Origin of the sequence: Citrobacter sp. RHBSTW-00887, assembly GCF_013728095.1 — a bacterium.
GTDB lineage: Bacteria > Pseudomonadota > Gammaproteobacteria > Enterobacterales > Enterobacteriaceae > Citrobacter > Citrobacter braakii.
In genome coordinates, this window is sequence record NZ_CP056267.1 from 3332186 (window position 1) to 3793558 (window position 461373).

General features: G+C 52.4%; 420 protein-coding genes, 14 tRNA genes, 7 pseudogenes and 1 riboswitch (2 of these 442 only partly in view). Of the genes and pseudogenes, 223 read left to right on the forward strand and 218 right to left on the reverse strand.

What is annotated here, in order from left to right; genetic code table 11:
• The 4 genes from efeB to putP form a co-directional block, all read right to left on the reverse strand.
• Window positions 1–975: the 5' portion of an iron uptake transporter deferrochelatase/peroxidase subunit gene (efeB, locus tag HV314_RS16040; RefSeq protein WP_181546119.1), read on the reverse strand. Its footprint begins 309 nt before the window's first position; 975 of the gene's 1284 nt are visible here — the first part of the coding sequence; its start codon is at window positions 973–975; its stop codon lies off the left edge, out of view.
• A gap of 5 nt (window positions 976–980) precedes the next feature.
• Window positions 981–2108 carry an iron uptake system protein EfeO gene (gene efeO, locus HV314_RS16045; protein ID WP_016156169.1) on the reverse strand — a complete coding sequence of 376 codons (1128 nt, stop codon included), beginning with the start codon at window positions 2106–2108 and terminating at the stop codon, window positions 981–983.
• A 58-nt stretch (window positions 2109–2166) separates the two neighbouring features.
• Window positions 2167–3000 carry an iron uptake transporter permease EfeU gene (gene efeU / locus HV314_RS16050; protein WP_053390116.1) on the reverse strand — a complete coding sequence of 278 codons (834 nt, stop codon included), beginning with the start codon at window positions 2998–3000 and terminating at the stop codon, window positions 2167–2169.
• A gap of 214 nt (window positions 3001–3214) precedes the next feature.
• The gene (putP, locus tag HV314_RS16055; RefSeq protein WP_016152586.1) at window positions 3215–4723 is read right to left on the reverse strand and encodes a sodium/proline symporter PutP; all 1509 of its coding nucleotides are present in this window, start codon (window positions 4721–4723) and stop codon (window positions 3215–3217) included.
• A 422-nt stretch (window positions 4724–5145) separates the two neighbouring features.
• Here putP and putA point away from each other — a divergent pair, with 422 nt between their 5' ends.
• Window positions 5146–9108, forward strand: coding sequence for a trifunctional transcriptional regulator/proline dehydrogenase/L-glutamate gamma-semialdehyde dehydrogenase (gene putA / locus HV314_RS16060; RefSeq protein ID WP_181546121.1), 3963 nt, complete (start codon window positions 5146–5148; stop codon window positions 9106–9108).
• 59 nt (window positions 9109–9167) lie between these two features.
• Window positions 9168–9563 carry a lysozyme inhibitor LprI family protein gene (locus tag HV314_RS16065; protein WP_016156166.1) on the forward strand — a complete coding sequence of 132 codons (396 nt, stop codon included), beginning with the start codon at window positions 9168–9170 and terminating at the stop codon, window positions 9561–9563.
• Here the strand turns inward: HV314_RS16065 and rutR are convergent.
• From rutR to HV314_RS16080, 3 genes are all read right to left on the reverse strand, one after another.
• Window positions 9560–10198 carry an HTH-type transcriptional regulator RutR gene (gene rutR / locus HV314_RS16070; RefSeq protein WP_016156165.1) on the reverse strand — a complete coding sequence of 213 codons (639 nt, stop codon included), beginning with the start codon at window positions 10196–10198 and terminating at the stop codon, window positions 9560–9562. The two genes, HV314_RS16065 and rutR, sit on opposite strands and share 4 nt — an antisense overlap.
• Before the next feature lie 58 nt (window positions 10199–10256).
• Window positions 10257–11171 (reverse strand): DMT family transporter, encoded by a 915-nt coding sequence (locus HV314_RS16075; protein WP_075847077.1) that lies wholly within the window; start codon window positions 11169–11171, stop codon window positions 10257–10259.
• A 165-nt stretch (window positions 11172–11336) separates the two neighbouring features.
• Window positions 11337–11510 carry a general stress protein gene (locus HV314_RS16080; protein WP_003036022.1) on the reverse strand — a complete coding sequence of 58 codons (174 nt, stop codon included), beginning with the start codon at window positions 11508–11510 and terminating at the stop codon, window positions 11337–11339.
• A gap of 386 nt (window positions 11511–11896) precedes the next feature.
• Here HV314_RS16080 and wrbA point away from each other — a divergent pair, with 386 nt between their 5' ends.
• Complete coding sequence (gene wrbA, locus HV314_RS16085) at window positions 11897–12493, forward strand: NAD(P)H:quinone oxidoreductase (protein WP_003832057.1); 597 nt, start codon at window positions 11897–11899, stop codon at window positions 12491–12493.
• A gap of 20 nt (window positions 12494–12513) precedes the next feature.
• Complete coding sequence (locus tag HV314_RS16090) at window positions 12514–12741, forward strand: YccJ family protein (protein WP_016152581.1); 228 nt, start codon at window positions 12514–12516, stop codon at window positions 12739–12741.
• A 38-nt stretch (window positions 12742–12779) separates the two neighbouring features.
• Here the strand turns inward: HV314_RS16090 and agp are convergent, their stop codons facing one another.
• The 8 genes from agp to HV314_RS16130 form a co-directional block, all read right to left on the reverse strand.
• Window positions 12780–14021, reverse strand: a complete 1242-nt coding sequence (agp, locus tag HV314_RS16095) for a bifunctional glucose-1-phosphatase/inositol phosphatase (protein ID WP_049271383.1) — start codon at window positions 14019–14021, stop codon at window positions 12780–12782.
• An 87-nt stretch (window positions 14022–14108) separates the two neighbouring features.
• Entirely contained in the window at window positions 14109–14816 is a 708-nt protein-coding gene (locus tag HV314_RS16100) for an ArsR/SmtB family transcription factor (RefSeq protein WP_131348290.1), read from the reverse strand.
• Window positions 14817–14885: 69 nt separating this feature from the next.
• Window positions 14886–15641, reverse strand: a complete 756-nt coding sequence (locus HV314_RS16105; RefSeq protein WP_016156161.1) for a sulfite exporter TauE/SafE family protein — start codon at window positions 15639–15641, stop codon at window positions 14886–14888.
• A 134-nt stretch (window positions 15642–15775) separates the two neighbouring features.
• Entirely contained in the window at window positions 15776–16282 is a 507-nt protein-coding gene (locus HV314_RS16110) for a protein disulfide oxidoreductase (protein WP_016152577.1), read from the reverse strand.
• On the reverse strand, window positions 16272–16895 hold the full coding sequence (locus HV314_RS16115) for a DsbA family protein (RefSeq protein ID WP_046274457.1): 624 nt from the start codon (window positions 16893–16895) through the stop codon (window positions 16272–16274). The genes HV314_RS16110 and HV314_RS16115 overlap by 11 nt, the downstream gene beginning before the upstream one ends.
• The gene (locus HV314_RS16120; protein ID WP_181546123.1) at window positions 16892–18772 is read right to left on the reverse strand and encodes a protein-disulfide reductase DsbD family protein; all 1881 of its coding nucleotides are present in this window, start codon (window positions 18770–18772) and stop codon (window positions 16892–16894) included. Before HV314_RS16120 ends, HV314_RS16115 begins: the two co-directional genes overlap by 4 nt.
• A gap of 48 nt (window positions 18773–18820) precedes the next feature.
• Window positions 18821–19183 (reverse strand): hypothetical protein, encoded by a 363-nt coding sequence (locus tag HV314_RS16125; protein ID WP_016152574.1) that lies wholly within the window; start codon window positions 19181–19183, stop codon window positions 18821–18823.
• A gap of 70 nt (window positions 19184–19253) precedes the next feature.
• Window positions 19254–19658: a VOC family protein gene (locus tag HV314_RS16130; RefSeq protein WP_181546125.1), complete on the reverse strand. Its 405-nt coding sequence runs from the start codon at window positions 19656–19658 to the stop codon at window positions 19254–19256.
• Between the two features lie 397 nt (window positions 19659–20055).
• Between HV314_RS16130 and dsbA the strand changes: the two genes are divergently transcribed.
• The 4 genes from dsbA (at window position 20056) to HV314_RS16150 (ending at window position 22907) form a co-directional block, all read left to right on the forward strand.
• The gene (dsbA, locus tag HV314_RS16135; protein WP_181546127.1) at window positions 20056–20679 is read left to right on the forward strand and encodes a thiol:disulfide interchange protein DsbA; all 624 of its coding nucleotides are present in this window, start codon (window positions 20056–20058) and stop codon (window positions 20677–20679) included.
• A 206-nt stretch (window positions 20680–20885) separates the two neighbouring features.
• Window positions 20886–21806: a curved DNA-binding protein gene (gene cbpA, locus HV314_RS16140; RefSeq protein WP_181546129.1), complete on the forward strand. Its 921-nt coding sequence runs from the start codon at window positions 20886–20888 to the stop codon at window positions 21804–21806.
• Window positions 21806–22099, forward strand: coding sequence for a chaperone modulator CbpM (gene cbpM, locus HV314_RS16145; protein ID WP_016152570.1), 294 nt, complete (start codon window positions 21806–21808; stop codon window positions 22097–22099). Before cbpA ends, cbpM begins: the two co-directional genes overlap by 1 nt.
• Before the next feature lie 121 nt (window positions 22100–22220).
• The gene (locus tag HV314_RS16150; RefSeq protein ID WP_131348276.1) at window positions 22221–22907 is read left to right on the forward strand and encodes a Crp/Fnr family transcriptional regulator; all 687 of its coding nucleotides are present in this window, start codon (window positions 22221–22223) and stop codon (window positions 22905–22907) included.
• Window positions 22908–22954: 47 nt separating this feature from the next.
• Here HV314_RS16150 and HV314_RS16155 read toward each other — a convergent pair whose 3' ends face one another.
• From HV314_RS16155 to deoD, 3 genes are all read right to left on the reverse strand, one after another.
• Window positions 22955–23791 carry an outer membrane protein OmpK gene (locus HV314_RS16155; protein WP_016152568.1) on the reverse strand — a complete coding sequence of 279 codons (837 nt, stop codon included), beginning with the start codon at window positions 23789–23791 and terminating at the stop codon, window positions 22955–22957.
• A 95-nt stretch (window positions 23792–23886) separates the two neighbouring features.
• On the reverse strand, window positions 23887–25041 hold the full coding sequence (gene tsgA, locus HV314_RS16160; RefSeq protein ID WP_016156155.1) for an MFS transporter TsgA: 1155 nt from the start codon (window positions 25039–25041) through the stop codon (window positions 23887–23889).
• A gap of 38 nt (window positions 25042–25079) precedes the next feature.
• Window positions 25080–25787, reverse strand: a complete 708-nt coding sequence (deoD, locus tag HV314_RS16165) for a purine-nucleoside phosphorylase (RefSeq protein ID WP_046274454.1) — start codon at window positions 25785–25787, stop codon at window positions 25080–25082.
• Between the two features lie 271 nt (window positions 25788–26058).
• Here deoD and HV314_RS16170 point away from each other — a divergent pair, with 271 nt between their 5' ends.
• The 4 genes and pseudogenes from HV314_RS16170 to HV314_RS27410 form a co-directional block, all read left to right on the forward strand.
• The gene (locus HV314_RS16170; RefSeq protein WP_046274453.1) at window positions 26059–26421 is read left to right on the forward strand and encodes a GtrA family protein; all 363 of its coding nucleotides are present in this window, start codon (window positions 26059–26061) and stop codon (window positions 26419–26421) included.
• Window positions 26418–27341 carry a glycosyltransferase family 2 protein gene (locus HV314_RS16175; protein ID WP_046274452.1) on the forward strand — a complete coding sequence of 308 codons (924 nt, stop codon included), beginning with the start codon at window positions 26418–26420 and terminating at the stop codon, window positions 27339–27341. The genes HV314_RS16170 and HV314_RS16175 overlap by 4 nt, the downstream gene beginning before the upstream one ends.
• 1 nt (window position 27342) lies before the next feature.
• Window positions 27343–28785: a glucosyltransferase domain-containing protein gene (locus HV314_RS16180; RefSeq protein ID WP_181546130.1), complete on the forward strand. Its 1443-nt coding sequence runs from the start codon at window positions 27343–27345 to the stop codon at window positions 28783–28785.
• 220 nt (window positions 28786–29005) lie between these two features.
• Window positions 29006–29426: pseudogene (locus HV314_RS27410) on the forward strand (tyrosine-type recombinase/integrase); the annotation flags it as partial.
• Between the two features lie 80 nt (window positions 29427–29506).
• On the opposite strand, the gene HV314_RS16185 reads toward HV314_RS27410, so the two are convergent.
• The 28 genes and pseudogenes from HV314_RS16185 to HV314_RS16325 all read right to left on the reverse strand — a co-directional run bounded on the left by HV314_RS16185 (window position 29507) and on the right by HV314_RS16325 (window position 62841).
• Window positions 29507–30751 carry a GIY-YIG nuclease family protein gene (locus HV314_RS16185; protein ID WP_181546132.1) on the reverse strand — a complete coding sequence of 415 codons (1245 nt, stop codon included), beginning with the start codon at window positions 30749–30751 and terminating at the stop codon, window positions 29507–29509.
• Between the two features lie 78 nt (window positions 30752–30829).
• Window positions 30830–31228, reverse strand: coding sequence for a hypothetical protein (locus HV314_RS27650; protein WP_181546134.1), 399 nt, complete (start codon window positions 31226–31228; stop codon window positions 30830–30832).
• Window positions 31229–31350: 122 nt separating this feature from the next.
• The gene (locus HV314_RS16195) at window positions 31351–31821 is read right to left on the reverse strand and encodes a hypothetical protein (RefSeq protein ID WP_046275948.1); all 471 of its coding nucleotides are present in this window, start codon (window positions 31819–31821) and stop codon (window positions 31351–31353) included.
• A gap of 14 nt (window positions 31822–31835) precedes the next feature.
• On the reverse strand, window positions 31836–32288 hold the full coding sequence (tssE, locus tag HV314_RS16200) for a type VI secretion system baseplate subunit TssE (RefSeq protein ID WP_065554521.1): 453 nt from the start codon (window positions 32286–32288) through the stop codon (window positions 31836–31838).
• A complete protein-coding gene (gene tssJ / locus HV314_RS16205) occupies window positions 32281–32817 on the reverse strand; it encodes a type VI secretion system lipoprotein TssJ (protein WP_139081540.1) in 537 nt (178 codons plus the stop codon). The genes tssE and tssJ overlap by 8 nt, the downstream gene beginning before the upstream one ends.
• On the reverse strand, window positions 32798–33901 hold the full coding sequence (gene tssG / locus HV314_RS16210) for a type VI secretion system baseplate subunit TssG (RefSeq protein ID WP_181546136.1): 1104 nt from the start codon (window positions 33899–33901) through the stop codon (window positions 32798–32800). Before tssG ends, tssJ begins: the two co-directional genes overlap by 20 nt.
• Entirely contained in the window at window positions 33856–35619 is a 1764-nt protein-coding gene (gene tssF / locus HV314_RS16215; protein ID WP_181546138.1) for a type VI secretion system baseplate subunit TssF, read from the reverse strand. The genes tssG and tssF overlap by 46 nt, the downstream gene beginning before the upstream one ends.
• Window positions 35620–35634: 15 nt before the next feature.
• Complete coding sequence (locus HV314_RS16220) at window positions 35635–36378, reverse strand: hypothetical protein (RefSeq protein WP_181546140.1); 744 nt, start codon at window positions 36376–36378, stop codon at window positions 35635–35637.
• A gap of 50 nt (window positions 36379–36428) precedes the next feature.
• Window positions 36429–38024, reverse strand: coding sequence for a type VI secretion system protein TssA (tssA, locus tag HV314_RS16225; RefSeq protein ID WP_181546143.1), 1596 nt, complete (start codon window positions 38022–38024; stop codon window positions 36429–36431).
• Complete coding sequence (locus HV314_RS16230) at window positions 38024–41434, reverse strand: ImcF-related family protein (protein WP_181546145.1); 3411 nt, start codon at window positions 41432–41434, stop codon at window positions 38024–38026. The genes tssA and HV314_RS16230 overlap by 1 nt, the downstream gene beginning before the upstream one ends.
• A complete protein-coding gene (locus HV314_RS16235) occupies window positions 41421–42578 on the reverse strand; it encodes a hypothetical protein (RefSeq protein ID WP_181546147.1) in 1158 nt (385 codons plus the stop codon). Before HV314_RS16235 ends, HV314_RS16230 begins: the two co-directional genes overlap by 14 nt.
• A gap of 3 nt (window positions 42579–42581) precedes the next feature.
• Complete coding sequence (locus tag HV314_RS16240; RefSeq protein WP_181546149.1) at window positions 42582–42848, reverse strand: PAAR domain-containing protein; 267 nt, start codon at window positions 42846–42848, stop codon at window positions 42582–42584.
• Between the two features lie 26 nt (window positions 42849–42874).
• Window positions 42875–44041: a hypothetical protein gene (locus HV314_RS16245; protein WP_181546151.1), complete on the reverse strand. Its 1167-nt coding sequence runs from the start codon at window positions 44039–44041 to the stop codon at window positions 42875–42877.
• 196 nt (window positions 44042–44237) lie between these two features.
• A pseudogene (locus HV314_RS16250) lies at window positions 44238–45056 on the reverse strand (formylglycine-generating enzyme family protein); the annotation flags it as partial.
• 295 nt (window positions 45057–45351) lie between these two features.
• Window positions 45352–45546 (reverse strand): annotated as a pseudogene (locus HV314_RS27415) (hypothetical protein); the annotation flags it as partial.
• Between the two features lie 69 nt (window positions 45547–45615).
• Window positions 45616–46509, reverse strand: coding sequence for a formylglycine-generating enzyme family protein (locus HV314_RS16260; RefSeq protein ID WP_181546155.1), 894 nt, complete (start codon window positions 46507–46509; stop codon window positions 45616–45618).
• A gap of 19 nt (window positions 46510–46528) precedes the next feature.
• Window positions 46529–48781 carry a hypothetical protein gene (locus HV314_RS16265; RefSeq protein WP_181546157.1) on the reverse strand — a complete coding sequence of 751 codons (2253 nt, stop codon included), beginning with the start codon at window positions 48779–48781 and terminating at the stop codon, window positions 46529–46531.
• A 16-nt stretch (window positions 48782–48797) separates the two neighbouring features.
• Window positions 48798–51314 carry a type VI secretion system Vgr family protein gene (locus HV314_RS16270; RefSeq protein ID WP_181546159.1) on the reverse strand — a complete coding sequence of 839 codons (2517 nt, stop codon included), beginning with the start codon at window positions 51312–51314 and terminating at the stop codon, window positions 48798–48800.
• Window positions 51315–51519: 205 nt separating this feature from the next.
• Window positions 51520–51984: a putative T6SS immunity periplasmic lipoprotein gene (locus HV314_RS16275; RefSeq protein ID WP_181546161.1), complete on the reverse strand. Its 465-nt coding sequence runs from the start codon at window positions 51982–51984 to the stop codon at window positions 51520–51522.
• Window positions 51978–52505 carry a type IV secretion protein Rhs gene (locus HV314_RS16280; protein WP_181546163.1) on the reverse strand — a complete coding sequence of 176 codons (528 nt, stop codon included), beginning with the start codon at window positions 52503–52505 and terminating at the stop codon, window positions 51978–51980. The genes HV314_RS16275 and HV314_RS16280 overlap by 7 nt, the downstream gene beginning before the upstream one ends.
• Before the next feature lie 14 nt (window positions 52506–52519).
• Window positions 52520–55168: a type VI secretion system ATPase TssH gene (tssH, locus tag HV314_RS16285; protein ID WP_181546165.1), complete on the reverse strand. Its 2649-nt coding sequence runs from the start codon at window positions 55166–55168 to the stop codon at window positions 52520–52522.
• 173 nt (window positions 55169–55341) lie between these two features.
• On the reverse strand, window positions 55342–55833 hold the full coding sequence (gene hcp / locus HV314_RS16290) for a type VI secretion system effector Hcp (protein WP_033758542.1): 492 nt from the start codon (window positions 55831–55833) through the stop codon (window positions 55342–55344).
• Between the two features lie 5 nt (window positions 55834–55838).
• On the reverse strand, window positions 55839–57560 hold the full coding sequence (locus HV314_RS16295; RefSeq protein ID WP_181546167.1) for an OmpA family protein: 1722 nt from the start codon (window positions 57558–57560) through the stop codon (window positions 55839–55841).
• Between the two features lie 3 nt (window positions 57561–57563).
• Window positions 57564–58217, reverse strand: coding sequence for a type VI secretion system protein TssL, short form (tssL, locus tag HV314_RS16300; protein ID WP_151222794.1), 654 nt, complete (start codon window positions 58215–58217; stop codon window positions 57564–57566).
• On the reverse strand, window positions 58214–59551 hold the full coding sequence (gene tssK / locus HV314_RS16305; protein WP_181546169.1) for a type VI secretion system baseplate subunit TssK: 1338 nt from the start codon (window positions 59549–59551) through the stop codon (window positions 58214–58216). The genes tssL and tssK overlap by 4 nt, the downstream gene beginning before the upstream one ends.
• A gap of 18 nt (window positions 59552–59569) precedes the next feature.
• The gene (tssC, locus tag HV314_RS16310) at window positions 59570–61117 is read right to left on the reverse strand and encodes a type VI secretion system contractile sheath large subunit (RefSeq protein WP_103928598.1); all 1548 of its coding nucleotides are present in this window, start codon (window positions 61115–61117) and stop codon (window positions 59570–59572) included.
• Between the two features lie 33 nt (window positions 61118–61150).
• A complete protein-coding gene (tssB, locus tag HV314_RS16315) occupies window positions 61151–61648 on the reverse strand; it encodes a type VI secretion system contractile sheath small subunit (protein ID WP_016154481.1) in 498 nt (165 codons plus the stop codon).
• Window positions 61649–62427: 779 nt separating this feature from the next.
• Window positions 62428–62841 (reverse strand): glycosyltransferase family 2 protein, encoded by a 414-nt coding sequence (locus tag HV314_RS16325; RefSeq protein WP_239006899.1) that lies wholly within the window; start codon window positions 62839–62841, stop codon window positions 62428–62430.
• A 460-nt stretch (window positions 62842–63301) separates the two neighbouring features.
• Here HV314_RS16325 and HV314_RS16330 point away from each other — a divergent pair.
• A pseudogene (locus tag HV314_RS16330) lies at window positions 63302–64135 on the forward strand (DUF4942 domain-containing protein).
• Between the two features lie 121 nt (window positions 64136–64256).
• Here HV314_RS16330 and HV314_RS16335 read toward each other — a convergent pair.
• Together HV314_RS16335 and HV314_RS16340 are read right to left on the reverse strand one after the other, a co-directional pair.
• Window positions 64257–64344, reverse strand: a tRNA-Ser gene (locus HV314_RS16335).
• A gap of 142 nt (window positions 64345–64486) precedes the next feature.
• On the reverse strand, window positions 64487–66115 hold the full coding sequence (locus HV314_RS16340) for an ABC transporter substrate-binding protein (protein WP_181546171.1): 1629 nt from the start codon (window positions 66113–66115) through the stop codon (window positions 64487–64489).
• 270 nt (window positions 66116–66385) lie between these two features.
• Between HV314_RS16340 and yccA the strand changes: the two genes are divergently transcribed.
• Complete coding sequence (yccA, locus tag HV314_RS16345) at window positions 66386–67045, forward strand: FtsH protease modulator YccA (protein ID WP_016152501.1); 660 nt, start codon at window positions 66386–66388, stop codon at window positions 67043–67045.
• 56 nt (window positions 67046–67101) lie between these two features.
• Here the strand turns inward: yccA and HV314_RS16350 are convergent, their stop codons facing one another.
• On the reverse strand, window positions 67102–67578 hold the full coding sequence (locus HV314_RS16350) for a hypothetical protein (RefSeq protein WP_019076424.1): 477 nt from the start codon (window positions 67576–67578) through the stop codon (window positions 67102–67104).
• Window positions 67575–68330: a winged helix-turn-helix domain-containing protein gene (locus tag HV314_RS16355; RefSeq protein WP_181546173.1), complete on the reverse strand. Its 756-nt coding sequence runs from the start codon at window positions 68328–68330 to the stop codon at window positions 67575–67577. The genes HV314_RS16350 and HV314_RS16355 overlap by 4 nt, the downstream gene beginning before the upstream one ends.
• Before the next feature lie 308 nt (window positions 68331–68638).
• Between HV314_RS16355 and HV314_RS16360 the strand changes: the two genes are divergently transcribed.
• From HV314_RS16360 to tusE, 6 genes are all read left to right on the forward strand, one after another.
• Window positions 68639–69382 carry a fimbrial protein gene (locus tag HV314_RS16360; protein WP_047359363.1) on the forward strand — a complete coding sequence of 248 codons (744 nt, stop codon included), beginning with the start codon at window positions 68639–68641 and terminating at the stop codon, window positions 69380–69382.
• Between the two features lie 74 nt (window positions 69383–69456).
• A complete protein-coding gene (locus HV314_RS16365) occupies window positions 69457–69963 on the forward strand; it encodes a CS1 type fimbrial major subunit (RefSeq protein ID WP_181546175.1) in 507 nt (168 codons plus the stop codon).
• Between the two features lie 72 nt (window positions 69964–70035).
• A complete protein-coding gene (locus HV314_RS16370) occupies window positions 70036–72753 on the forward strand; it encodes a TcfC E-set like domain-containing protein (protein WP_181546177.1) in 2718 nt (905 codons plus the stop codon).
• Window position 72754: 1 nt separating this feature from the next.
• Window positions 72755–73912: a CfaE/CblD family pilus tip adhesin gene (locus tag HV314_RS16375; RefSeq protein WP_080858513.1), complete on the forward strand. Its 1158-nt coding sequence runs from the start codon at window positions 72755–72757 to the stop codon at window positions 73910–73912.
• A 10-nt stretch (window positions 73913–73922) separates the two neighbouring features.
• Window positions 73923–74474, forward strand: coding sequence for a LuxR C-terminal-related transcriptional regulator (locus tag HV314_RS16380; RefSeq protein ID WP_181546179.1), 552 nt, complete (start codon window positions 73923–73925; stop codon window positions 74472–74474).
• Window positions 74475–74543: 69 nt separating this feature from the next.
• On the forward strand, window positions 74544–74873 hold the full coding sequence (gene tusE, locus HV314_RS16385; RefSeq protein WP_016152493.1) for a sulfurtransferase TusE: 330 nt from the start codon (window positions 74544–74546) through the stop codon (window positions 74871–74873).
• On the opposite strand, the gene yccX is transcribed toward tusE, so the two are convergent.
• Complete coding sequence (yccX, locus tag HV314_RS16390) at window positions 74870–75151, reverse strand: acylphosphatase (RefSeq protein ID WP_016152492.1); 282 nt, start codon at window positions 75149–75151, stop codon at window positions 74870–74872. The genes tusE and yccX overlap by 4 nt on opposite strands.
• 34 nt (window positions 75152–75185) lie before the next feature.
• Window positions 75186–75331: pseudogene (locus HV314_RS27420) on the reverse strand (AraC family transcriptional regulator); the annotation flags it as partial.
• A gap of 113 nt (window positions 75332–75444) precedes the next feature.
• On the opposite strand from HV314_RS27420, the gene rlmI reads away from it, so the two are divergent.
• Both rlmI and hspQ read left to right on the forward strand, forming a co-directional pair.
• Window positions 75445–76656, forward strand: coding sequence for a 23S rRNA (cytosine(1962)-C(5))-methyltransferase RlmI (gene rlmI, locus HV314_RS16395; protein ID WP_181546181.1), 1212 nt, complete (start codon window positions 75445–75447; stop codon window positions 76654–76656).
• A gap of 57 nt (window positions 76657–76713) precedes the next feature.
• Window positions 76714–77031 carry a heat shock protein HspQ gene (hspQ, locus tag HV314_RS16400; RefSeq protein WP_016152490.1) on the forward strand — a complete coding sequence of 106 codons (318 nt, stop codon included), beginning with the start codon at window positions 76714–76716 and terminating at the stop codon, window positions 77029–77031.
• 67 nt (window positions 77032–77098) lie between these two features.
• Here hspQ and HV314_RS16405 read toward each other — a convergent pair whose 3' ends face one another.
• Complete coding sequence (locus HV314_RS16405) at window positions 77099–77512, reverse strand: CoA-binding protein (RefSeq protein ID WP_016152489.1); 414 nt, start codon at window positions 77510–77512, stop codon at window positions 77099–77101.
• A 171-nt stretch (window positions 77513–77683) separates the two neighbouring features.
• Here HV314_RS16405 and csgI point away from each other — a divergent pair, with 171 nt between their 5' ends.
• Window positions 77684–78346, forward strand: a complete 663-nt coding sequence (csgI, locus tag HV314_RS16410) for a curli synthesis inhibitor (protein WP_019076417.1) — start codon at window positions 77684–77686, stop codon at window positions 78344–78346.
• A 93-nt stretch (window positions 78347–78439) separates the two neighbouring features.
• Window positions 78440–78898 (forward strand): methylglyoxal synthase, encoded by a 459-nt coding sequence (gene mgsA, locus HV314_RS16415; protein WP_016152487.1) that lies wholly within the window; start codon window positions 78440–78442, stop codon window positions 78896–78898.
• A 32-nt stretch (window positions 78899–78930) separates the two neighbouring features.
• Here the strand turns inward: mgsA and helD are convergent, their stop codons facing one another.
• Window positions 78931–80985: a DNA helicase IV gene (gene helD, locus HV314_RS16420; protein WP_047359367.1), complete on the reverse strand. Its 2055-nt coding sequence runs from the start codon at window positions 80983–80985 to the stop codon at window positions 78931–78933.
• Window positions 80986–81110: 125 nt separating this feature from the next.
• Here helD and HV314_RS16425 point away from each other — a divergent pair, with 125 nt between their 5' ends.
• Both HV314_RS16425 and yccS read left to right on the forward strand, forming a co-directional pair.
• On the forward strand, window positions 81111–81557 hold the full coding sequence (locus HV314_RS16425) for a YccF domain-containing protein (RefSeq protein ID WP_016152485.1): 447 nt from the start codon (window positions 81111–81113) through the stop codon (window positions 81555–81557).
• Window positions 81558–81575: 18 nt separating this feature from the next.
• On the forward strand, window positions 81576–83729 hold the full coding sequence (yccS, locus tag HV314_RS16430; RefSeq protein ID WP_016152484.1) for a YccS family putative transporter: 2154 nt from the start codon (window positions 81576–81578) through the stop codon (window positions 83727–83729).
• Here yccS and HV314_RS16435 read toward each other — a convergent pair.
• Window positions 83707–84321: a TfoX/Sxy family DNA transformation protein gene (locus HV314_RS16435; protein WP_016152483.1), complete on the reverse strand. Its 615-nt coding sequence runs from the start codon at window positions 84319–84321 to the stop codon at window positions 83707–83709. The genes yccS and HV314_RS16435 overlap by 23 nt on opposite strands.
• A gap of 216 nt (window positions 84322–84537) precedes the next feature.
• Here HV314_RS16435 and sulA point away from each other — a divergent pair, with 216 nt between their 5' ends.
• Together sulA and ompA are read left to right on the forward strand one after the other, a co-directional pair.
• Complete coding sequence (sulA, locus tag HV314_RS16440) at window positions 84538–85047, forward strand: SOS-induced cell division inhibitor SulA (protein WP_019076414.1); 510 nt, start codon at window positions 84538–84540, stop codon at window positions 85045–85047.
• A 357-nt stretch (window positions 85048–85404) separates the two neighbouring features.
• Complete coding sequence (ompA, locus tag HV314_RS16445) at window positions 85405–86463, forward strand: porin OmpA (RefSeq protein WP_065554532.1); 1059 nt, start codon at window positions 85405–85407, stop codon at window positions 86461–86463.
• 98 nt (window positions 86464–86561) lie between these two features.
• On the opposite strand, the gene matP is transcribed toward ompA, so the two are convergent.
• Window positions 86562–87014 (reverse strand): macrodomain Ter protein MatP, encoded by a 453-nt coding sequence (gene matP / locus HV314_RS16450; RefSeq protein WP_016152480.1) that lies wholly within the window; start codon window positions 87012–87014, stop codon window positions 86562–86564.
• A 185-nt stretch (window positions 87015–87199) separates the two neighbouring features.
• On the opposite strand from matP, the gene HV314_RS16455 reads away from it, so the two are divergent.
• Together HV314_RS16455 and fabA are read left to right on the forward strand one after the other, a co-directional pair.
• A complete protein-coding gene (locus tag HV314_RS16455; RefSeq protein WP_016156136.1) occupies window positions 87200–88960 on the forward strand; it encodes an AAA family ATPase in 1761 nt (586 codons plus the stop codon).
• Between the two features lie 68 nt (window positions 88961–89028).
• Window positions 89029–89547: a bifunctional 3-hydroxydecanoyl-ACP dehydratase/trans-2-decenoyl-ACP isomerase gene (fabA, locus tag HV314_RS16460; protein WP_003035875.1), complete on the forward strand. Its 519-nt coding sequence runs from the start codon at window positions 89029–89031 to the stop codon at window positions 89545–89547.
• Window positions 89548–89654: 107 nt separating this feature from the next.
• On the opposite strand, the gene rmf is transcribed toward fabA, so the two are convergent.
• From rmf to rlmKL, 6 genes are all read right to left on the reverse strand, one after another.
• The gene (rmf, locus tag HV314_RS16465; RefSeq protein ID WP_003035871.1) at window positions 89655–89822 is read right to left on the reverse strand and encodes a ribosome modulation factor; all 168 of its coding nucleotides are present in this window, start codon (window positions 89820–89822) and stop codon (window positions 89655–89657) included.
• 257 nt (window positions 89823–90079) lie between these two features.
• The gene (pqiC, locus tag HV314_RS16470; RefSeq protein ID WP_016152478.1) at window positions 90080–90643 is read right to left on the reverse strand and encodes a membrane integrity-associated transporter subunit PqiC; all 564 of its coding nucleotides are present in this window, start codon (window positions 90641–90643) and stop codon (window positions 90080–90082) included.
• Window positions 90640–92280, reverse strand: a complete 1641-nt coding sequence (gene pqiB / locus HV314_RS16475) for an intermembrane transport protein PqiB (RefSeq protein WP_003836843.1) — start codon at window positions 92278–92280, stop codon at window positions 90640–90642. Before pqiB ends, pqiC begins: the two co-directional genes overlap by 4 nt.
• A 4-nt stretch (window positions 92281–92284) precedes the next feature.
• Window positions 92285–93532, reverse strand: a complete 1248-nt coding sequence (gene pqiA, locus HV314_RS16480; RefSeq protein ID WP_016152477.1) for a membrane integrity-associated transporter subunit PqiA — start codon at window positions 93530–93532, stop codon at window positions 92285–92287.
• Window positions 93533–93547: 15 nt separating this feature from the next.
• Window positions 93548–95455 (reverse strand): ABC transporter ATP-binding protein, encoded by a 1908-nt coding sequence (locus HV314_RS16485; RefSeq protein ID WP_016152476.1) that lies wholly within the window; start codon window positions 95453–95455, stop codon window positions 93548–93550.
• 12 nt (window positions 95456–95467) lie between these two features.
• Window positions 95468–97576, reverse strand: coding sequence for a bifunctional 23S rRNA (guanine(2069)-N(7))-methyltransferase RlmK/23S rRNA (guanine(2445)-N(2))-methyltransferase RlmL (rlmKL, locus tag HV314_RS16490; RefSeq protein ID WP_181546183.1), 2109 nt, complete (start codon window positions 97574–97576; stop codon window positions 95468–95470).
• 98 nt (window positions 97577–97674) lie between these two features.
• Between rlmKL and HV314_RS16495 the strand changes: the two genes are divergently transcribed.
• Window positions 97675–98781, forward strand: coding sequence for a YcbX family protein (locus HV314_RS16495; RefSeq protein WP_181546185.1), 1107 nt, complete (start codon window positions 97675–97677; stop codon window positions 98779–98781).
• On the opposite strand, the gene zapC is transcribed toward HV314_RS16495, so the two are convergent.
• Together zapC and pyrD are read right to left on the reverse strand one after the other, a co-directional pair.
• Complete coding sequence (gene zapC, locus HV314_RS16500) at window positions 98778–99320, reverse strand: cell division protein ZapC (RefSeq protein ID WP_016152473.1); 543 nt, start codon at window positions 99318–99320, stop codon at window positions 98778–98780. The genes HV314_RS16495 and zapC overlap by 4 nt on opposite strands.
• 165 nt (window positions 99321–99485) lie before the next feature.
• Complete coding sequence (gene pyrD, locus HV314_RS16505) at window positions 99486–100496, reverse strand: quinone-dependent dihydroorotate dehydrogenase (protein ID WP_016152472.1); 1011 nt, start codon at window positions 100494–100496, stop codon at window positions 99486–99488.
• A gap of 242 nt (window positions 100497–100738) precedes the next feature.
• On the opposite strand from pyrD, the gene ssuE reads away from it, so the two are divergent.
• From ssuE to ssuB, 5 genes are read left to right on the forward strand one after another with little or no spacing between them, the layout of a single operon-like run.
• Entirely contained in the window at window positions 100739–101314 is a 576-nt protein-coding gene (gene ssuE / locus HV314_RS16510) for an NADPH-dependent FMN reductase (protein ID WP_181546188.1), read from the forward strand.
• Window positions 101307–102281, forward strand: coding sequence for a sulfonate ABC transporter substrate-binding protein (locus HV314_RS16515; protein ID WP_016156132.1), 975 nt, complete (start codon window positions 101307–101309; stop codon window positions 102279–102281). Before ssuE ends, HV314_RS16515 begins: the two co-directional genes overlap by 8 nt.
• Window positions 102278–103423, forward strand: a complete 1146-nt coding sequence (gene ssuD, locus HV314_RS16520; protein WP_103766100.1) for an FMNH2-dependent alkanesulfonate monooxygenase — start codon at window positions 102278–102280, stop codon at window positions 103421–103423. The genes HV314_RS16515 and ssuD overlap by 4 nt, the downstream gene beginning before the upstream one ends.
• Before the next feature lie 11 nt (window positions 103424–103434).
• The gene (ssuC, locus tag HV314_RS16525) at window positions 103435–104226 is read left to right on the forward strand and encodes an aliphatic sulfonate ABC transporter permease SsuC (protein ID WP_016156130.1); all 792 of its coding nucleotides are present in this window, start codon (window positions 103435–103437) and stop codon (window positions 104224–104226) included.
• A complete protein-coding gene (gene ssuB, locus HV314_RS16530; protein WP_016152467.1) occupies window positions 104223–104990 on the forward strand; it encodes an aliphatic sulfonates ABC transporter ATP-binding protein in 768 nt (255 codons plus the stop codon). Before ssuC ends, ssuB begins: the two co-directional genes overlap by 4 nt.
• A 103-nt stretch (window positions 104991–105093) precedes the next feature.
• Here the strand turns inward: ssuB and pepN are convergent, their stop codons facing one another.
• Window positions 105094–107706 carry an aminopeptidase N gene (gene pepN / locus HV314_RS16535; protein WP_181546190.1) on the reverse strand — a complete coding sequence of 871 codons (2613 nt, stop codon included), beginning with the start codon at window positions 107704–107706 and terminating at the stop codon, window positions 105094–105096.
• Window positions 107707–107971: 265 nt separating this feature from the next.
• Between pepN and pncB the strand changes: the two genes are divergently transcribed.
• From pncB to aspC, 4 genes are all read left to right on the forward strand, one after another.
• Entirely contained in the window at window positions 107972–109174 is a 1203-nt protein-coding gene (pncB, locus tag HV314_RS16540) for a nicotinate phosphoribosyltransferase (RefSeq protein WP_131381025.1), read from the forward strand.
• Between the two features lie 165 nt (window positions 109175–109339).
• Complete coding sequence (asnS, locus tag HV314_RS16545; RefSeq protein ID WP_016152464.1) at window positions 109340–110740, forward strand: asparagine--tRNA ligase; 1401 nt, start codon at window positions 109340–109342, stop codon at window positions 110738–110740.
• 600 nt (window positions 110741–111340) lie between these two features.
• A complete protein-coding gene (gene ompF / locus HV314_RS16550) occupies window positions 111341–112414 on the forward strand; it encodes a porin OmpF (protein WP_155574100.1) in 1074 nt (357 codons plus the stop codon).
• Between the two features lie 183 nt (window positions 112415–112597).
• The gene (gene aspC, locus HV314_RS16555) at window positions 112598–113788 is read left to right on the forward strand and encodes an aspartate transaminase (protein ID WP_016152462.1); all 1191 of its coding nucleotides are present in this window, start codon (window positions 112598–112600) and stop codon (window positions 113786–113788) included.
• Window positions 113789–113842: 54 nt separating this feature from the next.
• Here the strand turns inward: aspC and HV314_RS16560 are convergent, their stop codons facing one another.
• From HV314_RS16560 to cmoM, 7 genes are all read right to left on the reverse strand, one after another.
• Window positions 113843–114490, reverse strand: a complete 648-nt coding sequence (locus tag HV314_RS16560) for an MBL fold metallo-hydrolase (RefSeq protein ID WP_003035823.1) — start codon at window positions 114488–114490, stop codon at window positions 113843–113845.
• Window positions 114491–114518: 28 nt separating this feature from the next.
• Window positions 114519–115067, reverse strand: a complete 549-nt coding sequence (locus HV314_RS16565) for a YcbK family protein (RefSeq protein ID WP_016152461.1) — start codon at window positions 115065–115067, stop codon at window positions 114519–114521.
• 177 nt (window positions 115068–115244) lie between these two features.
• The gene (gene ldtD / locus HV314_RS16570; protein ID WP_181546192.1) at window positions 115245–116996 is read right to left on the reverse strand and encodes a L,D-transpeptidase; all 1752 of its coding nucleotides are present in this window, start codon (window positions 116994–116996) and stop codon (window positions 115245–115247) included.
• Between the two features lie 257 nt (window positions 116997–117253).
• Window positions 117254–121714 (reverse strand): chromosome partition protein MukB, encoded by a 4461-nt coding sequence (mukB, locus tag HV314_RS16575; RefSeq protein WP_131348228.1) that lies wholly within the window; start codon window positions 121712–121714, stop codon window positions 117254–117256.
• Window positions 121714–122418, reverse strand: coding sequence for a chromosome partition protein MukE (gene mukE / locus HV314_RS16580; RefSeq protein ID WP_016152457.1), 705 nt, complete (start codon window positions 122416–122418; stop codon window positions 121714–121716). The genes mukB and mukE overlap by 1 nt, the downstream gene beginning before the upstream one ends.
• On the reverse strand, window positions 122399–123721 hold the full coding sequence (gene mukF, locus HV314_RS16585; protein ID WP_016156123.1) for a chromosome partition protein MukF: 1323 nt from the start codon (window positions 123719–123721) through the stop codon (window positions 122399–122401). Before mukF ends, mukE begins: the two co-directional genes overlap by 20 nt.
• Window positions 123714–124517, reverse strand: coding sequence for a tRNA uridine 5-oxyacetic acid(34) methyltransferase CmoM (gene cmoM, locus HV314_RS16590; protein WP_181546194.1), 804 nt, complete (start codon window positions 124515–124517; stop codon window positions 123714–123716). Before cmoM ends, mukF begins: the two co-directional genes overlap by 8 nt.
• 135 nt (window positions 124518–124652) lie before the next feature.
• Here cmoM and elyC point away from each other — a divergent pair, with 135 nt between their 5' ends.
• Window positions 124653–125417, forward strand: a complete 765-nt coding sequence (elyC, locus tag HV314_RS16595) for an envelope biogenesis factor ElyC (RefSeq protein ID WP_049269627.1) — start codon at window positions 124653–124655, stop codon at window positions 125415–125417.
• 35 nt (window positions 125418–125452) lie between these two features.
• On the opposite strand, the gene HV314_RS16600 is transcribed toward elyC, so the two are convergent.
• From HV314_RS16600 to HV314_RS16660, 13 genes are all read right to left on the reverse strand, one after another.
• Window positions 125453–126346, reverse strand: a complete 894-nt coding sequence (locus tag HV314_RS16600; protein ID WP_016156120.1) for a YcbJ family phosphotransferase — start codon at window positions 126344–126346, stop codon at window positions 125453–125455.
• A gap of 163 nt (window positions 126347–126509) precedes the next feature.
• Entirely contained in the window at window positions 126510–127256 is a 747-nt protein-coding gene (gene kdsB, locus HV314_RS16605; protein WP_016152452.1) for a 3-deoxy-manno-octulosonate cytidylyltransferase, read from the reverse strand.
• Window positions 127253–127435, reverse strand: coding sequence for a protein YcaR (gene ycaR, locus HV314_RS16610; protein WP_003035793.1), 183 nt, complete (start codon window positions 127433–127435; stop codon window positions 127253–127255). The genes kdsB and ycaR overlap by 4 nt, the downstream gene beginning before the upstream one ends.
• 51 nt (window positions 127436–127486) lie before the next feature.
• Window positions 127487–128719 carry a winged helix-turn-helix domain-containing protein gene (locus HV314_RS16615; RefSeq protein ID WP_181546195.1) on the reverse strand — a complete coding sequence of 411 codons (1233 nt, stop codon included), beginning with the start codon at window positions 128717–128719 and terminating at the stop codon, window positions 127487–127489.
• Between the two features lie 41 nt (window positions 128720–128760).
• Entirely contained in the window at window positions 128761–129738 is a 978-nt protein-coding gene (lpxK, locus tag HV314_RS16620; RefSeq protein WP_181546197.1) for a tetraacyldisaccharide 4'-kinase, read from the reverse strand.
• On the reverse strand, window positions 129735–131483 hold the full coding sequence (msbA, locus tag HV314_RS16625) for a lipid A ABC transporter ATP-binding protein/permease MsbA (protein ID WP_046275669.1): 1749 nt from the start codon (window positions 131481–131483) through the stop codon (window positions 129735–129737). The genes lpxK and msbA overlap by 4 nt, the downstream gene beginning before the upstream one ends.
• Window positions 131484–131519: 36 nt before the next feature.
• A complete protein-coding gene (locus tag HV314_RS16630) occupies window positions 131520–133784 on the reverse strand; it encodes a ComEC family protein (protein WP_181546199.1) in 2265 nt (754 codons plus the stop codon).
• Window positions 133785–133990: 206 nt separating this feature from the next.
• Window positions 133991–134275 (reverse strand): integration host factor subunit beta, encoded by a 285-nt coding sequence (gene ihfB, locus HV314_RS16635; protein ID WP_003035780.1) that lies wholly within the window; start codon window positions 134273–134275, stop codon window positions 133991–133993.
• A 160-nt stretch (window positions 134276–134435) separates the two neighbouring features.
• Window positions 134436–136109, reverse strand: coding sequence for a 30S ribosomal protein S1 (gene rpsA, locus HV314_RS16640; RefSeq protein ID WP_003035776.1), 1674 nt, complete (start codon window positions 136107–136109; stop codon window positions 134436–134438).
• Between the two features lie 113 nt (window positions 136110–136222).
• Window positions 136223–136906: a (d)CMP kinase gene (cmk, locus tag HV314_RS16645; RefSeq protein ID WP_181546201.1), complete on the reverse strand. Its 684-nt coding sequence runs from the start codon at window positions 136904–136906 to the stop codon at window positions 136223–136225.
• 233 nt (window positions 136907–137139) lie between these two features.
• A complete protein-coding gene (gene aroA, locus HV314_RS16650; RefSeq protein ID WP_115190738.1) occupies window positions 137140–138423 on the reverse strand; it encodes a 3-phosphoshikimate 1-carboxyvinyltransferase in 1284 nt (427 codons plus the stop codon).
• 68 nt (window positions 138424–138491) lie between these two features.
• Entirely contained in the window at window positions 138492–139580 is a 1089-nt protein-coding gene (gene serC, locus HV314_RS16655) for a 3-phosphoserine/phosphohydroxythreonine transaminase (RefSeq protein WP_181546203.1), read from the reverse strand.
• Window positions 139581–139792: 212 nt separating this feature from the next.
• Window positions 139793–140485, reverse strand: a complete 693-nt coding sequence (locus tag HV314_RS16660) for a DUF421 domain-containing protein (RefSeq protein ID WP_016156114.1) — start codon at window positions 140483–140485, stop codon at window positions 139793–139795.
• Between the two features lie 136 nt (window positions 140486–140621).
• On the opposite strand from HV314_RS16660, the gene ycaO reads away from it, so the two are divergent.
• From ycaO to pflA, 4 genes are all read left to right on the forward strand, one after another.
• On the forward strand, window positions 140622–142382 hold the full coding sequence (ycaO, locus tag HV314_RS16665) for a 30S ribosomal protein S12 methylthiotransferase accessory factor YcaO (protein WP_181546205.1): 1761 nt from the start codon (window positions 140622–140624) through the stop codon (window positions 142380–142382).
• A 402-nt stretch (window positions 142383–142784) separates the two neighbouring features.
• Window positions 142785–143642: a formate transporter FocA gene (gene focA / locus HV314_RS16670; protein ID WP_003831909.1), complete on the forward strand. Its 858-nt coding sequence runs from the start codon at window positions 142785–142787 to the stop codon at window positions 143640–143642.
• Between the two features lie 59 nt (window positions 143643–143701).
• Complete coding sequence (pflB, locus tag HV314_RS16675; RefSeq protein WP_016152441.1) at window positions 143702–145984, forward strand: formate C-acetyltransferase; 2283 nt, start codon at window positions 143702–143704, stop codon at window positions 145982–145984.
• Between the two features lie 185 nt (window positions 145985–146169).
• A complete protein-coding gene (pflA, locus tag HV314_RS16680) occupies window positions 146170–146910 on the forward strand; it encodes a pyruvate formate lyase 1-activating protein (RefSeq protein ID WP_003035751.1) in 741 nt (246 codons plus the stop codon).
• Window positions 146911–146967: 57 nt separating this feature from the next.
• Here the strand turns inward: pflA and HV314_RS16685 are convergent, their stop codons facing one another.
• On the reverse strand, window positions 146968–147816 hold the full coding sequence (locus tag HV314_RS16685; RefSeq protein ID WP_181548111.1) for a MurR/RpiR family transcriptional regulator: 849 nt from the start codon (window positions 147814–147816) through the stop codon (window positions 146968–146970).
• 121 nt (window positions 147817–147937) lie between these two features.
• On the opposite strand from HV314_RS16685, the gene HV314_RS16690 reads away from it, so the two are divergent.
• The 5 genes from HV314_RS16690 to HV314_RS16710 are packed head-to-tail and all read left to right on the forward strand — an operon-like array spanning window position 147938 to window position 151746.
• The gene (locus HV314_RS16690) at window positions 147938–148213 is read left to right on the forward strand and encodes a PTS sugar transporter subunit IIB (protein WP_016152439.1); all 276 of its coding nucleotides are present in this window, start codon (window positions 147938–147940) and stop codon (window positions 148211–148213) included.
• Between the two features lie 16 nt (window positions 148214–148229).
• Window positions 148230–149495 carry a PTS ascorbate transporter subunit IIC gene (locus HV314_RS16695; protein ID WP_016156112.1) on the forward strand — a complete coding sequence of 422 codons (1266 nt, stop codon included), beginning with the start codon at window positions 148230–148232 and terminating at the stop codon, window positions 149493–149495.
• Window positions 149496–149507: 12 nt separating this feature from the next.
• A complete protein-coding gene (locus HV314_RS16700; RefSeq protein ID WP_181546207.1) occupies window positions 149508–150305 on the forward strand; it encodes a transketolase in 798 nt (265 codons plus the stop codon).
• Window positions 150305–151216, forward strand: coding sequence for a transketolase family protein (locus HV314_RS16705; protein ID WP_181546209.1), 912 nt, complete (start codon window positions 150305–150307; stop codon window positions 151214–151216). Before HV314_RS16700 ends, HV314_RS16705 begins: the two co-directional genes overlap by 1 nt.
• A gap of 53 nt (window positions 151217–151269) precedes the next feature.
• Window positions 151270–151746 carry a PTS sugar transporter subunit IIA gene (locus tag HV314_RS16710; RefSeq protein ID WP_046274696.1) on the forward strand — a complete coding sequence of 159 codons (477 nt, stop codon included), beginning with the start codon at window positions 151270–151272 and terminating at the stop codon, window positions 151744–151746.
• 45 nt (window positions 151747–151791) lie between these two features.
• Here HV314_RS16710 and HV314_RS16715 read toward each other — a convergent pair whose 3' ends face one another.
• Window positions 151792–152940, reverse strand: coding sequence for an MFS transporter (locus tag HV314_RS16715; protein ID WP_019076392.1), 1149 nt, complete (start codon window positions 152938–152940; stop codon window positions 151792–151794).
• A gap of 385 nt (window positions 152941–153325) precedes the next feature.
• Here HV314_RS16715 and ycaC point away from each other — a divergent pair, with 385 nt between their 5' ends.
• The gene (gene ycaC / locus HV314_RS16720) at window positions 153326–153952 is read left to right on the forward strand and encodes an isochorismate family cysteine hydrolase YcaC (protein WP_016152433.1); all 627 of its coding nucleotides are present in this window, start codon (window positions 153326–153328) and stop codon (window positions 153950–153952) included.
• 30 nt (window positions 153953–153982) lie between these two features.
• On the opposite strand, the gene HV314_RS16725 is transcribed toward ycaC, so the two are convergent.
• The 8 genes from HV314_RS16725 to lrp all read right to left on the reverse strand — a co-directional run bounded on the left by HV314_RS16725 (window position 153983) and on the right by lrp (window position 166192).
• A complete protein-coding gene (locus tag HV314_RS16725; RefSeq protein ID WP_181546211.1) occupies window positions 153983–154846 on the reverse strand; it encodes a dimethyl sulfoxide reductase anchor subunit family protein in 864 nt (287 codons plus the stop codon).
• A gap of 1 nt (window position 154847) precedes the next feature.
• Window positions 154848–155465 carry a DMSO/selenate family reductase complex B subunit gene (locus tag HV314_RS16730; protein ID WP_003035741.1) on the reverse strand — a complete coding sequence of 206 codons (618 nt, stop codon included), beginning with the start codon at window positions 155463–155465 and terminating at the stop codon, window positions 154848–154850.
• A 10-nt stretch (window positions 155466–155475) separates the two neighbouring features.
• A complete protein-coding gene (gene dmsA, locus HV314_RS16735) occupies window positions 155476–157920 on the reverse strand; it encodes a dimethylsulfoxide reductase subunit A (protein ID WP_019076391.1) in 2445 nt (814 codons plus the stop codon).
• Between the two features lie 236 nt (window positions 157921–158156).
• Entirely contained in the window at window positions 158157–159449 is a 1293-nt protein-coding gene (serS, locus tag HV314_RS16740; protein WP_003831902.1) for a serine--tRNA ligase, read from the reverse strand.
• Between the two features lie 92 nt (window positions 159450–159541).
• Window positions 159542–160885 carry a replication-associated recombination protein RarA gene (gene rarA, locus HV314_RS16745; protein WP_016152429.1) on the reverse strand — a complete coding sequence of 448 codons (1344 nt, stop codon included), beginning with the start codon at window positions 160883–160885 and terminating at the stop codon, window positions 159542–159544.
• Window positions 160886–160895: 10 nt separating this feature from the next.
• Window positions 160896–161507: an outer membrane lipoprotein chaperone LolA gene (gene lolA, locus HV314_RS16750; RefSeq protein ID WP_181546213.1), complete on the reverse strand. Its 612-nt coding sequence runs from the start codon at window positions 161505–161507 to the stop codon at window positions 160896–160898.
• Between the two features lie 111 nt (window positions 161508–161618).
• Entirely contained in the window at window positions 161619–165563 is a 3945-nt protein-coding gene (ftsK, locus tag HV314_RS16755) for a DNA translocase FtsK (RefSeq protein WP_181546215.1), read from the reverse strand.
• A gap of 134 nt (window positions 165564–165697) precedes the next feature.
• A complete protein-coding gene (gene lrp, locus HV314_RS16760) occupies window positions 165698–166192 on the reverse strand; it encodes a leucine-responsive transcriptional regulator Lrp (RefSeq protein ID WP_002439523.1) in 495 nt (164 codons plus the stop codon).
• A 547-nt stretch (window positions 166193–166739) separates the two neighbouring features.
• On the opposite strand from lrp, the gene trxB reads away from it, so the two are divergent.
• The 5 genes from trxB (at window position 166740) to infA (ending at window position 172564) form a co-directional block, all read left to right on the forward strand.
• The gene (gene trxB, locus HV314_RS16765; RefSeq protein WP_016152427.1) at window positions 166740–167708 is read left to right on the forward strand and encodes a thioredoxin-disulfide reductase; all 969 of its coding nucleotides are present in this window, start codon (window positions 166740–166742) and stop codon (window positions 167706–167708) included.
• Between the two features lie 114 nt (window positions 167709–167822).
• Entirely contained in the window at window positions 167823–169589 is a 1767-nt protein-coding gene (cydD, locus tag HV314_RS16770) for a heme ABC transporter permease/ATP-binding protein CydD (RefSeq protein WP_047359392.1), read from the forward strand.
• Window positions 169590–171311, forward strand: coding sequence for a heme ABC transporter ATP-binding protein/permease CydC (cydC, locus tag HV314_RS16775; protein WP_019076386.1), 1722 nt, complete (start codon window positions 169590–169592; stop codon window positions 171309–171311).
• A 44-nt stretch (window positions 171312–171355) separates the two neighbouring features.
• Complete coding sequence (gene aat / locus HV314_RS16780; RefSeq protein ID WP_046274664.1) at window positions 171356–172060, forward strand: leucyl/phenylalanyl-tRNA--protein transferase; 705 nt, start codon at window positions 171356–171358, stop codon at window positions 172058–172060.
• Window positions 172061–172345: 285 nt separating this feature from the next.
• The gene (infA, locus tag HV314_RS16790) at window positions 172346–172564 is read left to right on the forward strand and encodes a translation initiation factor IF-1 (protein WP_002211347.1); all 219 of its coding nucleotides are present in this window, start codon (window positions 172346–172348) and stop codon (window positions 172562–172564) included.
• Window positions 172565–172643: 79 nt separating this feature from the next.
• On the opposite strand, the gene HV314_RS16795 is transcribed toward infA, so the two are convergent.
• Complete coding sequence (locus tag HV314_RS16795; protein ID WP_016156103.1) at window positions 172644–173555, reverse strand: LysR family transcriptional regulator; 912 nt, start codon at window positions 173553–173555, stop codon at window positions 172644–172646.
• A gap of 108 nt (window positions 173556–173663) precedes the next feature.
• Between HV314_RS16795 and HV314_RS16800 the strand changes: the two genes are divergently transcribed.
• The 3 genes from HV314_RS16800 to HV314_RS16810 all read left to right on the forward strand — a co-directional run bounded on the left by HV314_RS16800 (window position 173664) and on the right by HV314_RS16810 (window position 175455).
• Complete coding sequence (locus HV314_RS16800; RefSeq protein ID WP_047359394.1) at window positions 173664–174524, forward strand: pirin family protein; 861 nt, start codon at window positions 173664–173666, stop codon at window positions 174522–174524.
• 16 nt (window positions 174525–174540) lie between these two features.
• Window positions 174541–175218: an isochorismatase family protein gene (locus HV314_RS16805; RefSeq protein ID WP_181546217.1), complete on the forward strand. Its 678-nt coding sequence runs from the start codon at window positions 174541–174543 to the stop codon at window positions 175216–175218.
• Between the two features lie 149 nt (window positions 175219–175367).
• A tRNA-Ser gene (locus HV314_RS16810) sits at window positions 175368–175455 on the forward strand.
• A gap of 141 nt (window positions 175456–175596) precedes the next feature.
• Here HV314_RS16810 and rlmC read toward each other — a convergent pair.
• The 10 genes from rlmC to HV314_RS16860 all read right to left on the reverse strand — a co-directional run bounded on the left by rlmC (window position 175597) and on the right by HV314_RS16860 (window position 184462).
• On the reverse strand, window positions 175597–176724 hold the full coding sequence (gene rlmC, locus HV314_RS16815; RefSeq protein WP_181546218.1) for a 23S rRNA (uracil(747)-C(5))-methyltransferase RlmC: 1128 nt from the start codon (window positions 176722–176724) through the stop codon (window positions 175597–175599).
• A 41-nt stretch (window positions 176725–176765) separates the two neighbouring features.
• Entirely contained in the window at window positions 176766–177254 is a 489-nt protein-coding gene (locus HV314_RS16820; protein WP_016152418.1) for a YbjO family protein, read from the reverse strand.
• Between the two features lie 59 nt (window positions 177255–177313).
• Window positions 177314–178159, reverse strand: a complete 846-nt coding sequence (potI, locus tag HV314_RS16825; RefSeq protein ID WP_103768922.1) for a putrescine ABC transporter permease PotI — start codon at window positions 178157–178159, stop codon at window positions 177314–177316.
• Entirely contained in the window at window positions 178156–179109 is a 954-nt protein-coding gene (gene potH, locus HV314_RS16830; RefSeq protein WP_019076381.1) for a putrescine ABC transporter permease PotH, read from the reverse strand. The genes potI and potH overlap by 4 nt, the downstream gene beginning before the upstream one ends.
• Before the next feature lie 9 nt (window positions 179110–179118).
• The gene (gene potG / locus HV314_RS16835) at window positions 179119–180252 is read right to left on the reverse strand and encodes a putrescine ABC transporter ATP-binding subunit PotG (RefSeq protein WP_016152415.1); all 1134 of its coding nucleotides are present in this window, start codon (window positions 180250–180252) and stop codon (window positions 179119–179121) included.
• 138 nt (window positions 180253–180390) lie between these two features.
• The gene (potF, locus tag HV314_RS16840) at window positions 180391–181503 is read right to left on the reverse strand and encodes a spermidine/putrescine ABC transporter substrate-binding protein PotF (protein ID WP_016152414.1); all 1113 of its coding nucleotides are present in this window, start codon (window positions 181501–181503) and stop codon (window positions 180391–180393) included.
• A 433-nt stretch (window positions 181504–181936) separates the two neighbouring features.
• Complete coding sequence (locus tag HV314_RS16845) at window positions 181937–182413, reverse strand: YbjN domain-containing protein (protein ID WP_016152413.1); 477 nt, start codon at window positions 182411–182413, stop codon at window positions 181937–181939.
• Window positions 182414–182503: 90 nt separating this feature from the next.
• Window positions 182504–183406, reverse strand: a complete 903-nt coding sequence (gene rimK / locus HV314_RS16850; protein ID WP_016152412.1) for a 30S ribosomal protein S6--L-glutamate ligase — start codon at window positions 183404–183406, stop codon at window positions 182504–182506.
• 59 nt (window positions 183407–183465) lie between these two features.
• Window positions 183466–184188: a nitroreductase NfsA gene (gene nfsA, locus HV314_RS16855; RefSeq protein WP_016156098.1), complete on the reverse strand. Its 723-nt coding sequence runs from the start codon at window positions 184186–184188 to the stop codon at window positions 183466–183468.
• On the reverse strand, window positions 184172–184462 hold the full coding sequence (locus HV314_RS16860; RefSeq protein ID WP_047415298.1) for a YbjC family protein: 291 nt from the start codon (window positions 184460–184462) through the stop codon (window positions 184172–184174). Before HV314_RS16860 ends, nfsA begins: the two co-directional genes overlap by 17 nt.
• 172 nt (window positions 184463–184634) lie before the next feature.
• Here HV314_RS16860 and HV314_RS16865 point away from each other — a divergent pair, with 172 nt between their 5' ends.
• Window positions 184635–184898, forward strand: a complete 264-nt coding sequence (locus HV314_RS16865; protein WP_016152408.1) for a GrxA family glutaredoxin — start codon at window positions 184635–184637, stop codon at window positions 184896–184898.
• Between the two features lie 34 nt (window positions 184899–184932).
• Here the strand turns inward: HV314_RS16865 and HV314_RS16870 are convergent, their stop codons facing one another.
• Entirely contained in the window at window positions 184933–185313 is a 381-nt protein-coding gene (locus HV314_RS16870; protein WP_016152407.1) for an inner membrane protein YbjM, read from the reverse strand.
• 269 nt (window positions 185314–185582) lie between these two features.
• Between HV314_RS16870 and HV314_RS16875 the strand changes: the two genes are divergently transcribed.
• Complete coding sequence (locus HV314_RS16875; protein WP_016152406.1) at window positions 185583–187268, forward strand: aspartate:alanine antiporter; 1686 nt, start codon at window positions 185583–185585, stop codon at window positions 187266–187268.
• 269 nt (window positions 187269–187537) lie between these two features.
• Window positions 187538–188335, forward strand: a complete 798-nt coding sequence (locus HV314_RS16880; protein ID WP_181546220.1) for an SDR family NAD(P)-dependent oxidoreductase — start codon at window positions 187538–187540, stop codon at window positions 188333–188335.
• Here the strand turns inward: HV314_RS16880 and HV314_RS16885 are convergent.
• Window positions 188322–188882 carry a TetR/AcrR family transcriptional regulator gene (locus tag HV314_RS16885; RefSeq protein ID WP_049040682.1) on the reverse strand — a complete coding sequence of 187 codons (561 nt, stop codon included), beginning with the start codon at window positions 188880–188882 and terminating at the stop codon, window positions 188322–188324. The genes HV314_RS16880 and HV314_RS16885 overlap by 14 nt on opposite strands.
• An 85-nt stretch (window positions 188883–188967) precedes the next feature.
• On the opposite strand from HV314_RS16885, the gene HV314_RS16890 reads away from it, so the two are divergent.
• From HV314_RS16890 to HV314_RS16900, 3 genes are all read left to right on the forward strand, one after another.
• The gene (locus HV314_RS16890; protein ID WP_032946991.1) at window positions 188968–190176 is read left to right on the forward strand and encodes an MFS transporter; all 1209 of its coding nucleotides are present in this window, start codon (window positions 188968–188970) and stop codon (window positions 190174–190176) included.
• Window positions 190176–190991: a Cof-type HAD-IIB family hydrolase gene (locus HV314_RS16895; protein WP_181546222.1), complete on the forward strand. Its 816-nt coding sequence runs from the start codon at window positions 190176–190178 to the stop codon at window positions 190989–190991. Before HV314_RS16890 ends, HV314_RS16895 begins: the two co-directional genes overlap by 1 nt.
• Before the next feature lie 106 nt (window positions 190992–191097).
• Entirely contained in the window at window positions 191098–191379 is a 282-nt protein-coding gene (locus tag HV314_RS16900; protein ID WP_019076373.1) for a hypothetical protein, read from the forward strand.
• A 28-nt stretch (window positions 191380–191407) separates the two neighbouring features.
• Here the strand turns inward: HV314_RS16900 and HV314_RS16905 are convergent, their stop codons facing one another.
• Complete coding sequence (locus HV314_RS16905) at window positions 191408–192640, reverse strand: MFS transporter (RefSeq protein ID WP_181546224.1); 1233 nt, start codon at window positions 192638–192640, stop codon at window positions 191408–191410.
• A gap of 297 nt (window positions 192641–192937) precedes the next feature.
• Here HV314_RS16905 and ybjG point away from each other — a divergent pair, with 297 nt between their 5' ends.
• Complete coding sequence (ybjG, locus tag HV314_RS16910; protein WP_181545950.1) at window positions 192938–193546, forward strand: undecaprenyl-diphosphate phosphatase; 609 nt, start codon at window positions 192938–192940, stop codon at window positions 193544–193546.
• Between the two features lie 64 nt (window positions 193547–193610).
• Window positions 193611–194369: a DNA-binding transcriptional repressor DeoR gene (deoR, locus tag HV314_RS16915; RefSeq protein ID WP_094760736.1), complete on the forward strand. Its 759-nt coding sequence runs from the start codon at window positions 193611–193613 to the stop codon at window positions 194367–194369.
• Window positions 194370–194414: 45 nt separating this feature from the next.
• Here deoR and dacC read toward each other — a convergent pair whose 3' ends face one another.
• Window positions 194415–195617 carry a serine-type D-Ala-D-Ala carboxypeptidase gene (gene dacC / locus HV314_RS16920; RefSeq protein ID WP_016156089.1) on the reverse strand — a complete coding sequence of 401 codons (1203 nt, stop codon included), beginning with the start codon at window positions 195615–195617 and terminating at the stop codon, window positions 194415–194417.
• Between the two features lie 328 nt (window positions 195618–195945).
• Here dacC and HV314_RS16925 point away from each other — a divergent pair, with 328 nt between their 5' ends.
• Entirely contained in the window at window positions 195946–196572 is a 627-nt protein-coding gene (locus tag HV314_RS16925) for a glutathione S-transferase family protein (protein WP_016156088.1), read from the forward strand.
• Window positions 196573–196577: 5 nt separating this feature from the next.
• Here HV314_RS16925 and HV314_RS16930 read toward each other — a convergent pair whose 3' ends face one another.
• The 3 genes from HV314_RS16930 to HV314_RS27425 all read right to left on the reverse strand — a co-directional run bounded on the left by HV314_RS16930 (window position 196578) and on the right by HV314_RS27425 (window position 199129).
• The gene (locus HV314_RS16930; RefSeq protein ID WP_181546227.1) at window positions 196578–197675 is read right to left on the reverse strand and encodes a PQQ-dependent sugar dehydrogenase; all 1098 of its coding nucleotides are present in this window, start codon (window positions 197673–197675) and stop codon (window positions 196578–196580) included.
• Between the two features lie 102 nt (window positions 197676–197777).
• Window positions 197778–198161 (reverse strand): biofilm formation regulator BssR, encoded by a 384-nt coding sequence (gene bssR, locus HV314_RS16935; RefSeq protein ID WP_016152394.1) that lies wholly within the window; start codon window positions 198159–198161, stop codon window positions 197778–197780.
• A 593-nt stretch (window positions 198162–198754) separates the two neighbouring features.
• Window positions 198755–199129, reverse strand: coding sequence for a hypothetical protein (locus HV314_RS27425; protein ID WP_239006900.1), 375 nt, complete (start codon window positions 199127–199129; stop codon window positions 198755–198757).
• Between the two features lie 32 nt (window positions 199130–199161).
• On the opposite strand from HV314_RS27425, the gene HV314_RS16945 reads away from it, so the two are divergent.
• Complete coding sequence (locus HV314_RS16945) at window positions 199162–199638, forward strand: hypothetical protein (protein WP_181546229.1); 477 nt, start codon at window positions 199162–199164, stop codon at window positions 199636–199638.
• Between the two features lie 180 nt (window positions 199639–199818).
• Here the strand turns inward: HV314_RS16945 and HV314_RS16950 are convergent, their stop codons facing one another.
• A complete protein-coding gene (locus HV314_RS16950; RefSeq protein ID WP_181546231.1) occupies window positions 199819–200022 on the reverse strand; it encodes a hypothetical protein in 204 nt (67 codons plus the stop codon).
• Window positions 200023–200070: 48 nt separating this feature from the next.
• Between HV314_RS16950 and HV314_RS16955 the strand changes: the two genes are divergently transcribed.
• Together HV314_RS16955 and rimO are read left to right on the forward strand one after the other, a co-directional pair.
• A protein-coding gene (locus HV314_RS16955) for an IS3 family transposase (RefSeq protein ID WP_181546233.1) occupies window positions 200071–201182 on the forward strand; the annotation gives its coding sequence in 2 pieces (ribosomal slippage) (window positions 200071–200332 and window positions 200332–201182; 1113 coding nt in all).
• A gap of 375 nt (window positions 201183–201557) precedes the next feature.
• Window positions 201558–202865 carry a 30S ribosomal protein S12 methylthiotransferase RimO gene (gene rimO, locus HV314_RS16960; RefSeq protein ID WP_181546235.1) on the forward strand — a complete coding sequence of 436 codons (1308 nt, stop codon included), beginning with the start codon at window positions 201558–201560 and terminating at the stop codon, window positions 202863–202865.
• A 56-nt stretch (window positions 202866–202921) separates the two neighbouring features.
• Here rimO and gsiD read toward each other — a convergent pair whose 3' ends face one another.
• From gsiD to HV314_RS16990, 6 genes are all read right to left on the reverse strand, one after another.
• Window positions 202922–203833: a glutathione ABC transporter permease GsiD gene (gene gsiD / locus HV314_RS16965; RefSeq protein WP_016156084.1), complete on the reverse strand. Its 912-nt coding sequence runs from the start codon at window positions 203831–203833 to the stop codon at window positions 202922–202924.
• A 2-nt stretch (window positions 203834–203835) separates the two neighbouring features.
• Window positions 203836–204756 (reverse strand): glutathione ABC transporter permease GsiC, encoded by a 921-nt coding sequence (gene gsiC / locus HV314_RS16970; RefSeq protein WP_016152391.1) that lies wholly within the window; start codon window positions 204754–204756, stop codon window positions 203836–203838.
• 46 nt (window positions 204757–204802) lie between these two features.
• Window positions 204803–206341 (reverse strand): glutathione ABC transporter substrate-binding protein GsiB, encoded by a 1539-nt coding sequence (gsiB, locus tag HV314_RS16975; RefSeq protein ID WP_046274653.1) that lies wholly within the window; start codon window positions 206339–206341, stop codon window positions 204803–204805.
• A 28-nt stretch (window positions 206342–206369) separates the two neighbouring features.
• Window positions 206370–208241 carry a glutathione ABC transporter ATP-binding protein GsiA gene (gene gsiA / locus HV314_RS16980; RefSeq protein WP_181546237.1) on the reverse strand — a complete coding sequence of 624 codons (1872 nt, stop codon included), beginning with the start codon at window positions 208239–208241 and terminating at the stop codon, window positions 206370–206372.
• Window positions 208228–209193, reverse strand: a complete 966-nt coding sequence (gene iaaA, locus HV314_RS16985; protein ID WP_016156081.1) for a beta-aspartyl-peptidase — start codon at window positions 209191–209193, stop codon at window positions 208228–208230. The genes gsiA and iaaA overlap by 14 nt, the downstream gene beginning before the upstream one ends.
• Before the next feature lie 192 nt (window positions 209194–209385).
• Window positions 209386–210174 carry an aminoglycoside adenylyltransferase family protein gene (locus HV314_RS16990; protein WP_094760732.1) on the reverse strand — a complete coding sequence of 263 codons (789 nt, stop codon included), beginning with the start codon at window positions 210172–210174 and terminating at the stop codon, window positions 209386–209388.
• 176 nt (window positions 210175–210350) lie between these two features.
• Between HV314_RS16990 and moeA the strand changes: the two genes are divergently transcribed.
• The gene (moeA, locus tag HV314_RS16995; protein WP_094760731.1) at window positions 210351–211586 is read left to right on the forward strand and encodes a molybdopterin molybdotransferase MoeA; all 1236 of its coding nucleotides are present in this window, start codon (window positions 210351–210353) and stop codon (window positions 211584–211586) included.
• A complete protein-coding gene (gene moeB, locus HV314_RS17000) occupies window positions 211586–212335 on the forward strand; it encodes a molybdopterin-synthase adenylyltransferase MoeB (RefSeq protein ID WP_046274650.1) in 750 nt (249 codons plus the stop codon). The genes moeA and moeB overlap by 1 nt, the downstream gene beginning before the upstream one ends.
• Window positions 212336–212454: 119 nt before the next feature.
• On the opposite strand, the gene fsa is transcribed toward moeB, so the two are convergent.
• Entirely contained in the window at window positions 212455–213117 is a 663-nt protein-coding gene (gene fsa, locus HV314_RS17005) for a fructose-6-phosphate aldolase (RefSeq protein ID WP_019076360.1), read from the reverse strand.
• Window positions 213118–213249: 132 nt separating this feature from the next.
• Here fsa and HV314_RS17010 point away from each other — a divergent pair, with 132 nt between their 5' ends.
• The 4 genes from HV314_RS17010 (at window position 213250) to HV314_RS17025 (ending at window position 218940) form a co-directional block, all read left to right on the forward strand.
• A complete protein-coding gene (locus HV314_RS17010; protein WP_181546239.1) occupies window positions 213250–214149 on the forward strand; it encodes a glycyl-radical enzyme activating protein in 900 nt (299 codons plus the stop codon).
• 5 nt (window positions 214150–214154) lie between these two features.
• Window positions 214155–216587 carry a glycyl radical protein gene (locus tag HV314_RS17015; protein WP_053388805.1) on the forward strand — a complete coding sequence of 811 codons (2433 nt, stop codon included), beginning with the start codon at window positions 214155–214157 and terminating at the stop codon, window positions 216585–216587.
• 121 nt (window positions 216588–216708) lie between these two features.
• Window positions 216709–217524, forward strand: coding sequence for a Cof-type HAD-IIB family hydrolase (locus HV314_RS17020; protein WP_181546241.1), 816 nt, complete (start codon window positions 216709–216711; stop codon window positions 217522–217524).
• A gap of 153 nt (window positions 217525–217677) precedes the next feature.
• Entirely contained in the window at window positions 217678–218940 is a 1263-nt protein-coding gene (locus HV314_RS17025; RefSeq protein ID WP_115190786.1) for a DUF1479 domain-containing protein, read from the forward strand.
• A 143-nt stretch (window positions 218941–219083) separates the two neighbouring features.
• On the opposite strand, the gene HV314_RS17030 is transcribed toward HV314_RS17025, so the two are convergent.
• On the reverse strand, window positions 219084–220676 hold the full coding sequence (locus HV314_RS17030; protein ID WP_016156073.1) for an ABC-F family ATPase: 1593 nt from the start codon (window positions 220674–220676) through the stop codon (window positions 219084–219086).
• 232 nt (window positions 220677–220908) lie between these two features.
• Here HV314_RS17030 and ldtB point away from each other — a divergent pair, with 232 nt between their 5' ends.
• Complete coding sequence (gene ldtB, locus HV314_RS17035; protein WP_003035268.1) at window positions 220909–221829, forward strand: L,D-transpeptidase; 921 nt, start codon at window positions 220909–220911, stop codon at window positions 221827–221829.
• Between the two features lie 80 nt (window positions 221830–221909).
• Here the strand turns inward: ldtB and HV314_RS17040 are convergent, their stop codons facing one another.
• Together HV314_RS17040 and mntR are read right to left on the reverse strand one after the other, a co-directional pair.
• A complete protein-coding gene (locus tag HV314_RS17040) occupies window positions 221910–223019 on the reverse strand; it encodes an anion transporter (RefSeq protein WP_181546243.1) in 1110 nt (369 codons plus the stop codon).
• Window positions 223016–223489, reverse strand: coding sequence for a manganese-binding transcriptional regulator MntR (gene mntR, locus HV314_RS17045; protein ID WP_003831586.1), 474 nt, complete (start codon window positions 223487–223489; stop codon window positions 223016–223018). Before mntR ends, HV314_RS17040 begins: the two co-directional genes overlap by 4 nt.
• Window positions 223490–223675: 186 nt before the next feature.
• Here mntR and mntS point away from each other — a divergent pair, with 186 nt between their 5' ends.
• Together mntS and HV314_RS17055 are read left to right on the forward strand one after the other, a co-directional pair.
• Complete coding sequence (gene mntS / locus HV314_RS17050) at window positions 223676–223804, forward strand: manganase accumulation protein MntS (protein ID WP_016152374.1); 129 nt, start codon at window positions 223676–223678, stop codon at window positions 223802–223804.
• A gap of 276 nt (window positions 223805–224080) precedes the next feature.
• Entirely contained in the window at window positions 224081–225667 is a 1587-nt protein-coding gene (locus HV314_RS17055; protein WP_181546245.1) for a phosphoethanolamine transferase, read from the forward strand.
• A 63-nt stretch (window positions 225668–225730) separates the two neighbouring features.
• On the opposite strand, the gene ompX is transcribed toward HV314_RS17055, so the two are convergent.
• Window positions 225731–226246, reverse strand: a complete 516-nt coding sequence (ompX, locus tag HV314_RS17060; RefSeq protein WP_016152372.1) for an outer membrane protein OmpX — start codon at window positions 226244–226246, stop codon at window positions 225731–225733.
• A 411-nt stretch (window positions 226247–226657) separates the two neighbouring features.
• On the opposite strand from ompX, the gene rhtA reads away from it, so the two are divergent.
• From rhtA to ybiO, 6 genes are all read left to right on the forward strand, one after another.
• On the forward strand, window positions 226658–227545 hold the full coding sequence (gene rhtA / locus HV314_RS17065; protein WP_016156069.1) for a threonine/homoserine exporter RhtA: 888 nt from the start codon (window positions 226658–226660) through the stop codon (window positions 227543–227545).
• Window positions 227546–227849: 304 nt separating this feature from the next.
• A complete protein-coding gene (gene dps / locus HV314_RS17070; RefSeq protein ID WP_006685362.1) occupies window positions 227850–228353 on the forward strand; it encodes a DNA starvation/stationary phase protection protein Dps in 504 nt (167 codons plus the stop codon).
• 365 nt (window positions 228354–228718) lie between these two features.
• Complete coding sequence (glnH, locus tag HV314_RS17075; protein WP_016152370.1) at window positions 228719–229465, forward strand: glutamine ABC transporter substrate-binding protein GlnH; 747 nt, start codon at window positions 228719–228721, stop codon at window positions 229463–229465.
• A 107-nt stretch (window positions 229466–229572) separates the two neighbouring features.
• Complete coding sequence (gene glnP / locus HV314_RS17080) at window positions 229573–230232, forward strand: glutamine ABC transporter permease GlnP (RefSeq protein ID WP_003035248.1); 660 nt, start codon at window positions 229573–229575, stop codon at window positions 230230–230232.
• Entirely contained in the window at window positions 230229–230951 is a 723-nt protein-coding gene (glnQ, locus tag HV314_RS17085) for a glutamine ABC transporter ATP-binding protein GlnQ (RefSeq protein WP_003035246.1), read from the forward strand. The genes glnP and glnQ overlap by 4 nt, the downstream gene beginning before the upstream one ends.
• Window positions 230952–231069: 118 nt before the next feature.
• The gene (gene ybiO, locus HV314_RS17090; protein WP_181546247.1) at window positions 231070–233307 is read left to right on the forward strand and encodes a mechanosensitive channel protein; all 2238 of its coding nucleotides are present in this window, start codon (window positions 231070–231072) and stop codon (window positions 233305–233307) included.
• Here ybiO and rlmF read toward each other — a convergent pair.
• Entirely contained in the window at window positions 233304–234230 is a 927-nt protein-coding gene (gene rlmF, locus HV314_RS17095; protein WP_047359435.1) for a 23S rRNA (adenine(1618)-N(6))-methyltransferase RlmF, read from the reverse strand. The genes ybiO and rlmF overlap by 4 nt on opposite strands.
• 210 nt (window positions 234231–234440) lie before the next feature.
• Between rlmF and mcbA the strand changes: the two genes are divergently transcribed.
• From mcbA to ybiJ, 5 genes are all read left to right on the forward strand, one after another.
• Window positions 234441–234701 carry a DUF1471 family periplasmic protein McbA gene (mcbA, locus tag HV314_RS17100; protein WP_016152367.1) on the forward strand — a complete coding sequence of 87 codons (261 nt, stop codon included), beginning with the start codon at window positions 234441–234443 and terminating at the stop codon, window positions 234699–234701.
• Between the two features lie 293 nt (window positions 234702–234994).
• Window positions 234995–237280 carry a catecholate siderophore receptor Fiu gene (locus HV314_RS17105; RefSeq protein WP_181546250.1) on the forward strand — a complete coding sequence of 762 codons (2286 nt, stop codon included), beginning with the start codon at window positions 234995–234997 and terminating at the stop codon, window positions 237278–237280.
• 43 nt (window positions 237281–237323) lie between these two features.
• On the forward strand, window positions 237324–238001 hold the full coding sequence (gene ybiX, locus HV314_RS17110) for a PKHD-type hydroxylase YbiX (RefSeq protein ID WP_181546252.1): 678 nt from the start codon (window positions 237324–237326) through the stop codon (window positions 237999–238001).
• Between the two features lie 75 nt (window positions 238002–238076).
• Window positions 238077–238343: a DksA/TraR family C4-type zinc finger protein gene (locus HV314_RS17115; protein WP_053388799.1), complete on the forward strand. Its 267-nt coding sequence runs from the start codon at window positions 238077–238079 to the stop codon at window positions 238341–238343.
• A gap of 300 nt (window positions 238344–238643) precedes the next feature.
• The gene (gene ybiJ / locus HV314_RS17120) at window positions 238644–238904 is read left to right on the forward strand and encodes a DUF1471 family protein YbiJ (protein ID WP_016152363.1); all 261 of its coding nucleotides are present in this window, start codon (window positions 238644–238646) and stop codon (window positions 238902–238904) included.
• Between the two features lie 97 nt (window positions 238905–239001).
• Here ybiJ and HV314_RS17125 read toward each other — a convergent pair whose 3' ends face one another.
• From HV314_RS17125 to rhlE, 4 genes are all read right to left on the reverse strand, one after another.
• Window positions 239002–240087, reverse strand: coding sequence for a malate/lactate/ureidoglycolate dehydrogenase (locus HV314_RS17125; protein ID WP_046274639.1), 1086 nt, complete (start codon window positions 240085–240087; stop codon window positions 239002–239004).
• Between the two features lie 161 nt (window positions 240088–240248).
• Window positions 240249–241217: a DNA-binding protein YbiB gene (gene ybiB, locus HV314_RS17130; RefSeq protein WP_181546254.1), complete on the reverse strand. Its 969-nt coding sequence runs from the start codon at window positions 241215–241217 to the stop codon at window positions 240249–240251.
• Between the two features lie 29 nt (window positions 241218–241246).
• Window positions 241247–243397 carry an ATP-dependent DNA helicase DinG gene (gene dinG / locus HV314_RS17135; RefSeq protein WP_181546256.1) on the reverse strand — a complete coding sequence of 717 codons (2151 nt, stop codon included), beginning with the start codon at window positions 243395–243397 and terminating at the stop codon, window positions 241247–241249.
• A 96-nt stretch (window positions 243398–243493) separates the two neighbouring features.
• Window positions 243494–244837, reverse strand: coding sequence for an ATP-dependent RNA helicase RhlE (gene rhlE / locus HV314_RS17140; protein ID WP_181546259.1), 1344 nt, complete (start codon window positions 244835–244837; stop codon window positions 243494–243496).
• Window positions 244838–245058: 221 nt separating this feature from the next.
• On the opposite strand from rhlE, the gene cecR reads away from it, so the two are divergent.
• From cecR to HV314_RS17165, 5 genes are read left to right on the forward strand one after another with little or no spacing between them, the layout of a single operon-like run.
• Window positions 245059–245736 (forward strand): transcriptional regulator CecR, encoded by a 678-nt coding sequence (cecR, locus tag HV314_RS17145; protein WP_016152358.1) that lies wholly within the window; start codon window positions 245059–245061, stop codon window positions 245734–245736.
• Complete coding sequence (gene hlyD, locus HV314_RS17150; protein ID WP_016156061.1) at window positions 245733–246728, forward strand: secretion protein HlyD; 996 nt, start codon at window positions 245733–245735, stop codon at window positions 246726–246728. The genes cecR and hlyD overlap by 4 nt, the downstream gene beginning before the upstream one ends.
• Window positions 246721–248457 (forward strand): ATP-binding cassette domain-containing protein, encoded by a 1737-nt coding sequence (locus HV314_RS17155; protein ID WP_181546261.1) that lies wholly within the window; start codon window positions 246721–246723, stop codon window positions 248455–248457. The genes hlyD and HV314_RS17155 overlap by 8 nt, the downstream gene beginning before the upstream one ends.
• Window positions 248450–249583, forward strand: a complete 1134-nt coding sequence (locus tag HV314_RS17160; RefSeq protein WP_016156059.1) for an ABC transporter permease — start codon at window positions 248450–248452, stop codon at window positions 249581–249583. The genes HV314_RS17155 and HV314_RS17160 overlap by 8 nt, the downstream gene beginning before the upstream one ends.
• Window positions 249584–249593: 10 nt before the next feature.
• On the forward strand, window positions 249594–250700 hold the full coding sequence (locus HV314_RS17165; protein WP_181546263.1) for an ABC transporter permease: 1107 nt from the start codon (window positions 249594–249596) through the stop codon (window positions 250698–250700).
• Here HV314_RS17165 and HV314_RS17170 read toward each other — a convergent pair.
• On the reverse strand, window positions 250662–251072 hold the full coding sequence (locus HV314_RS17170; RefSeq protein ID WP_016152353.1) for a YbhQ family protein: 411 nt from the start codon (window positions 251070–251072) through the stop codon (window positions 250662–250664). The two genes, HV314_RS17165 and HV314_RS17170, sit on opposite strands and share 39 nt — an antisense overlap.
• Before the next feature lie 131 nt (window positions 251073–251203).
• Here HV314_RS17170 and HV314_RS17175 point away from each other — a divergent pair, with 131 nt between their 5' ends.
• Genes HV314_RS17175 through HV314_RS17185 form a run of 3 tightly spaced genes read left to right on the forward strand, consistent with a single transcriptional unit; the run spans window position 251204 to window position 254165 of the window.
• Entirely contained in the window at window positions 251204–251965 is a 762-nt protein-coding gene (locus HV314_RS17175) for an endonuclease/exonuclease/phosphatase family protein (protein ID WP_016156057.1), read from the forward strand.
• Window positions 251962–253203, forward strand: coding sequence for a cardiolipin synthase ClsB (gene clsB, locus HV314_RS17180; protein WP_016152351.1), 1242 nt, complete (start codon window positions 251962–251964; stop codon window positions 253201–253203). Before HV314_RS17175 ends, clsB begins: the two co-directional genes overlap by 4 nt.
• Complete coding sequence (locus tag HV314_RS17185; RefSeq protein ID WP_016152350.1) at window positions 253203–254165, forward strand: lysylphosphatidylglycerol synthase domain-containing protein; 963 nt, start codon at window positions 253203–253205, stop codon at window positions 254163–254165. Before clsB ends, HV314_RS17185 begins: the two co-directional genes overlap by 1 nt.
• A 39-nt stretch (window positions 254166–254204) precedes the next feature.
• Here HV314_RS17185 and HV314_RS17190 read toward each other — a convergent pair whose 3' ends face one another.
• From HV314_RS17190 to moaA, 6 genes are all read right to left on the reverse strand, one after another.
• Window positions 254205–254909 carry a Bax inhibitor-1/YccA family protein gene (locus HV314_RS17190; protein ID WP_003831536.1) on the reverse strand — a complete coding sequence of 235 codons (705 nt, stop codon included), beginning with the start codon at window positions 254907–254909 and terminating at the stop codon, window positions 254205–254207.
• A gap of 41 nt (window positions 254910–254950) precedes the next feature.
• A complete protein-coding gene (moaE, locus tag HV314_RS17195; RefSeq protein ID WP_046274634.1) occupies window positions 254951–255403 on the reverse strand; it encodes a molybdopterin synthase catalytic subunit MoaE in 453 nt (150 codons plus the stop codon).
• A gap of 1 nt (window position 255404) precedes the next feature.
• Window positions 255405–255650: a molybdopterin synthase sulfur carrier subunit gene (moaD, locus tag HV314_RS17200; protein WP_016152348.1), complete on the reverse strand. Its 246-nt coding sequence runs from the start codon at window positions 255648–255650 to the stop codon at window positions 255405–255407.
• The gene (gene moaC / locus HV314_RS17205; protein WP_065554856.1) at window positions 255643–256128 is read right to left on the reverse strand and encodes a cyclic pyranopterin monophosphate synthase MoaC; all 486 of its coding nucleotides are present in this window, start codon (window positions 256126–256128) and stop codon (window positions 255643–255645) included. The genes moaD and moaC overlap by 8 nt, the downstream gene beginning before the upstream one ends.
• A gap of 2 nt (window positions 256129–256130) precedes the next feature.
• A complete protein-coding gene (gene moaB, locus HV314_RS17210) occupies window positions 256131–256643 on the reverse strand; it encodes a molybdenum cofactor biosynthesis protein B (protein WP_181546265.1) in 513 nt (170 codons plus the stop codon).
• Between the two features lie 19 nt (window positions 256644–256662).
• Entirely contained in the window at window positions 256663–257652 is a 990-nt protein-coding gene (gene moaA, locus HV314_RS17215) for a GTP 3',8-cyclase MoaA (RefSeq protein WP_016152346.1), read from the reverse strand.
• Window positions 257640–257785, reverse strand: a riboswitch (molybdenum cofactor riboswitch). (Overlaps the previous gene by 13 nt.)
• A gap of 392 nt (window positions 257786–258177) precedes the next feature.
• On the opposite strand from moaA, the gene yvcK reads away from it, so the two are divergent.
• On the forward strand, window positions 258178–259086 hold the full coding sequence (gene yvcK, locus HV314_RS17220) for a uridine diphosphate-N-acetylglucosamine-binding protein YvcK (RefSeq protein ID WP_016152345.1): 909 nt from the start codon (window positions 258178–258180) through the stop codon (window positions 259084–259086).
• A 94-nt stretch (window positions 259087–259180) separates the two neighbouring features.
• On the opposite strand, the gene uvrB is transcribed toward yvcK, so the two are convergent.
• Window positions 259181–261202: an excinuclease ABC subunit UvrB gene (uvrB, locus tag HV314_RS17225; protein WP_016152344.1), complete on the reverse strand. Its 2022-nt coding sequence runs from the start codon at window positions 261200–261202 to the stop codon at window positions 259181–259183.
• 770 nt (window positions 261203–261972) lie between these two features.
• Here uvrB and HV314_RS17230 point away from each other — a divergent pair.
• Window positions 261973–262695: an ATP-binding cassette domain-containing protein gene (locus HV314_RS17230; protein ID WP_181546267.1), complete on the forward strand. Its 723-nt coding sequence runs from the start codon at window positions 261973–261975 to the stop codon at window positions 262693–262695.
• Here the strand turns inward: HV314_RS17230 and bioD are convergent.
• From bioD to bioB, 4 genes are read right to left on the reverse strand one after another with little or no spacing between them, the layout of a single operon-like run.
• Window positions 262661–263359 carry a dethiobiotin synthase gene (gene bioD, locus HV314_RS17235; RefSeq protein WP_181546269.1) on the reverse strand — a complete coding sequence of 233 codons (699 nt, stop codon included), beginning with the start codon at window positions 263357–263359 and terminating at the stop codon, window positions 262661–262663. The two genes, HV314_RS17230 and bioD, sit on opposite strands and share 35 nt — an antisense overlap.
• A complete protein-coding gene (gene bioC, locus HV314_RS17240; RefSeq protein ID WP_181546271.1) occupies window positions 263352–264107 on the reverse strand; it encodes a malonyl-ACP O-methyltransferase BioC in 756 nt (251 codons plus the stop codon). Before bioC ends, bioD begins: the two co-directional genes overlap by 8 nt.
• The gene (gene bioF, locus HV314_RS17245) at window positions 264091–265248 is read right to left on the reverse strand and encodes an 8-amino-7-oxononanoate synthase (protein WP_181546273.1); all 1158 of its coding nucleotides are present in this window, start codon (window positions 265246–265248) and stop codon (window positions 264091–264093) included. The genes bioC and bioF overlap by 17 nt, the downstream gene beginning before the upstream one ends.
• On the reverse strand, window positions 265245–266285 hold the full coding sequence (bioB, locus tag HV314_RS17250; RefSeq protein ID WP_029139462.1) for a biotin synthase BioB: 1041 nt from the start codon (window positions 266283–266285) through the stop codon (window positions 265245–265247). The genes bioF and bioB overlap by 4 nt, the downstream gene beginning before the upstream one ends.
• A gap of 76 nt (window positions 266286–266361) precedes the next feature.
• Between bioB and bioA the strand changes: the two genes are divergently transcribed.
• Both bioA and HV314_RS17260 read left to right on the forward strand, forming a co-directional pair.
• Window positions 266362–267651, forward strand: coding sequence for an adenosylmethionine--8-amino-7-oxononanoate transaminase (bioA, locus tag HV314_RS17255; protein ID WP_181546275.1), 1290 nt, complete (start codon window positions 266362–266364; stop codon window positions 267649–267651).
• Window positions 267652–267708: 57 nt separating this feature from the next.
• Window positions 267709–268185 (forward strand): kinase inhibitor, encoded by a 477-nt coding sequence (locus HV314_RS17260; protein WP_016156043.1) that lies wholly within the window; start codon window positions 267709–267711, stop codon window positions 268183–268185.
• A 56-nt stretch (window positions 268186–268241) separates the two neighbouring features.
• Here the strand turns inward: HV314_RS17260 and hutH are convergent, their stop codons facing one another.
• From hutH to hutI, 5 genes are all read right to left on the reverse strand, one after another.
• Window positions 268242–269762, reverse strand: a complete 1521-nt coding sequence (gene hutH / locus HV314_RS17265) for a histidine ammonia-lyase (RefSeq protein ID WP_181546277.1) — start codon at window positions 269760–269762, stop codon at window positions 268242–268244.
• A 1-nt stretch (window position 269763) separates the two neighbouring features.
• Window positions 269764–271449, reverse strand: a complete 1686-nt coding sequence (gene hutU, locus HV314_RS17270) for a urocanate hydratase (RefSeq protein WP_181546279.1) — start codon at window positions 271447–271449, stop codon at window positions 269764–269766.
• A 125-nt stretch (window positions 271450–271574) separates the two neighbouring features.
• On the reverse strand, window positions 271575–272294 hold the full coding sequence (locus HV314_RS17275) for a histidine utilization repressor (RefSeq protein ID WP_047415225.1): 720 nt from the start codon (window positions 272292–272294) through the stop codon (window positions 271575–271577).
• An 87-nt stretch (window positions 272295–272381) separates the two neighbouring features.
• A complete protein-coding gene (gene hutG / locus HV314_RS17280; RefSeq protein WP_161623371.1) occupies window positions 272382–273323 on the reverse strand; it encodes a formimidoylglutamase in 942 nt (313 codons plus the stop codon).
• Window positions 273320–274543, reverse strand: a complete 1224-nt coding sequence (gene hutI, locus HV314_RS17285; protein ID WP_181546281.1) for an imidazolonepropionase — start codon at window positions 274541–274543, stop codon at window positions 273320–273322. Before hutI ends, hutG begins: the two co-directional genes overlap by 4 nt.
• Before the next feature lie 223 nt (window positions 274544–274766).
• On the opposite strand from hutI, the gene HV314_RS17290 reads away from it, so the two are divergent.
• The 13 genes from HV314_RS17290 (at window position 274767) to HV314_RS17350 (ending at window position 288776) form a co-directional block, all read left to right on the forward strand.
• Window positions 274767–276050: a putative acyl-CoA thioester hydrolase gene (locus HV314_RS17290; protein WP_181546283.1), complete on the forward strand. Its 1284-nt coding sequence runs from the start codon at window positions 274767–274769 to the stop codon at window positions 276048–276050.
• A 569-nt stretch (window positions 276051–276619) separates the two neighbouring features.
• Window positions 276620–277372 (forward strand): prepilin-type N-terminal cleavage/methylation domain-containing protein, encoded by a 753-nt coding sequence (locus HV314_RS17295; RefSeq protein WP_131405748.1) that lies wholly within the window; start codon window positions 276620–276622, stop codon window positions 277370–277372.
• A gap of 70 nt (window positions 277373–277442) precedes the next feature.
• Complete coding sequence (locus HV314_RS17300) at window positions 277443–279596, forward strand: prepilin-type N-terminal cleavage/methylation domain-containing protein (protein WP_181546285.1); 2154 nt, start codon at window positions 277443–277445, stop codon at window positions 279594–279596.
• The gene (locus HV314_RS17305) at window positions 279556–280068 is read left to right on the forward strand and encodes a TcpQ domain-containing protein (protein ID WP_223949805.1); all 513 of its coding nucleotides are present in this window, start codon (window positions 279556–279558) and stop codon (window positions 280066–280068) included. The genes HV314_RS17300 and HV314_RS17305 overlap by 41 nt, the downstream gene beginning before the upstream one ends.
• 20 nt (window positions 280069–280088) lie before the next feature.
• The gene (locus tag HV314_RS17310) at window positions 280089–281531 is read left to right on the forward strand and encodes a type II and III secretion system protein (RefSeq protein ID WP_181546287.1); all 1443 of its coding nucleotides are present in this window, start codon (window positions 280089–280091) and stop codon (window positions 281529–281531) included.
• A gap of 7 nt (window positions 281532–281538) precedes the next feature.
• Window positions 281539–282084, forward strand: coding sequence for a hypothetical protein (locus HV314_RS17315; protein WP_131405745.1), 546 nt, complete (start codon window positions 281539–281541; stop codon window positions 282082–282084).
• A 4-nt stretch (window positions 282085–282088) separates the two neighbouring features.
• The gene (locus HV314_RS17320) at window positions 282089–282946 is read left to right on the forward strand and encodes a hypothetical protein (RefSeq protein ID WP_065554845.1); all 858 of its coding nucleotides are present in this window, start codon (window positions 282089–282091) and stop codon (window positions 282944–282946) included.
• Complete coding sequence (locus tag HV314_RS17325) at window positions 282928–283464, forward strand: hypothetical protein (RefSeq protein WP_181546289.1); 537 nt, start codon at window positions 282928–282930, stop codon at window positions 283462–283464. Before HV314_RS17320 ends, HV314_RS17325 begins: the two co-directional genes overlap by 19 nt.
• Window positions 283461–284990 (forward strand): ATPase, T2SS/T4P/T4SS family, encoded by a 1530-nt coding sequence (locus HV314_RS17330; protein WP_423064583.1) that lies wholly within the window; start codon window positions 283461–283463, stop codon window positions 284988–284990. The genes HV314_RS17325 and HV314_RS17330 overlap by 4 nt, the downstream gene beginning before the upstream one ends.
• A complete protein-coding gene (locus tag HV314_RS17335; RefSeq protein WP_131405743.1) occupies window positions 284974–286011 on the forward strand; it encodes a type II secretion system F family protein in 1038 nt (345 codons plus the stop codon). The genes HV314_RS17330 and HV314_RS17335 overlap by 17 nt, the downstream gene beginning before the upstream one ends.
• A 12-nt stretch (window positions 286012–286023) precedes the next feature.
• Window positions 286024–286821: a prepilin peptidase gene (locus tag HV314_RS17340; RefSeq protein WP_181546291.1), complete on the forward strand. Its 798-nt coding sequence runs from the start codon at window positions 286024–286026 to the stop codon at window positions 286819–286821.
• 12 nt (window positions 286822–286833) lie between these two features.
• Window positions 286834–287610: a M23 family metallopeptidase gene (locus tag HV314_RS17345; protein WP_326928832.1), complete on the forward strand. Its 777-nt coding sequence runs from the start codon at window positions 286834–286836 to the stop codon at window positions 287608–287610.
• A gap of 14 nt (window positions 287611–287624) precedes the next feature.
• Window positions 287625–288776, forward strand: coding sequence for a hypothetical protein (locus HV314_RS17350; RefSeq protein ID WP_181546293.1), 1152 nt, complete (start codon window positions 287625–287627; stop codon window positions 288774–288776).
• A gap of 115 nt (window positions 288777–288891) precedes the next feature.
• On the opposite strand, the gene pgl is transcribed toward HV314_RS17350, so the two are convergent.
• Window positions 288892–289887, reverse strand: coding sequence for a 6-phosphogluconolactonase (gene pgl, locus HV314_RS17355; protein WP_049042052.1), 996 nt, complete (start codon window positions 289885–289887; stop codon window positions 288892–288894).
• A 165-nt stretch (window positions 289888–290052) separates the two neighbouring features.
• On the opposite strand from pgl, the gene HV314_RS17360 reads away from it, so the two are divergent.
• Window positions 290053–290871: a pyridoxal phosphatase gene (locus HV314_RS17360; protein WP_181546295.1), complete on the forward strand. Its 819-nt coding sequence runs from the start codon at window positions 290053–290055 to the stop codon at window positions 290869–290871.
• Here HV314_RS17360 and modC read toward each other — a convergent pair whose 3' ends face one another.
• The 4 genes from modC to HV314_RS17380 all read right to left on the reverse strand — a co-directional run bounded on the left by modC (window position 290872) and on the right by HV314_RS17380 (window position 293746).
• Entirely contained in the window at window positions 290872–291930 is a 1059-nt protein-coding gene (modC, locus tag HV314_RS17365) for a molybdenum ABC transporter ATP-binding protein ModC (protein ID WP_016152328.1), read from the reverse strand. It lies immediately after the preceding gene.
• A gap of 2 nt (window positions 291931–291932) precedes the next feature.
• Window positions 291933–292622, reverse strand: coding sequence for a molybdate ABC transporter permease subunit (gene modB / locus HV314_RS17370; protein WP_016152327.1), 690 nt, complete (start codon window positions 292620–292622; stop codon window positions 291933–291935).
• Window positions 292622–293395 carry a molybdate ABC transporter substrate-binding protein gene (modA, locus tag HV314_RS17375; protein WP_016152326.1) on the reverse strand — a complete coding sequence of 258 codons (774 nt, stop codon included), beginning with the start codon at window positions 293393–293395 and terminating at the stop codon, window positions 292622–292624. The genes modB and modA overlap by 1 nt, the downstream gene beginning before the upstream one ends.
• Window positions 293396–293596: 201 nt before the next feature.
• The gene (locus tag HV314_RS17380; RefSeq protein ID WP_003023026.1) at window positions 293597–293746 is read right to left on the reverse strand and encodes an AcrZ family multidrug efflux pump-associated protein; all 150 of its coding nucleotides are present in this window, start codon (window positions 293744–293746) and stop codon (window positions 293597–293599) included.
• A gap of 130 nt (window positions 293747–293876) precedes the next feature.
• Between HV314_RS17380 and modE the strand changes: the two genes are divergently transcribed.
• The 7 genes from modE (at window position 293877) to gpmA (ending at window position 301666) form a co-directional block, all read left to right on the forward strand.
• Window positions 293877–294665 carry a molybdenum-dependent transcriptional regulator gene (gene modE / locus HV314_RS17385; RefSeq protein ID WP_181546297.1) on the forward strand — a complete coding sequence of 263 codons (789 nt, stop codon included), beginning with the start codon at window positions 293877–293879 and terminating at the stop codon, window positions 294663–294665.
• A gap of 67 nt (window positions 294666–294732) precedes the next feature.
• Window positions 294733–296205: a molybdate ABC transporter ATP-binding protein ModF gene (gene modF, locus HV314_RS17390; RefSeq protein WP_181546299.1), complete on the forward strand. Its 1473-nt coding sequence runs from the start codon at window positions 294733–294735 to the stop codon at window positions 296203–296205.
• Between the two features lie 217 nt (window positions 296206–296422).
• The gene (gene galE, locus HV314_RS17395) at window positions 296423–297439 is read left to right on the forward strand and encodes a UDP-glucose 4-epimerase GalE (RefSeq protein ID WP_181546301.1); all 1017 of its coding nucleotides are present in this window, start codon (window positions 296423–296425) and stop codon (window positions 297437–297439) included.
• Window positions 297440–297448: 9 nt separating this feature from the next.
• Window positions 297449–298495, forward strand: coding sequence for a galactose-1-phosphate uridylyltransferase (gene galT / locus HV314_RS17400; protein WP_016156021.1), 1047 nt, complete (start codon window positions 297449–297451; stop codon window positions 298493–298495).
• Between the two features lie 3 nt (window positions 298496–298498).
• Complete coding sequence (gene galK, locus HV314_RS17405) at window positions 298499–299647, forward strand: galactokinase (protein ID WP_080859023.1); 1149 nt, start codon at window positions 298499–298501, stop codon at window positions 299645–299647.
• Entirely contained in the window at window positions 299641–300681 is a 1041-nt protein-coding gene (gene galM / locus HV314_RS17410; protein ID WP_181546303.1) for a galactose-1-epimerase, read from the forward strand. Before galK ends, galM begins: the two co-directional genes overlap by 7 nt.
• Window positions 300682–300913: 232 nt before the next feature.
• Window positions 300914–301666, forward strand: a complete 753-nt coding sequence (gpmA, locus tag HV314_RS17415) for a 2,3-diphosphoglycerate-dependent phosphoglycerate mutase (RefSeq protein ID WP_003022999.1) — start codon at window positions 300914–300916, stop codon at window positions 301664–301666.
• A 154-nt stretch (window positions 301667–301820) separates the two neighbouring features.
• Here the strand turns inward: gpmA and aroG are convergent, their stop codons facing one another.
• Window positions 301821–302873: a 3-deoxy-7-phosphoheptulonate synthase AroG gene (gene aroG / locus HV314_RS17420; protein WP_016152319.1), complete on the reverse strand. Its 1053-nt coding sequence runs from the start codon at window positions 302871–302873 to the stop codon at window positions 301821–301823.
• A gap of 317 nt (window positions 302874–303190) precedes the next feature.
• Here aroG and HV314_RS17425 point away from each other — a divergent pair, with 317 nt between their 5' ends.
• Both HV314_RS17425 and zitB read left to right on the forward strand, forming a co-directional pair.
• Window positions 303191–303565 (forward strand): YbgS-like family protein, encoded by a 375-nt coding sequence (locus tag HV314_RS17425; RefSeq protein ID WP_016152318.1) that lies wholly within the window; start codon window positions 303191–303193, stop codon window positions 303563–303565.
• Between the two features lie 113 nt (window positions 303566–303678).
• A complete protein-coding gene (gene zitB, locus HV314_RS17430; RefSeq protein WP_019076308.1) occupies window positions 303679–304620 on the forward strand; it encodes a CDF family zinc transporter ZitB in 942 nt (313 codons plus the stop codon).
• On the opposite strand, the gene pnuC is transcribed toward zitB, so the two are convergent.
• The 18 genes from pnuC to cydA form a co-directional block, all read right to left on the reverse strand.
• Complete coding sequence (gene pnuC, locus HV314_RS17435) at window positions 304617–305336, reverse strand: nicotinamide riboside transporter PnuC (RefSeq protein ID WP_016152316.1); 720 nt, start codon at window positions 305334–305336, stop codon at window positions 304617–304619. The genes zitB and pnuC overlap by 4 nt on opposite strands.
• A 27-nt stretch (window positions 305337–305363) precedes the next feature.
• The gene (gene nadA, locus HV314_RS17440; protein ID WP_181546305.1) at window positions 305364–306407 is read right to left on the reverse strand and encodes a quinolinate synthase NadA; all 1044 of its coding nucleotides are present in this window, start codon (window positions 306405–306407) and stop codon (window positions 305364–305366) included.
• Window positions 306408–306676: 269 nt separating this feature from the next.
• Window positions 306677–306752, reverse strand: a tRNA-Lys gene (locus HV314_RS17445).
• 32 nt (window positions 306753–306784) lie between these two features.
• Window positions 306785–306860 (reverse strand) — tRNA-Lys (locus HV314_RS17450).
• A gap of 149 nt (window positions 306861–307009) precedes the next feature.
• Window positions 307010–307085 (reverse strand) — tRNA-Lys (locus tag HV314_RS17455).
• Between the two features lie 3 nt (window positions 307086–307088).
• Window positions 307089–307164, reverse strand: a tRNA-Val gene (locus HV314_RS17460).
• Between the two features lie 26 nt (window positions 307165–307190).
• Window positions 307191–307266: transfer RNA gene (locus HV314_RS17465), tRNA-Lys, on the reverse strand.
• 165 nt (window positions 307267–307431) lie between these two features.
• The gene (gene cpoB, locus HV314_RS17470) at window positions 307432–308220 is read right to left on the reverse strand and encodes a cell division protein CpoB (protein ID WP_016156016.1); all 789 of its coding nucleotides are present in this window, start codon (window positions 308218–308220) and stop codon (window positions 307432–307434) included.
• 9 nt (window positions 308221–308229) lie between these two features.
• Window positions 308230–308748, reverse strand: coding sequence for a peptidoglycan-associated lipoprotein Pal (gene pal, locus HV314_RS17475; RefSeq protein ID WP_003022983.1), 519 nt, complete (start codon window positions 308746–308748; stop codon window positions 308230–308232).
• A 34-nt stretch (window positions 308749–308782) separates the two neighbouring features.
• Window positions 308783–310075, reverse strand: a complete 1293-nt coding sequence (gene tolB, locus HV314_RS17480; protein ID WP_003022981.1) for a Tol-Pal system beta propeller repeat protein TolB — start codon at window positions 310073–310075, stop codon at window positions 308783–308785.
• A gap of 127 nt (window positions 310076–310202) precedes the next feature.
• Window positions 310203–311459, reverse strand: a complete 1257-nt coding sequence (gene tolA, locus HV314_RS17485; protein WP_016152313.1) for a cell envelope integrity protein TolA — start codon at window positions 311457–311459, stop codon at window positions 310203–310205.
• 64 nt (window positions 311460–311523) lie between these two features.
• Complete coding sequence (gene tolR, locus HV314_RS17490) at window positions 311524–311952, reverse strand: colicin uptake protein TolR (RefSeq protein ID WP_003022978.1); 429 nt, start codon at window positions 311950–311952, stop codon at window positions 311524–311526.
• 3 nt (window positions 311953–311955) lie between these two features.
• Window positions 311956–312648 (reverse strand): Tol-Pal system protein TolQ, encoded by a 693-nt coding sequence (gene tolQ, locus HV314_RS17495; RefSeq protein ID WP_016152312.1) that lies wholly within the window; start codon window positions 312646–312648, stop codon window positions 311956–311958.
• Complete coding sequence (gene ybgC / locus HV314_RS17500; RefSeq protein ID WP_181546306.1) at window positions 312645–313049, reverse strand: tol-pal system-associated acyl-CoA thioesterase; 405 nt, start codon at window positions 313047–313049, stop codon at window positions 312645–312647. The genes tolQ and ybgC overlap by 4 nt, the downstream gene beginning before the upstream one ends.
• 330 nt (window positions 313050–313379) lie before the next feature.
• Window positions 313380–313673 carry a cyd operon protein YbgE gene (gene ybgE, locus HV314_RS17505; protein WP_016152311.1) on the reverse strand — a complete coding sequence of 98 codons (294 nt, stop codon included), beginning with the start codon at window positions 313671–313673 and terminating at the stop codon, window positions 313380–313382.
• Window positions 313673–313786, reverse strand: coding sequence for a cytochrome bd-I oxidase subunit CydX (cydX, locus tag HV314_RS17510; RefSeq protein ID WP_003022970.1), 114 nt, complete (start codon window positions 313784–313786; stop codon window positions 313673–313675). The genes ybgE and cydX overlap by 1 nt, the downstream gene beginning before the upstream one ends.
• A gap of 14 nt (window positions 313787–313800) precedes the next feature.
• Window positions 313801–314940 carry a cytochrome d ubiquinol oxidase subunit II gene (gene cydB / locus HV314_RS17515; protein WP_016152310.1) on the reverse strand — a complete coding sequence of 380 codons (1140 nt, stop codon included), beginning with the start codon at window positions 314938–314940 and terminating at the stop codon, window positions 313801–313803.
• 15 nt (window positions 314941–314955) lie between these two features.
• Window positions 314956–316524: a cytochrome ubiquinol oxidase subunit I gene (gene cydA / locus HV314_RS17520; RefSeq protein ID WP_016152309.1), complete on the reverse strand. Its 1569-nt coding sequence runs from the start codon at window positions 316522–316524 to the stop codon at window positions 314956–314958.
• 1217 nt (window positions 316525–317741) lie between these two features.
• Between cydA and glmS the strand changes: the two genes are divergently transcribed.
• From glmS to cobO, 10 genes and pseudogenes are all read left to right on the forward strand, one after another.
• Window positions 317742–318191: a methylaspartate mutase subunit S gene (gene glmS / locus HV314_RS17525; RefSeq protein WP_181546308.1), complete on the forward strand. Its 450-nt coding sequence runs from the start codon at window positions 317742–317744 to the stop codon at window positions 318189–318191.
• Entirely contained in the window at window positions 318191–319579 is a 1389-nt protein-coding gene (gene glmL / locus HV314_RS17530; RefSeq protein ID WP_016156015.1) for a methylaspartate mutase accessory protein GlmL, read from the forward strand. Before glmS ends, glmL begins: the two co-directional genes overlap by 1 nt.
• A gap of 18 nt (window positions 319580–319597) precedes the next feature.
• On the forward strand, window positions 319598–321043 hold the full coding sequence (locus HV314_RS17535; RefSeq protein ID WP_016152306.1) for a methylaspartate mutase subunit E: 1446 nt from the start codon (window positions 319598–319600) through the stop codon (window positions 321041–321043).
• A complete protein-coding gene (locus HV314_RS17540) occupies window positions 321043–322284 on the forward strand; it encodes a methylaspartate ammonia-lyase (protein ID WP_016152305.1) in 1242 nt (413 codons plus the stop codon). Before HV314_RS17535 ends, HV314_RS17540 begins: the two co-directional genes overlap by 1 nt.
• Before the next feature lie 3 nt (window positions 322285–322287).
• Complete coding sequence (locus HV314_RS17545) at window positions 322288–323658, forward strand: acyclic terpene utilization AtuA family protein (RefSeq protein ID WP_016156013.1); 1371 nt, start codon at window positions 322288–322290, stop codon at window positions 323656–323658.
• A complete protein-coding gene (locus HV314_RS17550) occupies window positions 323655–323972 on the forward strand; it encodes a DUF4387 domain-containing protein (RefSeq protein ID WP_181546310.1) in 318 nt (105 codons plus the stop codon). Before HV314_RS17545 ends, HV314_RS17550 begins: the two co-directional genes overlap by 4 nt.
• A 168-nt stretch (window positions 323973–324140) precedes the next feature.
• Window positions 324141–325422 (forward strand): annotated as a pseudogene (locus HV314_RS17555) (dicarboxylate/amino acid:cation symporter); the annotation flags it as partial.
• Between the two features lie 148 nt (window positions 325423–325570).
• Window positions 325571–326572, forward strand: a complete 1002-nt coding sequence (gene glsA / locus HV314_RS17560) for a glutaminase A (protein ID WP_016152301.1) — start codon at window positions 325571–325573, stop codon at window positions 326570–326572.
• A gap of 58 nt (window positions 326573–326630) precedes the next feature.
• Window positions 326631–328283 (forward strand): class I fumarate hydratase, encoded by a 1653-nt coding sequence (locus HV314_RS17565; RefSeq protein ID WP_016152300.1) that lies wholly within the window; start codon window positions 326631–326633, stop codon window positions 328281–328283.
• A 9-nt stretch (window positions 328284–328292) separates the two neighbouring features.
• Window positions 328293–328895 (forward strand): cob(I)yrinic acid a,c-diamide adenosyltransferase, encoded by a 603-nt coding sequence (gene cobO, locus HV314_RS17570; protein WP_181546312.1) that lies wholly within the window; start codon window positions 328293–328295, stop codon window positions 328893–328895.
• An 82-nt stretch (window positions 328896–328977) separates the two neighbouring features.
• On the opposite strand, the gene HV314_RS17575 is transcribed toward cobO, so the two are convergent.
• Window positions 328978–329880 carry a LysR substrate-binding domain-containing protein gene (locus HV314_RS17575; RefSeq protein WP_047359471.1) on the reverse strand — a complete coding sequence of 301 codons (903 nt, stop codon included), beginning with the start codon at window positions 329878–329880 and terminating at the stop codon, window positions 328978–328980.
• A 405-nt stretch (window positions 329881–330285) separates the two neighbouring features.
• On the opposite strand from HV314_RS17575, the gene cobA reads away from it, so the two are divergent.
• Window positions 330286–331074: a uroporphyrinogen-III C-methyltransferase gene (cobA, locus tag HV314_RS17580; protein WP_019076302.1), complete on the forward strand. Its 789-nt coding sequence runs from the start codon at window positions 330286–330288 to the stop codon at window positions 331072–331074.
• Here cobA and HV314_RS17585 read toward each other — a convergent pair.
• Window positions 331053–331946, reverse strand: a complete 894-nt coding sequence (locus HV314_RS17585) for a PocR ligand-binding domain-containing protein (RefSeq protein ID WP_181546314.1) — start codon at window positions 331944–331946, stop codon at window positions 331053–331055. The two genes, cobA and HV314_RS17585, sit on opposite strands and share 22 nt — an antisense overlap.
• A 371-nt stretch (window positions 331947–332317) precedes the next feature.
• Here HV314_RS17585 and otnK point away from each other — a divergent pair, with 371 nt between their 5' ends.
• Genes otnK through HV314_RS17625 form a run of 8 tightly spaced genes read left to right on the forward strand, consistent with a single transcriptional unit; the run spans window position 332318 to window position 339072 of the window.
• Window positions 332318–333574, forward strand: a complete 1257-nt coding sequence (gene otnK / locus HV314_RS17590; protein WP_046274720.1) for a 3-oxo-tetronate kinase — start codon at window positions 332318–332320, stop codon at window positions 333572–333574.
• Complete coding sequence (gene otnC, locus HV314_RS17595; RefSeq protein WP_053389804.1) at window positions 333571–334215, forward strand: 3-oxo-tetronate 4-phosphate decarboxylase; 645 nt, start codon at window positions 333571–333573, stop codon at window positions 334213–334215. The genes otnK and otnC overlap by 4 nt, the downstream gene beginning before the upstream one ends.
• A 9-nt stretch (window positions 334216–334224) precedes the next feature.
• On the forward strand, window positions 334225–335031 hold the full coding sequence (locus tag HV314_RS17600; RefSeq protein WP_046274719.1) for a DeoR/GlpR family DNA-binding transcription regulator: 807 nt from the start codon (window positions 334225–334227) through the stop codon (window positions 335029–335031).
• Window positions 335012–335788: a hydroxypyruvate isomerase family protein gene (locus HV314_RS17605; protein ID WP_181546316.1), complete on the forward strand. Its 777-nt coding sequence runs from the start codon at window positions 335012–335014 to the stop codon at window positions 335786–335788. The genes HV314_RS17600 and HV314_RS17605 overlap by 20 nt, the downstream gene beginning before the upstream one ends.
• A 28-nt stretch (window positions 335789–335816) precedes the next feature.
• On the forward strand, window positions 335817–336629 hold the full coding sequence (locus HV314_RS17610) for a 3-keto-5-aminohexanoate cleavage protein (RefSeq protein ID WP_016152291.1): 813 nt from the start codon (window positions 335817–335819) through the stop codon (window positions 336627–336629).
• Between the two features lie 21 nt (window positions 336630–336650).
• Window positions 336651–337997 carry a bile acid:sodium symporter family protein gene (locus HV314_RS17615; protein ID WP_181546318.1) on the forward strand — a complete coding sequence of 449 codons (1347 nt, stop codon included), beginning with the start codon at window positions 336651–336653 and terminating at the stop codon, window positions 337995–337997.
• Between the two features lie 5 nt (window positions 337998–338002).
• The gene (locus HV314_RS17620; protein ID WP_016152289.1) at window positions 338003–338422 is read left to right on the forward strand and encodes a GlcG/HbpS family heme-binding protein; all 420 of its coding nucleotides are present in this window, start codon (window positions 338003–338005) and stop codon (window positions 338420–338422) included.
• Window positions 338419–339072: an aspartate/glutamate racemase family protein gene (locus HV314_RS17625; RefSeq protein WP_181546320.1), complete on the forward strand. Its 654-nt coding sequence runs from the start codon at window positions 338419–338421 to the stop codon at window positions 339070–339072. The genes HV314_RS17620 and HV314_RS17625 overlap by 4 nt, the downstream gene beginning before the upstream one ends.
• A 94-nt stretch (window positions 339073–339166) precedes the next feature.
• Here the strand turns inward: HV314_RS17625 and sucD are convergent, their stop codons facing one another.
• From sucD to sdhC, 8 genes are all read right to left on the reverse strand, one after another.
• Entirely contained in the window at window positions 339167–340036 is an 870-nt protein-coding gene (gene sucD / locus HV314_RS17630; protein WP_003022929.1) for a succinate--CoA ligase subunit alpha, read from the reverse strand.
• Entirely contained in the window at window positions 340036–341202 is a 1167-nt protein-coding gene (sucC, locus tag HV314_RS17635) for an ADP-forming succinate--CoA ligase subunit beta (protein WP_003022927.1), read from the reverse strand. Before sucC ends, sucD begins: the two co-directional genes overlap by 1 nt.
• Window positions 341203–341292: 90 nt before the next feature.
• Window positions 341293–342516, reverse strand: coding sequence for a 2-oxoglutarate dehydrogenase complex dihydrolipoyllysine-residue succinyltransferase (gene odhB, locus HV314_RS17640; protein WP_016156001.1), 1224 nt, complete (start codon window positions 342514–342516; stop codon window positions 341293–341295).
• 14 nt (window positions 342517–342530) lie between these two features.
• On the reverse strand, window positions 342531–345332 hold the full coding sequence (sucA, locus tag HV314_RS17645) for a 2-oxoglutarate dehydrogenase E1 component (RefSeq protein ID WP_016152283.1): 2802 nt from the start codon (window positions 345330–345332) through the stop codon (window positions 342531–342533).
• 235 nt (window positions 345333–345567) lie between these two features.
• The gene (sdhB, locus tag HV314_RS17650) at window positions 345568–346284 is read right to left on the reverse strand and encodes a succinate dehydrogenase iron-sulfur subunit SdhB (RefSeq protein ID WP_003022921.1); all 717 of its coding nucleotides are present in this window, start codon (window positions 346282–346284) and stop codon (window positions 345568–345570) included.
• Between the two features lie 15 nt (window positions 346285–346299).
• On the reverse strand, window positions 346300–348066 hold the full coding sequence (gene sdhA, locus HV314_RS17655; protein WP_003022919.1) for a succinate dehydrogenase flavoprotein subunit: 1767 nt from the start codon (window positions 348064–348066) through the stop codon (window positions 346300–346302).
• Window positions 348066–348413: a succinate dehydrogenase membrane anchor subunit gene (gene sdhD / locus HV314_RS17660; RefSeq protein WP_005122550.1), complete on the reverse strand. Its 348-nt coding sequence runs from the start codon at window positions 348411–348413 to the stop codon at window positions 348066–348068. Before sdhD ends, sdhA begins: the two co-directional genes overlap by 1 nt.
• A complete protein-coding gene (gene sdhC / locus HV314_RS17665) occupies window positions 348407–348811 on the reverse strand; it encodes a succinate dehydrogenase cytochrome b556 subunit (RefSeq protein ID WP_016152282.1) in 405 nt (134 codons plus the stop codon). Before sdhC ends, sdhD begins: the two co-directional genes overlap by 7 nt.
• Window positions 348812–349248: 437 nt before the next feature.
• On the opposite strand from sdhC, the gene HV314_RS27655 reads away from it, so the two are divergent.
• The 3 genes from HV314_RS27655 to HV314_RS17675 all read left to right on the forward strand — a co-directional run bounded on the left by HV314_RS27655 (window position 349249) and on the right by HV314_RS17675 (window position 352012).
• Window positions 349249–349302 (forward strand): hypothetical protein, encoded by a 54-nt coding sequence (locus HV314_RS27655; protein WP_418135082.1) that lies wholly within the window; start codon window positions 349249–349251, stop codon window positions 349300–349302.
• A 206-nt stretch (window positions 349303–349508) separates the two neighbouring features.
• A complete protein-coding gene (locus HV314_RS17670) occupies window positions 349509–350792 on the forward strand; it encodes a citrate synthase (RefSeq protein ID WP_016152281.1) in 1284 nt (427 codons plus the stop codon).
• A 173-nt stretch (window positions 350793–350965) separates the two neighbouring features.
• Window positions 350966–352012, forward strand: a complete 1047-nt coding sequence (locus tag HV314_RS17675) for an AbrB family transcriptional regulator (protein ID WP_181546322.1) — start codon at window positions 350966–350968, stop codon at window positions 352010–352012.
• Here the strand turns inward: HV314_RS17675 and nei are convergent.
• The 8 genes from nei to ybgI are packed head-to-tail and all read right to left on the reverse strand — an operon-like array spanning window position 352009 to window position 358304.
• Complete coding sequence (gene nei / locus HV314_RS17680) at window positions 352009–352800, reverse strand: endonuclease VIII (RefSeq protein ID WP_181546324.1); 792 nt, start codon at window positions 352798–352800, stop codon at window positions 352009–352011. The two genes, HV314_RS17675 and nei, sit on opposite strands and share 4 nt — an antisense overlap.
• A gap of 14 nt (window positions 352801–352814) precedes the next feature.
• A complete protein-coding gene (gene pcp, locus HV314_RS17685) occupies window positions 352815–353459 on the reverse strand; it encodes a pyroglutamyl-peptidase I (RefSeq protein WP_019076289.1) in 645 nt (214 codons plus the stop codon).
• A 9-nt stretch (window positions 353460–353468) separates the two neighbouring features.
• Window positions 353469–354464 carry a DUF979 domain-containing protein gene (locus tag HV314_RS17690; RefSeq protein ID WP_016152277.1) on the reverse strand — a complete coding sequence of 332 codons (996 nt, stop codon included), beginning with the start codon at window positions 354462–354464 and terminating at the stop codon, window positions 353469–353471.
• Window positions 354461–355183, reverse strand: coding sequence for a DUF969 domain-containing protein (locus HV314_RS17695; protein WP_019076288.1), 723 nt, complete (start codon window positions 355181–355183; stop codon window positions 354461–354463). The genes HV314_RS17690 and HV314_RS17695 overlap by 4 nt, the downstream gene beginning before the upstream one ends.
• A gap of 55 nt (window positions 355184–355238) precedes the next feature.
• Window positions 355239–355973, reverse strand: coding sequence for a 5-oxoprolinase subunit PxpA (gene pxpA, locus HV314_RS17700; RefSeq protein ID WP_181546326.1), 735 nt, complete (start codon window positions 355971–355973; stop codon window positions 355239–355241).
• A complete protein-coding gene (gene pxpC, locus HV314_RS17705; protein ID WP_181546328.1) occupies window positions 355963–356895 on the reverse strand; it encodes a 5-oxoprolinase subunit PxpC in 933 nt (310 codons plus the stop codon). The genes pxpA and pxpC overlap by 11 nt, the downstream gene beginning before the upstream one ends.
• On the reverse strand, window positions 356889–357545 hold the full coding sequence (gene pxpB, locus HV314_RS17710; RefSeq protein WP_046274709.1) for a 5-oxoprolinase subunit PxpB: 657 nt from the start codon (window positions 357543–357545) through the stop codon (window positions 356889–356891). The genes pxpC and pxpB overlap by 7 nt, the downstream gene beginning before the upstream one ends.
• A 15-nt stretch (window positions 357546–357560) precedes the next feature.
• The gene (gene ybgI, locus HV314_RS17715; RefSeq protein ID WP_016152273.1) at window positions 357561–358304 is read right to left on the reverse strand and encodes a radiation resistance protein YbgI; all 744 of its coding nucleotides are present in this window, start codon (window positions 358302–358304) and stop codon (window positions 357561–357563) included.
• A gap of 289 nt (window positions 358305–358593) precedes the next feature.
• On the opposite strand from ybgI, the gene dtpD reads away from it, so the two are divergent.
• Entirely contained in the window at window positions 358594–360075 is a 1482-nt protein-coding gene (gene dtpD / locus HV314_RS17720) for a dipeptide permease DtpD (protein WP_181546330.1), read from the forward strand.
• Window positions 360076–360124: 49 nt separating this feature from the next.
• On the opposite strand, the gene HV314_RS17725 is transcribed toward dtpD, so the two are convergent.
• The 3 genes from HV314_RS17725 to HV314_RS17735 all read right to left on the reverse strand — a co-directional run bounded on the left by HV314_RS17725 (window position 360125) and on the right by HV314_RS17735 (window position 362962).
• Complete coding sequence (locus HV314_RS17725; protein ID WP_181546332.1) at window positions 360125–361051, reverse strand: Rpn family recombination-promoting nuclease/putative transposase; 927 nt, start codon at window positions 361049–361051, stop codon at window positions 360125–360127.
• Between the two features lie 161 nt (window positions 361052–361212).
• Window positions 361213–362631 carry a deoxyribodipyrimidine photo-lyase gene (gene phrB, locus HV314_RS17730; RefSeq protein ID WP_181546334.1) on the reverse strand — a complete coding sequence of 473 codons (1419 nt, stop codon included), beginning with the start codon at window positions 362629–362631 and terminating at the stop codon, window positions 361213–361215.
• 124 nt (window positions 362632–362755) lie between these two features.
• Window positions 362756–362962, reverse strand: a complete 207-nt coding sequence (locus HV314_RS17735) for a YbfA family protein (RefSeq protein WP_003022870.1) — start codon at window positions 362960–362962, stop codon at window positions 362756–362758.
• Between the two features lie 308 nt (window positions 362963–363270).
• On the opposite strand from HV314_RS17735, the gene kdpF reads away from it, so the two are divergent.
• The 7 genes and pseudogenes from kdpF to potE form a co-directional block, all read left to right on the forward strand.
• A complete protein-coding gene (gene kdpF, locus HV314_RS17740; RefSeq protein ID WP_001670793.1) occupies window positions 363271–363360 on the forward strand; it encodes a K(+)-transporting ATPase subunit F in 90 nt (29 codons plus the stop codon).
• Window positions 363360–365039 carry a potassium-transporting ATPase subunit KdpA gene (kdpA, locus tag HV314_RS17745; protein ID WP_046274707.1) on the forward strand — a complete coding sequence of 560 codons (1680 nt, stop codon included), beginning with the start codon at window positions 363360–363362 and terminating at the stop codon, window positions 365037–365039. The genes kdpF and kdpA overlap by 1 nt, the downstream gene beginning before the upstream one ends.
• Window positions 365040–365059: 20 nt before the next feature.
• Window positions 365060–367108, forward strand: coding sequence for a potassium-transporting ATPase subunit KdpB (gene kdpB / locus HV314_RS17750; RefSeq protein WP_101699821.1), 2049 nt, complete (start codon window positions 365060–365062; stop codon window positions 367106–367108).
• A gap of 8 nt (window positions 367109–367116) precedes the next feature.
• On the forward strand, window positions 367117–367683 hold the full coding sequence (gene kdpC, locus HV314_RS17755; RefSeq protein WP_181546336.1) for a potassium-transporting ATPase subunit KdpC: 567 nt from the start codon (window positions 367117–367119) through the stop codon (window positions 367681–367683).
• A 10-nt stretch (window positions 367684–367693) separates the two neighbouring features.
• Window positions 367694–370378, forward strand: coding sequence for a two-component system sensor histidine kinase KdpD (gene kdpD, locus HV314_RS17760; protein WP_181546338.1), 2685 nt, complete (start codon window positions 367694–367696; stop codon window positions 370376–370378).
• Window positions 370375–371052 (forward strand): two-component system response regulator KdpE, encoded by a 678-nt coding sequence (kdpE, locus tag HV314_RS17765; protein ID WP_016152265.1) that lies wholly within the window; start codon window positions 370375–370377, stop codon window positions 371050–371052. The genes kdpD and kdpE overlap by 4 nt, the downstream gene beginning before the upstream one ends.
• A 15-nt stretch (window positions 371053–371067) precedes the next feature.
• Window positions 371068–371283 (forward strand): annotated as a pseudogene (gene potE, locus HV314_RS17770) (putrescine-ornithine antiporter); the annotation flags it as partial.
• A 71-nt stretch (window positions 371284–371354) separates the two neighbouring features.
• Here potE and pgm read toward each other — a convergent pair.
• Together pgm and seqA are read right to left on the reverse strand one after the other, a co-directional pair.
• Window positions 371355–372995: a phosphoglucomutase (alpha-D-glucose-1,6-bisphosphate-dependent) gene (gene pgm / locus HV314_RS17775; protein ID WP_016152262.1), complete on the reverse strand. Its 1641-nt coding sequence runs from the start codon at window positions 372993–372995 to the stop codon at window positions 371355–371357.
• 24 nt (window positions 372996–373019) lie between these two features.
• Window positions 373020–373562: a replication initiation negative regulator SeqA gene (seqA, locus tag HV314_RS17780; RefSeq protein WP_016152261.1), complete on the reverse strand. Its 543-nt coding sequence runs from the start codon at window positions 373560–373562 to the stop codon at window positions 373020–373022.
• 194 nt (window positions 373563–373756) lie between these two features.
• On the opposite strand from seqA, the gene ybfF reads away from it, so the two are divergent.
• The 9 genes from ybfF to HV314_RS17825 all read left to right on the forward strand — a co-directional run bounded on the left by ybfF (window position 373757) and on the right by HV314_RS17825 (window position 381399).
• Entirely contained in the window at window positions 373757–374530 is a 774-nt protein-coding gene (ybfF, locus tag HV314_RS17785; RefSeq protein WP_049269291.1) for an esterase, read from the forward strand.
• A gap of 128 nt (window positions 374531–374658) precedes the next feature.
• Entirely contained in the window at window positions 374659–374946 is a 288-nt protein-coding gene (ybfE, locus tag HV314_RS17790) for a LexA regulated protein (RefSeq protein ID WP_003022842.1), read from the forward strand.
• Between the two features lie 155 nt (window positions 374947–375101).
• On the forward strand, window positions 375102–375632 hold the full coding sequence (gene fldA / locus HV314_RS17795; protein ID WP_003022839.1) for a flavodoxin FldA: 531 nt from the start codon (window positions 375102–375104) through the stop codon (window positions 375630–375632).
• Between the two features lie 210 nt (window positions 375633–375842).
• Window positions 375843–375929, forward strand: a complete 87-nt coding sequence (locus HV314_RS17800) for a ryhB-regulated fur leader peptide (RefSeq protein WP_049259739.1) — start codon at window positions 375843–375845, stop codon at window positions 375927–375929.
• Window positions 375922–376368: a ferric iron uptake transcriptional regulator gene (fur, locus tag HV314_RS17805; RefSeq protein WP_003022836.1), complete on the forward strand. Its 447-nt coding sequence runs from the start codon at window positions 375922–375924 to the stop codon at window positions 376366–376368. The genes HV314_RS17800 and fur overlap by 8 nt, the downstream gene beginning before the upstream one ends.
• A 128-nt stretch (window positions 376369–376496) precedes the next feature.
• Window positions 376497–377423 carry a tricarballylate utilization LysR family transcriptional regulator TcuR gene (tcuR, locus tag HV314_RS17810; protein ID WP_047501718.1) on the forward strand — a complete coding sequence of 309 codons (927 nt, stop codon included), beginning with the start codon at window positions 376497–376499 and terminating at the stop codon, window positions 377421–377423.
• Window positions 377424–377520: 97 nt separating this feature from the next.
• Entirely contained in the window at window positions 377521–378924 is a 1404-nt protein-coding gene (tcuA, locus tag HV314_RS17815) for an FAD-dependent tricarballylate dehydrogenase TcuA (protein ID WP_142417702.1), read from the forward strand.
• Window positions 378911–380050, forward strand: coding sequence for a tricarballylate utilization 4Fe-4S protein TcuB (gene tcuB, locus HV314_RS17820; protein ID WP_047359488.1), 1140 nt, complete (start codon window positions 378911–378913; stop codon window positions 380048–380050). Before tcuA ends, tcuB begins: the two co-directional genes overlap by 14 nt.
• Window positions 380051–380103: 53 nt before the next feature.
• Window positions 380104–381399, forward strand: coding sequence for an MFS transporter (locus HV314_RS17825; RefSeq protein ID WP_016152256.1), 1296 nt, complete (start codon window positions 380104–380106; stop codon window positions 381397–381399).
• A gap of 51 nt (window positions 381400–381450) precedes the next feature.
• On the opposite strand, the gene chiQ is transcribed toward HV314_RS17825, so the two are convergent.
• Together chiQ and chiP are read right to left on the reverse strand one after the other, a co-directional pair.
• On the reverse strand, window positions 381451–381783 hold the full coding sequence (chiQ, locus tag HV314_RS17830) for a ChiQ/YbfN family lipoprotein (protein ID WP_016155980.1): 333 nt from the start codon (window positions 381781–381783) through the stop codon (window positions 381451–381453).
• Between the two features lie 49 nt (window positions 381784–381832).
• Window positions 381833–383239 (reverse strand): chitoporin ChiP, encoded by a 1407-nt coding sequence (chiP, locus tag HV314_RS17835; protein WP_016152254.1) that lies wholly within the window; start codon window positions 383237–383239, stop codon window positions 381833–381835.
• A 636-nt stretch (window positions 383240–383875) separates the two neighbouring features.
• Here chiP and HV314_RS17840 point away from each other — a divergent pair.
• Genes HV314_RS17840 through HV314_RS17850 form a run of 3 tightly spaced genes read left to right on the forward strand, consistent with a single transcriptional unit; the run spans window position 383876 to window position 388337 of the window.
• Window positions 383876–384877 (forward strand): LacI family DNA-binding transcriptional regulator, encoded by a 1002-nt coding sequence (locus HV314_RS17840; RefSeq protein WP_153690614.1) that lies wholly within the window; start codon window positions 383876–383878, stop codon window positions 384875–384877.
• Window positions 384878–384911: 34 nt separating this feature from the next.
• Entirely contained in the window at window positions 384912–387020 is a 2109-nt protein-coding gene (locus HV314_RS17845) for an ADP-ribosylglycohydrolase family protein (protein ID WP_181546340.1), read from the forward strand.
• Between the two features lie 33 nt (window positions 387021–387053).
• Window positions 387054–388337: an ABC transporter substrate-binding protein gene (locus HV314_RS17850; RefSeq protein ID WP_181546342.1), complete on the forward strand. Its 1284-nt coding sequence runs from the start codon at window positions 387054–387056 to the stop codon at window positions 388335–388337.
• A 58-nt stretch (window positions 388338–388395) separates the two neighbouring features.
• Here the strand turns inward: HV314_RS17850 and glnS are convergent, their stop codons facing one another.
• Window positions 388396–390063 (reverse strand): glutamine--tRNA ligase, encoded by a 1668-nt coding sequence (gene glnS, locus HV314_RS17855; RefSeq protein ID WP_016152250.1) that lies wholly within the window; start codon window positions 390061–390063, stop codon window positions 388396–388398.
• Window positions 390064–390250: 187 nt separating this feature from the next.
• Entirely contained in the window at window positions 390251–392200 is a 1950-nt protein-coding gene (gene nagE / locus HV314_RS17860; RefSeq protein ID WP_016152249.1) for a PTS N-acetyl glucosamine transporter subunit IIABC, read from the reverse strand.
• A gap of 342 nt (window positions 392201–392542) precedes the next feature.
• On the opposite strand from nagE, the gene nagB reads away from it, so the two are divergent.
• The 12 genes from nagB to HV314_RS17920 all read left to right on the forward strand — a co-directional run bounded on the left by nagB (window position 392543) and on the right by HV314_RS17920 (window position 399535).
• The gene (nagB, locus tag HV314_RS17865; protein WP_003022803.1) at window positions 392543–393343 is read left to right on the forward strand and encodes a glucosamine-6-phosphate deaminase; all 801 of its coding nucleotides are present in this window, start codon (window positions 392543–392545) and stop codon (window positions 393341–393343) included.
• A 60-nt stretch (window positions 393344–393403) separates the two neighbouring features.
• Window positions 393404–394552: an N-acetylglucosamine-6-phosphate deacetylase gene (gene nagA / locus HV314_RS17870; protein ID WP_046274596.1), complete on the forward strand. Its 1149-nt coding sequence runs from the start codon at window positions 393404–393406 to the stop codon at window positions 394550–394552.
• 8 nt (window positions 394553–394560) lie between these two features.
• Window positions 394561–395781, forward strand: coding sequence for a DNA-binding transcriptional regulator NagC (nagC, locus tag HV314_RS17875; RefSeq protein ID WP_016152247.1), 1221 nt, complete (start codon window positions 394561–394563; stop codon window positions 395779–395781).
• A 155-nt stretch (window positions 395782–395936) separates the two neighbouring features.
• Window positions 395937–396689 carry a ribonucleotide monophosphatase NagD gene (gene nagD / locus HV314_RS17880; RefSeq protein WP_181546343.1) on the forward strand — a complete coding sequence of 251 codons (753 nt, stop codon included), beginning with the start codon at window positions 395937–395939 and terminating at the stop codon, window positions 396687–396689.
• A 252-nt stretch (window positions 396690–396941) separates the two neighbouring features.
• Window positions 396942–398606 carry an asparagine synthase B gene (gene asnB, locus HV314_RS17885; protein WP_003835552.1) on the forward strand — a complete coding sequence of 555 codons (1665 nt, stop codon included), beginning with the start codon at window positions 396942–396944 and terminating at the stop codon, window positions 398604–398606.
• 222 nt (window positions 398607–398828) lie between these two features.
• A tRNA-Met gene (locus HV314_RS17890) sits at window positions 398829–398905 on the forward strand.
• A gap of 8 nt (window positions 398906–398913) precedes the next feature.
• Window positions 398914–398998: transfer RNA gene (locus tag HV314_RS17895), tRNA-Leu, on the forward strand.
• 23 nt (window positions 398999–399021) lie between these two features.
• Window positions 399022–399096 (forward strand) — tRNA-Gln (locus tag HV314_RS17900).
• Window positions 399097–399133: 37 nt separating this feature from the next.
• Window positions 399134–399208, forward strand: a tRNA-Gln gene (locus HV314_RS17905).
• Between the two features lie 21 nt (window positions 399209–399229).
• A tRNA-Met gene (locus HV314_RS17910) sits at window positions 399230–399306 on the forward strand.
• 43 nt (window positions 399307–399349) lie between these two features.
• A tRNA-Gln gene (locus tag HV314_RS17915) sits at window positions 399350–399424 on the forward strand.
• A 36-nt stretch (window positions 399425–399460) separates the two neighbouring features.
• A tRNA-Gln gene (locus HV314_RS17920) sits at window positions 399461–399535 on the forward strand.
• A 103-nt stretch (window positions 399536–399638) separates the two neighbouring features.
• Here the strand turns inward: HV314_RS17920 and ubiF are convergent.
• Window positions 399639–400814 carry a 3-demethoxyubiquinol 3-hydroxylase gene (gene ubiF, locus HV314_RS17925; protein WP_181546345.1) on the reverse strand — a complete coding sequence of 392 codons (1176 nt, stop codon included), beginning with the start codon at window positions 400812–400814 and terminating at the stop codon, window positions 399639–399641.
• A 145-nt stretch (window positions 400815–400959) separates the two neighbouring features.
• Between ubiF and miaB the strand changes: the two genes are divergently transcribed.
• The 12 genes from miaB (at window position 400960) to HV314_RS17985 (ending at window position 413028) form a co-directional block, all read left to right on the forward strand.
• A complete protein-coding gene (gene miaB / locus HV314_RS17930; protein ID WP_016152245.1) occupies window positions 400960–402390 on the forward strand; it encodes a tRNA (N6-isopentenyl adenosine(37)-C2)-methylthiotransferase MiaB in 1431 nt (476 codons plus the stop codon).
• Between the two features lie 191 nt (window positions 402391–402581).
• A complete protein-coding gene (locus HV314_RS17935) occupies window positions 402582–403628 on the forward strand; it encodes a PhoH family protein (protein ID WP_019076268.1) in 1047 nt (348 codons plus the stop codon).
• Complete coding sequence (ybeY, locus tag HV314_RS17940; RefSeq protein ID WP_003835559.1) at window positions 403625–404092, forward strand: rRNA maturation RNase YbeY; 468 nt, start codon at window positions 403625–403627, stop codon at window positions 404090–404092. The genes HV314_RS17935 and ybeY overlap by 4 nt, the downstream gene beginning before the upstream one ends.
• A 162-nt stretch (window positions 404093–404254) precedes the next feature.
• Entirely contained in the window at window positions 404255–405133 is an 879-nt protein-coding gene (corC, locus tag HV314_RS17945; RefSeq protein ID WP_005121418.1) for a CNNM family magnesium/cobalt transport protein CorC, read from the forward strand.
• 24 nt (window positions 405134–405157) lie between these two features.
• The gene (gene lnt, locus HV314_RS17950; protein ID WP_181546347.1) at window positions 405158–406696 is read left to right on the forward strand and encodes an apolipoprotein N-acyltransferase; all 1539 of its coding nucleotides are present in this window, start codon (window positions 405158–405160) and stop codon (window positions 406694–406696) included.
• A gap of 357 nt (window positions 406697–407053) precedes the next feature.
• Complete coding sequence (gltI, locus tag HV314_RS17955; RefSeq protein ID WP_181546349.1) at window positions 407054–407962, forward strand: glutamate/aspartate ABC transporter substrate-binding protein GltI; 909 nt, start codon at window positions 407054–407056, stop codon at window positions 407960–407962.
• A gap of 288 nt (window positions 407963–408250) precedes the next feature.
• Window positions 408251–408991: a glutamate/aspartate ABC transporter permease GltJ gene (gltJ, locus tag HV314_RS17960; protein ID WP_181546351.1), complete on the forward strand. Its 741-nt coding sequence runs from the start codon at window positions 408251–408253 to the stop codon at window positions 408989–408991.
• Complete coding sequence (gene gltK / locus HV314_RS17965; protein ID WP_003022757.1) at window positions 408991–409665, forward strand: glutamate/aspartate ABC transporter permease GltK; 675 nt, start codon at window positions 408991–408993, stop codon at window positions 409663–409665. The genes gltJ and gltK overlap by 1 nt, the downstream gene beginning before the upstream one ends.
• Window positions 409665–410390 (forward strand): glutamate/aspartate ABC transporter ATP-binding protein GltL, encoded by a 726-nt coding sequence (gene gltL, locus HV314_RS17970; RefSeq protein WP_003022754.1) that lies wholly within the window; start codon window positions 409665–409667, stop codon window positions 410388–410390. The genes gltK and gltL overlap by 1 nt, the downstream gene beginning before the upstream one ends.
• A gap of 116 nt (window positions 410391–410506) precedes the next feature.
• Window positions 410507–411442 carry a pyrimidine-specific ribonucleoside hydrolase RihA gene (gene rihA, locus HV314_RS17975; RefSeq protein ID WP_181546353.1) on the forward strand — a complete coding sequence of 312 codons (936 nt, stop codon included), beginning with the start codon at window positions 410507–410509 and terminating at the stop codon, window positions 411440–411442.
• Between the two features lie 171 nt (window positions 411443–411613).
• The gene (locus tag HV314_RS17980) at window positions 411614–412327 is read left to right on the forward strand and encodes a hypothetical protein (RefSeq protein WP_181546355.1); all 714 of its coding nucleotides are present in this window, start codon (window positions 411614–411616) and stop codon (window positions 412325–412327) included.
• Between the two features lie 221 nt (window positions 412328–412548).
• On the forward strand, window positions 412549–413028 hold the full coding sequence (locus HV314_RS17985) for an Hcp family type VI secretion system effector (protein WP_181546357.1): 480 nt from the start codon (window positions 412549–412551) through the stop codon (window positions 413026–413028).
• 49 nt (window positions 413029–413077) lie between these two features.
• Here the strand turns inward: HV314_RS17985 and HV314_RS17990 are convergent, their stop codons facing one another.
• Window positions 413078–413560: a zinc ribbon-containing protein gene (locus HV314_RS17990; protein ID WP_003022748.1), complete on the reverse strand. Its 483-nt coding sequence runs from the start codon at window positions 413558–413560 to the stop codon at window positions 413078–413080.
• A gap of 235 nt (window positions 413561–413795) precedes the next feature.
• Between HV314_RS17990 and leuS the strand changes: the two genes are divergently transcribed.
• The 4 genes from leuS to nadD are packed head-to-tail and all read left to right on the forward strand — an operon-like array spanning window position 413796 to window position 418660.
• On the forward strand, window positions 413796–416378 hold the full coding sequence (leuS, locus tag HV314_RS17995) for a leucine--tRNA ligase (protein ID WP_049040670.1): 2583 nt from the start codon (window positions 413796–413798) through the stop codon (window positions 416376–416378).
• A gap of 14 nt (window positions 416379–416392) precedes the next feature.
• Window positions 416393–416986, forward strand: coding sequence for an LPS assembly lipoprotein LptE (gene lptE / locus HV314_RS18000; RefSeq protein WP_181546359.1), 594 nt, complete (start codon window positions 416393–416395; stop codon window positions 416984–416986).
• Entirely contained in the window at window positions 416986–418017 is a 1032-nt protein-coding gene (gene holA, locus HV314_RS18005; RefSeq protein ID WP_181546361.1) for a DNA polymerase III subunit delta, read from the forward strand. The genes lptE and holA overlap by 1 nt, the downstream gene beginning before the upstream one ends.
• Before the next feature lies 1 nt (window position 418018).
• Window positions 418019–418660, forward strand: a complete 642-nt coding sequence (gene nadD / locus HV314_RS18010; RefSeq protein WP_049259746.1) for a nicotinate-nucleotide adenylyltransferase — start codon at window positions 418019–418021, stop codon at window positions 418658–418660.
• Here the strand turns inward: nadD and cobD are convergent.
• The gene (gene cobD, locus HV314_RS18015; RefSeq protein WP_181546363.1) at window positions 418635–419729 is read right to left on the reverse strand and encodes a threonine-phosphate decarboxylase CobD; all 1095 of its coding nucleotides are present in this window, start codon (window positions 419727–419729) and stop codon (window positions 418635–418637) included. The genes nadD and cobD overlap by 26 nt on opposite strands.
• Before the next feature lie 96 nt (window positions 419730–419825).
• On the opposite strand from cobD, the gene HV314_RS18020 reads away from it, so the two are divergent.
• The 10 genes from HV314_RS18020 to lipA all read left to right on the forward strand — a co-directional run bounded on the left by HV314_RS18020 (window position 419826) and on the right by lipA (window position 429280).
• Window positions 419826–420437, forward strand: coding sequence for an adenosylcobalamin/alpha-ribazole phosphatase (locus tag HV314_RS18020; protein WP_065554195.1), 612 nt, complete (start codon window positions 419826–419828; stop codon window positions 420435–420437).
• Between the two features lie 254 nt (window positions 420438–420691).
• The gene (gene rsfS / locus HV314_RS18025) at window positions 420692–421009 is read left to right on the forward strand and encodes a ribosome silencing factor (protein ID WP_003022728.1); all 318 of its coding nucleotides are present in this window, start codon (window positions 420692–420694) and stop codon (window positions 421007–421009) included.
• Window positions 421010–421012: 3 nt separating this feature from the next.
• Window positions 421013–421480 carry a 23S rRNA (pseudouridine(1915)-N(3))-methyltransferase RlmH gene (rlmH, locus tag HV314_RS18030; RefSeq protein WP_003022725.1) on the forward strand — a complete coding sequence of 156 codons (468 nt, stop codon included), beginning with the start codon at window positions 421013–421015 and terminating at the stop codon, window positions 421478–421480.
• A 30-nt stretch (window positions 421481–421510) separates the two neighbouring features.
• Entirely contained in the window at window positions 421511–423412 is a 1902-nt protein-coding gene (gene mrdA, locus HV314_RS18035) for a peptidoglycan DD-transpeptidase MrdA (protein WP_016152233.1), read from the forward strand.
• 2 nt (window positions 423413–423414) lie between these two features.
• The gene (gene mrdB, locus HV314_RS18040) at window positions 423415–424527 is read left to right on the forward strand and encodes a peptidoglycan glycosyltransferase MrdB (RefSeq protein WP_006685529.1); all 1113 of its coding nucleotides are present in this window, start codon (window positions 423415–423417) and stop codon (window positions 424525–424527) included.
• Window positions 424528–424537: 10 nt separating this feature from the next.
• Complete coding sequence (gene rlpA / locus HV314_RS18045; RefSeq protein ID WP_181546365.1) at window positions 424538–425647, forward strand: endolytic peptidoglycan transglycosylase RlpA; 1110 nt, start codon at window positions 424538–424540, stop codon at window positions 425645–425647.
• Window positions 425648–425789: 142 nt separating this feature from the next.
• Window positions 425790–427001, forward strand: coding sequence for a D-alanyl-D-alanine carboxypeptidase DacA (dacA, locus tag HV314_RS18050; RefSeq protein ID WP_003022711.1), 1212 nt, complete (start codon window positions 425790–425792; stop codon window positions 426999–427001).
• Between the two features lie 106 nt (window positions 427002–427107).
• Window positions 427108–427371: a DUF493 family protein YbeD gene (ybeD, locus tag HV314_RS18055; RefSeq protein ID WP_003022706.1), complete on the forward strand. Its 264-nt coding sequence runs from the start codon at window positions 427108–427110 to the stop codon at window positions 427369–427371.
• Window positions 427372–427466: 95 nt separating this feature from the next.
• Window positions 427467–428108, forward strand: a complete 642-nt coding sequence (gene lipB / locus HV314_RS18060; RefSeq protein ID WP_016152231.1) for a lipoyl(octanoyl) transferase LipB — start codon at window positions 427467–427469, stop codon at window positions 428106–428108.
• Between the two features lie 206 nt (window positions 428109–428314).
• Window positions 428315–429280, forward strand: coding sequence for a lipoyl synthase (gene lipA, locus HV314_RS18065; protein ID WP_181546367.1), 966 nt, complete (start codon window positions 428315–428317; stop codon window positions 429278–429280).
• A gap of 77 nt (window positions 429281–429357) precedes the next feature.
• On the opposite strand, the gene tatE is transcribed toward lipA, so the two are convergent.
• Together tatE and HV314_RS18075 are read right to left on the reverse strand one after the other, a co-directional pair.
• Window positions 429358–429561, reverse strand: a complete 204-nt coding sequence (gene tatE / locus HV314_RS18070; protein WP_016152230.1) for a twin-arginine translocase subunit TatE — start codon at window positions 429559–429561, stop codon at window positions 429358–429360.
• Window positions 429562–429689: 128 nt separating this feature from the next.
• Window positions 429690–430478 (reverse strand): deaminated glutathione amidase, encoded by a 789-nt coding sequence (locus HV314_RS18075; RefSeq protein ID WP_016155964.1) that lies wholly within the window; start codon window positions 430476–430478, stop codon window positions 429690–429692.
• Between the two features lie 90 nt (window positions 430479–430568).
• Here HV314_RS18075 and crcB point away from each other — a divergent pair, with 90 nt between their 5' ends.
• Window positions 430569–430952, forward strand: a complete 384-nt coding sequence (crcB, locus tag HV314_RS18080) for a fluoride efflux transporter CrcB (protein ID WP_003831281.1) — start codon at window positions 430569–430571, stop codon at window positions 430950–430952.
• Between the two features lie 51 nt (window positions 430953–431003).
• On the opposite strand, the gene cspE is transcribed toward crcB, so the two are convergent.
• A complete protein-coding gene (gene cspE, locus HV314_RS18085; protein ID WP_000034825.1) occupies window positions 431004–431213 on the reverse strand; it encodes a transcription antiterminator/RNA stability regulator CspE in 210 nt (69 codons plus the stop codon).
• Window positions 431214–431402: 189 nt separating this feature from the next.
• Entirely contained in the window at window positions 431403–431966 is a 564-nt protein-coding gene (pagP, locus tag HV314_RS18090; protein ID WP_181546369.1) for a lipid IV(A) palmitoyltransferase PagP, read from the reverse strand.
• A gap of 451 nt (window positions 431967–432417) precedes the next feature.
• Between pagP and dcuC the strand changes: the two genes are divergently transcribed.
• Window positions 432418–433800 (forward strand): anaerobic C4-dicarboxylate transporter DcuC, encoded by a 1383-nt coding sequence (dcuC, locus tag HV314_RS18095; protein ID WP_016152227.1) that lies wholly within the window; start codon window positions 432418–432420, stop codon window positions 433798–433800.
• A 149-nt stretch (window positions 433801–433949) separates the two neighbouring features.
• Here the strand turns inward: dcuC and dpiA are convergent, their stop codons facing one another.
• Both dpiA and dpiB read right to left on the reverse strand, forming a co-directional pair.
• Entirely contained in the window at window positions 433950–434630 is a 681-nt protein-coding gene (dpiA, locus tag HV314_RS18100) for a two-component response regulator DpiA (protein WP_016152226.1), read from the reverse strand.
• Complete coding sequence (gene dpiB, locus HV314_RS18105) at window positions 434599–436260, reverse strand: sensor histidine kinase DpiB (protein ID WP_046274583.1); 1662 nt, start codon at window positions 436258–436260, stop codon at window positions 434599–434601. Before dpiB ends, dpiA begins: the two co-directional genes overlap by 32 nt.
• Window positions 436261–436649: 389 nt before the next feature.
• Here dpiB and citC point away from each other — a divergent pair, with 389 nt between their 5' ends.
• From citC to rna, 8 genes are all read left to right on the forward strand, one after another.
• Window positions 436650–437726, forward strand: coding sequence for a [citrate (pro-3S)-lyase] ligase (citC, locus tag HV314_RS18110; protein WP_016152224.1), 1077 nt, complete (start codon window positions 436650–436652; stop codon window positions 437724–437726).
• On the forward strand, window positions 437723–438019 hold the full coding sequence (gene citD / locus HV314_RS18115; protein WP_003831276.1) for a citrate lyase acyl carrier protein: 297 nt from the start codon (window positions 437723–437725) through the stop codon (window positions 438017–438019). The genes citC and citD overlap by 4 nt, the downstream gene beginning before the upstream one ends.
• The gene (locus HV314_RS18120) at window positions 438016–438924 is read left to right on the forward strand and encodes an aldolase/citrate lyase family protein (RefSeq protein WP_016152223.1); all 909 of its coding nucleotides are present in this window, start codon (window positions 438016–438018) and stop codon (window positions 438922–438924) included. The genes citD and HV314_RS18120 overlap by 4 nt, the downstream gene beginning before the upstream one ends.
• A gap of 9 nt (window positions 438925–438933) precedes the next feature.
• A complete protein-coding gene (gene citF, locus HV314_RS18125) occupies window positions 438934–440466 on the forward strand; it encodes a citrate lyase subunit alpha (RefSeq protein ID WP_016152222.1) in 1533 nt (510 codons plus the stop codon).
• 3 nt (window positions 440467–440469) lie between these two features.
• On the forward strand, window positions 440470–441024 hold the full coding sequence (gene citX, locus HV314_RS18130; protein WP_153646825.1) for a citrate lyase holo-[acyl-carrier protein] synthase: 555 nt from the start codon (window positions 440470–440472) through the stop codon (window positions 441022–441024).
• Window positions 440993–441898 (forward strand): triphosphoribosyl-dephospho-CoA synthase CitG, encoded by a 906-nt coding sequence (gene citG / locus HV314_RS18135; RefSeq protein WP_049269763.1) that lies wholly within the window; start codon window positions 440993–440995, stop codon window positions 441896–441898. The genes citX and citG overlap by 32 nt, the downstream gene beginning before the upstream one ends.
• A 25-nt stretch (window positions 441899–441923) precedes the next feature.
• On the forward strand, window positions 441924–443387 hold the full coding sequence (gene citT, locus HV314_RS18140; protein ID WP_016152219.1) for a citrate/succinate antiporter CitT: 1464 nt from the start codon (window positions 441924–441926) through the stop codon (window positions 443385–443387).
• A gap of 110 nt (window positions 443388–443497) precedes the next feature.
• The gene (gene rna / locus HV314_RS18145; RefSeq protein WP_049282446.1) at window positions 443498–444304 is read left to right on the forward strand and encodes a ribonuclease I; all 807 of its coding nucleotides are present in this window, start codon (window positions 443498–443500) and stop codon (window positions 444302–444304) included.
• A gap of 41 nt (window positions 444305–444345) precedes the next feature.
• On the opposite strand, the gene HV314_RS18150 is transcribed toward rna, so the two are convergent.
• Both HV314_RS18150 and HV314_RS18155 read right to left on the reverse strand, forming a co-directional pair.
• Window positions 444346–444969, reverse strand: a complete 624-nt coding sequence (locus tag HV314_RS18150) for a flavin reductase family protein (protein ID WP_047359504.1) — start codon at window positions 444967–444969, stop codon at window positions 444346–444348.
• A gap of 96 nt (window positions 444970–445065) precedes the next feature.
• A complete protein-coding gene (locus HV314_RS18155; protein ID WP_181546372.1) occupies window positions 445066–445896 on the reverse strand; it encodes an alpha/beta fold hydrolase in 831 nt (276 codons plus the stop codon).
• A 275-nt stretch (window positions 445897–446171) separates the two neighbouring features.
• Between HV314_RS18155 and rnk the strand changes: the two genes are divergently transcribed.
• Both rnk and uspG read left to right on the forward strand, forming a co-directional pair.
• Window positions 446172–446582, forward strand: a complete 411-nt coding sequence (rnk, locus tag HV314_RS18160; RefSeq protein WP_005120853.1) for a nucleoside diphosphate kinase regulator — start codon at window positions 446172–446174, stop codon at window positions 446580–446582.
• Window positions 446583–446769: 187 nt separating this feature from the next.
• Window positions 446770–447198 (forward strand): universal stress protein UspG, encoded by a 429-nt coding sequence (uspG, locus tag HV314_RS18165; RefSeq protein ID WP_016152215.1) that lies wholly within the window; start codon window positions 446770–446772, stop codon window positions 447196–447198.
• A gap of 250 nt (window positions 447199–447448) precedes the next feature.
• Here the strand turns inward: uspG and ahpF are convergent, their stop codons facing one another.
• Window positions 447449–449014: an alkyl hydroperoxide reductase subunit F gene (ahpF, locus tag HV314_RS18170; RefSeq protein ID WP_016152210.1), complete on the reverse strand. Its 1566-nt coding sequence runs from the start codon at window positions 449012–449014 to the stop codon at window positions 447449–447451.
• A gap of 154 nt (window positions 449015–449168) precedes the next feature.
• Window positions 449169–449732: an alkyl hydroperoxide reductase subunit C gene (ahpC, locus tag HV314_RS18175; protein WP_004859485.1), complete on the reverse strand. Its 564-nt coding sequence runs from the start codon at window positions 449730–449732 to the stop codon at window positions 449169–449171.
• Window positions 449733–450106: 374 nt separating this feature from the next.
• Between ahpC and dsbG the strand changes: the two genes are divergently transcribed.
• The 4 genes from dsbG to HV314_RS18195 all read left to right on the forward strand — a co-directional run bounded on the left by dsbG (window position 450107) and on the right by HV314_RS18195 (window position 453953).
• Complete coding sequence (dsbG, locus tag HV314_RS18180; protein ID WP_094760674.1) at window positions 450107–450853, forward strand: thiol:disulfide interchange protein DsbG; 747 nt, start codon at window positions 450107–450109, stop codon at window positions 450851–450853.
• 205 nt (window positions 450854–451058) lie between these two features.
• Entirely contained in the window at window positions 451059–451979 is a 921-nt protein-coding gene (citR, locus tag HV314_RS18185; protein ID WP_181546374.1) for a DNA-binding transcriptional repressor CitR, read from the forward strand.
• 148 nt (window positions 451980–452127) lie between these two features.
• Window positions 452128–453351 (forward strand): phosphoadenosine phosphosulfate reductase, encoded by a 1224-nt coding sequence (locus tag HV314_RS18190; RefSeq protein WP_181546376.1) that lies wholly within the window; start codon window positions 452128–452130, stop codon window positions 453349–453351.
• Complete coding sequence (locus tag HV314_RS18195) at window positions 453336–453953, forward strand: IbrB-like domain-containing protein (protein WP_181546377.1); 618 nt, start codon at window positions 453336–453338, stop codon at window positions 453951–453953. The genes HV314_RS18190 and HV314_RS18195 overlap by 16 nt, the downstream gene beginning before the upstream one ends.
• Here the strand turns inward: HV314_RS18195 and HV314_RS18200 are convergent, their stop codons facing one another.
• Complete coding sequence (locus HV314_RS18200) at window positions 453954–455114, reverse strand: pyridoxal phosphate-dependent aminotransferase (RefSeq protein ID WP_181546379.1); 1161 nt, start codon at window positions 455112–455114, stop codon at window positions 453954–453956.
• Window positions 455115–455246: 132 nt separating this feature from the next.
• On the opposite strand from HV314_RS18200, the gene HV314_RS18205 reads away from it, so the two are divergent.
• Window positions 455247–456335 carry an oxidoreductase gene (locus HV314_RS18205; protein ID WP_181546381.1) on the forward strand — a complete coding sequence of 363 codons (1089 nt, stop codon included), beginning with the start codon at window positions 455247–455249 and terminating at the stop codon, window positions 456333–456335.
• Between the two features lie 104 nt (window positions 456336–456439).
• Here HV314_RS18205 and HV314_RS18210 read toward each other — a convergent pair whose 3' ends face one another.
• The 6 genes from HV314_RS18210 to entE form a co-directional block, all read right to left on the reverse strand.
• Window positions 456440–456637, reverse strand: a complete 198-nt coding sequence (locus HV314_RS18210; RefSeq protein WP_019076244.1) for a YbdD/YjiX family protein — start codon at window positions 456635–456637, stop codon at window positions 456440–456442.
• Between the two features lie 63 nt (window positions 456638–456700).
• On the reverse strand, window positions 456701–458806 hold the full coding sequence (cstA, locus tag HV314_RS18215) for a pyruvate/proton symporter CstA (protein ID WP_016152202.1): 2106 nt from the start codon (window positions 458804–458806) through the stop codon (window positions 456701–456703).
• Window positions 458807–458990: 184 nt separating this feature from the next.
• The gene (gene entH, locus HV314_RS18220; protein ID WP_029139447.1) at window positions 458991–459404 is read right to left on the reverse strand and encodes a proofreading thioesterase EntH; all 414 of its coding nucleotides are present in this window, start codon (window positions 459402–459404) and stop codon (window positions 458991–458993) included.
• Between the two features lie 2 nt (window positions 459405–459406).
• Window positions 459407–460162 carry a 2,3-dihydro-2,3-dihydroxybenzoate dehydrogenase EntA gene (gene entA / locus HV314_RS18225; protein WP_103765998.1) on the reverse strand — a complete coding sequence of 252 codons (756 nt, stop codon included), beginning with the start codon at window positions 460160–460162 and terminating at the stop codon, window positions 459407–459409.
• Window positions 460162–461019 carry an isochorismatase gene (locus HV314_RS18230; protein WP_016152199.1) on the reverse strand — a complete coding sequence of 286 codons (858 nt, stop codon included), beginning with the start codon at window positions 461017–461019 and terminating at the stop codon, window positions 460162–460164. The genes entA and HV314_RS18230 overlap by 1 nt, the downstream gene beginning before the upstream one ends.
• 13 nt (window positions 461020–461032) lie before the next feature.
• Window positions 461033–461373: the 3' portion of a (2,3-dihydroxybenzoyl)adenylate synthase EntE gene (gene entE / locus HV314_RS18235; protein WP_181546383.1), read on the reverse strand. 1270 nt of this gene lie beyond the right edge of the window; only the last 341 of its 1611 coding nucleotides appear in the window; its start codon lies off the right edge, out of view; it ends in the stop codon at window positions 461033–461035.

Below are 461373 nucleotides of genomic sequence, written 5' to 3' on the forward strand. Positions count from 1 at the left end.
ACCTTCGGGATCGCTGGCATAGTTAGGCACATCGTGCTCGTGCTGCATACCCAGCGGCGCGCCGGTGTGTTTATCTCGACCAAATATCGTTTGTTGCTCTTTCAGCGGCGTACGATCCCAGAACTCGACGCGAAACTGAATGAGCCTGACGGCCTGATAACTACCACCTTGCGCCCAGACAGGTTCGCCCTGCCCGTCCGTAACCCACACCACGTCTTGCATCAACTTCGCATCCGTCGCGTCCGGATTCGCGGTGCCGTCCTTAAAGCCAAGCAAGTTGACCGGGGTCTCTTTGCCTTTGCTGCGCGCGGCATGGTCGGAAATAAACCCTTCACGTTTCCAGCGCACGCTAAGGAGATCGGGCGTATGTTTAATGATATCGCGCAGCGCATGGATAACGGTGTCCTGCGTGTTGGCACAAATCTGCAGCAGCAAATCACCATGGCACAGCGCCGCATCCAGCGAATCATTCGGGAAGCGGGTCATTTTTTGCAGCTTTTGCGGCATCTGCGATTTCAGGCCATAACGTTCATCAAATAGCGAGGCGCCGACTGACAACGTCATCGTCAGGTTGTCTGGCGCAATGTATGCGCCGAGGATACCGGAATCCATAGGGGGTAAACGCGGGTTCGGCGTATCCGGCGCCGGCCCGCCCGTGGTCAGAAACGCAAATCGGGTGGTCAGCAAGCGGAACAAGCGTTCCAGATCAGCCTTATCGCTGGCGAGAACATCGAACGCCACCAGCATCATCGATGCCTGCTGTGGCGTCAGGATCCCTGCCTGATGCTGACCATAAAACGGCTGCGCTTCACTACGCGCATCAGGGGACAGCATTCCCGGCGCGCTTTGTGGTTTTTGCGCGTGGGCAACCGGACATCCACCCGCCAGCGCCAGCGCCCCACCCAGGGCGCCCATCCCTTTCAGTAAACGTCGGCGTGAAGGTTCGCTCACGCCGTTTTCATTATCTTGCTGCATTTTGCTTAATCCAGACCCAGAACACCGCGTAATTGCGACAAGTCTTCCGCCAGCGTCGTGATAGGCCCTTTCAGCGCATTGCGATCGGCGTCGGTCAGTTTGTCATAGGTTTCAAAACCGTCTTTGGTACGGTACTTGCTCAGAATGGTATCGACTTTTTTGAAGTTCGCATCCACCTTCGCCAACAGCTCAGCATTGGATTTTTGTAACTGAGGGCGCAGGAGATCGACGATTTTCTGCGCGCCATCGATATTGGCCTGGAAATCCCACAGATCGGTATGGCTGTAGCGATCCTCTTCTCCGCTAATTTTGCTGGCAGCGACTTCTTCAATCAGTCCTGCTGCCCCGCCAACCACTTTTGACGGTGGGAAGGCCAGTTCGCTAATACGCGTTTGCAGGTCAAGAACATCGCGGTTTAATTGGTCGGCATACTTGTCCATACCTTTGGTGGTGTTGTCGCCGAACAACGCTTTCTCCAGACGGTGGAAGCCGGTGAATTTAGGATCGGCGGCTTTTTGCTCATAATCATCTTCACGTGCATCGATGCTGCCGTCGAGATCGGAGAACAGTTCAGCAATCGGTTCAATACGCTCATAATGCTGACGGGTTGGCGCATACAGCGATTTCGCTTTTTCCAGATCGCCAGCTTTAATCGCATCGGTGAATGCTTTGGTGCCCGCAACCAGTTGTGCAGTTTCGGCTGTCACATAGGCTTTGTATTCGGTAATTGCGCCACTTAGGCTCAGCAGAGCATCGCCCTGCGCGGCATCCGCCGTTGCGCTACCTTTTACAATTAGTTTGCCTTTCGGGTTGGTCAACAGACCGCAGGTCATATCATATTCACCAGGCTGCAGGTTAGCTGTCATTTTCTGGCTAAAGCCCGGCGCAATGTTTTCACGTTCTTCAACCACCATAACCCCTTTAAGGATCTCCCACTCCAGCGCTTTCTGGCTGTGGTTCTGGATGATGAACTGCGTTTTCCCAGCGTTAACCGTGATCGTCATCGGCTCACACTGTTTGTCGTTAACCGTGACTTTCACCTGCGGAATATCGGCGGCTTGTGCAGAAAAAGCGGAGGCAAACAGCGCGGCAATACCCAACTGCAGCGCACTACGGCGAAAATTAAACGTCATAACCTATCCCTATAAATAAGTATGTTGTAACTAAGGAGTGTTCTGCATCGCGTTTTTATCAGGGTGCGGTACGCGATGCCGTAGTGCCTGAACGCGGCGGCAGTGCAAACATGATCAATGCCGGAATCAGGTAGATAAACCAAATGGCGACTTCACTGACGCTCGGCGCTTCCTGATAGCCGAAAATACCTTCCATCAATGTGCCAAACAGCGAATGCGTTGAAAGCACGCTGCTCATGTCAAACGCCACATCCTGAAAATGATTCCATAACCCGGCTTCGTGGAACGCGCGGATGGCCCCAGCGGCAAGACCCGCGGCCACCAGCAAAATGAACAGGCTGGTCCATTTGAAGAATGCCCCGAGGTTGAGGCGAATGCCGCCGAGGTAAATCAGGTAACCCAGTACCACCGCGGTGGCCAGCCCCAGCATCGCACCTAACGGCGGCCACATGCCTACATCCTGCTGGAATGCCGCCAGCAGGAAGAACACCGATTCCAGCCCTTCACGGGCAACGGCAAAAAAGACCATCATTACCAGCGCCCAGCCGTGATGATTGCCGCGTTGCAACGCGTTATCGACAGCCTGTTCAAGCTGGACTTTGACGTTGCGCGAAACTTTACGCATCCAGAACACCATCCAGGTGAGGATCACCACGGCAATGACCGCCACGATGCCTTCAAACAGCTCCTGTTCTTTTTGCGGAAATTCACCGGTGGTTTCATTGATGAAAACGCCTAACGCCAGGCATAACGCCGCCGCCAGCAGAACACCAATCCACATCACACCAATCCATCGACCACGCTGAGTCCGTTTCAGGTAGCTGGCAATCAGGCTGACTATCAGCGCGGCCTCTAACCCTTCGCGCAACATAATAAGAAATGGAACAAACATGCGAAGAACCCTTAAACGTTATTCTCAGTCAATTGATGAAAAGAAAAGTAAATTACAGTGATAGTGATTATCATTACAGTAAAGAAAAACTCAAGCAGAATGTTTTGAGAATGATGACTTAATGTAAACAGTTAGGCGGGTAACGATTAGGGCGGTTTTGCAGCGGGGACAAATAAAAAAGCCCGCACGCGGCGGGCTTAAAGATCGAGGCGGATTACTCTGCCTGTAAACGTGATGGCGGAGCTGTGTGATAATGCGCATCAGCCTCGGCAAAACGTTGCTGCATAGCGGCTGAAGGCGCTTTACCCAACAGGCTGAAGACCACAATACCGATGCTGCCGAAAATAAAGCCTGGGATGATTTCATACAGACCCAACCAGGCAAACTGCTTCCAGACGATTACCGTCACCGCACCGATGAGCATCCCGGCCAGCGCGCCGTTACGCGTCATACGCGACCACATTACGGAGAACAGAACCACCGGACCAAACGCCGCGCCAAAGCCGGCCCAGGCGTAGCTTACCAGACCAAGCACACGGTTCTCCGGGTTCGCCGCCAGCGCGATAGACACCAGCGCCACAACCAGCACCATGATGCGACCAATCCATACCAGCTCTTTCTGGCTGGCATTTTTACGCAGGAACGCTTTATACAAGTCTTCGGTGATTGCGCTGGAACACACCAGCAGCTGGCAGCTCAGAGTCGACATCACCGCAGCGAGGATCGCAGACAGCAGAATACCGGCAATCCACGGGTTGAACAGGATTTGCGCCAGTTCAATAAACACGCGTTCGGCGTTCTGGTTAACAGCACCGGCAAGCTGTGGGTTGTTGTTAAAGTAAGCGATACCAAAGAAGCCAACGGCAACTGCACCTGCCAGACACAGGATCATCCAGGTCATACTGATGCGGCGAGCATGAACAATGCTATGGTGAGAATCAGCCGCCATAAAGCGCGCCAGAATATGCGGCTGACCGAAATAGCCCAGACCCCAGCCCATCAGGGAAATAATGGCAACAAAATTCAGCCCTTTGAACATGTCCACGTTCTCAATGCTCTTTTGTTTAATCACTTCCAGCGAATCGTCAAACCCACCCACGCCAATGACTACCATCACCGGCGTCAGGATCAGGGCGAAGATCATCAGGCTGGCCTGGACGGTATCGGTCCAGCTTACCGCCAGGAAACCACCGATAAAGGTATAAATAATCGTCGCGGCCGCCCCTGCCCACAGCGCTGTTTCGTAACTCATGCCAAAGGTGCTTTCAAACAGACGCGCCCCTGCCACAATACCGGAAGCACAATAGATGGTGAAAAACAGCAGAATAACCAGCGCGGAGATAATACGCAGAATACGGCTTTTATCTTCAAAGCGACCGGTAAAGTAATCCGGTAACGTCAGCGCATTGTTATTGTATTCGGTATGCACGCGTAAACGTCCGGCCACCAGTTTCCAGTTGATCCACGCACCCAAAATAAGGCCAATAGCAATCCAACTTTCTGAAATCCCCGACAGGAAAATCGCGCCAGGCAGCCCCATCAGCAACCAGCCGCTCATGTCAGATGCCCCGGCGGATAACGCGGTCACGAATGGACCCAGACTGCGTCCACCCAGAATGTAATCGTCAAAGTTTTTGGTTGAACGCCATGCAATAAACCCTATCAATATCATGCCGAAAATATAGACACAGAATGTCACTAACATCGGTGTGCTAATAGCCATCAAAACTCTCCAAAATTATGTATCAGCAATGCCGTGGCTTGCCGTTTTATTACCCTGCCGGAACGTGGCAAAGATATCTATGTTTACCAGGGCGACCGTATCCTGCCGGAAGCGATGGTCATTCACAATCGATTTAACACACCATTTACATCAAATTTGATCCAGAGTAGATAGCATTTTTCTGTAGGTTGCACTCTCTCACACTTTTTTCGGTTGCACCTTTTAAAAGTGTTAACTACCGCAGAGAAAAAGATTCGGCAACTTTTATAGCCCCCGTCAAAACACTCACGTTTATTAACATTTCATTCATTTCCAAGCTTGCAAACCAAGTCACATTTAACACGGTTGCACAAAGTTGCAACATAGTGGATATTTCTCGGTAACTATCAGACCCGTATTTCAGTACAACAGGAGTAAACGGCATGGGAACCACCACGATGGGGGTTAAGCTGGATGACGCCACTCGCGAGCGTATTAAAACAGCAGCATCACGAATCGATCGCACGCCACATTGGCTGATCAAACAAGCCATTTTTAATTATCTCGAAAGACTGGAAAATGACGACGCGCTTCCTGAACTACCGGCCCTGCTGGCGGGTGCTGCGAATGAGGGCGATGAGTCGACCACGTTGCAAAATGAAGCGCATCAGCCTTTCCTGGAATTTGCTGAACAGATCCTGCCGCAGTCAGTTTCTCGCGCGGCAATCACCGCCGCTTACCGCCGCGCCGAAACCGACGCCGTACCGATGCTAATGGAGCAGGCTCGTCTGCCGCAGCCTATCGCCGAGCAGGCGCATAAGCTGGCATACGATCTGGCAGACAAACTGCGTAACCAGAAGACCGCCAGCGGCCGCGCCGGGATGGTACAAGGTTTATTGCAGGAATTCTCCCTTTCTTCACAGGAAGGCGTCGCGCTGATGTGTCTGGCCGAAGCCTTGCTGCGTATTCCAGATAAAGCGACCCGCGATGCGTTAATCCGCGACAAGATCAGCAACGGTAACTGGCAGTCGCACATTGGCCGCAGCCCGTCTCTGTTCGTCAACGCGGCGACCTGGGGGCTGTTGTTTACCGGTCGTCTGGTTTCAACGCATAACGAAGCCAGCCTCTCACGCTCACTCAACCGTATTATCGGCAAGAGCGGTGAGCCGCTGGTGCGTAAAGGCGTCGACATGGCCATGCGCTTGATGGGCGAGCAGTTTGTCACCGGGGAGACCATCGCTGAAGCGCTGGCTAACGCGCGTAAACTGGAAGAAAAAGGCTTCCGTTACTCCTATGACATGCTGGGCGAAGCGGCCCTGACCGCCGCCGATGCACAGGCTTATATGGTTTCATACCAGCAGGCGATCCACGCCATTGGTAAGGCCTCTAACGGGCGCGGTATCTATGAAGGGCCAGGCATTTCTATCAAGCTGTCGGCACTGCATCCGCGTTACAGCCGTGCGCAGTATGATCGCGTAATGGATGAACTCTATCCTCGTCTGAAATCGCTTACTCTGCTGGCACGTCAGTACGACATCGGCATTAATATCGACGCCGAAGAGGCTGACCGACTGGAGATCTCCCTCGATCTGCTGGAAAAACTGTGCTTTGAACCCGAACTGGCAGGCTGGAACGGGATCGGTTTTGTTATCCAGGCCTACCAGAAGCGCTGCCCGTATGTTATCGACTATCTAATTGACCTCGCCACGCGCAGCCGCCGCCGCCTGATGATCCGTCTGGTTAAGGGCGCCTACTGGGATAGCGAAATTAAACGTGCCCAGATGGACGGTCTGGAAGGTTATCCGGTCTACACCCGTAAGGTGTACACCGACGTTTCTTACCTGGCCTGTGCGAAAAAGCTGCTTGCCGTACCGAATCTGATCTACCCGCAGTTCGCCACCCACAACGCCCATACGCTGGCGGCGATTTATCAGTTAGCCGGTCAAAACTACTATCCGGGTCAGTACGAATTCCAGTGCCTGCACGGCATGGGCGAACCGCTGTATGAGCAGGTCACCGGCAAAGTTGCGGATGGCAAACTGAACCGTCCATGCCGCATTTATGCACCGGTCGGCACGCACGAAACGCTGCTGGCGTACCTGGTGCGTCGTCTGCTGGAAAACGGCGCCAACACCTCGTTCGTCAACCGCATTGCCGACACGACCCTGCCGCTGGATGAACTGGTTGCCGATCCGGTCGAAGCTGTTGAAAAACTCGCGCAGCAAGAAGGTCAGGCCGGTCTGCCGCATCCGAAGATTGCCCTGCCGCGTGACCTGTACGGTAAAGGCCGCGAAAACTCAGGCGGGCTGGATTTAGCTAACGAACATCGTCTGGCCTCGCTGTCCTCTGCCCTGCTCAACAGCGCGCTACAAAAATGGCACGCTAAACCCATTCTGGAGCACCCGGCTGCTGACGGCGAAATGACGCCAGTCGTTAACCCAGCCGAGCCGAAAGACATTGTCGGTTACGTGCGTGAGGCGACTCACGCTGAAGTGGAACAGGCGTTACAGAACGCAGCGAATAACGCGCCGATCTGGTTCGCCACACCTCCACAAGAGCGTGCCGCCATTTTGCATCGTGCCGCCGTTCTGATGGAAGGTCAGATGCAGCAGCTGATTGGCATCCTGGTACGCGAAGCGGGTAAAACCTTCAGCAACGCCATTGCGGAAGTGCGCGAAGCGGTAGACTTCCTGCATTATTATGCCGGTCAGGTTCGCGATGATTTCGATAATGAAACCCATCGACCGTTAGGACCCGTGGTTTGTATCAGCCCATGGAACTTCCCGCTGGCCATTTTCACCGGGCAGATTGCCGCCGCGCTGGCGGCGGGTAACAGCGTGCTGGCGAAACCGGCGGAACAAACCCCGTTAATTGCCGCCCAGGGCATCGCTATTTTGCTCGAAGCGGGTGTACCGCCGGGCGTGGTGCAACTGTTGCCTGGTCAGGGTGAAACCGTCGGGGCGCAGCTCACTTCCGATGAGCGCGTACGCGGCGTCATGTTTACCGGCTCAACGGAAGTCGCCACGCTGTTGCAACGCAATATTGCCACCCGCCTTGATGCTCAGGGACGTCCAATCCCGCTTATCGCCGAAACCGGTGGGATGAACGCAATGATTGTCGACTCCTCCGCGTTGACGGAACAAGTCGTGGTCGACGTTCTGGCTTCAGCGTTTGACAGCGCCGGACAGCGCTGCTCCGCGCTGCGCGTCCTGTGTCTGCAGGACGATGTAGCCGACCATACGCTGAAAATGCTGCGCGGCGCGATGGCGGAATGTCGCATGGGTAATCCAGGTCGCCTGACCACCGATATTGGGCCGGTAATTGATGAAGAAGCCAAAACCAATATTGAACGCCATATTCAGGCCATGCGCGCCAAAGGACGCCCGGTGTTTCAGGCCGTGCGCGAAAACAGCGACGATGCGCGTGAATGGCAAACCGGTACCTTTATTGCTCCGACGCTGATCGAGCTGGAAAGCTTCGACGAATTACAAAAAGAGGTGTTTGGTCCGGTACTGCACGTCGTGCGCTACACCCGTAACAATCTGGGCAACCTGATTGAGCAAATTAATGCCTCCGGCTACGGCCTGACGCTGGGCGTACACACTCGTATCGATGAAACCATCGCCCAGGTCACAGGATCGGCACACGTGGGGAACCTGTACGTTAACCGCAATATGGTCGGCGCCGTCGTCGGCGTGCAGCCATTCGGTGGCGAAGGCTTGTCTGGTACCGGGCCAAAAGCAGGTGGACCGCTGTATCTGTATCGCCTGCTGGCTAACCGCCCGGAAAATGCGTTAGGCATTACGCTGGCCCGTCAGGATGCAGACTACCCGGTCGATGCGCAGCTTAAAGCTGCACTCGTTCAGCCGCTGGAAGCGCTCAGCGAATGGGCAACCGATCGACCCTCGCTGCAGGCGCTCTGCCAGCAGTTTGGCGAACTGGCGCAGGCCGGTACTCAGCGTCTGCTGCCAGGACCCACTGGCGAGCGCAATACCTGGACGCTGTTGCCGCGTGAACGCGTACTGTGTATCGCCGATGATGAACAGGACGCGCTGGTACAGGTTGCCGCCGTGGCTTCCGTTGGTAGCTTAATCCTGTGGCCAGATGATGCGTTCCATCGTGAACTGGCAAAACGTCTGCCAGCCGCCGTCTCCGGGCGCATTCAGTTTGCCAAAGCGGACAACATAACCACGCAGCCGTTTGATGCCGTTATTTTCCACGGCGATTCCGATCAACTGCGTTCCCTGTGCGAAGCGGTAGCTGCCCGCGAAGGGGCGATTGTATCAGTCCAGGGCTTTGCCCGTGGCGAAAGCAATATTCTGCTGGAGAGGCTGTACATTGAACGCTCCCTGAGCGTCAATACCGCCGCTGCCGGGGGGAACGCCAGCCTGATGACAATCGGCTAAGGTTGTGGTTAATTAAGGCTCCGGTAACGGGGCCTTTTTTTATGGATCCAGAGGGAAGCATGAAACGAATCGTACTGACATGTGCAGCGCTGCTGTTGAGCGGCCAGGCGCTGGCGGATGACTGCGCCAACGCGAACACTCAGATTGAGATGAACACCTGTGCGGCAGAGCAGTTTAAGGCGGCCGACACCAAACTTAATGACACTTATCAGAATGCGCTTAAGCGCGCCGCCCCGACCCAGCGCGATTTACTGAAAAAAGCGCAAATCTCATGGATAACCCTGCGCGATGCGGACTGCGCGTTAATCAGTTCCGGCACCGAAGGCGGTAGCGCCCAGGCGATGATTTCCAGCCAGTGCCTGACGGATAAAACCAACGAGCGTGAAGCGTTTCTCGCCTCACTCTTACAGTGCGAAGAGGGCGATTTAAGCTGTCCGTTACCGCCAGCCAGTTAACGCACGCGGATCCCTTCAATAATCATCCGCTGCACGCTCTCCACCGTTTGGTTAAAAAAGGCTTCATCACGCAGCGTTGCGCCCGTTACCGCCTCTACCTGTGGGGCAAAGTCGGCGTAGTGCTGGGTTGAAGCCCAAATCATAAAAATCAGATGATGCGGATCGACCGGAGCCAGTTTCCCACTTTTGATCCAACCGGCAATCAGCGCCGATTTCTCATCAATTAGCGTTTTGAGATCGCCCGTTAATTCAGCCATCAATAAAGGCGCACCTGCCAGCATCTCCATACAAAACAGTCGTGAAGCCTGAGGGTAATCGCGCGACACTTCCAGCTTAAGGCGAATGTATTCTTTAATGGCCACCAGCGGCGCAAAGTCTTCGCGAAAAGCCTTCAACGGAGCCAGCCAGACGTCGAGGATTTGCCGCAAAACGGCAATATAGAGCACCTCTTTTGACGGGAAGTAATAAAGCAGATTCGTTTTTGACACACCCGCCTGCTCAGCGACCTGTTCGAGACGCGTGCCGTGGATCCCATATTGGGAGAAGATATTTAATGCCGCGGTTAATATGGCCTGGCGTTTTGCACTGACGGCCTGCGAGCGCTTACCTGTTTTTTTCTCTGCGCGTTGGACCATGCGCCCTCTCCTTCTTGTGAGGGCGTCAGCATACCAAATCACGCGGTGAATGGTTAAATTAAAGCGACTCCGGCGGTGCCTCTTGCACTCCCCCTTTTTTCTTTTTGAACTTCAGTTCGCTGACCAGCACGCCAACAATAATGAATGCTGCGCCGAGCAAAGCCAGTAGCGGTAAGCGTTCCCCCGCCAGGCGACCAAAGATCCCCGCCCACACCGGCTCACCGGTATAAATGACCGTCGCGCGCGTCGGCGAAACGCTGCGCTGTGCCCAGTTCATGGTAACCTGAATAATCGCACTGAAAATCCCCAACCCCAGCGCCACCACCAGCAATCCCGTAGACATCGGGGGTACGGTCTCTCCGGCCGGTCCCATCGCAATAAACGCCACTATCGAAGCGGTTGCCAGTTGTACCACCGTTACCCGCCGCACATCCACTTTTCCCGCCCACGCGCTAATCAGGATAATTTCTGCCGCAATCGCCACCGCGCCGGCGAGTGTGATCCACTCTCCTTCGCCTAAAGCCAGCAAATTGCCTCCCGGTCCGGCGAGAAAAATCAACCCGATAAAGGCCAGCACAATGCCGACACACGGCATCAGGCCGGGCATACGCCCCAGACACAGCCATTGTAAAAGCGGGACCAACGGCACATACATCGCGGTAATAAACGCCGATTTACTGCTGGGAATAAACTGTAGCCCCCAGGTTTGCAGACTATAGCCCAACGCAATTGCGATACCGATCGCAACGCCTGCTTTGACTTCCAGCCACGTCAGTTTATGCAATGTGCGTAGTGACAAAAGCGCGACCGCCAGCGCAGCGGTGGCAAAACGCACGCCGACAAAGAAAAAAGGTCCGCTCAGGGTAACGGCATATTGCACGGCCAAAAACGTGCCCCCCCAGAACATGGTGATCACAATGAGGATCGCTTCCTGAGGTTTAACAGAGAAGGAATAACGAGAAAGTAATGACATGAGACACCCGATTAACTGAATGTCGTTAGTCTGCGTTGCGTTTTGTTACAGTTCAACCTTGCAGACAAAAAAAACCGCCGGAAGAAACCGGCGGCGGTGGGTGGCTACGTAACGTCTGACTCTGATCCTCAGCCGTCACGGCATATCTGACAGCTAGCCCGGCAATTACGATTTGTTGTTGCCGTGGCTATTTTTGCCCCCTTTTTTGCCTGCCTCTGAAGCGCGTTGCGGGTCATTCTTAAAATTGCCCCCGCTGTGCTGGCCACCTTTTCGACCTGCTTCTGATGCTCTTTCGCGATCTTCCGCAAAGTTGCCGGAACCGCCTCGATGGTTTGCCATTACTGACCTCCGTCATTGATTAGACATCATATTGCATAGGTACTGAGGAGTGATACCTCACGCAGCGTTACGGGCGATACCCTGAAAATAACTGCGTGGGATTAAGCATAGTGAAGCGTGGCCTGAGCAGCCGCTAACTGTAATATCCTGCAACAGGATTGGCGGTGATAGAGAAATAATCACAGCGAGAAATCAATAAGTCTTTCTTATGACTACCAAATTCCACCCGGTTAAATATGTATCATTTTGCAACAAGAGAAGTTGTTATAAAAATTGTTATAAATCAAAGAAGTGATTGTGAAATTTGCACTCCTGACAGTACGTCATATCTTTAAAGGTAGGTAGCGAGTCGCTACGGACACGGTTAACTCGAGGAGTAGTGTAAAATGGCAAAAGTTCTGGTGCTTTATTATTCCATGTACGGACACATTGAAACTATGGCCCATGCAGTCGCAGAAGGCGCAAATAAGGTTGATGGCGCGGAAGTGATTATTAAACGCGTACCAGAGACCATGCAGCCGGAGATTTTCCTCAAAGCTGGCGGCAAAACACAAAACGCACCAGTCGCAACCCCGCAAGAACTGGCAGATTACGATGCCATTATTTTTGGTACCCCCACACGCTTTGGCAATATGTCCGGTCAGATGCGCACCTTCCTCGACCAGACTGGCGGGCTGTGGGCTTCAGGCGGCCTGTACGGCAAACTCGCCAGCGTATTCAGCTCGACAGGAACCGGCGGCGGTCAGGAACAAACCATTACATCAACCTGGACTACGCTTGCTCACCATGGGATGGTGATTGTGCCTATCGGTTACGCGGCGCAAGAGCTGTTTGATGTTTCTCAAGTTCGCGGCGGTACCCCTTACGGCGCAACCACCATCGCCGGAGGCGACGGCTCTCGCCAGCCAAGTCAGGAAGAATTATCTATCGCCCGCTATCAGGGTGAATATGTCGCAGGTCTGGCAGTAAAACTCAACGGCTAATCTTCAACAGGAGGATTCGAATGCCAACTCAAGAAGCGAAAGCCCATCGCGTCGGCGAATGGGCAAGTCTGCGCAATACATCGCCGGAAATAGCCGAAGCCATTTTTGAAGTCGCGCATTATGACGAGAAACTGGCGGAAAAAATTTGGGAAGAAGGTAGCGACGAGGTGCTCATCAAAGCCTTTAAGAAAACAGACAAAGATTCGCTCTTTTGGGGTGAACAGACTATCGAACGCAAAAACGTCTAGCGCTCAGACTCCCCCGCGAACACGGGGGAGTTTTTCTTTTACTTAGCCGCCTCATTCAACACGCTGTCGAACTTATCTATCGGGCAAAAGCCATCCGCATCTGTCGGACACCCTTTCAGCTCCAGCGTTACACGCTGCGCCGGGGATTTCAGAGTCAGAACGTCTGCATTACGCAACTGCTGCGAGCTCTGATACACGTACTCGATTTTCATCAGATCACGATTCGCGTTGCTGTCATGCCAGCGCTGGAAGACAATCTTCCCGCCAATCGGCGTACGCTCGTTCTGATCGTGAAGCTGGTACGGTTTGAAATCCAGCGCGGTGAGCAGCGATGCGATGTTTGAGTCATGCCCCACCAGCACGGTTATTTTTGGCGCTTTTACGCGTTCAGTAACCAGCGCATTATCAATATACTTCACCAGCGGTTTGGCGACATTCTGCGCCACTTCCGGGGAGGTGAACAGGCTGTCCTGATAGCCATTTTTCAGCTTCGACAGAACCTTCCACTGTTGATCGGATTTAATCTCGCCCCAGGCGACCTTATCCATCGGGAAGCCTTCGTAATATTGCAGCGTGAAGGCATCAACCAGCGAATTCCCGACCTTCAGCGGCCCCGAAACCCCAGGCTCCTGCTGGTATTTCGCGCTAAACGTATCTTTGGCATCGGTCAGGGAACACTGCTGTTTTTCTTTGCAGGATGGAGAGTCTTTGTAGTCGGTCATTTGCTCAAGCAACTGATAGCTGTCGTTGAGCTGCATTTGGCTACGCTCTTTCTCCATTGCCTGAACCGCCTGCTGGCTGAAGGCGGCGGAATCATCGGTGATCACCGGGTTAAAGGTGGGATCCATGGTGCCCATTTTTTCCTGATGATGGACCGGGACGTCGCAACCCGGGAAAGCACCGGTGACAAAGAACTGCGCCGTCGCGACCGTACGCTGCAGGCTGTTAGCATAGGTATAGACCGTACCCGGCGCCGGACATTCGCCCGATTTCACCATCCCCTGCTCTGCCAGCCACTCTCGCATATAGTGGCCCATATAGATTTCCAGCACGCCGCCTTTGGTGGTGAGTTGTCCGCCGGGGACATCCCATTCTGGCCATTGTTTGGGGGTGGACTGCTCAAGAACACTGCCATTATTGGCTAAAGGTGCGCGTAAGTTATGCCGACTCATCATCAATACTTGCTGAAGCTGATAGCCTTCCGGCGCGGTCTGCGCCTGCGCGGCGGTTGACATTAATACAGCCCCTGCCACGGCTGCGGCGATTAACGATTTATTCATCCCTACGACCTCTTGTTGTTATCAATCACAACAGAGTGTGACAGAAATATGACATATTTCCCGGAACGCTTTCGCAAAACGCACCATCTACTTTGTCGTTTTAATACCGAACTCGGTTTCTAATTTGCGAATGCCAAGCGGGGTGAAAGTGACGCGGCGACCACTCAGCTCCGTTTTTATCCATCGTTTTTCAATCAGCCAGCGTAGCAGCGATGCGCCAAGCACGCCGCCGGGATGGTAACGTCGTTCACTCCAGTCCAGACAACCGCAGGTTAATTTCCGCCGCGATGCGCTCGCAGCCAGGACAATCCCCATTTGTGCCAGTTTTTCCTGCCCAAGAGAGGTCAGCGTTTCACCATCCGGCGTTAACCATTGACGGGAAACCAGCGTATCGAACAGCCTCACCGCCACCTCGCCAGCGAGATGATCGTAGCAGGTTCGGGCATGTCGTAAGCCTGGCGGCGTCGTGATTTTTCGTGGCGTAGATGTAGCCCACGCCACACCCATCAGGCGCTCCAGCAGTTCAGCGATATCAGAGCCTGCAAGGCGAAAATAACGATGCCTGCCCTGCGCGAGCGCCACAACAAAACGTTGTTCGCACAGACGCGCCAGATGCGCACTGGCGGTCGACGCTGACACATCCGCCACTGCGCTGAGTTCGGTCGCGGTCCAGGCGCGGCCATCCATCAGGGCGCACAACATTCGCGAGCGCGATTTATCGGCCATCGCCGCCGCGGTGAGCGCCATTCGTGACTCCAGAGCGCCCTCTTCCTCACTTAACATCACTGATGCCATAGCGACCTCTTTGACCCTGAATGTCTGAATTAACGATGCCATGAATGCGTTCTAAAGTCACCGCACAGGTCACACCGCACGCAGCATCATCTCGATACCCAACCCGACCAAACAAAACAGAAAACAACGTTTAAACACGAGCGGAGAAATAACCCGTCGTACACGGGTTCCTAACCACTGACCAATCAGCGCAGGAACAATGGCCAAAGCCGATAAGCTCAACGACTGTACGGGCAGCGCGTTGTGCCACCACAGACCAAGCGCCAAAGCCAATGTCGAAAACGTAAAAGAGATCCCGAGCGCCTGAACCAGTTCATCTTTCTCAAAACCCAATGACTGGATCCAGGGCACGGCGGGCATCACAAATACACCGGTTCCGCCAGTCAATAAGCCCGTAACAAATCCTATGACGAGGGAGTACGGTTTTTCATGCTGCGGAGCCACTGCGATTTTCTTTCCGGCCAGCGTCCAGATAGCGTAAGCCACCAGCGCCACGCCAAGCGCAAACTGGGTACGGGTGGTATCGCCGCCGGTAATCCAGGCGCTGGCAAGCAGTGTCGCCACCACCACCGTCAATAACATTGGCCACAGTCGTTTAACTAATTGACGCGTATTTCCACCACCGCCAAACTGAAACAAATTGCTAATCAGCGAAGGCAACAGCAGCATGGCCGCCGCCGCAACCGGCGAAATAAGCGATCCGAGGATCCCCATAGCCACGGTGGGCAATCCCATACCAGTGACGCCTTTTACCATCCCGGCGAGAACAAACGTGGCGGCAATCATCATCACCAGAGCGGGCCCAAACGCTAACGAACTCGTCATGTTGCACTTTCCTGAAAAAGAGAAGATGACCCATTCTGGACGTTAATCGCGGTGCTCGCTTCGCCAGGCAACGAAATATGTCTTCCCGCTTACGGGTAATAATATAAAAAATGCCGGGTTTCCCCGGCACATTATCAGAACGTTTTTGCCCACCACAGCCGCAGCTTCATGCCCCAGTAGCTGGTCCAGCCGCTGGTTGTTGACACCACCCGACCTTGTGACACTACCACCAGCGTGGGCGTGACGCTAATCGCCCAACTGCGGGAAATTGCCCCGTTCGCATCATTGATGACCGGAAAGTCCACGCCTTTACGCGACAGCCAACGAGACACCTCAGCTTCACTGCCGGAGCGTAACGCAATGGTCATCACGTTTTCCCCTTCCGAACGCAGCCTGGCGACTTCCGGCGTCGTGAAGCGGCAAACGCCGCACCAGCTCGCCCAGAAATAAAGCAGCACCGGCTCGTCTTTGCTGAGCGCCGCCAGCGTGACGGTTTCACCATCCAGCGTTTGCAAAGGCGTGCTGTCAAAAGAGCCAGGGAGCTGCGGCGCGCGCCAGACATCCATCAGCAGCATCGCCCCTGCCAACAGCGCAAGTAAGATCAGCCCTTCGCGCAGCCAGCGGCGCAGTTTACTGAGCATTGGCCGCCGCCAGCTTTTCTTTGACCACTTCCTCAAGGGTTTCCCACGGCACCGCACCGGGAATAAGCTCATCACCAATAATCGTTGCGGGGGTGCCCTGCACGCCCACCAGTCGCGCCAGTTGCAGGTTAGTGCTTAGCGTTTCAGCGCTTTGGGCATCCAGCGTCACCGGACTGGCTCCCGATTTTTCCTGCGCCTGTTTGATACTGACATCGGTATGGTAACCCTTTTTCTGCATCAGTTTTTCATGTAGCGCCAGAAACTGCTGCGGATGCTCAAGCCAGGTGGTCAGCACGGTCCGCGCCGCCAGTTCCGAACTTTCCCCTTTAAACGGCAGCGGTTTAATCACTACCGCCACGTCAGGATATTTCTGCACAATTTTTTCCAGCATGGGATCCAGTTGCTTGCAGTACGGGCAGTTGTAATCGGTGAAGTTTATCAGGGTCAGTTTCGCCTGCTTAGCGCCAATCCGCGGGCTGTTGGGATCGTTAAACAGGGCCTCCTGGATTAATGCTTCAATTTGCTTTTCCTGTTCCGGGGTAAACGGTGCAGGCTCTTTCGCTACGCTGACGGCAGAAAACAGGGTTAACAGCAGAACAATCATTATTTTCATGGGGTTACTCCTTTGGCATCGGTCAACGTTTGCAATACCGCATCACGGGTTAACAACGTTGGTAACGCCTGGCCTTCCGGCAGACCGGGGCCATAAATTTGGTTATACGGCACAGCAACCTGGCCGCGTTTTTTCAGAAATTCGGTGATGGCTTCAGAAGGGAGCGTCCAGTCGCCGCGCAGCGCCACTACATCCGGCTGTTGCAACGCGGCCTGTACGTCATCTTTATGCAACACGTTGTATTTGTTCACCTTACAAGTGATGCACCAGTCGGCAGTGACGTCAATGAACACTCGCTTATGTTGCGCCAGCGCATCCTCAATCGCCTGCTCGCTAAGCGGTTGCCAGTTCACGCTTTCTTTAGCGCTAGCGTGTCCAGCCAGCCCTAAATGCGGGAGCAGCAACGTCGCAAGCCAGATAGCCGAACCCAGCATCATGACACCGAGAAGACGCCGCAAACTATTCATCCAGCGTCCCGGACGCGGCAAACGCAGCGCCAGACCGGGACGCAGAGCCACCAGCAGCCACGGCAAGCTCATCCCCAGGCCGAGTGCGATAAACAGTCCCCACAACGTTGGCAGCGAAGCGGTCAATGCCACCGCTACCGCTGTTCCCAGAAACGGGGCGCTGCACGGCGTGGCGAGCAGGGTCGCAAATGCGCCTTGCCAGAAATGTCCCGACAAGCCGTTGCCACCGTGAGTCGCCAGCGTGGTGGTCATCGCCGAAGGCAGGCGGAATTCAAACCCCCCGAACAGGCTGGCGCTGAACGTCAGCATCACCACGACCATGACGCCAATGAACCACGGGTTCTGAAACTGGATCCCCCAGCCCAGCGCCTGATTGGTTAAACGTAGCACTGTCATCAATAGCGCCAGGGCCATAAAGGAGACCAGGATCCCGGCTACCGATGCGAGGAATTGACGGCGGATCTGGCGACGGCTTTTTTCCTCAACCAGCAAAATAGAGCCCAGTTTCATGCCGAGAACCGGTAACACACAGGGCATCAGGTTGAGGATTAAACCGCCCAGCAGCGCCATTAGCACCACCTGCCACAATGGGAGTGAGGCGTTCTCAATAACCGGGGCTTCGCCAATCGCAAGACGACTTTCCTGGGCAACACCGTTATCTGCCAGCACCAGCGTGACCGACTTACCGCGTAAATCCGGTGCGCCTTCCCCCCAACCGTCATGAACAGGTACCGTGGCGCGTAACGTCTCACCTGCGACGTGAATTTGCGGCATGCCAAAATCAGCATCATCAACGGCGTCCAGATACAGCCCAGGCGCAGTCCAGCCTCCCGCGCGGTGAGCCTCGACAACCAGCTCGCCGGCCCGTGCGCCAGCGCGCAGAGTATCGGTCAGGCCGCTGGCAAGCGGGAGCTGCCCCATTGCCTGCGCATAGTCATGCGCAAAAGTCGGGTCCTGGGTCGTGGAGGTCACGGAAAAAGGAAAATCCGTCAACAGGCAAACGTTGCTACAGGTGGATAGCGTCAAAACACCGCTAAGCGTGGCGGGCGATCTGCCGCGCACAACCATCGGGAATGTCACATTATCGTGATAGCCCTGGGTCGTGATATTAGCGACCTCAAAGCGTGCAGGGGTTGGCCAGAACCAGTCGACCGCAGGCATTTCCCCTTGCCAGGCGATAGATGGCGCTACGCCTCCCTCACCCGGCGAACGCCAGTAGGTTTTCCAGCCGTCCTGCAGTTTAACATCCAGCAACAGACGAGTTTCGCCGCCTGAGGACGTATCAGCGCGTAACCGCACACTGGCGTGATCGTTATCGGATGAACGCAGCCAGCCGGGTTCAGCCGCCCAGGATACGGGCAGCCATAGCAATAACAGACAGAGCAGCGCCTGCCTGAAAACAGTCATCATATATTTTCTCCGTGAATAATTATCTAACAGTCAGCAACGGCTGTTCTGTCATTCACGGAAGACGCAAAATCGCAGATGTACCCTTAGCGTGGGCGGCGAGATGGCTCGCGGTGGGAAAAAAGGCAGACGAAACGCCCGCACTGGCGCCAGCAGCGACAGCAGCAGACACAGCACCAGAATAGCGCCTTCGAACAGTACCGGGGGCGCCGCCAGTAATGACTTCGCGCTCAGTTCACAAGGGGTAACGGACGAGGCCTCATCGGTCTGCGCTTGTGCGCTTACGACAACGCTTGTGGCAACGGTGTCCATCTGCAACGCGTGCAGGCCCGCCATGCGTTGTGCGGTGCAAACCATCACCACAACACATGCCAGACAGAGGAACCACCATCCCATCCGTTGACGTTTCGCCATTATACCCTCACTGATTGATGCGAGTTATCTTAACCACTCACCAGGTTTTGGCAACCTTTGCGCTGTAAAGTTATGTCCTGTCATCAGCAGGATATACCGCGATTTCAATCAGATTGAGATCGGGATCTCTGACATAAACCGAGCGAATCGGTCCCATCGCACCGGTTCGTGCAACCGGCCCCTCAACAATATCGACCCCGTGCGTTTGAAACGTGGTTATCACCTCTTCCAGCGCACGTGTGGTGATAAAACACAAATCCAGCGCCCCCGGCGTTGGCGCGTGAGCTTTGGGTTCAAACTCTTTTCCCCGAATGTGGAGGTTAATTTTCTGATTGCCAAAGACGAAGGCTTTCCGCCCTTGCGCGAAGGTTTCCAGCCTCATCCCTAAAAGTTCGACATAAAAACGAACGCATGCCTCTTCATTATTGGAGGTCAATACCAGATGATCCAGGTGGTCAATCATAGCGATATCCATTTTGGTTGCTCATCTCAGACACTTACCCTATTCATTCACACGCTACAAGAAAAAGAGAATCTTACGGCTGCGTTGACAGAACATAGCGCAAGGCGTTGCGGCTCACGTTTTATAAATCAAATGATTATTAATCATATTTCCGTTTTTATTTATTACAATATAACATTGCCAAAGTAATTACGAAAATATCACGGAAGTGATCATTCACTATTTACGAAGAGTACCAAAGGATATTCGCAGAACAGTACATAAATACTGTCCCGCTACGTATTGATGCGTAAATGAAAGTAAGGGTCAGCGCATTTTTAGGTGATTATCGTATTATAGCCCGACGCAATGAAGAGCGTATTCATTCGCAGAAAATTTGTTTATTGAATGTTATTTAGAGTATATGGAAATGAAAAAATATTTATTACCCCTGATTGGGTTACTTTTTACCGTTAGCGCTCAGGCAGCACCATTTACCGACGGCAAAGAGTTTATCTCACTGGAAAAACCCGTCGCTTCAGCCCCGGCAGCGCTGAAGTTTTTCTCATTCTATTGTCCTTCCTGCTATCAGTACGATGAAGTTTTTGAAATCACTGATAACGTGAAAAAAGTTTTGCCTGCTGACGTCAAACTCACCGAATACCACGTCGACTTTTTAGGCCCTCTGGGGCAAGACATGACGCACGCCTGGTCCGTCGCCATGCTGTTGAACGTGCAAGATAAAGTTAAACCGTTGCTTTTTGATGCCGTGCAGAAAAAACAAACCATTAAATCGGCGGACGATATTCGTAACGTATTTATCAGCGCGGGCATCAGTGCCAGTGATTATGATGCCGCATGGAATAGTTTTGCCGTAAAATCACTAACCGCCAAACAGCAAGAAATGGCTAAAGCCGTAGATTTAACCGGGGTGCCCGCCATTTTTATCAACGGTAAATATATGATCAATCCGAAAGGACTGAAATCTGATGACCTTAACGCGTTCGTACAAAACTATGCTGATACGGTCCGCTTCCTGATCACTAAATCCTGATGTTTAGCTAATCTCACTATTCGCACCACACAACAGACGTCATAACGTTAAAAAGCGCTGTTGGTGGTGCAACGCCCGCATCGTTTATAGCAATATCCTCCCTTCCCGGTTGGCATTCTCCGTTATCAGGATTACCCTAAACTTAGCGGTGATACCTGTTGTCAGGGTTCACCTTCTGCAAGTGTTGATTTACACGAGAGAACGCTATGGAATTAAAGGATTATTACGCCATTATGGGCGTGAAACCGACAGACGATCTCAAGACAATCAAGACCGCCTATCGTCGACTCGCCCGTAAATATCATCCTGATGTCAGCAAAGAGACTGACGCGGAGGCCCGGTTTAAAGAGGTTGCTGAAGCCTGGGAAGTCCTGAGTGATGAACAGCGACGCGCCGAGTACGACCAGTTGTGGCAGCACCGCAACGACCCACAGTTCAACCGTCAATTCCAACAAGGAGAGAATCAACGCTATAACGCCGAAGATTTCGACGATATCTTCTCCTCCATTTTTGGTCAGCATGCGCAACAGTCTCGCCAGCGTCATGCCAGCCGCGGGCACGATATTGAAATTGAAGTCGCCGTATTCCTCGAAGAAACGCTTACTGAGCATAGCCGCACGATCCGTTACACCCTGCCAGTTTACAATGCGTTCGGCATGGTCGAACGTGAAATTCCTAAAACGTTGAATGTGAAAATTCCGGCTGGCGTCGGTAACGGTCAGCGTATTCGTCTGAAAGGCCAGGGCACCCCCGGTGAAAACGGTGGGCCAAACGGTGATTTGTGGCTGGTGATTCATATCGCGCCACATCCGCTGTTCGATATCGTTAATCAGGATCTGGAAGTGGTCGTTCCCCTGGCGCCGTGGGAAGCCGCGCTGGGCGCGAAAGTAACCGTTCCGACGTTAAAAGAGAGCATCCTACTGACCATTCCTGCGGGCAGCCAGGCCGGGCAGCGGTTACGCATTAAGGGCAAAGGTCTGGTAAGTAAAAAACATACCGGCGATTTGTATGCGGTGATCAAAATCGTCATGCCGCCGAAACCTGACGACGCCAGCGCCGCCCTGTGGCAGCAGTTGGCGGATGCACAAAAGACCTTTGATCCGCGCAAAGAGTGGGGGAAAGCATAATGGCTAACGTCACCGTCACCTTTACCATTACCGAGTTTTGTCTGTACACCGGTGTGTCAGAAGAAGAGCTACATGAGATTGTCGGCTTAGGGGTGATAGAACCTCATGAAGACGAGACTTTTGACGATCATGCGCTGACCGTCATGCGTCGCGCGATACGCCTGCGTCAGGAGCTGGAACTTGACTGGCCGGGAATTGCCGTTGCGCTGACGTTGCTGGAAGAGAACGCTCAACTGCGGCAGGAAAACCGCCTGCTGCGCCAGCGATTGTCTCGCTTTATCAGCCATCCTTAGTGTGTCAAGGCCAGCATGATGCTGGCCCTTTTATTATCCGCAACCCGCTCTTAATGACATTGCGCAGCAGATGGCATACAGTCAGCGATAAGAATTATCTCAAACAATAAGACGTTGAGCCATGCAGCTTAAGCCCCTCACAAAAGGTCGTTTTCACAATATCTGGCAGCAAGATGATGCCTTAATTGAGAAGATATTCCAGGAGTTGCTCTCTGAAACACAGATTATCCAGGAAGATGACTATCTTTACCGCCAGGGACAGGTAGTCGATCGACTAATCATGGTGCAGTCAGGGAGAATTTCTCTGCGTTATAGCGCGGAGAATGGTCGCCGTTTTCAACTGGGTGCAATGGAATGTGATGAGCAACTGTTTGGCGAAATGGAGTTTTTTACCGGGTATCGTTGCCAGCTTGATATCGTAGCCGAAGAACCGCTGACCGTGGCGGTATGCAACTGTGACCGTCTGGAGGAAGCGCTGAACCGGCACCCCAGACTGGCGATATTTTTCGCCAGCGCAATGGCCGTTGATTATCAGGATATGCTGGAAATCTTCCTGCACCGGATGCTCTACCCTATCGTCCATAACGTAGCGTATGACCTGTATCGCCAGCATCAGGACAAGCAGCCAATGGATGGTTTTCATAAAAAATACCAGGAAGCTGAGCGATTCGGCACCACCGACCGGGTCTATCGGCGGGCGGTGAAAGCGCTGACGGATGCCGGGCTGGTAACGCGCACGAAGCAAGGACTGGAGATTAAGGATCTGGATGGGCTGCGTAAATTTCTCGGCAATGACATCATTGACTGACACACCAACCCTGGCAAACGGAGCATTGGTGTGTCATTTCAGCGCAATCAGAACTTATAGGTGAGGTTGAAATAGTGACCCAGCCCGGTGGTACGCCCTGCTCCACCGTGGTTTTCCATCAATGCCATGTTGCGGAAATATTTTAAGCCATAACCTACGGCATAATGCTCTGAATGCCAGTAGATGCCGTTATACCATTCAATCGCGTTATTGCTATATAACGGCTGGTTAGCAATCTTGTTCGCGGCGAACTGGTAGTCAAAGTAACCCTGATAGTTCAAATAACTGCCGTTGGCGAACGTATAGAACGGCGTCGACCAGTTGGTCGAGAACATGTAACCATCCCACTTGCCTTCGTTATCTGCACCGTAATTTTCACGTACATAGTGCGCATAAATGTTCATTCCCACCAGACCAAACCACGGCACTTTAACATCCGTGCCGAGACCAACGTAATGCTCAAATAATTCCCGGTCACCAATGTTATTTACCGTTGCGATATAGAATTCGTTAAATGGCCCAACGGATAAATCTTTATTAAAAATGGCGTCCAGGGAAAAACGTGGAGATATCTTGGCAAAGAAGTTATCCCCCCCGTGACGATCGTCCTGCTCGCGATCCAAAATATCAAAGAAATCCACATAACCATACAGATCGATAATCCCGGATCGTGCGCCAAACTCCAGCTCAAGATAGGTGTCATTACGAATACCATAAGGCACTTTCGCATCCACACTTTGCATTAAGTTCATCTGCATCCAGTTAAAATCATTTTTGCGGATGTTGCCATCGGCATAATCAGCCGCAAGCGCTTGCGTACAGCACATCGCAATTACCGCACCCAGAACTGTTTTTTTCATCATTGATTTATTTTTCTTCAGCATTTTCAATTCCTTTGAGCAAGGTTGAGTGTCGCCCCACCAGATAAATGGCGCGACGGCGGGCTATCTAATTAAAGAGGTAAGCGTTATTACTGTGTTTAATTACGTTTGAGTTTTAATGTACCCATCAACATAATAAAGATAATTAAATACAACACCGGTATTGCGTACATAATTTTCTGCAATCCCATAGTTTTTTCCATTAACGCACTGATCGCCGGACTGAACATGGCGCCAGCACTACCGCTAATTAAAATATAAGAAACGTTCTGGCTACTCGCGCGCTTCACGAAAGAAACCCCGTAGGCAATAAAGGAGTTATACAGCGCTGCGCAGACAAACCCGTAACTATAGGCCAGATAATCAAGCCCGGAGATATTTTCCTTCGTGACAATGATGGTGGTAATAACGCAAGCTAACAAAATAATGCTAAGCAAGAAATAATGTATCTTTACGCGGGAAACAATAACGGTTGAGACTAACGCGCCGACCAGCGCAGCACCCCAGTATTGCGTAATAATATTACCTGCTTCTTCGAAGGGAATACCAAATTTGTTCTTCACAAATAATGGTGCCCAGGTCAGGAAGGTATACAGCGCCAACATACCTAAGAACAGGCCAATGCCTCCGCTGATAATCCCTGGATTCCACTCGGATTTCACCGGGTCTGCGCTGTCCGCTGCAGGGGCCGTTTCACAGGCGGTAAAGCGGGTGAGAGCCACAACGCCCAGCGTGAGTAAGGCCACTATGCCTACGCTCAGATAGCTGTAACTCCATGACATATTGTGCGTCAGGGCGAAAGTGGTAATCAGCGGGAAAACTACGCCCGCGACGTTAAAGGTGGCGTCCTGCACCACCAGCATCGTACTTTGAATGCGATCCTGCCAAACCGAAACCACGATCGTTCCCGCCACGCACAGACCAATCCCGCCGCAGAAACCCACCAGGGTCATGGCGACCATCACCGGCCATAAGCCAGGGCTTAAGTGCATTGCCAGAGCGCAGAGGAACACTATCGAATAGATAATGAGCGTCATACGCTTAACGCCGATTTTCTCAATCAGGAAAAAGGCGGCGATGGTCCCGGCTAACGCCCCACCGTTAAGCAACGAAAATATCGAGGCGACGGTATTCACATCGGCACTGTAGCGTACTGCAATCGGTTCAATCAGCATACCAAACTGACTGGCAAATCCTGCCATAATAAAATTTGCCAGAAAACTAATCAGCGTAAGTGCTATTTTATTCTTCATATAATGCCATCTCTGATTGGTTCATTTAAATGCTGATGCTAAGCCGTAACAGCTGTATTTAGCGCCAGCTCTATCATATTTTTAAAGGTTAACTGCCGTTCTTCCGCCGTTGTTTCTTCTCCTGTCAGGCAATGATCGGATACGGTTAATATAGCCAACGCTTCAATATTAAACTGATGCGCTAAAGCGTATAACCCTGCCACTTCCATATCCACACCCAGCACACCAAACTTTTCCAGTGCAGGTATTAAATTTTCGTCAGGATCGTAATAAAGATCGCCACTGAAGACATTGCCGACTTTAACGTCAATACCGGCCTTCTGCGCCAATGCCCACGCCTGCTGCAATAATGAGAAATGGGCAGATGTCGCCATCGCGTAGCCCGCGCTACGTTTTAAATTAGTGACAGAATCCGTTCCGGCGGCGATGGCAAGAATAATATCTCGCATTTTGACATGATGTTGTGTTGCCCCCAGACTGCCGACACGAATAATTCGCTGTACACCGAAGTCATGTACCAGTTCATGAGCATAAAGTGTCATTGACGGAATACCCATGCCATGTCCCATCACCGAAACAGGTTGCCCAAAATAAAGACCGGTATAGCCCAGCATATTGCGTACATTGGTGACTTCGCGGTAATCCATTAGATAATTTTCAGCAATAAACTTAGCGCGAAGCGGATCGCCCGGCATAATAACGGTTGGCGCAAAATCACCCGCTTTGGCATTAATATGTGCAGTCATAACAATTCCTGAATTATGGGTATTGAAGATATGCAGGGATTGTAACCAGAGGTTTGCAGAGGATTGAGGACAAAAGTCCTGCTCAGAGGATCGGCCTCTCATTTCTGAGAGTTAGTGTTGCGAGCTTGTGGCCCAGCGGAAAACCGCGCTCCCGGCACAGTCGCTCGGAGGTATCGCAAAACAAGTCTCTGCGAAAGGTAAAAGTCGAAGTGTCGATCTCGTTTTGTATCAATGTTAAACTCGCACACTTTCTATTAAACCTTTCTTAATTATGATAAAGCTACTTTCACGCTACATTTCCGTAGGGATTGTAAACACGGCATTACATTGGGCGGTGTTCGGCATCATGGTATACATCATGAAAAATGACCAGGCCGTGAGCAACGTGGTGGCGTTTTTGATAGCTGTGACATTTTCATTTTTTGCAAACGCAAAATTTACATTTAGCGCAAAAGCCACCGGCCGAGGGTATGTGCTATTTGTTGGATTTATGGGACTACTAAGCTTTATCTCTGGTCAGGTATCTGATCACTACAACATTTCCCCTCTCATAACGTTGATAGAGTTCTCCTCCATCAGCTTGGTATGCGGCTTCTTATACTCCAGGTTCATTGTTTTTAGGGATCCGAAATGAAAATTTCTCTGATTGTGCCGGTGTTCAATGAAGAAGATACAATACCTATTTTCTACAACACGGTGCGTGGACATGAAGAACTAAAAAAATATGATGTTGAAATTGTGTTTATCAACGACGGTAGCAAAGACGCTACAGAATCAATCATTAATGCTCTCGCCGTATCTGATAAGCTCGTCGTCCCCATATCATTTACGCGCAACTTTGGAAAAGAACCAGCAATCTTTGCCGGCCTTGAGCGTTCCTCTGGTGAAGCAGTTATTCCGATCGATGTTGACCTACAGGATCCAATCGAAATAATTCCATTGATGGTCGATAAGTGGCTTGCAGGTGCAGATATTGTGCTGGCAAAGCGCGCAGACCGCTCCACGGATGGAAAACTGAAGCGCAAAACCGCTGAATGGTTCTATAAATTACACAATAAAATAAGCGATCCAAAGATCGAAGAAAATGTTGGTGACTTTAGACTTATGTCCCGCGATGTAGTTGATAACATCAAACTCATGCCGGAACGTAATCTCTTTATGAAAGGTGTGCTTAGCTGGGTAGGTGGCAATACTGATGTTGTTGAGTACACACGCGCAGGACGCATTGCTGGTAAATCAAAATTTAATGGCTGGAAATTGTGGAATCTTGCTCTGGAGGGTATTACCAGTTTTTCAACGTTCCCATTGCGAATATGGACCTACATTGGTTTTTTTGTAGCCGCTGTATCCTTTTTGTTCGGTGCATGGATGATTATAGACAAGATTTTTTGGGGAAATCCGGTCGCGGGATATCCATCTATTATTGTTTCAATCCTTTTCCTTGGTGGGATTCAGTTAATTGGTATCGGTGTGCTTGGTGAGTACATAGGTAGAATCTACATCGAAACCAAACAACGGCCACGTTATATAGTTAAAAAACAAGACGGGATTTAAAATGTTCTCCAGATACGATAAAAAAGCATTGTTTATTTACTCAGGATTAGCCCTGTTGTTTATTTACCCGTTAATCCAGGCAGGCATATATTACAGAGATGATTTAGACAGGTCTATAACTGGATATTACGGCTGGCGTGGTTTAGGTCGACCTTTTGCAGATATTTTAACCAGATTTTTTTCTGCCAGTGGGCACTATAACCTGGACCTATTTCCTTATACCATGCTCGCATCATGTATTTTCTTAGGCGCATCTGCGCTTGCGCTCAGTAAACACCTGATTAAATCAGATATTCCGAACGCAAACATGGTTGCCGCACTTTTAATATTCAACCCATTCATTTTGCAAAATATTGCGTACAGATATGATAGTCTCGGAATGTCGATTGCCTTTTTCCTTGCGGTGGTTGCATATACTTATAAAAATAAAAATCTGACGATAGAGGTTGCGACAAAATTAATCGCTGGCGTATTATCTTTAACTTTATATCAACCATGTGCCAATATTTTTATTGGTTTGCTTGCAATTGATGTAATCATCATCGCAACAAAAAAAGATGTAAAGGTCAAGGAATCAATAATTTTCTTATTCAAAAAAACAATTTTATTCGTATCATTTTTTCTTATCTATATGCTTTTCTTCTCGCCTAAAAATAACTCTCGAGCAGAATTAATACATCTAGACCAAGGGGGATTAGAGCATCTGGCCAAAACATTAATTGCCTTAAAAGAAATGGTTCTTTCTTATCTATATCATCCGGTTTACATTTACTTCGCAATCCCAATACTTATAAGTTGCGTGTTCATGCTCATTGCTTACCGTACTAATATAAAACAAATAGCATCATTTATTTTGTACGGAGCTGTCTCCTTTTTAATATTCATTATTTCACTTATGGGGCCAACATTATTACTTCAGGACGCACCAGTACTTCCCCGTACTTTAGTCTCATTTTCAGTTATATTGGTTATAATTGCTATCCCGATTATGCGTTTCGCTCCTCGTTTTAAATACGCTGCACTGATCCCAGTCATTGCTTCGCTTGCTTTTAGTGCTCAACTAAGCAACGCTATGAAGTCACAACAAGAATATGAAAATTTTGTTTTTAGCATGATTGCGCAAGACATTGCCACTCATAAAGACATTGTATCCATTGGTACTGTAGGCCAGTTGAATAAAAATGAAAGAGCAAGGTTATTAATAGATAACAAACCACTTATAGGCCATTTCGTTTTTCCAGCTACTGAGTTTTTAGCGTCATATCAATTGGTCAACAAAGGGTTCACGCAAACCCTTCATGGTTATGGGGATGAGCAAGAAAATAAAAACAAACTATCTGATATCATAAAAAAAGGTATTAAACCGGTCTCGTCAAATGAATATTATACATTATTCATTTCGGACAATAACGCCATCGTGTTTTTAGGAAAATATAGCAATTAATTATTTCCAGCCCTCGCACTTAATGCTGAGGGCTTTATTTTCGAAGAGTCAGCACCAATCATATCCAGCGAAAAAGAAGTTACCCAGAGCTCGCCAGGGCTGAAGTGGTGAGTCTGATAGTTGCCCGGTAATTCCATTCCTTTGCCAATTTCAGGCAACGTAACAGCACTAACTCTCACAGCAACAGGTTTCAAATTTTCCTTATAAGCAAAAATGGGTCCATCAGCCAGCTATGCCATGGAAGAGTAACCCTCTTTTTCTGGCAACCCACATCCAGCATGGTGAACCTTACAATGTCAGCAAAGCGTTGCTGAGTATTGTCATACTCACGGCTTGTCGTTCAGGGGAAGCTCTAGCCATGAAATGGTCTGAAGTTAACTTTAAAATGCTGTCTGGACTATTCTGCAGAAAAAATGAAAGCCAGTCAGATGCACCGTGTACCACTGTCAAAACAGGCAATGGCGATAATTGAAAATATACGGGGCCTGCATACAGAGCTCGTTTTCCCTTCTCCACGTAAAAAGATCGTTTTATCAGATATGGTACTGACAGCTTTTCTTCACAGAGTCAAAGCTAAGCCGGGTTGCAACAGCACATGGATTTGTTCGAGTTTTCGTGATTGGTGCAGTGAGCACGGATACCGTTTTTTATTTTACGTGGGGAGATGTCATTCATGACCCGTTGTCCATTTGACGTATAAGGAGCTATTGAAAGTCATTGTTTATGCGGCTTCGCTTTCTGCATATTTGAGACTCTGCAGATACTGTAGCGCCACAGGGTCAGCAATATATTCAACCAGCCCGTGGTGACGCTCCACCTCATCGATAATTCTGCTGAGCTCGACCCGGAAGAACTCCTTACGCAGGTTGATGCGGTTAATCCGGTAGCTTTCCAGATGGTCATGCAGTGTCTTTTCAAGCGCAGGAGCGTCATCGCAGGAAATCATGGCGTGGACGTCAAAATCAAACGGCACGGCTGCGCCACTTAACTCTTTCACGCGCTCCATAGGCTCCAGCCGTCGGGTCATACCAATTTTAAAAACGTTTTCACCGAAGGAGCCGATATTCGAAATCACATACACATGGCCCTGCTTCGTGAGCTGGGCCATGGATTTGGCGCGCTCATACTGCTGATGCACGTCCTGGATTTTTTGCTCCAGCTCCAGACGCTGTCGTTCCAGCTCTTCCCGGTGAGCACCTTCAGCAGCGAGCAGAGCCTCCCCCAGTAAGCGCTGCTGCTCAGCAAGGCGTTGCTCCTCCTCTTCCGCTTCGCGCTGCTGCTGCTCCAGTTCGTCCTGACGCTGTTTTTCTTCCCGCATCTGACGCTTGAGCTCTGCCTGATATTCTTTTTCTTCCTGCGCTTTTTCCAGCAGGGCGACCTTATCCAGAAATTGCTGTTTTACGCTTTCCCAGTCGGCATTATCTTCAAGTTCCAGAAAGGTGATTTTCTCGCTTATAGCAGCATAAGCGTCTCTCTCTTTTCTGAGCTGGTCGTACTTGCTTTGCCAGTTATTCACCGTAGTGCCGGAAAGCAGTGTTTTGACTTTGAATTTATACGCGGAGTCCACAATACGCTGCAGTGCCCGGGAGGCTTTATTTCTGGCATTGTGAAAGTCATCCCACTGACCGGAAAGCTGTTTCTTTTCCTGATACAGGCCGCGAGCCACTTCAGTACTGACGGTTTCGTCAAAGGCTTTCTCTTTCTGTGCCAGGTCCGACGCGGCCTGTTCAAGCTCAGCTGTTTTCTTCCGGAATCCCCGGTAAATGAAAACCCGTATTATCAGCGCAACGGCTATCAGTAAACCAAAGAACAGACCGATGATTCCGGCCGGATTAGAAACATATTCAATAAATTGTTCATTAAGGTTTATTAATGCTCTTACCGCGACATAAATACCCCAGGCAATGACGCCAAGAATAACCAGGATAATACCCGTAGCATTGTCATCTTTTTTTCTTCGTGCCATGTTTTATTTCTTTTCTTTCTTAGTCTTATCCTGATGATTTAATCTGAATAGCGGGAAGAGAATCTTTGCCATATCAAATTAATACTGGTTCCCTGAGCAAATCGGTAAATGAGTGTATCCGGGCTTGCTAGCCATATAGAGGGGAGCGCAAGTGGGCTGTCGGGGTTGGGTACTGACCGGTTCGTCGTTTTCTGAAACGGGTTGCTGTTTCTGCTTTTTCGCCGTTGTCCCCTTTTTCGTCTGCGTTTTGCGGGTGGAAGTGGACGGTTTTGTCTGATTGCTGGCGTCTGAGGAACCATACCCGGAACAGAATCGCTTCGACTGACTCAGGCTCCCGTCATTACAGACAAAGCGTCCATCCGATGTGCAGTGCGCTATACCGCCTTTTGAACCTGAGCAGGGCTGCCTTCCACGCGCAGCATCGGCTTGTGCCGTAAACAGTATTCCTGATACCAGAAGGAAGATTAATTTTCTCATTTACATATCCGTGATTTATTTCGTTACTTTAGGGCTAAGTAATCCGAAAGCTATTAACCGTTTCGTCAGGAAAACGTGCAATGATTCAAAGCAAAAAAATAATGATTCATTTTCCGCTCCCGCTATGGCAGGAGCGATAAAATCAAACCAAAAAACGCGCTCTCATCAAAATCCTGCCCAGGACGGGATAAAGCTCCAGGCGGAGAAAAGGTCCAGTCACTCACGGTACCTGACCGCATAAATAAACGCCCCAGTGAAGTCACTCGTTCTCCATTATGAAAAGTCGCCTCCACACACCCGGTCACGCCCTGGCCGTACAAAAATACCGGCACAAACTTTACGGCCCGGTCGTCGTAACACAGAACAATACCGGTAATTTCAAAAGCGCCCCCCTCCACCAGCAGGTCCGTAACGGATACCGTGAACGACTCCACATTGAGCCCGGTATCCACCAGCCACGCGTCCATCTGCTCCTGAAGTTGTGTTATTCGCAGGCGAAATTCTGCGATATCGGCCTGAGTCTTGCTGGTAAACGAGACCGGGGCTGACTGTCTGGCCTGTAGTTTTTTGAGGAACTGTGATTTTACTGACATAGTGTTATCTGGCCTTACAGATGGGTTGTCGTGTCGAGATACTGCTGTTGCTTAAGATGTCGCAGGAGAACCCGCCCCTCGGGCATAAACTCGGTTCCGTAACGCACCAGACCCACGCCTTTGAGCTCAGCATCGATGGCATAGCGCAGTTCACCGGGGATGTCCTGCCCGAGGAGGATGACATTGATTTTTTTGAGCCGCGGTTCATATTTGAGCAGTACGGCAGACAATGCGCCCATCAGCTCATGCGCCGTTCCCGGCATCCCCTGCAGAATTTTGGTCATATCCGGCAGACCATAATCTGGCAGATGCGCCAACGTTCCCGATCGGCTGTTGAGGATACGCTGCATATTGTCGAGTACGGACAGAATAACCTGGTTCTGCTCGCTGACCTGATGCAGGTCGAGGCCTCCGGTGAAGTTGCCATAAAGAGTTTCATACAGTGAAGGACGGGATGACTCACTCATCTTTCAGCACCTGCAGGGTCAGGCGGTTGTTACCGGCCTCAATCACCCGGGCTTTATCCGGATCGAGATCATCACGGCTCAGCACCACCCGCCAGGTGTTGTTCACCTGGTCCGGCGACATAAACATGCCTGCCACTGCGACATACTGCGCACTCTCTTCCATCGGCATATCAACCGTCACCGCCCCGCCCGGCTGCAGGCGGATATCTTTCTCCGCCATCAGGTCTGCCTTGACGGCCTGACTGTCGTCTTTGAACAATGACGGATAGTCCGTGCTGTCAAAGGTTTTGCGGTCTTTAAGCTGGTAAATACGCACCACCGTCGACAATGCCACGCCGCCTGCATTGCTGTTGACGGCCTCACGGGCGCGAATATCCAAATGCAGGGTCTTTATCTGCTTATAAAAAATCGATTTGGTCACAGCAACGGTGCCGTCTGTCATTTTTTGAGTCAGCCCGCAGCCCGCCAGCATCAAGGTGATACCAGCGGCCAGCGCAGCCAGAGGAAATTTACCAGCGGTAATCGCCATCTTCATCGGTCTCCCTGCGGTGAATATTTTCCTGTACCCGCTCATAGCGGCCCAGATTGATGGTTATAGTTTTGGGATGCGTGACGGTGTTCGCCCCATTCAGCGGCCGCATCACGGCGGTACGGCCCAATTGCACCGCCCCGGCGTTGGGTTTAGTGCTCATTGTCGCATCCGGCAGCAGGCTACGGTCGACACACAACTGCAGACGCACATCGAGACGCGAGCCAAGATAGACATGCAGCAGCGCCATTAAATCTGTGTGAAGCTCCCCGCCCGGTAACCAGCCCTGCACTTCTACCGGGTCAGTGGTGGTCAGACGCATCAGCACCTGGCTGTTTACGTCGGTGGCATAGTTGCCCATCACCGGTCGGTTTGTCAGGGTGACAGGCTGGCGCACGCTCATGGTCAGGGGCTTCTTCAGCGGCACACGGCGTTTGTCGTGGTGCCAGACTTTCGCCTGCGTGTTGCGTGCCAGCAGGCGCACCAGCGAGGCCATGCCTTCTGCGGTACGCCCCGGCAGCAACATGACCGGCAGCAGTGCCAGAAAGCGCGAAGCCGGGGTCGCGATATTGTCCGTGCAGCCGTTAATCCCGAGCCCGGCCAGTCCCAGCAAGTACTGCGAGGTGTTGTCCTTACCGCCATCTTCGAAAGTCGCCGGGTATGAGTATTTACGCCAGATACGGTAGTACTGGGCAATCAGCCGGTGGTTGAAGATATCGAGGAAATCCGCAGTGGACTCATACCCTTCCCGTCGCTGGGTAATGTCATCGATATAGTGCGTCGGCAGCGGGGACTCCACGCCGTAGAGCCCCATAAAGGTGATGCGTACCGTTGGCGGCAAATGCGAATGCTCAGACTGCTCAATCCCTTTGACTTCAGATGCCGGAAAGCCCATCCCCGAGTGTGGCCGAAAACGTACCGGTTCATGACGTACATGCCAGGTACTGCCCGTAACCGGTTTGTCCGGCTGGCTCTGCTCCAGCAACTGGCAGAAGCGGTAAAAGTTGATATAGGGCAGCCGGTCCCCCAGTTGCGCTATCAGCCGGGCAGACGCGGACTGTGATTCTCTTTCCACCGGATGCATTTTCCTTCTGGCTGAACAATGAGGGTGAGCTGATTAAACTGGTTCATATCGGCATACAGCGCAAAGAACCGGTTGAGCATTTCACCGAACAGGTGAATATCGCCCTCACCGGTGAAGCCGTTGCTGTCGAGGGTCACTTCGATATCCAGCCCCCGAAGCAGGTAGCCCTGTTCAAAACGCTGCAGGCGGTGGTGCTCCACCTGCTGAATCGCTTCCAGACGCCGGGTGTTTATTTCATCTTCCTGCCAGTTATACAGGGCAAGGGTGCCACGCAGCACTTCGGCGGTACTCATCATGTTCAGGAAGCCAGACCCAAGGTGACTCAAAACCCGCCAGTGGAAACGGTCTTCGGATGGCGGATAGACTGGCAGCGTTGGTTTGCAGAGGTTGCGTACTGAAAGCGGTGTACTGACCACCTGTTCACAGCGGTCAAGCAGCGTGCTTTGTAATGCCCGGCGTGGTAACTGACCGTTGGTGCCGGTGATTTGCAGCGATACAGCCTCACGCTCAAACAGGCGGTCATCTTCCCACTGGTGGCCGCCGAGGATAAGCCAGGTGTCATACAGTCCGGTGACGCTGCGTTTCACACGCGTGTGGTAGTAACGCGGGGGGGCATGGCGGCGCATCATTCCGCCCTTGTGACGAAAGCTGCTGAACGGTACGTACTCGGCATCACCGGTGCGGTTTGAACCGGTGACCGAATCCACCGAATAAATCTCGGTATGTCCGTCCTGCAGCCGTTTAGGACGCAGCAGGTACTCGCTTTCAAGCCCGGTGATGCTGAGCGGGTCAGCCTCCAGCGTGAACAGGTTAATCACTGGCACGCAGTGCAGACGAATCGCCTCATCGGTGACCGGCAGGTCAGACGCCCATTGCGTACTGAACACCACTTCAATATCAAAATATTCGGCCCCGGCTGGCGGCGTGATGCCCTCAAGCCCGTTAAGGTGGACAAACATAAACTTGTCGCGGAAGGTGAAGTATTCCAGCAGCAACTGATAGCCACTGAACGCGGTATCACCTTTCGGCCACAGACCGTCCTCTTCAGCAAATCCCCCGGGTGAGAAGTACCCGTCAAGCCGGATACGGTCAGTCTGCCCGGGCAGACGCATATAGAGTGCGGCCTGGCGTTTGGTCAGCATCAGGTGCAGCTGGCTACTGACCGGGGCATCCGCCCCGAGATACAGGCTCAGACGGCTGAGGTCAGCACCGGACCAGTCTGCCTGGCTGCTGCAGGCAAAGCGCATCCGCAACAGCGAACGACCGTCAGGCTCAGTGGTCATGGTAATACCCGAAACGCTCAGGGGATTGAGCATCACATCCTGGGTGGTACGATAACGACAGACCGTGTTCTTCGGCCCTACCGGACGGGAATATACCTCAAGACCCGCTGGTACCACTTCCGCCATTTTCATGGCATGCAACGCCGGAGTGAGCGCCACCACAGAGAGGGATGGAATAGTGCGCAGGTAGTGCGGCCAGAGCATGCTGACCAGGCCTTCCGTCAGTTCCGGCAGGTCGTCGTCAATTTTTTCGCGCAGCCGCCCCATTGAGAAGGCAAACCCTTCAAGCAGGCGCTCGACATAGGGATCGGGTGTGCCGGCCTTATCCAGGTCGAGCATTGCCGCCCGATCGGGATGGGTTTGCGCGAACTCTTTCGCGGCTTCACGCAGGTAGCGCATTTCTGCATCAAAATAGCGCAGGGTTAAATCTTCCATAAAACACCTGTTTGATTAATGTCCGAATGGTGAAGGGCCATTAATGAGCTGAAGCAGACTTAATGATATCGGGAAAAAAACAATATCAGCAGTGAGTGCTAACGGGGTAACGACAATATTGGTCGCCAGATTTACGGGGTGAAAATCGGTTCCAGACTCCAGCGAATAAAACTGAACGCTGTACGTTCTCCCCAAAGATTCAGTCTTATCAAAAGTATAATTAAGGCTCACTTTGGGAATAATCACTCCCGTGATATATACGTCCCTGACATACCGGACACCGTTGCTCCGGAAGCCTGCATGCTGAATAATCTTTAACTCTTCTGTTGAAAGCATCCTGGAGGATTTATTGACTTCGACAGGAAGAGCATCGCTGAACTGAAGCACGCTATCGCTGCCTGATGGTTTGTTTATCCGAAACTTAAGGGTATTCTCTTCCCGACCTGATATCAGGGGAATTTGAGTTGCAAGTTTATTAAGGAACAGAAGTTCATCAGCCCCCCGGGTCAGAATGTATATATTTTTTTCACCTACAAAGGCAACACCTTCAGAGGGAACGTTAACAGTAGTTTTTTTGCTTCCCTGAACAACAGAAACAGCAAGGTTTTTATACTGAAATACACCGGTTACACTGTCCTGAATCTGAATATGTCTCTCTGTTTTTGGCTCGGCGACCTTATTTCCTCCCCACAGCAGTGCTGTACAACCTGAAAGCAAGAACATCACACCTAAACAAGTAAATATTCTAAGACGTTTCATTTTTTAATTTCCCTTGATTCTGATTTCTTTCCTGAAGGTATGACTAATTATCATCCGCAAAGCACGGCGGCACGGGCAGGATCAACTGCGAGCAGCCCGGCAAGTAACTGGTCCATTACCGGTGTAAGGCGGGTCTTATCAGCCTCACTGCGACTGGCTTTCAGCCGCAGGAGTTTCAGATGACGGGTCTGTACCTCAAACAATAGCTCAGGCTCCCAGTTCGTAAGGGTGAGTTCACCGGCCCGCTCGCCCAGCTCCGCAAACAGATGCACCGCCAGCTCATTTTTGCCGTACTGCTCCGCGATACGCCCCATCAGCAGGCGCAGCAGCCACTGCTGGCGTACGGTGGTGATGTCGGGACGGGCCTGCAACCAGCCCAGTGCGACATCCGGGCCTTCACTGTCGGCCAGTGCCACGGCTTCCGGTTCCAGCGTCAGAATGTCATCGTTACCAGAGGTAACCGGGGCTGATGGTGTGTCATTGTCCCACCCACCAACGGTGTCCAGCACGCTCTGCTGGATCCAGTTCAGGGTCACATCGTCCGCAAACGGCGTGCCGTCACTAAACGTCAGCGTCTCCAGCCCGGACAGGCGCGACAACAGCCCTTTCAGATCGGCAGCAATAATGTCAGCCAGCGTCTCCTTGCCGGATTTCGTCAACGCCTGGTGGATGTACCACTGCAAATCCAGCCACAGGTGATTGGCACCGCGGGAAAAGGTGCTGTCGGCCGTTTCCAGCATTTCAGCCCAGTTCTGCTGCAGGTAGAGACGTTTGAGTAACGCGCGTTGATCCGCCCTTGGCGGCTCGATGCGTGTACGCCCCTGCGCATCCGGGGCCGGGATGGCCCGCAGGGTGTCGTGACGCAGGCTCTTCATCAGATGGTGTGCTGACAGCCAGCCATCTGGCTGCTCGCGCAGGTATTCGGTGAGGGTGCGGGCCTGGGCCAGCAAATCCTGACCGGAGGTGATCCGCCCGATGGCCGGGGCATCGCTGTGACTGGCAGACGACGGGGTTTCGCTGGTACTGGCGTTCTGCGGTACCACCGCATCCACGCCCCCCGCTTTCTGCAGACGATTCTCCAGCGCACCGTACAGCGCATTGAGTTCGGGACGGGTTTCATCCGGCTCATTCTCAATAAGCAGTGCTATCAGCAACAGTGCCCCGGTGGTTCGCATCGCATCGATCCTGACCACTTCCGGATACAGGGAAAGCGAGTCGGTCATACGCGACCCGGCCAGCCATTCCATCGCTGCCTTACGGCTGCGATCACGCTGCGGGTGCAACTGTTGTCCAAAGCGCCCCAGCAGACCGGCCAGCAACTCGAGTCCTTCGGCCAGCCCCTGCTCACCTTCGCGGTGCAGCTTCGCCCAGCAGTAGTATGTTGCCACACGGATATCTTTGGCGGTCGCGGTCAGCAGTTTCTCAGCAAGCCGGCAGATGAGTTCGGTATCCGCGCCGGAAAGTTTGTTAACCTCCTCGCGCATCTGTTGGAAGTCATCGTCATAGCCCGGGTCTTCGCCAGCGGGCGATTGCCCGGACAGCGGCTGCAGCCAGCTGTCCCACTGCGCCACACGCTCACGGGTTGCTACAAGTAATGGTTCCGGTTCTGCCTGACAGGCACTCAGTAACGTGTTCAGCATGCTCATCAGTAGACCTCCTCTGCATCGCTGGCGACCTGGCCTGATGCCACAGCGCCGGTCGTGCTGAAGATAGTTTCCGGCAGCTGGAATTTACGCAATTTCAGCAACGCCAGCGGCCCCTCACCCGCTTCGGTACGCAGGGTATAATTGAGCATGCGACCGTCCGGTGCCTTCCAGCTCAGGCTGTAACTGCTTCCCACACCCGGATATGCTTTCACGCTGGCTTTATCAAGCAGGCGTATCAGGCCCCAGCTACCCGGAATATCTGCGTACTGACGGGTCCCGGCCTGCGTGCTAATCCAGCTCAGGTTCGCACCGGGTGCTTCGGTATCCGCAGGCCAGGTAAAACGTTTCCATACCGGGAGCTGATTCACGTAGGTCAGCTTCTGGCTGTCGATAATCATGTCGGTCTGCATCACTCCATCGGCGGTGCCCGGCCGCAGCTCGAAGTTCATCCCGGCATTGCCTTCCGTGAAGGCCACATCCGAGATATGACTCAGGGTGTTGATGGCACTGAGAAATGCCGGGTTAAACGCCAGGCCCTGTGAGTTGATGCTATCCGGTACCCAGTGATTGCCCTCTTTATGCAGCACGCCTTTGAGGCGGGTTTGCAGGAACTGCGCGATACGCCCGGAATCCGCGTTGAGGTATTTAGCGAGCAGCGGCAGTGAAACATCGCTGCTGGAGTTGTTGAACGGATAACGGCCACCAAAGGCACTGTTCCACTCTGCCACCACCGCCTGCTGCCACTGGGCATTGAGGCTGTCGGCCGCCGGGGTCAGCACCTGCTGCCAGGCCTGCTCCATCGGATTCACAAACACCGTACGCCCAAAGCCGCTCCACTCCTGCCCCAGACCGGCGGCAATCAGGCTTCCGTAGTCGCGGGTTTCGGTCAGGTCCACGGCCTTGCCCTGGAATACGGTCTGAGCAATGGTCTGAGTCATGGCCTGCGGGTCGGCAGCATTAGTCACCTGCTGCAAACGCAGACGCACCTGCGTCACCCGAGTCAGGTAAGACTGCAGGCTCAGTTCCTGTGCACCAGTCCGGTTCTTGTCCATCAGCGCCAGTACCGGACCAAAGGTTTCATCCAGTGGACCATGAACGCCGGCACTTTGGTCAATGGCATCCTTGTTATTACCGCCAAGCAAGTTTTTGGCCGATTTGACCAGGGAGTCAGAAATGGCTTCGCCAGTTTGCCCGGTACGCCCCTGCACATTGAGGGTGTTCATCAGTGCCACCAGCGGAGACTGACGCACGTCGGCCATCATGGTCAGCTGGTCAATGGAATCCGACAGCGTCGCGGCCTGGTTCCAGCGCAGACTGTTCAGAAAATCCAGCCACGCCCCGCCGAAGTCTGCAAAATAACGCTCCGTAAGGCGCTTTTTCAGCGTTTCCGGTGAGGTTTCATCCTGCTTATTCACCTGACGCTTACTCTCCGTGAGCACCCAGTCAAGTTCGTCCCGGCGGGCCTTCACCACTTTTTCAATGGCGGGCTGTACCGCCTGCTCCCAGGCCTGGCGGGTAAACATCCCCGGCACGATTTCGGTGGTACTGAACAGACGGGAAGCGTCGGTATCACCGGTCATATCTTCAAGGCGCATATCAACGTACAGATGTGACATCTGTGAGAGCATCTTTTGATACAAGGTCGATTCGCTGTTGCGCACACCCATCAGGCGAACCAGCAGAGAACGCGCCTGGCTGACCATGCCCTCATCGGCACGGAGTTTCCACTCCGGGTGCGCAATCAGCTGCGCGCCCCAGAACGCCAACATAGAGGGAGCCATCCCGTGCCAGACGCCGTCTTTCACACCGTTACGATTCGGCCAGTCTTTCAGCAAAGCAGAGCTGAACCATGCCGCATCCATATGCTCCGGACGCGCCAGCATGAGGTAGAGTTTGAGTTGGTCATAAGTGTTTTTTGCCATCTGCTCGCGCAGTGGACTACCCGGTGGCAGCGCATTAAAGGCATTCAGCCGGGTCTGTAAATGGTCAGCTGTCGCATCCCGCAACAGCGGCAACGCGCTGTCCTGGTAACGTGGCCAGAGTGCTGCCAGCAGCGCGTCATTCTGACTCAGCCCGGCACGTTCATACCACGGCACACCATGCTCAGCGCGGTACTGCAGACGAGCCAGGATCTTCTGTAGTTCAGACAGGGCATGCAGACGCTGTTCCAGCGGCATATTCTGCCGGGCGGCAAGCGAAGCCTGTGCATTTGCACCAGCAATCTGGTTGCGGTTGGTGACATACGCGATGCTCATCCACACAGCCCAGCCCACCATCGTAAGCGCAGCAGCAGACGCCATCACCCTGCGCCACGGAATGCCAGGTTTAACGGGGCGCAGCACAGCAGGAAGCATCCGGACAGATTCAGGCAGAACATCCCAGCGCTTGTCCATGCCCCAGTGATGCGGCACGGCACGTTCAGCACCGGCAGAAGGCTGGCTGAACACCACGCCAGCCAGCGGCAGCGGACGATACGGATTGAGCATCACCGACAATGGCGCGGTCACGCTCTGTGGCTCACGGATGAGCTGGTCGGCAAGCGTCAGCAGGAAGCTGTGTTTGACTTCATCGCAGGTTTGCAACAAACCCTGAGAAGTCAGTTCCGGCGTCAGGGCTGAAAGCTGTTCAGCCAGATCTTCAGGACCGCAACCGGCAGGCAGCAGACAGCCAGTGGCCTGTACAATGCGACCATCCGGCTGACCGGCACGCGGGTGCAGTGACCAGACATAAAGCGGGAGTTTCCAGCCAAGCGTTTCCATACGGGCGCTGATGGCATGAGACAGGGAATCCATGGTGCTTTCAGACGGTACCGGTAATGGATGTTCCAGCCCCGGCGCTGACAGCTGGTCAAAGGCTGAAGTGACCCACACCAGTCCATCTACCGGGCGACGGCGCAGTTTGCGCAGCGCGGTCAGCCAGACACTGTCCGGTGGCGTATTGAGGTCACCGCCCCACAGCAACAGTGTGCCGCGGTCTTCCTGCCAGAGCTGAGTTGTAAGGCCCGGAGTCAGTTGCTCCACTTCAGCGGCCGTACCGGTTATCAGCAGGATGCGAGTTTTACGCCCCCAGCGCCGACCGTAGAGGTTACGCATGGCGAGGCGGATGGTGTCGACCGTGACGTTGCGCGGTGCGGTCTGCTCAACACGCCCCTCATCGACGGGCAGAACATTTTTGCGTTTTGACTGAAAGCGATGCCAGCCCTGTTTGATTGCAAGTGTAATGGTTTTGCCATGGCGCAACAGCAACAATAAAATCAAGGCACCGGCAATGACCAACCCTTTATGTAACGGAGCATGCAGCCCCATTTGATCGCCAAAGTGCCAGATCCCCCAGGCAATTCCGCCTGCTAAAAGCGCGGAGAAGCCCAGTCTTCCCCAGCCTCCGCGCCATGCTGAATCACCCGTGGTCATCGTTTCGCTTCCCTGTTTGCACTGTATTAATAAATTTCTGCTCACCATCTGTAGAAAGCATCAGACAGTCTGCTTTTTGTATGTTCACGATATCGCTGGCGACTGCGGCCATTATCCATGGAGAAAAAGGGCCGCTGAGCCCGGCATATTTTTCCAGCCAGTGGAGTTGTTCAGGTTTCCAGTGCCCTGTATATATAGCAGCGGATTCAAGCAGAACAGGAAATAAATCGCCCCATGCAACCTGATCGCCGATAATACAGGCAGTGGTACAGGCCTGAGTCTGCGTAGAGAAAAACGTATCCAGTGATTTATTCATATCACCCATATCTAACGACATTGGCCGTAGCAGGCAGGCATCATGAGTGAGTTGATATTTTGTGGCAACATCATCTGATGTCAGCAACAAAGAGGCCAGGATGTCGCTATAACGCCCTTTCCCTTGGGTCTGATGCACCAGAATAAAATCCACATCCAGCGTTGGCGATTTGATTCGTTCTTCCAGCCAGATAAAGCTCTTCGCGGTCTGTATATTCAAAACAGGGATAGGCCGAAAAGGAACAGTGTCCTGCCAGACCTTTGCAAATTCGTCCTGAAGTATCAGAGGATCTTCCTGCCAATCCGTCAGCAAAGAGGCTCTAAGGGGTAAATCTGCTGGAACCCAGACCAGGGCATCACTGACACATTCAAGTAGTTGTGAAAAACTGTTTTCTGGAGTTGAGTGATCATCAAAATGCTGCGTCAATGTTGTGCGCTGCACATGCTCAGCTGAGGCCTGCAAAAAACGAAATGGCGTCAGGGCTTCCGGAAAAATGACACTGCTATGGAGCACTGCAATGTTTCTGCCGGCCCATTCAGTCCATTGCCGCTGGGCGTAATCAGCCTCATTAGCCTCGAACTCGTGCTTATCAAATGCACTATTGAAGAGCCAACCCCGCAGGCAAAGGAAGAAAAACCAGATAACTATGGGGCTTGCTGTGACGACCCAAATATTAAATGCCTGTAAAGGCCCTGAAAGCTTATTAGCATGCAGGACGAACAGCACTACACTCCCTACAACTGCGACAACTCCCAACATAAGCCAAAGAACAAAAGAAGGCTCTTCAGGCTTCTTGGATACCGTTGATTTCTCACGCTCCCAGCTCATTAATTATCCTATTACACAATCCGGTGCGCTGGATATCAGCTGACAACCACATTCACAGCGGCAACCATCCACAGCAATCGCTTTACCGTCTGAGGACCATTCAGGCGAACCTTCAATAATGGCATTAACACCATGACCTTCTTTCGGACAGCTAACTTTATCTCCGATCAGTGCAACCATTTTACCATTAACAATCATGGTCGAAGATGCTGAAATCACCTGCCCCCCATGTGTAGTTTTATCACCGAGTAAAACGAATCCTTTGGACATGATAATCTTCCTTTAAGAATGAATAATTAATTGACTGACTGTACATTTTCAATAAGCGTCCAGAAAACCAGATTCGGATCTTTTTCTGGCGATATCTTCACAAATTGCTGAGATTCAATAGTTCTTATTTCCTGTACAAGGGCATCAACGCCACTTCTTGCCAAACCACAGTTATTTTCGTCAGGAGAGTTATTCAAATCCTTACAAACCATAAAATCACCCAGTACTTTCACAGCACTACCTTTCTTTGGGCTGGATAGTTTCGGTTCTACAAACGGATAAGAAGCATCACCGTGCGCCACGGTGCCTGCACGATCCATTTCACCTTTAACATCAAAAGAAGTGACATTAAAATCACCCGAGAGATTTATTTTTATTAAATCACCTTTATCAGTAGTCACTGAATAAAAGTAGTCATCACCGGCAGGATGTTGTACAACTTCCAACCCTGCATCGTATTTATTAAAAAGTAGTTTGTAGTTATCACTGCTGTTTTCAGAATTATTTCCTGATGCAGCATTCGCTGTGTAAACATACCATGCAGGCTTTGCTTTTCCCTCAAGAAGCATTGCAATCTTATGCCCACCATCAACAATATAAAATTGTTTTACTTTATACTTAAGCCCATCCAAATAAGGCAATAAAATACTTTTAACATTTCCACTCTGCACATTAATTGACAATATCGCAGAGAACCCATACCCATCATTATCTTCAACAGATGCAGTGGTGTATAAAGTGTCTCCATTATCAGAAAGAGAGGCAAAATCACCAAGTGCTTTAAGTGAATAGTTTATGTTTTTTGGAAAGCGAACCGCTGTCAGATTATTACCCTTCATGCTCTTTGACAAAAGAGAAAAGTGCTTATCAAAGAGAGCAATGGTTATATTATTTTTATCGTCAAAGAAAACTCGATGAGTTTTCTCTGCGGCATTGTTTGCTGCCCCGGAAAACATAATTCTGGATATAGGGGTTTTCATACTGTAAGAATAAATATTATGTCCATCGGTAAAGATACATTGGCCATTACTTGAAGAAATAATAACATTACTCACGGGAGCAAAACTTGAGTACACATCTCTAGATGGAAACAGCGTTTTCTTAACCCCAGACTTAACATTTGCAATCCATAAATAACTGCTTGCTCCACCAACCCCACCACAGATAACCCCAGTAGTCGCATTGAAATCCATACCACCTGATAAATTGTATCCAATTAGCATTCAGTCTTTAACATCAGAACCCTTCCACAAGTACAGATTGAGATTTTTAATATCTTTAACAAGATAATGCTCATTGCTCGCAATGGGTATTTAATGAAAACATCAACGAACAAAAAACAGCAAGAAATCTAGGAGAAGTTAATTGCATACATAAGTCCATTTTAATCTAGTCATTAACTACACACCGAAAAACATAGGTAGGAAGAATCCCATCTTTATCATAATTGAAAACAGAGTCCATTTTGGAATTAGGTCTGGGAATTGGAAAGGAAGATTGTCTGAACATTGTTAAAGCATACTGTTCATCTCCACCTACAGCACCACGCAGAACCTTTTTATCACCAGTTTCTGGACCTTGAGGGCTATTCACTGGAGAATGTTCATAGTAATCTCGTGCATACCAATCGTTTGTCCATTCTTCACCACTTAAACCCATATCATAAATGCCTAAAGGATTCGGTGGGTATTTACCAATGGGATAAAATGGTAAATATAATCCTCCCGTGAATTTTTGCATTTGATCATATGTTGGGTAATTTCTGCCATGCTCAATTTTTCCATTGTCGGTTGCAAAAGGTAAATACTTACCTTCTGAACGTGCGGCATACTCCCATTGAGCTTCTGTCGGCAGATCTACTTTTTTTCCTGACTGCCCTCCCAGCCATAAGCAATAATCTTTTGCCTGCTGCCAGGTTGCGATCGCAGAGTAGTCATCCCCAAGAAGCAGTGGATAGTCCTTGGTAAAAGCGCTAACAGGTGGTCGTTTTTTACCTGTTATTTCAAGATATGCATTATAGTCTTTATTAGTTACCTTATACTTTGAAATCATAAAACCGCTAAGTATCACTTTATGTAATTTTTTATCATCCTGTTGAATGCTAAAGGGTATACCCTCTCCAACCAAGGGGCCGACGTCGCCCATCAAAAATTCCCCGCCTTTAACAGCGATCATGTTTGAGAGTGACTTGTCAACCAATTTACTGGCTAACTCTATTTTTTATGAAGAGTTGTCACAGGCGACAAGGGTGAAAGCGAGCAATATGACTACTTTTTTATTTCATTGTTTAACATTACAAGTCTCCCTACGCCATTTGTGAATTAGAGTTGTGCGCCTCATTAATGAAGGCGACATATTCAGCAATCTCATCTTCCGGGATTCGCTTAAATGGTTCATCAGGATCAACTGTGCGAGGGAGTCTTTCATAAAGCGTATGAAGATTGCGCTCATATTGGGTGGAATAGCTTCCCATAAAGCCAAACTCCGTCATTCCCAGGAATTCTAACAATGCAATACCAAGTCGATCGGGAAGAAATAGTTCAGTCGATGCTTTCGCCTCACCCAGTGCAAAACTTGAGTGGCCTTCCATCTTCGCTGAGGCTTTCTTTTCCAATGGATTAAATTCAGCAGACAGCCCGGCGCCCGGGCTATACAATGATTTTTTCCCCACATGGCTATCCTTTAAAAAGCTCGACATCGTTCCTTAAATTTTTTCACATAAACGCTGGGAGCCATTAAAAATAAGAACCATAGATAAGATTATCAATCATTTGTTAACCACACATCGGAACACATACTGTGGACCAACTCCATTTTTTTTATAATCATCATCCTTCCCGATTTTAGGTACAGGCAGTGATGACTGTCTGAACATTGTCAAAGCGTACTGTGTATCACCACCACCATTTCCCCGTAATACTTTTTCGGATCCTTGCATTGGTCCTTGAGGATCAATAACTGGAGAATTAGAGTAATAATCGGCTGCATACCAATCATTGGTCCATTCAGATCCATTAAGCCCCATATCATACAAGCCTAGGGGATTTGGAGAATATTTGGCGATTGGATAAATAGGAATACCTAATCCATCAGTATATTCATCTAGTTCATCTTGACTAGGGACATTTTTTCCTGGAGAAAATTTACCATTATTGGTTGCAAAAGGAAGATATTGTCCTCTCGACCTTGCTGCATACTCCCACTGAGCCTCCGTCGGCAAATCAATGTTTTTACCTGAAACAGTGCCTAACCATTGGCAATAATCTTTAGCTTGTTGCCAAGTGACACCTACCGGGTAATCATCTTTTAGCAAAGAAGGATGCCGTTTTGCCATAATATCCATAGGTGGTTCTTCTTTCCCCATTATCTTCAAATACTTTTTATAATTATCATTTGTAACTTCAAACTTAGAAATAGAAAAATCACTTAAAATGACTTTATGTAATTTTTTATCATCCAGTTGAATACTAAAGGGCAGTTTCTCCCCCACCAAGGGACCAAAGTCTCCCATCAAAAACTCTCCACCCTGAACAGAAATCATATTTGCAATGGAATTATTAATGAGTTCCTTAGATGATTTATCATTGGCTTCAGCATTTCCTTGATCACATCCGGTCAGAAAGCAGGAACCTAGAACAATCGTAATTAATGTCTTCTTCATATCAGCCCTTAATAAATCATTAAGCCATCATGGTATTTTCAGGATGTTGTTCATCGATCATTGCTAAATACTCTGTCATTTCATGCTCTGGAATTGGTTTAAAGGATTCATCAGGATCAACAAAAACAGGCAATCTCTCATAAAGCAATGCTAGTTTTTTTCCATAACCTGTGTAGAAAAATAAATTACGTTCCCCTATACCAAGAAACTTAATAACATCCTGTTCGTTGAGTATTTTATTACCCTTACTCTTTCCTGGTGATGTAGTTAGATGCTGCATAACATTATCGTAATCAGACTGACTTTGTAACCATTTCAATACCTTAAATATAGCTTGCTTTCTTTTTTTTAAGGGACCAAAGAGCCAACTATTGCCCGAGAAGAAATCATTATTCTGATTTCTTGGATCTATCCAATCAGCCCAGTTAGTGTCGATCAAGATAGCGATAACAGCACCTTTAGTTTCTGGTGGTGTATATTTAAGCTGATCGGGATTACTTAGAATACTATTCATTAAATCAACACGTTTATTTTCATCCTCAAGATCTGCATCTATGCGTTGTAATATCATCGCCATATCTTTAAGCATAGCATCGGCGGCTTTTATTCCTTGGGCAGCTATAATGAGAGGGATCGCGCATAAAGAGCGAAACGCATTCACAGCCATCATTTGTTCTAGTTTCTGATAGTCAACATTTCTTAACATGTACATAAAACTCTTCATAAATGCCGCAAACGAATTACCGTCGACTTCAAAGCCCAAAGAACCTTTGGCACCAACACCCCAGCAAAGTGCTGCCTTACAATAAATTCTGAAGCGACTGTTAATATACGTCACGTAAAAAACTGCGGATCCGCCAGCCCCAGCCTGAGCAGTTACACCAAGAGACAGTTTGGCAATCGCTGTGAATTTTTTCTCTTTAGTGACAATTTTCTTGTTACTATCGTGAGCGATTTGCTTGTCGTCATCAGGATGCGGATCAAACCATTCAATAGCGCCACTAACGTTGCCACCCGCCTGAATGCCAGCAAAAGCGCCAATTTCTCCGCCAGCCTGGACATCCGGCTGTGGAATGGTCAAATTAATTTTCCTCTGACCAGGAGGAAGCGGAGGTGTCAGCTTCGCTGGACTTCCCTTAATCCCATAGCCCTTTGCCATTTCTCCACTAAAATCAGCTTCTACACCCAGCTCAATCCCCAGGCTTGCCCCGGCATTGCCGGATAGCACCGCATTAATCGTGTAACGGATAGCCCCCATATTACAGACACCGCCTGCTACAGCTGCAGTTGCTTTTGAGGGAAACAGCAACGCAATACCAAGTCGATCGGGAATAAAAAGTTCAGCGGACGCTTTCGCCTCTCCCAGCGCAAAGCTTGCGTGGCCTTCCATCTTCGCCGAGGCTTTCTTTTCCAATGGATTAAATTCAGCAGACAGCCCTGCCCCCTGGCTGTATCGCATCAGTTGAGCTTGTGCGCTGATGTCGACATATTGATGATAAGTAGACTCATCGTCGGGCTTATCATTTTCATTGGGCCAGGTAAGCCCTTTATTCATTCTTTTAGCCCAGTCAGTAAGAACAACATTGCTGTCTTCTAATAGTTCATCTTCAAACTTAAGGCTGACTGACGCTTCTTTTAATTGTTTTATTAACTCTTCGGTATCAATCTTTCCCGATCGAACTGTTTTTTTCGTTTCATTCCCATTAGCATCAACACCAGTAATTTCTTTATCTGCATATTTAATGAAGCTGGCCTCACCGCTTTCCTTATCTACCTCGCTGAGCTTGTACTTCCGCCAGTGACTGCGAATTTTATCGGAGCGGACATAGGTACTCTTAAATCCGGCAGTCTTCTGGAGAGGAATCAATTCCATAAGACCGATAGCTGAGCCCTTGGAGTTCTCATCAAGCAGTTCCCCCTCAGGAACCTGTGCGGTAAGCGTTTTAAGTTCTGCCTTTAGTTTTTCGTTAGCGTCATTGAGTTGTTGATAGGTACTCTGAAGTTTGCTCTCATAAGCACGTTGTGGTTGCTTACCTGCCTGAGTCAACATTTCGAAATTAAGTTCATCCAGAGCAATCTGCGCTTTTTTCTGATTTTCCAGCAACGCTGTCATTTTCAGCTGTTCCTGTATGAGTAAGCGGTTATCTTTTTCATCAACGCAAAGCAGCGTTGCACTGCCCGGATGAAAATAAACCTGAGGGCCATGCTCTCCGTTGACAACAGTGTTTTTACTCACATTATCCAGACTACTTTGCTGTGTACCTTTAGTCATTTTCTAACTCCCTGAACTAACCACCGAGCAGTTCAATATTGATTTTGCTTTTTGCCGCACCGAATATTTCAGCTGTCTTACCTTCACTGTCAGTACGCCCTTCATAAACAGAACCATCAGCAGTGGTTATCCGATATCGCGTGTTAGCCAGGATATCGCCAGACTCCTTATCCTGGGCAACAAAGTTCTCGCTATACCCTTGGGGAAGTTCCGGTTTAGGTGCGTCATAGTCCGCACTTCCCATTTTTTGGACATTGGCACACTTCAGTAAAATATTGCCCGGGGCCCCAAGCTCCATATTTCCACCTGCCAGCTTCATAAATGCACCGTCACAGTTAACAACCAGCTCTGTTGCACCCGTGATGACTACTTTGCCTTCCACACTGGTCACCGTGACGTCTTTTTTCGCAATAGCCTCAAGCGCATCATCCTGTGCCTGAATTTCAACTTTTCCCTTAGCGGCAAAAAGTTTCATTCCGGCCTTTCGGGCCAGCACACTCACAGCTTCACCCGCAGCCACAGTAAAACGCTTAAGCGCGCTGATATCAGTATTTTGCTGGGACATGATCCCTACGCTGGCACTACCCGACGCCATGCGAACCGCCTGTGGGCTGGTGATGCTCACGCCTTCAGGTGCATTCAATATGATCCCTGGTTTAGCAAGCTCTTTGAGAGCTGCGTTAAGCGTCTGCTGGCTTGCAGTATCTGCTGGTAGGGCATCAGCCCCTTCAGCAGCAGATGACAAACTTTTTGCTATCGTCAGAGCATTTTCCAGCTGGGCAATAGCCTCTTGCATCGAGAGCATCTTGTCCCCGGCGAGCGTTTGTTTATCTGCTGTGATAAATACACCGGCCCCACCGCGAATGGAAACATGTCGATCAGTGCGCAGTTCCGCACCTTCACCGCGCAGTTCGCGGGAAGCGTCTACATTGTGACCTAAATTGAGTTGGGTCTTTCCGCCATACTCCGTACTGAGCTTAACGTGTTCTACGCCGCGTTTGTCTTCCATCCGCAGCTTGTTCAGCCCGGCGGTTCGGATAACATTGCGTGTGCTGTTAGCTTCAGTCACATGGTCAACGTGGCGGGAGTCGTGCAGGGCGTGGGCGATATACGGCCGGTCCGGGTCACCTTCGTGGAAAGCAATTGCCACCTCGGTGCCCTGTATCAGCGGGAAGTGGAAGCCGTATTTATCACCACCGTAGGGTTTGGCGAAGCGCACCGGCATACTTTCCATGCCCTGGCGTTTGTCGTCGCGGTCGGCATCGAATTTCACCCGGTACATGCCGGATGCATCCTGCCAGGCGTAGATGTCGTTCTCTTTGGCGCTGGTCACGCGGGCCGTCAGCGTGCCACTCACCTCCGGGCGTTTTTTCGCGGCAGGACGCCAGCAGCGGTTCTCGTAGTACGGCATCCCCTCCCACATTACGATAAGGGCATCTTTACGACTGGCTATATAGCCCGTGCGGATAATGATAATGCCGTTGTCCGTTTCTGATGGCAGTGTCGGCGGTACTACACGTTCACTGATGGTCAGTACCTGGGCCGGAGAAAGCAGGGCATCATTACTACAGCCGCTGATAGTCGTCTGTCCGGACAGAAAACGTTCATGCTCCAGGCGTGCCCAGAAGTTGGCGGTTTCCGCTGAAGGTGCGATTTTGTCACCACGTTCAAGATGACGCGGCAGGTAGTGATAAACCTCACCGTAGGTCACACCGTCACCGTCGCCACGAGTCATGTCCGCCGGTACAGAAATCAGGATATTCTGTGCTTCACGGTGATTGTAATCACTGGCGGTAACAGAACGCTCAACCACGTTCTGTCGGACGTTAACGCCCCACACCGAGACAGTAGCATTATCATTCATCCCTGACGGGCTGCTGAGCGGCAGAGACTTACCGAACGTCCATGCGCTCTGCTTGTCTGCGAAATGCACCACTTCGGTTTGCGTGTCCGGCTGCAGAGTGAAAAAGTAGAAAATCCCCACTTCGGCCAGAAGACGCTCAATGAACGCGAGGTCATTTTCTTTGTACTGATTAATCTGTTCACGCTTCGGATAGTCGGCTTTGAGGGTGAACTCATACTCCCAGCCTTTCAGGCCATGTTCCTGCAAAACTTCGGCGACAACTTCCGGTACCGACTTATTAACGAAAAAGCGATGGGTACGGAATTGCTTGCGCAGCAAAGACAAGAACGGCTCAATAATAATCTGATACGTCGCCTGATCACGTGAGCCACTGATACGCTTAAAATGCGTCACCACGCCATGTACTACTTTCTGCCCGGTCAGCCCCATCAGCGGCCCTGTCCCCATGGTCAGCGTGGCCGGCTTGGTCAGCAGTTGCTCTGAACGGATATTCTGATCGCTGCTGGTAAATATGATGGTATAGGTATAAAGCTCGCTCATGAACTCATTACCGTTAAATTCTTCCACATCCAGTGCTGCAGTACAGGACGGTATATCCAGACGGTAACGGTTGAGCCCATCTTCAGTTAGGGCCGACAGGGTGTTCTTGAACGTATCGGTCAGACTCATGATATCGACTCCATGGGATAACCTGCTGTTTATGACTCTCTTGACGAAGGGCAAATAGCAGATTTAATCAGGGGTACTCAGCGAGTACGAAAAAGTTATTACAATTCCAGCCCCGACAGCGCAACGAGGGCTCTAATCAATTATTCAGGCATTACAAAATTGTTCATGCTAAAGAAAATTACTTACTTCCCGAGACTGGCATTCATCAATTCTTTATCATTTCATCATACGGCCTTAGGATCTCCATATCGTTGGGTCGTATGTTATGAACCCCCCCTTTACTCACTTCAAGTGCTGAAACAATACGTCGATGACGGTCCTCATGCCTTAATGAGGCAAAGCTTGCTTGAATGAAATACTGACCATCTTTATTAAAATTATAAAAAGATGGTGGAATGCAAAGTAATTCATTACTTATCCGTAACTGTGGGCTGAATATTATTTTTTCATCTTTTGATTTTGTTCCCCGAGGGTTAATAGATATGTACTTTAATACATAGTCATCGCCACCATTGACAGAGAAGCAAACACTCCCATCATTAACAATGATATGCCCCTCTTCATCTGGCAGCAGTCTGTCGCCAGGCCCCGGACATCCTGTTAAAGTTTGCAAACATATAACAGCAAGCAGGCTTGCACGAAGAACCCGAAAAATGTTCGTAGTTACCATGGGAAACCTCTTAACGCGTTTTTATATCCTTGCTTAATGACAGATTCAGAAATATCACCATCCAAAGTTATACTATGGTCAATCCTCAGTTTTAACCAGCCATAATACCCTTCACTTTGCAAAGCAAAATTATCAGCAATGATTTGTGCTTGCTGCTCCATTGAATATTCGCTCAACAGTCGTCCATCGAGCGTATACCGATAGCTCACCAGCCAGCTTATCAAGCCTCTGGCAATGACGTTCATTCCCCGCTCTCTATGCCAAACATGACTCATTTCGTGAATAAATAAATGCCGCAAAAATGGTAAGCTTTTTGAAAAGTCATCGCGATACCAATACCTGAAATATATTTCACCATTAGGCGTCATGGCTGTATGTTCATCCTGTAACCCAAATGGCAGATAGCTACCGCGATGGATTTTTACCTTTTCGTAATTGATCCGGTTACCAAATACCGTTCTGGCTAAGGCGATTTCCCCTGAGGTCAGTTTTCTGACTGAATTGGGGTCATAAATGGTCATTCCCTGCCTCCGGGTTAGCGTTCAGCCGCGCCTGAAAATTCAAGCCCAATCCCTTCTTCCTCACTCCAGCCGAGGGTCAGGGAGTGTGGTTTCTGTTTTGCCGCCATATGGCTTAGCAGTTGCTGGCTCAGCACCGGCAGAATCTGCTGATTCAGCAGACTGTCGACGTTACGCGCCCCGGTATCCGGCAGCAGGCAGGCGGCAGTCAGTGCGTCATACAGGCTCTCATCAATCTGCGTGGTCAGGCCGTAGTGACGGTTGAGGCGTTTGCTCACCTGCGCCAGCTTCATTTCCACGATGGTGCGCATCGCCGCTTCCGCTAGCGGACGATAAATCACGGTCTGGAAGCGGGCCAGCAGCGCAGGCTGGAAGTGGTCACGCAGAGTCGGGCGCAGCAGTTCGTGCAGGTCGCCTTCGCTGGCCTCCGGCTGTTCGTCCAGCAACTGCATGATGTGGTCGCTGCCGAGGTTCGAGGTCATCAGAATAACCGTGTTGCGGAAGTCGATTTCGCGCCCTTCGCCGTCACGCATAAAGCCGCGGTCGAAGACCTGGTAGAACAGGTTCATCACGTCGCGGTGCGCCTTTTCCACTTCATCGAGCAGCACCACGCTGTACGGACGCTTGCGGACCGCTTCGGTGAGGATACCGCCCTGACCGTAGCCGACGTAGCCCGGCGGCGAGCCTTTCAGCTGGGACACCGTGTGCGGCTCCTGGTACTCGGACAGGTTGATGGTGATGAGTGACTTCTCGCCACCGTACAGCACATCCGCCAGCGCCAGTGCGGTTTCGGTCTTGCCGACACCACTTGGACCGACCAGCAGGAACACACCCTGCGGACCGTTTTCTGACGTCAGGCCCGTTTTGGCGGCACGCAGACGCTGTGCAATGGCATTAAGAGAAACATCCTGACCCACCACACGTTTGCCAATTTCGTTTTCCAGGGTCAGCAGTTCGGTCTGCTCGTCCTTCATCAGGGAAGAGAGCGGCACGCCGGTCCAGTCGGCAATCACATTGGCGACGGTGCGGACGTCCACATCCACCGACAGCAGCGGGTTGCTGTGCTGTATGCCGTTCAGCGCCTGTTGCAGCGCGTGCGTCTCACTCTGGCGGGAGATGTCCTGGCGGCTTTCCAGCAGTTGTTCGGTGAGTTTCAGCTCCTCGCCGTACCGGGCTTCCAGTTCGTCAAGTTCAGCGATAAGGTCCTTCTCTTCCTGCTCAATGGCGGTCAGGCGTTCGCCGTGGCTCTGATTGCCGACTGCGATATCTTCCAGCAGCGCCTGCTTCTCTATGTCCAGCGAGGTCATCAGCGCGCGAATACGGGTCAGCGGCTCCGGCACGGTGTCGAGGCTCATGCGCACGCGGGCTGCGGCCGTATCGAGTAAATCGACGGCCTTGTCCGGCAACTGGCGGCCCGTCAGATAACGGCGGGACAGCGTGACGGCGGCGCGTACCGCATCGTCAGTAATATGCACGCCATGGTGTTCGGCATAGCGTGATTTCAGACCACGCAGCATCAGGCAGGCCGTATCGTCATCCGGCTCGTCCACTTTCACCATCTGGAAGCGGCGCTCAAGAGCCGCATCACGTTCAAAATATTGTTTGTATTCAGACCAGGTGGTGGCGGCGATGGTGCGCAGTTCACCGCGGGCCAGCGCCGGTTTCAGCAGGTTGGCCGCATCCGCACCGCCCGCCTGGTTGCCCGCGCCGATAATGGTGTGTGCTTCATCGATAAACAGCAGAATGGGCACCGGCGACTGCTGCACCGCATCAATCACGTTTTTCAGGCGCTGTTCGAATTCACCTTTCACGCCCGCCCCCGCCTGCAGCAGGCCGAGGTCAAGGGTGCGCAGCGCCACCGGCTTGAGCGATTCCGGCACGTTACCCTCAGAGATTCGTAGCGCCAGGCCTTCCACCAGCGCGGTTTTGCCGACACCCGGTTCACCGACCAGGATCGGATTGTTTTTGCGACGCCGCGAGAGAATGTCGACCATCTGGCGGATTTCCGTGTCACGGCCGAACACCGGGTCAATCTTGCCCTCTTTCGCTTTGGCAGTGATGTCGAGCGTGAATTTATCCAGCGCGTTCTGCAGCGCCGGGGTCAGTTCCCCCTCTTTTACCTCCACGCCGACAGGACGCCCGACGAACTCCACTTCTCCACCATGGCTCTGTGCCAGTTCGGCTTCCTGCTGTACTTCCGGGCGTTCATCGGACTGCGCGTCGAGCAGCGGGCGCAGGCGTTCCAGTTGGCTCTGCCCCAGGGTCAGCAAAGGCCACAGACCATCGCAGCGAGCAAGTCGCTGGTTCTCCGTCAGCGCCATCAGCAGGTGTTGGCTTCGGATACTTTCCTCTCCGGCAAGTGAGGCCTGCATCCAGGCTTCCTGCAGCAGAGACTGAATGGAAGCAGACAGCTGCGGGCGGCTGCGAACCGAACGCGGCTGCTTGTCCAGCCAGCCCAGCAAATCCTGCCAGATGGCGTCCATATCCCACTCATAACGGCGCGCCAGCACCGTCAGGTCACCTTCCCCCTGTTCGAGCAACTTCAGCAGCCAGTGCTCCGGCAGAATTTCCGCATGGGCGCGGGTCTGACAGAGCGAAGCCGCCCCTTCCATCGCACGGGCACAGTAAGGGTTCAGACGTCGCAACAGGATGGCTGGATTTTCCATGAATCTCTCTCTTTGTCGGTTCCTGGACACGCTACCGCCCATCGCTGTTTTCCGTGAAGGAGACCAAAGCGCATACGGTCAGGCTGGCAGTTTGTGGTTTTCTTTGCTGAAAACCCGTTTCAGGCAGGCTCTCAGCAAAAAAATGCGGACAGGAAACCCCGTCCGCATCAGGCTTACGCGGTGGCGCGTTCGTTCCAGGAATCGGAATGAATGATGTTGCCGTCTTTGTAGGTCCAGGTGATTTTTTCGTAGCGCAGTTCAATGCGCTCAAGGTGGTTGTGCTTCTCTTTAGAAGGATCCTTGATGTCATACATTTCAGGATTCACTTTCACCACTTTCACGTTTTCCAGTTTGGTGTTGAAGTACTCCACTTCCTGGCCCGCGTCGTTGATTTTGTACCACCTGAATTCCGCAGACTTGAGGGTCTGACCGGTAGTCACCGCCTTGTACAGATACGGGCTGGACGAGTCGATTTCCTTGGTGAACAGGAACGGGGTGTGGATACGGGTACCGGTCAGCTTGCCGGTGTTGTTATCGGTCGGGATGTACAGGTTATGCTCCTGAGCGACAACCTCGATGCTGCCTTCACGATCCTGAACGTCCACAGAACCTTTAATGTCCGCGCCGCCGTCGTCTTTCAGCCAAAGATAAACAGGAATTGCCATGTGATTTACTCCATTACAGTTTTATCTGCGCCATCATCCGATGACGCCTGGGGATTGCCCGGTATCTGACAGGCATCGGCCTGCGGTACCAGACTGATTTCGACACGACGGTTAAGTGCGCGCCCTTCCGGGGTGTCGTTCGTTGCGATCGGGCGGCTTTCGCCATAGCCCTGCACCGCAAAACAGCTCTCCGGCACATCGCCGGTGTCACGCATCCAGTTGCGCACCGCTTCGGCACGCTGAAGTGAAAGCGTCTGGTTCAGTTTTGGATTGCCGGTGTTGTCGGTGTGACCTGACACCACAATCAGCCAGCCCGGTTTAGCTTTGATGCCAACCAGGGAGGTCACCAGCATTTTGGTGGAGCCCGGCTTGAGGTCGGATTTACCGGAATCGAACAGCGACATGCTGTCGAGGCGAAGGGTTTTCGGACCCTGAATGATTTTCTTAATGATCGGTGGAGGCGGTGTCGGAGGTGCCCAGTCACTGACGGCGGCCTCAACGGACGGAACCAGGCGCAGCCCCTGATACAGACCCAGGCGGTAGCGCAGTGGCTCCCCGCGGCGCTGCCAGTCGTCCAGCAATGCGCCATCAGCCCGCAGCCGCTGCTGTGCTCGCAATTTCGGTGCAACAGGCTCACCCGTCAGTTGGTGATACAATGCAAGGTGATCGCCAACATTACGGATAAGGAGCTGGTTGTTCATCCAGGACGCGAGCATGGCAAGTGCCAGAAAAATCCCGCCCAGTAATCCGGCATAGCCCCAGAACACCATTCTGCGGCTGACACCACGCCGGCGTGGCAACGCCGGCAGCAGCAGTTCAGGCAGCGGCAGTGGCTCTGTGGTGACAACGGCATCCGGTGGCAGCGCCGTCACGGAAGTGATGTGCTGTTGCCAGAGATTGCCCGCGATACCGCTCACCGGCACCATGCACATGCCCTGCACACAGGGTTTCATCACCGGCAGCTCACCCTGTCGTACCGACAGCAGGTCAGTCACCGCGCTGTTCTGCCAGGTAAGCAGACTGTCCAGCCACAGGCCCTGACTCAGACGCGAAAGACGCCCGTCTGAGTCGGTCTCCCGGGTCCACCCCGTCAGTGACACATTGCCCTGACCGGGCTGATATACCTGAATACCGCTCCGTTGGCTGACCGTGGTAAACCAGACGGGCTCTGCCTCCACGCAGGCCACAGGAGGCGATACCCAGGTCACAGTCCACAGCGGGGGGAGAGTGCCAAATGCCGCACTGCACTGGACGACAGCCCGCTGCCAGCCCCGAAGATTCTGGGTAAAATCATCGCAGGAGGTGTGCTGTTCAGGTACCACCGCCAGCATGACGGAGATTTGTGACACCAGGGCCGGGCGCACCAGGCTCAGGTGCTGTGCCAGAAGTGGCAGTTGTTCCGCATCCTTCACCCACAGATACCAGCCCTGCCGGGTTTCCCGGTGACGGGAACCGGACACAAACAGCGGGGCGTTGTCACCACAGACGAGGATAACCGCCCCCTGAAAATCTTCCGGCGGCAGGTTTTCATCCACAATTTCCCGGACAGCGCTCGCCCGCGCCTGCGCAGCCCGACGCTGACGCCAGAACATCACTCCGGACACCAGAACAACCAGCAGGCTGAGAGCCACACGGTTGCCTGTCGATAGTGGCCAGAATCCCAGAATGAGCCACAGCGCCAGTACGGCACCCAGGGCAGTTAACAGACTTCGGTACGCATCCCGCATCGCTTACCCCGGCCTGACGGTCTGGCTTACCAGCTCGGTAAGCGAAGACGAAAGGAAGAACCAGAGCGCCACCAGGGCGACAGCGGCCACAACCCAGGTCAGCCAGTACCAGCGACGACCACTGTGCAGGCGTGATGCCCGGGCAACAATGGGGGCGTCCTGTGCCAGCGTGAAGGCCGGCACCCGTTCCGCGAGCGCGCGAACGATATCTTCCCGGCGCTCATCATCCTGGGCACGATACTGACCGACGAATCCCAGTAGCAGGGTCCGGTACATGCAGGTCAGGACGGCGGTGTCAGGAGCGGTTTCTTTCAGCAGGTTACGGATCCGTTCCCACAGCTCCTCACCCGCATTGAGGGTGCCAAAGAAGTGTGCCTGCAGCGGGTCACGACGCCAGGTCAGGTAACCATCATCGGTGGTTCCTCGGTTCATCACGCTCTCATCAAGCAGTGCACACAGGGCATACACCATATGGTCACGACTGATGTCGCTGTAACCTGCCTCCGTGAGCGCCGCTTTCGCCTCCTGCACCAGACGGCAGGCCCGGCGATAGAGCCCTTCCCCGTCCCGGACTTCCTGGCCGCCGCGCAGCTGGCTGGCCATCAGCCAGCCCGGGTAGAAAATACGTTCTATCTGGCTGAGTTCGGATTTATTCATGAGCGCAGCACCGCAAAGAGTTCAAGATTCACATCCCCCAGTGAGCGCGGGGTGTAGAAGGTGCTGCTGCCCATCTCAAGCATTGCGCGAGCCGCCTCAGTACTCAGATCCAGCGAGAAATACTGGTTCTCAAGGCGCAACGGGATAGCGGCCGGAACATGGGTCAGCGGTTTGATAACCATTCCGCTCAGGGCCACGTTCACCACATCAGAGACGTCATCAAAGCTGCCCGCTTTACACAACTGCGGGAATTTCGCCTGAAGTTCATGGTTCGGCATGGAGGAGCGTACGGAGAGATAGAAGTCTGCCCCTTCGCGCAGGCGCGCATCGTGCAGGGCACCTTTCCAGATCTGATCCTGGTGCTCCAGGTGGATACTCACCACCCGCGACGGCAGGCTCGCCTCCAGCAGCTTGTCGAGCAGTGCCAGCAGCGGCGGGAATACCCGCTCCGGTGCATCGTGCTGATAAGCAGGAATATCGCCGGCGTCGTGCTCCAGTGAGAAGGTCAGCAGGCTGCCGACCAGACGGGTCAGTTCGCGGTACAGCAGTTCCGGGTGACGCTCAGGCGTCTGAAGCAGTTCCGTCAGCACCGGCTCGGCACTGTTCAGGGCATTGAGCAGCCAGAACAGGGAGACATCCGCGACCGCAAAGTCAGCCATCCGCTCATTGCTTTCACGGCGCATGGCCATCAGGCGACGCCGACGGGCCTGCAGACGAACCAGCAGGTCACCCAGTTCGGTGGTAAGCCACGGACTGGCCCCAACGGACATCATCGGTGGGATAAAAGCCGGGTCCCTGCTCCACTGCCCCTGAGCATTACGCACCAGACGGGCGACCGGACAGGTCAGCCAGGCCGTGTTTTCCTGGCTGGACAGACGCAGGGTCAGCGCATGGCGCAGGATCGCGAGTTCCCCGCTTTCATGGCCGGCCAGTTCCTGCACAACGACACGCTCAGCTTTCCAGCGACGCGGCCGCTCGCTGTCCTGACCGTTATCGAGGTTGCCACCGCTGGCGCTCAGCAGCGGCAGCGCGACAACCACGTTAACAGCTTCACTGCCGGCGGCAACAGACAAATCACAGACCGGAGGAAGCGTGTCAGCCAGGTCGGTATCCACGAGGGTACCGTCCTGAAAGCGTACCACCAGACGGGTGGCGTTCAGGCGTGAGAGCGCCAGTGCAGCATCATCAAATTCTGCAGCCACCACGCCCCAAGGATGAGAAATACCCATCCGGGCGACCATGTCGGCAACGTGTTCACTCCAGCGGGCCTGCTGCTGGAACTGTTGCGGGGCCAGAACGGCCCCATCCTCCCAAAGCGGGCGGTAAATTTTCATCCCTGATTTCCCCTCGCCTTACGATTTGGCTTTCGGCATCTGGGAAACCAGTGACAGGTTGACGTCCATCCCTTCCACCTGGAAGTGCGGCACGGCGTACAGCTTCACGCGGAAGAAGCCCGGGTTGTCTTCGATGTCTTCCACCACCACTTTTGCATCACGCAGTGGGTGAGAGGCCTGCAGCTCGTCGCCCGGATCGGTCATTTCGGTCACCAGACTGCGCACCCAGGTGTTGAGTTCCAGCTCCAGCAGACGACGGTCTTTGGTGGTGCCGATGTTTTCGCGCTGGATAAGCTTCAGGTAGTGCGCAATACGCGACAGCAGGAAGATGTACGGCAGACGTGCGTTGATGCGGCTGTTGGCGGTCGCATCCGCGGTGTCGTAAATCGCTGGCTTTTGGGTGGAGTTGGCGGAGAAGAAGCAGCTGTAGTCGCGGTTCTTGTAGTACGACAGCGGAATGAAGCCCAGATTGGCGAATTCAAATTCGCGGGTTTCCGGGATCATCACTTCTGACGGGATCTTGACCTGATTGCCGGTGCCCAGATCGTACAGATGAATAGGCAGATCCTGCACGGCACCACCGGCCTGCGGGCCACGGATTTGCACACACCAGCCGTTGTTGATGAAGCTGCGAACCATATTAGAAGCGAACGCAAACGAGGCGTTAGTCCACAGGTATTTGTCGTGATCCGGACCTTTCACTTCTTCCACATAGTTGAAGCTGCGCACTGGCACGGTGTCCGGACCATAAGGCAGACGACCCAGTACACGCGGCATCACCAGACCGATATAGCGGGCATCGTCCGTCTCGCGGAAGGATTTCCACTTAATGTACTCCGCACGGTCAAAGTAGTTACCAATATCTTTGATGGCCGCCACTTCCTCCATCGAATCCTTGAGGAAAAATTTCGGGCCGGCTGAGCCGATAAACGGCATATGCGCTGCGGCAGACACTTTTGAAATATTGCGCAGCAGGGCAACATCCTGCGCAGAGGCATCGAATTCGTAGGCAGAAATCAGCGCAGCAATCGGCTCACCGCCCGGGGTGTCATACTCATCAATGTATGTATGTTTATACAGTCCACTCTGGATGATTTCCGGGCTGTCTTCGAAGTCCTGACGCAGATCTTCTTTGGACATATCCAGCAGTTCAACCTTCACGTTCTGACGGAAATCAGTTTTGTCGACCAGGGATTTCACGCCGCGCCACAGGCTCTCCACAGCCTGGAATTCTTCGCTATGCATTACCGCATCCAGCTGACGGCTAATCTGGTAGTCCAGCTCTGCGATATGGTGGTCAATAAGGTTTTTATCGAGTTTTTCAACTTTTGAGCCCGCTTTCGTCAGGCATTCGAGAAATACCTGCATCCCCGCCGTTAGACGCTCATCCGCAGTCGCATCCGACATCGCCTGCGCATCCTGCCAGATATCCAGCGCACTCAGCTCAGAGACCGGGTTCAGATTGATTTTTTCAAACAGGGACGCATAAACCCCGCCCGCAGCAGGACGTTCCAGCACCACGCTTTCGCCACCAGTCGCATTCTCATTTTTTACAGACATCAGCATCTTCCTTTTTAATCCGTTAAATCATCGTGACCGTTATGGCTGTTTAGGTGCCAGAGCAGACAGCTCTGAGCGGAGTTCTGCGCTTAACGCCGGGTCGAGCAGAATTTTTTCCAGCTCCTTTCGGAAAGCCTGATTGTCCAGCAGGTTCGCTTTTAAATCGCGAAGCAGGTTACGCATGGAAAGCATCGCCTTCAGCTGAGGGATCTGTCGGGAAACCTGCTCCGGGGTGAAATCTTTCATGCTCTGGAATATCAGACTGATATTGTCTTCGCTACCATCACTGGCGAGCGTGTTTTTAACGGTCAGATTGACTTTTGGGGAATATTCGGAAAGAACTGAGTCGAAATTATTCTTGTTCAAGTTAACTTTTTTGCGCTCAGACAGTGGTGCAGATTCCTGACCATTACTGAAGTCGCCCGCCACCAGTAATTTCAGAGGGAGCTCAGTTTTCTTGCTGGCTCCCCCTGTATGCAGGTCAAGCTTTAGATTAATACGTGCCTTTGGCACTTCATTCTGGAAACTATCAGCCATCTCATCATCCCTCGGTTTATCACTGCGTGCATCTTTCAAACGAAAGTTCTTTACATGTGATAATAGAACAATGATCGACAATAGATCAAACTTACAGACCTTTAATCTATTTTAAGTAAATTCTTAGGAATTTTCCTCTAAATGTTAATAGTGAATAGTGCTGAGATGTCAGTAAAATGGACTATTACCAACACACAAAACAAACATTTATGTCGCAGTAGTTAAAATGAACGGATAATTATTAATAAATGGATCTTGAATTGATCTACATCAATATAAGAAAGTTAAAAACACCAATGGGCTTTCAAGGAAATGGTTTTAGATCAGAAAGAAATAAAAGGGGGCAGTAAGTCATAGCCTTGCTTCATGTGGGAAACACTGCAATAGCCATAAGGAAAGCATCAGGAACATAATCGGTTTTATGTCCCGAAAGAGAGCGTTTCATTTAATGTCAGGGCTGTATGGCGCTCCTGTCAGGCTTCAGCATGACGCCTGGGAGGGCATGGGCCTGGAAAACCGCCATACACGATGACAAATCGCCAGTCACAATAAATTCAATCGGTGCAATCAGCTTTCTCTCAGCCGAAAATCCAGTGGTCAGCGCCGACTTCCTTACCAGCAGAGCATCCGTATCGCTGTATTCCTGAACCAGAAGAGCGTCATTATCCCCCCCCGTCACTCACCACCGCAGTGATCCAGCCCTGCGATTTAAGCTGTTCAATTGCGTACGTCAACCGGTACAAATCAGACTGAGCAGGTACCGGTCCGGTGCAGGATGATCACAGGTATTCCACGCGGTTAAGTAAACCAGCAGCCAGGCCTTTGTTGCGCCTCAGTGCCAGTAACCCTTCAATGACGTATCCACTGCCAGCCGTTGAGCGACTGGCCGCAAGGCTGTCTGCGGTGCACGGGGGCGTGATGCTGACCCGTTCTGTCGGCACACCAGCCATTGAACACGGCGACATCAGCATGGGCTTCCCGGGCAGTGTGCAACCGTTCCCGCAGAAAAGGACCAGTCGCTCATCGGTGATAGCGCTGAGAATATCCCACGTCCCGTCGGTAGAGCCGTCATCCACCACAATCACCTCAATACTGAGTGTTTGCTCGCTCAGGAGTTTATGCACCAGGTGGCCAATGGTGTCGTGCGCATTGAAGGCAGGGATAATGACACTAACGTCGGTTTTACTCTCCATCCCGGGTAACTATTTCCCTTTGTTGTCATCTTTGAGGCGTCTGATCGGGATAATCCGTCTTTCCCTGATTTCCTCGTCGATATCAAATAAGCACTCGTCGCAGAATTCTTTATCAAGTCCGAAAATCTGCTCCAGAACAGACCTTTTCCGGTTACACCGTGCGCATTTTTTCATCGCATCTCCGTTACGTTATTTCGCTTCCGTGCTCGCAGAACAAAAGGCGCCCCCCCCCTCGTTAAGACAGGAAATAGATTGATAAACAATCAGTTAAATTCGTTTTTGGAATTGTGGCACAGGGACAACCAGGCGGAATAATTCATTTTGCAGATCAATATTCGAAAATCGATCGACTTTATCGATCTATGGTTCCACTGCGGCTTTTACACACCGTCTGTGGTCCTGATGGACCCACAACCCCCGGCCAGTATCTGTTGCGGGCTTTTTATTTATGGAGATTCAAATGCAGACTGAAGCTGAAGTATTAACCGACCACACCGACGTAATTTGTTCCACCAGTATTGAACGCATTGTCACCGGACGTAATGCTGCACTAACGCAAATTGAAGCACTCATTCACCAGCTTACCGATATATCAACGCTTACCCACAGCATCGGCAGAAAAACCGCTTTGGACTGGGCAATGAAGCAGGATTTCCGTTGCGGTTGCTGGTTGATGGAGAAACCTGAAGCGGCAATGAAAGCCATTACCCGCAATCTCGATCGCGGTATATGGCGCGACTTAATGAAGCGTTCAGGGATGCTTTACATCATGGATGCGCAGGCCAGAGACCAGTGGTACCACAGTCTGGAAAAGGACGATATTCCAGCAGTCAGTGAAGAGAATATCCTGAGCACGTTTGAGCAACTACATCTGAATAAAGGCGAGGTGTTTGAGCGCGGTGTGATAAATGTGTTCAAAGGCTTATCGTGGGATTTTAAGACCAATAGCCCATGTAAATTTGGGAAGAAGATCATCGTGACGGGGCTGGTCAAATTTGACCGGTGAGGATTTGGGCTTAACTGGGGCCGGCAGTGCGCTCGGTTAGCTGATCTTGAGCGGATGCTGATGCTTATGGATGGTCAGCCTGTCCCCGACAATCGCGCTGACGTTACCCGTCGGCTGAGCGACCATATCCATGAAAACCGGCACAGCAACCGTTACGAAGACGAGATGTTTTCAATCAAATACTTTCAGAAGGGGACGGCTCATATTACGTTCAGACGAGCAGAACTGGTTGATAAGCTGAACGACATTATCGCCCGGCACTATCCGGGAGCTCTGGCGGCAAGATGAAAGGGGTGTGACCTGTCCGATGCCTGCTCAACTGAGCCAGCGCAAGCCAGACGGTAATGGCATACTGGATACTGGCAGAAAAGAAAAAACCCAAGCCGCATAACGACTTGGGTTTCGTATTTGGCGGAAGCGTAGAGATTCGAACTCTAGAACCCTTTCGGGTCGCCGGTTTTCAAGACCGGTGCCTTCAACCGCTCGGCCACGCTTCCAATGAGGCGCACTATAAACATCCCGAACGGACCTGTAAAGCACCAATGCGTTCGTTTGCCTGAAAAACAGCCAAAATATTGTTAATCGACTGAAATAACAACAGATTGACCGTTTATTCAGCAAAAATACTGGCTACAGCGCTTAATGTTTTTTGATGAACATATCTTTGGTGTAGTAATTTCCCCGGTTATCTGGCGCAAATCCTCCCACCCACGGCTTCACAAGATGCGTGCGGACATAGTGGTAAACCGGAATCGCTGGCACATCCTCTCCTAAAAGGTCTTCAGCCTGCTGGTAGTATTTGCCTCGCTCCTCCAGCGAAGTTGCTTTCGCCGCCTTGCGCATCGCGTCATCAAAAGCGGGATTGCTGTACCTGGTGGTATTCTCGCTATCGCCGGTACGGAAAATATTGAGGAAACTTGAGGCATCATCATAATCGGCGATCCATGCGTAGCGCACGACGTCAAAATTACCGGTGTGCATGGTATCCAGCATGGTTTTCCATTCCTGATTTTGCAGCTTCGCCTCTACGCCGAGGTTTTTCTTCCACATTGACGATGCGGCAATGGCAATACGCTGGTGCGTTTCGAAGGTGTTATAGAGCAGATTTAGGCTAAGCGGATGCTCAGGGCCATAACCGGCTTCAGCCAGCAGTTTCTTAGCCTCGGTAATGCGTTTTTCGAGCGGCCACGCCGCATATTCCGGCGCATGCAGTTGCACTCCCCCTATTTCCGGCTGGCTGATAACCCACGCCGCGCGTTGTCCCTGCCCCATCACCTTTTGTGCGATGATGTCTTTATCTAACGCCATATTCAGCGCCCGGCGCACGCGCGGGTCATTAAACGGCGCTCGAGTCGTATTGAACTGATAGTAATAGGTTGAAAGCTGAGGTGAGACATGGAGTTCATCGCCCATCGTCTTTTTCAACTGCGCGAACTGATTGACCGGGACGCTATACACAATGTCGATTTCGCCGGCCTTATAGCGGTTAACGTCTGCGGACTCTGAACTGATGGGCAAATAAGTAACCTTATCAATGACGGTGTGCCGATCGTCCCAATAATACGGGTTCCGCACGGCAACGATGCGCTCATTGACTACCCACTGCGATAACTTGTACGCCCCGCTGCAGACAAAATGTTCTGGCCGGGTCCACTTATCACCAAAGCGGCCGATCAGCACTTTATCCAGCGGAACCAGTGACGGGTGCGCCAGCATCGCCAGAAAAGCCGCCGTTGGCTGCGTCAGGGTAATTTCCAGCGTGCTATCATCCAGGGCTTTGACCCCGATATCGGCAGGATCTTTTTTCCCTTGGGCAATATCGAGGGCGTTTGCTACGTGCATATTGCCCAGATACGAGGAATAAGGTGAAGCTGTTTGCGGTGAGACCAGACGCTGCCAGCTCCAGGCGACATCCTGTGCGGTAATGGCAGACCCATCTGACCAGGTTATGCCCGGACGTAAATGAAAGGTCCAGACGGTGTTGTCTTTGTTCTCCCAGGACGCGGCCAGCCGGGGTTCGATAGACCCATCCGACTTAACCGCCACCAGTCCGTCGAACATATCGCTGATTAAATTAAATTCAACGTTGCTTTCGACTTTATGCGGATCTAGCGACGCTGGCTCACTGCCATTGTTTCTGACCAGTTCCTGTTTTTCTGCAAGAATTGTTCCTGCGGGAACATTTGCCGCCATCGCCGCGCCGTTGATAGACATCAAACAGACAGTCAAAAGCGTAAACGTCAATATCTTCGATTTATGTTGAATCATTCCCTTTACCTTATTGCTCTGTTGTATGTAGACACCGCTGTCACTGTCAGAGAGAAACAGGAATAACGCAATATTTTTCAGTTACCTGGCAGATATCTAACAGGCATTTTTACACATATAGTGCTAACATCTGATTCGGGAGCTTTTGTTGAAATAATATGCTTAAGCCTGGCGGGTTAAAATGCGTAAAGATGGGTAAAACCGCTGTGTCATTCCCCTTGATTTCATTATCCTCCATCATTAATTACATCTGTCATAAGAGAGTGACTCATGGATCGTATTATTAGTTCTTCACGCGATCGTACATCGCTACTCAGCACGCATAAGGTGCTGCGCAATACCTATTTCCTGCTCAGCCTGACGCTGGCATTTTCGGCGCTCACTGCGACTGCCAGTACCGTACTGATGCTGCCTTCTCCGGGGCTTATCCTGACGCTGGTGGGTATGTATGGTCTGATGTTCCTGACCTATAAAACGGCGGATAAACCGGTTGGTATTCTGTCAGCTTTCGCTTTCACCGGCTTCCTGGGCTACATTCTGGGACCGATCCTGAACACATACCTGTCTGCGGGCATGGGTGATGTTATCGCCATGGCTTTGGGCGGTACGGCGCTGGTCTTCTTCAGCTGCTCAGCCTACGTGCTGACCACGCGGAAAGACATGTCCTTCCTCGGCGGTATGCTGATGGCAGGGATCGTGGTGGTGCTCATTGGTATGGTTGCGAATATCTTCCTGCAGTTGCCGGCTTTACATCTGGCGATCAGCGCGGTGTTTATTCTGATTTCTTCAGGCGCAATCCTGTTTGAAACCAGTAATATCATCCGTGGCGGTGAGACCAACTACATCCGTGCCACCGTCAGCCTGTACGTTTCGCTGTACAACATCTTCGTCAGCCTGCTGAGCATTTTGGGCTTCGCCAGCCGCGATTAATCAGCATCACTGATACGAAAAAAGAGAATGCCAATGGCATTCTCTTTTTTTATACCTTATTGACCCCGGCAGATATAGGTAGGATAGCGCCGGTCCTGAATAAGCCACACAGCAGGTGAAAGTTCAGAGATCGTCAGGTAGTAGCGTGAGGTCGGATAGGCGAAGCTCCCCCATTGGGCATTCGGCGTATTGTCATTGTGGCGAAGCCAGGTTTTGGTGTAGGTCAATACAATGACGTTGTCATCGTCCCGCTGCTCCCACGTAAAGTCTACATCCCTGTCAACGATAAAATTTTGCCCGCCAGCTCTTGCCGCACCTTTATAGGTGGTCAACCCTGTACCGTCCCGATGAAAATAGAACTGAGCAAGGGCATTTACCTTCACTTCACTTGCTTTTCCCTCATTGCGCGTAAAGTTAAATTCAGTGCTGCAGGCCAGCACATCACTTTTTCCCGTCGCGCCGCAATAGTAAAACAGCGCCAGCGCGCCGCCGACCAGGGCTCCGCCCAGTCCAAAAAGAAGCCTTATTTTCATTTTCCAGCCCCGTTTTTATAGCGAATGGTCTTGCACAGACGGCTTTTATTGACCGGGCAGGCCCCGATAAACAGTTCATCAGCAGTTGCAAGCGAAAAACGGGCGCTGAAAAAATAAATAGCATACTCCTCGCGCTCGCAAGCCACGTCATTGGCCTCCAGTCGCTCTGCTAATTTTGATAGCACTAACGGCCGTCCATGATCTTCGATAACCCAGATACTACAACGCGCGATTTTTTCCTGGACCGGCTTTAATTTCGCCGGAACAGTTATCTCCTGCGGGCGGCTAATGTAAAAGATCGCTCCCAACGGCACGGCAATCAATGCCCCTATTCTGAACCACTTTTTCAGGGATACTCGCCGGGGCAGAACGTCTTGTTGCGCTGAGGGGGGGTGCGGATCAACGGCTTGAATTTTCTCTCCAGGCTGAAAAATCACATCAGCATCAAAACGGAAACCATAGCGCGGGACAGTGACGATCAATTCGTGCCCCTCTCCCAGAGACTGGAAGCTTTTACGCAGTTCGCTTACCGCTTTATTGAGATTATTTCCTGATGGCGTAAAGCCAAATTCTTCCCACACGCGAGCGATCAATTCCTCCCGGCTTAAGTCGCGTCCTCGGTGTTTAATGAATTCCTGTAAAAGACGAACGGCTGGCGCCGAAAGTGTTAATACAGACTCGGGTTGTCCAACAAGACTTATTGCATGTGCTTCAGGATCAAATAACAACGAATTATTGCATATAAAAAACATCTTTTATTCTCGGCTGTTACCGCATGCTTTTTATTCCCTGGTACGTCGATATGAAAACCGCCCCCTGACCTGCTTATTTTTTCATCAGAAGGAATTTTCCTCCCATCCTTGGCCGCGGTATTTTCGCTTAACTATACAACCTTAAAGCCAGAAAAGCAGGATAAAAAACTGTATATAACGAGTTAACTAATACAAATTTTCACAAATCGCTGTTCTGGTTAAAGTTTCCCTGCCCTGAAGCGATACGAAAGCAGACGGTGTCCTGGTGTTAACGCGCCGCCTTTAAACTCAGAGCAGGCAGACTGATTGTGAAACAGAAAAAAAGAGTGAGCATGACAACCGCCTTTTATGTCGCCGCGCTGTCATTGCCATTTTTCTCAGAAATGACAATGGCCAATATGAGCGTGTATCCCATGGAGCTGAATGTAGACAGATCCGGTGCGGCGCAAATTAAGGTGGCTTCAAAAACGGATGATATTCAGTTCATTCGGGTGAGGCAAAAGAAAATTCTTAATCCCGGAACAGCCCAGGAAAAAGAAATTGACGTCGCTTCGTGGAAAGAAGGTGGCGTGGTGGTTACGCCCGAGAAATTTGCTCTGGCTGCAGGAGCGATGCGCGTTGTTCGTCTGGTATCGCTTATACCTCCGAAAAAAGAGACCACCTGGCGTGTCTATTTTGAAGGGGTAAAACAACCTGACAGCATTATTCCAGGCAAGGCAGAAACCCCTGCAGCAATGGCGACATTAGGTGTCAATGTGATCTGGGGCGCACTGGTCCACATTGCTCCAGAAGAAAACGTAATTTCACTGTCGATTGACCCTCGCCGGGGAACGTTAAAAAACAACGGCACATTGCGTGTGCCGCTCAGAGAGATTGGTATTTGTGATGCTGTTTCATCGTGTAAATGGATAAAAGAAGACGCGACGATTTATCCGGACACTGAACGGAAATTAAAAACGCTCACTATGAAACAGGGTCAGAAATATAAGTTCCGCTACTTCAACTGGGTGAATAAAACCGCTGAAGAAGCTGATTTACCCGTCGTGCAATAACACGACGGCACAGTAAAAACCCACGTAGTTTGTTTAAAGAGCCAAGGTGCTCATTTGTAAATATGGAGATATCAATGCGTAACTATATTAAACCTCTGATGATTGTTGCCGCGATGGCCTCGTCCTTTAGCACGCTGGCGATTCAAAAAGATATTACCGTCAACGCCAGCGTTGACTCACAGTTGGATATGACTCAGGCCGATAACACGCCACTGCCGGCCAGCATCGACATGCAGTACCTGCCAGGTCGTGGGCTGGAAAGCTACCGTCTGAACACCAAGGTGTGGTCTAACTCCGCCACCAGCAATGTCAAAGTGCGCCTCGTTAGCGCAGCTAAGCTCACCAATATGGATGGCGACGAGACTGTACCGATGACGGTGATTCTGGGTGATAAAACACTGTCTACCACCGATGCCGAATTTACCGGAACTGAACTGTTCCCAGGCAGCATTGAAAACGGTTCAGCGGTGCTGCCACTGACCATTTCTCAGACCACCAAAGGCATTCTGAAAACCGGTCAGTACAGCGGCGTTGTCAGCCTGATGCTGACGCAGGCGACGACCACGGAAGGCGGTGCGTAACACCACAGTACATAAGGGATAACGTCAGAGGGTGCCCACCCTCTGACGTCAGGATGATGTCGAGGCTTGGTCATGGCGTTTCACAGAAATACTCTCCTCTTAGTTGCTTTATTACCCGCATCCATCCAACTCGCCTGCGCCGAGATGGCCGTCCCGGCAGGTTTCGAAGATCTGGCGAAAACGCAGCGTCTGTGGATAGAGGTTAACCTCTATGGCGAATCGCTTGGCCTTTTTGAAACGGATATCACACTTGAATCGGTAAGTTTTGTCGCACCCGAAACCGTGGTCGCGGCTATCAAACGTCAGTTTAATGACGCTCCTGCCCTCGTTGCCACCGTGTCCGCAGCTCTCGCCGTTCCACTTGCCCGTAACGGCAACCTGGCGTGCAGCAGCAATGGCTCCGCAACGGGATGTGATTACATTGATACCCATCGTGCGGCCATTATCTATGATGAGAATAACGCGCGCATTAGCCTGTTTTTGGACAAGAAATTTCTGCCTAAACAGACCACAGAAAACCAGTGGTATCAGCCTACGCAGGGCACTGAGAATGCGTTGATCCATCAACAAAATATCAATTTTGTTGCCGACAGGGATTACCAGTCAGCCACTGTTCAGGGCAATGGCGCGCTGGCCATGACGCAGGACGGCTACTTTAATCTCGACTGGACCTGGCTGGGGCAGCGTTCAAGGCACCAGCAGCAACAAGAAATAACCGTCAACAATGCCTGGTTTCGCCAGGATATCTGGCGTCAGTACTATATTCAGTTAGGCGAGATGGATACCCGCGATCTGTTCAGTAATGCTGGTGGGAATATCAACCTCAGCCAACTGCCGCTGGGCAAAATTCGCGGCCTGCGCACAGGCTCGACAAGGGCATGGATTAATCCGGTTCAGCAGTCAAAGGGTACCCCCATCACCGTGCTGCTTTCCCATGATGCGCGTATTGACGCCCGCCGGGGCAATCAGCTGCTGGCCAGTTTTTATCTCAATGCCGGGGCTCAGACCCTGGACACGCGATCGTTCCCCGATGGGAGCTATACCGTGACGCTGTCCGTCTATGAAAATAACCGGCTGACACGTACCGAGCAGATACCGTTTACCCGCACCGGCATTACGCCGTTTGACCGTGTCGAGTGGTTCCTGCAGGCGGGCGAAACCGACAATAACAATCAAAACGATGAACGTAGCGCGGTCACGCAGGCGGGTGTCCGCCTGCCTGTCACTCCAACGCTGGCACTCACCAGTGGCGCAGCGATAAAGAAAAACCAACGTTTTCTGGAAAATGCACTCGACTGGAGTCGTGGTTTCAATGCGGGTCCGATCGATGGCGTACTCTCGACCCGGTTTAGCTACCTTTACGGCAGCGAAGGACAACGCGGCAATATTCAGCAAATCAGCTATAACGACGGTTTTTCACTGAGCTTCTATCGCAACGCGTTATCAGCGGAAAACTGCAATACCCGAAGCGCGGGATATGACGCCGTAAATGGCTGTTACCGAAGCCTGTCGGTGATGTTCTCCGTCCCTGTCGGTACCTGGTACGCCAGCCTGGGATATTCGGATAACCGCAACGAAGGACGGTACGTTTCTCGTCGGGAACTCCCGGACAGTGACGATCGCCACGATGCAGGCTTGCCCTGGGAGTCGGTTTATATGACCCGCTCACGCACGCGGGCCTGGCAGGGTGGCTTGAGTACGGCTTTCAGCACGCGCGGTCTGAACATCAACAGCAGTATTAACCTTTTCATGCGTAACGATGACTCGCGCGAAGGCAGGGATAAAGGCGGCTACCTGAGCGTGAGTCTGTCAATGGCGCATAACCGTCAGGGCAATGCGACAAGCTATACCTCTCTGGGCGCGACATGGCAGCACCAGCAGCATGATAAAAACCAGCTGAGCTATAACGTGGCGCACAACTGGTATGCCGACGCACGTGGTGAAAATGAGTATGGACTGAGCGCATCAGGTATTAACAGCGATTCACTCAATACCTCTGCCTACACGCGCCAGGGCGGACGATATGGCAACGGGAGCCTGACAGTCAGCGATGCCTGGGATCGTCAGGATCGGCGCCATACCCTGAGCAGCAGCGGCAATTACAACTCCACGCTTGCGCTGTCGCGCTCTGGTCTGTGGCTGGGCCGCTGGAGCGACGGACGTCCTGCTTCAGCCATCGCGGTTAACGTTGCCACACCGGAAGATTCCCAGGATCCGAGTATTGCCGTGTCGCTGGATAACGGCGGCAGTGCAGACATTCCAGGCAATAGCCGCGCCCTCTTCGCCGTGCCGGGCTATCAGCAGACTACGTTGACGATTAACGAATCGCTGGATGTCTCGCGGGGTGCCAGCAGTGAAATCACACAAGGTTCAGGCAGCAGAACGTTGTTTATGGTGCCTGGCAAACTGCTCCGCCGGGACGTGCAAACCACGGCAAGCTACACCTGGCTCGGCCAGTTAACTGACGAGCAACATTCGCCGTTTATCGGCGGCGTGCCACTGAACGTTAACGGCTGGAGCGACCTTGGCAACGGCGGGTTTAGCGCTCAAAGCGACGCTCTGCTGCATAACCTCTACCTGGTGCGTCAGCAGCAGTTTTATCAGTGCGAGCTGAACGTAAAGAGTATGCGCGACGTCGTGCGTTATGTCGGGTCGATCCCTTGCCGGGAATTAACCTTCTCTGCCCTGCCGGATACTGTCCAGCAACAGGCACAGCTGATGCTCGCCGGACGATCGGTACCAACGGGTCCAACTGCCATGAATGCAGACAACGTCACAAAAGGGAAATGATGTGAACAAGCACTTAATTATTTTACTTTTTTTAAGCCTGTGGGCGGGTCAGACTCAGGCAGCGGCCCCTGCCGGAAGAAACACCAGCGTCGATATCAGCTTCGATCGCATGGCCCCCCCCGCGCGCTTTGATATCTGGGTTCATGAACCGAGCGGCTATGATGTCGCCGATCCGCAAAAGTGGGGACGTAATACTCTGACGTGTCTGTCCCGTACCGACTCCACAGTTGGCGCCTGCATGACCGCCCCGGCCTGGTTCACGGCGAACCCGGGGACACCTTATGCCATCAATTTACGTTTTACGCATGCCCTTACCAGCAAAACGGTGGATCTTAAGGTCTATGGCGACCACTACATGTTTTTCAATAATAAAGTCTTTACCTATCCCAGTTTTATCACGGGAGGGACAGAGATTGTTGCAAACTGGACCAGAGAACCCTACTTCGATTTCTATATCGTGAAAAGCGAACTGGAAAAGCTCGCTCTGCCGGGTATCTGGACCGCAACGCTGAGGCAGAACCTGCGTCAATGGGATAGTGGCAACTGCGGCGGGAACTTCGCTGACCCCAATACCGGATGTCCAGGCTATCGCGCCATTGCTAGCTGGCAGGCCACGATGCGCATTGAGGTTGTCGATCCGGGTAATCAGCAGATTTATCTGCCGGCATTTCCGCACTCAACGCCTATCGTTAACCTCAACCTGACCAACTTCCCGGGGCGGCCGGGTGGCAGTGAAATCCAGGGTGAAAACACGCTGGATATGTGCCTGTACGACGGCAAAAACAGTACCAGCACCCGCACTTATCTTCGGTTTGAGGACGACGGACTCCCCTCAACGGACCGTGCTGAAGAGGCATTTTCAATCCGGCGACGCGGCGGAAGTCAGACCGATGCGCGGGATCGTCTCGACTATCAGGTTTTCGTCACTAATCCCGTCACGGGCGCAACCGAAACCGTCGCCAACGGTAAAACCCTAGTCTGGCAAGGCACCAACGATCCGCAGCATCTGCGTCAGGTCGTCCTGCCCGGCGGACGTGAGAGCGTACTGTGCGTACCTGCCCCTATTGTTCTGAAAACCCCAGCGTTTGCAGCCAGCAGTAAAAACGCCGGGGATTACACCGGCACGCTACGCATCATCTACACACCCAGTACGTTATAAAGAGGCCGCCGTGAATTACGTCATTCTTGATAATAATCGTTTTTATGCCGAAGGGTTGCGCTACGCCCTTCTGCGCCGTAACGCTCACACTCAAGTTGAGAGCGGCGCGTTACAGTGGCACCGTTCGCTGTTGGCCTGCGACACCCTCGTTATGCGTTGCCGCTTTTCCGTCGCGAGGACGCATCTGGCGCTGGTCGACATTCTGCTTCAACTGGAGGCCAGGCGCTGGGAGGGAACGGTTTATCTGGTGTGCAATGAAAAAGGCTGGGCACTGGCCACGCATTTACGAAAGCGTTTTGCCACGCTGACCTTACATATCATTGATGACAGAATTGCCGTCGTGGATGCGGCGTATCTGCTTGCTAAAGAGCCCCGCCGGGTACGCAGTCTGAATTGCTGCCTTACTGGCATGGAGTTCAATGTTCTCGACAGGCTGGTTAACGGTCAATCGGTAAAACATGTTGCGCATATGACGCAGATTAGCGAAAAACAGGTATCGACGTATAAATGCAACGCGCTGAAGAAGCTTAATGCCAACAATCTGCTACAGCTTCTTCTGTAGGTCGAGGTTTCTCACGCCGCCCCTTATTTGCTAGACTAAGGGCGGTTTTTACTTTATCGACAGAGCACTATGTTCATTTTTGCAGGCCATGAAATTGAGACCGATAGCGAAGGCTATCTGAAAGACACCACGCAATGGAGCGAGCCGCTGGCGGAGAAAATCGCCGAAAACGAAGGTATCGTTCTCTCCCCCGAACACTGGGAAGTGGTGCGTTTCGTTCGCGAGTTTTATCTGGAGTTTAATACCTCCCCCGCAATCCGCATGCTGGTAAAAGCGATGGCCAACAAGTTTGGCGAAGAAAAAGGCAACAGCCGTTATCTCTATCGCCTGTTTCCGAAAGGCCCAGCTAAGCAGGCAACTAAAATTGCCGGCCTGCCGAAACCGGTGAAATGTATTTAATAGCGGATACTAAATCCCTTTAGCTCGTCGCCAGGGCGGTGCGGTTCGCTGAGAACCCGATCAACCCTGGCGCTGCGCGGTCCCCCAGCTTTCAACCACTTCATCAGTTGTTCCACCCGCTCGCTTTCACCACAGGCGACAACTTCTACGCTGCCGTCATCCATATTCTTCGCATAGCCGGTCAACCCCAGCCGTTGCGCTTCATGCTGGGTGGTGTAGCGAAATCCTACCCCCTGAACCCGGCCATAGACCCAGGCGATGATGCAGACTTTCGACATTGCGGTTCTCCTTATCAACATAAATGAAAGAACAGGTACCGATGGACAGATGACCGGCAATCACCTGAGCTGTCCATAGATTAGCAGGGGATAACTGAATAAGTTGTCGCACCTGTCAGTGAGATTAAACCGTCGCTCGATAAGCAGGGGCCCCGCCATACCATCATGCAGTAGCGCCAGACGCTGATGATTGACCTCATCATCTGTGCTACTCTACGCGCCATTTTATTTTAATGGTTTCAGGTTGGTACTTTCATCCAACCCGCGTCACTGTTTGTGAGAGGTTGCTCCGCATGACTGAATCTACAATTCCACATTATCCTCGTTTAGTGTTAGCCAAGGGGCGCGAAAAATCATTACTTCGCCGCCATCCATGGGTATTTTCCGGTGCTGTCGCACGTATGGAAGGTAAAGCCAACCTCGGTGAAACCGTTGATATTGTTGACCACCAGGGGAAATGGTTAGCGCGCAGTGCGTTCTCTCCGGCGTCGCAGATCCGTGCGCGCGTCTGGACCTTCGATAAGTCTGAATCCATCGACATTGATTTCTTTACCCGTCGTCTGCAGAAGGCGCAGACATGGCGTGACTGGCTGGCGAAAAAGGACGGTCTGGACAGCTACCGTCTGATCGCCGGAGAATCCGACGGCCTGCCAGGTGTCACTATTGACCGCTTCGGCAACTTCCTGGTATTGCAGTTGCTCAGCGCGGGTGCTGAATACCAACGCGCCGCGCTGATTAGTGCTCTGCAAATTGTTTTCCCGGACTGCGCTATTTATGACCGTAGCGATGTAGCCGTGCGTAAAAAAGAAGGTATGGCGCTGACCCAAGGGCCCGTCACGGGCGAACTGCCGCCTGCTCTGCTGCCTATCGAAGAGCACGGGATGAAGCTGCTGGTTGATATTCAGCACGGTCACAAAACCGGCTATTACCTCGATCAACGCGATAGCCGCCTGGCGACGCGTCGTTATGTGGAAAACCAGCGTGTCCTGAACTGTTTCTCCTATACCGGCGGCTTTGCGGTCTCAGCATTAATGGGCGGATGCCGTCAGGTGGTCAGCGTCGACACCTCTCAGGAAGCACTCGATATTGCCCGCCAGAACGTGGAACTGAACAAGCTGGATCTGAGTAAAGCCGAGTTCGTGCGAGATGATGTGTTCAAACTGCTGCGCGCCTATCGCGATCGCGGTGAGAAATTTGATGTCATCGTGATGGATCCGCCGAAATTTGTCGAAAACAAAAGCCAGTTGATGGGCGCCTGCCGCGGTTATAAGGACATCAATATGCTGGCTATTCAGTTGCTGAACCCAGGCGGCGTACTGCTAACATTTTCCTGCTCCGGGCTGATGACGACCGATTTATTTCAGAAAATCATCGCTGATGCCGCAATAGATGCTGGTCGTGATGTACAATTTATAGAGCAGTTCCGTCAGGCCGCCGATCATCCGGTGATCGCTACCTACCCGGAAGGGCTGTATCTGAAAGGGTTTGCCTGTCGCATCATGTAACTTGAAAAGTGGAATATTACCCTTACATAGAGGGTATCTATTTCCCGGGAGGTGACTATGATTGCCAGCAAATTCGGTATCGGCCAGCAGGTCCGCCATTCCCTGTTAGGTTACCTCGGAGTGGTCGTGGATATCGACCCGGAATATTCGCTTGATGAGCCGTCAGCCGATGAGTTGGCGGTTAACAGCGAACTTCGCGCCGCTCCCTGGTATCACGTGGTGATGGAAGACGATAATGGTCTGCCAGTGCATACGTATCTGGCCGAAGCGCAACTGAGTAGCGAGCTACAGGAAGAACATCCGGAGCAACCGTCAATGGATGAACTGGCGCGCACAATCCGTAAACAGCTTCAGGCTCCGCGCCTGCGTAATTGATACTAACACAGGCCCGATGGCGCTTCGCTTATCGGGCCTGTGCGTTTCATCCGGCGACAGTCAAACTTTACTTCGCCAGTCCCAGTCGCGGGATCTCAATCGCCGGGCAACGATCCATCACCACCGTCAGCCCCGCATCACGCGCCAGCACGGCCGCCTGCTCGTTAATTACGCCAAGCTGCATCCATAGCGTCTTCGCGCCAATGGCGATAGCCTCCTGAGCGACGCCCCACGCCGCTTCAGAATTACGGAAGACATCGACCATATCCACTTTCTCTGGCACATCCGCCAGCGTTGCATAGCCCTGCTGCCCCAGCAGCATTTTCCCGGCAACCTTCGGTGAAACGGGAATAACGTGATAGCCCTGGTCGAGTAAATACTTCATCACGCGATAGCTTGGGCGATCGGGTTTATCGCTTGCGCCAACCAGTGCAATCGTGCGGGTAGATGTCAAAATGCCAGCAATATCGGTCTCTTTCATCGTTTTCCTCCAGGCTGTTTAACAAAGTGTACGACAAACCTGGCCCCGCAACCATTCATCCCATACTGGCGTATGAGAGCTAAACTCAAAAATATGTCTATATGTTAGTAAACGTGATTATCGAAAAATTTAGATACATGTTTGCAGCTATTTTCTGGACAGGAGAAACCTATGAAAGCCGGCATTGTGACAGCCTTAATTGCCCTGTGTTTGCCGGTTACCGTTTTTGCTACCTCATTACGCCTGTCTAATGATATTGACCTTTTGGTACTGGACGGAAAAAAAGTCTCCAGCTCATTACTGCGTGGCGCCGACAGTATCGAGCTGGAAAATGGTCGCCACCAGCTCGTATTTCGCGTAGAAAAAACCATTCGCTTGTCCAGCCACGAAGAACGTCTGTATATTTCGCCTCCGCTGGTCATCAGCTTTGATACGCAACTCGTCAGCCAGGTTAATTTCCACCTCCCGCGTCTGAACAATGAGCGGGATACAGCGCATTTTGATGACGTTCCACGTGTGGAATTGCTGGATGGGGACTCCATGCCTATCCCCGTCAAGCTGGATATTCTGTCAATCACATCCACAGCGAAAATAGTGAATTATGAAATGGAAACTGAACGCTATAACAAAGCGGCTAAACATGCGTCATTACCGCAGTTTGCTACGATGATGGCCGATGACAGCTCGCTGCTTTCCGGGGTATCTGAACTGGATCGCGTGCCGCCTCAGTCGCAAACGCTAACCGAACAGCGCTTAAAATATTGGTACCAACAGGCAGACGCACAAACGCGAAGTAACTTTTTGCAATGGGCTCAGAAACAGCCTCCTTCATGACATTTATGTTCGCATACGCATTTTTTTTGTCTTTCTCTTGCAGCGTCAAGAGCTTCCAGTACTCTGTAACCAGGTTAACTTGGGAGCTGTACTATGGAATTAACAACTCGCACATTGCCAGCGCGTAAGCATATTGCGCTGGTTGCACACGATCACTGTAAAAAGATGTTGATGAGCTGGGTGGAACGCCACCAGCCGTTGCTGGAAAAGCACGTTCTGTACGCCACAGGAACAACGGGAAACTTAATCCAACGCGCAACGGGAATGGACGTCAACGCCATGCTGAGCGGTCCGATGGGGGGTGACCAGCAGGTGGGTGCGCTGATTTCAGAAGGGAAAATTGATGTGCTGATTTTCTTCTGGGATCCGCTGAACGCCGTACCTCACGATCCTGATGTCAAAGCCCTGCTGCGTCTGGCGACGGTATGGAACATTCCGGTTGCCACCAACGTGTCGACCGCCGATTTTATTATCCAGTCGCCAAACTTCAACGATGCAACGGACATCTTGATCCCAGATTACGCCCGCTATCTGGCAGAGCGCCTCAAATAAACGCAGGGCAGGCGGCAATTGCCGCCTGCTATTCAGGGTTTTCTTGCTACCGGAACATCCAGTTGTTTAAGCTCATCCACAAAGCACGACGGTGTTTCTTTATTAAACAGCAGCCATACCCGATGCCGTGCACGCGTTAGAGCCACATACAGCAAGCGTCTCTCTTCAGCATCCGGGAAATCCTCCACCGCCGGAAGCAACGCCTCTTCCATAATCGACTCGCGGGCCGGGGCGGGAAAACCGTCATTCCCATCATGAAGCCCCACAACAATAACGTAATCTGCCTGCTGTCCCTTACTGGCATGGATAGTCATGAAATCCAGCTGTAGCTTAGGCCAACGGGTGGCAGCTTTCTCCAGACTGGCAGGTTTCAGGTGATGGTATCGCGCCAGCACCAGAATTCTCTCTTCTGCCTTCACAAATCCCGACAGCTTATCCAGTAGCAGATCCAACTGGCTTTCATCGAGCAACGTGACGGCTTTTTTATCGCCTGCCATCAGACTGTTGAGCGGTTTCGTAAGCTGATGAGGGTTTTGCTGGATAAACTGGTTTGCGACTTCACCAATGCGGCTATTAAAACGGTAAGTCGTATCCAGATTACAACGGTCGCCCTCGCCGAAGTTTTGCTGGAATGCGGTGGTCAACGAAAGCTGTGCTCCGCTGAACCGGTAAATTGCCTGCCAGTCATCCCCTACGGCGAACAGTGTAGTCTGTGAGTTTTGCTTGCGCAGTGCGGCTAACAGGGCGGCACGCTGAGGAGAAATGTCCTGAAATTCGTCGACCAGAATGTGTTTCCACGGACTGATAAACCGGCCTTTTTCCAGAATGACAATGGCCTGATGAATCAACCCGGAAAAATCGACGGCATTCTCATCCTTCAGGGCGCCCTTCCAGGCCTTGAGCAGGGGAGACATCAGCTTAATGCGTTTACTGAACAGATCGCGAATCTCCTCCGGAGCATTGGCGATCATCTCAGCCTGCGCTCCGCCATGCATACGCATCAGGCTAACCCAACGATCCAGCCGGGAAGCCAGCCGGCGCTGTAATTTTTCGTCATCCCAGAAGTTACCTTCGGGTACAGACCACTGCATCTCTTCTTCTAACCATTGCCGCCAGCCTTTGGCCTGTGCCTTTTTCTCACTGCACTGTTGACGCCAGGTCGTGATAAAAAGTTTGCTACGCGCGGCAACATCATTTTCCAGCTTGCTAACCGTCGGGACTTTTTTGCTCCCCTGCGAAATAATGTGCAACGCCAGTGAATGAAACGTCCTCGCGGTGATCTCTTCCGTATGCAGACGTTCACGGATGCGATCGTCCATCTCCTGGGCCGCTTTGCGTCCAAACGCCAGCAGCAGGATTTGTTCGGCCGCCGCTTCCCCTCGCGCAAGTAGCCAGCCCGCACGGGCGACCAATACGGATGTTTTGCCGCTTCCGGCCCCCGCAAGAACCAGTAATGATTGTTCGCCGTTCACCACCGCCCGCGCCTGGGCCGGATTCAGCGGCGAGGACTCAATTTGCTGGAAAAAATCGGCATGTTCTTCCAGCATGGCATCGGTATACGCCTGGTTGTGCTGCAAGCGACAAGCTTCAATGTCCTTCAACCATGCCTGGCATTGACGTAACGCCTCACGGCAATTTTCAAATTCTTCCAGCCGGTTGATCGGGAGCGGCAATGCGGCAAAGGCGCGGCGGATCTGCTGCTGTAGCCCTGACGTCTGCTCGCGCGTCAGCCATTTATTCTCACTGGTGCGGGTGGCGATCGCCTCCAACTGCTGCTGTAAAACTCCCGCAGCGACGTCGCTCATTTCCTGACTCCACTGCTGCCAGAGCGAATTCAAATGGTGATGGAAGCGCTGGGTTTCTGCCCATTCAGTACCGTGAAGACGTACCACCTTATCATCCGGGAGCACAAACTCCAGCTCACCCCATACCAGGCCGCGTTTACAATGAATAGCCAGTAACTGATTGAAGGGAATAAGATACTCGTGACGATCGCCGGAAACCTTAATCCCGGCATTGAGAATAACGGCCCGATCGTAAGGGTGTTGTGCCAGACGTTTTCCAAGAGAAGTTGCTTTCAGTTCCATAAGACTCAAGCGGATCCACACGAAGAGGTTTGCTTATCAGTGTAACCGCCAGAGAAAACGTGCTCCAGCCCAAAAAAACGTTACAATTGCCGAATTCACAGAAAACCAGAGTTAACCGAGGGTTTATGCGTACTGTTCTGAATATTTTAAATTTTGTGCTCGGGGGATTCGCCACCACCTTAGCCTGGTTACTGGCTACGCTGGTCAGTATTGTGCTGATTTTTACTCTCCCCCTGACCCGCTCATGCTGGGAAATAACCCGACTCTCGCTGTTTCCCTACGGTAACGAAGCGATTCATGTCGATGAGCTTAATCCAGCGGGCAAAAACGTCCTGTTGAATACCGGAGGCACCGTGCTCAATATTTTCTGGCTGATTTTCTTCGGCTGGTGGTTGTGCCTGATGCACATTGTCTCCGGTATTGCCCAGTGCATTACGATTATTGGTATCCCGGTTGGCATTGCGAATTTCAAAATCGCGGCGATTGCACTGTGGCCGGTGGGTCGCCGGGTAGTGTCAGTTGAAGTTGCACGCGCAGCGCGTGAAGCCAACGCGCGTCGTCGCTTCGAATAATCAGGACCGATGGCCTTTATGTTAAGTCCTCTGCTCAAACGCTATACCTGGAACAGCACCTGGCTGTACTACGTGCGGATTTTTATCGCGCTTTGCGGCACAACAGCGCTGCCCTGGTGGCTGGGTGACGTTAAGCTGACCATCCCGCTCACGCTGGGTATGGTCGCAGCCGCGCTTACTGACCTGGACGATCGTCTTGCAGGTCGCCTGCGCAATTTGATCATCACGCTGGTGTGCTTTTTCATTGCCTCGGCCTCGGTCGAACTGCTCTTCCCATGGCCATGGCTGTTTGCCCTTGGGTTAACGCTCTCCACCAGCGGCTTTATACTGCTGGGGGGATTAGGGCAGCGCTATGCAACCATCGCCTTTGGCGCGTTACTGATCGCCATTTACACGATGCTCGGCACCTCGCTTTACGATCAGTGGTATCAGCAGCCAATCCTGCTGCTCGCGGGCGCCATTTGGTACAACCTGTTAACCCTGACCGGACATCTTCTGTTCCCTATTCGCCCGTTGCAGGACAATCTGGCGCGTAGCTATGAACAGTTAGCGCACTATCTGGAACTGAAATCGCGTCTTTTTGATCCCGACATAGAAGATGAAAGCCAGGCGCCGTTGTATGATCTAGCTCTTGCGAATGGGCAACTGATGGCGACTCTAAACCAGACAAAGGTGTCACTGCTGACCCGCCTGCGCGGCGACCGCGGACAGCGAGGAACACGTCGCACGCTACATTACTATTTTGTGGCGCAGGATATTCACGAACGCGCAAGCTCCTCGCATATTCAGTACCAAACGCTGCGCGACCATTTCCGCCACAGCGACGTCATGTTCCGCTTCCAGCGCCTGATGTCGATGCAGGGGCAAGCGTGTTCGCAACTGTCTCGCTGTATTTTATTACGCACGCCTTATCAGCACGATCCGCACTTTGAGCGCGTCTTCACCCATATTGATGCTGCACTTGAGCGCATGCGCGCGAGTGGTGAGCCTGCCGACCTGCTCAACACGTTGGGATTTTTGCTGTCAAACCTGCGGGCCATTGATGCCCAGTTGGCTACCATTGAGTCCGAACAGGCTCAGGTACTTTCGCGCAATGAGTCTGAAAATCAGCTTGCCGATGACAGCCCGCATGGGTTCAGTGATATCTGGTTGCGTCTGAGCCGTAATTTCACGCCTGAGTCCGCCCTGTTTCGTCATGCTGTTCGCATGTCGCTGGTGCTATGCGTCGGCTATGCCATTATCCAGATAACCGGAATGAACCACGGGTACTGGATCCTGTTGACCAGTCTGTTTGTCTGCCAGCCAAACTACAACGCCACCCGACATCGTCTGGCACTAAGGATTATCGGCACATTAGTCGGGATCGCCATTGGGTTACCGATCCTGTGGTTTGTACCTTCTCTCGAAGGGCAATTGATACTTCTGGTGATTACCGGCGTGTTGTTTTTTGCCTTTCGTAACGTCCAGTACGCGCATGCCACCATGTTTATCACGCTGCTGGTACTGCTGTGCTTTAACCTGCTCGGTGAAGGTTTTGAAGTTGCACTTCCGCGCGTCATCGATACGTTGATCGGCTGTGCCATCGCCTGGGCTGCTGTCAGCTTTATCTGGCCAGACTGGCGTTTTCGGAATCTGCCGCGAGTGATTGAACGGGCCACTGACGCTAACTGTCGTTATCTTGATGCTATTCTCGAACAATATCATCAGGGGCGTGATAATCGTCTGGCATACCGTATCGCCCGCCGTGACGCGCACAATCGTGATGCGGAACTTGCTTCGGTGGTGTCGAACATGTCGAGTGAACCGGATGTCACGGCCCAAACACGCGAAACGGCGTTCCGCTTGCTGTGTCTTAACCATACGTTTACCAGCTATATTTCCGCCCTCGGCGCACATCGCGAGCAGTTAACCAATCCTGACGTCCTGGCATTGCTGGATGATGCCGTCTGCTATGTAGATGATGCGCTTCACCATCAACCTGCTGATGAGCAGCGCGTATACCAGGCGCTGGAAGATCTGAAGCAGCGAATTCAGCATCTCGAGCCACGTCCGGACAGTAAAGAGCCGCTGGTCGTACAGCAAGTTGGGTTACTGATTGCCCTGCTCCCGGAGATTCGGCGATTACAGCAACAAATTGCTGTGCTGCCATCTAATACCCCGGTTCCGGCGTAAGAGAACTCACCCACTCCACCAGCTCCTGGCGACGCGTCGCCGGGAGCGCGGCTTCATGCACCCCGTCAACCGCTCCTTCAAGGGCATAGAGTATTTTTACCGTTAAGGCAGGGTTATTTTGCCGAAGTTTCAACCAGCACATCTGAGCTCCCAACGATCGCAATGTCCCCTCATCCTTAATTCCTGCTTCATTTAGCAAGGTCTCCAGATGAAACGTCATATTCGGTAATTCCCGCAGGCGATGTTGTGCAAAGCGACTCTGTTTTTCCTTAACGGCTGCATCGAGTGAAAATTGTGATAGCGACACTAACTGCTGCTGGTTCTGCCACAGGGTATCGTTCACCTGGTAATAATTGAGTACAACCGGACGCCCGCGCTTGATAAATGTTAGCCAGACAGGAGAATTTTTTACACAGTACTGGGCGCTCTGCTCACAGGCGCGAAGATATAACTCACCGCTGGCAACCATGGCAAAGACCGTATCACCAACCGTCAGACTATAGCCGCCAAACAGTGAGCGGTAGTGAATTGTTCCCAGAGAAGCCAGATATTCTTGTGATTTATAGATTCTTGCATAAGACTTTTCTTTCATAAAAATCCTTTTAAATCATAACGTAAGCAAATAATTTGCAGTAGCAGATCCGTTAATGACGAAAATAGGCAACTTATGCGTATGGGGCAAGATGAATTTTATTTTTCCCGTGATGATGACTAAAAATTGCGAACCTGTTTCCGAAAATAAGGTTGATCTTTATTGATGGCAGGGTTACTGTATATCCATACAGTAACTCACAGGGCTGGATTGATTATGTACACTTCAGGTTATGCAAATCGTTCTTCGTCGTTCTCTTCCGCATCGAGCAGCATTGCGCGCGTTTCAGCAGAGAACGCTACCGCTGGGCTTATCAGTGAAGTGGTCTATCGCGAGGACCAGCCCATGATGACGCAGCTCCTGCTGCTTCCCCTGCTGCAACAGTTAGGGCAACAATCACGCTGGCAGCTGTGGCTGACGCCTCAGCAAAAATTAAGCCGTGAGTGGGTGCAGTCGGCCGGGCTTCCATTGACCAAAGTCATGCAAATCAGCCAGCTCTCCCCCTGCAATACGCTAGAATCGATGGTTCGTGCGCTGCGCACGGGTAACTACAGCGTCGTCATCGGCTGGTTGACAGAAGAATTAACCGAAGATGAACATGCCGAGCTGGTAAAAGCGGCAGATGAAGGTAATGCGATGGGATTTATCATGCGTCCTGTTCGCGCTCAGTCACTTGCGGGGAGACAGCATTCCGGGCTAAAAATTCACTCGAATTTGTATCATTGAGTAAAATTAGGATTTATCCTGGAATTTTTTTTCATGCTTTAATTTGCCATTGAGCTGTAACGCGTTTTCCGGCTGAGGGCCTGTCTGAAGCGGTTTTCAGGAAATCTTCAGTACATTTATTCATCTATAAATGTTAAATATTGTGTATACAAGCCTTTTTTTTTCATATGCCTGACGGACTTCACACTTGTAAGTTTTCAACTACGTTGTAGACTTTACATCGCCAGGGGTGCTCGGCATAAGCCGCAGATATCGGTAGAGTAACTATTGAACTGGTCCCCGGGTGAAGGATTTAACCGTGTTATCTCTCTTCGGAGATATTCATGGCGAATTTTGGATGATAACGAGGCGCAAAAAATGAAAAAGACAGCTATCGCAATTGCAGTGGCACTGGCTGGTTTCGCTACCGTGGCGCAGGCCGCTCCGAAAGATAACACCTGGTACACTGGTGCTAAACTGGGCTGGTCTCAGTACCATGATATTGGTAACAACCAGATCAACAACGCTGGTCCTACCCACGAAAGCCAACTGGGTGCTGGTGCGTTCGGTGGTTATCAGGTTAACCCGTACGTTGGTTTTGAAATGGGTTACGACTGGTTAGGTCGTATGCCGTACAAAGGCTACACCGACGCTACCCATCAAAACGGCGCTTTCAAAGCTCAGGGCGTTCAGCTGACCGCTAAACTGGGTTACCCAATCACTGACGATCTGGACGTTTATACCCGTCTGGGTGGTATGGTTTGGCGTGCAGACGCTAAAAACAACGAAGGCTTCAAAGACCACGACACTGGTGTTTCCCCAGTATTCGCTGGTGGCGTAGAGTATGCAATTACTCCTGAAATCGCTACCCGTCTGGAATACCAGTGGACCAACAACATCGGTGACGCGAACACCGTTGGCGGTCGTCCGGATAACGGTCTGTTGAGCGTTGGTGTTTCCTACCGTTTCGGTCAGCAGGAAGAAGCAGCTCCAGTAGTTGTTGCTCCGGCTCCGGCTCCAGAAGTACAGACCAAACACTTCACTCTGAAGTCTGACGTTCTGTTCAACTTCAACAAAGCAACTCTGAAACCAGAAGGCCAGCAGGCTCTGGATCAGATGTACAGCCAGCTGAGCAACCTGGATCCGAAAGACGGTTCCGTAGTGGTTCTGGGCTTCACTGACCGCATCGGTTCTGACGCTTACAACCAGGGTCTGTCCGAGAAACGTGCTCAGTCCGTTGTTGATTACCTGATCTCTAAAGGTATTCCTTCTGACAAAATCTCTGCACGTGGCATGGGCGAATCCAACCCGGTTACTGGCAACACCTGTGACAACGTGAAAGCTCGCGCTGCACTGATCGACTGCCTGGCTCCGGATCGTCGTGTTGAGATCGAAGTTAAAGGTATCAAAGACGTTGTAACTCAGCCTCAGGCTTAAGTTATCGTCTTATAAAAAAACCCCGCTTTGCGGGGTTTTTTTTTCACTTTTTATCAATCAAAGCACGCCTGTACACAACACATTTAGCCATTCTGTGGTTATTCTTTTCCCAGCAGCGCCTGTAAATCCTGCTTCAATGTCGACATTTTATTCGCGTACTTCTCTTTATGCTCTGCGTCTTCAATCAGTTGCACAATGGTTTCAGAAAGCGTTTTGCCGCGCCGCTGCGCAAGCCCCGCTAAGCGCTGCCAGACCATAAATTCCAGATCGATAGATTTCTTTCGCGTATGCTGATGCTCCGCGTTAAAGTGCCGCTTACGCCTCGCCCGTATGGTTTGTTTCATACGATTTAGCAGCGCAGAGTTCATGTGTTCTTCAATCCAGGTATTGACCCGAACCGGTTCATTTTCGAGGGTTAGCAACAAATCAACGGCTTCTTCGGCAGCGCTGGCCTCTACGTAACGGGTGATTAATTCCCCCTCACGATGCTTCTTCACCAGATACTTCCATTTCCAGCCGCTTTCAAGGTTTTCAAGTTGTTGATATTTCATTGCGATCTCAATGTTACCGTGTAACTCTTATCAGAATATCAGCTTTTTCGGCATCTGAAGAAAAGAATATCCAGCCTGTGAACTGTCGCGCGTCATCGCATTCGTTTCACAGCGCTTTCCACGTGTGCAGTGATGATGGTTACGGTATAATCTCGTTTTTTACAACAGACTAAAAAACATCAACTTTGACCATTACGAAACTTGCATGGCGTGATCTGGTTCCTGACACCGATAGTTATCAGGAAGTATTTGCACAGCCGCACGTCACTGACGACACCGATACCTTACTTAGTGATACTCAGCCACGTTTACAATTTGCGCTGGAGCAGCTTCTTCAGCACTGGACGACGTCTTCGTTCATGCTGGTAAAAGCACCGGAAGAGCTTGAGTACATCAACCTTATTGCACAGGCCGCGCGGCCTCTGCACTCGGATGCCGGAAGTCTCACCGGAGGTCATTATGATATCTCCGGTCACACTATCCGCTATCGTACAGCTGAGACAGCAGAAGACAATTTTGCGACATTAACCCAGGTAGTCTGCGCTGACTGGGTTGAAGCCGAACAACTGTTTGGCTGTCTGCGTCAGTTCAACGGCGAAATTACCCTACAGCCAGGCCTTGTGCATCAGGCCAACGGTGGTGTGCTGGTTATTTCGTTGCGCACGCTACTGGCCCAACCGCTGCTGTGGATGCGCCTGAAAGCCATTGTCAGCCACGAGCGTTTTGACTGGGTAGCTTTTGATGAGTCTCGCCCGCTGCCCGTCTCCGTTCCACCTATGCCGCTTAAACTCAAAGTGGTATTAGTCGGTGAACGTGAATCACTGGCAGACTTCCAGGACATGGAGCCGGAGCTGGCTGAGCAGGCTATTTATAGCGAGTTTGAAGATAATCTGCAGATAGTGGATGCCGAAACCATGACGCAGTGGTGTCAGTGGGTAACACATACCGCTACGCGCAACAATTTGCCCTACCCGGCCCCTGATGCCTGGCAAGTGCTGATCCGTGAAGCCGTTCGTTATACCGGCGAACAGGATACATTGCCGCTTAACCCGCTGTGGATCACCCGACAGTTCAAAGAAGTGGCCCCGTTATGCGAGGGCGAAACCTGCAACGCTGAGCAGTTCAGCCTGATGCTGACCCAGCGTGAATGGCGGGAAGGTTTCCTCGCCGAACGAATGCAGGATGAGATCCTGCAGGAACAGATCCTGATCGAGACGGAAGGCGAGCGTATTGGCCAAATCAACGCCCTGTCGGTGATTGAATTTCCTGGTCACCCCCGCGCGTTTGGTGAGCCTTCTCGTATCAGCTGTGTGGTTCATATTGGCGACGGCGAATTTACGGATATTGAGCGCAAAGCCGAGCTTGGCGGAAATATTCATGCGAAGGGTATGATGATTATGCAGGCGTTCCTGATGTCGGAACTCCAGCTTGAACAGCAAATCCCCTTCTCTGCCTCGCTGACCTTTGAGCAATCCTACAGCGAAGTGGACGGCGACAGCGCGTCCATGGCAGAACTTTGCGCATTGATTAGCGCCCTCGCCGACGTTCCTGTTAATCAAAGCATCGCCATTACCGGTTCTGTCGATCAGTTTGGTCGGGCACAACCTGTTGGTGGTTTGAACGAGAAAATTGAAGGCTTCTTCGCCATCTGTCAGCAGCGTGAGCTGACAGGCACACAGGGCGTTATCATTCCTTCAGCGAATGTCAGACACCTGAGCCTGCAGCCCGCTCTGCTACAGGCCGTAGAAGAAGAAAAATTCACTATCTGGGCGGTGGACGACGTGACCGATGCGCTGCCACTGTTATTAAATCTGGTGTGGGATGGTGAAGGCCAGACAACGCTGATGCAAACTATCCAGGAGCGTATTGCTACGGCAACGCAGCAGGAAGGTCGTCATCGTTTTCCCTGGCCGCTACGTTGGCTGAACTGGATTATTCCGAACTGATCGGACTTGTTCAGCGTACACGTGTTAGCTATCCTGCGTGCTTCAATAAAATAAGGCTTACAGAGAACATGGTAGATAAACGCGAATCCTATACAAAAGAAGACCTTCTTGCCTCTGGTCGCGGTGAGCTGTTTGGCGCAAAAGGGCCACAACTGCCTGCACCAAGCATGCTGATGATGGACCGTGTCATCAAGATGACCGAAACCGGCGGCAACTTTGACAAAGGTTATGTTGAAGCTGAACTGGATATCAACCCGGACCTGTGGTTCTTCGGATGCCACTTTATCGGCGATCCGGTGATGCCGGGCTGCCTGGGTCTGGATGCCATGTGGCAGCTGGTTGGATTCTATCTCGGCTGGCTGGGCGGCGAAGGTAAAGGCCGCGCGCTGGGCGTAGGCGAAGTTAAATTCACCGGCCAGGTTCTGCCGACTGCGAAGAAAGTGACTTACCGCATTCACTTCAAACGCATCGTTAATCGTCGCCTGATCATGGGCCTGGCTGATGGTGAAGTGCTGGTTGATGGTCGTCTGATCTATACCGCAAACGATCTGAAAGTGGGTCTGTTCCAGGACACTTCCGCGTTCTAATCCCGGTCAGCGTAGCAGCCAGACATTAACGTTTATTCGTCTTGTCTGGTGGGCAAAAAGGCGAAACCTCCGCTCTGCGGAGGTTTCTTTTATCTAAAGAGACAGAATCAGGCCATTAAAACCCTATCCCCCATGGCTTCTCGCCAGCCTCCCAGCCAGTATGACCTCTGATTCAGCGTCTGATAGGGACACATTTCTTTTGAGCGTCCGGCAATGCCGGCCTGATATCCACGTTGATGTGCCCGTTCCAGGCGATCTCGTTTTTGTCTCTTCATGCCTCGTTTCCCTCATCTTTGGGTCTGGTGGAAAAGAAAACAGTGATTACTAAGTGTGCAATCACACTAAAACGAATACCCCTAAACATCAGGCTCGTCAATGCGCAAAATTCACGCCAGTGTCATATTTGTGAGCTACCCGCAAAATCATTTGTACAAAAATAGTCTGTCAGAACAGCTATCTCCACAGCTAAAAAAATAAAAAAAACCGCCCCGGGCAATGAACCAGGGGCGGCATAATTTACAATTATTTAAGCTTAAGGGATGCGTTTCAGCTCTTGAGCCATTGCCGTCGCTTCCTGGCTCCAGGCGTTGGCCAGAACCTTCACCATCTCATCATAGCCGTCTTTAGTCTGTACAGCTTCGATGTGGAATGGACGCTTGATCAACTGCCCCTGGTGATTCAGCAGCCATTCACCGCTCACGATGACCTTACCATCGTACCGACCGTGGAAGCCGGTCACGGTAACGTTCAACGTGTCCTGAGTGCTTCCCAGCGGCTGCGAAGCGACAACCCAGCCAGGCAACTGCATACTGAGGTTCGTAACCAGGGTATTGCGCAATTGCTGATCTAATGGGCTGGCCCAGAGATTATTATTCGCTATCACATATTGCACATCGCTGGTCTGGTAAACCACCCCATTACCCGCCAGATAGTCCGGGACCGCAATCTGTTCAACCCACAGCAGACGGTTACCCTGGTTAGCTGAGCTCTGTACGCCCCCTTGCGCGATAGGAAGCTGGTAATAGCTTTTATTTTCTCCGCTGGAGCTGCATGACGTCAACCAGACCGCCATCATCGCCACTAGCCACTTTTTCATTGTTTCGCCCTCTTCGGCTCTGGATCTTTTTTGTCCTTCGCTTCAAATACCAGCGCATTGCTCTTATCGTTCAACGTTTTCAGTACCGGTTGCAGTTCTCGCAGTACCTGATCAAGACGCTGCATATCCGCCACCATCTTGTTGTAGGCGGCGGACCCCGGCTGGAAGCCCTGCATACTACGGTTCAGTTCGCGCAGCGTGTTCTGCATATCCGCCGGAAGATCCTGCATCGACTGACTGGACGTGATCTTATTCATGTTGTCCAGCGTGGTTTGCAGATGCTTCATCGTACGCTGGCTTTCCGACAACGTATTGGTCGCCTGCTCAATCATCGGGTTCAACGGCAGATTGTTAATCTTATCCAGCGCTTCCATCAGTCGCTGCTGGATCTGCGCCAGACCACCGCTCACGGTCGGAATAATTTGATAACCGTTAAATTCGCGTACACCGGTAATCGGCGGTTCTTTCGGGTAGAAGTCGAGATCGACATACAGAGCGCCAGTCACCAGGTTCCCGGTTTTCAGCGATGCCCGTAAGCCGCGTTTAAGCAATTCTGCCAGATGAGCGCCAACATCAGTATCTTCTCCCAGCTGTGCCTTCAGACGTTCTGGTTCGATACGTACCAGCACCGGAATGCGGTAATCATTGTTGAAGACCTGACGCATATTCGGTGAGAAGAACGGTACTTTGCTTACCGTACCCAAACGGATGCCACGGAATTCCAGTGGCGCGCCAGGCTGCAGGCCACGAATTGAATCTTTAAAGAACATCAGGTAATCAATATGATCGGTATACAGTGAATCCTGAATACTTTTTTGGTCGTCATAAAGATTAAACGCAGACTGTTGTGCGACCGGTTCGCCTTGTTCCAACCCTTCTGGCACATCAAAACTTACGCCACCGCCAAACAGCGTGGAGAGAGATCCCATTTCCACGCGCATACCTGCCGAAGTAAGATCCACGGCGATCCCACTGTCCTTCCAGAAACGCACATTGCTGGTCACCAGACGATCGTTAGGCGCATTGATAAATAGCTGATAGCTAATCGTACGCTTTTGCGCATCAAATGTGCTGGTTTCAACCGAACCTACACGATAACCACGGAACAGAACCGGGTCGCCCGGGCTCAGCTGACCGGCTTTTTTGCTGTCCAGAATCACACGGATCCCTTTCGCATCTGGCGGCGCCAGCGGCGGTGAATCCAGCAGTTGGTAATTTTCCAGCTTGCTGCCTTTATTGCCTGGCTGCAGTTCAATATAAGCCCCGGACAATAGCGTGCCGAGCCCACTGATACCTTCACGTCCAACCTGCGGCTTCACCACCCAAAAGACAGAATCTTTATGCAGCAGCTTTTCCATTCCGGAGTTAAGACGAGCTTTAATTTCCACATGAGTCAAATCATCAGTCAGGGTTGCGCTCTCGACGATGCCGACATCCACGCTGCGGCTCTTAATCGTCGTTTTGCCCCCTTCAATACCTTCGGCATTGGTGGTAATCAGCGTGACTTGTGGCCCCTGATGACTGTAGTGATAAAACAGGACCCACGCGCCAATGAGGGCAGTGACTATAGGGAATATCCACACGGGCGACCAGTTTTTTACCTTTTGCACTTTGGCTTCCCCACTTTTAGATTCCATGCTGTCAGGACTCCTCATGATCTGGTTCACGGTCCCACGACAGACGGGGATCAAATGTCATCGCAGAAAACATTGTCATAATGACGACTAAAGCAAACATCAAAGCACCCATTGCAGGATAAATGTTCATTAACCCTCCCATGCGCACCAGCGCAGAGAGTACGGCAATTACAAAAACGTCGATCATTGACCAGCGACCGACAAATTCTACAACCTCGTAAATTAAATGCATTCGTTCACTGTCGCGTTTGCCGTGCCCTTTGGCATCCCAACACAGCCAGGCAATGGCGATCATCTTCAACGTCGGCACCATAATACTGGCGATAAAGATAACCGCAGCCACCGGGTAAGAACCTTCGCTCCAGATTAAAACCACGCCCTCGAGTATCGTTGAAGGCAGCTTTGACCCGAGCAGATCGGTGATCATGATCGGCAGAATATTGGCAGGAAGATAAAGCATGATCGACGTAAACAGTAATGCCAATGTCCATTGCAGACTGTTTTTACGTCGCACATAACCTTTCGTCTGACAGCGTGGGCATACCAGCTCGTCTGCCGGAAGAATAGCGGTGCAGCAGGAACAGGAACGCAACCCTTGTCGGATGCCGGGCACACCAGGCTTTAATTCCTGCTTAATGGCTGGCATAGGGGCAATATCATCCCACAGCCAACGGCGATCCACACACTGAAAAGCCCGCAACTGGAGCATACAAAACATGCACCACGGGATGAAGCTGCTGCCCACACCGATATCGCCGTAGGCCATCAGCTTAACAAAGCTCACCAGCACGCCCGCGAGGAAAATTTCTGCCATTCCCCAGCTTTTTAACTGAAACAAAATACGCGCCAGCCATGTTTTAAGCCGCTCAGGCATATGAACCCGATTCACCAACAGCAAAATGGTCAACAAGCAAAAAGCGGGAACCAACTGAACGAATAAGATAAAGAAGGTACCGAGGCTGGCGTAATCTTCCGAAAAGAGAACGCTGGGGATTTGCAGCAGCGTCACTTCGCTGCTCACCCCCGCAACATTCATATTCACAAAGGGAAAGAGGTTTGACAAAAGCAGCATAAATAATGCTGCTAACACATAGGCGGTAGGACGCTGCCGTGGCGCGTCCCACTCAACCGTTAACGTAGTGCCACATCGTGGACATGCCGCTTTCTGACCATGCTCAAGGCGAGGTAACGCCACCAGCATGTCACACTGCGAGCACAGAATATGCTTCGCGGCATGGTGATGTTCGCACATATGTGCTCCTTTAAATTATGCGCCGTTCTTCAAAGACTCAAGATACTCCCAGCGCTCAAAGGCTTGCTCAAGTTCTTGTTCAGCTTCGTTCAGATTAGCTAATACCTGTTGCGTTTGCTCATGCGGCTGACTGAAAAAAGCGGCGTCAGCTACCTGAGCTTGTAATGCTTCCAGTTTAGCTTCCAGTTCTTCAAGCAGCGCGGGGAGCAGCTCCAGTTCGCGCTGCAGTTTATAGCTTAGTTTGCTCGTGCTGCGTTTGACAATTTCTGCTTTAGGAGCAACGGTTTCCTCTGTTTTTTTCGCAACTGGCTGTTTAAACGCCACATACTGCGATTGCTGGCTGCGCGCATCATGATAACCGCCGACATAACGACCAATCTTACCGCCGCCTTCGAAGATCCAGCATTCGGTTACGGTATTATCCACAAACTGACGGTCGTGGCTCACCAACAGCACGGTGCCCTGGTAGCTATCAATCAGCTCTTCAAGCAGTTCCAGCGTTTCGACGTCCAGATCGTTCGTTGGTTCATCGAGAATCAAAAGATTACTGGGTTTGAGAAAAAGACGCGCCAGCAGTAGGCGATTGCGTTCCCCACCAGAGAGCGCACGTACTGGCGTCATCGCCCGTTTCGGATGGAACAGGAAATCCTGGAGATAGCCCAGCACATGGCGAGGTTTACCGTTAACCAGCACCTCTTGCTTACCCTCAGCAAGGTTGTCCATCACGGTTTTATCCGGATCCAGTTCGGCGCGGTGCTGATCGAAATACGCCACTTCCAGCTTCGTGCCGACGTGAATGCGTCCGCTGTCAGCCTGAAGCTGACCTAACATCAGCTTCAGCAGCGTTGTTTTACCGCAGCCGTTAGGTCCAATTAGCGCAATCTTGTCGCTACGTTGCACCTGCGCGGAGAAATCTTTTACCAGTTGCTTTCCATCAACCTGGTAATCAACATTCTCCATTTCGAAGACAATCTTGCCAGAACGGCTCGCCTCTTCGACCTGCATCTTCGCCGTGCCCATCACTTCGCGACGTTCGCCACGCTCGCGACGCATGGCTTTCAGTGCCCGCACGCGGCCTTCATTACGGGTACGACGCGCTTTGATGCCCTGACGGATCCAGACTTCTTCCTGAGCCAGCTTGCGATCAAATTCCGCGTTTTGGAGATCTTCCACCCGCAGCGCTTCTTCTTTATCCAGCAGATACTGATCGTAGTTCCCCGGATAGGTCACCAGCTTGCCGCGGTCGAGATCGACAATACGCGTCGCCATATTGCGAATAAATGAACGGTCGTGGGAAATGAAAATAATTGTCCCATTGAAGGATTTCAGGAACCCTTCCAGCCAGTCGATAGTTTCAATATCCAGGTGGTTAGTTGGTTCATCCAGCAGCAGTACGCGCGGGTTGCTCACTAACGCGCGGCCCAGCGCCGCCTTACGCAGCCAGCCGCCCGAAAGCGAAGAAAGCGCGGCGTTAGGATCCAGTCCCAGTTGCGCCAGCACTTCATTAATGCGGCTTTCGAGCTGCCACAGATTGTGGTGATCGAGCATTTCCTGAACCCGCGCCATTTCATTCAGGTTTCTGTCGCTGGGATCGGTCATCACCAGGCGCGAAATATCGTGATAACGCTTCAGATATTCAGCCTGTTCCTCAATACCTTCGGCAACGAAGTCATAGACGCTGCCCTCAACATTACGCGGCGGATCCTGCTGCAGACGCGCCACAACCAGGTCCTGCTCATAAATAATACGCCCGTCGTCAAGACCCTGTTCACGGTTGAGGATCTTCATCAGCGTCGACTTACCTGCGCCATTACGGCCAACCAGACAGACGCGTTCGTTATCTTCGATATGCAGTTCTGCATTATCAAGAAGCGGCGCATCGCTGAACGACAGCCATGCACCATGCATACTGATCAATGACATTTATTTATCCTTTCAGGCTGCGGTAATCAGCCAGCAATTGTGGATCTGGCGGTTACGGGCAAAATCCTGGGAAAGCGTTTTTTGGGTGATTTCTTGTGCTTTTAATCCCAGTTCAGCCAGACCGTCGAGATCCATACGGAACCCACGCTTGTTGTTGGAGAACATGATCGTGCCGTCTTTACGCAGCAGACGTTTCAGATCTTTCATCAGCGCCAGATGATCGCGCTGTACATCAAAAGAGTCTTCCATACGTTTTGAGTTAGAGAACGTCGGCGGATCGATGAAAATCAGATCAAACTGTTCATTGGCATCGCGCAGCCAGCCCAGGCAATCGGCCTGAATTAAACGGTGAGCGCGACCACTCAGGCCGTTCAGGCGCAGGTTACGCTCAGCCCACTCCAGGTAGGTACGCGACATATCAACCGTCGTGGTGCTACGCGCACCGCCCAGCCCAGCATGAACGCTGGCACTGCCGGTGTAGGAGAACAGGTTAAGGAAATCCTTACCTTTACTCATCTGGCCCAGCATGCGGCGCGCAATACGGTGATCGAGGAACAAACCGGTATCAAGATAGTCTGTCAGGTTGACCCACAGGCGCGCGTTGTACTCGCTTACCTCAATGAATTCACCCTTCTCATTCATCTTCTGATACTGGTTCTTCCCTTTCTGCCGCTCACGGGTTTTCAGCACCAGTTTATTTGGCGCGATTTCCAGGACCGACAGCGTTGCGGCAATGATATCGAACAAGCGTTGACGTGCTTTTTGTGCATCGACCGTCTTCGGCGGAGCATATTCCTGAACCACGACCCACTCACCGTAACGGTCCACTGCAACGTTGTATTCCGGCAGGTCAGCATCATACAGGCGATAGCATTCAATTCCTTCCTGACGCGCCCATTTTTCCAGCTTCTTGATATTCTTGCGCAGGCGGTTGGCATAATCTTCCGCGACCGTGGCTGGCTTGCTGTCCGCAGTGGTCTCTGCAACGTGATAGTTTTTCTGTACGCAATCCAGCGGACCGTTTTTCGCTTTGAACTGCTTATCAGCACGCAATTGCAGGCTGCTGAGCAAATCCGGAGAGGCGCTGAACAGCGACAAATTCCAGCCGCCAAACTGGTTTTTCATCGTACGGCCCAGCAAGCTATGCAGGGCAATCAGCGCCGGTTCGCTATCCAGACGTTCGCCGTAGGGCGGGTTACTGATCACCGTACCATACGGTCCCTTCGGCAGTGGATTACTCAGTTTGGCGACATCTTTAACGTCAAATGTCATCAGATCGGCAATACCTGCGCGACGGGCGTTACTACGCGCTTTTTCAATCACGCGCGCATCGTTGTCGGAGCCATAGAAGTGCGAAGTATAGTCAGCAAGCCCCTTACGCGCACGCACCTGAGCTTCGGCTTTAACCTCTTGCCAGACGGCTTCATCGTGCTGTGCCCAACCGCTAAAGCCCCAGTACCCGCGGTGCAGGCCCGGCGCGCGATCGGTTGCCCACATCGCCGCTTCAATCAGCAGCGTGCCGGAGCCGCACATCGGATCGAGTAACGGTGTGCCCGGCTGCCAGCCAGAACGCATAACAATAGCGGCGGCCAGCGTCTCTTTAATCGGCGCCTGACCCGCGCGATCGCGATAACCGCGCTGATGCAAACCGTCACCGCTCAGATCGAGCGCAATGCTGGCGGTATCTTTGTTCAACCAGACATTGATTCGCAGATCCGGAGATTCACGATCCACATTCGGACGCGGCAGATTTTTGCGGGTAAAGGCATCGACAATCGCATCCTTGACCTTCAACGCGCCGTACTGGCTGTTACGAATGGTCTCGTTCAGGCCGCTAAAATGGACGGCAAACGTAGCACCAGAATTAAATATCTCTGTCCAGTCGATTGCCTGAACGCCGAGGTACAGATCAAGATCGCTGTAGACCTTGCACTCTCCCATCGGCAGGATAATGCGCGAGGCCAGGCGGCTCCACATCAGGCTCTGGTAAACAAGCCGCGTGTCGCCCTTAAAATGGACCCCACCCTGAACGACCTGACACTCCAGCGCGCCGAGGTTTTCCAGTTCAGTTTTTAACAGCTCTTCCAGCCCGCGGGCCGTACTGGCAAACAGAGAATTCATAATGTCACTTTTACTCCTAGAAAATTGCTGCGCATTATAGCTAATATGGGCTGTATGTCATAAAGTTGAAGGCTTATTTTCGTTCAAGGGGCTGTGCAGTGGTAACGTTGACCCGACTTTTTATTCATCCGGTTAAATCAATGCGTGGAATTGGACTCACGCACGCCCTGGCAGACGTGAGCGGTCTCGCCTTGGATCGTATATTTATGATTACCGAACCCGACGGGACGTTCATTACCGCCCGACAGTTCCCGCAAATGGTCCGCTTTACCCCTTCCCCTTTCCACGATGGACTTCATCTCACGGCTCCAGACGGCAGCAGCGCGCTCGTGCGATTCGCAGACTTCGCCACCCAGGATGCGCCGACTGAAGTGTGGGGAAACCATTTTACCGCGCGTATTGCGCCAGCGGCTATCAACCTGTGGCTGAGCGGCTTTTTCTCCCGTGACGTGCAGTTGCGCTGGGTGGGTCCGCAACTGACACGCCGGGTGAAGCGCCACGCTGATGTTCCTTTGTCCTTTGCCGATGGTTATCCCTACCTGCTGGCCAACGAAGCATCTCTGCGCGATGTGCAACATCGCTGTCCGGCAAGCGTCAAAATGGAACAGTTTCGCCCCAATCTGGTGGTTTCGGGGGCTGATGCCTGGGCAGAAGACACCTGGAAAGTGATTCGCATTGGCGACGTCATTTTTGATGTGGCAAAACCCTGTAGCCGCTGCATTTTCACTACCGTTAGCCCAGAAAAAGGCCAGAAACATCCGTCTGGCGAGCCGCTCGCCACGCTGCAAACCTTCCGGACAGCGGTGGATAACGGCGACGTTGATTTCGGCCAGAATCTTATCGCACGCAACAGTGGCGTTATTCGCGTCGGCGATGAGGTAGAGATTTTGGCAACCGGTCCCGCCAGAGCTTACGGTGCGGCGGAGCCAGATGATACCGCACTGGAACAACAACCCGATGCCACGGTACTTATTGACTGGCAGGGACAGACCTTTCGCGGAAATAATCAGCAGGTATTGCTTGAACAGCTGGAAAACCAGGGTATCAGGGTGCCCTATTCATGCCGGGCAGGAATTTGCGGATGCTGTCGAATTCGACTGTTGGAAGGCGAAGTTAGTCCGCTGAAAAAATCAGCGATTGGGGATGACGGGACGATTCTGTGCTGCAGTTGCGTTCCCAAAACGACAATCAGGCTGGAGAGTTAAACCGCCTGTTCAAGGCTGAAACTGTCGGCAATAACCTGCGGTTTCAGTCGGTCATTCATTATTTTAATCGCGTCGCCAAGTTGCATTGTTCGCCCGGCAATAACCACACCAGGTTGTGCAAGCAGACAAAGCGCGGCATTTTCACCCGGTTCAACCACTAACAGGTTTACCTGTTCATCCGTATCGCTTAAATCCACACAAGCAGCATCCCCCACGACTGGCGACCAGTTAATACCGTGTGCGACAAAGTGCCAGCTTTTTGGCATTTGCGGTTTAAGGTAACGAATCGCCACCAGCGCATTAAGCACCAGTTCCGCCTTTTGCTCTTTGGCTAAATCCAGGTAGCGACATTTTTCTTCAAAGGAAAAATAAAGCGCGGCGTCATCAACACAAAAACCCGACGGAGAAAATGCATCTGGAGTGAGCATTTTACGAGCAAAACGCGAACGGAATAACATGCCATTGGCCAAATCGAGCATCATACGATCGTGCTCTTCATCATAATACCAGCGCCAGTTATCGTCGGGTTTAATTCGCATCAGTTTCTCTCCTTTCCTTAATCATCACCATTACGACAGTATCCTTTTGCCGCTTCGTTTATTGCCTTAATAATAAAAGCTCAGAATGTTTAAATAAGCAACAGTAAAGGAATATAAAACAACCAGGGCCAGAAATAAAGCCCTGGATTGTGATTAAGGTAGCATTCAGATATTGGTGACGATTTCTTTAATCAACGGTGGGCCTTTAAAAATAAAGCCCGAATAAATCTGTACCAAAGAAGCACCGGCAGCTATTTTCTCACGCGCGGCGATTACTGAGTCGATACCACCAACCCCAATAATCGGCAGCTGACCTTTTAATTCCTGAGACAACTGGCGAATAATTTCTGTACTTTTTAATTGTAAAGGTCGACCGCTCAGGCCGCCCATTTGATCGCAATTTTTCATTCCCTGAACGAGAGAACGATCGAGAGTGGTGTTAGTCGCAATTACGCCATCAATATTATGACGAACTAAACTATCAGCAACCTGGATCAGTTCTTCCACAGAAAGATCCGGGGCGATCTTAACCGCAACTGGAACATATTTATGGTGGATCGCTTGCAGATCATTTTGCTTATTTTTAATTGCCGTCAGAAGATCATCCAGCGCCTCACCATATTGCAGCGTACGTAATCCCGGCGTATTCGGTGAAGAGATATTAATCGCGATATAACCAGCATAAGCATAGACTTTTTCCATACAAATCAGATAGTCATCTTTGCCGTTCTCTACCGGAGTATCTTTATTCTTACCAATATTAATCCCCAGAATACCGTCAAAATGCGATTTTTTGACGTTCTCAACCAGGTTATCAACCCCCAGGTTATTAAACCCCATGCGGTTGATCAAACCTTCTGCATCGACCAGACGAAACAGACGTGGTTTATCATTACCCGGCTGAGGACGCGGCGTCACGGTACCAATCTCAATGGAACCAAATCCCATCGCGCCGAGCGCATCAATGCACTCCCCGTCTTTATCCAGTCCGGCAGCAAGCCCGAGTGGATTTTTAAACGTCAGCCCCATACAGGTAACCGGTTTTGCGGGTACTTTCTGGCGGACAAGCGCTTCGAGCGGCGTGCCGGTAATGCGACGTAATTGCTGGAATGTCAATTCATGAGCGCGCTCTGGATCGAGCTGGAAAAGGGCTTTACGAACGAAGGGGTAGTACATGAACTCTCCTGGATTCCCGGTGTGCAAACCGGGGGCGTATTATGTGCGATCGCGAGCAAAAAGGGAATTGACCTGCGGCAATAAATAGCAATCGTTTTCCTGCTTCCTCCTTTTTATTCATTTTTCAACTTTTCTATCCCGTATAAATCATTTCGATAAACAAAGTCTCTCTGCCAGACTGCACAAATTGTTATCAATGTTAATCAAAAGCAAACAATTGGTTATAAGGGGAGAATAACATTATGCGCGTCATTACTCTGGCGGGAAGCCCACGCTTTCCCTCTCGCTCCAGCGCGTTGCTGGAATATGCCCGAGAAAAATTGAACGGCCAGGATGTCGAAGTCTTTCACTGGAACCTGCACAACTTTGCCCCGGAAGACCTGATCTATGCCCGTTTTGACGGTCCGGCGCTGAAGACATTTATCGAACAACTACAGGATGCTGACGGGCTGATTGTCGCAACGCCGGTCTACAAAGCAGCTTACTCTGGCGCACTGAAAACGCTGCTCGATCTGCTCCCCGAGCGGGCGCTGGACGGAAAAGTAGTTTTGCCGCTGGCGACCGGCGGCAGCGTGGCGCATTTACTGGCCGTCGATTACGCGCTGAAACCGGTGCTGAGCGCGTTAAAGGCTCAGGAGATCCTGCACGGCGTGTTTGCCGATGATTCACAGGTCATCGACTATCAGCATAAACCGCAGTTTACGCCCAACCTGCAGCAGCGCCTGGACAGTGCGCTCGACACTTTCTGGCTGGCGTTGCATCGTCGCGATCTCCAACTCCCGCAACTGAACGCCCTGCGAGGTGCCGCCCATGCTTAATCTGCTCAAGCGTCACACCCCATGGCTGGCATTAACCGGGCTGCTGTCCCTGTCATCCTTGGCGCATGCCGCAGAATCGGCTCCGGATGCCCTGCGCATTGGCTACCAGAAAGGAAGCGTCAGCATGGTGCTGGCAAAAAGTCATCAGCTACTGGAGAAACGTTACCCACAGACCAAAATCTCGTGGATTGAGTTCCCGGCTGGACCGCAAATGCTGGAAGCACTCAATATCGGCAGTATCGATCTCGGCAGTACCGGTGACATTCCGCCAATTTTCGCCCAGGCCGCCGGAGCCGATCTGGTTTATGTGGGCGTCGAACCACCCAAACCGAAAGCCGAAGTGATTCTGGTGCCGAAAAATAGCCCGATCCAGAGCGTTGCGCAGCTCAAAGGGCATAAAGTCGCCTTCCAGAAAGGTTCCAGCGCCCACAATTTACTGCTCCGGGCGCTGCAACAGGCAGGGTTGAAATTTACCGATATTCAACCGACTTATCTGACCCCCGCCGATGCGCGAGCGGCCTTCCAGCAAGGAAACGTCGATGCGTGGGCTATCTGGGATCCCTACTATTCGGCCGCATTACTGCAAGGTGATGTGCGCGTGCTGAAAGACGGCTCAGACCTCAAGCAGACCGGTTCGTTTTATCTCGCTGCACGTCCTTATGCCGAAAAAAATAGCGCTTTTGTTCTTGGCGTACTGGATACCTTTAGCCAGGCGGATGCGTTAACTCTCAGCCAACGCCAGCAAAGCATTACTCTGCTGGCTAAAACCATGGGCCTGCCCGAGCCGGTAATTGCGTCTTATCTGGATCACCGTCCGCCAACCACCATTACGCCCGTCAGCGCCTCTGTTGCCGCCCTACAACAACAAACCGCGGATCTGTTTTATGACAACCGTCTGGTGCCGAAAAAAATCGATATTCGCCAGCGTATCTGGCAACCCACTCAGCAGGCAGGAGAAAAATTATGAGTCTGAACATGTTCTGGTTTTTACCCACCCACGGTGACGGTCATTATCTGGGGACGGAAGAAGGTTCGCGCCCGGTCGATCACGGTTATTTGCAACAAATTGCGCAAACAGCCGATCGTCTGGGATTTACTGGCGTTCTGATCCCAACCGGTCGCTCCTGTGAAGATGCCTGGCTGATCGCAGCGTCGATGATCCCAGTCACCCAGCGATTAAAGTTTCTGGTCGCGCTTCGTCCAAGCGTAACCTCGCCGACGGTCGCCGCCCGCCAGGCGGCGACGCTCGACAGACTCTCTAACGGCCGGGCGTTATTCAACCTGGTAACCGGCAGCGATCCACAGGAGCTGGCGGGTGACGGCGTGTTCCTTGATCACACCGAGCGCTATGAAGCCTCTGCTGAATTCACTCAGGTCTGGCGGCGTTTGCTGCAAGGTGAAACCGTGGATTTCAACGGCAAACACATTCATGTCCGCGGCGCGAAACTGTTTTTCCCTCCTGTACAACAACCCCGGCCACCGCTTTATTTCGGCGGTTCGTCTGATGTCGCACAAGATCTTGCTGCCGAGCAGGTTGATCTCTATCTGACCTGGGGCGAGCCGCCTGAACAGGTGAAAGAGAAGATTGAACAGGTGCGGGCCAAAGCGGCGGCGCTCGGGCGCAAGATCCGCTTTGGTATTCGTCTGCATGTGATCGTCCGGGAGACAACGCAAGAGGCGTGGCAGGCAGCGGATCGTCTGATAGCCCATCTGGATGACGACACCATTGCCAAAGCCCAGGCCGCCTTCTCAAGAACGGATTCGGTTGGTCAGCAGCGAATGGCTGCACTGCACAACGGTAAACGCGACAAACTGGAAATCAGCCCAAACCTGTGGGCAGGAGTAGGACTGGTGCGCGGTGGCGCGGGTACCGCGCTGGTCGGAGATGGTCCGACGGTCGCGGCGCGTATCAACGAGTATGCCGCACTGGGAATCGACAGTTTTGTGTTGTCCGGGTATCCACATCTGGAAGAGGCATACAAGGTTGGCGAGCTGCTGTTCCCACATCTGGATGTCGCTATACCAGAAATTCCACAGCCGCAGCGCCAGCATCAACAAGGCGAAGCGGTGGCAAACGAATTTATCCCACGCAAAATCGCGCAAAGCTAAGGAGCCTGCTGATGGCAACGCCGAAAAACAGGTGGTTACTGCGCCTCGCGCCCTGGTTTTTACCGGTTGGGTTGGTCGCGCTCTGGCAGCTCGCATCATCAATGGGCTGGTTGTCCACCCGCATCCTGCCCTCTCCGGAGGGCGTTGTCGAAGCCTTCTGGACGCTTTCCGCCAGCGGCGAGCTTTGGCAGCATCTGGCGATCAGCTCCTGGCGCGCGCTGGTAGGCTTCTCCATCGGCGGATCAATTGGCCTGACGCTGGGACTGATTAGCGGTCTTTCGCGGTGGGGAGAACGCCTGCTGGATACTTCGGTGCAGATGCTGCGTAACGTACCGCATCTGGCGCTGATCCCACTGGTGATTTTGTGGTTCGGCATTGATGAATCCGCCAAGATCTTTCTCGTCGCGCTGGGCACGCTTTTTCCGATTTACATCAACACCTGGCATGGGATCCGCAATATCGATCGCGGTCTGGTAGAGATGGCTCGCAGCTATGGGCTGTCTGGATTTTCACTGTTCATTCATGTGATCCTCCCCGGCGCCCTGCCCTCGATTATGGTTGGCGTGCGTTTTGCTCTCGGACTGATGTGGTTGACGCTTATTGTCGCGGAAACCATTTCAGCCAATGCCGGCATTGGTTACCTGGCAATGAACGCCCGCGAATTTCTGCAAACCGATGTGGTCGTGGTGGCCATTATTCTCTACGCCCTGCTCGGCAAACTTGCCGACGTCAGCGCCCAATGGCTGGAGCGGATCTGGCTGCGCTGGAACCCGGCTTACCATGTGAAGGAGGCTACCGTATGAATACCGCTCGCCTGAACCAAGGCACGCCGCTTTTACTGAGTGCCGTGACGAAACAATACGCCGCCAATACGGTGCTCAATCAGTTAGATTTGCATATTCAGGCCGGACAGTTTGTTGCCGTGGTTGGCCGCAGCGGAGGAGGTAAAAGCACGTTGCTGCGTCTGCTGGCTGGGCTGGAGTCTCCCACCTCAGGTGCATTACTTGCCGGAACCACCCCGCTGGCAGAAATTCAGGAGGATACGCGAATGATGTTTCAGGATGCGCGTCTGCTACCCTGGAAGACGGTTATCGATAATGTGGGTCTGGGTCTGAAAGGTCACTGGCGCGATGCGGCCCGGGACGCGCTGGCCGCAGTTGGGCTGGAGAATCGTGCTCAGGAATGGCCTGCTGCCCTGTCCGGTGGACAAAAACAGCGCGTGGCCCTGGCGCGGGCATTAATTCATCGTCCCGGTCTGCTGTTGCTGGATGAACCCCTCGGTGCGCTGGATGCCTTAACCCGCCTTGAAATGCAGGAGCTGATTGTCTCTTTATGGCAAGAGCACGGCTTTACCGTACTGCTGGTCACCCATGACGTCAGTGAAGCGGTGGCAATGGCCGATCGCGTGTTGCTTATTGAAGATGGAAAAATCGGACTGGATTTAACGGTGGATATTGCGCGACCACGCCGGATTGGTTCGGTGCGTCTGGCAGAGTTGGAAGCAGAAGTGTTGAACCGGGTAATGCAGCGTAGCGAAACGGAACAGCCGATCCGCCGTCATGGATAAGCATTCAGAAAAATCAGGCCCAGTAAGCGCAAGCGCCACCGGGCCTTTTGCCGGATAGCGGCGTTACCGCCTAATCCGGCTTACAAAACGACAGGTCAACGTTTCAGGCTAACGCTTTGGTTACCTTCTCGAACAGATCGCCGGAGAGATTCTCCAGACCTTTCAGCTGTTCCAGCGCCGCGCGCATCTGCGTCTGACGTTTTGCATCATAACGTTTTAAGCGAATCAGCGGCTCAATCAGACGTGACGCCACCTGCGGGTTACGGCTATTGAGTTCAGTCAGCATGTCGACCAGGAACTGATAGCCACTGCCATCTTCCGCATGGAATGCCGCCGGGTTGCTGCCCGCAAAGGCACCAATCAGAGATCGGATTCGGTTCGGGTTACTCATACTGAAGGAACGGTGCTTCAGTAAGCCACGTACCGTTTCCAGCACGTTTCTCGCCGGGCTGGTGGATTGCAGGATAAACCATTTGTCCATCACCAGACCGTCATGATGCCACTTATCGTCATATTCCTGCATTAGCGTGTCGCGGCAAGGCAGTTGCGCCGCGACTGCCGCGGACAGCGCCGCCAGCGCATCGGTCATATTGTTTGCTTCACGGTACTGCTTGCTGACCAGCGTGTCGGCCAGATGGGTTTCGCCAAAGGCCAGGAAACGCAGGCAGGCATTACGTAGCGTACGCTTGCCAATATCGGCATGTTCAACGCGGTACTCATCAAGATGGTTAGCGTTATAGATGGCGAGGAATTCATCCGCCAGTTCGGCCGCCAGCGTGCGAGTTAACGCTTCACGTACTTCCGTTATCGCCACCGGATCGATGATGTCGAACAGTTCAGCAATTTCATTCACCGAAGGCAGCGTCAGAATCTCTGCCGCCAGTGCCGGATCGATTTTCTCATCCAGCAAAATCGCCCGGAATGCATCGGCCACGTGTACCGGCAGCGACAGCGGCTGTCCCTGCTGATGGCGGGCTACGTTGAGCTTAATATAGGTCGCCAGCAAGCTTTGCGCCGCGTCCCAACGAGAGAAATCGTTACGCGCATGACGCATCAAGAAAGTCAGTTGCTGATCGCTCCATTTGTATTCCAGTTTTACCGGTGCGGAAAATTCGCACAGCAGTGCCGGAACCGGCTGGAAGTAGACGTTATCGAAGACAAACGTCTGCTCAGCCTGAGTGACATTGAGTACGGAATTCACCGGGTGCCCGCCTTTTTGCAGCGGGATCACTTTCCCTTCGTTGTCATACAACTCGAGGGCGAAAGGAATATGCAGCGGCTGTTTTTCGGCCTGATCCGGCGTGGCCGGCGTGCGCTGGCTGATAGTCAGCGTGTACTGCTCAGTGGATGGATTGTAGTCATCACGCACGGTCAGAATCGGCGTACCGGACTGACTGTACCAGCGGCGGAAATGCGATAGATCGACGTTGGACGCATCTTCCATCGCCTGCACGAAATCATCACAGGTTGCAGCGCTGCCGTCATGACGCTCAAAGTACAACTGCATCCCTTTCTGGAAGTTAGCCTCACCGAGCAGGGTGTGGATCATACGAATAACTTCAGCGCCCTTTTCGTACACGGTCAGGGTATAGAAGTTGTTCATTTCAATGACCATATCCGGACGGATAGGATGCGCCATTGGGCTGGCATCTTCGGCAAACTGCAGGCCGCGCATGGTGCGTACATTGCTGATCCTGTTTACCGCGCGTGAGCCGAGATCGGAACTGAACTCCTGATCGCGGAACACGGTTAGCCCCTCTTTCAGGCTCAACTGGAACCAGTCGCGACAGGTCACGCGGTTGCCGGTCCAGTTGTGGAAATATTCGTGACCGATGACGCGCTCAATATCGAGGTAGTCTTTGTCGGTGGCGGTATCGGTACGTGCCAGCACATATTTGGAGTTAAAGATGTTCAGACCTTTATTCTCCATCGCCCCCATGTTGAAGAAATCGACCGCGACAATCATATAAATGTCGAGGTCATATTCGAGGCCAAAGCGCTCTTCATCCCATTTCATGGAGTTTTTCAGTGAGGTCATCGCCCACGGCGCGCGGTCCAGGTTGCCGCGATCGACGTACAGTTCCAGCGCCACTTCACGCCCGGAACGGGTGGTAAAGGTGTCGCGCAGGACGTCGAAATCACCGGCTACCAGCGCAAACAGATAACACGGTTTCGGGAACGGATCCTGCCACTGTACCCAGTGACGACCATTTTCCAGTTCCCCCTGCGCCACGCGGTTACCGTTGGAGAGCAGGAACGGATATTGGGTTTTATCGGCGATAATTTTGGTGGTAAAACGCGCCAGGACATCCGGCCTGTCGAGATACCAAGTAATATGGCGGAACCCTTCCGCTTCACACTGGGTGCACAGCGCGTCGCCGGACTTGTACAGTCCTTCCAGCGCGGTATTGGCCGCCGGGCTAATTTCATTCACGATACGCAGCGTAAAACGTTCCGGCAGTTGACTGATGACCAGAGCGCCCTCTTCTTCTTTATACTCTGCCCATGGCTCGTCGTTCACGTGGATCGACACCAGGGTCAGATCTTCACCATTCAGGCGCAGGGGCGCATCGGACGCGCCATGACGGACAGCCTGGCTCACGGCGGTGACCACGGTTTTTTCAGCATCCAGGTCAAAGGTCAAGTCAATATCAGTAATGTGGTAATCCGACGCACGATAGTCGTGACGGTATTTGGCTTGTGGCTGTTGTGTCATAAAAAACCTTTAGCATCTTTGGTAGAGTCTCGGCTTCAGTCTATTCCTGTTGCGTAAATCGCGCTACGCAGAATGTTCATCTTTTCAGGCACAAACACCCTTTTTGCTACATTTTTATAACACGCGGCACGAATTGCCCTCGACCAGAAAGACAGCTTATGGTGTGATCGGGGTTCAATAAATCGCTAAACAAGGTATACTCCAGCGGTTTTCTTAGTTGTTTATTGTACTAAACGCTCCCGTGAGAGGATGCTACTGCGCACCTATGACACAATTCGCTTCTCCTGTTCTGCACTCGCTGCTGGATACAGACGCTTATAAGTTGCATATGCAGCAAGCCGTTTTTCACCACTACTATGATGTACAAGTAGCGGCTGAATTTCGTTGCCGTGGTGATGACCTGCTCGGTATTTATGCCGATTCTATTCGTGAGCAGGTGAATGCTATGCAACACCTGCGACTGCAGGAGGACGAGTACCAGTGGCTCTCCGGCCTGCCTTTCTTTAAAGCTGATTACCTCACCTGGTTACGTGATTTCCGCTATAACCCGGAACAGGTTTGCGTCACCAATGATAACGGTAAGCTGAACATCCGCTTAACCGGGCCGTGGCGTGAAGTGATCATGTGGGAAGTCCCGCTGCTAGCGGTTATCAGCGAGATGGTACACCGTTACCGTTCGCCCGAATCAGGCGTCCCGCAGGCACTCGATGAGCTGGAAAGCAAACTAGTAGAATTCTCTGCTTTAACGAAAGATGTCGATATGTCCCGCTTCCATCTGATGGATTTCGGTACGCGTCGTCGTTTTTCACGCGAAGTACAGCAGGCTATTGTTAAACGCCTGCAGCGAGAGCCCTGGTTTGTCGGCACCAGTAACTACGATCTGGCCCGCCGCCTGTCATTAACCCCAATGGGCACGCAGGCGCATGAATGGTTCCAGGCTCATCAGCAAATCAGCCCTGAGCTTGCCACCAGCCAGCGCGTTGCCCTGGCCGCCTGGTTAAATGAATATCCTGACCAACTCGGCATTGCGCTGACCGATTGCATCACCATGGATGCGTTTTTACGCGACTTTGGCGTCGAGTTTGCGACCCGCTATCAGGGTTTACGCCATGACTCAGGCGACCCGGTGGAATGGGGTGAAAAAGCCATCGCCCATTATCAAAAACTGGGCATTGATCCGCTGAGCAAAACGCTGGTGTTTTCAGATAACCTCGATTTGAAAAAAGCGATTGAGCTCTACCGCCACTTCTCTTCTCGTGTGCAGTTGAGTTTTGGTATTGGCACACGTTTAACCTGTAATATTCCCCAGGTTAAGCCGCTCAATATTGTAATCAAGCTGGTGGAATGTAACGGCAAACCTGTGGCGAAGTTATCTGATAGCCCGGGTAAAACCATCTGCCACGATAAAGCGTTCGTGCGCGCGCTACGCAAAGCCTTCGATTTGCCGCATATTAAAAAAGCCAGTTAAACCTTCCAGGGAGCCAGTTTGGCTCCCTTTTCACGCTAATTTCCGAAATCTTTCACTCCAGCTACGAATTCTGCTTGTCTGATTGCAGATGCCAGGTAACATAGGTATCCCCCCATTACGGGTGGACATGTGTTTATATATCCGACTATTAACAGAGAGAATATTATGAGCGTTGTGCCTGTAGCCGACGTACTCCAGGGCCGCGTAGCCGTTGACAGCGAAGTCACCGTGCGCGGATGGGTGCGTACCCGCCGAGATTCAAAAGCTGGCATCTCCTTCCTCGCCGTTTATGACGGTTCCTGCTTTGATCCTGTACAGGCCGTCATCAATAATTCTCTGCCCAATTACAATCAGGACGTACTGCGCCTGACGACGGGTTGTTCAGTTATCGTAACGGGTAAAGTCGTTGCATCTCCTGGACAAGGACAGAGCTTTGAAATTCAGGCCACTGAGGTTGAAGTAGCCGGCTGGGTTGAAGATCCTGATACCTATCCAATGGCGGCTAAGCGTCACAGCATTGAGTATCTGCGTGAAGTGGCGCACATGCGCCCACGTACCAACATGATTGGTGCCGTCGCGCGTGTACGTCATACGCTGGCGCAAGCGCTGCATCGCTTCTTCCACGAGCAGGGTTTCTTTTGGGTATCGACTCCGCTGATCACCGCTTCCGATACGGAAGGTGCCGGTGAAATGTTCCGCGTGTCTACGCTGGATCTGGAAAACCTGCCGCGTAACGATCAGGGCAAAGTCGATTTCGACAAAGACTTCTTTGGTAAAGAAGCTTTCCTGACCGTTTCCGGTCAGCTGAACGGCGAAACCTACGCCTGTGCTCTGTCCAAAATTTATACCTTTGGCCCGACGTTCCGTGCAGAAAACTCTAATACCAGTCGTCACCTGGCAGAGTTCTGGATGCTGGAACCGGAAGTGGCTTTCGCCGACCTGAACGATGTTGCAGGCCTGGCTGAAGCGATGCTGAAGTACGCGTTCAAAGCCGTACTGGCTGAGCGTGCGGATGATATGAAATTCTTCGCCGAACGTGTCGACAAAGACGCGATTTCACGCCTGGAACGTTTCATTGAGGCTGACTTCGCGCAGGTGGATTACACCGACGCGGTAAGCATTCTGGAAAAATGCGGCAAACAGTTCGAAAACCCGGTTTACTGGGGTGTGGATCTCTCTTCTGAGCACGAACGTTACCTTGCTGAAGAGCACTTTAAAGCGCCGGTCGTCGTTAAAAACTACCCGAAAGATATCAAAGCGTTTTATATGCGCCTTAACGAAGACGGTAAAACCGTTGCAGCAATGGACGTACTGGCTCCAGGAATCGGTGAAATCATCGGTGGTTCTCAGCGTGAAGAGCGTCTGGACGTACTGGATGCCCGTATGCTGGAAATGGGTCTGAACAAAGAAGATTACTGGTGGTATCGCGACCTGCGTCGCTACGGTACCGTTCCACATTCCGGCTTCGGTTTGGGCTTTGAGCGTTTGATCGCTTACGTTACCGGCGTGCAGAACGTCCGTGACGTTATTCCGTTCCCGCGTACCCCGCGTAACGCCACGTTCTAACCCTGCATTTTTGATACAAAAGCCAGCATTGCTGGCTTTTTTTGTCACCGCTTCACGTTTTGGGATCCCCCTCCCGCGTTTAACACAACCCTTCGCCTTCCCCCTTCCTGTTACGTAATATTTCACCGCAACATATTTGAACAAAAAAAAATCAGCACTTTTATTGTGGATTAGCATTTTCTGATTAAATAGTACATTTTCTGACCATTTGCACGGCATTCCAGACGTCCAGAAATAGCTATCTGTAAACCATGAACTTTATGGCAGAACAGAGAAAAAAGGAGTTTATCTAAATTAAATATAAGAAAATCATATAAATAGAAATAGAAGTGGTGATTTTTAGCGCACGGACATCTGAAATTTGAAGTTGTTCACAAAGTCGCACAAAAATAACATTTTGTTACACACTTTTTCTTTTTGAAACCAAATCTTTATATTTGTAGCACTTTGACGGTAGCGAAACGATAGTTTGAATGGAAAGATGCCTGTCAGACACATAAAGACACCAAACTCTCATCAATAGTTCCGTAAATTTTTATTGACGGAAATTATTGGCGGCAGTGGCAGGTGTCATATAAAAACCGATGAGGGTAATAAATAATGATGAAGCGCAATATTCTGGCAGTGGTTATCCCTGCTCTGCTGGTAGCCGGGGCAGCTAACGCTGCAGAAATCTATAACAAAGATGGCAACAAAGTAGACCTGTACGGTAAAGCAGTAGGTCTGCACTATTTTTCCAAGCACAACGGTGACAATGCCTACGCACCTAATGGCGATCAGACTTACGCCCGTCTTGGTTTCAAAGGGGAAACTCAGATTAACGACCAACTGACCGGTTACGGCCAGTGGGAATACCAGTTCAGTGGCAATAACTCTGAAGGCGGTGATGATGCTCAGAATGGCAACAAAACCCGTCTGGCGTTTGCCGGTCTGAAATTCGGTGATGCAGGCTCCTTCGATTACGGTCGTAACTACGGCGTCGTTTACGATGCACTGGGTTACACCGATATGCTGCCAGAATTCGGTGGTGACACTGCTGCTTCCGACCAGTTCTTCTCCCAGCGTAACGGCGGTCTCGCAACTTACCGTAACTCTAACTTCTTCGGTTTGGTTGAAGGCCTGAACTTCGCTGTTCAGTACCTGGGCAAAAACGAGCGTGATGACGCACGTCGCTCTAACGGTGACGGCGTTGGCGGTTCCGTAAGCTACGAAATGGATGGTTTCGGTATCGTAGGTGCTTACGGTGCAGCTGACCGTACCAACGCGCAAGAGCAGCTGACCTACGGTCGCGGCGCGAAAGCTGAGCAGTGGGCGACCGGCGTGAAATACGATGCTAACAACATCTACCTGGCGGCGAACTACAGCGAAACCCGTAACGCAACCCGTATCTCTAACGGTTATGCTAACAAAACTGAAGACGTCCTGTTGGTTGCTCAGTACCAGTTCGACTTCGGCCTGCGTCCGTCCCTCGCCTATACCAAATCTAAAGGTAAGGACATCGAAGGAATCGGCGACGTAGATCTGGTGAACTACTTCGAAGTGGGTGCGACTTACTACTTCAACAAAAACATGTCCACCTATGTTGATTACATCATCAACCAGATCGATTCTGACAACAAACTGGGCGTAGGCTCTGACGACACCGTTGCAGTGGGTATCGTTTACCAGTTCTAATAGCAGACCTCTTTGTTAAATGCCTAAAAAACAGGACTTCGGTCCTGTTTTTTTATCTCTGCTAGCGGATTCTTGCGTCTTAAAAAAACACCTCGGCTTTTCGTCAGTAACGGTTGGCATTTTGTAAATCTACCGTTAACCTGATAGCGGACTTCCCTTCTGTAATCACTATGGAACCTCGTCATGTTTGAGAACATTACTGCCGCTCCTGCCGACCCCATTTTGGGTCTGGCTGATTTGTTTCGTGCCGATGACCGCCCAGGAAAAATAAACCTTGGGATCGGTGTATATAAAGATGAGACAGGCAAAACGCCGGTACTGACCAGCGTTAAAAAAGCCGAGCAATATATACTGGAAAATGAAACCACCAAAAATTACCTTGGCATCGACGGTATTCCAGAGTTTGGCCGCTGCACTCAGGAATTACTGTTTGGTAAAGAAAGTTCGCTTATCAACGACAAACGTGCGCGTACAGCACAGACCCCTGGCGGCACTGGCGCACTGCGTGTGGCCGCTGATTTCCTGGCAAAAAACACCTCAGCTAAACGCGTATGGGTGAGCAATCCAAGCTGGCCAAACCATAAGAGCGTCTTTAACTCTGCCGGTCTGGAAGTTCGTGAATACAACTATTACGATGCAGCGAACCACTCATTAGACTTTGATGCGCTACTGGCAAGCCTCAGCGAAGCGCAGGCTGGCGACGTGGTGTTATTCCACGGCTGCTGCCATAACCCAACCGGTATCGATCCTACGCTGGAGCAGTGGCAAACGCTGGCTCAGCTTTCTGTCGAAAAAGGTTGGTTGCCGCTGTTTGACTTCGCATACCAGGGCTTTGCCCGCGGTCTGGAAGAAGATGCAGAAGGTCTGCGCGCATTCGCTGCGCTGCACAAAGAGCTGATCGTCGCCAGCTCCTACTCCAAGAACTTTGGTCTGTACAATGAGCGCGTAGGCGCCTGTACGCTGGTTGCAGCCGATGCTGAAACCGTCGACCGCGCGTTTAGCCAGATGAAATCCGTCATTCGTGCCAACTATTCCAACCCACCAGCACACGGTGCGTCGGTTGTGGCAACCATCCTGAGCAACGATGCCCTGCGCGCTATCTGGGAGCAGGAACTGACTGATATGCGTCAACGCATCCAACGCATGCGTTTGCTGTTTGTGAATACGCTGCAAGAGAAAGGTGCGAACCGCGACTTCAGCTTTATCATCAAACAGAACGGCATGTTCTCATTCAGCGGCCTGACCAAAGAGCAGGTTCTGCGTCTGCGTGAAGAGTTTGGTGTCTATGCCGTCGCTTCCGGACGTGTGAACGTAGCAGGAATGACGCCAGATAACATGGCGCCGCTGTGCGAAGCGATTGTCGCAGTACTGTAATCTATCGCGTACTAAAAAGGCCGCAATAGCGGCCTTTTTCATTTATCTGCGGTGTTACCAGACTGGCATTTCATCCTGCAGGAACGGATTATGTAGCCGTTCGTTGCCCAACGTCGAAAGTGGGCCGTGACCCGGAATAAACGTCACGTCATCGCCCAACGGCAACAGTTTACGTTTAATCGAATCAATCAATTGACTATGATCTCCGCGAGGAAAATCGCTGCGCCCAACGCCGCCTTTGAAGATCACGTCACCAGAAATCAGTAGCTTTGATTGTTCATCAAAGAAGACCACATGTCCCGGCGTGTGGCCCGGGCAATGCAGTACCTGCAACGTCACGTTACCCACGCTTACCCGGTCGCCTTCATTCAACCAGCGATCGGGCGTCAGCGGCTCACAATCGCCCAGGCCAAACATGCGACTCTGAGCAGGAAGTCCTTGTAACCAGAACTCATCTTCTTTTTCCGGACCAATAACCGGTACACCATAATGCTGTGCCAGTTCAGCCGCCGCACCTACGTGATCAAGATGACCATGGGTGAGCAGGATCTGCATTAGCGTCAGGCCACTGGCATCGACTTCCTGTTTGATTTTCTCAGCATCGCCGCCGGGATCGACCAGCGCAGCCAGACGGGTTTGCTCACACCAGATTAACGAGCAGTTCTGGGCGAATGCAGTGACCGGAATAATACGATAGTTCATACGGCTCCTGTTTCATTAAGCTTATGGATCACCAATGACGCGCCGGTCCGGTGTCAATATGCACAAAGTTACTGCGTGGGTAGTATCCTACACCACCTGCGCGCATAGATAACGCAGCTTTGCGAATATTACTTAATGCGATGCCTTCAATATGGAAATCCATGGCCTGCCCTTTCGTGTGGTAGCTTTTCTTTGCCACACCGCGGCTGTGCGCACGTAATTCATTATTGGTATCAATAGAGCGGTAACCAGAAATAAGCTGTACGGGTTTACGCGTGCCCAGCAGGCCCTGCAGACGGAAGAGTTGATCGAACAATCCCGGATCGATGGATTTCACTTTATTCGCACGAAAATCACGGAAAAAGTGATTAAGTTTAGCTAATTCGTCCTGAATATAGCCCCTGCCATCAAAAAACTCTGCTTTTATTGACTCACCGGTATGCAGGTTATTCAGAGTCAAAATGCGCGGACGTGGGGTAGAGAGTGTAGCAAACGCAGGCGTAGGCAGGATGGCAGCGCCGAGGGCAATGCCACCAAGCGCCAGCAGTTTGCGGCGATTAGCGTCAAATTTGTCCATGGTTTTAAGGTCTACAAGGTCAATGTTATCGTATGTATGCTCTAGCGCACGCGGGAAACCTTATCTGGCTAAGTAGTCCACGTCAAGGCTCCCAACCCCAGGAAATACGGGGCTTGCAGCCATTTCGCCCCGTTTCCAGCATAACTTACGACAATTATTTTCCTCGAACTGCTTCATTTATCTGATTAATTGTTCAGCTTTTGACACAATTTGTGCACTGGATCGCGCTGTCTGATCGTAATTGTAAATATCTGTACGATACTGCGTGCGACCATCCGGGCCAACAAATGCGGTCAGATAGTAGAGGTTGACGGGGATATTCTGGCGAATATTCACGTACCTTGTATCCCCTTGCTTCAGGGCATCCGAGATGCGCGTATCATTCCACCCCGCATCCTGTAGCAGCATATTCGCCAGCTCAGATGCCTTGTTCACGCGCACGCAGCCGGAGCTTAACGCCCGCGAATCCTTCTGAAACAGAGTGTGGTTCGGCGTATCGTGCAGATAAATAGCATCCGAACTCGGCATATTGAATTTATAGCGTCCGAGCGAGTTACGCGCTCCCGGAGCCTGCTGGAAGCGGAACGGCAGATTGGAGGCGGTGATGGTGGCCCAGTCAACCTGCCACGGATCTATCGTCTCTTTGCTGTTCCAGCCGCGCATTACGGTATAGCCGTGACGCTCAAGATACCCTGGGTCATTCCAAACCTTAGGCAGAATATCCTTCCGGGCCAGCGTCGGCGGCACGTTCCACGGCGGGTTAACGACCACGTTATTCAGCGCACTGCTCATCATCGGCGTTTTACGATCGGGACGTCCCACGATAACGCGCGAGGCCAGCACCTGATTGCCGTTTTGATAATACACCAGCGAGTAGGCAGGAATATTCACCATGATACCGGTAGACAGCGTACCCGGCAGCAGGCGCAAGCGCTGAATATTTAACGCCAGCACGCCCGCACGTTGAGCGGGCGTCACGTTCAGCCAGTCACGCGTGGCTGGGCCAATCGCGCCATCGGCCCCAAGCCCCTGCCACGTCTGAAAACGCTTAACCGCGTCAACAAGTTCACGATCGTAAGCGCTACGGCCTTCTTTGGCAGCCGTACTGACAACAGACTCCAGCATCCCGGTGCGGCGCAAAATTTCACGCAGCGCAGGGATATCCTTACTCCACTCCCCCGGACGCAGCGTCGCGGTACTGGTCAGTTGCGGCCAGGGCCGCGTATCGCCCACCAGCTTGAGCAGCGATTCATGCATGGCTGCGTACTGCGGATGTTGCGGTGCCAGGCTGGCGACAAACGAAGTCAGTTGACCGTCATCCAGCGCGACTTGCCATTGGTTGATCACGGAAATCGGCGGCGTCGTCAGCGCATAGGGCTTATCGCTATAGAGCCAGCGATTACCTTTGACGGGGATGTTGGCAATAAAGTGCAGATACCCCATCATCGCATCTGAGAGCACGATATCTCGCGCCTGACCGGTTACTGCCGGGTCAGTCAGTAAAGCGACCCAGGTGGTGAACTGCGGCTGAAAGCCGGCAATCGCCACTTCAGCTAACTGTTGCTGAAAGGCTTTTACCGCATCACGATTTTCCCACATCGGTTTCATTTCGCGTGCGGCATACAGCAGTTCCAGTTGGCTCATATAAACCGGTGTGAAGCCCGCTGGAAGTTGAGATTGTAATTCGGCGCGGGCTTTATCAACTGACACGCCCTCGGGCAGTGGTTGGATACCTGCCATGATAGCCGTCGCGGAAGATTGAGCCTGCGGCTGTGATAACGCTGTTGGCTGTTCACTGACGGTCGCTGAGCTATCGCCAGGGATCATTTCAGGCTCATCGGCCTGCGCATTGAACAGTGGAGCGAATGTTACGGCCAGGCACAAACTAATTGCCGACAGCCGACGACCACACATTTTATTAAGCAACATCCCTTGCCCCCTGTTTTTTTATCATACTTTGAGTAGCCAGGCCGTATTTCTTCCCCTTATTTTGGCGGGGCCGAACCTTTAAAACGCCAATACAAGCTGAAGTATGACGAGCAAGCCTGTGACGCGTTAGGCTTACCTTTAGTATATAAACATGAAAAAATTTTTGCCTAACCTAATGTAAAGAAGTTTAAAGAAATTACACCAGTTATTGAGAGTTTCCGGAAAAAAAAGAAGGCGGCCATTTAGCCGCCTTTTATTTAGCTTGCCTGCGAGGAGGCATCTTCGGTGCCAGGCAGCGGCTCAGGTAACTGAGGCGCAAACCCGCGCAGACCTACCACGTGAACGTGTTCGGTATTCTGGAAGACTTTACGCACTAGTTTGTAGGTGGTGCCTTTCTCCGGGCTAATGTTTTCTGGGGCTGCGATAATCAGCTGCATTTGCAGACGCTCGCACAGTTCAAACAGAGTCGCGATAGAGCGTGCATCAAGTCGCGCAGCTTCATCCAGGAACAGCAGACGGCAAGGAGAAATATCTTTCCCACGCAGTCTACGCCCTTCGTCTTCCCAGCTTTGCACAACCATCACCAGAATAGACATCCCGGTCCCGATCGCTTCACCCGTTGACAGCGCGCCAGATTCAGCACGCAGCCAGCCGTCAGAGCCACGGTTAACTTCAACTTCCATTTCCAGATAGTTACGGTAATCCAGCAGCTCTTCACCAATGGTTTGCGGCGTACGTTGCCCCATATCAATCTGCGGATTCAGACGCTGATACAACTTCGCCAGCGCTTCAGAGAAGGTCAGACGATTGCTGTTAAACAGATCCTGGTGCTGCTCATGCTGTTCGGAAAGCACGTCCAGCAAGGTAGCATGCGTCTCGCGTACGTTGACGTTCAGACGAACGCTGTTTACCTGGCCAAACGACACGCTTTGCAGCCCCTGGTTCAGCATGCGAATACGGTTCTGTTCGCGCTGAATGGTCTTACGAATGATATTCGCCACGCTGCGAGAGCTGATCGCCAGTTTCTGTTCGCGGGACGTTAATTCTTCCGTCAGACGGCTCAGCTCAATCTCCATCTGTTCGATCGCTTCAACCGGATCGTCGGTACGGATGATATCCTGACGAATACGTTCACGCAGATGCTGATAAACCGCGACAAAGAACTGAATTTTACGCTCTGGACGTTTTGGATCTTCAGACATGCGCAGTACATCACGCAGGTGTTCGTTATCCGCAACCGCCAGGCGCAGCGCACCGAGCGCCTTATCCGACATCGAGCGCAGTTCATCACCGGAAAGATACGCCAGCTCACGACGGTGCAGGCGGCGTTCAACGCCGTTATCTTTCACCATCCGCATCACCGCACACCATCCGGCTTTCGCGGTAACCACCTGCTCGCGCATTTCAAAATAATCACGTTCCAGCTTGCGCAACCTGCGGGTCAGGTTTTCCATCTCCGCTTCGCAGAAGGTCAACGCTTTTTCCAGTTGGTTACGGCGCGCACGGTTGTTGCTGAGCTGCGCATGCAGTTCATCACGACGAATACGCGCGCGCTCTTCGGCACCGCTGTCCGCACGAACGCCAATATCCTGCAGTTCACGTTGTAAATCGTTAAGCAGCTCTTTTTTGGTGTCATAGGAGCTTTTCAGCGACGCCATGACCTGGTTGTACTGGCTTAACTGTGCAGCGTGACTGCGTAGCGCTTCACGGGCGCGGGTACGTTCAGCTTCCGCCTGTTCCAGGCGCTCACGCAGTTTTTCGTTCAGATCGCTGTTGCCGCTAAGCATTTCAGCAGAGTCGGAATAGCTAAAGTGCGCCCGGCGCTGCACCACTTCGGTCAGGGCAAAAGCTTGCTGACGCGCATCGCGCTGCATCTGTTGGGAATACGCGTAGTCTTCCTTCAGTTGTTCAAACTGCTCAGGGTCATTTTGCAGGACCGAAACAATCGGTTCCAGTTTGGCTAACTGGTTGCCATGTTGCTGTACAAAACGCGCTGCTTCCTGGGCTTCATCCAGGCGCTCACGAATTTCGTCCACGCGATCGGCCAGCGTGTCATCCGCCAGCAGATTCAAACGCGGGAGAAGGCGGTTAAGAGCAGAGACCCCCTCTTTCGCCTGCTCAAACTGCATACGGCTTTGCTGATTATCATTTTCATGATTGGTCAGCGCACGTTCCAGTTCAACGCGACGGCCATTCAGTTGGCGGATTTCCGCTTCAGGATCGGCTTCAAACGCCACCGACAAATGACTGCCAATGAAACGACTGAACGCCTGATGCAGACGCTGGGTTTTCTGGACGTCAAAGGAGAGCGTTGCGAAACGTTCAGACAGCCCTTCACGCTCAGCATGCAGGGTTTCGATACGGCTTTCGCGCGCTGCACGGCCAAAAATCGGCACCGTCGGGAAGCGGGAATAACGCCACTGACGCTCGGCGGTTTTCACCACTACTGCTTTTTCCAGCTCATCAACGCTGAAAACGCTGTCATCAAACGACTGCGGATCCCCTTCGATGAAATAGAGATCTTCCGGACAATCCGTCAGCCCTTCAAGCTGCTCGGTAATCAGCGTCAGATCCGGCACCACGATGGCATGACGCGAAGGACCGTACAGCGCAGAGAAGTACGGCGCATCTTCAAGGCTAACGTCGTCATAGATTTCTGACAGCAGAACGCCGCCGAAGCGCTCCGCCAGCGCGTTCAGACGCTGATCTTCCGCCCCGCCCGGCTGACTTAAACGTTCAATTTCTTCATCAACTGCATTTTTGCGCGCACCGACTTCATCACGCTCAACAATGGCTTCACGCTCGCGCTCCAGCAGTTGTTGCAGATACTCGGTCACGTCCTGGCTGGAGGTAAACTCTTCGCCACACTGCTCGCTAAGCTGATTCAGGCTATTCTGCGCGGCCAGCCAGACAGGCGCACGTTTCATCAGATGCTGGATACGAGACTGCAGCTGTTCCTGCTCCTGACGCAACGTCATACGCTGTTCGCTGGCAGAAGAGACGCTGTCCGACAAGGCGGCGATGCGTGCTTCCAGTTCCTGGTGCAGCGCTTCCAGCTCATCGATATCGAACTGTTTACCCTGACGCTTGCAGAATTCAGCCAGCAGACGCTCGGCATCTTGCTGTTCGCGCAGACGCTGCTCCAGTTCGCTGAGTCGCATACGCAACGGCTGAACCTGTTCCGCCAGGTGGCGCTGTTCAACGCCTTCCCGCAGCAGTTCACGCGCCACGCTCCAGGCTTCACCACGCGCCAGCGGGCCATTGATAGCCGCCACCAGCTGATAAGCCTGTTCGAACTGGCTGTGCGCAGTTTGCGCCACGCTCATTTTTTGTTCCAGCGTCAGCAGTTTTTCAGTGGCTTCCTGCTCTTTAGCCTGGAAGGTTTCCAGCCATTCAGCAGCACTGTCGGCGGTCAGATCCGGTAAGTGGCAGAGCTCTTTCGCCCGATTCAGCGCCTGGATCGCCTGGGTATATTGGATGGCTCGCGTTTGCTGGACGTCCAGCGCTTGCTGATAATCGGCAAGCTGGCTTTTCAGCTCATCCACTTCCAGTTCCGCGGCTTCTGCGCGGGCTTCGTTTTCATCCTGGCGGTCAACGGCTTCCGCGACCACCTCATTTTGTTCTTCGAGACGGACCTGCAGTTCTTCGAGATCCGCTTCGTAGCGTTCAATTTTTTCCTGCTGACGCAGAGCGGTTTGCACCAGATTCAGGTGATCGCTCGCGGCCTGGTAATCAGCTTCCAGATCGCCTTCCGCGCCGTTATGCTCGCCCAGTTCGCGCGCCATATCCACGTGCTTATACTGCTCCGCGGCCAGCTGCTTACGTGAAGTATGCAGCTCACGACGATATTCCAGCGCTTTATCAAGATGGATACGACGTTCGTTGGCGTGACGCATATAATCCGCGGCCACATAGTTGGTCGCTTCGCTGATCAAATGCTTAAACAGATCGCGGTCAGACTGAGTTACGCGAATCGCTTCCAGCGTCATGCGGTTTTCACGCAGCGCAGCTTCCATATCCTGGAAGGCTTTACGTACGCCGCTGTTTTCCGGCAGCAGGTAGTCACGCAGTGAACGGGTAATGGCACTGGAGATCCCGCCGTACAGCGAGGCTTCAATCAGACGATAGAATTTACTACGGTCAGACGCGGAACGCAGACGACGGGCGATGATGCCCAGATCGAACATCAGTGAGTGATAATCGGTGATTGAGTTGAACTGTTTAAACTGCACGCCTTCCATCTCATCAAGCTTCTCTTTCAGCTCAGAGAGGGACAGCACGCGCGCCTGGCGTTCATTCAGCGTTTCCGTCACCAGTTGGGTTGGCTGCACCGACATCGGCAGCCCCTGAATGGCAAACGGTTTGATATCCACTTTACGATCACGACCGGCAACCTGTTGCAGACGCACCCCCACGACCACGCGCTGATGGCGCGAGTTGAGGACGTCGAGCATTGAGTAACAGACGCCCGCTTTCAACTTACCGTGCAGGCCCTTATCACGTGAACCACTGGTTGCACCGGCTTCGGTGGTGTTACGGAAATGCAGCAGGGTTAAGTCCGGGATGAGCGCTGTAACAAATGCCGCCATGGTGGTGGACTTACCCGCACCGTTACCGCCGGACAACGTGGTAACCAGTTCATCAAGGTCGAATGTACGGGCAAAAAAACCATTCCAGTTAATCAGCGTAAGTGAGCGAAATTTACCGCGTTCAATCATTATTCTTCTTCTCCACTGTCCGGCTGATTCTCTTCGGGCTCATCGTTGAGCTGCAGGCGGTTCTCGACCGGCATCGCTTCGCCATCACGAATTAAGCGACGCTGCGCTTCGCGCGGATCGTCACCGCTGCGCACATCCGCGCCAAAGCGGAAGACTGATTCCGTAATACGGAATTTGCTGCTGTCGTGACCCATAAACCACACCATGCCTAAACGGCGCAGACGGTTTAGCGAAGAACGAACTTTTTCCTGTAGCTTCTGGCGATCAACATCCGAACCGGTTGAACGGTTGTTCACCAGTTTCAGCAGCTTCGCTTCATCAGCCAGCGTTAGCAGCTCGTCGTACAACTCTTGCTGGGTAAAAATCCCTTCGTTCGCCAGGCGTTCCGGGCTGAGATAGAGATAGCAAAGAATTTTACCGACCATCATGTCCAGTTCAGACAGGACCGAACGGGGAATGAGCGTCGTTGAACGCGGGCGAAGGTAGAAGAACCCTTCCGGCGCACGGATCAATTCCACGTTATAGCGGCTGTAAAACTCTTCAAAATATTCCTGAAAATCCATCAGGAAGGCATGATTATCCAGTTCATCCAGACCGATATGGCGGCCCGAACGTAAGGCGCTGTCCAGCGCCGGAAATAACGGATTCGCCAGCGCCTGCGCCAGCTTTACCGGCATCACTTGTTCAATATTTGTCAATGACATGCGCCTGTACCTTGGCTCCGTAATCATTAATCGGCTGCCATTTGGCTGGCAGTCCGGTGAAGTCTGCTTGCGCTACGCCAAGGCGTACCGCCTGATCGATAACTATGCGCGCGACGTCGAAATGACGCGCACGTGGGTATTGCGCCAGATACTCGCGCACGACCAAACCGAGATCCAGTGGTGTTTGTCTGGATTTGTAGATAGCCAGCTGTTCTTCGATGATCGCCGCCAGCTGTTCACGGATCTCGTTAAATTCTTCATATTCCAGATCTTCCGGAAGCTCGCCGGTGACCTCTTCGTCACGCAGCACCATCTCTTCGTCACGCATATCCAGCAGACGATCGGCGTTGGCATAGGTTAGCGCCCACGGATCGTCAAAGTATGTCTGCACGGACTGGCGCAGACGCTGGGCAAAGACGCGGTTTTTATCCATATCGATCGCGGTACGGATAAACTTATGCACGTGACGATCGTAGCCGATCCATAAATCAATGGACTGCTGACCCCAACTGATAATGCGGTCGAGCTTACTTTGTAAGTCAAACACCAACCGATCGACGAAATGCAAATCGTCATGCGTCATCGTGGCGTCCTGGATGTGTAACAGGTGAGCCTGTAGCTTATCCCCCGCCGCTTCCAGCGTATCCTGCAGTTCACGCAGCGTACCAGACGTTTCAGAGAGCAGCAGTTCACAGCTGGAGATCGCCGCCCGCCAGTCTTTATTAAGCAACTGTGCGATGTCGTCTTTTACCTGCTGTTGCTGTTCATCCATGATGCGCTGGGTCAGATCGATACTGTCGAAAATCTCCGCCACCGAGTATTTCAATGGCGCGTAGACGTTGCGATGCCAGTGGAACTCATCGCCACCTTCCGCTGCCGCATCCGCCGCGCGCTTTAGTTCACCAGCAACAATCGACAGCTGCATTGAAAGACGTAGCGTAGAGAATTCACGCTGACGAATGTAGTAATCCGTGATGCCAATTCCCAATGGCGTTAAACGATATATAGCGTTGCCTTCCGCCTGCTCGCTGGTAAAGCGGTTCAGCAGACGTTGACGCACCATATCGTTGATCGCGTTGTTGGCGCGTACGCCGATGGTTTCGCTGGTTTGCTCAAACGCATCACTCACATGGCGGAACGCATCCACCAGCTCACCTTCACTCATCTCGCCGTCAAGTCGCTCACCGTTCAGGGTCGCGACCGCCAGCAGGAACGAAAGTCTGTCTACCGGCAGAGAGATGGAGAAGTCATTTTTTCTGGCCCAGGCAACCAGTTCGGGGACTGTCTGGGAAAATTCACTCATAAATTATCCTTGCATCTGCGGCTCGGGCCGAACTTTTAATCGCGGTGACATGAATATAGCGCCCAAGGCTGATATACGGTTCCTGGCGGCAATAGCGCGTTTCTAACTCAAGTAACATTTCAAAGTCGTCATGCTGTTTATGTTTATCTCGCAGATAATCATGAAACACGCGGACGCCCGTTTTACCGGTTATCTGCCAACCGATCTCGTCCAGCCACTGGTAGACCTGCCCCGGATCGCGCGGGTAGTCCGGTGAAAGCGTGCGCTTTTTACGTTTCGGCATCCCCACCTGCACATAGTCAAAGTTCCCTGCGACCATGTTATGCATCAACAGACCGTTAGCATTGTAGAACATTAACGACAGCGCGCCGCCAGGACGCAATACTGACCACAGAGTCTGCAACACGTTGACCGGATCTGTCACCCACTCCAGCACAGCATGAAACAATATCAGATCAACCGGGCTTTCCAAATGCGAAGCAACATCCTGAGCAGCGCATTGTATAAAATGCATGTTCCCGCTCACACCTTTTGCCTCTACCGCCTGTTGCGCTCGGGCGATCATCTCGCCAGACAGATCGCATAATGTGACGAAATGTCCTCGTTCCGCCATTTTGATGGCCGTTTGCCCTTCACCACCACCGGCATCCAGAATGTGCAGTTTTTGCTCACCGAACGTTTCCAGTAATCGATCCAGATCCTGCCAAAGGATAGCCTGTCTTAATTGACCTTTGGTGGTGCCGTAAATGTTACGGGAAAACTTCTCTGCAATGTCATCAAAATTGCGATCCCGCATCGGGCTCTCCGCATACTGGCTTTAGGGTGACTAAGTAAAACCGCTATTTTGTCACACCCACGCCGAGAATGAACCTTCCTGGTGTAATATCCCTGCAGATCCCCTGCTGTATGGTTAAAAAAGGAACCAAAAAGGATGCTTTTTACGCTGAAGAAAGTGATTGGCGGTATGATGCTGCCGCTGCCACTGATGCTAATTATGATGGGTATTGGCCTGGCGCTGGTCTGGTTCAGTCGCTTTCAAAAAACAGGGAAAGTGTGTATTAGCCTGAGTTGGCTGGCACTGTTACTCCTTAGTTTACAGCCCGTCGCCGACAGACTGTTGAAACCGATTGAGGACAGTTATCCAACGTGGCAAGGTTCGCAAAAAGTGGAATATATTGTGGTGCTGGGGGGAGGGTATACCTGGAATCCGCAGTGGGCGCCGAGTTCAAATCTGATCAGCAACAGCCTTCCACGACTGAATGAAGGTATTCGCCTATGGCGCGCAAACCCGGGATCGAAGCTCATCTTTACCGGCGCTGCCGCAAAGACGAATAACGTCAGTACCGCAGAAGCTGGCGCCCGAGTAGCGCAGTCGCTGGGGGTGCCAGCCGATGAAATCATCACCCTGGATCACCCCAAAGATACCGAAGAAGAAGCCGCGGCGGTAAAGAAGGCCATCGGCAATGCGCCGTTCCTGCTGGTAACCTCTGCCTCCCACTTACCGCGGGCGATGATCTTCTTCCAGCAGGCCGGCTTGCATCCGCTGCCAGCGCCAGCCAATCAGTTAGCAATTGATTCACCGCTTAATCCGTGGGAGCGCGCTATACCTTCACCCGTCTGGTTGATGCACAGCGATCGCGTTGGTTACGAAACCCTGGGACGCATCTGGCAGTGGCTGAAGGGATCGGAACATTGACAGGAATGCTGCCTGATAAGGTGTTCACATGTTTATCATGCGAGCCACGGCAGCAATGATTTCGTTGCCAGGTCAAAGTTGGAACGATTAAAGCGCCCGGTGTTGACCAATTGCGTCACTTCATCCCATAACACATACAACCAGCGCCGCCAGATGAATGACTCCGCCACTGGCGCGCGCTGCAGGTATTGCCAAAGCAGGCTTTCCGCCAGCGCATTATCCATCAGGCGGAACAGTTCATATTCCCTTGGCGCCCACAGCATCAACCCCGGTCCCACCATAGCCAGAAGCTGATCGCTACGGGCATCTTTGAGCATGCTACGTAAACTGAAATTACCGTGGATCAGCACGCAGTTATCATTGAATCCTTCAAATAAGGCAGGCAAACACTCACGCGTGCGAAACAGGATCCGCTTGTCCTGCATCGTTAGTCCGGTATTGTTGAACTGATTTAACGTGGTCCACAGCACCTCAACCCGCTGACGATACCAGGATGGCCAGATATTCTCTTGCGTGTTATCCACCATTCCCACGCAGCCAGCACTATCCTGCCGATGCCATGACAGCAGACCTTCTACGATCTGATCTTTTAAATGTTCCCAGCGTTCGGGCGTTCGGGCAGGCGCTTCCACCGGCACCCCACGTAAACGCTCAAGCAGTAGCACATCAGGACCGGGATGTTCCTCGTGGGTTAAGACCCCATAAATGACGGGCATACGCACCGTACCACTGCGCGCCAGCATGGAGGTTTTCCATGCCAACTGCTGCGCCATACCCGGCGTGGTGAAACTTCTCGCCATCAGTGGCATCGGATTTCCCTGGCTGTCGTACAGTGACCACAGGGCCGTATCCACTTTTTCATTCACGCATTCTATACGACTGAGTTTTTCACCCAACAGATGACTGAGTTCGGCACGCAACTGTTCCATTTCGGATTGCCCTCATAAATGCTACTGCTTTCATAATGAGCGTCGTGCAGACAGATGTCACCCGGATGAGATCAATTGATGAAAAGAAAAATGGCGGGAAAGCGTAACGATACGACACTCCTCCCAAAAATTCGCGTCATCAGGGGGAGTGTCGTGAGAAAAACTAACGCATTTCGGCGCGAACGCGCTCAAGATCTTCGGCAGTGTCTACGCCTGTACCGGGTACTTCTTTGGCGACGGCAACATGAATTTTTTCGCCGTACCACAGCACACGTAGTTGCTCCAGCATTTCAATATGCTCAAGCGGGCTAGGCTGCCAGTTAACATAACGGCGGATAAAACCGGCGCGATAGCCGTAAATACCCAGATGTCGCAGGAAGGTGTCACCCACCGTTTCCAGGCTTTTAGCGAAACGGTCGCGATCCCACGGAATGGTCGCGCGTGAAAAATAGAGTGCATAACCTTCGGCGTCCAGAACGACTTTCACCGCATTCGGATTAAATGCCTCTTCCGCACTGTGAATCGGTGCAGCAAGGGTCGCCATACCGACCTGGCGCTGTGCCAGATTCTCAGCGACCTGGCGAATAATGACCGCCGGGATCATCGGCTCATCACCCTGTACGTTCACAATAACGGTATCATCGCTAAAGCCACATTTCTCGACGACTTCCGCCAGACGCTCCGTACCGGACTGGTGATCGGCGCGGGTCATGCATACTTCACCCCCCACCGCTTCTACCGCGCGAGCGACATCTTCGTGATCGGTCGCAACAATAATACGTTCAGCGCCAGATTCACGCGCACGTTCCAGCACATGCACGATCATCGGCTTGCCATTGATATCCAGTAGCGGCTTGCCCGGCAAACGTGTGGACGCATAACGCGCAGGAATAATGACCACAAAACTCATGATTTACTCTCATCAGCAGTCAGAACGCGAGCTTCGGTTTCCAGTAACACGGGAATGCCATCACGCAGTGGGAAAGCAAGGTTATCCAGTTTACAAATCAGTTCCTGTTTTTCCTGGTTAAACCAGAGTTTGCCATTGCATACCGGGCAGGCAATGATTTCAAGCAGACGATGATCCATAGTTCCTCCAGATGGACCGGATTGTGAATCCGTAAATATTAACATAATCGCTTACCGTGCTGGGTCTATTTCCCAACCATGGCGCGCATCAGCAAATAAACCTTCAGGATAGCGTCCCAGCGTCACACGTGTTGCCTGCTGCCAGCGGGCAAAATCATCAATCGCCTGAAACAATCCTTTTTGCAGAGTAACCCCAGGTTTGACGCCATCCTGTAACCACAGCGAAATCACTTCCAGTACGCCCGTTTTGCGGTGCATTTTGGTATCCATCCGCCCAACTAACTGCCCGCGATGCAGCAGCGGCAAGACGAAATAACCATACTGACGTTTCGGTGCTGGCGTGTAACATTCGAGCCGATAGCTAAAATCGAATAGCTGCTCTGCCCGTTTACGATCCCAGACCACCGGATCAAAGGGTGATAATACTGCGCTATGCGTCGCCGTTAATTTACCCGTCAATGCCTGCTCCAGCAGCGGCTGAAGGTGGCTATGCAGCCACAAGGTTCCTAACCCTTCGACATCGACAGGAATAATCTGTTGCTGCTGTGCACGTACGTTGCACCAGTTTTTTAGCGCCGGACGCTTCAGGCGATAGTAGTCTGCCAGCCATTGTTCGCGAAAAATCCCCAGACTGCGGGCGCTGTTATCCAGCATGAGGCTTTCAGCTTCTTCCTGTGAAAGCCGGTCGCGTTCATCATCCCAGTGCGGCATGACGCGATGGGTTAAATCATACACTCGCTGGAAATTACGCCGTTCCACCACCATCACTTTCCCGGCGGTGAACAGGCCTTCAAGATGACGCTTATGCGGTTTCCATGCCCACCAGCCGCTGGCCCCCTTGCGCAGATGCTCAAAATCGGCAGAGCGTACTGGTCCGTTATGCTGGATGTGCTGGAGCAGCAGCTCAATCTCATGCGCATGTTCTTTCATCCACTCCGCTTTATACTTCCAGCCCATTTTCTCCGGGGCCAGCATGCGGTGACGTATCAGCATAAAGTCGCTACGCGGCAAAAAGCAGGCCTCGTGCGCCCAGTATTCCATCAGTTCGCCCCGCTGCAATGCGTCATCCAGCCACTGGGGCGAATAATCACCCAACCGACTAAACAGCACCAGGTAAGGGCTGCGCGACACAATATTGATGGTATCGATTTGCAATAACGACATGCGCGAAATGGTAGCAAGAATATCTGCTGGGGTTGCCCGACGGCGTGTTTTTTTCAGCAGCCCTTGAGCGGCAAGGTGAAGATGACGGGCATCCGTCAAAGAAAGACGCGGCAACGACATTTATGGCCTCATAAATGATTCGCTGCCGCAGCGTGAATCAGTTAGCGAGTCAGCGAGATTAAGCTATCCAGCAACATATCAGGCCGATCGCCTGACAAATGAGCGTCAACAGGTAAATACCACCAGTTTTCATCGGCAAATGCACGGCACTTAACCGCATCTTTTTCCGTCATAACCAGCGTTTGCCTGGCGCCTGCAAACGCACTGACGTCACTGTAGGTCAGAGACTGATGGTCTGCCAGCGCAATACTTTTTTGCACGCTGGCACCGCATGCTTCCAGCGTGGCAAAAAAACGCGGTGGATGGCCAATGCCCGCAATGGCGACAATATTGGACAGCTGCGACACATCGCGGCGTTCACCCGTACGTAAATTAACGGCCAGCCCCGGTTCAAGTCGCATAGGGATTTCCCCTGGCTGCGCAACGCCACCGTTAACGATAGTCGCATCCACCGATTTAAGCCGGCCTGCGCGTTCCCGCATGGGACCCGCGGGAAGCCACCAGCCATTGCCAAACCGACGTTCTCCGTCAATAACCACGATTTCAACATCTCGCGCCAGACGGTAGTGCTGTAGCCCATCGTCCGTCACAATCATCTGCACATCGTGTTGGGCCAAAATGGCTTTGACCGCATCCGATCTTACCGGGGATACCGCTACGGGCACGCCGGTACGTTGGGCGATCAGCACAGGTTCATCACCCGCTTCTGCCGTAGTGGTATCTGCGGTCAGTAACAGCGGGTAAGCAGCCGCTTTCCCGCCATAACCACGCGACACCACGCCCACGCGAATCCCACGTTGACGCAGTTGTTCAACCAGCCAAATCACCACTGGTGTTTTGCCATTGCCGCCCGCGGTCAGGTTTCCGACCACCACAACCGGGACTGGTGCACGCCACGCGCGTTTAATCCCAAGCTTGTAACATAAGCGGATCCCCCCGCTCACCAGGCCATACAGCCAGGAGAGCGGGAGTAACAGTCGCCACAGCGGCGACTCACCAGACCAGATTCGAGCGATCATTGACCGAATTGCATTTTATGTAATTGTGCATACACCCCACGCTGCTCAATCAGCTCGCTATGGGTTCCACGCTCAACAATAATACCGTCTTCCACCACGATGATTTCATCCGCCTGTTCAATGGTAGAAAGTCGGTGAGCAATCACCAGGGAGGTACGGTTTTTCTGAAGCTCATCCAGAGCAGCCTGAATCGCGCGTTCAGACTCGGTATCGAGTGCCGACGTTGCTTCATCAAGGATCAGAATCGGACTGTCACGCAACAAGGCGCGGGCAATAGCGATACGCTGGCGCTGACCACCAGATAGCAGGACGCCGTTTTCGCCAATCACCGTATCCAGGCCATTGTCCATCTTATTGATGAAATCCATGGCGTAAGCCATTTTCGCCGCTTTTTCGATCTGCTCACGGCTATACAAATCGGTACGCGCGTAGGCGATGTTGTTGGCAACCGTATCGTTAAACAGGTGCACATTCTGCGAAACCAACGCGACCTGATCGCGCAAGGATGCCAGGGTATATTCACGTAGATCGTGTCCGTCCATTAGAATCTGCCCTTCATCAATATCATAGAAGCGCGTGATCAAGCTGGCGATGGTGGATTTCCCTGAACCCGAACGGCCAACCAGGGCAACGGTTTTCCCCGCTGGAATATTCAGGTTGATGTTGCGCAGCGCAGGTACTTCACGTCCCGGATAGGTAAATGTCACGTTGCGGAACTCGAGATTGCCGGTAGCGCGTTCGATTTCGCGTGTACCTTCATCTTTTTCCTGCTCGCTATCCAGAATCGTAAATAAGGTCTGGCAGGCCGCCATACCGCGCTGGAACTGCGCGTTGACGTTGGTCAGCGATTTCAACGGACGCATCAGCGCGATCATTGAGGAGAAGACAACCGTAATTGTCCCTGCAGTCAGGTTTTCCATTACGCTTGGGAAGCTGGCTGCATACAACACGAAGGCCAGAGCCAGAGACGCAATCAGCTGGATGATAGGATCGGAGATAGAAGAGGCGGAAACCATCTTCATGCCCTGCAAACGCATCTTATTGCTGACTTTATCAAAGCGCTTAGTTTCGACTTCCTGACCACCAAAAATCAGAACTTCTTTGTGGCCTTTCAGCATCTGCTCAGCACTGGTCGTAACCTGACCCATGGTGTTTTGCATATTTTTACTGATGCTACGAAAGCGCTTGGAAACCACACGGATTGCCACTGATACAATCGGTGCCAGCACAATCAGGATCAATGACAGCTGCCAGCTGTAATAAAACATCATGATAAACAGGCCAATAATTGAGGCCCCTTCACGTACCACCGTGATCAGCGCGCCGGAGGACGATGACGCGACCTGCTCTGAATCATAGGTAATACGTGACAATAGTGTACCTGTAGACTGTTTATCAAAAAAGGAGACCGGCATGCCCATCATATGGCCAAACAGGCGGCGACGCATGGTCATGACCACTTTGCCTGATACCCATGAGATGCAGTAGCTGGAGACATAGCTGGTTAAGCCACGAACTATCATCAGTCCAATGACCACCAGCGGCATCCACAGCAGCACCGAGCGATCCGTTTTACCAAAACCATCATCCAGTAATGGCTTAAGGAGCGATAACATGAAGGTATCGCTGGCCGCGTTAAGGACTAACGCTATACCCGCCACGATCAGACCCGATTTAAAAGGCGCTATGGTTGGCCATAGTCGGCGAAACGTCTGCCACGTAGAGAGATCTTTATCGTTATGCATTCAAAAAACCAGCATTTGTTAGAATAGCCGCATATTCTACCCGTTATCCTCCGACACGCCAAACCACTGATGATACCAACGAGGTAAAATCTGATCCCGCAAGCTGTTTATTCGCCAGTTTTTTTGATAAAAATCCAGCGTAATCTGCCCCTGGTGTGGTGTATCCAGCCATTGATAATTTTGTTGCCGATAACGTTGCTTCACTTTCCTGGACGGGAGACGCCAGGCATTGTAACGGGATGCGGAGGCTAGCGCGGCCTGCCCGCCGACCCGCTGAATCAGCGCCTGCGATGATGAGGTATTGCTACCATGATGTGGAACCTGTATCACCGTAGACTGCAGATGCTGCCAGTAGTGACTTAGCATTTTTTGTTCAGCGGGAGACTCAATATCTCCGGTCAGCAGAATACTCTGATGCCCGTCATCGACCTTAACCACGCAGGAGTGGTTATTTCCCAGATCTTTATTTCCACGCACGGGCCAATGCGCACTAAAGGTTAACCCTTGCCATTGCCAGCGCTCCCCGCGTAAACACGGGAGGTGCCCTTCCCAACCTAATGGGCTTCTTATCCATAGCGACGGCCAGGTTTGCTGCAGCGAGCGCAACCCGCCCCGGTGATCCATATGCTCGTGGCTTAAAATAACGCCTTCTGGCTCCAGGTTGTGCCAGCGTAACCAGGGAATAATCAGCTGTTGCGCGCTATCGCCTTCAGGCCATGCCAGACCGGTATCGTAAAGAATCGCTTTCCCATTGCGCGCAATTACCATCGCCAGCCCCTGCCCGACGTCCAGCATATGCACTTGCCAGACATCAGTACGTGACGTTCGCCAGAACGGGGCGCTCAGTAAAAGGAGCACAGTGACGCAAACTACCGGTATAGTTCGCCACGCGTTCAGCCGATATGCGATGAACAGGAGTCCGGGTACAAATGCTAGCCATTGCCAACGTGCATCAATATTGATCCACCCTTCAGGCAGGCTCCTGAGCTCCCAAAATAATAGCGCGAGGGAGCGATCCGCTAAATACCATAGGTTCGACTCAACCATCGCCAGCCCGGTTAAATGCACGATCATGCCTGCTAATATCAATGGTACGGAAATAAACGTAACCAGCGGTACAGCAAACAAATTGGCCAAAAATGAGGTCAGGCTAAAACCGTGAAACATCGCGATTTGCACAGGCAGAAGCAGGAGCGTAATTCCCAATTGCAAATGAGCAAGCGCCAGAAATTGGCGTCCAACGCGCGACAGCGGCCAATCCGGCATCGGAACCCATTGATACCAGAACAGCAGCGCCGCAACGGCAAAAGCAGACAACCACAGACTTTGTGAAAGAACGGCGACAGGATCCACCACCAGAATGGCTGCCAGACAGCAGATCCACACCGACCATCCACTCCACTGCCTGCTGCTGAGTTTTAGCCCTCCCCAGACCAGTAGCGCAACAACCGTACGTAATGCCGGGGGCTGTAGCCCCGTTAACCAGGCATAGAATGTTGCGCAGACGATCCCGCCAACTAACGGAACCTGCCAGCAAATCCATCTGGTTGGCATAAAAAATTGCCCCGCGCGAATTAATCCCGCTGCCAGAAGTGCGGCAAATGCAATATGCAGCCCGGAGATAGCCATCAAATGGGCCGTACCGGTATCACGCATAATGGTTTTCACCGCTTGTGATACGGACAAGCGCTCCCCCATTCCCAGGCCCAGTATAACCTGCTGCCAGGGATAGTCGGCGAGCGCGCTTTTCAACGAGGAGAGATACCGCGAACGCAAACTGCATTGTTGTGTGATAACCGAAGCCTGCAAAAATCTTCCCGTCAGCAGCTGGTGCTGCGCCAATGCGTAACGCTGGCTATCAAACCCGCCCTCGTTCAATTGACCGTGTATAGCACGAACCTTCAACGTCATCGCCCATGTCTGGCCCGCACAAACGTTGCCGGGTAGGTACTGCCCATACAGAGTAATTCCGATGGCAGGAAATACTCGCTTCCCCTGCAGATGCGTGATCTGGCCGTAGTGCGTTGTCATATTATCGGTTCCGGTTATCCGCACGATGGCCTGCTGGCTTTTTGCAGGCAGCGTATTACCGGCCCACAGCGCATCTTTCGCAGCCAGAACTCCCCAAAGAAAAAATAGCAGGGTTAATCCGACGAAACGTACAGGGCTGTGAGAAATAAGACAGAGCAGAATTGCCAGACCAAATATAACGCCGATGCACAGCATGTCAGGTAACGCAGGTAATAGCATAAGCGGGAGAATGCCGAATAATGCACTCGTACTAACCGTTGTTATTTTCATCAGTCACCTCCCTGTAGCAGGAAGTGTGCAGTAATGCTCGACGGTTGTCTGGTGCCAATTTAGCGTTATACAGTATGCATTCCGCTAACATTTAGCGGCGCTTGTAACGTGCAAATTAACTGGGACGGGGATTCCAGGATGGGCTGGCAGAAATGAAAAAAGCACCCATGCGGGTGCTTTTCTCGGCGTTAAGTCTCGCTAAAAACTTAACCGTAAATATTGGCGCGATCGCGCAGTTCTTTACCTGGTTTAAAGTGCGGAACGTATTTTCCTTCCAGGTCCACTTTATCGCCGGTCTTCGGATTACGTCCGGTGCGCGGTGCGCGGTAATGCAAAGAGAAACTGCCGAAACCGCGGATTTCAATACGCTCGCCCTGCGCAAGAGTCGAGGCCATATGTTCCAGCATCTCTTTAACTGCATCTTCAACCGCTTTCGCGGGAATATGAGGTTGCTGGGTTGCAAGTCTTTCAATCAATTCTGACTTGGTCATGATTCCTCCGGTTCCTTAAAGGCATAATTAGCTGCTGCATTGATTAAGGGCGGCCTTAGCCGCCCTTTGTCATTGATTACAGGACGAATCCTGTAATCTGTCAAGTTACTCGTCGCCCTTTGTGCTGTTAACAGCACAAAGGATTTAGGAGCACTCGATATTACTCGCCTTTAGCTGCTTTGAAAGCTTCAGCCATTGCGTTGTTAGAGAAGTTAGCATCTTCCTGTTTGTTAACAGTTGCGATTGCATCTTTCTCATCAGCTTCGTCTTTAGCACGAACAGACAGGCTGATTGCGCGGTTCTTACGATCAACGCCGGTGAATTTAGCTTCAACGTCGTCGCCTACGCTCAGAACCAGAGTTGCATCTTCAACGCGGTCGCGGGAAGCTTCAGAAGCGCGCAGGTAACCTTCAACGCCGTCAGCCAGTTCTACGGTTGCGCCTTTAGCATCAACTGCAGTGACTTTACCGTTTACGATTGCGCCTTTCTTGTTCAGTGCAACCCAGTTATTGAACGGATCTTCTGCGAGCTGTTTAACGCCCAGAGAGATACGCTCACGTTCTGCGTCAACCTGCAGAACAACAGCTGCGATTTCGTCGCCTTTTTTGTATTCACGAACTGCTTCTTCGCCTGCAACGTTCCAGGAGATGTCAGACAGGTGAACCAGGCCGTCGATGCCGCCGTCCAGGCCGATGAAGATACCGAAGTCAGTGATAGACTTGATTTTACCTTCAACACGGTCGCCCTTGTTGTGGGTTTCCGCGAACTGCTGCCATGGGTTGTTTTTGCACTGCTTCAGACCCAGGGAGATACGACGACGTTCTTCGTCGATATCCAGAACCATAACTTCCACTACATCGCCAACGTTAACAACTTTGGACGGGTGGATGTTTTTGTTGGTCCAATCCATTTCGGAAACGTGAACCAGGCCTTCAACGCCTTCTTCGATTTCAACGAAGCAGCCGTAGTCGGTCAGGTTGGTCACGCGACCAGTCAGTTTGGTACCTTCCGGATAACGCTTAGCGATAGCTACCCATGGATCTTCGCCCAGCTGTTTCAGGCCCAGAGATACACGAGTACGCTCGCGGTCGAACTTCAGCACTTTAACAGTGATTTCGTCGCCAACGTTTACGATTTCGCTCGGATGCTTAACGCGTTTCCATGCCATGTCGGTGATGTGCAGCAGGCCGTCAACGCCACCCAGATCAACGAATGCACCGTAGTCAGTGAGGTTCTTAACGATACCTTTAACTTCCATGCCTTCCTGCAGGTTTTCCAGCAGCTGATCGCGTTCTGCGCTGTTTTCGGATTCGATAACGGCACGACGGGAAACAACAACGTTGTTACGCTTCTGATCCAGCTTGATTACTTTGAATTCAAGCTCTTTGCCTTCCAGGTGCAGCGTGTCGCGGACCGGACGAACGTCTACCAGGGAACCCGGCAGGAACGCGCGAATACCATTCAGCTCAACAGTGAAGCCACCCTTGACTTTGCCATTGATAACACCAGTAACGGTTGCAGCTTCTTCGTAAGCTTTTTCCAGCGTGATCCAAGCTTCGTGACGTTTAGCTTTTTCACGGGACAGCAGGGTTTCACCGAAGCCGTCTTCTACTGCATCCAGAGCAACGTCAACTTCGTCACCAACCTGGATTTCCAACTCGCCCTGGGCGTTTTTGAACTGCTCTGCCGGAATGGCGGACTCAGATTTCAGACCAGCGTCAACCAGTACTACGTCTTTGTCGATAGCAACAACAACACCACGAACGATGGAACCCGGACGGGTTTCGATTTCTTTTAAGGATTCTTCAAACAGTTGAGCAAAAGATTCAGTCATGTTTAATCTTCAGGTTTCATATTTAACGTCCACCTGGCTCCATGCCGGATGGGGTTGTTTAACATACCCGCTGTCAATCCATTGCAACGGGGGTACTGCAAATTCGGTCGCACTTAAGCGAGTGCCAGTTTTTGGCGCGCGTATTGTAACGCTTTTTCAATCACTTGCTCAATGCTTAATCGGGTTGAATCCAAAACTAAAGCATCAGCAGCGGGAACCAGCGGCGCTACAGCACGGTTACGATCGCGGAAATCGCGTTCGTCGATCTCGGCCAAAAGGCGTTCAAAGTTAACACTAAAGCCCTTTTCCTGCAACTGTAGCATACGTCTATGCGCACGTTCTTGCGAGGAGGCGTCCAGGAAAATTTTCACTGGTGCATCCGGGAACACCACGGTCCCCATGTCTCGTCCGTCGGCAATCAGGCCGGGCGCTTCACGAAACGCGCGTTGACGACGTAACAGCGCTTCGCGTACGCGAGGAAACGCAGCGACCTGAGATGCGGCATTCGCTACTTCCTGGGTGCGGATTTCGCCGCTGACATCTTCACCTTCCAGAATGACTTCCAGGTTGCCGTCCGTTGAGATAAAACGCACATCCAGGTGTGAGGCAAGCGGTACCAGAGCATCTTCAGATGTGACATCAACATGGTGATGCAACGCTGCGAGCGCCAGTACGCGGTAGATCGCGCCTGAATCTAACAGATGCCATTGCAATGCTTCCGCCATTGCCTTGCACAAGGTGCCTTTTCCTGCACCACTTGGGCCATCAATGGTAATAACCGGGGCAATTGCCGTCATCTTTTTCTCCTTAAACGGGCATACGTTAACGTGAACGCCGCGCATTATACGCGCCAACGCTAATAATCGTTAACACAGAGTGTAAAAACCCGATTAGTCTGTAACGATGTGAGGAAGAATTGCGCAATTATAGCGGGCTGGCGAGAAACCAGCCCGGAAGATGACACTGATTTACTTTTTATCTGCAGCGATGCGCTCACGAATATGCGGAGCGCGATCGTCAGATGTGAGGATCAGGCAGGTGTACTAATACGCGCCAACTGTTCGAAATAATCCGGGAAGGTTTTGGCGGTACATTTAGGGTCCAAAATGGTCACCGGCGTGTCAGACAACGCCACCAGCGAGAAACACATCGCCATGCGGTGATCGTTGTAGGTCGCGATCTCCGCAAACTGTAACGTCGCCGGTGGTGTAACGCGAATATAGTCTTCGCCCTCTTCAACGATCGCGCCCACTTTACGCAACTCGGTCGCCATCGCGAACAGGCGGTCGGTCTCTTTGACGCGCCAGTTATAGATGTTACGTAAGGTCGTGGTGCCTTTAGCGAACAGCGCTGCCGTGGCTATGGTCATCGCCGCATCGGGAATATGGTTCATATCCATGTCTACCGCGTTCAGCTCACCGTGAGTACAGGCAATAAAGTCATCGCCCCAGGTAATGGCCGCGCCCATTTTTTCCAGCACATCAGCGAAGCGGATATCACCCTGCATACTGTTGCGGCCAATCCCGGTGACTTTTACCGTACCGCCTTTAATGGCTCCTGCTGCGAGAAAATAGGAAGCGGAAGAAGCATCACCTTCAACCAGATATGCACCCGGTGACTGATACTGCTGCTGACCCTGCACAATAAAGCGCTGGTAGTTCTGATTCTCAATTTCAACACCAAACGTTTTCATCAGGTTCAGTGTGATATCAATGTAAGGTTTGGATACCAGCTCGCCTTTAATGGCGATCGTCGTATCCTGCGGCGCCAGTGGCGCAGTCATCAGCAGCGCCGTCAGGAACTGGCTGGATACGCTGCCGTCTACCTCAACCTGTCCTCCGGTAAAGCCACCGCGCAGACGTAAAGGCGGATAGTTTTCTTGCTCCAGGTATTCTATGTTGGCTCCGCCCTGGCGTAACGCATCAACCAGATGGCCAATCGGGCGCTCTTTCATGCGCGGCTCGCCCGTCAACACGATGTCATTACTGCCCAGACACAGCGCAGCGGCCAGTGGGCGCATTGCGGTTCCGGCATTGCCAAGGAACAGTTCCACTGCGCCTTCGGCATGCAGCGCGCCGCCATTGCCGATAATCTCGCAACGCGTACGGTCGGCAGAAAGGGTATAGCTAATTCCTAACGCATTCAGAGCATTAAGCATATGGCGGACATCATCGCTGTCCAGCAGGTTGGTCAGGACAGTGGTGCCATTTGCTAATGCAGCCAGCAGCAAAGCGCGGTTAGAAACACTTTTGGATCCAGGCAGATTGATGGTGCCATCCACCCGCGCAATGGGTTGTAACGTCAGGGATTCCATGAAACTCGACTCTCAAAAACAGACATAAAAACCCCACAGACTGGCTGTGGGGATGAAAATACAGCAGATTAACCGCGGCGGCGCTCGAAATCGACCATGAAATCGGTCAGCGCTTTTACACCTTCTAGCGGCATTGCATTGTAGATGGACGCGCGCATACCGCCGACCACACGGTGCCCTTTCAACGCGTGCAGACCCGCAGCGAAAGACTCTTCCAGGAAGAGTTTATCCAGGGCGCTGTCAGCAAGCTGGAACGGTACGTTCATGCGTGAACGGTTCGATTTTGCCACGTCGTTACGGTAGAAATCGCTGTTATCGATTACGCCGTACAGCAGTTCCGCTTTTTGCTGGTTAATTTTATCCATCGCGTTAACACCGCCCTGCTCTTTCAGCCATTTAAAGACCAGGCCAGACAGATACCAGGCAAAGGTTGGCGGCGTGTTGAACATGGAGTCGTTGTCATTCAGCACGGTATAGTCGAGGATTGACGGGCATGACACATGAGCCTTACCCAGCAAATCTTCACGTACGATGACAATGGTCAGCCCGGCCGGGCCGATGTTTTTCTGCGCCCCGGCATAAATTACGCCATAACGGCTCACGTCAAGCGGTGCGGAAAGAATGGTAGAGGACAGATCCGCCGTAACCACCACATTGCTGGCAAAATTCGGCGTTTCATCGATCGCAATGCCATCAATGGTTTCATTCGGGCAATAGTGCAAATACGCCGCGTTGTCAGAAAGCTGCCATTCGCTCATTGGCTTAACAGCACGCAGTCCGTCAACGGTGACTTTGGCGTCGATAACGTTTGGCGTACAGTATTTTTTCGCTTCTTTAATTGCGCTGGCGGCCCAATAACCGGCATCAACGTAATCCGCCGTGGTTTTGTCACCCAGAATATTTAACGGGATACCCGCAAACTGCCCACGCCCACCGCCATGGCAGAACAACACTTTATAGTTGGAGGGGATGCAGAGAAGATCGCGAAAATCCTGCTCCGCTTCCTCTGCGACCTGGATGAATTCTTTGCCACGGTGGCTAATTTCCATCACCGACGTGCCAAGACCGTTCCAGTCGCGAAGATCCTGTTGAGCCAGTTTAAGTACTTCTGCCGGTAACATTGCCGGACCTGAACTAAAATTGAAGACCTGAGCCATTTCCCCTCACCACGTTGTGTTGTTGTCCAATCAACATCCTGTCATTGGCGATAATCCGGTGACAGACATTGGTATAAGTTATTCCTGTGGATATCGGTTTTATCATTCAGTGACACGCGCCGCAATGGGTAAAACTGACCAGGGTAAAAATGTGTCATTGGCCACACAACAGAATCTATCGGATTGACGGGTAAAAACCGAGATTTTCGCTGTCAGGTGACCCGTTTTGCCCGACTGGCCTTCGACCATTCTGGATTTGCACAGCGTGGACATAATTGATGATCTCCGGCGTTCATTTGCACCACTTCACTACACCGTATACAGGCATAGTCCCCAGCTTCAGGTATCACTTTAAATCGCTGTGTACAGCGTTTAGGCAAAATACTGAGCCCCGGCTTTACGTCTTCATCGGCAAAGAAATAGACGCTGATTTGCCCATTTGTCTCCAGGATGGCCAGTCTCACCTGTCCCAATTGCTCCACACCGTTCAAACGCAACTCCATAAAGAATTCGAATTCCGTCATATTGGCGCTATTGAGCTTCGACCATGCCAGCTCGCCGTCCTCAATGATCACAACGGGCTTGCCCTCCAGCAAATCCTCCATTTTCTCGCTATGCGCCATCAGCCACATAACCAGCCGATACAGCACAGCAAGCGTAATAAAGACCACCAGCACCGGCAGCATCGGGACATCATCATAAAATGCCACGTCTCCCGCCGCGGACCCCAGCGTAAGGATGATCAGCACTTCAAAAAGCGACATCTGGCGTACGCCGCGACGTCCGGTGATTTTTAAAAACAGAAAAACCAATATAAAGGTATAGAGGCTGCGCAGAGCAACTTCTCCCAGAAAATCCATGGGCACCTTATCCAGTACCATTCGGTGTAAATCGAAAGCTTTCATTATTATGCTCTAAACGTGGTTGGCTGTAGGAAAGCATAGCTAATACTTTTATTTACGTCTGAACTCCGGCGACGATAGCGCCATTCATTTAAAACCCGTATCATTGCGCGCTTTCCGTACGACAAAAGTGATTTTCATGACGCAAACATTTATCCCCGGCAAAGATGCCGCTCTAGAAGACTCCATCGCTCGCTTCCAGCAAAAATTGCTCGACCTTGGTTTTCAAATTGAAGAAGCCTCGTGGTTGAATCCCGTCCCTAACGTCTGGTCTGTACATATTCGCGACAAAGAATGCGCGCTGTGCTTCACCAACGGTAAAGGCGCGACGAAAAAAGCGGCGCTGGCTTCCGCGCTGGGCGAATATTTTGAGCGTCTGTCGACTAACTATTTCTTTGCGGATTTCTGGCTGGGTGAAACCATCGCCAATGGCCCATTCGTGCATTATCCGAACGAAAAATGGTTCCCGTTGACTGAAGAAGACGACGTACCAGAAGGTCTACTGGATGCTCGTCTGCGTGCGTTTTACGATCCAGACAACGAACTGACTGGCAGCATGCTTATCGATCTGCAATCCGGTAATGAAGAACGTGGGGTCTGCGGCCTACCGTTTACCCGTCAGTCGGATAACCAGACCGTCTATATTCCGATGAACATTATTGGCAACCTGTACGTTTCTAACGGCATGTCTGCGGGTAACACCCGAAACGAAGCGCGCGTTCAGGGCCTGTCTGAAGTCTTTGAGCGTCATGTGAAGAACCGTATTATTGCGGAAAGCATCAGCCTGCCGGAAATCCCGGCCGAAGTCATGGCGCGCTACCCGGCAGTGGTGGAGTCCATCGTCAAAATGGAAGCGGAAGGTTTCCCAATTTTCGCCTACGATGGCTCGCTGGGCGGCAAGTATCCGGTGATTTGCGTTGTCCTGTTCAACCCGGCCAATGGTACCTGCTTTGCCTCCTTCGGTGCGCACCCGGATTTCGGCGTTGCGCTGGAGCGTACCGTCACTGAACTGCTGCAGGGCCGTGGTCTGAAAGATCTTGATGTCTTTACCCCACCGACCTTTGACGACGAAGAAGTAGCTGAACACACTAACCTTGAAACCCACTTCATCGATTCCAGCGGCCTGATCTCCTGGGATCTGTTCAAGCAGGATGCTGACTATCCGTTCGTTGACTGGAATTTCTCCGGTACCACCGAAGAAGAGTTCGCCACTCTGATGGCCATCTTCAATGCTGAAGATAAAGAAGTGTATATCGCCGACTACGAGCACCTGAGCGTTTACGCGTGCCGCATTATTGTTCCGGGAATGTCTGACATCTATCCGGCTGAAGATCTGTGGTTAGCCAACAACGCCATGGGCGCCCATCTGCGTGACACTATTCTCTCGCTCCCGGGCAGTGAATGGGATAAAGAAGACTATCTCAATCTGATCGAACAACTGGATGAAGAAGGCTTTGACGACTTCACCCGCGTACGCGAGCTGCTCGGTCTGGCAACCGGTGCGGATAACGGTTGGTACACCCTGCGCATTGGCGAGCTTAAAGTGATGCTGGCGCTGGCCGGCGGCGACCTGGAGCAGGCGCTGGTCTGGACAGAATGGACGATGGAATTCAACGCCTCTGTCTTTAGCGCTGAACGTGCCAACTACTACCGCTGTCTGCAAACGCTGCTGCTGCTATCTCAGGAAGAAGATCGTCAGCCGCTACAATATCTGAACGCGTTTGTTCGCATGTACGGTGCCGAGGCGGTTGAAGCCGCAAGTGCAGCATTAAGTGGCGAAGCGCCGTTCTACGGACTTCAAACTGTTGATAGCGATCTGCAGGCTTTCCCGGCGCATCAGTCTCTGCTGAAAGCCTACGAAAAACTGCAGCGCGCGAAAGCAGCACATTGGTCAAAATAGTGACAATCAGCCTGCGCTGAGTAGGCTAAAGGTATTGTCTGGGCTATATTACGGGGCGCTTAATGCGCCCTGTTTTTTATTTTGGTCAAATCAAAAAAAATGTAAAAACAAGGTTAAATATTAGTAGTTGATATTAAGAAAATTAGCTTATTAATGTGGTTTTTTATCTCAATTACTCCATTTTAATTAACCGCCCCAGAGGAGACAGAAAGAAAAAATTCAACTCACTTTATAATTTTTAAAATTTATTTTTATTTGGATAATCAACAAGTTACACCGTAATCGCATAAAAACCATGCGCCTTACGGGCCTATAAGCCAGGCGAGATATGATCTATATCAAATTCTCATCTATAATGCTTTGTTAGTATCTCGTCGCCGACTTAATAAAGAGAGAGTTAGTGTGAAAGCTGACAACCCTTTTGATCTTATTCTTCCTGCTGCAATGGCCAAAGTTGCCGAAGAAGCAGGCGTCTATAAAGCAACGAAACATCCGCTTAAGACGTTCTATCTGGCAATTACTGCCGGTGTATTCATTTCAATTGCCTTTGTTTTCTATATCACCGCCACAACCGGTACCGGCACAATGCCTTTCGGCATGGCGAAGCTAGTAGGTGGTATCTGCTTTTCCCTGGGGCTGATTCTCTGCGTTGTCTGCGGTGCAGACCTCTTCACCTCAACCGTACTGATTGTCGTAGCGAAAGCCAGTGGTCGCATCACTTGGGGCCAATTGGCTAAAAACTGGCTTAACGTTTATGTCGGCAACCTGATTGGCGCCCTGATCTTCGTGTTACTCATGTGGCTTTCTGGCGAGTATATGACCGCTAACGGCGCGTGGGGTCTCAACGTCCTGCAAACAGCCGACCACAAAGTGCACCATACTTTTGTTGAGGCGGTAAGTCTTGGCATCCTGGCGAACCTGATGGTGTGTCTGGCAGTATGGATGAGCTATTCGGGTCGCAGCCTGATGGACAAAGCGTTTATCATGGTATTACCGGTCGCAATGTTTGTTGCCAGCGGTTTTGAGCACAGTATCGCAAACATGTTTATGATCCCTATGGGTATTGTAATTCGCGATTTCGCCACCCCGGAATTCTGGACCGCTGTTGGGTCTTCTCCGGAGAATTTTTCTCACCTGACCGTGATGAATTTCATCACCGATAACCTGATTCCGGTTACGATCGGCAACATTATCGGCGGCGGTTTGTTGGTCGGGTTGACATACTGGGTCATTTATCTGCGTGGTAACGATCATCATTAATCTGATGATGCCCATTACACGCAGTAAATAAAAAATCCACTTAAGAAGGTAGGTGTTACATGTCCGAGCTTAATGAAAAGTTAGCCACAGCCTGGGAAGGTTTTACCAAAGGTGATTGGCAGAATGAAGTAAACGTCCGTGACTTCATTCAGAAAAACTACACTCCGTATGAGGGTGACGAGTCCTTCCTGGCTGGCGCAACTGATGCGACCACTGCACTGTGGGACAGCGTGATGGAAGGCGTTAAACAGGAAAACCGCACTCACGCGCCTGTTGACTTTGACACCTCCGTTGCTTCTACCATCACTTCTCACGACGCTGGCTACATCAACAAAGCGCTCGAGAAAATTGTTGGTCTGCAGACTGAAGCTCCGCTGAAACGTGCGATCATTCCGTTTGGCGGCATCAAAATGGTTGAAGGTTCCTGCAAAGCGTACAATCGCGAACTGGACCCGATGCTGAAAAAAATCTTCACCGAATACCGCAAAACCCACAACCAGGGCGTATTCGATGTTTACACCAAAGACATTCTGAACTGCCGTAAATCCGGTGTTCTGACTGGTCTGCCAGATGCCTATGGCCGTGGCCGTATCATCGGTGACTACCGTCGCGTTGCGCTGTACGGTATCGACTACCTGATGAAAGACAAATACGCTCAGTTCGTCTCTCTGCAGTCCGATCTGGAAAACGGCGTAAACCTGGAAGCCACTATTCGTCTGCGTGAAGAAATTGCTGAACAGCACCGCGCACTGGGTCAGATCAAAGAAATGGCTGCTAAATATGGCTGCGATATCTCTGGTCCGGCAACCAACGCTCAGGAAGCTATCCAGTGGACTTACTTCGGCTACTTGGCCGCGGTTAAATCTCAGAACGGCGCAGCAATGTCCTTCGGTCGCGTATCCACCTTCCTGGATGCCTACATCGAACGTGATATCAAAGCAGGCAAAATCACCGAGCAAGACGCTCAGGAAATGATTGACCACTTGGTCATGAAACTGCGTATGGTTCGTTTCCTGCGTACCCCTGAATATGATGAACTGTTCTCCGGTGACCCGATTTGGGCAACTGAATCTATCGGTGGTATGGGCGTTGATGGCCGTACTCTGGTTACCAAAAACAGCTTCCGCTTCCTGAACACCCTGTACACCATGGGTCCTTCTCCGGAGCCGAACATCACCGTTCTGTGGTCTGAAAAACTGCCTCTGAACTTCAAGAAATTCGCCGCTAAAGTGTCCATCGACACCTCTTCTCTGCAGTACGAGAACGATGACCTGATGCGTCCGGACTTCAACAACGACGACTACGCTATCGCTTGCTGCGTAAGCCCGATGGTTGTTGGTAAACAAATGCAGTTCTTCGGTGCGCGTGCAAACCTGGCGAAAACCATGCTTTACGCAATCAACGGCGGCGTTGATGAAAAACTGAAAATGCAGGTTGGTCCTAAATCTGAACCGATCAAAGGCGACGTTCTGAACTTCGACGAAGTTATGGAGCGCATGGATCACTTCATGGACTGGCTGGCTAAACAGTACGTCACTGCACTGAACGTTATCCACTACATGCACGACAAGTACAGCTACGAAGCCTCTCTGATGGCACTGCACGACCGTGACGTTATCCGCACCATGGCGTGTGGTATCGCTGGTCTGTCCGTTGCTGCTGACTCCCTGTCTGCAATCAAATATGCGAAAGTTAAACCGATTCGTGACGAAGACGGTCTGGCTGTCGACTTCGAAATCGAAGGCGAATACCCGCAGTTTGGTAACAACGACTCTCGCGTTGATGACATGGCGGTTGACCTGGTAGAACGTTTCATGAAGAAAATTCAGAAACTGACTACTTATCGTAACGCTATCCCGACTCAGTCTGTTCTGACCATCACCTCTAACGTGGTTTATGGTAAGAAAACCGGTAACACCCCAGATGGTCGTCGTGCTGGCGCGCCGTTCGGACCGGGTGCTAACCCAATGCACGGTCGTGACCAGAAAGGTGCAGTTGCCTCTCTGACCTCCGTTGCTAAACTGCCGTTTGCTTACGCTAAAGATGGTATCTCTTACACCTTCTCTATCGTTCCGAACGCACTGGGTAAAGACGACGAAGTTCGTAAGACCAACCTGGCTGGTCTGATGGATGGTTACTTCCACCACGAAGCGTCCATCGAAGGTGGTCAGCACCTGAACGTGAACGTCATGAACCGTGAAATGCTGCTGGATGCGATGGAACATCCGGAAAAATATCCGCAGCTGACCATCCGTGTTTCTGGCTACGCAGTACGTTTTAACTCCCTGACTAAAGAACAGCAGCAGGACGTTATTACTCGTACCTTCACTCAGACCATGTAATTGGTTTTGACTGAAATCGTACTTTAAAAAGCGTACAATAAAGGCTCCACGTAAGTGGGGCCTTTTTAATAGCCTGCTTTGTCAGCTATCTATACTTATGGATAGCAGCCAAAACAGACTCGACACAGTTAATAACTGTGCACTAACACTGGCCCCGGATGGGCCACACCTGGAGAAACACCGCAATGTCAGTTATTGGTCGCATTCACTCCTTTGAATCCTGTGGCACTGTTGATGGCCCGGGCATCCGTTTTATTACCTTCTTCCAGGGCTGCCTGATGCGCTGCCTGTATTGTCATAACCGTGACACATGGGATACGCACGGCGGCAAAGAAGTCACCGTCGACGAGTTAATGAAAGAGGTCGTGACCTACCGCCACTTTATGAACGCCTCCGGTGGCGGTGTGACAGCGTCCGGTGGCGAAGCTATCCTGCAAGCTGAATTTGTACGCGACTGGTTTCGTGCCTGTAAAAAAGAAGGTATTCATACCTGTCTGGATACCAACGGTTTTGTTCGCCGCTACGATCCGGTGATCGATGAATTGCTGGAAGTCACTGACCTGGTGATGCTCGATCTCAAACAGATGAATGATGAAATCCATCAGAATCTGGTGGGCGTATCTAACCATCGCACGCTTGAGTTTGCACGTTACCTGTCCAATAAAGACATCAAGGTGTGGATCCGCTACGTCGTTGTGCCTGGCTGGTCTGACGATGACGACTCCGCGCACCGCCTGGGCGAGTTTACCCGCGATATGGGCAACGTAGAGAAAATCGAACTGCTGCCATACCATGAGCTGGGCAAACACAAATGGGTGGCAATGGGTGAAGAGTACAAACTTGACGGTGTTAAGCCACCGAAGAAAGAGACCATGGAGCGCGTGAAAGGCATTCTTGAGCAGTATGGTCATAAAGTGATGTACTAATGACGACCACGGCGTCGCAGCGCTCTGCTTGAGTAGCGCGACGCCAACGTTCGATGCCTACGACATAAAATATTCTGAAAGTTTATTGGTCACGCTTTCAATAGAGAAAATACGTTTCTGGTGTGCTTTACGACACTGCACGTAACGCTCATCCTGCTCTTCCAGAGCACTGAGTATGCGATCTGCCACCATCATCGCACCAGCAATTTCAGCAAAACCAGACTCACCCTCCCCCTGTAACGCAACCGCCGCCTGCAAATTCCAGTCAGAAAGCCGATTTAATGGCGCAAACGATCCGCGAGTTAACGAGAGAATTTTTATGCCTTGTTCCTTCGCTAGCGTCAGCGACTGCATCATATCGGTAGAGACTTGTTCTGTATGAATAACGATAATCCCTGTTTTTTGGCTGTCCGCCAACGGAGAGATAGCCGCCGGATAAAATCGGTCGATATAACTGGCTATTTTCCCCATCTGCACCAGATTGATTTGCAGGAATAACGCCACCGGCACCGCAGTACCTACCGAATAAATTGCAATATTACTGAGCTGATTTAACCAGGTCGCAACCGCCTGCAACTCTTTGCTGTCGATGATGGCATTACTGTCACAAACGCTCGCCAGTACCGCCGCCGTCTCCTCACTTCCTCCATCATTCGGCCGTGCAGCTCCTTGCTCCAGTGCAAGAGCCGTTCTGAAATCAGAAAACCCCTTAAAACCAAAGGCACGGCAAAAACGAGTGATGCTCCCCTCACTGGTATCAATAGAATCGGCCAGCTCGGTTATCGTATGCCGCATCACAAAATCAGGATTTTCAGTGATAAAACGCCCTACCTTTTCCAGGATCGGACTAAGCTCTGAAGCCCCATTTCTTATGTTAATCAATAAATTAGTATCTATCTGACTCATTTTTCGCCTTTTTGCACAAAATGCAAATGCTGTCACATACTTTGCCCGGCTTTGCGATAATAATTTTTATCGCACCAATGATAATTAAAAATAATTATTTTTACAAACAGGAGAACGTCTAATGAAAGGTCTGATCGTCTGTCGTACCGGTATGGGCAGTTCGCTAATGCTGAAAATCAAAGCCCAAAAAGTCATCGATAAACATGGCTGGGATATCGATCTTGAACACGATGTCCTGTCAGGGCTACGAACCTGGCAAAACATCGACTTCGTGATCACCATGAGCGACCTGACCGATGAGGTAGAAGCCGCCGGGTTCAGAGCAATCGGTATCACCGATCTGATGAACAGCGAAGAAATGGAATCTGCGCTCACCAGCGTTGTTCAAAACAACTAACCTCTCCGGGGGAAATATGGATCTCCTAAAGTTCATTGTATTCGACATTTTGGGTGTAACCCCACTTTTAGTTGGCTTTATTGCGCTAATTGGTTTGCTTATCCAGCGTAAGCCCATCGAAAAAGTGCTCTCTGGTACCTTTAAAACCATCGTCGGATTTCTGGTATTTGCCGGCGGAGCAGGGATTGCGGTGACATCCTTAGGTAATTTTCAGACCTTATTCAGCGATGGATTCGGTCTGAAAGGTGTGATGCCGTTAGCCGAAGCGTTAACTGGGCTGGCACAAACCAAGTTTGCCATGTGCGTTTCACTCATCATGGTCGTTGGTTTCGGCTGGAACTTGTTTTTTGCCCGCGTAACACCGTTCAAATACATCTTCCTGACGGGTCAACATAATCTGTATCTGTCTGCCCTCTTAACCGTTACGCTTAAGGCGCTTGGCTACAGCGATGTGACAACAATCATCGTCGGTTCCATACTGCTGGGGCTTGCGGCCTGTGTCTATCCAGCTATCGCTCAGCCGTGGATGCGTAAGATTACCGGTAATGATGAAATCGCGATGGGTCATTACGTTACTCTGGCCTACGCGCTATCGGGATGGATCGGTTCGAAAGTGGGCGATCCTAAGCAGTCAACAGAAAAGCTAAATCTTCCCGGATGGTTGGGGATTTTTAAAGACTACATCGTCTCCGTGTCCATCTCTGTCAGTATTTTCTATTACATCGCGGCGCTTGCCGCAGGCGAAGAAGCGGTAACGGCCGCCGCCGGTGGAATGCATTGGCTGGTTTATCCGCTATTCCAGTCACTCACGTTTACCGCATCGCTTTATATCATCATCACCGGCGTTCGCTTGCTGTTGTCAGAAATAGTCCCGGCATTTCTGGGCATCTCTGAAAAATTTATCCCTAACGCCAAACCCGCACTGGATTGCCCAGTCGTCTTTCCGTACGCCCCAACCGCCACCGTTTTAGGTTTCATCTCTTCCTTTGTGGGTGGATTGGTGGTTATGGGGGTACTCGCATCAATTGGGCAAACGGTCATTATCCCCGTCGCCATCCCCTACTTCTTCATTGGTGCTACCGCCGCCGTCTTCGGTAACGCGTCAGGAGGCTGGAAAGGGGCCATCGCCGGTAGCTTTGTCACTGGCATATTAATTGGTATTGGCCCGGCACTCATCTATCCCATCATGGAATCGGTGGGATTGTCCGGTACTAGCTTCCCGGAGACAGATTTTGTCGCCCTCGGTTTAGTGGTTTATTACATCGGCAAAATGTTGCCCTGATAAGGAATGAACATGAATATTGATGAATTGAAATCCCATGCGCTAGCTGCTCGCCGGGATATTGTCACCATGATTTATGAATCAGGCATTGGCCATCCTGGCGGTGCATTGTCCATCATCGACATTCTGACCTGGATTTACGATCAAGAGGTGGACTTCTCCTGCACCCCTCGCGCTCGCGTGGTCATGAGCAAAGGTCATGCGGTTGCTGCTCAGTACGCCATGTTGCATCAAAAAGGCAAAATTGAGCGCAGCGAATTTAATACTTTTCGACAAATTAACTCACGTTTACAGGGGCACCCTAGCATCAAATCTCTGCCCGAAGTCGATGCAACAACCGGCCTGCTGGGCCAGGGATTATCCATTGCCCTTGGTATGGCGGCGGCCAAAAAACAGCGGGGGGAATCACAGCGCGTTTTCGCCATCATTGGCGATGGCGAAATGCACGAAGGGCAAATCTGGGAGACGCTACAACAGGCAGGCCATATGAAGATGGATAACCTGGTGGCGATTATTGACTACAACGGTTTTTCCTCCCACGACCCCGTTAATCAAGTGGTGAATCTGGAACCTCTGGCCGACAAAGTGCGTCTTTTCGGCTGGCACGTACTCGAACTCCATAACGGTAACGATATGCATCAGGTTGCCGACACGCTGATGCTCTCACGCCATCTGAAAGGAAAACCTGTCGCCATTATTGCGCATACCACCAAAGGCAGTGGCGTTAGCTATATGGAAAATAACGGTGACTGGCATTCAAAAACCCCAACCACCGAACAATATCAGCAGGCTATGGAGGAGTTGCAGTGATGAAAGCCCCACGTGATGAAATTGGTAACGCACTCATTGCCCTGAAAAAAAAGGGCTATCCCATTGTCGCCATTGATAGTGATTTAGCCAGCTCCACCCGCACTGACCAGTTCCAGGCCGTCTATCCAGACGCTTTCTTTGAAATGGGTATTGCGGAAGGATCGGCAATGAGCTTTGCCACTGGCCAGGCGTTGGAAGGAAATATTCCGTTCTACGTTAACTTTGCGATGTTTGTGACAGGCACCGCCTGGACTCAACTGCGCCAGGCGTGCTACGCCAAAGCTAACATTAAATTAGTTGGTAGCCACCCAGGAATGGATGATGGACCTGACGGCGCATCGCATCATGCGCTGGAAGATCTGGCCCTGACGCGCGTACTGCCGGGGCTCACAATTCTAACGCCTGCCGACGCTGAAGAAGTTGAGGCCGCATTTGAACAGGCAGTAAACATTCCCGGTCCGGTCTATATTCGCGTAGCCCGAGAACCGATGCCCGTGCGCGATAAATCTGCCGTTCCGCGAGTGACCGATATCGCCGCCGTGGAGGACTCAGGCAATGACTTCGCCATTCTCTATGAAGGGACCGTTCTGGAGCAGGCAAGCGCAGGTTATGTGCAGCTATGCGCCCAGGGAAAACGTGGCAAGCTGATTCACGTCGCCATGCTAAAACCGTTTAACCGCCAGCGCTTCCTGCAACTGATTGTCAGTTGCCCGCAGATCGCAACGATTGAAAATCACACGATCACCGGTGGACTTGGCGGACAGGTTGCTGAAGTATTGGCGGAGGAAGGATTAACCACGAGATTAATCCGACTGGGGACACAAGATACGTTTACGGAATCAGGCAATAGCCGCCAGTTGAAAGAGAAATACGGTATTTCGGCGACCGCACTCTTTGAAGTCCTGAGATAGTTCGGGTTGGCAGACCGCAATGCGGTCTGCTGCTCTGAAATAAGGAGAACACAATGACATCTGCGCTATTTTCTGCCTGTCAGTTTCGTGAACAATGCCGCTCCTGGCAGGAGGCCGTGACGCTGGCTTGCCAGCCTCTGGAAGAACTGGGCGCGATTACGTCCGCCTACGCACAGGCAATCATCCGTGAAACAGAACAACTGGGTCCGTGGTACATCTTAAGCCCTGAGTTTGCCCTGCCGCACGCTCGTCCGGAAGAAGGAGTGATAAGCAGTGAGACACATTTGTCGCTCTTGTGTCTGAAAGAGGCGGTGCCTTTTCCAGGGCATCCAGATGTGCGGTTAATTATTGTCCTGGCGGCTGCCAGCAGCACCCGACATATTGAAATGATTCAAAAACTGGTTTGCTGGCTGGATGAAGGGGAGCATTTACAACAGCTGACGAGTATGACCAGTCAGGCGCAACTTCACTGCACGCTGAAAGCATGCGAATACCTCGCAACTTCCGGCATACCCGCAATGGGAAAATGAGTCACGGTATGCAAACATTTTGCCTTGCATACCGTCTGGCGCGCTTTATACGTGAGCCACCGGAGTCGGTGTATGTCTGGCGCTACGCAACAACATCAGCAGATAAATAAACGATACGCTGGCAATCATAATGAATAACAGATTATCGGAATAATTCTGCATCAGCATTGCGGTGAATGAAGGACCAAGCAGGCTGCCAACGGTATAGCTTAATAACAATGCCTGATTCATGGCGACCAGCTGATGGTGTTCAACCTTTTCACAGGCCCAGGCCATCGCCACCGGATAGAGGGTAAAACCTGCCGCACCCAACATAAACAACGCAGGCGCCATCGCCGCCTGATTCAGCATGGCGATACTTCCGACGATAACCACGAAGACCTGGACGCGTAAAACCAGCAGGCGTCCCAGCTTGTCTGCCAGGCGGCCAATCGGCCATTGCCCCAGAATACCGGCGCTAACCAGAACCGCCATCCAGAAACCAATGCTGGCGTTGCTCACCCCTTGATGGTTGAGATACAGCGGCATCAGGCCATACAAAGACCCCAGAACAATCCCGGAAATAATACAGCCGTTAACGCCCAGACGCGCCTGCCGCAGCCTCAGCATGGAGGTAATAGGAGTAGACTGCTGTTCATCACCCTGCTGATTGGCAATGCGCGTAAAGAGCAATGGCAAAACACCAGCCAGGATCGTACCCGTCACCCACGGCAGGACGTTCATCAATTCTGTTGATACTTTACTAACCAGTAGCTGGCCTAAAAACGTCCCCACGTAATAGATCATCATATAGGCGGCAAGCAAGCGTCCGCGATTACGCGAATTCCCGCTGCACATCAGCGCACTTTCCACTACCACCCAAATCATGGCGCAGCCAACACCGGCGATAAAACGCCAGGTCATCCAGCTCCAGAATCCCACCATAACCCCCAGGCCGATACAGCCCGCGGCAAAAATAAGCGAGGCAATGTAATAGCTGCGATTAAAACCAAGGTGTTTTATTAAATACCCGGTCAGCAACGTCCCTACCAGATTGCCGGTAAAGTAGGAAGAACTCACCACACCTACCTGCCAGGTGGGCAAATTTTCATGGGCGAGCCAAAGCGGGACGAGCGTGTTTAACACGGCGATCGCCAGGGTCAGCAGAAGCAGCCCGCACAGCAACAGCATGACGGGACGGGTATAGATGGACATGAATAAAAACCGTGAGGAAGTTCAAATTTCATGCGCATCATGCCACTGCCAAAAACATTGTCAATCGGCGCAATCAAAGGGCTGAGGCGCTTTCCGGACGATCGATTTGCATTACTGATTCTTAATGTGAATAGATAAAAAACACAAAAACACATCTGCTTGTTTTTATTGATCTAAAACAAAAATCTCGCGTTGCGTTCAGTCGAAAAATTTCATGGACTCCCCTTACTTTTATTTCTTACTAAACTCTATGCGGGATGCAGATCTGCATTGTCTTCAAAATAGAACAGTGAGTTCTTATTTAGGTATCTAATCCATATATCGTTCTTTCTGTAGACTTAAACTCATCAAATTTCCCCCACTGATGCAGAACAGGAGAAATATCATGACTAAACCTTACGTAAGACTTGATAAAGATAATGCGGCAGTACTGCTGGTCGACCATCAGGCTGGCCTGCTCTCTCTGGTTCGGGATATCGATCCCGATAAATTTAAAAACAACGTGCTTGCCCTCGGCGACTTAGCAAAATACTTCAAACTCCCAACCATTCTGACAACCAGTTTCGAGACAGGACCAAACGGGCCACTGGTACCGGAACTGAAAGCTCAATTTCCCGATGCGCCTTATATTGCTCGCCCCGGAAACATTAACGCGTGGGATAACGAAGATTTCGTGAAAGCAGTGAAAGCGACCGGTAAAAAACAGCTGATTATTGCCGGTGTCGTGACGGAAGTTTGCGTTGCTTTCCCTGCGCTCTCGGCTATTGAAGAAGGTTTTGATGTCTTTGTCGTAACCGATGCGTCGGGTACATTTAATGAAATTACTCGCCATTCAGCATGGGATCGGATGTCCCAGGCCGGTGCTCAACTGATGACGTGGTTTGGTGTCGCATGTGAGTTGCATCGCGACTGGCGCAACGATATCGAAGGTCTGGCAACGCTGTTCTCTAATCACATTCCTGATTATCGCAATCTGATGACCAGCTACGACACGTTAACTAAACAGAAGTAAAAAAACCGGGGCTATGCCCCGGTTTGTCATTTAGCTGGCAACCGCCATACCGACGGTCATATGCAGCCCGTAGAACACGCCACGACCAATCAACTCGCCGACTAACAGCAGAATAAACGCGACGGAAAGCAGCGGAACTGCAGGCTGGTAGCCTTTCACTTGCGGTACAATCCAACAGCACAGCGCTAATGCCAGAGCGACAATCCGCCACGCCATCAGCGAGCCGTAATCCGGAACCAGCGCAGACGCCTGTTGAATGGAACTGTGGATCGTCGCCAGTTCAGCCCCCTGCATTACAGACGTGATGGCGCTCACGACCAGAGCAAGCACAGAAATTGCCGGCAACAGGCGCATCGCCCAACCGTCCACGCCAGCAATTCTCAGCAACAGATATCCCAGCAGCGGACCGCCCATAAACATCGTCAGGAAGAAGCCCAGCGGCGTCCAGATGCTGTACCAGGTCGGCACGGTATCGATGGTGCTATACACGCGCACCATCATCCAGACAAAAACCACGCCCAGTACCATGGTGACAACTAACCACAGATTGCGTAATACGGGCGACATTTTTTTCAACGTTGCCAGCAGCCAGCCGATGCCGCCAACGGCAAAGAAGATTGAGCCGCTGGCAATTTCATTACTCAACGCAGAAGATCCTACACGATTGAGTGAGTTAAAGGCGCGCATCGGTGAGCCCAGGTGGAGCATGGAAGCAATAAAGCCAATGCCCATTAATACCCACAGCCCGAACATGCAGGCAATCACGCGCTGCTGCGATTCAGGGCGTAAGTCCCCTTTCATCAATGCCAGCGCCAGAACGATAAAGCCACCAACTACACACTGTCCGAAGACAGTGAAGATCATCAGCGGCCATTCATGCCATCCACTTCCCATCTTACACCTCCTTCGGATTGGCCAGATAACCTGTAGTATCCCCGGTCGGGCGGCTATTGGCGTTAGGTTTGATGACAATACTTGGTTTGGTAAAGTGCGCGCCCGGCAGTGGCGCTACCGCAGCCAAAGTACCGTGTTTTTTGCGCAGCTCTTCAATCGGACCAAAATCCAGCGCACGCAGTGGGCAGGACTCCACGCAGATAGGTTTCTTGCCTTCAGCGACGCGCTCATGGCAGCCATCACATTTAGTCATATGACCTTTTTCAGCATTGTACTGCGGCGCGCCGTAAGGACAGGCCATGTGGCAATACCGGCAGCCAATGCAAACATCTTCGTCGACAACGACAAAACCATCTTCACGTTTGTGCATCGCGCCGCTCGGACAAACCTTGGTACAGGCTGGATCTTCACAGTGGTTACACGCAATGGAGAGGTAATAAGCAAAGACGTTCTGATGCCAGACGCCGTTGTCCTCCTGCCAGTCGCCGCCTGCGTATTCATAAATGCGGCGGAAGCTGACTTCCGGGGTTAAATTTTTGAAATCTTTGCAGGCCAGTTCGCAGGTTTTGCAACCGGTGCAACGGCTGGAATCAATAAAAAATCCATACTGGGTTGTCATCGGTTACTCCTTACGCCTTTTCAACCTGAACAAGGTTCGTGTGTGACGGATTTCCCTTTGCGAGAGGAGACGGACGCTGGGTCGTCAGGACGTTAATACAACCGCCCTGATCCACGCGTTTTGCATCCGGGTCATACCAGGCCCCTTCGCCCAATGCCACCACGCCGGGCATCATACGTGGCGTCACTTTCGCCTCGATATGCACTTCACCACGATCGTTAAAGATACGTACCTTGTCGCCGTTGTTAATACCGCGTCGCTGCGCATCCATCGGGTTGATCCACATTTCCTGGCGGCAGGATGCTTTCAGGACATCGACGTTGCCATAGGTCGAGTGAACGCGAGACTTATAGTGGAAGCCGGTCAGCTGCAAAGGGAATTTCTCCACCAGCGGATCGTTTAAGCTTTCAAAGCCTGGGGTATAAATCGGTAGCGGATCAATTACATCACCTTCCGGCAGTTCCCAGGTTGCCGCGATCTCGGCAAGCTGCTGCGAATAAATTTCGATCTTACCTGACGGCGTGGTCAGCGGATTGGCTTTAGGATCCTCACGGAATGCCTTGTACGCCACATGATGTCCTTGCGGATCGCGCTGTTTAAAGATCCCTTGCTGACGGAATTCTTCAAATGTAGGCAGTTCAGGAATCGCTTTGCGCGACTGCTCATACAGATGGCGCATCCACTCTTCCTGAGTACGACCTTCTGTAAACTGCTGCTCAACGCCAAGGCGCTTCGCCAGCTCGCTGGTCATCTGGTAGATAGTCTTGCATTCGAAGCGTGGTTTGATCGCCTGATCGGTGAAAATCACATAGGACATGTTCCCGCATGAGGCATCCAGCGCAAAATCCATCTGTTCAGAGGCGGTGCAGTCCGGCAGCAAAATGTCCGCGTATTTCGCCGAGGAAGTCATATGACAGTCGATGACGACGATCATCTCGCACTTCTTCTCGTCCTGGAGGATTTCATGCGTGCGGTTAATATCAGAGTGTTGGTTAATCAGACAGTTACCGGCATAGTTCCAGATCATCTTAATAGGAACATCGAGCTTGTCTTTGCCGCGTACGCCGTCACGCAGGGCCGTCATCTCCGGGCCTCGCTCAATCGCGTCCGTCCACATGAACATCGAGATGCTGGTTTCAACAGGGTTTTCCAGCGTTGGCATACGCTCAAACGGCAAACTGTATGAGCCCTCACGCGCCCCGCTGTTGCCGCCGTTGATCCCAACGTTACCGGTCAGGATAGCGAGCATAGAAATGGCGCGGGTCGCTATTTCACCGTTAGCATGACGCTGCGGTCCCCACCCCTGGCTGATGTATGCCGGTTTAGCGCTACCTATTTCACGCGCCAGTTTGACGATACGTTCAGCGGGAATACCGGTAATCTGCGCCGCCCACTCCGGGGTCTTGGCAATGCCGTCCTTACCCTGCCCAAGAATATACGCCTTATAGTGACCATTCTTCGGTGCGTCGGCCGGTAAGGTTTTCTCGTCGTAACCCACGCAGTATTTGTCGAGGAACGGTTGGTCAACCATGTTTTCGGTGATCAGGACATACGCCAGACCATTGACCAGCGCCGCATCAGTACCAGGACGGATCGGGATCCATTCATCTTCACGCCCCGCACCGGTATCCGTATAACGGGGATCGATAATGATCATGCGGGCATTGGATTTCTGTCGCGCCTGTTCAAGGTAATAGGTTACCCCACCCCCGCTCATACGGGTTTCACCAGGGTTATTACCGAACAGAACCACCAGCTTGCTGTTTTCAATGTCGGACGGGCTGTTACCGTCAGCCCAGCCGCCGTAGGTATAGTTCAACCCGGCAGCGATTTGCGCTGAAGAGTAGTCACCGTAGTGATTAAGATAGCCGCCGCAGCAGTTCATCAACCGTGCCACCAGCGTTTTACCCGGCGGCCACGAGCGCGTCATGGTGCCACCCAGCGTACCGGTACCGTAGTTCAGGTAGATAGACTCATTGCCGTAGTCTTTGATAAGACGCTGCATATTGCTTGCAATGATGTCGTAGGCTTCATCCCAACTGATGCGCTCAAATTTTCCTTCGCCACGCTTACCAACGCGTTTCATCGGGTATTTCAGACGATCGGGATTATAGACTCGGCGACGCATGGATCGACCACGCAGACAGGCGCGTACCTGGTGCAGACCGTCATAGTTGTCATCGCCGGTGTTGTCGGTTTCGACATACTTTATTTCACCGTCGACCACATGCATACGCAGCGGGCAGCGGCTGCCGCAGTTCACCGTACACGCGCTCCAGATCACTTTCTCATTAATCGGTGTCGGATTAAGGGCTTCTGCAGCATTTGCAATACGGGTAAATGGCAGGGTAAACGCGCTACTGGCCACCGCCAGTCCGCCTATCGCAGTCGTTTTCACCAAACCGCGGCGAGTAACCTCAGCTGCCAGCACGGCATCGGGGATCTTAGTTTTCATAGTGGCTCACTCTGCTGCTCACAATAAACAAAATACAAATATTCGATGTATAGTTTTTTATATAACGTTAATATCGATATACGGGCTGGTAGAAACTGAATTTGCTAAAAGACAGAGAAAAATACTGACTTTCATTCGAAGTCAGTATTACCCCTATGGGAGTAGTCGTTATTGTCCGACGTCAAACGGGCATAAAAAAAGCGCCCTGAGGCGCTTTTTTAGCAGAGAAAGGTAACTTAACCGATGAATTCCAGGCCATTCATGTACGGACGTAATACTTCCGGAACCTGAATGCGGCCATCAGCCTGCTGATAGTTTTCCATTACCGCAACCAGCGTACGCCCAACCGCCAGACCGGAACCATTCAGAGTATGCACTAAACGGGTCTTTTTGTCGGATTTGCTGCGGCAACGCGCCTGCATACGACGAGCCTGGAAATCCCACACGTTGGAGCAAGAGGAGATTTCGCGATAGGTGTTCTGCGCCGGGATCCACACTTCCAGATCGTAAGTTTTGCATGCGCCGAAGCCCATGTCGCCAGTGCACAGGATGATTTTGCGATACGGCAGACCCAGCAGTTGCAGGACCTTCTCGGCATGGCCGGTCATCTCTTCCAGCGCGTCCATCGAATCTTCCGGGCGAACAATCTGCACCATCTCAACTTTATCGAACTGGTGCATACGGATCAGACCACGCGTGTCACGACCGTAAGAACCTGCTTCAGAACGGAAGCACGGCGTATGCGCAGTCATTTTGATCGGCAGCGCATCTTCATCGATGATCTCGTCGCGCACCAGGTTGGTCAGCGGAACTTCTGCTGTTGGGATCAGCGCATAGTTGCTGCTGTCAGCTTCTTCATCCAGCGGACGGGTATGGAACAGATCGCCAGCGAATTTCGGCAGTTGGCCTGTACCGTACAGCGTGTCATGGTTAACCAAATACGGGACGTAGTTTTCGCTATAGCCATGCTGCTCAGTATGCAGATCCAGCATGAACTGAGACAGCGCACGGTGCATACGCGCAATCTGCCCTTTCATGACCACGAAACGAGAGCCGGTCAGCTTAACCGCAGCGGCGAAATCAAGACCCGTGTGCATTTCACCCAGGGTAACGTGATCGCGCACTTCGAAATCAAACTCACGCGGAGTACCCCAGCGGCTGACTTCGACGTTGTCATTTTCATCTTTACCCACCGGAACGTCGTCCGCTGGCAGGTTAGGAATAGTCAGCGCAATGTCGCGGATCTCGGCCTGTAAGGTATCAAGTTCAGCTTTCGCGGCATCCAGCTCTTCGCCCAGTTTGTTCACTTCCAGACGTAAAGACTCGATATCTTCCCCGCGCGCTTTTGCCTGGCCGATGGATTTCGATCGCGAGTTACGCTCTGCCTGCAGGTTTTCAGTTTGTACCTGCAGAACTTTACGACGCTCTTCAAGAGCGCGCAGCTTATCTACATCCAGCTTAAAGCCCCGGCTTGCCAGTTTTTCTGCGACTGCGTCTGGCTCATTACGCAGCAGATTGGGATCGAGCATGCTTATCCTGTGCTTATCGAATTAAAATAGGAGAAAGTGACCACAGCCTGCGGTCACAGGGATACAGAGACAACATTACCGCAACGATAACACTAACGGTAGCGTTTTATAGGGCTATTTTGATCCTGTCCGGCGAGCCAGGCGAGCTTTTCGCCAATCTTGCCTTCAAGACCTCTGTTTGTGGGGCGATAATAGCGCGTTTGTGCCATTTCCTGCGGGAAGTACTCTTCTCCGGCGGCATAGGCATTAGGCTCATCATGGGCATAACGATACTCCTGACCGTAGCCCATCTCTTTCATCAGCTTAGTCGGCGCATTGCGCAGGTGAACCGGCACGTCGTAATCCGGACGTTCGCGGGCATCAGACAACGCGGCTTTGAAGGCGGTGTAAACCGCATTACTCTTCGGCGCACAGGCCAGATAAACAATCGCCTGAGCAATCGCGCGTTCGCCTTCCGCGGGTCCCACGCGGGTAAAACAGTCCCATGCGGAAATCGCCACCTGCATGGCGCGGGGATCGGCATTGCCGACATCTTCTGAGGCAATCGCCAGACAGCGACGGGCAACGTACAGCGGATCGCCACCAGCGGTAATAATTCGCGCATACCAATAAAGCGCCGCATCTGGGGCGCTTCCACGTACCGACTTGTGTAATGCGGAGATGAGATCGTAAAAACGATCGCCTTTATTATCGAAACGCGCACTACGTTCACCGGCAATTTCGGTGAGCAATTCTGGTTTCAATACGCGCTTGCCGGAATCATCAACTTCGGCCATATCGGCCATCATTTCCAGCGTATTCAGCGCCCGCCGCGCGTCACCATTAACCAGTTCGGCAATAGCCCGACGCGTCTCTGGCGGCAGAACAATATCCTGGCCGCCATAACCACGAGCTTTGTCTGACATCGCCTGGTCCAGTACCTGTTCAATGTCGTCGGAAGTTAACGATTTCAGTAGATAAACGCGTGCACGCGACAACAGCGCCGAGTTGAGCTCAAACGAGGGGTTTTCAGTGGTAGCGCCAATAAACGTAATGGTACCGTCTTCAATATGCGGTAAGAACGCATCCTGTTGGCTTTTATTAAAACGGTGAACTTCGTCCACGAACAGGATCGTGCGTCGCCCCGCGTTACGGTTCTGACGCGCACGCTCAATCGCTTCACGAATTTCTTTCACGCCAGACGTAACTGCCGAAATTCGTTCGACATCAGCGTTGGCGTAACGGGCAATAACTTCGGCAAGCGTCGTTTTCCCGGTCCCCGGCGGTCCCCATAAAATCATGGAGTGCAGATGCCCGGCCTCAATGGCGCGCGGCAAGGGTTTGCCCGCAGCCAGCAGATGCTGCTGGCCGATATACTGCGCTAAATTTTCTGGCCGCATACGCGCGGCCAGCGGCTGAAAAGTATTATCAGAAAAGTCGAGCGACAGATTGCTCACTCACACGCCTCTACTTACGTTGATCGTCAACCGTTACACCTTGCGGCGGGGTAAAGGTGAATTTAGAGGGTTCAATCGCACCATTCTGCTGAGATTTCAGCTGATAGCTGCTGCGCTGATGGTCTTGTTCAACGGCGCTGAACTGGTGGATCGTCCCGTCACGCCCAACATTGATAGTAAACTGCTTAAGGTTACCGCTGCTGGTTTTTGGCGTCAGCACGAAATCATCGCCATTTTGCTTAATATTGTACTGCTGCCAGTCGCTGGCCTGGTTACGTGCAATCAGCATAAACGGCGTGTTGCCCGTGGCGTCTTTCAGCCATGTCGCAGTCGCCTGCTCAACAAACGGATTAAAGAACCACAGCGTTTTACCATCGGAAACCAGGATGCTCTCGTCAGGCTGCGTCATATGCCAGTTAAACAGATTAGGACGTTTAACCCATAAGTCACCCTGACCTTCCTGCACCGCCGCACCGCTACCGTCCGTGACCTTCTGAGTAAAGCTGGCATGGAAGCTACTGACTTTATCCAGGCGGCTTTTCAGGTCGCTGGCAGCATCTGCCCAGACGCTGCTCACCACAAAGCTCGACAATAATGCACAGGTGATTGCGATTCTTTTCATCGTTATTCCTCAAAATACGTCACTCCCAACGGGGAGATCCCTCTGCTATCCATTTCAGGCCAAAAATCAGCATGAGGAAAGTAGAAAATACTGAATTACTTAACTTTGCAATCATTCGAAGGGCGGCGGAGCCAGCACTTCACGATTACCATTATGCCCTTGCTCGCTGACAATTCCCTGCGCTTCCATCTGTTCGATGATACGCGCCGCTCGGTTGTAACCGATACGGAACTGACGCTGGACGCCGGAGATTGAGGCTTTGCGTTTCTGGGTAACAAAGTTTACCGCCTGATCGAACAGCGGATCCAACTCTTCGCCACCATCAAAGCCGCCACCGCCGCCTTCGCTTTCGCTGTCAGACGTTATGCCGTCAACGTATTGTGGACGACCGCGCGCTTTCCAGTCCTGAACCACAGCGTGAACTTCTTCATCACGTACAAAGGCGCCGTGTACACGCACAGGGATCGTTGAGTTTGGTGCGGAATACAGCATGTCACCCATACCCAACAGCGATTCCGCGCCGCCCTGGTCAAGGATGGTACGCGAGTCAATTTTACTGGACACAGTAAAGGCGATACGCGTTGGGATGTTCGCTTTAATCAGACCAGTGATAACGTCAACCGACGGTCGCTGGGTCGCCAGCACCAGGTGGATCCCCGCCGCACGCGCTTTTTGCGCCAGACGAGCAATCAGTTCTTCCACCTTTTTACCCACGGTCATCATCAGGTCGGCGAATTCATCCACCAGCACAACGATATACGGCAGTTTTTCCAGCACCGGATGCTGAACATCCATACTGTCGCCCGGCTTCCAGTACGGGTCCGGAATCGGACGCCCCATACGGGCGGCTTCAGCAATTTTTTCGTTATAACCGGCAAGGTTACGCACACCAAGCGCCGACATCAGCTTGTAGCGACGTTCCATTTCATTGACGCTCCAGCGCAGGGCGTTGGCGGCATCTTTCATGTCGGTCACAACTTCAGTCAGCAAATGCGGAATGCCTTCATAAACCGACAGTTCCAGCATTTTCGGGTCAATCATGATAAAGCGAACGTCTTCCGGCTGTGCCTTGTATAACATGCTGAGGATCATGGCGTTCACCCCAACCGACTTACCGGAACCGGTTGTCCCTGCCACCAGCAGGTGCGGCATTTTCGCCAGATCGGCAACCACCGGTTCGCCCGCAATATCTTTACCCAGTACCACGGTCAGCGGAGATGAGTTATCACGGAATTTGGCGTTATCCAACACTTCGCGCAGATAAACGGTTTGACGTTTTTTGTTGGGTAACTCCAGCCCGACATACGGTTTGCCCGGAATGACCTCGACCACGCGTACCGCTGCGGTCGACAATGAACGCGCCAGATCTCGCGACAGGTTGGAAATACGCGCCGCTTTAACTCCAGGAGCAAGATTAAGCTCAAAGCGGGTAATAACCGGACCAGGTGAGTAGTTCACCACATCGGCTTTAATGCGGAAGTCCGCCAGACGAGCCTCCACCAGACGAGCCATTTGCTCCAGAGCGAAAGTATCTATCGGCTCAACCTCACTCGGCGGCGGCGTGAGCAGATCCAACGATGGCAACGGCGTACTTGGACGGTGCGCCGGACGACTGTCGCCATTACGCATCAGGAGCGGATGGATCAGACTATCCTGCGGCGGTGGTGTAACAGGCTGCGCCGGTTGCTGATAATGCTGCTGCGGTGCGACAGGCTGCGCCGGTTGCTGGTAATGCTGTTGTGGTGCGACTGGTTGCGCCGGCTGCTGATAATGCTGCTGCGGTGCGACTGGCTGCGCTGGCTGCTGATAATGCTGCTGTGGTGCGACAGGCTGCGCCGGTTGCTGGTAATGCTGTTGTGGTGCGACAGGCTGCGCTGGCTGCTGGTAATGCTGCTGCGGTGCGACAGGCTGCTGGTACTGCGGCGCAGGCTCCGGCATTACGCCTGGAGTAAATAGCGGCTCATGCGGACCATCATCCACCAGCGTTTTCATTGGCGAAAATTCAAAGTCCTCAAGCGAGAACGGATTCGCTCCGGCAGGCTGTTCACCGGAATAGCGCTGCTGCTGGGAAGAGGCAAACTGGCGAGCCAGTTCTGCTTCTGCGGCTGAATCATCATCAGTCTGACTGGCATCATCCTGATACTCCTCGCCATAGCGGTGCTGCTGCGACTGGGCGAACTGACGCGCCAGCTCATCTTGCTGCATTGCGTCAATTTCTTCGTCACTGTACGCATCTGTATCAAGATGCTCTTCGCGCGCTTTCTCTTCAGCCATACGTTGTGACGGCAGTTTTATGCCATACGACGCCAGCTCCCGACGAGTAGGCACGCGCACACGATTCGGACGCGGTAACTGCGGACCAATCCCCTCTTTCACCTGTGGACGCGGCGCACCGCTACCCGCAAGACTAAAGACAGGTGCTGCGGCAGCCGCACCCGCCCCTAAAGCGGCGTTTTTCACCCCGGCGGCCAGCGGCGCAACGGCAGCAACTGACTCAACGGGCGGTATGGATGCTGCCGTCGGCATAGACGGCTTAACACGTTCAGGCTCCTGAGCAGGCTCTGGAATCGGCTGATACCAGGCAGCCAGTTGCTCGCGCTCACGTGCACGTTTCTCTTCAACTTCTTCAAAATAGTAGAGTGGCGGACGAGTCGGTTTAACCTCTTCAACCACCGGCTCAGGTTCCACTACAGGCGGTTGTTCAACCGCAGGCTGCTGGAACGCGGCGTTTTGTTGAAAGGTTGATTCCGGCTGATAAACAGGTTGCTGCACGGGCTCCGGCTGATATGCAGGTTCCGGCTGCCAGTTGTGCTCCGCGGTAAATCCCTGCGGCTGCGGACTCTCCTCCACTACCGGCTGCTGCCATGGTTCATACTGCTGCTGCACCGGTGGCTGAGCGTAGTGGGCTGGCTGAGGATAACCCTCAGGCGCTGGCGCAATCACCGCATCACCGGTTTGCGGACCAGGCACGGCTTGCCAGGCTACGGCTGGGGCCGGTTGCTCCATAACGGTATTGGTCACTGGCGATGTTTGCAGCAGCGGATCAACCGGTGCGCTCCAGGCCTGAGCTGCCGTTGTCGCTGCAGCTGCGGCGGCAACTGGCTCTGTCACCGAATGACCATTCAGCAGTGGGTCAAGTTCGTCATATTCAGGCAACGTCGCACGATTACCGGAGAACAGCACATCGTTAGGATCTGCAACCACGCCACGAGCGCTGTATTCAATTTCGTCTTCATCATCCATGCGTTTGCCGGAAAACAGCGCGGCATCAGTATGACGGCCAAGCGGGTTGGTAAATTTCTCCGCCAGACGCTTACGGCGCGCTAACGCACCGCGCAGAATACGCGCCCGACGCGATTCATGAGGTTTGCCATCAGCGGCGTCGAAAGACTCATCTTCATCTTCATATTCTTCGTCATCGACCCAGGTATCGTCGCGACGGGTACGGTTGCTGGCAAACGTCAGGATATTGAGTAACCAGCCGCCCAGTTTTTCCGCAATGCTCACCCATGACCAGCCGGTAAATAGCGTTAATCCCGCAGCCCAAATGCACAATAGCGTCAGCGTACCGCCGCTACTGTGCAGTAATGGTTGCAACGTGGTGCTGAGCAGGCTGCCGATCACGCCGCCAGAGGCGAAATACCAGATGTCATCGGCATTGATTGCGGCAAGCCCGCAGGAGGTAAGGATCAGCGCCAAAACGCCAATAATACGCAGCGAAACGGCAAAATAATCGACGTATTCGTCGCTGGCCTGGTGTCGCCATGCAAACCAGCAGCCGCCGACAATGATGACGGGAATGGTGTAGGCCATGACGCCAAAAATAAAGAACAGTGTGTCTGCCAGCCATGCTCCGGGTATTCCCCCCAGATTATGGATAGGTTCGTGCCACGCGGTTTGCGACCAGCTGGGATCCGAAGGGTTAAAGCTGAGTAAGGCAGCCATCAACCAGACGGCAAAAAGGGCAATAAGGATCAGTAGCGCTTCCAGGAGTCGGCGCCCGCTGCTTAACTTCGTCAATGTGACGTCTTTGTCTTCAGTGTATTCCTGGCTCAAAAACGGCTCTCCAGGTTTCAGGCTTTTCCTGCCCGATGCTAAAACGGACAACAGCACCGGGTTGCCCCGGCACTGTTGCTGTATGGATTAACAGGAGTGTAATCAAACTGCGTCGATTTTGCACCTGTTCCGTGTTAGCGCGTCTTAATTACCAGACGATTGCTCTGTTTGACTTCTTCCATTACGACATAAGTACGTGTGTCATTCACGCCAGGCAGACGCAGCAGGGTTTCCCCCAACAGCTTACGGTACGCCGACATATCCGGTACGCGTGTTTTCAACAAATAGTCGAAATCACCGGAAACCAAATGACACTCTTGAATTTCTTCAAGTTTTTGTACTGCAGAGTTAAATTGCTCAAACACATCCGGGGCGCCACGATTCAGAGTAATCTCAACAAAAACCAGAAGTGATGCATCCAGATAATGCGGGTTTAACAGCGCTGTATAGCCCTGAATAAAACCCTGTCTTTCCAACCGACGCACACGCTCAAGGCAGGGCGTTGGTGAAAGTCCCACACGTTTAGAAAGCTCGACGTTAGAAATACGCCCATCCTTTTGCAGCTCATTAAGAATGTTACGATCGATACGGTCGAGATCTTTGCCAGGGCGCTTCTTACTATCTACCATTATTATTGTCTCTCTGTATTCCTTCCCTACTCCTGCCTGACTCTACCAACATCACTGTTCAGAGTCGCTACCCATCAAAATAAACCGCAACCCAGAGGGATTTTCGGTTTGTAATGCCTGGGCTTATGGTGAGAAGACCGTTGCCTGTCGGCGGCTATCGACATCACGAATGGCATCTGTCCACACCATGCGTAGATTTCGCTAACACGGTAAACATGGTAACTACATGCATGATTATGCAGCACATACATGACACATTTTTTTTCTTCCTTGACTGTTTTCGCAAAACAGCAGGTGATTGTCAAAGTAAAACATCGATTTTTAGTACAACATGCCAGTTATTCATTCGCAGTGATGGAAAATCGTCATTTTATCACCTTATAACTGACCGATTTTTAGTAGAAATCGTTATAGTATTACGACTTATTCCCCCGCTCATCGGTTTCTGCTATTACACAAATTGTTAACAAAATCGCCATACTCTTTTTTTACGCCTGTAAATTCCCTACAATCCTGCTCATTGCCTGCCAACAACTATGGGGATCTCATGGGCGCAACCAAACACAGTAAACTTCTTATTCTGGGCTCAGGCCCTGCGGGATATACCGCTGCGGTCTACGCTGCACGCGCTAACCTGCAACCGGTACTGATTACCGGTATGGAAAAAGGTGGTCAACTGACCACAACAACAGAAGTGGAAAACTGGCCTGGCGATCCGCACGATCTCACTGGCCCGCTGCTGATGGAGCGTATGCACGAACATGCGACCAAATTTGATACAGAAATCATTTTTGATCACATCAGCAAAGTTGATCTGCAAAACCGCCCTTTCCGTCTGACCGGCGATAGCGGAGAGTACACCTGTGACGCACTGATCATCGCTACCGGCGCTTCAGCACGTTACCTGGGCTTGCCTTCAGAAGAAGCATTCAAAGGCCGCGGCGTTTCCGCCTGCGCGACCTGCGACGGTTTCTTCTACCGTAACCAAAAAGTTGCGGTGATTGGCGGTGGCAACACTGCGGTTGAAGAAGCACTGTATCTGGCGAATATCGCATCTGAAGTGCATTTGATTCACCGTCGCGACAGTTTCCGCGCTGAGAAAATCCTCATCAAGCGTTTAATGGATAAAGTTGAAAACGGCAACATCGTGCTGCACACCCACCGCACGCTGGAAGAAGTAACCGGTGATCAAATGGGCGTAACTGGGCTGCGCCTGCGCGATACGCAAAACACTGACAATGTGGAGTCACTTGACGTTGCCGGATTGTTTGTCGCTATCGGTCACAGCCCGAATACTGCCATTTTCGACGGTCAGCTTGAACTGGAAAACGGCTACATCAAAGTTCAGTCCGGTATTCACGGTAATGCCACACAAACCAGCATTCCGGGGGTCTTCGCAGCCGGTGACGTGATGGATCATATTTATCGCCAGGCGATCACCTCTGCGGGCACAGGCTGTATGGCCGCGCTTGATGCAGAACGTTATCTCGACGGTCTGGCGGACGCTTGCAAATAAGTTTTACAAATCAGTAACAAAAGTAAAAAAGGCGACTATAAGTCGCCTTTATTTTTGCCTCGTTGTAACATTGCCCTGCCCAAAAATTCCAATAACTCACCTGCTAAGCGTGCAATGAATAAAACCCGTCAAAAAGAGCTGACCCGCTGGTTAAAACAGCAAAGTGTAATTTCCCAACGATGGCTGAACATTTCACGCCTGTTGGGGTTCGTGAGTGGTCTGTTAATCGTCGCTCAGGCCTGGCTCATGGCCCGCATTCTGGACCATATGATCATGGCCAATATTCCCCGAGAGGCGCTGCTGCTTCCGTTCATCGTGCTGGTATTGATTTTCATCCTGCGGGCATGGGTCGTCTGGTTACGCGAACGGGTCGGGTTTCACGCAGGGCAACATATTCGTTTTGAAATTCGCCGCCAGGTGCTTGACCGTCTGCAACAGGCTGGTCCGGCCTGGATACAGGGCAAACCGGCCGGGAGCTGGGCCACGCTGATCCTGGAGCAGATTGACGATATGCATGATTACTATGCACGTTATCTGCCGCAAATGGCGCTGGCCGTATGCGTCCCATTATTGATTGTAGCGGCGGTATTCCCGTCAAACTGGGTAGCCGCCCTTATTCTGCTCGGAACAGCCCCGCTGATCCCGTTATTTATGGCAATGGTCGGTATGGGCGCTGCCGATGCTAACCGCCGCAATTTTCAGGCTCTTGCCCGCCTCAGCGGTCATTTCCTCGATCGTCTGCGGGGCATGGAAACGCTAAGAATATTTGGTCGCGGTGAAGCCGAAACGGAAAGCATCCGCGCTGCGTCGCAAGATTTCCGCCAGCGCACCATGGAAGTCCTGCGCCTGGCGTTCCTGTCATCCGGTGTCCTTGAGTTCTTTACCTCTCTGTCTATTGCGCTGGTGGCGGTTTACTTCGGTTTTTCCTACCTCGGAGAACTCGATTTCGGCCACTACGGGACAGGCGTCACGCTGGCAGCAGGCTTCCTCGCGCTCATTCTGGCGCCGGAGTTTTTCCAGCCCCTGCGCGATCTGGGCACGTTTTATCACGCCAAAGCGCAAGCCGTTGGTGCAGCTGATAGTCTGAAAACCTTCATGGAAACCCCGCTGGCTCATCCAGAGCGTGGCGACATTGAGCTGGCGACGAAAGACGCCGTTTCAATTGAGGCACACGATCTGATTATCACTTCGCCGGAAGGTAAAGTGCTGGCCGGCCCGCTCAACTTTACCCTGGCAGCCGGTCAACGCGCGGTGCTGGTTGGACGCAGCGGTTCCGGTAAAAGTTCGCTGCTTAATGTCCTGTCCGGTTTCCTCTCTTATCGGGGATCGCTGCGAATTAACGGCTTTGAACTTCGCGACCTGTCACCTGATTCCTGGCGTAAACAGCTGTCATGGGTCGGGCAAAATCCGCAGCTTCCTGCCGCCACGTTACGCGAAAACGTTCTGCTGGCTCGCCCCGATGCCAGCGAAGAACAGCTACAAGCCGCACTCGACAGCGCCTGGGTCAGCGAGTTTTTACCGCTGCTGCCGCAGGGCGTGGATACGCCAGTCGGCGATCAGGCGGCCCGACTTTCCGTCGGGCAAGCGCAGCGCGTTGCCGTCGCTCGCGCCTTACTCAATCCTTGTCAGTTACTGCTGCTGGACGAACCCGCCGCCAGCCTTGATGCGCACAGCGAACAACGCGTGATGCAGGCGTTGAACGCGGCATCTCGCCGCCAGACCACGTTGATGGTGACGCACCAGTTGGAAGATCTTGCCGACTGGGACGCTATCTGGGTGATGCAGGATGGACAGATCGTTGAACAAGGTACCTGGACCGAACTTAGCTCAGCCAACGGGGCTTTTGCGACATTACTGGCTCATCGTCAGGAGGACATCTAAATGCGCGCTTTGCTACCTTATCTGACGCTGTATAAACGTCACAAATGGATGTTAACGCTGGGGATCGTTCTGGCGATCGTCACGCTGCTGGCAAGTATTGGTTTGCTGACGCTTTCAGGGTGGTTCCTGTCGGCTTCTGCAGTGGTTGGCGTCACCGGAATTTACAGCTTTAACTATATGCTCCCTGCCGCAGGCGTACGCGGCGCAGCGATCACCCGCACCGCGGGGCGTTATTTCGAACGACTAGTCAGCCATGACGCAACGTTCCGTGTGCTGCAGCATTTGCGTATTTATACCTTCAGCAAACTGCTGCCACTCTCCCCTGCGGGCCTGTCCCGTTATGGACAGGGTGAATTACTTAACCGCGTGGTGGCTGATGTCGACACGCTCGATCATCTGTACTTGCGCGTGATCTCCCCGCTGGTAGGGGCTTTTGTCGTCATCATGGTGGTCACGCTGGGTCTAAGCGTTCTCGATTTCACGCTGGCTATCACCCTCGGCGGTATTATGCTGCTGACCTTATTTATTCTGCCCCCACTCTTTTATCAGGCAGGCAAAAGCACCGGACAAAGTCTGACGCATCTGCGTGGGCAATATCGTCAGCAGTTAACCTCCTGGCTACAGGGCCAGGCTGAATTGACCATTTTTGGCGCCAGTGAACGCTACCGTGCTCAAATGGAAGCCACCGAGCTGCAATGGCACGAAGCCCAGAGGCGCCAGTCTGAATTAACGGCGTTGTCGCAGGCGGTCATGCTGTTAGTTGGCGCGCTGGCGGTAATTATGATGCTATGGATGGCCTCAGGCGGCGTGGGCGGTAACACCCAGCCAGGCGCACTGATCGCGCTGTTTGTCTTCTGTGCACTAGCCGCGTTCGAAGCGCTAGCGCCTGTCACCGGCGCGTTTCAGCATCTCGGCCAGGTTATTGCCTCTGCGCTGCGCATCACCGAACTGACCGAACAGCAGCCAGAAGTGACCTTCCCGGATGCGGGTTCCTCGGTTTCAGAGCAGGTAACCCTTACGCTACGCGATGTATCATTCAGCTATCCAGGACAGGCGCAAAAGGCGCTCGATACACTTTCCCTGCAGGCCAACCCCGGTGAACACATTGCGATTCTCGGTCGCACCGGCTGTGGTAAGTCAACGTTATTGCAATTGTTAACCCGCGCATGGGATCCGCAGAGTGGCGAGATCCTGATTAACGAACAGCCGATTGCGACCCTTAGTGAAGCCACGCTGCGCCAGAGTATCAGCGTCGTGCCACAGCGCGTGCATCTGTTCAGCGCTACGCTTCGCGATAACCTGTTGCTGGCGGCACCGCACGCCGGCGATGACGCATTAGCCGCGATGTTGTGCCGCGTCGGTCTGGACAAACTGCTTGAGGATGATGGACTCAACGCCTGGCTTGGCGAAGGCGGTCGTCAGCTTTCTGGCGGCGAGCTCCGTCGTCTGGCTATCGCCCGCGCCTTATTGCACGATGCTCCGCTGATGCTGCTGGATGAACCCACCGAAGGGTTGGATGCCACAACGGAAAGTCAAATGCTTGAATTAATTAGCGATGTCATGCGCAATAAAACCGTATTAATGGTTACACATCGTCTGCGTGGGCTGTCACGTTTTGATCAAATAATAGTAATGGACAACGGACAAATTATTGAGCAAGGTAATCACGCAGATCTGTTAGCCAGGCAGGGGCGTTATTACCAGTTTAAGCAACGTCTGTAAGCTATTATTGAACGATCAAACTCGCGTAGTGGAGTTTCGCTGTCATGCGCCTGGTGCAACTGTCCCGCCATTCCATAGCCTTCCCGTCACCGGAAGGCGCTTTACGCGAGCCTAACGGTTTATTGGCGCTTGGCGGCGATCTCAGCCCTGCCCGCCTGCTGATGGCCTATCAGCGCGGTATTTTCCCATGGTTTTCACCTGGCGACCCCATCCTTTGGTGGTCGCCCGATCCGCGCGCCATTCTTTGGCCCGAGAAATTTCACCTCAGCCGCAGCATGAAACGCTTTCATAAAAATTCGCCTTATCGCGTGACGCTCAATTACGCGTTTGGTCAGGTGATTGAAGGCTGCGCGAATGACCGGGAAGAAGGCACCTGGATAACGCATGATGTGGTGGATGCTTACCATCGGCTGCACGAACTGGGGCATGCCCACTCAATTGAGGTGTGGCGACAAAATGAATTAGTGGGCGGTATGTATGGCGTGGCGCAAGGTACGCTGTTTTGTGGCGAATCGATGTTCAGCCGTCAGGAAAATGCGTCCAAAACCGCACTGCTTGTTTTTTGCGCTGAATTTATCCGTCAGGGCGGAAAATTAATCGACTGCCAGGTATTAAATAGCCACACAGCCTCGCTGGGCGCCGTCGAAACACCGCGTCGGGAGTACCTTGAGCACCTGAGCAGACTGCGCCAGCAGCGGCTACCGAGCCATTTCTGGATTCCCAGGATGTTATTTTCACCTCAGGAGTGAATGTTTTCGGCACATTTTTTGTCGGGGTGTTATAATTGTCGCGCAGAGTTGGTTTAGCCCATTACCCCGCCGCCGTTAAGGAACAGTTCGCGTCAGGCAACGCCTATCGTTTATCTCCTCGTTCCCTTACACGTTGCGCTTTAAGTGCGGCTTTGCCGTGTGTGGATAGAGTAATGCGCCAAACCCGATTTGCTGTGTTTTAAACGCACAAATCTTTACTTATTAAAAGAACTTCGGCATTATCTTGCCGGTTCAAATTACGGTAGTGATACCCCAGAGGATTAGATGGCCAAAGAAGACAATATTGAAATGCAGGGTACCGTTCTCGATACGTTACCTAATACCATGTTCCGCGTAGAGTTAGAAAACGGTCACGTGGTTACTGCACACATCTCCGGTAAAATGCGTAAAAACTATATCCGCATCCTGACGGGCGACAAAGTGACTGTTGAGCTGACCCCGTACGACCTGAGCAAAGGCCGCATTGTCTTCCGTAGTCGCTGATTGTTTTTAACGCCCGAATGGCGTCCAGATAATAAAAGGTCGGTTTAACCGGCCTTTTTTGTGGGCTGAAGCCTGGTATTTAATCCTCAATCATCCGCGCATATTCTTCCGTTAAGAAATCCACTAATGCGCGCACTGACGGTAATAATCCCCTGCGTGATGGAAAGACTGCGTGAATAATTTCTCGCTTAGGTTCCCAACCGTCGAGCAACGCCACCAACTCACCCGCAGCTAATTGATCTTTTACCATTAACTGTGGAAGTTGAACAACACCTACGCCGGCGACTGCGGCTTCGCGTAACGCCAGCATATCGGTGGTGATCATACGCGGCGTGAAATGCACCTCCGCCCGCGCGCCCTGCGGGCCGAATAATTCCCAACGATGCACATGTTTACCAGAGGCCAGACTCAAACCTGGCCAACGGGTCAGCTCTGCCGGAGAGTGTAGCGCCCCCATCTGCTCAATTAACTGTGGGCTGGCATACAAGCGATGTCCTCTGTCCGCCAGGACGCGCATCACCAGGTCGCTATCCTCAAATGGCCGAGGTCTGACGCGAATCGCCACATCCAGACCTTCTCCAACGACGTCAACACGACGGTTAGTGGCCTCCAGTTGTACTGATACGTCAGGATAACGTGCCATAAAACGGGCAAGCATTGGCCCGATATGCACATGCAGCAACGTAACAGGACAAGTCAGCTTCACAACGCCACGCGGTTCGACCTGTAACGCGGCAATGGCATCCTGCGCCGCCTGCGCCTCCACCAGCATCGCCTTACAGTGTTCGTAAAAGGTTTGCCCGACTTCAGTCACGTTAAATTGCCGGGTGGTTCGCTGAATCAGTCGTACCCCCAGCCTCTCTTCGAGTTGCGCTATCCGTCGGCTGAGTTTTGATTTTGGTTCATCAAGCGCCCGACCCGCCGCCGCGAATCCCCCTTCCTCTACAACATGCACAAACCATGCAAAATCATTGAGATCCGGCCTTGCCATTTCATTGTCCTATTTTTGAGACAGTGAGAGCTATTTTAGCTACTACTCAGCTCGCTGTCATGAATATAAGCTTATTCACATCAAAACAACGCCACTGAGGAGACACATATGAAACAAGTAACAGGCGTCTACACCGCACCTCGCCCACACTGGGTTGGCGATGGATTTCCGGTTCGCTCGATGTTCTCTTACCAGTCTCATGCTGAGCAATTAAGCCCGTTCCTGCTGCTTGATTACGCAGGTCCGCATACGTTCACGCCGGGTAACGAAAAACGCGGCGTAGGTGAACACCCTCACCGCGGTTTTGAGACGGTGACTATCGTTTACAGCGGCGAAGTTGAACACCGTGATTCAACCGGTCGCGGCGGCATTATCGGCCCTGGCGATGTGCAGTGGATGACCGCTGGTGCAGGAATATTACACGAAGAGTTCCACTCCCCGGAATTTACCCGTCAAGGCGGTGAACTGGAAATGGTGCAACTGTGGGTCAATCTGCCGGCAAAAGACAAAATGGCCGTACCGGGTTATCAGGGCATCAGCAGCGATGTTATTCCCACCGTCGCCTTGCCCGATGATGCAGGCAGCGTTCGCGTGATCGCGGGCAGCTATCAGGATACGAAAGGCCCGGCACACACCTTTTCACCGCTGAACGTCTGGGATATGCGCCTGCAACGTAATCATCCGCTGACGTTGTCCCAGTCTGAAGGGTGGAGCACCGCTCTGGTGGTATTAAAAGGGAATATCACCGTAAACGGCACCACGCCTGCCGGCGAAGCACAACTGGTAGTGCTAAGCCAGCAGGGGAAAACGCTACACATTGAAGCCACCAGCGACGCCAGCGTGCTGCTGCTGTCTGGCGAACCATTGAACGAGCCGATTGTAGGTTACGGTCCGTTTGTGATGAATACGAAACAAGAAATCGCTGAAGCCGTCCGCGATTTTAACTCCGGCCGCTTTGGCCAAATCTGAATCGAAGGAGAAGAATATGTCCAGTCCTGCAAACTTTAATGGTTCACGTCCGGTCATCGATGTGAATGATTCCGTCATGCTGCTTATCGATCATCAGAGTGGGCTGTTCCAGACCGTCGGCGATATGCCAATGCCGGAACTGCGTGCGCGTGCCGCCGCGCTGGCTAAAATTGCAACCCTGGCGAAGATGCCGGTAATTACCACGGCGTCGGTACCGCAGGGGCCTAACGGCCCGTTGATCCCAGAGATCCATGCCAATGCGCCACATGCCCAATACGTAGCACGTAAAGGCGAAATCAACGCCTGGGATAACGAAGACTTCGTGAAAGCGGTCAAAGCTACGGGTCGTAAGACGCTGATTATCGCCGGTACGATCACCAGCGTGTGCATGGCTTTCCCGGCCATCAGCGCGGTTGAGGAGGGCTACAAGGTCTTCGCAGTGATCGACGCTTCCGGTACTTACAGCAAAATGGCGCAGGAAATCACCCTGGCACGTGTTGTTCAGGCTGGCGTGATACCGATGGATACCGCCGCCGTCGCTTCTGAAATTCAGGGGACATGGAACCGTGAAGACGCCGCTGAATGGGCGGAAGTGTATACCAAAATCTTCCCGGCTTATCAGTTGCTGATCGAGAGCTATAGCAAGGCCCAGGAAGTCGTGACCAACGGCGAAAAACTGGACTCGCAGCGCTAATCATATTCTCCGCGCCTGTCCGGGCGGAGGAATATGTACATTGCGTAACCAAACGAGAGTTAACACGTAAATTCTGCTTGACCGTTTTAGCGCAACTCCCTATAGTAGCGCCCCGTTGCCCCCCAAGCGGTCAGGCAGCAATACAATATGGTGAGGTGTCCGAGTGGCTGAAGGAGCACGCCTGGAAAGTGTGTATACGGCAACGTATCGGGGGTTCGAATCCCCCCCTCACCGCCATATTCGAGAAAGAGCTCGTACGCAAGTACGGGCTTTTTTTTCGCATGTTGCATTTGCCGGATGCAGCGCATGCGCCTTATCGGGCCTACATTTCAACATCTCGGCGTAGCCTGATAAGCATCACGCCATCAGGCATGTCGGTTATTGTCGGCTGAGCAGAGTTAACACTTCGTAATGCGCGGTATGTGGGAACATATCAAAAAGTTGGACGCGTTCAATGCGATACCCAGGCAACTCGCGGATATCCTTTGCCATGGTTTGTGCATTACAGCTGGAGTAAACGATAAAACGCGGCGCCATGCGGGAGAGAAAATCGCACAGCGGCTTCCCAATCCCCCGACGAGGCGGATTCACCAGCACCAGGTCCGGCACTTCTCCCTGTGCGGTAGCAAACTGGGTTGAATCCAGCGCCTGAAAATGCAGATTCTGCAACCCAAGCTCCTGCGCCGACTGTTTCGCACAGGTAATGGCCTCTGGCGCAATTTCAATACCCGTCAGTTTCATCTGCGGCGTGGCGCAGTGCAAACCAAAACCCCCGACGCCGCAAAACAGATCCCACATGTGATTAACCGGAAGCTGTCGCACCCAGTCGCGCGCCGTGGCATATAAATACCCAGCCACCACGGGGTTGGTCTGGAAGAAGCTCTGTGGGCGTATCCACAATGGCACATCGTTAAAGCGTTCAGCCAGCGCCTGTTGTTCCGTCAGGAAGATTTCGCTCTCCCCTTCCATAATCGCCATATGCACAGGTTGAATATTGGCGGTGATCACTTTTAACTGCGGAAGCTGCGCCTGTAACCATGGCAGCGCCGTACGCAGTTGTGCCAGTTTCGCATCGGAGCGCAGAACAAAACGCAGCATCATATCGCCATCAAACCGGCTTTCCGTTAACAGCAGATATTTCAGCTCCCCGCGTTTGCGCGCCACGTTATAGGGCGTCAACCCCGCACGGGCGATAAACGGTTTAAGTGCGGCAAACACCGGCGCAAAAGACTCAGGATAGAGCGGACACTCGCACAAATCCTCCGGCGTACCGTCACGATGCAGCATCCCCAGCAGCGGTTTTTCCACGCTGCCGCTGACCACCATTTTAGCTTTATTACGAAAAGCGCTCTCCGGGCCGCTGACCGGCGCGCACCATTCTCCGACCGGATAATCGGCCAGCAGATTCTGCAGATCGGCTGTTTTGGCGAAGAGTTGATCGGCGACAGGCTGCGTTATCCACTGACAAGAGCGGCAGCGTTCGGCGTCATAAAGTGCGCACTGCATACAAAAACCTACAAATTAACAGGGGGCGAAGATTATACACGTTATTGCAAGCGGAAGAACCGCCTGCTGGACGCAGGAACAAACAGCAGTAGCAACACCAGCATATCCGGTAATTTTTGCATCACCAGCGTATGCAGGATTTCACGTCTGGACTCTCCCGCAATACTGAACAGTTCCGGATATCCATAGCCCAATGAGGCCGCCCACAGATAGACGCTGGCGATAATCTGGGTCAGTAGATAGACCCAGCGTGCCCAGTTCCGACCTTTAACCAGCGAAAATGCGCAGTAAATTTCGATAAACAGCAGCACCAGGCTACCCAGAAACACCAGCGTCAAATTCCAGGTCTGGACGCTGCGATGAATAAACTCGCTGGTTCCGCGAAACCCGAGCGTATTAAAAATCATCAACAGATCGAGACAGCGGATCATGATAATAGCCAGCGCCGCCACCTGCACTAAAGTAGGGACGTTTAAACGGGCATGTGATGTGGATGATTTCTTAAAAAATCCCAACGCGTCGTCTTCCATGAAAACGGCGCAGCCACCGCAGCTGCGCCGTATAGACAGGTTGGCAGATTTTAGTTTTTTCAGCCGCGTCTTGCACGTTGGATATCGCGAATCCGTTGTTTTTCTGTTCGCGCCATCAGATACCACGCGATAAATCCGATAATTCCTACTACGCCAAGTATCAACGTCGCCAGCGCGTTGATCTCCGGATTGACCCCCATACGTACGCTGGAGAACACCAGCATGGGTAACGTTGTGGCGCCAGGACCAGAGACAAAACTGGCAATGACCAGGTCATCGAGCGACAGCGTAAAGGCCAGTAACCACCCTGAGATCACCGCCGGCATAATCATCGGCAGCGTGATGACGAAAAAAACCTTCAGCGGCGTGGCACCAAGATCCATCGCCGCTTCCTCAATGGAGTGATCCAGTTCGCGTAAACGCGAGGAAATCACTACCGCCACGTACGCTGTACAGAATGTGACGTGCGCCAGCCAGATGGTCAACATACCGCGATCCGCTGGCCAGCCGATGGCGTGCGCCAAAGCCACAAACAGCAGCAGCAGCGACAAACCGGTAATGACATCCGGCATCACCAGCGGTGCGGTGATCATAAAGGCGAAACCATTTGATCCACGAAAACGACCAAAGCGCACCATCACCACGGCGGCGATGGTACCGAGAATTACCGCCATCGTCGCAGCACAGGCGGCAATCGTTAAGCTCATACCCACGGCGCTTATCATCGCGCTATCGTGGAAAAGCTCACCATACCAACGCGTTGACCACCCCGCCCAGACCGTCACCAGCTTGGAGCTGTTAAACGAATAGATAACCAACATCAGCATCGGCGCGTACAGGAAGGTAAAACCCAGTACCAGGATAAAAATACGCCACGGCGAGCGAACGACCGGTAAGTTATTCATCCGTGTTCCCCCACGCTTTTTTGCTGATATTTATGAAACCACATGATCGGCACAATCAGTAACAGCAGCATAATAATGGCGACGGCAGAAGCCACCGGCCAGTCACGGTTATTGAAAAACTCCTGCCAAAGCACACGCCCAATCATGATGCTGTCCGGGCCGCCCAGCAGTTCCGGGATCACAAACTCCCCAACCGCCGGGATAAACACCAGCATTGACCCGGCGATAATCCCGCCCTTGGTCAACGGCACGATCACGCTAAAGAAGGTTTTTAACGGTCGGGCGCCTAAATCCAGTGCCGCTTCCACCAGCGAGTAATCAATACGCGTCAGCGCGGTATAAATCGGCAGCACCATAAAGGGCAAATAGGCGTAAACAATACCGATATAGACCGCCAGATTGGTGTGCAGAATCGTCAACGGTTGGTCGATAACGCCCAGCCACATCAGAACGTTGTTCAGGACACCGTTATTTTTCAGGATCCCCATCCAGGCGTATACGCGAATCAAAAATGACGTCCAGGACGGCAGGATCACCAGCAGCAACAGAATATTGCGTGTCGAGGGTTTGCTGTGCGCGACCGCCCATGCCAGCGGATATCCCAACAGCAGGCAACAGACAGTCGAAACCCCCGCTACCTGCAAAGATTGCAGGTACGCATCAAAATAGAGCGGATCGTCCGTCAGTTGCAGGAAATTGCCTAAATTGAGGGTGATGGATAACTGGTCGTCAGCCCATGAAATAAGGTCAGTATACGGCGGAATAGCCCGCGCCATTTCAGCCAAACTGATTTTGAAGACGATCAGAAATGGCAGCAGAAACAGGAGCATCAGCCACACATACGGCAGCGCGATGACCAACTTGCGCCCGTGCTTCATTTGCAGCCGCGACATAAACAGCGTGAAACGCCCCACGTTATCCACGCGCGCCGGAGGTTCAAGTGTACTCATCTTCGCTCCTTAAACCGTCAACACCACACAGCTGTCCGCATCCCAACATAAACGGACTTCGTCACCCCAGGTTGGTAATCCCTTGCGATAACGATGTTCATTTTGTAACTGAGCGCTCAGCATCTGGCCACTTTTCAAGCGTACGTGGTACACCGACAAATCACCCAGATAGGCAATGTGCACCACTTCGCCTACCGCGAAGTTATATCCCTCTGGCGGAGGGGCTTCGCAGAGCATGATTTTTTCTGGGCGCAGCGCAACATACACCGGGACGTTATCGACAACGGAAGCGTCTGCGTCCACTTTCAGCGGATGTACCAATCCTGGAGACTCAATAACCAGACCATCTTCCTGACGTTCTTTCAGAAGCCCCTCAAAGACGTTAACCGAACCGATAAATTCTGCACTGTAACGCGTAGTCGGATGCTCGTAGATCTCTTCAGGCTCGCCGATCTGGACAAATTTGCCACGGTTCATGATCGCAATGCGGCCCGCCATCGTCATGGCTTCTTCCTGATCGTGCGTCACCATCACGCAGGTCACGCCGACACGTTCAAGGATATCCACCACTTCCAGTTGCATGCGGTCACGGAGCTTTTTATCCAGCGCCCCCATCGGCTCATCCAGCAGCAGCAGCTTCGGGCGTTTCGCCAGGCTACGCGCCAACGCCACGCGCTGACGCTGACCGCCAGAAAGCTGATGCGGCTTACGTTTGGCGAACTCCTGCATATGCACGAGGCCTAGCATCTCACTCACCCGGCTGGCGATTTCAGCCTTCGGCAGCTTGTCCTGCTTGAGGCCAAAGGCAATGTTCTGCTCTACCGTCATGTGCGGAAACAGTGCATAGGACTGAAACATCATATTAATCGGACGCAGATAAGGCGGGACATGCGCTAAATCGACGCCATCAAGCATAATTTGCCCGGTTGTTGGCTGTTCAAATCCCGCCAGCATCCGCAACAGGGTCGATTTACCGCAGCCGGACGCACCGAGCAGAGCAAATATTTCACCTTTGTAGATAGTAAGATTGACGTCATCAACGGCGTGCTGACCGTCAAAGGACTTGGTCAGGTTGCGAATTTCAAGCAGCGGGGTCAGCGCCTTGCGGATTTTCGCTTGTGGGCGTGGGGTTGCATCATTCAATTAGGCGCTCTCCGGCATAAAACAAAGAAACGGTGCAAATAACGCACCACGGTGGTGCGTATTGCCGGGTTATATGTGTCCGGGTTCAACACTGCCCGGCAGGCGTAAATCCTGCCGGGTCACGTCCCGTACATCGGGTTATTTCCCGCTTTTTACCTTCGTCCAGGCGCGAGTACGTACACGGTCGATCTTCGGATCCTGTACTTTCAGCGTGAACAGCTTGGCGCGGACATCGGCAGGCGGGTAAATGCCCGGGTTGTCGCGCACGTCCTGGCTGACCAGTGCTGTCGCTTCTTTGTTGGCATTGGCATAGAACACGTGGTCAGAAATATGCGCAATTACATCAGGGCGCAGCAGGTAGTTGAGGAACTGATAGGCTTCGTCTTTGTTTTTCGCATCGGCAGGCATCGCGAACACATCAAAGAAGGCCATCGCACCTTCCTTAGGAATTGAGAAGGAAATATTGACGCCATTTTTCGCTTCTTTCGCCCGGTTTGCCGCCTGCCATACATCCCCGGCCCAGCCAATCGCCACGCAGGTATCACCGTTTGCCAGGTCGTTAATGTACTGCGAGGAGTGGAAGTAGCGAATGTTCGGGCGCAGTTTCAACAGCAGATCGGTTGCCGGTCCGGTGTAATCATCCGCTTTGGTACTGTTTGGATCTTTACCCAAATAATTCAGCACGGTGGCAAACACTTCTTCGGGCGCGTCGAGGAAAGAGACGCCGCAGCTTTTGAGTTTTTCCAGATTTTCTGGCTTGAGGATCAGATCCCAGCTATTAACCGGCGCATCCGGCCCCAGTACCGCTTTCACTTTATCCACGTTATAGCCAATACCGGTTGTTGCCCACATATACGGCATCGCAAACTTGTTGTCCGGATCGTGTTTACCCACCAGCTTCAGCAATTCAGGATCGAGGTTTTTCCAGCCAGGCAATTTGCTCTTATCCAGCGGCTGGAAGACGCCCGCGGTCAGTTGACGCTCAAGGAAACTGGCGGATGGAACGACAAGGTCAAAGCCGGTACTGCCAGCCATGAGCTTACCTTCCAGCACTTCATTGGAATCAAATACGTCATAGATAACTTTAATTCCGGTCTCTTTTTCAAAATTAGCCACCGTATCTGGGGCAATATAATCAGACCAGTTATAAATATGCAGCGTTTTTTGTTCAGCAGCGAGCGTGCCAGCAGAGATGGCCATCAGAGCACCCGCAACCAGGCCTGGTAACCATCGTTTATTTAAGGCGGTCATAATCTCTTTCCTTCTGAAAGTTCGTTAACAAACGAACAAAAATGTCACACTCTAATGATATGCAAGAAACGTGCATATTCTTTCAAGCGGCCCCCATGAAAAGAGAGGACTCTCCTCACGCCGCTATTGCGCGCTGTTATCCGCCCATGCATTCAATATGCATTGTGGCCACAGGTCAGGCCACAAGGGGCTGTTTGAATGATGACGTTGATAAGCTTCGCAAGAATAACTTTAGCCAGGATTTGTGGATATAGCCCAGATTAAAAAACGTCTTTTATCAATTTTTTATGCATGAATTGTCTATGACATACAGCGGAAGGCGCTGAATGGAGGTGAATAATTCTTTAATGAACGGTTAAATGCAGAATAAAAACAGGCAATACGCAACCGCTTTGGCAGCGGCTGCGCAATATATGTCCAGATTCAGGAAGAATTAATGGAGGAAATGAACTTCGGCGTTGCTGTTTTGCGCATCTTCTTCAGCGTTAAATAACAGCTGATGCGCACCGGCCTCGAGGATCACCATCGATATTTGCTCTTCGCTCTGGCGAACAAAATATTCGAACTGCTCAAACGTCACGCCCGGGATAACGGATAAAGACTGGCAGACCACCAGCTTTGGCAGATTATCATCCTGCATATCCAGAAAGGCTTTCACCGTCAGTGAACTGGCGTTAATCGCAGACAGATCGGCGGCCAGCGGCAGTAGTGCAGAAGGTCTGACTTCTGCCATCGCGGAAAACAGAATGACGTTATCGACCAAATCAACTTTTGCATCAAAGATGCCGTCAAAATTCTGCATGTGCGGCAAATGCAGCGCCTGACAGGTATCGCATTCAAAAAAACTCATGCCCAGGTCGTCGAGCCATTGACGCAACGTATCCAGAGTGGGAACGACCAGTGATGTCATAATAATGTGCGACCTCTATTGATGAAAAAAATACCGGCACAGCTTACGCAAAAAGAGCGTGTCATACTACGATCGCAATCGATATTGTGCTTAGCCGCCGATTTTAAGGCAAAATTCAGGCGTAGCGTGACGCTCAATCCACTGGATCATCTTGCCGGCAATGTCTATTCCGGTGGTTTTCTCCACCCCCTCCAGGCCAGGAGAAGCGTTGACCTCCATGACCAGCGGCCCACGTTCAGCACGCAGAATATCAACGCCAGCAACGTCCAGACCCATTGTCTGAGCGGCTTTGAGCGCAATTTCCCTTTCGCGCGGCGTGATATTCGCAATAGTGGCAACCCCACCGCGATGGAGGTTAGAACGAAAATCACCTTCTTTGGCCCGGCGCTCAATGGCGGCCACCACCTCGTCACCGACCACGAAACAGCGAATATCTCGCCCTTTCGCTTCTTTGATATATTCCTGAACCAGTATATGGGCATTCAACCCACGAAAGGCATCCACCACGCTTTCTGCGGCCTGCCGCGTTTCCGCCAGTACCACGCCGATCCCCTGCGTACCTTCAACCAGTTTTACCACCAGCGGCGCGCCGCCAACCATGTCAATCATGTCGCTGGTATCGTCCGGAGAGTGAGCAATCCCGGTGATGGGTAAATCGATTCCCTGACGCGCCAGCAACTGCAGCGAACGCAGCTTATCGCGCGCACGCGTAATCGCTACCGACTCATTCAGCGGATAGCTACCCAGCATCTCAAACTGGCGCAACGCCGCAGTACCGTAAAAGGTAATCGCTGAACCAATCCTTGGGATCACTGCATCGAAATGAGGAAGCTGGCGGCCCTTGTAATGAATAGAGGACGCCGCCGGGCTGATGTTCATATAGCAAGAAAGGGGATCGATAATTTCAACCAGGTGACCACGCTGCATCGCCGCTTCACGCAGGCGCTTACAAGAATAGAGCGTTCCGTCCCGGGACAAAATGGCAATTTTCACCCTGCACCTCTCTGAATGACCTGGTAAAAGCTGGCGTATCATACACTGCGTTAAAATCTTTAGCGCGTAGCCCATCCCTGTTTATGCAAATATTCCAGGATAAAGGGACGACTTTCTTTAATGATGGTGCGGCGAATATGGTCGCTCCAGGTGTCACGACGCGTATTGCTCCCGCGGGTCAGATAGTACTGCGCGAGCTGCTCATCATATTGCGACAAAACGTCTTTGTTGAGTGGCTGATACTGATTTTCGTGCACCACAAGCGACGCTGGCAGTCGCGGCTTGATATCCGGGTTATCAGCAGGCCAGCCGAGGCATAGCCCAAACAACGGCAGAACATGTTGCGGAAGCTTCAGCAGTTCAGTGACCGGCTCAATGTTATTTCGCAGACCGCCAATAAACACGCCGCCAAGCCCCAAAGACTCTGCCGCCGTCAGCGCATTTTGCGCCATCATCGCGGTATCAACAACGCCCAGTAGCAGTTGTTCCGCCAGCCCGAGTTGCGCGTCAGGGCAAATCTGCAAATGGCGATTAAAGTCAGCGCAAAACACCCAGAACTCGGCGGCCTGCGCCACATGTTTTTGTCCGCCGGATAAAGTAGCCAGTGATTCACGCAGGGCGTTATCCGTTATGCGAACGATGGTTGTGCATTGTAAAAAACTGGAGCTTGAGGTCCCCTGAGCGGCGGCAATAATCGCCTCCCGCTGCGCATCCGAAATGGCATCATCGGTGAAATGGCGAATGGAACGGTGGCTACGAAGTAAATCAATGGTTGGCGTCATCTCTTTTTTCTCTGTCTGAACGTGAAGAATCACCGGGGGTTCGTGACATCAGCTGCGGCGCAACCAGTTGAGCAATACGCCACGTTAATACCACCGCGGCGGGAAGCATCAGCAGCACACCCAGAAATATCATCACCACGCAGGCTAACGGACTGCCAAGCGGTGCGGGTAAAGTGAGGTAATCGCTAAGCGACAGCAGCGCCAGCGATAACAAAACCATCCCGATTATTTCCAGCATCAATACGCTTTTGGGTAATGCACCAATTGCGCGCATAAGCGGCCTCCCGGCGAAATGGCTTTCATTATAAAACGTTCCGGCTTGTCGTGTTTAACAGTTATAGCTTGAGGATATCAAAGCAACAGGCTGAACCTGCTTTTCATCCGTCACAAATCGCGGCATCATAACAAGTATTGCCATCCGGCCTGATAAGTTCGAGGAGAGAGAGATGTTTGCCGTTATTTTTGGTCGTCCAGGGTGCCCGTATTGCGTGCGCGCAAAAGAATTAGCAGAAAAATTAAGCAATGAGCATGACGATTTTAACTTCCGCTACATTGATATCCATGCCGAAGGTATTACGAAAGCCGATCTGGAAAAGACGGTAGGTAAGCCAGTTGAAACCGTTCCGCAGATTTTTGTTGATCAAAAACACATCGGCGGCTGCACGGATTTTGAAGCGTGGGCAAAAGAGAACATGAATCTGTTCGCCTGATAGCCGTTTCTACGCCCTCCGCTGGAGGGCGTCTTCAGTTCTTTTTCCGTCGATGATGCTGATTGAACAAGTTGCTGATAAACAAAAAACACAATGCGCCAAGCGCGCACCAAAACACCGCACTAAACAACCACGCCAGCTCTTGCCACAACGAACGCGTCGGCATAAAAACGAACCGCATCAGTAACAGACAGCACGGCGCCGCCAACATGGCACCAAGAAGGGGTTTGAGCACCTCCCGACGATGGGAGAAAAAGCTTGCTGCAGCACCAGGCAGGATAAAAAACAACAATCCGACCTCAGGATGCCCTGCCGCTCTGAATGCCCCTTTCACGTTCAGCGTTAATGAAAGACACACCACAATAAAGAGCACAAAGCAGCAGACCGCACCCGCCCAACTTTGCTTATGTTTCAATTGTTCCTCCTGACACATTCTCTATCGAACACTCTTTTCGCCCGCAGGCGTCCAGTCAGATAAAGTAACCTGGCATTCCATGCCAAAAACACACTCACACGATTCTTATAGCCGTTGATACGTAATGAGATTAAACTAACCGCATATATTGTTATGCTGCATTATTCGGGGCTGTGTACGAAGCTGTCGCCCCTTAATTTCTGGCAAAAACATTAGCGTAAATTGCCATTTCTTTCAATAGCTTACTAGTAAACAAGAAGTTAGTCTCCGTGAATATAAACGTCGCAGATTTGTTAAATGGGAATTACATCCTGTTATTATTTGTGGTCCTGGCACTGGGCCTGTGTCTGGGTAAATTACGTCTGGGTTCAGTCCAACTCGGTAATTCCATTGGCGTTTTAGTGGTGTCCCTATTATTAGGTCAACAGCACTTTAGTATTAACACCGATGCATTAAATCTCGGCTTTATGCTGTTTATTTTTTGTGTCGGCGTCGAAGCCGGTCCCAACTTTTTTTCGATTTTTTTTCGCGATGGGAAAAATTATCTAATGCTTGCTCTGGTGATGGTCGGCAGCGCCATGCTGATCGCCCTGGGGCTGGGTAAGCTATTTGGCTGGGACATCGGCCTGACGGCAGGTATGCTGGCCGGTTCGATGACCTCAACGCCGGTGCTGGTCGGCGCGGGTGACACCTTGCGCCATTCCGGAATGTCGGGGACATCGCTTTCAACCGCCCTCGATAACCTGAGCCTCGGTTATGCGCTCACCTATTTGATTGGTTTGGTCAGTCTGATTGTTGGCGCGCGCTACCTGCCGAAACTTCAGCATCAGGATCTGCAAACCAGCGCCCAACAAATCGCACGTGAACGAGGTCTGGACACTGATGCCAACCGTAAGGTTTATCTGCCGGTAATTCGTGCCTATCGCGTTGGCCCGGAACTGGTGGCATGGGCCGATGGCAAAAATCTGCGCGAGCTGGGTATCTATCGCCAGACCGGTTGTTACATTGAACGCATCCGTCGCAACGGCATCCTGGCCAACCCGGATGGCGACGCGGTACTGCAAATGGGCGATGAGATAGCCCTGGTGGGTTATCCGGATGCGCATGCCCGCCTCGATCCCAGCTTCCGTAATGGTAAAGAGGTGTTCGATCGCGATCTGCTCGATATGCGCATCGTCACTGAAGAGATTGTGGTGAAAAATCACAATGCCGTTGGCCGCCGCCTGGCCCAGTTGAAGCTGACCGATCACGGCTGTTTTCTCAACCGCGTGATCCGTAGCCAGATTGAAATGCCTATCGATGACAACGTCGTGCTTAATAAAGGCGACGTGCTGCAGGTCAGTGGGGATGCTCGCCGCGTCAAAACCATTGCCGATCGTATCGGCTTCATTTCCATTCACAGTCAGGTGACCGATCTGCTGGCCTTCTGCGCCTTCTTTATCATCGGTCTGATGATCGGGATGATCACCTTCCAGTTCAGTAATTTCAGCTTCGGCATCGGGAATGCGGCTGGACTGCTGTTCGCTGGGATCATGCTGGGCTTCCTGCGTGCCAACCATCCAACGTTTGGCTATATCCCACAGGGGGCGCTGAACATGGTCAAAGAGTTTGGCCTGATGGTATTTATGGCAGGCGTCGGTTTAAGCGCGGGCAGCGGCATTGGCAATGGCCTTGGCGCCGTGGGTGGTCAAATGCTGATTGCCGGCCTGGTTGTCAGCCTGGTGCCGGTTGTCATCTGTTTCTTATTCGGTGCTTACGTATTGCGCATGAACCGCGCCCTGCTTTTTGGCGCCATGATGGGCGCGCGTACCTGCGCTCCGGCAATGGAAATCATCAGCGATACGGCACGCAGCAACATCCCCGCATTAGGCTATGCCGGGACCTACGCAATTGCCAACGTACTGCTGACATTAGCGGGGACACTCATCGTCATTGTCTGGCCTGGGCTTGGTTAGCGCTGAAATTTACTCTTAAACGAAAATTTTTTGCAGGTAAGCAGAACTTTTCTTCAAGACGTCAGTCATAACTATTGCCACTGCTTTTCTTTGATGTCCCCAATTTGTGGAGCCCATCAACCCCGCCGTTTTGGTTCAAGGTTGATGGGTTTTTTGTTGCCTGAATTTTGCGTTCGCTGACTCCCTCCCCCCGAAACTCTCTCACATTTGCAGCATGCTGGTTATGACACATACTTTTAGTCAGAGCTAAATGGTAATAGGTGGTTGCTATGTTACTCGCAGGCAAAGTCGCGGTAATCTTCGGAGGCAGCGGCGCTATAGGCAGTGCAGTTGCGCATGCTATGGCGCGTGAAGGCGCCCATGTGTATCTGGGCGCGCGTAGTCAGGAAAAGCTGGATTGGGCGGCCAGTAGCATTCGAACCGCGGGCGGTACAGTCGAAACCTTTGTCACCGATGTACTCGACGAATACGGCACCTCAAAACTAGTTACTCACCTTGCGCAGCAAACCGGTGGAATGGATGTGGTGGTTAACGCAACCGGCTTTATGCATGAACAGGGCAAACGCATCGAGGCGTTATCCCTTTCTGAGTTTATGAGCGGTATCACCCCTTTCCTCTCGGCGCAGTTCAATATCGCAAAAGCCGTAACACCACACATGGGTGGCAATCGTGCGGGCGTCATTCTCACCGTTGTCGCGCCCGCAGCCCCGATGGCGATGCCTGGACATCTGGGACACATCGTCGGCTGTGCGGGAACAGAGGCCTTTATTAAAGCGCTTGCCAGCGAACTGGGGCCGGCGAATATTCGGGTCGTCGGCGTGCGCTCGCATGCGATTGTGGATGCCGTTCAGGCCGGTTCCTATACCGGGGAGATTTTTACCGCTAAAGCGCAGTCAATGGGTATTACCGTCGCACAATGGTTAGCTGGTGCGGCGCAAAGTACCATGCTTGGGCGTCTGCCTACGCTTGCACAAATCGCTGAGGTAATGACCTTTCTGGCTTCAGACCATGCCGGAGCAATCACCGCAACGGTGGTGAATATTACCGGCGGCGCTACGCGCAACTGACCGTCGCGGGCAACCCCGCAATACGCTCCACCATCAGCAAGATATCTTCTCGCCGCAGTGGTTTTTTGTCCGTGACAAAATGCAGCGTCATCCCTTCAATAAACGCATCCAGCGCCCGCGCCGTAACCGGAGCAAACCACTGCTCCAGCGTTTGTTGGCTGCGTAACATCCAGTTTTGCATCACCGTTTTTAGTGCCGGTTTACGGCTGGCGAATGCATATAGCTGATACATGAGTTCCATGTTATCGGGTGTCGTGACCTGGGAGCTGTAAATCATATCGGTAATCGCATGGCAAGCCTGCGACGCATCCGCAACGTCGGCAAAAAAAGCCTGATACTGCAGCATCATCCTGTCAGTAAAACGCTCAAACGCCTCCATTAAAAGCTCATCAATTCCCGAAAAGTAATAGGTCATAGAACCCAAGGGCACCTGAGCAATTGTCGCAATCTTCCGATGTGTAACCGCATGAATACCATGGGCTATTACCGCATCCAGAGTCGCCTGAACTATTTTTTCCCGCCGCTGCGGATCGTTCGCACGTCGCACTGCATTACCTCTTCTTGCATTTGTGTACAAATGTACACAACCTTGCTAAGGTTGTCTTCTTTCCTCTTTTCTTCGGCTCGAATTCATGACTGGCATCTCATCACGCAAAGCCTTAAGACGTCGCACCTGGGCACTGTTCACGTTCTTCTTTTTACCAGGATTATTAATGGCCTCCTGGGCAACGCGTACCCCTGCCATCAGAGATATCCTCTCCATCTCAACCGCCGAAATGGGCGCGGTGTTGTTTGGACTCTCAATTGGTTCGATGAGTGGCATTCTTTGTTCGGCCTGGCTGGTGAAACGATTTGGCACGCGTAAAGTGATCCGCACCACCATGTCTTGCGCAGTCCTCGGAATGGCAATCCTCAGCGTGGCGCTCTGGCTGCATTCCGCATGGCTTTTCGCATTTGGTCTGGGCGTGTTCGGCGCCAGCTTTGGCGCAGCAGAAGTTGCCATCAACGTCGAAGGTGCGGCTGTTGAGCGCGAAATGAATAAAACCGTACTGCCGATGATGCACGGTTTTTACAGCCTGGGAACGCTGGCGGGTGCCGGAGTCGGGATGATGCTTACCGCCTTCAGCGTACCGGCGACCGCGCATATCTTGCTGGCGGCGATGGTGGCTATCACCCCTATCTTCATCGCCATCAAAGCCATTCCTGACGGCACGGGTAAAAATGCCGCTGACGGGTCTCGCTCCGGCGAAAAAGGACTGCCTTTTTATCGCGATATTCAGCTATTGCTGATTGGCGTCGTGGTGCTCGCAATGGCATTTGCTGAAGGTTCCGCCAACGACTGGCTTCCGCTGCTGATGGTGGACGGACATGGATTTAGCCCGACATCAGGCTCGCTGATTTATGCCGGATTTACGCTGGGCATGACCGTTGGACGATTTACTGGCGGCTGGTTCATCGACCGCTACAGCCGCGTCGCGGTAGTGCGCGCCAGTGCGCTAATGGGTGCTCTTGGGATTAGCCTGATTATTTTTGTCGACAGCACTTGGGTGGCGGGTGTTTCCGTTATTTTGTGGGGACTCGGCGCATCACTGGGCTTCCCACTGACCATTTCGGCTGCCAGCGACACCGGCCCCGATGCGCCAACCCGCGTCAGCGTTGTCGCCACTACCGGCTATCTGGCATTCCTGGTTGGACCACCGCTGCTGGGCTACCTGGGTGAACACTACGGCCTGCGTAGCGCTATGCTGGTGGTGCTGGCGCTGGTGCTTGTCGCCGCCATCGTCGCGAAAGCGGTGGCAAAACCGGATCTCAAAAACACCACTGTGATGGAGAACAGCTAATGCGTATCAAACTGATTGCAGTCGACATGGACGGCACATTTTTAAGCGACCAAAAAACCTATAATCGTGAGCGCTTTATGGCGCAATACCGCCAGATGAAAGAACAAGGGATCCGCTTTGTGGTCGCCAGCGGCAACCAGTATTACCAGCTCATCTCCTTTTTCCCTGAACTGGCCAGTGAAATCTCATTTGTTGCCGAAAACGGCGGATGGGTGGTCAGTGAAGGGGAAGATGTCTTTAACGGTGAGTTGGCAAAAGACGATTTCCAGGCCATCGTGGAACATCTGCTGACCCGTACGGACATCGACATTATCGCCTGCGGTAAAAATAGCGCCTATACCCTGAAGCGGTACAGCGATGAGCATAAGACTGTCTCCGCCATGTATTATCATCATCTTGAATTTGTGGATAATTTTGACAACCTCAACGACATTTTCTTCAAGTTCGGGCTAAATATTTCAGACGATCGTATCCCCCAGGTGCAGGCTGACCTCCATGAGGCGATTGGCGACATTATGGTGCCGGTACATACCGGCTACGGCAGCATCGATTTAATTATACCCGGTGTGCATAAGGCAAACGGGCTGCGTCTGCTGCAACAACGCTGGAATATTACCGACGATGAAGTTGTTGTGTTTGGCGATGGCGGCAATGATATTGAGATGCTACGTCAGGCAGGATTTAGTTTTGCAATGGCGAACGCCCATGAGCCGGTTATCCAGGCGGCAAAATATCGCGCAGGGTCGAACAACGAAGAGGGCGTGCTGGATATTATCGACCGCGTGTTAAAGAATGAAGCACCGTTTACGCAATAACGTCTCAGCACAGACGGCAACAAAATGATGGCATGATCTATTCATAATCCGCCTCAAATTAACCCGCTGGATTATTACCTCCAGTGAATATTCAGACGAGCGGATTATGAAGAAAAGTGTACTGATAGCGACATTGTTGCTGGGTTTTGCGGGGACAACATTTGCGCAAAGCGTTACCGTTGATGTACCAAGCGGTTATAAGGTGGTGGTAGTGCCCTCTTCCGTCAGCGTTCCGCAGGCGGTCAGCGTCACCACCGCGCCACAAACGGTGTATGTTGCTCCGGCGCCTGCCCCGGCCCCTGTCTATCGCGCACATCCTTATGCGCGACATGTTGCAAGCGTCGGTGAAGGAATGATCATCGAACACCAGATTGACGATCACCACTAAGTTTTTGCCTGGCCCGGGCAACCGGGCTTTAACCTTCACGTGAATCCCCTACCCGTTTATCTTTCAGGAAGATAACCATCAAAATCACCCACAGTACGCCGCTTGCCAGATTGAACAGGCTGAACAAGCCGTTTCCTCCGAGCAGATAAGCGTGTTTACTCAGCTCAATACCGACGGTAAAAATCAGCATCTGCAACATACCCATGGCGGCAGAAACCGTGCCCTTACTCATTTCACTGGCAAACAGCGTCAGACGTACCAGTCCCGCATTCGCCACGCCAATACCAAACGCATAGATGCTTAAACCCGCCGTCATCCATAGATAAGCATGGGATGACACCACCGTGGCCGCAGCGGCAATCACCAGCCCGACGGCGATTGGCCAGCCGCCCATGATAATCAGCGAACGTACGGTTTTTCGCGAGGTCAGGCGCGCCAGTACCAGGTTACCGGCAATCAACGCGCCAAAAATCGGCACCTGCAACAGGCCATATTCGTAGCTGCTGAGATGTTCACCGCTGATGATAATAATCGGGGACTGCGCAATCCACGCCAGTAACGGCAGGCTGACAAAACCCAATGCCAGCGCGCCTGCAACAAAGCGCACGTTCCTCAGCACCAGCTTATAATCTTTGCTCAGCTCTTTAATCGACAGCTTTTCACCAAGCCGGGTTGCCGTCTCCGGCATCGCGCGTTGCAGACCATAAAAAGAGATGGCGGCCAGGGCGGCAAACAGGATAAACATCCCTTCCCACGGCAGAACATGTACCCAGGCTGCACCGACCAACGGCCCCAGCAGGGGCGCAATCAACGCTACGTTTGCCATCAGCGCGGTAATTTTTATGCACACCGCTTCTTCAAAGGATTCCTGAATTGCGGCGTAACCCACCGCGCCAATAAAGCACAGGCTTATCCCTTGTAAAAAACGCAGGAAGGTAAATTGCTCAATATTCTGCGCAAGCAGGGTTGCAAGGCAGGTCACAATGAACCAGAGCACGCCGGTTAACATCACCGGGCGACGTCCAATTCGATCCGACAGCGGTCCTAATAACCACTGCAAAAACATGCCGCCAGCCAGATAGGCGGTCATGGATGTGGGCACCCAATCTAATCCGGCATTATATTGCTCCACCACCGCCAACATTCCGGGCTGGATCATATCGTTGCCGATATAAGTAGAGAATTCGTAAAGCACCAGACAGAGAGGGAAAAGTAATGCCTGACGCCCCAAACGGGCGCCTGAAGATAAACGGTTCTGCATGCAGTCTCTTAACTATAGGAAAATCGCGCAAAGTGTAATAAATGCGCCGTACTGGTGATAGTGAATTATGTGATTTGAAAGCAAATTGCGCACATTTTTACACTCATTTGCTCAGGAACATTTTGCGTTAAGGTTAATTTAAGTTGAGACCGCTATCATGTTCAATAAGTCTCATTAATTGTCTGAAAAATAGTCATTTAACAGACAAATAAGACAAGACCGCTTTTTATCCCGTGAAAGCAATTTTATGCTCTCCCCTCTTGGGCCTTTTTAACGATTACACTGAGTCTGGACGTTATGCTGGAAAATCTGAACAACTCACTTTTTTATCTCATCAATGCCACGCCGGACTCTGCGCAATGGATGATATCGCTTGCCATTTTTATTGCCAAAGACCTGATTAACATCGTACCGCTGTTAGCCGTTGTGCTTTGGCTTTGGGGGCCGCGGGCCCAGGTTACTCTCCAGCGCCAGTTAGTTATAAAAATGGCGATTGCGCTGATCGTCGGTCTGACGATTTCATGGCTGATGGGGCATCTGTTCCCTCACGATCGTCCGTTTGTTAACCACATCGGTTACAACTTCCTGCATCATGCGGCGGATGACTCTTTCCCGAGCGATCACGGTACGGTTATCTTTACCTTTGCACTGGCTTTCCTGTTCTGGCATCGCCTGTGGACGGGCGCTCTGCTGATGGTCGTTGCTGTGGCGATTGCCTGGTCGCGGGTCTACCTTGGCGTACACTGGCCGCTGGATATGCTGGGAGGATTACTCGCCGGGCTGATTGGCTGCCTGAGCGCTCAGATGATCTGGCAGCGGTTTGGCACGCCCCTGTACCTCGGCTTGCAAAATTGCTATCGCGCCTGCTTCGCTCTGCCCATCCGTAAAGGCTGGGTGCGTGACTAACCCACGGTAAAAAGAGTAGTATTAAGCGCGATACTGAGCACTTATTCTACTCTCCAGGGGAACTATGGAAACTCGACGCGACGAGCGTATTGGTCAATTACTGCAGGCGCTGAAACGCAGCGATAAATTACACCTCAAAGAAGCCGCGACGCTGCTGGGCGTATCTGAGATGACCATTCGTCGCGACCTGAATAATCACGATGCTCCCGTCGTCTTGCTCGGGGGCTATATTGTTCTGGAACCCCGCAGCGCCAATCACTATTTAATCAGCGATCAAAAATCCCGACTGGTTGATGAAAAGCGCCGTGCCGCCCAGATGGCGGCAAGCCTCGTGCAGGCACATCAGACTATCTTTTTCGACTGTGGTACCACCACGCCGTGGATCATTGAGGCTATCGACAATGAATTGCCTTTCACCGCAATCTGCTACTCGCTGAATACGTTTCTGGTGCTGCAGGAAAAACCGCAGTGCCGCGTCATTCTGTGTGGTGGCGAATTCCATGCCAGCAACGCAATTTTCAAACCGCTTGATTTCCAGGAAACGCTGAACAACCTGTGCCCGGATATCGCTTTTTATTCCGCAGCTGGCATTCATATTGAGAAAGGCGCGACCTGTTTTAACCTGGAAGAGCTACCGGTGAAACACTGGGCGATGTCGATGGCGCAGCATCACGTGCTGGTGGTCGATCACAGCAAATTTGGTAAGGTGCGTCCTGCGCGGATGGGTGAAGTAAAACGCTTTAATACCATCGTCAGCGATAGCCGCCCTGACGAGGCGTTTATTGAGTACGCGAAAGCGCAACGTATCAAGCTGATGTATTAAGCGATACTGCCGGATGGCGATAGCGTCATCCGGCAAACGCTAAGATTAAGAGAACCAGCCGCCAAACCACTGGTGGAATTTCATCATCACAAAGTCCCACATGCGACTAAAGAATCCCCCCTCTTCCACGGCCTCCATCACCATCAGTGGACGCTGCTCGATGGATTTCCCGTTCAACTGGAAGTCGATAGTCCCCACAACCTGGCCTTTCTTCAGCGGCGCGGTTAACTGTGGTTCGGTCAGGGTAAAGCTGGCCTTCAGGTTTTTGAGCTGACCACGCGGGATAGTCACCGAGCCCGCTTCTCCGGCGCCCAAATTAACTTCACTCTTATCGCCAAACCAGACGCGCTGCGTCACGAAAGTGGCATCCGGTTTAATCGGCGTAACAGTTTCAAAGAAGCGGAAGCCCCAGGTCAGCAACTTTTCTGACTCATTAAAACGAATGCGGTCGGTTTTCGCCCCCAACACCACGGAGATCAGGCGCATATCCCCCTGGGTCGCAGAAGCGACCAGGTTGTATCCCGCCCCAGCCGTAGTACCGGTTTTCATACCGTCCACGTTCAGGTTGGTGCTCCACAACAAACGGTTGCGGTTCGGCTGGCGGATTTTATTAAAGGTAAATTCTTTCTCTTTGTGGATAGCGTACTCTTCCGGTACATCGTGGATTAGCGCTTTCCCGAGCAGGGCCATATCACGTGCGGTACTGAACTGTCCTGCCGCATCCAGGCCATGCACGGTCTGGAAAGTGGTATTGGTCAGCCCCAGTTTTTTCGCGTAGCCGTTCATCAGACCAATGAAGGATTCCTGGCTGCCGGCAACGTAATCAGCCAGTGCGATACAGGCATCGTTACCAGACTGGATGATAACGCCTTTGTTCAGATCGGACACTGCCACCTGATCGCCGGGCTTGAGGAACATAACCGACGAACCGCGCAGGGCCGGATTACCGGTCGCCCAGGCGTCTTTGCCCACGGTAACCATGTCGTTGAGGTTAATTTTCCCGGCCTTCAGCGCCTGACCGACTACATAGCTGGTCATGATCTTGGTCAGACTGGCAGGATCCAGTTTCTCATCAGCATTACCTTCCGCCAGTACCTTACCGCTGGCGTAATCCATTAGGATCCACGCGCGCGCGTCGACGCTCGGTGGGGCCGTTGGTTGCTCCGCCGCCTGTACGCTCGGCGCCAAAAGGATTAAGAGTGCAGAACCTGCAGCAAAGCTGCGAAGTGAAGAGAAGTATTGCGTCATAAATGCCACCCGAGTATCCATTCCAAAAAACCACGTCATACCACACCGTGTTTACACAAAACCAGCCAGGCGACCCTGGCCAACCCATGCAGAAAAGGTCTGATGGATGACGTGTAAAATAAGTGCGGTGAGTAATAACGCACTAACGAGCTTAAAGAAACCGTAAGTTGGTAAAGTTTTTAAAGTTTATGCAATAACACCGCGCTGCGCTGCTCCTGGCACGATTTTTTTAGACTTTGTTGCGTAAATATTAGGTTTACCCCACCATGTGGGCTAGTCAGATGGCATCTGCAGCCATAAAGCTGCTCAATTAATTTGCGGGGTTACTATGATTACACTGTGGGGTCGCAATAACTCGACCAACGTAAAAAAAGTATTGTGGACGCTCGAGGAACTGGAACTGCCGTATAACCAAATTCTGGCGGGCGGACAGCATGGCGGTAACCGCGATGCCGACTATCTGGCACTCAACCCGAACGGACTGGTCCCGCTGCTACGTGATGATGAAACGGACGTTGTTCTGTGGGAATCCAATACCATTGTCCGCTATCTGGCAGCTCAGTACGGACAAAAGCGTTTGTGGATTGACGCCCCGGCCGCGCGCGCCGTCGGTGAAAAATGGATGGACTGGGCAAACCAGACGCTAAGTCCTGCGCATCGGGTTATCTTGTTTGGCCTGGTCAGAACCCCTGCCGAGAAACGCGACATGGCGGCAATCGAGGCGGGTAGTCAGGTGTGCGATAACCTGTTTGCTATTCTGGATAACGCGCTGGCGGACCAGCCATGGTTCTCCGGGGCTGAATTTGGCACTGCCGATATCGCCGTTGCGCCGTTCATCTATAACCTGTTCAACGTTGGCCTGAGCTGGACCCCGCGCCCACATCTGGAGAACTGGTATCAGCAACTGACCGAACGTCCGGCGTTTCAAAAAGTCGTAATGATCCCGGTCAGCTAACTCAATCAGGGACTCACTTTCAGTAATTCCCCGTCGGACTCGTCGGTTAGTACGTATAAGTACCCGTCTGGTCCGACGCGCACATCACGGATCCGTTGTCCCCTTTCCTGCACCAGACGACCCTCTTCGGTGACGGCATTCCCTTTGACGCTCAACACGATCACTTCTTTATCTTTCAACGCGCCAATGAACAACTTCTGCCGCCACTGTGGGAAGGTATCGCTATTATAAAAAGCCATTCCGCTGACCGCCGGTGACTTTTCCCAGTAAAAGATGGGTTGCTCTGTTCCAGCAACAATTGGGCCTTTTGCTTCGGGGATTTTAAGACCACTGTAGTTAACGCCCCAGGTCGCAAGCGGCCAGCCGTAGTTTTTCCCTTTCTCCGGGATATTGATTTCATCGCCCCCGCGTGGACCATGCTCATTGAGCCACAGCGTATCGCTCCAGGGATTCATCGCCATCCCCTGCGGGTTGCGGATACCATATGACCAAATCTCTGCCCGCGCTCCTGCCCTCTTCACAAACGGATTATCCGGCGGAATTTTTCCCTCATCGGTCAGTCGTACGACCTTGCCCTGCAGCTTATCCAGATCCTGTGCGGTAGAACGTTGATTATTTTCACCAAGACCAATAAACAGATAACCGTTGCCATCAAAAACCATACGTCCGCCAAAATGGTTTCCGCTGGAGAGCTTAGGCTGTTGGCGAAAAATGGTCTGGAACCCTTGCAGATGTTTGAGATCGTCGCTCAGTCGTCCGTAACCAACCGCTGTCCCGGCGTTACCTTCACTGTCAGCTTCAGCAAAGCTAAGCCACACCCGGCGGGATTGTTTAAAATCCGGTGCTAATGCCACATCAAGCAATCCCCCCTGACCATTCGCCCAGACTTTGGGTACGCCGGTTAGCGGGTCGGAAAGCCCCTTTCCAGACTGCCAAAGTCGAAGCTGGCCGCCTTTGAGCGTAATGAGCATACCGCGATTGTCGGGTAAAAACGCCAGCGACCACGGATGATCGAGTTTCGTTTGCAGCACTTCCACCTCTACCGCGGCGGCATAAGAGGAAAATAGCGCGAGTGGGACAGCACAGAGAAAGAGTCGACGCATAACACCTCCTTAATGGCTCTGCATAAAGCGTAGCCAGCAAGGGGAATTATCCCGCCACATTTACATAATCTTAACGAAAAGGGGGAGCGCCCTCCCCCTGATTCAGACGTGTTCCAGCGTTGGATAAGATTGCAAACACTGGATACTTAGCGTCAGCGTTGTCAGGCAGTTTTCCAGTTTCTCTGCGTTAACGGCGATAAAGGTTGGACAATCGTGATGTCCACTCATAAGACAAACAGCGGCGGCGGCTAACGCCCCTTCAGCACGATGAAGGGCATTCCACTCTTCCTGATCAAGATGCATACCGTGAAGCTGTGATTGCTCGTGCAATTCGCGATTCAGTACAAAAAAATTATCACGCAGACGATCGCTCTCGCTGACTGACATGTAGCCTTTCGCTTTTCTCAACAGCAGATAAGCGGCAAGTTCGACACGGGCGTTTATCAATTTGTTGAGAAGATCGGTTCTCAGTCTGTCAACAACCATACTTTGTTCCTCCTCTTTCCAACTATGGTGCAACTTAATAGTATGGTCGTTTTTTGAACAAAGTCGTGTCCAGGATCAATCCATCACCTAAAATTAACATAATTTACAAATAATCTTTAATTCCACGCTGGGCGTGGCGACTGATGGTATGAGATTGCGATACAATTTTTATTCAGAACTCTGTAGAATCCGTGCCCTGAATATTCCAATAACTGAACAATTTTTACGCTATGAGCAATGTAACCCACCAGCCGAAAATCGGCTTTGTCTCCCTGGGCTGCCCGAAAAATCAAGAAATAAACTAATGAACTCCGTACTAAAACAGAATCAGAACACACGAATTTCATAAATTTGTACAGTCATAATAGACAATCACAGACTCACAGATGACCTTTGTTCCGTTCCAATCATCCCTATAGATCGATGTATCAATACCTACACCGGGTTGAAGTGTGTACCCGGTCTGGTTGTGAAGCTTAACGTACTTTGGCGTTTCTCTCGGTCGTAGTACTGAGCACCTGAGTACACAAATCCCGCTGAACTTTAGGGTACTATCCAGACCTACATAGATGCAGACTTACTCGCGTGATCTATCACCTTGTACTCAAATTCTGACCACGTATAACGACCTGTATACTCCTGTGATGTGTTGATCTTGCTGATGGTGGATTGCCATATGCAACACGATAGAAACGGTCTGGAGGGTACTGAAGTGCATCACCAGTAATCCATTCTGCCTCTGGTAATATCCTCTTCCCTATAAGTACATACTCTGGATTTAGCTCAACACACGTGATGTGAGTGAGTTTGTGCCTTAAGTACTGGTAGTAGCTGAGTCTACCGATACCATCACCTTTGTAATTTTTGAAACATAATTCCTTATCATCCTGTGTTAGCTTCTTATCAGAATGTACTAACTCCATCACCCTATTATGATTCGTAGATTCCTTTTTTGTAACTCTTGCCATAAAATACCCCTTTCAAAAACTTTGGGGTATTTATGAAAAAGTGTCCTTTAAAAAACCTTCCATTCATTGCAACTTTATTATTATCAATTATTTTTGCTTTACTTTACTTTTTTGCGGCAAATCAATTCAACGTAAACATATCCCTAACAGTAATAGCTTTAATACTTACAGTTCTATCTGGTTTTGATTTTATTAAAAATATCACATCTTTTGAAAGACCCAACAAGCCACCTGTAGATTTATTATTAGTATTCAGCATTGCTGTAGCAATCACATCCATTATATCATTAGTATGTAAAGTAGATGAAAGTAGTTTAGAGATGCGTGAACAAGTAACTATTATTGGAACTTTAATTTTACTTGTATTAGGAATGATTGCATCTGCTTACTTGAAGCATAAGCATGGAGCAAAATCTAAAGTAAGAAGAATAGAAAAAGAAAGCCATTCGATATTTACCGAAAATGATGAAACTATTACAATAATTACAACAATAAAAAAAGCCCCATAAGGGGCTTCCTATTAGCTTCCACCAACCATAGTCAAAAGTATCTGTAGGAGTTGCCCCATAGATACTTGGTTCACGACGATTCCAAAATAGTTTAGTACTGGTACGATTAACCAGTTATAGGCAATGATGAGTGTAAGTGCACTCGGCCCATCTTGAAATACCATTACGTCCTTTACAAAATCACTTATATTCTGAATCTTCGGAGGCTGGATTGTCTTCTATGCTTTCGAGAATAGTGTCTTCAATTTCTGTTTGTTCGTCTTCATCTAATACTTCCGTGTACTCTGGTAGTTGTTCAAAATCCATTTTACCCAACTCATATAATGTTTTATCTATTTCATCTTTATTCCTATTGTAAACATCCCGCATAATCGTACCATTCACATTTAGAGCTCATCCGGCATAATCAATCTGCCAACGAAGGAGATCGCTATGCGTAAAGCCCGTTTTACTGAGCATCAGATCATCGCTGTGATTAAGTCGGTTGAAGCTGGACGAACCGTTAAAGATGTCTGCCGGCAGGCCGGTATCTCTGAAGCCACCTACTATAACTGGAAGTCCAGATACGGCGGCATGGGGGCTTCTGATATTAAAAAGATCAAGGATCTTGAGGACGAGAATCGGCGTCTCAAACAGATGTTTGCCGACCTGAGCCTTGAGAACCGGGCGCTGAAAGACGTTATCGAAAAAAAGCTTTAAAACCAGCCTTTAAGCGTGAGCTGGTCACCCATCTGATAACGACATTTGGACTCAGTATCCGTCAGGCCTGCCGGAGTCTTAACCTGAGCAGAACGGTTTACCATTACCGTCCGGATACCACGCGTGACGAACCCGTTATTGTCGCGTTGCAGGCAGTGGCAGAGCGATACCCACGATACGGTTTTCCGAAACTTTTTCAGGTTTTGCGGCGGCAGGGATACCCGTGGAATCACAAAAGGATCCACCGTATTTACTGTCTGCTGAAACTGAATTTTCGCCGTAAGGGCAAACAGCGCTTGCCGGTGCGTAATCCCTCGCCACTGGCAACACCGGCAGCGCTGAACCAGAGCTGGTCTGTCGACTTTATGCATGATGCCCTGATCTGTGGCCGTCGTTTTCGCACGTTCAATGTCGTTGATGACTTTAACCGTGAGGCGTTGTCGATTGAAATCGATCTGAATCTGCCAGCTCAGCGAGTGGTCCGTGTACTCGACAGGATTGCGACAAATCGCGGGTATCCGGTCATGCTGCGCATGGATAATGGCCCGGAATTTATCTCTCTGACACTGGCTGAATGGGCAGAGAAACATGCAGTAAAACTGGAATTTATCCAGCCAGGTAAGCCGACGCAGAACGCTTTCATTGAGCGCTTTAACCGGACATACCGTACAGAAATACTCGATTTTTATCTGTTCAGAACGCTGAATGAAGTGCGGGAAATCACGGAGAAATGGTTGTCAGAATATAACTGTGAACGCCCGCATGAATCACTGAACAATATGACACCGGAGGAATACCGACAGCACCATTATTTGGCCGGGATCTCAAAAAATGCATGGAACTAAAACGGGTGTGCTTACAGTTAGACCTAGACCTATCAATTCAAGGAATAAGCGTAGGGCTTCATCAACCTGATCACGACTCAGCCGGTCCAAATACTCGCAGAAAATCCATGAATCCGAAGCTATGCATGACTTTTCACCGCATCAATAAAGTCTCCGAGTTTGCCAGACCGGTTCTTTCCACGAAATGCTGAGACACCAGGCTCAATAATTTCAACCATATCTAGGTTATGTTTAGTGGCATACGCTCTAGATGCGGTTAACTGCCTTTATTCCGTGGTTCCATTTTATTGACGATCAGATCACCATAGGATATAGCTGTAAGGTTGAGGCATGTTGTATACTCCGCGTTTTCCTGAGCAATGATTCGTACATAAAATGAGCAAAATTGGTTTTGTATCTTTAGGCTGCCCGAAAAACCTCGTCGATTCTGAACGCATCCTGACCGAACTTCGTACCGAAGGCTATGATGTTGTGCCAAGCTATGACGACGCGGATATGGTTATCGTTAACACCTGTGGCTTTATCGACAGCGCGGTTCAGGAGTCGCTGGAAGCAATCGGCGAAGCGCTGAACGAAAACGGCAAGGTGATCGTCACCGGCTGTCTGGGCGCGAAAGTCGATCAGATCCGTGAAGTCCACCCGAAGGTGCTGGAAATCACCGGGCCGCATAGCTACGAACAGGTTCTGGAGCACGTTCACCACTATGTGCCCAAACCAAAGCACAACCCGTTCCTGAGCCTGGTTCCTGAACAGGGCGTCAAGCTCACTCCGCGTCATTATGCCTATCTGAAAATTTCTGAAGGCTGCAACCACCGCTGCACGTTCTGCATTATTCCGTCAATGCGTGGCGATCTGGTGAGCCGTCCGATTGGCGATGTCCTCAGCGAAGCCAAACGTCTGGTGGATGCGGGCGTAAAAGAGATACTGGTTATTTCTCAGGATACTTCCGCGTACGGCGTGGATGTGAAGCATCGCACCGGTTTCCATAACGGCGAGCCGGTCAAAACCAGCATGGTTGATCTGTGCGAGCAGTTATCAAAACTGGGGATCTGGACTCGTCTGCATTACGTCTATCCCTACCCGCACGTTGATGACGTGATCCCACTGATGGCGGAAGGGAAAATCCTGCCGTATCTGGACATCCCGCTGCAGCATGCCAGCCCGCGTATTCTTAAGCTGATGAAACGCCCAGGCTCCGTGGACAGACAACTGGCACGCATCAAGCAGTGGCGTGAAATCTGCCCTGAACTGACGCTGCGCTCAACCTTCATTGTCGGTTTCCCGGGTGAAACGGAAGAAGACTTCCAGATGCTGCTCGACTTCCTGAAGGAAGCGCGTCTGGACCGCGTGGGCTGCTTTAAATACAGCCCGGTAGAAGGCGCTGGCGCCAATGACCTGCCGGACCAAATCCCGGAAGAGGTGAAAGAGGAACGCTGGAACCGCTTTATGCAATTGCAACAGCAAATCTCTGCTGAACGTTTGCATGAGAAAGTGGGCCGCGAAATTCTGGTTATCGTTGATGAAGTTGACGAAGAAGGCGCGATTGGCCGCAGCATGGCTGACGCCCCGGAAATCGACGGCGCGGTATACCTGAATGGCGAAACCAAGGTGAAACCTGGCGATATCATTCGCGTGAAGGTCGAAAACGCTGATGAATACGATCTGTGGGGCACCCGCGTTTAAATAAGCGCAACCCAACTGTAGGCCGGATAAGCGTTACGTCTTATCCGGCCTGTGATTTATCCTTTAATTTTCGGGTCCAGCGCGTCGCGCAGACCATCTCCGAGTAAGTTAAACGCCAGCACCGTCAGGAATATCGCCACCGCCGGGAAAATCGCCACGTGCGGCGCGATCACCATATCAGCGCGGGCTTCATTGAGCATTGCCCCCCACTCCGGGGTCGGCGGCTGCGCACCCAATCCCAGAAATGACAGGCTCGCGGCAGAGATAATCGACGTGCCAATACGCATGGTAAAAAAGACCACGATCGATGAAACCGTACCCGGCAAGATATGGTTGAAGATGATGGTCGCATCGCTGGCGCCAATACTGCGCGCGGATTCAATAAAGGTCTGCTGCTTTAGCACCAGCGTATTTGCGCGCACCAGCCGCGCGAAGGCCGGAATGGAGAAAATGGCCACGGCAATAATCACGTTTGCAATGCCGCTGCCCAGTACGGCGACCACGGCTATCGCCAGCAAAATGCCCGGAAAGGCGAACAGCACATCGCAGATACGCATAATCAGTCGATCCCACCAGCCTTCGTAGTATCCCGCCAGCAGACCCAGCACGGTGCCAATCGCTGCGCCAATAAATACGGCAAAGACCCCCGCCGCCAGCGAGATTTGCGCCCCCACCAGCACGCGGCTAAAAATATCCCGCCCCAGCGAGTCAACGCCGAACCAGTGCAGCATCGACGGTCCGTCATTCAGACGGTCATAATCGAAGTAATTCTCGGCATCAAATGGCGTTAACCAGCGAGCAAAAATCGCCACCATTATCAACAGCACGACAAATAACCCCGCTAACATCGCCATGCGCTGGCGACGGAAACGACGCCAGAATTCATGCCACGGCGTGCGTATCTGCTCAGGCTTAACAAGGGGCATCGCATTTAAAATCGCCTGTCGGCGCCAGTTAAAAAATCGCATCCTTACTTGTACCTGATAGCCGGATTAATGGCGGCATAGAGCACATCCACCACTAAGTTAATAAGAATAAACTCCAGAGAAAACAACAGCACCTCGGCCTGAATCACCGGGTAGTCGCGCATTTCGACTGAGTCCACCAACAGCCGCCCAAGCCCTGGCCAGTTAAACACCTTCTCAACGACAATTGAGCCGCCAAGCAAAAAGCCAAACTGTAGCCCCATCATGGTGACCACCGGGATCATCGCATTACGCAAACCATGTTTTAACACCACCCAGGTTTCACTCACCCCTTTGGCCCGCGCGGTACGCATATAGTCTTCACTGAGCACATCGACAAACGAAGCGCGGGTAAACCGGGCTAACACCGCAGCCACCGCCGCACCCAGGGTAATAGACGGGAGGATATAGTGCCGCCAGGTATCAGCGCCAACGGTGGGTAACCAGCCAAGCTCAACGGAGAATATCTGCATGAGCAGCATGCCGAGCGCAAACGCCGGGAAAGAGATCCCGGTGACGGCGAGCGTCATACTCAATCTGTCCGGCCAACGATTACGCCATACAGCAGCAATGATCCCTGCCGTCATGCCGAATAACACCGCCCACGCCATGCTGGCAATGGTCAGCCAGAGCGATGGCATAAAACGACTGGCTATCTCTTCGGAAACCGGGCGACGAGAAACCATTGAGGTTCCAAAATCGCCTTGCAACACGTTAGTAATGTAATGCCAGAACTGAATATGCAGCGGCTGGTCCAGACCCAACTGCTGACGCACCAGTTCGATCACCTCAGCATCAGCCTCCGGTCCGGCAATCAGCCGGGCCGGATCGCCTGGTAGCAGGTGAACAAATAAAAATACCAGCACCGCTACGATCAACAGAGTTGGAATCAACCCCAGCAGGCGCTTGAAAACATAGTTAAGCATCACACTCCCTTCGCCGGCCCCTGCGTGGCGGGGCCGGATGAATAGCTTATTTTAAATCCGCATCATCAAAGCTAAATCCGGTATCCGGCATGATCCAGAACCCGGTCAATCTGGTGTTGTGCGCCGAAATCAGTTGTTCCACTACCAGTGGGATCCACGGCGACTCTTTCCAGATAATATCCTGCGCATCCTTGTACAGCTTCGCTTTCTGGGCCGGATCGTTGGTTTGCAACGCTGCCGCTAAATCACTGTCCACCTGCTTATTGCTGTAGAACGCCGTATTAAACAGCGTTGGCGGCCAGTTTTGAGATGCAAACAGCGGTGACAGCGCCCAGTCTGCTTCACCCGTAGAGGCAGACCAGCCGGTGTAGAACATGCGTACCCCGCTCTCTTTCTGCGCTTTACCTTCGACTTGCGCCGCGCGCTGACCGGCATCCATCGCCGTCACCTGAGCCTTAACGCCCACCTGCGCCAGTTGCTGCTGGGTAAATTGCAGCACTTTTTGCGCGGTACTATGGTTATGAGAAGACCATAGCGTGGTGGTAAAACCGTTCGGATAACCCGCTTCTTTCAGCAGTTCGCGCGCTTTTGCCGGGTCGTATGGCCATGGCGTATAGCTTTGCGCATAGGCGATCGACGGTGGGAGAACGCCGGTTGCTGGCGTCGCGTAACCGGCAAACGCCACTTTCACCAGCGCCTGACGGTTGATGGCATAATTCAGCGCTTCACGCACCTTCGGGTTATCGAACGGTTTTTGCGTGACGTTCATGCTGATGTAACGCTGCATAATAGACGGACTGGCCACCAGTTCCAGGTTTTTATTCTTCGCCAGTAGCGCCGCCTGTTCGTAAGGGATCGGGAAGGCAAACTGCGCTTCCCCGGTCTGCAGCATTGCCGCACGCGTGTTGTTGTCGGTCACCGGACGCCAGGTAATCGTATCCAGCTTTGGCAGCCCTTGCTGCCAGTAACCCGCGAACTTCTTAACCTTTACAAAATCCGTCTGATTCCAGGTCTCAAGCTGATACGGCCCGGTCCCCACGGGATGGAAACCGATCTCCTTGCCGTATTTCTCCAGCGCGGCGGGAGAGATCATCGCCGTAGCCGGGTGCGCCAGAATATTGATAAATGCAGAGAACGGCTGCTTCAGCGTTATCTTCACCGTCGACGGATCGACGACCTCGGTTTTATCGATATTCTTATACAGGTTGTAGCGTTTCAGATGGTTTTCCGGGTTGCTGGCCCGGTCGAGGTTAGCTTTAACCGCATCGGCGTTGAAGTCGGTGCCGTCCTGAAACTTCACGCCCTGTCGCAGCTTAAGGGTATAAGTCAGGCCATCATCAGAAACCGTATAACTCTCCGCCAGCACATTTTTCAGCTTCATCTCTTTATCAAGGCCAAACAGCCCCTGGTAAAACGACTTCGCTACCGCCTGCGACAACGTGTCGTTTGCGTCGTAGGGATCGAGGGTGGTGAAATTGGATCCTACCGCCACTACTACATCTTTGGCGGCCCAGCCAGGTGTGGCGGCCAGCGCAGAGGCTACTCCCACAGCAACCAGCCATTTTCGAGCAACAATTTTTGTCATGTTATTCTCCTTAAACCCTGCCTGCCTGTTATAAACGCGAAAGCGCATTTTCTGGTTGCGGACGCGCAACATAATGCCCCGGGCCAACTTGCTGGAGTGAAACGGGGGAAATCTCTTCACCGCGTTTGCGGATATTACTGGGGATATCATCCGACAGCAGCACGCGCTGGGGCCGGTGATGTGAGGGATCGGCGACCGGGACTGCCGCCATCAGTTTGCGGGTGTACGGATGCTGCGGATTTTCAAACACCGCGCGTCGGGTGCCAATCTCGACGATTTGCCCAAGGTACATCACCGCCACCCGATGACTGATCCGCTCCACCACCGCCATATCGTGGGAAATAAACAGGTACGCAATCCCCATTTCTCGTTGGAGGTCGAGCAACAGGTTGATAATTTGCCCGCGAATTGAGACATCCAGCGCCGAGACTGACTCATCGGCAATAATCACCTTGGGATTGAGCGCCAGCGCCCGGGCAATACAGATACGCTGACGCTGACCACCGGAAAACTCATGCGGATAGCGCCAAGCATGCTCAGGGTGCAATCCTACGCGTTCCAGCAGCCATGCAACCCGTTTTGCCGCCGCATCGCCTTGCAGTAGCCCATGCACCCGCAGCGGTTCTAAAATGGAATATCCCACGGTCTGACGCGGATCGAGCGAAGCATAGGGGTCCTGGAAGATAAATTGAATATCCCGACGCAGCGGCTGTAGCTTACTGGCAGCCAGGGTATCGATACGCTGTCCGTTGAAAACAATCTCCCCGCGTTGAGACTCTACCAGACGTAGCAGCGCCCGACCGGTGGTAGATTTCCCACAGCCTGACTCCCCCACCAGCGAGAGCGTCTCTCCAGGCCACAGGTCAAAGCTAACGTTTTCCACCGCATGCACCTCGCGGGTCACCCGATTAAGAATGCCGCTGCGCAGCGGAAAACGCGTCACCAGATTACGTACCTGCAAAATAGGCTCGCCTTCAACCACGGTATCCTGTTCAGTCTGTGGTTCTACATGACTGGGATCGTGTAGCGAAATGAGTGGAAACCGGCGCGGGTACGCTTGTCCGGTCATCGCCCCAAGCTGCGGCACGGCTGCCAGCAGCGCTTTGGTGTAAGGATGCTGGGGAGCGTGAAAAATCTGCTCAACGCTGCCGGTTTCTACCGCCTCGCCCTGATACATCACCAGCACGCGATCGGCAATATCCGCCACGACGCCCATATCGTGGGTAATAAAGATCACTCCCATCGACATATCCTGCTGCAGCACTTTTATCAGTTGCAGGATCTGTGCCTGAATAGTGACATCCAGCGCGGTAGTCGGTTCATCGGCAATTAAAACCGCAGGGCGACACGATAGCGCCATGGCGATCATTACCCGCTGGCGCATGCCGCCAGAAAGCTGGTGCGGATAGCGCGATAAAATAGCCTTCGCCTCAGGAATACGCACCTGGTCGAGCATCCGTTTCGCTTCCACCATCGCCTCTTCGTGGCTGGCCCCCTGATGCAAACGGATTGACTCAGCAATCTGCTCACCCACGGTAAATACCGGATTAAGCGATGTCATGGGCTCCTGGAAGATCATGGCGATATCCGCGCCACGCACGTGACGCATCCGCGACGCGCTCTGTTCACCCAGCTCAATAACCTGTCGGTTACGGCGTCGAAGGAGCATTTCATCGCAGCTCACCTCGCCGCCTGACTGTTCAATCAAACGCATCAGCGACAAGGCTGTTACCGACTTTCCTGAACCGGATTCGCCCACTATCGCCAGCGTTTCACCACGCTTCAGGCGAAATGACAGATTACGCACCGCACTGATGCGCTGCTGCTCCTGCTCAAAGACAATGTTCAGGTTGCTGACTGCCAGCACGTCGCTGGCGTCAAGCTCATCACTGTGTGGCAACGGTATCTCCTTTTTCCCGATAAATACCGGTGGTTGGCGTATCGCCTGCATATCCCCAGGCACGGTACATGCCTTCGCTGTTAAACGGCAAGGCGACGTTGCCCTCGTGATCGACGGCAATTAAACCGCCGCTACCGCCGAGCGCCGGTAATTTTTCCATTACTACGCGTTCGCACGCCTCCGATAAACTCAGGCCGCCATAGTCCATCAACGCCGCAATGTCATACGCCGCCAGCGCACGAATAAAGACTTCACCGGTTCCGGTGCAGGAAACGGCCACACTTGCGTTATTGGCATAACAGCCTGCGCCAACCAGCGGACTGTCACCAACCCGCCCCGGTAATTTGTTGGTCATTCCGCCGGTCGATGTTGCCGCCGCCAGATTGCCAAACATATCCAGCGCGACCGCACCCACAGTACCCATTTTGTTGTTTTCATCCAGCGGGGTCGCGCTATGATCCAGCACCGTTTCACCCGCCGATTGCGCTGCCAGCAGTTGAGCGTAGCGTTCTGGCGTCGAGAAAATATCCGCCGAAACGCGCTCCATACCCTGCGCAATGGCAAAGTTTTCAGCCCCTTCACCTATCATCATGACGTGGGGGCTGTGCTCCATCACCAGGCGAGCCGCGAGAATTGGATTGCGCAGATGGCTAACCCCGGCGACGGCTCCCGCGTTTAGCGTATTACCGTCCATCACACAGGCGTCCAGTTCATGGGTTTCATCACGGGTATACACCGCGCCAATTCCGGCATTAAACAACGGACACTCTTCCAACAAACGCACGGCTTCGGTGACCACATCCAGTGCGCTACGACCGTCTTCAAGCATCCGCTGGCCGGTTTCAACGATATCCGACAGCGCTTGTATATAACGCAATTCTTGCTCCTGGCTCAGTAACGCGCGGGTGATAGCCCCTGCGCCGCCGTGAATTGCAATGACTGCTTTACCCATTTTATTCGTCCATTAGGTGGCGGGTACCGGGGGGTTATAAATATCAGAATTTCGGTGACTTATTGATTCGATTTTTGAATATAGAAAGATGCAGACGTCATGTAAAGGTAAAGGCCCGCACCTCACACCCCGTCTCATCAGGTCATTCAGATGTGTTTAACGGAAAGGAGATCTCTCGACGTTGGTGCTAAATTATTCAAGCCGATCGGTAATCTGTTTTTTTGCATAAAACACAAAGCGTTCTACAGACGGCATACACGCTGCCCAGTTATGTTTGGTTAACCCCAGATATTCCGCACGCGCTGCTTGCAGCAAATCAGCATGCTCAGCGGGTAATTGCGGCAGAAGCCAGGATGCGGCCTCATCTTTAGCGACAATATTACCCGTAACCACGCTATACCAGATACGTGCCAGAGCAAGAATGATATTACGCTCGTCCCCCTCTAAATCAGCCGGTTTCTGCCACATCTCAAGGATATGCCGAAATGTTTGCAATACATCGCTAAACGGAATGACGTTAAATAACGTCTCAGCCGGTTCACCGAACAGCGGTACGCTGGCGCGCCGGGCCTGGGTCAGCAGAATAGAAAGATCAGGATCCACCATTGCCGGTTCAAACACGCCAGCGCGAATATCATCACGCAGCCATTCACCAAACTGCATTTCTCTCGCCGGTGGGAATCGCCACGGCACGATCTGCGAGTGCAGAACAACGGTCACTTCCAGCGCACGATATGGCCCGGAGGTGCCGGGAGGCGCTGAAATGGTCAGCAAATCCTGCATCAGTTTTTCTCTTTGTCGGGCATTTATTGGTTCACGCAGGGTGACCAATAAATCAATGTCGCTTTGGGGTTTTAAGCCGCCTTCAACCGCAGAGCCATACAAATGAAGGGCAATGAGATTCCCCTCGAAAATCTGGCGGATGCACGCACTGGCTGCCTCCACCTGTCGTCGAATTGCGTCTGGAATAATATTAGCCATTTAGCCCCCAGGGAAAAATGAGCTGAAATATTGAGTCTATACTGCATTCTTCCTGCAGCGCTATCCCTGGCACAAAACCTTTACCAGATCTGATTCTAAGCCTGAGGTAGCATACTGCCCGCGTCCATTTTCTGACATAATGAGCAGATTCGATTTTGCCCCGCAGGAGTCTTCTCATGGAATTTACCGCCGGACTGATGCCGCTTGAAACGGCTCTCTCTCAGATGCTTTCGCGTATTACCCCTCTCACCGCCGTCGAAACGCTGCCGCTGGTTCAATGCTTTGGCCGCATTCTGGCCACCGACGTTGTCTCCCCCATTGATGTACCGGGATTCGATAACTCGGCAATGGATGGCTATGCGGTACGATTAGCCGATTTACAATCTGATCAGCCGCTTGCGGTGGCGGGTAAAGCCTTTGCCGGTCAGCCTTTCCATGGCGAGTGGCCTGCGGGAACCTGCATCCGTATTATGACCGGCGCCCCGGTGCCTGCTGGTAGTGAAGCGGTGGTGATGCAGGAGCAAACGGAACAAACTGACGACGGGGTGCGTTTTACCGCCGAAGTCCGCCGCGGGCAAAATATTCGTCTGCGCGGTGAAGATATTGCAAACGGCGCGGTGGTGTTTCCCGCCGGGACTCGCCTGACAACCGGCGAGCTTCCCGTTCTGGCTTCGCTCGGTGTTGCCGATGCTCCCGTTGTACGCAAAGTCCGCGTGGCGCTGTTCTCTACCGGTGATGAACTGCAGTTACCAGGTCAGCCGCTGGGAGACGGGCAGATTTATGACACTAACCGTCTGACCGTTCACCTGATGCTGCAACAGTTGGGCTGCGAAGTGATCAACCTGGGGATTATTCGCGACGATCCCAACGCGCTGCGTGCCGCGTTTATCGAAGCCGACAGCCAGGCCGATGTCGTCATCAGTTCCGGCGGCGTTTCAGTAGGCGAAGCGGATTACACTAAAACTATTCTGGAAGAGCTGGGAGAAATTGCCTTCTGGAAGCTGGCCATCAAACCGGGCAAACCGTTCGCGTTTGGCAAACTGAGCAACAGCTGGTTTTGCGGTCTGCCGGGTAATCCAGTGTCTGCGGCCCTCACCTTCTATCAACTGGTACAACCGCTCCTGGCGAAACTCAGCGGCAACACCGCCTGTGGACTACCGCCTCGCCAGCGCGTGCGCACCGCCTCACGCCTGAAGAAAACACCTGGCCGTCTGGATTTTCAGCGCGGCGTATTGCAGCGTACCGCTGAAGGCGAACTGGAAGTCACCACTACCGGGCACCAGGGCTCGCATATTTTTAGCTCTTTTAGCCAGGGTAACTGTTTTATCGTGCTGGAGCGCGATCGCGGTAACGTCGAAGCCGGCGAATGGGTTGAGGTCGAGCCGTTTAACGCACTGTTTGGAGGCCTGTAATGGCAGAACTCAGCGACCAGGAGATGATGCGCTATAACCGGCAAATCATTCTGCGCGGCTTCGATTTCGAAGGTCAGGAAGCGCTCAAGGAGGCGCGGGTACTGGTCGTTGGTGTGGGGGGGCTGGGATGCGCAGCAACTCAGTACCTTGCAGGCGCTGGCGTCGGGCATTTAACCTTGCTCGACTTTGACACAGTCTCCGTGTCGAACCTCCAGCGCCAGACGCTGCACAGCGATGCGACCGTTGGACAACCAAAAGTGTTATCCGCCCGTGACGCACTGGCGCGGATTAACCCTTATATCGCCATTACGCCGGTGAATTCGCTGCTGAACGAGAGCGACATTCACACGCTTATTACCGAACACGATTTGGTGCTGGACTGTACGGATAATGTCAGCATCCGCAATCAGTTGAATGCCGGATGCTTCGCCGCCAGGGTTCCGCTGGTTTCCGGTGCGGCAATTCGCATGGAAGGACAAATTACCGTATTTACCTACCAGGAAGGAGAGCCCTGCTACCGTTGCCTGAGCCGTCTGTTCGGTGAAAACGCCCTGACCTGCGTAGAGGCCGGAGTGATGGCCCCGCTGATCGGCGTGATCGGCTCGTTACAGGCGATGGAAGCCATTAAGCTGCTGGCTAACTACGGTAAACCGGCGTCAGGAAAAATCGTCATGTACGACGCCATGACCTGCCAGTTTCGCGAAATGAAGCTGATGCGCAATCCCACCTGTGAGGTCTGCGGGAGTTAGCAGAGAAATCGTCGGCACCACACTATTGCCAGAGGGCGATGCTAATGCCTCCAATCAGGCCTACAACAGCGCATTGTGTAGGCCGGATAAGGTGTCAGCCGCCATCCGGCAAAACAGACTTACAGAGAAGTGCGTCCAAATGCGCTCTGCCAGTCGTGTTCGAACTTCGCTACGGCAGCATCAACGGCCGGAGAGCTAATCATCTGCTGAGCGACATCCAGCGGCAGCGTGATGGACTCGCAGCCTGCCAGCAGGCAATCCAGCGCCTGACGCGGCGTTTTAAAACTGGCGGCCAGTACTTTGGCGTGCGGGGCATGCATTTTCAGTAAGGTCTGCAGATCGGTCACCGTCTGAATGCCGTCCCCCCCCTGCGCATCCACACGGTTAACGTATGGCGCAACGTATTCGGCCCCCGCAAGCGCAGCTAATAGCCCTTGAGCAGCGCCGTATACCGCGGTACCCAACGTCGGGATCCCTTCTTCTTTCAGCAATTTAATGGCCGTCAGACCTTCTGCCGTGACCGGCACTTTGACCACGATATCCGCAATGATTGCCCGCAGCTTACGCGCATCGCTGACCATGCCTTCGGCGGTGGTCGCCATTACCTGAGCAAACAGGCGTCCTTGCCCTCCCATCGCTTCCTGCAGTTGCGGCAGTAACACGTCCAGCGTCTGCTTACCTGCCGCCACAATGCTTGGGTTAGTGGTCACTCCTGCCAGCGGAAAAACCCGCGCCAGAGCTTTTACCGCGTCAACGTCAGACGTATCTAAATAGAGTTCCATAACCTTTCCTCAAACGAATAATTAGCATGAATAAAAGGTAGCACGGCGAAACCTCACGGTTAGTTGACGTACGTCAATATAACTTTCATTCGAAAGTAATTTAATCTTTATACGAAAGATGAGAGGCCGCTTATGATTTTCAATATCCAGCGCTATTCCACACATGATGGTCCCGGTATCCGTACCGTGGTGTTCCTTAAGGGATGCTCTCTGGGCTGTCGGTGGTGCCAGAATCCGGAAAGCCGCGCCCGCACGCAGGATCTGCTCAATGACGCGCGTTTGTGCCTCGACGGTTGCGATCTCTGTGCTCAGGCCGCACCGAAGGTGATTGAACGCGCGCTGAGTGGATTGCTGATTCATCGCGAAAAACTGACCGATGATGCGCTCACGGCGCTGACCCACTGCTGTCCAACCCAGGCGCTGACCGTCTGCGGAGAGGAAAAAAGCGTGGACGACATCATGGCGACCGTAGTGCGTGATAAACCGTTTTACGATCGCAGCGGCGGGGGTCTCACCCTGTCTGGCGGTGAACCCTTTATGCAGCCAGAACTGGCGGCAGCGCTGCTCAAAGCCAGCCACGATGCAGGTATTCATACAGCGGTTGAAACCTGTCTGCATGTCCCGTGGAAGTATATTGAACCGTCATTACCTGACGTCGACCTGTTCCTGGCCGATTTAAAACATGTCGCCGACGCGCCGTTTAAACAGTGGACCGATGGCAGCGCCTCTCGCGTACTGGAAAATCTGAAAAAACTGGCCGCCGCCGGTAAAAAAATGGTTATCCGCGTCCCCCTGATTCAGGGGTTCAACGCTGACGAAGCCGCTATTCAGGCCATTACCGACTTTGCTGCCGACGAGCTTCACGTCGATGAGATCCATTTTTTGCCCTACCACACGCTGGGCATCAACAAATACCACTTACTCAGTCAACCCTACAACGCACCGGATAAACCGCTTGATGCGCCTGCGCTGCTCGAATTTGCCCAGCAGTACGCCAGCCTGAAAGGTTTAACCGCGACCCTACGAGGATAATCGCCATGACCACTCTGAAACTGGACACACTCAGCGACCGTATCAAAGCGCATAAAACGGCCCTGATCCACATCGTGAAGCCGCCGGTTTGTACCGAGCGCGCCCAGCACTATACCGAGATGTACCAACAGCATCTGGATAAACCTATTCCGGTTCGCCGCGCGCTGGCGCTGGCCCATCATCTGGCGGAACGCACCATCTGGATCAAGCATGACGAACTGATCATTGGTAACCAGGCAAGCGAAGTGCGTGCCGCGCCAATCTTCCCTGAATACACCGTGTCGTGGATTGAAAAAGAGATCGATGACCTTGCCGACAGACCGGGCGCGGGCTTTGCGGTAAGCGAAGAGAACAAACGCGTATTGCACGAGGTGTGTCCATGGTGGCGTGGTCAGACCGTGCAGGATCGCTGCTACGGGATGTTTACGGACGAGCAGAAAGGGCTGCTGGAAACCGGCATTATCAAAGCCGAAGGTAACATGACCTCCGGTGACGCACACCTGGCGGTAAACTTCCCGCTGCTGCTGGAAAAAGGTCTCGACGGCCTGCGCCACAAAGTTGATGAACGTCGTTCCCGCATCAATCTGACATGTCTGGAAGACCTCCATGGCGATCAGTTTCTGAAAGCGATTGATATCGTGCTGGAGGCCGTCAGTCTGCACATTGAGCGCTTTGCCGCGCTGGCACGTAAAATGGCGGCCACGGAAACTCGCGCCAGTCGTCGTGATGAACTGCTGACCATGGCGGACAACTGCGATGTTATCGCCCATGAGCCGCCAAAAACGTTCTGGCAAGCGCTACAGTTGTGCTATTTCATCCAGTTGATCCTGCAAATTGAATCAAATGGTCACTCGGTGTCGTTTGGTCGCATGGATCAGTACCTCTATCCGTTCTACCGTCGTGACGTAGAACTGAACCAGAGCCTCGATCGTGAGCACGCCATTGAGCTGCTGCACAGCTGCTGGCTGAAACTGTTGGAAGTGAACAAAATCCGCTCCGGCTCCCATTCGAAAGCCTCGGCGGGTAGCCCGCTGTATCAGAACGTGACCATTGGTGGCCAAAACCTGGTTAACGGTCAGGCAATGGATGCTGTCAATCCGCTCTCCTACGCTATTCTGGAATCCTGCGGTCGCCTGCGTTCTACTCAGCCAAACCTGAGCGTGCGTTATCATGCAGGGATGAGTAATGATTTCCTGGATGCCTGTGTACAGGTGATCCGCTGCGGCTTCGGGATGCCTGCCTTTAATAACGACGAAATCGTCATACCTGAATTCATTAAGCTTGGCATTGAACCGCAGGACGCCTATGACTATGCGGCCATTGGTTGCATCGAAACCGCCGTTGGCGGCAAATGGGGCTACCGCTGTACCGGAATGAGCTTTATTAACTTTGCCCGCGTGATGCTGGCAGCGCTGGAAGGTGGTCGCGATGCCACCAGCGGTAAAGTATTTCTGCCACAGGAAAAAGCGCTCTCGGCTGGTAACTTCAACAATTTCGACGAAGTGATGGATGCCTGGGATGCGCAGATTCGCTACTACACGCGTAAATCTATCGAAATTGAGTATGTTGTCGACACCATGCTGGAAGAGAACGTACACGATATTCTGTGCTCTGCGCTGGTAGATGACTGTATTGAACGCGCGAAAAGCATTAAGCAAGGCGGTGCGAAATACGACTGGGTATCGGGTTTGCAGGTGGGTATTGCCAACCTCGGCAACAGCCTGGCTGCGGTGAAGAAACTGGTCTTTGAACAAGGCGCTATCGGTCAGCAGCAACTGGCCGCCGCGCTGGCCGACGATTTTGACGGTCTGAGCCACGAACAATTACGCCAGCGGCTGATCAACGGCGCACCGAAATACGGCAACGATGACGATAGCGTTGATACGCTGCTGGCTCGTGCTTATCAGACCTATATCAATGAGTTGAAACAGTATCATAATCCGCGTTATGGACGTGGCCCGGTTGGCGGCAATTACTACGCGGGTACCTCATCGATCTCCGCAAACGTACCGTTTGGCGCGGCAACGATGGCCACACCGGATGGTCGTAAGGCGCACACTCCGCTGGCAGAAGGCGCAAGCCCGGCTTCCGGAACGGACCATCTCGGCCCAACAGCGGTAATTGGCTCGGTGGGTAAACTGCCGACCGGTTCAATCCTCGGCGGCGTGTTGTTAAACCAGAAGCTGAACCCGGCCACGCTGGAGAATGAATCCGATAAGCAGAAGCTGATGATCCTGCTGCGTACCTTCTTTGAAGAGCACAAAGGCTGGCATATTCAGTACAACATTGTCTCCCGTGAAACGCTGCTGGAAGCCAAAAAGCACCCGGATCAGTATCGTGACCTGGTGGTCCGTGTAGCAGGTTATTCGGCCTTCTTCACCGCGCTGTCTCCAGATGCGCAGGACGATATCATCGCACGTACTGAACATATGCTGTAATCCCCCTTACCCGGCGGCATTTCGCTTGCCGGGTATTCTTCTTTCGAATGAAATAAATTTGTGCTTTAGCTCACATTGTTATTAAAATGTTTCTGGTCGCAGTTATGAGCCAGGAGCAAGTATGACCATCAAAGTTATCGTCACCGATATGGACGGAACTTTTCTCGACGACGCCAAAAAATACGATCATGCACGTTTTATGGCGCAGTATCAGGAACTGAAAAAACGAGATATTGAATTTGTCGTGGCCAGCGGCAATCAGTATTACCAACTGATCTCCTTTTTCCCGGAACTCAAAGATGAGATCTCTTTTGTTGCCGAGAACGGGGCGTTAGTCTTTGAACATGGCAAACAGCTGTTTCACGGTGAGCTGACCCGCCACGAATCCCGCATTGTCATTGGCGAACTGCTCAAAGATACGCATCTCAACTTTGTGGCTTGCGGCCTGCAAAGCGCCTACGTTAGCGAAAATGCCCCCGAGTCCTTTGTCGCATTGATGTCAAAACACTACCATCGCCTGAAACCCGTGAAGGATTATCAGGACATCGATGATGTGCTGTTCAAGTTCTCGCTGAATTTACCGGACCAACAAATCCCATTAGTGATCGATCACCTTCATTCTGCCCTTGACGGTATAATGAAACCCGTCACCAGCGGCTTTGGGTTTATTGACCTGATCATTCCAGGCTTGCATAAAGCCAACGGAATCAGCCGTCTGCTAAAGTGCTGGAACCTATCCCCGCAAAACGTGGTCGCCATTGGCGATAGCGGCAATGACGCAGAAATGCTGAAAATGGCGCGCTACTCTTTCGCCATGGCCAACGCGGCAGAGAGTATCAAATCGATTGCCCGCTATCAGACCGACGACAATAACCATCAGGGCGCGCTGAACGTGATTCAGGCGGTGCTGGATAACACTTCCCCTTTTAATTGCTAATCCTGCCCAACCGGGGTATCCCCTTGCCCCGGTTTCCACGCTTTTTCATGTTTCTCACACCATCAAATTTTAAACTTGCGTTAACTAAATTTTAACTTATATTATCACCTGTAAGTTAAATAAGTTTCGAATGAAAGTTAATGCGAGGTGGATATGGCTTTTACTTTTACCAGCGACACGTTGCCCACCGATCACAAAGCGGCAATCCGGCAGATGAAAAAGCAATTGCGTGAACAGCTTGGAGATGTTCAGTTGATTTTCAATCAGTTGAGCGAGGCCATTGCTAATCGCGTGGCGGAAATCAATGCCCTCAAAGCGCAAGGCTCTCCGGTATGGCCTGTGTTGTCCTATGCGGATATCAAGGCGGGTCGCGTGAGTGCTGAGCAGCGTGAAGAAATTAAGCGTCGCGGATGCGCGGTCATTAAAGGCCATTTCTCTCGCGAACAAGCCCTCGATTGGGATAGGTCAATGCTGGACTATCTGGACCGCAACCATTTTGACGACGTTTACCAAGGACCGGGCGATAATTTCTTTGGTACCCTGAGCGCATCGCGGCCTGAAATCTACCCCATCTACTGGTCTCAGGCGCAGATGCAGGCCCGTCAGAGTGAAGAAATGGCAAATGCGCAGTCATTTCTCAACCGTCTTTGGACATTTGCAGGCGAAGGTAAGCAATGGTTTAACCCGGATGTCAGCGTTATCTACCCCGACCGCATACGCCGTCGTCCACCGGGAACGACGTCCAAAGGGCTGGGAGCGCATACGGATTCCGGTGCGCTGGAACGCTGGCTTCTACCGGCATATCAGCAGGTCTTTGCTAATGTTTTCAATGGTAAGCTGGAAGATTACGACCCGTGGCAGGCCGCGCATCGCACTGAAGTAGAAGAGTACACGGTGGATAACACCACCAAATGTTCAGTATTCCGTACCTTCCAGGGCTGGACTGCACTCTCTGATATGCTGCCAGGTCAGGGGTTGTTGCACGTGGTCCCTATCCCTGAAGCGATGGCCTGGGTACTGTTACGTCCATTGCTTGACGATGTGCCGGAAGATGAACTTTGCGGCGTAGCACCCGGCAGAGTTCTGCCGATTTCTGCGCAATGGCATCCGCTGCTGATTGAAGCGTTAACCAGCATTCCGCAACTGGACGCCGGAGACTCCGTCTGGTGGCATTGCGATGTGATCCACTCCGTCGCGCCGGTAGAAAATCAGCAGGGTTGGGGCAACGTGATGTACATCCCTGCCGCACCGATGTGCGAAAAGAATCTGGCCTACGCCCATAAAGTGAAGGCCGCGCTGGAAAAAGGCGTATCGCCGGGTGATTTCCCACGCGAGGATTATGAAACTCACTGGGAAGGACGCTTCACGCTGGATGATTTGAATATCCATGGCAAGCGTGCGCTGGGGATTATTTAATTTGTAACTTACACAAGTTTCCCTAAGTATTTCGCGTTACAGGAAGGCGGCCAGCCTGTAAATCCCCGCAAGCTTACACAAGTAAGTGACCGGGGTGTACAGGTGCAGCCAACACACCTGTAACACGAAAGACGACGGGAAAATTATTCGACGCCCTTGCTACGCAGGTAATCTTCGTAGTTACCGGTGAAGTCGATTACGCGTTCCGGCGTAATTTCAATCACGCGGGTTGCCAACGAACTGACGAACTCACGGTCGTGAGAAACGAAGATCAGCGTGCCCTGGTACATTTCCAGCGCCATATTCAGCGACTCGATAGATTCCATATCCAGGTGGTTGGTCGGTTCATCCATTACCAGAATATTCGGTTTCTGCATCATCAGCTTACCGAACAGCATTCGTCCTTTTTCACCACCGGACAGCACTTTAGCAGGTTTCTTGATATCGTCCTGACTGAACAGCAAGCGACCAAGGAAGCTACGTACTACCTGCTCATCATCGCCTTCCTGTTTCCACTGACTCATCCACTCGAAGACCGTCAAATCGTTTTCGAATTCGTACTCATGATCCTGAGCGTAGTAACCAACCTGGGCGTTTTCAGACCATTTCACGGTACCGTTATCCGGCTGTAATTCGCCGACCAGCGTTTTCAGCATGGTTGATTTACCCACGCCGTTGGCACCAAGAATGGCAATTTTCTCGCCAACTTCCAGCAGCAGGTTAAAGTTTTTAAACAACGGACCTTCATCAAACCCTTTCGTCAGCGCTTCCACTTCCAGCGCGTTACGGAACAGTTTCTTATCCTGTTCGAAGCGGATGAACGGGTTCTGACGGCTGGACGCCTTCACTTCGTCAAGCTTGATCTTATCAATCTGACGCGCACGAGAAGTCGCCTGACGAGATTTAGATGCGTTGGCGCTAAAGCGGCTGACGAAGGATTGCAGATCGGCAATCTGCGCTTTCTTCTTGGCGTTATCGGCCAGCAGACGTTCACGCGCCTGGGTTGCCGCCGTCATATATTCGTCGTAGTTACCCGGATAAACACGCAGTTCGCCGTAGTCCAGATCAGCCATGTGCGTACAGACCATGTTCAGGAAGTGACGGTCGTGCGAAATGATGATCATGGTGCTGTCACGCTCGTTCAGCGTCTGCTCCAGCCAGCGGATGGTGTCGATATCCAGGTTGTTCGTTGGTTCGTCGAGCAGCAGAATGTCCGGGTTAGAGAACAGCGCCTGTGCCAGAAGCACACGCAGCTTCCAGCCGGGGGCGACTTCGCTCATCGGGCCATAATGCTGTTCTACCGGAATACCTACGCCCAGCAGCAATTCACCCGCACGCGCTTCCGCAGAGTAGCCGTCCATTTCGCCATACTGAACTTCAAGGTCAGCAACTTTATAGCCGTCTTCTTCGCTCATTTCGGCCAGGGCGTAAATGCGATCGCGCTCCTGCTTTACTTCCCACAGTTCACCGTGACCCATGATCACAGTGTCAAGCACGGTGAACTCTTCAAAGGCGAACTGATCCTGACGCAGCTTACCAATACGCTCGTTCGGATCGAGGGAAACGTTGCCCAGCGTCGGTTCGAGGTCGCCGCCGAGAATTTTCATAAAAGTGGATTTACCGCTACCGTTCGCGCCAATCAGGCCGTAACGGTTGCCGCCGCCAAATTTGACGGAAATATTTTCAAACAGCGGCTTACTGCCGAACTGCATGGTGACGTTGCTGGAAACTAACACTGGCGTATCCTGAAAGAGAAAGAAATATGTGACGAACCGCTTATTATGCCATAAGTCTGCAATAAGATCGCGCCTTGATGCTGAAGGGATAAAGTGAAAGCAAAAGGAAAAAAATGTGATTTAGTACACATCCGAATTCCTTGTTGCTCAGATTGCACATATAATGCGTGCCCAACACTACATAAATCTCAACCCACTAGCCTGCCTGGCACTGAATCTCGCATACATGAACATGAATATGAAATTAACAACGCTTTTCGCGGCGGCACTCGCAATAGTTGGTTTTTGTAACACCGCTTCTGCCGTCACGTACCCGCTGCCTACCGATGGCAGCCGTTTGATCGGCCAAAACCAGGTCATCACTATTCCTGAAGGCAACACCCAACCGCTGGAGTATTTTGCGGCGGAGTATCAGATGGGTCTGTCTAATATGCTGGAAGCCAACCCGGGCGTGGATACCTTCCTGCCGAAGGGCGGCACCGTCCTGAACATACCTCAGCAATTGATCCTGCCGGATACCGTGCATGAAGGTATTGTTATTAACAGCGCTGAAATGCGTCTGTACTACTACCCGAAAGGCACCAACACCGTTATTGTTCTGCCGATCGGTATTGGTCAGTTGGGCAAAGACACGCCCATCAACTGGACCACCAAAGTAGAACGTAAAAAAGCGGGCCCAACCTGGACGCCAACGGCAAAAATGCATGCGGAATACCGCGCTGCGGGCGAACCGCTGCCAGCTGTTGTTCCGGCAGGTCCTGATAACCCGATGGGCCTGTACGCGCTGTATATCGGTCGCCTGTACGCCATCCACGGCACCAATGCTAACTTCGGCGTCGGCTTACGCGTCAGCCACGGTTGCGTGCGTCTGCGTAACGACGACATCAAATTCCTGTTTGAAAATGTGCCGGTCGGCACCCGCGTACAGTTTATCGATGAGCCGGTAAAAGCCACGACTGAACCAGACGGCAGCCGTTACATCGAGGTACACAACCCACTGTCTACCACTGAAGCACAGTTCGAAGGCGGGGAAATCGTACCGATTACGCTGAACAAGAGCATTACCAGCATCACCGGTCAGTCTGACGTCGATCAGGCCGTCGTTGAGCAGGCGGTACAGAACCGTTCAGGTATGCCGGTTCGTCTGAACTAAGCATCAATACTGCCCTTTCGCCTTATCGGGCCTACTTAACCTGTAGGCCCGATAAGCGCCAGCCCCATCGGGCACAATCCTCACATCACCTGCAATAAACCATACCCTACCAGCGCCGCCCATATCAGCATCGGCACCGAATACCAATGAAAACGCCACCAGATCCGTCGATCGTTTGCCATCCGTAAAGCAATAAGATTCGCCAGCGATCCCGGCAACAACCCAAAACCGCCCACATTGACCGCCCAGGCCAGCAGCAGCGTTGGCGGGACGTAGTTCAGCAGCAAAATCGTACTGGGCACATTACTGATAAACTGCGACAGGCCAATGGCCGTCAACCAAAGCCCCGGCGCTGAAAGCGTGCCAATCTGGTGGGTAATCTCCTGCAAGGCCGGGAGTTGCGTCAGCAAGTGCACATCAATGAACATCGCCATAAACACCAACAGCAGTGTCCAATCCACGCTGAGGATCACGCGGCGAGCCAGCACCATGAATCCTGCCGCAACGATCGCGAGGCCCCACAGCTCTTGTTTTAACTCCAGTGCCGCCAGGAAGATGATATACAGCCCCAGACAGCTCCACACCAGGCGCGGTTGCCAGTCAGGCGCGCGCGTACCGGTATGATAATGCAATGCTTTATGCGGGAAACTGAACCAGCAAAGCACCACCAGCGTCAGCATCATGGTCCCCGCAAGCGGCGCCATCTGCCAGGTAAACGCGGTAAACGATAAGCCGGAGCGTCCCCACATCAGAATGTTTTGCGGATTACCTATTGGCGTGAGCAACGATCCGGCGTTTACCGCCAGAGCCTCAAAGATAATCAGGCGATTTACAGGAATGGCGCACAATTTTTTCAGGGTGATCGTCAGCGGAACAACAATAAACAGCGCAACATCGTTAGTCAGAAACGTCGACAGCAGCGCTGCCGCCAGCACCATAAATATCGCCAATTGACGTTCGGTGTTAAAGCGCCGGGTCATCTTGCGCCCTAACACATCGAAGTAACCGCTTAGCTCCACGCCTTTGGTCAGTAACATCAGGCCGCTAAGCGTAATAATCGTGTGCCAGTCTATCGCCCCCGGCCACGACCGTGGCGTAAATGGCACGAACAGGCTCAGTACACCCCCGACGATGATTAACAGCTGAAAAAAGCGATCGCGCTGTAAGGCGCGTAGTAAAGGGAAACTCATTCAGAGCCTGTGCCTTGCTGTTGCGTAAACCGACTAAAAGCCTCCAGCGTTTCCTTACTGACGTGATGCTCCATTCCCTCCGCGTCGCGACGGGCAATTTCCGGGCTGATACCTAACATCAGCAGGAAATTCTCCACAATCTGGTGACGCTCCCGACTCTCCTGAGCCAGTCGTTCACCTTCTGCGGTTAAAAACACGCCCCGCCAGGGGATCATTTCAATCAACCCAACTGAAGCAAGACGCTTAAGCATTTTAGCAACCGTCGGCTGGGAAACCCCAAGCCGTGCTGCCATATCTACCTGGCGCGCTTCACCCACCTCAATAATGAGATCGGAAATCAGCTCTACGTAGTCATCAATCAGCTCACGGCGATGTGCCTCCCGGACCTGACGAAATCCTTCAACGTGTTCTTCGACATTCACCAATTGCGTCACTTTTTTTGTTGTTGGCATACCTGCGCGACGACTCATTCTGCTTCCTCGTTACTGTGACGCGTTAACGGCATCTGATTAGAGAACGCTCATTGTAAACCAGAGTTGCGTGGGCACAAAAAATTAACGTTTTAGCAATAGCTATATAATATAGCCTGTGCTATATCTGTATATAATAAAGACATCCCTCAAGGACTGATGGGATCGTGAAGTCAGGAGGTTTATATGAATGAATTTAAGAGGTGTATACGCGTGTTTAGCCACTCTCCCTTTAAAGTACGGTTAATGCTGATCTCTATGCTGTGCGACATGATTAACAGCAAACCAGAGCAGGATAAACCTGCAGATAAATAATGCGGCGTCGCGGTACGCCGCTTCATTTTCCTGCCGTAACTCGGATACGGTGATCGTTTTCGTGCCAATAACCCTTCTTTTTGTCAGTTTTGCCACGCCCCTCGCAAAACAATTTCTTAGTAGTAGTTGACCTTCTCTTGCACACACTCTATCTTTTCGCAGCCCTGCATATATTGCGGCTCGCGGATGCGGACCCTATCCCCCTTCTCGCTCTCTCAGGCAGGCAATGACCCTTAGCGCCAGGGTAAGCACATGGCGTTTTTGTAACAGTGGCATATGAATTTAACCCTCAAAGATTCAATCATTGCTCGTAGCCGGGCGATTAGTCCGTGGACTGGCCTCTATTTCTTACAGTCTCTGCTGATCAACCTTGCGCTGGGCTATCCGCTTAGCCTGCTCTATAGCGTTGCTTTCACCTGTATATTGATGCTGCTGTGGCGCAGCGCGCCGCGTGCGCAGAAAGTGCTGATTGGCATTTGCTCGCTGGTAGCGGCAATGTACTTCCCGTTTGGCCAGGCTTACGGTTCGCCGAACTTCAATACCTTGCTGGCGCTGCACTCAACCAATATGGAAGAGTCTACTGAAATTCTGACCATCTTCCCCTGGTACAGTTATCTGGTTGGGGTGTTTATTTTCGCCCTCGGTGTTATCGCCGTACGCCGTAAAAAAGAGGTGCCGCAGCGTAGCTGGAATAAGTTCGACAGCATTTGTTTGCTGTTCAGCATAGTCGCGTTCTTTGTAACCCCGGTGCAAAACCTGGCCTGGGGCGGCGTGTTCAAGCTGAAAGACACCGGCTATCCGGTTTTCCGCTTTGCCAAGGACGTTATCGTTAATAACAACGAAGTGCTCGACGAACAAGAGCGTATGGCGAAGCTGGCGAGCGTGAAAGACAGCTGGACGGTAACCGCCGTGAAGCCGAAGTATCATACCTACGTGGTGGTCATCGGCGAAAGCGCCCGCCGCGATGCGTTAGGCGCTTTTGGCGGTCACAGGGATAACACCCCGTTTGCCAGTTCCGTTAACGGCTACATCTTCGCGGATTACATTGCGGCAAGCGGTTCGACACAAAAATCACTCGGCCTGACGCTAAATCGGGTGGTCGACAATAAACCCCAGTTCCAGGATAACTTTGTCACTCTGGCCAACCGCGCGGGATTCCAGACGTGGTGGTTCTCCAATCAGGGACAGATTGGTGAATACGATACGGCTATCGCCAGCATTGCGAAGCGAGCTGATGAAGTTCAGTTCCTCAAAAGCGGTGATTTCGAAGCGGATAAAAATACCCGTGACGAAGCGTTGTTGAAGATGACCGCCCAGGTGCTGGCAACCGAGCGCACTCAGCCACAGCTTATCGTGCTGCATTTAATGGGCTCGCATCCGCAGGCCTGCGACCGTACGCAGGGTAAATACGAGACTTTCGTCCAGTCGAAAGAGACATCTTGCTATCTGTACACCATGACGCAGACGGATGACCTGCTGCGCCAGCTTTACGATCAGTTACGTAACAGCGGTAACAGCTTCTCGATGGTCTATTTCTCCGATCATGGCCTCGCGTTTAAAGAGCGGGGGAAAGAGGTGCAGTACCTGGCGCATGACGATCAGTTCCAGCAGAATTTCCAGGTACCATTTATGGTGCTGTCGAGCGATGATAAAGCGCACCGGGTGATTAAAGCCCGTCGCTCCGCCAATGATTTCCTCAGCTTTTTCTCGCAGTGGACGGGTATAAGCGCGAAGGAAATCACCAACAGCTATCGCTTTATTTCAGAGAAAAAGGCTGGCCCGGTGTACATCACCAACTTCAAATTGCAGAAGGTGGACTACAACCATCTGGGTACCGACATCTTTGAGATCAAATCTCGTTAATCTCTGAATTGCGCACAAAAAAAATCCGCCCCGAGAGGCGGATTTTTTGTATCACCGAAGTGATTAGAAGCGGTAACCCACGCCAGCGATCCAGGTGCCAACGTCAACGCTACGAATACGGCTCTGCTCGTAGGAGAAGTCCAGAGCAACGTTTTCGATCGGGTTGAACTGCAGACCAGCACCGTAAGAGAAACCGTAGTCACTGGTGGTGTGGTTATCAGCCGGGGATGCTGCGTTCTGGAATTTACCGTAGCCAACACCCACTACACCGTAGATGCTTGCCCAGTCGTTCAGACGGTAAGCCGGGCCAGCAGTGATGCCGTAGTACTGGGTTTTGTTGTAGTCGCCAGACGCATCGGTACGATCTTTTTCAGTGTAAGTGAAGGAACCGATTACACCCAGCGGGTTGCTGTCCTGCTCGTAGCGATACTTCAGGTTAAAACCGTTCATTTTGTTCGCTGCGCCCTGAGCATCGCTCTGAGCGTAACCACCGGTAACGGTAGAAGTCGCAGCTACAGCAGTACCTGCGGAGAAAGCCAGAACAGCGGCCAGTGCTGAAAGACATGCAATTTTTTTCATAACCACCTCAAATGTGCTTCAAGTAAATCCTAAGTTTTAAATATACCAAAAATTGATGGGAAACTCTTTGCGATTCGCGATGTCTAACGGGGTCTTTCATGTAACAGAACGTTTCAGAAACCCGCTATCTCTTTCAATTAACATCACTTTTCTAACCTAAAATGCCATTATTGCGCGCACAATATGGCACATTCATCCAGAATATTCCTAATCACACAGATTATTAATCCATCACTTTCATGCCATTGTACGGAACTGAGCAATTTTTTTTTCAACGAATACTCAACCAGCGGTGCGTATTTCCATTACACTCGCTGTTTTACTTTTCTATACATCACGTCATCCGTGTCGTAGCAAATTTGCAACGTCACGCAGATGAAGGCGTGTAATTATCATTTGACAGGAGAAAGGATGCCGGGGTCGTCACGTAAAGCGCCAGTCTGGTTGCCTATTTTGGTTTTGCTTATTGCTATGTCCTCCATTCAAAGCGGAGCATCTCTGGCAAAATCGCTATTCCCACTCGTCGGTGCGCCGGGCGTTACCGCATTGCGCCTTGCGCTGGGCACCCTCATCCTTATTGCCTTCTTTAAACCCTGGCGTTTGCGATTCGCCAAAGAACAACGCCTGCCGCTGCTGTTTTATGGTCTGTCTCTGGGCGGGATGAACTATCTCTTCTATCTGTCAATCCAGACCGTCCCGCTGGGAATTGCCGTAGCGCTGGAGTTCACCGGCCCGCTCGCGGTAGCACTGTTTTCATCCCGACGTCCGGTGGATTTCATTTGGGTTGCACTGGCTGTACTCGGGCTTTGGTTCCTGCTGCCGTTAGGTCAGGACGTTTCTCACGTGGATTTAACCGGTGCTGCGTTGGCGCTGGGCGCTGGCGCCTGCTGGGCAATCTATATTCTTACCGGGCAGCGTGCCGGCGCGGAACATGGTCCGGCGACCGTTGCGGTAGGGTCATTAATTGCGGCGCTGATTTTTGTACCCATCGGCGCACTCCAGGCTGGGGATGCCTTGTGGCACTGGTCCATTCTGCCGTTAGGCCTGGCCATTGCGGTCCTCTCCACTGCGCTTCCCTACTCGCTGGAGATGATTGCGTTGACGCGGCTGCCAACGCGCACTTTTGGTACTCTGATGAGTATGGAACCTGCACTGGCTGCGGTTTCAGGAATGATCTTCCTCGGTGAAACGCTGACGCTTGTCCAGACGCTCGCTCTGGGCGCCATTATTGTCGCATCAATGGGTTCGACGCTCACTATTCGCAAAGAACCACAAATTAAGCAAGTTGACGTGAATTAACTACTTAATATTCTGCATGGTTTGCATAATCATGCAGAATATTCAATTGTAAATCTGCGTGATAATTATTCTAATAAATATAATTTTCTCATCTGCATATTTCTTGAAATTTTTTACATTAACATAAAAATAACATACCTCCATTAATAACCACTATATCTATATGATTTTATTAGTTATTTCATATCCACCCCTCTCTTCGCTATTAAAGTGATAGGTAACACCAGAAAAATAAATCCAAAATTCACGCTATACTTATTCCCGTTGAAGAGCTGGGACATAATTATCAAGAGGATATGAAAATATGAGTACCGCAAAACTGGTAAAAACAAAAGCATCTGCCCTCCTTTATACCCGCAACGATGTAACAGATAGCGAAAAGAAAGCGACCGTAGAGCTGCTGAATCAGCAAGTGATCCAGTTCATCGACCTGTCTTTGATCACCAAACAGGCTCACTGGAACATGCGCGGCGCGAACTTCATTGCTGTGCATGAAATGCTCGATGGCTTCCGTACTGCCCTGACCGACCACCTCGATACCATGGCTGAGCGCGCCGTACAGTTAGGCGGTGTGGCATTGGGTACCACCCAGGTTATTAACAGCAAAACGCCTCTGAAAAGCTATCCGCTGGATATCCATAGCGTACAGGACCACTTAAAAGAGCTGGCCGATCGTTATGCCGTCGTCGCTAACAGCGTCCGTAAAGCCATTAGCGAAGCAAAAGACGAAGATACAGCAGATATCTTCACCGCCGCTTCACGCGACCTCGACAAATTCCTGTGGTTTATCGAAGCCAACATTGAATAACAGCAGACATAAGAATTACCTATATAACCCTCGCCCTGGCGGGGGTTTTGCACATCTATGGTGCATGACATTGATCGTTCGTCACTCCAAAGTAAATTATTTGTAATAATCACTTCACACAATCGTTAACGAAAGATTGTTTTATCAACAATTTTTACGCTAAATAGTCATACCGTTTGCACTGTGTCAGGTACGCACCAAATGGGTGCCCCAAAACAGTGCAGATTACCCACTTTGCCCTACTTATTGTGCAGAGAAACGAGACACCCTCTTGTTAAAACAATGAGTTGCAAAACTGGCACGATTTTTTCATTAAGCCATATGTTCTCGCAGGGGATCGCCCCGTGGATATAAAAGGAAATCCTATGAAGTCTGTATTAAAAGTCTCACTGGCTGCACTTACCCTGGCTTTTGCGGTGTCCTCCCATGCCGCAGATAAGAAACTGGTTGTCGCAACCGACACCGCATTTGTACCGTTCGAATTCAAACAGGGTGACAAATACGTTGGTTTTGATGTGGATCTGTGGGCTGCCGTGGCCAAAGAACTGAAGCTGGATTATGAACTGAAACCAATGGATTTCAGCGGCATCATCCCGGCTCTGCAAACCAAGAATATCGACCTGGCGCTGGCGGGTATCACCATCACTGATGAGCGTAAAAAAGCGATCGACTTTTCTGACGGCTACTACAAAAGCGGTCTGTTAGTGATGGTCAAAGCGAATAATAACGACGTGAAAAGCGTGAAAGATCTGGATGGTAAAGTCGTCGCTGTGAAGAGCGGCACGGGTTCCGTTGATTACGCGAAAGCTAACATCAAAACCAAAGATCTGCGTCAGTTCCCGAATATCGATAACGCATATATGGAACTGGGCACCAACCGCGCAGACGCCGTGCTGCACGACACGCCAAACATTCTTTACTTCATCAAAACCGCTGGCAACGGTCAGTTCAAAGCTGTAGGCGAATCCCTGGAAGCCCAGCAGTACGGTATCGCCTTCCCGAAAGGCAGCGATGAACTGCGTGAGAAAGTGAACGGCGCGCTGAAAACGCTGAAAGAGAACGGCACATACAACGAAATCTACAAAAAATGGTTCGGTACCGAACCTAAATAACAAGAACGTTCTGTAACGCCCGGTAGCGCCAGCGCCGCCGGGCCTGCAATTTTGAGTCATCGCGTTATGGCTCATTACTTTTCTCACCACGGTAACAGGAACGAAATATGCAGTTTGACTGGAGTGCCATCTGGCCCGCCATCCCGCTTTTGATTGAAGGCGCCAAAATGACCCTGTGGATCTCGGTCCTCGGTCTGGCAGGCGGTCTGATAATCGGGCTTGCAGCAGGGTTTGCGCGTACTTTCGGCGGTTGGATAGCCAACCACGTAGCGCTGGTGTTTATCGAAGTCATTCGCGGTACGCCAATCGTTGTGCAGGTGATGTTTATTTACTTTGCCCTGCCAATGGCATTTAACGATTTACGCATTGATCCCTTTAGCGCCGCCGTTGTCACCATCATGATCAACTCCGGCGCCTATATTGCGGAAATCACCCGCGGCGCGGTGCTCTCAATCCATAAAGGATTCAGTGAAGCCGGACTGGCGCTTGGGCTTTCACGTACAGAGACTATCCGCCACGTTATTTTACCTCTCGCGCTGCGTCGTATGCTGCCACCGCTGGGCAACCAGTGGATCATCAGCATTAAAGATACCTCGCTGTTTATTGTCATTGGCGTCGCTGAACTGACCCGTCAGGGCCAGGAAATCATTGCCGGTAACTTCCGCGCACTGGAAATCTGGAGCGCCGTTGCGGTGTTCTATCTGATCATTACGCTGGTGCTGAGCTTCATTCTGCGTCGTCTGGAAAGAAGGATGAAAATCCTGTGATTGAATTTAAAAACGTTTCTAAGCACTTTGGCCCAACCCAGGTGCTGCACAATATTGACCTGAACATTCAGCAGGGCGAAGTGGTGGTAATTATCGGGCCATCCGGGTCCGGTAAATCAACCCTGCTGCGCTGCATTAACAAACTGGAAGAGATAACCTCTGGCGATCTGATCGTCGACGGTCTGAAGGTAAACGATCCAAAGGTAGACGAGCGGTTAATCCGCCAGGAAGCCGGGATGGTGTTTCAGCAGTTCTACCTGTTCCCGCATCTGACGGCGCTGGAAAACGTCATGTTCGGACCGCAGCGCGTACGCGGGGCGAATAAAGAACAGGCCGAGAAACTGGCTAAAGAGCTGCTGGCGAAAGTAGGTCTGGCCGAGCGTGCGCATCACTACCCTTCTGAGCTGTCTGGCGGTCAACAGCAGCGTGTGGCGATCGCCCGTGCGCTGGCGGTGAAGCCGAAAATGATGCTGTTTGATGAGCCAACCTCAGCGCTGGACCCGGAACTGCGCCACGAAGTTCTGAAAGTTATGCAGGATCTGGCGGAGGAAGGGATGACCATGGTCATTGTGACCCACGAAATCGGCTTTGCCGAAAAAGTGGCTTCACGCCTGATTTTCATCGATAAGGGACGTATTGCCGAAGACGGTAATCCGCAGGCCCTGATTGAAAATCCGCCCAGCCAACGTTTACAGGAATTCTTGCAGCACGTTTCCTGATAGCTCTCCCTCCCTTCGCCTGAAGGGAGGTTTTTCACCAGAATCCTCTCATTTCATTTCTCCCCCGCCCTGACATCTATACTTATCCTTTTGAATTTATTTTCTCATGGGAGGAGTCATGCGCTGGATCCTGTTCATCTTTGTTTGTCTGGTGAGTCTCCCGACTCAGGCGGTGACGATACCTGGCGTCACTACGCCAACGTCAACCAACGCGCAAACCGCGCCGGCGAAAGAGCCGGATGTTGAACAGAAGAAAGCGGCCTACGGCGCACTGGCTGATGTGCTGGAAAATGACGCTTCGCGCCAGGAACTGATCGGTCAGTTACGCAAAGTGGCGACAGCGCCCCCTGCCGAGCCGGTGCCAACCATTGTTCCGCCCACGTTAACGGAAGAAAAAACGGTGCTGGAAAACGTCACGGATGTCACCCGCCACTACGGTGAGGCGCTCTCCAGCCGCTTTGCTCAGCTTTACCGCAATATTACCGATGCACCACACAAGACCTTCAACCCGCAAACGTTCACCAATGCCCTGACCCATTTTTTAATGCTGGCGGCGTCAGTGTTCGGTTTTTTCTGGCTGCTTCGCCTGTGCGCGCTGCCGCTGTATCGCAAAATGGGGCAATGGGCACGACGGAAAAACCGCGAACGCAGCAACTGGCTCCAGCTTCCGGCGATGATCGTCGGCGCATTCATTATCGATTTGCTTCTGTTGGCGCTGACTTTGTTTGTCGGGCAGATACTGAGCGACAGAATGAACGCCGGTAGCCGCACTATCGCCTTTCAGCAAAGTCTGTTTCTCAATGCCTTTGCGCTGATTGAGTTCTTCAAAGCCATTCTACGCCTGATATTTTGCCCAACGGTGGCCGAACTGCGCCCGTTTAACATTCAGGATGCCGGTGCGCGCTACTGGAATCGCCGTTTAAGTTCATTGAGCAGCCTGATTGGATACGGACTTATCGTTGCCGTTCCCATTATCTCGAATCAGGTCAACGTGCAGGTCGGCGCGATGGCCAACGTCATCATCATGCTGTGTATCACCCTATGGGCGCTGTACCTGATTTTCAGAAACAAGAAAGAGATAACGCAGCATTTGCTGAATCTGGCGGAAAGATCGTTAGCGTTTTTCAGCCTGTTTATCCGCGCCTTTGCGCTGGTATGGCATTGGCTGGCCAGCGCCTACTTCATTGTGCTGTTTTTCTTCTCGCTGTTTGATCCTGGCAACAGCCTGAAATTCATGATGGGCGCTACGCTGCGCAGTCTGGTAATCATTGGAATTGCCGCCTTTGTTTCCGGCATGTTTTCCCGCTGGATAGCCAAAACTATTACCCTTTCGCCACACACCCAGCGCAGCTATCCGGAACTACAAAAGCGGCTGAATGGCTGGCTGTCGACGGCGTTAAGCGTGGCCAGGATCCTGACGGTGTGCGTCGCGGTAATGCTGCTACTGAATGCCTGGGGATTGTTCGACTTCTGGAACTGGCTGCATTACGGCGCAGGAGAAAAAACGGTGGATATCCTGATCCGTATCGCGCTGATTTTATTCTTCTCCGCCATCGGCTGGACGATCCTTGCCAGCCTGATTGAAAATCGTCTGGCTTCCGATATTCACGGTCGCCCGCTCCCCAGCGCCCGTACCCGCACCCTGCTGACGCTGTTTCGCAACGCGCTGGCGGTGATCATCAGCACGATCACCATCATGATTGTGCTATCCGAAATTGGCGTCAATATCGCGCCCTTACTGGCCGGGGCCGGGGCGCTGGGGCTGGCTATCTCTTTCGGCTCGCAAACGCTGGTAAAAGATATTATTACCGGGATCTTTATTCAGTTCGAAAATGGCATGAACACCGGCGACCTGGTGACCATCGGTCCACTCACCGGTACGGTTGAACGGATGTCCATCCGCTCTGTGGGCGTCCGTCAGGACACCGGGGCGTACCATATCATTCCCTGGTCATCGATAACGACCTTCGCCAACTTTGTGCGCGGGATTGGATCGGTCGTCGCCAATTACGACGTAGACCGCCATGAGGATGCAGATAAAGCGAATCAGGCGTTGAAAGACGCTGTGGCTGCAGTGATGGAACAGGACGATATTCGCGGGCTGATTATTGGCGAGCCGTCGTTTGCCGGGATTGTGGGGTTAACCAATACGGCCTTCACGCTACGGGTCTCATTTACCACATTACCGCTGAAACAGTGGACGGTACGTTTCGCGCTCGACAGCCAGGTGAAGAAATACTTCGATCTGGCCAACGTACGCGCGCCGGTACAGACCTATCAGGTCTTGCCTGCACCGGTGAATGGCCCTGCGTCGGCAGCAAGCGAATCGCTGCCGCCAACCGAGCCAACGCTTTAGCGTTTACGCGCCATAAAACGGCGACGCTGATCGTTATCCATAAAGGTCCAGGCAATAAAGCGACTCTGCTTTTGCCCCTGGGCCATCTCTTTCTTAACCACTTTCACCGCGCCCGCATCCGTTAACGCGTGGTACAGCGGTGGCAAATTCTCACCGCGCGAAACCAGCGTGGTGAACCACATCACCTGACGGCCAAAGGCCTGGCTTTCGGCGATCATTTTTTTGATGAACGCCACTTCACCGCCTTCACACCACAGCTCCTGCTGCTGCCCGCCAAAGTTCAGCGCATCATCTTTATCCTGCCCCAGATTACGACGTTTGCGCTCGCTTCCGGCGCGGGCTGAAGCCGCAGAATCATGGAATGGCGGGTTACACAATGTGGCTTCATATTGCTCATTCTTGTGAATGATACCGTTGAAGATTGCCGTAGCATCTTTCTGGCGACGCAGACGAATAGCACGGGTTAACCCCGGATTGGCGTTTACGATCGCCTGAGCGCTGTTAAACGCTTCGCTACTGGTCTCACTACCGGTGAATCGCCAGCCGTATTCATGCACGCCGATCAGCGGATAAATACAGTTTGCCCCAACTCCCACGTCCAGCACGCTCGCATTTGCCGGAATGGTTCCGCTGGTTTCACCTAACAGGTCGGCCAGATGGTGAATGTAGTCAGCGCGACCAGGAACCGGCGGGCACAGAAAACCGTCTGGAATATCCCAGTTTTTCACCGCATAAAAATGCGCCAGCAGTGCTTTATTGAGCGCCTTCACTGCCTGCGGATTCGCGAAATCAACACTCTGCTCGCCGCCTGGCGTGAGGGTGAGAAATTGCGTCAACTCGGGTGTAACCTGGCATAAAGTCGCAAGATCATAACGGCCATTGTGGCGGTTGCGTGGGTGTAATCCCGGTTTCTGGGGGGGCATAGCATTCTCCTTTTAACAGCGGCGTAAGATACCCGCATAACGCCACGCGGTAAACACACAGCAAGGAAATTTGCTTTTTTTATACCTATTTGATGGCTTGCTGATTGTTCAAAAAACAGACACCTCATCACCAGTTTTTTGCGGTAAATGTCATCCGCTGACGGCCTAAACTTATCAGGCACGACCTGTTGTTTCTCAGAGGATATCACCATGAAGAAATGCCTCACATTCCTTGCCGCTACCGTACTGACCGGCATGACATTTGCGTCCTTTGCTGCACAGCCCTACACCAGCCCTCAAACCGGCCAGCTACAAGCTTCCGGCACTGTTTTCGCTACCGGAGCCTCTAACCTGAGCGATCTCGAAGACAAGCTGGCAGAGAAAGCGAAAGAACAAGGCGCAAAAGGCTTTGTCGTCAATTCTGCGGGCGGTAAAAACCAGATGTACGGCAGCGCAACTATCTATAAGTAGTCCCTCACCTTAGCCCAACTGCATTCACCCCGAATGCAGTTTGCTACCTACTGTTCACGTCGTTCACCGCTCAAATTGTAATCATCGTGTAGCAATTTTGAATCCAATGTAAATAAATGTATTTATTTTTGAATTAATGAATGCTAAAACGTCGCACTGATTAGTAATGCTTATCAAAATCATTATCAATTACACATTCACTCCCGCGAGGCCTGCAGGGTATAACATCCACAGAGATATCCCTTCGCGCGAGTGAAACCGTCTACTCAAAAAATAATAAGTCACTCACTAACATGGATAAAAATCGCAATTTGCCTGCCAGTAGTTTTCATTCACTGACTTTTTTTGCCGGTCTGTGTATTGGCCTGTCTCCGGTAGCTCAGGCTGTCGCCGCGGGCGATCAAGATAAAAAACAAGAAGATACGTTGGTTGTTGAAGCGGCCAAACCTTCGTTATACGCCCCAACGCAGTCTGCCGACCCTAAGTTCTCCCGCCCGCTAGCGGATACAACCCGCACCATGACAGTGATTTCTGAGCAGGTGATTAAGGATCAAGGTGCAACCAATCTGACCGATGCGCTGAAAAACGTACCGGGCGTTGGCGCGTTTTTCGCCGGTGAGAACGGCAACTCCACTACCGGTGACGCGGTATACATGCGTGGTGCGGATACCTCGAACAGTATTTATATCGACGGTATCCGTGATATTGGCAGCGTTACGCGCGACACTTTCAATACCGAACAGGTTGAAGTGATCAAAGGCCCCTCCGGCACCGACTATGGCCGTAGCGCGCCAACGGGCTCCATCAATATGATCAGCAAACAGCCGCGCACCGACTCAGGGATCGATGCCTCGGCCAGCGTCGGTAGCGCCTGGTTCCGCCGTGGTACGCTGGACATTAACCAGGTCATCGGTGAGACCACCGCTGCACGGTTAAACCTGATGGGTGAAAAAACGCATGATGCCGGTCGCGATAACGTTAAGAATGAACGTTATGGTGTGGCCCCCTCTCTCGCCTTTGGCTTAGGCACTGAGAACCGACTGTATCTGAACTATCTGCATGTCACCCAGCACAACACTCCGGATGGCGGTGTCCCCACCATCGGTCTGCCGGGATATTCCGCGCCTTCCGCGGGGACTGCTGCACTGAATCAGTCAGGAAAAGTGGATACGCATAACTTCTACGGTACCAACTCGGATTACGACGATTCAACGACCGATACCGCAACGATGCGTTTTGAACATGACCTGAACGACAGCACCACTATTCGCAACACCACCCGCTGGTCACGCATTAAGCAGGATTATCTGATGACGGCGGTGATGGGCGGCGCGACTAACATCACTCAACCCACCAGCAGCGTCGACACCTGGACCTGGTCACGCCTGGCAAATACCAAAGATGTCAGCAATAAGATCCTGACCAACCAGACCAACCTGACCTCAAAATTTTACACGGGATCCATCGGTCACGATATCAGCACCGGCGTGGAGCTAACGCGTGAAACGCAAACCAACTATGGTGTAAACCCGATCACCCCGCCGCCGGTAAATATCTATCATCCCGACAGCAATGTGAATATCGGCGGACTGTCTCGTAACGGCGCTAATGCTAACGGGCAAACCGATACCTTCGGTGTATACGCCTTTGATACGCTACAGATTACCCGTGAGTTTGAACTAAACGGTGGTATTCGCCTCGACAATTACCGCACAGAATATGACAGCGCCACCGCTTGCGGCGCTTCTGGTCGCGGCGCGGTCGCGTGTCCGACAGGCGTGGCGAAAGGTTCTCCGGTCACCACCGTGGATACTGCCAAATCAGGCAATCTGGTGAACTGGAAAGCGGGCGCGCTGTATCACCTGACCGATAACGGTAACGTTTACATTAACTACGCCGTTTCTCAGCAACCGCCGGGCGGCAGCAACTTTGCCCTCGCTCAGGGCGGAAGCGGTAACAGTGCGAACCGTACCGATTTCAAACCGCAGAAAGCAAAAACCAGCGAGATCGGCACCAAATGGGAGGTGCTGGATAAGCGCCTGCTGTTAACTGCCGCGATTTTCCGTACGGATATTGAGAACGAAGTTGAGCAGAACGACGACGGCACATATTCCCAGTACGGGGAGAAGCGCGTTGAAGGTTACGAACTCTCGGTAGCAGGGAACATCACTCCCGCATGGCAGGTTATTGGGGGTTACACCCAGCAGCGCGCGACGATCCACAGCGGCAAAAACGTTGCTCAGGATGGTTCTTCATCCCTGCCGTATACGCCAGAACATGCGTTCACGCTGTGGAACCAGTATCAGGCTACCGATGATATCTCTGTTGGCGCGGGCGCTCGCTACGTGGGCAGTATGCATCGCGGTTCCGACGGGGCCGTGGGTACGCCATCCTACACCGAAGGTTACTGGGTCGCCGACGCAAAACTGGGGTATCGCGTGAATCGCAATCTCGATTTCCAGTTGAACGTCTATAACCTGTTCGACACCGATTATGTATCCTCCATTAACAAGAGCGGATACCGTTACCATCCGGGTGAGCCAAGAACCTTCCTGCTCACGGCAAATATGCATTTCTGATCTTTTACGTGGGGCGTAAGCCCCACTTTCAGGAGAAACACTGATGATGTATCACATTCCCGGCATTCTGTCGGCGCAGGATGTCGCCTTGTTTCGCGAACAGCTGGACGCTGCCGACTGGGTTGATGGCCGCGCAACCACCGGCACTCAGGGTGCGCAGGTTAAAAACAACCAGCAGGTGGATACGCAAAGTGAGCGTTACGGCGTTTTACAACAGGCGGTACAAAACGCGGTGAACAACAGCGCGTTATTCTTCGCCGCTGCATTACCGAAAACGCTCTCCACACCGCTGTTCAATCGCTACCAGGACAACGAGACCTACGGTTTTCACGTTGACGGCGCGGTGCGTAGTCATCCGGAAAACGGCTGGATGCGCACAGATCTTTCCGCCACCTTATTCCTGAGTAATCCTGACGATTATGAGGGAGGAGAGCTGCTGGTCAATGACACCTACGGCCAGCATGCGGTAAAACTTCCGGCAGGCGATCTGGTACTTTACCCTTCCAGCAGCCTGCACTGCGTTACGCCGGTGACCCGTGGGGTTCGGGTGGCATCCTTTATGTGGATCCAGTCGATGATCCGGGACGATAAAAATCGCGCCATGCTTTTTGAACTGGATAAAAACATCCAGTCCCTGAAGACACGTCATGGGGAGAGTAGCGAGATCCTGTCGCTTCTCAATCTCTACCATAACCTGCTGCGCGAATGGTCTGAAATCTGATACCGCTGACGCGTGGTCGTTTTTCAGCCATCACATTCGCTATACTTATTCTTTAGACATCAGCAGGAGGTAGGTATGGCATCCGGATGGGCAAATGACGACGCTGTTAACGAACAGATCAACAATACTATTGAAGATGCTGTTGCCCGCGCCCGCGGTGAGTTACCGACGGGGGAAAGTCTGTATGAATGCGAAGAATGTGGTAATCCAATCCCTCAGGCCAGACGGGAGGCCGTGCCCGGCGTACGCTTGTGCATCACATGCCAGCAGGATAAAGATTCAAATAACGCAGCATTTTCAGGATATAATCGCAGAGGTTCGAAAGACAGCCAGCTACGTTGACTTATCTTTACCGAAAGTTTCAGCGCATACGATTTCCTTTACGAGCACGCTTTTTTGCACTCTGTGTAGCAAAATGTGCCGTTGTCGGTTTCTCTGTAAAGCGCAATGACAAGAACTGTAAATCCCTCTTTCGAATTTATTAATATTCAATAAGTTATTTATCATTCAATTTTTTTGATTGATGTCGTCAATTCTATTCGATTTTATCTCGCATAAAAAAACGTGATACTTCTCACATCGACGAAACAACGTCTTCTTAAAGAACACTGACTAACAGAACAAACCTGCGAGAAATTAATCATGAAAAATATCAAATTTGCTGTTGCCGCCATCGCTCTGTCTACCCTGTCATTTGGCGTTTTTGCTGCCGAGCCAGTTTCCTCTACTCAGGCGCAAAACATGAACAAAATTGGTGTGGTATCTGCTGACGGCGCCACCACGCTGGACGGCCTGGAAGCAAAACTGGCTGAAAAAGCGACTGCTGCTGGCGCAACGGGTTACAGCATCACTTCTGCTATCGGCAAAGACAAAATGAGCGGCACCGCGGTTATCTATAAATAACCGAAAGATTACCTGTACGACCCAATGCTCCAACCCTCATTGACCCTGTTTGTTACCCTTTGTTTGCCCGTCCGCCACTGGACGGGCTTTTTTTTGCTTAGTGTTCCAGTCGTTGACGGAATTCCTGCAACACGGCGTCTGGCATCCCTATTTGCAACGCCGCCTCGCAAATCGCCTGCCAGCTTCCGGCATCCAGCGGAATACCTTGCTCCAGCCGTTCTTCACGAGTATTCACCTCCCACTCCCCTGGCAACAGGATCGGGGCATCTTCAGCATGGGGGGACGCTTTCACCCACTTAGCAAAGGCCGCGACCTGGTTGTCGCAGTCCGGCGCGCCAAACAGTTCCGGATTCATAATGATGGTCGTCATACAGTTAATGATGGCGTCCGCGCTGGTCTGCAGACTCTCTTCATGTGTGGTTTTACCACCAGAAAGCGCCCCCCCCATAATTTCGCACATTGCCGCCAGCGCATAACCCTTGTGTTGGGCGAAGGTCAGCAACGACCCCAGCGGAGAGACCTGCATTACGGCAGGATCGGTTGTGGGTACCCCATTAGCATCAATCAGGCATCCCGGAGCCACCGGCTCACCCTTGTGCCATGCCACGCGGGTTTTGCCAAACGCGATGGCGCTGGTTGCATAGTCCAGCAACAACGGGAACGTATTTTTACGCGGGAACACCACGCAGAAGGGGTTAGTGCCAAATCGACTATCGCGGCCATGAAACGGTGCGACCATCGGGATCCCTACCACATTCACAAAGTGCACCGAAACAAAACCCGCCGCCGCACATTGCTCCGCCCAGTAGCCAATGCGTCCAATATGGTGCGAATTATGTAATGCCACGGCAGCGATACCGTACTGGCGCGCTTTTTCGATCCCAAGCGTAATTGCCTCGTGGGCCGCCACCTGACCAAATGCGCAGTCGCCGTCAAGCGTAATCACAGCTCCCGCATCGTTGACCACTTTGGCATGGCGGTTGATCTGCAGGTGTCCCTGCGAAAATGAGCGAATATAGCTTGGGATCATGCCGATACCGTGGGAGTCGTGGCCGGCGAGGTTAGAGGCTATCAGATGATCGGCCACCAGCCGCGCCTCCAGTTCATTGCTTCCCATCTGGTGAAAAACGGCCTGGATAAAGGCGTGCAGCGTTGGCACATGGAAGCGATGTCCACTGTTCATTGTTATCTCCTGTTGTGTCGCGTGTTGATTGTGGTTCTTATTTTTCAACAAACTATGCTGCGCCACAGCGCTCAGGAGATCAATAAACGTGCAGAAATTTCACGTTGCCGGAAGGCGTGAAGCGACGGGCCAGGCAAATGACCCGTCGAGAGAAAGAAAAATCAGAAGCTTTGCTCGACGCGGCCAAGTCCTTCAGCCAGCGTCGCGGATTCACCGGTTGCTACCAGACAGCAGGCCATCTGGATTTTCAGCGATGCCGGAACCGGCTCACTGCCCGCCAGACAACGCTCAATCCAGCGCGCGGTAGTTTCCGGGTCTTTAGCCACCGGCAGTGGGACCGGCTCATCGGGCATCTCGCTCTGCCGGTCCTGTAGCACTCGCACGCCGGACGAATCTATCAGGCTTATCTGCGGGCAGCGCTGCGGGTTGGCGTACACTTCACCCTCGGTACCGTGCATCAACAGGGCACGCCCACCGATATCGCCGAAAAATTTCGCCACGCGCGATACGTATTCCGGGTGGGAAACGCTGGAAAGACGCAGCGCGGCATCTTCGGCAAACGGCGTGGCTAATTTAGCCAGCGTATGCGCACTGTTACGCACGCCCATTCGCCAGCGCATCGCCAGCTGTTTTTCCAGCGGAGGACACAGCGCACTCACCGGGATAAACACCGGCTCATGACCATCCAGCTTTGCCTGTGCCTGTCCGGCATGCAGCGTCGGCGCAATCCCCATCATTTCGAAAATGGTTTCAGTCAGCACGCGGGTTGGATCCTCGCTGACACCGTGCACCACCACCGGGAAGCCCAGTTTATGCAGTAAAATCGCCAGCAGCGGAGTCAAATTTGCCTGCTTGCGCGCGCCATTGTAGCTGGGAATGACAATCGGCATGGGTTTGGCCACTGGCGGAGTCAGGCGAATGGTGTGGTTCTGCATCGCTTCGTAAAAGCCCAGCATCTCCGCTTCGCCTTCGCCTTTAATGCGCAGCGCAATCAGTACACCGCCCATCTCAAGATCGGGCACCTCGCCGTTCATCATATGGGTATACAGTCCGCGAGCGGTATCCTTATCCAGGTCACGCGCGTGATTTTTTCCTCGCCCAATCTCTTTGATGATTTTGCGGTAATCCATCGATAACTCCTTGCCTGTTGCTCGCATCGTTAACGCCGACGGCGACGCGTGGGTTTCGCTTTTTCTTTTGGTTTTACTATAACGTATGGCACAGCAGGTTGCTCTATCGGAAATATGGGTAATGCGTTCAGTAAACGCTTGCCATAGCTTTTGGTCAATAAACGCTTGTCATAAATAACCACTTCTCCCCAGCAGCCGTGGCTACGAATGAGTCGCCCAACCTGCTGGATCAAATTGAATGACGCCGCGGGCAAGCTCTGCACCTCAAAGGGGTAGCGGTTCAGGCTTTTCAGCCACTCGCCCTCGGTGATCACCACCGGGCTGTCGATAGGCGGAAAAGCAATTTTGTGAATATGCACCTGGGTCAGCAAGTCGCCTTTCAAATCCAGACCTTCGGCAAAAGATTGCAGCCCAATCAGTACGCTACGCTCGCCGTTGGTCACCCGCTTGCGGTGCAGCTCCACCAGTCGATAGCGCGGCTGGTCGCCCTGTACCAGCAACAGCAGACGCAGATCGGTAACGTGCTCAAGAAAACGCTGCATTGCCCGACCGCTGGCAAAGAGTACCAGCATGCCCTGATGCTTTTTACTTTCCAGCTGTTCGCGGAAATAGGCGGCCATTTCCGCGATATGCTGCTCTTCGTTATCAATTGACGGTTCGTAGCGCATCTGCGGAATGACGATTTTGCCTTGCTCAACGTGATTAAACGGTGAATCCAGCGCGATAAACCGGTCCCCTGCTTTTTCTTTCAGCCCGCTCATCTCCTGCAAACGCGAGAAGCTGTTGAGCGAACGCAGCGTGGCGGAGGTCACGATAATATGCGGTACGCTGCGCCACAGCAGTCGTTCAAGCTGATCGCTCACACGGATCCCCACACAGTGGAACCAGACGTGGATCTGCCCGTCACGCACTTCGCGCGTCGCCCATTTACTCACCGGCGCGCCTGACGACTGCGCGAGCGAAGCCAGCCGCCACAGTTTGCTTTGCGCCTCAAACATGCCCAGCGCCCGATTCATCTGCAAAATAACCCGATGCAGACGCACAATATCGTGGGTGCCGGTTTTTTCGCTGAGATCGTTGAGGAACAGTTCCGCCAGACCGCGCAGCATTTCTGTTAGCTTCGCCAGACGCTGACAAATCTCCATCACTTCCGCAGGCAGTTCGCCCATCGCGAAGCGGTGTTCCGCCTCCTGGGTCGCAGGCATGTACAGATTAAGAATGTTATTGAGCGATGAAATCAGCTCATACAGTTCCTCACAGTGACCGTTCAGACGCTCGGCATTCGCCAGCGGCGGCGTGGTTTTTGGACGAAACTGTTCGAGGCAGGTGGCTACTAATTTGCAAAACAGATCCAACTGCAGCCGATACCAGGGGGCGCTGATTTCTGCGCTCATCTCCAGCGCATCGCGCGCGACGTCCGGCAAATGGTGACCTTCATCAAGGACCAGCAGCAGGTTCTTCGGCTCCGGCAAAACAGCTTCGCTTTCCATGGCCGCCATCACCAGCGCGTGGTTAGCCACCACCACTTCGGCTTCCTGAATCTCACGGCGGGCGACAAAAAAGGGGCATTCACGATAGTAGTGACAGTTACGATTCAAACAGCTGGCTTTATCAGTGCTCAGGCGCTGCCAGAGTCCGTCGTCGATAGCGATATCCGTGTGATCGCGCAGCCCGTCCCACTTGTAGCTGTCGAGATCGCCTTTTAGCCTGGCGCAGCGCTTTTGTTCTTCCTGGTTGTTGGGCGTCAGGTCATCGTCGAGAAAGGCCAACAGATCCTGCTGATTGGGTTCGCTACTGGCCAGCGCCGCTAAATTACGCGGGCAGACGTAACGCCCGCGACCAAACGCGGCGGTAAAACGCAGATCGGGGATAATTTTGCGCAGCAGTGGTAAATCTTTGCTGTAGATCTGAGCCTGTAAAGCAACGTTGGCGGTACTGACCACCAGCGTTTTTTGTTCTTCACGCGCTATGGCAATACCGGGAATCAGGTACGACAGCGTTTTCCCCACCCCGGTCGGCGCTTCAATCGCCAGATGCCGCCCTTCTTCCCCAGTGAGCGTTTTCGCGACGTCAGCAATCATCTGCCGCTGCGGCGCACGGGGAATAAAGTCGGGGATCTGTTCCTGAAGCGCCTTATACCAGGCGGCAATTTGCGCTTTTAGCGCAGCCGTTAGTGCCATGAGAAAACCTGAAATACTGTATAAACAGCCACTATTGTGGCACTTTCTGATACGTGTCGCAAAAAGAAAAGCCCGACCTTTCGGCCGGGCTCGCAATTACTGCGCTGAAGACGGTTTGCGCGGACGGCGCGGTGGACGAGGCTTATCGCCCGCCGGTTTGCCTTCGCCGCTACGCGGTTTCGCTTTTGGCGCACCGCCATCCTGACGACGCGGCTGCTGACCACGCCCTGCTCCACCCTGACCACGACCACCGCCGCCACGCTGCTGGCGACCATTCTGGATCGGCTCGGCTTTGATGGACGGGTCTGGCTCGTAGCCTGGCATCGCAATTCGCGGGACCTCTTTTTTCAGCAGCTTCTCGATGTCACGCAGCAGCTTGTGTTCATCAACGCACACCAGAGACAACGCTTCGCCGGTAGCGGCCGCACGACCGGTACGACCAATACGGTGCACGTAATCTTCCGGGACGTTTGGCAGCTCGTAGTTCACCACATGCGGCAGCTCTTCAATATCCAGACCACGCGCAGCAATATCGGTCGCCACCAGCACACGAATATCACCGGATTTAAAATCAGCCAGCGCACGCGTACGCGCCCCCTGAGATTTATTACCGTGGATCGCCGCGCTGCGAATGCCGTCTTTATTCAGCTGTTCCGCCAGATGGTTTGCACCATGTTTGGTACGGGTAAACACCAGCACCTGCTGCCAGTTGCCCTGACCGATCATCTGCGACAACAGTTCACGTTTACGCTTTTTATCAACGAAATGAACGTGCTGAGTCACCTGCTCTGACGCGGTATTACGGCGCGCCACTTCGATTTCCAGCGGATTGTGCAGCAGCTTTTCGGCCAGCGACTTAATATCATCAGAGAACGTTGCTGAGAACAGCAGGTTCTGGCGTTTTGCCGGCAGTTTCGCCAGAACGCGACGGATATCATGAATAAAGCCCATATCCAGCATGCGGTCAGCTTCATCCAGTACCAGAATCTCAACCTGATCCAGTTTCACCGCATTCTGGTGTTCCAGATCGAGCAAACGACCAGGCGTGGCGATCAGCACATCCACACCGCCGCGCAGCTTCATCATCTGCGGGTTAATGCTCACGCCGCCGAAGACCACCAGCGAGCGAATATTCAGATATTTACTGTAATCACGTACGTTTTCGCCAATCTGGGCCGCCAGTTCGCGGGTTGGCGTAAGGATCAGCGCACGCACCGGACGACGGCTTTTGCCATGCGGCTGATGGGTAATCAGGTGCTGCAACAGCGGCAGGGTAAAACCTGCCGTTTTCCCCGTACCGGTCTGGGCGCTAGCCATCAGATCGCGGCCTTCCAGCACGGCAGGGATCGCCTGCTGCTGAATAGGGGTAGGTTCACGGTAACCCTGCTCGGCAACGGCACGTAAAATATCAGGGTTTAAACCAAGGGAATCAAAAGACATAACAACTCCGAACCACCCTGACCGTTACCGGTGTCGTTTTCAGGGAGATACATATAATAAAGATGACAAAAACCACAATGTCATGAAGGGGCGGAGTGTAGCAGTTTTTGTGATGTGCCGCATAAATTATCCCTGCGCTGAAAAATAACGGTCCGGACTGGACAAGGTTACACATCAGTCATAATCTTAATCAATCGATTGATTAAGATCTGAGTCGTGCTATGAATACACCCACCATGACAACCAAAGGTGAACAGGCGAAAAATCAGCTCATTGCCGCCGCGCTGGCGCAGTTTGGTGAGTATGGTCTGCACGCCACTACTCGCGATATCGCCGCGCAGGCCGGGCAAAATATTGCTGCCATCACCTACTATTTTGGCTCAAAAGAGGATTTATATCTCGCCTGCGCCCAGTGGATTGCGGATTTTATCGGCTCACAGTTTCGCCCGCATGCTGAAGAAGCCGAGCGTCTGTTTGCTCAGCCGGAACCGGATCGTGGCGCGATGCGCGAACTGATCCTCCGCGCCTGCAAAAATATGATCATGCTGTTAACCCAGGACGATACCGTTAACCTGAGCAAATTTATTTCGCGCGAACAGCTTTCCCCCACCGCGGCTTATCAACTGGTGCACGACCAGGTTATCAATCCGCTACATACTCACCTGACGCGCCTGATTGCTGCCTACACCGGCGGCGATGCCAACGATACCCAAATGATCCTGCACACCCACGCCCTACTCGGCGAGGTACTGGCCTTTCGTCTGGGGAAAGAAACCATTCTGTTGCGTACGGGCTGGTCACAATTTGATGAGGATAAAACCGCGCTGATTGACCAAACGATCACCTGTCACATCGATCTTATTCTGCAAGGTTTAACGCAAAGGAGTCTGGAGTCATGAAAAAACCTGTCGTTCTCGGGCTGGTCATCGCGGCCCTCGTTGCCGTGATTGCCGGTGGAACGTGGTGGTATCAAAGTCGGCAAGATAACGGTCTGACGCTGTACGGCAATGTCGATATCCGTAGCGTCAACCTGAGTTTTCGCGTCGGCGGCAGGCTGGCCTCGCTGGCGGTTGACGAAGGCGATGCCATTACCGCCGGTCAGGTGCTGGGCGAACTGGACCGTGCGCCGTACGAAAACGCATTAATGCAAGCAAAAGCGAATGTTGCCGCCGCGCAGGCGCAATACGATCTGATGCTGGCAGGATATCGTGAAGAGGAGATCGCGCAAACCGCAGCGGCAGTCAAACAGGCGCAGGCAGCCTATGATTACGCGCAAAACTTTTACAATCGGCAGGTGGGATTGTGGAAAAGCCGCACTATCTCCGCCAACGATCTGGAAAACGCCCGTTCATCACGCGATCAGGCGCTGGCCTCTCTGAAATCCGCACAGGATAAACTCAGCCAATACCGCAGCGGTAATCGTGTGCAGGACATCGAGCAGGCGAAAGCCACGCTCGAACAAGCTCAGGCCGAGCTGGCCCAGGCAGAGCTTAATTTGCATGACACCACGCTGACCTCGCCGTCTGACGGCACGTTACTCACCCGTGCGGTCGAACCCGGCAGCATGCTGAACGAAGGGGGCACGGTACTGACGCTGTCACTCACGCGTCCGGTATGGGTTCGCGCCTACGTTGATGAACGAAATCTGAGCCAGGCGCAGCCAGGACGCGAAATCCTGCTTTACACCGATGGCCGTCCGGACAAACCGTATCACGGTAAAATCGGCTTCGTGTCGCCCACCGCCGAGTTTACCCCAAAAACAGTCGAGACCCCTGACCTGCGCACCGACCTGGTTTATCGCCTGCGTATTGTGGTGACCGACGCGGACGATGCGCTGCGCCAGGGAATGCCGGTAACGATAAAGTTCAGCGATGAGGCACGGCATGAATGACGCCGTCATTACGCTGAATGGACTGACGAAAAACTTTGCCGGAATGGATAAACCGGCCGTCGCCCCGCTCGACTGTACCGTTCATGCGGGCTACGTGACCGGGCTGGTCGGGCCGGATGGTGCTGGCAAAACCACGCTGATGCGAATGCTGGCAGGGCTGTTGAAACCCGACGCCGGTAGCGCAACGGTAATTGGTTTTGATCCCATCAAAGACGACAGCGCGCTGCATGCGGTACTGGGTTACATGCCGCAGAAATTTGGTCTGTATGAAGATTTGACCGTCATGGAGAACCTCAATCTCTATGCAGATTTACGTAGCGTTACCGGTGAAGCGCGAGAAAAAACCTTTGCCCGGCTACTGGAATTTACCTCGCTGGGGCCGTTTACCGGACGACTGGCCGGCAAGCTTTCCGGCGGCATGAAACAGAAGCTCGGACTTGCCTGTACGCTGGTCGGTGAACCCAGCGTGTTACTGCTGGATGAGCCTGGCGTAGGCGTCGACCCTATTTCCCGTCGCGAACTGTGGCAAATGGTTCATGAGCTGGCCGGGGACGGCATGCTGATCCTCTGGAGCACGTCGTATCTGGATGAAGCTGAACAATGCCGTGATGTGCTGCTGATGAACGAAGGTGAATTGCTGTATCAGGGCGATCCCACTCAGCTTACGCAAACCATGTCGGGTCGCAGCTTCCTGATGAGCAGTTCGCAGGAAAATAACCGCCGACTGCTGCAACGCACGTTAAAACTGCCGCAGATTAGCGACGGGATGATTCAGGGGAAATCCGTCCGCTTAATCCTGAAAAAAGAAGCGACGGCCCAGCAGATTCAAAACGCTGACGGCATGCCGGAGATAACCATCAACGAAACCGCCCCCCGCTTCGAGGATGCCTTTATCGATTTACTCGGCGGGGCCGGAACATCGGAGTCACCGCTGGGCGCTATCCTGCATACCGTGGAAGGCACGCCAGGTGAAACGGTGATCGAAGCCAAAGCGCTGACCAAAAAATTTGGCGATTTTGCCGCTACCGACCACGTAGACTTTGCCGTGCAGCGCGGCGAGATTTTTGGTTTGTTAGGCCCCAACGGCGCGGGCAAATCCACCACCTTTAAAATGATGTGCGGCCTGCTGGTCCCCACCTCGGGTAAAGCGCTGGTGCTGGACATGGACCTGAAGGTCAGCTCCGGTAAAGCGCGCCAGCATCTGGGCTATATGGCGCAGAAATTCTCCCTGTATGGCAACCTGACGGTTGAACAGAATCTGCGCTTTTTCTCCGGCGTCTACGGCCTGCGCGGTCGGGCGCAGAAGGAGAAAATCGAGCGGATGAGCGAGGCATTCGGCCTGAAGAGTATCGCCTCCCACGCCACCGACGAACTGCCGCTGGGCTTTAAACAGCGCCTGGCGCTGGCCTGTTCGCTGATGCATGAACCCGACATTCTGTTCCTCGATGAACCCACTTCCGGGGTCGATCCGCTCACCCGTCGGGAGTTCTGGTTACATATCAACAGCATGGTGGAAAAAGGCGTCACGGTGATGGTGACCACCCACTTTATGGATGAGGCAGAATACTGCGATCGCATCGGGCTGGTGTATCGCGGCAAATTGATTGCCAGCGGTACGCCGGACGACCTGAAAGCTCAGGCTGCTGACAGTGAGACGCCAGACCCGACCATGGAACAGGCGTTTATCACGCTAATCAATGACTGGGATAAGGAGCATACGCATGAGTAACTCCGTTCTCTCCTGGCGTCGCGTACGCGCGCTGTGCGTGAAAGAGACGCGCCAGATCGTCCGCGATCCCAGCAGTTGGCTGATTGCGGTGGTGATCCCGCTGCTGCTGTTGTTTATCTTCGGCTACGGGATCAACCTCGACTCCAGCAAGCTGCGGGTAGGGATTTTGCTCGAACAGCAAAGCGAAGAGGCGCTGGATTTTACCCATACCATGACCGGTTCACCGTATATTGACGCCACCATCAGCGATAACCGTCAGGAATTGATTGAGAAAATGCAGGCCGGGCGCATTCGCGGGCTGGTGGTGATCCCGGTGGATTTCGCCCAGCAGATGGCGCGACCCAACGACGTGGCGCCGATCCAGGTGATCACCGACGGCAGTGAACCAAATACCGCTAACTTTGTGCAGGGTTATGTCGAAGGCATCTGGCAGATTTGGCAACAACAGCGGGCGGAAGATCGCGGAGAATCATTTGAACCTTTGATCGACGTGCAGACCCGCTACTGGTTTAACCCGGCGGCCATCAGCCAACATTTTATTATTCCCGGGGCAGTAACCATCATCATGACGGTTATTGGCGCTATCCTCACCTCATTAGTGGTGGCGCGCGAATGGGAGCGCGGAACCATGGAAGCGCTGTTGTCTACCGAAGTCACCCGCGTCGAACTGCTGCTGTGCAAACTGATCCCCTATTACTTTCTGGGCATGCTGGCGATGCTGCTGTGTATGCTGGTGTCGGTGTTTATTCTCGGCGTGCCCTATCGCGGTTCGTTGCTGATCCTGTTTTTCATTACCAGTCTGTTTCTGCTCAGCACGCTCGGCATGGGGTTGCTTATCTCCACCATCACCCGCAATCAGTTTAACGCCGCGCAGGTCGCGCTAAACGCCGCCTTCCTGCCCTCGATTATGCTGTCGGGTTTTATCTTCCAGATAGACAGCATGCCGGCGATTATCCGGGCAGTAACCTATATTATTCCGGCTCGTTATTTCGTCAGCACCCTACAAAGCCTGTTTCTGGCGGGAAATATTCCGGTGGTGCTGATTATCAACGTGCTGTTTTTAATCGCTTCGGCGGTGATGTTTATTGGCCTGACGTGGCTTAAAACCAAACGTCGGCTGGATTAAGGGGACGGGCATGTTTCATCGCTTATGGACATTAATTCGTAAAGAGCTGCAATCGCTGTTACGTGAACCGCAGACGCGAGCCATTCTGATTTTACCGGTGCTAATTCAGGTTATTCTGTTCCCGTTCGCGGCCACGCTGGAAGTCACCAACGCCACAATCGCTATCTATAACGAAGACAACGGTAAACATTCGGTGGAACTAACCCAGCGCTTCGCTCGCGCCAGCGCCTTTACGCACGTTCTGCTGCTGAAAAGCCCGCAGGAGATCCAGCCCACCATCGACACGCAAAAAGCCCTGTTGCTGGTGCGCTTCCCGGCCAACTTTTCGCGTAATCTGGATACCTTCCAGCAGGCTCCCATGCAGATTATTCTCGACGGGCGTAACTCTAACAGTGCGCAAATTGCCGCGAATTACCTGCAACAAATCGTTAAGGAGTATCAGCAGGAGCTGATGGACGGCAAGCCGAAACCGAACAACAGCGAGCTGGTGGTGCGTAACTGGTATAACCCGAATCTGGATTACAAATGGTTTGTGGTTCCGTCGCTGATCGCCATGATCACCACCATCGGCGTCATGATCGTCACTTCGCTCTCGGTTGCCCGCGAGCGCGAGCAAGGCACGCTGGATCAGCTGCTGGTCTCCCCGCTTACCACCTGGCAGATATTCATCGGTAAAGCGGTGCCCGCGTTAATTGTGGCAACGTTTCAGGCCACCATTGTGCTGGCGATCGGCATCTGGGCTTATCACATCCCGTTTGCCGGTTCACTGTGGCTGTTCTATTTCACGATGGTGATTTACGGGCTGTCGCTGGTCGGCTTTGGTCTGCTGATTTCATCACTGTGCGCCACTCAGCAGCAGGCGTTTATCGGCGTATTTGTGTTTATGATGCCGGCGATTTTACTTTCAGGCTACGTCTCGCCGGTCGAAAATATGCCGGTCTGGCTACAGAATCTGACGTGGATAAACCCAATCCGCCATTTTACGGACATCACGAAACAGATTTACCTGAAGGATGCGAGTCTGCAGATTGTGTGGGGAAGTTTGTGGCCGCTGTTGGTGATAGCGGCCACGACCGGCTCAGCGGCGTATGCGATGTTTAGACGCAAGGTGATGTAGCTTTTTGTCTTTCGCCAACAGCGAGACCACGGCGGGTCCGGCAAGGATCACCAGCCCCGCCAGGGCCAGCAAGACGTTGTTTTGCAGCACGCGCGACAACAACCACAGTACGATCATCGCGGCACCGAAATACCACGTGGTAGTCAGTTCTTCCAGCACATCAGCTACGTCGCGCCAGCGCTGTTCATGGTGACGTTGCAAGGCCAGCATTAATAAAACCGTTACGCCGTAAACGACGCATAATCCCAGGCCGACGCGCACCAGCGTACCGCTCATCCAGCCCATTACCAGCAACGCCACTACCAGTAAATGCAACACAATCTGCCAGCAACTTAGACCCGTTGCGACACGAACACGTTGTTGCCACCTCATGGCTTTTCTCCTGAAGGATTTTCAACTAATTATTCAGAGTACCGGACTTTACGGAAAATTCCGCAACACCGCATCTTTTTGTGACGACGACTACACTATTTTATTTAGGAAGTAACGCCAACGGGAGGCTCATGAGCGGATCGGGAGTTCAATTTTCATTCAATGTGCTCACCATTAATACTCACAAAGGGTTCACCGCCTTCAACCGGCGTTTTATTTTGCCTGAGCTACGGGAGGCTGTCAGAACGGTCGGTGCAGATATTGTCTGCCTGCAGGAAGTCATGGGCGCGCACGATGCTCACTCGCTGCAGATTGAGAACTGGCCGGATACCACCCACTACGAATTTCTGGCGGACACCATGTGGAGCGACTTCGCCTACGGGCGTAACGCCGTATACCCACAAGGGCATCACGGTAACGCGGTGTTGTCGCGTTATCCCATTGAACATTATGAAAATCGCGATGTGTCCGTCGGCGCGAGTGAAAAGCGCGGGGTCCTCTACTGCCGCATCGTGCCGCCAATGCTCTCGCACCCAATTCATGTCATGTGCGTGCATCTCGGTTTGCGTGAAGCACACCGCCAGGCCCAGCTCGCTATGCTGGCTGACTGGGTCAATGCCCTACCCGACGCGGAGCCCGTGGTGATCGCCGGAGATTTTAACGACTGGCGGCAAACGGCCAATCACCCGTTGAAAGCCAGGGCCGGCCTTGACGAGATTTTTACCCGCGCCCACGGTCGCCCGGCGCGGACGTTTCCGGTGCAGTTTCCCCTGCTGCGTCTGGACAGGATCTATGTGAAAAACGCGAATGCCAGTACTCCAACGACGCTGGCGCTGCGTCACTGGCGACATTTGTCCGATCATGCCCCCCTGAGTGCGGAGATTCATTTATGAAAAATGGCTGGCGTGAAGGCAATCAAATTCAACTGCTGGAAAACGGCGATCAATACTATCCCGCCGTCTTTGACGCCATTGAACAGGCACAGCAAAAAATTATCCTTGAGACTTTTATCTGGTTTGAAGATGCGGTCGGAAAACAGCTGCATGCCGCCTTGCTCGGAGCCGCCCAGCGCGGAATCAAAGCAGAGGTGCTGCTGGACGGTTACGGTTCGCCGGATCTTAGCGACAGTTTTGTCGAAGAGTTGACCGTAGCAGGCGTTGTTTTCCGCTACTACGATCCGCGCCCGCGTCTGTTCGGTATGCGCACCAATCTCTTTCGCCGTATGCATCGCAAAATTGTGGTCATTGATGACCGTGTTGCCTTTGTCGGCGGCATCAATTATTCCGCTGAGCACATGTCTGATTACGGTCCCGAGGCCAAGCAGGATTATGCCGTTCGCGTGGAAGGTCCTGTCGTGGCCGACATCCTGAAATTCGTGCTGGATAACTTACCGGGACAGAGCGCCGTACGACGCTGGTGGCGACGTCATCACCGGGCAATTGAAAATCATCGGCCAGGCGAAGCGCAGGCGCTGTTTGTCTGGCGCGATAACGAAGAGCATCGCGATGATATTGAACGCCACTATTTGAAAATGCTGACCCAGGCCCGGCGGGAAGTGATCATTGCCAATGCCTATTTCTTTCCGGGTTATCGCCTGCTGCATGCCCTACGAAAAGCTGCGCGACGCGGCGTTCGGGTAAAACTCATCGTCCAGGGTGAACCGGATATGCCGATTGTGAAAGTGGGTGCCCGCCTGCTGTATAACTATCTGGTTAAAGGCGGCGTCCATGTCTATGAATACCGGCGTAAGCCCCTGCATGGTAAAGTCGCGCTGATGGACGATCATTGGGCGACGGTAGGTTCCAGCAATCTCGACCCGCTCAGTCTGTCGCTCAATCTGGAGGCAAATCTTATTATTCATGACCGCACGTTTAACCAGACCCTGCGTGACAACCTGAACCCCATTATTGCGCAGGACTGCAAGCGAGTTGATGAATCAATGCTGCCAAAACGCACCTGGTGGAACCTGACCAAAAGCGTGCTGGCCTTCCACTTTTTACGCCACTTCCCGGCGCTGGTCGGCTGGCTACCGGCGCATACCCCGCATCTGGCCGAGGTAGAACCACCCGCACAGCCAACTCTGGAAACCCAGGATCGTATTCCAACTGAGGATGCAGGAGGGGAAACCTGATGCCAAAAAACCACCGACGCTGGCGCTTAGCGAAAAAGATCCTCACATGGCTATTTTTTATTGCAGTCATCGTATTGCTGGTCGTTTATGCCAGTAAGGTCAACTGGCAGGAAGTATGGACGGTAATTCGCGATTACAATCGGATCGCCCTGCTCAGCGCCGTAGGGCTGGTGATCGTCAGTTATTTACTTTACGGCTGCTATGACTTGCTCGGGCGCTACTACTGCGGGCACAAGCTGGCAAAACGCCAGGTCATGCTGGTGTCGTTTATCTGTTACGCCTTCAACCTGACGTTAAGCACTTGGGTGGGCGGTATTGGGATGCGTTATCGTCTCTACTCGCGTCTCGGATTACCGGGGAGCACAATTACGCGAATTTTTTCACTGAGCATTACCACCAACTGGCTGGGCTATATTCTGCTGGGCGGTTTTATTTTCACCTTCGGCGTCGTTGAACTGCCCGCACACTGGTATATCGATGAAGGTACGCTACGCCTCTTAGGCATTGCGCTGCTGCTGATGATTGTTGTTTATCTGTGGTTTTGCGCTTTCGCTAAACATCGCCACATCACCATCAAGGGCCAAAAACTGGTACTGCCCTCCTGGAAATTTGCCCTCGCGCAAATGGCGATATCCGGTACTAACTGGATGGTAATGGGGGCGATTATCTGGCTGTTGCTGGGTCAGAATATCAACTATTTCTTCGTGCTGGGCGTGCTGCTGGTGAGCAGTATTGCCGGTGTTATCGTGCATATTCCGGCGGGGATTGGCGTGCTGGAGGCGGTCTTTATGGCGCTGCTGGCGGGAGAGAACACCTCTCAGGGGACAATCATTGCCGCCCTGCTCGCATATCGCGTGCTGTACTATTTTATTCCGCTGCTGCTGGCGCTGATGTGCTATTTGCTGCTGGAGAGTCGGGCGAAAAAGTTGCGGGTAAAAAACGAGAAGGCGATGGCGAAATGATTCACCGGATGGCGGCTTACGCCATCCGGCAACAGAGAATTAACGACGATTGCCGAAGATACGCAGCAGCATCAGGAACAGGTTGATGAAGTCCAGATACAGCGTTAAGGCCCCAAGAATTGCGTATTTACGCAGATTGGAGCTGTCACGCAGGTCGATCTGCTCACCAATGTTTTTCAGCTTCTGCGTGTCATAAGCGGTCAGGCCGACAAACACAATCACCCCAATATAGGTCACCGCCCACATCAGCGCTTCGCTCTTCAACCAGAAGTTAACCAGCGAGGCCAGCACAATACCGATCAGCGCCATAAACAGCATATTGCCGAAGCCGCTGAGATCGCGTTTGGTGGTGTAGCCGTACAAACTCATGATCCCGAACATCCCGCCGGTGACCACAAAGGTGCTGGCGATAGACGAGTAGGTATAGACGATAAAAATGCTTGATAGCGTCAGCCCGGTTAATGCCGAATAGAGCATAAACAGCGTGGTCGCCATTCCCGCGCTGAGCCTTTGCACCATGCCGGACAGGACGAACACCAGCGCTAGCTGGGCGATGATCAGTCCAAAGAAGGTGATTTTGCTGGAGAAGACAAACATCATCACCGCGGGCGTATTTGCCGCATACCAGGCGATAAACGCCGTCAGCAACAATCCGCAGGTCATCCAGCCGTACACCTGCGCCATATACGTTTGCAGGCCGGAACGGGCCTGTACAATAGAATCGGATCGTGGGAATCGGTCCATGACAATCTCCTGAATCAGTATGAGCCTACACCAATTGTACTCTACCAGCGTTTTGCTGCTAGCTTATCGCTGTCGCGGGCATCAACCCAGCGCTCACCTTCTGGCGTGGCCTCGCGCTTCCAGAATGGTGCGCGGGTTTTCAGATAATCCATAATGAACTGCCCGGCATCAAACGCGCTGCTGCGATGCGCACTGGTCACGCCAACAAAAACGATTTCGTCACCCGGCCACAGTTCGCCAATGCGATGAATGACCGTTACTCGTCCCAGCGGCCAGCGCGCACGCGCTTCGTCGACAATCTCCGCCAGCGCTTTTTCGGTCATTCCCGGATAGTGTTCCAGCGTTAACGCTTGCACGCTATCGCCGAGATTGTGATTGCGGACTTTACCGGTGAAAGTGACCACCGCGCCATCTTCATCGCGTTCGGCCAGCCAGGGATACTCATCCCCGACGCTGAACGGCGCATGACCAACAACAATTCGCGTTTCAGCCATCTTAGCCTCCGGTTACCGGTGGGAAGAAAGCCACTTCGTCACCCGCATTAAGGGGATGGTCAAAACTGACCAGCGTCTGATTTACCGCGGCCAGCAGCTTGCCGTCTTCCAGCGCCAACGCCCAGCGATCGCTTTTTGCCGCAAGACTCCGGCGCAGCGCTTCTACCGTTGCAAACTCAGCGGCGACTTCTATCGCATCCGTGTTCACCAATTCCCGTACCTGAGCAAAGAAAAGAACCTTAATCATGCGCATCTACCTTAAAATCTCCCGATTTGCCGCCGCTTTTAGCCAGCAAACGCACCGGACCAATTACCATATCCTTTTGCACCGCTTTGCACATATCGTAGATGGTCAACGCTGCCACGGAGGCCGCCGTTAACGCTTCCATTTCGACGCCGGTTTTCCCGGTCAGGCGACACAGCGTTTCAATGCGTACGCGGTTGTGTTCCGGCTCGGCGTGCAGATTAACTTCAACCTTGCTCAACATCAGCGGATGGCACAGCGGGATAAGATCCCAGGTCCGTTTGGCGGCCTGAATACCGGCAATACGCGCCGTGGCGAAAACGTCGCCCTTATGGTGGCTGCCGTCGATAATCATCGACAGCGTTTCGCTACGCATGGTCACGAATGCTTCTGCACGCGCCTCGCGTACGGTTTCCGCTTTGGCGGAGACATCCACCATATGCGCTTCGCCAGCGGCGTTAATATGAGTCAGTTGCGACATACTTATTTCTTCAAATGTGGGTGGAAATTACACGGACGCGTACGGGCATCGAGCTGCGGCACAATGATATTTTCCCATGCGGTACGACACGCCTTAGTCGACCCCGGCATGGCGAAAATCAGCGTTTTGTTGGCCACTCCGGCAATCGCCCGGGATTGCAGCGTCGCGGTGCCAATCTCTTCAAACGACAGCATACGGAATACTTCACCAAACCCTTCGACTTCTCTGTCGAACAGCGGTTGCAGCGCTTCTGGCGCCTGGTCCCCTTCGGTTAAGCCCGTGCCGCCTGTAATGAGCACAACCTGCACATCCTCACTGGCAATCCATGCAGAAACCTGGGCGCGAATGGCGTAGCGGTTCTCTTTGACAATCGCCTTGTCGACAATCTGATGACCCGCCTCTTGCGCCGAGTCACGCAGATAATGGCCGGAGGTGTCATCTTCTTCGCCGCGACGGTTGGAAACAGTAAGAATAGCAATGCGTGTCGGGATAAATTCAGCGCTTACCTGACTCATGAAAAACTCCTTTTAGCGATCAGCCGCCAATGTAAGATAAGTTTTGCGTAATACCGGTATTGTTCTGATGCAGGAAATGAGTCTGCTTTTTCTCCAGCAGCGCGGCTGAAATGCGTTCTTCCAGCGCCGACTGCTGAGCGTCATCTTCCAGCAAATCACGCAGGCTTACGCCGCCTTCACCAAATAAACACAGATGCAGCTTGCCGACAGAGGAAACGCGCAGACGGTTGCAGGTGGCGCAGAAGTCTTTCTCATAAGGCATGATCAGACCAATTTCACCAGCATAGTCAGGATGACAGAAAACCTGAGCCGGGCCGTCGCTGCGCTGTCGGATCTGGTGGATCCAGCCGCGACGCAGCAGCTCATCGCGCAGGACCTGGCCTGAGATGTGGTGTTTACGGAAGAGAGAGCTGCCCTCGCCCGTTTCCATCAGTTCAATAAAGCGTAGTTGGATAGGACGGGGCTGAACCCACGCCAGGAAGGTGTCCAGTTGATGATGGTTTACGTCGCGCATCAGCACGGTATTGACTTTCACTTTTTCAAAACCCGCATCGAAGGCGGCGTCAATGCCTGCCATCACCTGCTGAAATTTGTCCTGCCCGGTAATGGCGTGAAACTGACGGGCATCGAGGCTGTCGACGCTGACGTTAAGTGCGGTCAGTCCAGCATCGCGCCAGGCAGCGGCATCACGCGCCAGACGATAACCATTAGTGGTCACCGCAATCTGACGGATGGCGTGGTTTTCGCGCACGGCGGCGATAATGTCGGTAAAGTCGCGACGCAATGAAGGTTCGCCCCCTGTCAGACGCACTTTTTCCGTTCCCAGACTGGCGAACGCGCGCGTGACGCGGCGAATTTCATCAACGGTCAAAAAGCCGTTATTGGTGACACCGCCGGGCTTATAGCCATCCGGCAGGCAGTAGGTGCAACGAAAGTTACACACATCGGTAATCGACAAACGTAAGTAGTAAAACTTACGTGCGAAAGCATCGGTAAGTTGAGAGCCCATGTACACCTTTCCAAATACGGGAGACGTAGTCATTTCTTCCTACGCCCTGGTGACAAACCTATTCAAGTATTGTCACGGCCAAAGCACCGTATCATTTGACCCAGGTGCAGAGGCTAGAGTGTTTATTCTCGTCATACTTCAAATTGCAGAAGCGTGGGCTTTGTTCATTCACCCCAGTCACGTACTTATGTCCGCTTACGGGGGATTCTCTCCCTCACTGCCTTCCTGCAACTCAAATTATTCAGAGTACATTGTGGTTATGCCGATACTAGCGTGTAAATGACGCTTTTGCCATGTACACTTTCGCTGTATAAATACATACATAGCGACATGATCGTGCAATTTCGCTACAGAATAAGCAAAAACCACAGTTTTGCATTGATATACATCATCTTGCCGGCAGGTGAATCTCGTCAGAAAGGAGTAGATCGCAGAAAAAAATTACGCCAGATTCCGCCTGGATAATTGCTGAAAACACACTATTTACGTTACTGTAGCGCCGATCAATTGATATCAGGAAAATATATGCGCACTCGCACGCTGGCAGATCTGGACCGCGTTGTCGCTCTCGGCGGAGGGCATGGACTGGGACGCGTTCTCTCCTCTCTTTCCCCTTTAGGTTCACGCCTGACGGGGATCGTCACCACGACCGATAACGGCGGGTCGACAGGTCGTATTCGTCGCTCTGAAGGAGGAATTGCCTGGGGAGACATGCGTAACTGTCTGAACCAGTTAATTACTCAACCCAGCGTTGCATCCGCCATGTTTGAGTATCGTTTTGGCGGTAATGGTGAGCTTTCCGGGCATAACCTCGGAAATCTGATGTTAAAGGCGCTCGATCACCTCAGCGTGCGGCCTCTGGAAGCCATCAATTTAATTCGTAGTCTGCTGAAAGTTGACGCGCATTTAATTCCGATGTCGGAGCTGCCGGTGGACCTGATGGCTATCGACGATCAGGGACATGAAGTCTATGGCGAAGTGAATATCGATCAGCTCACCATCCCGCCTCAGGAACTGATGCTGTCGCCAAAAGTCCCCACCACGCGGGAGGCAGTTGAAGCTATCGCCGAAGCGGATTTGATTTTGATAGGACCCGGCAGTTTTTACACCAGCCTGATGCCGCTCCTGCTGCTCGACGAATTGGCGCAGGCATTACGTCGCACACCTGCCCCGATGGTCTACATCGGCAATCTGGGTCGTGAATTAAGCCTGCCAGCAGCCAGCCTGACGCTTAACGATAAGCTGGCAATCATTGAACAGTACGTTGGCAGGAAAGTAATTGATGCGGTGGTTGTGGGCCCGAAAGTGGATGTATCCACCGTTACCGACCGCGTTGTTATTCAGGAAGTGCTGGAAGCCAGCGACATTCCCTACCGCCATGACCGCCAGCTATTGCATTACGCGCTGGAGAAAGCGGTACAGGCGCTGGGGTAAGTGGAATTACCTGATGGGCTGCGCTTATCAGGCCTACAAACGCGATCTACTCCCACAGGCCGGATGAGGGGGTTCCCCCGCCTCCGGCACAATCTTACGATGCCGCGATAAACAACTCGCGCAACTGATGCAACTGGTCGCGGATTGTCGCAGCCTCTTCAAATTCAAGATTCTGCGCATGCTGCATCATCTGCCCTTCCAGCTCATGAATCTTCTGCTGCAGCGCTTTTGGCGTCATATCCAGTTCGACAATTTCAGACTTCGCGCCTGCGCGTGACTTCCCTTTGCCTTTCGCCTTAGTCTTCGCAATATTCTGACCCAGCGCCAGAATATCGACCACTTTCTTGTTCAGCCCCTGCGGCGTAATACCGTGTTCTTCGTTGTAGAGCTGCTGTTTCTCACGACGGCGTTCAGTTTCACCTATCGCCTTAGCCATTGAGGCGGTAATTTTGTCGCCGTAGAGAATAGCCTTCCCGTTGATATTACGCGCCGCACGACCGATGGTCTGAATAAGCGAACGTTCCGAACGCAGGAACCCTTCTTTGTCTGCGTCCAGAATCGCCACCAGTGAGACCTCAGGCATGTCCAGACCCTCACGTAACAGGTTGATACCCACCAGCACGTCAAACTCGCCCAGACGCAGGTCACGAATGATTTCCATACGTTCCACGGTATCGATGTCTGAGTGCAGATAGCGCACCCGCTCACCGTGCTCTTCGAGGTATTCGGTGAGATCCTCTGCCATCCGTTTCGTGAGCGTAGTGACCAGCACACGTTCGTTAATCGCCGCACGGATGCGGATCTCAGACAGCAGATCGTCAACCTGCGTCGCCACCGGGCGTACCTCAATGATTGGATCCAGCAGGCCGGTCGGTCGTACTACCTGATCGACGACATCATCACCGGATTTCTCCAGCTCATAGTTACCCGGCGTCGCTGAGACGTAGATGGTCTGCGGGGCCAGCGCTTCAAACTCTTCAAATTTAAGCGGACGGTTATCCAGCGCCGACGGTAGACGGAATCCGTATTCGACCAGAGTCTCTTTACGCGCCCGGTCACCACGATACATACCGCCAATTTGCGGGATAGTGACGTGGGATTCATCCACCACCAGCAGGCCGTCGGCAGGCAGGTAATCAAACAGCGTCGGCGGCGGCTCGCCGGGGCCACGCCCGGACAGATAGCGGGAGTAGTTTTCAATCCCCGAGCAGTAACCCAGCTCATTCATCATTTCCAGATCGAACTGCGTACGCTGACTTAGCCGCTGTTCTTCCAGCAGTTTGTTATTTGCCAGCAGGACCTTGCGCCGCTCTGCCAGCTCAACTTTGATTTCTTCCATCGCCTGCACGATACGTTCGCGCGGCGTCACGTAGTGCGTTTTAGGATAGATGGTGTAGCGCGAAATCGTGGATTCAACCTGCCCGGTAAGCGGGTCAAACAGCGATAAACGTTCGACCTCTTCATCAAACAGTTCCACGCGCAGCGCGATATCGTCGGATTCAGCCGGGAAAATGTCGATCACTTCACCACGCACGCGGAAGGTTCCGCGCTGAAATGCCTGATCGTTGCGGGTATATTGCAGTTCCGCCAGGCGGCGCAGGATCGCACGCTGGTCGATAATCATCCCTACCGTCAGATGCAGCATCATTTTCAGATACAGATCCGGATCGCCCAAACCATAGATAGCGGAAACTGACGCGACGACGACGACATCCCGACGTTCCAGCAGCGCTTTGGTCGCTGACAGACGCATTTGCTCAATATGTTCGTTAACCGAGGCATCCTTCTCGATGAAGGTGTCAGAACTTGGTACGTAGGCTTCCGGTTGATAATAGTCGTAGTAGGAGACGAAATACTCCACCGCGTTATCCGGGAAGAACTCTTTCATCTCACCGTACAACTGCGCGGCCAGCGTCTTATTGGGAGCCAGCACCATGGTAGGCCGCTGCAAGTCCGCAATTACGTTAGCGATGGTGAATGTCTTCCCCGAGCCCGTCACCCCCAGCAGCGTCTGATGCGCCAGACCATCCTCCAGCCCTTCTTCCAGACGGCGAATAGCCTCAGGCTGATCGCCAGAGGGTTTAAAAGCGGAATTTAGTTTGAACGGTTTACTCATGAGCAGCTACCTGAAGCAATGGGCGGGCAGGTGTGTAATTTTACTCGCAGTCGTATATTTTGCCAGTAAAATATACTGGATGAAAAAACAGTAACGCACCAGAATATTTCTGATACGCCATCAGAATGACCGTGACCGCAGGCTAAAATTTGGCCTCAGACAAGATAAAACACCAGCAAAAACGTGTTATCCCCAAAGCAATGACTTTTTTAACATTTGTCAAGCTGCCCGATGAAAGTTTTGTGGCAACGCATGACACTTCTGCGACAGCCATTGATTTTATCTAACATTCTGTAATTTAATGACTATTATCCCGAGCCGTCTTTCGCATCAATTTAGTCGCAGGCCGCGTCTTCTCTCGCTTACATTGTGTTTTCTAACTCTAATACACAAGGTTATCCACAGGAATAGTGGATAACTGCCTCCAGCCCGTATGGACTGTAGCCTGGCAAAAACGCCCTCACTCCCTTTTCAGGAGGGATAAAAAAAATTTATCGCTATTTTTTGATATTTATCAGCTAACGAAGCGGCCTGGAATGGCCGGGATCTTGCTCGCATTTTCATCATTTTCTTGCCTGCACCATTACGACACCGACAGGCACTGGCAATGTGCACAAAACAACGCCAGCCCTCCGGCCAGCCAGACGTTACCGCCTGCGCGGCACACTCTCCTGCTGTTTTTTGACCCCAACCCCTCTTCTGGCAAGAGAATTGCAATTTTCTTCCGACGACCTGTACGTGGGGCGGATAGCATCATGCTGGAGGAATCTATGTTGAGTCTTCGCGCAGTGAATCATTATTACGGTAATCAACACTCCCTATGGGATGTGGATCTCGACCTGCTGCCCGGTAAATGTACCGGTGTGCTGGGGCTTCCAGGGATGGGAAAGACTACGCTGACCAATTGCATTATCGGCAATTTACCGATCGAAAGCGGCACCATGTTCTGGCATCAGGCTGGCGCGCCGCCGCGCGACCTGAGCCCCATTCCGGCGGCAAATCGCATCGCGCTGGGCATTAACTACGTTTCACAAGAGAGACGGATTTTTTCGCAATTGACGGTAGAGGAAAATCTGCATATTGCGCGCCAGGCGGTTGAGGAAAGCGAAACGATGAACAGCAGTGATATTTACCGCCTGTTTCCACAGTTGTTCGTACTGCGTCAGGCCAAAGGGGCGGCATTATCGGAAGATGATCAGCACCAGCTTGCGCTCGCCAGCGCGCTGGTCACACGCCCGCGCCTGCTGATCCTCGATGAGCCCACGCGGGGAAGTGGCCAGGCATATATCCACAAGCTGGGGAACCTGGTGGTAAGGTTAAGCCAGGAGCTCGGCATCGCCATAATGCTCGCGGAGCAGAGCCTGCCGTTTATTCGTCGGGTCGCTGACTGCTACTGCCTGTTACACCGTGGGCGCAACGTGGCTCAGGGGCAAATCACACAGCTCAGCAACCCGCAAATCACCGATTGGGTGACGCCACAGACAAAACGCTAAGATCGATATAACGTCCTGTCGATGCCCGCTCCGGCTCTTCTGCCAGCCAGGGAATTTCCCCCAGCAGCGGAGCCGCAAGCACACGCCTGAGCGTTGCCATATATTCAGCATGACGCTTGCCAGGTGGCGTCACATCATTGGCGACCCATCCGGCAAGCGTCAGTCCGGCCTGCTGCACCGCCTGGGCGGTCAGCACAGCGTGGTTGATGCAGCCGAGCTTAACGCCAACCACCAGAATAACCGGCAGCTGCTCTGTTTTCACCCAGTCAGCAAAACTCAGCGTTGGCGAAAGCGGCGTAAACCACCCGCCGGCACCTTCCACCAGCACCCAGTCAGCCTGTTGTTCCAGCGCGCGTAAACCCGCAGACATTACAGAGGCCTGAATAGGGCGACCTTCGTCCGCGCTGATGATATGCGGTGAGGTAGGTTCCGCGAAGGTATAGGGGTTGATAGCCGCATAGTCCACCGTCACAACGCTGTTGAGCTGTAATGCCAGGGCATCGCTATTGCGCAGACCTTCAACCGTCATTTCACTGCCCGACGCCACTGGCTTATAGCCGACGGTTCGCAATCCCCTCTGCCCCGCCGCCTGCAGCAACGCGCAGCTGGCGATAGTTTTCCCCACTTCGGTATCCGTCCCGGTGACAAAAAAAGTGTTAGTCACGTTGAATCACTCCCAAAAATAGATGATAGGTCAGCGGATATTTCCCCTGCTGGCAGGGCCAGGCTAGCTGTAGCTGGCGCAACTGTGAGCGGGTGAGGACGCTCGGCTCGCGGCCATCATGCAAATGCGTCGCGCCAATGCCCTTCAGCGATCGCATGGCGCTCAGCGCATCGTCAAACCACAGCGTGACGGCATGAGACTGGTATTCAACGTCCCACCCATGCAGGGCGTTTTCCAGTTGATCCACGGGCAAAAAACGATTGGCGTGCTCCCGCTCATCAACCGCTCGCCACGCCTGACGAAGTTCCGGCATTGACCCCTGCGCCAGGGTACTAAACGCCACCGTCCCGCCAGGACGCACCACCCGGTAAAGCTCACGTAACGCGCCGCGCAGGTCACTGCACCACTGTACGGCCAGATTGCTCCAGGCCAGGTCGAAAGTAGCAGCAGCCTGCGGAATGGCTTCAATATCCGCCAGCAAATAGCGGTGGGCGACATCGTGACGCTGTGCTTCAGTCAGCATTTGCGCCGACAGATCCAGCGCGCAGACCTCGCTCCCTTGCTCCCGCCAGTAACGGCTCATACGCCCAGGCCCGCAGCCCGCATCTAAAACCTGAGAGAATGCCCGACCATCGAGTCGTGCCAGTAACGCATCGGCGCTCTGACGCTGGAGTTCCGCGTGTTGCTCATAGTGAGTAGCCGCGCGACCAAACGCGGCAGCAATCGCCTGCTTATTGACCTGCGCCATGCAGCACCTCCAGTAAGCGATCGATATCCTGGACTTCATGCGCCTGGGTCAGCGTAAGCCGCAGCCTGGCCGTACCAACCGGCACCGTCGGTGGGCGAATAGCCGTCACCCAGCATCCCTGTTGACGTAATGCCTCCGCCAGTTGCAAGGCTTTATGATTGTCGCCCACGATCAGTGGCTGAATGGCGCTGTCTGACTGCGCCAGCGTTAAGTCCGGCATATTCACCCCAGCGCGAAAACGCTGGATCAGCATCGCCAGTTTTTCTCTGCGCTCATCGCCTTCGCGGCTGCGGATCACCTCCAGCGCGGCGCGCAAGGCCTGGGCCTGCGCCGGAGGCATACTGGTGCTGTAGATCAGATGACGGGCAAACTGCAGCAGATAATCGGCCACGCTGTCTGAGCACAAGATTGCCGCGCCGCTGACGCCAAACCCTTTGCCAAACGTCACCACTAACAGCTCGGGTTTCACCTGCTGTCGGGAGCACGAACCGCGCCCTTCCTCACCGCTCACGCCAATCCCGTGCGCATCATCCACCAGCAACCACGCGCCCTGCTGCTCTGCCACCGCGTGAATTTCCGCCAGCGGTGCGCTATCGCCATCCATGCTGAACACCCCTTCAGTGACCACGAGTTGTTGCCCCGGACAGGGGGTGGTCAGCAGACGTTCCAGATGTTGGGGATCGTTATGGGTAAAGCGACGTAGCACGGCAGGGCTAAGGCTGGCAGCTTCCAGCAGTGAGGCGTGGCTGAGCCGGTCAGCAACAATCCGGTCCTCTTTGCCCATCAGCGCGGCAATGACCGCCTGATTAGCGGCAAAACCGGAGATAAACAACAGCGCCCGGGAATAGCCGAGCCATTGCGCCAGCTCATCTTCCAGCGCCTGATGAGCAACGGAATAACCGCTGACATGACCCGAGCCGCCGCTACCGACGCCAAAACGCTCAGCGCCTTGCTGCCACGCGCAGATAATATGCGGATGGTGGCTTAAGCCAAGGTAGTCGTTGCTGGAAAAGTTCAGATACTGGCGACCGTCGGCCTGCAGCCAGCGACCGGCGCCCTGCGTCACCGCATAGCGCCGACGCAACGCATCAGCACGACGACGCGCCGTTAACGCATCGTCTATTTTTTGCTGCCAGGTCATACGGTTGCCGCGTTGTAGTATTCGTCGGTATCTGGGGTACGCAGCGCCTGCTCCAGGCGTTGCTGCTGTTCGTTATCACCCGCCAGCACCGCCGTTTGCTGCGGATTGAGGCCCAGTTTGCGAAACAACAGCAAATCCTTATCTTCGTTCGGGTTCGGCGTGGTCAGCAGTTTGCAGCCGTAGAAAATCGAGTTAGCCCCGGCCATAAAGCACATCGCCTGGGTTTGTTCGTTCATTTGCTCGCGTCCGGCTGAAAGACGGACATATGAAGTCGGCATCATGATCCGCGCCACGGCGATAGTACGAATAAAATCAAAAGCATCCACATCGTCGTTATCGGCAAGCGGCGTGCCTTTCACTTTCACCAGCATGTTGATCGGCACGCTTTCTGGCGGCGTTGGCAGATTAGCTAATTGCAGCAACAGACCCGCGCGGTCGGTCACCGTTTCCCCCAGTCCCACAATCCCGCCGGAGCAGACTTTAATGCCCGCCTCACGCACTTTATCCAGCGTATCCAGGCGCTCCTGGTACGAACGGGTTGTGATGATATTGCCGTAGAATTCCGGCGAGGTGTCGAGGTTATGGTTGTAGTAGTCCAGACCCGCATTGGCCAGCCGCTGGGCCTGATTTTCGTTCAGCGTACCCAGCGTCATACACGCTTCCAGCCCCAGTTCTTTGACGCCCTGAACCATCTGTTCCAGGTACGGCATGTCGCGTTCGTGTGGATTCTTCCACGCCGCGCCCATGCAAAACCGCGTTGAACCGGCCTGTTTCGCTTTACGCGCAGAGTCCAGTACCTGTTCAACCTCCATCAAACGTTCCGTTTCCAGACCGGTTTTATAGCGGGAGCTTTGCGGGCAGTATTTGCAGTCTTCCGGGCAGGCACCGGTCTTAATCGACAGCAGCGTACTGACCTGAACCTGCCGCGGATCAAAGTGCTGACGGTGAACCTGCTGCGCTTCAAACAGCAGGTCCAGCAGCGGTTTTTCAAATAATTCGGTGACTTGCGACATTGTCCAGCGAGAAGAATGAGCCATATTGGTATACGTTTCGTTATGAGTTTGGTGTAGACTCGTAAACCTAAATCTTTTTAATTTGGTTTACAAGTCGATTATGACAACGGACGATCTTGCGTTTGACCAACGCCATATCTGGCACCCTTACACCTCCATGACCTCCCCGTTACCGGTTTATCCGGTGGCGCGTGCCGAAGGTTGCGAACTGATTTTAGCCAGCGGTGAGAGGCTGATAGACGGCATGTCGTCCTGGTGGGCGGCAATCCACGGTTACAATCACCCACAGCTGAACGCCGCGATGAAAACGCAGATTGATGCCATGTCACATGTGATGTTTGGCGGCATTACCCATGCCCCGGCCATTGCGCTGTGCCGCCAGTTGGTGGCGATGACGCCAGAGGCGCTGGAGTGCGTTTTTCTCGCGGATTCAGGTTCGGTCGCCGTAGAAGTAGCAATGAAAATGGCGCTGCAATACTGGCAAGCCAAAGGCGAATCCCGTCAGCGTCTCCTGACATTTCGAAACGGTTATCACGGCGATACCTTCGGCGCGATGTCGGTCTGCGATCCCGACAACTCGATGCACAGTCTGTGGAAGGGTTATCTGCCGGAGAACCTGTTTGCGCCCGCCCCGCAAAGCCGCATGGACGGCAAGTGGGACGAACTGGATATGGTGCCTTTTGCCCGCCTGATGGCCGCGCATCGCCACGAGATTGCGGCGGTGATCCTTGAGCCGATTGTGCAGGGCGCTGGCGGCATGCGCATGTATCATCCCGAATGGTTAAAGCGCATCCGTAAGATGTGCGACCGTGAAGGGATCCTGCTGATTGCCGATGAAATCGCCACCGGATTTGGTCGTACAGGCAAGCTTTTTGCCTGTGAACACGCCAACATAACCCCGGACATTTTGTGTCTGGGCAAAGCCTTAACCGGCGGAACCATGACCCTTTCCGCCACCCTGACCACGCGTCAGGTCGCGGAAACCATTAGCAACGGTGAAGCCGGATGCTTCATGCACGGTCCAACCTTTATGGGTAATCCGCTGGCCTGCGCCGTCGCCTCCGCCAGCCTGTCGTTACTCGAAACCGGTGAGTGGCGCCCACAGGTAGCGGCTATTGAAGCGCAACTGCGGACAGAACTCGCCCCGGCGGCAGACTCGAGTTGGGTAGCCGACGTGCGCGTACTCGGCGCCATCGGCGTGATCGAAACCACGCATCCGGTGAATATGGCGGCGTTACAGAAGTTCTTTGTTGAACAGGGTGTGTGGGTACGACCGTTTGGCAAATTGATCTATCTGATGCCGCCGTACATTATTCAGCCCGATCAGTTGCGTCGTCTGACCCAGGCCGTAAACGAGGCTGTGCGCAGTGCAACATTTTTTAGCGAGTAATCAGCGGTAAGCTCTACGGTTTCTGGCTACACTTTTTGGCTAACGAGAGGAGTCAGCATGAAACTAATCAGTAACGATCTGCGCGATGGCGAAAAGCTTGCGCATCGCCACGTCTTTAACGGCATGGGGTATGACGGGGATAATATTTCCCCGCATCTGGCGTGGGATGACGTGCCCGCAGGGACCAAAAGCTTTGTCGTGACCTGCTACGATCCTGATGCGCCAACCGGCTCCGGCTGGTGGCACTGGGTGGTGGTAAATCTGCCAGCAGATACCCGCGTACTCACGCAAGGCTTCGGCTCCGGGCTGGTTGCGCTGCCGGATGGGGTGATTCAGACCCGTACGGATTTTGGGAAAGCAGGTTATGGCGGTGCTGCGCCGCCGAAGGGTGAAACCCATCGCTATATCTTTACGGTTCACGCGCTGGATGTGGAGCGTATTGATGTCGATGAGGACGCCAGCGGCGCGATGGTTGGCTTTAACGTTCACTTCCACTCGCTCGCCAGCGCCTCGATTACGGCGATGTTCAGTTAAGCTGTGTTGTGCCGGATGTCGGCTTCGCCGCATCCGGCCTACTAAACAAGGCTTCTCTACAGAAATTCAGGCAACAATTTCAACAATGTCCCCTGGGCTAACAGTTCGGTTGCACATTCAATATCCGGAGCAAAAAAGCGATCCTGCGTATAGTGGGCAACCTGCTCGCGCAGAGCCTGGCGCGCCTGCTCCAGCAGCGGGCTTGAGGTTAACCCTTCACGCAGGTCAATCCCCTGACACGCCGCCAGCCACTCCACGGCAATCACGCCGCGCGTATTCGCTGCCATCTCCCACAACCTGCGGCCCGCTGCCGGCGCCATAGACACATGATCTTCCTGGTTGGCGGAGGTCGGCAAGCTGTCCACGCTGTGCGGATGCGCCAGCGCTTTGTTCTCGCTCGCCAGCGCGGCCGCGGTTACCTGAGCAATCATAAAGCCGGAGTTCACCCCGCCGTTTTTCACCAGGAACGGCGGCAACTGCGACATATGTTTGTCCATCATCAGCGCAATGCGTCGCTCTGATAACGCCCCGATTTCCGCAATCGCCAGCGCCAGGTTATCTGCCGCCATCGCCACCGGTTCAGCATGGAAGTTGCCGCCGGAAATGACATCGCCCTCTTCGGCAAACACCAGAGGGTTGTCGGAAACCGCGTTGGCTTCTACCAGCAGGACCTCCATTACCTGACGCATTTGCGTCAGGCACGCCCCCATCACCTGCGGCTGACAGCGCAAAGAATACGGATCCTGCACTTTTTCACAGTTATGATGCGACTGAGAAAGCTCGCTGGTGTCGGTCAACACGTGGCGGTACAGCGTTGCGGCATCAATCTGCCCACGCTGTCCTCGTGCAGCATGAATACGGGCATCAAACGGACGACGAGAGCCCAATACCGCTTCGGTGGTCAGCGCCCCACACACCGTCGCAGACGCGAACAGCTCCTGGGCTTCAATTAACCCGCGCAGCGCAAAGGCTGTGGAAGCCTGGGTACCGTTGAGCAGCGCAAGCCCTTCTTTCGCCTCCAGCGTAATCGGCTCCAGCCCGGCCTTTTTCAGCGCTTCGGTCGCCGGAAGCCATTCCCCCTGCCAGCGCGCTTTACCTTCGCCCAGCAGCGTCAGAGACATATGCGCCAGCGGTGCCAGGTCGCCCGATGCGCCCACTGACCCTTTCGCCGGGATCAGTGGATACACCCCGGCATTCACCAGCGCAATCAGCGCTTCAATCACGCTGAGACGAATACCCGAAAAACCCCGCGCCAGGCTGTTGATTTTCAGCACCATAATCAGGCGAACCATCGCGTCATCGAGCGCCTCACCAACGCCTGCCGCATGGGAAAGCACCAGCGAACGCTGTAAATTCTGCAAATCTTCCGTGGCGATACGGGTCTGAGCCAGCAGGCCAAAGCCGGTATTAATGCCATACGCCGTACGGCCTTCAGCGACAATATTATTGACGCAGGCGACGCTTGCGTTGATCGCATCAATCGCCCCGGCATCCAAGCTCAGTTTGACCGGCTGCTGCCAGATGTCGCGCAGTTGCGCAAAGCTCAGATGACCCGGCGTTAATGTCATGGTGTTCATATCAACGTTTCTCCTGCGTCGCCGCGACCATCGGCAAATTCAGCCCTTCTTCGACGGCGCATTCCACCGCAATGTCATACCCGGCGTCGGCGTGGCGCATCACCCCGGTAGCCGGATCGTTATGTAATACCCGGGCGATACGCGCTGCGGCTTCATCAGTGCCATCGCAAACAATCACCATCCCGGCATGCTGGGAGAAGCCCATTCCTACCCCGCCACCGTGATGCAGTGACACCCAGGTTGCACCGCTGGCGGTGTTAAGCAGCGCGTTCAGCAGCGGCCAGTCGGATACTGCATCAGAACCGTCGCGCATAGCTTCGGTTTCGCGGTTCGGGCTGGCGACGGAGCCGGAATCCAGATGATCACGGCCAATAACAATCGGCGCAGACACTTCGCCGCTGCGCACCATTTCATTAAACGCCAGCCCCAGTTTTTGACGCCATTCCAGACCGACCCAGCAGATACGCGCCGGTAATCCCTGGAAGTTAATCCGCTCACGCGCCATATCCAGCCAGTGGTGCAGATGCTTATCGTCAGCCACGATCTCTTTCACTTTGGCATCCGTTTTATAAATATCCTGCGGATCGCCGGAAAGCGCCACCCAACGGAACGGGCCAATGCCGCGGCAGAACAGAGGGCGAATATAAGCAGGGACGAAACCGGGGAAATCAAAGGCGTTTTCCACGCCCATCTCTTTGGCCATCTGGCGAATGTTGTTGCCGTAATCAAACGTCGGCACGCCCATTTTGCTGAACGCCAGCATTGCCTCAACGTGTGTTGCCATTGAGCGTTTCGCCGCCTGTACCGTGCCCTGCGGATCGGACACCGCTTTCGCCTGATACGCTTCCCAGCTCCAGCCGGACGGCAGATAACCATGCAGCGGATCGTGGGCGCTGGTCTGGTCAGTGACCATATCCGGGCGCACACCGCGCCTCACCAGTTCCGGCACAACGTCGGCGGCGTTAGCGCATAGCGCAATGGAGACCGCTTTACCCTCGCGGGTGTACTTTTCGATACGCGCCAGCGCGTCGTCAAGCGATGTCGCTTGCTCATCCACGTAGCGGGTACGCAGACGGAAATCGATCCGGCTTTGCTGGCACTCAATATTCAGCGAGCAAGCACCTGCCAGCGTTGCGGCTAACGGTTGCGCCCCTCCCATGCCGCCCAGCCCGGCGGTCAACACCCAGCGTCCGCTCAGGTTACCCTGATAATGCTGACGCCCGGCCTCAACGAAGGTTTCATAAGTCCCCTGCACGATGCCCTGGCTGCCGATGTAGATCCAGCTCCCGGCGGTCATCTGGCCATACATCGCCAGCCCTTTGGCGTCCAGCTCGTTGAAGTGTTCCCAGGTAGCCCAATGTGGCACCAGGTTGGAGTTGGCAATCAGCACGCGCGGCGCATTGTCATGGGTTTTGAAAACGCCAACCGGTTTACCGGACTGGACCAGCAGGGTCTCATCGGTCTCCAGTTTGGTCAGCGCGTTGACGATGGCGTCATAACATTCCCAGTCCCGCGCGGCGCGACCAATCCCGCCGTATACCACCAGCTCATGCGGATTTTCCGCCACATCGGGATCCAGGTTGTTCATTAACATGCGCAGCGGCGCTTCGGTCAGCCAGCTTTTGGCCGTTAAGGTGGTGCCGCGTGGGGCACGAATATCCTGCTGACGGTACTTGCTATGAGACATGGTAGAGCACTCCTCGCGAACGATCGGACAGATAAGTAACATATACTTGTCTATACAAGTTATCGCAAGCGTGCTTTTAACAAAAAAGATACAATTTTATTATACTGCGGCAGCAATCACGCTTTTCAGGACATAAACCGCCCTTGCAGGCGATAGCGGGACCCCGGGAAGAGCAAACGGGCATGAGAGACAATGGATGACGCAGACCAGGTTTTACGGCGGATCAGCAGACAGGGATCGTGTTCTTTGATATTCAGCAGCGCGCACTCTTCGGCACTGGCGCGTACCGCTTCAACAATATGCTCGCCTTCCGTTAAAGGGGCTATCAGCGACAGATACGCATGCGGCGTAGTCTGGCTGTAATCCTGCGCCAGATACGCTGGCACAATTTCGGCATTCACGCAGCGATCTTCAATCTGCACCGGCAGTTCGTTCTCGTAGTGCACCATGACAGAGTGAAAAATGGAGGTGCCTTCTTTGACGTTTAACACCAAAGCCTGCTGCGCGCTTGCCTGGGTTCGTTCCAGCGTGATCACCTCGCAGCGGTGGTGATGCTGACGGGCGTTGATTTCATCCGCGATGCTGCGAATTTCAAACAGCGCAGACTGGCCCTTCGGCTCGGCGACAAACGTCCCTACGCCCTGCAAGCGAACCAGTAACCCTTCATCCGTTAACTCCCGCAGCGCCCGGTTGATGGTCATGCGGCTGAAACCATACTGCGCCACCAGCTCCGCCTCAGAGGGAATGCGATCGTGAGGTTGCCAGATACCGCTGGCAATCTTTTCGCTGATCTCCTGTTTGACCTTTTCGTAAAAAGGTGCCGGAGCAGAACGGGATGGGAGCATGCGTAAGCCTTCCTTAAGCTGAGAATGTGAGTGGGTACAGTTTACAGGCATTACCCGAACCTGATAAGCGCAACGCCATCAGGTATATCAGTGCCACCAGTGCGCGATTTGCCAACCTAATCGCGCCGCAACGCGCGCCGCTCTGCCATCATCGTCAAAGCGTGGATTAAATTCAACCATATCCACCGCCTGCAGTTTACTGCTACGACACAGGGGTTCAATCAGACTCAGCAGCGTCGCCAACGGTACGCCCAGCGCAGCGGGCGCCGACACGCCGGGCATTTCCCACACCGGCAGCACGTCGAGATCGATAGTCAGATAGATAACATCCAGGTTGGCGACAAACTGCGCTAACTGCGCCTTCGCCGTTGCACAGTACAGATCCTCCACCACGGTCACACCAAGCCGCTGCGCCTCATCCCATAACGCCTGGGTGTTTGCCGCCCGACTGACACCGATACAGGCATAGTGAAATTCCCGCTGCTGTTCATCGCAAAGCTGCGCCAGTTGGCGAAACGGTGTGCCGGAAGTAGCCTGATCGGCATGGCGCAAATCGAGGTGCGCATCGAAGTTGACGATCCCCACTTTCGCCTGCGGGAACGCATCCAGCACGCCTGCGCCGTGCGCAAATGCGGTTTCGTGTCCTCCTCCCAGAACAAAGGTACGTATATTCTCCTGCTGACAGCGCTGCACCGCATTGCGTAGCGCCTGCTGCGCGCCCTCAAGGTCGGGGGCCTGGGCCACAATATTTCCCAGATCCACCAGCCGATGATGCCCATCGTGGCTGGCTAAATTCGCCAGCGCCTTGCGCAGCACATCAGGCGCTCCGGCGGCTCCCGTCCGGCCCTGATTACGTTTCACGCCTTCGTCGCAGGCAAACCCAAGCAGCGCTATCTGCTCGCGATACATTTCTGGGCTAAATGTCGGGCTCAGCGTGATAGTCTGAAACAGGCGCAGCGCATTCGGCGATTCGGCGCGGTCATCACGTCCCTGCCACAGCGCAGGTGAAACAGGTTGCCAGTGAGTCATACTATTTGTCCTTTGAATACGCGTTGGTAGATCGGGTTACGCCCCGGTTCATACAGGATCTCGACCGGGAGAGTTGCATCCCACACCACAAAATCGGCCACAAACCCGGCCTTCAATTGACCATGAGTGGCATGACGTCCCAGCGCCCGGGCCGCATGACGGGTGACGCCCGCCCATGCTTCTTCCGGCGTTAAGCCAAACTGAACGCAGGCCATATTCATCGCCCAGTGCAGGCTGATAAACGGGCTGGTACCTGGGTTAAAATCTGTCGCCACCGCCATCGGTACCTGATACTGACGCAGCAACGCCACCGGCGGACGCTGTTGCTCTTTAAGGAAATAGAATGCGCCGGGCAGCAGCACGCCGACCGTACCGCTTTGGCTCATCGCCGCTACGCCCGCTTCATCGAGATATTCAATATGATCGGCGGATAACCCGTGGTAGCGGCTTACCAGCTGTGCGCCCCCCAGCAATGACAGTTGTTCAACATGGCCTTTAATCGGGATGCCCAACGCCTGCGCGGCCTGAAACACCCGCTCGCTCTGCGTCAACGAAAAACCCACGCTTTCACAAAACAGATCGACGGTCTCGAACAGCCCTTGTTCCCACAGCTGCGGCAAAATGGTCTCGCACACCAGCGTAATATAGCCGTCAGGATCATCCCGGTATTCTGCTGGAGTCGCATGGGCAGCCAACAGCGTGGGGCTTATTTCAATGATATTCTCCGCCGCCAGCGCCGCTGCCACACGCAATATTTTCTCTTCTGTCTGCAAATCCAGGCCGTAACCGGATTTTATTTCCAGCAAGGTAACGCCTTCTTTGATCAGCTGTTCCATACGCTGATGCGCTAGATGTAAGAGTTGCTCATCACTGGCGCTGCGGGTTGCTGATACGGTGGCATTGATACCCCCGCCCTGGGCGCTTATCTGCTGGTAGGAGACACCGTTTAGCCGCTGCTCCCATTCACCTGCACGGTTTCCACCAAAGACCAGATGCGTATGACAGTCAATCAGGCCTGGTGTAATTAGCCTGCCCTGCATATCAAAGGTATTGTCATGTGTGAGATAGAGCGATGACTCCGGGACGATATCGCGAATCTTCCCCTGGCGGACGATCAGCGCATGACCCTCCACCAGCCCATACGGGGTGTTACGTTCGGGATCCATGGTCGCCAGACGAACATTGCGCCAGATAACATCATCAGGGAAGAATTGCTGCATTCGACTCACCACTTGTCATAGGTTGTATAGACATTTATTTTTGATTATACGGATGTTGTCAACCTGAAGGACCGTAATTGTTATGTATTTGTGATATACGGACTCTCCGCGCCGGGCATTACGGCGATAAAAACAACTTTTTACCTTTTAACCTTCCCGTTTCGCTCAACTTAGTATAAAAAAGCAGGCTTCAATGGATAACTTTCAAAGCCCGGAGCAACCTGTGAACATATCATCAGTTTCCCGTCTGGCGCTGGCAATGGCTTTTGGCGTGACGCTGACCGCCTGTAGCTCTACGCCGCCCGATCAAATTCCTTCCGATCAGACCGCGCCAGGTACCTCTTCGCGCCCGATCTTGTCGGCCAATGAAGCGAATAACTTCGTTGCTGCGCACTATTTTTCCGCGCTGACGCCAAACACCGCGCCGTGGAGCCCTTCTGCTATTTCTCTGCCTGCACAGCCTGACTTCGTGGTTGGCCCGGCTGGGACTCAGGGCGTCACCCATAGCAGCATTCAGGCTGCGGTTGATGCGGCAATCATCAAGCGTACTAACAAACGTCAGTACATCGCGATTATGCCGGGCGAGTATCAGGGCACGGTATATATCCCGGCAGCAACGGGAAGTCTGACGCTGTACGGCATGGGCGAAAAACCGCTGGATGTAAAAATTGGCCAGGCTATTGATGGTGACATGAGCACCGCAGACTGGCGTCGTACGGTGAACCCGGGCGGTAAATACATGCCGGGTAAACCGGCGTGGTATATGTTTGATAATTGCCAGAACAAGCGCGGCACAAATATTGGCGTGATGTGTTCTGCCGTCGTCTGGTCGCAAAATAACGGTCTGCAATTGCAGAACCTGACCATCGAAAACAATCTGGGTGACAGCGTTGATGCGGGTAATCACCCGGCCGTTGCGCTACGTACCGATGGCGATAAAGTGCAGATCAATAAGGTCAACATCCTCGGTCGCCAGAATACGTTTTTCGTGACTAACAGCGGCGTACAAAACCGTCTGGAAAACGATCGTCAACCGCGTACTTTGGTAACCAACAGCTACATTGAAGGGGATGTGGATATTGTTTCCGGTCGCGGCGCCGTGGTGTTCGATAACACCGATTTCCGCGTTGTGAACTCCCGTACGCAGCAGGAAGCCTATGTGTTTGCACCAGCGACGCTGTCAAACATCTACTACGGCTTCCTCGCCACAAATAGCCGCTTCACGGCGAGTGGTGATGGCGTGGCACAGTTGGGCCGCTCGCTGGATGTCGATTCGAACACTAACGGTCAGGTCGTTATCCGCGACAGCGTGATCAACGAAGGCTTTAACATGGCAAAACCATGGGCTGACAGCGTTATCTCGAAGCGTCCTTTTGCCGGTAATACCGGTGTACAAGATGACAAAGGTGAAATCCAGCGCAACCTGAACGACACCAACTTTAACCGCATGTGGGAATACAACAACCGCGGTATCGGTAGCAAAGTGGTTGCCGAACCGAAGCAGTAATCACAGCCATCAAACCGCTGGCGGGAACACTCCCGCCAGCCCCCTTCACCGCTTTCAACGTCTTTTCTTCACACAGGTAATATTTTCACCAGCGCAGGTTTAAATTGATCGCGTGAATCAATCTATTTATAGCCAAAATAATTCGAGTTGTATGAAGGCAAGCCCAGGCGCTTACATAAGTCAGTTACAGAAACGCTTAACTGGATAAATATTATCCAGCCGCTAAACTCAATTTTTAACCCAAAATAGATAAAAGCCAATTCATATTAATTTTAATATATTAACCCCATCAATATATTTTACTCTCTGGAAAAGGGAAATTACCGTAACGTTATCTAAAAACAACTCAAAAAAAACCTTATGATATTTGTTATATATAAAATATATATATGGAAAAAATGATTCAAAAACAACTCATCTGACCAGCCACCCTTTTTCCTAATTATCCCGTCACAACCTTTAGCTTCTGGTGATTTACGAAAAATGCCGCATATAATGTTTTGGCACAATGTGTGCAAGGTTAATTTTTTAATTTTTCAGTAACCAGTAATATCTAAGGATTGATAGACATGAAAAGCATGATTCATTCATGGAAAAAAAAGGCGGCTCAGTATCGTGAGCTGAAAAAGCAGAAAGGCGTAACGCTACTTGAAATTATTATCGTTCTGGGCATTATCGGTATTATTGCTGCGGGCGTGGTAATTTTGGCACAGCGTGCGTTTGCTGCACAGGACATGACCGATGTTGTTGATAATACCAACACAGTTCGCGTATCGATGACTGAGGTATATCGTGATGCGAACGGTTATCCAGGGTCTACTGATCTGACTGGTATCACTAAAGCTATGTTGGATGCAGATAAACTGAAAGCTGACCCAACGTATAAGGGGCCAGTTATGACCATGCTGAAAATGGGTAAACTGACCACGGGTGAGGCTTTTAACGGTTTCTCCAATGAACCATTTGAAATTGGGCCTGCAAGCATTGGTGCTAATGCTACTGATACTAAAGCAAAAGGCTTCTATATTTCCGTGAATGGTTTAAGTCAGGAAGAGTGTCGTAATCTCCTTTCTCAGACAGCTAGCAACTGGGATTATGTCGCAACTGCGGTCGTTGCTGCTGGAAGTCAGAGTACCTATGCTGTAGCACCTCCTACTCAAGCTGGTGTTGCTGTAGAAGCGAAGTTGTTGATGGGTGTAGGGCCTGCTGCACCGATCATTAAAACACTGGCTGGTGATATCATCTCTCCGGACATGATTACGGGTTCTACTGTCTGTACAGACGCTGGTTCTGCTAACGCAGTCATCCTCGGTAGCCGTTAATTTATAGCGTTATTTTCTAATAAATTGCCCCCATGTATACGGGGGCATTGTTTATACCACGGACGGAAAAATGTCGTACAAATACCTCAAAAAAAACGTTCGCCCGCAGGCAGGTGTCACCCTTCTTGAAATGATTCTTGTGCTTGCCATTATCGGCATGTGTCTGATGACTTATGCAAATTATAAACGAAAAGAAGCACAGCAAAGTCACCAGCTTATTGTCGCTGATATGATCGTCCGTGATATTTCTGGCGTAATGCGCTTTATTGCGCAAAATAAATTGAATGTTCTGGGGGGCGGTGAAGAAGCCAACCCACTATTCGGGACGAAAAATACTAACGTCGCCATCGCGAATTATGATAATCGCGTCACCAATAAAACATTACAGGATCAACCCTATCCCAATACGGATACAGACAAGTTTTATTCCGGCTGGTCTGTTGGTGTATCAACGCAAACCCAGGTATCGCCCACCCGGGGTTCTCGCTATCTGTTTCTGGGTAGTGAATGTAAAAATAAAGGGAAACTGCCCTTCGCCCTTGCGGAGTCCATGCTGCCGTGTGAACTGCGCCCTGGCGCCGAATCGCTGGATCTGATGCTGGAACGCGTGGACTTCGTCAACAACATTCGGCAAGCCGGCACCAGCGGGCCAGGTATTGAACGTGTCGATTTCTACCTCACCTACCAGACAGAGGCCGAGAACGAAGGTCTCCATTTTGCCGGATTTATTAAGCCGCTGGAAAAAGCGCTGAAAAGCGTCGATCTCGGCTATCTGCAGGCTGTGGTGTTTGAAATCGAGGGTAACGGTAATTTTAGCCTGGTAACAACGGCCGCAGGCCAACCGCTGCAGATGGGGGACGTTCCCAATCATATGGACAGGCTCAATACGAATAAACGTTACGGCATTCGCTTAAGCTTAGACAAAAGCAGTGAAGATATTGCAGCCGATGGTTCCATTCCAACTGCCAAACTGTGCTGGAACGATGCAAAAGACGAAGCCGGACCGTGTATTACGGCGATTGATGAAGACCGCCTGCTGATTACCAGCAGCGATGCGGAAGGCAAAGATAAAAACGAACCGGCGATGTGCTGGAGCAGAGAGCAAAACAAGAGCACGCTGTGCCTGGCGGCAATGAACAGCAACGGCGTCAATCCTGGCACGGATAACCCGGACGATCGCATTCTGCATCTGCGTACCAGCGCGGATAAAACAGACGGTAGCGAGGCAGAACCGGCTTCGCCGAGTTCACTCAAAGGCACCACCGGCACGCTGTACGCCAATATCGTGATGGAAAATACCTCGCGCAAGCATCCGGAAAAATGGCATGTGGCTTACGATCAAGCAGAGGCGAATGCGCTTAAGGATGGCAAACAGGGTGGTGATAATGCCGAACGCGTATTTTCTGATGCCTTCAGTGGTCAGTATGAGCTGGTGACGCCCACCACCACTTTTTATCAGTCATTTAAAAACGATTATCCGCGGGGTGAAGGTCCGACAGGGGCTGATGATATTTATAAAGAGGCAAATAAGAGTACAAATTACGCTGGTCTCTTAAGTGAGCCGGGCGTAATTCGTTTACCGTTGCAAACGTGTCCTAAAGTCACCGGTATCGATAAAGACGGTAACACCACGCTGCGAAGCCTCTATCCCCGCCTGTCGGTCGCCATATCATCGGTCGCGGCAGATCAGAATGGTAAAACAGACACTGGTGAAACAGACACTGGTTATACTGACTACACCCAGCAGGGGGCAACGCGTTTGAATACCGTTAAAACCCGCAACAAAGTGGGGGCGGTAGCGGGTGTTGCGATCCAGGCCAATATAGTGGTTAACAAAGATACAGCAGCCCCTGCCCACGATCCGGTGAAAAGGGACAAAAACGGAACCTTTGAGGACTGGATCGCGGAAGACTGGTTCAAAGGTGCAGGTACCAAGGACGACCCCGCCCCCTTCTGGTTAATCAGTGCCACCTCAGCAATGATTAATCCCGATGGTGATGGTATCAATAAAATGAATCCGCAGTCTCTCTCAGTGGTGATTAACCAGTGGTGCAGCACGATCCCGCAAGGGGGAATGATTTCATCCGAAGGTTACGCCTGGAGTGAGGCGGTACCGAATAAGTATGTGCTCCATTCTCTTGTTGCGGAAGATAACGATCTTAAGTTTTACAAAGAAAACGGTAATGAACTTGATATTCCGGACCATGAAAGAATCACCTATTAATCATTGGAAGAGTAAGATGAAAAAAACATGGATAATTGGGGCTGCCGTGTCCGCATTATTAGGCAGCCAGGGAAGTTTTGCCGCCAGCGCACCAGCTGGGCAAAAAATTGACGCAGGTATGTTAACCACCACGCCAGTGAAAGAAAGTACAACCACGCCGCGAAATCCCTTTTCCGGGGATGATACGGTGAAAAGCGTCGCGCCAGTCAGTGCACCAGTGGTGGAAATAAAAATTGATTTACTGGAAGAGGAGTTATTAAGCCAGCAGCTCACAAAATGGGCGCAGCAAAATGGCTATAAGCTGCTCTGGAACAGCTCAACTGATTTTGTTATTTACAAAGCAATTCATTTGCAGGGTAAATCAATACAAGATGTGCTGGTTAAACTTGGACAAGTATTTACGTCAGAAAACTACGGGCTGGTGATTAAAGACTACCAGGCGAATAACGTACTGATCATTGATGAGCAGTAATTAAGCAAGGGAATAATGCTATGAAAATTAAAGTTTCGCTTCTGGCGTTGACGCTGGCTCTTCAGGGTTGTACGTCTATTGATACCAAGTACGATAAAAGTATTGTCCCGCAGGAAACCGGCAACCCGACCACTCCGGATGAGATGAAAACGACCGGTTATATGAAATATAACGAGCCTTATCTGGGCAAAAAGGTTGAATATAACTCCCGTAAACAGGCGCTGCTGCGTAAGCAGGTGAGTATTCAGTCTTACGAGCCTACCGATCTGGCGACAATTCTTGAGGCGGTGACCGCGCAAACCGGTATTAGCTACCGTATTAATACTTCCATTCCCGGTGGAAAATCGGATGCGGGGGAACCGGAGTTCCGTAGCGTTAAGTTCAACGGAACGTTTGAGGAATTTACCCGCTATATTTCCGCGCTATATGACGTGAACCCAGTGCTGGATAACAACGGCGTGCTGGTCGTCTCTTATTTCCAGAACTATGTGCTGAAGCTCGATTTTTACGGCGAAGAGAACAAATTTGAAACCAGTCTCGATCTGTCCGGTAATGAAGCCACTTCCAGCGGCGGTCTGAAAGGCAAAGCCGAGACCAAATTTTCATCCAGCTTCTGGGACGACGTTGAGGATATGGCGGAAAAATTTGTCTCCAGCGGCGTTTACAGCATTTTTAAAGACGCCTCGATTCTGACGATCACCGCGCGTCCTTCAGAGTATCACGCGCTGAATGAGTCGCTGAAGAAATTCCAGGCGGATAATACCCGTCAGTTTGTCGTGACTTACAAAATATTTACCCTTGATAAGCGCAAAACGAAAGAGCTGGGCGGTGGGGTCAATATGACCTTCAACGACGGGACCTCCTCTTTTGGTATCGACAGCTCAGAAATGCTGATGAAGCTCTCCGGCGGCTTAACCGCAGGCTGGACCAATCAGCATATGAATATCAGCTCTCAGTTGGATGCCCTGTACGAACTCACCGGCAGTAAGGTGATCCAGAGCGGTTCGTTTATTACCCGCAATAACATCCCTATTCCACTCAACATGACCACATCGCAATATTATGTCTCCAGTCGTACCAGGGAACAAGATTCCAATACAGGAGACGTCAGTACGGAGGTGGAAACCACGGAACTGGTCACCGGCACCAGCTTTATTCTTACCCCGCGTATTTTAACCGACGGGCGAATTGAAGTGGCCAGCGGCTTTACCAAGCGCTATCTCAACTCAATAGATACCTTTGATGAAGTTCAGTTGCCGTCGGTAAGCACGACGGAAATGTTTAACATTTCCACAATTACGCCAGGTAGCCTGCTGCTGGTCATCAAATACGAAGCGAAAGAGGATTCTGACGGTCAGGGATGGTCAGTGCTGGCAGGCTCGGTTACCAACAACGATCATGTCGAAACTGTGGTTATGGTTGTCGGTATTGATAATTACCGTGCTCCAACGCAGACCCGATGAGGGCATCATGCTTAAGCACTTATCAGAAAATCGGGTATTAATTGATCTGGTTTGGAGCTACGAGCCTGCCTCTCACGAGCCTTATTATCTTGACTGGCTATCACATTTGCGGCGAACCCATCGCCAGTTAACGGGCCAGTCTGATGAAGGGGAAATGGTTACGGGTTTCTGTACCAAACACTCCACCTTATATGAGCCTTTCGCCCTGTGGATGAAAGCCCTGTACGGTGACGGTATTTATTATTTTGAGCAGGCGGAAAGCTGCTATTTCCTGATTATCTCGCACGGTGTTCCCGTTTCTGGCAGCGATCGTCTGGTCTCCAGACGCTTCTGGATGAAGCTGAAAGAGCAACTGAAAGAATCGCCACAGTATGCAGAGCTACCGTTAATTCAGTTAACGGAACAGCACATTGAGGCGGTGATTGAAGGCTGTACTGGACATCAGCGGCGGCAGAAAAAGCGGCGACAGATGATGATCGGCGCTCTGATAGCAGGCGGCATCGTATTTTTACTGGTGTTTATGACACTGCTGAAATTATTTATAAAAGGATGAGAACGTGGCGGTCTCTGAAAATATCTATTTCTGGAAACGTCGTAATATTATAGGGGGCGGTTCTACCGGGCGAGGAGGTAATATTATCGTCTGGGTCGTTACGCTACTGATTTTATTAGCTGGCGGCGGCGGGGCGGGCTATTACTATTTTATCTGGAAACCGGAGCAGGAACGATTGGCCAGAGTCCAGGCTGAACAGGCTGCCCGCCAGCAAAAAATCAAAGCTATCGAAGATTTTTATCGCAACTCGCTCACGGGCGGCAGCATTTCTGATGCCAGCCTACTGCTGGAGCAGCTCTTGCTGGCGAATAAAAAACTGTCGCAGGTGGGCTTTGCACCAAAAAGTATTGAATGTACCAGTACGAGCTGTTCACTCAGCTATGCGCTGAATCCAGGGCGGATATTTAGCGTGGCCGATATTAATCTCTGGGGCAAAACCTGGTCGCCCAGTTTTTCAAAAAACACGCTGGACTATACGGGCGTTGAGTCCGGGATGAATAAACATCCGTGGTTCAGCGCCTGGCAGAGCAAAAATACGGTCAATCTGCCGGTCTGTACCGATGTATTAAGTTATATCAGCTCCTGGAACTCATTAGGCGGACGAAATACCGAACTGGTATTAACGGGGATGCCCTCCTCTGCCGTCGGGCAAAATGAAAGCGCGCTGAAAAGCGCGGTAACGTCATTCGGCATGCTGTTCGCTGGCTGGACGATCACTTCACCGACCCAAATGGATATCTCGGGCGTGTCGCTGGTGTTGAATAAGCAACCCTTTGCCGACGCGTTTATTATCAAATCAATCGTATTCACTGAAAACTCAACGCTTGTTACCGGAGGACTGGCATGCAAAAAGGGAAATTAATTATTGCGGGAATAGTGTTGACGCTTTCACCTGCTCTTTACGCCGCAGATACGGCAGAAATCATCCCCGCGCAGGAGGTTGTGCAAGCGGAAGGCACGCCGCCGTTAAGCGACGTATCGCCGATGCAGGATCACGTTGTTGAGATGATAGAAAAAGATTTCAACTTCGAGAGCCAGTACCGCGAGCTGGTGAATCAGCTTGCGCTGGAAAAGGTCCGCAGCGAGCTGCGTAAGCTGCGCGATGAGAAAAAGGCGGATAGCGCAGCGGTTATGCCGGTGAGTACCGCCAGCACAATGGATTATATTAGCGCCTCCCCGGGAGCAACGTCAGAATCTGCGCCTGGGTTGCGGCCGCTGCTGATTTCCGAAATCGCGGGTCAAAAACGCGTGGCGATTGCCGGAGCCGAAGGCGGCGTGAAGATGGTGCCGCTGAATCAGCGTTTTAGCTACGGCGGTTATGACTATATTGCGCGTCATAACCAGGCAAATGACGTGACGTTCGAGGTTGTGGGTAAGTGATCGATTATATCCAGTTTAACGAGGAAAACATTCATTCTCAGGAGTGGCAATTCCAGGAGTATGACGGCGATATTCTGGTTGCTGAACATGCGGATGAAGCCTGGTTACTGGTATCCACGCCTTTGATTGATAATCTGGCGCCAATGCAGGCGGTGTGCCACCGCCTGCAGGTTTCCCATAATATTCAGGTTAAGGGAATAGCGCAGGTTACTGAGAAAAATTATTACCTGATCGTTGAACAGCTACTGTCGGCAGGAAATAAGCTGCTTGAGCAGGAAAGCAGTAACACACAGCTTGCGCTGGAAGAGATGCTAAAAAAGGCCGTGGCGTTGAAGGCCAGCGACCTGCATATCACCCGTAATGATATGGTGGCGAATATTGAGCTGCGCATTAACGGTGTGCTTTGTCCGTTTATACAGATGAAGGCGTCACGCTGCGATGAGTTGGTGTTCGTGCTCTATAACGTTGAGGCAAGCACCCGCGACACCACCTGGAACCGCAATATTGCGCAAAACGCCAATATCCTCTATTCGCTGGCGGGGAAAAGCTACCGCTTCCGCTATGCGCACTATCCGATATTTGGCGAGACCAGCGATTGCTATCACGCGGTATTGCGAATTATTCCCTCGGGTCTGGACAGAGCCAGCGTCGCGAGCCTGGATAAGCTTGGCGTTTCCGATGAAGAAATTAGCGACCTCAAAAGGATCCTGAGTAACCCCTACGGCGCTTATATTATTGCCGGAACAACCGGTTCGGGAAAATCCACCACCCTGAAAAATCTGATGGAGTGGATGCAGATCAACCGCTATGACAATCGCGGCTGTTTTCTGACCGTAGAGGATCCGGTCGAATATCAGATCTATGGCGCGACGCAAAGTTCGGTATTAAGCGGCGAATCCGGAGGATTCCATTCGGCGATAAAATCCTCGCTGCGTCGCGACCCGGACGTACTGATGGTAGGGGAAATTCGCGACAATATCTCTTCTAACGCGCTGGCCGGGGCGGTGGAAAGTGGTCACTACTGTTTTACCACCGTGCACGCAGGCAACATCGTTTCGTTATTGCAACGCTTATCCGCGCTCGGGATTACTAGCGATAAGCTTTCAACGCCGGGCTTTATTGCGGGCTTACAGTGCCAGAAGCTAATACCTGTACTGTGCCCGCAGTGTAAAACGTCGTTACGGACCACCACCATTAAGGGACGCGAGTTCCAGCTTTATGAAAAAAATGCTGAAGGCTGTCCGGCCTGCAAACACACCGGTATTGGTGGACGCCAGTTGGTGATGGAGTATTTGCTGCCGGTGTATGACGAGCTGGAGGCCATTGCTGAACAGAAATGGCTTAAAGTTTATACCGTCTGGCGCGCGAAGCGATTAAAACAGACCGGCCTGAGCGAAGGATTCGAAATTAAAGAAAAAACGATGGCGGCAGTACTTCAGGGACGCGTGTGCGCGACCTGGTTTCAAATGGAATTTGGGCAAGTCGTTCAGGAAGAACTGGAGGTAATAGTTGAAAAAATTTGGTAAGAAACAGCGTATTTATCTTTATCAGTTTTGCGCAGATATGATTAACGCTGAGCTTCCGCTATATGACGCGTTGCAAAAATTACGCGCGGAAGGGGAAAAACTGCTCGGCAAAGGATTTGCTAAACGTCTGGAAGAGCTGACAAGCAAAATGGCGAAAACCACCTCCATTGCGATGGTTTTCGAGGGGCTGGTCCCTGAATCTGAACTGAGCGTGATTAACGCGGCGGAGCGCAGCGGCAGCCTGGCTGACGGTTTTATCACTCTGGTAAACGTGATTAATTATAACGACGAACTGCGCAAGAAAATCGTCGGTGCCATCACCTTCCCGCTCATTATGCTGGTCCTGTCGCTGGTGGTAATTGCGGGTTATGCCTATAAGGTGTTCCCGGCTTTTGAAAGCGTTGTACCCGTTGAGAAATGGCCTGGCGTCACCAGCGCGCTCTATATTTTTGGGATGGCACTGTGTAAAGGGCTGTGGATATATATCCTCATTGGTTTTATTGCTCTGGTTACCGTGATCAAAATAGCGATGGGCAAAATGACCGGGAATATTCGTAATCAGTTTCTTGACCGAATTATGCCGTTCTCAACGTATAAGCAGTTGACCGCCTCTATTTTTCTCAACAACCTGGCGCTGATGTTAAAAAACGGCATTCCGCTCAACGATGCGCTCAGCATTATTAGCCTGAACTCCAGCCGCTGGCTGCGCTGGCACCTGGCCGGGATGCAGAAGAAAATGGCGGCGGGCGTCAGCTATGGAGAAGCGCTCAACTCGGGTTTACTGAACACGGAAACGCTGCTCAATATCAGCCTTTACGCCGCGCTACCTTCGTTTAATGAGGTGCTGCTGGCGGTATCGAATAAATCACGTGAACACATTCGGGAATATATCACTAAACTTTCCGGGTTATTAAGAGCGCTCTCCACGCTGATATTAGGCGGTTGCGTTATTTGGGTTTTTGCCGCGTTGTTTGCGCTCAGCGACAAGCTGGCGGCGATGGGCGCCAGCGGTTCTTTTTAGGAAAATTAAATCATGGAACTGTTAATGCCATGGATGGTGGCTATTTTTATCCCACTTGGATTGCTGTTTGGCAGCTTAGCCAACGTGATTATTTATCGTCTGCCGCTGATGCTTGGCGTAATAGATGAGAATGATTCAGAAGGGGCGGCGGTTAATTTGTGGTGGCCGCCGTCGCACTGCCCTGCCTGTAAATCGGATATTAAGCCCTGGGATAATATTCCGATTCTCAGTTGGCTGTTACTGAAGGGCAAATGCCGCCAGTGCGGCATTGCGATCCCGGTTATTTATCCGGTTTCTGAACTGGCGATGGGGCTGGTATGGGGGGCGCTGGCCTGGTTTTACCTGCCGCAATGGTCTCCTCAGCTCGCGCTGGCATATGCGCTGTTGTTTATGGTGCTCTACAGCGCGGCGGTTATCGATTTTAAACATCTGATTCTGCCGGACGCGCTGGTCTTCACCGTGCTCTGGGGCGGGCTACTGCTTGCCGCATCGGGCTACTCCATGGTGCGAGTGAAGGACGCGGTTTATGGCGTCGCCATCGCCTGGCTATTGCTGTGGGGCGTAATGAAGCTGTGGGAGATGTTCTGCAAACGCGACGGTCTGGGCTACGGCGACGTCAAGCTCTACGCCGCCTGCGGGGCATGGCTTGGCTGGCAGCGCCTGCCGGAATTACTCTGTTTTTCGGCGCTGACCGGGCTGCTGTTTTACGCCTGCGTGCGGTTATTTTATGCGCAAGAGGATGACAAACATCGCTTTTATATTCCGTTCGGTCCGGCTATCGCGCTGGTCGCGTTTTTACTTCTGCTCTGACGGGGGTCGATCGTGTCGTGTCTGATATGGAGCATATGGCTGACAATAGCGCCGCTGGCGACGACCAGCTGCGAGCAGGCCTGGCAGCAGGCTTTCGTTCCGTCATTACAGGCGGCGCAAGTGTGGTCAGAAGAGAACCTGCAGATATCGCCCAGCGCTGCAGAGGTGATTGATAATAACGCGCCGGTACGCTTTATCTGGCCCGTGGCAAAACGCCAGATCAGCTCAGGATTTGGACAACGCCTGCACCCTGTGCTGGGGCGCATGATGCAGCATAAAGGCATGGATATTCCTGTGCCATTCGGCAGCAGCGTGCATGCAATTGCCGACGGCGAAGTGGTGGAGAGCGGCTACGATCGCGGCGCCGGGTACTTTATCACTCTCCGTCATGCGGACGGCTGGCTGAGCCGCTATTTTCATCTCGCCTCTGCGCGGGTGCGTAAGGGCGAAAAGCTGACGGCGGGCGAAGAGATCGCCGCATCCGGCAGCAGCGGTTTTAGCACCGGTCCGCATCTGCATCTGGAAATTGCCTGGCGGGGCGTGGCGCTCGACCCGCAGCCCTTGCTGAACAACACCCCGATGCTGGCGCGCGCCGGGCGGGCGTCCACGGAAGAAAAATCCGACGCTCAGCCTCGGGTGGTGCTGGTTTCTCAGGGACCGGGCGGAACCCGGATTACCGTCCGGTTTAACAACAAAACGCGCACCGTGGCACCAGGTAGTATGGTGTTTGGCGACTATCAGGTCGTGCTGTTGCGCAGTGGTAAATATCAGATTATTTCCGTCGCATAAAGAGGGAGTGACAAATGAAAAGGACTGTTTTATCGGCAGGGCTGATCTCGGCAATGCTGCTTTTTAGCACAAGTGCAATATCTTCGAATAATGCTCCCAATTCAGGAAAAGACGTCAGCGCAAATTTTGGTTTTCTGACACGCACGCCGGCCTCACTGGGGCCACATTATTTTACCGTTCGGGTATCGTCGGTCTTTGGTTTTAATAACGGGGGAAGGATGTCATTCAGCGTAGATGCCTATCAGACTTTTGGCGTGAATGTGTACTGGAAAACAAAAGGATACGATCAGGATAAAGGCCGTAATATTCCTACCGCTGTCTCCCCAAATTTGCCGCGTTGTTCATTTAGCCGCGAAATACAGTGTGATAGCAGTAAAGGAAAACTTGGAGATAGAGGGTCATCAGAGCATCTTGAAGGTTTGGTTTGGACTTATAATGGCGTCATGAACAGTTATAATATAACAGGCAAGGTCCCCGATAAATGGAACAGGGTGACACGGTTCTTTGAGCATCGTTTTAGTGGCGCCCAGTGGAATAGTGGAGACAGCGGCAGTGCTCTTCCTCCTGGTCCTAAACCAGTTGATGATCCTAATGTTCGACTTTCCTCGGTCTTTTTCACCCAGTCAGACGATCTATGTGATGATGCGGGCAAATTTTGTGGTGGTCAGGATGGAAAGCAAACCCCTCAAAGCATAACTATCTCAAGTAACGATCTGGAATATCTCGTCATTGAGGTCATCGGGTTCCAGCATGACATTGGAGGCCCCGTAAATGCTGCCACTCACGAATTTTGGACATTCCCTGTTATGGCCGTAAAATATGTCCCCAAAGGGAATGGGAAGAAAATGAAAATATTAAGAACGGATAAAAATGCCTCGTCGGGAATGGAGGTATTTGTAAATAGTGAACATGCAGGTGGTTTTCCTTCATCAACCCCAAACAATAATACAGGGGGGTATTGGGATGCAGGTGACTCCAATATTCATGGCGGTGGCGAGGAAGTCGATTTCGAAAAGATTGATATTCTTGATGTCACTCTTAAATATAATAGCGAACGCATTGAATGGGAGAGGCCTGAAAATACAGGGATTGCTGTTGATTTCAGCAAAACGGATCTTAACTGTATTCCATGGGCCGTCGCTACCTGTCGCTATCCGGGACCGTGACAATAAATCGTTCCCCATAAACGTTATAAATCACTTAGTTTCCCCGCGAGGTTCACACGGATGTAAACCTCGCTTTTTATCTTTGAACAGGCTTTTCCTGCTCTGACTGATGGCGTTAGTAGGCGTTCACCACGACCCACATCGGTCCCTGCCCCACTGCATAACGCCCCTTCTCTGCCAGCAGCCCCTGCTCGCCAGCAATCTCATACACCGCGATATGGTGCGATTTTTGCCCGGCAGCAATCAGGTATTTACCGCTGTGATCGATATTAAACCCGCGCGGCTGAGTTTCAGTAGGCTGGAAACCCTCTTTGGTCAGCACGCTGCCATCTTCAGACACGCTAAAGATCGTAATCAGGCTGGCGGTGCGGTCACAGGCGTACAGATGACGACCATCCGGTGTAATGTGAATATCCGCTGCCCAACGGGTATCAGTGAAATCAGCCGGCATCATATCCAGCGTCTGCACACACTCAATCTTGCCGTACGGATCTTTCAGCGCCCAGACGTCAACGGAGCTGTTCAGCTCATTCACACAGTAGGCAAATTGCTTATTCGGATGGAACGTCATATGACGCGGGCCAGCACCTTCAACGGTGGTCACTTCAGCCGGTTCCTGCGCCACCAGATGTCCATCATCGCTTACCTCAAACAGACAGATACGATCCTGTTTCAACGCCGGAACCCACAGGATACGGTTATCCGGTGAGATGTTGGCCGAGTGGCAGCCGTCCAGACCTTCAACCACGTCAACCTGTTCCACCGGCAGGCCATCTTCCAGACGCGTGACGCTCACGCTCCCGGCGTTATAAGAGCCGACAAACACGAAACGTCCCTGATGATCGGTAGAAATATGCGTCGGGCTACCCGGCAGCGCAGACTCCGCCGCGAAGGTCAGCGCACCGTCATCAGGCGCAATGCGGTAAGCCAACACGCGAAACTCCGGGCGCACGCCAACATAGAGGTAGCGCTTATCCGGGCTGACGACCATCGGCTGTACCTGACCCGGCACATCAACCACCTGCGTCAGCGTCAAAGAACCATCATGATTCAGGCTCCAGACGTGGATTTGCTGACTTTCAGGGCTGGCGGTATAAACGGTTTGCTTCATGAATACTCCTTTGCTTTTTGGCAGGTGGCTGCAATTGCCTGACACACGCCTAAGGTAGACGCTTTTAACGGTGAATGCTTAATTAAGGCGCAGAATTTTGTCCGGCTCCCGTCTCGGTGTACCATTCCAGCAGACAAAATTCTCAACCTTAATCTGGAAATAACTATGACCGCACGCGTGATTGCCCTGGATTTAGACGGTACCCTGTTGACCCCGAAAAAAACCTTGCTGCCATCCTCTCTTGAAGCGCTCGCGCGCGCCAGAGAAGCAGGATACCAACTTATCATTGTCACAGGTCGCCATCACGTTGCTATTCATCCTTTTTATCAGGCACTGGCGCTGGATACACCTGCAATTTGCTGCAACGGCACCTACTTGTATGATTATCAGGCAAAAACGGTACTGGAATCCGATCCCCTTCCGGTAAACCAGGCATTACAGCTGATCGAAATGCTGGATGAACATCAGATCCACGGGCTGATGTATGTGGATGAGGCCATGCTGTATGAGCGCCCAACCGGGCATGTGGTGCGTACCGCTAACTGGGCGCAAACCCTGCCGCCGGAACAGCGCCCTACCTTCACCCAGGTCCCTTCGCTGGCGCAGGCCGCACATGACGTTAACGCCGTCTGGAAATTTGCCCTCACCGACGAAGATATTCCGAAACTGCAGCAGTTTGGTAAGCATGTTGAACAGCTGTTGGGGCTGGAGTGTGAATGGTCCTGGCACGATCAGGTCGACATTGCCCGTAAAGGCAACAGCAAAGGACGACGCCTTACCCAGTGGATTGAAGCACAGGGCGGGTCAATGGAAAACGTCATTGCCTTTGGTGACAACTTTAACGATATCAGCATGCTGGAAGCCGCAGGTACCGGCGTGGCGATGGGTAATGCGGACGACGCGGTCAAAGCCCGCGCCAACATCGTAATTGGTGACAACACCACCGACAGCATCGCGAAATTTATTTACTCCCACCTGCTGTAATCACGCGGTAATCGACACGCTCTTAATTTGCGCGTACAGCCACAGGCCAGGTTTGATACCCAGTTCATCCCTGGCCCACGGGCTGATCCTCGCCCACAGCGTTTTACCGCCCACTTCAAGCTGAACCTCCACCTGACCATTATCGTCATAGCACTGCGCGACTTTCGCCCGCAGCACGTTACGAATACTGGTCTGCTGCGGTGGTTGGAGCACCAGCGAAACATCAGATGCCTGAATACGAATACGCAGCGCAGTTTGCAGCGGTTGATCCAGCTTATTGACCCATAGATGCTGATCGCCAAGCGCCAGTGCAGTCATTGCGTAATGTGGATGATGTTCCAGCACGCTGACTTTCAGAATGCTGCTTTGCTGTTCCTTTGGTAGCCACGGGTGCATCACGCTGCTGCCCCAGACATCTTCCAGCGAACCGAACGCTTTAACCTGCCCGTTTTCCAGCACCATCACTTTGTCAGCCAGGTGCAAGATTTCATCGAGCGAGTGGCTGACGTACAGCATCGGAATATTAATTTCACGCGCCAGGCGTTGCAGGTAAGGCAACAGTTCACGCTTACGCGGGATATCCAGCGAGGCTAACGGCTCATCAAGCAACAACAGTTCCGGCGCGGTAAGCAGCGCCCGACCGATGGCTACGCGCTGTTTTTCACCGCCAGAAAGCCCGCCGGGCAGACGGTCAAGCAGCGATTCAATGCCCAACAGGGCCACCAGCTTATCAAACTGTCCGGCCATACTTTTCGCCATACCGTAACGCAGGTTGCCGCGCACTTTATAATGTGGAAACAGGCGCGCATCCTGGAAAACATAGCCCACCCGGCGTTTTTCGGGCGTTAAACAGATACCGTTCTCGACGTCGTTCAAAACCCGTCCGTTAAGCACGATGCGCCCGGACTGCGGCTGCGTCAGGCCGCTGATGGCGTTAATCAGCGAGGTTTTACCCGCACCGGAAACGCCAAAAATAGCTGTGATCCCACTGGCTGGCAGCGTTTCGTTGAGCGTCAGGCAATGCGTCCCCAGCGTCTGGGAGAAATTAAGTTCCAGCATGATTACCGCCCCGTCCGTTCACGGCTAATACGCGCCAGCCATTCAGAAATCAGCAGTGAAATCAGCGCTAACACAATAGAAATGATACATAACCTTGCCGCCGCGCTTTCGCCGCCAGGGGTCTGGATCAGGGTATACATCGCCGACGGGATAGTGCGGGTTTCGCCAGGAATATTGGAGACAAAGGTAATCGTTGCGCCAAATTCCCCGAGGGAACGCGCGAACGCCAGCACCGTACCGACAATAATGCCGGGTAGCATCAGCGGTAAAGTAATCGTCACAAATACGCGCCAGCGTCCAGCGCCCAGCGTGCGGGCCGCCTGCTCCAGCTTGACATCGACACCTTCCAGCGCCAGACGAATAGCCCGTACCATAAGCGGGAAAGACATCACCGCCGCAGCCAGTACCGCACCGCGCCAGCTAAAGGCAAAGGTAATGCCAAACCAGTCATACAGCCATTCGCCAATGAATCCGCGGCGTCCCATGGCAACCAACAGCAGATAGCCCACCACAACCGGCGGCAGTACCAGCGGCAAATGCAGAACGCTGTCGAGCAGCGCTTTGCCCGGGAACTTGCATCGCACAAGCAGCCAGGCAAAGAAGATCCCAAACGGCAGACTAAACAACACAGCCAGGGAAGAAACTTTCAGGCTCAGTATAACGGCCTGCCATTCAGGATCGGTCAGTATCATTACTTGGTCGTAAATCCATAACGTTTAAAGATTTCAGCAGCCTGCGGTCCTTTCAGGTAATCATAGAACGCGCTGACCGTTGCGTTTTTGTGCCCATCAACAATTGCGATAGGGTATTCCACTTTTTTGTGTGAATCTTCCGGGAAAGTCGCAACAACTTTTACGCCCTTGCTGGCGACAGCATCGGAACCATAAACGATCCCCAGCGGCGCTTCGTTACGCTCTACCAGCGCCAGCGCACCGCGCACATCTTCGGCAGGTGCCAGTTTCGGGGCCAGGGTATCCCATGCCCCCAATTTTTGCAGCGCTTCTTTAGCATAAATGCCCGCCGGAACATGTTCCGGATCGCCAACGGCCAGACGCCCACCATTTAACAAACGGGTCCAGTTGGTTTTGCTGTCGATGGTGAAGTCTTTCTGCGCACTGTCTTTCGGTGCGACAACCACCAGGCTGTTACCCAACAGCGTTTCACGCGTGGCGGTATCAATCGACTTTTTGTCTACTGCGTAATCCATCCATTTCTGATCGGCAGAGATAAACAGATCGGCCGGAGCGCCTGCTTCAATCTGGCGCGCCAGCGTGGAAGAAGACGCAAAAGAAGAGACAACGTCAACGTTCTTCTCTTTTTTGTATTGCGTCGCAATATCCTGCATCGCGTTAGTCAGTGAAGCCGCTGCGAAAACAGTAATCTTTCCTTCATCCGCCAGCGCATGCCCGGCAACAGTAAGAGAAAGTGTTGCCCCGGCAAACAAGCGTAACCATGTACGTGCCATCTGTAACTCCTTTGAGTTTCGTTATGTAGTCGCAAATATAACGAGTAAACCAGGATTTTCCCAGTGGTTATTGATACCAATTTGAGGTTACACGAAGAAAATATCGGCAGGGAAAGCAGGATCTTGAGAAACGGTAGACTGAGAAAACGGGTTGGAAGGCGTAAAAAATATAAACGCCCGACTGAGCGGGCGTTTGGGGAATCAATGATTCTGTCTGGACTGGTCTTTTTGACCGATACCGGAGAAAATGTTGAACACTTCACCCAGTCCGTAAATCAGACCCAGAATGATGGCCATTACCACAGGTACCATGATTACGGCGAATACCAGACTTTTCAATAACTCTAACATGGTCAACTCCAGATGTAGTCCTTAGCTGTATTCTAACCACATAACGCAGAAAAGCACTCCCCTTTTGTGCGGTCGGCTTTGCTCAGGCACGGTTTTCCGTCACAATACCCTTTTTTGCTAGGAGCTTGTGATGCAGGCCGAAATCCTTCTTACGCTGAAACTTCAGCAAAAACTGTTTGCCGATCCCCGTCGCATTTCTCTGCTTAAGCATATTGCGCTTTCCGGCTCTATCAGTCAGGGCGCGAAGGATGCAGGTATTAGCTACAAAAGCGCCTGGGATGCGATTAACGAAATGAACCAACTAAGCGAGCAGACGCTGGTTGAGCGCGCCACCGGCGGCAAAGGCGGCGGCGGCGCGGTATTAACGCGCTACGGCCAACGCTTAATCCAGTTGTATGATTTGCTGGCGCAGATCCAACAAAAAGCCTTTGATGTTTTGAGCGATGACGATGCGCTACCGCTCAATAGCCTGCTGGCGGCTATCTCTCGATTTTCACTGCAAACCAGCGCCCGTAACCAATGGTTTGGCACAATCACCGCCCGCGACCACGATCAGGTCCAGCAGCATGTCGACGTCCTGCTGGCCGATGGCGAAACGCGCCTGAAAGTGGCGATCACTGCGCAAAGCGGCGAGCGTCTGGGTCTTGAGGAAGGCAAAGAAGTACTGATTCTGCTGAAAGCGCCGTGGGTAGGAATCACTCAGGATGACGCCATCGCTCAGGCCGCCGATAACCAGTTGCAGGGCACGATTAGCCATATTGAACGTGGAGCGGAACAGTGTGAAGTGCTGATGACGTTGCCAGACGGCCAGACGCTGTGCGCCATCGTTCCGGCCCAAGACGCCGCAACGCTGCAAGAAGGCGCTAGCGTCACCGCCTGGTTTAATGCTGACAGAGTGATTATCGCCACGCTGTGCTGAGTAGATTGACATCAGCCTGAAGAACACGTATCCCTGTTATTAATCGCTGCAAATAATGGGATACAAAATGTCATCGTTGCAAATTTCGCAAGGCACGTTTCGTCTTAGCGACACAAAAACGCTCCAGTTAGATGCGTTGACGTTAAACGCGGGTGATAGCTGGGCGTTTGTTGGCGCTAACGGGAGCGGGAAATCCGCGCTGGCCCGCGCACTGGCGGGAGAGCTGCCGCTTCTGAAAGGCGAGCGCCACTGTCAGTTCACGCGTATTACCCGACTCTCCTTTGAGCAGCTACAAAAGCTAGTCAGCGACGAGTGGCAGCGAAACAACACCGATCTTCTTAGTCCCGGTGAAGACGACACCGGGCGCACCACCGCCGAAATCATCCAGGATGAGGTCAACGATCCCGCCCGCTGCGCTGCGTTGGCGCAGCAGTTTGGCATCTCTTCCCTGCTCAACAGGCGTTTCAAATACCTTTCCACCGGTGAAACACGTAAAACCCTGCTCTGTCAGGCGTTAATGTCCGCGCCGGATTTACTGATCCTTGATGAGCCCTTTGACGGGCTGGACGTAGCGTCACGCCGTCAGTTAGCAGAACTGCTCGCGGAGTTGCATCAGGCCGGCTTTACGCTGGTGCTGGTACTTAACCGCTTTGATGAAATACCCGAGTTCGTGCAGTTTGCTGGCGTACTTGCCGATTGCACACTGACAGAAACCGGCGCAAAAACCGAACTTCTGCAACAGGCATTAATCGCTCAGCTTGCCCATAGCGAGCGGCTGGAAGGAATTCAGTTACCTGAACCGGACGAGCCTTCGGTGCGCCGTACGTTGTCAGATAATGAGCCGCGAATTGTGCTTAACGATGGCACGGTCTCGTATAATGATCGCCCTATCCTTCACCATTTGAGCTGGCAGGTAAATCCGGGGGAACACTGGCAAATCGTCGGCCCCAACGGAGCGGGGAAATCAACCCTGCTCAGTTTAATCACCGGCGATCACCCCCAGGGTTACAGCAACGACCTGACCCTGTTTGGCCGTCGCCGTGGCAGCGGTGAAACTATCTGGGATATCAAAAAACACATCGGCTACGTCAGCAGCGGTCTGCATCTGGATTACCGGGTGAGTACCACAGTTCGCAACGTTATTCTCTCTGGTTATTTTGATTCAATCGGCATCTATCAGGCCGTTTCCGACAGGCAGCAAAAGCTGGTGCAACAGTGGCTGGATATCCTTGGCTTCGATAAACGTATCGCGGATGCGCCATTTCATAGTCTTTCCTGGGGACAGCAGCGGCTGGCACTGATTGTTCGCGCGCTGGTTAAACACCCGACGTTGTTGATCCTTGACGAGCCTTTGCAAGGGTTAGATCCGCTCAATCGCCAACTGATTCGCCGTTTTGTGGATGTGCTAATCGGTGAAGGTGAAACTCAACTGCTGTTCGTCTCTCACCACGCCGAAGATGCCCCAGCCTGCATTACCCATCGACTGGAGTTTGTGCCCGAGAACGACATCTACGCCTATCGACTAACGTCTCTGCGTTAGTTTTCATTGCAGGGCGTTTATCACGCCCTTTTTTTCTGCTTTTTTTCAGACAAACGCTGAAATAACAACCTAACATAATGATTTAAAATAAAATAACCATTAAAAATGCGTGAAACTTATGGAGTGTAAACGATTCCACTAATTTATTCCATGTCACACTTTTCGTATCTTTGTTATGCTATGGTTATTGCATACCATAGGCTTAACGGAGCGAATTATGAGAGTATTGGTTACAGGTGGTAGCGGTTACATTGGAAGCCACACTTGCGTGCAGTTGTTGAAAAACGGTCACGAGGTGGTGATCCTGGACAATCTCTGCAACAGCAAACGCAGCGTTTTGCCCGTCATTGAGCGTTTAGGTGGCAAGCAGCCGACCTTCGTGGAAGGGGATATCCGTAACGAAGCGCTGATAACCGAAATTCTACACGATCATGCCATTGACACGGTCATTCATTTTGCGGGTTTAAAAGCCGTTGGAGAATCCGTTGCCAAGCCGTTGGAGTACTATGACAACAACGTCAATGGCACCCTGCGTCTGGTGAATGCAATGCGCGCCGCCAACGTGAAAAACTTCATTTTCAGCTCCTCCGCGACCGTCTATGGCGATCAGCCGCAAATTCCTTACGTTGAAAGCTTCCCTACCGGCACGCCGCAAAGTCCGTACGGCAAAAGCAAGCTGATGGTAGAACAAATCCTGACCGACCTGCAAAAAGCACAACCCGACTGGAGTATCGCTTTACTGCGCTACTTTAACCCGGTTGGTGCTCATCCGTCGGGCGATATGGGGGAAGATCCGCAAGGTATTCCCAACAACCTGATGCCTTACATCGCACAAGTTGCCGTGGGCCGCCGCGAGTCCCTTGCCATATTTGGCAACGACTACCCAACTGAAGATGGTACCGGCGTTCGCGACTACATCCACGTGATGGATCTCGCCGACGGCCACGTCGTCGCGATGGAAAAACTGGCGGGCAAACGGGGTGTGCATATTTACAACCTCGGAGCAGGCATCGGCAGCAGCGTACTGGACGTGGTCAACGCCTTCAGCAAAGCCTGCGGTAAACCCATTAATTACCATTTCGCCCCGCGCCGTGATGGCGATCTTCCGGCTTACTGGGCAGATGCCAGCAAAGCCGATCGCGAGCTTAACTGGCGCGTGACCCGCACACTGGATGAAATGGCACAAGACACCTGGCACTGGCAGTCACGCCACCCGCAAGGATATTCGGATTAAGGACCAATCATGACGCAATTCAATCCTGTCGATCATCCACATCGCCGTTTTAACCCGCTCACCGGGCAGTGGATCCTCGTATCACCGCATCGCGCCAAACGCCCGTGGCAAGGGGCGCAGGAAACCCCGTCTAAGCAGGTACTGCCTGCACATGACCCGGACTGTTTCCTGTGTGCTGGCAATACGCGCGTTACCGGTGATGTAAATCCGGATTACACCGGAACCTATGTTTTTACCAATGATTTTGCGGCGCTGATGTCCGATACCCCGGACGCGCCGGACAGTCACGATCCGTTGATGCGTTGCCAGAGCGCGCGCGGTACCAGCCGCGTAATTTGCTTCTCGCCAGATCACAGCAAAACGCTGCCAGAACTCAGCGTCCCTGCGCTGACAGAAATCGTAAAAACGTGGCAGGAGCAGACCGAAGACTTAGGGAAAACCTATCCCTGGGTGCAGGTATTTGAGAATAAAGGCGCGGCGATGGGGTGCTCGAACCCGCACCCGCACGGTCAAATTTGGGCCAACAGCTTTTTGCCCAACGAAGCTGAACGTGAAAATCGCCTACAGAAAGCATACTTCGCCGAACAGGGCGCGCCGATGCTCGTTGATTACGTCCAGCGTGAACTGGCAGACGGCAGCCGTACGGTCGTTGAAACTGAGCACTGGCTGGCGGTTGTCCCTTACTGGGCCGCGTGGCCGTTCGAAACGCTGCTGCTGCCGAAAGCGCATGTGCTGCGTATTACCGATTTGACCAACGAGCAGCGTGCTGACCTGGCGCTGGCGTTGAAAAAACTGACCAGTCGTTACGACAACCTGTTCCAGTGCTCATTCCCCTACTCCATGGGCTGGCACGGCGCGCCGTTTAACGGTGAAGAAAACGAACACTGGCAGTTGCACGCGCACTTTTACCCGCCGCTGCTGCGTTCCGCGACCGTGCGTAAATTTATGGTCGGTTATGAAATGCTGGCAGAAACCCAGCGAGATCTGACCGCAGAACAAGCGGCTGAGCGACTGCGTGCGGTCAGCGACATCCATTTTCGCGAATCCGGAGTGTAAATAATGAGTCTGAAAGAAAAAACACAATCTCTGTTTACAGAAACGTTTGGCTACCCTGCCACCCATACTATTCAGGCACCGGGTCGTGTAAACCTGATCGGCGAACATACCGATTATAACGACGGCTTCGTTTTGCCCTGCGCCATCGACTATCAAACCGTCATCAGCTGCGCGGCGCGCGACGATCGAAAAGTACGCGTCATCGCCGCTGATTACGACAATCAGGTTGATGAGTTCTCTCTCGATGCGCCGATTATCGCCCACGATAGCCAGCAGTGGTCAAACTACGTGCGTGGCGTGGTAAAACATCTGCAAAAGCGCAATAACGCCTTTGGCGGCGCGGATCTGGTGATCAGCGGTAACGTCCCGCAGGGTGCGGGCTTAAGCTCTTCTGCCTCACTGGAAGTCGCTGTTGGTACGGTATTCCAGCAGCTCTATCATCTGCCGCTCGACGGCGCGCAGATTGCCCTGAATGGCCAGGAAGCTGAAAACCAGTTTGTCGGTTGTAACTGCGGCATCATGGATCAACTGATCTCCGCACTTGGCAAGAAAGATCATGCGCTGCTGATCGACTGCCGTACGCTGGGCACCAAAGCCGTTTCTATGCCTGAGGGTGTAGCGGTGGTGATCATCAACAGCAACTTTAAACGCACGCTGGTCGGTAGCGAATACAACACCCGTCGCGAACAGTGTGAAACTGGCGCGCGTTTCTTCCAGCAGCCAGCGCTGCGTGATGTCAGCCTCGAAGCGTTTAACGCTGTCGCCCACGAGCTGGATCCGATTGTTGCCAAACGCGTGCGCCACGTCATCACGGAAAATGCGCGTACCGTTGAAGCCGCACAGGCACTGGAAAAAGGCGACCTGCTGCGCATGGGCCAGCTGATGGCGGAATCTCACGCCTCAATGCGCGATGACTTTGAAATCACGGTGCCGCAAATTGATACACTGGTAGAGATTGTCAAAGCGACCATCGGTGATAAAGGCGGTGTGCGGATGACCGGCGGCGGCTTCGGCGGCTGCATCGTGGCGCTGATCCCGCAAGATTTGGTTCCTGCCGTACAGCAGGCTGTCGCCACACAGTACGAGGCAAAAACCGGTATTAAAGAAACATTCTACGTCTGCAAACCTTCACAAGGAGCCGGACAATGTTAAACGAAATCCCTGTGCAGGCTCCGGACGGTCAACCGTTTCGCCTGCTCACCCTGCGCAATGACGCAGGGATGGTAGTCACGCTCATGGACTGGGGCGCGACCCTGCTCTCTGCGCGTATTCCGCTTAGCGATGGTAGCGTGCGCGAAGCATTACTCGGCTGCGCCAGTCCGGAACAATACCCGGAACAGGCTGCATTTCTGGGGGCTTCGATTGGCCGCTACGCGAACCGTATCGCCAACAGCCGCTATACCTTTGCTGGCGAAACCGTTGAATTACTGCCAAGTCAGGGCAATAACCAACTGCACGGCGGACCAGACGGTTTCGACAAACGTCGCTGGCAGATAGTCAATCAGAATGACCGTCAGGTGCTGTTCGCCTTAACGTCTGACGATGGCGATCAGGGCTTCCCAGGCCATCTTTGCGCCACCGTGCAGTATCGCCTGACTGATGATAATCGTATTTCGATAACTTATCGTGCCACGGTCGATAAACCCTGCCCGGTGAATCTGACAAATCACGTCTATTTTAACCTCGACGGCGATAAAACGGATGTGCGCCAGCATAAGCTGCAAATTCTGGCGGACGAGTACTTACCGGTTGACGAAATGGGTATCCCGCATGATGGACTGAAATCCGTCGCCGGTAGCACGTTCGATTTCCGCACCCCTAAAATCATCAGTAGTGAATTTCTGGCCGATGACGATCAGCGCAAGGTGAAAGGTTACGATCACGCCTTCCTGCTTCAGGCACAGGGCAACGCGCGTACGCCGGTCGCTCAGTTGTGGTCACAGGATGAAAAACTGCAGATGGTGGTCTACACCTCGGCCCCGGCATTGCAGTTTTACTCCGGTAATTTCCTCGGTGGTACGCCTTCCCGCGGGCCAGAGGCCTACGAAGACTGGCAAGGCCTGGCGCTGGAAAGTGAATTTCTGCCGGACAGCCCGAACCACCCCGAGTGGCCACAGGCAGATTGCTTCCTGCGTCCGGGTGAAGAGTATGCCAGCGTGACGGAATATCAGTTTATTCCAGCTTGATCGTTTCCCCTCCCAGGCCCGATGACATATCTTTTCGGGCCTGGTGCTTGTTAATCACAGTAGAACCGCTCAAATCCCCACCACTCAAAGACAAAATCGCAACCTTGAGTTCACAAGAACCTTACACTGTAGCGCTATTTTCGCTATGGTTATGCGTAAGCATTGCCGCTTACACATTACGGCAATATAATGAGAATTATTATCATTCGATATGATTTATAGGAGTGAATGTATGGCTGTAACTAAGCTGGTTCTGGTACGTCACGGTGAAAGTCAGTGGAACAACGAAAACCGTTTTACCGGTTGGTATGATGTTGATCTGTCCGAGAAAGGCGTGGGCGAAGCAAAAGCGGCAGGAAAACTGCTGAAAGAGGAAGGCTACAGCTTTGATTTTGCTTATACCTCTGTGCTGAAACGTGCCATCCACACCCTGTGGAACGTACTGGACGAACTGGATCAGGCCTGGCTGCCGGTTGAGAAATCCTGGAAACTGAACGAACGCCATTACGGTGCGCTGCAGGGTTTGAACAAAGCAGAAACCGCTGAAAAATACGGTGATGAGCAGGTTAAGCAGTGGCGTCGCGGCTTTGCGGTTACCCCGCCGGAACTGACCAAAGACGACGAGCGTTACCCGGGTCACGATCCGCGTTATGCGAAGCTGACCGACAAAGAGTTACCAGTTACCGAAAGCCTGGCGCTGACTATCGATCGCGTTATCCCTTACTGGAATGAAACCATTCTGCCGCGCATGAAAAGCGGTGAGCGCGTAATTATCGCCGCTCACGGTAACTCTCTGCGTGCGCTGGTTAAATACCTGGATAACATGGGCGAAGATGAGATCCTTGAACTGAACATCCCGACCGGCGTACCGCTGGTGTATGAGTTCGACGAAAACTTCAAGCCGATCAAACACTACTATCTGGGTAACGCTGACGAGATCGCAGCAAAAGCGGCGGCCGTTGCGAACCAGGGTAAAGCGAAGTAATTTTCGCGGTAAGTTAAAGACAAAGCGTGGATTCCTCCACGCTTTTTTATTTCGGCACGACCAGAAAATGTAGGCCGGATAAGACATCGCCCCATCCGGCAGTCTGCAACGGAATGCCTGATGGCGCTACGCTTCTCAGGCCTACGGGACTTGGTTAACCGCGACGCGCTTTTACCGCATCCGCCAGTTGACGCAACACCGCATCGGTATCTTCCCAACCAATGCAGGCGTCGGTGATGCTCTTACCGTAGGTCAGCGGCTCACCGCTATCCGGATTCTGATTACCTTCCACCAAATGGCTTTCGATCATCACGCCAATAATTGCTTTTTCGCCACCGGCGACTTGTCCGCAAACATCTTTCGCAACATCCATCTGCTTTTTGAACTGCTTGCTGGAGTTGGCATGGCTGAAGTCGATCATCACTTGCGCAGAGAGTCCTGCTTTGACCAGACCTTCTTTCACGTCCGCAACGTGCTGAGCGCTGTAGTTCGGCTCTTTGCCACCGCGCAGAATGATATGGCAATCGCCATTACCACTGGTATTCACGATCGCTGAATGACCCCATTTGGTGACAGACAGGAAGCAGTGCGGTGCCCCTGCAGCGTTGATTGCATCAATCGCCACTTTGATGGTGCCATCGGTACCGTTTTTAAAACCAACCGGGCAGGACAGACCCGATGCTAGCTCGCGGTGCACCTGAGATTCTGTTGTACGTGCCCCAATTGCGCCCCAGCTCATCAGATCGGCGAGATATTGTGGGGTGATCATATCGAGGAATTCACCCGCAGTCGGCAATCCGCTGTCGTTGATATCCAGCAGCAGTTTACGCGCAATGCGCAGCCCATCATTGATCTGGAAGCTATTGTCCATGTGCGGATCGTTGATAAGCCCTTTCCAGCCAACGGTGGTACGCGGTTTTTCAAAATAGACGCGCATGACGATTTCAAGCTCACCTTTTAACGCTTCGCGCAGCGCCAGCAGACGAGTGGCATACTCTTTGGCAGCTGCCGGATCATGAATAGAGCACGGCCCAATCACCACCAGAAGGCGATCGTCGCTCCCTTTCAGAATTTTATGAATCGCCTTACGGGCATGAGCCACCGTATTGGCGGCATTTTCAGTAGCGGGGAATTTTTCCAGCAGTGCGACTGGTGGTAATAACTCGTTGATCTCTTTAATGCGTAAATCGTCGTTCTGATAATTCATGATTATTCCAGCGTTGCCATACTTATATAAATGAATGCAATCCCTCCAATCTATATCTTCAGTCATAAAGTGTAAACGGGGTTTTACACTTTGGACGGATTAATCCTGGAATTGGCCAAAAAAACGCAATAAAGTAGCGAAAAACGAGATCCAAACTACAATTTCTAACTGTAACAACTTTAATTTTCATAGATTTCAAGATTCTATGCTGGTTTTAATTTCCATAGCAAAACGATTAACCACATATTAATGATGTAACTGGCACATGCACTGTTGGAAGACGTTATCCGACATATCGACCTTAACAGGAGCATATTATGCATATGACAAAGCTGGCTTCACTCTTCCTTACCGCTACACTCAGCCTCGCCAGCGGCGCGGCACTGGCTGCTGAAAGCAACGCGCAGTCCAATAACGGTCAGGCAAATTCCTCGGCTGATGCAGGACAAGTCGCCCCAGACGCCCGCGAAAACGTGGCGCCAAATAATGTCGACAACAGTAACGTGAATTCAGGTGGCACAATGCTGCACCCGGACGGTTCATCAATGAACCATGAAGGGATGACCAAAGATGAGATGCACAAAAACACGATGTGTAAGGACGGTCGCTGCCCTGATGTGAATAAGAAGGTTGAGACCGGAAACGGCATCAACAATGATGTTGACACAAAAACTGATGGCACCACGCAGTAACGCTGAAATTAAAGCTAATAACGGGAGAGCAATAGCTCTCCTTTTTAATTTTATCATCCCAAAAACGGTATGATGGCATACAGTAAAGATGAGAATAACAAAGGGATGGCATAATGGCGCACGCACATACTCATACTTCCTCTGAACAACCCAAGGACAATAATGCCCGCCGACTGATGTTCGCATTCTGCATTACAGCCGGATTTATGTTGGTTGAAGTGGTGGGTGGCATACTTTCTGGTTCACTGGCCTTGCTGGCCGACGCCGGGCATATGCTCACGGATGCTGCGGCGCTGCTTTTCGCGCTGCTGGCCGTCCGGTTTTCCCGTCGCCCGCCCACAATACGACACACCTTCGGCTGGCTGAGGCTCACGACGCTGGCCGCATTTGTTAATGCCATCGCATTGGTCGTTATCACCATTTTAATCGTCTGGGAGGCGATTGAGCGCTTCCAGACGCCTCGCCCCGTGGCTGGCGGCATGATGATGGTTATTGCTGTCGCGGGTCTACTGGCCAACGTGCTCGCTTTTTGGGTTTTACATCGCGGCAGTGAAGAGAAAAATCTGAACGTCCGCGCCGCGGCGCTGCATGTGATGGGCGATTTACTCGGCTCGGTCGGGGCAATCATCGCTGCGCTGATTATTATCTGGACGGGCTGGACACCCGCGGACCCAATTCTCTCGATTCTGGTTTCCGTGCTGGTGCTGCGTAGCGCCTGGCGATTGCTAAAAGATAGCGTTAATGAATTACTGGAAGGTGCCCCGCTGACGCTGGATATCGCCGCACTGCAGCGCCATCTCAGCCGGGATATTCCTGAAGTCCGCAACGTTCACCATGTCCATGTCTGGATGGTGGGCGAAAAACCGGTAATGACACTGCATGTTCAGGTGATCCCGCCACACGATCACGATGCGTTGCTGGAGCGTATTCAGCATTTCCTTATCCATCACTACCAGATTGAACACGCCACAATCCAGATGGAGTATCAGCCGTGCAATGGGCCGGACTGTCACCTGTATCAGGGCGTGTCCGGCCATTCACATCATCACCATTAATGAGAAAGCGCGTGGGAACCCCGCTCACGCGCGCTGTTAATCCACATCCTGCTACCGTTCAGGGCGATAACCGTCAGGATCATATATTCCAGCGACATGGCATATACGCCTTGCAGGGCAAAGATCACCACGCTAATGACGTTAATGATCACCCACAGCAGCCAGTTTTCAACGTATTTGCGCGTCATCAGGATCATCGCCGCAATCGACAGCACCATCATGCAGGAGTCCCAGAACGGGAATGCATCGGGTTGTAGTTCAGGCACAACAACCTGTAATCCCAATGCCTGCATAATATTCACCGCAATGCCTGTCAGGAACGCAAAGACCGGATCGATATAGATCGACATCAGGCCGATCGCCACCACGCAAGCCGCCAGCCAGCCGATCGCTTTTGGAAGCGGTAGCCAGCGAATTTTCAGTTCCGCTTCATGCTGGTTGGTTTGCCGGGACCAGGCATACCAGCCGTAGATATTTGCGGCAAAGAAGAAAACTTGCAGCAACAAGCTGGCATAGAGCTGGATCTGAAAGAAGATAATTGCAAACAGCGTGACGTTTATCAGACCGAAGAAGTAATTGCTGATTTTCTCAAGGCTCGCCAGGCCAATACACAGCAACCCGGCGATCGTTCCCACGGCTTCGATCCACGACAAATCGTAACCACCCGCGCCAATCGGAATATGTACCAGAATGTTCTGCGTGCTAAAAAAGTCCATCTTTTCCCCCAGAGCAAAAATAAATAATTACGCTCGAAGTGTAGCCGCAAATTCCAACATACGGTTTAACGGCAAAAGCGCCCCTTCTCTCAGCGAGTCCTCAACATGTATCTCATGAGCCGCGCCGCCATGTTCCAGGCCCTCAGCAATCGCTTTCAGGCCATTCATCGCCATCCACGGACAATGCGCACAGCTGCGACAGGTTGCCCCCTCGCCAGCCGTCGGAGCTTCAAGCAGCTCTTTATCCGGAACGGCCTGCTGCATTTTGTAAAAAATGCCCCGGTCAGTCGCCACAATCAACTGCTTATGCGGTAACGATTTAGCCGCGTTGATGAGCTGGCTGGTTGAGCCAACCGCATCTGCCATATCAACGATAGACTGAGGGGACTCCGGGTGCACCAGCACCGCGGCATCAGGGTAAAGCCCTTTCATGCGTGTTAAGGCCTGGGTTTTAAACTCGTCGTGGACGATGCAGGCGCCCTGCCAACAGAGCACGTCTGCGCCGGTCTGTTTTTGCACGTAGTTGCCCAGATGTCTGTCCGGAGCCCAGATGATTTTTTCACCTAAACTATCAAGATGCTCAATAAGCTCAACCGCGATACTGGAAGTCACGACCCAGTCCGCACGTGCTTTAACGGCAGAAGAGGTATTGGCGTAAACCACCACGGTACGATCCGGATGCGCGTCGCAAAATGCGCTGAACGCGTCAATCGGACAGCCCAGATCTAATGAACATTCCGCCTGTAAGGTCGGCATCAGGATGGTCTTTTCCGGGCTGAGAATTTTGGCAGTTTCTCCCATAAACCTCACGCCCGCAACCAGCAGCGTAGAGGCAGAATGCTTTGCACCGAACCGCGCCATCTCCAGAGAATCAGAAATACAGCCCCCGGTCTCTTCCGCTAACTGCTGAATTTCAGGATCGGTGTAATAATGCGCGACCATAACGGCATCACGCTCTTTCAGCAGGCGCTTGATTTTTTCACGATAAAATTGCTTTTCATCCACACTTAGCGGTACTGGCTTCGGCGGAAACGGATAAATTGCTGCTTCTGGATCAAACATCACGCTCATCTTGCTTTCTCGTTTCACTGGCTTAACGAAATAACCGATTAAAAGCGTGACGCACGCCATATTCGGTTTGATTTGTTTTGTATGCTAAACAAGATAGCGGATTGGCGCAGAAAAGTCACAATAATTGCGTGTGATGAATGCCGGATGGCGTCTGACGTCTTATCCGGCCTACAGGAGTAGTGTCGTCTGTAGGCTGAAAAGCAAAGGACATCAGGCAATCTTATAAATCGCAGATAGCAAAAAGGCGCCTTTAGGGCGCCTTTTTACACTGGTGGGGCGTGCAGGATTCGAACCTGCGACCAATTGATTAAAAGTCAACTGCTCTACCAACTGAGCTAACGCCCCCGTATGGGGTTTACTGCTTCAATTATTCAGGATGGTGGGTCGTGCAGGATTCGAACCTGCGACCAATTGATTAAAAGTCAACTGCTCTACCAACTGAGCTAACGACCCGCTCGGATGTCACCTGAAAAATTCTTTACTCGACACCAATATAAGAATTGGTGGGGCGTGCAGGATGACTCGACTTCGTCTCGCCCTAACGGGCCGTTGCTAAAGCAACGTTATCCTTCACGTTTAACACCTGAGTACAATGTTAAAGTTGGTGGGGCGTGCAGGATTCGAACCTGCGACCAATTGATTAAAAGTCAACTGCTCTACCAACTGAGCTAACGCCCCGAGTGGTGGGTGATGACGGGATCGAACCGCCGACCCCCTCCTTGTAAGGGAGGTGCTCTCCCAGCTGAGCTAATCACCCGATACTACGCTGGATACTGCATTAAGTGGTGGGGCGTGCAGGATTCGAACCTGCGACCAATTGATTAAAAGTCAACTGCTCTACCAACTGAGCTAACGCCCCACTTTTTTCGCCGCTTTCGGGCTGTTTGATATCCCTTGGCAACGGCGGCATATATTACTGATTTCAGATTTTAGCGCAACAAAAATTTCGATGTAAATAACTCAACTGCTTAGGAATCACACGACACGACCAGAAATAACACGATTTCTGGTCGCATGGTGGTCATTACATCGCGCCAAGGCGTTTTTGCGCTTGTTTCGCGCCATCAGTGCCAGGATATTTAGTGATAACCTGCTGATAAACCGCTTTAGCTTTTGCTGTGTCACCTTTGTCCTGCATGATGACGCCGACTTTATACATCGCGTCTGCAGCCTTAGGTGATTTTGGGAAGTTTTTAACTACCGAAGCAAAATAGAACGCAGCATCATCTTTTTTACCCTTGTTGTAATTCAACTGACCCAGCCAGTAATTCGCATTGGGCAGGTAAGTAGAGTCCGGGTACTTTTTGATGAAGTTCTGAAATGCTTCAATTGCGTCATCCTGGCGGGATTTATCCTGCACCAGAGCAATCGCTGCATTGTAATCGGTATTCGCATCGCCAGTTTGCACGGGAGCCCCTGACGTTGCTGCAGCTCCCGCATCAGGTGCAGGGGTTGCCGCCCCACTCTGATCGCCACCTGTAGACTGTGCCGCAGGCGCACTACCGCTGCCAAGATTATTCATCTGCAGCAATATCTGCTTCTGTCGCTCAACAACCTGATTCAGTTGATATTGATTTTCCTGAATTTGACCACGCAGGGAATCGATATCGGACTGATTATCGGAGAGTTGTTGCTGGAGTTGGGTTAAAAGCTGACTGTGAGCGTTAGAAATACGCTCGAGTTGAGTGACACGGTCTTCGACCGAGCCTGAGCCGACACTACTGATTGGCGCCTGTGCAAAAGCGGCCCAGGGGGCCGCTATGCCAACCAGTAACGACAGACTCAACAGGTGATGTCTGAAGTTACTGCTCATGCAATTCTCTTAGTAAACCAGTACGGCGCGACGGTTTTTGGCGTAAGCCGCTTCGTCATGACCCAGTACTGCAGGTTTTTCTTTACCGTAAGAAACGATGGAGATCTGGTCAGCAGAAACGCCTTTACCCTGCAGGTACATCTTAACGGCGTTCGCACGACGCTCACCCAGGGAGATGTTGTACTCAGGAGTACCACGTTCGTCCGCATGACCTTCTACGGTGACTTTGTAAGACGGGTTGCTACGCAGGAAGTTAGCGTGAGCATCCAGCATTGCAGCGAAGTCAGAACGGATATCGTACTTGTCCAGATCGAAGTAAACGATGTTGTTCTGCTGCAGCTGTTGCATCTGAAGACGCGCTTGCTCTTCAGAAGACATGTTGCCGCTGCCGTTTGCATCCATACCAGTGCCGGCACCCAGCATGCCTTCGCTGCCGTCATTGCTGGCGTTCTTGTTAGAAGAACACGCTGCAATAGCCATAACAGGCAGAGCAATCATCAGCCCTTTCAGCACTTTGTTCAGTTGCATTTCAATGATTCCTTTATTAATCAATTATTTATTATCACAGATACGGCGACCAGGCAGGGAATTTAACCTGACCATCAGTTGCCGGAAGACGCGCTTTGAAACGCCCATCTGTAGAAACCAAATTCAGCACGGATCCCATCCCCTGAGAAGAGCTGTAGATTACCATAGTGCCGTTAGGTGCCAGACTTGGCGTTTCATCCAGGAACGTTGACGACAGGACTTGTACGCCACCCGCTACCAGATCTTGTTTGGCAATGTGTTGCTGACCATTGGCTGAGCTTACCATTACCATAAACTTACCGTCGCTGCTCACATCCGCATCCTGGTTTTGCGAACCTTCCCAGGTAATACGCTGCGGAGCACCGCCGTTGACGTTAACTTTATATACCTGCGGACGACCGGCCTGGTCAGAGGTAAAGGCCAGGTTTTGGCTGTCCGGGAACCAGGTAGGTTCCGTGTTGTTGCTGCGACCATCCGTCACCTGACGGATCTGACCGGAACCAATGTCCATGACATACAGGTTCAGGCTACCGGTTTTAGACAGGGCAAACGCCAGTTTGCTGCCATCCGGAGAAAACGCAGGTGCACCGTTGTGACGTGGGAACGACGCTACCTGACGAACCGCGCCATTAGACAACGTCTGAATAACCAGCGCAGAACGACCGCTTTCGAAAGTGACGTATGCCAGCTTTGAACCGTCCGGAGACCATGCCGGAGACATCAGCGGCTGCGGAGAACGGTGTACCACGAACTGGTTGTAGCCATCGTAGTCGGATACACGTAATTCGTACGGGAACTGGCCGCCGTTCGTCTGAACAACATAAGCGATACGGGTACGGAATGCACCTTTAATACCGGTCAGTTTTTCAAACACTTCGTCACTTGCAGTATGTCCCGCGTAACGCAACCACTGCTTGTTCACTTTATAGGTGTTCTGTGCCAGTACGGTACCCGGTGCGCCACCGGTATCTACCAGTTGATAAGCAACGCTGTAGGAACCATCCGGATTTGGCGTAACCTGACCTACTACCACGGCATCAATACCCAGCGCAGACCATGCGGCAGGTTGAACTTCCTGTGCGGTACCCGGCTGCTGCGGCAGACGAGAACGGTCTAACGGATTAAATTTACCGCTGTTACGCAGGTCGGCACCTACGATACCACCGATATCTTCAGGTGCAGCACCCGGCCCTGCCCACTGGAAGGGGACAACACCAATCGGGCGTGCCGAGTCCACCCCCTGGGTGATCTCGATACGTACTTCTGCGTGCAGCACCGCTGCCCACAGCATCAGAAAACCAAATGCTACTCGTAATGCCTGCTTCATCATATCTCCCTTATCTGGACGGAAAGCCCACGATAATTTAGCAGAATGTTAACAAACTCAAATACACAAAACTACCAGAACGCTGTCTCAACCTTAGACCGTTTCCCCTGAATTCTCAGGGACGTTATTACAGTTTAAAGTCCAGCTTGGCATCTTTTACTTTTTCATAAACAGCCTGGCTAGGCGGTTTAGGAATTCTGGCTGTTTTCGCAGCCGTCAGCGCAGCCTGACACAATGCCGGATCTCCGCCCTCTTCGGTCACATCCAGTAACAGACCATCGGGTGCTAACTTGATATGTAATACGCAAGATTTACCCGCATACAAATCGGCACCATACAGGCGGCTCTGGATCGCATTACGAATTTGAGATGCGTAAGCACTGATATCAGCGCCAGATGCACCGCCATTTGCACCACTTGTACCACTATCTTTCGCCGGTTGACCGTTTCCTTTCGCTCCACCACCTGATTTCGGTGCATTCTTACCGGAGCTTAAGTCGCCCAACAAGTCGTCAACGCCAGAGGCTGCAGCTGCTTTTTCGGCCGCAGCCTTTTTCGCAGCCGCCGCTTTATCTGCCGCAGCTTTCTTATCGGCAGCGGCTTTCTCGGCTGCAGCTTTTTTATCTGCTGCTGCTTTTTCCGCTGCAGCTTTCTTATCAGCCGCAGCCTTTTCAGCAGCGGCAGCTTTCGCGGCAGCGGCTTTTTCTGCTTTCTCCGCAGCAGCTTTCTCGGCTGCTGCTTGCTTGGCGGCTTCAGCCTGAGCTTTCTTCGCAGCGTCTGCGGCAGCCTTAGCAGCTTGTGCTTCGGCAATTTTCTTCGCATCAGCAGCGGCTTTAGCGGCTTCAGCCTCTGCTTTTTTCTGTGCGTCCGCAGCGGCTTTCTTCGCGGCATCTGCCGCTTGTTTCGCCTGAGCATCAGCTTTGGCCTTCGCGTCTGCAGCAGCCTTCGCCGCAGCTTCTTCAGCCTGTTTCTGTTGCTCTTGCGCTTTCGCGGCGGCGGCTTCGGCCTGTTTCTGCTGTTCCGCCTGTTCGCGCACTTTTTCCTGCGCGGCTAAACGTTCTTTTTCAAGTTGCTTCAGTCGCTCTTGCTCGGCCGCCTGCTTCTCGCGAAGCTCCTCAGCTTGCTGCTGCGCCTGTTTTTCACGCTGCTCTTCTGCACGTTTAGCACTTGCCTGCTGTTGCTGCTGCCTGTCGTACTGTTGCACAACGGCGCCAGGATCGACCATAACGGCGTCGATGGACGAACCGCCACCGCCGCCGGCTGAAGCATCAATGTGCTCATCGAACGAACTCCAGATCAGCGCTGCAAATAAAATGACATGCAGCACCGCTGAAATAATTATCGCCCTTTTGAGCTTGTCGTTTTGTTCGGTTGCCTTTGACACTCTCGGTTCCCAAAAAACTGTTCGCCTGTTACGCGCTATCTTTCAAGCCAGCAAAACGTAGTCATCAGATTGGCTGCGTCATCAAGCCAACCGATTTTACGCCTGCACTGTGTAACAAGTTCAGCGCTTTAATTATTTCATCATAAGGCACGTCTTTCGCACCACCGATTAAAAAGACCGTTTTCGGATTGGTCTGCAGGCGACTTTTCGCTTCCGCGATAACCTGCTCCGGCGGCAGTTGATCCATACGATCTTTCTCAACGACCACGCTGTATTGCCCTATCCCGGAAACTTCAATAATGACCGGCGGTTCGTCGTTACTACTGACAGCTTGCGATTCGGTCGCATCCGGCAGGTCGACTTCCACACTCTGCGTAATAATCGGCGCGGTTGCCATAAAGATCAGCAACAGCACCAGTAGTACGTCGAGCAGCGGTACAATATTGATTTCGGACTTGAGTTCGCGACGACCTCGTCCACGCGTTCTGGCCATGGCTTACCCCTTGTTGCTCTCGCTAACGGTAAACGCCTGGCGGTGCAGAATCGCGGTGAACTCTTCCATAAAGTTGTCGTAATTCAGTTCCAGCTTGTTCACGCGCTGATTCAGTCGGTTGTAAGCCATAACCGCCGGGATTGCCGCAAACAGACCGATAGCCGTTGCAATCAACGCTTCCGCGATACCCGGTGCGACCATTTGCAGCGTTGCCTGTTTTACCGCGCCTAACGCGATAAATGCGTGCATGATCCCCCAAACGGTACCGAACAGACCGATATACGGGCTGATGGAGCCGACGGTGCCGAGGAATGGAATATGCGTTTCCAGCGTTTCCAGTTCACGGTTCATCGAGATACGCATCGCACGGGATGCCCCCTCAACGACCGCTTCCGGCGCATGACTATTCGCCCGATGCAGACGCGCAAACTCTTTGAATCCGCTGTAGAAAATTTGTTCCGAACCCACCAGGTTATCACGACGCCCCTGGCTTTCCTGATACAGGCGCGACAATTCAATACCGGACCAGAACTTGTCTTCAAATGCTTCGGCTTCACGTGAAGCAGCATTAAGAATACGGGTCCGCTGGATAATAATGGCCCAGGATGCGATTGAGAAACCAATCAAAATCAACATGATAAGTTTAACCAGAAGGCTTGCCTTCAGGAACAAATCAAGGATATTCATGTCAGTCACTGCTTAAACTCCGCGACAATAGACTTGGGAAGCGCACGAGGCTTCATTTTGAGTGGATCAACGCAAACAATCAGAACTTCGGCTTCATTCAGCACGGTGTTCTCTGCGTTGACAATGCGTTGCGTGAAAACCAATGAGGTGCCACGCATTGACGTAATTTCGGTTTGGACTTCGAGCATATCGTCGAGCCGGGCAGGCGCAAAATACTCCAGCATCATCTTGCGCACCACAAAGGCTACACGTTCGGCCAACAGGACCTGCTGACTGAAGTGATGATGACGCAGCATTTCTGTGCGTGCTCTTTCGTAAAAAGCGACGTAGCTGGCGTGGTAAACCACCCCTCCGGCATCGGTGTCTTCATAGTAGACACGAACCGGCCATCGAAACATATACTTGTTCATTCTTACTGCCTCTTTGTTGGCTTCGCCCACTCACACCGGTCGCTTAACTTTGTAAGCGCCTGGTGACTCGCGTTCTTGCCGCCGCGATGCTTCAAGAATGTCGTTGTATATCGCGCTGTATTCACTTTACATCCCGGTAATGCAATTAAGTTGCGTCCTGATGGTCCAGTGTCGCCACCGCACACAACTCCAGGGCACAACCTTAGGTTAATGCTTTCAAACTTCGCTACTATACGCGCGGGAATGGTGGTTTGGAATGGGGGAAAGTAAACGGAGAGTAAAAATTTATGGGCTTATGCAAGCCCATAAATATTTAAGGATGTTTCTTATTCAAAAGAAGAAGAAAATCAGACCAACAACCAGGACGATATCTGCGATTAGCGGGCAGAAAATGCCCTGCCAGTGTACGGCGCGAGGACGAAAACCAACGCCGTGAATGATGCCTGCGCAGACCGCCCACATCAGCAGGAGACCATGCCAGATTTCCAGCTCACTGGTTTTGGCCGCGAAACGTGACGGATCCCAGAATATGCAGCCAGCCAACACGATTGCCAGCACAAAGGAAAGCGCCCGCAAGGGGCGCTTATCCATCGCGTTATACTGCATCGCGATAATGTTGGTCATCAGCTATCTTCTTGTCCGGCTTTGCCTGATTCAACGTGCTCAAGCGCCAGCGCTGTGATTATCCCAAATGCACAGGCAAGAAGCGTTCCCAAAATCCATGCGAAATACCACATTTTAAGCTCCTTACTTAGTACAGAGAGTGGGTGTTGCTTTCAATATCTTCTTTGGTGATGCGACCGAACATCTTCCAGTAACACCAGCCGGTGTACAGCAGAATGATCGGAACGAACACACAAGCTACATACGTCATCAGATTCAGCGTCAGCTGGCTGGACGTTGCATCCCACATGGTCAGACTTGCGTTCATCATGGTGCTGGATGGCATCACAAACGGGAACATTGCGATACCAGCCGTCAGGATGATGCAGGCTAACGTCAGTGAAGAGAAGACGAACGCCCATGCCCCTTTCTCCATACGAGAAGTCAGGATGGTCAACAGCGGCAGAACCACGCCCAGTGCAGGAACCAGCCACAGAATAGGTGCATTGTTAAAGTTCACCATCCATGCGCCAGCCACGCGAGCCACTTCTTTGGTCAGCGGGTTAGAGGCGGCATGATGATCCAGTGCTGAGGTCACAACATAACCGTCAATACCGTAAATCACCCACACACCAGCCAGCGCGAAGCAGACCATAGTGACCAGTGCCGCAACCTGCGACGTTGCACGCGCACGTAGATGCAGTTCACCTACCGTACGCATCTGCAGATAGGTCGCGCCCTGGGTGATGATCATCCCAACACTCACGACACCCGCCAGCAGACCAAACGGATTCAGCAACTGGAAGAAGTTACCGGTGTAGTACAAACGCATGTAGTCGTCTACGTGGAACGGAACCCCTTGCAGCAGGTTGCCGAACGCCACGCCAATAACCAGCGGTGGAACGAAGCTACCAATGAAGATGCCCCAGTCCCACATGTTGCGCCAGCGCATGTCTTCAATCTTGGAGCGGTAATCAAAACCGACCGGACGGAAGAACAAAGACGCCAGTACCAGGATCATCGCCACATAGAAACCGGAGAACGCAGCGGCATACACCATCGGCCAGGCAGCGAACAGTGCGCCACCCGCGGTGATGAGCCAAACCTGGTTACCGTCCCAGTGCGGGGCGATGGAGTTAATCATAATTCGACGCTCGGTATCATTACGACCGAGGAAACGGGTGAGCATGCCCACCCCCATGTCGAAGCCATCAGTGACCGCGAAACCAATCAGCAGAATGCCAACCAGCAGCCACCAGATAAAACGCAATACTTCATAATCGATCATTTGACGACTCCTGTCTTAGCGTGCCGGCTGAGAAGTCACAGTGGACTGCTCGTAGTGATAACGACCGGTTTTCAGGCTACTCGGCCCAAGGCGTGCGAACTTGAACATCAGATACAGTTCAGCCACCAGGAACAGGGTATACAGGCCGCAAATCAACAGCATCGAGAAGATGAGGTCGCCAGCGGTCAGCGAAGAGTTCGCTACGGCTGTTGGTAACACTTCACCAATCGCCCACGGTTGGCGGCCATACTCTGCAACAAACCAACCGGATTCAATGGCAATCCACGGTAGAGGAATCGCATACAGCGCGGTGCGCAGCAGCCATTTTTTCTCACCGATACGGTTACGAATCACGGTCCAGAAGGACACTGCGATGATTGCCAGCATCAGAATGCCGCACGCCACCATAATACGGAAAGCGAAGTAGAGCGGCGCAACGCGAGGAATAGAATCTTTCGTTGCCTGCTGAATTTGCGCTTCGGTCGCGTCGGTGACGTTATCCGTATAGCGTTTCAGCAGCAGACCATAACCCAGGTCTTTCTTCATGCTGTTGAACTGGTCGCGAACGGCCTGATCGGTAGTTCCTGCACGCAGTTCTTCCAGCAGTTGATACGCCTTCATCCCGTTACGGATGCGCTCTTCGTGCTGCACCATCAGGTCTTTCAGACCAATGACCGGTGTATCAACAGAGCGGGTGGCAATGATGCCCAGCGCATAAGGAATTTGAATCGCAAAATGGTTTTCCTGCGCATCCTGGTCCGGAATACCGAACAGGGTAAAGGAAGCCGGTGCAGGCTGCGTTTCCCATTCCGCTTCAATAGCAGCGAGTTTGGTTTTCTGCACGTCGCCCATTTCGTAACCGGATTCATCACCCAGAACGATAACAGACAGAATAGCAGCCATACCAAAGCTGGCGGCGATTGCAAAAGAACGTTTAGCAAACGCGAAGTCACGACCGCGCAGCATATAGTAGGAGCTGATCCCCAGAACGAACATCGCGCCACAAACATAACCAGATGCCACAGTGTGAACAAATTTCACCTGTGCTACCGGGTTGAGCACCAGTTCAGAGAAGCTCAGCATCTCCATGCGCATGGTTTCAAAGTTGAAATCCGCGGCGATTGGGTTTTGCATCCAGCCGTTCGCAACCAGAATCCACAGTGCGGACAGGTTAGAACCCAGAGCCACCAGCCAGGTGACGCACATATGCTGGACTTTACCCAAACGGTCCCAGCCGAAGAAGAACAGACCTACAAAGGTGGATTCGAGGAAGAAGGCCATCAAACCTTCGATCGCCAGCGGCGCACCGAAAATATCCCCTACATAGTGGGAGTAGTAAGACCAGTTAGTCCCGAACTGGAACTCCATGGTCAGACCGGTTGCCACACCCAGAGCGAAGTTGATACCAAACAACTTGCCCCAGAACTTGGTCATATCTTTATAAATCTGTTTGCCGGAAAGGACGTAGACCGTTTCCATGATGGCCAGCAAGAACGCCATACCTAGCGTCAGTGGCACAAACAGGAAGTGGTACATCGCGGTCAAGGCAAACTGTAAGCGCGACAGTTCGACTATATCTAACATCATGACTCCTTGCTCATCGCATGAAGACTCCGAGAGTGAACCCCGTTAGAAAGGGTCACACGCATGCCCCAATACAAATTTATCTGCTTCCCTCCGCCGCTGCTCTTTCTTCTCAATTGAAGAAAGGACAATGATGAAAGGTTACAAACATGTTAATAAAACACTCAAATTGATCCCGCAATTATATTACGCCGTAAAATCCTTACAATAAACAGGTTTTTATCGAGGTAAATTTGCATTTTTCGATAGTGATCAATTTATAGCTAATTTATCACTTTCAGACAAATTTGATCTGCAGCAATTTAACCTCTTTTGAGGCTGTTTACCAAGTTTTAAACATTGATTTAAATCAATTTTCAAATTTAATGTTAATAGTGTTTAACAGTCAGGCGACTAGTGAACGCCATGTTAACGGTATGTTTTTCAATGAGTAATTGCCGTTACTACAAATGATAGGATATTTATTTAAATCTACACGATCTTTTAACCCGCCCGATTGACAGAATTGCCAGCAGATAAAGAGTCACTATTGCTGGGTAGCTCACAGTTTTTTGTTTAGCAAGTCATGGAATTGTTATTCCATACAAATTATTCATTTAAATTTTACTTATAATTAACACCAAGATGTAACTATCTCAAATGGAAGCGAAAGCGTCCCTCATTGACAGACGCATTGGGTTTGACGTCCTCAGCACAGCGCAGGCGTTTCGCTTAAAGCATCACTGAAAGTTATCACTCACTTCTCTTTTTCTCTTATGTGGCAACGTTTAAATATGCCACAAACAATTCATTATCATTTTTATCTTAAATTTAACAAAATATAATTATGTCATATAAGATTAAAAAATAAAAAACCGTTATCCCGTTCACAAGTTATTTAGTAAAGATAATTTTTTAAATTATTAAAAATGACGCATAAATGAGGCGCACAACAAAATAAGATTTCGATCACAAACATGGCAAGTCATTTATTCGTCATTTTCCTGGTAAATTAAAAAAAGCCGCAAAGACAAAACGCAACAACCTGATAAACAAGGGTTTTTACAAATAAAAAATATAACAATCATTTTGCGCAGGATATTTTGAAAATAGATCAATTGCTTCCTTTTCCGCTTACACAGAAACTCCGACCCTATTAAGAGGTTGTCACAAACCATGTTCTAAATATTAGAAAATAATTTTCACTTATTGACCATCAGCCCTACAGAGGATTACCCATGAAGAAATCTACACTTGTTATTGGCGTCATCGGTGCTGACTGCCATGCAGTAGGTAATAAAGTTCTGGATCGCGTTTTTACTGCTCATGATTTTCACGTAATCAACCTCGGGGTGATGGTGAGCCAGGATGAATATATTGATGCCGCGATTGAAACAGGCGCCGATGCCATCGTGGTGTCCTCTATCTACGGTCATGGCGACATTGACTGCCTCGGGTTACGTGAGCGCTGCATCGAACGCGGCCTCGGCGACATTCTGCTGTACGTCGGTGGCAACCTGGTAGTTGGTAAACATGACTTCGGCGATGTGGAAGTGAAGTTTAAGGAGATGGGTTTTAACCGCGTCTTCGCACCGAGCCACGACCTGGAAGATGTCTGCGCGCTTATCACCAATGATATTCGCCAACACAATGGCCTCGAGCAGCGTTGCCTGGAAGAGGCTGTCTGATGCAAACAGTTTCTGTCGATATCGGCTCGACATGGACCAAGGCTGCCCTCTTTGCCCATGAAGGCGAGGAATTAACCCTGGTAAACCATGTCCTGACCCCAACCACCACACATCATCTGGCAGACGGTTTTTTTGCCAGCCTGAATCAGGTGCTGAACGTTGCCGATGCTCGCCCGTTACTGAAAAGTGGTGAAGTGCAGTTGAAATACTCCTCCTCGGCCAAGGGTGGACTCGCCGTTGCAGCAATGGGGCTGGTGCCTTCCATTACGCTGGAATCAGCAAAAGTTACAGCCCATTCGGCAGGAGCGAAAATCGCGCAATATTATTCGTACAAACTGAACCGGCATGACATCCAGGAGCTGGAATCATCACCGCCAGACATTCTGTTGTTTACCGGTGGTACAGACGGTGGCGAAGAAAGCTACGGCCTGGCGAATGCGCATGCGCTGGCAGGCTCAACGCTTGATTGCGCCATTATCTACGCCGGAAACCGGGACATTCAGGACGAAATACAAACGATTCTGGGACATAAAGATCTGACCACGGTAGACAACATTCTGCCTGACCTCGATCACCCGAATCCGTTTGCCGCGCGCCAGGCGATTTGCGATGTGTTCTTGTCACGCATTGTCAAAGGTAAAGGTCTGGACGTCATCGTCGGCGAAACCGGCGAAGAGCCAATGCCGACGCCATGGACGGTATATGAGTTAGTCAAAGCCATTAGCGATTACGACAGCGCATGGAAGGAATTCATGCTGATTGATATGGGCGGAGCCACCACGGATGTCTATTCGGCCAGCGCGAATACCCTCTCCCCCGATACCGTCCTGCATGGTGTTCCTGAACCGTTCGTCAAACGTACCGTTGAAGGCGACCTGGGAATGCGCGTTTCCGCCGTCGTGGTGGGAGAAAGCACGCAGGATATGGTGAAAGTCATCTTCGCCCAACAACCGCAGCGCGAGGAAGCGTTTTACCGCTACCTGCGTCATCTGGTTGGGCAACCGGATTACCTGCCGCTCAGCGAGGAGGAGAAGTATTTCGACACCCTGCTGGCAGGTTTGTGCGTGGGCTATGCCGCTGAGCGCCACGCGGGCACTAAAAAGCAGGTTTGCACCTGCGTGGGTAACGTGGATTTACAGATGGGTCGCGATCTCACCACCGTACGCAAAGTCGTCGGTTCAGGGGGATGGCTCTCTCGCGCCAGCCAGTTCGATATCCATAACTGGCTCAAATACCGGGAGCTGGACGACCAGGGTAAAAGAATTTTGTTACCGAATCAGTTTGAGTATTACCGCGATTCAAATGGCCTGCTCCCGCTACTGGCAAACGTCGCCAGGCTGTACCCGCAAGCCGCTGCTCGCACCAGCATTCAGTGTTTAACCCTATAAAACTTAAGGCAGCTACGAATGGAACTTCGAAATAAAAAATTGACCCATGACGAATTCATGACCGAAAGGCATCAGGTATTACAAACCTGGGAAACCGGCAAAGACGTAGAGAACTTCGAAGATGGCGTGAAGTACCAGCAATCAATTCCGGATAAAAAGCGCTTCTCCCTTGCTCTGCTGAAGGCCGATCAGGAAGGGAAAACCCTGAGCCAGCCGCGCGCAGGCGTAGCATTAATGGATGAGCATATTGCGCTGCTCAAAACATTGCAGGAAGAGTGCGACCTCCTGCCGAGTACGATCGATGCCTATACCCGTCTGAACCGCTATGAAGAAGCCGCTGTCGGGATCCAGAAATCTATCGAAGCAGGTACTTCCAAGCTGAATGGTTTACCGGTCGTCAATCACGGGGTTGCTGCCTGCCGTCGTATGACTGAAGCGCTGGAAAAACCGATCCAGGTTCGTCACGGCACGCCGGATGCGCGCCTGCTGGCAGAAATCGCCATGGCCAGTGGCTTTACCAGCTACGAAGGCGGCGGCATCTCCTACAACATTCCTTACGCTAAACGTGTCACTCTGGAAAAATCCATCCGCGACTGGCAGTACTGCGACCGCCTGATGGGCCTGTACGAAGAGAACGGTATTCGTATCAACCGTGAACCATTTGGCCCACTGACCGGCACCCTGATCCCGCCATTTATGTCCCACTCGGTGGCGATTATCGAAGGTCTTTTGGCTCTGGAACAAGGCGTGAAGTCAATTACCGTTGGCTACGGCCAGGTCGGTAGCCTAACGCAGGATATTGCAGCGATTCAGGCGCTGCGCGAACTTTCCCACGAATATTTCCATAACCACGGCTTTGACGATTATGAACTGAGTACCGTTTTCCACCAGTGGATGGGCGGATTCCCGGAAGATGAAGCAAAAGCCTTCTCCGTTATCGCCTGGGGCGCAGCGGTTGCCGGTATGTCAGGTGCCACCAAAGTGATCACCAAAAGCCCGCACGAAGCGTTCGGTATCCCAACGGCGGCAGCGAACGCCCAGGGTCTGAAAGCTTCGCGCCAGATGCTCAACATGGTCAGCGACCAGAAATTCCCGCAGTGCGCTGCCGTGGAGCAGGAAGTTGATCTGATTAAGAGCGAAGTCCGCGCGGTGCTGAAGAAAGTCTTCGAACTGGGCAATGGCGACATTGCGCGCGGTACGGTGCTGGCCTTTGAAGCAGGCGTACTGGATGTACCTTTCGCGCCTGCCGCCTGTAACGCCGGTAAGATCCTGCCTGTTCGCGATAACACAGGCGCCATCCGTATTCTCGAAGCCGGCTCCGTTCCGCTGCCGAAAGACATTCTCGCCCTGCACCACGACTACGTCGCAGAGCGCGCGCATTTCGAAGGCCGCAAGCCTTCTTTCCAGATGGTCATTGATGACATCAACGCCGTATCCCACAGTAAATTAATAGGAAGACCATAATGAAAATTAAACAGGCCCTTTTCACAGCTGGCTACTCCTCATTTTATTTTGACGATCAGCAGGCCATCAAAAACGGCGCCGGTCATGACGGGTTTATCTATACCGGCGCTCCGGTAACGCCTGGATTTACGTCTGTTCGTCAGGCGGGTGAATGCGTATCCGTACAGCTGATTCTGGAAAACGGCGCGGTAGCGGTGGGCGATTGTGCAGCAGTGCAATATTCAGGTGCAGGTGGACGCGATCCGCTGTTCCTGGCTGAAAACTTCATTCCGTTCCTTAACGATCACATCAAACCGCTGCTGGAAGGCCGCGACGTTGATTCGTTCCTGACCAACGCCCGTTTCTTTGACGAACTGCGTATTGACGGCCATCTGCTGCATACCGCCGTACGTTATGGTCTGTCTCAGGCGCTGCTCGACGCGGCGGCACTGGCTACCGGTCGTCTGAAAGCAGAAGTGGTTTGTGATGAATGGCAACTGCCGTGCGTCCCGGAAGCCATTCCATTATTTGGCCAGAGCGGCGACGACCGTTATATCGCCGTCGACAAGATGATCCTCAAAGGTGTGGACGTCCTGCCGCATGCGCTGATCAATAACGTAGAAGAGAAGCTGGGCTTCAAAGGCGAAAAACTGCGTGAGTACGTCCGCTGGTTATCAAACCGCATCCTGAGCCTGCGCACCAACGAAACCTATCACCCGACGCTGCATATTGATGTCTACGGCACCATCGGTCTGATCTTCGATATGGATCCGGTGCGTTGCGCCGAATACATCGCCAGCCTGGAAGCCGAAGCTCAAGGCCTGCCGCTGTACATTGAAGGCCCGGTAGATGCCGGTAACAAGCCGGATCAGATCCGCATGCTCACCGAGATCACTCAGGAGCTTACCCGTCTGGGTTCCGGCGTGAAAATTGTTGCGGATGAATGGTGTAACACCTATCAGGATATCGTGGACTTCACCGACGCGGGCAGTTGCCACATGGTGCAGATCAAGACCCCGGATCTGGGCGGTATTCACAACATCGTCGATGCGGTGCTGTATTGCAACAAACACGGAATGGAAGCCTATCAGGGCGGTACCTGTAACGAAACGGAAATCAGTGCGCGTACCTGCGTACACGTCGCGCTGGCTGCGCGTCCAATGCGCATGCTGATCAAGCCGGGTATGGGTTTCGATGAAGGTCTCAACATCGTGTTTAACGAAATGAACCGCACCATCGCGCTGTTGCAAACTAAGGATTAAGAGATGGCACGCACATTTAAGATCTTATCGCCTACGGCTATCCTGGGTTATGGCTTCCCGGAAGAAAGTTTTCGTAAAGCCATGGAAGAGTCACCGGATCTTATTGCTGTTGACGCAGGTTCCTCCGATCCAGGCCCCCACTATCTGGGGGCGGGTAAACCCTTTACCGACCGGGCCGGTGTGAAACGCGATCTGCGCTATATGATCGTGGCAGGCGTGAAGAACAACATCCCGGTAGTGATCGGCACGGCCGGTGGTTCTGGCGCAGCTCCACATCTGGAGTGGTGTCGCCAGATAATCCATGAGATCGCACAGGAAGAAAAACTGTCCTTCTCAATGGCGTTAATCCCGTCTGATGTCGACAAAGAAATCGTTCATCAGGCGCTGGATAACGGCAAAATCACCGCGCTCGATTTTGTGCCTGAACTGACTCACGATGCAATTGAAGAGAGCACCTACATTGTCGCGCAGATGGGCGTCGAGCCTTTTCAGCGTGCGCTCGAAGCTGGCGCGCAGGTGGTTCTGGGCGGACGTGCCTACGATCCGGCCTGCTTCGCCGCGCTGCCAATAATGCAGGGCTTTGATGAAGGTCTGGCACTCCATTGCGGGAAGATCCTTGAGTGTGCTGCCATTGCCGCCACCCCTGGCTCCGGCTCAGATTGTGCGATGGGGATCATTGATGACAACGGCTTTACGCTGAAGGCGTTCAATCCCAAGCGTAAGTTCACTGAAACTTCCGCTGCGGCGCACACCCTGTATGAGAAGTCCGATCCGTACTTCCTGCCAGGACCAGGCGGCGTGCTGAACCTGAAAGCGTGCACCTTTACCCAGGTTAACGAGGGCGAAGTGTATGTCAGTGGTTCACGTCATGAAGAAACACCGTATGCGTTGAAACTGGAAGGCGCGCGTCAGGTTGGCTTCCGTTGCCTGACCATCGCCGGAACGCGCGACCCAATTATGATTGCCGGGATTGACACCATTCTCGAAGAGGTACAGGCAAGCGTGGCGCGTAACCTCTCACTGAATGACGACAGTATCCGCATGACGTTCCACCTGTATGGTAAGAACGGTGTGATGGGCAACCATGAACCGATGAAAACCGCCGGTCATGAGCTGGGGATTTTACTGGATGTCGTTGCGCCGACGCAGGATATCGCCAACAGCGTTTGCTCGCTGGTACGCTCTACCCTGCTGCACTACGGCTATGAAAATCGCATTGCGACTGCGGGCAACCTCGCCTTCCCGTTCTCGCCATCTGATATTCAAAGTGGACCGGTGTATGAGTTCTCGATCTATCACCTGATTGAAGCGAGCGATGCGCTGCGATTTGATTTCCACATTGAACAGGTGACGCCAGAAGGAGTTCAGGCATGAAATACTCAATTTGTTCACTGGCGCAGGTTATTCGCTCCAAAAACGCCGGACCGTACGAACTGGTTTTAGATATTTTATTTAAAACCAGGGAAGACTATCAGCGGGTAAAAGCCTGCGAGCAATTAACACCGCAGCTCATTGCCAGTTTATATAATGTTGAACCTGACTTCATTCACAATATCGTGTGGTTCGATCCGGCGAATGCCGTAAAAATCGTCATGCCGCGCGATATTATTTCCGGCAACGTCGGTGATAATGATGTTTATGGTGCTCAGCAACACGCTCCATTATTAAGTATTGAGTTCGACTTGTAACAAAAAACACAATAACAACCATTGGAGCACAGAATTCAGCGGTATCACAGTGCTTCGAATTATTCATGCGGTTGGTCACAACAGGCGTGCGTCTGAGCTGCTGTCCAGGCTCAGGCGCACGCCACCCTACACAATTCCAATTACCAGCCTTTATCCGATGGAGTACACATGAAGAAAATAAGTTTAACGAAGATGATCATATTAGGCCTGATACTCGGCATGATTGCCGGGGTGGCCATAAATAATATGGCCGCGGCTGAAACCGCAAAATCCTATGCAGCAGATATTTCTATTTTTACCACCATATTCTTACGCATGGTAAAAATGATTATCGCGCCATTGGTTATTTCAACTCTGGTTGTTGGTATTGCCAAAATGGGCGATGCCAAAACGCTGGGACGTATATTTTCGAAAACCTTCTTCCTGTTTATTTGCGCCTCTCTGGTGTCAATTGCACTGGGTCTGGTTATCGTTAACATCTTCCAGCCAGGCGCGGGGATCAACTTCGTGCCACATGACGTCGGGGCTGTTGCCGCCGTTAAGTCAGAGCCATTCACGCTGAAAGTGTTTATCTCGCACGCGGTACCGACCAGTATTGTCGATGCGATGGCGCGTAACGAAATTCTGCAGATCGTGGTGTTCTCAATTTTCCTCGGTTGCAGCCTGGCCGCGATTGGTGAAAAAGCCGAGCCTATCGTGAAGGTTCTGGATTCACTGGTACACGTGATGCTGAAGCTGACGGGCTACGTCATGCTGTTTGCACCATTGACCGTTTTTGCCGCTATTTCTGGTCTGATTGCCGAACGTGGTCTGGGTGTAATGGTCAGCGCCGGGATCTTCATGGGTGAATTCTATCTGACCCTGGGTATGCTGTGGGCAATCCTGATTGGCCTGTCAACCATGATAGTCGGGCCTTGCATCGCGCGTTTGACCAAATCAATCCTCGAGCCTGCACTGCTGGCCTTTACTACCTCCAGCTCAGAAGCCGCCTTCCCTGGCACCCTGGACAAGCTGGAAAAATTCGGCGTTTCTTCAAAAATCGCCAGCTTCGTTCTGCCTATCGGTTACTCCTTTAACCTGGTCGGCTCCATGGCGTACTGCTCATTTGCCACCGTCTTTATTGCTCAGGCGTGCAACATTGAGCTGAGCATGGGCGAGCAAATTACCATGCTGTTAATCCTGATGCTGACCTCTAAAGGGATGGCGGGCGTACCGCGTGCATCAATGGTGGTTATCGCCGCAACCCTGAACCAGTTCAACATTCCTGAAGCCGGTCTGATCCTGTTGATGGGCGTCGATCCGTTCCTCGATATGGGTCGTTCTGCTACCAACGTCATGAGTAACGCAATGGGTGCTGCCATTGTAGGTCGCTGGGAAGGTGAACACTTCGGCCAGGGTTGTCGTGGCACTGCACCAGTGAAGACCCCGGAACAAGAACGTCCGGTTACCGAAACAGAAGTCGCGTTGTCCTGATACGACGTTATTGCCGGATGGCGCTTGCGCTTATCCGGCCTGCATAACGTTTCACTATCCGTTGGCCGGATAAGGCGGTACACCGCCATCCGGCACCATGATGAGTACACCAACAGGATTGCACCATGACTAAAACTCTTCTCGGCGTGAGTATTTTTTCCTTCAGCGTTTTGTTCAGCGCAACGACTCTCGCGCAAACCACGCCGGATTACGCAAAGCTTATCGACCAGGCACATCAAAAATATAAAAGTAACCACGATGGAAAAGTCGCCGACTACATCCCTGCTCTGGCGACCTACAGTCCGAATAACTTTGCCATAACCATTGCCACGGTGGACGGCAAGATCTACCAGGTTGGCGATGTTAACAAACCCTTCCCCATGGAATCCCTGAGCAAAGTCTTCACCATGGCGCTCGCCATGGAACAGCACGGCCCTCAGGTGGTGCTGGACAAACTCGGGGCCAATGCCACTGGCATGCCCTTCAACTCCGGTTTAGCGGTTGAGCTGACCAAAGGCGCACCTGAGAACCCGCTGGTAAACGCCGGGGCGATGAGCACCGTTAGCCTGATTGAAGCCAAAGACAAAACCGATCGCTGGAACAAAATCCTCGACAACCTGAACGTCTGGGCCGACGCCACGCTCACGGTTAATGAGCCGGTCTTTAAATCCGAGATGGAAACCAACCAGCACAATCAGGCACTGGCGAAGCTGATGGAGTCCTATAACAGCTTCTATGGCAATACCGACGAAGCTGTCGAAATTTATACCCGTCAGTGCTCGGTGGATATCACCGTTGAGCAACTGGCCAAAATGGGGGCGGTACTGGCGAACAAAGGCAAATCTCCATTCAACGGCAAGCAGTTGCTGAATGAAAAATATGTTCCGCAGGTGCTGGCAGAAATGGCGATTGCCGGACTATACGACGGCAGCGGTAAATGGCTCTACACCGTGGGCATCCCGGCAAAAAGCGGCGTCGGCGGCGGCATGGTCGCCGTTGTCCCGGGCGAATATGCGATTGCCGTCTATTCTCCGCCGCTGGATGAAGCCGGTAACAGCGTTCGCGCCCAGAAAACGATCGAATATGTCGCCGAAGCGACAAAAGCCAATGTCTTTTTAGCGCATTAAGCAATTACGGATGGCGTGAGCGCCATCCGACATATTAACTAAAAGGTGAGATGTAAACATGTCTAAACCATTTGTCTGGCAGGAACTCTTTGTTCAGAGTAAAGATAATACCGAATATGAATTACTGAGTAACCAGCACGTTGCGGTAACGGAGTTAGACGGAGAGGAAGTGATTAAGGTTGCGCCAGAAGCGCTAACCTTATTAGCCCAGCAGGCATTTTATGAGGCTTCATTTTTCCTGCGCGCCGGACATTTAAAACAGATAGCCAGCATTCTGCACGATCCGCAGGCCAGCAGTAACGATAAGTACGTCGCATTGCAACTGCTACGCAATGCTGAGGTTTCGGCCAAAGGCGTCCTGCCCAACTGCCAGGATACCGGGACGGCAACCATTGTGGCCTGCAAAGGACAGCATGTCTGGACTGGCGGCGATGACGCAGAAGCATTAAGCAAAGGCGTGTACACCACCTTCACCGAAAACAACCTGCGTTACTCGCAAAATGCCCCGCTGGACATGTATACCGAGGTCAATACCCAGACTAACCTGCCGGCGCAAATCGACATCAGCGCCACGCCGGGTAACGAATACCGTTTCCTGTTCGTCAACAAAGGCGGCGGCTCTGCTAACAAAGCGGCGCTGTTCCAGGAAACCAAATCTATTCTGCAGCCGGAAAAGCTCACCGCGTTTCTGATCGAAAAAATGAAATCACTGGGTACAGCCGCCTGCCCGCCGTATCACATCGCTTTCGTCGTTGGAGGCTTGTCCGCCGACCAGACGCTGAAAGTTGCTAAACTGGCTTCAACTAAATATTACGATAACCTGCCCACCAGCGGGAACGAACTGGGTCAGGCATTCCGCGATACGGCGCTGGAAGCCGAGCTGCTTAACGCCAGCCGCGAGTTTGGCATCGGTGCGCAGTTTGGCGGCAAATACTTTGCCCACGATATCCGGGTGATCCGCCTGCCACGCCACGGCGGCTCCTGCCCTATCGCCATGGCTCTCTCCTGCTCAGCCGACCGCAACATCAAGGCCAAAATCAACAAACACGGAATCTGGCTGGAAAAACTCGAGCATAATCCGGGCAAATTTATTCCCGATTCGCAGCGGGTGGAAAATGGCGCTCAGACCGTACAACTGGATCTGAATCGTCCGCTGCGCGAGATCCTGCAGGATCTCACCACTCTGCCAATTGGGACGCGTTTATCGTTAAACGGCCCGATTGTTGTGGCTCGCGATATCGCGCATGCCAAAATCAAAGAGCGCCTGGATAACGGCGAACCGATGCCAGATTACATGAAAAACCATATCGTCTATTACGCGGGCCCGGCTAAAACCCCCAGTAATCTGGCCTGCGGTTCGCTCGGTCCTACAACCGGCGGGCGCATGGACGGTTACGTCGATGCTTTCCAGGCCGCGGGCGGCAGTCTGATCATGTTGTCGAAAGGCAACCGCAGCGCGCAAGTCACGGATGCGTGTCGCAAACATGGTGGTTTTAACCTCGGCAGCATTGGCGGCGCCGCAGCCTTGTTGGCGCAGCAGTACGTGAAGAGCCTGCACTGCCTTGAATATCCCGAGCTGGGAATGGAAGCGGTGTGGATGATGGAAGTTAAAAATATGCCGGCCTTCGTATTAGTGGATGACAAAGGCAATAACTTCTTTAGCCAGTTTGAGCAGCAGCATCGCTGCGCAACCTGTCCGGCAGGACATTAAGGAGTCACCATGGAAGCGCGAGCCAATAATGACAGACACCGCCAGCGTCAGCAGAAACTGAAAGAACAGGTTGATACCCGCGTGGCGGCAGCAACGGAGAAGAAAGGGATCCTGATTGTCTTCACCGGCAACGGTAAAGGAAAATCCACCGCAGCCCTTGGTACGGCAACGCGCGCGGTTGGTCACGGAAAAACCGTTGGCATCGCGCAGTTTATTAAAGGCCAGTGGGATAATGGCGAGTACAACACGCTGCAACCGCTCGGTGTCGAATTTCATATTATGGGCACCGGATTTACCTGGGAAACCCAAAATCGGCAAGCGGATATCGAGGCGGCAACGTTAGTCTGGCAGGAAAGTAAGCGCATGCTGGCTGATCCGCAGTACGATCTGGTGGTGTTGGATGAGCTTACTTACATGCTGGCTTACCACTATCTGGACACCCAGGAGGTTATCAGCGCCATCGAAAATCGCCCTGCGGAGCAAAGCGTCATCGTGACCGGGCGCGGATGCCATGCGCTGCTACTGGAACTGGCCGATACGGTCAGTGAAATTCGCCCGGTCAAGCACGCGTTTGACCGCGGGATTCAGGCACAGATTGGAATCGACTGGTAGCCGTTCTTTTGCCGGATAACGATGCTAACGCGTCTTATCCGGCCTACCAATCGTTGTAGGCCTGATAAAGCGCAAACCACCATCAGGCAGCCGACACCACGGACTTACTGAGCAACCAGTTACGAAATGTCTGTAAATGCGCAGACTCCGATTTCTCTTCACGCCACGTCATAATGAAACGGTTCCCGGTGCGCATCGGAACATCGCAAGGAATGACCATATCTCCATTGTCCAGATCGTGCTGAATGGCAAAACGAGGAAGCAGCGCAACCCCCAGATTAGAACGGACCGCCGCAATCAACATCGACAACAGATCAAATCTCGGGCCTTTATTTACCAGCGGGCTGCTGACGTTGGACAGCGCAAACCATTCCTGCCAGCCTTTGATTCGCGTACTCTGGTGCAACAGCGGGTATTCGTTCAGCAGTTCGTGGACTGACAGTTTCCGTTCCGGTTCGGCCAGCAGACAGCGGCTGCAAACTGGCAGAATTTCCTCTTCAAACAGGTACTCAACCTCTGACCACGGTGAGTAGAAATCTTCGCGCATAATTGCCGCATCATACTCACGATTAAGAAAATCACCGATATTCGCCAGCGAATGGATGTTCACGATAATATCAGGATTGAGTTTGTTAAACTCGCGCAGGTTGGGGATCAACCAATGCGTACTGAACGTCGGATTTACCGCCAGCTCAATAACCTGTACGGTCGGTTGCCAGGTCATTATTGTGGTCGTATCGCGCTCGAGTTTATTTAACGTTTCTTTAACGATACTTAAATAATGTTTGCCGGCCGCATTTAAAAAAATACGTTTTTTGGCATGATTAAATAGCGCGGTATTAAGAAAATCCTCCAGTGCATTCACCTGGCGGAAAACAGCACTTTGTGTTAACGCCAACTCTTCAGCTGCCCGGGTATAACTTTCGTGACGCGCAACCACTTCAAAAGTTACCAGCAACTCCGTCTTGGGTATTTTTCCTCTCATAACCTCTTCCATATGCAGCGTACAAAAATAGTTTAATTTATAAAAAATAATTCAAGGCACCCAGATAAGCACCGAGAGTTATATTTTATTTTCTCCATTGATGTCATTGATCCAATCCATGATTTGCTCACACTGATGGCGGATAAATATTAACCAATAATACTCAAGCACAACAATAAACACAATTTAAATAAGGTTAAACCTAAGTAAATAGTGCCAATAAGTTCTTAATAATTTTTCAAGTCTTCTTGTTTATTGCAGAAAAAACTTTGCGAGATTAATCAATATTATCCATGCGCTAATCCTGGATAATTTCACGTTATAACTTACGGGCAAACGACTGCTTTTAATCATTTATTGATGTCGTTTGTGCCATTTTTTGACAGACGTGATAAAGGACACATTGTGAAAACTTTCGGAAAGGTCTGGCTCGTTGGAGCAGGTCCTGGTGATATTTCATTACTGACCCTCAAAGCAATGATGTGCATTAAACAGGCCGACGTCATTATTTACGATCGGCTGGTCAATCCTAAAATTTTGGAATGGGCATTACCTGACTGCCTGCTTATCAATGTCGGCAAAAATCCAGGCTTCCATTGCGTTCCCCAGGATGAAATCAACGCACTACTGGTCCAGTATGCCCAAACACACCACAACATTGTGCGCCTCAAAGGTGGCGATCCGTATGTATTTGGCCGTGGGGCTGAAGAAGTTGAGGATCTGGTTGAAATGGGCATCCCTTTTGAAGTTGTACCGGGTATTAGTTCTACGATTGGCGGCCTGACCTATGCCGGTATCCCGGTGACGCATCGCGATTTTGCCTCCGGCTTTCACGTGGTGACTGGCCACACGCGGGAAGGCAATCAGCAGCAGGACTGGCGTCAACTGGCGAAACTTAACGGCACGTTGGTCATCGTCATGGGTATCGCCAATCTGGCGTTTATCTGTGAAGAGCTGTTGATGGGCGGAAAATCAGCAGACACGCCCGCCGCGCTAATTATGTCTGCGACCCGGGAAAATCAACGCCGCCTGACCTGCACGCTCGGTTCATTATTGAGCAAGGCGCAGGAAGCTAATATTGTTCCACCGGCGCTGATTGTAATCGGAGATGTGGTGACCCTGAGCGATCGGCTCTCTTTTATACCTGAAGCCATCACGCTGCCAGACAATCTTTACTGCGAAAGTCTGGCGTGACGAAAAGACTGGGGCGACGTTTGATGCGCCGCCCGGAAAACGCGGCAAAAGTAACTGGTTTGCGCGTATTGCAGTTTCCTGGCAATACTGTCTATGGAATGATCCGGATCGTGTAATAACTCCCCTGCTTTTTGCATTTTTTTCTGACTCACCCAGGTTTTAAAATTAACACCCTGGCGTTTCTTGAAAAAACGGCTGAAATAGTTCGCGCTTAAGCACACATGAGCCGCGACAGAATCCAAAGACAATTCACCATACAAATTCTCGTCAATATAACGCAGCGCCGCCATAAGTTTTTTCTCGTGACGTGAAGGCTCAGTGAAATAATGATGAGCGTATCGGGTTGCCGGAACTACAATCTTCTCAGAGATCAATTGTTCTTTCTCAAAATTATCAACAATAAAACTTAACAAATTTGCCGACGCCACCAGCACATTATTATCCACCATCGCAGACTGGCCCCACTCAGCTTTAATTTCGGGGTTATTAATCCATGAGTTTTTGTTATCAATAGCGATAGTTTCATATTCCTGATATTTTACCCGCACCTGCCCGCAAATAATAAAACCGTAAAGGTGTCCCTCATGAATTAATGGCATCGAGAACAGGCTTAGCCCTGCATGACAGGTGAGTATTCTGGGTTTAAGCTGTTTTAATGCCTCAAAAGCACAGTACTTGTCGCACTTTTGGCAACCTGCTCGATAGCGCTCATCCGCACGCATTAATGTGCAAAACGAATTAAAATTATGACATTTAGACAACGCTATACCGTTAATATCAACGACGACTGTGGCTAACCCAGTGGCTCGGGAGAAGAGTTCTGCGATAGAGAAAAAACGGTGTAAATAGTCATCCTGGATTTTCAGCGGCACGTTATCCTCCGGCATTAATAATATTAAGGCCGCTAATATGCAAAAATTAGCCTCAGGAAAGAATGATGCTCACCGCAAAAAATAATCTCATTTGTGCAGATGATTATGATCAATTGGCAAGAAAATTATAGCGACCACGATAATACTCTGCAGCACACCGCAACTTCGCTTTCTCAAAGATTAACGAATCTTCACACTCTCTTGTGAGACTCTTTTCGCAACACTCAACACCTAACTTCATTATTTTCAACAAATTACCCGTTTTTAATGTGAATCGATGATGTGTTTATTTGTGATAATCATCATGTGAATGTGAAAGGCCCTCCTGAATAATATGTTCAGTTAGCAAACAATCTGAACGGAGTTGATCCATGGCCGTCACCACAGGCGTTATCGCCGACGATTTTACCGGCGCAACGGACATTGCAAGCTTTATGGCGCAGCAGGGGTGGCGCGTCGCGCTTCTGCCCGGTATGCCCGATACCGCGCAATGCTGGAATGAAGAGGTTGACGCTATCGTCATCTCGCTGAAAAGCCGCTCATTACCCGCAGAACAGGCCGTCGCCCAATCCCTGTCCTGTGCCCGCTGGCTGAAACAAAATGCAGGTGTCCGCCAGATTTATTTTAAATATTGTTCGACGTTTGACTCCACGCCAACAGGCAATATTGGCCCGGTCAGCGATGCATTGATGAACGACCTGCAGGTTCCGCTGATCGTCCACTGCCCCGCTCTGCCGCAAAACGGACGCACGGTGGTGCATGGTCATCTTTTTGTACACGGTGTACTGCTTAACGAATCCGGGATGGAAAAGCATCCGCTCAATCCAATGAACGATGCCAGCCTGCCGCGCCTGCTGAGCGCGCAAACGCCAGGCGCGGTTGGTTGCATCAACCTCACGACCCTACGTCAAGGTGTGGAAGCGGTCACTTACGCCCTGGCCCAACTTCAGGCTGAAGGTACGCGTCACGTTATCGTCGATACGCTGGATGAAGCAGATCTCAACACGCTGGCGCAAGCTCTCCATGCCAGCCCTCTGTTAGCCGGGGGCTCCGGGCTCGGCGGCGCGCTGGCCGCCTACAGCGGAGGCCAGCAATCCATGCCGCCGGACTCTTTTCCACTGCCTGCCAAAACGGTGGTGTTCTCCGGTAGCTGTTCGGCAATGAGCAATCGTCAGGTTAATCGCTATAAGGCCGCGGCAGCGTCTCGTTTGCTTGATGTGTCCCGCTGCCTGTCTGATGCCGAACGCTACACCGATGAACTGAGCGCCTGGGCGATGACGCATATCAGCGACCCATTAGCGCCACTGATATACGCCACCCAGCCGCCAGACGTACTCAAACGTATTCAACAGGAGCACGGCGAACAGGTCGCCAGCCAGGCAATCGAACACGCTTTTGCCCGGCTGAGCACAAAGCTACGAACTGCGGGTGTAAACACCTTTATCGTCGCGGGCGGAGAAACCTCCGGCACCGTTGTGGAAGCCTTGCAGGTGAAGCGTCTGTCCGTCGGCAAAGCCATTGCGCCAGGCGTGCCGTGGGTATTTTCCTCCGGTCTGGCGCTGGCGCTGAAGTCAGGCAACTTTGGTGACGATGATTTCTTTTTTACTGCCCAGGAGTACGCATTATGAATTCGGTGAGTGAACACCAACTGCGCGAACTACTCGTCCACTATGGCCGTTCCCTGTTTATGCGCGGTTACAGCAGCGGCGGTTCCGGCAATCTTAGCGTCAAAATGCCGGATGGCGGCTATCTGGTGACCCCAACCAACTCTTGTCTGGGCGAGCTTGATCCTGCCACGCTAAGTCGGCTGGATGCCAACGGCGTTCATCTTAGCGGTGACAAACCCTCAAAAGAGGTGCCCATGCATCTGGCGTGGTATCGACATCGGCCATCCTGCGGCGCGGTCGTGCACCTGCATTCTCCATGGCTGACCGCGCTCTCCTGCCTGCCGTGCGCCACGCCGAAAAACTGCCTGCCGCCGTTAACGCCGTACTATGTGATGCGCGTCGGGCAGTTACCGCTGCTGCCCTATTTCAAGCCTGGCCATGAAGGCATTGCCAGCGCACTGAGTGAAATCGCGGCAGACCATACGGCCGCGCTGCTGGCCAATCACGGGCCGGTAGTAAGCGGTCGCTCGCTGCGTGAGGCGGTGTTTAACGCCGAAGAACTGGAAGACAGCGCCCGCATCTGGCTGACATTAAAACCGCTTGGCTATGTTCCGCTCTCAGAAGAAGCGGTGGCCGAACTTGAACATTCCCGGCAAGCGTGAGGTGACATAATGATCCCCGAGCAACGACGTGATTTTATCTACCGCTACGTGCACGAAAAAAATGCCGCCTCATTTAATGAACTGGCAGATTTGATGAGCGTATCGCATATGACCGTGCGTCGCGACATCCAGTTGCTGGAAGAAGAAGGCAAAGTTATCGCCATTAACGGCGGAGTGAAGCTCAATAACCTGCTGAAATCCGAGCTGCCATGGCGGGAAAAAGCCGAGTTGAATCATGACGTGAAACGTAAAATGGGCCAGCTCGCCGCCATGCTCATTGAGCCCGGACAAACGCTGTATCTGGATGCCGGAACGTCGTTGTTTGAAGTGGCAAAAGCGGTCGCCGCCAGCCATTGTTTCAATCTGACGGTAGTAACCAACGATTTTTCCATCAGCCACTATCTGATGGATATGCCGCACATAACGCTCTATCACACCGGTGGTCTGGTGGATCAGCGTAACCGCTCATGCCTTGGAAAAAGCGCCGCCAGTTTTCTGCGCACCATTAATATTGACGTGGCGTTTCTGAGCTCCTCATCGTGGGATACCGAACGCGGCATGTCGACGCCGAGCGAAGGGAAAGCCTCGGTTAAAGAAGCGGTACTCACCGTTTCCCGGCGTCGGGTGCTGGTCTGCGACAGCAGTAAGTTTGGCAAATACGGCATGTTCCATATCTGTGGGCTGGAACAGTTAACCGACATTATTTCTGATAACCGGTTACCGGAAAACGCCCAGCAAACGCTTGCCAGCCAGGGCGTTAAGCTGCATCTGGTTGATAACCGGGAGGGTGCGCGCCATGCTGAAGTTAGCGGCTAACCTCGACTGGTTGTTTACAGATTTACCGATAGCGGCGCGATTTGCTGCGGCGCAGGCGGCTGGTTTTCGCGGCGTTGAAGGGCTATTTCTCTGGCAGCACCCGCTGGCGCATTTGCATGCTGCACAGCGGGAAACATCCCTGCCGGTGGTGCTGATGAACGCACCGGCGGGTAACTGGGCACAAGGTGAGCGGGGACTGGCCGCGCAGCCCGGTCGAGACCAGGAATTTCACCATAGCCTCAACGTGGCGCGTGATTACGCCACGGCGCTGGGCTGTCGTCGGATTCACGTTATGGCCGGTTCGCGCTGCGACGATCTGACGCTTCACGCTCAGCGCACTCTCCTGACCAACCGGCTGCGTATCGCCTGCGATATGATGGCTGAAGCGGAAATCGATGTGCTGATTGAACCGTTAAATTCGCAGGATATGCCCGGTTATTTTATTGACAGCTTTCCGTTGGCCGAATCTATTATTCAAGAGGTTGGCAAGAAAAACATAGGTTTACAGTTTGATATTTACCACTGTCAGAAAATTCATGGCAATGTGGCAAAAAATATTGAACGCTACTTCACCTTAATTAAACATTTTCAAATTGCTTCTGTCCCCTATCGCCATGAACCGGGAACAGGTGAATTAAATGAAGCATGGCTATTCGATTTTATTAGAAAAATGAATTACCAGGGCTGGATTGGCTGTGAATATCAACCGTCAACGTCAGGGCCCGACTCATTAAACTGGATAACGCCTTACCTATAATTTAAATATCTCTGTACCGGAGGAAAATATGTCGGATACTGTTATTATTTCGCTGGCACCCGTTGCCGCGGATTGCCCCAGAGTTATACCCGCAGAACTGGCGCAGGAAATACTCGCCAGCGTAGAGCATGGCGCGTCCATCGTGCATTTACACGTTCGCGATAAACAGGGTCGCCTGACGCCGGATACCACCGATTTTCAGGCGACCATTGATAACGTCATGCGCCATTCAGACCTGATTATTCAGGCGTCTACCGGCGGCGTCTCTTCAATGTCCATCGCCGAACGCTGCGCGCCACTCTCCTGTCCCGGCGTAGAGATGGCTTCGCTGAACGTCGGTTCCGTCAACCTCGGAGATGCGGTGTACTTTAATCCCGGTCCGGACGTGGAATATTGCTCCCGGCAAATAGTTGAGCGCAATATTATTCCAGAATTTGAAGTTTTTGAAATTGGCATGATTAATAACATCCTGAACCTTGAAGATAAAATAAAATTCCAAAAACCCATGCTCTTTAATATCGTCCTCGGCCATCGCGGCAGTACGCCAGCAACCATTGATGCTTTAATTGCTCTGCGTAGCATGATCCCGCGCGATGCCTTATGGGGTATTACTCATTTTGGCAGAAAGAACTTCGATATTATTGCCGCCGCCGTCGGCATGGGGGCCAGTGAAGTACGAATCGGCTTTGAGGATAGCTATTATTTAAGTGCTGAAGAAAAAGCACAGCATAATTACCAGCAGGTTGCCAAACTCGCCACGCTCATTCGCAGCATGGATAAAAAAGTCGCCACGCCAGAAATTGCGCGGCACATGTTATCTATTCCATCCCGGCAGCAATAACAACAGCAAGGACATTTCAACATGACTATGACCACTGTTATTCACAAAACCGGACTCGGTATCAGCGTTGCGGGCGCGGCGCTGGCGATTATCGGTGCGCTAATCCAGTCCGCGGCGCTCTGGCAGCCAGGGCTGGTGATGTTCACCGCCGGATTCGCCGCCGGTGCAGGCTACTGGCCGGGTCTACGCAGCTATCAGTTTACGCTATGGATCATCGCCGGGTTTGTCGCCGCCATGACCTGGTCTACGGATCTGATCGTCTGGGGCGGTTTCAATATCACCCATAAATGGATCGTATTCCTCGTCATTCAGGCCACCATGTTTAGCATGGGCACTAAGCTAACGATCCAGGATTTTATTGACGTCGCCAAAATGCCGTGGGCGGTGTTTATTGGCACCTTCTGCCACTTCGTTATCATGCCTCTGCTCGGCCTGAGCATTACGCTTATCTTTAACTTTCCGCCTGAGGTGGCGGTCGGGATTCTGCTGATTGGCGCCTGCCCAAGCGGACTCTCCTCTACCGTCATGGTCTATATCGCGAACGCCAACCTGGCGCTGGCGGTCTCGATCGCCGCAGTCTCAACGCTGGCGGCGACGGTGATGACGCCGCTGTGGGTTAATCTGCTGGCGGGGTCGATGATCGATATCCAGCTCACCGCGATGGTAATGGATGTGGTGAAAATCGTATTGATCCCCATCGGCGCGGCAATTCTGCATGACTATCTGAAAACCTATGCGGGCGTGCGCGGACGCCGTGTCGTCCAGATGCTGGCCGGGATCGGCGCTCTTTGGCTGCTGTATATGATTGCTGGCGGCTGGGACACGCTGTTTGGTCACGCCAGCGCCGATGCGCAAATGTACGCGGTGGTGCTCAACTTCGTGGCAGGCGGTCTCGTCTGGGCATTGTTCTACAACTGGCTGTATGGCCGCGTGGCGGGCGTGAAGAAAATCATGCCGACCATCTCAATGATGGGGATCATTTTCTTTACGACCACCGCAGCCGCAGCCGGGCGCGAGAACCTGGTGCAGGTCGGCTTCCTGCTCTGCTTCGCCATGTTGATGCATAACCTCGGCGGCTTCCTGATTGGCTATCTGATGAGCCGCTGGATCTTCCGCATGGACGTACAGTCTGCCCGCACCGTAGCCTTTGAAGTCGGCCTGCAAAACGGCGGCATGGCGTCCGGGCTTGCCGCAGCGATGGGCAAACTGGCAACGGTTGGCCTGGCCTCGGCGGTGATGACTCCGCTTGGTAACGTCAGCGGCTCGCTGCTCGCGAACTACTGGCGCAAGAAAGACGCCAGACAGGCGCAGGCCGCCGCAGCCAAAGATCCCGTTCAACCCGCTTGCGAAAATCTGTCAAAAGGATAATCACGATGACAACTCTCACTCTGGGGCATGCCCTGCGCGCCGTGGCCTCTGCGCTCGACCTTGCCGAAACATGTTACGCAAAACGCCCGTTAAGCGTGGCCGTATGCGATGCCAATGGCGAACTACTCAGCTTTGCGCGGATGGATAACGCCAAACTGTTAACCATCGAGTTAACCCAGCGCAAAGCACGCACCAGTAGCCGTCTGGGCTGCACCACGCAGGCATTTTTACAGCGCCTGCAGAAAGAGCAACTGGATATCGGTTATTTTGCCGACCCGCTGTTTACGGCACTGCCGGGCGGTATCCCGATTCTGCACCAAGGAAAATGCCTTGGGGCCGTCGCGGTAGGCGGTTTATCCGCGCAGGAAGATCATGATGCGGCGCTGGCCGTCGCGGAAACGTTACTTAAGGAGATTGCCCAATGAAAAAGGTCGCCATGCTGCATACCAGTGCCGCCACGCTTACGATGATGCAACAGCTGATTGCCGACATCATGCCGGATGTTGAAGTCATGCACCTGGTGGAAGAATCCATGATCAAGCAGGTAATGAAGGCCCAGGGCGTGACGCCCAATATTGCCGCCCGCATCGCCGACTATGTGCATATTGCCGAAAAGGCGGACTGCGATATTTTTATTACCGCCTGCTCCTCAATTGGTACTGCGGTGGAGCAATGCCAGTTTATGACCCCACTGCAGCTCGTGCGCATTGATTGCGCAATGGTGGAAGAGGCGATTGAAAAAGGTGAGCGGATCGCCGTACTGGCGACAGTGGCAACCACGCTGAAGCCAACGCTGGATTACGTACAGCGCAAAGTGCAGCAGAGCGGTAAATCGCGAACCATCACGCCTATATTAATGGAGGAGGCATTCCACGCGCTGCTGGCGGGAGATATGGATACCCATGACCGTATCGTCAGTGAAGGGTTACAGAGCGCCTTTACCCAGGCAGATGTTGTGATGCTGGCGCAGGCCTCGATGGCGCGCGTTTTACAGCAGCTCCCTTCCCCGCCGGTGCCGGTAATGACCTCGCCGGAAAGCGGAATTCGCTGGTTGAAAACACTGGCTGAAAGCTGAATTACAGGCCAAAAAAAGGCCATCATCAGATGGCCAACCATGTCGAAACGGGACCAGCCCTTGACTATGCAGAGAGTCAGGGCTGTTTTTTTTCTTACTTAATCACTGTTTTCAGCGCTTCGCCGATATCGGCCAGGCTACGAACGGTTTTCACGCCAGCGGCTTCCAGCGCAGCGAATTTCTCATCCGCCGTACCTTTACCACCTGCGATGATCGCACCAGCATGACCCATACGTTTACCTTTCGGCGCAGTCACACCCGCGATGTAACCCACAACCGGCTTGGTCACATGATCTTTAATGTACGCCGCCGCTTCTTCTTCCGCGCTACCGCCGATCTCACCGATCATGACGATCGCTTCGGTCTGCGGATCTTCCTGGAACAGCTTCAGGATATCGATGAAGTTAGAGCCAGGGATCGGGTCGCCGCCGATACCCACACAGGTAGACTGACCAAAACCGTAGTCGGTGGTCTGCTTAACCGCTTCATAGGTCAGCGTACCAGAACGAGAAACGATACCGACTTTACCAGGCTTGTGAATATGACCCGGCATGATGCCGATTTTACATTCGCCAGGGGTGATAACACCTGGGCAGTTCGGGCCGATCATGCGCACGCCCGCTTCATCCAGCTTCACTTTCACGGTCAGCATATCCAGCGTTGGGATACCTTCGGTGATGGTGATGATAAGCTTGATGCCTGCATCAATAGCTTCCAGGATGGAGTCTTTGCAGAACGGAGCCGGAACGTAGATAACGGTGGCGGTTGCGCCGGTCGCTTCTACTGCTTCACGTACGGTGTTGAACACCGGCAGACCCAGATGCGTGGTGCCGCCTTTGCCCGGCGTAACACCGCCGACCATTTGCGTACCGTAAGCAATCGCTTGTTCAGAGTGGAATGTCCCCTGGCTACCGGTGAAGCCCTGGCAGATAACCTTGGTATCTTTATTAATTAAAACTGACATTATTTCCCCTCCACTGCGGCAACAACCTGCTGAGCTGCATCCGTCAGACTTTTCGCTGCAATAATATTCAGGCCGCTATCAGCCAATTTTTTCGCGCCGAGTTCAGCGTTGTTACCTTCAAGACGTACCACGACCGGAACGTTAACGCCCACTTCTGCTACCGCGCCGATGATACCGTCCGCGATCAGGTCGCAGCGTACGATACCGCCGAAGATGTTAACCAGTACGGCTTTAACATTGTCGTCAGAGAGGATAATTTTGAACGCTTCGGTTACACGCTCTTTGGTCGCACCGCCGCCAACGTCAAGGAAGTTAGCCGGTTCGCCGCCGTGCAGTTTAACGATGTCCATGGTGCCCATTGCCAGGCCCGCGCCGTTAACCATACAACCGATGTTGCCGTCCAGAGCGACGTAGTTCAGTTCCCACTGTGCAGCCTGTGCTTCACGCGGATCTTCCTGAGACTGATCGCGCATTTCACGCAAGTCAGCCTGGCGGAACAGCGCGTTGCCGTCAGCGCCCAGTTTGCCGTCGAGGCAGATCAGATCACCCTGCTTGGTCACCACCAGCGGGTTGATTTCGATCAGCGCCAGATCGCGCTCAAGGAAGATAGTCGCCAGACCCATGAAGATCTTGGTGAACTGCTGAACCTGTTTACCTTCCAGACCCAGTTTGAACGCCAGTTCACGACCCTGATAAGGCATCGGACCGGCCAGCGGATCGAGCGCTACTTTGTGGATCAGGTGCGGCGTTTCTTCAGCCACTTTTTCAATTTCCACGCCGCCTTCGGTAGAGGCCATGAAGACCACGCGACGGGAACTACGGTCAACAACTGCGCCGAGGTAAAGTTCTTTACCAATGTCGGTCGCTGCTTCAACCAGAATCTGATTTACCGGTTGACCATGGGCGTCTGTCTGGTAAGTGACCAGACGTTTACCCAGCCAGTGTTCAGCAAAAGCACGAATGTCTTCTTTGCTGTTCACAACCTTCACACCGCCCGCTTTACCACGGCCACCAGCGTGAACCTGACATTTCACTACCCACGGGCCTGCGCCGATTTTAGATGCAGCTTCTTCAGCTTCACGCGGAGTAGTACAGGCATAACCCACCGGTGCCGGTAAGCCATAGCGGGCAAAAAGTTGTTTTGCCTGATATTCATGTAAGTTCATGTGTTCTGTCCATCCTTCAGGTAATCGTTATCTTTTACCCGTAGGCCTGATAAGCCTCCAGACCTACGGGGCAGGTGATACTCTTATTTACTACACGTCCAGCAGCAGACGCGTCGGATCTTCCAGCAACTCTTTAATGGTTACCAGGAAGCCTACTGACTCACGACCATCGATCAAACGGTGGTCATAAGACAGCGCCAGATACATCATCGGCAGGATTTCAACCTTGCCGTCTACGGCCATCGGACGATCTTTGATGGCATGCATACCCAGGATGGCGCTCTGCGGTGGGTTGATGATCGGGGTAGACATCAGGGAACCGAACACGCCACCGTTAGTGATGGTGAAGTTACCGCCCGTCAGATCGTCGACCGTCAGCTTGCCGTCGCGACCTTTAACTGCCAGCTCTTTAATATTTTTCTCGATGTCAGCCATACCCAGCAGATCCACATCACGCAGGACCGGCGTGACCAGGCCACGCGGCGTGGAGACCGCCATGCTGACATCAAAGTAGTTGTGGTAAACCACGTCATCACCGTCGATGGACGCGTTCACTTCCGGATAGCGTTTCAGCGCTTCAACAACCGCTTTCACGTAGAAAGACATAAAGCCCAGACGGATACCGTGACGTTTCTCGAACGCGTCACCGTACTGCTTACGCAGATCCATGATTGGCTTCATGTTGACTTCGTTGAACGTGGTCAGCATGGCGGTGGAGTTTTTCGCTTCCAGCAGACGCTCAGCTACGCGTTTGCGCAGACGGGTCATCGGAACACGTTTTTCGCCACGAGCGCCCAGTTGAGCCTGTGGTGCAGGCGCGGCGGCCGGCGCTTTGGCTTCTGCTTTCGCAGCCGGCGCTTTGGCCAGATGCTTTTCAACATCTTCACGCGTGATACGACCACCGACGCCGGTGCCATTGATGGCGCTGGCTTCGAGGTTATGCTCACCCAGCAGGCGGCGGATCGCCGGGCTCAGGGCATCGTTGTTCTGTTCAGCAAGAGACGCCTGCTGGCGTTGTGCCGGAGTAGAATCTTTCTCTTCAGACTTGGCGCTGGTCTCTTTGCCAGAGCTGTTGCCTTCACGCAGGCGACCGAGGATCTGGCGAGAAGTGACGGTTGTCCCTTCATCTTCCAGAACCGCATCAAGAATACCGTCCGCTGATGCCGGTACTTCCAGTACCACTTTGTCAGTTTCGATTTCTACCAGTACTTCATCACGACGTACTGCATCGCCCGGTTTTTTGTGCCAGGTTGCAACCGTTGCATCCGCTACGGATTCAGGCAGGTCGGGAACAAGAATATCTACGCTACTCATTATTTATCCTTTATTTAATCGACGTTCAGCGCGTCATTAACCAGATCTTGTTGCTGCTTCTGGTGAACGGACATATATCCTACTGCCGGAGAGGCAGAGGCCGGGCGACCTGCATAACGCAGAGCTGACCCAAATGGAATTACTTCACGGAAATGATGCTGGCTGCAGTACCATGCGCCCTGGTTGAGCGGTTCTTCCTGGCACCAGACAAAATCATGTACATGAGCAAACGGTTTCAGCGCTTCCTGCACCGCTTTATGCGGGAACGGATAGAGCTGTTCGATACGCACAATGGCGACATCTTTTTGGTCGTTCTTGCGGCGTTGCTCCAACAGGTCGTAATAAACCTTACCAGAACACATCACGACACGCTTCACGCCTTTAGGATCAAGTTCATCTACTTCGCCAATGGCTGGCAGGAAGGTGCCATTTGCCAGTTCGTCCAGCGTGGACACCGCCAGCGGATGACGCAGCAGCGACTTCGGTGACATCACTACCAGCGGACGACGCATTCCGCGCAGCGCCTGACGACGCAGCATGTGGTAAACCTGTGCCGGGGTAGACGGGACGCAAACCTGCATGTTTTGCTCAGCGCAAAGTTGCAGATAACGTTCCAGACGCGCGGAGGAGTGCTCCGGGCCCTGACCTTCATAGCCGTGTGGCAGCAGCATAACCAGACCGCACATACGGCCCCATTTCTGCTCGCCGGAAGAGATGAACTGGTCGATAACCACCTGCGCACCGTTGGCGAAGTCACCGAACTGCGCTTCCCAGATAGTCAGGGTGCGCGGTTCTGCCGTGGCATAACCGTACTCGAATGCCAGCACCGCTTCTTCAGACAGCACGGAGTCCCATACGCGGAACGTGCCCTGGCCGTTATGCACATGCTGCAGCGGAGTGTACGTTGAACCATTCGCCTGGTTATGAATCACCGCATGACGGTGGAAGAAAGTTCCGCGGCCAGAGTCTTCACCCGACAGACGTACCGGAATACCTTCATCAACCAGCGTGGCGTAAGCCAGATTCTCTGCGCCACCCCAGTCGAACAGCTTCTCGCCTGCGGCCATGGCCTGACGGTCGCCGTAAATTTTGGCAACACGCGACTGCATTTCCACCGCTTCAGGCACGGTGCTGATGCGTTTTGCCAGCTCCTGCAGACGCTTCATCTCAACTTTGTTCGGGTAGTTTTCATCCCACTCGTGGTTGAGGTACGGCGACCAGGTGAAGGAGTGCATATTCATTGGACGCCACTCTTTCACCACGCATTCGCCTGCGTCCAGCGCGTCACGATACAGATTGACCATTTCGGTCGCATCTTCCAGCGTAGCGACGTTGTCCGCTTCCAGCTTGTCAGCGTAGATTTTGCGCGGGGTCGGATGCTTTTTGATTTTCTGATACATCAACGGCTGGGTTGCGCTTGGCTCGTCGGCTTCGTTGTGGCCGTGACGGCGGTAGCACACCAGATCGATGAAGACATCGCGTTTAAAGGTATTACGGAAATCCAGTGCCAGACGCGTTACGAAAGCGACCGCTTCCGGATCATCCGCGTTCACGTGGAAAATCGGCGCCTGAACCATCTTACCGATGTCGGTGCAGTATGGTGTAGAACGTGCATCTAGCGGGTTAGAGGTGGTGAAGCCCACCTGGTTGTTGATAACGATGCGAACGGTACCGCCCACTTCGTAACCACGCGCTTTCGACATGTTCAGGGTTTCCTGAACCACGCCTTGCCCGGTTACTGCCGCATCACCATGAATAGTGATTGGCAGCACTTTATTGCTGCTCGGCTCGTCCAGACGATCCAAGCGTGCACGTACGGAACCGATAACCACCGGGCTGACGATTTCCAGGTGCGACGGGTTAAACGCCAGCGCCAGATGCACCAGACCGCCTTCGGTTTCGATATCTGATGAGAAGCCCATGTGGTACTTCACGTCACCGGTACCGAGGTGTTCTTTATGTTTGCCCGCAAATTCGTCGAATAGATCCTGCGGCTTTTTACCCAGCACGTTAACCAGGACGTTCAGACGACCACGGTGCGCCATACCCAGTACCACTTCACGGGTACCGCTGTTACCGGCGTGGCGGATCATCTCTTTGAGCATTGGGATTAACGCATCACCGCCTTCCAGTGAGAAGCGTTTCGCGCCCGGGAACTTCGCGCCCAGGTAGCGTTCCAGACCTTCCGCTGCGGTCAGTTCGCTGAGGAAGCGTTTCTTCTCTTCACTACTGAACGCAGTACGACCAGACTCGATACGCTGCTGAAGCCAGCGTTTTTCTTCGGTGCTGGTGATGTGCATATACTCGGCGCCAATCGGGCCGCAGTAGGTTTGTTTCAGCGCGACAACCAGGTCGCTCAGCTTCATCGTGTCTTTGCCACCGGCAAAAGAACCCACGTTAAAGCTTTCCTGGAAATCCGCATCGGTCAGATCGTGGAAGGAGGGATCCAGATCGGCCACATTTTCTTGCTGCCACAGTCCCAGCGGATCGAGATTCGCATGCTGATGACCGCGGAAACGATAGGCGTTAATGAGCTGCAGGACTTTAACCTGCTTCACATTGGCATCAGGGTCGGAAATAGAAGAAGAGTAACGTGGGGTAATCAACGCCTGTCGACGGAAATAATCACGTGTTTTTGAGTGGAGTTGATCCGGTTTGACTCCGGTACCAGGTAACTGCTGGAACGTCGAACGCCAGTTAGCATCTACCGAGTCAGGGTCGGTTAAGAAGTCTTCATAGAGCTGTTCTATCCAGCTCTGGTTAGAACCAGAGAGGTAAGAAGAGTCCAACCAGGCTTTCAAAGCGCTGTTCTGCATCGTGATCCCTTAAGCATTTGTATGCTTATTTCGCCGTGGATACTACCACGCACACCGATGTGCGTGCCGGGGTTCACTTGTTGCGGACTGTCGTGTCATCTGCGTCCGCTAAGGAACCTTTAAAAACTGTCTAATAATCGTCGTCGTTCAGGCTGCGATTATTGCTATCAATGTGGCAGTTTTTAGAGGTTTCCCTGCACGGCCGGGGAATCTCTTCCCCGGCAACTACAACTACTTATGCACTACGTTTGAGCAGCATCGACTTAATATGACCGATGGCGCGCGTCGGGTTCAGCCCTTTAGGACATACGCTGACGCAGTTCATGATGCTATGACAGCGGAATACGCTGAAAGCGTCACTTAACCCTTCCAGACGGCTGTCGGTCTCGGTATCGCGGCTATCAATTAAGAAGCGATACGCGGCCAACAGGCCTGCCGGGCCAATAAACTTGTCCGGGTTCCACCAGAATGATGGGCAGGACGTTGAGCAGCATGCACACAAAATACATTCATACAGCCCATCGAGCTTCTCACGCTGCTCTGGCATTTGTAAATGCTCACGAGCCGGAGGATTTTTCCCATTATTCAACAAGTAAGGCTTAATCTTCTCATACTGTGCGTAGAATTGCCCCATGTCTACCACCAAATCGCGCACAACCGGTAAACCTGGCAGCGGGCGAATGACAATTTTCTTGCCCGGCTGATTCAGCGCAGAAATAGGTGTGATACAGGCCAGTCCATTTTTGCCGTTCATGTTCAGACCGTCGGAGCCGCAAACCCCTTCACGGCATGAGCGACGAAACGACAGCGACGGATCTTTTTCTTTCAGCTGCATCAACGCATCCAGCAGCATCATGTCGCGCCCTTCTTCCGCCTCCAGGGTGTAATCCTGCATGCGCGGAGCGTCATCAACATCCGGGTTATAGCGATAAACTGAAAACTCGAGTTTCATTGTCCTGTCTCCGCATTAATAAGTACGAATCTTCGGCGGGAATGCCGGGCGCAGCTTCGGTTCCATATTGACTTGACGTCGCGTCATGGATTCCGACTCTGGCAGGTACAGGGAATGGCACAGCCAGTTTTCGTCATCACGTTCCGGGAAGTCGAAGCGGCTATGCGCGCCACGGCTTTCGGTACGGAAGTTTGCAGATACTGCAGTGGCGTACGCGGTCTCCATCAGGTTATCCAGCTCCAGACACTCAACGCGCTGGGTGTTGAACTCGCTGGAGGTATCGTCCAGACGGGCATTTTTCAGGCGTTCGCGAATCGCTTTCAGCTCTTCCAGGCCCTTCGCCATCGCATCGCCTTCGCGGAATACCGAGAAGTTATGCTGCATACATTCTTGCAGCGCTTTACGAATTGCCACCGGGTCTTCACCGTTACGGTTACCGTTCCAGCGATTCAGACGCGCCAGAGAAGCGTCGATTTCATCTTCGGTTGCATCCAGCAGGTCACCCTGCTCTGCGATAGATTCCTGCAGATGCAGACCCACAGCACGACCAAATACCACCAGGTCAAGCAGTGAGTTGCCGCCCAAACGGTTAGCACCGTGAACCGATACGCAGGCGATTTCACCGACGGCAAACAGCCCTGGGATCACCACATCTTCGCCCTGCTCATTCACGGTCAGCGCCTGGCCGGTGACTTTGGTCGGAATACCGCCCATCATATAGTGGCAGGTTGGGATAACCGGGATCGGCTCTTTCACCGGGTCAACGTGAGCAAAGGTACGGGACAGTTCGAGAATACCCGGCAGACGGGACTCCAGCACTTCTTTACCCAGGTGGTCGAGTTTCAGTTTGGCGTGCGGCCCCCACGGACCGTCGCAGCCGCGACCTTCGCGGATTTCGATCATGATGGAACGCGCCACCACGTCACGACCCGCCAGGTCTTTCGCATTCGGGGCATAACGCTCCATGAAGCGCTCACCGTGTTTGTTCAGCAGGTAGCCACCTTCACCACGACAGCCTTCTGTTACCAGAACACCCGCGCCAGCGATACCGGTTGGGTGGAACTGCCACATCTCCATATCCTGCACCGGCACGCCAGCGCGGATAGCCATACCGACGCCGTCACCGGTGTTGATGTGGGCGTTGGTGGTGGACTGATAAATACGGCCGGCACCGCCGGTTGCCAGCACGGTTGCGCGGGCTTTGAAGTAAACCACTTCACCGGTTTCAATACACAGCGCGGTACAACCAACAATCGCGCCATCGGCATTTTTGACCAGATCCAGCGCGTACCACTCGGAGAAGATGGTGGTGTGGTTTTTCAGGTTCTGCTGATACAGCGTGTGCAACAGCGCATGGCCGGTACGGTCTGCCGCTGCCGCGGTACGTGCCGCCTGCTCGCCGCCGAAATTCTTCGACTGGCCGCCAAACGGACGTTGATAAATTGTGCCATTATCGAGGCGAGAGAACGGCAGCCCCATGTGGTCCAGCTCCAGAATCGCTTCCGGACCGGTTTTACACATATATTCAATAGCGTCCTGGTCACCAATGTAGTCCGACCCTTTGACGGTGTCGTACATGTGCCATTCCCAGTTATCTTCATGGGTATTACCGAGCGCAACGGTGATGCCACCTTGCGCAGATACGGTATGGGAACGGGTTGGGAACACTTTGGAGAGCAGCGCACAGGTCTGACCGCTCTGGGAAATTTGCAGCGCCGCGCGCATACCTGCGCCGCCGGCACCAATCACAACAGCATCAAATTCTCTGACTGGCAGTTTCATTACACACCCCACACCACAACAAATCCATAAATGACGTAAACCACCAGCGCAACGACGATAGCCAGTTGCAGAATCAGGCGCACGGCCAGCGGTTTAACGTAGTCGGTCAACACCTGCCACATGCCGATCCAGGCATGAATCAAGATGGAGAAAAGAGCCAGCAGGGTGAAGACTTTGGTGAATGCCGATGAGAAAAAACCGGTCCAGACTTCAAACGTCAGTTCGCCGCTGGTGGCGAAGAAGCCGACCATATAGATGATGTATAACGTCAGAACGATAGCGGTAGCACGGACCAGAATGAAGTCATGTACGCCGTTGCGTCCTAATGCGGAGGCGTTGCTTACCATACGAGGACTCCTGCGAGAAGTGAAAGCACGACAATGATAACGAAACAAATTTTGGCGGAACGTGTCCCTGCTTCGAGGGTTTCTTCGATATAGCCAAAATCCATCAACAGATGGCGAATGCCCATTACGGCGTGATATGCCAGCGCAATCAGGATCCCCCACAGAATTAACTCCACAAAGAAGTTATTCATAATGGATGACGCCGCGAGGAAACCTTCAGGGGAGGAAAGGCTGGTACCCAATAACCACAACAGAATCCCGACCGCCACGAAGGTGATCACTCCGGATACGCGATGGAGAATGGACGCTATCGCCGTGATTGGGAACCGGATCGTTTGTAGATCCAGATTGACAGGTCTTTGTTTTTTCACATTTCTTATCATGAATAACGCCCACATGCTGTTCTTATTATTCCCTTTGGACTTCGGGTACAGAAGATGAAGACACCTGTAGCCTGAAAGACGACGGGATTTCCTTCCTCCGGTCTGCGTGCGGGTCAGACAGCGTCCTTACTATAACTACGCGTCATATAAAACACTGCTTCCAGATGCTAAAACGACACGTTACAACGCTGGTTGGCTCGGGATTGCAGGGTATTCCGGAGACCTGGCGGCAGTATAGGACGTTCACAAAATCATTACAATTAACCTACATATAGTTTGTCGGGTTTTATCCCGAACAGTGACATAGGTCACGATAACAACATTATTTTAATTTTTAACCATCTAATTTGACAATCATTAAACAAAGTTGTTACAAACAACACCAGAAAAAGCATATAATGCGTAAAAGTTATGGGGTCACTCTTTCACCGGACATTTAGTTATGTAACAGTGTGGAAGTATTGACCAATACAGTCAGGACAGTTATTAGTGATAGACAGGTTTAATAATTCGGATTGCTAAGTTCTTGATTTGCAGTTTATTCGCCATGAAAAGACCGTTTTACCTGCAAGCGCCCATAGCTCTGTACCCAGGTTATCCCCTCTTTCGCAGAGCGGCGAGCCAAATAACAAACTGGTAACGGTTCATTGATGTACGAAGGCAAATGTGAGTTCCAGCAGTCTTAAGCAATAAGGCGCTAAGGAGACCGTAAATGGCTGATACTAAAGCAAAAATCACTCTAAATGGTGACTCTGCTATTGAACTGGATGTGCTGAAAGGTACGCTCGGTCAAGATGTTATTGATATTCGTAGTCTTGGCTCAAAAGGGATGTTTACTTTTGACCCAGGTTTCACCTCTACCGCATCCTGCGAATCCAAAATTACTTTCATCGACGGTGACGAAGGTATTTTGCTGCATCGCGGCTTCCCGATTGATCAGTTGGCGACCGAGTCAAACTATCTGGAAGTGTGTTATATCCTGCTGTACGGCGAAAAACCGACGCAGGAGGAGTACGACGAGTTCAAAACCACAGTCACTCGCCATACCATGATCCACGAACAGATCACCCGCCTGTTCCACGGTTTCCGCCGCGACTCTCACCCGATGGCCGTTATGTGTGGTGTTACCGGGGCGCTGGCTGCGTTCTACCACGACTCGCTGGATGTGAATAATCCGCGTCACCGTGAAATCGCCGCCTTCCGTCTGCTATCCAAAATGCCGACCATGGCAGCGATGTGCTACAAATATTCCATCGGACAGCCGTTCGTGTACCCGCGTAATGACCTCTCCTACGCCGGTAACTTCCTGAACATGATGTTCTCCACGCCGTGCGAAAAATACGAAGTGAATCCGATTCTGGAACGCGCAATGGACCGTATCCTGATCCTGCACGCTGACCACGAACAGAACGCTTCAACCTCTACCGTTCGTACCGCCGGTTCTTCTGGCGCTAACCCGTTTGCCTGCATCGCGGCCGGTATTGCTTCCCTGTGGGGACCAGCACACGGCGGCGCAAACGAAGCTGCGCTGAAAATGCTGGAAGAAATCAGCTCTGTTAAACACATTCCGGAATTTGTTCGCCGCGCGAAAGACAAGAATGATTCCTTCCGCCTGATGGGCTTTGGTCACCGTGTTTATAAAAACTATGACCCGCGCGCCACCGTCATGCGTGAAACCTGCCATGAAGTACTGAAAGAACTGGGCACCAAAGATGATCTGCTGGAAGTGGCGATGGAACTTGAACACATTGCGCTCAACGACCCGTACTTCATCGAGAAGAAACTCTACCCGAACGTAGATTTCTACTCCGGCATCATCCTGAAAGCGATGGGTATTCCGTCCTCCATGTTCACCGTTATCTTCGCCATGGCGCGTACCGTGGGCTGGATTGCACACTGGAACGAAATGCACACCGACGGCATGAAAATCGCTCGTCCGCGTCAGCTGTACACCGGCTACGATAAGCGCGATTTTAAGTCTGATATTAAGCGTTAATTGTCTGCCGGATGGCGCCAGCGCCTGTCCGGCTTACAGCCATTAATTCTCCCGGGTCGGACAAGGCATTGGAGCCAGAATCCGACCTGTTTTTTTGATGCATATTATTTTATTCTCATCATGCTTTCTCTATGATTTACTGAGATTTCCGTCATTTCACTCAGGAGCATGGGATGCCTGTTTTGCAGTGGAGCCTGTTGTTTCTGCTATCGCTCCTTCTTTCCCTGTTCTTTTTGTTTATACACCTTCCAGGACCGCTGCTACTCGGTTCGATGATCGTCGGCATCATATTCAGTATGCGCGGCATCTCACTGCCCCCTCCCCGCTGCACATTTCTTGGCGCGCAGGCGATTCTCGGCTGCATGATTGCCCAAAACCTGACGGGCTCAATCTTAACGACCCTTACGGCCCACTGGCCGATGGTGATTATCATCCTGCTGGCGACCCTTATCAGCAGCGCGGTAATCGGCTGGCTGCTGGTTCGCTACAGTAACCTACCGGGAAACACCGGTGCATGGGGCTCGTCACCTGGCGGTGCGGCGGCAATGGTGGCAATGGCGCAGGAATATGGTGCCGACATCCGGCTGGTGGCGTTTATGCAGTATCTGCGCGTACTGTTGGTGGTTGGTGCGGCGGCACTGGTCACCCGAGTGATGATGGGCGACCAGGCCCAAACGGTCAGTGAGCAAATCGTCTGGTTTCCGCCGCTGAGCAGCAATCTGTTCAGTACCCTGGCGCTGGCCGCCGTTGCCGGTACGGCCGGGCGTCTATTGCGTATCCCCTCTGGCGTCATGTTGCTACCGATGCTGGCAGGCGCATTGCTGAATGCCGGTGGCGTGATGGTGATCGAACTGCCGGAATGGTTGCTGGCGATTGCCTATATGGCCATCGGCTGGCAAATTGGCCTGGGCTTTGACAAGCAGATCTTTTTAATGGCGTTGCGCCCCTTACCGCAAATCCTCTTGTCCATTTTTTCACTGATGGCGATCTGCGCCGCTATGGCCTGGGGACTGGCGCATTACATGCAGATAGATTTTCTTACCGCCTATCTGGCGACCAGTCCAGGCGGCGTGGATTCTGTTGCGGTGATTGCCGCGGGGAGTCACGCCGATATGGCGCTGATCATGGCGATGCAAACCCTGCGGCTATTCAGTATTTTATTGACTGGCCCGGCGGTGGCGCGGTTTATTTCAGTACACGCGCCAAAGCATCCCGCTTAGTGCTGACATCCTGGACACCAGTAAAAGGGTCGTGAAGAGAGCGTCGTTTTTTCGATGATTCCGCCACAGCGCTCACAGGCTTCACCATCCCGGTGAAAGGCCTTAAAGCGAAACAGCGCGCCGTGATGTTTATTCTCATCCACCAGCCCGCGGGTGTTATAGGACAAACGAGGAATATCAAGCAGCGCATGCGCCAGCGCATCCAACTGTTCATCTCCGAGCGTCGACGCTTTATGCTGCCCGGTCAGCCCTACCTGCCAGAGAATCTCTACCCGCAGGTAGTTACCTAATCCCGCCAGAAACGCCTGGTCCAACAGCAGGCCAGAAAACTGGCGATTGCGAAAACGCGGGGATAACAGACGCGCTTTCACGTCATCGGGCGTTAAACGTAAATCCAGAACGTCCGGCCCAACCCGTTGCAGGAACGGATGGGTAGCGAGCTGTTCCGGCGTCAGCATGTCGATATCAGAGGCGCTATAGAGCAGAATAGTTTTGTCATGTGTTTGCAACCTGACACGCAGTACCCGCGAAGTCTGCGGTATTTTGCCGGTATCCACCACTCGCCACACGCCATAGAGCTGATTGTGGCTGTACAGCGTCAATCCATTAGAAAAATGGGTCAGCAATGCTTTACCCCGCGTTTCAAGCTGGGTAACACTCTGCCCAATCAGTTGAGATTGATACGGTTTTAGCTGCTCAAAGGCAAACCAGACATCGGTCAGGGGTTTGCCTTTGACTGCCGCCTCCAGGTTATCCGCCGCGCGGCGGATCTCCGGGCCTTCAGGCATAATACTGTCCTTTTTTAATGTGTTGCACCGCCCGTCACTGCGATATCACTCTCCACCTGCAACGCGGTGGCAATCGCAACTTCCAGCGCCCGGCGCACTGTGTCCGCTGCCATACTTGGCGCCCCGGGGTGCTGTGCAGCCTGTTGCGGCAAATAAGGGATATGAATAAATCCTCCCTTTACCGCCGGAACGTCACGTAGTTTATGCAGCAGGCCATACATCACGTGGTTACACACGAAAGTGCCCGCGGTCTGGGAAACCGAAGCCGGAATTCCCGCGTTGCGCATGGCAACAACCATCGCTTTGATCGGCAACGAACTAAACCACGCCGCCGGACCATCGGCCACAATCGGCACATCTACCGGCTGTTGACCCTGATTATCCGCAATACGCGCATCGTCAACGTTGATCGCCACGCGCTCCACGGTGACATCCGCGCGCCCACCCGCCTGCCCCACCGCCAGCACCAGTGATGGCGACAGCGCGTCAATCGCACCATTGAGTACGGCAAGAGACTCGCCAAAGACGCACGGCAGTTGGCGGGCAACGACGCGGCATCCGCCGATGATAGCATTGTCGAGGCCCGAGACCACTTCCCAGGAAGGGTTAACTGACTCGCCGCCAAAGGGTTCAAATCCCGTGATGAGTACTGTTTTCATCCTGTCACCTTACAAGAACATCAGGAAATACATCAGGAACACGTTGACCAGCAACAGCAGTATGCCGGTTGGCACCTGCGCTTTAATCACCGCGTTTTTATCCGGCAGCTCCAGCAGCGCTGCAGGAACAATGTTAAAGTTTGCCGCCATCGGCGTCATTAACGTCCCGCAATAGCCAGAGAACATACCAATTGCCGCCATTACTGCCGGATTGCCGCCGTGCTGCAGCACGAGGATCGGAATCCCAATTCCAGCGGTCACGATCGGGAAAGCGGCAAACGCATTGCCCATGACCATCGTCAGCAATGCCATGCCGAGGGTGTACACCGCCACTGCGATAAAGCGGCTATCCACCGCCAGGTATTCTTGCGTTAGCCAGGAAATACCGCTGCCTACGCCCGCTGCCGTAAACAACAGCCCGAGCGTGGCCAAAATCTGCGGCAGGATGAACGCCCAGCCGATGGAGTCCAGCAGACGGCGCGCCTCCTGAATCGGTTGATGAACCCGCTCATGGGTCATTTTTATTGCCATCGCCAGACCAATCAACGAGCCTGCGGTCATAGAAAAGAGCGTCACCAGCGTGGCGTGATTACCCGGCCCAAACAGCGCATCCTGTAAGCCCGGAATATGGTTGAACATCAGCACGCCAATAACCGTTACCACCGGAATTGCCAGCGCCGGGAAAAACAGGCGGTTACCCAGACGACTGGCGCTTTCTTCGCGCTGTTGCTGCGTTCGTTGATGGTAGCTTCCCAGCTTCACGCCGCCAAAACCGGCGATCAGGGCCAGCACGACCACCGCAACGCCAACGGCAATATGCACCGTGCGTTTGTCGCCAAACAGCGAATATGTCCAGTCGCCAAGCAGAAACAGTACGCCGTATATGCCCCAAAACAGGCCGGTGGTGAAGCGACGCGGGTTCGCTTTGTCCTGCCAGGACATCAGCGCCACAATCAGTAATACCGCTCCCGCCAGCCAGTAGAGATAGCTTTGTTGAAAATTCATTTCGCTTCCCCTTTCGCTGCGGCATTCGCTTTCGCCACCTCACGTTGCAAATAGCTATCCAGACGCCACAGACGCGTACCGTGGATCAGGAATGCACAAATTGCCGTAGGGATCCCCCACAAGGCAATATGCAGCGGTTCGGTCTGGATCCCACCAGACTCCAGCATAAAGTTGTGCATAAAAATGATGGCGCCGAAGGCAACAAAGATATCTTCACCGAAGAACAGTCCGACGTTATCGGTCGCAGCTGACATGGCGCGCAGACGATAGCGTACCGCCCCAGGTATCTCGCCGTGATTTTTCTCTGCGGCTCCTTCCGCCATCGGCGCCAGCAGCGGACGCACCATCTGCGGATGCCCCCCCAGACTGGTCAGCCCTAACGCAGCGGTCGCTTCGCGAATGAACAGATAGACAATAAGCAGACGGCCACTGGTGGCGCTGCGGATTTTTGCAATCCACGCCTGAGCACGCTCTTTGAGTCCGTGGCGTTCCAGCAGGCCAATAACCGCCAGCGGGATCAGCAGGATAAATGGCAGGTTGCGGGTGTTAAGAAAACCTTCACCCAGCTTCTCAAGGATAGTGGCTACCGGCATATGCGCCGCCAGCCCCGTGACGATCCCGGCAATAATGACCACCAATACCGGGTTAAAACGTAAAAGAAATCCGACCACGATGACGGCGATCCCCGTCAATGGCCAGAGAGAAATTACCTCTCCCATAATTCAGTCCTGTATATGTTGTTGTGTAATATATTATTGTTTTGTATGAATAAATTTATGCGCTAATTTGAATATTGCATGCATTGAATGCGGCTCGCAAGCGACGGGCAAAAGCGAGTGCGTGCTCACCATCCCCGTGAATGCATACCGTCTGGACTGTCACGCTCGCCCACGTTCCACTCTGGCTTTTTACTCTGCCGGATTGCACCATTTCTAGCGTTTGCGCCAGCGCCTGCTCTTCATCCTCAATCAATGCGCCCGGCTGGCTGCGCGGCACCAGACTGCCATCCGCCTGATAACCCCGATCGGCAAAAACCTCCTGACGTGTTACCAGACCATAGCGTTCTCCGGCACGAATCAGTTCGCTTCCCGCCAGCCCTACCAGAACCAGCGACGAATCGCAGGCATACACCGCTTTAGCAATAGCATCCGCCAACTGAGGATCTTTCGCCGCCTGGTTATAAAGCATACCGTGCGGTTTAACATGACGCATTACGCCGCCCTGCGCACGCGTGATGGCAGCCAGCGCACCAATTTGATACAGCGTCTGCGCATACACCGTTTCCACAGGCAGGGTCATGGCGCTACGGCCAAAATTTTCCCGATCCGGAAAACTCGGATGCGCGCCTATCGCTACGCCATTTTTTAGCGCTTCGCGCACGCTTAAAAGCATCGTCTGCGCATCACCGGCGTGAAACCCACAGGCGATGTTGGCTGATGACACCAGTTGCAGCAGCGCTGCATCGTTAGGGCATCCCTCACCGAGGTCTGCGTTGAGATCAATTTTCATTGTTAAGTCGCCATGTTAACTGTTCCAGATAACGCTGCCGATCCTGGCGCGCCTTAAGCGCTTCCTCCAGCGAACACTGCACAAAATGAATCGGCTGGCCGAGCGGGATCTGCGCCAGATGATACATATCCGCTTCGATGATACAGGCGATACGCGGATAGCCGCCCGTCGTCTGAGCATCGTTCATCAGCACGATGGGCTGACCATTATGCGGAACCTGCACTACGCCAGGGAGCAAACCATGCGACAATAGCTCGCGATCGGTCGTGCGCGTCAGCGACTGCCCCTGCAAGCGATACCCCATACGGTTGCTTTGCGGACTCAGTTGCCACGGGGAGCGCCAGAAAGAAGCCTGCGATACTTCGTCAAACTCCTGGTATTCAGGCCCGGGGAGCGCACGAATGTGGTTGCCCCACATCAGCTGTTTTACGCCCTGCGGCCCGCTGAATTGCCGGGTCGGTGCGCCAATTGGCAGCCGATCGCCATCGCGCAGCAGACGCCCTTCCAGCCCGCCAATTCCGACTTTGAGATCGGTACTGCGCGAGCCCATTACTTCGGGCACATCAAAACCGCCCGCTACCGCCAGATAGCTGCGCATGCCGTGATGTGGACGTTTTAGCGTCAGACGCTGCCCGGCTTTCACCGGCAGCCGCCATCCGCTCCATACGGGAGTACGATCCAGGTGCGCTTCACATCCCGCACCGGTCAGGGCAAACCAGCCATCGTTTTCAAATTCCACCACCAGTTGCCCCAGTGTGATTTCCAGCGCAGCGGCATTCGCATCATTACCCACCAGCAGGTTAGCAACGTTCAGCGCCGGTTTATCCAGCGCGCCACAGTGACTGATTCCGGATTGACGAAAACTATGGCGTCCCCCGTCCTGTACTGAGGTGTACATGCCAGCGCGAATGATGTTTAACATATCCCCTCCTTCTGCGGGACAAAACGCACGGTATCGCCAGCCCTTAACAGAATCGGCTCCTGCCGTTTTGGATCAAATAACGCAACGGAGGTACGGCCAATCAATTGCCATCCGCCTGGCGTGGAAAGCGGATAGACCCCCGTTTGGGATCCGCCAATACCGACAGAACCTGCCGGAACAAGCAGACGCGGTTCCGCACGCCTCGGAGTATGGAGCGGTTCAGGTAAGCTCCCGAGATAGGGAAATCCCGGCTGAAAACCGATAAACCACACCACATAATCAACCGACGCATGAAGTTCGACGACCTGCTTGTCGCTTAATCCACTGTGCCGGGCGACCTCTGCCAGATCGGGGCCGAACTCACCGCCATAGGTCACGGGAATTTCAATAAAGCGCGAGTCCGGCTCCAACGCCTCACTCTCTTCCCACCAGCGCTGCAGGCGTTCAATCGCATCCAGCGCCAGCGTTTTCGGGTCGCGCAGGGTAACCGTGATATTGTTCATTCCCGGAATAGCTTCCAGCACATTCGGGGCATCAACCAGACGCTGGGCCAGACGCCAGATGCGTTTCTGAGTCGCCAGCGTAATGGGAGGTTCCAGCTCAAGAACCACCGCACTTTCACCTAACAGATAACAACGCGCTCGCTGCACTTTCGTCCCTCTTTATTACGCTGGATTAGGAATATCGATAAAGGTTACGTCCAGATCGGTATTTTCATTCAGCCATTCGCTCAATGCGCGAATGCCGCCGCGTTCGGTCGCATGGTGACCAGCAGCATAAAAATGCAACCCTTGCTCGCGGGCTGAGTGAATGGTTTGCTCTGAAACTTCACCGGTGATAAAGGCATCGACACCAAACCGGGCTGCGCTATCAATGAAACTCTGACCGCCCCCTGTACACCAGGCGACGCGCTGAACTTTTTCCGGCCCGGTATCACCACACCATAACGGTTTACGGCCTAAACGCGCTTCAATCCACGATGCCAGCTCCAGCCCCGGAACCGGCATGGAGAGTTCTCCCCATGGCACCAGCGGCTCGATTTCACCCATGACGGTGATCCCCAACAGCGCTGCCAGCTGCGCGTTATTACCCAGTTCCGGGTGAGCATCCAGCGGCAGGTGCCAGCCATACAGGTTGATATCATTTTCCAACAGCGTCTTCAGACGATGGCGCTTCATACCGCGAATAACCGGAGATTCGCCTTTCCAGAAATAACCGTGATGAACGATGACCGCATCCGCCTGCAGGCGTACCGCCTCGTCCAGTAACGCCTGACTTGCGGTCACGCCGGTCACGATTTTATGCACCGTCTCTTTGCCCTCAACCTGCAAACCATTCGGCGCATAGTCGCTAATGGCGGCGCTGTTCAGTTTGTCGTTGATCAGTTGTTCCAGTTCGGTGTTTTTCATCATCGTCCTCGTAGTCATAAATTCTGCCTGCCCAATCAGCAACACAGCTTAGGTTAAAATAGCGTTCCCGCTTGCGTTCGTCGATAGACATTTCACTGACACATCAAGAAACAATCACACCCGATTTGAACGCAATTTGCTTACCCCCACGCGATCTAATTCATGTATATTTATGCAATCAGACAGCATATTGCAAAAATAATCAGATCTGTATCAAAGTTAAAACTTTAAGGAAACACACTCGCGCAGCACGTTCAGCCTGTCGCGAGGCATTTACTTCGAGAAAATAATGAATAAACAAGCATCTCAACCACGGGCGATTTATTACGTCGTTGCGCTACAAATTTGGGAATACTTCAGTTTTTACGGCATGCGTGCATTGCTGATCCTGTATCTCACTAACCAGCTTAAGTACGACGATAATCACGCATATGAACTGTTCAGCGCCTACTGCTCGCTGGTCTACGTCACGCCCATTCTTGGGGGATACCTGGCCGATAAAGTGCTCGGCAATCGAATGGCGGTGATGATCGGCGCATTTTTAATGGCAGTGGGGCATCTGGTATTGGGCGCCAGCGAAATGGCCCCGGCGTTCCTTTATTTGTCGCTGGCGATTATTGTCTGTGGCTACGGTCTGTTTAAATCCAACATCAGTTGCCTGTTAGGCGAGTTGTATCAGCCTGAAGACCCTCGCCGTGACGGTGGATTCTCTCTGCTCTACGCTGCCGGTAATATTGGTTCAATCATCGCGCCCATTGCCTGCGGCTACGTGCAGGAAGAGTACAGCTGGGCAATGGGCTTTGCGCTGGCGGCGATTGGCATGCTGGCGGGGCTGGTGATTTTCGTATGCGGTAATCGCCATTTCGCCCATACCACCGGCGTCAACAAGGCCGTTCTGTGTGCGAAAAAATATATGCTGCCAAACTGGGCCTGGTTATTAGTTCTGCTGGTTGCAGCACCGCTGCTGATTACCGTTCTGTTCTGGAAAGAGTGGTCCGTTTACGCACTGATCGTTGCTACTGTTATTGGTCTGGCGGTTCTGGCGAAGATTTACCGCCAGGCGCAGACCCAGAAACAGCGTAAAGAACTGGGGCTTATCGTTACGCTGACCTTCTTCAGTCTGTTGTTCTGGGCCTTTGCTCAACAGGGCGGCAGTTCGATTAGCCTGTATATCGACCGCTTCGTTAATCGCGATATTCTGGGATATTCCGTCCCTACCGCGATGTTCCAGTCGGTTAACGCCTTTGCCGTTATGCTGTGCGGTATCGTGCTGGCCTGGGTGGTCAAAGAAAGCGTTAGCGGTAATCGTACCGTACGTATCTGGGGTAAATTTGCCCTTGGCCTCGGTTTAATGAGCGCCGGATTTTGTATTCTGACCTTGAGCGCCCGCTGGTCCGCGGCTTACGGTCACTCTTCCATGCCGCTGATGGTATTGGGGCTGGCGGTCATGGGCTTTGCCGAGCTGTTTATCGATCCGGTGGCTATGTCTCAGCTTACACGTATTGAGATCCCAGGAGTGACCGGCGTATTAACGGGTATTTACATGCTGCTTTCCGGAGCCATCGCCAACTACCTGGCCGGCGTTATCGCCGATCAGACCTCACAAGGTTCGTTTGACTCAGCGGGCGCTATCAACTATTCCATCAATGCATATATAGATGTCTTTAGCGAAATAACCTGGGGCGCGCTGGCCTGTGTGGTGCTGGTGCTGCTGATTTGGCTGTACCAGTCGCTGAAGTTCAGAAATCGTCCGCTGGCGGTAGAGTCCTGAGTTTACAGGCCCGATGATGTAATAAGATTCGGGCCTGTTTTTCTGGAGATTATGCATGGTTTACAGCCAAATCCGCTTCTGAAACACCAGTCACCAGTTTTACCATTTCGCGTTCTATTCCCTGCTCCAACATGGTTTGCGCTATACGTAATGCCGCTTCTTGTTTTCCTTGTTGTAGTCCTTGTTGTAGTCCTTCCTGTAATCCATCTAACCGTAACCGCTCTGCAATAGTCATTAGCCTCTCCTTGTGTTGGGGGATCCGTTGTGCCATCTCTTGCATAAACTCATTAAAGCGAGATTCATCGCCAGATTGTAGAATGTAATTAAACATCGCTTGTAATTGCGTGTCATTAGCGCATCCAGTAAGTAGCAGCGTGGTCAGTTGCTCTACCAGTCCCATCAAATCCCGCCGACGGATATGTTTTTGCATTAATTCCAGCAGCGCCATTCGCCTGTGAGCCATGATCTCATCATCGGGTACCACCGTTATGTCCACCAACGGAAATGCGCTGGAATAAAGTTGTCTTGCCGCCACGGAGTCGGCAAAGGCATCCAGCCAGCACAACGAGTACGGATAGGGGCTTCGGCAGCCATGATAAAACAGCATCGGTATCACCAGCGGCAGTTCCTTATGCCCTGCGTCCAGATGGCGCTGCATCGCCGCCATCGCATAACGCAACAGACGAAAAGCCATATGCGGCTCGGCTGAACTTTGATGCTCTAAAACCACATAGACATAACCGTCGCCGTCGCGTGTGTGCAAAGACCAAAGCACGTCGGAGTAGCGCGAACGTAAATCCGCTTCAATAAAGCTTTCTGACTCCAGCTTCAGCGAATTCAAATCGCAAAGTGTCCGCAGTTCAGCTGGCAGGTGAATGTCGAGAAAATCCCGCGCAGTTTCGGGATGATGTAAAAACGTTTTAAACACCGCATCGTGCGGTGTGGATGTCGTTGGCGTTGGCGTTGGCGTTGTCATTAATTTCCGTCATCTGAATGAAGATGACGGAAATTTACTGCTGAGGGAAAACTTATGCAGCAGGGTATTCACGGTACTGAGAGCACGTTTCAGCGCTAATAGCTCCCGACTGCAACATGTTCATTCTGCTGGAAGGCATTACGCAGAAATCCGTCACATACTTATCCCTTGCGCGCCGCCTCATAGGCCGCCAGCGTCGCCAGTCTTGCTTGTTTATGATCGACAATCGGACGAGGATAGTTAAGCGTAACCTGCGCTTTTTCAGCCCACGTCCACGGATCATGAATGGCTTTACCCGGCACATCGCGCAGTTCCGGCAGCCACTGGCGGATAAACTCGCCGTCGCGGTCAAATTTTTCGCCCTGAGTCGTGGGGTTAAAGATACGGAAATACGGTGCGGCGTCGGTCCCGGTTGAGGCCGCCCACTGCCAGCCGCCGTTATTGGCCGCCAGATCGCCATCGATCAGTTGCGACATAAAATATTGCTCGCCTTTACGCCAGTCGATCAGCAGATCTTTCACTAAAAAACTGGCCGTAATCATGCGTAATCGATTATGCATCCAGCCCGTGGCGTTGAGCTGACGCATCGCCGCATCCACAATCGGGTATCCCGTGTTCCCTGTTTGCCAGGCATGCAAATGTGCCGGATTATTCTGCCATTGCACGCGATCGGTCCAACGGATAAACGGTTGATGCCGACACAGCGCCGGATGGTAAGTCATCAGATGACGATAAAATTCACGCCAGATAAGTTCGTTCAGCCAGACGCTGCCTTCCCCTCCTTCAAGCGCCAGCGGCTGCTCCGCGAGCAGTCGATTCAGGCACTGGCGCGGCGACAATCCCCCTGTCGCCAGGCTCGCGGATAATCGACTGGTACCGTCAACCGCTGGGAAATCACGCCGTTGCTCATATTCTCTCGCGGCCTGTTGGCAAAACTGGCGTAATTGCGCGATAGCCAGTTTTTCTTCTGCCACAAACCGCTGCGTATCAAAATCTTGCTGCGGATAGCTCAGAGTTATTGATGTTAACGGAGCGTCAAGAGCGCCGCTTTCTCTCACCTTCGGCGCACTAACGCATTCTGGAACACCCTCTTTAATCCGCTTCAGCCAGGCATTTTTAAACGGTGTAAAGACTTTATACATCTCGTGATTGCCGGTCATGACCGCCCCTGGAGGCAGGATCACGCTATCGTCAAACCCTTCACACACCACATGGGGTAGTACCTTCTCAACGGCGACATCACGCTGACGTTCGTTTATTTCGTATTGATAGTTATAAAACAATCGGCTGACGCTATGCTGTGCGCAGACGTTTTTGACGGTTTCCACGCTGGTCGCAAAATCTGCAACTTCATCAAACAGAAGCGGGATGCCTTTTTCCGCCAGCGCCGCCTGCAACGCATTCAACTGCGCACTCACAAATGCCGCCTGACGTGGGGCCATTTCGTGCGCCTTCCACTGCTCAGGAGTAGAGATATATAGCGCGATGACCTGCGCAGTACGATCCCGACAAGCCGCCGCCAGCGCGAGGTTGTCATGCAGACGTAAATCACGTCGAAACCAGACCAGATGGGTGGTCATAATACTCCCGGATATAAATTAATCATTGCCACTCGTTATCTATTACACCGACAAGTGTAGACGTCGGCGCATAAAAAAAACCGCCACATTACTGTGAGCGGTTTTCTTGAGCAAGAACGATAACTTAGTAGAAATCGCAGGTGGCTTTTTCAGCCTGCTCCATCCACACCGGTTTATCACTGGTTTTAGACCAGACGCGGTGCAGGTAGCTGTAAAAACGAGCGCGGTCTTTCCAGAACAGCATGACCGGTAGCGCCAGCACGCCCGCCACTACGGCAAAGGTACGGCGCAAGAAAACAATGTGTGCTGGATATTCTTTATAAAAGTCCATAATCCTCTCCCATATATCTGTTCGGTGAATAGCACCGGAAAAATAAATTTGGTTAACTGATGAAAATAATACCGCCTTGTGTGTAATTTTGCTACTCATCCGACCACTTATTTTTATCTATTGATGCTCCGTTTAGCATAAAACCGTAATTAAGTTACATAAAGGTTAAATTAATACTAACCATTAGTTAAATAATGGTTTTTGCCATTTTTATACTTTTTTTACACCCCACCCGCTGATTTTTGCGAAATCTTTGCAAGCAAAAACCTACGCTCTGGTTATCACATTTATGCCACTGGAGGTGCACTGTGAGTGCAGGCGTGATAACCGGCATTGTGCTGGTCTTTTTATTATTAGGTTACCTGGTCTATGCCCTGATCAATGCGGAGGCGTTCTGATGGCAGCCCAAGGATTTTTACTCATTGCCAGTTTCTTGCTGGTGCTATTTGTCATCGCCAGACCGTTGGGATTTGGGCTGGCTCGACTGATCAACAATACGCCCCTGCCGGGTCTGGTTGGCGCGGAGCATTTACTCTGGCGCGGTCTGGGCATCTCGCAGCAGGAGATGAACTGGCGGCAGTATCTGCTGGCTATCCTCGCTCTCAATGCGCTGGGCCTGCTGGTCCTGTTTTCGATGCTGATGGCGCAAAACCTGCTGCCGCTAAATCCCCAGCAACTACCAGGGCTTTCGTGGGATCTGGCGCTCAATACGGCGGTGAGTTTTGTCACTAATACCAACTGGCAATCCTATGCTGGCGAAACCACCTTAAGCTATTTCAGCCAGATGGCCGGGTTGACCGTGCAGAATTTCCTGTCTGCGGCGACCGGAATTGCGGTGATTTTTGCCCTGACCCGCGCTTTCACACGCCAGAGTATGAACACGCTGGGCAACGCCTGGGTCGATCTGGTTCGCATTACGCTGTGGATCCTCGTCCCTATTGCGTTGCTCATTGCCCTGTTCTTCATTCAGCAAGGTACGTTGCAAAACATATTGCCTTATCAGCCCATCACCACCCTTGAAGGGGTGAAACAGCTGCTGCCAATGGGGCCAGTCGCCTCACAGGAAGCGATTAAGATGCTCGGCACTAACGGAGGGGGATTCTTTAACGCTAACTCATCGCATCCGTTTGAAAACCCAACCGCACTGACCAATCTGGTACAGATGCTGGCTATTTTCTTAATTCCCACCGCGCTGTGTTTTGCCTTTGGTGATGTAGTGGGCGATCGTCGTCAGGGGCGGACCTTACTGTGGGCCATGTCACTGATTTTTGCAGTCTGCGTTGCCGTCGTGATGTGGGCCGAAGTTCAGGGCAACCCGCACCTGATGGCATTCGGTGCCGACAGCAATATCAACATGGAGGGCAAGGAGAGCCGCTTTGGCGTGCTGGCCACGAGTCTCTTTTCCGTCGTCACCACAGCAGCATCCTGCGGGGCTGTCGATGCGATGCATGACTCCTTTACCGCACTGGGCGGCATGGTACCTATGTGGCTGATGCAGATTGGTGAAGTGGTCTTCGGCGGTGTGGGTTCAGGTCTGTACGGCATGCTGCTGTTCGTGCTGCTGGCGGTATTTATCGCCGGGTTAATGATTGGCCGTACGCCGGAGTATCTGGGTAAGAAAATCGACGTGCGCGAAATGAAAATGACCGCGCTGGCGATTCTGGTCACCCCTACGCTGGTCCTGCTCGGGACAGCGATCGCCATGATGAGCGATGCCGGGCGCAGCGCCATGCTTAATCCAGGTCCTCACGGCTTTAGTGAAGTCCTGTATGCCGTGTCGTCAGCCTCGAACAACAACGGTAGCGCCTTTGCCGGATTAAGCGCCAATAGCCCGTTCTGGAACTGCCTGCTGGCCCTGTGCATGTTCTTCGGTCGCTTCGGCGTGATCATCCCCGTGATGGCTATTGCCGGGTCGCTGGTCAGTAAAAAGATCCAGCCAGCAAGCCCAGGCACGCTACCTACCCACGGCGCGCTGTTTGTCGGGTTGTTAATCGGTACGGTGTTACTGGTTGGCGCTCTCACCTTTGTTCCTGCCCTGGCGCTTGGCCCGGTCGCAGAATACCTGTCATTACACTGAGTGATGCGGAGCACATTACTATGAGTCGCAAGCAACTGGCGCTGTTCGAACCCTCTCTGGTCGCACAGGCGCTGATGGACGCCGTGAAAAAATTAAGCCCACATACCCAGTGGCGTAACCCGGTGATGTTCATCGTCTGGCTGGGCAGTTTGTTAACAACCCTGTTAACGGTGGCGATGGCAACAGGTCATATGCAGGGCAGCCCGTGGTTTACCGGCGCGATAAGTCTGTGGCTGTGGATTACCGTTCTGTTCGCCAACTTCGCTGAGGCGCTGGCAGAAGGTCGCAGTAAAGCTCAGGCTAACAGCCTAAAGGGAGTCAAAAAAACCGCCTTTGCCCGTAAACTTCGCGAACCCAAATACGGCGCGGCAATGGATCACGTTCCTGCCGATGATTTACGGAAAGGGGATATCGTGCTGGTGGAAGCTGGCGATATTATCCCGTGTGACGGCGAGGTCATTGAAGGTGGCGCATCAGTAGATGAAAGTGCCATTACCGGTGAATCCGCGCCTGTGATTCGTGAATCCGGTGGCGATTTCGCCTCCGTCACCGGCGGGACCCGCATCCTCTCCGACTGGCTGGTTATCGAATGCAGCGTAAACCCCGGTGAAACGTTCCTCGACCGGATGATCGCCATGGTTGAAGGCGCGCAGCGGCGTAAAACGCCCAATGAAATCGCCCTGACGATCCTGCTGATTGCCCTGACCATTATCTTTTTGCTGGCGACCGCCACGCTATGGCCGTTTTCCGCCTGGGGTGGTAGTGCGGTCAGCATCACGGTGCTGGTTGCCTTGCTTGTGTGCTTGATCCCTACAACGATAGGCGGACTGCTCTCAGCGATTGGCGTCGCCGGGATGAGCCGCATGCTGGGCGCGAATGTCATCGCTACCAGCGGACGTGCAGTAGAGGCGGCAGGTGACGTAGACGTACTGCTGCTGGATAAAACAGGCACCATTACGCTGGGTAACCGTCAGGCTTCAGATTTTCTGCCCGCCCACGGCGTGGACGAAAAAACGCTGGCCGACGCCGCACAGCTTTCATCGCTGGCCGATGAAACGCCGGAAGGCCGCAGCATCGTGATCCTGGCAAAACAGCGCTTTAATCTGCGTATTCGCGACGTGCAATCGCTGCACGCTACCTTTGTGCCGTTTACCGCCCAAAGCCGGATGAGCGGCATCAACATCGACAACCGAATGATCCGCAAAGGGTCGGTCGATGCCATTCGTCGGCACGTTGAAGCCAACGGCGGCCACTTTCCCGCCGATGTGGAGCAGAAGGTCGAAAGCGTCGCTCGCCTTGGCGCAACGCCGCTGGTGGTTGCCGAAGGCTCCCGCGTACTGGGCGTAATTGCGCTGAAAGATATTGTGAAAGGCGGGATCAAAGAACGTTTTGCCCAACTGCGCAAAATGGGGATTAAAACGGTGATGATCACCGGCGATAACCGCCTGACCGCTGCCGCGATCGCCGCTGAGGCCGGAGTGGATGACTTCTTAGCTGAAGCCACGCCGGAAGCCAAGCTGGCGCTGATTCGTCAGTATCAAGCGGAAGGTCGTCTGGTGGCGATGACCGGCGACGGAACCAATGACGCTCCTGCCCTGGCGCAGGCCGACGTTGCGGTCGCCATGAACTCGGGAACTCAGGCAGCGAAAGAAGCAGGTAACATGGTGGATCTCGACTCCAACCCCACCAAACTGATTGAAGTAGTGCACATTGGTAAACAAATGCTGATGACGCGCGGTTCGCTGACCACTTTCAGTATTGCCAACGACGTCGCGAAGTATTTCGCTATTATCCCGGCCGCATTCGCCGCCACCTATCCGCAGCTCAATGCGCTGAACGTGATGGGACTGCATTCGCCAGACTCGGCGATCCTCAGCGCGGTTATCTTTAACGCGCTGGTTATCGTCTTTCTAATCCCGCTGGCGCTAAAAGGCGTGAGCTACAAACCTTTGTCCGCATCCGCGATGTTGCGCCGCAATTTGTGGATCTATGGTCTGGGCGGTTTGGTTGTGCCGTTTATCGGTATCAAAGCGATTGATTTACTGCTGACCCTGCTGGGTCTGGTGTGAGGTTTCAGATGAGTGGATTACGTCCTGCATTATCAACATTGATTTTCCTGATGCTTATCACCGGCGGGGCTTACCCGTTGCTGACGACCGCGCTGGGGCAGTGGTGGTTTCCCCACCAGGCTAACGGTTCGCTTCTTAGCGAAGGTCAGGTTGTTCGCGGCTCTGAGTTCATCGGGCAACATTTTACCGCTGCCGGTTATTTTCAGGGGCGTCCGTCTGCCACAGCTGAAATGCCCTATAATCCAATGGCTTCAGGCGGCAGTAATCTGGCAGCCAGCAACCCGGAACTGGATAAACAGCTGCAAAGCCGGATTGCCGCACTGCGTACCGCCAACCCGCAGGCAAGTCCAGCCGTCCCAGTAGAGCTGGTAACGGCTTCTTCCAGCGGGCTGGATAACAACCTGACGCCAGCCGCGGTGGCCTGGCAAATTCCCCGCGTGGCGCAGGCTCGCAACCTCAGCGTTGAAGAGGTTACGCGGTTGGTTGCACAATATACGCACAAGCCGTTGGTCAGTTTTATCGGTCAGCCGGTGGTGAACCTGGTGGAACTTAATTTAGCGCTGGATAAGCACTGAGAAAAAGGACATGCATAACGAACCCTTACGCCCCGACCCCGATCGCCTGCTGGAGCAGACCACGGCCCCTCACCGGGGAAAACTGAAAATTTTCTTCGGTGCCTGTGCTGGCGTCGGCAAAACCTGGGCCATGTTAGCAGAGGCCCAGCGACTGCGGGCGCAAGGGTTAGATGTGATGATTGGCGTGGTGGAAACCCATGGACGCAAAGAGACCGCCGCGCTGTTGGACGGCCTCAGCATCCTGCCGCTAAAGCGACAGGCGCGTCACGGTCGCCATATCAATGAGTTCGATCTCGACGCGGCGCTGGCCCGCCGTCCGGCGCTCATTTTGATGGATGAACTGGCGCACAGTAATGCGCCAGGCTCACGGCATCCTAAGCGCTGGCAGGACATTGAAGAGCTGCTGGAAGCCGGGATTGATGTCTTTACTACCGTTAACGTGCAGCATCTGGAAAGTCTCAATGACGTGGTCAGCGGCGTTACCGGCATTCAGGTTCGTGAAACCGTACCCGACCCTTTTTTCGATGCCGCCGACGATGTGGTGCTGGTCGATCTCCCCCCCGACGATTTGCGCCAGCGCCTGAACGAAGGCAAGGTTTATATCGCCGGTCAGGCAGAAAGAGCAATTGAGCATTTCTTTCGCAAAGGTAATCTGATCGCGCTACGTGAACTTGCCCTGCGCCGCACGGCTGATCGAGTAGACGATCAGATGCGCGCCTGGCGAGGACGTCCGGGAGAGGAGAAAGTCTGGCATACCCGCGACGCTATTTTACTGTGCATTGGGCACAATACCGGCAGCGAAAAACTGGTACGCGCCGCCGCACGTCTGGCGGCGCGTCTCGGCAGCGTCTGGCATGCGGTGTATGTCGAAACGCCAGCGCTGCACCGACTGCCCGAAAAACAACGCCGCGCAATTTTAAGCGCTCTGCGGCTGGCTCAGGAGTTAGGCGCAGAAACAGCCACCCTTTCCGACCCCGCCGAAGACAAAGCGGTCATCCACTATGCCCGTGAGCATAATCTGGGAAAAATTGTGCTCGGGCGTCCGACTACGCGTCGCTGGTGGCGTAGCGATTCCTTTGCCGACAAACTCGCTCATCGCGCACCGGATCTCGACCTGATGATTGTTGCGCTCGATGAGCCCCCTTCACGCCCTGTGCTGCAAACGGCTGATAGTCGCACCTTTAAGGATAAATGGCGGGTACAAATTCAGGGTTGTGTGGTTGCCGTTGCGCTGTGCGCCATCATTACGCTAATCGCCATGCAGTGGCTAATGGCCTTTGACGCCGCCAACCTGGTGATGATCTATTTATTGGGTGTGGTGGTTATCGCACTCTTTTACGGACGCTGGCCGTCAGTGCTGGCAACCTTTATTAACGTCGCCAGCTTCGATCTCTTCTTTATTGCCCCACGCGGGACGCTGGCCGTTTCAGACGTTCAGTACCTGCTCACCTTTGCCGTAATGCTAACGGTAGGGCTGGTTATTGGTAATCTGACCGCCGGGGTGCGTTATCAGGCGCGGGTAGCGCGTTATCGTGAACAGCGTACGCGTCATTTGTATGAGATGTCGAAAGCGCTGGCAGTCGGTCGGAGTCAGACGAATATCGCCGCCACCAGTGAACAGTTTATCGCTTCAACGTTTCAGGCCCGCAGCCAGGTTTTACTACCCGGTGAGAACGGCAAGCTGGCCCCGCTCACCCATCAACAGGGCATGACGCCGTGGGATGACGCCATTGCCCAATGGAGCTTTGACAAAGGGCAACCGGCCGGTGCAGGCACCGACACGTTACCGGGCGTGCCGTATCAGATTTTACCGTTAAAAAGCGCCGATAAAACGCATGGGCTGCTGGTGGTCGAACCAGGAAATTTACGCCAGCTTATGATCCCCGAACAGCAACGCCTGCTGGAAACCTTCACTCTACTGGTAGCCAGTGCGCTGGAGCGCCTGACGCTGACCGCCAGCGAAGAGCAGGCCCGGTTTGCCAGCGAGCGCGAAAGCATTCGCAACGCCCTGCTCGCTGCTCTGTCCCACGATTTGCGCACGCCGTTGACGGTGTTGTTCGGTCAGGCGGAAATCTTAACGCTGGATCTGGCCAGCGAGGGATCGCCGCACGCGCGCCAGGCCAGTGAGATTCGCCAGCACGTTCTGAATACTACCCGACTGGTTAATAACCTGCTGGATATGGCGCGAATTCAGTCTGGCGGCTTTAATCTTAAGAAGGAGTGGTTAACGCTGGAAGAGGTGGTCGGCAGCGCCCTGCAGATGCTGGAGCCCGGTCTCTCTGCCCCGATAAATCTGTCGTTACCTGAACCGTTAACACTGATTCACGTCGATGGTCCACTCTTTGAACGGGTGCTGATTAACCTGTTGGAAAACGCCGTCAAATACGCGGGTCCACAGGCGCAAATCGGTATTGATGCCAGCGTCGATGGCGCACATCTGCAACTGGACGTCTGGGATAATGGGCCGGGTATTCCGTCGGGTATGGAACAGCGCGTTTTTGACAAATTTTCCCGGGGAAATAAAGAGTCATCGGTGCCCGGCGTTGGGCTGGGGCTGGCAATTTGTCAGGCTATTGTGGATGTGCACGGCGGTACTATTTCGGTCCACAATCGCGCGCAGGGAGGAGCCTGTTTTCGTGTTACACTGCCCCAGGAAATCCCCCCTGAACTTGAAGATTTTCATGAGGATATGTGACGAACGTACTGATTGTTGAAGATGAACATGCCATTCGCCGCTTTCTGCGCACCGCGCTGGAAGCCGATGGCCTTCGTGTATATGAAGCGGAAACGCTGCAACGTGGTCTGTTGGAAGCCGCCACGCGAAAACCCGATCTCATCATTCTCGATCTCGGCCTGCCGGACGGCGACGGCATTGATTTTATTCGCGACCTGCGACAATGGAGCGCGATTCCGGTGATTGTGCTTTCAGCCCGCAGTGAGGAAAGCGATAAAATTGCTGCGCTGGATGCCGGTGCCGATGACTACCTCAGTAAACCCTTTGGTATTGGCGAGCTACAGGCGAGATTGCGCGTAGCATTGCGTCGCCACGCCAGCGGCGCGTCTCCCGAACCGGTGGTACATTTTTCCAACGTCAAAGTGGATATTGCCGCACGCCTCGTTCACCGTGGTGACGAGGAAATTCATTTGACGCCGATTGAGTTTCGTCTGTTAGCGGTTCTGCTAAATAATGCCGGGAAGGTACTGACGCAACGCCAGTTGTTAAATCAGGTTTGGGGACCAAACGCCGTCGAACACAGTCATTATCTACGTATTTATATGGGACACCTGCGCCAGAAGCTGGAACTGGACCCGGCCCGTCCGCGTCATTTTCTGACCGAAACCGGAATTGGCTATCGGTTTATGCCGTGAATCTTTGTTCATTTTTCCGCGCTGGTAATTATTCAAAAAATGGCGAATGTTCCGTCGTCAAAAGCGAAACCGGCGAACTTCGTGGCGTTTGTTGGCGCATTGTACAGCTTCTATGCGCTCTACTCCTCTGGCGAAGAAGCAATGCTTTATGGTTCTATCGTGACCTTCCTCGGCTGGACGCTGTATGGCCTGGTATCACCGCGTTTTGAACTGAAAAATAAGCATAGTTAAATCCTGGCATAAAAAAGCCCGGTAGCGCTAACGCTTACCGGGCCTACAAAACGCGTCAGTACAAACAAGACTTATGCGTTTTTCAGCACTTCGCTGACAATCTCAACGGCTTCTTTTTCGATCTGCTTGCGATGTTCTTCACCAAGGAAGCTCTCACAGTAGATTTTATAGGCGTCTTCAGTACCTGACGGACGCGCAGCAAACCAGCCGTTATCAGTCATCACCTTCAGACCGCCGATAGAAGCACCGTTACCCGGTGCCGCCGTCAGACGTGCCGTGATCGGGTCGCCCGCCAGCGTGCTGGCACTCACCATTTCCGGAGACAGCTTAGACAGCGCCGCTTTCTGCGCGGAGGTCGCGCTTGCCTGCAGGCGGTTGTAGCTTGGCGCGCCGAAGCGGGCTGCCAGTTCGTTGTAGTGCTCTTGCGGATTCTTACCGGTCACTGCGGTAATTTCTGCCGCCAGCAGGCACATGATGATGCCGTCTTTGTCGGTCGACCACGGTGTACCGTCAAAGCGCAGGAAAGAAGCGCCCGCGCTCTCTTCACCACCAAAGCCAAAGCTGCCGTCAAACAGACCGTCAACGAACCACTTAAAGCCAACCGGAACTTCGACCAGTTTACGCCCTAAATCATTCACTACGCGGTCAATCATCGCCGAAGAGACCAGCGTCTTACCGACGGCAACGTCTTTGCCCCACTGCGGACGATGCTGGAACAGGTAATTGATCGCCACTGCCAGGTAGTGGTTCGGATTCATCAGGCCAGCCGGGGTGACGATACCGTGACGGTCATAGTCCGGATCGTTGGCAAAGGCCAGATCGAACTTGTCACGCAGCGCCAACAGTCCCGCCATCGCGCACTCAGAGGAGCAGTCCATACGGATTGCGCCATCTTTGTCGAGATGCATAAAGCGGAAAGTCTGATCAACGTGATCGTTAACGATAGTCAGGTTCAGGTTGTAGTGCTTGGCAATACGCTTCCAGTATTCGATACCGGAACCGCCAAGCGGATCGACGCCCAGCGTCAGGCCCGCTTTCTGGATCGCCGCCATGTCGACGATGTCGGCCAGTCCTTCAACAAACGGCTGAACCAGGTCCTGCTCTTTTACATGACCAGATGCCAGCGCAGCATCCAGCGACATACGCTTCACGCCTTGCAGACCGTCAGCCAGCAGAGCGTTAGCCCTGTCTTCCACCACTTTGGTAACGTTAGTATCTGCCGGACCACCGTTTGGCGGGTTGTATTTAATGCCACCATCTTCCGGCGGGTTGTGGGATGGCGTGATCACAATGCCGTCAGCCAGCGGGCCGCCTTTTTTGTTGTGGACCAGGATAGCATTCGACACGGCAGGGGTTGGCGTAAAGCCGTTATTTTCCTGCACGATGACGTCCACGCCGTTCGCTGCCAGCACTTCCAGTACAGAGATAAAAGCCGGTTCAGACAGCGCGTGGGTATCCTTGCCCACGTAGCACGGGCCAGTGATCCCGTTTTTCGCACGTTCTTCAGCAATCGCCTGAGCGATAGCCAGAATATGCGGCTCGTTAAAACTATGACGACCTGCACTGCCGCGATGTCCGGACGTACCGAACTTGACGGCGTGCTCAGCGTTCCCTGCTGTTGGTTTCAGTACATAGTACTGTGCCGTCAGTTGGGCGACGTTAATCAAATCACTCTGTTGCGCAGGTTGACCTGCACGGTTGTGGATTGCCATTGCCTGGTCCTTCTAATGCAAGGATTAAATTGTTCCGCAAACCTTTTCAATCAATTCCGCAGGGAATTGCATTGACTGCATGATGTGCTCAACCATGCTGCATTTACGGCCGGTATTGGTATTGGTGATCACCCAGTACGGCGTGCCTGGCACGTGTTTCGGTTTGGTTTGATTACCATTTTTCAGCAGCGTCTGTTCATCTGCTGCAAAATAAACGCGCGTACGACCATGCAACGATTCCGTTGCTTCGGCGAACGCGTTTTGATCCAGTGAATAGAGTGTAGACAGCACCAGCATAAAGCGATTTACTGCTTTCTTCTGCTCCGCATATTCGTCGGACAGCAGCAGTTCACGCATCGCGCGCACTTTATCTTTTACGGGGTTAACCGGCTTAGCTTCCACGACAGCTTGCACAGCGCGGACTTCTTTTACTACCGGAGTGACAGGCTGTGATGCGGCGGAAAACTTCAACATACGCCGTAAAATGTCGGATGCGCTCTCGCCGATATGCTTGGTGTGGCTGGCAATATAGCTATAGAGTTCATCATCAACTTCAATCGTTTTCATCTTAATCCAGTGCAGTGTTTAGCTGAATACAAGTTGTTGGGGTCAACACGCGTAGTGTAAAGGCAAATCCCAACAGCGGATAGCGTCAAGCCTGGTGGCTGGCAAAACTCAGAGTAACCGTAGTTGTTGCAGCCATGTGGCAGAATGGTCAACATGATACCCTAACCCGTGAGTGTGAAAAAAAGAACTTTGCCATGAAATTGAATATCCGAGCGCAATCTGCGCAAAACCTGCACAATAATTCTCCCATCGTCCTGGTGCACGGCCTGTTTGGCAGTCTGGATAACCTGGGGATCCTGGCGCGCGATCTGGTGGCCGATCACGATATCATCCAGGTTGATATGCGAAATCATGGCCTCTCCCCGCGTTCACCTGAGATGAATTATCCGGCCATGGCGCAAGATCTGCTGGATACGCTGGACGATCAACAGATCGAAAAAGCGATCTTTATTGGTCACTCGATGGGGGGCAAAGCCGTCATGGCGTTAACTGCGCTGGCCCCTGAACGTGTCGAACGGTTGGTAGCCATCGACATTGCTCCCGTTGACTATCATGTTCGCCGTCACGATGAGATTTTTGCTGCCATTAACGCAGTAACTGACGCGCAGTCCTCTTCGCGTCAGCAGGCGGCGAGCGTCATGCGCCAGCATCTACAAGAGGAAGGCGTGATCCAGTTTCTGCTCAAATCCTTCGTGGACGGCGAATGGCGCTTTAATGTTCCCGTGCTGTGGGAGCAATATCCTCATATTGTCGGCTGGGAGACCATCCCGGCGTGGGAACACCCGGCGCTGTTTATCCCCGGAGGCAACTCACCTTATGTAACCGAAGCGTATCGCGAACAACTGCTGGCGCAATTCCCGCAGGCTCGGGCGCACGTTATTGCAGGCGCGGGCCATTGGGTGCATGCCGAAAAACCGGAGGCGGTACTGCGCGCCATCCGTCGTTATCTGAGCGAACAGGTTAACTGATTAAAAACTCAGCGTCTGCGCGTGATTACGCGCGTGGGCGTTGGCGTGTCTCCCCTGCTGATGTATTATGGCGGGCTATCCATCCGGGCAGACGCCTGGCTGATTGTTTCCCCGAAGTCACCAAGATCATGGCCAAAGAACAAACGGACCGTACGACATTAGATCTGTTCGCGCAGGAGCGTCGCCCGGGACGACCCAAAACTAATCCGCTCTCGCGTGATGAACAGTTACGTATTAACAAACGTAATCAGCTTAAACGCGATAAAGTTCGCGGGCTTAAGCGTGTCGAACTGAAACTGAACGCTGATGCCGTTGACGCTCTGAACGAGCTGGCCGAGGCGCGCAACATGAGTCGCAGTGAACTCATCGAAGAGATGCTGATGAACCAACTCAGCGCATTGCGCGGTCAGGCTTAGTCTGAATTTCTGCTCTAAATCATAAATCGTGTAGCACAGAGTGCAGTCCTGCGTGTTTGCTGTTTCCGCATGCCTGACTGTTCTGCTATGATTGCCCTTATCCGTGGGCAATGCGCCACCACCATTTCAATAAGTTTCAAGAGGTTATTTTACTCATGGCAATCACTGGCATCTTTTTCGGCAGCGACACCGGTAACACCGAAAACATCGCAAAAATGATTCAAAAACAGCTTGGTAAAGACGTTGCCGATGTACATGACATTGCAAAAAGCAGCAAAGAAGACCTCGAAGGGTATGACATTTTGCTGCTCGGCATTCCAACCTGGTACTACGGTGAAGCACAGTGTGACTGGGACGATTTCTTCCCTACCCTCGAAGACATTGATTTTAACGGCAAGCTGGTTGCATTGTTCGGCTGCGGCGACCAGGAAGATTACGCAGAATATTTCTGCGATGCGTTGGGTACAATTCGCGACATCATCGAACCGCGCGGCGCAACCATCGTCGGTCACTGGCCAACGGCGGGTTATCACTTTGAAGCGTCCAAAGGCTTGGCTGACGACGACCACTTTGTGGGTCTGGCCATTGATGAAGATCGCCAGCCTGAATTGACCGCCGAACGCGTAGAAAAATGGGTTAAGCAGATCTCTGAGGAGCTGCACCTCGACGAAATCATCAATGCCTGATTTTGTGTGGCGCAGATTTCCATCTGCGCCACATCAATAGATAAAACCAATCAAAATAATTGCTACAAATTTGTAACTTTTTCGTCTGACCCTGTACAATGGCCGGATGCCAATCGGGTATTGCACAGTGTGTTTGTCGGCGATACCACGTTTTGATTAACAATATATGCCAGAGACTTGCAGTTTTCATTTAGCCATGGCAGTTCTATAATGAATCGCATTATCTCAAGTGCAATTTCTGTCACTTCTGTTAATGAAGTGAATCGTTTAGCTACAGGACAGATTCCGCATGACTGACAACAATACCGCATTAAAGAAGGCTGGCCTGAAAGTAACGCTTCCTCGTTTAAAAATTCTGGAAGTTCTTCAGGAACCGGATAACCATCACGTCAGTGCGGAAGACTTATACAAACGTCTGATCGATATGGGTGAAGAAATTGGTCTGGCGACCGTGTATCGCGTGCTGAACCAGTTTGATGATGCCGGTATCGTGACCCGCCATAATTTTGAAGGTGGTAAATCCGTCTTCGAACTGACTCAACAGCATCATCACGATCACCTCATCTGCCTCGACTGCGGCAAAGTGGTCGAGTTCAGCGATGATTCCATCGAGGCGCGCCAGCGTGAGATTGCGGCTAAACATGGTATTCGTTTAACCAACCATAGCCTCTATCTTTACGGTCACTGCGCCGAAGGCGATTGCCGCGAAGATGAGCATGCTCACGACGGTAAATAATGTGATGCTTTCTGAAAAGCCAACCATTCGGTTGGCTTTTTTTATGGGCGTTATCACCCCTTTTCCCCTTCCCTCCACTCCTGTGTTGCTTTAATGTAAAATCAATAGTCCCTTCCCGGAGAGTCGAAATGGAACTTCGCCAGCTACGCTATTTTGTTCGCATTGTAGAAACCGGCAGCATGGGTAGCGCGGCGCTCGATCTCAATATTGGGGTTTCGGCACTCAGCCAGCAAATGTCCCGCCTGGAAAACGAACTCGCTATTCGCCTGCTGCAGCGCACCTCGCGTGGCGTGACGCCCACCAGCGCCGGACTGGCTTTTTACTCCCAGGCGCAGCTGGCGCTCCGCCACGCAGACGATGCAATCCTCGCCGCGCGAGAGTCCCGGCTTTCCGGGCACGTCAGCGTCGGTATGGCCCCCAGTACCGCTTCCGTTCTCGGCATGCCTTTTATTAACGCCATGCGGGAAAGCTATAGTGATGTCCGCCTGCATGTGGTGGAAAGCCTCTCTGGCAACCTGGAACGGATGATTAATACCCGCCAGATTGATCTGGCCGTGGTATTTCAAAAAGAAAAGCTCCTGCGCTGGAGCGCCAGACCGATTCTCGAAGAGCGCCTGTTTTTGATTGGGACTCATGCCTTACTGGCCGATATTGCCGATGACAATATTGCGCCAGCCCAGTTGGCAAGTATCCCATTGATAATGCCCAGCCCAGGCCACGGTCTGCGCGGCAGGCTGGAAGCAATTTGTCAGGAACACGCGCTGCGCATTGAGATCGCCACAGAAATTGATGGTCTGGCGCTGCTAATGCGCGCCGTTCGCAGTGGAATCGGCGCTACTCTCCAGCCCGGCGCGGCGATTTCCCATCTCGATAAAGAGACGCTAAGAGTGATCGGCGTCCATAATCCAATACTGAGTCGCCCCAACTTTCTGGTCAGCCTCTCGGACGATGAGCTAACCCCCGCGGGCCTCGCCGCCCGCGTGGTGCTAACGAAAGTGATGCATCAACTGGTGGAAGCAGGAAGCTGGCCAGGCGCCATTCTTTACAATAACTAAAGCCCTCTTTAGCACTTCGTCATAGCGCCCGCACAAGCTGTGCGTATACATTTCAATTACAAATTTAACAATTAGTTAAATGGTAATGGAGTATACGATGGTTGATGTTCTGGTGATTGGCGGTGGCAATGCCGCGTTATGTGCTGCCCTAACCGCCCGGGAGCAAGGAGCTTCGGTACTCCTTCTCGAAGCGGCTCCACGGGAATGGCGCGGGGGAAATTCTCAACACACGCGTAATCTGCGCTGTATGCATGACGCGCCGCAGGATGTACTGGTGGAAAGCTATCCTGAAGAGGAGTTCTGGCAGGATCTGCGGCGCGTCACCGAGGGAAATACTAACGAAGCCCTGGCGCGTCTGGTGATCCGCACCTCTTCACAATGCCGCGACTGGATGCGCCAACACGGCGTTAATTTTCAACCTCCTCTCTCCGGTGCTTTACACGTAGCGCGAACCAACGCCTTTTTTATGGGGGGCGGGAAAGCCCTCGTGAATGCCTATTATCGCAGCGCAGAAAAGTTAGGCGTGCAAATCCGCTATAACACACCGGTGCAGGCGCTTGAACTGCATAACGGTGAGTTTGTGGCAGCGCTGGCAGGCGAAGAGCGCATAACCGCTAAGTCCTGCGTGCTTGCCGCAGGCGGATTTGAGTCAAACCGCGAATGGCTGCGCGAAGCCTGGGGAGAGAACGCCCGCGGCGAGTGGCCTGCGGATAACTTCCTGATTCGCGGCACGCGCTTTAATCAGGGCGTACTGCTTAAATTTATGATGGATGCTGGGGCGGACATCATCGGCGAACCCTCCCAGTCACACTGCGTCGCCATTGATGCCAGAGCGCCATTATATGACGGCGGAATTTGCACCCGCGTGGACTGCGTTTCACTCGGCATAGTAGTCAACCGTGACGCAGAACGTTTTTATGATGAAGGCGAAGATTTCTGGCCCAAACGCTACGCCATCTGGGGACGCCTGGTCGCCCAACAGCCAGGACAGATTGGCTATTCCATTATCGACAGTAAAGCCATCGGCCACTTTATGCCACCGGTATTCCCCGGCGCACAGGCGAATACGCTGGCGGAGTTGGCGCATCAGTTGGGGCTGGATGCCGAACGCTTTACCCACACCGTGACGGCGTACAACAACGCCTGCCAGCCAGGTCAGTTCGACCATACCGTCCTGGACAACTGCGCGACGAAGAAGTTATCCCCCGCGAAAACACACTGGGCGCGACCGCTGGACCAGCCACCTTACTACGGCTATGCCCTGCGACCAGGGATCACCTTCACCTATCTTGGGTTAAAAGTGAACGAACGCGCTGCCGTACACTTTGCCGGGCAGCCAAGCCGCAACCTGTTCGTCGCCGGAGAGATGATGGCGGGCAACGTGTTGGGCAAGGGTTACACCGCTGGCGTGGGCATGTCGATCGGGACAACCTTTGGCCGCATTGCCGGAAAAGAAGCCGCGCTGGCAGCACGAAAGGAGGCACGTCATGAAGCAGCTTGAGAAACTGATCATCGAAGCACAAATTATCACCGAGCCGGAAGCAGAAGTTGAACGTGTGATGCAGGTCTGTAACGCCTGCCGCTATTGTGAAGGTTTTTGCGCCGTGTTCCCGGCAATGACTCAGCGCCTGGAATTCGGTAAAGCGGATATCAATTATCTGGCTAACTTGTGCCATAACTGCGGCGCCTGCCTGCACGCGTGTCAGTATGCCCCACCTCATGAATTTGCCATCAACGTACCGAAGGCGATGGCGGAAGTGCGGCTCGAAACCTATCAGCACTACGCGCAACCCGCCGCCTTTGGCGCGCTTTATCGTCGCGCAGGCATCACTGTGACGCTGGCGCTGGTTTTCGGTCTGATCCTGTTTTTACTCCTCGCCATGAGTTTAAAGGGCTCGTTATTCCATCCTCCGTTAGCCGGGGATTTTTATCAGATTTTCCCGCATAACCTGCTCGCATGGATGTTTGGTTCGGTATTTATTCTGGCGATAGGTCTGCTGATGGCGGGCGTTCTGCGCTTCTGGCGCGAAATCTCTCCGGGTGTGCCGCGTTCCGCCGAAATTGCTGAAGCCTCACACAATGCGCTGACGCTGAAGTATCTCGATGGTGGGCATGGCAAAGGTTGTAACGAAGCAGATGATGCCTTCACCCTGATGCGCCGCCGTTTCCATCACTTCACCTTCTACGGTTTTATGCTCTGCTTTGCCGCCACCGTGGTGGCAACGGGCTATCACTACTTTGCAGGTATAGAAGCGCCCTATCCGTTCTTCAGCGTTCCGGTAATGCTGGGCACGTTGGGCGGCATTGGCCTGGTTGTCGGCCCAGCTGGCTTACTATGGCTCAATTTTAAGCGCTCACCGCTGCATGGCGACGCTCGGCAAAAACCGATGGATCGCGGTTTTATTTTGCTGCTGCTCCTGACCAGTCTGACAGGTTTAGCGCTGCTGGCGGGAAGAGACACCTCCTGGATGGCTATTTGGCTCGCCATTCACCTCGGCGTGGTCATGGCGCTCTTTCTGACCATTCCTTATGGAAAATTTGCCCACGGATTTTACCGCTGCGCAGCCTTACTCAAGTGGGCGATTGAGAAACGGCGCGGCAAACAGGCGGGGGTCGCAGGCGACTAACCCGCAAACTCTTACCTCTATAAATATTATGATAAGACAGTGGAGCAAACCCAATGACACAACAACCATCGCGCGCCGGAACTTTCGGCGCAATACTGCGGGTAACCAGCGGTAATTTCCTCGAACAGTTTGACTTTTTTCTGTTCGGTTTTTACGCCACCTATATCGCAAAGACCTTCTTTCCTGCAGAGAGTGAATTTGCCGGGCTAATGTTAACTTTCGCCGTGTTTGGTTCAGGTTTCTTAATGCGGCCTGTTGGCGCAATTGTGCTGGGTGCTTATATCGACAGAATTGGTCGCCGTAAAGGACTGATGGTGACGCTAGCGATTATGGGCTGCGGTACCCTACTGATTGCCCTGGTACCCGGTTATCACAGTATTGGTCTGCTGGCCCCTGTCCTGGTATTACTCGGCCGATTATTACAGGGCTTTTCTGCAGGGGTGGAACTGGGCGGCGTCTCGGTTTATCTTTCTGAAATCGCCACCCCTGGCAATAAAGGCTTCTACACCAGCTGGCAGTCCGCCAGTCAACAGGTCGCCATTGTGGTGGCGGCTCTGATTGGTTACGGCCTGAACGCCACCCTGGGACACGATGAGATCTCTGAATGGGGCTGGCGTATTCCATTCTTTATTGGCTGCATGATTATTCCTTTGATCTTCGTGCTCCGCCGCTCGCTTCAGGAAACAGACGCCTTTTTACAACGTACGCACCGTCCCGACACCAGGGAAATTTTTACTACCATCATCAAAAACTGGCGTCTCATCGCTGCGGGTACGCTGCTGGTGGCGATGACCACAACGACGTTCTACTTTATTACCGTCTACACACCGACCTATGGTAGAGCTGTACTTCACCTGAGCGCTCGCGACAGCCTGATCGTCACCATGCTGGTCGGTATTTCTAATTTTATCTGGCTGCCGATTGGCGGGGCGATTTCTGACCGAATTGGTCGTCGTCCGGTGTTGATGGGGATTACCATCCTTGCACTGATCACCACCTGGCCGGTTATGCACTGGCTCACCGCCGCGCCAGATTTCACGCGCATGACGCTGGTCCTGCTTTGGTTCTCGTTCTTTTTTGGTATGTACAACGGGGCAATGGTCGCTGCACTCACCGAGGTGATGCCTGTCTATGTGCGTACGGTGGGTTTTTCACTGGCATTCAGTCTTGCCACGGCGATTTTTGGCGGCCTTACGCCAGTCATATCCACAGCGCTGGTCCAGCTAACCGGGGATAAAAGCTCACCGGGGTGGTGGCTGATGTGTGCGGCACTTTGCGGGCTCGCCGCCACGGCAATGCTGTTTGTCCGGCTGAGTCGGAGTTATCAACCGGTGGAATATAAACCCTGAAATGCAAACGGGCGGAAAACTCTCCGCCCGTTGTCTGTTTCATTTTTCAATTTACTGCGCAGTATTCTTGCTACGAATTTCCTGCCAGACCTTGTCGCAATCAGCATTAACGGACTGACCATTACCCGTGCGCGTAGCCTGGATGCATTGCTGATAATCCAGTACGCGTACGCTTTCTTCATTGGCAAACTGCTGATGCTGCTTTTCTTTCTTCAGCACATTCAACACACTTTGGCAGGCTTCGATTTTCTCCGGCGATCCTTGCGCGGTAGTAATGCACGCGCTGTAGGCTTCTTTCAGACGACTGTCTTCTTTTGGTGCCGGGGATTGCGCGCAAGCCACCAGCCCGGATGCCATAACAGCGATGAGTATCAGTTTTTTCATAGCACTTTCCTCAACGATGCGGCAGGCGCCCGGCCTGCCGCTGTTGGCATTAGAAGATGGTGAACGGAGCAATAACGATGAATTTCACGTCGCGCTCATCCTGGAAGATGTTGCCGTAACCACCGCCCCAGCTCGGAATGTCTGAATGGTTGTCGTACTGGGTGAAGTGCAGTTTAAACATGGTGCCCTTCGCACGCCCCTCTTGCAGGGTATAGACCGCATCCAGGCTGTAAGAAGATTCTTCGATAGTCCGGTTTTTGTCGTAGTACGCATCCGGATTGATCTGCCAGGTTGATGGCTTGGCATCCCATGCGTAAACGTAGGACGCGCCCACTGCCCAGCCCGGCAAATTCCAGTTCTTCAGGTCATACATTGCGCCGAAGAAGACAGCCTTTTCGCCGTTGGCGTTGAAGTCGGAACGGTTATCCCACCAGATATCCAGGCGACCGTTTGATGAGGCGTAGGTCGGGGTCATACGCTGCAGGAAGTACCCCTGCTGCCCGTCCGCTTTAACCCAGGTCCCTTCCAGACGCAGGTCAACCACTTCCGCCACTTTGTAGCCAAAGGTCAGCGCCTGCAGCCAGGCCGTACCGTCATAAATATCGTTCACGGTGCGATCATCAACTTTGTCGCGCGCGCCGTAGAACTGGTAGCTGGTGGTAAACGGGTTACCGCCTAAATCGAATTTATAGCTGGCTTTTGCAAAGTACTGATCGACGTAGCCTTCAGACTGACCAAATGCGGCTTCCAGCAACAGGTTATTTTTGAAGTCATATTTCGCGCCGATTGAGTGCAGATAATCTACGCTGGTCTTTTTATCAGCCTGATAGAATTTATCGACTTCAGTGTGCCATGGTGCTTTATATTCGTTGGCCCACATATAGGAGAAGCTCAGTGCACCAGCATCACCATAGTCGAAGTTGGCTCCGGCTTCAGCACCCTGATAGGTACCTGGCATAAAGCTCCAGTGCGGAGCCAACAGAGTCTGTCCGGTTGGTTGAATGTAACCGGCGCGCGCCCAGGTTGGGCCGAATTTAAATTTGGCTGCTGCTTTATAAAGGCTAATTCCGCTCTTATCGCCGGAGTAATCTTCATCATAGCCTTTATTTTTTGACGAGAATGCAATTTCGTTTGGATGGCCGCTTTCGCTACTTTCGTTCATTTCAATAGCGGTAAATGCTGCGATATCAATACCAAACATATCAGCCGCATAACCGGACTGGAAGTCGAGGTTAGCGTTCCAGGTGGAGTGAGAAAGGTTGGTTTTGTATTTGTCGTGATCGGTCACATCTTTACGGTCACGCTCACGCTGCCAGTAATAGATGCCGCCGGTTAAGGTTGAGTCATCAATAAACCCTTCGGCGTGTACCTGGGGAGCGACAACGAAACCCGACATTGCTGTGATACCGGCGATAGCCAGCGCCAGCGTACTACGTTTGCCACTAAACGTACGCATATGTTAATCCTCTTTGACGTATAACCCTTCGTTTTTCAAGCTGCATCGGTGTTGGCTTTACTCGGCCTTTGGCCTCGCCCCTTCGGGGACAGCGCACGCGCTGCGTCTCCGCCTTGATGCAACTCGAAATCCATTGGGTATAAAATGCTGCCGACAAAAGCGGACAGCGAAAAAACAAAAATTAAAAAAGTAGCGCTGAGAAAACCTCAGTGACTACAATGAATAGACTATTTTTCGCGACGCGAATTATCAATCTCTTTCTGTAACGAGTATGTAATAGTATGAGCAACCGCACATATTTTCTTGTTTTCTGTTACATTTTGCTTTGGGAGTAAAAAAAGTCACAAAAACAAGAAAAAACACTTTATATACATATAGATATCTTCAATTTTATTATTATATATATAATTCCACCCCTAATAATTGTCTTTGCATTCGCAAAACAAATTAATTCTCGAGCGTCATTAATTCGCTCTGCAAACAGAACGTTTGAACTCCTGAATTCACTCTCCATCGTTGATGTGACCGTCCTCGGATTTTCCACACAAATACACTCACTTTATAAGGTTTTTATTGACAGCTACCGGGTGTCCCATTATTCAAAGATGCAGGTTATACGTATAAGTTGATAAATAAATGACAAAACGCATCACGCAGAAAGACGTTGCGGCCCTGGCTGGCGTTTCACAGGCGGTGGTATCCGTGGTACTCACCAAAGGAAATCACACCTATCCACAGGAGACAGTGAGCCGGGTTGAGCAAGCGGCTAATCAGCTGGGATATATACCGAACCGTTTTGCACAAGCGCTGAAAACCAATAAAACCATGTCGATCGCCTGCATCGTGCCGGATATCGCCAACCCTTTTTATGCCTCGCTCGTCCGTGGTGTTCAATCGGTGACGGATAGGTATCACTACGATGCGATCGTGGCCAGCACCGATGGATTACGGGAAAGAGAGCTGCATTTTTTGCGCTGGTCAGCGCAGGGGCGGGTCGACGCCGTGGTGGGGACATTTTTTAACGTCGGGATGAAAGATTTTGCCCCGTATCTTCAGGCAGGGATCCCGATTGCACGAATTGAAGCCAGAATGAAAAAAAACGGCCCGCTACCGCTGCATAATGTTTATATCGACAACGCCGCTGCCGCGCGCAGTGCCGTCGAATATCTGCTGGCACAGGGGCACCGAAATATCACGATGATCGCCAGCGCTGGCGGTCCTGAGCCTGCCAGAGTGGAAGGATATCGCCAGGCGATGACCCAGGCCGGCCGCCTTCCGCGCATCAAAATTCTGCCAGGTTTTAACGAACAGAGCGGCTATCAGATCGCGATGCAGCTGATTAATGACGGTACGCTCCCGGATGCGATTTTCGCCGCCAACGATTTAATGGCTATCGGCGTGATGCGTGCCGCAAGGGAGAAAGGCATCACGATCCCGGAGCAGCTTGCGGTGATGGGTTTCGATGATATTCCCGCCGCCGGGCTGGTGACCCCTTCCCTGACCACTATCGCCCAGTACCCGGAGCAGCTTGGGCAAAAAGCGGCCGCCCTCCTCCTGGCGCAAACTGATATCACCGCGCCGCTCCAGGGCAGCACCACAGAAATGCCCTGGGGCCTGGTAAAAAGAGAATCCGCCTGAACGGCTGATAAAACACCACACAAGGATCAAACAGATGGAATTGCCTTCAGATTATGAGTCGCGCGTTTATGCAGGGGTATTGGGGAAGCTAATCGGCGTCTACCTTGGCCGCCCTTTCGAAGGGTGGACCTACGAAAAAATTATGCAGGAGCTGGGGCCGATTCAGTATTACGTCCACGAAAAATTTAACCGTCCGCTGGTTGTCACCGACGATGATGTCGCCGGAACCTTTACCTTTATCCGCGCACTGGAAGATTATGCCCTGCCGCCGGATCTGAGCGCGGAACAGATGGGTCACTGCTGGCTTAATTACATCATTGATAAGCGCACCATTCTCTGGTGGGGCGGCAACGGTAATTCGACGGAACACACCGCCTGGCTGAATCTCAAAAAAGGCATTCCGGCTCCGCTAAGCGGAGCCATTGCGACCAACGGGAAAACGATTGCCGAACAGATTGGCGCACAAATCTTTATTGATAGCTGGGCGCTTGTCGCACCGGGACAACCCCGTCTGGCGGCAGAACTTGCCAAAAATGCCGCCAGCGTGAGCCATGACGGTGAAGCGGTGTATGCCGCTATGCTCTGGGCGGCGATGGAATCACAGGCCTTTATTTGCCAGGAGATCGAACAGCTTATTGACGTTGGACTATCCGTGATCCCGGCAGAGTCGCAAATAGCCCAGCTGGTTGGCGATATCCGTCGCTGGCGACGGGAAGATAACGACTGGCAGACGACCCGCCAGCGAATCGACAACAACTATGGCTATCACAAATATCCCAGCAATTGTCACATCATCCCTAATCATGCGCTGATGATTATGGCGCTCCTTTACGCGCCGGACGACTTCCAGCAGGCCCAGTGCATTGTCAATACGTCAGGATGGGACACTGACTGCAATGCGGGGAATGTCGGCTGTCTGTCCGGCATTATGCTGGGACTCCAGGGTATTGACGCAGGCCCGGACTGGCGCGGGCCGCTGGCGGACAGAATGCTGATCTCCTCAGCCGACGGGGGGTTCTCCATAAACAACGCCGTGCGGATCACCGATTACCTGGTCGGGCTGGGACACCAGATTGCCGGTCTGCCGCGCCCTGAAGCCAAAAAATCCGGCGCGCAGTACCATTTCTCACTACCGGGCAGCGTGCAGGGTTTCCGCTGGCTTAATGAAGAAAATGCGGCCGCGGTTGATGTTAAGAATGAGGCGCACCTGGGGCGGCAAATGTTGAGTCTGCACTATCGCCATCTTGCGCCCGGACTTCACGCCAGCGTGACCACGCAAACCTTTACCCCGCCTGAAATCGTGGAAATGCGCAGCTACGATTTAATGGCTACCCCACTTATCTACCCAGGCCAGCGTCTTCAGGCCACCCTGATAGCCCCGCCGGATAACACCGCCGCGTTAAACGTGCGGCTCTGCTACCGGGTTTATGATGACAACAATCAGCTGACGCCCCAGTACGGCGACGCGCAGAGTATAGCCCCGGGTGAATCGCTAACGCTGGCGTTGGATCTCCCGGACTGCCAGGGCCAACCGATCGGCGAGATTGGCGTAACAATCAGCACCGATGCCCGCGTTGCCCGCGGTCGCCTGCTCATCGACAGTATGCGCTGGGACGGCGCACCTGAGCTGACCCTGCGTAAACCCACAGGGGAAACTAATTTTTGGTGGCGAGCCTGGGTAAACGGCGTGGATCTCTTTTCACGCCACTATCCCACCAGCTTTCGCATCTCCAAAGAGTACGACGAGGGATTGATTATTCACGGAACGCGGCAGTGGGATAACTACCGCGTTCAGAGTGACATTACGCTGCATTCAGGGGAGTACGGCGGTCTGGCTTTTCGGGTGCAGGGGATGAGGCGCTATTACGCCGCACGCATCCTGCGCGACGGAAAATTACAGATCGTCCGCGTGCGCGACACCAGTACCAAAGTTCTGGCAGAAGCGGCGTTGTCCGACGTGTACGAGCGCCCTGTGTCGTTCGATATCAGCGTCAACGGGCAGATTATCTCCGCGACCGTTGACGGTAAAACGCTGCGCGTGGAGGACGCTGAACGCGAAGCCTTGATGGATGGCGGGATCGGTTTACTGATTTGTGCGGGTGCGCTGTCGACGGACGCTATCCATATCAGCGCCAGTTGTTAATCAACGGAAATGGACGACAACAAGGGATTAAAAATGAACATATCAAAAACAATGCTGGCGCTGATGACCGCCGTTTTGCTTTCAGGCTGTGAGGATAAACCGCAGCAGGTGAGCATCGAATTTATGCACTCCGCCGTTGAGCAGGAGCGCCAGACTGTCATTGCTGGGATCATTAACCGCTTTCAGCAAGAGAATCCGGATATTATTGTGAAGCAGGTTCCCGTAGAAGAGGATGCCTATAATACTAAAATCATTACCCTCGCCCGCTCAGGGTCACTGCCGGAGGTCGTCGAGGTCAGCCATGACTATGCCAAAGTCATGGATAAAGAGCAGCTTATCGACCACAAAGCGGTGAAAACGCTGATCGACAGGCAAGGTGAAAGCGCCTTCTACGACGGCGTGCTGCGCATTGTTCGAACCGAAGACGGAACAGCCTATACCGGCGTGCCGATCAGCGCCTGGCTGCAGGGAGTCTGGTATCGGAAATCGGTACTGGCTAAAGCGGGAATCGACGAACCCAAAAACTGGACGCAGCTGCTGGAAGCGGCACGCAGGCTGACCGACAGCGCCAGTAAAAAATATGGCATCGCGCTGCCGACGGCTGAAAGCGTCATGAGCGAACAAACCTTCTCCCAGTTCGCACTTTCAAACGGTGCCAATGTGTTCAACGCAAACGGCGACATCACGGTTAACTCAGCGGAAATGCAGGCCTCGCTGAACTATTATCGCGAACTGGCCCGCTATACCATGCCTGGCTCGAACAACGTAACAGAGATCAAAGACGCCTTTATGAACGGCACCGCGCCGATGGCGGTCTATTCGACCTACATCCTGCCAGCGATTTATCAGGATGGTTCACTGGCGGATTTAGGCTTTGTCGTGCCGAGCGAAAAATCACCTGCCGTATTTGGCGTTATCACATCATTAACGCTCACGACCGGTCAGACTGAGGCAGAGACGAAAGCCGCCGAAAAATTTGTCAGCTTTATGGGACAGGCGCAGAACGCGGCTGACTGGGTATTGATGTCGCCGGGGGCGATGCTGCCGGTGACGAAGGCCGCCGCGCAAAACGTCAGCTGGAAGGACAACCCTGCCGTCAAAGTCTTTGGAACTCTCCCTGAACAGCTGATTGCCCAGTACCCGAATATGCAGGTCTTTGGATCGGTCGGCGAGAAGAACTTTACGCGGATGGGGGATATTACCGGCTCCATGATCCTCAGTGAAATGGTCAATCAGGCGACGGTGGGTAAGCAGGAGACATCGGTGGTGCTGGAACGCAGCCAGCAGCGGGTTCAGGCGTTAATGCAGCATAAGTAAAACAGAAAAATCCGCCTCAAACGTCGCGTTGGCGGCGTTTGAGGCAGTGTGGCAGGAATTACTCGCCGACTTTAGCCCACGTATCGCGCAGACCTACAGTGCGGTTAAATACCAGCTTGTCAGCCGTTGCATAGCGGCTGTCCAGGCAGAAATAGCCTTCACGCTCAAACTGGAACGCTTTACCTGCAATCGCAGCCTGCAGTGACGGCTCACCGTAGCCCTGCTTAATGACCAGCGATTCCGGGTTGATAACGGACAGGAAGTCTTCCGCCGCACCTGGGTTTGGCACGCTAAACAGACGATCGTACAAACGGATTTCAATCGGCAGCGCATGGGACGCGCTCACCCAGTGAATAACACCTTTTACTTTACGACCATCAGCCGGATCTTTGCTCAGGGTGTCGGCATCGTAGGTGCAGAAAATGGTGGTGATATTCCCTTCTGCATCTTTCTCCACACGTTCAGCCTTGATCACGTAAGCATTGCGCAGACGTACTTCTTTGCCCATCACCAGACGCTTGTACTGCTTGTTCGCTTCTTCGCGGAAGTCTGCGCGATCGATCCAAATTTCACCGCTAAACGGCACTTCACGGCTGCCCATTTCCGGTTTGTTCGGATGGTTAGGCATGGTAACCAGCTCGCTTTCGCCCTGCGGGTAGTTTTCGATAACCAGTTTCACCGGATCGATAACTGCCATCGCGCGCGGGGCGTTTTCGTTCAGATCTTCGCGAATGCAGGACTCCAGAGAAGCGATCTCAATGGTGTTATCCTGCTTGGTCACGCCAATGCGTTTGCAGAACTCACGAATAGCGGCAGCAGTATAACCACGGCGGCGCAGGCCAGAAATCGTCGGCATACGCGGATCGTCCCAGCCTTCAACGTGCTTGTCGGTCACCAGCAGGTTCAGCTTGCGTTTGGACATCACGGTGTATTCCAGATTCAGGCGCGAGAATTCGTACTGGCGCGGGTGAACCGGAATGGTGATGTTGTCCAGCACCCAGTCGTACAAACGACGGTTATCCTGGAACTCCAGCGTACACAGTGAATGCGTAATGCCTTCCAGCGCATCGCTGATGCAGTGGGTAAAATCGTACATCGGGTAGATGCACCACTTGTTGCCGGTCTGGTGGTGTTCGGCGAACTTAATACGGTACAGCACCGGATCACGCATCACGATAAACGGCGAAGCCATATCGATTTTCGCGCGCAGGCAGGCTTTACCTTCTTCAAAACCACCAGTACGCATTTTTTCGAACAGTGCCAGGTTCTCTTCGACGCTACGATCGCGGAACGGGCTGTTTTTACCTGGCTGCGTCAGAGTGCCGCGGTATTCGCGGATCTCCTCCGCTGACAGTTCATCAACGTACGCCAGGCCTTTATTAATAAGCTCTACCGCATAGGCGTGAAGCTGATCGAAGTAATCCGAAGAGTAGCGAATATCGCCAGTCCAGTGGAAACCTAACCATTCAACGTCGTTTTTAATCGACTCAACGTACTCGATATCTTCTTTAACCGGGTTCGTATCATCAAAACGCAGGTTGCACTGGCCCTGGTAATCTTGCGCAATGCCAAAGTTCAGACAAATGGATTTCGCGTGGCCAATGTGCAGATAGCCATTTGGCTCCGGCGGAAAACGTGTATGGATAGTGGTGTGCTTACCACTGGCCAGATCTTCATCGATGATCTGACGAATAAAGTTACTCGGGCGGGCTTCAGCCTCACTCATCGTGGATTCCTCAAAGCGTAAACAACGTATAACGGAACATGATCTTATAAGCGACGTCAGGAGACAACTATTAGTTGCACAAAAAAGGTGTTTCAACAGGATATATGAGGGTATTTGCTGCAAAAAAAAGCGGCGGAGGAATATCCCCCGCCGCTCAAGGTACTTAACTCACTTTACTCAGGAGCAGTTATTTACCTTTAATCTCATACAGTGGTGTTTGACCAGCAACCACATGACCTTCGGCTTTAATGACCAGAGCACCGAAATCATCGCTGTTGCTGCACACAACCGGGCTAATCATGGAACGTGCGTTGGCGTTCAGGAACTCCAGATCCATTTCCAGAATCGGTTGACCTGCAGTCACTTCCGCACCTTCTTCAACCAGACGCTTAAAGCCTTTACCTTCCAGCGCTACTGTATCGATGCCCATGTGGACCACGATTTCCGCGCCTTTAACGGTTTCCAGGCAGAACGCATGGTTAGTGTTGAAGATTTTCACGATGGTGCCGGCAGCCGGAGCAACCACGATTTTATCCGTTGGCTTCACCGCCACGCCGTCGCCTACAGCTTTGCTGGCGAAGGCTTCATCAGGCACCTGCTCCAGCGCAACCACGTCACCGGTAATCGGAGAAACTAAAGTTTCAACGGTTACAGCGTTCGCTACAGCTTGCGGTTTAGCAACCGGAGCCGCTGCTGCTGGCGCACTTTCACCAGACGCTGCAGCCACCGGGCCACGCGCGACAACTTTCTTCATTTCGTCGCCGATAGATTCGGCCTTCGCACCCACGATGACCTGGATAGTTTGCTTGTTCAGCTTAACCACTCCAGATGCGCCTAAACGTTTACACATCGCATCATTTACGCGACCGGAGTCGGCAACGGTCAGACGCAGACGAGTGATACAGGCATCAATCGCTTTCAGGTTATCGGTACCGCCAACTGCTGCAATGTAGTTGGTTGCCAGTTGAGCCAGACCTTCTTCAGTGTTGCTGTTCGCTTCTTCAGTAACGATATCGTCTTCTTTATCTTCACGGCCCGGCGTTTTCAGGTTAAACATACGAATAACCGCGCTGAACAACACAAAGTAAATGACGAAGAACACCAGGCCCATCACGACCAGCATCCAGACGTTCTGACTCGCCGCCGGCAGGTTGTACATCAACACGTAGTCGATAGCACCTGCGGAGAAGGAGAAGCCCGCGTGGATCCCCAGCAGTGTTGCAACGAACAGGCTGATACCCGTTAACAGTGCGTGCAGGAGGTACAGCAATGGCGCCAGGAACATGAACAGGAATTCCAGCGGCTCGGTAACACCGGTCAGGAACGCGGTGATCGCAACGGACAACAGCATACCGCCAACCATCGGACGACGTGCTTTCGGAGCGGCGAAGTACATTGCCAGCGCCGCACCCGGCAGACCAAACATCATGATCGGGAAGAAGCCAGACATGAACATACCCGCAGTGCCGTCACCCGCGTAGAAGCGGTTGATGTCACCGTGGAATACGGTACCTGCAGCGTTAGTGAATTCACCAATCTGGAACCAGGCGATGGTGTTCAGCACCTGATGCAGACCGGTTGGGATCAGCAGACGGTTGATAAAACCAAAGATACCGGAACCCAACGCGCCAGCGCCTACGATCCACTCACCTCCCGCATGGATGGCGTTCTGCACCGGCGGCCACACGTAGCCGAAGATAGCAGCCAGCACCAGACAGAAGAAGCCAGTGGCGATCGGCACGAAGCGTTTGCCGCCAAAGAAGCTCAGGAAGTCAGGTAATTTGATACCAGACCAACGGTTATACACTGCACCGCCGACCAGACCAGTGATGATACCTGCCAGCACGCCCATGTTGATGGCCGGGTTAATGGTAACCATTGCTTTGGTCAATATGAAATAACCAACCGCACCCGCCAGCGCTGCAGCACCCGCGCTGTCTTTTGACCAGCTGGAAGCCACACCGATAGCGAAAATTAACGCCAGGTTATCAAAGATGGCCCCACCCGCTTGCGCGATGAAGGGTACGTTAAGTAAATCTGGTTGGCCGAATCGCAGCAGCAGTGCCGCGACTGGCAGCACAGCGATGGGGAGCTGTAACGCCCTACCCAGCCGCTGGAAAAAACCTAAAATATTCATTTTATTCCCCCTACGAGACCCCGATTAGGCTTCTTTGAAGCCATATTTTTATTGTGCGACCATTCCTGACAGCAAGATTCTGGAACAACAATATTAACCATTCATCTACATTCAGAGTGTGTGAAAATTTAATTCGTATCGCAAATTAAATGCGTGTTTTTTGTGATTCCAGTCACCAAATATCGTTATTAACCCTCCCTTCCACTGGCTAACTACGAAAACTTATTTTATCATTCAAAAAATCGAAACGGATTGATCCTTACCGATGCAAAACCAGGTTACGCTTAATACTGCACAGAGACTCAATCCGCCAATTGCTTACATTTACTTTTGAGGTGAAGAATGAGACTGATCCCCCTGAATACCGCTGAACAAGTCGGCAAATGGGCTGCTCGCCATATCGTTAACCGTATTAACGCGTTCAAACCAACGGCTGATCGTCCGTTCGTTTTGGGCCTGCCGACTGGCGGTACTCCGCTGACAGCCTACAAAGCATTGGTTGAAATGCACAAAGCGGGCCAGGTAAGCTTCAAGCATGTTGTAACGTTCAATATGGACGAATATGTTGGCCTGCCGAAAGAGCATCCGGAAAGCTACCATAGCTTCATGCATCGCAACTTCTTTGATCACGTTGATATTCCAGCAGAAAACATCAACCTCCTCAATGGTAACGCACCGGATATTGATGCAGAATGCCGTCAGTATGAAGAGAAAATCCGTTCTTACGGTAAAATCCACCTGTTTATGGGCGGCGTAGGCAACGATGGTCACATCGCGTTCAACGAACCAGCCTCTTCTTTGGCTTCCCGTACCCGCATCAAAACGCTGACTCACGACACGCGTGTTGCGAACTCACGCTTCTTTGACGGCGACGTCAGCCAGGTGCCTAAATATGCGCTGACCGTTGGCGTGGGCACCCTGCTGGATGCCGAAGAAGTGATGATCCTGGTACTGGGCCACCAGAAAGCGCAGGCGCTGCAAGCCGCCGTTGAAGGCAACGTTAACCATATGTGGACCATCAGCTGTCTGCAGCTGCATCCGAAAGCCGTTGTGGTCTGCGATGAGCCTTCCACCATGGAACTGAAAGTGAAGACGCTGAAATACTTTAACGAGTTAGAAGCGGAAAATATTAAAGGTCTGTAATTGATGTCTCCGCCCTGTCGATAAGTTGCAGGGCGGCATTTTTTGAAATCGGGGGTCGGAATGTATGCTTTAACCCAGGGCCGGATTTTTACCGGTCACGAAATTCTTGATGACCATGCGATTGTTGTCGCCAATGGCCTGATTGACAGCGTTTGCCCACTGACTGAGTTACCGTCAGGAATTGAACAGCGCTCACTGAATGGGGCCATTGTTTCCCCCGGTTTTATCGATGTACAGCTAAACGGCTGCGGCGGCGTACAATTTAACGATACGGCAGAAGCCGTGACCGTTGAAACGCTGGAAATCATGCAGAAAGCCAATGAAAAATCTGGCTGCACCAGCTACCTGCCAACGCTTATCACCACCAGCGATGACCTGATGAAACAAGGCGTTCGCGTCATGCGTGAATACCTGGCGAAACACCCGAATCAGGCACTAGGGCTTCATCTGGAAGGTCCGTGGCTGAATCTGGTGAAAAAAGGCACCCATAATCCGGGATTTGTCCGTCAACCGGACGCTGCGCTGGTTGATTTCCTGTGCAATAATGCCGATGTGATCACCAAAGTAACGCTGGCGCCAGAAATGGTCCCGGTAGAGGTCATTACCAAACTGGTGAATGCGGGTATTGTGGTTTCTGCGGGTCACTCAAATGCAACGGTAAAAGAAGCAAAAATCGGGTTCCGCGCAGGCATCACCTTTGCGACACATCTGTTCAACGCGATGCCTTACATTACCGGTCGCGAACCTGGTCTGGCGGGCGCTATTCTTGATGAAGCCGATATCTACTGCGGTATCATCGCTGATGGCCTCCACGTTGATTACGTTAACATTCGTAATGCCAAACGCCTGAAAGGCGACAAGCTGTGCCTGGTCACCGACGCAACCGCACCAGCAGGTGCAAACATTGAACAGTTCATTTTCGCTGGTAAAACAATATACTACCGTAATGGATTGTGCGTTGATGAGAACGGTACACTGAGCGGCTCATCATTAACCATGATTGAAGGCGTACGCAATCTGGTCGAACATGCGAATATCGCTCTCGACGAAGTCTTACGTATGGCAACGCTCTACCCTGCTCGCGCCATTGGCGTCGACAAACAACTCGGCAGCATCGCGCCAGGCAAAGTAGCCAACCTGACTGCGTTCACGCACGACTTTAAAATTATCAAGACCATCGTTAATGGCAACGAGGTCGTTACTGAGTAAGAGAAAGAATGACACCAGGCGGACAAGCTCAAATAGGTAATGTTGATCTCGTAAAACAGCTTAACAGCGCGGCGGTTTATCGCCTGATTGACCAGCATGGGCCAATCTCGCGAATTCAAATTGCCGAGCAAAGCCAGCTTGCCCCCGCCAGCGTAACGAAAATTACGCGTCAACTGATTGAACGCGGGCTAATCAAAGAAGTCGATCAGCAGGCCTCCACCGGGGGCCGCCGCGCTATCTCTATCGTCACCGAAACCCGCAATTTCCACGCGATTGGCGTACGCCTGGGCCGCCACGATACTACGCTCACGCTCTATGATATGAGCAGTAAAGTGGTCGCTGAAGAGCATTATCCCCTCCCGGAGCGCACCCAGGAAACGCTCGAGTATGCGCTGCTCAACACCATTGCCACCTTTATTGAGAACTGCCAGCGGAAAATCCGCGAGCTGGTTGCGATTTCCGTCATTCTGCCAGGCCTTGTTGATCCTGAAAGCGGCGTCATCCGCTATATGCCGCACATTCAGGTCGAAAACTGGGGGCTGGTCGAAGCACTCGAAAAACGCTTTAAGGTCACCTGCTTTGTCGGTCACGATATTCGCAGTCTGGCGCTGGCCGAGCACTATTTCGGGGCAAGCCAGGATTGCGAAGACTCCATTTTGGTGCGTGTTCACCGCGGAACCGGAGCGGGAATCATCTCCAATGGCCGAATTTTTATTGGTCGCAATGGCAACGTGGGTGAGATTGGCCATATTCAGGTAGAGCCGCTGGGTGAACGCTGTCACTGCGGTAATTTCGGCTGTCTGGAAACAATTGCCGCCAATGCCTCTATTGAACACCGCGTGCAGAACTTATTGAAACAGGGTTATCCAAGCCGACTCACGCTGGATGATTGCGGCATTAAAGCCATCTGTAAGGCGGCTAATAAAGGCGATAACCTGGCATCAGAAGTCATTGAGCACGTTGGTCGTCACCTGGGTAAAACCATCGCCATCGCCATCAACCTGTTTAACCCACAAAAAATCGTCATTGCGGGCGAGATTACCGAGGCTGATAAAGTGCTGCTGCCTGCTATAGAAAGCTGTATCAACACGCAGGCGTTGAAAGCGTTTCGCCACAATTTACCGGTGGTTCGTTCCACGCTGGATCACCGTTCAGCCATTGGCGCCTTTGCGCTGGTGAAGCGTGCGATGCTCAACGGTACATTGCTGCAACGTTTGCTGGAAAGCTAATACCAAGCAGCCTCTGCGTGAGCTGCATCTGCTCACCCCAGTCACTTACTTCAGTAAGCTCCCGGGGTTCTCAGACTTGCCACCTTGATGCAACTCGAATGATTTAGTGTATTTTGTGTATAGTAATGCCTTCTTTTTTTGATGTCGGATTGTCCATGGCCATTAAGAATGTAATTTGTGATATCGACGGCGTGCTGATGCACGACAATGTTGCCGTACCGGGTGCGGCAGAATTTCTGACTGGGATCCTGGAAAAAGGCCTGCCGTTAGTTTTGCTGACTAACTATCCTTCACAGACCGGGCAGGATTTGGCAAACCGCTTCGCCACCGCGGGTGTGAATGTCCCTGATAGCGTCTTTTATACTTCCGCCATGGCTACCGCTGATTTTCTTCGCCGCCAGGAAGGGAAAAAGGCCTACGTGGTAGGTGAAGGTGCGTTAATTCACGAGCTGTATAAAGCAGGGTTTACTATTACTGACGTGAACCCCGATTTTGTGATTGTTGGCGAGACGCGATCCTATAACTGGGACATGATGCATAAAGCAGCATATTTTGTGGCCAACGGCGCGCGTTTCATCGCCACAAACCCGGATACTCACGGACGCGGCTTTTATCCCGCCTGTGGTGCGCTGTGCGCCGGTATCGAAAAAATCTCTGGCCGCAAGCCGTTTTATGTGGGCAAACCCAGCCCGTGGATTATTCGCGCGGCGCTCAACAAAATGCAGGCGCATTCGGAAGAGACCGTTATCGTTGGCGACAACCTGCGTACCGATATTCTGGCGGGCTTCCAGGCGGGTCTCGAAACCATCCTGGTATTGTCTGGCGTTTCGACGCTCGACGACATTGACCGCATGCCGTTCAGACCAAGCTGGATTTACCCGTCCGTTGCGGAAATTGATGTGATTTGATGCGTAAGCCGGATAAGACGCCCCCGCGTCATATCCGGCCAGAAGAAATCCTTCCATTTAATAAAACCGCCATAAAATTATCGATTCATTAATAAACCCGTCTATTCCGTAATCTTTTTTCACCAATCCGCAATGACCATTGCGTTTTTTATTTTCTGACCCGTAATTCACTTGCGCCCTCTCCAGCTTTGCGGCATTTTCTTTATCAAGCAAACATAAAAAGCATCACGCAACAGGTTAACGGAGAAGGTTATGTGTTCTATTTTTGGCGTATTCGATATTAAAACTGACGCAGTTGAACTGCGTAAAAAAGCCCTGGAATTGTCTCGTCTGATGCGCCATCGCGGCCCGGACTGGTCGGGTATTTACGCCAGTGATAACGCCATTCTGGCGCACGAACGTCTGTCCATCGTCGACGTCAACGCCGGTGCTCAGCCGCTGTACAACGTGAAGAAAACGCATATCCTGGCGGTTAACGGTGAAATTTATAACCATCAGGCGCTGCGCGCTGAATACGGCGATCGCTATCAGTTCCAGACCGGTTCCGACTGCGAAGTTATCCTTGCTCTGTATCAGGAAAAAGGCCCAGAGTTTCTGGATGACCTGCAAGGCATGTTTGCTTTTGCTCTGTACGACAGCGAGCAGGACGCTTATCTGATCGGTCGCGATCATATCGGGATCATCCCGCTGTATATGGGTTACGACGAGCACGGTAACTTCTACGTTGCGTCTGAAATGAAAGCTCTGGTTCCCGTGTGTCGCACGATCAAAGAATTCCCGGCCGGTAGCTATTTATGGAGTAAAGACGGCGAAATTCGTCAGTACTATCAGCGCGACTGGTTTGAATACGATGCGGTAAAAGACAACGTTACCGATAAAAACGAGTTGCGTCAGGCACTGGAAGATGCAGTGAAAAGCCACCTGATGTCAGATGTTCCTTATGGTGTATTGCTGTCCGGCGGTCTGGATTCATCCGTCATTTCCGCAATCACCAAAAAATACGCCGCGCGTCGTGTTGAAGATCAGGAGCGTAGCGAAGCCTGGTGGCCGCAGTTGCACTCCTTCGCCGTAGGCCTGGAAGGCGCCCCGGACCTGAAAGCCGCGCAAGAGGTGGCGAACCATCTGGGTACTGTACACCATGAGATCCACTTCACCGTGCAGGAAGGTTTGGATGCTATCCGCGACGTGATTTATCACATCGAAACTTACGATGTTACGACGATTCGCGCCTCGACCCCGATGTACTTAATGTCGCGTAAAATTAAAGCGATGGGCATTAAAATGGTGCTGTCGGGCGAAGGTTCTGACGAAGTATTTGGCGGCTATCTCTATTTCCACAAAGCACCAGATGCAAAAGAGCTGCACGAAGAGACCGTGCGTAAGCTGCAGGCGCTGCATATGTTCGACTGTGCCCGTGCCAACAAAGCTATGTCGGCCTGGGGAGTGGAAGCTCGCGTGCCCTTCCTGGATAAGAAATTCCTTGATGTGGCGATGCGCATCAACCCGCAGGACAAAATGTGCGGCAACGGCAAAATGGAAAAACATGTTCTGCGTGAATGTTTTGAATCCTACCTGCCAGCAAGCGTTGCATGGCGTCAGAAAGAGCAGTTCTCCGATGGTGTCGGTTACAGCTGGATTGATACCCTGAAAGAGGTGGCCGCTGAGCAAGTTTCTGACCAACAACTGGAAACCGCCAGCTTCCGTTTCCCTTACAACACGCCATCTTCTAAAGAAGCGTATTTGTACCGTGAGATTTTCGAAGAGCTGTTCCCGGTTGCGAGCGCTGCGGAATGTGTACCTGGCGGGCCGTCTGTTGCCTGTTCTTCTGCCAAAGCAATCGAATGGGATGAGGCGTTTAAAACCATGAACGATCCTTCTGGTCGTGCGGTTGGCGTACATCAGTCCGCTTATAAATAAGTTAATCCTTAGAAAAGGGCCCTGCAGGGCCCTTTTCTATGTCTATTTTCTGTGCAAAAAAACAATTAATAACTAATAATTGCCGAATATTGCGTCATGCTGTTCGCAACCTAACCAAACAGTCACATTCCAGCTATTTTCAATGAAAAAGGGGTTGACGCTTCAAGGCTCAATACGCATAATGCGCCCCGCAACGCCGATAAGGTTACGCGAAAAAAAGATGGCTACGTAGCTCAGCTGGTTAGAGCACATCACTCATAATGATGGGGTCACAGGTTCGAATCCCGTCGTAGCCACCATCTTTTTTGCGGGAGTGGCGAAATTGGTAGACGCACCAGATTTAGGTTCTGGCGCCGCAAGGTGTGCGAGTTCAAGTCTCGCCTCCCGCACCATTCACCCGTAAGCGTTGCACGGATGGGGTATCGCCAAGCGGTAAGGCACCGGTTTTTGATACCGGCATTCCCTGGTTCGAATCCAGGTACCCCAGCCATTTTTTCTTCGATGTAGCGGTTCACCGCAACGGTCATTGGGGTATCGCCAAGCGGTAAGGCACCGGTTTTTGATACCGGCATTCCCTGGTTCGAATCCAGGTACCCCAGCCATCGAAGAATATGATAGTATCTGGCTACGTAGCTCAGCTGGTTAGAGCACATCACTCATAATGATGGGGTCACAGGTTCGAATCCCGTCGTAGCCACCATATTAAGGACGTATCGATTCGTTCGGTAAATCCAAAAAATTGTTGGGGTATCGCCAAGCGGTAAGGCTCTGGTTTCTGATACCAGCATTCCGAGGTTCGAATCCTCGTACCCCAGCCAATTTCAAAAAGCCGTCCATTCTGTGGATGCACCCGTTGGGGTATCGCCAAGCGGTAAGGCTCTGGTTTCTGATACCAGCATTCCGAGGTTCGAATCCTCGTACCCCAGCCATATTAAAAAAGCTCGCTTCGGCGAGCTTTTTGCTTTTGTGCATTTATTATCTGATGGCACTACGCTTACCAGGCCTACAACGTTCTCTGTAGGCCTGTCTGAATTACAATCCTAACGCGTACTTGAGTACCTGGCGTTTCAGCACGCCGGCGCGCTCTGCGGCCATTAGCCCAAGATTACGCATGATACGCAGCGGCTGCAGGTTGTTGCTAAATCCTGCGTAGAACAGATCCATGCCGCTTTGCATGATGAAATTGTCAGTCATACGACGGTTCTGATAGCGCTTCAGCACCGGCTGACTTGCCCAGGACTCACCGTAGCTGCGCGCATTCACCAGCACGTCAATCAGCGCATCCACATCACGGAACCCCAAATTAACGCCCTGCCCCGCCAGCGGATGAATGGTATGCGCGGCGTCACCCACCAGCGCCAGTCCTGGCTGCACATATTGCAGCGCGTGACGGCGCGTTAGCGGGAATGCCCCCGCTGCCACAGGCGTAACGTTACCGAGTCGCGATGGGAAATGTTTGGCGATCTCCGCCTGCAGTTGCGACATGTTCAAACCTTGCAACTGACGGATACGCGCCGGTGAGTCGTACCACACCAGCGAGGCCCAGTTATCAAACAGCGGTAAAAATGCGCGCGGACCGTCAGGGGTGAATTGCTGCCAGGTGCTGTCTCCCGGCGAATTCTCGCATTGTACGATTATCAACATACAGGACTGCGCATATTGCCAGGCATGGATACCAATCCCGGCCATTTTCCGCACCTGAGAATTTGCGCCATCGGCGCCAATGACCAGCTTCGCGCTGATTTTTTCGCCACCAGCCAGCTCAAGCTCATGCCGATCGTTATGTTGATGCAGAGAGATCAGCGACGCAGGCACGCGCAGCGTGACTTTGGGGTGAACGTCCAGAGCCTGCCAGAGCGCCTGTTGCAGGACCGTGTTTTCCACCATATAGCCCAGTAAGGGCAGCTTAAGCTCGGCGGCATCAAACATCACATGGGCATTTTCCCATTCCCACGTTTCCAGACGACGGTAAGGGTGGCTGCGCATCCCCTGAACCGTATCCCAGACGCCCAGCCCTTTTAGCAACGACACGGAGGCGGAGCTGATGGCCGAAATTCTGACATCTGGCTGTCCGTCAGCCACAAACGGCGCGGGAACGGCATGTTCAATGACCGTTACCGTAAATCCATGCTGCGCCAGTCCTAGCGCCAGCGCGCCGCCGACCATCCCCCCACCGACAATGGCAATTTCCGTTGGTTGATTTGTCATGGTCAATTATCCTGTTACATGTATTGTGTAAGTTTACAGGATTTTTTACCCCTTGAGGCTGACATCCGTCATACTGGTCACAACCGCGCCAAAGCAGTACACTATGCGCCCTGCATTTCAGCCACAATTTCGCAAGAGCAAGTCGATGACCAAAAAACTCCATATTAAAACCTGGGGCTGTCAGATGAACGAATACGATTCATCGAAGATGGCCGATCTGCTGGATGCCACCCATGGGTATCAACTGACCGACGTGGCCGAAGAAGCGGATGTGCTGCTGCTGAATACCTGCTCTATCCGTGAGAAGGCTCAGGAAAAAGTCTTCCATCAATTGGGCCGCTGGAAGCTGTTAAAAGAGAAAAACCCCAAGCTGATCATCGGTGTCGGTGGCTGTGTTGCGTCTCAGGAAGGCGACCATATTCGCCAACGCGCGCACTATGTCGATATTATTTTTGGGCCGCAAACCCTGCATCGTCTGCCGGAAATGATTAACAAAGTGCGTGGAAGTACCACCCGTAGCCCGGTGGTTGATATCAGTTTCCCGGAGATCGAAAAATTCGACCGCCTACCGGAACCGCGTGCTGAAGGTCCAAGCGCTTTCGTGTCAATCATGGAAGGTTGTAATAAATATTGTACTTACTGCGTGGTGCCATACACCCGCGGTGAGGAAGTAAGCCGTCCGGCGGACGACATCCTGTTTGAAATCGCCCAGCTTGCGGCGCAAGGCGTGCGTGAAGTGAACCTGCTGGGACAAAACGTGAACGCCTGGCGCGGTGAGAACTACGACGGCACGATCGGATCTTTTGCCGATCTGCTGCGGCTGGTCGCGGCGATCGATGGCATTGACCGTATCCGCTTCACCACCAGCCATCCGATCGAATTCACCGATGATATCATTGAAGTGTATCGTGACACGCCAGAACTGGTGAGCTTCCTGCACCTGCCGGTACAGAGCGGTTCAGATCGCGTACTGAACCTGATGGGACGCACCCATACCGCGCTGGAATATAAAGCGATCATCCGCAAACTGCGCGCAGCGCGTCCGGATATCCAGATTAGCTCCGACTTCATCGTTGGCTTCCCAGGCGAAACCACGCAGGATTTCGAGCAGACCATGAAGTTGATTGCAGACGTCAATTTTGACATGAGCTACAGCTTTATCTTCTCTGCGCGTCCTGGCACCCCTGCCGCCGATATGGTTGACGACGTGCCGGAAGAAGAGAAAAAACAGCGCCTGTATATTCTGCAAGAGCGTATTAACCAGCAAGCCATGGCCTGGAGCCGTCGCATGGTCGGCACGACCCAGCGCATTCTGGTTGAAGGCACATCGCGTAAAAGCATCATGGAACTGTCTGGCCGTACCGAAAATAACCGAGTGGTGAACTTTGAAGGCAACCCGGAAATGGTCGGTAAGTTCGTGGATGTAGAAATTACCGATGTCTGGACGAACTCCCTGCGCGGTAAAGTGGTGCGCACCGAAGACGAAATGGGTCTGCGCATCGCTGAATCCCCTGAGTCAGTTATTGCGCGTACCCGCAAAGAAAACGATCTGGGCGTCGGTATTTATCAGCCTTAATCTTCAATGCCCGATGGCGCTACGCTTATCGGGCTTACTCTTCTGGGCTCGCTGCCCCGGCGGGCCTTGTAATCTACCTCATCATCCCCATATTTATCGCAATGCTTGCGCCTTTCCCCCATGGCGTGAATAATTTCCTTAGATGCCGGTAAATGTTCAGCGTCCGGCAAGACATGCAAAAGAGGAACAGTTTGAACATAGACACTCGTGAAATCACCCTTGAACCCGCAGACAATGCCCGCCTGTTGAGCCTTTGCGGCCCATTTGATGACAACATCAAGCAGCTGGAACGTCGCCTCGGCATCGAAATTAACCGCCGTGATAACCACTTTAAGCTGACCGGTCGCCCAATTTGCGTCACCGCGGCGGCAGATATTTTACGTAGCCTGTACGTCGATACTGCCCCAATGCGTGGTCAGACGCAGGACATTGAGCCTGAACAAATTCATCTGGCAATTAAAGAAGCGCGAGTGCTTGAGCAAAGCGCAGACAGCGTGCCGGAATTTGGCAAAGCGGTGAACATCAAAACCAAGCGCGGGGTAATTAAGCCGCGTACGCCGAACCAGGCACAATACATTGCGAATATCCTCGACCACGACATCACCTTTGGCGTTGGCCCTGCAGGTACGGGTAAAACGTATCTTGCGGTTGCCGCTGCGGTTGATGCGCTTGAGCGTCAGGAGATCCGTCGAATTCTGCTGACCCGCCCGGCAGTGGAAGCGGGCGAAAAACTCGGCTTCCTGCCGGGTGACCTCAGCCAGAAAGTCGATCCCTACTTACGACCGCTGTATGACGCACTGTTCGAAATGCTCGGGTTTGAGAAGGTCGAAAAGCTGATTGAGCGTAACGTCATTGAAGTTGCGCCGCTGGCCTACATGCGTGGTCGTACGTTAAACGATGCGTTCATCATTCTTGATGAGAGCCAGAACACCACCATCGAACAGATGAAAATGTTCCTGACCCGTATCGGCTTTAACTCTAAAGCGGTTATCACCGGCGATATCACCCAGATTGACCTGCCGCGAAGCACCAAATCCGGTCTGCGTCATGCCATTGAAGTACTGGCAGAAGTCGACGAAATTAGTTTTAATTTCTTCCATAGCGAAGACGTGGTTCGCCACCCGGTGGTCGCCCGTATCGTCACGGCGTATGAAGCCTGGGAAGAAGCAGAACAGAAACGCAAAGCCGAGCTGGCTGCAGAACGCAAGCGCGAAGCTCAGGAGCAGGAACAAAAATGAGTCAGGTTATTCTCGATTTACAGCTGGCATGTGAAGACGAATCCGGTTTACCAACAGAAAGTCAGTTTCAAGGTTGGCTGGATGCGGTGATCCCACAGTTTCAGGAAGAGTCTGAAGTTACCATTCGTCTGGTCGATGACGCGGAAAGCCACGAGCTGAACCTGACCTATCGCGGGAAAGATAAATCAACCAACGTACTCTCTTTCCCGTTTGAAGCCCCGCCGGGCATTGAAATGCCGCTGCTGGGCGATTTGATCATCTGCCGTCAGGTAGTCGAGAAAGAAGCGCAGGAACAAGGCAAACCGCTTGAGGCCCACTGGGCGCACATGGTGGTGCACGGTAGCCTGCATTTACTCGGTTACGACCATATCGAAGACGATGAAGCGGAAGAGATGGAATCCCTAGAAACAGAGATTATGCTTGCTCTGGGCTATGAGGATCCGTACATTGCCGAGAAAGAATAAGCATTTCGAAATCTTGTAAGCCTGATAAGGCGCAGCCGCCATCAGGTATTGCGCCTTATCCGGCTTACCTGGTTTGAAGTACGATGAAGAGACATGCCGTCAACAGCTGAATATACGCATGACGAGCTTTGTATTAACTAACATGAGAACCCATACGACGCCATGAGCGACGACAATTCACACAGTAGTGACACCTTAAACAGCAAAAAGGGATTTTTCTCCCTGTTACTGAGCCAACTTTTCCACGGTGAACCAAAAAACCGCGACGAACTGTTGGAGCTGATCCGTGATTCCGGGCAAAACGACCTTATCGATGAAGATACGCGCGATATGCTCGAAGGGGTGATGGATATTGCGGACCAACGCGTGCGCGACATCATGATCCCTCGCTCTCAGATGATTACCCTGAAACGCAACCAGACCCTGGACGAATGTCTCGATGTCATTATCGAGTCTGCCCACTCGCGTTTCCCGGTGATCAGCGAAGACAAAGATCACATTGAAGGGATTCTGATGGCCAAAGATCTGCTGCCGTTTATGCGCAGCGATGCCGAAGCCTTCAGCATGGAGAAAGTGTTACGCCAGGCGGTTGTCGTACCTGAAAGCAAGCGAGTTGACCGCATGCTGAAAGAGTTCCGCTCCCAGCGTTATCATATGGCTATCGTCATCGACGAATTCGGCGGTGTCTCAGGTCTGGTGACCATTGAGGACATCCTTGAACTGATCGTGGGTGAAATTGAAGATGAGTACGACGAAGAAGACGATATCGATTTCCGTCAGCTCAGTCGCCACACCTGGACCATTCGCGCTCTGGCGCCGATTGAAGACTTCAACGACGCTTTCGGTACCCATTTTAGCGACGAAGAAGTAGATACCATCGGCGGGCTGGTCATGCAGGCCTTTGGTCATCTGCCCGCGCGCGGGGAGACTATCGACATTGATGGTTACCAGTTCAAAGTGGCAATGGCCGACAGCCGTCGTATTATTCAGGTTCATGTCAGAATTCCGGACGACTCACCCCAGCCCAAACTGGACGAATAAACCCGAAACTGGATCTAAGACTACATGGCATTTGCCCCATTAATTGAACGCCAGCGCATTCGCCTGCTGCTGGCGTTATTATTCGGTGCCTGCGGGACGCTGGCTTTCTCTCCGTATGACATCTGGCCCGCTGCGATCGTTTCGCTGATGGGCCTGCAGGCTCTTACCTTCAATCGCCGTCCGCTCCAGTCTGCCGCAATCGGCTACTTCTGGGGATTGGGGCTGTTTGGCTCCGGCATCAACTGGGTTTACGTCAGCATCGCGCAGTTTGGCGGTATGCCAGGCCCCATTAATGTGTTCCTCGTGGTTCTGCTTGCCGCATACCTTTCCCTCTACACCGGCCTGTTTGCCGGCGTGTTGGCGCGTCTGTGGCCGAAAACCACCTGGATACGCGTGGCGATTGCCGCGCCAGTCGTCTGGCAAATAACCGAATTCCTGCGCGGCTGGGTACTGACCGGCTTCCCGTGGCTACAGTTCGGCTACAGTCAGATCGACGGTCCGTTAAAAGGGCTGGCTCCGGTGATGGGCGTTGAGGCGATTAACTTCCTGCTGATGGTGGTTAGTGGCCTGCTGGCGCTGGCGCTGGTGACGCGTAACTGGAAGCCGCTGATTGCCGCGCTAGTGCTCTTTGCTCTGCCCTTTCCGCTGCGCTATATCCAGTGGTACACGCTTGAGCCGGAAAAAACCACTCAGGTTTCGATGGTGCAAGGTGACATTCCGCAGTCGCTCAAATGGGATGAAGGTCAGTTACTCAACACCCTGAAGATTTATCTCGACGCCACCCAGCCTGAGATGGGCGAATCACAGCTAATCATCTGGCCAGAATCCGCTATTCCGGACCTGGAAATTAATCAGCAGCGTTTTCTGGGCATGATGGATGACCTGCTGAGATCGAAAAACAGCACGCTGATTACCGGTATCGTTGACGCACGTCTGAACAAGCAGAATCGTTACGACACCTACAACACCATCATCACGCTGGGTAAAGACAGCCCGTACAGTTACGACTCCAGCAACCGCTACAACAAAAACCATCTGGTACCGTTTGGCGAGTTCGTCCCGCTGGAATCGATCCTGCGCCCGTTAGCGCCGTTCTTTGACTTGCCAATGTCGTCTTTCAGCCGTGGGCCTTATGTGCAGCCACAGCTGCATGCGCACGGCTTTAAGCTGACGGCTGCCATCTGCTATGAAATCATTCTTGGCGAACAGGTACGGGATAATTTCCGCCCGGATACGGACTACCTGCTGACGATTTCCAACGATGCCTGGTTTGGTAAATCCATCGGCCCGTGGCAGCACTTCCAGATGGCACGTATGCGTTCCCTCGAGCTGGCGCGCCCTCTGCTGCGTAGCACCAACAACGGTATTACGGCGGTGATTGGTCCACAGGGTGAGATTCAGGCGATGATCCCGCAGTTTACCCGCCAGGTCCTGACCACCAGCGTGACGCCAACGACGGGCTTAACTCCTTATGCCCGTACCGGTAACTGGCCGCTCTGGCTGCTTACCGCGCTGTTTGGCTTTGGTGCGGTGGTAATGAGCCTGCGCCAACGTCGTAAGTAACCTTCCTTTCCCGGCCGGATAACGTTTCGCTTATCCGGCCCACAAAACATTTCCCGCTCCCCATTCTGGCACGTCTATTGCTTTGTTCAACAAGACAAATGCAGTTTTGGCTGAATGTGCAACCTGGTCGCACCAACGTTGAGCGCCGGTAGCACCTGAAAAGTGCAACAAGATATTTTTGCCCCCAAATGGTGCGGCGCACCTCGCAAAAATAAACAATAAAACAGCAAATTCTTTACATTCATCCAAACTAAATGTTAACAAACATATACAAGACTGCACGTTTTAGTAGCAAACAATAACAACATCACAATGGGTATCAATGCGTCCCTGGCGCAGACGATAAAGGAGTTGGATATGCAATTACGTAAGCTCGCCACTGCCATGCTGGTCATGGGAATGTCCGCCGGTCTGGCGCACGCAGAAGACGCAGCACCAGCGGCAGGCAGCACGCTGGACAAGATCGCCAAAAACGGCGTGATTGTGGTCGGCCACCGTGAATCATCGGTACCGTTTTCTTACTACGATAATCAACAAAAAGTGGTCGGTTATTCACAGGATTACTCCAACGCGATCGTTGAAGCCGTGAAGAAAAAGCTGAACAAGCCTGACCTGCAGGTGAAACTGATCCCGATTACTTCACAAAACCGTATCCCGCTGCTGCAAAACGGCACCTTCGACTTTGAATGTGGCTCCACCACCAACAACGTCGAGCGCCAAAAACAAGCGGCTTTCTCTGACACCATTTTCGTTGTCGGTACTCGTCTGCTGGCGAAAAAAGGCGGTGACGTCAAAGATTTCGCCGATCTGAAAGGTAAAGCCGTAGTCGTGACTTCGGGTACCACCTCAGAGGTGCTGCTGCACAAGCTGAATGAAGAACAAAAAATGGATATGCGCATCATCAGCGCGAAAGACCACGGTGACTCTTTCCGTACTCTGGAAAGCGGCCGCGCCGTTGCCTTTATGATGGATGACGCCCTGCTGGCTGGCGAGCGCGCGAAGGCGAAGAAACCAGAGAACTGGGAGATCGTCGGCAAGCCGCAGTCTCAGGAAGCTTACGGCTGCATGCTGCGTAAAGATGACCCTCAGTTCAAAAAGCTGATGGATGACACTATCGCCAAGGCGCAGACCTCAGGCGAAGCTGAGAAATGGTTTGATAAGTGGTTTAAAAATCCAATTCCACCGAAGAACCTGAACATGAATTTCGAACTGTCAGACGAGATGAAAGCCCTGTTCAAAGAACCGAATGATAAAGCGCTTAACTAATTAATTAGAAGAGTACACAAAACCTTTCAAGTTATATCGAGGCGGCAACTGAGCGAATTCCCGGGCGCTTACATGAGTATGTGACCGGGATGAATAAAGGCAGCCAACAACGAGATATCTTGAAGGATGAAGTGTAATCAGGGAGGCTTCCCCTCCCTCTCGATTGCTACTCAGCACGGACAGACTATAAGCCTGATGGTCGTTCCCCATCAGGCCTGAAAACCGCAAAACGCTGAATAACAATCTTCGGGGGTAGCGCTGCTACCCTTTTTTTTCTGGAGTAGATTTATGTCTATAGACTGGAACTGGGGTATTTTTTTACAACAAGCCCCGTTCGGCAACACCACCTATCTCGGCTGGCTCTGGAGTGGTTTCCAGGTCACTGTCGCGTTATCTATCACCGCCTGGGTTATCGCTTTCCTCATCGGCTCTTTATTCGGCATCTTACGTACCGTACCAAATCGTTTCCTTTCCGGGATCGGCACGCTGTACGTCGAGCTGTTTCGTAACGTTCCGCTCATCGTCCAGTTTTTTACCTGGTATCTGGTCATTCCTGAACTGCTGCCGGAACACATTGGGATGTGGTTTAAGTCAGAACTGGATCCCAACATTCAGTTCTTCCTCTCATCCATGCTTTGTCTGGGGCTGTTTACCGCTGCGCGAGTCTGCGAACAGGTTCGTGCTGCTATTCAGTCTCTGCCTCGCGGACAGAAAAATGCCGCGCTGGCGATGGGACTGACGTTGCCGCAGGCCTACCGCTATGTTCTGCTGCCAAACGCTTACCGCGTGATTGTTCCGCCAATGACCTCGGAGATGATGAACCTGGTAAAGAACTCCGCGATCGCCTCCACTATCGGCCTGGTCGATATGGCTGCGCAAGCAGGTAAACTACTGGATTACTCCGCCCACGCATGGGAATCGTTTACGGCCATCACTCTGGCCTACGTACTGATTAACGCCGTCATCATGCTGGTGATGAATCTCGTCGAACGCAAAATCCGCCTGCCTGGCAATTTGGGAGGCAAATAATGTACGAATTTGACTGGAGTTCTATCGTCCCTTCCCTGCCGTATCTGCTGGATGGGCTGATCATCACGCTGAAAATCACCGTCACGGCAGTCGTCATTGGTATCGTCTGGGGGACCATCCTTGCAGTAATGCGTCTGTCCAGCTTCGCGCCGATTGCCTGGTTTGCGAAGGGCTACGTCAACGTATTCCGCTCCATTCCGCTGGTGATGGTGCTGCTGTGGTTCTACCTGATTGTGCCCGGCTTCCTGCAAAACGTGCTGGGTCTGTCGCCAAAAACCGATATTCGCCTGATCTCAGCGATGGTCGCATTTTCGATGTTTGAAGCCGCGTACTATTCCGAGATTATCCGCGCCGGTATCCAGAGTATTTCTCGCGGGCAGTCCAGTGCCGCGCTGGCGCTGGGGATGACCCATTGGCAGTCGATGAAGCTCATCATTCTGCCGCAGGCATTTCGCGCGATGGTGCCGCTGCTGCTTACCCAGGGCATCGTACTCTTCCAGGATACCTCGCTGGTCTATGTATTGAGTCTGGCAGACTTCTTCCGTACCGCCTCCACCATTGGCGAGCGTGACGGCACGCAGGTTGAAATGATCCTGTTTGCTGGCGCCGTTTATTTTGTATTCAGTCTGAGCGCATCGTTGTTGGTCAGCTATTTGAAGAAAAGGACAGTTTAATGATTACCCTGAAAAATGTTTCTAAATGGTATGGTCACTTTCAGGTGCTGACCGACTGCTCCACGGAAGTGAAAAAAGGTGAAGTGGTGGTGGTCTGCGGCCCGTCAGGTTCAGGTAAATCAACACTTATCAAAACGGTGAACGGGCTGGAGCCGGTACAACAGGGCGTCATCACCGTTGATGGTACCGTGGTGAATGATAAAAAGACCGATCTGGCCAAACTGCGCTCCCGCGTTGGCATGGTGTTCCAGCACTTTGAACTGTTCCCGCATCTGTCGATTATTGAGAACCTGACTCTGGCGCAGGTAAAAGTGCTTAAACGCGATAAAAAGCCGGCCCGCGACAAAGCGCAAAAGTTACTGGAACGCGTTGGTCTGTCAGCGCATGCCGAGAAGTTTCCAGCTCAGCTCTCCGGGGGCCAGCAACAGCGTGTCGCCATCGCCCGGGCGCTGTGCATGGATCCTATCGCTATGCTGTTTGACGAACCGACGTCAGCACTCGACCCAGAAATGATCAACGAAGTACTGGACGTCATGGTTGAACTGGCCAATGAAGGGATGACCATGATGGTAGTTACCCACGAAATGGGCTTTGCGCGTAAAGTGGCGAACCGGGTGATCTTCATGGATGAAGGGAAGATTGTTGAAGACTCACCGAAAGAAGAGTTCTTCGCTAATCCAAAATCTGACCGTGCCAAAGACTTCCTCGCGAAAATCCTGCACTAATCTTGCTGGCGCGCACCTCCATGTGCGCGCCACCTCACGATTTATCTCTTCACTTCTCGAAACAGGCACAGCCCAGCGTTAACCTTGTCACAAAGTCCCACTTACAAGGAGCAACAATGGCACTTCCTATCCTGTTTGATTGCGATCCAGGTCATGACGACGCTATCGCAATTGTTCTCGCCCTCGCTTCATCTGAACTGGATGTGAAAGCGATAACCTCCTCTGCTGGTAACCAGACCCCCGACAAAACGCTGCGGAACGTATTGCGTATGTTAACGTTGCTCAACCGTACGGATATCCCAGTGGCCGGTGGCGCAGTCAAACCGCTGATGCGCGACCTGATAATTGCCGATAACGTCCACGGTGAGAGCGGGCTTGATGGCCCGGCGCTGCCTGAACCCGCTTTTGCTCCACAGGACTGCACCGCCGTGGAATTGATGGCGAAAACCCTGCGTAACAGTCAGGAACCGGTGACGATTGTCTCCACCGGGCCGCATACTAACGTGGCATTGCTACTGAATAGCCATCCTGAACTGCACACCAAAATTGCCCGTATCGTGATCATGGGTGGTGCAATGGGCCTCGGAAACTGGACGCCCGCCGCCGAGTTCAACATCTTCGTGGATCCAGAAGCCGCTGAGATCGTGTTCCAGTCGGGCATTCCGGTGGTGATGGCTGGACTGGATGTCACGCATAAAGCGCAAATACATCGTGAAGATACCGAACGGTTCCGCGTTATCGGCAATCCCATTTCGACAATCGTTGCTGAACTACTCGACTTCTTCTTTGAATATCACAAAGATGAAAAATGGGGATTCATTGGCGCGCCGCTGCACGATCCATGCACCATTGCCTGGCTGCTGAAACCTGAACTGTTTACCACCGTTGAACGCTGGGTTGGTGTGGAAACTCAGGGCAAATACACCCAGGGAATGACCGTGGTTGACTACTACTTCCTGAGCGGCAATAAGCCAAACGCCACCGTAATGGTGGACGTGGATCGCGAAGGTTTTGTCGATCTGCTAGCGGAGCGTTTGAAATTTTACGCCTGAAATTTATCATTGAGTAAGATCGCTATGTTGAATCATAGCGATTTTACTGTTAGCTAATAGCGAACGTGAATACTGCGTTACTTCATTAATTTGTCAGGTAATACTGAATAAATCCCCCAGCAGATTAATGTATCATGCAACATCCGGCATAACAAACCAGAGGAACATTGAATGAATTCTTCAGATTATCTCAGGGTAAGGTTTCAGAATGACTGGCAGTTATCCATATATATTGAGAATGGATTCACAAATACGATACAGGCCGCAAAAGGTATCGCATCTGATATTTATTCAGGAATAGAAATAGCTAGCTGGTATTCGAGCTGTTTAATCCCAAGATATAATGATGTATGTCAGGAATTGAAATCTGAAGAGATAAGGACTGTTTATTCCATCATGTCTATATTCAGATACCGTGATGTTATTACATATATGCTGTATTTATATTTTCTGACCGTGAGCAAAGATGTTAAAGAAGGTAACAAAGAAGGATCTGCCCAAAAGATGGTTCGCAACGCAGCAAACCTTGCTGCTCGTATAACAGTGGCAAGTGGTACGCGATTTGCTGTAGCCTCAGCTATGGCGGAAGCTATTGCACAGTCAGAGTTTCTGTCAAAAGCCGTTGCGCAAAAACTGGCTGGTAAAATGCCAGTTGGCATTTATCTTCTGCAGGTCTATGGGTTTCAGCAAAAAGCAGCTATAGCAGCCCGGGCACTGAAAGCAATAGATCCAAGTTATTATTGGATTCTTTACCAAGCAAAGCTGGAGATGCTCTATTACTTCGTTGAGCCAGCTCTTTCAGAAATAATACAGAAAGTTCATGCTGGTATCTATTCTAACCTCGATCAGCTTGCCGACGAAATCATGGAAAGATTCGATGTTTAAGAGTCTAATATCAGTTGTACTCTATAATCTTGTACTCCCAGCAATCTTGATTTTTTTTGCCGTACTCTGGTTATATTTATTTCCTGAATACTGGTGGGAGCTAATGCTAATCAGTATTATTGTTATTTTTTGGTTTTATCCGTTCATTACAGAAAAATTCGAAAAATTCAAATAGCCCAATATTATATATTTATTAAGCCAATACATAAAAGGAATTTATAATGTCTAATCCAGCTTACCTTTGGTTAGTTGATACTAATGGTTCCCCGCTTGTAGGTTCGTCTCTGGTCTCTGATCGAGTAGGCGCTATAGAAATAAAATCCCTTACCCATAATGTAAATATTCCAACAGATGGTAATACAGGGCGGCTAACAGGTACGCGCATTCATGCTCCAATCCAATTTCAGAAAGAATTTGATCGTGTAACTCCCCTGCTATATAAGGCTCAAAGCGAAGGTGCGACACTTAAATGCGCAACGATAAAAATGTACACGCTCACCGAAGCTGGAATGGAAAAGGAGTATTTTCATATCATTCTAAACAATGTGAAAATCACATCCATTACCGCAGATCTTTATCCTGGAGCTTCAACCGGGACACATCTTGAAACCATTCTGCTACACTATGAAAGCATCACATGGAAGCATTGCGATGGAAATATCATCTATACGGATGCGTGGAATCAACGCGTTGTGGCGTAACACATTCGCAATCCCTCACAGAGCCGCGTTAGCGGCTCTCAGGTGAAAATCACGGCTCAAACGGTCGACGCTGGAACTGATCGTGTCCGCATTTCGGGCATAGCGGTAGCACGTCAGGAGTGTACACCGCTAAATGGAAGTGGCACTTCTCGCAGACCAGATTGCCCAACCCGACCACCTCGCCGCTGTGATAAACCCCGTGATGGCTGAGGTCCTGGAACACTTCGCGCCATTCGAGCTGCGTTTTATCGGTAATATCGGCCAGTTCCTGCCAGATACTCTCTTTGATAACCCGCATAAAGACGCTGTCGGTCTCCTCATCGAGGCTTTCTTCATAGCTCAGAGCAAACTCTTCCAGGTCGCGTCTGACGGCCCGGGTGAGCTCTTCCACCTCGGTGCGCGTTAACTCCCCGGTCTGCATAACGCGCTGACGCGCCTGTTCCACCAACGCATCAATATCGCGTTCGCCATTACGCAGGCGTTCACTCAGTGAAGCCACCAGTTCACGGTAATATTGAGCAACCTTGTTCATCGCTTCGCCTCCTGGGTCGTTAACTGTCTATAATAATAGACGTTATTTACGCTACGCTTTGCAAGACTGTCCACAGAGTGTGTAAATTCGTGCAAGAATTATCCTTACGGGAATTCAACGTTGAATGCGCGAAAGGCTGTTTTGGCGCGGGCGTTTGGGCTATGCTATGCGGATCTAAAACACCACATCTAGAGCTACGTTTGTAGCTGTATTGAAAACAGGACCACTGGCTGCCATGCAAGAGCAATACCGCCCGGAAGAGATAGAATCCAAAGTACAGCTTCACTGGGATGAGAAGCGCACATTTGAAGTTACCGAAGACGAGAGCAAAGAGAAGTATTACTGCCTGTCTATGCTTCCCTATCCTTCTGGTCGACTACACATGGGCCACGTCCGTAACTACACCATCGGCGACGTGATTGCCCGCTATCAGCGCATGCTGGGCAAAAACGTATTACAGCCAATCGGCTGGGATGCGTTCGGTCTGCCGGCGGAAGGTGCAGCGGTCAAAAACAATACCGCCCCCGCGCCTTGGACGTACGACAACATCGCTTACATGAAAAACCAGCTCAAAATGCTGGGTTTCGGTTACGACTGGAGCCGTGAGCTGGCAACCTGCACCCCGGAATACTACCGCTGGGAACAGAAGTTCTTCACCGAGCTGTACAAAAAAGGGCTGGTGTACAAGAAAACGTCAGCCGTTAACTGGTGCCCGAACGACCAGACCGTACTGGCGAACGAACAGGTTATCGACGGCTGCTGCTGGCGTTGCGACACCAAAGTTGAGCGTAAAGAGATCCCGCAGTGGTTCATCAAAATCACCGCTTACGCTGACGAACTGTTGCGCGATCTGGATAATCTGGATCACTGGCCTGACACCGTGAAAACGATGCAGCGCAACTGGATTGGCCGTTCTGAAGGCGTGGAAATCACCTTCGATGTGAACGATTACGACAACACGCTGACCGTCTACACCACACGCCCGGACACCTTTATGGGTGCGACCTACCTGGCGGTTGCTGCAGGTCATCCGCTGGCGCAGAAAGCCGCTGAAAATAACCCAGAACTGGCTGCCTTCATTGACGAATGCCGCAACACCAAGGTTGCTGAAGCCGAAATGGCGACCATGGAGAAGAAAGGCGTCGACACTGGTTTCAAAGCCGTTCACCCGCTGACTGGCGAAGAGATCCCGGTTTGGGCGGCAAACTTCGTGCTGATGGAATACGGTACAGGCGCAGTTATGGCCGTTCCGGGTCACGATCAGCGCGATTACGAATTTGCGACCAAATATGGCCTGACCATCAAGCCGGTAATTCTGACCGCTGAAGGCGCAGAGCCGGATCTGTCTGAACAAGCGCTGACCGAAAAAGGCGTGCTGTTTAACTCCGGTGAGTTTGACGGCCTCGACTTCGAAGCGGCCTTCAACGCTATTGCTGACAAGCTGGTAGCTAAAGGCGTGGGTGAGCGTAAAGTTAACTATCGTCTGCGTGACTGGGGTGTTTCCCGTCAGCGTTACTGGGGCGCGCCGATTCCGATGGTGACGCTGGAAGACGGTACCGTCCTGCCAACGCCAGAAGACCAACTGCCGGTTATTTTGCCGGAAGACGTAGTCATGGACGGCATTACCAGCCCAATCAAAGCCGATCCGGAGTGGGCGAAAACCACCGTTAACGGTATGCCTGCGCTGCGTGAAACTGACACCTTCGATACCTTTATGGAGTCGTCCTGGTACTACGCGCGCTACACCTGCCCGCAGTATCAGGAAGGTATGCTGGATTCCGACGCGGCGAACTACTGGCTGCCGGTTGATATCTACATTGGCGGTATTGAACACGCCATCATGCACCTGCTCTACTTCCGCTTCTTCCACAAACTGATGCGCGACGCAGGCATGGTCAACTCTGATGAACCAGCTAAACAGCTGCTGTGTCAGGGGATGGTTCTGGCCGATGCGTTCTACTACGTTGGCGCCAACGGCGAACGTAACTGGGTTTCTCCGGTTGATGCCATCGTTGAGCGTGACGAAAAAGGTCGCATCGTTAAGGCTAAGGACGCAGAAGGCCATGAACTGGTGTATACCGGCATGAGCAAGATGTCCAAGTCGAAAAATAACGGTATCGACCCGCAGGTCATGGTTGAACGCTACGGCGCCGACACCGTACGTCTGTTCATGATGTTCGCTTCTCCGGCTGATATGACGCTGGAATGGCAGGAGTCCGGCGTTGAAGGGGCGAACCGCTTCCTGAAACGTGTCTGGAAACTGGTTTACGAACATACGTCCCAGGGAGATGTTGCTGCCCTGAACGTTGATGTGTTGAGCGAAGATCAAAAAGCGCTGCGTCGCGACGTGCATAAAACCATTGCTAAAGTCACCGATGATATCGGTCGTCGTCAGACCTTTAACACCGCGATTGCGGCGATTATGGAGCTGATGAACAAGCTGGCGAAAGCACCGCAGGCAGACGAGCAGGACAGAGCCCTGATGCAGGAAGCATTGCTGGCTGTTGTACGCATGCTTAACCCGTTCACCCCACACGTTTGCTTCACCCTGTGGCAGGCGCTGAAAGGCGAAGGCGATATCGACAACGCGCCGTGGCCGGTGGCGGACGAAGCAGCAATGGTTGAAGACTCAACGCTGGTTGTGGTTCAGGTAAACGGCAAAGTACGTGGCAAAATCACCGTTCCGGTAAACGCCACTGAAGAGCAGGTTCGTGAACGTGCTGGCCAGGAGCATCTGGTGGCAAAATATCTTGATGGCGTTACCGTACGTAAAGTGATTTATGTACCGGGTAAACTCCTCAATCTGGTCGTTGGCTAAGCGCGGGAGGAAGCGTGCGACTTCTGACAACATTGTTGTTATCGCTGGCGGTGCTTGTCACCGCCGGGTGTGGCTGGCATCTGCGTAGTACTACGCAGGTTCCACCCTCAATGAAAACCATGATCCTGAACTCTGGCGATCCGAACGGCCCGTTAAGCCGTGCGGTGCGTAATCAGCTGCGTCTGAACGGTGTTACGCTGCTTGAAGACGGTACCATGCGTAAAGATGTGACGTCCTTACGACTTGGCGCTGTGAGTCTCTCAAAGGATACGGCATCGGTATTCCAGAACGGTCAAACGGCTGAATACCAAATGGTAATGTCTGTAAGAGCTACTGTGCTAATTCCAGGTCATGATATTTACCCTATCAGCGCCAAAGTTTATCGTTCGTTCTTTGATAACTCTCAAGCAGCACTGGCGAAAGATAACGAGCAGGACATGATCATCAAAGAGATGTATGACAAAGCGGCTGAACAGTTAATTCGTAAGCTGCCAAGCGTACATCTGGCCGATACTCAGTCATCCAAGGCTGATGCTGATCCTACGGTGAATAAAGCCGAGACGCCTGCGTCATCTCCGGCGCGTGTCTCCACCACGCTGGGTAACTGATGCTCAAGTTGTACCCTGAACAACTCCGCGCACAGCTCAATGAAGGGCTGCGCGCGGCGTATTTACTCTTGGGCAACGATCCCCTCTTATTGCAGGAAAGCCAGGATGCCATCCGTCAGGCTGCCGCAACGCAAGGATTCGAAGAACACCACGCCTTCACTCTGGACAACAGCACCGACTGGGGAGAGATATTTTCACTCTGCCAGGCGATGAGCCTGTTTGCCAGCCGTCAAACCCTGCTTCTGCAGTTGCCTGAAAATGGCCCTAATGCCGCCATTAATGAACAGCTCGCGTCACTCGTCACTCTGTTACATGACGATCTGCTACTGATGGTTCGCGGCAACAAACTCACCAGGGCACAGGAAAACGCCGCATGGTATACGGGGCTTGCAAATAACGCGGTTCAGGTAAGCTGCCAGACGCCGGAACAAGCACAGCTTCCTCGCTGGGTTGCCGCCAGGGCGAAACTTAACAACCTGCAACTGGATGACGCAGCCAATCAGCTTTTGTGCTATTGCTATGAAGGTAATTTGTTAGCACTGGCGCAAGCGCTGGAACGATTAGCGTTGCTTTGGCCTGACGGCAAGCTAACGCTGCCTCGCGTGGAGAAAGCGGTTAACGATGCCGCGCACTTTACCCCATTCCACTGGGTAGACGCGCTGCTGATGGGCAAAAGCAAACGCGCGCTGCACATTCTGCAGCAGCTACGCCTGGAAGGTAGCGAGCCGGTTATTTTGCTGCGTACGATACAGCGTGAGTTGCTGTTGCTGGTTAACTTAAAACGGCAGTCGACCCATACGCCTTTGCGCACGTTGTTTGACAAACACCGGGTGTGGCAAAATCGCCGGGGCATGATGGGAGATGCGCTAAACCGGCTGAACCCGGCGCAACTGCGTCAGGCTGTGACGCTTTTAACGCGTACGGAAATTACGCTTAAACAAGACTATGGTCAGTCAGTGTGGGCGGAACTTGAGGGGCTTTCCCTTTTGCTCTGTCATAAATCGCTGGCAGATGTTTTTATTGATGGTTGATATGAAATCATTGCAGGCTTTGTTCGGTGGCACCTTTGATCCGGTGCATTACGGTCATCTTAAACCGGTTGAAATTCTGGCGAATCTGATTGGCCTTTCCCGGGTCATCATCATGCCCAATAACGTGCCGCCACATCGTGCGCAGCCCGAAGCGTCCGCTGAGCAACGTAAGCGTATGGTTGAACTGGCCATTGCTGATAAGCCGCTGTTTTCCCTGGATGAACGCGAGCTGAAACGCGATACCGCCTCCTACACCGCGCAAACGCTAAAAGAGTGGCGCGAGGAGCAAGGCCCGAACGTGCCGTTAGCGTTTATCATTGGTCAGGATTCGCTGCTTACCTTCCCTTCCTGGCATGACTACCACACGATTCTGGGTAATACCCACCTCATCGTGTGCCGACGTCCGGGCTATCCACTCGAAATGGCGCAGGAAAAACACCAGCAATGGCTGGAGGATCATCTGACCCATTCAGCAGATGACCTGCACAACCTGCCTTGCGGGAAGATTTACCTGGCCGAAACGCCGTGGTTTAACATCTCCGCCACGCTCATCCGTGAGCGCCTGGAAAAGGGCGAGCCGTGCGACGACCTGATGCCAGACGCGGTGCTTGACTATATCAATCAACAGGGACTGTACCGCTAAGCGCCTTGCGTAAGGCCGTCAGCAGGCGGTTATTCTCTTCCTGGCTGCGAACGGCTACCCGATAATAGCGCGCATCCAGCCCCGGATAATTGGCGCAACTGCGAATCAAGACATGCTGTTTCAGCAACGCAAGTTGCAGATCAATATCCGCACGATCGCAGCGTAATAAACGATAATTTGCCCGGCCGGGATACGCCGTCAGGCCGGGCAGATCTTGCAGTTGTTGATCAAACCGCTCCCCCTCTTGTTCCAGCCATTTCCACGTCGCCCGCTGATACGCGCTATCGCGTAAGATAATCTCGCCTGCCAGGGCAGCAAACGCATTAATTGACCACGGCATTTGTTGGCTGCGCATCTGTGCAACCGCCTGTTCGTTACTGTTGACCAGATACCCCAGGCGCAGTCCCGGGATCGCATAAAACTTGGTGAGCGAACGCAGCACCCAAATATGCGGGTTCTCGTGCAGTAACGGGATAAACCCCGACTCCTTGGCAATAAAATCGATAAACGCTTCATCAAGGATCAGGGCGATCCCCAGCGACTCACAACGCGTGGCAATTTCACGCAGCAGGCGGGTTTCGGGCAACAACCCGGTGGGATTATTGGGCGTACAGAGAAACAGGCAGTCCAGCTCAGGCGTTAACGCATCGAGGATCGCATCGGTAAGCTGCCAGCCATCGTCTTCGCACAGCGCAAACTCATGGATCGTACAATCTCCCCATTGCAGCGCCCGACGATATTCCGCAAACCCGGGCGTCACGATCATCGCGTGGCGTGGCTTCAGGCCATGCACCAGGGTAAAAATGGATTCGGTTTCACCGTTCCCGGCCAGGATCCACGAGGACGGAATTTGATGATGCTCCGCCAGCGCGGCATGCAGTTGCGCGTAATCGACATCCGGGTAACGCTCCGTGCAGTCCAGATTGTCGATAATCGCCCGCTTTAAACTTACCGGCATACCCAGCGGGTTAATATTCGCGCTAAAATCCAGCAACTGTTCAGGCAAGATGCCCAACAATTCGGCGGCTTCTCGGGTGTTACCGCCATGTGCGCTCTTCAATAAAGACATCGTGCCGCTCCACGTAAAAAAGGGTATTTTAGTGAAAAATCACTGCGCAATCAGGGCAAACATCATATTTTGTGCGAATAGCCTCACGAGGAAAACATGAGACTCTGGTTAGTACGTCATGGCGAAACCGAAGCCAATGTCGCTGGTTTATATAGCGGCCACGCCCCCACACCGCTAACGGAACGGGGGATCGCTCAGGCACAAACGCTGGGTACGCTGTTACGCAATGTCCCTGTCGACAACGTTCTGTGCAGCGAACTGGAACGCGCCCGCCATACAACGCAGTTGATTCTGGCAGAACGTGAAGTTCCTGTGCGCAACATGCCTGAGCTTAATGAGATGTTTTTTGGTGACTGGGAAATGCGTCACCATCGCGATCTGGCGCGCGAAGACGCCGAAAATTACGCCGTATGGTGTAACGACTGGCAGAATGCGACGCCCACCAATGGCGAAGGTTTTCAGGAGTTTTCCCAGCGAGTGGAACGTTTCATTGCCCAGCTTGCTGATTATAAAGCGAGCCAAAATCTGCTGGTGGTGAGTCATCAAGGCGTGCTGAGCGTGTTGATCGCCCGTCTGCTGTCCATGCCCGCTGCGGCAATGTGGCATTTCCGCGTCGAACAAGGCTGCTGGAGCGCAATTGATTTTTGTGACGATTTTGCGGTTCTGAAAGTGCTTAACAGCCGGGCCGTATGGCGCGACGGGGAGTGAAAGCGCTGTTTTTTATGCCGAAGGGCCTCTCTCCCATTGACACCCCATGACAGGCTGTTATTCTCCGCAGCCTGACTTTTCCCGCCCTTCAGAGCTTTGCAGAAATTGTTTTACAAAAATGGCGATGCATTCTGTGGCGTGGGGTGGGATGATAGCGCACTTCACAAGCGCATTCGGAGACATTTGTCCCGATATCGCCTCTGGTTCAGGTATACTAACAGACGTTTTTAACTCTTTTCACCCAGGGGGAACACTTGCAGGGTAAAGCACTCCAGGATTTTGTAATCGACAAAATTGATGACCTGAAAGGTCAAGACATCATCGCCTTAGACGTTCAGGGCAAATCCAGCATCACTGATTGCATGATTATCTGCACCGGTACCTCCAGCCGTCACGTTATGTCTATTGCAGACCATGTGGTTCAGGAGTCCCGCACTGCTGGCCTGCTGCCGCTCGGCGTGGAAGGCGAGAATGTCGCTGACTGGATCGTCGTTGACCTCGGCGATGTGATTGTCCACGTGATGCAGGAAGAGAGTCGTCGCCTGTATGAACTGGAAAAACTCTGGAGTTAATGCGTGAAGCTGCAACTTGTCGCTGTGGGTACGAAAATGCCTGACTGGGTACAAACCGGATTTACCGAGTATCTCCGTCGGTTTCCGAAAGATATGCCCTTTGAGCTGATCGAAATCCCGGCAGGAAAGCGCGGCAAGAACGCGGACATTAAACGCATTCTCGACAAAGAGGGTGAGCAGATGCTGGCTGCCGCAGGCAAAAACCGCATCGTCACCCTTGATATCCCGGGTAAACCCTGGGACACGCCGCAGCTGGCGACCGAACTGGAGCGCTGGAAACTGGACGGTCGTGACGTCAGCCTGTTAATTGGCGGGCCTGAAGGTCTCTCTCCTGCCTGTAAAGCGGCAGCGGAACAAAGCTGGTCACTCTCTGCATTAACCCTTCCACACCCTCTTGTTCGGGTTCTGGTTGCGGAGAGTCTGTACAGGGCGTGGAGCATTACCACCAACCATCCTTATCACCGTGAGTGATCATTGATTCTTGAGTAGATTAAGCAGCGGATGAAACTACAGAATTCTTTTCGCGACTATTCGGCTGAGTCCGCGCTGTTTGTGCGCCGGGCGCTGGTCGCTTTTTTGGGGATTTTGCTGCTAACCGGCGTGCTGATCGCCAACCTTTATAATCTGCAAATCGTTCGCTTCACTGATTATCAGACCCGTTCGAACGAAAACCGCATCAAACTGGTGCCTATCGCGCCGAGTCGCGGCATCATTTATGACCGCAACGGAATTCCTCTAGCCCTTAACCGCACCATTTATCAGATAGAAATGATGCCGGAAAAGGTAGACAACATTCAGGATACCCTCGACGCGCTGCGTAACGTCGTAGACCTGACGGACGACGATATTGCTGCCTTTAAAAAAGAGCGCGCCCGTTCACACCGTTTCACCTCAATTCCGGTAAAAACCAACCTGACTGAAGTTCAGGTTGCACGCTTTGCCGTGAATCAATATCGCTTTCCTGGGGTCGAAGTTAAAGGCTATAAACGCCGCTATTACCCATACGGCTCTGCGCTGACCCACGTAATTGGCTACGTATCGAAGATCAACGATAAAGACGTAGACCGCCTGGACAAAGACGGCAAACTGGCTAACTACGCGGCAACGCATGACATCGGCAAGCTGGGTATTGAACGTTATTATGAGGACGTGCTTCACGGCCAAACCGGGTATGAAGAAGTTGAAGTGAACAACCGCGGCCGCGTCATTCGCCAGCTGAAAGAAGTAGCGCCGCAGGCCGGGCACGATATCTATCTCACCCTTGATTTGAAACTCCAGCAGTATATTGAAACGCTGCTGGCGGGCAGTCGTGCCGCCGTGGTGGTTACCGACCCGCGTACCGGTGGCGTTCTGGCGCTGGTATCTATGCCGAGCTATGACCCGAATCTGTTCGTGGATGGTATCTCCAGTAAAGATTACTCCGGGTTGCTCAATGACCCGAACACCCCCTTGGTTAACCGCGCCACACAGGGTGTTTACCCCCCTGCTTCGACGGTTAAACCTTACGTTGCGGTTTCTGCGTTAAGCGCAGGCGTTATCACCCGCAATACCGGCCTGTTCGATCCGGGCTGGTGGCAGCTACCGGGCTCTGAAAAACGTTACCGCGACTGGAAAAAGTGGGGGCACGGCCATCTGAACATCACCCGCTCTCTGGAAGAGTCCGCGGATACGTTTTTCTATCAAATCGCCTATGATATGGGGATTGACCGGCTTTCCGAGTGGATGAGCAAATTTGGCTACGGCAAATATACGGGCATCGATCTTGCCGAAGAGCGCTCCGGCAATATGCCAACCCGCGAGTGGAAGCAAAAACGGTTTAAAAAGCCATGGTATCAGGGTGATACCATTCCCGTCGGCATCGGCCAGGGTTATTGGACAGCAACCCCAATCCAGATGAGTAAAGCGCTGATGATCCTTATCAACGACGGTTTGATAAAAGTCCCGCATCTGCTGATGAGCACGGCAGAAAACGGCAAGCAGGTGCCGTGGGTACAGCCACACGAACCACCCGTTGGCGATATTCATTCTGGTTACTGGGAAATCGCGAAAGACGGTATGTACGGTGTTGCGAACCGCCCTAACGGAACTGCGCATAAGTATTTTGCTGGCGCGCCTTACAAAATTGCGGCGAAATCCGGTACCGCGCAGGTCTTTGGCCTGAAAGCTAATGAAACCTATAACGCGCATAAGATCGCCGAGCGTTTACGTGACCACAAGCTGATGACGGCCTTCGCCCCCTATGATAAACCCCAGGTCGCTGTCGCCATGATCCTTGAAAACGGCGGTGCGGGTCCGGCAGTGGGTACCATTATGCGCCAGATCCTTGACCATATTATGTTGGGCGACAACAACACCAATCTGCCCGCGGAAAACCCAGCGGTTGCAGCAGCGGAGGACCAATAATCGTGACGGATAATCCGAACAAAAAAACATTCTGGGACAAAATCCACATCGATCCCACAATGTTGCTTATTTTGCTGGCTCTGCTGGTTTACAGCTCACTGGTCATCTGGAGCGCCAGCGGCCAGGATATTGGCATGATGGAGCGCAAAGTCGGCCAGATCGCAATGGGCCTGGTCATCATGGTAGTGATGGCGCAAATTCCCCCCCGGGTGTATGAGGGCTGGGCGCCCTATCTCTATATCTTTTGCATCATTCTGTTGGTGGCGGTAGACGCCTTCGGCGCCATTTCCAAAGGTGCGCAGCGCTGGCTGGATTTGGGTATCGTGCGTTTTCAGCCTTCTGAAATTGCCAAAATCGCCGTGCCGCTGATGGTTGCGCGCTTTATTAACCGTGACGTTTGCCCACCATCGCTAAAAAATACCGCCATTGCGCTGGTGCTGATTTTTATGCCCACGCTGCTGGTCGCCGCCCAACCTGACCTCGGCACCTCAATTCTGGTCGCCCTTTCCGGTCTGTTTGTCTTGTTCCTTTCTGGTTTGAGCTGGCGCTTAATCGGCGTTGCGGTGGTTCTGGTCGCGGCGTTTATCCCGATACTGTGGTTCTTCCTGATGCATGATTACCAGCGTCAGCGCGTCATGATGCTGCTCGACCCGGAAACCGATCCGCTGGGCGCGGGTTATCACATAATTCAGTCTAAAATTGCTATTGGCTCCGGCGGGTTACGCGGTAAAGGCTGGCTGCATGGTACACAGTCGCAGCTTGAGTTTTTACCCGAACGCCACACCGACTTTATCTTTGCAGTCTTAGCGGAAGAGCTGGGTCTGGTGGGGATCTTGATTCTGTTGACGCTCTACATTTTGCTGATTATGCGCGGATTATGGATCGCTGCCCGCGCGCAAACCACCTTTGGTCGCGTCATGGCGGGTGGCTTAATGTTGATATTATTCGTTTATGTCTTCGTAAATATTGGTATGGTGAGCGGTATTCTGCCCGTGGTTGGGGTTCCACTCCCACTGGTCAGTTACGGAGGCTCGGCACTTATCGTGCTGATGGCGGGGTTCGGGATTGTTATGTCGATCCACACCCATAGAAAAATGTTGTCGAAAAGCGTGTAAGGGGTACGCAATGCGTAAGCAGTGGCTTGGTATCTGCATCGCAGCAGGAATGCTCGCGGCGTGTTCGAGTGATGATGGTCAGCAACAGGTTGCTGTCGCACCGCAGCCTGCGGTGTGTAATGGTCCGATTGTTGAAATCAGCGGGGCCGCTCCGCGCTTTGAACCTCTGAACCCAACGGCGAATCAGGACTACCAGCGTGATGGTAAAAGCTACAAAATCGTGCAGGATCCCTCCCGCTTTAGCCAGGCCGGACTTGCCGCTATCTATGATGCGGAACCAGGAAGTAACTTAACCGCGTCTGGCGAAGCGTTCGATCCGATGCAGTTGACCGCTGCGCATCCGACGCTGCCAGTCCCCAGCTATGCCAGAATTACCAATCTGGCGAACGGCAGGATGATCGTCGTGCGCATTAACGATCGCGGGCCTTATGGCAACGATCGCGTGATTTCACTTTCGCGCGCCGCAGCCGATCGTCTGAACACCTCCAACAACACTAAAGTGCGTATCGACCCAATCATCGTCGCCCAGGATGGTTCATTGTCCGGACCGGGTATGGCTTGTACCACTGTCGCGAAACAAACTTATGCCTTGCCTGCGCGTCCTGATTTAAGCGGTGGCGGCAATATGGGAAGCATGCCTTCGCCATCGGATGCAGGTCAGCCGCAAGGCGATATTCGTCCGATCAGCAATTCCACGCTGAAAAGCGATGATCCAACCGGTGCGCCAGTAAACAGCAGTGGATTCCTCGGTGCGCCAACCACGCTCGCATCAGGCGTGCTGGAAAGCAGCGAGCCGACTCCGGTGCCGCAATCGACAACCACCGCACCGGTCACGTCAACCGCGCCGGCAACAACACCAGCAGCCGTCACAGCCCCTGCGCCTGCGGCAACTGCCAACGGACGCTATGTGGTTCAGGTTGGCGCAGTCAGCGAGCAGTCGCGCGCGCAGCAGTATCAAAAGCGTTTAAGCCAGCAGTTTGGCGTCCCTGGCCGGGTGGTACAAAACGGCGCAGTCTGGCGTATCCAGATGGGGCCGTTTGCCAGCAAAGCTGAAGCCTCCACATTGCAGCAGCGTCTTCAATCCGAGGCGCAATTACAGTCCTTCATCACCGGCGTGTAATAACGTAAATCAGGTATCTGAACTGTCAGTTTCTGTAAATGACATTAACAAAGTCACGCGGAAAGTCAGATGCCTGCCAGTTATGCATTTGCTATAGTAGGGCACTTTTTTTAATTTCATCACGGACGTCGTAGTTCAGACCATGAAGACCACTTTTTCCGCTCGTTTCGTGCAGCGTATGGCGCTCACCGCGGCTCTCTGCGCAGCCTCTCTCTCTGCTGCCCATGCCGATGACCTGAATATTAAAACCATGATCCCGGGTGTTCCGCAGATCGATGCGGAGTCGTATATCCTGATTGATTACAATTCAGGTAAAGTTCTGGCAGAACAGAACGCAGACACTCGCCGCGACCCCGCCAGTCTGACCAAAATGATGACCAGCTACGTCATCGGCCAGGCGATGAAAGCCGGGAAATTCAAAGAAACCGATCTGGTCACCGTCGGCAATGACGCATGGGCTACGGGCAACCCGGTCTTCAAAGGTTCATCGCTGATGTTCCTCAAGCCAGGCATGCAGGTTCCTGTTTCTCAGCTGATCCGTGGTATTAACCTGCAATCCGGAAACGACGCGTGCGTGGCGATGGCAGACTTCGCAGCCGGTAGCCAGGATGCTTTCGTCGGCCTGATGAACAGCTATGTGAATGCGCTGGGCCTGAAAAACACCCACTTCCAGACCGTTCATGGTCTCGATGCTGACGGTCAGTACAGCTCGGCTCGCGACATGGCGATGATTGGTCAGGCTCTGATTCGCGACGTGCCTAACGAATACTCTATCTATAAAGAAAAAGAGTTCACCTTTAACGGCATTCGTCAGTTAAACCGTAACGGCCTGCTGTGGGATAACAGCCTGAATGTCGACGGTATCAAAACCGGTCACACCGATAAGGCTGGCTATAACCTCGTTGCATCCGCAACCGAAGGCCAGATGCGTCTGATCTCCGCCGTTATGGGTGGTCGCACCTATAAAGGCCGAGAAACCGAAAGTAAAAAACTGCTGACCTGGGGCTTCCGTTTCTTCGAAACCGTGAACCCGTTGAAAGTGGGTAAAGAATTTGCCTCAGAACCTGCCTGGTTTGGTAACACCGATCGTGCGTCGTTAGGCGTTGATAAAGACGTCTACCTGACCATTCCGCGCGGCCGCATGAAAGACCTGAAAGCCAGCTATGTGTTGAACACCACTGAACTGCACGCCCCGCTGCAGAAAAACCAGGTTGTCGGCACTATCAACTTCCAGTTAGATGGCAAAACCATTGAACAGCGTCCACTGGTGGTGCTGCAGGAAATCCCTGAAGGCAACTTCTTTGGGAAAATCATTGATTACATTAAATTAATGTTCCATCACTGGTTTGGCTAAAAATCGAACACTTGAAAGTGTGATTTACGTCCCCATATACTAGGTATCCAGATAACTCCCACGCGCAGTGGGAGTTATTATTTTTTGATGTAACGCCGGAGCTGACATGAAAACCAAACTTAACGAACTGCTTGAATTCCCTACTCCATTTACTTACAAAGTAATGGGGCAGGCGTTGCCTGAGCTGGTTGATCAGGTGGTTGAAGTGGTACAGCGCCATGCGCCAGGTGATTACTCTCCGACGGTAAAACCGAGCAGCAAAGGCAACTACCACTCGGTCTCAATCACCATCACTGCTACACACATTGAGCAGGTTGAAACGCTGTACGAAGAATTAGGCAATATCGATATCGTACGCATGGTGCTGTAAAAACCTGTCGGTTACCCGCTGCATCCCCGCTCGGGTAACCCCTCCCCCTGTGATATACTTTTCCCCTCTTTAACATTCTCTACGGAGATGCCGTTTTGTATCAGGATAAAATTCTGGTCCGCCAGCTCGGTCTTCAACCTTACGAGCCAGTCTCTCTGGCCATGCATGAATTTACCGATACCCGTGATGAAAACAGTCATGATGAAATCTGGCTGGTAGAGCATTATCCTGTCTTCACCCAGGGTCAGGCAGGTAAAGCTGAGCACGTATTGATGCCGGGAGATATTCCGGTGATCCAGAGCGATCGTGGCGGTCAGGTGACCTACCACGGGCCAGGCCAACAGGTTATGTATGTGCTGTTGAACCTGAAGCGTCGTAAACTTGGCGTGCGCGAACTGGTTACGCTGCTGGAGCAAACCGTCGTGAATACCCTTGCGGAAATCGGCATTGACGCCCACCCGCGAGCCGATGCGCCTGGCGTATACGTGGGTGAGAAGAAAATCTGTTCTTTGGGATTACGTATCCGTAAAGGATGTTCATTTCACGGCTTAGCGCTCAACGTGGATATGGACTTGTCGCCTTTCCTGCGTATCAATCCTTGCGGTTATGCCGGAATGGAGATGGCGAAAGTATCGCAGTGGGATAGCACAGCCACGACCGAGAGCATTCGCCCCCGCCTGCTGGCCAACATCTTCGCGCTGTTGGGTAACCCACCGCACGAGTACATTGCGGACTGAAAATACGGTCATACTTTGCCACGGCATATGTTGTGGCAAATGGCACAAAACAACAACTATTTTACATTTTGCCAGCCTGTCAGGCTGCTTTCTGGCCCGTTTCAATGATATACTGCGTATCACTAATTCAAAAATAGTTGATAAATGCAACATTCCCTTGAATTGAAACGCTTTCCTTCGTAATTCGCAACTGGAACACGCAAGCTATGAGTAAACCCATTGTGATGGAACGCGGTGTTAAATACCGCGATGCCGATAAGATGGCTCTTATCCCGGTAAAAAATATGGCAACAGAGCGTGAAGCCCTGCTGCGTAAACCGGAATGGATGAAAATAAAACTGCCAGCTGACTCCACTCGCATCCAGGGCATCAAAGCGGCAATGCGCAAAAATGGCCTGCACTCTGTCTGCGAAGAAGCTTCCTGCCCTAACTTGGCTGAATGTTTCAATCACGGAACAGCAACCTTTATGATCCTCGGCGCAATCTGTACTCGCCGTTGCCCATTCTGTGACGTTGCCCATGGCCGTCCGGTTGCTCCTGACGCCAACGAGCCGTTAAAACTGGCTCAGACGATTGCGGACATGGCGCTGCGCTATGTCGTGATTACCTCCGTTGACCGCGACGATCTGCGTGACGGCGGCGCTCAGCACTTTGCTGACTGCATCACCGCGATTCGTGAGAAAAGCCCGTCGATTAAAATCGAAACGCTGGTGCCTGACTTCCGTGGCCGTATGGATCGCGCGCTGGATATCCTCACAGCCACGCCGCCGGACGTGTTTAACCACAACCTCGAAAACGTACCGCGTATTTATCGTAATGTACGCCCTGGGGCTGACTACAACTGGTCGCTGAAGCTTCTGGAACGCTTCAAGGAAGCGCACCCGGAGATTCCGACCAAATCGGGTCTGATGGTGGGTCTGGGTGAAACCAATGCTGAAATCATTGAGGTCATGCGCGACCTGCGTAGCCATGGCGTGACCATGCTGACGCTGGGGCAGTATTTACAGCCAAGCCGCCATCACCTCCCGGTTCAACGCTATGTAAGCCCGGATGAGTTCGATGAGATGAAAGCAGAAGCCATGGCTATGGGCTTTACCCACGCTGCTTGCGGTCCATTCGTGCGCTCTTCATACCATGCTGACATGCAGGCCAAAGGGCTGGAAGTGAAGTAATCGTGTAATACTCACTTACATATCAGCAATAAAAAACCGGCAAATCGCCGGTTTTTTTTCATGCAGAGTTTGCAGTATTACTCTTTATGAGAAAGCTTCTCAGCCTGAACGCTACCATCAGCCTCTTTCTTGGCATCGGCATTATCGTCGTTCATTGCTTTCTTGAAGCCCTTGATTGCCGTCCCCAGGTCTCCACCCAGAGTACGTAACTTCTTGGTACCAAACAGCAGAACAACCAGTGCGGCAACCACCAGCAGTTTGGTAATACTAATCTCACCCATAGATACCTTCTTGACTTAAACCAGGCTACATAAAGCGCCATATTAACCTGAGAATATTAACGGCCTTTCGACGCGCGCACACAATAGCAATCTGTAACAAGGTGAATCAAGCCTTGTTTAAAAAAACGTCATAATAATTGCGGTGGCGCAAAGCGTCGGTTACTTAACACCGGAAGTTGTGCCCTGACCTGCCTTACCCGCTCGGCGGAAACCTCGGCCATAATGAGCGCGGGCGTTTCAGCCGCCGCCGCAATAGTCACGCCAAAGGGATCGATGACCCGGCTTTGGCCGATATTCTTGTTACCGCATTCTCCAGCCGCAACCAGATAACACGTGGCATCCAGCGCTCTTGCCGCCAAAAGCGTGGCCCAATGATGCTCTTTTAACGATCCCCGCACCCAAGCCGCAGGTAAAACGAGAATCTCAGCCCCCTGCAACGCATGCGCCAGCGCCAGCTCAGGGAAGCGCAGGTCATAGCAGGTCATTAGCCCTACTTTTAATCCGCCTACGTCCAGCAGCGGCGCTATGGCGTCCCCTGCATCGACATTACGTGACTCCTGAATCGAAAAGGCGTCATAGAGATGTAATTTAGCGTAATGGGCCACTACCCGACCAGCCCGTAGCGCCACCAGCATGTTAAATGCCCGGCCTGGCACAGAGGGAACATGAATCGTCAGGATTGTCGTCATCTCATTTTGTGCGCTTTCTCGCAACAAATGCGTCAGAAACCCGCCTTCCAAAAGCTGAGCTGATTTCACTGACAGGTCAGGGTCTAAATCGTCACGCGCCAACAATGCCTCCGGTAATACCAGTAGCGACGCCCCCTCTCCAGCAGCCTGAGACATCAGTAAGGCGCAGGTTTCTGCATTTTTTTCCCATGAAGGTCCCACGGCAAATTGCCCTGCTGCAACGAACATATTCCCTCCAGAAAACTTTGTTAAGCTCGCCAACAACAATTATTCAGCGTTACACTCACCCTCTATACAATCAAATAGCAGGATTACGCAGTGTTACAACTCCTTTTAGCGGTTTTTATCGGTGGTGGCACAGGTAGCGTAGCAAGATGGATGTTGAGTATGCGGTTTAACCCGCTGCATCAGGCCATTCCATTCGGTACGCTGGCTGCAAACTTACTTGGCGCATTTATCATTGGTATGGGTCTGGCATGGTTTAATCGCATGACAAATATTGACCCAATGTGGAAAGTGCTGATTACTACTGGCTTTTGCGGGGGACTGACAACGTTTTCCACCTTCTCTGCTGAGGTAGTGTTTTTACTGCAGGAAGGACGCTTTGGTTGGGCTATGGTGAATGTACTGGTTAATCTGTTGGGATCATTCGCGATGACCGCCCTGGCATTCTGGTTGGTATCTGCCTCTCCCGCACATTGAAGCGAAAAAAACCCGCAATTAAGCGGGTTTTGAATGCTTGCTGTCGTATGCTTACAGAGCGATTACGTTTGCAGCAGAAGGGCCTTTGGCACCGTTAGTGATTTCGAACTCTACACGCTGACCTTCAGCCAGAGTTTTAAAACCATTGGTCTGGATTGCAGAGAAGTGTACGAACACATCTTTGCTGCCATCTTCCGGAGTAATGAAACCGAATCCTTTGGACTCATTAAACCACTTAACGTTACCTTTAATCTTAGACATCAAAATTACCTTTACATGAAAAATAGACACAAATGCTGTGTCGGGTATCAGTACAACAATTGTGGTGCACTTTGTCCAGTCGAACTTTATCAAAAAGTGATAAATGTCGCGTTATTTTTCAGTTAAACTTCCTATCACTATGTTTTTAAAAGACTTTTCAATAAACCACCTGACAATACAGGTAGTCCATCAAAACTGGAACCGCATCCACGCAAAGTAGACGTTGCCGTTGTTATACGTTCCAGGAATGTAGGTCATCTGAAACGTTGCCGGGCCATAACCAATTGATGCCAGCGGTAACAGCACCGGTACCGGAATGTAGTTCCAGTTATCACGCGCGGTGAAACCGGCGGTAAAGCCGAGACCTGTATGGAAGTTTTCATCAGCCAGCGGTCGCCAGGTTTTTTCCCAGCCATAGCCGCCAATGGGTTCCCATTTATTGTAGGAATCCTTAAACGCCATGATATAAAGTCCGTGCCAGTTACCTTTATCATCCCAACGGGATTGACCAAATCCTGCACCCCACGGCCGTTCATTGTAGCGATCCGTTTTTTCTTTATCGTAGGCAAAACGCGCATGCCAGGTAATAGCAGGTACATACAGATCATAATGTTCCGGCTGCTGCCAGGTTTCACTGACATTATCTTTAAAAGTAGCAAACCAGCCTTTATCTTCAGCAGCCGCCAGGGAAGTGAAAGCTACCTGAATAAAAATAAATGAAAAAATGAGAAAATATCGTTTAGCGAAAATCACAACTTAATTACCATCCTGGGATTTAATATTAATTTTAGCAAACCCAACCTTAATGTCAGCTTAACAAAAATGCGCAAATAAAAAATCAGAATATTCCTCAGCCTATAACCTATCCCTTTATTTACTGAGCCATTTCATAGGAACTATTTTCTCTTTATTGCCAATAAATTGTGCTTTCCTGCGGCGAGAGTTAAATAACATCACAATAAATTAACAATAAAGCATCAATATCACCACAAAACACACACACCAACGCTGCGCTTCACAGTTTTTTATTGTGATATTCTTTTTTTAATCGCGATGCTGAAAAAACGGCTTAGCCATCGCTTGAATCCGTATTTTTATTGATTTCAATCAGCAAGAGTTATCGGTTTATTAGGCACATTCTGTCACCACTTTTTACTTTTTTTAGTTTTTTAACTTTCTGGGCAGCAATGCGACAGGGGAAACAATGTTGACATTTATTGAACTCCTTATTGGGGTTGTGGTTATTGTGGGTGTAGCGCGCTACATCATTAAAGGTTATTCCGCGACAGGCGTACTGTTTGTCGGCGGTCTGGTTTTGCTGATTATCAGTGCGTTGATGGGCCATAAAGTTTTGCCGTCTAGCGCAGCAACGACGGGCTATACGGCAACAGACATTGTTGAATATATTAAAATTTTGCTGATGAGCCGTGGCGGCGATCTCGGCATGATGATTATGATGCTGTGTGGTTTTGCCGCCTACATGACTCATATTGGCGCGAATGATATGGTGGTTAAGCTGGCCTCTAAGCCGCTGCAGTATATCAATTCACCTTATCTGCTTATGATTGCCGCCTATTTTGTCGCCTGCCTGATGTCCCTGGCGGTCTCTTCAGCAACCGGTCTGGGCGTATTGCTGATGGCGACATTGTTCCCGGTCATGGTTAACGTTGGGATTAGCCGTGGCGCCGCAGCGGCCATTTGCGCCTCCCCAGCCGCTATTATTCTTTCGCCAACATCCGGTGATGTAGTGCTGGCTGCAAAAGCCGCGGAAATGCCACTGATCGATTTCGCGTTTAAAACCACGCTGCCAATTTCCATTGCCGCCATCATTGCTATGGCGATTGCCCACTTTTTCTGGCAGCGTTATCTGGATAAAAAAGAGAACATTTCTCATGAAATGTTAGATGTGGCTGAAATTACCACTACCGCCCCGTCGTTTTACGCCATCTTGCCATTTACCCCTATCGTTGGCGTCCTGATTTTCGATGGAAAATGGGGCCCACAGCTGCATATCATTACGATTCTGGTGCTGTGCATGCTCATCGCTGCTGTACTGGAGTTCGTACGAGGATTCAACACCCAGAAGGTTTTCTCGGGTCTGGAAGTCGCCTACCGTGGTATGGCGGATGCCTTTGCTAACGTGGTGATGCTGTTAGTCGCGGCGGGCGTTTTTGCCCAGGGTCTGAGCACAATCGGCTTTATTCAGAGTCTGATTTCTATCGCCACCTCGTTTGGCTCCGCGAGCATTATTCTGATGCTGGTACTGGTGATCCTGACTATGCTGGCGGCAATGACCACGGGGTCCGGTAACGCACCTTTCTATGCTTTCGTTGAGATGATCCCGAAACTGGCGCACTCTTCTGGTATTAACCCAGCTTACCTGGCTATCCCGATGCTGCAGGCATCAAACCTTGGACGCACAATCTCTCCGGTCTCCGGTGTGGTTGTTGCTGTCGCAGGGATGGCAAAGATCTCTCCGTTCGAAGTAGTGAAACGTACCTCGGTTCCGGTTCTGGTTGGACTGCTGGTTGTGATTATCGCAACTGAAGTGATGGTGCCGGCGACGTCCGCCCTGATTGGCGGTTAACGATAACTGTCAGCATCTGACCTTGATACGCAAAATCATTTAAGCTGCCTCAAAGCGGCAAGTGAAGACATCCCCAGTACCATAGATAACTATGTGACTGGGGTTTCTTCACGCAGCCCACAAAGAGGCAGCTTCAAGGATGACGTGAATTAGCCGCCGTGATAAATACGCTGCGGCCTCCCCACCTTACCGTGAATAATCTCCGCAATAATCAAATGACGGCTGGCACAGTACTCCAGGTAGCGCCTGGAGGTGGTACGGCTGATAGTGAGTGCCTGGGCGATCGTTTCCGCAGTATGATGTACCGTCGGATCGGCAAATAATTTCAACACCGCATTCAGCGTTAACGCATCAATTCCGGTCGGCAAATCGCCTTTCGGTTCGCCGCGCGCATAAGCATTAAACATTTCATCAATCTGCTTTTGACTGGCGCTGTCATTACCGGCCAACATGCGTCTGCGCTGTTGATAACGCGTCAGCGTCTGTCCCAGGCGCTCGTAGGCAATGGGTTTGACCAGATAATCAAACGCGCCGCTGCGCACGGCCTCGGAGACCGTTTCCATGTCGCTGGCCGCCGTGGTAAACACCACGCCCCCCGGATAACGCGTCTGGGTTAGCTCATGCAACAACGTAATTCCCTTGCCGTCCGGCAAGTAGTTATCGAGCAGAATCAAACCGGGCTTAAAACGCTCAATCATCATCCTCGCTTGCGCAAGATTACCCGCCAGCCAAATCTGGCTGAAGCCGGGTATATGGCGGATATATTCAGCATGCATTTCCGCCAGTAGCGTTTCATCCTCAACGATCAATAGCGTTAATGGTTCCGTCATTATTTTTTTTCACTTTCGGAAGAAATAAAGAAAATAAGGTGCCGCAGGGGGAGTTATCTTCGAGTGTAATCACCCCGTTACAGCGCCTCACATAACTTGCAATCAGATACAAACCGATGCCATGTTCACCTGGTTCATCGGTACGGGTGCTCACACCCTGTTCAAATATTTTTTCACGCAATGCTTCCGGTACACCGCATCCCTGATCGGCAACTTCGATGATCACGTCATCCCCTTCATCGCTCAAATAGAGTTCGACGATCTTGTTGCCTTGCTGGGTGCGCAAGCTCGCTTCAAATGCATTATCAAGCAGATTGCCAACAATTGCTGCAAACTCTGTGCTATCCAGCCCCTCAGGGAGTTGATGCAGTTGACTGCCAGGAACGATAGTCATAGTGAGGCCCAGTTCACGCGCACGCTGCACCTTGCCAAACAACAGACCGGCTACCTGACGATCGGCAAACGCGCCGCGCAGGCTGTCAATCAGTTGCTGTTGCGCCTGCGATTCCCCCTGCACCATTGCCAGCACCCGGTCATACTCTTTCATTTGCAGCAGGCCATTAATGGTCGACATCCAGTTAAGGTGTTCATGACGCAGCGTTCTCAGGCTCTCTACATACTGTTTGATCTGCGTTAATTGCGCATTAAGAGTAGCAATTTCATCTTTACTACGAAAACTGATGATTGCCCCAAGCAGTTCATCGCCGGAGCGAATCGCCTCACGGTTAGCGATAACGCTCAGGCCATTAAAGTTCACCATCGCGTCCTGTCGTTTTTCCGCAATCTGCTGGGTGAAAAAGTCAGTCGGCTGAACCACCTCACTAACCGGTTTTCCAAGCCACTTTCGTCCAGGCGAAGACAGCCCCAGCATTTTCCTCGCGCTGCGGTTTATTGCGGTGATATACCCATCAGGGTCCACGGCGATCAAACCTTCATATACCGAGCTGAATAGCGCTTCCTGCTGACGCACTACCCGCGCAATTTGCTTAGGTTCCATCCCCAACATCTGTCGGCGAATATGGGCAGCAAATAACCAAGAGAGCAGCATAAGTACCAGCAACAGCAGGATAAACACCCCTGCCATTGGGAGTAAAAAGTCCGATCGCCAGCTATCGATTTTACTGATCAGATAGCCAATTGAGACCACGCCAATGATTTTGCCATCGTCATCAAAGATTGGCGTTTTGGCGCGCATCGCCATCCCAATGGACCCTTTGCCGGTAATAAAGTAACTTTCCCCTCTTTCCAGCGCGCCGGGTTTGGTGAACTGCATCGGGTAGCCAATTTTTTCCGGATTTGGGTGGTAAAGGCGGACAGAGTTGGTATCCCCGATCACCACATAGTCGAAGTCAGTCCCGCTCTGCAGTTTGTCGGCAATGGTCGCCAGACGCTTGTAATCACGATGCTTCACCGCCGCGATGATACTGTCGTTAGAGGCGATGATTTTGGCCTGGTTCATCGCCATATCGCGGACATGCGTTGCCAGATAATCTTCAAAACTGGCGGTAAAGTATTGTGCTAACGCGGCGATAATAAAAACAGAAACGACCAAAATAAGCAGAAAGATACGCAATGGAAACGCCAGACTGCGAAAAAAAGGAAACCGTGTTTTATTTTTCTGCTCTGCCATATTTCTTCCTCAGCGACGATACCCGAAACTTATTTCTCATTGTAGTTGTAATAAAAATGTTTTATTTGCAAGTCGCGGTATAAAACAGGATCGTTGCAGATTCCCCACCTTAAATCAATTAAACAAATTAAAACCACACGCTATTTCGGAGTTAAATTAATTAAAAAACTTAAAACCATAAAACACATTAAAACCTTCTAACTTATTGTGAAATAAATCAAAAATTACCTCCAAAATACTCCTTACGATGTATGCAGCAGGGAAAAAAAGAAATACTCCGTAATAAAAAAACATTCCCTTCAATTGCAAACAAGAAGTTATCAGGTTGCTAAACAGAGCAACAAAAACAGAAACCCAGTAACAAATATAGCATCGGGGCTCTATTCACTATGTTCGGTAATAATATATTCACGCAAGTTAAACGCTCAGAAAATAAAAAGATGGCGGCTATCGCGCAATTTCTGAAAGAGAATGATTTGAGCGTTGATACAACTGTCGAAGTATTTATCACCGTCACCCGTGATGACCGCCTGATTGCCTGCGGCGGCATTGCCGGCAATATCATAAAGTGCGTCGCCATCTGCGAATCCGTAAGGGGTGAAGGCTTAGCGCTGACGCTGGCGACCGAGTTAATCAACCTCGCCTATGAGCGCCACTGTACGCACCTCTTCATCTATACCAAAACCGAGTACGAGTCGCTGTTTAAGCAGTGCGGTTTTTCTACGCTGACCAGCGTTCCCGGCATTATGGTGCTGATGGAAAACAGCACTACACGTCTGAAACGCTACGCTGAATCACTGGCGAAACAGCGCCATGAAGGGAAAAAAATTGGCTGTATCGTCATGAACGCCAACCCCTTCACCAACGGACATCGTTTTCTGATCCAACAAGCAGCCGCGCAATGTGACTGGCTGCATCTGTTTTTGGTGAAAGAAGATACCTCGCGTTTTCCGTATGAAGACCGACTGGATCTGGTGCTTAAAGGGACAAAAGACATTCCACGTTTAACCGTTCATCGCGGTTCGGAATACATCATTTCCCGCGCCACATTCCCGTGCTACTTCATCAAAGAGCAGAGCGTTATTAACCACTGCTATACCGAAATAGACCTGAAAATCTTCCGCCAGTATCTGGCCCCGGCTCTCGGCGTCACGCACCGCTTCGTCGGTACCGAGCCGTATTGCACCGTCACCTCCCAGTACAACAACGATATGCGCTACTGGCTGGAGACCCCAACGCTTCCCGCCCCACCGATTGAACTGGTGGAAATTGAGCGGCTGTGCTTCCAGGAGATGCCGATTTCTGCCTCCTGGGTGCGCAAGCTGCTGGTTAAAAAAGATCTCACGGCTATCGCATCCCTGGTCCCTGACGCCACGCTGCACTATCTGCAAAGCATGGTTGAGCGGGCCTCATCGGGTGCGGCAGTCCGCCAAAATACCCCCGCATTAGCAACAGGTGAAAAATGAAAATAAACCAGGCAGCCGTCGCAGGCACACTCGAGTCCGGTGATGTGATGATTCGCATCGCCCCACTCGATTCGCAGGATATTGACCTGCAGGTTAACAGTAGCGTCGAAAAGCAGTTCGGTGATGCCATCCGGGCCACCATTCTGGACGTTCTGTCCCGCTACAACGTACGCGGCGTGCAATTAAATGTTGATGATAAAGGCGCACTGGACTGCATTTTACGTGCGCGACTGGAAGCACTACTGGCCCGCGCTGGCGGTATTCCTGCACTGCCATGGGAGGATTGCCAGTGATTAGTGAATCTTTGCAGCAACGTAAACCCCGTACCCGCCGCAGCATGCTGTTCGTACCGGGCGCCAATGCCGCCATGGTCAGCAACTCGTTCATCTATCCGGCAGATGCGCTGATGTTCGACCTGGAAGACTCCGTCGCGCTGCGCGAGAAAGATACAGCTCGCCGTATGGTGTACCACGCGCTGCAGCATCCGCTGTATCACGACGTTGAAACTATCGTGCGCGTAAACGCCCTCGACTCCGAATGGGGCATTAACGATCTCGAAGCCGTGGTACGCGGCGGCGCTGACATCGTGCGTTTACCGAAGACCGATACCGCGCAGGACGTCATCGACATCGAAAGCGAAATCCTGCGTATCGAGAAAGCCTGTGGCCGTGAGCCCGGCAGTACCGGTCTGTTAGCTGCCATCGAATCGCCGTTAGGCATTACCCGTGCGGTAGAAATTGCCCACGCTTCCGAGCGCCTGATCGGTATTGCACTGGGTGCGGAAGATTATGTGCGTAACCTGCGCACTGAGCGCTCTCCGGAAGGGACTGAACTGCTGTTTGCCCGCTGCTCTATTTTGCAGGCGGCACGCTCTGCCGGCATTCAGGCGTTCGACACCGTTTATTCCGATGCCAACAACGAAGCGGGTTTCCTGCATGAAGCCGCACACATCAAGCAACTGGGTTTTGACGGTAAGTCGCTCATCAACCCGCGCCAGATCGAGCTCCTGCACAACCTGTACGCGCCGACACGCAAAGAGCTGGCTCACGCGCGCCTGGTCGTGGAAGCCGCTGAAGCCGCCGCTCGCGAAGGCCGTGGCGTAGTTTCCCTGAACGGCAAAATGGTCGACAGCCCGGTTATCGAGCGCGCCCTTCTGGTTATCTCCCGTGCAGAACTTTCCGGCATTCGCGAAGAATAAGGCAAAAAAATGACGCAGAAAATCGAACAGTCTCAACGCCAGGATCGCGTGGCGACCTGGAGCCGTCATGCAGAAAGTGAGCTTTCCGCTTATCAGAGCACCGCAAAAGTAGAATTACAGGCGCAAAAACCGCGCGACAAGAAGCTGTGCGCTAACCTGGAAGACGCCATTCGTCGTTCAGGTTTACAGGATGGCATGACCATCTCTTTCCACCACGCTTTTCGCGGTGGCGATCTGACGATTAACCTGGTGATGGACGCCATCGCCAGAATGGGCTTTAAAAATCTGACGCTGGCCTCCAGCTCCCTGAGCGACTGCCATGCTCCGCTGGTTGAGCACATCCGTCAGGGCGTGGTCAGCCGTATTTACACCTCCGGGCTGCGTGGCCCGCTGGCGGAAGAGATCTCGCGTGGCCTGCTGGCCGAGCCTGTGCAGGTCCACTCCCATGGCGGCCGTGTACACCTGGTGCAAAGTGGCGAACTCAGTATTGATGTGGCGTTCCTCGGCGTACCGTCCTGCGACCAGTTTGGTAACGCTAACGGCTATACCGGTAAAGCGTGCTGTGGTTCACTGGGCTATGCCCGCGTCGATGCCGAAAATGCAAAACAGGTTGTCCTGCTGACTGAACAGCTGCTGACCTATCCGCATAACCCGGCCAGCATTACGCAGGATCAGGTGGATCTGATTGTACAGATCGATCAGGTCGGCGATGCGGACAAAATCGGTGCTGATGCGACACGCATGACCACCAACCCGCGAGAACTGTTAATCGCCCGTAGCGCGGCAGACGTCATTGCTAACTCCGGTTACTTCAATGAAGGCTTCTCACTGCAGACAGGAACCGGCGGCGCTTCTCTGGCCGTTACTCGTTTCCTGGAAGACAAGATGCGCAGCCGCGATATCCGTGCTGACTTCGCGCTGGGCGGCATCACCGCTACCATCGTTGACCTGCACGAAAAAGGCCTGATTCGCAAACTGCTGGACGTACAGAGCTTTGACCGTAACGCGGCTGAGTCGCTGGCCCGCAATCCAAACCACATTGAGATCAGTGCCAACCAGTATGCCAACTGGGGCTCAAAAGGCGCCTCCGTCGATCGTCTGGACGTCGTGGTGCTGAGTGCGCTGGAAGTTGATACCAGCTTCAACGTTAACGTACTGACCGGTTCTGACGGCGTACTGCGCGGCGCATCCGGCGGTCACTGCGATACTGCGGTTGCCGCTGCGCTTTCCATCATTGTCGCTCCGCTGGTTCGCGGACGCATCCCGACGCTGGTTGATAACGTCCTGACCTGCGTAACCCCAGGCTCCAGCGTAGACATCCTGGTCACTGACCACGGTATCGCCGTTAACCCTGCGCGTCCGGAACTGGCTGAACGTCTGAAAGAAGCCGGTATGAAAGTGGTGTCCATTGAATGGCTGCGCGAACGTGCACAGCAGCTCACCGGTCAGCCACGCGCTATCGAATTCACCGACCGCGTGATTGCCGTTGTGCGTTACCGCGATGGCTCGGTGATTGACGTTGTGCATCAGGTGAAGGAATAAGCCATGCGCCTGCTCCCTGAACACGCCACCCAACACGCGGTTTCGATTCCCGAGCTGCTCGCCAGCCGGGATGAGAGACAAGCAAGGCAACATGCCTGGCTGACGCGTCATCACGCGCCACTGGTCTCATTTACCGTGGTCGTACCGGGTCCGATTAAAGACAGCGCATTAACCCGTCGCATCTTTAATCACGGCGTCACCGCCCTGCTCGCGCTGGCGGAAAAATCCACCTGGATTATCAGAGAGCAAACGGCGCTGGTTTCTGCCAGCGGTCCGGAAGGTCTTTTGTCTATTGAGGCCCCGGCCCACGACCTCAAGCTCGCCACGATTGAACTTGAGCATTCACATCCGCTGGGACGGTTATGGGACATCGATGTCCTGACCCCTGATGGGGAAATTCTGTCCCGACGTCATTTCGCACTCCCTGCCCGCCGCTGTCTGCTGTGCGAGCAAAGCGCTGCCGAATGCGCGCGGGGTAAAACCCACGCGCTTTCCGACTTACTCTCTCAGATGGAGGCACTGCTGCATGATGCCGATTCCCGCAACATCAACCAATAACGCAGTCCTTCCTCTGGATCTGCCTGACGCTTACGCAACGCTTGCCTGGCGGGCCATGTTGACTGAAGTCAACCTGTCGCCCAAACCGGGTCTGGTGGATCGTATTAACAACGGCGCACATAAAGATATGGCGCTGGAAGATTTTCATCGCAGCGCTGAGGCAATTCAGGCCTGGCTGCCGCGTTTTATTGAATATGGGGCGTTTAGCGCACAGCTGTCGCCTGAAGATGTGTTGAAAGGACTGCGCCCACTGGGTATGGCCTGCGAAGCCGATATGTTTCGCGCCACCGAGGGGGTAAACACCCATAAAGGGAGCATCTTTTCACTGGGGCTGCTGTGTGCCGCCATTGGCCGCCTGCACCAGCTCCAACTGACTGTTACCGCTGAAACCCTTTGCTCTACGGCAGCAACATTTTGCCGTGGCCTGACCGAGCGCGAACTGCGCCAGAACAATCAACAACTCACGGCTGGCCAACGTCTTTATCAGCAACTGGGATTAACCGGCGCACGGGGCGAAGCCGAAGCAGGATACCCGCTAGTCATCAAGCATGCCCTGCCGCACTACCGCGCACTGCTGACTCAGGGCCGCGATCCTGAACTGGCGCTACTCGACACGTTATTGCTGCTGATGTCTATCAATGGCGACACCAACGTGGCTTCACGTGGCGGCGCAGAAGGTCTGCGCTGGCTACAGCAGCAGGCCACAACTCTATTGCAGCAAGGGGGGATTCGCACCCCTGCCGATCTCGAATACCTGCGCCAGTTCGACCAACAGTGCATTGAACGCAACCTCAGCCCAGGAGGCTGCGCCGACCTGCTGATCGTCACCTGGTTCTTAGCTCAGATTTCACAAGTTCATCATTATCACAATTAAAGATCCTTTCCGGAGAATCACACACATGTCTTTAGCAAAAGATAAAATATGGAAATTACTGGCCCCATTGGTCGTAATGGGCGTCATGTTTCTTATCCCTGTCCCTGATGGAATGCCCCCGCAGGCCTGGCACTATTTTGCCGTTTTCGTGGCAATGATTGTTGGGATGATCCTGGAGCCAATCCCGGCAACAGCGATAAGCTTTATCGCCGTAACGATCTGTGTCATCGGCAGCAACTATCTGCTGTTTGATGCTTCAGAGCTGGCCGACCCGGCGTTTAAAGCGGGTAAGCAAGCGCTGAAATGGGGTCTGGCAGGCTTCTCCAGCACTACCGTGTGGTTGGTGTTTGGCGCGTTTATCTTCGCGCTGGGCTATGAAGTCACCGGTCTGGGTCGTCGTATCGCGCTGTTCCTGGTAAAATTCATGGGTAAACGCACCCTGACGCTGGGCTACGCGATTGTCATCATCGACATTCTGCTGGCGCCGTTTACACCATCCAACACCGCGCGTACCGGTGGTACCGTATTCCCGGTTATCAAAAACCTGCCGCCGCTGTTTAAATCATTCCCGAACGATCCGTCCGCGCGCCGTATCGGCGGATATCTGATGTGGATGATGGTAATCAGTACCAGCCTGAGCTCCTCTATGTTCGTTACCGGTGCTGCACCTAACGTGCTGGGTCTGGAATTCGTCAATAAAATTGCTGGTATTCAAATCAGCTGGTTGCAATGGTTCCTCAGCTTCCTGCCGGTTGGTATTATTTTGCTGATCGTTGCTCCGTGGCTGTCCTATGTTCTTTACAAGCCAGAAGTTACTCACAGTGCTGAAGTTGCCGCGTGGGCTGGTGATGAACTGAAAACCATGGGTAAACTGACGCGTAAAGAGCTGACCCTGATCGGTCTGGTTCTGCTCAGCCTGGGTCTGTGGGTCTTTGGCGGTAAACTGATTGATGCGACCGCTGTGGGTCTACTGGCAGTCTCGCTGATGCTGGCTCTGCACGTTGTCCCGTGGAAAGACATCACCCGTTATAACAGCGCATGGAACACCCTGGTTAACCTCGCCACGCTGGTCGTTATGGCGAATGGTTTAACCCGTTCAGGCTTCATCGACTGGTTCGCCAACACGATGAGCTCGCACCTGGAAGGCTTCTCGCCTAACGCGACCGTGATCGTTCTGGTGCTGGTGTTCTATTTTGCTCACTACCTGTTTGCCAGCCTTTCCGCACACACCGCCACCATGCTGCCGGTTATTCTGGCCGTCGGCAAAGGCATCCCGGGCGTTCCGATGGAACACCTGTGTATCCTGCTGGTACTGTCCATCGGTATCATGGGCTGTCTGACTCCGTATGCAACTGGCCCTGGCGTTATTATTTACGGCTGCGGTTATGTGAAGTCCAAAGACTACTGGCGTCTGGGTGCTATCTTCGGCGTTATCTACATCTCTATGCTTTTGCTGGTCGGCTGGCCGATTCTGGCAATGTGGAGCTAATCATTCGGGTTCCCGCCTGATGAAAATGATGCCAGTCAGCTAAACCTGACTGGCATTTTTTATGATTAAATAGATGATATTCAGAATTGATATAAGTATCCGAAATCATCATGACATCAACATGGCGTTATTCTTCGCTGCTGGCAGCACTTCTGCTCCCAGTTTCTGTAGCTCAGGCCGACGAACTTCAGGCAAAACAGTACGCTGATTTTGACAGCTACGTGCTGGCCCTCTCCTGGCAAACCGGATTTTGTCAGAGCCAACACGAGAGAAATCGTCAAGAGCCCGACGAATGTCGTCTGCAAAAAGAGAGCGCGGATAAAGCAGATTTCCTGACCGTTCACGGTTTATGGCCCAGCCTGCCAAAATCCATCGCCGCCCGTGGAGTAGACAACCGCCGCTGGATGCGCTTTGGCTGCGCGACTCGCCCTATTCCCAACCTGCCTGAAGCGCGCGCCAGCCGTAAATGCGCGGCTCCCGAAACGGGCCTGTCGCTGGAAAGCGCGGCAAAACTCAGTGCCGTAATGCCCGGTGCCGGCGGGAGATCCTGTCTGGAACGTTACGAATATGCCAAACATGGCGCCTGTTTCGGTTTTGATCCCGACGCATACTTCGGCACGATGGTACGGATGAATAATGAGGTTAAGAACAGCGAGGCTGGCAAATTCCTCGCGGAAAACTACGGCAAAACCGTCAGCCGCAGCGCATTTGACGCCGCCGTCGCTAAAAGCTGGGGCAGAGAGAACGTCAAAGCCGTGAAGCTAAGCTGCCACGGCAATCCGGCCTATCTCACAGAAATCCAGTTGTCACTGAAAGCCGACACCATTAACCAGACGTTATCCGCACAGTCATTCTTACCGCAACCGCATCCGGGTAACTGCGGTAAACAGTTTATTATCGACAAAGTGGGATACTGAAAATAACGACCGGCGCGGCAAGCTGGCGTCGGTCCATATGGTTAGCGTTTTGAACGGGCATCCGGGCGAATTAAATCAAAGCGGTGTGTTTCACTGATCGAATAATACGCCGTTGGCCCGCCCGCACGCAGTACCGGTTTTGCTTTCGCCGTCTGGTAGATGCCGCCTTCCAGTAGCGTTTCATCAATATGGATACCCACCACTTCTCCCAGCACCAGCCAGGTTTCAACAGGCGAACCATCAGCGGTGGTCAGTTGCAGACTTTGCGATAAGCGACACTCAAAATTGACCGGGCTTTGCGCCACGCGCGGCACGCTGACTATCCGACTATCTGCTTTGCTTAGCCCGGCGGCAAAAAACTCATCCTCGCCGTGAGGCAAGCTGGCTGACGTTTCGTTCATCGCGCTGGCCAGCTCAAGAGTCGTCAGATTCCAGACAAACTCACCGGTGTCGATAATATTCTGCACGCTATCTTTCCAGCCGCTGCTGGCGAAACCGATAATCGGCGGATGATAATTAAAGCAGTTAAAGAAACTGTACGGTGCAAGATTATGCCGACCGTCGCTGTCACGGGATGCAATCCAGCCAATAGGGCGCGGTCCAATGATGGCATTCAGCGGGTCATGCGGTAAGCCGTGTCCTTGTGATGGTTGATAGAAATACATAGCGTTCTCTGTTGAAGTTAACATCAGCGCAGCACAAATTATGCTTCGCTCATCTCCCTGGAAAAAGAAGATCAGCGTAGAACAATCCGCTAAAGATTACGATTGAATAAAGTTGAGCAGATCGCCGTTGATCTGTTGTTTATGGGTAGTGCAAATGCCATGCGAACCGCCAACATACACCTTCAACTGCGCGTCAGGCAGTATTTCCGCCGCAACCTTTCCGCAGGTTTCAAACGGGACAATCTGATCGTCATCACCATGGATCACCAGCGTCGGGATAGTCATCTTTTTGAGATCCTCACGCAGGTCAGTTTCTGAAAACGCGTGAATACAGTCGTACAACGCTTTGATGGAACCTTGTAAGCCCTGTTCAACAAAGCTTTCACGAACGGCTTTCGACGCATTTACGCCCGGGCGGTTGTAGCCATAGAATGCAGCGGTCAGTTCATAGAAGAAGGCAGCGCGATCGTTTATCACTCCCTCACGGATGCCATCAAACACCTCTTTCGGCACACCATTTGGGTTAAAGTCGGTCTTGATCATTATGGGCGTCACCGCGCCGATTAACACCGCTTTGGCTACCCGCTGCGTTCCATGGCGACCAATGTACCTCGCCACTTCCCCGCCCCCGGTAGAGTGTCCGACATGTACGGCATCTTTAAGATTGAGATACGCGGTAAGTTCAGCCAGATCGTCAGCATACTGATCCATATTGTGACCATCCCAGGGTTGGGCTGAACGCCCATGCCCGCGCCTGTCATGGGCGATCACCCGAAATCCTTTCGACCCGAGGAACAGCATCTGATCCTCAAACGCATCTGCCGTCAGCGGCCAGCCATGGCTAAAGACGATAGGCTGCCCACTTCCCCAATCTTTAAAATGCAAATAGCTGCCGTCTTTCAAGGTAAGTTTGTCGTACTGGCTCATGAGATCTCCTGTCGCGGAACACTGAGTTGTTTGACGCGCCCGCAGCGAGCGCTTAAAAAGCATAATGCAAATTGGAGAACGATCGCGTTTTTCGGCTAAAATCACACCATACGCAACAATATTGATGATTTGCCTGAATGTGAACTAAATCACTTCAAACCAGGGGTAAGTCTCAGTATCATCATAAAAGCTAAACCCTTGCCGCCTGACGGTGAGGGTTTTCTTTTGGGATTATTTACCTGCGCACCCGCAGTATCGACGACATGGAGTAACAAATGTCCAGACCAACTATCATCATTAACGACCTCGATGCGGAACGCATTGACCGCCTGTTGGAGCAACCTGCGTTTGCTGGTTTACCGATTGCCGACGCCCTGAACGCCGAGCTGGATCGTGCCCAAATGTGTTCACCAGAAACCATGCCGCACGATGTCGTGACCATGAACAGCCGCGTGAAATTCCGCAATCTGAGTGATGGCGAAGTCCGTGTGCGTACCCTGGTGTATCCGGCCAATATGACTGACAGCAGCACACAGCTTTCGGTAATGGCACCTGTTGGCGCGGCACTTCTGGGTCTGCGCGTTGGCGACACTATTCACTGGGAACTACCAGGCGGGACCTCAACACACCTCGAAGTCATCGAGCTTGAGTACCAACCTGAAGCTGCAGGCGACTACCTGCGCTAACTCTGTCTTATCAAAGCCACTCGCTTTATCTTACAGGGGATGCATCCGCATCCTCTTTCCGGTTAGTCCCCAGTTCCTGACTCTCACCTTATCTCCTGTTCGCAAAACATAAATCTGTGTCGTGACTGACAGAATCATTTTTAATACTATGCTGATATGTGTTCATGTAATGACAAGGAGAATGTTTATGTACAACACAATCATAATGCCTGTTGATGTATTCGAAATGGAACTGAGCGACAAGGCTATTCGCCATGCAGAATTTCTGGCACAGGAAAACGGGGTTATTCATCTGCTGCATGTGCTGCCAGGCTCAGCAAGCTTAAGCCTGCACCGCTTTGCAGCCGATGTCCGTCGTTTTGAAGAGCATCTACAACACGAAGCGGAAACCCGTCTGCAAACGATGGTCGGTCACTTCAGCATCGATCCTTCCCGTATTAAACAACACGTCCGCTTTGGCAGCGTACGTGACGTCGTCAACGAGTTGGGTGAAGAGTTGAATGCGGATGTGGTCGTCATTGGATCGCGCAACCCATCAATCAGCACTCATCTGCTCGGCTCAAACGCTTCCAGCGTTGTTCGCCACGCTACTCTGCCAGTGCTGGTTGTACGTTAATAGCCTCTAATTTGCTAAAGAAAACCCCTGCCAGGTTAACGCCTGACAGGGGTGACCATGAAAACGTACTGCAGGTTGATATAATAAAGAAAACGCCTCATCTTTCTTTGATGAAACTAATGGTCAGACTCATTAAATAAATGTGTTACGCGGTTTATTGTTTCAAGAATTGACAATCTGAAAGCGTGGAAATAAAAAACCGCCAGCGGATGGCTGACGGTTTTGGCATTGCAGGTGTATCTTACTTTTTTTATGCTACTGTCGTGCGAATCAGATAATCAAACGAACTCAATGAGGCCTTCGCGCCTTCACCGGTCGCGATGATGATCTGCTTATACGGTACGGTAGTGCAGTCACCAGCGGCGAAAACCCCCTTCACGCTGGTTTCGCACTTGGCATCAATGATGATTTCACCCATGCGATTACGCTCGACGGCACCTTCCAGCCAGTTGGTGTTTGGCAGCAGACCTATCTGTACAAAGATACCCGCCAGTTCCACACTGTGAACATCGCCACTCACGCGGTCGCGATACTCCAGGCCGGTGACTTTGCTGCCATCGCCTTTCACTTCTGTCGTTTGCGCATTCAGAATAATATCGACGTTTTTCAGACTGCGAAGCTTATTCTGCAGCACCTGGTCAGCCTTCATTTCAGGTGCGAACTCCAGCAGCGTCACATGTTCAACAATGCCTGCCAGGTCAATAGCAGCTTCAACACCGGAGTTGCCGCCACCAATCACCGCAACGCGCTTGCCTTTAAACAGCGGGCCATCGCAGTGCGGGCAGTAGGTTACGCCTTTGGTGCGATACTGATCTTCACCCGGAACGTTCATGTTGCGCCATTTCGCACCGGTGGCAATGATAATGCTGCGTGCTTTCAGCACCGCACCGGATGCCGTTTCAATCTGATGCAAACCGCCTTCCTGCGCCGCCGGAACCAGTTTACTTGCGCTCTGGCTGTCGATCACATCAACATCATAGTCATCAACGTGTGCTTTCAGCGCGCCCGCCAGTTTCTGGCCTTCGGTTTTCGGTACCGAGATGTAGTTTTCAATATCAACGGTATCAAGAACCTGACCGCCAAAACGTTCGCCCATCAGACCAGTGCGAATACCTTTACGTGCAGAGTACACTGCCGCTGCCGCCCCCGCAGGACCAGAACCGACAATCAGCACGTCATAAGCATCACGTTTATTCAGCTCTTGTGCAGCACGTTTTTCTGCGCCGCTATCTACTTTCGCCACGATCTCAGTCAGCGTCATACGCCCCTGACCGAACTCTTTGCCGTTCATATACACCGCCGGAACGCCCATCACGTTGCGATCGGTAATTTCGTTCTGGAATGTACCGCCGTCAATCGCCGTATGCTTGATGCGTGGATTCAGTACCGACATCAGGTTCAGCGCCTGTACCACGTCCGGACAGTTATGACAGGAAAGCGAATAATAGGTTTCAAACTCAAAATCACCGTCAAGATCGCGGATCTGCTCCAGCAACGCCTGCGCCTCTTTTGACGGATGACCACCGGTCCACAGCAGCGCCAACACCAGGGAGGTAAACTCATGGCCCAGCGGAGAACCGGCAAAGCGCGGCCCCTGGTGAGAACCTGGATTGGTAATCAGGAACGATGGCTTGCGTACCGCCAGAGTATTGTCTTCTTTAAAGGTGACTTTTTCTGACAGTTCAGCAATTTCAGTCAGCAGTTCCTTGATTTCTGCCGATTTAGCGCTGTCATCCAGCGTAGCAATCAGCTCAACAGGTTTGGTCAGTTTCTCAAGATAAGCCTTGAGCTGGGTTTTCATATTTGTGTCGAGCATTCTTCTTCCCTCTCTGAAAACATCATCATGCAAGCCGACTTTGCGGGACTGCATTAATGCAACTTGCGTCATGGTGCTGGAATGAAACAGGCGCAAACTGCGCCTGTGGAATGGCCGGATGCACTGCGTTTATCCGGCCTACAAATTATGCGACTTAAATCTTACCGACCAGATCTAAGGATGGAGCCAGGGTCGCTTCGCCTTCTTTCCATTTCGCCGGGCAAACTTCACCTGGGTGAGAGGCAACGTACTGTGCGGCTTTAATTTTACGCAGCAGGTCAGACGCATCACGGCCGATACCTTCAGCGGTAACTTCGATTGCCTGGATGATACCCTGCGGGTCTACAACGAAGGTTGCGCGGTCAGCCAGACCTTCATCTTCACGCATGTTGTCGAAGTTACGGGTCAGGGCGCCAGTCGGGTCGCCGATCATCGCGTATTTGATTTTCGCGATGGTGTCAGAGCTGCTGTGCCATGCTTTGTGGGTGAAGTGGGTGTCAGTAGATACGGAATAGACATCTACGCCCAGTTTCTGCAGTTCTTCGTAGTGGTCAGCCACATCACCCAGCTCGGTCGGGCAAACGAAAGTAAAGTCAGCCGGGTAGAAGAAGAAGACGCTCCAGCGACCTTCGGTATCTTTCTCGGTTACTTCGATGAACTCACCGTTTTTGAACGCCTGGTTTTTGAAAGGTTTAATTTTGGTATTAATCAAAGACATCTGTACTTCCTCCGTGTTTTCGTTGAGAGATAAGTTAACGAAAATCTCTTCGCAGGGCTAATGCGTTTCCTTTATCAAATCAATAAGCGTTAACTAACAACCCACTCAAACTCATGTTGTGAACCTAAAGATAAAAGTAAAAAAGGCCCCCTTTGCAGGGAGCCTCATTACCCGAGCTACCCGCAGGTAACGTCAGTGCCAGCAGGGCTGGCTATGTGTTGCGCTCTACATTACCTTAACAAAGGTCGTAACAGCGATTGGGATTACATCACCCAACTCAAGAAAGGGCAATCGACAGACGGTCGATCTTACCTATGGCTGCGATAGGTTTTGCAACTTAGCCCCCTTTCCTTCTGATTTTATAAGGAAAATCAATGTTTAAACGTACCTTACTCTTAACCCTGCTTCCTGCCGTGGTGCACGCCGAAGAACTTCCTGCCCCCGTTAAAGCTATTGAGAAACAGGGCATTACTATTCTGAAACCCTTCGACGCGCCCGGTGGAATGAAGGGCTACCTGGGAAAATACCAGGATATGGGCGTTACTATTTATGTTACGCCTGACGGTAAACACGCCATTTCCGGTTATATGTATAACGAAAAAGGCGAAAACCTCAGTAATTCGCTGATAGAAAAAGAGATCTACGCCCCTGCCGGGCGCGAAATGTGGCAGCGAATGGAAAAAGCATCCTGGATTCTGGACGGGAAAAAAGAGGCTCCGGTCATTGTTTACGTGTTTGCCGATCCCTTCTGTCCCTATTGCAAACAGTTCTGGCAGCAGGCTCGCCCGTGGGTGGACTCAGGTAAAGTTCAGTTGCGCACATTACTGGTTGGCGTAATTAAACCCGAAAGCCCGGCTACCGCCGCAGCGATTCTGGCCGCAAAAGATCCGGCCAAGACCTGGCATGACTATGAGGCATCCGGTGGGAAAATGAAGCTACAAATCCCGACCTCCGTCTCACCGGAGCAGATGAAGGTATTGAATATCAATCAAAAGTTGATGGATGATTTAGGCGCCAACGTCACGCCGGCTATCTATTACATGAGTAAAGACGATACGTTACAACAGGAAATCGGCTTACCGGATAAGGAGAAATTAAACATTATCATGGGTAATAAATAAATGTGAAAAAATGAGTGGTTGTTATCATTCCCATGTCAATCACTCATTTAAATTAACTTTTTTGGTCAAAATTACGCAACATGTGCTATTTTTAGTTTAAATTAATAATTCATTAAGCACACAAACATAAACCACAAGAATATTCACAACTTAAAATATTTCAGAATTAAATTTTTCAAAACATGACCATCACAGGAAGGTATGTATGGCTAACCTCTATGACCTTAAAAAGTTCGATCTCAATCTATTGGTTATCTTTGAGTGTATTTATCAACATTTGAGTATCACTAAAGCTGCCGAAACTTTGTATATCACCCCCTCTGCTGTTAGCCAGTCACTGCAACGGCTACGCACACAATTTAATGACCCACTGTTTATCCGCTCCGGAAAAGGCATAACACCAACGATTATGGGGATTAACCTCCATCATCATCTTGAGAAAAATCTCAACAGTCTGGAGCAGACAATAAATATCATGAATAACTCCAGTCTAAAGAAAAAATTCATTATTTACTGTCCACAACTACCAACAATTATCAACATCGAGGAAATTATTCATTTTGTCAGAGAAGAATCTCATGTCGAAATTGAGCACCATAACATACTGATCACTGCTGAAAGTACGGAAAATCTGTTGGCTTACAGAAAAGCAGATTTAGTCATTGCTACCGCTCCAGTGAGTAATCGCTCGATAATATGCTCGCCATTTAAAACTGTCGAAACAATATTAGTTTGCAACAATAACCATCCGAGAATTAATGGAGAAAGTACGCTTGAAACAATATTAAAAGAACAGTTCACGCAACTTATTTCTGAAGATACAGGTGTTAAGGAATACTGGCAACAAACCAGCACATTGCTGGCTAATCGAGATGTTGGCTTCCGCAGCGACTCATTAATAACGATCATTAACATTATTTCAAATACAGATATCATAGGTCTGTTACCAAGAGATGTTTACGAACAATATACCGGCTCATTTAATTTAAAAGAGATCTGTATCGATATCCCATTACCCAAAATAAATTTATTTATGATGTATAACAGAGCATCACTCAACAATACTGGTTTCGTTAATTTAATCAATAAAATAAATGATAAAAATGACCAAAGGACTAACAAATAGAGCTTACCTATTCATTTTGTATTTTTATGAATGAAGGCAATTCAAAACAATTATGAATGTATTAAAACGTTGCACATGAAAAAAATTAGCATATCTTATTGTCAGCATTTGTTATTGTTTTAAATAATAATTCTGATATGAGTTTAATATGTCTATTTATAAAATCCCGCTTGATCAAAACGTGCTGGACGCCGCTCTGGAGCGCATAACCTGGGCGCTGGAAACTCTGCCTCGGGTTTGTGTCTCTTTCTCCGGCGGGAAAGATTCAGGACTGATGTTACATCTGACAGCTATGCTTGCACGCCAACTGCATAAAAAAATTGACGTAGTATTTATCGACTGGGAAGCCCAGTTTTCCTGCACTATTGATTATGTTGAGGCGCTTCGTGCACGTTATTCTGATGTCATCGAGCGCTTTTATTGGGTGGCTTTACCGCTCACCACCCAGAATTCCCTCTCTCAATTTCAGCCAGAATGGCAGTGTTGGGAACCAGGTACTCCGTGGGTTCGCCAGCCTCCCACGGATGCCATAACCGATCCAGAGTATTTCTCCTTCTATCAACCCGGCATGACCTTTGAACAATTTGTTCGCGAGTTCGCTGACTGGTATTCAGAGAAACGTCCAGCCGGCATGATGGTCGGGATCCGCGCCGATGAGTCATATAATCGTTTTGTCGCCATTGCCAATTCGCAAAAGCAGCGCTTTGCCGATGATAAACCCTGGACCACCAGCGCCCCCGGCGGGCATACCTGGTATATTTACCCGATTTATGACTGGAAAACTGCCGATATTTGGACCTGGTTCGCAAAAACCAGAATGTCGTGCAATCCCTTATACAATCTCATGTATCAGGCCGGTGTCCCAACACGTTACATGCGTATTTGTGAGCCCTTTGGCCCGGAACAGCGTCAGGGATTATGGCTATATCACGTCATTGAACCCGAGCGCTGGGCAGCCATGTGCGCCCGTGTCAGCGGTGTAAAAAGTGGCGGAATTTATGCCGGTCACGACAACCATTTTTACGGGCACCGCAAAATATTGAAACCCGAACATTTAAACTGGCAGGAATACGCCATGCTGCTACTCAACAGCATGCCGGAAACGACCGCTGAGCATTATCGCAATAAAATCGCCATCTATTTGCAGTGGTATAAGAAAAAGGGCATGGACAATATCCCACAAACTCAGGAAAAAGATATTGGCTCAGCGGATATTCCGTCGTGGCGGCGTATCTGTAAAGTCCTGCTGAATAACGACTACTGGTGCCGGGCGCTGTCATTCAGCCCCACAAAACCTAAAAACTACCAACGTTATAATGAACGCATGAAAATAAAACGCCAGCAATGGGGAATCTTATGCAACACCGACTAACTCAAGAACTCACTGGTTTTCTTTCTGGGCTGTCAGAAGAAGAGCGAATTGAAGCAATCAACCAATTCAGAATGGCTATCCACAGCGTCAGCCCTTTTCGTGAAGAGCCAGTAGATTGTGTACTATGGATTAAAAACGAGCATATCTCACCCAATGACTATAACCCTAATAACGTTGCGCCTCCGGAGAAAAAGCTGCTGCAGAAATCCCTCGAAGCAGACGGATTCACGCAGCCCATCGTGGTAGTTCACTCCACGGAGGAAGAATACGAAATTGTCGATGGTTTCCACCGTCATGAGCTAGGTAAAAGCAAACCGTCGCTGAAATCACGCCTGCATGGCTACCTGCCGGTCACCTGTTTACAGCGTGAGCGCCATGAACGCATGGCAGCGACAATTCGTCATAACCGTGCCCGTGGGCGGCATAAAATTCATGCCATGTCGGAAATCGTTCGTGAATTATCGCTACTGGGATGGAGCGAAGAGAAAATCAGTAAAGAGTTAGGTATGGACGACGATGAGGTTTTACGTCTGAAACAAATTAACGGTCTGCAAGAGTTATTTGCCGACCGTCGCTTCTCCAAAGCCTGGACAGTAAAATAACTACAGCGCAACCAGACGTTCGGCTGCCGCCAGCAGCGTCGATTCTTGCTTGGCAAAACATAGGCGAATCAGCTTATGCGGGAAAGGATCGGCGCAGAAAACCGACAACGGGATCGCGGCAACGCCCACTTCTTTGGTCAGCCACTGGCAAAACTCCACGTCGTTAAGCGTGGAGACGGCACTGTAATCGACCAGCAGAAAATAGGTGCCTTCACACGGCAAAATTTCCAGCCGGCTGTCACGCAGCGCGTTCACCAACACATCGCGTTTTTTCTGATAAAAGGCTGGCAACTCACGATAGTGTGTTGGATCCTTCCGCAGCATATCCGCCAGCGCCAGCTGAGCCGGCGTATTCACTGAGAACGTCAGATACTGGTGTACCTTGCGTAATTCAGCGCTAATGGCGGCAGGCGCAACGCAGTAGCCGACTTTCCAGCCGGTCATATGGTAGGTCTTCCCAAACGATGAAACGGCAACGGCGCGTTCGCGCAGCTGTGAATGCGCCAGCACGCTGGCATGTCCTTGTCCGGCGAAGCAAATGTGCTCATAAACTTCGTCGCTGATGACAAAGATCTCGCGTTCTTTAATTGCCTGCCACAGAGCATCAAAATCGGCGTGATGCCATACGGTGGCGGAAGGATTGTGCGGCGTGTTAAGGATCACCAGTCGGGTACGTTCGCTGAGTACAGCGCTAAATTCCTGCCAGTCGACGCGAAAAGACGGCGGTTGCAGCGCGATACGTTTAACTACGCCGCCGGATAATTCGACCGCGGGCGCATAGCTGTCGTAGCTCGGGTCAAAACAAATCACCTCATCGCCAGGACGCACCAGCGCCGTAATTGCGGCGAACAGCGCTTCTGTGGCCCCCGCCGTCACGGTCACTTCACTATTCGCATCAGGTTTATAGCCGTACAACTGCGCGGTTTTATCCGCAATGGCTTCGCGCAGCGGCTGTACGCCCGTCATCGGCGCATACTGGTTTGCGCCATGCGCGACGTGATACGCCAGACGTTCCTGCAAAAAGAGTGGCCCGTCAAAATCAGGAAATCCCTGCGAGAGGTTAATGGCCTGATGCTGCTGCGCCAGCGCGCTCATTTGCGTGAAAATAGTGGTGCCAAGATTAGGCAGTTTGCTTTGCGGAATCAGCGGGTTATTACTCATTATTGTTATCCCAGCGGGTGATGTTGTGGTTGAAGCCACTATAGCACGATGCTAGTATTTGGCAATCAAGACGTTCAGACGTCTATATAAAAATAACCTGCATTGACAGGACAGCCAAAAGGACAACACAACATGAGTAATACCGAGATTCGCGTCGTCACCGGCCCGGCCAACTATTTTTCCCATCCCGGCAGCCTGTCAAGACTCAACGATTTTTTCACCGCAGAGCAACTCTCACGCGCCGTCTGGGTTTACGGTGAACGCGCCATCGACGCGGCCCGCCCTTATCTGCCTGAGGCATTTCATCTTGCCGATGCCAGGCACCTGCTGTTTACGGGACATTGCAGCGAAACCGATGTTACTCAACTGGCAAAAGAGTCAGGAGACAATCGCAGCGTGGTGATTGGTGTGGGCGGCGGGACATTGCTCGACACAGCCAAAGCGCTGGCTCGTCGTCTGGGTCTGCCTTTTGTCGGTATTCCGACTATCGCAGCGACCTGCGCCGCATGGACACCGCTCTCCGTCTGGTACAACGATGCAGGCCAGGCGCTGCATTTCGAAATTTTCGCTGACGCCAATTTCCTCGTGCTAGTCGAGCCAGAGATCGTTCTCAATGCGCCTGAAGAATACTTACTGGCGGGGATCGGCGACACGCTGGCGAAATGGTACGAGGCCGTCGTGCTCGCGCCTGAGCCGGAAAACCTGCCTCTGACCGTACGTTTGGGTATCCATGCTGCGCAGACGATCCGCGACGTCCTGTTGGAAAGCAGCGAGCAGGCGCTGGTCGATAAGCAACAAGGCACGTTAAGCCGCACGTTTTGCGATGTGGTGGATGCAATTATTGCCGGAGGCGGCATGGTCGGCGGTCTGGGTGAGCGCTACACCCGCGTGGCGGCGGCGCATTCGGTACATAATGGCCTGACCGTGCTCCCGCAAACGGAGAAGTTTTTACATGGCACCAAAGTGGCGTACGGCATACTGGTGCAAAGCGCGCTGCTGGGACAAGATGATGTGCTGGCGCAGTTAATTACCGCCTATCAGCGCTTCAACCTGCCAACCCGGTTGGCTCAACTGGAAGTGGACATCAACAACCGCGCCGAAATCGACAACGTGATTGCGCACACCCTGCGCCCGGTGGAGTCCATTCATGCGCTGCCGGTAACGTTAACGCCACAGACGCTGCGCGCAGCGTTCGAAAAAGTAGAATCGTTTACGGTGTGATTATGGTGTGGGATGCCTGATGGCGGCAACGCAGCGAACCCCCTGGAGCTTACAAAGATAAGTGACCAGGGTGAACACGCCTGCAGCTTGAATGATGAAGAACATTAACAGCAGCGTGCGCCGCCTTTCCCCCCGTAGCGCGCATCCTGGCGTTCGCGGAAAAATTCTTCGTAGGTCATTGGTGTCAGGTCCGGATGCGTGACGCGCATATGCTCAACATAGTTGTCGTAATCCGGCACACCTATCATTAATCGGGCGGTTTGACCCAAATACTTCCCGGCTTTAGAGAGCGTTTCAAACATAGTGGTTCCCTGTCGAACAAACGCCCTCCCCATTCAGGAGAGGGCTCGTTGGTTAAGAGAATATTAGTGCGCGCCTTTCGCCTGCGCCACAATCTCTTCGACATTCTCAGGCATCGGTTCGTATGGCGTTTCTTTCGACGTAGGTTTGTCCTCTTTCAGTGCTGCCAGTGCAGTTTTGATGGAGAACAGACCCAGCACCACAACGACTACCATGAAGAAGATAGTGAGACCCGCATCCAGGCGGTTGTTAAACACCAACTGCGTCAGCTGCGACTGAGTGTACTGCGCCGGAATATTACCGCTGTCGATCATCGCCTGGAACTTGTTAGCGATGGCGAGGAAGCCAATTTTCGCATCCGGGCTAAACGCTTTCTGCCAGCCGGCGGTCAGGGTACAAATCAGCAGCCAGGCCGTTGGTACCAGCGCCACCCACGCGTAGCGCTGACGTTTCATCTTGAACAGCACCACCGCGCAAAGCATCAACGCCATACCGGCCAGCATCTGGTTGGCGATACCAAACAGTGGCCACAGGGTATTAATACCACCCAATGGATCCACCACGCCCTGGTGCAAGAAGTAACCCCAGGCCAGCACACACAGCGCCGTTGCCAGCAGGTTCGCAGGCAGCGAATCGGTACGTTTCAGACCCGGTGACACCACGCCCAGCAGATCCTGCAGCATAAAGCGTGCGGCACGCGTACCGGCGTCTACCGCCGTCAGAATAAACAGGGCTTCAAACAGAATGGCGAAGTGATACCAGAACGCCACATCCATCATTCCGCCCAGTGCACCATGCAGAATATACGCCATGCCCACCGCCAGCGTCGGCGCACCGCCTGCGCGGGAGATAATGGATTGTTCGCCGACATCGTTCGCAATCTGATGCAGCGTATCAGGCGTGATAACAAAGCCCCAACTGCTCACAACCTGTGCCGCTGACGCAACCACATCGGTGGTTCCGGCAGGTGCCAGTACAGCCATCGGGCTGTTCATCGCAAAGTAGACGCCCGGGTCGATAACGCAGGCCGCCACCAGCGCCATAATGGCGACAAAGGATTCCATCAGCATCCCGCCGTAGCCAATAAAACAGGCCTGACCTTCATTCGCCAGCATCTTCGGCGTGGTGCCGGAGGCAATCAGCGCGTGGAAACCAGAGACCGCACCGCAGGCGATGGTAATAAACAGGAACGGGAACAGGTTACCGCTCCAGACCGGGCCTGTACCGTCAACAAACTTGGTCAGCGCAGGCATGGTCAGCGTCGGACGCATGATCAGAATCCCTACCGCCAGACCAACAATGGTACCGATTTTCAGGAAGGTAGAGAGATAATCACGCGGCGCCAGCAGCAGCCACACCGGCAGTACGGCGGCGACAAAGCCGTATCCCACCAGCATCCAGGTCAACTGTACGCCGGTAAAGTCAAAGTACGGTGCCCAGGTCGGGCTTTCAGCCACCCAGCCGCCGGAAATAATAGCAAACACCAGGAATACCAGACCGATGACCGACACTTCACCAATGCGGCCCGGGCGCAGATAACGCAGGTAAATCCCCATGAAGATCGCCAGCGGGATAGTAAAGGCGACGGTGTAGGTTCCCCACGGGCTGTGGGTCAGCGCTTTCACGACGATCATCGCCAGTACCGCGAGGATAATCACCATGATCATAAAACAGGCCACCAGCGCAATGACGCCCGCCGTTGGGCCCATCTCTTCTTTCACCAGTTCGCCAAGGGAACGACCATCGCGACGGGTAGAAACAAACAGCACCATAAAGTCCTGCACCGCCCCCGCCAGTACCACCCCGGCAAGCAGCCAGATCATACCCGGCAGATAGCCCATTTGCGCCGCCAGCACCGGTCCAACTAATGGACCCGCTCCAGCAATCGCCGCGAAATGGTGGCCAAACAGCACTTTTTTATCGGTAGGAACATAGTCCAGACCATCGTTATGACGCACAGCTGGCGTCATACGCGTCGGGTCCAGCGCCAGTACATTTTTCGCGATGTACAGGCCGTAGAAACGGTAAGCGATAAGGTAGACACAGACCGACGCCACGACTATCCACAACGCGTTGATCTGTTCGCCACGATTTAATGCGATATAGCCGAGGGCAAATGCTCCCATAACGGAGAGCACTGTCCAGACGAGGTACTTCCCTGATTTATTCATACTTGGTTTTCCGTTGTCCTGGTCAGAGAGATGTTACATTTTGTTTCTATAACATCTTTTCTGAATTTAACAACCTGACAACCATGTAAACCCGAAGTATCACTGAGTATTTACATTGCATTGTTAACTGGATCACTTCATTTAGCCGTTAACCCTGCAATTTCATTTTACTTTGTCGGGCGACTCACCCCATCACCGCAGTGCCTAAACGACAGGTGCAACAGCGTCGTCCCTGCTCATCAAAGATGACGATTTCCCAGCTTTGACTCTGACGCCCGAGGTGCAGCGGCTGGCAAACGCCGCGCACTTTCCCCTGCGCAACCGCCCGATGGTGCGTGGCGTTCAGTTCCGTACCCACCACACACTGCCCGTCGCGAGTCATCAGATAACCCGCCATCGAACCCAATGTTTCCGCCAGGGCCGCCGACGCGCCGCCGTGCAGCAGACCAAACGGCTGATGCGTCCGGCTATCCACCGGCATTTCGGCTTCCAGCACATCATCCCCCAGTCGGGTATAGACCATGCCTAAATGCGCCACCATCGTATTCTGACTGGTGGCATTCAGTTCATCCAGCGTTAAATGACGTTTCCAGATCATCGTCATGCCCCCAGCGTGGAGCCGCCGTCCACCACGATATCCTGAAGCGTAATGTGGCTCGCCAGATCGGAAGCGAGGAATAAAATCGTGTTAGCGATTTCCTGTGGACGAGCGATTTTCCCCAGTGGAATGCCGAGCTTAAACTGCTCGCCAAACCCACGAATGCGCTGTTGCTCCGCATCATCGCTGACCCACAACGTACGCTGCATGTCGGTATCGGTCGAGCCTGGCGAAACCACATTGCAACGCACACCGCTGCCAGCCAGTTCAAGTCCGACGGTCAGTGCCAGGTTTTTCAGCGCGGCTTTTGACGCACCGTATGCGCTCATACCGATACGCGGCGTGTGCGCCGCATCCGACGCGACGGTCACGATTGCGCCGCCCTGCTGGCGACGAAACTGCGCCATCGTCTGCTGAAACAGATTGAACGCCCCACCAACGTTAACCGCAAACGTCTGCTGCCACTCCTCAATACTCAGCGCATCGGTGGCCCCCATACGCAAAATACCCGCCGCATTGACCAACACATCCAACCGCTCGCGCGTTTGCAGGACGCGCTGACACACCTCAGCCACCTGTTCAGCATTCGCCACATCCAGCACTTCGGTGGCAAACGGGTAGTTATCCTGAGAAAATTCACGATCGAATCCTGTCACCTCAGCACCCGCTTTCACAAACGCCAGCGCGGTGGTGTAGCCAATCCCTTTTCCCGCGCCGGTTACCCAGACGGTTTTCCCTGCGAAGTCAAATCCAGACATTACTTCACCTCGCGAGAGAGCAGCGTCCACCAGGCGTCAATGGTCGGGTTTTTCGCCAGCATCACGAAGTCAATATCGCCATGAACCTTACGCCAGCGCGCCGCCAGCGCCATCATGCGCACGGAATCCAGTCCGTAGTCGATCAGGTTTTCGTCATCCATCGGCTCTTCGGACTCATCCAGCAGCGGCAGAATAATGCTGCGTAACGCATCTTTGCTGGCCGGTACCGGCGTCGGTAATAATTCCTGAGTCATCACCACACGCCCGGAGCGTCCCGCCACGTATTTCAGCGACATCAGATGTTCGTCACGGCTAAAGTCTGCCAACGCATCGGCAACCATAAACGGCTTGATGTCGCGCATAAAGGCGTCTGTTGCGGTGGTCATACAGCCAATATGCGCATACACGCCGGTAATGATCAGTTGATTACGTCCGGTTTCCTTAAGCATCTGTTCCAGCGGGGAGCGATGAAATGCGCTGTAACGCCATTTCACCAGAATGGTATCCGCTTCATCCGGCGCCAGCGCCTCTACGATTTTCTGCTGTTCCGGTGAACGCGTCAGTCCCGGTCCCCACATATCATTGAGCAGAGCGCGGTCTTCATCACTCTGTTCTTTCGGCTGAGCGGTGTAATACACCGGAATGTTATGCTCTTTGCAGTACTGACGCAGTGCGGCGATGTTAGCGACGACCTGCTCCATCATCGGGCAGTTATCGCCCCAAAAACCGATAAAATAGTCCTGCATGTCGTGGATCAGCAGCGCGGCGCGTTCGGGGTCAAACGCCCAGTCCACTTTGTTCACCGGAACATCAAGCGCCGTGGGTAGCGCATAAGCCTGCAGTTTAGGAATTGCCATCTCTTATTCTCCTTCAGGCCAGTGAACGTGATGCCAGCCACTGACGTAATTGTTTTTTATCTACTTTCCCAACCGGAGTCAGCGGTAACGAATCAACGCACTCCACGCGGTCAGGTAATTTAAATTCCGCTACGCCCTGTTCGCGTAGAAAACGACGCACCTGCACCGCTCGCAGCGGCTCTTTTACCACCAACCAGGCACAGCTTTTCTCGCCCATCAGTTCGTCATCCATACTGACCAGCGCGGCATGGATCACCATCGGGTGGCGCAGCAGCAGGTTTTCAATCTCTTCTGCAGCGATCTTCTCCCCACCGCGGTTGATCTGATCCTTCTCGCGTCCCTGGACGGTGATGT

Coding starts and splice junctions, on each gene's coding strand:
- efeO (WP_016156169.1), bottom strand. CDS start 2,108: ATGACGTTTAATTTTCGCCGTAGTGCGCTGCAGTTGGGTATTGCCGCG.
- efeU (WP_053390116.1), bottom strand. CDS start 3,000: ATGTTTGTTCCATTTCTTATTATGTTGCGCGAAGGGTTAGAGGCCGCG.
- putP (WP_016152586.1), bottom strand. CDS start 4,723: ATGGCTATTAGCACACCGATGTTAGTGACATTCTGTGTCTATATTTTC.
- putA (WP_181546121.1), top strand. CDS start 5,146: ATGGGAACCACCACGATGGGGGTTAAGCTGGATGACGCCACTCGCGAG.
- HV314_RS16065 (WP_016156166.1), top strand. CDS start 9,168: ATGAAACGAATCGTACTGACATGTGCAGCGCTGCTGTTGAGCGGCCAG.
- rutR (WP_016156165.1), bottom strand. CDS start 10,198: ATGGTCCAACGCGCAGAGAAAAAAACAGGTAAGCGCTCGCAGGCCGTC.
- HV314_RS16075 (WP_075847077.1), bottom strand. CDS start 11,171: ATGTCATTACTTTCTCGTTATTCCTTCTCTGTTAAACCTCAGGAAGCG.
- HV314_RS16080 (WP_003036022.1), bottom strand. CDS start 11,510: ATGGCAAACCATCGAGGCGGTTCCGGCAACTTTGCGGAAGATCGCGAA.
- wrbA (WP_003832057.1), top strand. CDS start 11,897: ATGGCAAAAGTTCTGGTGCTTTATTATTCCATGTACGGACACATTGAA.
- HV314_RS16090 (WP_016152581.1), top strand. CDS start 12,514: ATGCCAACTCAAGAAGCGAAAGCCCATCGCGTCGGCGAATGGGCAAGT.
- agp (WP_049271383.1), bottom strand. CDS start 14,021: ATGAATAAATCGTTAATCGCCGCAGCCGTGGCAGGGGCTGTATTAATG.
- HV314_RS16100 (WP_131348290.1), bottom strand. CDS start 14,816: ATGGCATCAGTGATGTTAAGTGAGGAAGAGGGCGCTCTGGAGTCACGA.
- HV314_RS16105 (WP_016156161.1), bottom strand. CDS start 15,641: ATGACGAGTTCGTTAGCGTTTGGGCCCGCTCTGGTGATGATGATTGCC.
- HV314_RS16110 (WP_016152577.1), bottom strand. CDS start 16,282: ATGCTCAGTAAACTGCGCCGCTGGCTGCGCGAAGGGCTGATCTTACTT.
- HV314_RS16115 (WP_046274457.1), bottom strand. CDS start 16,895: ATGAAAATAATGATTGTTCTGCTGTTAACCCTGTTTTCTGCCGTCAGC.
- HV314_RS16120 (WP_181546123.1), bottom strand. CDS start 18,772: ATGATGACTGTTTTCAGGCAGGCGCTGCTCTGTCTGTTATTGCTATGG.
- HV314_RS16125 (WP_016152574.1), bottom strand. CDS start 19,183: ATGGCGAAACGTCAACGGATGGGATGGTGGTTCCTCTGTCTGGCATGT.
- HV314_RS16130 (WP_181546125.1), bottom strand. CDS start 19,658: ATGGATATCGCTATGATTGACCACCTGGATCATCTGGTATTGACCTCC.
- dsbA (WP_181546127.1), top strand. CDS start 20,056: ATGAAAAAATATTTATTACCCCTGATTGGGTTACTTTTTACCGTTAGC.
- cbpA (WP_181546129.1), top strand. CDS start 20,886: ATGGAATTAAAGGATTATTACGCCATTATGGGCGTGAAACCGACAGAC.
- cbpM (WP_016152570.1), top strand. CDS start 21,806: ATGGCTAACGTCACCGTCACCTTTACCATTACCGAGTTTTGTCTGTAC.
- HV314_RS16150 (WP_131348276.1), top strand. CDS start 22,221: ATGCAGCTTAAGCCCCTCACAAAAGGTCGTTTTCACAATATCTGGCAG.
- HV314_RS16155 (WP_016152568.1), bottom strand. CDS start 23,791: ATGCTGAAGAAAAATAAATCAATGATGAAAAAAACAGTTCTGGGTGCG.
- tsgA (WP_016156155.1), bottom strand. CDS start 25,041: ATGAAGAATAAAATAGCACTTACGCTGATTAGTTTTCTGGCAAATTTT.
- deoD (WP_046274454.1), bottom strand. CDS start 25,787: ATGACTGCACATATTAATGCCAAAGCGGGTGATTTTGCGCCAACCGTT.
- HV314_RS16170 (WP_046274453.1), top strand. CDS start 26,059: ATGATAAAGCTACTTTCACGCTACATTTCCGTAGGGATTGTAAACACG.
- HV314_RS16175 (WP_046274452.1), top strand. CDS start 26,418: ATGAAAATTTCTCTGATTGTGCCGGTGTTCAATGAAGAAGATACAATA.
- HV314_RS16180 (WP_181546130.1), top strand. CDS start 27,343: ATGTTCTCCAGATACGATAAAAAAGCATTGTTTATTTACTCAGGATTA.
- HV314_RS16185 (WP_181546132.1), bottom strand. CDS start 30,751: ATGGCACGAAGAAAAAAAGATGACAATGCTACGGGTATTATCCTGGTT.
- HV314_RS27650 (WP_181546134.1), bottom strand. CDS start 31,228: ATGAGAAAATTAATCTTCCTTCTGGTATCAGGAATACTGTTTACGGCA.
- HV314_RS16195 (WP_046275948.1), bottom strand. CDS start 31,821: ATGTCAGTAAAATCACAGTTCCTCAAAAAACTACAGGCCAGACAGTCA.
- tssE (WP_065554521.1), bottom strand. CDS start 32,288: ATGAGTGAGTCATCCCGTCCTTCACTGTATGAAACTCTTTATGGCAAC.
- tssJ (WP_139081540.1), bottom strand. CDS start 32,817: ATGGCGATTACCGCTGGTAAATTTCCTCTGGCTGCGCTGGCCGCTGGT.
- tssG (WP_181546136.1), bottom strand. CDS start 33,901: ATGCATCCGGTGGAAAGAGAATCACAGTCCGCGTCTGCCCGGCTGATA.
- tssF (WP_181546138.1), bottom strand. CDS start 35,619: ATGGAAGATTTAACCCTGCGCTATTTTGATGCAGAAATGCGCTACCTG.
- HV314_RS16220 (WP_181546140.1), bottom strand. CDS start 36,378: ATGAAACGTCTTAGAATATTTACTTGTTTAGGTGTGATGTTCTTGCTT.
- tssA (WP_181546143.1), bottom strand. CDS start 38,024: ATGAGCATGCTGAACACGTTACTGAGTGCCTGTCAGGCAGAACCGGAA.
- HV314_RS16230 (WP_181546145.1), bottom strand. CDS start 41,434: ATGACCACGGGTGATTCAGCATGGCGCGGAGGCTGGGGAAGACTGGGC.
- HV314_RS16235 (WP_181546147.1), bottom strand. CDS start 42,578: ATGAGCTGGGAGCGTGAGAAATCAACGGTATCCAAGAAGCCTGAAGAG.
- HV314_RS16240 (WP_181546149.1), bottom strand. CDS start 42,848: ATGTCCAAAGGATTCGTTTTACTCGGTGATAAAACTACACATGGGGGG.
- HV314_RS16245 (WP_181546151.1), bottom strand. CDS start 44,041: ATGGATTTCAATGCGACTACTGGGGTTATCTGTGGTGGGGTTGGTGGA.
- HV314_RS16260 (WP_181546155.1), bottom strand. CDS start 46,509: ATGAAGAAGACATTAATTACGATTGTTCTAGGTTCCTGCTTTCTGACC.
- HV314_RS16265 (WP_181546157.1), bottom strand. CDS start 48,781: ATGACTAAAGGTACACAGCAAAGTAGTCTGGATAATGTGAGTAAAAAC.
- HV314_RS16270 (WP_181546159.1), bottom strand. CDS start 51,314: ATGAGTCTGACCGATACGTTCAAGAACACCCTGTCGGCCCTAACTGAA.
- HV314_RS16275 (WP_181546161.1), bottom strand. CDS start 51,984: ATGGTAACTACGAACATTTTTCGGGTTCTTCGTGCAAGCCTGCTTGCT.
- HV314_RS16280 (WP_181546163.1), bottom strand. CDS start 52,505: ATGACCATTTATGACCCCAATTCAGTCAGAAAACTGACCTCAGGGGAA.
- tssH (WP_181546165.1), bottom strand. CDS start 55,168: ATGGAAAATCCAGCCATCCTGTTGCGACGTCTGAACCCTTACTGTGCC.
- hcp (WP_033758542.1), bottom strand. CDS start 55,833: ATGGCAATTCCTGTTTATCTTTGGCTGAAAGACGACGGCGGCGCGGAC.
- HV314_RS16295 (WP_181546167.1), bottom strand. CDS start 57,560: ATGCGGGATGCGTACCGAAGTCTGTTAACTGCCCTGGGTGCCGTACTG.
- tssL (WP_151222794.1), bottom strand. CDS start 58,217: ATGAATAAATCCGAACTCAGCCAGATAGAACGTATTTTCTACCCGGGC.
- tssK (WP_181546169.1), bottom strand. CDS start 59,551: ATGAAAATTTACCGCCCGCTTTGGGAGGATGGGGCCGTTCTGGCCCCG.
- tssC (WP_103928598.1), bottom strand. CDS start 61,117: ATGCTGATGTCTGTAAAAAATGAGAATGCGACTGGTGGCGAAAGCGTG.
- tssB (WP_016154481.1), bottom strand. CDS start 61,648: ATGGCTGATAGTTTCCAGAATGAAGTGCCAAAGGCACGTATTAATCTA.
- HV314_RS16325 (WP_239006899.1), bottom strand. CDS start 62,841: ATGGAGAGTAAAACCGACGTTAGTGTCATTATCCCTGCCTTCAATGCG.
- HV314_RS16340 (WP_181546171.1), bottom strand. CDS start 66,115: ATGATTCAACATAAATCGAAGATATTGACGTTTACGCTTTTGACTGTC.
- yccA (WP_016152501.1), top strand. CDS start 66,386: ATGGATCGTATTATTAGTTCTTCACGCGATCGTACATCGCTACTCAGC.
- HV314_RS16350 (WP_019076424.1), bottom strand. CDS start 67,578: ATGAAAATAAGGCTTCTTTTTGGACTGGGCGGAGCCCTGGTCGGCGGC.
- HV314_RS16355 (WP_181546173.1), bottom strand. CDS start 68,330: ATGTTTTTTATATGCAATAATTCGTTGTTATTTGATCCTGAAGCACAT.
- HV314_RS16365 (WP_181546175.1), top strand. CDS start 69,457: ATGCGTAACTATATTAAACCTCTGATGATTGTTGCCGCGATGGCCTCG.
- HV314_RS16370 (WP_181546177.1), top strand. CDS start 70,036: ATGGCGTTTCACAGAAATACTCTCCTCTTAGTTGCTTTATTACCCGCA.
- tusE (WP_016152493.1), top strand. CDS start 74,544: ATGTTCATTTTTGCAGGCCATGAAATTGAGACCGATAGCGAAGGCTAT.
- yccX (WP_016152492.1), bottom strand. CDS start 75,151: ATGTCGAAAGTCTGCATCATCGCCTGGGTCTATGGCCGGGTTCAGGGG.
- rlmI (WP_181546181.1), top strand. CDS start 75,445: ATGACTGAATCTACAATTCCACATTATCCTCGTTTAGTGTTAGCCAAG.
- hspQ (WP_016152490.1), top strand. CDS start 76,714: ATGATTGCCAGCAAATTCGGTATCGGCCAGCAGGTCCGCCATTCCCTG.
- HV314_RS16405 (WP_016152489.1), bottom strand. CDS start 77,512: ATGAAAGAGACCGATATTGCTGGCATTTTGACATCTACCCGCACGATT.
- csgI (WP_019076417.1), top strand. CDS start 77,684: ATGAAAGCCGGCATTGTGACAGCCTTAATTGCCCTGTGTTTGCCGGTT.
- mgsA (WP_016152487.1), top strand. CDS start 78,440: ATGGAATTAACAACTCGCACATTGCCAGCGCGTAAGCATATTGCGCTG.
- helD (WP_047359367.1), bottom strand. CDS start 80,985: ATGGAACTGAAAGCAACTTCTCTTGGAAAACGTCTGGCACAACACCCT.
- HV314_RS16425 (WP_016152485.1), top strand. CDS start 81,111: ATGCGTACTGTTCTGAATATTTTAAATTTTGTGCTCGGGGGATTCGCC.
- yccS (WP_016152484.1), top strand. CDS start 81,576: ATGTTAAGTCCTCTGCTCAAACGCTATACCTGGAACAGCACCTGGCTG.
- HV314_RS16435 (WP_016152483.1), bottom strand. CDS start 84,321: ATGAAAGAAAAGTCTTATGCAAGAATCTATAAATCACAAGAATATCTG.
- sulA (WP_019076414.1), top strand. CDS start 84,538: ATGTACACTTCAGGTTATGCAAATCGTTCTTCGTCGTTCTCTTCCGCA.
- ompA (WP_065554532.1), top strand. CDS start 85,405: ATGAAAAAGACAGCTATCGCAATTGCAGTGGCACTGGCTGGTTTCGCT.
- matP (WP_016152480.1), bottom strand. CDS start 87,014: ATGAAATATCAACAACTTGAAAACCTTGAAAGCGGCTGGAAATGGAAG.
- fabA (WP_003035875.1), top strand. CDS start 89,029: ATGGTAGATAAACGCGAATCCTATACAAAAGAAGACCTTCTTGCCTCT.
- rmf (WP_003035871.1), bottom strand. CDS start 89,822: ATGAAGAGACAAAAACGAGATCGCCTGGAACGGGCACATCAACGTGGA.
- pqiC (WP_016152478.1), bottom strand. CDS start 90,643: ATGAAAAAGTGGCTAGTGGCGATGATGGCGGTCTGGTTGACGTCATGC.
- pqiB (WP_003836843.1), bottom strand. CDS start 92,280: ATGGAATCTAAAAGTGGGGAAGCCAAAGTGCAAAAGGTAAAAAACTGG.
- pqiA (WP_016152477.1), bottom strand. CDS start 93,532: ATGTGCGAACATCACCATGCCGCGAAGCATATTCTGTGCTCGCAGTGT.
- HV314_RS16485 (WP_016152476.1), bottom strand. CDS start 95,455: ATGTCATTGATCAGTATGCATGGTGCATGGCTGTCGTTCAGCGATGCG.
- rlmKL (WP_181546183.1), bottom strand. CDS start 97,576: ATGAATTCTCTGTTTGCCAGTACGGCCCGCGGGCTGGAAGAGCTGTTA.
- zapC (WP_016152473.1), bottom strand. CDS start 99,320: ATGCGAATTAAACCCGACGATAACTGGCGCTGGTATTATGATGAAGAG.
- pyrD (WP_016152472.1), bottom strand. CDS start 100,496: ATGTACTACCCCTTCGTTCGTAAAGCCCTTTTCCAGCTCGATCCAGAG.
- ssuE (WP_181546188.1), top strand. CDS start 100,739: ATGCGCGTCATTACTCTGGCGGGAAGCCCACGCTTTCCCTCTCGCTCC.
- HV314_RS16515 (WP_016156132.1), top strand. CDS start 101,307: ATGCTTAATCTGCTCAAGCGTCACACCCCATGGCTGGCATTAACCGGG.
- ssuD (WP_103766100.1), top strand. CDS start 102,278: ATGAGTCTGAACATGTTCTGGTTTTTACCCACCCACGGTGACGGTCAT.
- ssuC (WP_016156130.1), top strand. CDS start 103,435: ATGGCAACGCCGAAAAACAGGTGGTTACTGCGCCTCGCGCCCTGGTTT.
- ssuB (WP_016152467.1), top strand. CDS start 104,223: ATGAATACCGCTCGCCTGAACCAAGGCACGCCGCTTTTACTGAGTGCC.
- pepN (WP_181546190.1), bottom strand. CDS start 107,706: ATGACACAACAGCCACAAGCCAAATACCGTCACGACTATCGTGCGTCG.
- pncB (WP_131381025.1), top strand. CDS start 107,972: ATGACACAATTCGCTTCTCCTGTTCTGCACTCGCTGCTGGATACAGAC.
- asnS (WP_016152464.1), top strand. CDS start 109,340: ATGAGCGTTGTGCCTGTAGCCGACGTACTCCAGGGCCGCGTAGCCGTT.
- ompF (WP_155574100.1), top strand. CDS start 111,341: ATGATGAAGCGCAATATTCTGGCAGTGGTTATCCCTGCTCTGCTGGTA.
- aspC (WP_016152462.1), top strand. CDS start 112,598: ATGTTTGAGAACATTACTGCCGCTCCTGCCGACCCCATTTTGGGTCTG.
- HV314_RS16560 (WP_003035823.1), bottom strand. CDS start 114,490: ATGAACTATCGTATTATTCCGGTCACTGCATTCGCCCAGAACTGCTCG.
- HV314_RS16565 (WP_016152461.1), bottom strand. CDS start 115,067: ATGGACAAATTTGACGCTAATCGCCGCAAACTGCTGGCGCTTGGTGGC.
- ldtD (WP_181546192.1), bottom strand. CDS start 116,996: ATGTTGCTTAATAAAATGTGTGGTCGTCGGCTGTCGGCAATTAGTTTG.
- mukB (WP_131348228.1), bottom strand. CDS start 121,714: ATGATTGAACGCGGTAAATTTCGCTCACTTACGCTGATTAACTGGAAT.
- mukE (WP_016152457.1), bottom strand. CDS start 122,418: ATGTCATTGACAAATATTGAACAAGTGATGCCGGTAAAGCTGGCGCAG.
- mukF (WP_016156123.1), bottom strand. CDS start 123,721: ATGAGTGAATTTTCCCAGACAGTCCCCGAACTGGTTGCCTGGGCCAGA.
- cmoM (WP_181546194.1), bottom strand. CDS start 124,517: ATGCGGGATCGCAATTTTGATGACATTGCAGAGAAGTTTTCCCGTAAC.
- elyC (WP_049269627.1), top strand. CDS start 124,653: ATGCTTTTTACGCTGAAGAAAGTGATTGGCGGTATGATGCTGCCGCTG.
- HV314_RS16600 (WP_016156120.1), bottom strand. CDS start 126,346: ATGGAACAGTTGCGTGCCGAACTCAGTCATCTGTTGGGTGAAAAACTC.
- kdsB (WP_016152452.1), bottom strand. CDS start 127,256: ATGAGTTTTGTGGTCATTATTCCTGCGCGTTATGCGTCCACACGTTTG.
- ycaR (WP_003035793.1), bottom strand. CDS start 127,435: ATGGATCATCGTCTGCTTGAAATCATTGCCTGCCCGGTATGCAATGGC.
- HV314_RS16615 (WP_181546195.1), bottom strand. CDS start 128,719: ATGTCGTTGCCGCGTCTTTCTTTGACGGATGCCCGTCATCTTCACCTT.
- lpxK (WP_181546197.1), bottom strand. CDS start 129,738: ATGATCGCTCGAATCTGGTCTGGTGAGTCGCCGCTGTGGCGACTGTTA.
- msbA (WP_046275669.1), bottom strand. CDS start 131,483: ATGCATAACGATAAAGATCTCTCTACGTGGCAGACGTTTCGCCGACTA.
- HV314_RS16630 (WP_181546199.1), bottom strand. CDS start 133,784: ATGAAAATAACAACGGTTAGTACGAGTGCATTATTCGGCATTCTCCCG.
- ihfB (WP_003035780.1), bottom strand. CDS start 134,275: ATGACCAAGTCAGAATTGATTGAAAGACTTGCAACCCAGCAACCTCAT.
- rpsA (WP_003035776.1), bottom strand. CDS start 136,109: ATGACTGAATCTTTTGCTCAACTGTTTGAAGAATCCTTAAAAGAAATC.
- cmk (WP_181546201.1), bottom strand. CDS start 136,906: ATGACGGCAATTGCCCCGGTTATTACCATTGATGGCCCAAGTGGTGCA.
- aroA (WP_115190738.1), bottom strand. CDS start 138,423: ATGGAATCCCTGACGTTACAACCCATTGCGCGGGTGGATGGCACCATC.
- serC (WP_181546203.1), bottom strand. CDS start 139,580: ATGGCTCAGGTCTTCAATTTTAGTTCAGGTCCGGCAATGTTACCGGCA.
- HV314_RS16660 (WP_016156114.1), bottom strand. CDS start 140,485: ATGAAAGCTTTCGATTTACACCGAATGGTACTGGATAAGGTGCCCATG.
- ycaO (WP_181546205.1), top strand. CDS start 140,622: ATGACGCAAACATTTATCCCCGGCAAAGATGCCGCTCTAGAAGACTCC.
- pflB (WP_016152441.1), top strand. CDS start 143,702: ATGTCCGAGCTTAATGAAAAGTTAGCCACAGCCTGGGAAGGTTTTACC.
- pflA (WP_003035751.1), top strand. CDS start 146,170: ATGTCAGTTATTGGTCGCATTCACTCCTTTGAATCCTGTGGCACTGTT.
- HV314_RS16685 (WP_181548111.1), bottom strand. CDS start 147,816: ATGAGTCAGATAGATACTAATTTATTGATTAACATAAGAAATGGGGCT.
- HV314_RS16690 (WP_016152439.1), top strand. CDS start 147,938: ATGAAAGGTCTGATCGTCTGTCGTACCGGTATGGGCAGTTCGCTAATG.
- HV314_RS16695 (WP_016156112.1), top strand. CDS start 148,230: ATGGATCTCCTAAAGTTCATTGTATTCGACATTTTGGGTGTAACCCCA.
- HV314_RS16700 (WP_181546207.1), top strand. CDS start 149,508: ATGAATATTGATGAATTGAAATCCCATGCGCTAGCTGCTCGCCGGGAT.
- HV314_RS16705 (WP_181546209.1), top strand. CDS start 150,305: ATGAAAGCCCCACGTGATGAAATTGGTAACGCACTCATTGCCCTGAAA.
- HV314_RS16710 (WP_046274696.1), top strand. CDS start 151,270: ATGACATCTGCGCTATTTTCTGCCTGTCAGTTTCGTGAACAATGCCGC.
- HV314_RS16715 (WP_019076392.1), bottom strand. CDS start 152,940: ATGTCCATCTATACCCGTCCCGTCATGCTGTTGCTGTGCGGGCTGCTT.
- ycaC (WP_016152433.1), top strand. CDS start 153,326: ATGACTAAACCTTACGTAAGACTTGATAAAGATAATGCGGCAGTACTG.
- HV314_RS16725 (WP_181546211.1), bottom strand. CDS start 154,846: ATGGGAAGTGGATGGCATGAATGGCCGCTGATGATCTTCACTGTCTTC.
- HV314_RS16730 (WP_003035741.1), bottom strand. CDS start 155,465: ATGACAACCCAGTATGGATTTTTTATTGATTCCAGCCGTTGCACCGGT.
- dmsA (WP_019076391.1), bottom strand. CDS start 157,920: ATGAAAACTAAGATCCCCGATGCCGTGCTGGCAGCTGAGGTTACTCGC.
- serS (WP_003831902.1), bottom strand. CDS start 159,449: ATGCTCGATCCCAATCTGCTGCGTAATGAGCCAGACGCAGTCGCAGAA.
- lolA (WP_181546213.1), bottom strand. CDS start 161,507: ATGAAAAGAATCGCAATCACCTGTGCATTATTGTCGAGCTTTGTGGTG.
- lrp (WP_002439523.1), bottom strand. CDS start 166,192: ATGGTAGATAGTAAGAAGCGCCCTGGCAAAGATCTCGACCGTATCGAT.
- trxB (WP_016152427.1), top strand. CDS start 166,740: ATGGGCGCAACCAAACACAGTAAACTTCTTATTCTGGGCTCAGGCCCT.
- cydD (WP_047359392.1), top strand. CDS start 167,823: ATGAATAAAACCCGTCAAAAAGAGCTGACCCGCTGGTTAAAACAGCAA.
- cydC (WP_019076386.1), top strand. CDS start 169,590: ATGCGCGCTTTGCTACCTTATCTGACGCTGTATAAACGTCACAAATGG.
- aat (WP_046274664.1), top strand. CDS start 171,356: ATGCGCCTGGTGCAACTGTCCCGCCATTCCATAGCCTTCCCGTCACCG.
- infA (WP_002211347.1), top strand. CDS start 172,346: ATGGCCAAAGAAGACAATATTGAAATGCAGGGTACCGTTCTCGATACG.
- HV314_RS16795 (WP_016156103.1), bottom strand. CDS start 173,555: ATGGCAAGGCCGGATCTCAATGATTTTGCATGGTTTGTGCATGTTGTA.
- HV314_RS16800 (WP_047359394.1), top strand. CDS start 173,664: ATGAAACAAGTAACAGGCGTCTACACCGCACCTCGCCCACACTGGGTT.
- HV314_RS16805 (WP_181546217.1), top strand. CDS start 174,541: ATGTCCAGTCCTGCAAACTTTAATGGTTCACGTCCGGTCATCGATGTG.
- rlmC (WP_181546218.1), bottom strand. CDS start 176,724: ATGCAGTGCGCACTTTATGACGCCGAACGCTGCCGCTCTTGTCAGTGG.
- HV314_RS16820 (WP_016152418.1), bottom strand. CDS start 177,254: ATGGAAGACGACGCGTTGGGATTTTTTAAGAAATCATCCACATCACAT.
- potI (WP_103768922.1), bottom strand. CDS start 178,159: ATGAATAACTTACCGGTCGTTCGCTCGCCGTGGCGTATTTTTATCCTG.
- potH (WP_019076381.1), bottom strand. CDS start 179,109: ATGAGTACACTTGAACCTCCGGCGCGCGTGGATAACGTGGGGCGTTTC.
- potF (WP_016152414.1), bottom strand. CDS start 181,503: ATGACCGCCTTAAATAAACGATGGTTACCAGGCCTGGTTGCGGGTGCT.
- HV314_RS16845 (WP_016152413.1), bottom strand. CDS start 182,413: ATGACATCACTGGTCGTTCCCACTCTGGATACGTTGCGTCAATGGCTC.
- nfsA (WP_016156098.1), bottom strand. CDS start 184,188: ATGACGCCAACCATTGATTTACTTCGTAGCCACCGTTCCATTCGCCAT.
- HV314_RS16860 (WP_047415298.1), bottom strand. CDS start 184,462: ATGCGCGCAATTGGTGCATTACCCAAAAGCGTATTGATGCTGGAAATA.
- HV314_RS16865 (WP_016152408.1), top strand. CDS start 184,635: ATGTTTGCCGTTATTTTTGGTCGTCCAGGGTGCCCGTATTGCGTGCGC.
- HV314_RS16880 (WP_181546220.1), top strand. CDS start 187,538: ATGTTACTCGCAGGCAAAGTCGCGGTAATCTTCGGAGGCAGCGGCGCT.
- HV314_RS16890 (WP_032946991.1), top strand. CDS start 188,968: ATGACTGGCATCTCATCACGCAAAGCCTTAAGACGTCGCACCTGGGCA.
- HV314_RS16895 (WP_181546222.1), top strand. CDS start 190,176: ATGCGTATCAAACTGATTGCAGTCGACATGGACGGCACATTTTTAAGC.
- HV314_RS16900 (WP_019076373.1), top strand. CDS start 191,098: ATGAAGAAAAGTGTACTGATAGCGACATTGTTGCTGGGTTTTGCGGGG.
- HV314_RS16905 (WP_181546224.1), bottom strand. CDS start 192,640: ATGCAGAACCGTTTATCTTCAGGCGCCCGTTTGGGGCGTCAGGCATTA.
- ybjG (WP_181545950.1), top strand. CDS start 192,938: ATGCTGGAAAATCTGAACAACTCACTTTTTTATCTCATCAATGCCACG.
- deoR (WP_094760736.1), top strand. CDS start 193,611: ATGGAAACTCGACGCGACGAGCGTATTGGTCAATTACTGCAGGCGCTG.
- dacC (WP_016156089.1), bottom strand. CDS start 195,617: ATGACGCAATACTTCTCTTCACTTCGCAGCTTTGCTGCAGGTTCTGCA.
- HV314_RS16925 (WP_016156088.1), top strand. CDS start 195,946: ATGATTACACTGTGGGGTCGCAATAACTCGACCAACGTAAAAAAAGTA.
- HV314_RS16930 (WP_181546227.1), bottom strand. CDS start 197,675: ATGCGTCGACTCTTTCTCTGTGCTGTCCCACTCGCGCTATTTTCCTCT.
- bssR (WP_016152394.1), bottom strand. CDS start 198,161: ATGGTTGTTGACAGACTGAGAACCGATCTTCTCAACAAATTGATAAAC.
- HV314_RS27425 (WP_239006900.1), bottom strand. CDS start 199,129: ATGGCAAGAGTTACAAAAAAGGAATCTACGAATCATAATAGGGTGATG.
- HV314_RS16945 (WP_181546229.1), top strand. CDS start 199,162: ATGAAAAAGTGTCCTTTAAAAAACCTTCCATTCATTGCAACTTTATTA.
- rimO (WP_181546235.1), top strand. CDS start 201,558: ATGAGCAAAATTGGTTTTGTATCTTTAGGCTGCCCGAAAAACCTCGTC.
- gsiD (WP_016156084.1), bottom strand. CDS start 203,833: ATGCGATTTTTTAACTGGCGCCGACAGGCGATTTTAAATGCGATGCCC.
- gsiC (WP_016152391.1), bottom strand. CDS start 204,756: ATGCTTAACTATGTTTTCAAGCGCCTGCTGGGGTTGATTCCAACTCTG.
- gsiB (WP_046274653.1), bottom strand. CDS start 206,341: ATGACAAAAATTGTTGCTCGAAAATGGCTGGTTGCTGTGGGAGTAGCC.
- iaaA (WP_016156081.1), bottom strand. CDS start 209,193: ATGGGTAAAGCAGTCATTGCAATTCACGGCGGCGCAGGGGCTATCACC.
- HV314_RS16990 (WP_094760732.1), bottom strand. CDS start 210,174: ATGGCTAATATTATTCCAGACGCAATTCGACGACAGGTGGAGGCAGCC.
- moeA (WP_094760731.1), top strand. CDS start 210,351: ATGGAATTTACCGCCGGACTGATGCCGCTTGAAACGGCTCTCTCTCAG.
- moeB (WP_046274650.1), top strand. CDS start 211,586: ATGGCAGAACTCAGCGACCAGGAGATGATGCGCTATAACCGGCAAATC.
- fsa (WP_019076360.1), bottom strand. CDS start 213,117: ATGGAACTCTATTTAGATACGTCTGACGTTGACGCGGTAAAAGCTCTG.
- HV314_RS17010 (WP_181546239.1), top strand. CDS start 213,250: ATGATTTTCAATATCCAGCGCTATTCCACACATGATGGTCCCGGTATC.
- HV314_RS17015 (WP_053388805.1), top strand. CDS start 214,155: ATGACCACTCTGAAACTGGACACACTCAGCGACCGTATCAAAGCGCAT.
- HV314_RS17020 (WP_181546241.1), top strand. CDS start 216,709: ATGACCATCAAAGTTATCGTCACCGATATGGACGGAACTTTTCTCGAC.
- HV314_RS17025 (WP_115190786.1), top strand. CDS start 217,678: ATGGCTTTTACTTTTACCAGCGACACGTTGCCCACCGATCACAAAGCG.
- ldtB (WP_003035268.1), top strand. CDS start 220,909: ATGAATATGAAATTAACAACGCTTTTCGCGGCGGCACTCGCAATAGTT.
- HV314_RS17040 (WP_181546243.1), bottom strand. CDS start 223,019: ATGAGTTTCCCTTTACTACGCGCCTTACAGCGCGATCGCTTTTTTCAG.
- mntR (WP_003831586.1), bottom strand. CDS start 223,489: ATGAGTCGTCGCGCAGGTATGCCAACAACAAAAAAAGTGACGCAATTG.
- mntS (WP_016152374.1), top strand. CDS start 223,676: ATGAATGAATTTAAGAGGTGTATACGCGTGTTTAGCCACTCTCCCTTT.
- HV314_RS17055 (WP_181546245.1), top strand. CDS start 224,081: ATGAATTTAACCCTCAAAGATTCAATCATTGCTCGTAGCCGGGCGATT.
- ompX (WP_016152372.1), bottom strand. CDS start 226,246: ATGAAAAAAATTGCATGTCTTTCAGCACTGGCCGCTGTTCTGGCTTTC.
- rhtA (WP_016156069.1), top strand. CDS start 226,658: ATGCCGGGGTCGTCACGTAAAGCGCCAGTCTGGTTGCCTATTTTGGTT.
- dps (WP_006685362.1), top strand. CDS start 227,850: ATGAGTACCGCAAAACTGGTAAAAACAAAAGCATCTGCCCTCCTTTAT.
- glnH (WP_016152370.1), top strand. CDS start 228,719: ATGAAGTCTGTATTAAAAGTCTCACTGGCTGCACTTACCCTGGCTTTT.
- glnP (WP_003035248.1), top strand. CDS start 229,573: ATGCAGTTTGACTGGAGTGCCATCTGGCCCGCCATCCCGCTTTTGATT.
- ybiO (WP_181546247.1), top strand. CDS start 231,070: ATGCGCTGGATCCTGTTCATCTTTGTTTGTCTGGTGAGTCTCCCGACT.
- rlmF (WP_047359435.1), bottom strand. CDS start 234,230: ATGCCCCCCCAGAAACCGGGATTACACCCACGCAACCGCCACAATGGC.
- mcbA (WP_016152367.1), top strand. CDS start 234,441: ATGAAGAAATGCCTCACATTCCTTGCCGCTACCGTACTGACCGGCATG.
- HV314_RS17105 (WP_181546250.1), top strand. CDS start 234,995: ATGGATAAAAATCGCAATTTGCCTGCCAGTAGTTTTCATTCACTGACT.
- ybiX (WP_181546252.1), top strand. CDS start 237,324: ATGATGTATCACATTCCCGGCATTCTGTCGGCGCAGGATGTCGCCTTG.
- HV314_RS17115 (WP_053388799.1), top strand. CDS start 238,077: ATGGCATCCGGATGGGCAAATGACGACGCTGTTAACGAACAGATCAAC.
- ybiJ (WP_016152363.1), top strand. CDS start 238,644: ATGAAAAATATCAAATTTGCTGTTGCCGCCATCGCTCTGTCTACCCTG.
- HV314_RS17125 (WP_046274639.1), bottom strand. CDS start 240,087: ATGAACAGTGGACATCGCTTCCATGTGCCAACGCTGCACGCCTTTATC.
- ybiB (WP_181546254.1), bottom strand. CDS start 241,217: ATGGATTACCGCAAAATCATCAAAGAGATTGGGCGAGGAAAAAATCAC.
- dinG (WP_181546256.1), bottom strand. CDS start 243,397: ATGGCACTAACGGCTGCGCTAAAAGCGCAAATTGCCGCCTGGTATAAG.
- rhlE (WP_181546259.1), bottom strand. CDS start 244,837: ATGTCTTTTGATTCCCTTGGTTTAAACCCTGATATTTTACGTGCCGTT.
- cecR (WP_016152358.1), top strand. CDS start 245,059: ATGAATACACCCACCATGACAACCAAAGGTGAACAGGCGAAAAATCAG.
- hlyD (WP_016156061.1), top strand. CDS start 245,733: ATGAAAAAACCTGTCGTTCTCGGGCTGGTCATCGCGGCCCTCGTTGCC.
- HV314_RS17155 (WP_181546261.1), top strand. CDS start 246,721: ATGAATGACGCCGTCATTACGCTGAATGGACTGACGAAAAACTTTGCC.
- HV314_RS17160 (WP_016156059.1), top strand. CDS start 248,450: ATGAGTAACTCCGTTCTCTCCTGGCGTCGCGTACGCGCGCTGTGCGTG.
- HV314_RS17165 (WP_181546263.1), top strand. CDS start 249,594: ATGTTTCATCGCTTATGGACATTAATTCGTAAAGAGCTGCAATCGCTG.
- HV314_RS17170 (WP_016152353.1), bottom strand. CDS start 251,072: ATGAGGTGGCAACAACGTGTTCGTGTCGCAACGGGTCTAAGTTGCTGG.
- HV314_RS17175 (WP_016156057.1), top strand. CDS start 251,204: ATGAGCGGATCGGGAGTTCAATTTTCATTCAATGTGCTCACCATTAAT.
- clsB (WP_016152351.1), top strand. CDS start 251,962: ATGAAAAATGGCTGGCGTGAAGGCAATCAAATTCAACTGCTGGAAAAC.
- HV314_RS17185 (WP_016152350.1), top strand. CDS start 253,203: ATGCCAAAAAACCACCGACGCTGGCGCTTAGCGAAAAAGATCCTCACA.
- HV314_RS17190 (WP_003831536.1), bottom strand. CDS start 254,909: ATGGACCGATTCCCACGATCCGATTCTATTGTACAGGCCCGTTCCGGC.
- moaE (WP_046274634.1), bottom strand. CDS start 255,403: ATGGCTGAAACGCGAATTGTTGTTGGTCATGCGCCGTTCAGCGTCGGG.
- moaD (WP_016152348.1), bottom strand. CDS start 255,650: ATGATTAAGGTTCTTTTCTTTGCTCAGGTACGGGAATTGGTGAACACG.
- moaC (WP_065554856.1), bottom strand. CDS start 256,128: ATGTCGCAACTGACTCATATTAACGCCGCTGGCGAAGCGCATATGGTG.
- moaB (WP_181546265.1), bottom strand. CDS start 256,643: ATGAGTCAGGTAAGCGCTGAATTTATCCCGACACGCATTGCTATTCTT.
- moaA (WP_016152346.1), bottom strand. CDS start 257,652: ATGGGCTCTCAACTTACCGATGCTTTCGCACGTAAGTTTTACTACTTA.
- yvcK (WP_016152345.1), top strand. CDS start 258,178: ATGCGCACTCGCACGCTGGCAGATCTGGACCGCGTTGTCGCTCTCGGC.
- uvrB (WP_016152344.1), bottom strand. CDS start 261,202: ATGAGTAAACCGTTCAAACTAAATTCCGCTTTTAAACCCTCTGGCGAT.
- HV314_RS17230 (WP_181546267.1), top strand. CDS start 261,973: ATGTTGAGTCTTCGCGCAGTGAATCATTATTACGGTAATCAACACTCC.
- bioC (WP_181546271.1), bottom strand. CDS start 264,107: ATGGCGCAGGTCAATAAGCAGGCGATTGCTGCCGCGTTTGGTCGCGCG.
- bioF (WP_181546273.1), bottom strand. CDS start 265,248: ATGACCTGGCAGCAAAAAATAGACGATGCGTTAACGGCGCGTCGTCGT.
- bioB (WP_029139462.1), bottom strand. CDS start 266,285: ATGGCTCATTCTTCTCGCTGGACAATGTCGCAAGTCACCGAATTATTT.
- bioA (WP_181546275.1), top strand. CDS start 266,362: ATGACAACGGACGATCTTGCGTTTGACCAACGCCATATCTGGCACCCT.
- HV314_RS17260 (WP_016156043.1), top strand. CDS start 267,709: ATGAAACTAATCAGTAACGATCTGCGCGATGGCGAAAAGCTTGCGCAT.
- hutH (WP_181546277.1), bottom strand. CDS start 269,762: ATGAACACCATGACATTAACGCCGGGTCATCTGAGCTTTGCGCAACTG.
- hutU (WP_181546279.1), bottom strand. CDS start 271,449: ATGTCTCATAGCAAGTACCGTCAGCAGGATATTCGTGCCCCACGCGGC.
- HV314_RS17275 (WP_047415225.1), bottom strand. CDS start 272,294: ATGCTCCCATCCCGTTCTGCTCCGGCACCTTTTTACGAAAAGGTCAAA.
- hutG (WP_161623371.1), bottom strand. CDS start 273,323: ATGACTCACTGGCAACCTGTTTCACCTGCGCTGTGGCAGGGACGTGAT.
- hutI (WP_181546281.1), bottom strand. CDS start 274,543: ATGCAGCAATTCTTCCCTGATGATGTTATCTGGCGCAATGTTCGTCTG.
- HV314_RS17295 (WP_131405748.1), top strand. CDS start 276,620: ATGAAAAGCATGATTCATTCATGGAAAAAAAAGGCGGCTCAGTATCGT.
- HV314_RS17300 (WP_181546285.1), top strand. CDS start 277,443: ATGTCGTACAAATACCTCAAAAAAAACGTTCGCCCGCAGGCAGGTGTC.
- HV314_RS17305 (WP_223949805.1), top strand. CDS start 279,556: ATGAACTTGATATTCCGGACCATGAAAGAATCACCTATTAATCATTGG.
- HV314_RS17310 (WP_181546287.1), top strand. CDS start 280,089: ATGAAAATTAAAGTTTCGCTTCTGGCGTTGACGCTGGCTCTTCAGGGT.
- HV314_RS17315 (WP_131405745.1), top strand. CDS start 281,539: ATGCTTAAGCACTTATCAGAAAATCGGGTATTAATTGATCTGGTTTGG.
- HV314_RS17325 (WP_181546289.1), top strand. CDS start 282,928: ATGCAAAAAGGGAAATTAATTATTGCGGGAATAGTGTTGACGCTTTCA.
- HV314_RS17340 (WP_181546291.1), top strand. CDS start 286,024: ATGGAACTGTTAATGCCATGGATGGTGGCTATTTTTATCCCACTTGGA.
- HV314_RS17350 (WP_181546293.1), top strand. CDS start 287,625: ATGAAAAGGACTGTTTTATCGGCAGGGCTGATCTCGGCAATGCTGCTT.
- pgl (WP_049042052.1), bottom strand. CDS start 289,887: ATGAAGCAAACCGTTTATACCGCCAGCCCTGAAAGTCAGCAAATCCAC.
- HV314_RS17360 (WP_181546295.1), top strand. CDS start 290,053: ATGACCGCACGCGTGATTGCCCTGGATTTAGACGGTACCCTGTTGACC.
- modC (WP_016152328.1), bottom strand. CDS start 291,930: ATGCTGGAACTTAATTTCTCCCAGACGCTGGGGACGCATTGCCTGACG.
- modB (WP_016152327.1), bottom strand. CDS start 292,622: ATGATACTGACCGATCCTGAATGGCAGGCCGTTATACTGAGCCTGAAA.
- modA (WP_016152326.1), bottom strand. CDS start 293,395: ATGGCACGTACATGGTTACGCTTGTTTGCCGGGGCAACACTTTCTCTT.
- HV314_RS17380 (WP_003023026.1), bottom strand. CDS start 293,746: ATGTTAGAGTTATTGAAAAGTCTGGTATTCGCCGTAATCATGGTACCT.
- modE (WP_181546297.1), top strand. CDS start 293,877: ATGCAGGCCGAAATCCTTCTTACGCTGAAACTTCAGCAAAAACTGTTT.
- modF (WP_181546299.1), top strand. CDS start 294,733: ATGTCATCGTTGCAAATTTCGCAAGGCACGTTTCGTCTTAGCGACACA.
- galE (WP_181546301.1), top strand. CDS start 296,423: ATGAGAGTATTGGTTACAGGTGGTAGCGGTTACATTGGAAGCCACACT.
- galT (WP_016156021.1), top strand. CDS start 297,449: ATGACGCAATTCAATCCTGTCGATCATCCACATCGCCGTTTTAACCCG.
- galK (WP_080859023.1), top strand. CDS start 298,499: ATGAGTCTGAAAGAAAAAACACAATCTCTGTTTACAGAAACGTTTGGC.
- galM (WP_181546303.1), top strand. CDS start 299,641: ATGTTAAACGAAATCCCTGTGCAGGCTCCGGACGGTCAACCGTTTCGC.
- gpmA (WP_003022999.1), top strand. CDS start 300,914: ATGGCTGTAACTAAGCTGGTTCTGGTACGTCACGGTGAAAGTCAGTGG.
- aroG (WP_016152319.1), bottom strand. CDS start 302,873: ATGAATTATCAGAACGACGATTTACGCATTAAAGAGATCAACGAGTTA.
- HV314_RS17425 (WP_016152318.1), top strand. CDS start 303,191: ATGCATATGACAAAGCTGGCTTCACTCTTCCTTACCGCTACACTCAGC.
- zitB (WP_019076308.1), top strand. CDS start 303,679: ATGGCGCACGCACATACTCATACTTCCTCTGAACAACCCAAGGACAAT.
- pnuC (WP_016152316.1), bottom strand. CDS start 305,336: ATGGACTTTTTTAGCACGCAGAACATTCTGGTACATATTCCGATTGGC.
- nadA (WP_181546305.1), bottom strand. CDS start 306,407: ATGAGCGTGATGTTTGATCCAGAAGCAGCAATTTATCCGTTTCCGCCG.
- cpoB (WP_016156016.1), bottom strand. CDS start 308,220: ATGAGCAGTAACTTCAGACATCACCTGTTGAGTCTGTCGTTACTGGTT.
- pal (WP_003022983.1), bottom strand. CDS start 308,748: ATGCAACTGAACAAAGTGCTGAAAGGGCTGATGATTGCTCTGCCTGTT.
- tolB (WP_003022981.1), bottom strand. CDS start 310,075: ATGAAGCAGGCATTACGAGTAGCATTTGGTTTTCTGATGCTGTGGGCA.
- tolR (WP_003022978.1), bottom strand. CDS start 311,952: ATGGCCAGAACGCGTGGACGAGGTCGTCGCGAACTCAAGTCCGAAATC.
- ybgC (WP_181546306.1), bottom strand. CDS start 313,049: ATGAACAAGTATATGTTTCGATGGCCGGTTCGTGTCTACTATGAAGAC.
- ybgE (WP_016152311.1), bottom strand. CDS start 313,673: ATGACCAACATTATCGCGATGCAGTATAACGCGATGGATAAGCGCCCC.
- cydX (WP_003022970.1), bottom strand. CDS start 313,786: ATGTGGTATTTCGCATGGATTTTGGGAACGCTTCTTGCCTGTGCATTT.
- cydB (WP_016152310.1), bottom strand. CDS start 314,940: ATGATCGATTATGAAGTATTGCGTTTTATCTGGTGGCTGCTGGTTGGC.
- cydA (WP_016152309.1), bottom strand. CDS start 316,524: ATGTTAGATATAGTCGAACTGTCGCGCTTACAGTTTGCCTTGACCGCG.
- glmS (WP_181546308.1), top strand. CDS start 317,742: ATGAAGAAATCTACACTTGTTATTGGCGTCATCGGTGCTGACTGCCAT.
- glmL (WP_016156015.1), top strand. CDS start 318,191: ATGCAAACAGTTTCTGTCGATATCGGCTCGACATGGACCAAGGCTGCC.
- HV314_RS17535 (WP_016152306.1), top strand. CDS start 319,598: ATGGAACTTCGAAATAAAAAATTGACCCATGACGAATTCATGACCGAA.
- HV314_RS17540 (WP_016152305.1), top strand. CDS start 321,043: ATGAAAATTAAACAGGCCCTTTTCACAGCTGGCTACTCCTCATTTTAT.
- HV314_RS17545 (WP_016156013.1), top strand. CDS start 322,288: ATGGCACGCACATTTAAGATCTTATCGCCTACGGCTATCCTGGGTTAT.
- HV314_RS17550 (WP_181546310.1), top strand. CDS start 323,655: ATGAAATACTCAATTTGTTCACTGGCGCAGGTTATTCGCTCCAAAAAC.
- glsA (WP_016152301.1), top strand. CDS start 325,571: ATGACTAAAACTCTTCTCGGCGTGAGTATTTTTTCCTTCAGCGTTTTG.
- HV314_RS17565 (WP_016152300.1), top strand. CDS start 326,631: ATGTCTAAACCATTTGTCTGGCAGGAACTCTTTGTTCAGAGTAAAGAT.
- cobO (WP_181546312.1), top strand. CDS start 328,293: ATGGAAGCGCGAGCCAATAATGACAGACACCGCCAGCGTCAGCAGAAA.
- HV314_RS17575 (WP_047359471.1), bottom strand. CDS start 329,880: ATGAGAGGAAAAATACCCAAGACGGAGTTGCTGGTAACTTTTGAAGTG.
- otnK (WP_046274720.1), top strand. CDS start 332,318: ATGGCCGTCACCACAGGCGTTATCGCCGACGATTTTACCGGCGCAACG.
- otnC (WP_053389804.1), top strand. CDS start 333,571: ATGAATTCGGTGAGTGAACACCAACTGCGCGAACTACTCGTCCACTAT.
- HV314_RS17600 (WP_046274719.1), top strand. CDS start 334,225: ATGATCCCCGAGCAACGACGTGATTTTATCTACCGCTACGTGCACGAA.
- HV314_RS17605 (WP_181546316.1), top strand. CDS start 335,012: ATGCTGAAGTTAGCGGCTAACCTCGACTGGTTGTTTACAGATTTACCG.
- HV314_RS17610 (WP_016152291.1), top strand. CDS start 335,817: ATGTCGGATACTGTTATTATTTCGCTGGCACCCGTTGCCGCGGATTGC.
- HV314_RS17615 (WP_181546318.1), top strand. CDS start 336,651: ATGACTATGACCACTGTTATTCACAAAACCGGACTCGGTATCAGCGTT.
- HV314_RS17620 (WP_016152289.1), top strand. CDS start 338,003: ATGACAACTCTCACTCTGGGGCATGCCCTGCGCGCCGTGGCCTCTGCG.
- HV314_RS17625 (WP_181546320.1), top strand. CDS start 338,419: ATGAAAAAGGTCGCCATGCTGCATACCAGTGCCGCCACGCTTACGATG.
- sucD (WP_003022929.1), bottom strand. CDS start 340,036: ATGTCAGTTTTAATTAATAAAGATACCAAGGTTATCTGCCAGGGCTTC.
- sucC (WP_003022927.1), bottom strand. CDS start 341,202: ATGAACTTACATGAATATCAGGCAAAACAACTTTTTGCCCGCTATGGC.
- odhB (WP_016156001.1), bottom strand. CDS start 342,516: ATGAGTAGCGTAGATATTCTTGTTCCCGACCTGCCTGAATCCGTAGCG.
- sucA (WP_016152283.1), bottom strand. CDS start 345,332: ATGCAGAACAGCGCTTTGAAAGCCTGGTTGGACTCTTCTTACCTCTCT.
- sdhB (WP_003022921.1), bottom strand. CDS start 346,284: ATGAAACTCGAGTTTTCAGTTTATCGCTATAACCCGGATGTTGATGAC.
- sdhA (WP_003022919.1), bottom strand. CDS start 348,066: ATGAAACTGCCAGTCAGAGAATTTGATGCTGTTGTGATTGGTGCCGGC.
- sdhD (WP_005122550.1), bottom strand. CDS start 348,413: ATGGTAAGCAACGCCTCCGCATTAGGACGCAACGGCGTACATGACTTC.
- sdhC (WP_016152282.1), bottom strand. CDS start 348,811: ATGTGGGCGTTATTCATGATAAGAAATGTGAAAAAACAAAGACCTGTC.
- HV314_RS17670 (WP_016152281.1), top strand. CDS start 349,509: ATGGCTGATACTAAAGCAAAAATCACTCTAAATGGTGACTCTGCTATT.
- HV314_RS17675 (WP_181546322.1), top strand. CDS start 350,966: ATGCCTGTTTTGCAGTGGAGCCTGTTGTTTCTGCTATCGCTCCTTCTT.
- nei (WP_181546324.1), bottom strand. CDS start 352,800: ATGCCTGAAGGCCCGGAGATCCGCCGCGCGGCGGATAACCTGGAGGCG.
- pcp (WP_019076289.1), bottom strand. CDS start 353,459: ATGAAAACAGTACTCATCACGGGATTTGAACCCTTTGGCGGCGAGTCA.
- HV314_RS17690 (WP_016152277.1), bottom strand. CDS start 354,464: ATGAATTTTCAACAAAGCTATCTCTACTGGCTGGCGGGAGCGGTATTA.
- HV314_RS17695 (WP_019076288.1), bottom strand. CDS start 355,183: ATGGGAGAGGTAATTTCTCTCTGGCCATTGACGGGGATCGCCGTCATC.
- pxpA (WP_181546326.1), bottom strand. CDS start 355,973: ATGAAAATTGATCTCAACGCAGACCTCGGTGAGGGATGCCCTAACGAT.
- pxpC (WP_181546328.1), bottom strand. CDS start 356,895: ATGTTAAACATCATTCGCGCTGGCATGTACACCTCAGTACAGGACGGG.
- ybgI (WP_016152273.1), bottom strand. CDS start 358,304: ATGAAAAACACCGAACTGGAACAACTGATCAACGACAAACTGAACAGC.
- dtpD (WP_181546330.1), top strand. CDS start 358,594: ATGAATAAACAAGCATCTCAACCACGGGCGATTTATTACGTCGTTGCG.
- HV314_RS17725 (WP_181546332.1), bottom strand. CDS start 361,051: ATGACAACGCCAACGCCAACGCCAACGACATCCACACCGCACGATGCG.
- phrB (WP_181546334.1), bottom strand. CDS start 362,631: ATGACCACCCATCTGGTCTGGTTTCGACGTGATTTACGTCTGCATGAC.
- HV314_RS17735 (WP_003022870.1), bottom strand. CDS start 362,962: ATGGACTTTTATAAAGAATATCCAGCACACATTGTTTTCTTGCGCCGT.
- kdpA (WP_046274707.1), top strand. CDS start 363,360: ATGGCAGCCCAAGGATTTTTACTCATTGCCAGTTTCTTGCTGGTGCTA.
- kdpB (WP_101699821.1), top strand. CDS start 365,060: ATGAGTCGCAAGCAACTGGCGCTGTTCGAACCCTCTCTGGTCGCACAG.
- kdpC (WP_181546336.1), top strand. CDS start 367,117: ATGAGTGGATTACGTCCTGCATTATCAACATTGATTTTCCTGATGCTT.
- kdpD (WP_181546338.1), top strand. CDS start 367,694: ATGCATAACGAACCCTTACGCCCCGACCCCGATCGCCTGCTGGAGCAG.
- pgm (WP_016152262.1), bottom strand. CDS start 372,995: ATGGCAATCCACAACCGTGCAGGTCAACCTGCGCAACAGAGTGATTTG.
- seqA (WP_016152261.1), bottom strand. CDS start 373,562: ATGAAAACGATTGAAGTTGATGATGAACTCTATAGCTATATTGCCAGC.
- ybfF (WP_049269291.1), top strand. CDS start 373,757: ATGAAATTGAATATCCGAGCGCAATCTGCGCAAAACCTGCACAATAAT.
- ybfE (WP_003022842.1), top strand. CDS start 374,659: ATGGCCAAAGAACAAACGGACCGTACGACATTAGATCTGTTCGCGCAG.
- fldA (WP_003022839.1), top strand. CDS start 375,102: ATGGCAATCACTGGCATCTTTTTCGGCAGCGACACCGGTAACACCGAA.
- HV314_RS17800 (WP_049259739.1), top strand. CDS start 375,843: ATGAATCGCATTATCTCAAGTGCAATTTCTGTCACTTCTGTTAATGAA.
- fur (WP_003022836.1), top strand. CDS start 375,922: ATGACTGACAACAATACCGCATTAAAGAAGGCTGGCCTGAAAGTAACG.
- tcuR (WP_047501718.1), top strand. CDS start 376,497: ATGGAACTTCGCCAGCTACGCTATTTTGTTCGCATTGTAGAAACCGGC.
- tcuA (WP_142417702.1), top strand. CDS start 377,521: ATGGTTGATGTTCTGGTGATTGGCGGTGGCAATGCCGCGTTATGTGCT.
- tcuB (WP_047359488.1), top strand. CDS start 378,911: ATGAAGCAGCTTGAGAAACTGATCATCGAAGCACAAATTATCACCGAG.
- HV314_RS17825 (WP_016152256.1), top strand. CDS start 380,104: ATGACACAACAACCATCGCGCGCCGGAACTTTCGGCGCAATACTGCGG.
- chiQ (WP_016155980.1), bottom strand. CDS start 381,783: ATGAAAAAACTGATACTCATCGCTGTTATGGCATCCGGGCTGGTGGCT.
- chiP (WP_016152254.1), bottom strand. CDS start 383,239: ATGCGTACGTTTAGTGGCAAACGTAGTACGCTGGCGCTGGCTATCGCC.
- HV314_RS17840 (WP_153690614.1), top strand. CDS start 383,876: ATGACAAAACGCATCACGCAGAAAGACGTTGCGGCCCTGGCTGGCGTT.
- HV314_RS17845 (WP_181546340.1), top strand. CDS start 384,912: ATGGAATTGCCTTCAGATTATGAGTCGCGCGTTTATGCAGGGGTATTG.
- HV314_RS17850 (WP_181546342.1), top strand. CDS start 387,054: ATGAACATATCAAAAACAATGCTGGCGCTGATGACCGCCGTTTTGCTT.
- glnS (WP_016152250.1), bottom strand. CDS start 390,063: ATGAGTGAGGCTGAAGCCCGCCCGAGTAACTTTATTCGTCAGATCATC.
- nagE (WP_016152249.1), bottom strand. CDS start 392,200: ATGAATATTTTAGGTTTTTTCCAGCGGCTGGGTAGGGCGTTACAGCTC.
- nagB (WP_003022803.1), top strand. CDS start 392,543: ATGAGACTGATCCCCCTGAATACCGCTGAACAAGTCGGCAAATGGGCT.
- nagA (WP_046274596.1), top strand. CDS start 393,404: ATGTATGCTTTAACCCAGGGCCGGATTTTTACCGGTCACGAAATTCTT.
- nagC (WP_016152247.1), top strand. CDS start 394,561: ATGACACCAGGCGGACAAGCTCAAATAGGTAATGTTGATCTCGTAAAA.
- nagD (WP_181546343.1), top strand. CDS start 395,937: ATGGCCATTAAGAATGTAATTTGTGATATCGACGGCGTGCTGATGCAC.
- asnB (WP_003835552.1), top strand. CDS start 396,942: ATGTGTTCTATTTTTGGCGTATTCGATATTAAAACTGACGCAGTTGAA.
- ubiF (WP_181546345.1), bottom strand. CDS start 400,814: ATGACAAATCAACCAACGGAAATTGCCATTGTCGGTGGGGGGATGGTC.
- miaB (WP_016152245.1), top strand. CDS start 400,960: ATGACCAAAAAACTCCATATTAAAACCTGGGGCTGTCAGATGAACGAA.
- ybeY (WP_003835559.1), top strand. CDS start 403,625: ATGAGTCAGGTTATTCTCGATTTACAGCTGGCATGTGAAGACGAATCC.
- corC (WP_005121418.1), top strand. CDS start 404,255: ATGAGCGACGACAATTCACACAGTAGTGACACCTTAAACAGCAAAAAG.
- lnt (WP_181546347.1), top strand. CDS start 405,158: ATGGCATTTGCCCCATTAATTGAACGCCAGCGCATTCGCCTGCTGCTG.
- gltI (WP_181546349.1), top strand. CDS start 407,054: ATGCAATTACGTAAGCTCGCCACTGCCATGCTGGTCATGGGAATGTCC.
- gltJ (WP_181546351.1), top strand. CDS start 408,251: ATGTCTATAGACTGGAACTGGGGTATTTTTTTACAACAAGCCCCGTTC.
- gltK (WP_003022757.1), top strand. CDS start 408,991: ATGTACGAATTTGACTGGAGTTCTATCGTCCCTTCCCTGCCGTATCTG.
- gltL (WP_003022754.1), top strand. CDS start 409,665: ATGATTACCCTGAAAAATGTTTCTAAATGGTATGGTCACTTTCAGGTG.
- rihA (WP_181546353.1), top strand. CDS start 410,507: ATGGCACTTCCTATCCTGTTTGATTGCGATCCAGGTCATGACGACGCT.
- HV314_RS17980 (WP_181546355.1), top strand. CDS start 411,614: ATGAATTCTTCAGATTATCTCAGGGTAAGGTTTCAGAATGACTGGCAG.
- HV314_RS17985 (WP_181546357.1), top strand. CDS start 412,549: ATGTCTAATCCAGCTTACCTTTGGTTAGTTGATACTAATGGTTCCCCG.
- HV314_RS17990 (WP_003022748.1), bottom strand. CDS start 413,560: ATGAACAAGGTTGCTCAATATTACCGTGAACTGGTGGCTTCACTGAGT.
- leuS (WP_049040670.1), top strand. CDS start 413,796: ATGCAAGAGCAATACCGCCCGGAAGAGATAGAATCCAAAGTACAGCTT.
- holA (WP_181546361.1), top strand. CDS start 416,986: ATGCTCAAGTTGTACCCTGAACAACTCCGCGCACAGCTCAATGAAGGG.
- nadD (WP_049259746.1), top strand. CDS start 418,019: ATGAAATCATTGCAGGCTTTGTTCGGTGGCACCTTTGATCCGGTGCAT.
- cobD (WP_181546363.1), bottom strand. CDS start 419,729: ATGTCTTTATTGAAGAGCGCACATGGCGGTAACACCCGAGAAGCCGCC.
- HV314_RS18020 (WP_065554195.1), top strand. CDS start 419,826: ATGAGACTCTGGTTAGTACGTCATGGCGAAACCGAAGCCAATGTCGCT.
- mrdA (WP_016152233.1), top strand. CDS start 421,511: ATGAAACTACAGAATTCTTTTCGCGACTATTCGGCTGAGTCCGCGCTG.
- rlpA (WP_181546365.1), top strand. CDS start 424,538: ATGCGTAAGCAGTGGCTTGGTATCTGCATCGCAGCAGGAATGCTCGCG.
- dacA (WP_003022711.1), top strand. CDS start 425,790: ATGAAGACCACTTTTTCCGCTCGTTTCGTGCAGCGTATGGCGCTCACC.
- ybeD (WP_003022706.1), top strand. CDS start 427,108: ATGAAAACCAAACTTAACGAACTGCTTGAATTCCCTACTCCATTTACT.
- lipA (WP_181546367.1), top strand. CDS start 428,315: ATGAGTAAACCCATTGTGATGGAACGCGGTGTTAAATACCGCGATGCC.
- tatE (WP_016152230.1), bottom strand. CDS start 429,561: ATGGGTGAGATTAGTATTACCAAACTGCTGGTGGTTGCCGCACTGGTT.
- HV314_RS18075 (WP_016155964.1), bottom strand. CDS start 430,478: ATGTTCGTTGCAGCAGGGCAATTTGCCGTGGGACCTTCATGGGAAAAA.
- cspE (WP_000034825.1), bottom strand. CDS start 431,213: ATGTCTAAGATTAAAGGTAACGTTAAGTGGTTTAATGAGTCCAAAGGA.
- dcuC (WP_016152227.1), top strand. CDS start 432,418: ATGTTGACATTTATTGAACTCCTTATTGGGGTTGTGGTTATTGTGGGT.
- dpiA (WP_016152226.1), bottom strand. CDS start 434,630: ATGACGGAACCATTAACGCTATTGATCGTTGAGGATGAAACGCTACTG.
- dpiB (WP_046274583.1), bottom strand. CDS start 436,260: ATGGCAGAGCAGAAAAATAAAACACGGTTTCCTTTTTTTCGCAGTCTG.
- citC (WP_016152224.1), top strand. CDS start 436,650: ATGTTCGGTAATAATATATTCACGCAAGTTAAACGCTCAGAAAATAAA.
- citD (WP_003831276.1), top strand. CDS start 437,723: ATGAAAATAAACCAGGCAGCCGTCGCAGGCACACTCGAGTCCGGTGAT.
- citF (WP_016152222.1), top strand. CDS start 438,934: ATGACGCAGAAAATCGAACAGTCTCAACGCCAGGATCGCGTGGCGACC.
- citX (WP_153646825.1), top strand. CDS start 440,470: ATGCGCCTGCTCCCTGAACACGCCACCCAACACGCGGTTTCGATTCCC.
- citG (WP_049269763.1), top strand. CDS start 440,993: ATGATGCCGATTCCCGCAACATCAACCAATAACGCAGTCCTTCCTCTG.
- citT (WP_016152219.1), top strand. CDS start 441,924: ATGTCTTTAGCAAAAGATAAAATATGGAAATTACTGGCCCCATTGGTC.
- rna (WP_049282446.1), top strand. CDS start 443,498: ATGACATCAACATGGCGTTATTCTTCGCTGCTGGCAGCACTTCTGCTC.
- HV314_RS18150 (WP_047359504.1), bottom strand. CDS start 444,969: ATGTATTTCTATCAACCATCACAAGGACACGGCTTACCGCATGACCCG.
- HV314_RS18155 (WP_181546372.1), bottom strand. CDS start 445,896: ATGAGCCAGTACGACAAACTTACCTTGAAAGACGGCAGCTATTTGCAT.
- rnk (WP_005120853.1), top strand. CDS start 446,172: ATGTCCAGACCAACTATCATCATTAACGACCTCGATGCGGAACGCATT.
- uspG (WP_016152215.1), top strand. CDS start 446,770: ATGTACAACACAATCATAATGCCTGTTGATGTATTCGAAATGGAACTG.
- ahpF (WP_016152210.1), bottom strand. CDS start 449,014: ATGCTCGACACAAATATGAAAACCCAGCTCAAGGCTTATCTTGAGAAA.
- ahpC (WP_004859485.1), bottom strand. CDS start 449,732: ATGTCTTTGATTAATACCAAAATTAAACCTTTCAAAAACCAGGCGTTC.
- dsbG (WP_094760674.1), top strand. CDS start 450,107: ATGTTTAAACGTACCTTACTCTTAACCCTGCTTCCTGCCGTGGTGCAC.
- citR (WP_181546374.1), top strand. CDS start 451,059: ATGGCTAACCTCTATGACCTTAAAAAGTTCGATCTCAATCTATTGGTT.
- HV314_RS18190 (WP_181546376.1), top strand. CDS start 452,128: ATGTCTATTTATAAAATCCCGCTTGATCAAAACGTGCTGGACGCCGCT.
- HV314_RS18195 (WP_181546377.1), top strand. CDS start 453,336: ATGCAACACCGACTAACTCAAGAACTCACTGGTTTTCTTTCTGGGCTG.
- HV314_RS18200 (WP_181546379.1), bottom strand. CDS start 455,114: ATGAGTAATAACCCGCTGATTCCGCAAAGCAAACTGCCTAATCTTGGC.
- HV314_RS18205 (WP_181546381.1), top strand. CDS start 455,247: ATGAGTAATACCGAGATTCGCGTCGTCACCGGCCCGGCCAACTATTTT.
- HV314_RS18210 (WP_019076244.1), bottom strand. CDS start 456,637: ATGTTTGAAACGCTCTCTAAAGCCGGGAAGTATTTGGGTCAAACCGCC.
- cstA (WP_016152202.1), bottom strand. CDS start 458,806: ATGAATAAATCAGGGAAGTACCTCGTCTGGACAGTGCTCTCCGTTATG.
- entH (WP_029139447.1), bottom strand. CDS start 459,404: ATGATCTGGAAACGTCATTTAACGCTGGATGAACTGAATGCCACCAGT.
- entA (WP_103765998.1), bottom strand. CDS start 460,162: ATGTCTGGATTTGACTTCGCAGGGAAAACCGTCTGGGTAACCGGCGCG.
- HV314_RS18230 (WP_016152199.1), bottom strand. CDS start 461,019: ATGGCAATTCCTAAACTGCAGGCTTATGCGCTACCCACGGCGCTTGAT.